Origin of the sequence: Delftia lacustris (assembly GCF_040267515.1) — a bacterium.
Taxonomy (GTDB): domain Bacteria; phylum Pseudomonadota; class Gammaproteobacteria; order Burkholderiales; family Burkholderiaceae_C; genus Comamonas; species Comamonas tsuruhatensis.
On record NZ_CP141274.1, the window covers coordinates 404,457 to 775,000 of the forward strand.

Genomic DNA, 370,544 nt, shown 5'->3' on the forward strand with positions numbered 1-370,544 from the left:
TCCTCCATGGCTTATTGGCATGGGCAACCAGACTAAACGTCATCAGCAAGACGACGCTGTACCAAATAGCCCTCGAGTAGCTCCTCGACGCTGATTCAACAGATATCAAAAGAAATAAAGAAATGGCTGCAAAGAAAAACAATAGCAACCCCAAGCATATTAACAACACTGAATTTGCAAGTGCATATTCAATGCTCTCTCGAAGATTGGTATTCGCCACTGCGTTTAAAACCAGCGCGCTATCAGGCGCGGCGTCATACGTCTCTCTCAGATAATATCGAGCGATTGCATCTATATAAAATGTCAAGGTCACAAGCCAAACGAAGATCTTGCCGATCCAAGACAGCTTTCCACTATTGGTAAAAATAAAAATCAGAAAACAATAGGGCAGGTACAAAACCAATAGCTTTGCCAGCCTGAGGCCTTCATGACCAAGAATCAATGTAAAAAAAACAGAAAGAATTATTATTGTAAATACAAGTTCCGGACTCTTAATTGCACGCCACACTTTATCTCTATAATTCTTCGCCATCGCGCTCATCTCACACCCAGGATGTCATATTTGACGACAATGAATTATGCGTCATCATTGATCTGTGGAAAAATCAATCCAATACTTGTCACTCCCGCTTCAGATCTTGCGAATACATCACCCTGATGCAACCTTGCTATTGCGGAAACAATTGCAAGCCCCAGCCCGTGGTTACTTCTAGCCTGTGTTCTAGAAGAATCTGCTCTATAAAATCGATCGAATAGTCTCGGAAGGTGGGCGGGATCTATAGTCTGGCCTTCGTTAGTGACTGTCAATTGGATACGATGGGAATTTATAGTGAATACGTCTCGACCAGACGCAATCATTCGGATGTCAACAATTATCGTGCTACCTTTTGAGGCGTACCGCGTAGCATTCCCCAAAAGATTCGAAAGTGCACGACGCAATAAGCTCGCATCTAAGATACCTTTTGCTTCGCCCTGTATGGTCACCTCTAAACCCGCATCCAGAAGAGATGCTTCGTGGAATTCAATTACCTCGCGAGCGAGCTCCGCGAGACTGCTTACCTCCATGCGTTGAGCTCCATTTCCTCTATCTGCATTGGAGAGGAAGAGCATATCGGCAATTATGCTAGCCATTCTATGCAAATCCTCCAAATTAGAGGATAGAACATCAACCAGTTCACTCGAAGTTCTCGGCTTTCGGAGTGCCAGTTCCGCGCTACTTATCAGAGTTGACAAAGGCGTATTAAGCTCGTGTGCCACGTCCGCATTAAAAGATTCCATTTGCTTGTAGGCAACAGATAATCTATCCAAGAGGTCGTTAATTTGCCATATTAAGGGCATCAACTCTTGAGGCTGCTGGCTATCGTCCAATCTCTTTATCAAATTTTGGGCAGATACCTGTCGTGCCTGTGTGATCAAAAGGCTAATTGGCGACAGCCCTTTTTTCACCAACCAGATGCTAGAAATAGAAACAATCAAAGTACTAACGATAGCTGCTATGCCAAGCGTCCATGCCAAATGGCGCAAAATCATATTATCCGGGGCGCGATCCAATATGAGTGTTACAGCTATTTCTTGGGGACTTGAACCTGGGCTTGAAAATTTCACAGAGAACTCGCGTTCAATGGTGTTTTCTCTGTGACGCAGCAGTTCAAAAAGAATTTCCCTATTTCCGCCATATTTTCGCACCACCAATGACAAGTCGTCGTGCCCGCTCAAAAAATCCAACAATGAATTCTGCAACGATTCCGTATTTATGTGTAGTTTTCTCTCGTTAAGCAGGCGTTCCAGCGCTATTTGCTTGTCATTAAGGGCATCAGTTTGCTTTATATGAAGTGTTTGCGATATGACCAGATAAACAGCCACGCAAACTATTCCAAGCCCAAAAATAGTTTGCATAGCTAGAGAAATAGACAAACGCGCCGACAAAGGGCGCGTTGCCTTTTTTGCTCTTTCTCGTTTAATCATCTTGATTCCAAAATATAGCCCATTCCGCGAATGGTATGCAGCAATGGCTTATCAAACGGCTCATCAATTTTCATCCTTAGCCTTCTAATGGCCACCTCAACGACATTTGACTCTGACTCGAAATTTATTGACCAGACCTGAGATGCTAGCTCAGCTCGAGAAATAACCTGTCCTTGTCTACGCATCAACAATATCAGCAAGCTATACTCTTTCGCACTTAGATCGAGTTTTTTCCCTGCACGAAAGGCACGCTGCCTCGCAAGATCTACTTCCAAGTCGTGCATTCTTAATATTGTCGCAACATTTGTTGCACTGTTCAATGAAGAATTCCTGCGGAGCAATACCCTTATTCTTGCGACCAATTCGGAAAATGCAAACGGCTTGACCATATAGTCATCAGCGCCGCTTTTCAATCCGGTCACTCTATCTTCTACTGAATCTCTTGCAGTAAGCATCAAAACGGCAGTTTGCTTTGACTTTCTCAAAGCCGCTAAAACAGCAAGGCCATCTATTCCAGGAAGCAGGCCATCAAGAATAATTACATCGAAATCCTGGGTGGCTGCCTTATTTAGTCCCGAGATTCCGTCAAGTGCAAAATCTACAGCAAACCCTTCGTCGACCAACCCTCCGACCAGCTGGTCTACCAACTTTTCATCATCCTCAATTATTAGGATTCTCATGGGGCGGATTGTGATCCCAGGACCCTGGCAGTTGGATGATAAATTTGTCATCTGATTATCAGGAAGCCGCCGGGAACGCTCCTCTATAGTGCCCTTCGCTCATACCTTGCGCTTACGCATAAATATTTCAGGGCACTACAGCGACCGACAGGAACATGAATTCTGTCTGCGCAGGAGTTTCATACATGATCTTGGTAACCACACGTGGCAAGGAGAGGCTTCGCACGAGCTTTTGCCAAACCTTGCTTGTCAGCATGTTGGTAGGGGCAGGCTTGGTCCACGCCGCACAAACGAGCTCAAGCAGCCTCACGACGGCCTCAAGCGAAGCACCGGCGGCGCCCTTGACATTGTCTGTTGCGGTCGCTCAAGCCTTAGCAACTCATCCGAGCTTGCGTGCGGCTCAGTTCGGACTTGAGGCCAGCGACGGCGCAGTCCTTCAAAGCAAGTCTCGCCCCAACCCCGAGCTCTCCTACGCGCAAGAAGATACACGCAGCCGTACAAAAACATCAACTGTTCAGTGGAACCAGTTGGTCGAAGTCGGAGGCAAGCGTGACGCGCGCATGCGCATCGCGGAACGCGGGCGAGACGTCGCTCAAGCCGGGGTGGCCGCCACCCGTGCAAACATCAGAGCCGACGTGCGCGCAACTTTCTACAGTCTTTTAGCTGCCCAGGAGCGGGTGACTGTGGCAAAGCAAACATTGGAGATAGTTAGGAGTGCCCGCGAAGCAGCAACAAAGCGGGTTGCAGCCGGCAAAGTGGCTCCGCTTGAAGAAAGCAGGGCAAAGGTTGCTGAGTCTGGTGCTGAACTCGAGCAGGGTAAAGCGGAGTCGGACCTTCGTGTTGCTCGGCAGCAGATGCAGGCTCTACTAGGAGGGCAAGACTTCTCCTTTGGTCCAGCGCTTGGTACCTTCGAGATCGCTCCTGAAGCACCTGCTGCATCGGAACTGTTGGCCCAGTTGGAGGACTCCCCATCCATCAGGCAGGCACGCTCTACGCTGGAGCAAAGCCGCGCATCAGCAGATCTAGAGCGTGCAAAGCGCTTGCCTGATCCGACCTTGAGCTTGGGTGTGAGGCGCGCGCAGGAGGTGGGGCGTAACCAACTTGTTTTTGGAATTTCGATACCACTTCCGGTGCTGGACACCAACCGCGGTAACCAGATCCAAGCACTGCGCCTTGCCGATCAAGCTGAAGAGAAGCTTCAAGCGCTGCGCGTCCAGATGCAGACAGATGTGTTTCAAGCCCGTGAGCAACTGGAAACCAGCCGTCGCCTTGCACAACAGCTATCAACCCAAGTACTGCCCACAGCACAAACTGCTTATGAAGCAGCCGTGAAGGGCTTTTCACTTGGAAAGTTTAGCTACCTCGACGTGCTGGACGCACAGCGCACATGGTTCGACGCGCGTAGCCAGTATCTAAGCCAGCTGCTGTCCACCCATAGCTCCGTCGCGGACCTCGAACGTCTGCTCGGATCGCAAGCTGATCAGTAAACCATTGAGCCGCCAAATGAAAACGAACTCTTCTTCAAGTTCTAGCCGTACGCCAACCTTCATAGCGATTGTGAGCATCCTGTCTGTAGGGGTTCTCGCAGCGACTCTGATTTTGCGATCAGGCAACTCCAACTCCCCCGAATCCAGCGGAAAGACCCCCCAGTCCCAGGAGCATGGTCATGGCGAGGCCGCAGGCCATGCTGATCAAGAACATCATGGGGAGAAGGCTGCCAAGTCCCACAGCGATGACAAAGGCCATGCTGATGGTGAGCATCATGAAGAGGGCGATGGCAACAAGGCCAAGCCAGAAGCTTCCGCCAAGCCCGGCGCCGAAGCTGGTCATGACGAAGATGAAGGATTGATCCCGATGGATGCCCAACGCATCCAGGTTGCCGGCCTCAAGGCCGCTCAAGCTGGACCATCGGTTATCCGTAGCGTGTTGCAACTGCCTGGAGAGATTCGCTTTAACGAAGACCGCACCGCTCACGTGGTACCCCGAGTTGCCGGCGTCGCGGAAAGCGTGCCAGCCAACTTAGGTCAAAACGTTAAAAAGGGCCAGCTGCTGGCTGTTCTGAGCAGCGTTGCAGTGTCGGAGCAGCGCAGCGAACTGTTGGGCGCGCAAAAGCGTTTGGCACTCGCCCGAACCACCTATCAGCGTGAAAAGCAGCTTTGGGAAGAAAAGGTTTCGGCGGAGCAGGACTATCTGCAGGCCCAACAGGTACTACGCGAAGCTGAGATCGCGGTCTCCAACGCTCAGCAAAAGTTGGCAGCTACTGGTGCAGGCGCTGGCGCGGGCGCAGGGCTCAATCGCTTCGAACTACGGGCACCATTTGACGGTGTGATCGTGGAGAAGCACCTGTCTATCGGTGAGGCCGTTCAGGACACCACGCAAGTCTTCACGATCTCCGACCTTCGTTCTGTGTGGGCCGAGATGAGAGTCTCCGCCCCCGATCTGCCCTCAGTGCGTGTTGGCGAAAAGGCAACGGTTCGCGCGACAGCATTTGAATCTGCAGCGACGGGCGAAGTCTCCTATGTCGGCGCGCTCATCGGACAGGACACGCGAACTGCCCCAGCCCGTATCACCTTGCCGAACCCAGACGGTGCCTGGCGCCCAGGTCTGTTTGTGAATGTGGAGGTCACAGCATCCTCGCAGGAAGCCGCGCTCACCGTTGTGTCCACCGCAATTCAGCGCATCGAAAACCAAAAGACAGTGGTGTTCGTTCCAGTGCAAGGCGGCTTCCGGGCACAGCCGGTTCGAATCGGACGTACGGACTCCAAAAATACGGAAATCTTGGAAGGCCTCAAGCCTGGCCAAGCGTACGTGGCCGAAGGGAGTTTCCTCCTGAAGGCGGAGCTCGGCAAAGCCACGGCTGAACATGCTCATTGAGGCGGGGACCGGAGAACTACATGTTTGAACGCATCATCCGCTTTGCCATTGAGCAGCGCTGGCTTGTGCTGCTCGCCGTTTTCGGCATGGCAGCACTGGGCATCTTTAGCTACCAGCGCCTGGCCATCGACGCTGTGCCCGACATCACCAATGTCCAGGTGCAGATCAACACCCAGGCTCCCGGCTACTCTCCGCTGGAGACTGAGCAGCGCGTCACCTACCCGATAGAAACGGTGATGGCTGGACTGCCGAACCTGGAGCAGACGCGCTCGCTGTCGCGCTACGGCCTGTCTCAGGTTACCGTAGTGTTCAAGGACGGCACGGACATCTACTTCGCGCGCCAGCTCGTGGGCGAACGCATGCAACAGGCCCGAGAGAGCCTGCCAGACGGCGTGTCTCCCACCTTAGGGCCGATATCGACTGGCCTAGGAGAGATCTATCTCTGGACCGTTGAGGCGGAGGAAAACGCCAAAAAGCCCGATGGGTCTCCCTACACCCCTATGGACTTGCGGGAGATCCAGGATTGGGTGATCAAACCTCAGCTGCGCAACGTGCCAGGCGTTACTGAGATCAACTCAATTGGTGGCTACGCGAAGGAATACCTCGTCGCGCCCTCTCCTGAGAAGCTCTCTGCCTACGGCTTCACACTGGCCGACATCGTGGCTGCGCTGCAGCGCAACAATGCAAACGTCGGCGCTGGCTACATCGAGCGCCAAGGCGAGCAATATTTGATCCGTGCGCCTGGTCAAGTGAAGGGCATTGCAGACATCCGTGAGGTCATCGTTGGCTCTGCACAGGGACAGCCTATTCGCATCCGTGACTTGGCAGAAGTGGGCCTTGGCCGCGAGCTGCGCACTGGCGCAGCCACCGACAACGGTCGCGAGGTAGTGCTGGGAACGGTGTTCATGCTGATTGGAGAGAACAGTCGAAAGGTTTCCCAGGCCGTCGATATTCGTATGCGGGAAATTAACCGCAACTTACCCGAAGGCGTCAAAGCCGTAACGGTCTACGACCGCACGAACCTGGTGGACAAAGCCATTGCCACCGTCAAAAAGAACTTGCTCGAAGGCGCCGCCCTGGTGGTGGTCATCCTCTTCCTGTTCCTGGGTAACCTGCGTGCGGCGCTGATCACGGCGTTGATCATCCCACTGTCCATGTTGTTCACCTTCACCGGAATGGTGTACTACAAGGTCAGTGCCAACCTCATGAGCTTGGGAGCTCTCGACTTCGGCATCATCATCGATGGCGCCGTGGTGATCGTGGAAAACTGTGTCCGCCGTTTGGCCCATGCGCAAGAAGCGCGAGGCCGCCCCTTGACTCGCAGTGAGCGGTTTCATGAAGTGTTTGCTGCCGCCAAGGAAGCTCGGCGTCCGTTGCTCTTCGGCCAGCTCATCATCATGGTGGTCTATCTGCCCATCTTTGCCCTCACAGGGGTGGAAGGCAAGATGTTCCATCCCATGGCGTTGACTGTGGTCATTGCCTTGGCCGGCGCCATGCTGCTGTCCATCACGTTCATTCCTGCGGCTGTGGCCCTGTTCATGGGCGACAAAGTGGCCGAAAAGGAAAACCGCATCATGGGCTGGGCTCGGCAGGCGTACTCGCCTGTGCTTGCCCGCGTTATGGCGGCTCCAGCAGTGGTGTTGACAGCAGCAGGCGTGGCGGTCGCGCTCAGCCTTCTGCTTGCGACGCGCCTTGGTAGCGAGTTCGCTCCTAATCTCAACGAGGGTGATTTCGCCATACAGGCGCTGCGCATACCAGGCACCAGCCTTACGCAGTCCTTGGAGATGCAGATCCAGATCGAAAACACTCTGAAAAAGGAGTTCCCCGAGATCGATCGAGTGTTCGCTCGTACAGGTACTGCCGAGATCGCTTCGGATCCGATGCCTCCCAACATCTCCGACGGCTACATCATGCTCAAGCCCAAGGACCAGTGGCCAGATCCATCTCGTTCACGCGATGACCTGCTCGCTGCCATCCAGAAGACTGCTGACGGAGTGCCAGGCAACAACTATGAGTTTTCGCAGCCGATTCAGCTTCGCTTCAACGAACTGATCTCGGGCGTGCGCAGCGACGTCGCCGTCAAGATCTTTGGTGACGACATGGCCGTCCTGGAGAAGAACGCCCAAACAGTGGCAGGGATGCTTCAGCAGATCCAAGGCGCATCTGAGGTTAAGGTTGAACAGACGACAGGCCTGCCCATGCTCACCGTTCAAATTGATCGTGAGAAGGCTTCACGCTATGGGCTGAACATGGGTGACGTACAGGACACCATCAGCGTTGCGTTGGGCGGAGGAGAAGCGGGAATCGTGTTCGAAGGCGATAAGCGCTTCGACATTCAAGTGCGCCTGCCGGAGAACATCCGCAATGACGTGGAAGCGCTGAGCCGCCTTCCCATCGCCTTGCCAAAGGGAGCAGATGGCCGAGTTGGTTTCGTTCCTTTGTCTTCCGTTGCGACCTTTGAGACAGCGCCTGGTCCCAACCAAGTCAGCCGAGAGGATGGGAAACGACGCATCGTCGTCAGCGCAAACGTGCGCGGACGTGACATCGGGTCCTTTGTGGGCGAAGCAGAGCAGCGCCTGGAGAGCTTGCAACTGCCTGCTGGCTACTGGACCCGTTGGGGAGGTACGTTTGAGAACCTGGAGTCCGCTCGGCAGAGACTTCTGATCGTCGTACCCGTTGCACTTTTGATGGTGTTCGTGCTGCTCTTCGCAATGTTCGGCAACGTTCGTGACGGCCTCATCGTCTTCACGGGTATTCCGTTTGCGCTCACGGGAGGCATCTTGGCGCTATGGCTGCGCGACATCCCGTTGTCGATTACGGCAGCTGTGGGTTTTATCGCGCTATCCGGTGTGGCAGTGCTCAACGGCCTGGTGATGATCTCCTACTTCCGTACATTGCGTGAAGAGGGTCGAAACGTAGCTGACGCCGTGACTGAGGGAGCCCTGACCCGGCTGCGGCCGGTCTTGATGACCGCCCTGGTCGCCTCACTTGGGTTCGTCCCCATGGCCATCGCCACGGGTACTGGAGCTGAAGTGCAGCGCCCCCTGGCCACGGTGGTGATTGGAGGGATTCTATCTTCCACGATCCTCACGCTCTTAGTGCTGCCTTTGCTATACCGTCTCATTCACAGGAACGACCCTTCTGAAAGTGAAGGTCAAGGGACCTCCGGCAGTGGGACATCGTCCTCTGGCGAGGTGGCGATCGTGTAACTGGGATAGCGATCGCCTTTTACAGGCCTTGGCTTAATGCCATGGCCTTTTTTTGTGTCAACAAGATTACAGCTTTGTCACTGCAATGTGTGCGTCCTGTGGGGGGCGTTTCTCTACAGTAGAGCCATCGACTTGAGATAGATCCAAATCTCGAGAAGAAAATCAAAACTCTGTTGAAAGGAAATCCAATGAAGCACCGTCGTTTTTACTCTGCATCTTTTATTGCAGCTTTGGTCGCTTCGGCGGCGTTCGTTTTCCCTGGTACCGCTTCGGCAGAAAGCTATCAACACACTACCAACAATGAAGCAGGGGTGAAGACCTATCCGGAGCATTTCAAGGGAGAAAAAACCCGGGAACAAGTTCAAGCTGAAGCTGCGGCGGCTGTACGTGAAGGTGGCACCAATCGTTTTAATACGGGAGTTTACCCGGCTGCCTCGAAGCAACCTACTACAGGCAAGACACGCGAAGAAGTAATTAACGAGCTGCTGAGGGAAACTCCTGCTGAGCGCGACGCCCGTCAGCGTTCGATGGGCGGTTAAGTACGAAATTGCTTAACGCGACGGCCATATACCATCCCAAAAGGCGTAGCTATCTGTCATCAGCAATGACAAAATAGTCGCGCATAGAAAAGCTGATTATGCCTTCCTCTTTAGAACAACGTTCTCTTGAGGAAGGCTTTTTGCGTTTGCCTCAAGCAAAAGAACTAGTCATGAAAAATAATAATCAAAATTTTCTACAAAAAATATCAGCACACCTGACAGTTACCCCAGCTTTTTTAATAATTGCGACAGGACTATGGATAGCGACCATTGGAAATATTCCATTGTGGAAAGCTCTGAGCCAACTGCCTGAAGGTGTCGATGCCAAGTTCTTTACAGGGTTTCTAACAGCAGTTGCTTCATTAAATATATCACTTATCGCAATCTTCGCCTGGGGACGGCTGTTAAAGCCGGTGTTGATTTTTGCGATACTGACTGCGTCTATCACGAGCTACTTCATGCTGAACTACGGGATAGTCATTGATCCCGGCATGGTGAGGAACACAATCCAAACGGATGTGGCTGAGGCGAGTGATCTTGTAAGTGTGCAAATGCTGCTTACCGTATTTATCCTTTCTGCAGTCCCAATCGCGTTCATATGCCTTGCGAATGTAAAGAAAACTACTGTGGCTGGGTCTATAGCTACCTCCGTTGCGTTATCAGCAACGGGCTTGGCATTTGCGATTTTGTGCATATTTCTAGTTTATCAACCATTCTCCTCGACGATGAGAAATCATACAAAGATGAGATATCTGATAAACCCATTAAATACCTTTTATTCAACAATTAAGGTTGCCACGAATCCATTAGAACGGACAAATGTTGAGCTTTCTAAAATTGGCCAAGACGCCAAAATAAATACACCTTCGGCAACTACAGCCGCGCCTATTCTGTTACTACTAGTCGGTGAAACTGCACGATCAGAAAGCTTTGGATTGAACGGGTATGAAAGAAATACCACTCCGCAGTTATCCAAACGCACAGATATATTTTCATCGAAAAATGCGTGGTCCTGCGGGACGAGTACAGCTGAGTCGCTTCCCTGCATGTTCTCTCACATGAGTAGAGAAAATTATTTCTCCAGAAAACAAAATTACGAAAACATGCTCGATGTCTTGAGTCGCGCCGGGCTATCCGTCTTCTGGCTCGACAACCAGTCCGGGTGCAAGGGCATTTGCGCAAGGATCGCAAACGAACAATTCAAGCATCAACCAAACAACCCTCTATGCGATAAAGAAGGTGTTTGCCAAGATTCAGCCATGCTGGACTCTTTGGAAGAACGTGTTAAATGGCCACCAACATATACAGAAGAAAAAGGCAAGGTGATCGTACTTCACCAGATGGGGAGCCATGGACCCGCCTATCACAGGAGATCAAGCACGCAAAGAAAGCCTTTCCAGCCCGAATGCAAATCAGTATCTCTGCAGCAATGTACACAACAAGAGATTATAAACGCCTACGACAACAGTATTGTCGAAACGGATCACTTTATAAATAGCTCTATAGAGTGGTTGAAAAATAAATTTCCATCAACCCCCACCGCTTTGATATACGTCTCTGACCATGGAGAGTCACTAGGCGAAAGCAACATTTATCTTCATGGTCTCCCCTACTCAATTGCACCCAGCGTACAGAAAAATATTCCGTGGATAGTATGGCTCTCCGACTCTATGGAGGCATATGTAAAAAAAGATCTATCTTGCATCAAAGAGCAAAACAACGATAAAACCATTAGCCACGACAACTACTTTCATACAGTGCTTGGGTTAATGAACGTTCAAACAGATGTTTATGACAAATCGCTAGACATCTCTGCACAATGCGCGAAGAAAGATTCGGTCTTCAACATGACAAATATGTAACCCAATCGAATAGAGCGTTCCGCTATCATATTTATTGATTTTATATTCAAAATCATCTCGAACGAGGTTTTTTGTAGGAGGTGAAAAATGAGTGAAGTTCGTTTTGAAGATTTAGCGTTAAGAATAAGAGCTCAGAGACTTGCAATTATCGCAAGCAACATCGCCAACGCAGACACACCGGGATATCAAGCAAAGGACTTAGATTTCAAAGGAGCGCTGGAACGGAGCAACGCAAAAATGCTCTCCGTCAATAGCTCCAGTAAGGGGCATATTCCCAGCTCTGAAATGAAATCAATTTATGACACAGAAGTTGCCTTTCGTCCAGCATCACAAAATTCGCTAGACAAGAACACTGTCGATCTAGATCAGGAAAGATCCAGCTTTATTGATAACGCGATTCGCACAGAGCTTGCAATGAAGCAAGCTGTGGAAGAGTACTCTGAAATTGGCGATATGCTTGCCAAAATGGTTAAATAATTAGATCTAATTTCAAGGAAATTACATCATGGGTTTTAGCAAATGGTTATTTGGAAAAATGCAGGATAATAGCAATGGTGGTCATCACGGTAAAAACGGAGGTCATCACAATAAATACAATCAGCGCGCACAAAAGGGCAGCTATGGAGAGGTCGGATATGCGTGCCCAACCTGTAGAACGCCTAACTCAGCTACAAGCCGCTTCTGTCGGCAGTGCGGACTTTCATTAGTTTGCCGAGGTTGCGATGCAAATATCACCCCCGGTGCAAAGTTTTGCTCGCAATGCGGACTAGCTGCTTCGTGAGTTGACGTTGCGTGCGCCAACTAGTACGCTGCGAAGCAGGTATCAATCTCATCCTGTCGTCGCTTAAATATCATGTCAAAAAAACTGCGTCTAGACATACCGGTAGTACTGCCATCGATTTCCTCAAGCGAGGATCTTCTAGTAAGAAGATTGTTAAATGATATCGAAGGAAGAGATGGGGTTGAGAAAGTACATCTCGAGCCCGGGCAGGATGGTGAATGGCCGAAGCTATGCATACACTATGATTCAGATAAGCTGCCATTAATTCGGATACGTGAACTAGTTCAAGCAGCTGGCTCCAGGGTCACAGACCGATGGGGGCATTTCCTGCTCGAGTTAGATGGAATCAAGCATGCGCGCAAGGCCCAAACCGTTGAGGCCAAACTCAGCGAATTAGATGGCGTTTTGGAAGCACAAGTAAGTGCAACTGGACAAGTTCATGTCGACTTCGACAAATTAAAAATAAAAGAAGCTGATATTTTGGAGTCTCTAAAAGAGTTGAGCGTCACGCCAGCTCAGTCAAAGGTAGAAAATCCTTCTGCCTCAAAAGGTCACGATCATTCAAAATCCGAGTCGGATCATAAGCACGATCATGGGAATGGTATTTTGGGAGAAAATGCCGAGATGATTTTCGCGATCACATGCGGCGCGCTGCTGGGATTGGGTGTAGTCATTGAAAAATTCGTAGCCAATGCACCATCTTGGCTACCACTTAGCTGCTTCGTATTAGCATATTTTTTTGGCGGATTCTTCACCTTAAGAGAAGCAATAGAGAACCTCAAACTTAAGAGGTTTGAAATAGATACCCTCATGCTTGTAGCTGCAGCGGGCGCTGCTGCTCTAGGCTCTTGGGCAGAAGGTGCATTACTACTTTTTCTTTTCAGCATTGGTCATGCGCTCGAACATTACGCGATGGGCCGCGCCAAGCGTGCAATTGAAGCACTCGCAGAACTAGCACCTGATAAAGCAACTGTTCGGAGAGACGGCGAGGCTCGCGAAATTCCTGTCGAAGAACTGGTCGTAGGCGACACTGTCCTCATTAAGCCAAATGAACGCATCGCAGCCGATGGGTTCATCGTACGCGGCAACTCTGCCATCAACCAAGCGCCAGTTACCGGCGAGAGCATTCCAGTTGACAAACGGGCTGTTGCTAATATTGATAGAGCCAGAGCAAAGCCTGATATTGTTGGATCGGAATCAAAGGTTTTTGCCGGAACGATTAATGGAGATGGTGGTATTGAGATTGAGGTAACCAAGAAATCTTCAGACTCAGCACTAGCCAGAGTCGTGAAAATGGTTAGCGAAGCCGAGACCTTGAAATCACCGACTCAGCGCTTCACCGAGAAATTCGAGAAGGTATTTGTCCCAGCGGTTCTGCTGCTCGCATTTTTACTGCTTTTTGCGTGGGTTGTTGTTGACGAGTCATTCCGAGAGAGCTTCTACAGATCGATGGCTGTACTGGTCGCCGCCAGCCCATGTGCGCTCGCAATCGCCACACCAAGCGCTGTGCTGTCCGGTATAGCCCGCGCAGCTCGAGGAGGCGTACTGATCAAAGGTGGAGCTCCTCTAGAAGAACTTGGATCGCTGAATGCAATTGCCTTTGATAAAACCGGAACATTGACCGAAGGTCAGCCAAGGATTACCGATGTAGTTCCTCTGGAAGGAGTTACGCAGGAAGAACTGCTAGAAGTGGCCATAGCAGTTGAGTCTCTCAGCGACCACCCTCTTGCTGTAGCAATTGTGAAAGATGCAGGCGCCCGCATCACCGTGCCGGTCCGCCTGAATGCCGTCGATCTCAATAATTTGATTGGCCGCGGAGTGAAGGCAACCATCGACTCCAAACCGGTTTGGATCGGTAAGGCCGAGATGTTCGGCACTGAGGGAATTCCCAGTCTAAGTAGTCAATCAAAATTAATAATAGACAAACTCCGAGAAGATGGCCGAACAACAATGTTTGTTCGGTTTGATGATAAAGAGCTCGGAGCTATCGGTCTACTAGATACTCCGAGACCTGGAGCGAAGGAAGCACTGCAAGAACTGCGTCGTCTAGGCATTTCTAGAATGATAATGATCTCTGGTGACCACCAAAAGGTTGCGGATGCGATTGCTAAAGAGGTAGGCCTAGACGAGGCTTGGGGTGACCTCATGCCCGAAGACAAAGTTAAGGCAATACGAGACCTAAAGAAAAGCACTAAAGTTGCCATGGTTGGAGATGGCGTTAACGATGCCCCCGCCATGGCGAACTCCACGGTAGGAATTGCGATGGGAGCTGCCGGTTCCGACGTGGCTCTAGAAACAGCGGATGTCGCATTAATGGCAGATGATCTAAAGCATTTGCCATTTGCGGTAGGCCTGAGTCGACACACCAGATCAGTCATACGACAGAACGTCTTCGTGAGCTTAGGCATAGTCGCAGTTCTAGTGCCTGCTACTATTATGGGACTCAGTATTGGCGTTGCGGTTGCGGTCCATGAGGGATCAACCCTATTAGTGGTTTTCAATGCACTACGTTTGCTAGCCTACAAAAAGCAACAGGTCTGATCAGTGCTGACCACCATAGTCTGAGAAAACTGGCCCCTAGATGCGGGCCAGTTTTAATTGATACGCTGACACTGCAGAAAATTCTTAAAATAAAAAATATGTTTCAAGAAAAGTCGCGAAATAACATAGATTTCAAACGACACCAGTTTCTGATAACCCATATCTTTACACCGTTCCTTCCAATAATTGCCATGTCATATCTACTTATGACCGGAGGAGGTGATCAATGGCTTGCTGGATTTATATACAGAATCCAAGGCTATGAATGGAGGTTAGTCGATAACTGGATCGCGTCAACAATGCTGCATAGAGGTGGAAAGATTGCAAGCATCCTCGGAGTAATAGTGGTTTTATGCATCTATATTCTATCTTTTTTAAAATTTCAGCCGAACGTTAGGCTATGGAGAACGCCACTGTGCTATTTGCTGCTTGCCATCTTAACGAGTGTGGTAGTAATAAATTTCTTAAAATTACTAACCAACATGGATTGCCCTTGGAGCCTATTGGACTACGGAGGGGATCGTCCATTTGTTGGGTTATTTGAGACCAGGCCCTTAGGCCTCGGGCGAGGAAAATGCTTTCCTGCCGGGCATGCTAGTGCTGGATATGCATGGATTAGCCTCTATTTTTTCTTCCTAATGGTTAAACCATCGTACCGATGGCTGGGCCTCGCCATTGGAATATTGTCCGGATTGATCTTTGGCCTGACGCAGCAGTTTCGAGGCGCTCATTTTGCATCCCATGACCTCTGGTCTTTAGCAATCTGCTGGTACATATCAGCACTGATGTATGCCTTCTTCTCAAAATTTGGATATCACCCCCGCAGCCACTATTGTGAAAAACAACTCCACCAAGCCTAATATTTTCGTCAATCAGCAGAAGAACCGAAAAGGACTAAACCGATTAATTCACGCAACGCGTTACTCCTGGCGAGGCATACTAGATGCTTGGCATGAAAAGGCATTCAGGCTAGAGTGCAAGATATTTCTCATATCCGCACCTTTGGCATTGTTGATTGGAAACGGTTGGCTGGAGAAGTTTCTACTTATCGCAAGCATCTGGCTCTTGATGTTAATAGAAGTTCTCAATTCTGCCATCGAATCTGCAATAGACAGGGTAGGCTCCGAAGAGCACGAACTCTCTAGAAGAGCAAAAGACCTAGGTAGTGCGGCAGTGCTGATGGGCATACTGCTATGCTTGGCACTATGGACAGCTGCCATATACAACAATATCCGATTTTTCAATTAAAAAAGCCCACCTTAGCAGGCTGTGTAAATAGTCTGCCGAGTTCGGCTTGGAAGATGCCCCGCAATTGCGGGGCATTTTTTTGAGCGAGCGCGAGCAAAGGCCTCAGCCTCGCAGCGCCAGATGCATCCAGGCGGGGCCCTTCATGTTGAACACGCGCTTGAAGTTGTAGGCAAGAACGGCAAGGCTCAACTCGCCTTTGGCCCCTGGCAGACCTCTGATCAGCAACCGTGCATTGCCCAGGATGCGGTGTTTGATGCAGGCAAACGGATGCTCCACCGTTTGCCGTCGTAAGGCCATCATCTCTGGGCGCGCCTTCACGCCCTCTGCCGTCGCTTGCAGGGCGTCCTCGAAGAGATGGCGCGATACGAGCCGGCGCGCTGCCTGCGTGCACTGTGGCTTTTGCACGCACCCCGAACATTCTTCAATGCGCGCCGCGTAGATCACCGCACAGTCCTTGCGGCTGATCTGTTTGCGCTCAAGCCACTGACCTGCCGGGCAGACGAAGCGGTCGTGCTCGGCCTCGTAGGTAAAGGCGCTGCGGTCATAAAGCCGACCATCGCCCTGGTTGTTGACTGCGCGGTTGGCCGGCAGGTAGCACGCCATGCCCTGCGCCTGCAGTGCAGCGATCTGAGTGCCATTGGCATATCCGGCATCGGCCACGACCGTGCAGGGGGCCTGCAGAACGTCGCTGGCGGCCTCTGCCATGGGCTGGAGCTGTGTCTGGTCGTTGGCGTCTGCACAGATCTCATGGGCCACGATCAGGTGACTGCCAGCCTCCACGGCCGTCTGCAGGTTGTAGCCTGGCGCGCTGTTCAAGCTGCGCATGACCTGGGCGTCGGGCTCGGTGGTGACGCGCAGACGCTTGCCACTGGCAGCCAGCGCCCTGGCCTGATCGGCGATGAGTTGGCCATCGCTGTGCAACCGCGCCAGCGCCTTGCGCACACGAACGCCTTGGCCGGATGCCGATGCGTCCTGGCGGTCGGCCTCTTCGAGCAGGGCAAGGTAGCGCTCGATCTCCTGGGCATTGCGCTGGGCTTGCTCGGCCAGGCTACGCGGGCTGACGATGGCTTTGCGCGAGGCCACCGCCTGCACCTTGCTGCCATCAATGGCGACCGTGCTGGAGGCGATCAGGCGCTGGCTGCGGGCGAACTGCACGAAGGCAGCGCTGGCGGCGACCAAGGCCTGCAGGTTGCTTGTGCGGAATTGGGCGATGGTCTTGTGGTCCGGTGCCAGACGGCCCAGCAGCCACATGCACTCGACGTTGCGATGGCACTCGCGCTCCAGTGCGCGAGATGAACGTACCGCGTTGAGGTAACCCCATAGATAGAGCCGCAGCAGGTCGGCGGGGTCATAGGGTGGTGCCCCCATGCGCTGGGGGATCGACTTGGCAAAGCCCAGATCCGCCAGGGGCAAAGCGCCAATCCACGCGTCGATGACGCGCACAAGTGCATCGGGCGCGACCAGCTCATCGAGCATCACGGGAAACAGGGCAGCCTGTTGCCGGCTCTCTCCACTGCGGTGGGCCATTGGGCTGCTCCACAAACAACGATGCCCTCCAGGCTAACGCCTGGAGGGCATCGTGGCTATCGCGGCAGCAGACTATTTACACAGCCTGCTTAGGTGGGCTTTTTTAATTGAAAGGATAATTATCCACCGTACTCGTATTCATTAGGTGCAACAAACATCGACTTGCCTTGGGTATCAAAGCCCTTGGGAGCGAATTTTGAAATCGGAACTTGAGTATGGTAGATTGAATCAGCCTTCCAGATAAACGTCTTTCCGTTGCTGGAAAACTGAATAATTTCTCCACAATTTATGTTTATTGGTTTATTTTGCGAAAGGTCTATCTTTCGAAAATTCGAAGACTGAACCTCAGAGCCATAGTAAGACTTTCCAGTTGGAAAAGTATCCGCATATGCTTGGCTTGTAACGAGTATCATGGCAACAGCAGCAAGCGATAGATTTGACTTCATTGGAAGCTCCTTTCCTTATAAAAAATGCCATGGAGCGCTAACTCCATGGCATTCACTATAACCGAGCCAATATTTAAATTAGCAAGCAGGATAGTTACTTTCCTGTCATATTGCAGGCTGCAAATTTGGCTCTTTAGAAGGAATGTCGAATACCGACTTCTGCGCCAGTAGAACTGCCGCCTCCAGCCAGACCAGTCGCCCCGCCGACCAGGCTGAAGTTCGCACCACCCTTATTTGTGATGCGGGCGATAGTGCCGTACACAGCTGTACGAGTCGACATGTTGTGAACGTAACCAATTGCGTACTTGTTGGCGTCACTTTGGTTGTAGGCAACGGGTCCCTTTCGAGAGTCGGTTCGCACATAGGAAGCTCGGATGTAATCCTTGCCAACCGGCACCGTCAAGCCAATTTGCCAACGATCTTCAGAGCCGGCAGCACGAGAACCATAAGTACCATAGGGCAGATCATCCCGTTGGAAGTAGCCCATCAGGGTCGCAACGCCGAAGTTATACGAGGCCGCGGCGCCGTATTGTTTGAGCTTAGCGCCAGAAGTATTGACATCAGTAGCTCCATAGGAAACAGAGACGCTCAAAGGTCCGTTGTCATACATCAAGCGACCTGCCATGTGGCGACCAACGCTGGTCAGCGGATCTTCGTCCATGGCGTACATAGCTTCCGCTTGGAAGCCTGCCCACTTTGGAGAGAAGTATTGAATGGCATTGTCATAACGATAGTAGGACGCGAACGTACCAGGCATACGGCTGGTGACATTGGACCCAGCCAAGCCGATCACGTTGAAGGGATCATATTTGGTTGCATTTTGCGAAGCAGGCGAGAAGTCACGACCCAAGCGAACTTCACCAAAGTTGCCCATCAGGCTGATCGTTGAGCGGCGCTGGAAGAATTTACCCGTCGAGCTGAAAGTCCCTGTATCAGCATTCACGTCAGACTCAAGCCAGAAACCTGCTTTCAGACCTCCGCCAAGATCTTCTACGCCGCGGAAGCCAAAGCGGCCAGACGACAGGCCGCTATTGTTCATAGTCAAATTGCTTGGAAGATTACTGTTGTTCACGTAACGCGTGTTCACGTCGACGATACCAAACAGCGTAACGGAAGACTGAGCACTTGCGCTGGCAGCGACGCCCGCCAGCGACAGCGCAACTATGTGTTTGAAGTTCATGATCAATTCCTTAATAGAGCGATAGGTTGATGCCTGCTTCGGACATCAATTGGAATCGTAAACGTCGCGCAAAAAAATATCGCCTAGTGAAAAGGAATGAGTATGTTTGCGCAAGCCAAAACTGCGAATTCTCATCGTTCATGAACCCTCCTTCCAACATTTCAAGTCGCAGATCTGATTTCTGATAGTTCCAAGGCGTTGCGTTTCACGAAAATTGCAAATATGTCATTTTTTTGAGTGGAAGTTGCCATCACATATTTGTTAGTGTCTTTGGAAAATTGGGATTCGAATTTTTTGGCTTAACTTATAGTGATTCCGGGAGATGTGATGCGGAGAGAGGATTTACAACTCAGGCAGCTTGCGAAGACTGGGGATACAGAGGCATGTTTAAAGCTTGGTGAAGCATATTTAACAGGCTCGCCTGGGATAGCAAAAAATACTTCCATCGGAATTTCTTATCTCAGATTGGCGATCCCAAAGGCCGAGAAAAAAGTAGCATCCTGCTTAGCAAAACATCTTTCGCTCCGAGAACTCATCAGCGAGGATTTGGCTTTTGCTCTTAGGCAAGCTGCTGAAATGGATGAGATTGCAAGATTAAAGTTGTCAGCCTGGCACTTTCTTCGTTGCGAGTCAGATATGGGAATTTCTTGGCTACGCCGATGTCAGACTAGGCTTATTGAGAGCAATGCTATCGATAGTCAAGTTCCACCTGTTTCCAAGATATTGGAAGCCTTACATGCACTACGTGTTATTAATACAAAAGATGTCTCTTATATCATCGAAAGCGAGGCTAGATCCGCACTAGATGAAAATCGCCTCGACAAGAGCATACAGATGATATCAATGCTCTCAATGAGCTGCCGAACTGTTTCGCTTGACCTAGTGCTTCATCAGCTGATATGCGACATTGTTGTGTATGCAGAGAAATTTAGGCGTGATTTGGGTTGTCTATCCAAAAATATGATCGAGCAGAGCTTAGAACGGTGCTCTGCAAATGGCGATCTCAATGCCTGCCACATTCTAGGAAGATCACTAGCCGGATATCCATGCGGTCATTTACCAGCGGATCGACTTGTACGCTCACAAAATCTCAGGAAGTCCGTTGCGCTCCTCTTGCGATGCGGCGATGCTGGCATGTCTATCGCTTGGCTGCATTTATTTAGAATTTGCTCCGATTACCGCAGCTCTGTAGCCAATCCAACAATGGCAAAATTTTGCCTCGAAAAGGCGGCAAAACATGGAATTGCAGAAGCAGAACGCTGCCTCGGAATAATTATTCTCAGAGAATCTCTGAATATAGATTCAATGGCGGCCGGAATGAAGTTGCTTCATTCTTCTGCCAACAAAGGGGATTCACTGGCTAAGACTCTACTTTGCTCTTTCGTACTTCCTGTTTCTGGCTTAGAAGAAGATGCTGAAGCAGCAATATTAGAAATCCAAAGTGTTACACCCATGCTGGCTATGCGGCTGCGACTGGCAAGAGCATTTGGGTTAACAAAACTTGAAGCCCTGTCCATGAATATTACGACCACCATTCGGCCATGGGGTTTGGTTTTAGAAAAGAACACCCTAGTTGCGAAGGGAAAGCTATCCGAACCAAGAGTTATTCCGGCAACTAGCACTTATGCGATGAACTGCCTAGATATCGCATCAAATCTTTTTACGTCTAACTCGTTGGAGAGCACAATATTAGAAGGATCGCTAAGAGCGAGATCACTGCAACTGAGGAGGCTTCTCCAGAAGTTGCATGTACAGGAGAAGATTTTCTTTTCTTCAGCATCCTCCCAAGAAAGAGAAACCACCAGAGTGGGTGCTAAATGGGCAAAGGTGCAAAAAGAAATTCTAAAAGTAGCTTTCTAGCAAAATGTATAAATGCGAATAATTGTTATTGTGCCTTTTGAAGGATTTCCGCAATATCTCAGAGAGACTTTGCATAATTTCGATTTGATAATAGAAGAATTTTTCGACTACGAATCAGGTATAAAGTTCGCCATAAGTAATGATATTCCCGTCATACTGGTTTATGAGAAGCAGTCGTATTTGGAGAAAATAGAGATATTCTGCAGGCAAGGCCTTGATAAATATCTCTCAGTGACGGTTATCACAAAAATTACAAATACCGCTGGCCATCAATTATTCCTAAGAGATATAATGGCATTATCAATGTCACGTATCAAAAGAAATGAAAAAATCATTAAAATCGTTGAGAAAATAAAAAACGGTTTGGTGCGTGACCTGAGAAACAGAGAGTTCTATAATTTAGAAGATCTAGTACTTGATTTATCGAAACAAAGAGCAGAGCGTGGCGGCAAGAGACTTGACCTAACCAAAGGTGAGTTTGCCCTCCTACTGGAATTCATGCGTCGATCAGGACAGGTTTTATCCCGAGAGTATCTGGCTGTACATGTTTGGAAGAAAGAAGGTGAATTTACGAAAAATATGGTTGATGTTGCAGTACGCAGACTACGAAAGAAGCTAGACGATAATCATGTGTTAAAACTACTCCATACTCGAAGAGGTGCGGGATATATTTTAGAAGTCCCTATCTCCAAAGAACTGGAGTCGGGATCATCCACCTTAAATTCAGAGACACAAGCGCCTTGAATGAAAAAGTGGTGCGCCGTTTCGTATATTGGGCGTAACTCCGCAGCCTAGCAGAAATTTGAACCAATTCACTCGACGCAGTACCATAAAATCAATTAACTAGCTCGGTACTTCTTTAGCAACTGCAGAGAATCGATGTCTCAAATGCGCGCCCGCCGAGATTACGCCCCAGGTTCGGTGCAACAGCCAGCCAATGTAGTTCGCGAGCTGCCGTGCGCGCAAAGCAGCAACTCCAGGTCGCAACGCAGGAGTGGTCAGTGCTAACAGGCTTGACTTCAATATCGGAACCGACGCTTGAGCCCGCAGTCATCGGTCCAGAAGAGTATCCAGCCTTGCGTTTCGCCCAGTTGCATGTCGAAGCGACGCAACGCCGCATGAAGGCAGTGATTGTGTCGTCGACGTCATCACTGGAGCTCATTGCTCGAGGTCGTCAAGACGCCTCCGGCCGAGCGGAAGCCAAACGGGAAAATATCCAGTTGGTCCCCTCATCTGAGTGACATGGAGCGCTACGGGTTGAAGTGGATCGGAACCAGTTTCCGTCAGCGCTTCGGTGCAGACAAACGTCCTAGACGGAGGCTCAGTTTGTGAGAAAGACTGGGCGCGTCGAGGCAGAAGTGGACAGCCCGAGGTCTTTTTATTATCTGTGCCAGATGCGCGGTTTGGGCCAAAATAGGAAATTTTTGGTTCCAAAGTAGCCCTGTGGGCCAAAGTCGTTAGTCGAGGAGGCTGACGTCTCCTCGTAATGGTCGTCCATACGCTCCGACAGTTAAGAACTGGACTGCCCCTGATCGCTGGACTAGAAGCATTCTCAAAAATTTAGGTTGATGCCAGTGAGACTGCTAGCAGTACATAAATACTGACGTTTTTTAATTGCATAGATTGGCGGGCGTGATTCTAACAAAAATATATTATTCTAAATATCACTGATTTTTCCAAAAACCATCCTTACTACTACACCGTTCGTGGCATTTTCTACAGAAATTGTTGCTTTCATTTTAAATAAATAAACCCTAGAGGCATATAGTCCGAGGCCATGATTTTTCTGTGTTGACTTATCGGAAACACCTACCTTGAAAAGTCTTGGGAGAAGATCTGAAGAAATGATCGGGCCATTATTGAAAACCTCGACAATCACTCCATTTTCCGAGCTAATTAAAGATATTTTTATTTGACCGCTGTGGTACCTATATCTTAGAGCATTATCAATGACATGATCAAGAACTAACTCGAACATGATAGGATCCATATAAGTTATGACATTACTCTCTGGGCCTAAGTATTTTATTCTTTCAATAATTGAACTTTTATTTTCAACATAATTGAACAGAAAGTCTGCTAAGTCTTCTTGCGAACATATGACTTCTTGACCGCCTATTCCATCCTCTACAGAGGCTGCAAGATATAATTTGTCAATACCATTTTGCATGCGTAGAATTGCTGCATACAAATCAGAGCCTTCGTCCACCTTGTTGAGAATGGTCTGTAGCGGAGAACGTATTTCATGGCCAATAGCATCTAGAGTATCTTGACGCAGCTCCAGCTTTGTTTCCATTAATAAAACATTTCGTGCCTTCGCTGCAGCCTCCGCTTCAATGGCTTGTTTTATTTTCTTATGTTGTTGCGCAATTCTATTGAATTGGAAAAATAATATATGTCCAAGTCTGGAAATTTCATCTTTTCTTCCTTTGTAGGGACTTTGGGAATATATGAACTCTCTTTTCTGTCCCGCTATATTCCAGGCGTTTTTCCCCAAAAGGAAGAGGCGGATACCAGCATGAATACCAGCAGCCAAAAGTAACGCCATAAGTAATATTGCTGCTGTCAACCATCCAAACGCACGTGTTACTACTTCTGGTAGCGCAACGGGGTCAGCTACCAACGTGGCAGAGTACGTTCCATACGGACCGCCAATTAGGTGTGTTTTTTCTGAAATTACAGGGTCCTGGGAATTCGGACCGGCAAGACTAGTTACTCGTGCCCATTTATCAAAAACTGTTTGAATCCAAGACTCTTGACGAGCAGGAACGGGTAAATTAAGTTCCGAGGAACTCCAAACTCTTTCGACTGAATTTCCATTTTTATGAAATAGATCTAATTTTGCCCCTCGACTTACTGTTGAAAGATATGTTCTTTCTAGCGAAACTAACGCGGTTCCCTTTTCTCCAGGAGTCACGCTGAACAACTCTCTCACTTGACCTTCAGATGCTCCAGAGTATATTTTTGCCCCAATATTAAATCTGCCTATGGTTGGACTAGGCCAGTCTTGGCCAGCAGCGCTTATTCCATCAAGAAAAGCAGCATCAATTCGTCCAACGATTGTTACATAATTTATTTTCGAACTATCGCCACTCAGACGCTCGAAGGCTTGCGCATTTATTGCCCTCGTAGCCTTTTCATTGTTCGATGCAAGAAATGCGGATACTTCATGAATTCCTGCAAATCTTTGCAATTGCGACGGGTATCGAGAGGCTGCAAGCGTTGGTGGCTCAAAAACTAAAGTAAAAACCAAAGGCTTTTCTGCATCTATTGTCAGAATCACCCGATCTGATCGGTTTAATACATTACCAGAACGATGACGTGCAATGGTGGGAGTGGGGTATTTTAAAGAAAAATATGCGTATCGTCCTCTGACATCGTCATTTATCATGGCAAAGCATGCCTGCAGCTTCAATTCTTTTGAAACATCACTTGGCGTGCTTGAGTCTGAATACTCGACAATACAAGATCTCGGTGCATCCCATACAATCTTCTCAGCGGTCAAGTCTCTGGCATTTCCGCGATTTAGAAGGTACGTATAAAAGGACGACTGCAGCGTTATAAAATTTAAACTTCTGAGTTCTGGAGAAAATGCTGCAGGATTTTCTAGAAGTGAGTTTTCTTTTACTGAGTAAAGAAAGTTAGAGAGCTCCGCTTCTATGGAGGATTGCCTGACTTGCTTCTCGCTTAGTCGAGCAGAATGCATAGAGTCGGTTAGTGCGAAAAATGCAAGGCTGATAGCTGCAACTGCACCAATGAAAAATGTCAATACAAAAGTGTGTTTGACGAGTTTTCGCTTTATTTTCTTACGCAGTTCAGCTGTAGCATTTTTAATTGGCATCTGATTTCCAATAGTACCCTTTTCCGGGGGTGGTGCCAATCTGATCAAAATCTGAATCTACAGCGCGAAACCTTTTCCTAGTGTTCGCTATATGAGCGGTAATCGTTGTTCCGCTCTTCAACGCCTCTTCCAGTTCTGCATGAGTTACGGTCGATCCAGCCTTTGATGCTAGAGCATATGTAATAGCGAGTTCCGTTGAGGTTAACGGAACAGCCTGACCCCTCCAGCTTAAATTTGGCGATCTAGGTGCGGGCTGAACCTCCAAGTATTTTGGCCAATTTTTGGCGCCCACCGCAGCTTGTGCTTCAGCAGAAACACCGAAGCTTAAGGCATGACGAACTTTATGCAGAAAGTCTACATCACGGATCGGTTTATTAAGAAACTCAAAGGCCTTCAGTTGGCTTAAAGCTATCTCTTGATATATATGAGCCTCAGGTATTCCGGACACGATTAGTGTCGTCATTTTTGCGCCATATTGGCGCAGTAAATGCATTCCGCCGAGCTTTTCTTCGACTTTATTTCCCAAATCTATATCAACTACTAAAAGGTCGAAGCAACCCTGTGATATTAGCCGCTCTGCCTCATCAAGCGAATACGCTTGAGATATTAATGCATCTTCTATCTGCCCTAGCAACCCGGCAAGCCTGGCGTTGGTACTACGGTCATCATCTACCACGGCAATTTTTGGCATGAGGCTCCCCACTTTTCAAAAGCGGTAGCTTCTCACAAAGAAAAGTGTAGAGGCTATAGCTTTCTATAACCCGCTTCGTGTTTCCTGTAGGGCCAGCTGAACAAAGCTGTAGCACCTACGTAGCGCTGATGGGTACATTGAGTGCTGCAACGAGCCACCAGCGATGGCCTTGCCGGGGGGGTGTTTCAAAGCGATACAAATCGATGATTGAAGCACTACATCTAGTGGCTTGCCATGCCTCGGTACACCACCTATAGTGTCTCGTGTGTGATGCCTGTATGGGCATACATGCAAAAAGAAAAGGCCGAGTCAGAGGTGAGATTCTGACTCGGCCCGTACAGGAAGCGCACCCGGCGCTGACTGTCACCTCTCCGCTAGGAAAAGTCTGCGAAGCATAGAGAAATCTGGTCCAGCTGGCTACATGAGGTTTTCATTTCCGGGGTATTGCTGTTCCAAAGGAGAATTTCATGGCAGCACCCAAGAAGCCCGGTTCCAGTACCGGCAACAGTGGCGGTGTGTTTCAGCAGGTCGGGCCGCGTGGGGGGAGGCAACCCAACTACGCAGCCGTTCCTGACAACAAGCCGCTTCCTCCCACTACGAAGCCGGGTCATGGCTGGACCCCTGTCAAGGTCACTCCGGACAGCCGTCGGTGATCGATTTGCTGGGGTTGGAAAACTCCTTCCCCAGCTTTTTCTAAAGGAATTTCTATGCAAATTAATTTCGCACATCTTCGTGAGCGCGCCGTCAGCGGCGGCGAAGTGAACTTCGCAGTCTTCGAAGCAAATGCCACGTCCAACACTGACTCTGCTCGTGCTTCGGTTCTCGCCGATCTCACGGCTCGGGCTCGTTCGTCCGGGCTGCGCGTGGATCAGTCGGCTTTGGCTTTCCGTCAGAATGGACGGCTTCGTTTCTACGGAACGCGCACCTTGGTGGACTACCTCGCTCGGGGATGGGCCCCCCGTTGGACACACACTTTGAGTGTTTGAAGACCAGCGACTTGATCCGCCTCTGAGATTTCAACTGGTGCCTTGCAACTGCACGAATTCAAAGTTTCCATGAAGAAAGCGTGCAAAACGGGCATCAGTGAAGGTACTGGAGGAATTCCTGGCGTGGTCAATACTGGGTTGATGGTTGCAGCCATCAATCCGGCCCTGTGCACGACATGGGGTCGTCAAGCACACGCATGCACGAAGTCCTTTCTTGACTGTAGCGAGCTCTACGGCCTCTTCGCGATCTCTTTCTATTCAACAGTAGCTGCGGTGGCTGGCCTACGTTGGCGCGAGTAGTAGCTAGCTTGGATATCGATACGAGTGCTTCGCAAGCGGAGACGGCGCCCCCCCCCCCCCTGCGGTGCTCCGGCCTATGCGACTGAGATAGAAGTCCAGTTGCGAGTCCTCACGGCGAGCTTCGAGCGGCACGCTCGTTCCTGAATCGTAGGTGCGACACAGCAGTGTCACCTTGTACCTGAGTACCCGGCCTCGGAGGTGCTGGGGACTCGTCATTACGTACATCGATCCCATATTTCTAGTCATAAGCACAGTCCTTTTTCTATCTCCTAAGATAAACGAAAGGGCGGCGCCAGAGGGCGAGCTGGCCATCTCATCCTCACGTATCTGCGCGAGCCACGCATATGCTATATAAGTTGTATCTTATATTTAACCCGCGCCAGAAGAGGAAATCTTCGGTTCTAAAGTAGGTCTGTGGGCCAACACTGTTAGTCGAGGAGGCTTGGCGGCTCCACGTAATTGAGGTTCATACGTTCCGACTGCCAAGAACAGCTTCAAACGGCAAAAGTAGCTTCTAACTTTGGCCCTTTCGTGGCACTTTTTTTGGAGATTTTGCGCTACTTCATAGTGGCAGAGGTGGCGATAACTATGTCCATGCCCACCAGGGCGCGGCGGCGAACCTCCTCCGACCAGGGCCACGGCGCTGGCCGTGTGATGCGGACTGGCCGTGGGGCGCTGGCGCCAGCGCTCGGGCGTGAAGCGGCCGGCCAGGCTGGCGATGGCGGCGGCTTCCAGCGCCTCGTCGTCGCTCATGGGCGGCAGCAGGTCGGCAAAGCGCTGGGCCAGCATGGACTTGCCCGAACCCGGCGGCCCCACCAGCAGCAGGCCGTGGCCTCCGGCCGCCGCAATCTCCAGCGCGCGCCGCGCCTGGGCCTGGCCACGCACCTCGGCCAGGTCCAGGCTGCTGCGCACGGCGACGGCGGGCTGCGGCTGCACCGCATGCCAGCCCGGGCCGGAGCATGTCTGGGTGTCGCCTGCTGCCGGCAAGGCGTCGGTTTCGTCGGTCTCGTCGGTGTCCTCGCTTTCGTCGCAGCAGCAGGCATCGTCCGGTTCCTGCTCCGCCTGCACCAGGGCATTGGCCGAGCGTGTGATGAAGCGGCGCACCACGTCCAGCAGGTGGTGCGCGCAGAACACCTGGGCCGACGGCACGAAGGCCGCCTCCTGCGCGCTGCCCGGCGGCAGCACCAGGCGGGCGCCGTCCTGCTGGCGGTGCAGGGCCAGGGCCGTGGCCAGCGCGCCGCGCACGGGCCGCAGCGCGCCCGACAGCGACAGCTCGCCCGCGAATTCGTAGTCGGCCAGCGCATCGCCATTGATCTGGCCGCTGGCCGCGAGAATGCCCAGCGCAATGGGCAGGTCGAAGCGCCCCGAATCCTTGGGCAGGTCGGCGGGCGCCAGGTTGACGATGATGCGTTTGTTGCTCGGGAACTCCAGCCCGGAGTTCAGCAGCGCCGAGCGCACGCGTTCACGCGCTTCCTTGACCTCGACATCGGCCAGACCCACCAGCGTGAACGACGGCAGGCCGTTGGCCAGATGCACTTCCACGGTGACACGCGGGGCGGCCAGCCCCAGCAGCGCACGACTTTGAACCAGGGCCAGACCCATGGGCACCTCGCAGGAACGACAGAGACAAAGCCACACAAAGGAAGAAGCCGCCAGCGGTGCGGCGGCCTCGGTGACCCAGTATGGCAACGGCCTTGGGCCTTTTGGACGGCGGGCGCGGCGCTGAACCCAAATCTCAGAATGTTCTGACCCTTGCAGCGCAAAAATCAGAACAGCTTCACCAGCGCCGGCACGCTCAGCACGGCCGTGTAGTAGCCCATGAACTGCACGCCGGTGTTGAAGCCCAGGCCGCGTGACGGCAGGCCGCCGAGCAGGCCCGGCAACGGCCGTTCCCCTGCGCCATGCGCCATGCGCCATGCGAGATTGCAGGCCGAAACGCGAGCGGTGCTGGCTCAGCCGGCTCGAGCCAGCCCCCGGGCCTGCGCACGCAGCAGCGCGATGAAGCGCTGCTGCTCCTGCGTGGGCGCGTCATCGGTGCGGGTGAGGATGCCGAAGGGCGCCATGGGCACGTCGATGCAGACCGGCAGCGCCCTGACCAGGCCCATGCGCAGATAGTCCTTGAGCGCGGATTCGGACAGCAGCATCACGGCATCGGTCAGCTGCACCAGTTGCTGCATGGAGTACACCGAGCTGCATTCGATGATGTCGGCCGGCGCGGGCAGCTCCAGGCGCTGCAGCAACTGGTCGAGCGCGATGCGCGCGGGGCTGGTGGCCGGCTGCAGGATCCAGGGCCAGTCGCGCACCAGTTCCTCCCAGTCGAGCTTGCGCCGGCGCGCCAGCGCATGGCCGCTGCGCACGACGAGCAGCAGCCGCTCGTTGCCCAGTTCCTCGAAGCCGTAGCCGCTGCTGTCTGCCGTGGGGCTGCGCCGTGCAATGGCCAGGTCGATGCGCCGCTGGTCCAGCAGGCGCAGGATCTGGTCGCTGGTGTCGCCCATGATGCGCAGGCGCAGCTGCGGGCTTTGCGCCTTCATGCGGGCCACGGCCGTCATCACCAGGTCGGGTGCTGCGCCCATGATGGTGCCGATGGACAGGTAGCCGTAGCCGCCCTGGCGGCGCGCGGCCAGGTCCTCGGCGCAGCGGTCCAGGCTGTTGAGCGAAGCCTCGGCAAACCGCACCAGCTGCGCGCCCAGCGCCGTGGGCCGCATGCCGCGCGGCAGGCGCTCGAAGAGCTGGCAGCCGAACATGTCCTCGATCTCGCGCAGCATGCGCGTGGCCGCAGGCTGGGACATGGCCAGGCTCAGCGATGCGCGGTGCAGGTTCAGGCTCGATCCCAGCGCCACCAGCATGTGCAGGTGCTTGTAGCGCAGACGGTTGAGCAGGCTGCGGTGCAGCACGGGCGGGGCGGATTCGGGCGGCTTGTCAGGCATAAGCGCAAGGTATCGGATGTGACCGAAATTCGATTTGTTGAGCATCGATCATGCGCCGTACATTGGCCCTGCGACAAGAAAAAACAGACCCAATCCAGGAGACAAGACATGCACAGCCCATCGCCTGTTTCATGACGCGCCGACGCGGCCGGCACCAACGCCGCGGCCGCGCTCGCACCTTCACAAAGCACGCCTTCAGCGCTCCGGGCGACCGGGCGTGACGGCCTCTCATTGCCTGCAAGGAAAGTCATGAAAAAACTCCCCGCTCCCCTGCTCGCCAGGATCTCCTGGCGCCTGCTGCCCTTTCTTCTGCTCATGTACATCATGGCCTTCCTGGACCGGGCCAACGTGGGCTTTGCCAAGGTGGCCTTCCAGGCCGATACCGGCATCAGCGATGCGGCCTTCGCCTTTGGCGCGGGCGTGTTCTTCGCAGGCTATGCGCTGCTGGAAGTGCCCAGCAACCTGATCATGCACCGCGTGGGCGCCCGCATGTGGATGTGCCGGATCATGGTCACCTGGGGCCTGGTGTCGGCGGCCATGATGTTCGCCCACGACCAGACCACGTTCTACGTGCTGCGCTTTTTGCTGGGCGTGGCCGAGGCGGGGTTCTTCCCCGGCGTCATCCTGTACCTGACCTACTGGTTCCCGGCAGCGCACCGCGCGCAGGCCATGGGCTTTTTCTACTTCGGCGCGCCGCTGGCCTTCATCTTCGGCAGCCCGCTATCGGGCCTGCTGCTGGAGCTGGACGGCATCGGCGGCTGGCACGGCTGGCAGTGGCTGTTCGCGGTGGAGGGGCTGATGGCGGTGGCCGTGGGCATCTGGGCGTATTTCCACCTGGACAACCGCCCCGCCGACGCCACCTGGCTCAGCCGCGAGGACAAGGCGCTGCTGCAGGACATCCTCGACAGCGAAGAGCGCGCCAAGGGCGGCCACGGCCACAGCCTGCTGGCCGCGCTGTGCCAGCCGCGCGTGCTCTACCTGGCGCTGATCTACCTGCTGATCCAGGCCAGCGTCTATGGCGTGGTGTTCTACCTGCCCAGCCAGGTGGCGGGCCTGCTGGGCACCAAGGTGGGCCTGCTGGTGGGCGTGGTCTCGGCCATTCCCTGGTTGTGCGCGCTGCTGGCCGCCTGGTGGATTCCGGGACATGCCGAGCGAACAGGCCAGCCGCGCGGCATCGCCAGCCTGACGCTGGTGATGGCTGCCGTGGGCATGGCTGCATCGGTGAGTTTCTCCAGCCCCCTGCTGGGTGTGGCCGCGCTGTGCCTGGCGGCGGCCGGCTTCATCGCCGTGCAGCCCGTGTTCTGGACCTTTCCTGCCAACACGCTGGCCGGCGCTGCGGCCGCTGGCGGCATCGCCTTCATCAACTCCTTCGGCGCCGTGGGCGGCTTCATCGCCCCCATCGTCAAGAACTGGGCCGAGGGCTTTTTCCACTCCCCGGCGGCCGGCCTGTACCTGCTGGCCGGCACCACGCTGCTGGCTGCGGCCCTGGTGCTGGGCGTGCGCGCACGCCTGGCGCCGGCCTTGGCCGCACCGTCGGCCGCCTGAACCACTTGCACACGGAGCACAACCATCCCATGACACAGATCCCCACCATCAAGCAGGTGCGCGCCTTCACGCTCAAGGGCGGCGGCGCCGACTACCACGACCAGTCCGACGGCCACTGGATCGACGACCACATCGCCACGCCCATGGCCAAGTACCCCGAGTACCGGCAAAGCCGCCGCAGCTTCGGCATCAACGTGCTGGGCACGCTGGTGGTGGAGATCGAGGACAGCGCCGGACGCGTGGGCTTTGCCGTGACCACGGGCGGCGAGCCTGCGGCCTACATCGTCGAAAAGCACCTGGCGCGTTTCCTCGAAGGCGCCCGGGTCACCGACATCGAGCGCATCTGGGACCAGATGTACCTGTCCACCCTGTACTACGGCCGCAAGGGCATCGTCATCAACACCATCTCGGGCGTGGACCTGGCGCTGTGGGACCTGCTGGGCAAGGTGCGCGGCGAGCCAGTGCACCAACTGCTGGGCGGCGCCGTGCGCGACGAGCTGCAGTTCTACGCCACGGGCGCGCGGCCCGACCTGGCGCAGAAGATGGGCTTCATCGGCGGCAAGATGCCGCTGCACCACGGCCCGGCCGAAGGGGAGGAGGGCCTGCGCCGCAACCTGCAGGAGCTGGCCACCATGCGCGAGCGCGTGGGCCCGGACTTCTGGCTCATGCTGGACTGCTGGATGAGCCTGGATGTGAACTACGCCACGCGCCTGGCCCAGGGTGCGCAGGCCCATGGCCTCAAGTGGATCGAGGAGGCCCTGCCGCCCGACGATTACTGGGGCTACGCGGCCCTGCGCAAGAACGTGCCCACCGGCATGCTGGTGACCACGGGCGAGCACGAGGCCACGCGCTGGGGCTTTCGCCAGCTGCTGGAGATGGGCTGCTGCGACATCATCCAGCCCGACGTGGGCTGGTGCGGCGGCATCACCGAGCTGCTCAAGATCTCGGCCCTGGCCGATGCCCACCAGGCCCTGGTCATCCCGCATGGCTCCAGCGTCTACAGCTACCACTTCGTGGCCACGCGCCACAACAGCCCGTTTGCCGAGTTCCTGATGATGGCCCCCAAGGCCGACGAGGTCGTGCCCATGTTCCATCCGCAACTGCTGGGCGAGCCCGTGCCCGTCAACGGCCGCATGCGCCTGTCGGCGCTGGACAGGCCTGGCTTCGGCGTGGAGCTCAATCCCGAGTGCGCTTTGCACCGCCCGTACACGCACTGAAGGAGCCCGCCATGCAACTGCCTGCCAACCCCTTCAAGGCCGCGCTGCGGCGCGCCGAGCCGCTGTACGGCATCTGGGCCGGCTTTGCCACGCCCTATGCGGCCGAGATCATCGCCACCACGGGCTACGACTGGATGCTGGTCGATGGCGAGCATGCCCCCAACACCGTGCCCACGCTGCTGGGCCAGCTGCAGGCCGTGGCGCCCTACGCCACGCACCCGGTGGTGCGCGCCGTGCAGGGCGACACCGTGCTCATCAAGCAACTGCTGGACGTGGGCGTGCAGACGCTGATGGTGCCCATGGTGGAGACGGCCGAACAGGCGCGCGAACTCGTGCACGCCATGCGCTACCCGCCCCATGGCGTGCGCGGGGTGGGCGGCGGCCTGACGCGGGCCACGCGCTGGGATGCCGTGCCCGACTACATCCGCACGGCGCATGAACAGCTGTGCCTGATCGTGCAGATCGAGTCGCCCCGGGGCGTGGCCAATGCCGCCGAGATTGCGGCCGTCGATGGCGTGGACGCCGTCTTCATCGGCCCCGCCGACCTGTCCACGGGCATGGGCCATGCGGGCGACGCCAGCCAGGGCGAGGTGCAGGACGCCATACGCCGCACCGTCCAGGCCACGCTGGCCGCCGGCAAGGCCTGCGGCATCCTCGCGCCGCGCGAGGAGGATGCGCGCCGCTATGCGGACTGGGGCTGCCGCTTCATCGCCGTGGGCATAGACATCAGCCTGCTGCGCCAGGCCGCGCTGGCCAACCTGGGGCGCTATCGCGCCACCCAAGCCACGGACCAGGCGGCCCCTGCATTCCGCACCTACTGAACCCAAGGAGAACTCCATGGCATCCCCTACCGTGCTGCGCAATTTCATCGCCGGCAGCTTCACCGACAGCGCCGAACTGCATGAGGTGACCAACCCCGCCACGGGCGCGGTGCTGGCGCGCTCGCCCCTGTCCAGCCAGGCCGATGTGGACCGCGCCATCGCCGCCGCGCGCGGCGCCCACAAGGCCTGGGCGCGCCGCCCGGCCGTGGAGCGCGCGCAGTACCTGCGCCGCGTGGCGGCCCGCATCCGCGACAACGCCGCGCGCATTGCGCGCACCATCACCGAGGAGCAGGGCAAGGTCCTGGGCCTGGCCGAGGTCGAGGTGAACTTCACCGCCGACTATCTGGACTACATGGCCGAATGGGCACGCCGCATCGAGGGCGAGGTCATCACCAGCGACCGGGCCAACGAGCAGATCTTTTTGCTGCGCAAGCCGCTGGGCGTGGTCGCGGGCATCCTGCCCTGGAACTTTCCCTTCTTCCTGATCGCCCGCAAGATGGCGCCGGCCCTGCTCACTGGGAACACCATCGTCATCAAGCCCAGCGAGGAAACGCCCATCAACTGCCACGCCTTCACCGAGCTGCTGGCCCAGTGCGAGTTGCCGGCCGGCGTGTTCAACGTGGTTTATGGCCAGGGCGGCACGGGCGCTGCGCTGGCCGGCCATGCGGGCGTGGACATGGTCAGCTTCACGGGCAGCGTGGCCACTGGCGAGCACATCGCCGCTGCCGCCGCGCCCCACATCACCAAGCTCAACCTGGAGTTGGGCGGCAAGGCCCCGGCCATCGTGCTGGCCGATGCCGACCTGGACCTGGCCGTGCGCGCCATCCGCGACTCGCGCATCATCAACACCGGCCAGGTCTGCAACTGCGCCGAACGCGTCTACGTGCAGCGCCAGGTGGCTGACGAGTTCACGGCCCGCATCGCCCAGGCCATGGCAGCCACGCGCTACGGCGACCCGATTGCGCGGCCCGACGTGGAAATGGGCCCGCTGATCAACCAAAAGGGCCTGGACAGCGTGCAGGCCAAGGTGCGCCAGGCCATCGCCGACGGCGCGCAACTGGTCACGGGCGGGCAGGCCGCAGACCTGGGCGCGGGCTTTCACTTCCAGCCCACGGTGCTGGCCGGCTGCCATGCCGGCATGGAGATCATGCGCAAGGAAATCTTCGGCCCCGTGCTGCCCATCCAGGTGGTGGAGGACCTGGACGAGGCCATCGCCCTGGCCAATGATTGCGAATACGGGCTGACCTCGTCGCTTTACACGCGCGACCTGTCCAAGGCCATGCAGGCCATGCGCGAGATCGACTTCGGCGAGACCTACATCAACCGCGAGAACTTCGAGGCCATGCAGGGCTTCCATGCGGGCGTGCGCAAGTCCGGCGTGGGCGGGGCTGATGGCAAGCACGGCCTGTACGAGTACACGCACACGCATGTGGTGTACCTGCAGGGTTGAGCCAACGGTTCGCCTATCGCTTCACGGTGGCTGACGTTATGAACCGGGCAATGGTGCTGGAAACCCCGGGCACTAGCGGCAGCCCCTCCTTGTCATAGGTTGCAAGATTGGCAGCGCGATCGTTGGTCTCCACCTTCTTGAGCACATGGTTGGTGGCGGGCAACAGCACAAGCTTGGCGTTCGGTGCAGCCTTGGCCAGACGCTGAGCATCCTTTGGCTTGATCTGCAGGTCGCGCTCACCTTGAATGATGAGCACGGGTTTGGAATAGCCCGCTATCAGGCGAGCGGGGTCCAGCGCGAAGGTGTTGATGAGAAAGCCTTGTACGCTGGCATCGAACATGGTGTTGAGCGGCCTGTCCATCTGGCGGGTATCCACGCGCCTGCCTGCTTCCAGAGCATCGATGACCGGTAACGCCTGGTCCAGGATCGGTGCATTGGCGGGGTCTTCCTTGAGCTGTTCCCGAAGCGTCTGCCCCATTGGGCGACCAGGAGCTGCTACCAATATCAGTCCGCAGATATCAGAGCGGCCCTGGCCAGCCTCCAGAGCGACCAGTCCACCTTCACTGTGTCCCAGCACCCAGACGCATTGGGCACCGGTCTCGCTGCGGATGGCGTCCACCCAGTGGTGCACATCTTCGGCATAGGCCTGGATGGTCACGGCATTGGGGTCCTCCACGGCCTTGTAGCTTTCGAACATGCCACGTTTGTCGATGCGTACGGTGGCAATGCCCTGGGTGGCCAGTTCCTGTGCGAGCAGTTGGTAGGTCGAGGCTTTGAGGCCGAACGGGCTGTTGCCGTTGCGGTCGGTGGGGCCTGAGCCGGGGACGATCAGTACGACCGGCGGCGCGCTTTGGCTCGGCGTCAGCAGAACACCCCGCAGTGGGTCAAGTGGCCCCGTTGCCTGCAGCGGCTTTTCACCAAGGACGGCCGTGGCCGGTGCGGCCATGGTGGTACTTGCGCAGATGGCGGCCGCCAGGCCGAGGAGTAGAGCTTTCATGGGAAAGGCCGCAGAGTTGATCTGCGTGCCATTGGAGCATGCTTGTCTGTCGGCCCTGTCAGGTAGAGGCCGCGCGCTTGCGGTTGCGCGGCGCCTTGGGCGGCGGGCTGCTGGCCTCCAGCTCCCGCGCCCGGGCGCGGATGCGCGCAAAGGCGCTGGCCATGGCCTGCAGCTCGGGCTCGGGCACGGCGTCCATGAGCTCGCGGTTGATGGCCTGCACCTGCGGGAACAGCTCGGCATGCAGGGCGCGGCCCGTGTCGCTCAGGCGCAGCAGTGCGCGGCGCGCATCGCCCACCTGGCTCTCTTTCCACAACAGCCCCTTGGCCAGCAGCGCCGTGACGGCGCGCGAGGTGCGCGTGCGGTCCAGCTGCGCCTGCTCGGCCAGCTGCGAGGGCTGCAGCTGGCCGGCCTCGGCCAGCAGGCAGAGCATGCGCCACTCGCGCCGCGTAATGCCGTAGCGGCCCTCGCACAGGCGCACCACACGGCTGCCAGCGGCCGCCTGCAGCCGCGCCAGGTGGTAGAGGAACATGTCGTCGAGCACGGCGGGGTGGCGCCAGCGGTGGAGGTCGGTCATGGACTCGCGGGCCGGTTTCGGGTTTACGCTAGGGATGATGGATTAGATGCATTGTCGGCGGCCTGCGTACATTGGCCGCAAGACAACGACAAGGAGACAAGTATGCCCAGCCCCCTCGCAGCCCTGGCGCGTGCCGCCCTGGCTTTGGTCGCCGCCGGCCTGTGCGCGGCGCCCGCCCTGGCCCAGGAATGGCCCAAGGCCAAGCCCATCCGCATCGTCGTGCCCAATCCGCCGGCCGGCCCGTCCGACATCTCGCTGCGCCCCGTGGCCGCCGCCATGCAGGCGGCGCTGGGCCAGGCCGTGGTCGTGGACAACAAGCCGGGCGCCAACGGCAACATCGGCGCGGCCGAGGTCGCGCGCTCCGCGCCCGATGGCTACACCTGGCTGTGGGCCATGGACCCCGTGCTCACCGTCAACCCCCATGTCTACAAGAACATGGGCTACAAGGCCGACGCGCTGGAAACCCTGGTCGTGGCCGCGCGCTTCTCGCAGACCCTGGTCTGCGGCCCGGGCACGGGCTTCAAGTCCGTCAAGGACATGGTGGCCGCCAGCAAGACGCGCGAGCTGACCTATGCCTCGGGCGGCGCGGGCTCGCCGGGCCACCTGGTCATGGAATCGCTGCTGGCCACCTCGGGCGCCAAGATGGTCCATGTGCCCTACAAGGGCCCCGCGCCGGCCATGCAGGACCTGCTGGGCGGCCAGGTGGACTGCGGCTTCCTGGCCGGCCCCACGGTCTTGCCCCAGGTCCAGAGCGGCAAGCTGATCGCCCTGGCCACCTCGGGCAAGACGCGCTCGGCGCTGGCGCCCGAGCTGCCGACCATTGCCGAGTCGGGCTTTCCCGAGTTCGACGGCACCTTCTGGATTCTGCTGGCCGCACCCAAGGGCGTGCCGCCTGCCGTGCAAAAGCGCTTTGTCGACGCCATGAACGAGGCCATCCGCGCACCCGAGCAAAAGGAACGCGCCAAGGCCCTGGACATCGAGATGGTCGGCTCCACCGTGGCCGAGGCCCAGGCGCGTGCCAAGGGACAGTCCGCGCAGTGGGCCGCCCTGGTCAAGCGCATCCACCTGACCAACGACTGAAGCCGTCACCAGGGCCTGTGGCCCTGAGGCACCGCCGTTTTGGCGATACTCCCTTTCCCAACGCATCCACTGTCTCCTGGCTCCCATGGCAACCCAGCGCCCCAATCTGATCTTCATCCTGGCCGATGACCTCGGCTATGCCGACCTCGGCTGCACGGGCGCGCGCGATGCGCACAGCCGCGCCACCGATGTCTCGCCCCGCCTGGACGCCATGGCCGCGCAGGGCATGCGCTTCACGCGCGGCTATTCCAACTCGGCCGTGTGCTCGCCCACACGCTTTGCCCTGGCCACGGGCCGCTGGCAGTACCGCCTGCGCGGCGCGGCCGAGGAGCCGATCGCCAGCGTCCACGGCGACAAGGTGCTGGGCCTGCCGCCCGACCATCCCACCGTGGCCTCCCTGCTGCGCGACGCCGGCTACGCCACCGCCCTGGTCGGCAAATGGCACCTGGGCTACCCGCCGCATTTCGGCCCGCGCATGTCGGGCTACGAGGAGTTCTACGGCTTTCACGCAGGCGGCGCCGACTACTTCGCCCACTGCGACCCGCGCGGCCGCCCCGACTTCTGGATCAACGAGGAGCCGCACGAGGAAGAGGGCTATCTCACCGACCTGCTGAGCCGCCGCGCCGTGGACTTCGTCGAGCGCCAGACGGCCGACAAGCCCTTCTACCTGTCCCTGCACTACAGCGCTCCGCACTGGCCCTGGCTCACGCGCGACGACCTGGAGGAATCGCGGCGCATCGGCGGCTTCGGCAAGCACACCGACGGCGGCACCATCGAGACCTACCAGCGCATGATCCACCACATGGACGAAGGCATTGGCTGGGTGCTGGATGCGCTCGAGAAAAAGGGCATGGCCGAGAACACGCTCATCGTCTTCACCAGCGACAACGGCGGCGAACGCTTCTCCAACAACTGGCCCTTCATCGGCCAGAAGATGGACCTGCTCGAAGGCGGCATCCGCGTGCCCCTGGTGGCGCGCTGGCCCGAGCGCATGCCGGCAGGCGCCGTCAGCGACACGCCCAACCTGACCATGGACTGGTCGGCCACCTTCCTGGCCGCCGCGGGCGTGGACGGCCACGCCGACTACCCGCTGGACGGCGTCAGCCTGCTGCCCCTGATGGAAGACGGTACCTGGAACCCCGAGCGCGACCTGTGCTGGCGCATGAAGCACCGCGCCCAGCGCGCCCTGGTGCGCGGCGACTGGAAATACCTGCAGATCGAAGGCGTGGAATACCTCTTCAACGTGGCCCAGGACCCGCGCGAACGCGCCAACCTGCGCGACCGCGAGCCCCAGCGCCTGGTTGAGCTGCGCCAGGCTTGGCAGCAATGGGATGCGTCACTGCCGCCCATTCCGGAAGAAGCCAAGGTGTCGCTGGTATTCAGCCGGCAGGATCTGCCTTCGGCAACGTTTTGAGGGTGTGTGTGCCCGCAGCTCGCGGGCGAGAAAACAAGGCAGGCCTTTGGGCCTGCCTTGTTTCCTGATTACTGGTATGTCCTGACCATGCCCGCCCGTGCGGCCTCCGAGTTGTCGCACATGTCCTTGGCCTGTTTGTAGAGTGCCTGGGCCTTGCTCTTGTCCTTGTCGACGACTTCGTAATGGCTGGCCTTGGCAAGCACCAGGTTGTATTGGAGATAGCCGGCGCTGGCCGATGGCAGCGACTTCACGGCCTGTGACACCATTTGGTCCAGGCCCTCCAAGGACCCGCCCCAGCGCGGGCTCAGGTAATTGAGGGCATTGACGCGGGCCGCCAGGTTCTTGGGATCGGCCTGATCGGCCGCCTGCAGCCACTGCGCCGCAGTACGTCCGCCCACCTGATTTTCCATCGCGGCCAATCCAATCAGCATCGTCTGCGGCAAGGCCGAGCGGGCATCCAGCGCCATGGCCTTTTGCAGATACGGCTGGGCCTTCGCGCTGAGCTGCTTGACACTGTTCCACTGGCTGCCCGTCACCCTGGAGGCCGGCGCCTCGCCACGGGCGCCAAATGCCTTGTTGCCGTAATAGAGGCCCGCATTGAGCTGGGCAAAGAACGACTTGGGCTGCTGATCCGCCCACATGCGCATCACGTTCTCTTCCTGCAGGCTCAGTTGCTGCAGTCCCAGCAGATCCCGCATGGTCAACAAGTCCCCGCCCGAGGAAGAAAGATTCTTCTTGTGCTTGCGGGCCAGTTCCTTGTCCAGCGCCTCGAACTTGAACTCGCTGAGCAGTGCAGCCCTCTCGGACTTTTCCAGAGTGGCATTGCCATCGGGAATCAGCGGGCACTGCGCGGCATAGGTGGCTGCGGAGAGAGACAGGGTGGCGAGCAGGATGCGAATCAGGGTTTGGGTGGGTTTTGCGGTCATGTGTCCCTCTTGGAAATGGTTGTGTTATTTAATGATTTAAAACTAATAAGCCAATATTTATTTCTCCAAGCTCCTGTTTAAATCAAAGTGCTATGAGAAATAGAAGCAGAACAATAAAAAATGGAAGAAGATATGCTGTAAGGAACATTATTGCATCGCCATTCTTCCAGAAGAGCTTGTAGCCATGGTCGTACAAGAATGCTAAGAAAACTGCAGTCTGAAATAAATTCCCAATAAGACTGAACTTGGAATTGTATAAGTTAGAAGATATAAGAAGAAATAGCGTGATGTAAAATAATATTGCAAATACCCTAGTCATTATTCCGTAAAACCAGTTATGGAATTAGATTGATTCATGAATAGATAATCGGAAAGCAATCGCTGAAGCAATGAAGGGTTCAAGAGCTATTTGCAATATTAATTAAATCCCATGGGTCAATTAATCGCCACCGAATATGCTTTTGGCGTTTGTTGAAAAATGAATAATCAACCCAAAAATTCCAAGAATAGCTCCAATCAAACCAACAACGGCACCGCCTCGCGGCAACCATAAAAAAGCCAGAATACCACCGACGACAGCCGTTAAAACACCTATTATCATAACTAACATTCCATATTCATTTTTGTATATTTTCATCACAATTGATTCTTCGTGCATGTAGTTGAACATGTGCATGTTTGATATCCGATGGATGTTCCCCCCCCCCATCAACATCGTCTGTGCCTTTACCGTAGAGTAATGCTTCCATCTGCCCTTTCATCACCAGGCAGACCCTGTAATAACGCTGTCGTTGCCCAAAAGGCGCTCATATGTCGCTCTCAGAAGTTGATCCCAGGGAATTCCATATTGTTTTTAATATTCAACTTTTACCAATCGGCCCGAAGAGAAAATAAATCTAACATCACCATACCATATTAGATCATTTTCCATTTTTATTTGAGGGTTAACTGCTTTTTTATTGATGGATGAATTCTTTAACTTATATGCAATCTGCTCCATATTCATTCCTCTCCATTCGCGCTCGATGAGTGAAATTACATTATCAATATCTGCACGCGATGATTCACACCCTTGATTTGAGTAAGATAATGTTATTGATTTATCGACAACCGAGTATGCTAAATAAATAATCACCAAAATTAGCGCAATTATCAAGATAAATGATTTGTTTATTTTCATAAAATTATTGACCTGCTTTGGCGGCATTTCTTGCAAAAGTGCGGCAGTGATTGGAATTGAATGGATTCCAATTATATTTTTCTCTATCTTTATTTTCTGAAATTTCTTTTGCGTAGTCAGCAACTTTTTTAGGATCGGCAGAACTACAGGTTAACTTTGCCGGTGTCCCTTTGCCTGATCTCTTTGAAAGCTGCTCCTCCAGATTTCTCATGGACTCATCTGTTGGAACACCATCTTTGCCTATTTTTAGATTAGGCATTGGAGTTTGCCGAACGTTTCCGTCGTCTTGGGGTAGCTTAGAGCCCATAATTCCTTTTGCATTTGGGTTGTATCTACCGTATTCGAAGTATTGTGTCTTCCCTGAAGTATCATATGTCAACACACCACTATGCCCACCAAGCCATGTGCTTGTTTTACCTTCGGCGTACTCAACCGGATAATCTGGAAAATTAACAACGCAGGCTTGCTGTAAGCCTAACGAATCTATCCACCCCGTGGGATTTACAGGGTAGATATAGTGATTATTGCCTCCCATCAACCCAATCGGGTCCTGATTGATATAACTCCCCACCACCGGATCGTAATACCGATGCCGGTTGTAATACAGCCCCGTTTCCCTGTCATGGTGCTGTCCCGGCAGCCGGATCGCCTGGTGGATGCCTTGCGGGTTGTATTCCTGCAGCACATTGCCCCAGGGGTCCAGCTTGGCCGCCCAGGTGACTAGCCCCCGTTGGTCGGTCAGGGCCATGGGTGTGCCCAGGTGGTCGCAGTGGTAGTGGTGGATGGCGATGCGGGCTTGTTGTTCTTTTTCCTGTTCCTGCAGCTTTGCCTGCATGCCGCTGAGCAGGCGCGTGGTGCTGTCTGCCTGTTCGCCCAGCATGGCCTGGGCGCCGGGCGGCAGGCCGTGGTCCAGGGTGTGGCGCAGGTGGCGGGCGGCGTCTTGCTGCATGTCGCGCGGCATGGCGTCGAGCATGGTTTGCATGAGGGCCAGGGCCGGCGCGTGGTTGGGGTCGTCCGGGTCAGGCAGGCCTGCGGCGATGGCTTGCACCAGCAGGTGGGGCTCGTCTTGGGGGTCGCCGCTGGCCGTGGTGCTCAGGCGCACCAGGGGCGTGAAGCTGCCGGGTTCGTAGATGGTGTGTTCTATGTGGCGCGTGTCGCTGCCGTGCTGCAGGCGCTCGGTGTGGATGAGGCGGTCGCCGTCCCAGCCGTAGTAGTGGGTGCGGGTGGATTCTGTGGAGTCCGCGCTTTCCACTTGCTGCTTCAGGCGCCTGCCCAGGGCGTCGTAGGTGTAGCGGCTGTGGTGGCGCAACTGCTCGGCGTTGCCCTGGATCTGGCTGTTGCGCACGGCGATGAGCTGGTGTGCTCCGTCGTAGTGCAGTTGCTGCTGGCTGTGGTCTGCATGCATTTGCGCAATGCGGTTGCCGCAGGGGTCGTAGCGCCAGACGCGGTCTTCGGTGAAGCCGATGCGGTTGTCTTCCCAGCGCTGCACGGGGCCTTGCCGCTGGCCTGCGAGGTGGCCCAGGCCCATGAGGTTGAAGTCGGTGTGCCGCCAGTGGGCGTGGACCTGGGCGGCCCAGCTGTCCTGGGTGTTCGTCTGGCCCGGTGCACCGGGTGCACCGAGTGCTGGCAGGCGGTTGCCGGCAGGGTCGATCTGCCAGCGGGCGGTGGTCTGGGGGTCCTGGCTGTCGGTGGCCGCCCTGAGGCGCCCGGCGCTGTCGTAGCCGTAGCGCAGCAGTTGTGCGGCCTGGCCCGGGGCGCCGGCCTGTTCGATGGCAACGAGCTGGCCCAGGCTGTCGTAGTGGTAGCGGCGGCCAAGGATCTGGCCGATGAGGGGCTGGACGAGGTGATCCCTGCCTTCCGTGCTTTGCAGGCCTGTGGTGCCCAGGGCCGTGAGGCGGCCCATGCTGTCCCATTGGCGTTGCACCTGCAGGGGGTGGTGTGCGTCTGCGTCTGCATCTGCTTCTGCATCTGCTTCTGCTGCGGGGGTGGGTGGGTGCAGGCTGCGGCGGACTTCGCGGTGCAGGGCGTCGCGTTCGAAGTCGATGAGGCCGGCGCCGTTGAGCTGCAGTCCGTGCACATGGCCTGAGCCGTAGGTGAGCCAGGCGATCTTTCCCAGGCCTTGCAGCTGGCTGTGCTGGCGTGCGCCCAACGCGTCCAGGCTGTGGGCGATGCGGTGTTCGTATTCGATCTGGTCTGCGCCGCCGTCCTTGCCTGGGCGGTACAGCTGCTGCACTTCTGCGGTGATGCGGCCCAGGGCATCGCGTTCCAGTGCTATGCGGCTTTGCAGTTGGGTGGTGTTCTCTGCGGTGTTCTCGACGGTGTGCTGCCAGACGCTGGCGACCATGAGGCGTCCGGCCGCATCCCATTCGTAGCGGTGGGTCTGGGCCGGCGCATGGGCCGTGGCGGGCAGCTGGCGTTCGACCAATCTGCCGCCTTCGTCCCAGCGGTAGTGGCTGCTGCTTTGCCGTGCAGCGTTGCCGTCCGTGGCTTCCATGAGCTGGCCTGCCGCATCCCAGCGGTAGCGCTGCAGCCGCTGGTCAAACCCTTCTTCCTGCACGAGCCGGTCCAGCGCGTCCCAGGCAAAGCGGCTTTGGGCTCCGTTTTCGTTGACGAGACGCGTGAGGCGGCCAGCGCTGTCGTATTCGAAGGCCAGGGTGAGGCCGCCATGTGTTCGCTGGACCAGCCTGCCCCAGAGGTCGTAGCGCAGGTGGATGCTGGGGTCGGCGGCCGGTGCAGCAGGGCTTTGTCCCCCCATGAGAGGGGTGAGCGGGGGTTGGGCCGGTTCGATGCGCGTGAGGTGGCCTGCGCTGTCGTAGTGGTAGCGCTCGATCTGGCCGTTGGGCAGTTCGCTGGCCACGATGCGGCCCTGGCCGTCGCGCTGGTGGCGTTGGCGCTGGCCCAGGGCGTTGCCCACTTCGATGAGTGCACCCCAGCGGTCGTAGTGGTAGTGCGTGCTGTGGCCCGAGCAGTCGGTGTAGCTGAGCAGTTGGCCCGCGTCGCTCCAGGCCAGCTGTTTGCTGCCGCCCTGGGCGTCTTCGATGCGCCGGGGGCTGTCGCAGGTGAGCGGCGCTTCCTGGGGGTCGGGGTAGTGGTAGCGCTCGGTGCTGCCGTCGGCCTGGGTGATCTGGGTGAGACGGCCCCAGGCGTCGTATTGGTAGCCGGTGGTGGCGCCTGCCGGGTCCGTGGAGGCGAGCAGGCGGCCCGTGGCTTCGTCGTGTTCCTGCTGGGTGCTGCGCCCGTCGGGCAGTTGCACGCCGATGAGCCGGCCCTGGCCGTCGCGCCTGAGGTGGACGCTGCGGCCCAGCGGGTCGGTGCGCGAGGCCAGGCGGCCGAAGCTGTCGTAGCTTTGCAGCCAGCGGCTGCCGTCGGCCTTGTGGTGGGCGATGAGGCGCGACAGGCCCGCCGCACCTTCGAAGTAGTAGGTCTCGATGCGATCCAGGCTGTCGCTGACGCGGGTGGCCGCGCGCGGCTGGCCGTCCGGGCCCGGCGGTTGGCTGAGGTAGTCGAAGCGGTAGGACAGCCCTTCCTGGTTGCTGTGTTCGATGACGCGGGCGCCGGGCTGGGCGCTCTCGTAGCGGTAGCGGTGCCAGGGTCCGCTGGCATGGCGGTGGGCGCTGATGCGGTGGTGGTCCCATTCGAATTCGCGCACGAGCTGGCCTGCGCGGTCGTGGACGGTGATGAGATCGCCTGCACTGCTGTAGCCGTAGCGCACGAGCGTGATGGGGGTGGACAGGGGATGCAACGGGTCCTGCGTGAGGTCGACCCCGATGAGGCGCCAGCCATCGTCGGCGCCCCACAGTCCGTTCAGGCCCTGCGCGTCCTTGCCGCCGTGGATGCGCTGGTGCAGCAGGCGGTAGCGCCGGCCTGTGCCGTCGCTCAGCGAGACCAGGCGGCCTGCGGGCAGCGGTTCCGGACTGCCGTTGACGTCCGGGGCCGTGGTCTTGCCGTCGCTGTAGTGGTAGAGCTGGCGGCGTCCGTAGCGGTCGATCTGGGCCATGAGGCGCCAGGGGCCATCGACCGACTCACCGGGCGGGGGGCCAAAGCCCCAGAGGGTGTCGCCATCGCCGCTGAAGGCCAGGATGGCCTCGGGATTGCACGCCAGCGCCGCCTCCACATGCGACCAGCGCGGGTTCGCAGCCCAGGGCGCTGTGCCGCCGTCCGGCTCCGGGCTGCCGCCGCGCAGCAGCCAGATGTCTTCGCTGGCACTGTGCAGCTGGCCGCCCGGGGCCAGAGGCTGGTCGAAGGTGATGACGCGGCCGCTGGCGTCCAGCAGCAAGGTGGCCTCTTCCTGCAGGCGGATGCTGAGCTCCTGCAGCAGGTGCCAGCCATGGCCCAGCAGGCCGCAGGCCGCGCCGTGCTCGGGGTTGACGTAGCTGCTGTACTGGCGCTGCCAGGCCACGGGCAGCGCAGCCGATGGCAGGGCGAAGTCCAGGTCTTGTGCGCCCAGCAGGACCTTGGCGCCCAGCTGGGGGTTGACGGGGGAGCTGACGGTGATGCCGCCCGGGCAGACGGAGCAGGCCAGGCCCCCCTGGCTGCCGATGAGCACGGTGCGCGAGCCGGTGACGATCTTGCCCTTGACGACGCTGTCGGTGATGCGGGCTGCGGGTTGGCCACTCATGCGAGGCTGCTCCTGGAGAGGTGAGAGAGAACGGGACGGCGGATGCGGAAGATGCGGGGAATGCAGGGGCTGCAGGACATGCGGGCCTCAGCAGTTGAGCCGGTCCATGGGCGAGAGGATCTGGATGTCGCCGGGCGTGATGCGGATGGTGCTTTCGCCGCAGGTCAGCAGGATTTCCTGCTGGGCTTCGAGCCGGATCTTGGCGGCATTGAGCTCAATGCTTTGCCCATCCATGGTGAGCTGGGAGGCCTTGCCTCCACCACCGCCACCGCCACCGCCACCGGGCGCCGTGATGTTCATGGCCATGCCGCCACCGGCTCCGCCTCCCGCGCCACCACCGCTGCCGCCACCACCACCGCCACCACCGCCCACGGTCAGCGAGTACTGCGAGCCCACTTCGGTGCTTTGCTTGCTGCCGACCTTGACCTGGCGCTCCTGCCCCACGGTGAGGCTCTGGTTCATGCCCACATGGGTCTGCATGGCCACGCCGATGTTTTCCATGTAGTTGACGCCGATGTTCATCATCTTCATCCCACCCACGTTCTGCATGTAGGCCATGCCTATGGTCTGGGTCTTGAGCAGGCCGACCGTGACGTGCCAGTTCTGGCCTATCTTGTCGGTCTCGGTCTTGCCGATGGTCTTGCTGCGATTCTTGCCGATGGAGATGTTCTCGTCGATGCCGACATCCTCGTTGCGGTTGTCGCCGATGCTGATCTTCTCGTTATGGTCCACCCGCTCCGTGCGGTTGTTGTGCACGGTGATGGTCTCGTCGCGGTCCACGGTCTCGGTGCGGTCGCGGTGGATGACGCTGGTCTCGTCCCGGTCGATGGTCTTGCGCCGGTCGTTGCCCACCCATTTGTCCTCGTCGTTCTCGACTTCGGTGAGCTGGTCCTTTTGCGCATGCAGCCACAGCTGTTCGGCGCCCGCCTTGTCCTCGAAGCGGATGGCGTTGGCGTCGCCCGGGCCGTTCTTCATGCCCGCGCCTGCGGCACCGCCCTTGCTCGACCGGGTCTTGATGCCCGATTGCGTGGCGTTGGCCGGCAGCGCCCAGGGCGGCATGTTGGCCGCGTTGTAGACGCAGCCCGTGACCAGCGGATAGTCCGGGTCGCCGTTGAGGAAGTCCACCACCACCTCATGCCCTATGCGGGGGATCGAGATGGCGCCAAAGCCCGGGCCTGCCCAGTTGGTGGCCACGCGGATCCAGCAGCTGGAGTTCTGGTCCTTGCTGCCCAGCCGGTCCCAGTGGAACTGCACCTTGATGCGGCCGTATTCGTCGGTCCAGATTTCTTCTCCGGCCGGACCCACGACGACGGCGGTCTGCGGTCCCGTGGTGCGCGGCTTGGGCGTGGTGCGCGGCGGCGTGAAGGCCAGGCTGGTGGGCTGGGCCTGCAGTTCGTAGCGCTGGAAGGAGCCGTCTTCGGCGGCGCTGCCCTTGGCGCCCGGGGCCACAGCGCTGACGCGGGGGTTCTCCTTGAGGTGGTAGCTCAGGCCCGTGATCAGGTACTGCCGGTTCTGGTCCCCGCGCGGGTAGTTGTAGAGGCTGAAGGTGTAGCCCGTGGCCAGCGCCCGGTGGCAGGACTGGCCCCGCACCCGGCTGTGGCCCGTGAGGCCTTGCTTCAGTCGCACGCGGATGTAGGCATCTCCGTCGCCGTACTCCGTGTAGCCGCCCGGCCATTCGTAGGTTTCATGGCCGTCGTGCGCATGGCCCGGTGGATCGCGGCGCATGTGGGACAGTTCGGCCCGGGGCTTTTTGAAGTCGTAGTCGTCGATGTAATGGCGGCCCGGCTTGATTTCCTGCTCCAGCTGCCAGGCGTGGATGTTTTCCTGATCGCCTGCGGCGGCTTTTTCCGGGGGATAGAAGGGAATGGATTCACCGCCGGGCAATGCGCCATGCGAGGCAATGATGTCGTCGCACAGCACCAGGGTGTGCTGGCCCGATGCGTGCTCGAAGAAATAGTAGATGCCTTCGTGCTCCATCAATCGCGAGACGAAGTCGCAATCGCTTTCGTTGTATTGCACGCAGTAGTCCCAACTGCGATAGGCGCGCGTGAGTTTCCTTTGCATTGGATGGCCATAGACGCCCAATACCTGCTCGATGATGTCGGGCACGTTGAGGTTCTGGAAGATGCGAAAGTCGCTCTTGCGCGTGGCCAGCCACAGCCAGGGGCTCAGGCGGGCCTTGTAGGCGTAGTGGCGATGGTCCTGGCCCTGCATGCCGAAGCGGGTGACGATGCCGTCGATGAAGCGCCTGCCGCCGCCCTGGGTTTCTATTTCTATGGTGGCGTTTTTGCCCAATAGGGCCTTGGGATCGATGCTTTCGTTTTCGCTGAGCATTTCCACATCGAGGCTGAAGAGCTGGCTGATGTTTTCCTGGCCGCGCAATTCACGGAAATGCAGTTCATCGCCCAATGGCGTATGGATGGTGACTCGGCGTGTCATTGTATGAACCGCCCTGGGGGCGGCCTCCCGTCTCTTGGTGAGGCGGGATCATAGACAAGCCTATGGCTATAGGGCAATCAAATGCAGGGTCAGATACATCCTGTAAATGTAAGCAATTTCCCATCTTGGATACAGGCATGTATTTGAATGGCAGGCTATCCAATCAGGCATGTTCCAAAATCAGGTAATCCAGACTTGGCTGATCATGTGCTGTGGCAGGCGACCTGGGAATGTGCTGTACTGGGAATGAAAGCATTTGCACTTTTTTGGTGCATTTTTGGTGAGATACCATGTGAGCGACCGCTATCACCGTAACGGTGCAGAACTTCTGCACAAAGCCGGTGCATGGGAGGATGCTGCGGTGCTGCATTGGTGGGCCGGAAGGCGCCCCACCCGGCAGAAAAGACTGGCACGGTCCGTGCTTAACCCGGTTGTCACGAAATTTTTCAAACCGGAGGATCCCATGTCCCGTGCCAGCCTCAAGTCGCTCGCCATCGCCTGTGTCGCCATCGCTCCGCTCTGGGCCCACGCCCAGCTCACGGCCAATGTGTCCCTGACGACGAACTACAAGTTCCGCGGACAGGACCAGGACACGGGACGCAACAAGGCCGTCAAGCCTGCCCTGCAAGGCGGCTTCGACTACACCTTCGGCGACAGCGGCTGGTACATCGGCAACTGGAACTCCAGCGTGGACTGGCTGCCGGGCAACTCCCTGGAAACCGACTTCTACGGTGGCTACAAGTTCAAGGCCGGCGAGGTGGACCTGGACTTCGGGGCCCTGCAATACCTGTACTCGGGCAACTCCAGCGGCAACACCACCGAGCTGTATGGCGCGGCCACGTACGGCCCGTTCACGGCCAAGTATTCGCACACCGTATCCAAGGACTACTTCGGCTGGGCGGGCGAGAAAGCCGGCTCGGGCCTGTCGGGCCGCAATACCGGCTACCTGTGGCTGGGCTTCAGCAAGGAAGTCATGCCCAAGGTGACCGTGAAGGCCTCGCTGGGCTTTACGCGCTTTGCCAGCGACATCAAGGGCCTGGGCGTGCCCAACTATATGGACTACAGCGTGGGCGGTGCCTACGATTTCGGCGACGGCGTGTCGCTGGGCGCGGCCGTCACGGGTGCGAACAAGAAGTCTTACTTTGGTGACGTCAACAAGGCCCGCCTGATCGTGACGCTGACCAAGACCCTGTAACCGGACCTGAGGAGCTAAGCATCATGAAACTGGTGACCGCCATCATCAAGCCCTTCAAGCTGGACGAGGTGCGCGAGGCGCTCTCCGACATCGGCGTGCAGGGCATCACCGTGACCGAAGTCAAGGGCTTCGGCCGCCAAAAGGGCCATACCGAGCTGTACCGCGGCGCGGAATACGTGGTCGATTTCCTGCCCAAGCTGCGCCTGGAGGCCGCCGTGCCCGACGCGCTGGTGGACCAGGTGATCGATGCCATCGAGGCCGCTGCGCGCACCGGCAAGATCGGTGACGGCAAGATCTTCGTGCTGCCCATCGAGCAGGCCGTCCGCATCCGTACCGGCGAGACCGGCGACAGCGCACTGTGAGTTTCAACCCCACGTTTCCCGAAAGACTGCCATGACCAAACGACTTCTTTCCATGGGCCTGGGGCTGGGCCTGCTGGCCGCAGGCGCCGCTGCCCTGGCACAGGAGCCCGCCGCCGCTGCAGCCGTTGCCGATGCGGCCGCTGCAGCAGCCCCCGCCGCCGCGGCCGCAGCCGAGGCGCCGGCCCCCGCGCTCAGCGCCGGTGACACGGCCTGGATGCTGACTTCGACCATGCTGGTGATCCTGATGGTGATCCCGGGCCTGGCACTGTTCTACGGCGGCCTGGTGCGCACCAAGAACATGCTGTCCGTGCTGTGCCAGGTGTTCGTGATCTTCTCGCTGATCACGCTGCTGTGGGCCGTCTACGGCTACTCGCTGACCTTTGCGGGCGAAGGCAACTTCTTCGGCGGCTTCGGCAAGATCTTCCTCAAGGGCATTGCGCCCGACACGCTGGCCGGCGCACTGCCGACCATTCCCGAGTACGTGTTCGTGGCCTTCCAGTCCACGTTCGCCGCCATCACCGTGGCCCTGATCGTCGGCGCCTTCGCCGAGCGCATCAAGTTCTCTGCCGTGATCCTGTTCTCGGTGCTGTGGTTCACCTTCAGCTACATCCCCATGGCCCACATGGTCTGGGGTGGCGGCCTGCTGGGCAAGGACGGCGCGCTGGACTTCGCAGGCGGCACCGTGGTGCACATCAACGCCGGTATCGCCGGTCTGGTGGGCTCCTACATGCTGGGCAAGCGCATCGGCTTCGGCCGTGAGGCCCTGCCTCCGCACAGCCTGACGCTGACCATGGTCGGTGCCTCGCTGCTGTGGGTGGGCTGGTTCGGCTTCAACGCCGGCTCGGCAGGTGCTGCCAACGGCATCGCCGGCCTGGCCTTCATCAACACCATCGTCGCCACGGGCGCCGCCACCATCTCCTGGCTGGCCGCTGAAGCCCTGCACAAGGGCAAGGCCTCGATGCTGGGTGCTGCCTCGGGCGCCGTGGGCGGCCTGGTGGTCATCACCCCGGCGGCCGGCCTCGTGGGCCCCATGGGCGCCATCGTCATGGGCCTGATCGCCGGTCCCGTCTGCCTGTGGGGTGTGTCCGGCCTCAAGAAGCTGCTCAAGGTCGATGACGTCTGCGACGTGTTCGGCGTGCACGGCGTGGGCGGCATCCTGGGTGCCATCCTGACCGGCGTGTTCTGCGCCTCCAGCCTGGGCGGCATCGAGCCGGCAAACTTCAACATGGGCCATCAAGTGTGGGTGCAGGTCAAGAGCGTGCTGCTGACCATCGTCTGGTCCGGTGTGGTGGCTGGCATCTCCTACAAGATCTGCGACTTGGTCGTCGGCCTGCGCGTCAGCGAAGAGTCCGAGCGCCAGGGCCTGGACATCACCACGCACGGCGAGGTGGCGTACTACCGCTGATCGGTTTACAGGGAGTTCATTGCGGATTGGCCTCGGTGCTTGCACCGGGGCCTTTTTTCATTGCCGCGCCGCAAACGCCCTTCAGCGGCTGAGGAAATCAGGAGGCCTGCTGCACGCCAACCGCCTTATGGTGAGTTCCGTTATAAGACGGATCTTTGGCCTATATGCCATTGACGGAATATATTCTGGAGGGAATAATGACCCAGCCCTGGGAGGTGGAGTACACCGACGAGCTTGGCGACTGGTGGGCCGATCTGACGCAGGCCGAGCAGGAGTCCATCGATGCATCGGTTCGATTGCTGGAGGCAAGAGGGCCGAATCTCGGATATCCCCATACGTCCGGCATCGAGCGTTCAAGGCACCCGCACATGCGCGAGCTTCGCGTGCAGCACGAAGGCCGGCCCTATCGGCTGCTGTACGCATTTGATCCGCGCCGCTGTGCCATCTTGCTGATCGGCGGCGACAAGACGGGCGATGGCCGCTGGTATGAGGTGCATGTACCCATCGCCGACCGCTTGTACGACACGCACATCGAGACCCTGAAAAGAGAAGGACGGATCCATGGCTAGGAAATTCAACGAACTGCGCGCCGGCATGTCGCCCGAGGCACAGTCCCGTGCTGCGGCACGGGCCGAGGCCATGCTTGTGGAAATGCAGTTGCAGGAGCTGCGCAAGGCCCGCAACGTGACCCAGGTCGAAGTGGCCAGGGCCATGAGCGTGGAGCAGGCTGCCGTCTCCAAGCTGGAGCGCCGCGAGGACATGTACGTGAGCACGCTGCGCGAGTACGTCAAGGCCCTGGGCGGCGAGCTGAAGCTGGTGGCCTCCTTTCCCGACGCCGACATCCAGGTCCATCCTTTCGAGCCGGCACGATGAAGGCCGCAGGCGGCTGATTCGACTTGCGCCTTTGCCTTTTCGTCCCTGCTGTTTTGCGCCGCCCGCAGAACTTCAAGCGCGCCGTTCAAAAAATTCACGGGTCCGCACCGAGGCGCAAAAGGGCCCAGCCGCTACCATGCAGGCCATGGATTCAGCCCAAAGCCAACTCATCCAGATCGCCGAGCGCGTGCGCGCCGCGGCGGCCGACGCCACGCCGCTGCGCATACGCGGCGGCGGCACCAAGGATTTCCACGGACTGGCCCTGCAGGGCGAACTGCTGGACACGCGGACGCTGGCCGGCGTGGTCAGCTATGAGCCCAGCGAGCTGGTCGTGACCGTACGCGCCGGCACGCCGCTGGCCGAGGTCGAGGCCCTGCTGGCCGCACAGGGCCAGTGCCTGGCCTTCGAGCCTCCGCATTTCGAGGGAGCGGATGGCCGCGCCACCGTGGGCGGCATGGTGGCCTCCGGCCTGTCGGGCCCCTCGCGCGCCAGCGTGGGCGCCGTGCGCGACTTCATGCTGGGGCTGGAGATGATCAACGGCCAGGGCGAGCTGCTGCGCTATGGCGGCCAGGTCATGAAGAACGTGGCGGGCTACGACGTCTCGCGGCTGATGGCGGGCTCCTGGGGCGCGCTGGGCCTGATCACCGAGGTCAGCCTCAAGGTGCTGCCCGTGGCGCCGGCCGAGGCCACGCTGCGCTTCGAATGCACGCAGCAGCAGGCGTTGGACTGGCTCAATGCCTGGGGCGGACAGCCGCTGCCGCTCAATGCCAGTTGCTGGCTGCAGGAAGACAGCGCGGCCCAGGGCGTGCTGTACCTGCGCCTGCGCGGTGCGCGTGCCGCCGTGCAGGCGGCCTGCGGGCGCCTGGGGGGCGAGCGCATGCACAGCGCTGCGGCCGACTGGCAGGCCTGCCGGGAGCACCAGCTGCCCTGGTTCACCGCACGCGCACCGGGCCATGCGCTGTGGCGCCTGTCCGTGCCGCAGACGGCTCCGGCCCTGGCGCTGCCTGACGGCTGCACGGGGCCCCTGGTCGAATGGCACGGCGCACTGCGCTGGGTACAGGCGCCGCGTGCGCTGGGCCATGCGCTGCGCACGCTGGCAAAAGCAGCGGGCGGATCGGCCACCTTGTTCCGCTCCGAGGCCGCAGACCAGCCCGGCGCCGAGCCCGATTTCGACGCCCAGGCGGCCGATGCCACGGCCGCGCTGCATGCACGGCTCAAGCAGGCCTTCGATCCTGCGGGCATCTTCAACCGCGGCCGGCTGGCCGCCGCCTGGTAGGCCGGGCCAACGCCTGGCTCCGCCCATGCGCATGCGCCACCACCTGCACCTGCTCACGGACCGGCACCGCACGGTGGCCAGCAACCGCACGCTGGGCCTGTTGCTGGCCTTCAACGCGGGTGCGGTGAATGCGGGCGGCTTTTTGCTGGTGCACTCCTATACCTCGCACATGACGGGCTTTGTCTCGCTGCTGGCCGACAACCTGGTGCTGGGCAATACGGCTCTGGTGCTCAGTGCCTGCGGCGCGCTGCTGGCCTTTCTGTGCGGCGCGGCCGCGACGTCGCTGCTGGTCAACTGGGCGCGCCACCACCGGCTGCGCAGCAGCTATGCGCTGCCGCTGCTGCTGGAAGCCGCGCTGATGCTGCTCTTCGGCGTGCTGGGCGCGGCCATGCTGGCCTGGCCCACGCCGTTCGCCGTGCCGCTGGCCGTGCTGCTGCTGTCCTTCATCATGGGATTGCAGAACGCCACGGTGACCAAGATGTCGTCCTCGCAGATCCGCACCACGCACATGACGGGCGTGATCACCGACCTGGGCATGGAGCTGGGTCGAGCCCTCTACTGGAATCGCCATGGCAGCCCGCCCGAGCACCGGGTCCACGCCAACCATGTGCGGCTGCGGCTGTTCGCAGGGCTGCTGTCCATGTTCCTGCTGGGCGGCATTGCGGGCGCGCTGGGTTTCAGGCACCTGGGCTTCGTCTTCGTCGTGCCGCTGGCCGTGGTGCTGTGCCTGCTGTCCCTGCCGCCGCTGTGGGCCGACCGTGCGCGGTTGCCCCTGCTGCTGGGCCGGCGGGCCGCGCCTCGCGCATGACCACCGTGTCCGGCTGCCGTGCCTGACCGTTCCCCGATACCCGTACAACAAGAGCCCCACCATGCAGACCCAACTCGCACCCCAGTACCGCGCCACGCCCGAGGGCCAGGAGGCCGAAGCCATTTTGCGCAAGTGCGTGCACTGCGGCTTTTGCACGGCCACCTGCCCGACCTACCAATTGCTGGGCGACGAGCTGGACGGGCCGCGTGGCCGCATCTACCTGATCAAGCAGGTGCTGGAAGGCGGGACGCCCACGCGCGCCACCCAGCAGCACCTGGACCGCTGCCTGACCTGCCGCAACTGCGAAAGTACCTGCCCCAGCGGCGTGCAGTACGGCCACCTGGTGGACATAGGCCGCAAGATCGTCGAGGAGCAGGTGCCGCGTCCCTTCGGCGAGCGCGCCAGGCGCTGGGCGCTCAAGGAGGGGCTGAACTCGCCGCTGTTCGCCCCGGCCCTGAAGCTGGGCCAGGCCGTGCGCGGCCTGCTGCCCGAAGTCCTGGCCGAGAAAGTGCCCCAGCCGCAGGACGCGGGCCGCTGGCCCGTGCGCGAGCATGCGCGCAAGGTGCTGCTGCTGGCCGGCTGCGTGCAGCCCGCGATGATGCCGCGCATCAACTACGCCACGGCGCGCGTGCTGGATGCGGCCGGCATACAGACCGTGATCGCTCCCAACGCCGGCTGCTGCGGTGCCGTGAAATTCCACCTCAACGACCAGGAAGGCGGCAAGGCGCAGATGCGCGCCAACATCGACGCCTGGTGGCCCCAGGTGGACAGCGGCGCGGTGGAGGCCATCGTCATGAACGCCTCGGGCTGCGGCGTCACCGTCAAGGAATACGGCCACCTGCTCAAGGACGATGCGCAGTACGCGGACAAGGCCGCGCGCATCAGCGCCCTCACGCGCGACCTCAGCGAGCTGCTGCCTGAGCTCCTGCCCGAGCTGGCCGAGCGCCTGCAGGGCAGGGTGCGCGCACCGGCCGCGCCCATGGCCTACCACCCGCCCTGCACGCTGCAGCACGGGCAAAAGCTGCGCGGCGGCGTGGAAACCCATCTGGCCAGGCTGGGCTTCGAGCTGCGCGTGGCGCGCACCGAGTCGCACCTGTGCTGCGGCTCGGCGGGAACCTACTCGGTGCTGCAGCCCGAACTCTCGCACCAGTTGCGCGACCGTAAGATCGGCGCACTGACCGAAGGCTTCGATGCCCGGCGGCCTGCAGCCATCCTCTCGGCCAACATGGGCTGCATCGTCCATCTGCAAAACGGAACGGACGTGCCGGTGCGCCACTGGATCGAGGTGCTGGACGAGGCCCTGCCGGCCTGATGCCACCCGGGCAACACCCGCGCATCTGTGCCGCATGCGCGACGCCGTGGGGACTATGCCCGCGCAAGCCTTTGCAATGCTGGCATGATGCGGGGTTTCGTTTTCTCCAAGCCCATGTGCTCCGCCATGACTGAATCCGTGTCTGAACCGCAAGAACAGAACGCCGCGCTGCCGGCGGACGCCGCTGCCGGCACCGTGCCGCAGGCTGCCGCCAGCGCCGATGGCCAGGGCCGCAAGCGCTCGCGCCGCGGCGGACGTGGCCGCAACAAGGGCAAGGCCTCCGAGCCCGTCGCCGACGCCGCAACCGGCGCGGCCGGCAGTGCCGAGGCCAACGCTTCCAGGCCCGTGCGCACCCAGCATCCGCTGCTGGCGCAACTGGCCCAATGGCATCCGAACCTGTTCGGCGAGCAGCCCCTGCCGCTCAAGCGCGGCATCTTCGAGGACCTGCTGGCCGCCCATCCCGAAGCCATCGACCGCGACCAGCTCAAGCTGGCCCTGTCCCAGCACACACGCTCGAGCCGCTACCTCACCGTGGTGGCCAGCGGCCAGGCGCGCCATGACCTGCAGGGCCAATCGGTCGAGCCCATGGCGCCCGAGCATGTGCACCATGCGCTGATCGAGGTCTTTCGCCGCCGCCAGCACCGCTCGCCCGAGGACCTGGCGCCCAAGCTGCGCAACCGCATCATCGCCGCCTACGAGGCCTCGGGCCTGTCCCGCGACGACTATGCGGCGCGTGTGCAGGGCCGTGACGAGGCCACCAACGCCCTGGTGGCCGAGGCCTTGGCCGAAGCCGATGCGCGTTCTGCACGCGACGAAGCTCTGCTGCGCGCCTTCGAGGCCAGCGGCCAGACCACCGAAGCCGGCTTTGCCGACATGTACGGCATGAACCCGCGCCAGGTGGCGCAGCAGCTGGAACGCGCCCGCCGTCGCCTGCAGACGCAGGCGGCCTGAGGTACCAAGGACCGGCGCCAAGGACCGGTGCCAAAGACCGGTAGCACCGCCTGCCGGCACACTCCACCGCCGCGTGCCCGGCAAGGGCCGCGCCGGTGCACCTGCCCTGGATCACAGGCGGCATCTCTGCAGCGGACCCTTCCGCCAGCACGCAGATGCCCACCAGGGGCGGGCCCGGGGATGAACTGTTTCACGGACGCCGCTGCACCCGGCCACGGGGCGGCGGCGCCTTGCCGTGCGCGCTCGTTCCCGTGGTCTGGCAAGGGCGCGCAAGGCACTTCAAAAGCAAAAAAGCAAAAGGAGACTTGCGATGTGGCTGGGTTTGTCGTTGTTCTACGTGGGCGCCGTGCTGTGCCTGAATGGCCTGTGGATGCTGGGGCGCATTGCCGACCGGGAGATCTGGGTCATCAACGTGTTCGCGGGCCTGGTCTCGCTGATCATCGGCCTGGCCTCGGCCTTCGGGCCCGAGCCTGATGCGGCCTCTGTCAAGACCGGCGCGCTCACCCTGCTGTTCGCCTTCACCTACCTGTGGGTGGCCATCAACCGCTTCACGGGGGCCGATGGCCGGGGCCTGGGCTGGTTCAGCCTGTTCGTGGCCATCACCGCCGTGCCCGTAGCCATCGACACCCTGCTGGGCGCGCGCACCGCCATCGACTGGTGGATGGCGGCCAACTGGGCGGCCTGGGCCGTGCTGTGGGCCATGTTCTTCATGCTGCTGGCCCTGGGCCGCAACATCGGCCGCATGACGGGCACGCTGTGCATTGCGCAGGGCGTGCTCACGGGCTGGCTGCCGGGCTACCTGCTGCTGGCCGGGCAGCTCACGGGCTGATTGCGCAGCGTTGGTGCGGGCAGGGCGTCAAGCCCCACGCCGTCGTGCATGCGCCAGCGCAGACAGCAGCGCGGCCGCGATGATGCAGGCACCGCCCAGCAGCGTGCGCGGCGTCAGCACCTCGCCTGCAATCAGCACCGAGGAGACGCTGGCGAACACCACTTCGGCCAGCATGACCACGGCCGTCACGCCGGCCGGCAGGCGCGCGGCGCCGAACTGCAGCGCCCAGTTGCCCAGCATCAGCAGCACGGCCAGGCCGGCGGCGATCAGCATCCAGCTGGCCTGCGGAGCCGGCAGCGGCGGCACCAGGCCCACGCTGCTGCCTGCAAAGGCGCTGAACAGGCCCATCGCCATGCAGCCGCTGAACATGGCCAGCATGCGCGCCTGCGCCGGCACGGCCTGCAGGCGGCGCAGCAGCACATTGGTCAGCGCGAAGGTGAAGCCGCCGAACAGTGCCAGGCCGTCGGCCAGCGACAGACCGCGCAGCAGCCCGGGCGAGCCGCCGCTGAATGTGCCCTCGGGCACGAGCACCAGCGCCACCCCGCCGAAGGCCAGCAGCAGCCGCGTCAGCGCAGCGGGCGTGGGCCGCTCGCCCAGGAGCCTCCAGGCCAGCAGCACCGACCATGCGGGCATCAGATAGAACAGCAGCACCACGCGCACCACGTCGCCAATGGTCACGGCCCAGTTGAAGGCGATGTTGTTGCTGCCCGCGCAGGCGCCCAGCAGGATCAGGGCCGGGTACTGCAGCGCCTGGCGCAGGCTGGCGGGCCGCAGCGCGACCAGGCCGGCCAGCACCAGGGCATACATCAGCGCCGTGGCCCACAGCGGATGCAGGCCGGCCTCGTGCATGGCGCGGAACGGCCACCAGGCCAGGCCCCAGACCAGGGTGTTGAACAGCAGGGCGAGAACGGGCAGCGGGCTATGCATGGGGCAATGAAAAACGCCCGGGCAGGCAAGGCCTGCTCCGGACGCCGTGGGGACAAGGGCAGGCTAGTGGCAATCCTTGCGGGCAATCGCCAGCAGGCGCTCGACTTCCTCGGGATGCTGGCGCAGGTTGTTCCTGTGCCAGCGTCCGATCAGCCACATGATGCCGGCCACCACCAGGCCGAACACCGTGATGGCACCAAAGGCCGACAGCCCGAACTTGGTGGACAGCGCATAGAAGGCGCCCAGCGCCAGGATGCAGGCCTGCTCGTTGAAGTTCTGCACGGCAATCGAGCGGCCCGCGCCCATGAGGTTGTGGCCGCGGTGCTGCAGCAGCGCATTCATGGGCACGACCAGGAAGCCACCCAGGCCGCCCAGCAGGATCAGGAAGGGAATGGCCACCCACACGCTGTGGATGAAGATCATGGCGATCACCAGCAGGCCCATGGTGATGCCCAGCGGAATGACGCGCGTGGCATTGTCCAGCCGCATGCGCATGGATGCGAGGATGGCGCCTGCCGCCGTGCCGATGGCCACCACGCCCACCAGGGCCGATGCCTGGGAGGTGCCGTAGCCCAGGGCCGCCGCGCCCCAGGCCAGCACGATGTAGCGCAGATTGCCCGACACGCCCCAGAACAGCGTGGTCGTGGACAGCGAGATCTGGCCCAGCTTGTCCCCCCACAGCCGCTGGCTGCAGGTCCAGAAGTCGGGCAGCAGGGCCAGGGTGTTGGCCAGCAGGCTCTTGCTGGGGTCCTGGCGCAGCGGGCGCAGGATGGTGTCGGTCAGCGGAATGCGCAGGTTGAACCAGGCGGCCAGCGCATAGACGCCGACCAGCACGGCAATCGCCGCTTCGGCCGCAGTGTCCACGCCCGTGTCCAGCAGCGGCAGGTCGAAGTCCAGCAGATGGGTCGAGATGCCCGGGCTCAGCAACTGCCCGCCCACGAGCACGCCCAGGATGATGGAGGTGATGGTCAGCCCCTCGATCCAGCCATTGGCCTTGACCAGCTGGGAGGCGGGCAGCAGCTCGGTGAGGATGCCGTACTTGGCGGGCGAGTAGGCCGCTGCGCCCAGGCCGACCACGGCGTAGGCGATCAGCGGATGGTTGCCGAACAGCATCATCAGGCAGCCCACGATCTTGATCGCATTGCTGATGAACATCACCCGCCCCTTGGGCAGGGCGTCGGCAAAGGCGCCGACGAAGGGGGCCAGGATCACGTAGAACAGCGCGAACATGGGCACCAGGGCGGCGCGCTGCCACTCGGGGGCGCCATTGGTGCGCAGCAGTTCCACGGCGGTCACGAACAGGGCGTTGTCTGCCAGCGAGCTGAAGAACTGCGCTGACATGATGGTGTAGAAACCGCGCTTCATGGATAGGCAGATGGGGTCAGCCGCAGGGCTGCTGACCGGTTAAATAAGGGCCCCGTGGCAAGTGACTGGCGGTTATATCACGCGGCCTTTGGCCGGCAGTGCCAGAATCCCAAGCTTCTGACTGAGTGAAAACCATGCCGCGTCCCATTCTTGCCACCATCCATTCCGCCGCGCTTCGCCACAATCTGGAGCGGGTGCGGCAAGCGGTCCCCGATGCCAAATTGTGGGCCGTGGTCAAAGCCAACGCCTATGGCCACGGTATCGAAAACGTGTTCGAGGCCCTGCGCGGCGCCGACGGCTTCGCCATGCTGGACCTGGCCGAGGCCGAGCGCGTGCGCCAGCTGGGCTGGCGCGGCCCCATCCTGCTGCTGGAGGGCGTGTTCGAGCCGCGCGACCTGGAGCTTTGCTCGCGCCTGTCCATCTGGCATGCCGTGCATTGCGACGCCCAGATCGACTGGCTGGCCGCGCACAAGACGCAGAACGGCCACCGCGTCTTCCTCAAGATGAACTCCGGCATGAACCGCCTGGGCTTCACGCCCGAGCGCTTTCGCGCGGCCTGGGCCCGGCTCAATGCCTTGCCCCAGGTGGAGGAAATCTCGTTCATGACCCACTTCAGCGATGCCGACGCAGGCGCTGGCCAGTCGGGCATCTCCGCGCAGCTACAGCGCTTTCACGACGCCACGTGCGACCTGCCCGGCGAGCGCAGCGTGGGCAACAGTGCCGCCACGCTGCGCCATGGCGACGATGCCCAGGTGCGCTGCGACTGGGTGCGGCCCGGCATCGTGCTGTACGGCAGCTCGCCCGACTATCCGCAGCACACGGCGGCCCATTGGGGCTTGCAGCCCACGCAGACCTTGAGCTCGCGCATCATCGGCGTGCAGCAGCTGGCTGCGGGGCAGAGCGTGGGCTATGGATCGCGCTTCACGGCCGAAGGTCCCGTGCGCCTGGGCACCGTGGCCTGCGGCTATGCCGACGGCTATCCGCGCCACTGCGGCACCGGCACGCCCGTGCTGGTCGACGGCGTGCGCACCCGCACCCTGGGCCGCGTGAGCATGGACATGCTGGCCGTGGACCTGACGCCCGTGCCCGATGCCGGCATGGGCAGCGAAGTCACGCTGTGGGGCCGCGCCGGCAACGGCGCCGTGCTGCCCATCGACGAGGTGGCCGAGGCGGCCGGCACGCTGGGCTATGAACTCATGTGCGCCGTCGCGCCGCGCGTGAACAAGGCCGTCGATTGATCAGGGCGCGGCCTGGACGCTGTCCCTGGCCCGCTCCAGCAGCGCCATCATCTGCTGTTGCGCGGCAGGCTCCCAATCCTTGAGCAGCCGCGCCGCCAGCGCCTGGCGCGACTGGCGCAGCCGGTCGAACAGGGCCTGGCCCTGGGGGCTGAGGCTCAGGCAGCGCACGCGGCGGTCGCGGGCGTCCGGTTCGCGGTCCAGCCATCCCTGCTCCTGCAACTGCGCCAGCATGCGCGCGAGCTGGGCCTTGTCCATGTGGCTGTGGTCGACCAGATCCCTTTGCGTGCGGCCCGGGTGCCGGCCCACGTACATCAGCACGCGCACCTCGTTGGGCGTCAGCCCGGGCTCCATGGACTCCATGTCCTCGCGCATGCGCGAGCGGAACAGGTGCAGCAGCTCGTGCATGGCCTCGAAGATATCGGCGGGCAGGGAGGCATTCATGGCAGGGTCTTGTGGAAATATGTTGACAAAGTCAACGGATGACAGAGAATTGGTGGACTAAATCAACATTCTAGGCCGTCACAGGCCGTTTCGCCAATGAACTTGCCCAATCCAGCCAACTCTGCCGTGGCGCCTGCCCCCGTCGTCCACCGTGTCCGCCATCCCTTCCGCGCCCGCCATGTGCAATTGCTCTCGCGCGAGCAGCCCAGCCCCGGCTTTGTGCGCCTGACCCTGGGCGGACCCGAACTGGAGGACTTCGTCAGCTCGGGCTTTGACGACCACGTCAAGCTCATCCTGCCCCAGGCCGGGCGCGAACTGCCCGCGCTTCCCGTGCTGCTCGATGGCCGCCCCACCTTCGTGGAGGACGAGCGCCCCACCTTGCGCGACTACACGCCGCTGCGCTACGACGCTGCGCGCCAGAACCTCATCATGGATTTCGCACTGCACGATGCAGGCCCCGCCACTGAATGGGCGCTGACCGCGCCCCTGGGACAGTGGGTGGGCCTGGCCGGGCCGCGCGGCAGCCTGGTGATCTCGGCCAACCTGCCATGGCATTGGCTGTTCGGCGACGAGACCGCCATGCCCGCCATCGAGCGGCGCCTGGCCGAGCTGCCCGCCGGCAGCCGCGCCGTGGTGCGCGTGCAGCTGCGCAACCCTGCCGACCGCCGCCAGTGGAAGAGCACGGCCCAGCTGGACTGTGCCTGGGTCGAATCGCTGGCCGACGCCGTGCAGGCGCTGGAGCTTCCCCAGGACGACGACGGATATATCTGGGCGGCGGGCGAGCACAGCGCCATGGCCGAGCTGCGGCGCCTGCTGCTGGCCAAGGGCGCCGCACCCAAGCGCATGCGCGTGGCCTCGTACTGGAAGCAGGGCCAGGCAGACCACCATGAAGACCTGAACGATCCCAGCTGACCTGCGTGGAGAAAAGCAAGAAAGGCACAGACGAAAAAAAGCCCACCGAAGTGGGCTTTTTTTCGTGGTGGTTGCGCGAGAAGGATTTGAACCTCCGACCTTTGGGTTATGAGCCCAACGAGCTACCAGACTGCTCCATCGCGCGGTAATTCCGCAGTAATTTCGTTTCGCCGCATTTTGTGCAGCGAAGAAGGCAACTATAACCGATATCTCTTTGTCACGCAACTGCGTTAGACAACAGGCAGGCGGGCGGGGCGGCAGCCACCGCTCGGTATAGTGCCCAACCCATGGCCAAAGACAAAACCACGTTCATCTGCAATGCCTGCGGCGGCTCCAGCCCGCGCTGGCTGGGCAAGTGCCCGGCCTGCGGGGCCTGGAATTCGCTGATCGAGGCCGTTGCCGAGCCTGCGGGCGCGGGCAAGAACCGGCTCAGCCAGCCGCAGGGCTATGCGGGCCTGGCCAATGCCCAGGCCGTGATGCCGCTGTCGGCCATCGAGGCCCAGGACGTGGCGCGCACGCCCAGCGGCATCGAGGAGCTGGACCGCGTGCTGGGCGGCGGCATTGTCGAAGGCGGCGTGGTGCTGATTGGTGGCGACCCCGGCATCGGCAAGTCCACCCTGCTGCTGCAGGCCATGGATGCGCTGCACCGCGTGGGCCTGCCCACGCTGTATGTGACCGGCGAGGAAAGCGGTGCCCAGGTCGCGCTGCGTTCGCGCCGCCTGGGGCTGGAGGCCAGCCAGGTCAATGTGCTGGCCGAGATCCAGCTGGAGAAGATCCTCGCCACCATGGAGGCCACGCAGCCGGCCGTGGTCGTCATCGACTCCATTCAGACCGTGTACTCGGACCAGCTGTCCTCGGCGCCGGGCTCGGTGGCCCAGGTGCGCGAATGCGCGGCCCAACTCACGCGCGCGGCCAAGACCACGGGCATCACCGTGATCCTGGTCGGCCATGTGACCAAGGAAGGCGCCCTGGCCGGCCCGCGCGTGCTGGAGCACATGGTGGACACCGTGCTCTATTTCGAGGGCGACACGCACAGCAACTTCCGCCTCGTGCGCGCCATCAAGAACCGCTTTGGTGCCGTCAACGAGATCGGCGTCTTCGCCATGACGGAGAAGGGCCTCAAGGGCGTCACCAACCCCAGCGCCATCTTCCTGTCCCAGCACAGCGAGCCGGTGCCGGGCTCCTGCGTGCTGGTCACGCTGGAGGGCACGCGGCCCATGCTGGTGGAAATACAGGCCCTGGTCGACCAGGGCGGCCCCGCGCCCCGGCGCCTGTCCGTGGGCCTGGACCGGGACCGGCTGGCCATGCTGCTGGCCGTGCTCAGCCGCCATGCGGGCGTGGCCTGCGCGGACCAGGATGTCTTCGTCAACGCCGTGGGCGGCGTGCGCATCAGCGAGCCTGCGGCCGACCTGGCCGTGATGCTGTCCATCACCTCCAGCCTGCGCGGCCGCGCCCTGCCCAAGGGATTCCTGGCCTTTGGCGAAGTGGGCCTGGCCGGCGAAGTGCGCCCCGCGCCGCGCGGCCAGGAGCGCCTGAAGGAAGCCGCCAAGCTCGGCTTCACCATGGCCGTGGTGCCCAAGGCCAATGCGCCCAAGAAGGCCATCCCCGGCCTGACCGTGCATGCCGTGGAGCGCGTGGACGAAGCCATGAACATCGTCCGAGGGATGGGCTGAGGCACTGCCTTGCCGAGCGCATTGCGGGGGCATACGCACTGTCCGCAGCGGTCCTGCGGCGCCTCCATAAGACAATCGGCGCCATGAATTTGCGCAATATCCTGATTCCCCTGGGTCTGCTCGTACTGCTGGTGGCTGCGCACCAGTCCTATGGCTGGATGGGCGTGGTTGCCGTGGGCGGCGGCATCATGATGTGGCTGCTGCTGCATTTCACGCGGCTGATGTCCATCATGAAGAAGGCCTCGGACCGTCCCATGGGCTATGTGGGCAGCGCCGTGATGCTCAACGTCAAGCTCAAGCCCAAAGTCTCGCTGATGCACGTGGTGGCCATGACGCGCTCCCTGGGCGAGCGCCTGTCCGAAGACGGCCAGCATCCCGAGATCTACCGCTGGACCGACGGCACGCAATCCCATGTGACCTGCGAGTTCATGCATGGCCGGCTCGTGAAGTGGACCCTGGTGCGCCCCACGCCCGAACCCGAACCGCAACCCGAGACGGCGGCGGCCCCCGAGGCAGCCCCCGCGCCCTAAAATAGCGGGTTGGTGTTCTGTTCAATACCCCCAAGGATGTTTCTATGAGCCCCGTTGTTCCCTCGATGGCCGATCGTGACGGCAAGATCTGGATGGATGGACAGCTGGTGGACTGGCGCGATGCCAAGATCCACGTGCTGACCCACACGCTGCACTACGGCTGCGGCGCATTCGAGGGCGTTCGGGCCTACAAGACCGAACAGGGGCCGGCCATCTTCCGCCTGGAAGACCACACCAAGCGACTGTTCAACAGCGCCAAGATCCTGCGCATGCAGATCCCGTTCACCCAGGAAGCGGTGAACCAGGCCCAGGTGGAGGTCGTGCGTGCCAACAAGCTGGAATCGTGCTACCTGCGCCCGCTGACCTGGATCGGCGACCGCAAGCTGGGCGTCTCGCCCAAGGGCAACACCATCCACCTGATGGTGGCTGCCTGGGCCTGGGGCGCCTACCTGGGCGAGGAAGGCATGCAGCGCGGCATCCGCGTGAAGATCTCCAGCTTCACGCGCCACCACGTGAATATCACCATGAGCCAGGCCAAGGCGGTGAGCAACTACACCAACTCCATCCTGGCCAACACCGAGGCGCTGGACGACGGCTACGACGAGGCCATCCTGCTGGACGCCTCGGGCTTCGTCTCCGAAGGCTCGGGCGAGAACATCTTCGTCATCAAGGACGGCGTGGTCTACACGCCCGACCTGTCGGCCGGCGCGCTCAACGGCATCACGCGCAATACCGTGATGCACATCTGCAAGGACCTCGGCCTGGAGGTGGTGCAAAAGCGCATCACGCGCGACGAGCTGTACATCGCCGATGAAGTCTTCTTCACCGGCACGGCCGCCGAAGTCACGCCCATCCGCGAGGTGGACCGCATCGAGATCGGCGCGGGCAGCCGCGGCCCCCTGACCGAAAAGATCCAGCAGGCCTTCTTTGACATCGTCAACGGCCGCAACCCCAAGTACGCCCATTGGCTGACTCGGGTCTGAGAAAAATGACCCCCACGCTACCCTTGCTTTGCAAGGTCCACTGCCCCCAGGGGGTGCTTTTCATCTTGGGGCGGCCCGGCGATGAAAATGACAGATACCCACGAAAGAGATAAGCAAGCATGACAACGAATGCCACCGTCGAACTGGCGGCCAAGGACCTCAACGCCCAGGGCGGCGTGTTCTGCCCCAGCCCCAAGGCCGACATGAAGCTGTGGAACAGCCATCCCAAGGTCTACCTGGACGTGGCCCACACCGGCGAGGCCAAGTGCCCCTACTGCGGCACGCTGTACCGCTTGAAGGCCGGCGAAGTCTTCGCAGGCGGGCATTGAGCAAAGCGGGCCTCGGCCCGCTTTGCGTGTCTCAGCGCGCCGAAAGCGCGCGGCTCCAGATGCTGTCTGGCGCAGCACCTCCGTGCAAGGCCAGCATGTCCGTGAAATGGCGCCGTTCCCCGCCGCGCAGCTTGACGATGGGCGCCGCCACCTGCGGCGCCTTCGCCAGGCACAGCTGGGGGTAGAGCAGGTACCACTTCCAGCGCAGGGCGCGGTGGTAGAAGAAGGCGGTGTCCTCGGCCTTGAACAGCGTGAACCGGGCATCGGGCAGCCGGCGCATCACCTGCTGGGCCGTCACATGGATCAGAAGGTAATTTGGATCGGGGATGCCCTGCAGCACCTCGGCGGCGTCGGGCCGCGACTGCAGGCGCTGCAGGTAGGCCGCAGGGCCCTCCACGATCAGCGCCTGGTGAAACTCCTTTTGCCATTCCGATACAAAGCGCGAGCCGGCCGGAGCGCAGAATGACCAGCTTTCGATCACGGGGTAGCGCCTGTCCCTGGTGAAGCCCTCAAGGTAGAAGCCGGTCAGCTCGGCGGCGCCTGCGCCGGCGCCCATCCAGTCCAGCGGCGCGGTCAGAAGCGTGGTGGCATCGAACCAGTAGCCGCCGTGGTGCGCCACCAGATACAGGCGCAGCCAGTCCGATTGCTTGGTGGGGTGGAGTTCGGCAAACGCCGCAGGAAGGTCGCCGCAGGCCACGTACTGGCCCAGGCTCTCTGGTGTCACGACGATGACCTGGTGACCCGGGCATTGCCGCCGCCAGCTGTCCACGCACTGCTGGACGAAAGGGTCCAGGCCGGACTGGTTCCAGTACGTCCAGATCGTCTTCGGGATGTCCGCTGCAAGACCATCGGCTGCCGGGGGCGATGGGGGCAGCTGCAAGGGCGCGGGCATGGTGTAATCTGCGCCGATTTTGGAAGGGGCTGCCCAGCGATGGAGCAGCCTGAATAAGACCGCAGGAATTTTTTTCATAGCGGATGGAAAGCGGAATGCCCGCATTTTGGGGCAGAAAGTCGCGGTCTTGATGAGATTTGACAAGTCGAAGCTGCCAGGGCTCCTCACGACCCTGGCCGCTGTTCTGGTGCCCGGACTGGCCTTGTGGCTGCGGTCGGGCTATTCCTATGGCGCGGGCCTCATGGCCCTGGGCGCCCTGTGTTTTCTGCCCCGCTGGGTCCGGTACAGGCAGTCGCCTGGCACCTGGCTGCTGGTGGCACTGTTCATGGGCATGGCGGTGATGTGGTACCACCTGTCCGTGCTGGACGGGGGCACCGGTCAGTTCGACCGCCCCGTGAAATTCATCCTGGGCGCGGTCAGCCTGCTGTTCGCCATGTGCTACCCGCCCACGGCGCGGATCTTCCTGTGGGGCATACCGCTGGGCAGCGCAGGCGCGGGCTTCATGGCCCTGTGGCAGGTCTGCGTGCTGGGCATGGAGCGGGCCACGGGCTACACCAATGCCATCCAGTGGGGCAACATGGCCTTGCTGCTGGGCTGCTTCTCCTGCATCTATGCCATGTCCTTCTGGCACCAGCGCTCCCTGCTGTGGCGCCTGCTGGTGCTGGCGGCCGCTGCAATGGGTGCGCTGGCTTCGCTGCTGTCGGGCTCGCGGGGGGGCTGGCTGGCGCTGCTGCCGATGTTCCTCATGCTGATGGTGCTGGTGCGCATGTACCGCCCGCAGTACTTCGGGCGCCTGTTGCTGGGCTGCGCTGCAATCGTGGTGGCGCTGGCCACCGTGATGGCCTTCATACCCCGCGTCAGCGAGCGCGTCGACGAGGTCTACCTGGATGTGAGCAACTACCTTCATGCCGGCAACTCCGACACCTCGCTGGGCACCCGGCTGGAGCAGTACCGGCTGGCCGTGCAGATGATCGGCGAGAAGCCCCTGCTGGGCTGGGGCATGCAGGGCTATGTGGACGAGATGCACCGGCGCGTGGACGCGGGTGACTATGGACGCTCCATCCGCGAATACAACTTCATCCACAACGACTTCCTGGACATCTGGGTCAAGCTCGGCGTGCCGGGCGTGCTGCTGCAGGCGGCACTGTTCATCTCGCTGCTGTGGCTGTTCTGGCCCTCGCGGCGGCGCATGGCGCTGTGGCCTGCGGACAGCACCCCCTGGCGCGAGGCCCTGCTGCTGCGTATCCTGGGCAGCCTGATGCCAGCCATGTACCTGGCGTTCGGCATGTCACAGCAATTTTTCGTGCACAACAGCGGCATCGTCTTCTTCGTCTTCCTCGTGGTGGCCCTGTGGTCATCGCTGCATGGCCTGGAAAGGGCCAGCGGAGCCGTGCGGTGACGGACCGCGCCACCACGGCCCGGCCCCGGGTGCTGCACTTCGTGACGGGCGGCTTCTCGGGTGCCACCCAGGTGGCGGTGGACCTGGTGTCGGCGCACCGCGCGTCGGGCCGCTTCGACGCCCGGCTGGTGCTGCGGCGCAAGCGCAATACCTCCGATGAACGCGTGCAGAAGCTGCGCGACGGCGGCATCGATGTCGACGTGGTCGCCGGCTGGTCCCATGCCGCCACCGTCTGGCAGCTGCGCCGCATCTGCCTGGACTTCCGGCCGGACATCGTCGTCGCCCATGGGTTCAGCGACCACCTGTGGGGCCGATTTGCCGCGCTGTGGGCCGGCGTGCCCTGCCTGGTGCATGTGGAACACAACTCGCGCGAGCGCTACACGCGCTGGCGGCTGGCGCAGGCCCTGTGGCTGACCGAGCGCACGGCCGCCATCGTCGGCTGCTCCGAAGGCGTGCGCCAGAGCCTGCAGGACCGTGGATTTCCTGCGGCCAAGCTCATGGCCATCAGCAACGGCATCCGGCCCGAGCCCTATCTGCAGGAGCCGCCCCCCTTGCTGCAGCGCCGCCCGGACATCGTCATGGCCGCGCGCTTTGCGCGGCAAAAGGACCATGCCACCTTGCTGCGCGCGCTGGCCGTGCTGCGCCAGCGCGGCCTCAAGCCCACGCTGACCCTGGCCGGCGGCGGCAAGGCGCGCGCCCAGCAGGCGGCGCAGCGGCTCAGCGCCGAACTGGGCCTGCAGGACCAGGTGCAATTCATCGGCATGTGCAACGACGTGCCCGGCCTGCTGCGCGCGCACCGCGTCTGCGTGCTGTCCACGCACTACGAAGGCATGCCCCTGTCCCTGCTGGAAGGCATGGCGGCGGGCTGCGTGGTGGTGGGCAGCCGCGTGGTGGGCGTGCAGGAAGTGGTGCGGCCCGGCGACAACGGCCTGCTGGCCGCGCACGCCGACCCTGAATCGCTGGCCGACGCCCTGCAGCAGGCGCTGCAGGATGACGAGGCCGCCGTGCGCATGGCCGCCACCGCGCGGCAGGAAGCCCTGTCGCACTACAGCCTGCAGCGCATGACCGGCCAGTACGAAGACCTGTTCGCCCGCCTGCTGCAGGGGGAGCGTCCGTGACCTGGCTCAGCATCCTGGTGCCCGTCTACAACGTGCTGCCCTACCTGGAGGAATGCCTGCAGTCCGTCATGGACCAGGCCGATGCCGGCGTGCAGGTGCTGGTGCTGGACGACTGCTCCACCGATGGCTCCTGGGCCCTGATGCAGCAGCTGGACCAGCGCTGGCCCGGCCGCCTGCAGCTCATGCAGCATGAGCGCAACGCCGGCCTGAGCGCGGCGCGCAACACCATGATCGAGGCGGCCACGGGCGACTACCTGTGGTTTTTGGACTCCGACGACAAGCTGCTGCCCGGCGCGATTGCCGGGCTGTCGGCCATCGTGAAACAACATGCGCCCGATGCCGTGCTCTGCGACTTCTCCGTCTGGCGCGAGGCCCCGCGCCTCAAGCACCGCCTGCGCGGCGAGGCGCACCGGCACAGCTTCCAGGGCCCCACGCTGCAGCGCTCGCAGGACCGGGGCGCCCTGCTGGCCGGCCTGCTGCGCACGGGCCAGCTGCATGCCTGGTCCAAGATCTCGCGCCGCAGCCTGTGGGATGCCGGCCTGCGCTTTCCTGCAGGCCGCTATTTCGAAGACATGATGACCATGCCGCAGATGGCGCTGCGCTGCAGCAGCTTCTACTACCACCCCCAGCCCTGGGTGGCCTACCGGCAGCGTGCCAACTCCATCCTCGCGTCCATGACGCCTGCCAAGGCGGCAGACCAGTCCGCCGCCCTGTGGCCGCTGGCCCAGGCCGTGCAAGCCCTGCAGGATGATGCGCTGCGCAATGACGGGCGCCTGCAGTTCGCCTGGGCGCACCAGGCTGCGCGCAACCTCATCGGCGCCCTGCGCTTTCTCGACCGGCAGCGGGACATGCCGCCCGCGCAGCGGCAGGCGCTGGCGCAACAGTTCCTGGCGGACTTCGGCCGCATCTCCCCGCTGTCCCTGCCCGCTCTGCGCCAGGCCTATCTGCGGCGCGGCTGGTGGCTGCGCGCATGGAAGCTGCGCAGCTGGGAGCGCCGCGCGCAGCAGCTGGGAACACCGGGAGCCCCTGCATGAGCGGCCTGAAACTGAAAACCCGGGGCGAGCTGTGGCTGGCGGCCGGCATGCGCCGCTTCTACGCCACCTTCGCACGCCGCCTGGAGAAGGGCCCGGCGCCCGACTTCCGCAGCCATGACATCGGGCCTGCGGCGCCCGTGCCCGTCTCCACGCCCATTCCCCGCATCATCTGGGCCTACTGGAATGGCGACTCGGTGCCGCTGCTCATACAGCGCTGCTTTGACAACTGGGCCCGCCTGAACCCCGGCTACAGCCTGCGCATCCTCAACGACGCGCAGCTGCCGCAGTACGTGCCGCAACTGCCCGGCAACCTGCAGCAGCTGCCCGTGGCCAAGCGCTCGGACTGGCTGCGCCTGGAATTGCTGCACCGCCACGGCGGCATCTGGCTGGACGCCAGCACCATCCTCACCGAGCCGCTGGACTGGCTGTTGGAGCAGCAGCAGCGCAGCGGCGCCGACCTCGTCGCCTACTACCTGGAGCGTTACACCCGCGACCCGCAGGTGCCCGTGGTCGAGAACTGGCTCATGGCCGCGCCCCCGGGCAGCGCCTTCATCGCGGCCCTGCACAAGGAATACGTGGAACAGGTCCTGCCGCAGACGGGCGAGGCCTATATCGCCCAGCTCCAGCAGGCCGGCGATTACGAACAACTGCGCCAGGGCATCGACATGCCCGCCTACCTGAGCATGCACCTGGCCATGCAGCGCGTGCTGCGCGCCGGTGGCAGCTACCGCCTGCGGCTGGCCAAGGCCGAGGACGGACCCTTCTTCCTGCACGTGCAGGGTAACTGGGGCCGCACCCCGCTCAAGATCCGCCTGATGTTCTCGCGCACCGAACTGGCGCCCGTGCCACTGATCAAGCTGCGCGCGCCCGACCGCAAGAAGCTGGACTTCTACTTGGAGCGCGGCCTCTACGTGCCCGGCAGCATCGCCGACCGATACCTGCGGGGCTGATTCCCGCTCATCGCCTTCCATTGCGAGCCATAACCGGGCCGCGACGATGTGCCTGTGCCGATGCGCCATCATCGTGGCATTGCGTTTGAATGGGGGAGATGCATATGCACCAGGACTACGCCATCCTGAAGCGCCAGGACAATATCGATGCGTATTTCAAAGATATAGAGAAGATATACGTCTCCAATGGCTGGGGCAGCAGCTATCCGGAAGGCCTGCTTCGGCAGATGTTCAGTGCCTCCTACTACCTGCTGGCGACGACCACCGGCAGTGCTGTCGGCTTCCTGCGCGGCTTCACCGACGGCGCCATGGTCACGCACCTCAGTGAAATCGTCGTGGACCCCGGGCTGCAGCGGCGGGGTATCGGCAGGCTCCTCATGCAGGAATTCCTGCAGGATATCGGCCACACCACCATTTATGCAGAGGCCCTCAATCCCCAGGCTGCCCTGCTTTTGGAGCAGCACGGCTTTGGTGAGAGCCGGGGTCTGAAGGTGTATTCAAGAAAGAGTGAGCGGGGCTGAATTCGGCAATCCAAAGGCCCCCGCATTCTCGCTTCCTGCCGTAGAGCCATCAGCCCATTGCCGTCTCATGCAGGTAGTGCCACAGCACCCCTTGGCCCGCACGTTTGAGGATCACGACTGATCGGCGCGAGGTCTCCACGCCGTCCAGGCGATGGGTTTCCAGATAGCGCATGGCCAGGCCGGCCGTGTCCCGCCATACGGGCTGCATGTCGCAGACGCATATCTCCAGCCCTGGCCGCTGGCCGGCCGCGCGCCGGAACATCTGTTCCACATCGTTCAGGCCGACGAGTCTGCCCGTGGTGGTCACCATGCTGAACTCCGGGCTGAACTGCGGCATCAGCGCCTGCAGCGCGGCCTGTGCGCCCGCTGGTTGGGTGAAGACGGTGTGGATCAGCTCGTGCACCTGGTGGATGCTGCGTTCGGCGATGCCGATGTCAATGTCACGGTCGATGGGCTTGTTGTCTTGCATGGTGGTCCTCGGGGGTGTGCAGCGATCGCAGTTGCAGCAGGGGTACAAGCCCTGCCAGCGATGCGATCAGAAACGTCATGTGATAGGCCCGGCCTGCGTCCAGGCGGGTGGCGAGCGTGTTGAAAACCATCAGGAAAAACGCAGCGCCCACGCTGAAGGCCATCTGCCGGTTGAGGTTCCAGATCACGCTGGCCTGCTGCGTCTGCCGGCCGTCGAAGTCCAGCAGGGCCGTCGTCTGCGCGGTATTGGCACCCAGGCCGCCGCCCAGGCCCATCAGCCCGTAGGCGGCCGCCAGCAGCCAGGGGTCGGCGGGGGCCGCCACGGCGGCCAGCGCCGCAATGCCCAGGCTGTGCAGCACCATGCTGGCGATGAACAGGGGCCGTGCGCCCGCGCGGTTGTACAGCCGGCCGCCCACCAGCATGGACACCAGGGCGCCGCCGGCGTAGACCATCATGAATCGGCCTGTGGCCTGCGCGCTCAGGTGCAGCATGTCCTGCAGGTAGAAGATGTTGAGCAGGTTCACGCCGGTGAACACGCCGGGAATGGCGTGGTAGACGGCCACCGACATACGCAGGCGCGGGCTTTTGAGCAGTTGCAGTTCCACAATGGGGTGGGCCGTCTTGCGGGCATGGATGGCATACAGCACCGTGAAGGCCAGGCCCGCCGCCATGCCCAGCCAGGCCAGCGCCAGGCCCTGGCCCGAACCTTGGCCTGCGCCATAGAGCGACATGCCCAGCAGCCAGGCGGCCAGCGCGGCGCTGACCAGCACCAGGCCTTTGAGGTCCGGCCGCTGCCGGGCCGTGGCCGGTGCATCGCGCACCCACAGCCAGGCCAGGCCTGCGGCGGCCAGGGCCAGCGCAATATTGGAATGGAACACCCAGCGCCAGGAGCCGTGGTCCACGATCAGCCCGCCCAGCCAGGGCGAGAGGGCCGGTGCAATCAGCGCCACGGCCATGACCAGCGTGGAGACTCGCGCGCGCTCCGGTCCCTGGAACCGGTTGAAGGCCAGGGCCTGGCCCACTGGGATCACCAGGCCGCCCGCCATACCCTGGATGAAGCGCCAGCCCGCCAGCTGGCCGAAGCTGCCCGCCTCGCCGCAGGCCCAGGCGGCCACGGCGAATGCCAGCATGGAGCCCGCCATCAGCCCGCGCGCTCCCCAGCGGTCGGCCAGCCAGGGGGCGAGGGGAATGGCCAGCGTCAATCCCAGCATGTAGGCATTGGCCACCCAGGCCCCGGCCGAGATGCCCACATGGAACTCGGCCGCAATCGTGGGCAGCGCGACGGCGGGCATGAAGATGTTGATGCAGTCGACGAAGAAACCCATCAGGAAAACGGTGGCCAGGCGGTATCGGTATGTCATCTTGCGCTTTCAGGAGGGGCAAGACTAAAGAGCGCGGGCGGCCACGTCGATGGGGCTATGCTGGACTCTTTGTTTGACTGGATTGAACAATGCCCCCCGCAAGCACGGCCATGCACACGCTGCTCCACCGCGCGCAGACCTTTCTGGCCGTGGTGGATTTCGGCTCGTACACCAGGGCGGCGGACTTCCTGGGCATCAGCAAGGCCATGGCCAGCCTGCACGTGAAATCGCTGGAAGAGGCGCTGTCGGTGGCCCTGCTGGTGCGCAACACCCGCAGCATCGCCCTGACGGAAACCGGGCGGGAGTTCTACGACGAGTTCAAGGGCATCGTCCGCGACGTGGGCAGCGCCTTCGACAACGCCATGCACAGCGGCAACCGCATCGCGGGCCGGCTGCGCATCAGCACCACCAGCGAATACGGGGAGAAGTACATTCTTCCGCTGATCCCGGCCTTCCTGGAGCGCTACCCGGGCATCTCGGTGGCCTATGACGTCAACTCTTCACTGAGCGACCTGGTGGCCGAAAAGCTGGACCTGGTCGTGCGCCTGGGCCACCTGGCGGACTCCAGCTTCAAAAGCCGCAGGCTGGCCGGCTACGACATCGTGCTGGTGGCCTCGGCCGCCTTCCTGCGCAGCCATCCCGTGCGCAGGCCCGAAGACCTGGCAGACCTGCCCTGGATTGCCAACAGCAACCTCGCCCATCCCACGGCCTGGACGCTGCGCACTGCCGGCGGCCAGGGCGTGGACGTGGTGGGCCGGGCGGCCCACCAATCCAACTCCTCCACCGCCATCCGCGCCCTGGCCCGGTCCTCGCTGGGTGTGGCGGTGCTGCCTGCGTGGTTTGTGGAGGACGACCTGGCCGGCGGCGTGCTGCAGCGCGTGCTGCCCGACCACGCCCTGCCGCCCCAGCCCATCAGCGTGGTCTTTCCCGACAGCAGCCACCTGCCGCGCAAGACCCGCGTGTTCATCGACTTCCTGTGCGAGCACCTGGGCCGGGATTGAGGGCTCGGCTGGCCGGCCGGCCCTGGCCCCGTTAAACTGCCCGCAAGCCGAAAGGCCCGGTGCGTAGAAACACCTTTGAACCAGCGTGCAGCCCCCACCGTAAAGCGGGGCTTTGTCATACCCAATTTCAGGATGTGCGCTTGCGCACGTCCGCAAGTTATGGGGTGTGGTGGGGGCTACCCGTAAGGATGTCCGCATGGCTGGTTCCATGTTTCTAACCGCCACACTCCACCCGTTGTGCGTAGAAACGCAGCGCGTGGTTCTTCAGTCTCAACCAGGAGCTGCAGCCATGAACGTACTCACCTTGTCCGGCCTTTTCCGACAGGAGGGCTGACCCCATGACATCCCGCAAAAACACTGCCGGCGCGGCAGTGCAGGCGCAGCCTTTGCCCAAGCGGTCGCAAGCCGCAAGGCCTTCCGACTGGCCCAGCGCGTGGCAGGCCATGCATGTCTGTCTGGTCGTCATCGAGGGGCGGCTGGTCACCCTGGCCGAGGTCTGTGGCAAAAAGCCCGACCGCAAGGCCCGCCAGTTCGACGTGGAATGCGCGGTGGAGCTGGCGCTGGCGCACATACGCCGCATGCGCGCCGACCCGCCGGACAGCCACCAGGCGTTCGAGCAGCAGTGGCACCTGGCGTCCTGCGCCATCGAACTGGCCGATGGCGCCTACCGCTTCCCCCGCTCGCGCTACGGCCGCCTGCTCAAGCGCACCCGCTGGCATTTCGACCTGCTCAGGGACCTGGTGGAACGTGTGGAGTGGCAGCACCGGCGCGGCTGAGCCGCAGGCGGCAGCTCAGGCCAGCGGCAGCCGCAGCACGAAGCAGGCGCCCGGCTGGCCGTCGGCGCGGCCTTCGCAGTGCACGCTGCCGCCGTGGCGCTGGGCGATGGAGCGCACCAGGGCCAGGCCCAGGCCCACGCCGCCCGAGCGCTCGCTGGCGCCGGGCAGGCGGAAGAACTTCTCGAAGATGCGCTCGCGGTGGGCCGGCGCCACGCCGGGGCCATGGTCGCAGACGCGGATCTCGGCCATGGCGTCCTGGCGCGCCAGCTCCAGCGTGATGGCGCCCTGGCTGTAGCGGCGCGCGTTCTCCAGCAGGTTGCGCACGGCACGGCGCAGCAGCTTGGAGATGCCGGGCACTTCCAGCGCGTCAGTGGACTGCAGGTCCAGGTCGGCATCCACGCGCGCGCATTCCTCGGCGGCCAGGCCGATCAGGTCCACGGGCTCTATCGTGCCCACGTCGCCCTCATAGGTCTCCAGACGGCTGGCCAGCAGGATCTCGTCCACCAGCTGGTCCAGCTCGCTGATGTTGCGCTGGATCTCGGCGCGCGCGCGGGCGCTGGCCGGGTCGTCGCCCATGAATTCCAGGCCCATGCGGATGCGCGTCAGCGGCGAGCGCAGCTCGTGCGAGGCATTGGCCAGCAGCGATTTGTGCGAGGTCACCAGGGTCTCTATGCGCGCGGCGGCGGCGTTGAACTGGTGGGCCAGGTCGGCCACCTCGTCGCTGCCGTGCTCGGGCACGCGCACCGACAGGTCGCCCTCGCCAAAGCGCTTGACGCCGCGCTGCAGGTTCTCCAGCCGCTTGAGCAGGCGGCGGATGATGGGGAACACGCCCACGGCCACGGCCACGCCCACCAGGCCCAGCAGCCACAGAAAGCCGAAGGGCGGGCGCAGCCAGAAGGCGGCGGCGCCGTCGTGCGGCGGGCGGTCACCGCGCGGCGGGCGCGGCGCCATGTGCAGCATGTAGGTCTGGCCGTCCGTGCCTTCGATTTCGAAGCGCAGGCCCTCCTCGGGCGGGCCGGGCAGGCGCCGCGCGCGGCCCTGGGCGATGACCTTGCCGTCCGCATCGCGCATGGCCACGTCGCGCGAGGGCGGCGAGCTGGCGCTTTGCACGTTCTGCGCGTTCTGCTCGGCCGCGATCTGCCATGCCCAGGCCACCGTCAGCGTGAGCACGGCCACGCCACCGACCACGGCCAGCCAGATGCGCAGGTACAGGCGCTGGGAGAAGAGGGACAGCAGCTTCATGCAGCGGTCAGTCTTGTTGTTTGGCGAAGACGTAGCCCACGCCGCGCACGGTCAGGATGCGCTTGGGCGCCTTGGGGTCGGCCTCGATGGCGGCGCGGATGCGGCCCATGTGCACGTCGATGGAGCGGTCGAAGGCCTCCAGTTCGCGGCCTCGCACGGCCTCCATGATCTGGTCGCGCGTGAGCACGCGGCCCGCGCGCTCGGCCAGCGTGACCAGCAGGTCGAACTGGTAGGAGGTCAGCTCGCAGGGCTGGCCCGCCACGGTGACGCTGCGCGCGTCGCGGTCGATCTCCAGGCTGCCGAAGCGCAGCGCCGTGGTCGGCTGGCCGGCGGCCGAGCCCTCGCCGCCGCCGCGCCGGCGCAGGATGGCGCGGATGCGCGCCAGCAGCTCGCGCGGCTCGAAGGGCTTGGGCAGGTAGTCGTCGGCGCCGATCTCCAGGCCGATGATGCGGTCCATGGGGTCGCCCTTGGCCGTGAGCATCAGCACCGGCACCTGGGCTGCGGGGCCGGGCAGGGCGCGGATGCGCCGGCAGACCTCCAGGCCGTCCATGTCGGGCAGCATGAGGTCGAGGATGACGAGGTCGGGCAGGTCGGCGCCGGCCACGCCGTCGGCGGGCTGCAGCTGCTCCAGGCCGCTGCGGGCGTCGCCCATGTGCGTGACCTGCAGGCCGTTGTTGCCCAGGTAGTCACCCACCATCTGCGCGAGGCGGGTGTCGTCTTCGATCATAAGAAGATGGTGCGTACTCATGGAGGGCAGTGTATTCATGCTGGGGCCTGGCGTCGTGTTGCGACGATGCTCGCAGCCCCCCGTCAGCCGCGCTTGTCGCTTGCGTAAAGTTCGGTAAAACAGCGCAGCCTGCGGCCAGCCGCTCAACTGCCGCGTTGCGCGGGCCGCACCGCATGCACGCGCGAGGCCAGCGCGATCAGCACCAGCACGGGCAGGCCCAGCAGGGCCGTGGCCTGGAAGAAGCTCACGTAGCCATGCGCATCGACAAAGGCGCCCGAGAAGCCGGCCAGCCACTTGGGCGCCAGCAGCATCATGGAGCTGAACAGCGCGTACTGCGTGGCCGAGTACTGCACGTTGGTCAGCCCTGACAGGTAGGCGATGAAGGCCGCCGAGGCGATGCCGCCGGCCAGGTTGTCCGCGCTCACCACCCAGACCAGCGCATTCACGTCATGGCCGCGCGTGGCCAGCCAGGCGAACAGCAGGTTGGTGGCGGCCGACAGCGCGGCGCCCAGCATCAGCACGCGCATCACGCCCCAGCGCATGGCCAGCGCCCCGCCCAGGAAGGCGCCCGCCAGCGTCATGATCACGCCGTAAACCTTGGTCACGGCGGCCACCTCGTCCTTGGTGAAGCCCATGTCCACGTAGAAGGGGTTGGCCATGATGCCCATGACCACGTCGCTGATGCGGTAGATGGCGATCAGGCCCAGCACCAGCAGCGCCTGCCAGCGGTAGCGGCCCAGGAAGTCGGCAAAGGGCTCGACCAGCGCGCCACGCAGCCACTCGGCCGCGTTGCGGGCAGGCGCCAGCGGGCGCGGCACCGGTTCCGGCGAGAGCAGCACGGTCAGCATGCCCACGGCCATGGAGGCGGCCATGGCCAGGTAGGCCACCTGCCAGGCACCGCTCTGGTAGCCCGCCGTGCCCGCCACCTCGGCGCGGGCGGCCAGCCACAGCACGCCGGCGCCGGCCCATATCATGGCCAGCCGGTAGCCGGTCTGGTAGGTGGCGGCCAGCGCGGCCTGGCGCTCGGTGTCGGCCGATTCGATGCGGTAGGCGTCCAGCGCAATGTCCTGCGTGGCCGAGCCGAAGGCCACGGCCAGCGCGCACCACACCAGCGGCGTGAGCGAGACGCGCGGATCATTGAACGCCATGCCGCACAGCCCGGCGACGATGAGCATCTGCGCGAACAGCAGCCAGCCGCGCCGCCGCCCCAGCCAGCGCGTGAGCAGCGGCAGCGGCATGCGGTCCACCAGCGGCGACCAGACCCACTTGAAGGCATAGGCCAGGCCCACCCAACTCAGGTAGCCGATGGTGGTGCGGTCCACGCCGGCCTCGCGCAGCCAGAACGACAACGTGCCCAGCACCAGCAGCAGCGGAAGGCCTGCCGAAAAACCCAGGGCCAGCATGCGCAGGCTGGCCGGCTCGGCATAGACGCGCAGGGTCTGGGCCCAGCTGCGGCGGGGCGCTTCAGTGGGGGTGGAAGGGGCGGAGGAGGTGGTGGTGGACGGCTCGGTCATGTTGGGCTGCGGCAGGCTGCGGCCATTATCGGGCCCATGGTGGCGCGGACTGGCGCGCGCTACCATCGCGGGCACAGGATGCCGCCATGGCCTACACCCTCTCTTCCCTCCACAGCGATGCCGCCGCGCAAGACGGCGCGGCCGATGCCACCGATACCGCCTTCGCGCCGCACAGCTCGGTGCGTAGCTACAGCGGCGAGCACCAGGCCCATGCCCACGGCCATGCGCAAATCCTCTATGCGCTGCAGGGCCGCATGGAGCTGGAAGTGGGCGGGCGCAGCGCCTTTGTGGACGCCGTCAGCGGCATGCTCATCCCCGCCGGCGTGGACCACGGCTACCTGGCGGCGCCGCGCTCGCGCGTGTTCGTCATCGATGCGCCCAGCGGCCCGGGGCTGGACCGGATGCGGCGCTTTTCCGTGCCACCGGCCCTGCGCGGCCGGGAGTCGGAAGGCCCGGCCACAGAGCAGCTGGCCCAGGTGCTGCAGGCGCCCGGCCTGCTGGCGCGCCGGGGGCTGGACCTGCAGCAACTGACCACGAGCGTACAGGCCGCATTGCACGAGGACTGGCCCACGGCCCGGCTGGCCGCCCTGTGTCACATGAGCGCCCAGCGCTTTCACGCACGCTTCGTGGAGCTGGCGGGCCAGCCGCCCCAGGCCTGGCTGCGCGGCCTGCGCCTGGATGCGGCCGAGCGCGGGCTGGCGCGGGGCCTGCCCCTGGAGGCCACGGCGCTGCGCTGCGGATATGCCTCGGCCAGCGCGCTGGCCTATGCGCTGCGGCGCGACCGGGGCGTGACGGCGCGGCAGCTGCGCGGCTAGCCCGTTCACAGTCTTGCGGACTACGAGCGTTTCTCGACAAATGCCCGGCCGCGCCAGGCGCAACATGGCGCCATGGTTCGCAACTCTTCCGCTTCTTCCTCCGCCGTCGGCATCGCCTTCGTCTCCGTGGCCGCCGTGCTCTGGGGCACGACGGGCACGGCGCAAAGCCTGGGCGCAGGCGGGCTGTCGCCGTTCTGGGTGGGCGCCGCGCAGCTGGCGGTTTCCAGCCTGTTTCTGGGCGTGCTGCTGGCGGTCTCCCATTGGAGGCTGCGCGGGCGGGCCGGGCAGGGCGGGGCACCCGTCCAGCCGCTGCTGCCCAACCCGGTGCACCTGGGCCTGCGCCCGGCTTGGTTCCTGCTGGCATCCATGGGAATCGGCGGCTACAGCATCTTTTTCTACGAGGGCGTGACGCTCACGGGCGTGGCCGTGGGCACGGCCGTGGCCATTGGCAGCGGCCCCATCTGGGCCGGGCTGATGCAGGCGCTGGTGCTGCGCGCGCCCCTGTCTGCCCTGTGGTGGGCCGGCACGCTGGTGAGCGTGGCGGGAGGCGCGGCCATGGTGGTGGCCCGGGGCGGCGCCACGCTGTCCTGGAGCGGCCTGGCCCTGTGCCTGCTGGCGGGGCTGTCGTACGCGGGCTATGCGCTGATCAACAAGCGCCTGGTCACCCACATGTCGCCGCGCGTGGTGAATTTCTATGTGTTCACCGGGGCGGCCTGCATGGCGGTGCCGATTGCGGTGGTGCAAAGCGGCCTGCCGCAGTGGAGCCTGGCGGCCGTGCTGGTGGTGGTCTACCTGGGCGTGGTGGTGTCGGGCCTGGCGCACATGCTGTTTTCCATCGGGCTGCGCAGCATCTCCGGCCCCACGGGCGTGACGCTGAGCCTGATCGAGCCCGTGGCGGCCTTCGTGCTGGCGGTGTGGGTCGTGGGCGAGCGGCAGCCGCTGCAATCGTGGCTGGGGCTGCTGGCCGTGCTGGCCGGGCTGATGCTGGTGATCGGCGCCGAGATGCGCTCGCAGCGGGCCGTGATGGCCGCGCAGATGGCGTGACTCTTTGTAGGCCGGCGCCGCTCTTCACGATGCGCTGTTCTCCGCATGTTGCAGGCATGCATGGCCGCTAGACTTGGCGGCATGCAGCAGCCATCCCATCTCTCTTCCGAATCCTGTGCCCCGTCCGCCTGGGGCTGTGCCTGCGCGCCCTGGCGCGCGCGTCGCGGTTTCTTGCTGGCCGGCAGCGCGGCGGCCCTGGGCCTTGCCGCGGCGCCGGTGGCGGCCCAGGTGCAGGTGGGCGGTGCCTCGGGCCTGCGCAAGCTGGTGCCGGCCGAGACGCTGGAAGGCGCCGCCACCGACCAGTACCAGCAACTGCTGGCCAAGGCCCGCGCCCAGGGCGCACTGGCCGGCGACAGCAACCCGCAGCTGCTGCGGCTGCGCGCCATCGCCCGGCGGCTGATCCCCTACACCGCGCAATGGAATCCGCGCGCCAATGCCTGGCGCTGGGAGGTGAATCTGATCGGCAGCAAGGAGATCAATGCCTTTTGCATGCCGGGCGGCAAGATCGCCTTCTACACCGGCATCATCGACCAGCTGCAGCTGACCGACGACGAGATCGCCATGATCATGGGCCACGAAATGGCCCATGCGCTGCGCGAGCACTCGCGCGAGCAGCTGGCCAAGAACCAGGCCACCAGCATCGGCATCTCGCTGGGCGCCCAATTGCTGGGCCTGGGCGACCTGGGCAATGCGGCGGCCCGCCTGGGCGGCCAGTTGCTGTCGCTGAAATTCAGCCGGGGTGACGAGAGCGAGGCCGACCTCGTGGGCCTGGAGCTGGCCGCGCGCGCCGGCTACAACCCCCAGGCCTCGGTCTCGCTGTGGCGCAAGATGGGCCAGGCCACGGGCGACCGTGGCGGCCTGGAATTCCTGTCCACCCACCCAGCAGGCCCCGAGCGCATCCGCGAACTGGAGCGCAACATCCCGCGCGTGGAAGGCCTCTACGAGGCCGCACGGCGCGGGTAGGCAGCCGCCTTCAGGCGGCGGCTTTTTGCTTGGGTTGGTAGCCCATCACGGCTTTCACTTCAAGGTACTCCTTGAAGCCGTGCTCGCCCCATTCCCGGCCCGTGCCCGACTGCTTGTAGCCGCCGAACGGCGCGCCGAAGTCCGGTCCTGCACCGTTGAGGTGGACCATGCCGGTGCGCAGGCGCGAGGCCACACGGCGTGCGCGCTCCAGGCTGCCGGACTGCACATAGCCCGACAGGCCGTAGGGCGTGTCGTTGGCCTGGGCGATGGCCTCCTCCTCCGTGTCGTAGGGCAGGATGACCAGCACGGGGCCGAAGATTTCCTCGCGCGCAATGGTCATGTCGTTGCGCACGTCGGCAAACACCGTGGGCCGCACGAAGTAGCCGCGCGCAAGGCCCTCGGGGCGGCCCGTGCCGCCGGCCACCAGGGTGGCGCCTTCGGCGATGCCGGCCTCGATCAGGCCCTGAATTTTGCGGAACTGCGCCTCGCTGACCACGGGGCCCATGTGCATGGCGCCCGTGTCGGCCAGTGCATCGCCCACCTTCATGCCTTCGGCAGCGGCCTTGGCCGCGGCCACGGCGCGCGCATGCAGGGCGCGCGGCACGAACATGCGCGTGGGCGCGTTGCAGCTCTGGCCGGAGTTGGTGAAGCAGGCGTTCACGCCTTGGGTCACGGCCTTTTCAATGTCTGCGTCGTCCAGCACGATGTTGGCCGACTTGCCGCCCAGCTCCTGCGTCACGCGCTTGACGGTATCGGCCGAGGCCTTGGCCACGGCAATGCCCGCGCGGGTGGAGCCGGTGAAGGTCATCATGTCGATGCCGGGGTGCACGGACATGGCCTCGCCCACCGAGGGGCCGTCGCCGTTGACCAGGTTGAACACGCCGGCCGGCACGCCCGCTTCGTGCAGGATTTCGGCCACCAGGATGGCGTTCAGCGGCGCGATCTCCGAGGGCTTGAGCACCATGGTGCAGCCCGCCGCCAGGGCCGGTGCCACCTTGCACATGATCTGGTTGATGGGCCAGTTCCAGGGCGTGATCATGCCCACCACGCCCACGGGCTCATGCACGATGCCGGTGGTGCCGCGCACGCTCTCGAACTCGAAGTCCCTGAGCACCTGCAGGGTCTGCTTCAGGTGCCCCGCGCCCACCGTGGCCTGGGCCGCGCGCGACAGCCACAGCGGCGCGCCCATCTCCAGCGAGATGGTCTGCGCCACCTCGTCGATGCGGCGCATGTAGACCGCCAGCACCTTGTCCAGCAGGGCCAGCCGCTCGTCGCGCGTGGTCTGCGAGAAGCCGTCGAACGCGCGGCGTGCGGCGGCCACGGCTGCATCGACATCGGCGGCCGAGCCCATGCTGATGCGGGCCGCCACCTCCTCGGTGGACGGATTGATCACATCCAGCGTGCGCGGCACGGCCGGGGGAACCCATTGGCCGTCGATATAGAACTGCAGGTGCTCTTGCGTGCTCATGAAGCTGTCTCCGTGTCTCGTTGTCATTGGGTGGAAGGGGTGTCGAAGGTGACGCGCTGGTTCACGCGGTAGTGGGGCCAGTAGTCGGCCACAGCATAGTGCTGCGTGCTGCGGTTGTCCCAGATGGCGATGCCGCCCGCGTCCCATTGATGATGCACCATGAACTCCGGCTTCTTCAGCCAGTCCAGCAGGAAGGCGAGCACGCCGCGCGCCTCGTGCCGGTCCACGCCCGTGATGTGGCGCGTGAAATCGGCATTGACGAAGATGCACTTGCGGCCTGAATCGGGGTTGGTGCGCACCACGGGATGCGTCACCGGCTTGAACTGGCGCAGCGCCTCGAACAGCGCCTCCTCGCCCTTGCGGCCCAGGTATTCCCGGAAGCCCGATTCCTCCCAGGTATGGACCGCCTGCAGGCCTTCCAGGTACTGCTGCATGCCGGGCGAGAGCCAGTCATAGGCCTTGCTGGTGCTGGTCCAGCAGGTGTTGCCGCCGGCCGGTGGCGTGGTCACGATCTGGATCACGGTGCCCAGCGGCGGCTGCTGCTTCCAGCTGATGTCGGTGTGCCAGTTGTCTATGGCGGGCGGGCGGTCCTTGTCGGAGATGATCATCTCCACGTCGGGCATGCCGCTCTTGCGCTCGAAGTACGAGCCCTTGGACAGCGGGCCGAACACCTGCGCCAGCGCCACATGCTGCTCGGCCGTGATGGCCTGGGGCCGGAAGAAGATGACCTCGAAGTCGTACAGGGCCTGTCGCAGTTCCGCCTGCACCTCGGGGGACAGGGGGCGGGTCAGGTCCACGCCCTCGATCCAGGCCGCGAAGTTGGGCATGCGCGGCACGGGGCGGATGTGGTGGTAGCGGGCGTCGATGTCGATCAGCTGCATGGGGGCGGCATTGGCCATGGGGTACTCCTTGGAGGAACGGATGGAAGGGGAGGAAGAGGAAGGAAGGTGGGGAGAGAGGGCTGGCGGGCTCACTGCCAGTGCAGCAGCCGCCTCTCGGCCCAGGACATGAAGCGCACCATGCCCACGCCCAGCAGGGCCAGCACCAGCAGCAGCGCCATGACGCCATTGATGTCGAAGGTGGAGCCCAGGTAGGCCAGGGTCTGGCCCAGGCCCTTTTCGCTGGCGATGATCTCGGTGCCCACCACGCCCAGCAGGGCATAGATCAATCCCAGGCGCAGGCCCGAGAAGATCACCGGGACGGCGCCGGGCAGCGTGACCTCGAAGAAGGTGGTGGCGGCGCTGGCGCCCAGGGTGCGGCACAGCGTGACGTGGTCCTGGCTGACGCCCCGCATGCCTGCCACCGTGGCCGACAGCACGATGAAGAAGGTCAGCGAGCAGCCCACGGCGATCTTGCTGCCCAGCCCCAGCCCGAACCACAGGATGAACAGCGGCGCCAGCGCGATGCGCGGCATCACGTTCAGCGCGTTGAAGTAGGGTTCGGCAAAGCGCTCGACGGCCGGCCAGCGCACGAAGACCAGCCCGGTGGCGAAGGCGGCCACGCTGCCCAGCACGAAGGAGCAGCCCACGGCGGCCAGCGTCCAGCCCAGGTCGGACCAGAACCGGGCCGTGCCCGCATGGTTCCAGAGATAGGCGGCCACGCCGCTGGGCTGGCCGAAGAATGTGGGGTCCAGCCAGCGGCGCGCGGCGGCCCATTCGGCCAGTCCCAGCACGAGACAGATGAACAGCGCATGCAGCGCCAGCCATTGCAGACGGTCAGCCTTCATGGTGCACCCATCCCGATTCAAGCTGCGACCACAGGGCCGCATAGAGTTCATGGAAGCGCGGCGACTTCTGCAGGTCGCGGATGGAGCGCGGGCGCGGCAGGTCTATGGGCAGGTCGGCGATGATGCGGCCCGGGCGCGAGGACATCACCACCACGCGGTCGGAGACGGCCACGGCCTCGGCCAGGTCGTGGGTCACGAACAGCACGCTGTGGCGGTGCTGCTGGCACAGGCGCAGCAGCAGGTCCTGCAGCTGCAGCTTGGTCTGCGCGTCCAGGGCGCCGAAGGGCTCGTCCATCAGCAGCAGCTGCGCGTCCAGCGCAAAGGTGCGCGCCAGTGCCGTGCGCTGGCGCATGCCGTGGGACAAGGCCTTGGGCAGGGCCTGCGCATGGTCGGCCAGGCCCACCTCCTGCAGCATGCGCAGTGCGCGCTCCGTGCTGTCGGCCGTGCCGACGCCGCGCACGCGCGCGCCGAAGGCGGCGTTCTCCAGCGCCGTGCACCAGGGCAGCAGGCTGTCGCGCGCCAGCATGTAGCCCACGCGGGAACTGCCCAGGCGCGGTGCCTCGCCCAGCACGCGCAGCGTGCCGGCGCCGGTGTGGGCCACCAGGCCCGCGCAGAGGTTGAGCAGGCTGGTCTTGCCGCAGCCGCTGGGCCCGACCAGCGAGACGAATTCGCCCTCGGCCACCTGCAGCGCAATGTTGTCCAGCACCTGCGTGCGGCCGTCGAAGCTCAGGTGCAGGCCGTCGGCGGCAATGGCCTGCGGGGGCAGTTGCGATCCATTGGAAGTCATGGCGCGCCCCCTTCACTGCGCCAGCAGGGGCGCGGTGTCGATCAGCCGGCTGATCTGCCCCGTGCGCTGCAGGTAGCGCGCGGCATGCTGCAGGGCCTTGGGGTCCACCGCAAACTGCATGGAAGGAATGGCGTTGCGCAGCGCCACTTCCAGGATCCGGTCGCCGCCGGGCGTGTTGATCCTGAAGCTGTCCTGCGCGACTTTGAGCAATGCATCGAAATGGGCCGGTTCGCGGGCATAGTCGGCCGCCTCGTTCATGGCGCGGCGCAAGCCCTCCACGGCCGGGGCGTTCTTGCGCAGGAAGTCGGCGCGCACCACCTGCAGCACGCCGGCGCCGTTGGTGTCCACCACATCGGCCGGACCCTGGCCCCTGCGCGGATCGACGACGATGCGGCAGGCCTGGCTGACCTCGCAAAAGCCGTCCATGGGCGAGAACAGCATCAGGCCATCGACCTGCCTTTGCGCAATCGCCGGAAAGGCGGTGTTGGGCGAGCCCACGGCGACGATGGTGACGTCGTCCGCCTTCATGCCGGCGCCCTGCAGCAGGCTCACGAGCTGGAATTCGGCCGCGCTGCCGCGCGCCGTCACGCCGATGCGCCGGCCCTTGAAGTCCTGCATCACGGCGGGATAGCCCTGGACGGCATGCGCCATGGGCAGGGCCGCCGAGGCCATGAGGAAGAACGTCGGCGCGCTGGCGCCGCTGCCGATCACCTTGAGGTCGGCGCCCTTGTTGACCGCCTGGAGCAGCACCTCGGGCGGCGTAAACGCCACTTCGAGGTCACCGGCCAGCAAGGTCTGCAGCGCCAGCGGTGCCTGCGGGATGGGGCGCAGTTCGCAGCGTATGCCGTGCTTCTCGCACAGTCCCCGCGCGTTGGCCACGCGCACCAGGAAATTGCCGATGCCGGGGTAGTCCTGGATACGCAGCGTGGGCGTCTGTGCCAGGGCTGCCTGGGTCGAGAGCAGGGCGAACACGAAGGCGGATACCAGGGCGAGCGTGGTGCGGATCATGGGGCGGGCTCCATACGTGTGGGTATGGGGCCGATTACAAGGACGGTGCTATGCGCCAATTGCCGCGAAAGGGACAATGATCGGGTGAACACCAAGCTCGGTTCCCCCAACACCTCTTTGGCGCAGGCGCGCAGCGAGCGCTATCGCGTGGACCTGCTGGCCGAATTGCCGGCCGCATCGGCACGCGGGCTGCGGGCCATAGGCTCCAGGCGCCGCTACCGCGATGGACAGTTCGTGCAAAAGCGCGGCGATGCGGCCGACCATGCGCTGGTGCTGCTGTCAGGGCGCTTTCGTGTCGTGGCCTTCACCGTGGGCGGCACCGAGCGCATGACGCGCTGGCTGGAGGCCGGGGAGATCACCGGCATCAGCTCGGTGCTGGGCAATGCGCCCGTGCCCGTGGACCTGGTGGCCGATGGAGATGTCGAGGTGCTGGTCCTGCCGCGCCAGCCGCTGCTGGACTTCCTGGAGCGCGATGCGCCCGCATGCCTGGCTGTGGCGCGCCTGCTGAGCCTGCGCGTGAACGGGCTGCTGGACACGATCTTCATCAGTTCGGAGGACACGCTGCATGCCCGGGTCTGGGCCACCTTGCAGGTGCTGGCGGCAGAGAACGGCCAGCCCCTGTCCGGTGGCCGCACCCTGCTGCGCATATCGCAGGGAGATCTGTCGCATGTGGTGGGCGCCTCGCGCCAGCGCGTGAACGAGGAGCTGCGCAAGCTGCAGGCGGGCGGCAGCGTGCGTCTGGGCTATCGGTGGATCGAGGTGCTGGGCTGAGGCAGCTGCAGGCTCAGGTCCCGCCCACGTAGGGGTTGCTCTTGCGCTCGCGGCCGAAGCTGCTTTCGGGGCCGTGGCCCGGGATGAACACGGTCTGGTCGCCCATGGGCCACAGGCGCTGGACGATGCTGTCGATCAGCTGCTGGTGGTTGCCCTGGGGAAAGTCGGTGCGGCCGATGCTGCCCGCGAACAGCACATCGCCCACGAAGGCACGGTCGATCTGCGGCGCATGGAACACCACGTGGCCGGGCGTATGGCCGGGGCAGTGGCGCACCTGCAGCGTCTCCTGGCCGATGCTCACCGTGTCGCCATCGTGCAGCCAGCGCGTGGGCGTGAAGGGGTCCGAATGCGGGAAGCCGAACATGGCGCCCTGCTGGGGCAGCGCATCGATCCAGAACTGGTCTCCGGGATGGGGGCCGATGATGGGCAGCTGCTGTGCATCGGCCAGCTCGCGCGTGCCGCCCGCGTGGTCTATGTGGGCGTGCGTGAGCCAGATGGCCTTGAGCGCCAGGCCCAGGCGATCTATCTCCCAGCCGATCTGCTCCAGGTCGCCGCCCGGGTCGATGACGGCGGCTTCCATGGTCTGGTCGCACCAGACCAGCGAGCAGTTCTGCTGGAAGGCGGTGACGGGGATGGTGTGGTACTGGAGCATGGGCGGCGTGGGTGCTTCTGGCGAAAGCGCCCATTATTCCCGCTCCTTCCCCTGATGGCAGCGCAGGGCCTCCCCCGCTTGCGCCGTCAGGTGGTCGGTTGGCCGCATTGCCCGCAGAACCGCGCACCGGCCGGATGGCTGGCGCTGCAGCTCCTGCAGGCCTGCGGCAGCACCGCGCCGCCGCACTGCGGGCAAAAGCGCGAGCTGGAGGCAATCGATGCATGGCAACCGGGGCAGACCGCCGCCACGGCCGCAGGCGGGTATGCGCCGCCGGCGTGATGCCCGCCGATATGGACGCCGATATTGCCGCCGTGATGGCCGCCGCGCGCGTGTTGTCCGAACAGTCTTTGCAAGAGTCCCATGGTGCCTTCCTTCGCACTGCGCGGCTGCGCCGCTGCAGTCGCTCAAAGGTGCATTGGGACACGGCAGCGGTGCGCCGGGTCGTGGATGGCGATCATTTAATGTGGCTGTCATTTCGCGGCAATCCGGCGTCTTGTGACGGACAGGCGACATCCTCGCGGGCAGACCCCGTGGCTGCCGCCACGCGGCCGTGATACAAGCTAGCCGTGCCGCCAAGCCAGCCTGCCGTCATGCAGGCGCGCAAGGATTTTTTCGAGGATGGGCCGGGCCGCCGCCTGCGCAATGCAGCGCAGGGCGGGTACCGGCATCACGCGAGGGAGAACCGGTATGTTGATTGGCGTGCCTGCCGAGACCATGGCAGGAGAAACCCGGGTGGCCGCGACCCCCGAGACCGTCAAGAAGCTGCGTGCGCAAGGCCATGTGCTGCGCGTGCAGTCGGGAGCGGGAGTGGCGGCCAGCGTGCCCGATGCCTTGTTCGAGGCAGCGGGCGCCGAGATCGTCGATGCGGCAGGCGCCCTGGGCGCCGATCTTGTGCTCAAGGTGCGCATTCCTTCGGAGGATGAGCTGCCCCTGGTCCGCAAGGGCGCAACGCTGGTCGGCATGCTGGACCCCTTCCAGCCCGCAGGCCTGCAGCGCCTGGCCGATGCGGGCATCACGGCCTATGCGCTGGAGGCGGCTCCGCGCACCACGCGTGCGCAGAGCATGGACGTGCTGTCCAGCCAGGCCAACATCGCCGGCTACAAGGCCGTGATGATCGCGGCCAACCAGTACCAGCGCTTCTTTCCCATGCTGATGACGGCGGCCGGCACGGTGAAGGCCGCGCGCGTCGTGGTGCTGGGCGTGGGCGTGGCCGGCCTGCAGGCCATTGCCACGGCCAAGCGCCTGGGCGCCGTGATCGAGGCCAGCGATGTGCGGCCCAGCGTGCGTGAGCAGGTCGAATCCCTGGGCGGCAAGTTCATCGACGTGCCCTACGAGACGGCCGAGGAAAAGGAGGCCGCCGAAGGCGTGGGCGGCTACGCCCGCCCCATGCCGCAAAGCTGGCTGGACCGGCAAAAGGCCGAGGTCGCCAAGCGCGTGGCCCAGGCCGACGTGGTCATCACCACGGCGCTGATCCCGGGCCGGCCCGCGCCCGTGCTGGTCACGGCCGAGATGGTGCAGGCCATGAAGCCAGGCGCCGTCATCGTGGACCTGGCGGCAGAGCGCGGCGGCAACTGCCCGCTGACCCAGGCCGGCATGACCGTGGTCACGCATGGCGTGACCATCGTGGGCCTGACCAACCTGGCGGCGCTGGTGGCGGCCGATGCCTCGGCCCTGTATGCACGCAATGTGCTCGATTTTCTCAAGCTCATCATCAACAAGGATGGCGCCCTGCATGTGGACATGGAGGACGACATCGTGGCCGCGTGCCTGATGGCCCATGAAGGCCAACTCGCAGCACAGCGGAGGAAATGACATGGAAGCCGTATCCCCCACCATCATCCATCTCATCATCTTCGTGCTGGCCATCTACGTGGGCTACCACGTGGTGTGGACCGTCACCCCCGCGCTGCACACGCCGCTGATGGCGGTGACTAATGCCATCTCGGCCATCGTCATCGTCGGCGCCATGCTGGCGGCGGCGCTCACGGAAACGGGCCTGGGCAAGACCATGGGCGTGCTGGCCGTGGCGCTGGCCGCGGTCAACGTGTTCGGCGGCTTCCTGGTCACGCGGCGCATGCTGGAGATGTTCCGCAAGAAAGAGCGCAAGAGCGCTCCGGCCAAGGACGGCAAGGATGCCAAGGCGGAGGGCCAGTCATGAGCATGAACCTCGTCACGTTGCTCTACCTGGTGGCCAGCGTCTGCTTCATCCAGGCGCTCAAGGGGCTGTCGCATCCCACCACGTCCATACGGGGCAACCTGTTCGGCATGGCCGGCATGGTGATCGCCGTGCTGACCACGGCGGCGCTCATCGTGCAGCTGGCCGGCGGCAATGCATTGGGGCTGGGCTGGGTGCTGCTGGGCCTGCTGGTCGGCGGCACGGCCGGTGCCGTCATGGCCCAGCGCGTGGAGATGACCAAGATGCCCGAGCTGGTGGCCTTCATGCACAGCATGATCGGCCTGGCGGCGGTGTTCATCGCCGTGGCCGCCGTGGCCGAGCCCTGGGCCTTTGCCATCACGGCCAAGGGCGGCGCCATCCCGGGCGGCAACCGCGTGGAGCTGGCGCTGGGCGCCTTCATCGGCGCCGTGACCTTCACGGGCTCGGTGATCGCCTTCGGCAAGCTCAGCGGCAAGTACAAGTTCCGCCTGTTCCAGGGCGCGCCCGTGCAGTTCAAGGGCCAGCATGCGCTCAACGCCGTGCTGGGGCTGGCAGCAGCCTTCTTCGTCTTCGGCTTCTGGCACAGCCAAAGCTGGATGGACATCGTGCTGGTCATCGCCCTGGGCCTGCTGCTGGGCGTGCTGCTGATCATTCCCATCGGCGGCGCGGACATGCCGGTGGTCGTGTCCATGCTCAACAGCTACTCGGGCTGGGCGGCGGCGGGCATCGGCTTCTCGCTGAACAACAGCATGCTGATCATTGCGGGATCGCTGGTGGGCAGCTCGGGCGCCATCCTGAGCTACATCATGTGCAAGGCCATGAACCGCTCGTTCTTCAGCGTGATCCTGGGCGGCTTCGGCGGCGAGGCCACCAGCGCGGCCGCAGGCTCCCAGCAGCAGCGCAACGTCAAGAGCGGCAGCGCCGACGATGCGGCCTTCGTCCTGGGCAATGCCGAGACCGTGGTCATCGTGCCCGGCTACGGCCTGGCCGTGGCGCGTGCCCAGCACGCGGTCAAGGAGCTGGCCGACAAACTCACCGAGCACGGTGTGACGGTGAAGTACGCCATCCACCCGGTGGCGGGCCGCATGCCGGGCCACATGAACGTGCTGCTGGCCGAGGCCGAGGTCCCCTACGACCAGGTCTTCGAGATGGAGGACATCAACAGCGAGTTCGGCCAGGCCGACGTGGCCATCATCCTGGGCGCCAACGACGTGGTGAACCCCGCCGCGCACGTCAAGGGCAGCCCCATCTACGGCATGCCCATCCTGGAGGCCTACAAGGCCAAGACGGTGATCGTGAACAAGCGCTCCATGGCGGCCGGCTATGCGGGCCTGGACAATGAGCTTTTCTACATGGACAAGACCATGATGGTCTTCGGCGACGCCAAGAAGGTGGTGGAGGACATGGGCAAGGCGCTGGAGTGAGGCATGGGCCCGGGCTGAAGTCCGAGGAGGGCAGGGCCCAAGCCCTGGCCTCCTTGAAAACGATCTTGGGTCAGCCCCCGGACCGGGTCAGCAATTCGTCCAGCGCATCGGCGATGGCTTGGCCTTCATGCTCCAGTGAGGCCACCACTTCACCCAATTGATCCAGGGCGACTGAAACCATGTCCAGGGCATGCAGGACGACCGGCACGCCTTCAATGACAAACACAGGATTCATCCTCGCACCCACGGTTGGAGTGCCGTGCGGCAGCAGATTCTGCCGAACCAGTGGAACCACGACGCGACGGCGGTAGCGGTCAAACAGCGAGGACTGGACCACGACGACGTAGGGAATCGAGTCGCGCAAGGCTCCCTTGTTGCGATGAACGTCGAATTGCGCCACTAGAGCGTCGAGTGCTCGTCTGCGAACGAACCCACCGCGATGTTGACCGCGTTCCAGTCGCTGGCGCAGGCGTCGGCAAGCCGTTGGCGCTCACGCTGTGCGCCCTCCTGCCTGGCAACGTATTCGGCCAGCAGGGATTCCATGGTGGCCGAGAGATTGTCGGTATAGGCCTTGGCCTGCGTCACCAGATCTGCATTGATCGTGAGATGGATTGGCCGCTTGGCGCTGGAGACAGCAATGGATTTCATCTCGGAACCCTCAGATAAAGATCATGCGCACAGTGTCTGTATGAGAGCGCGACGAGTCAAACCGCCGCGACCCAAGGCCCTGCTTGAACGTCTCACAGCTTCATGTCGTAGCCGATGGTCACCGGCGCATGGTCCGAGAACTTCACATCCTTGTAGATGTTCTCGGTGCGGGCCAGCGCGGCGGTAGCGGGGGTGGCCAGGTGGTAGTCCAGGCGCCATCCCACGTTGTTGGCGTAGGCCTGGCCGCGGTTGCTCCACCATGTGTAGCAGGTGTCGGTGGTGTCGGGCTGGAGCAGGCGATAAACGTCCACCAGGCCGCCAGTCGGCTCAGTTTTGTTCAACAATTTTGTCATCCACTCGCGTTCCTCGGGCGTGAAACCGCTGTTTTTCTGGTTGCTGCGCCAGTTCTTGAGGTCGATCTGCTGGTGGGCGATGTTGATGTCGCCGCAGAGGATGAACTCGCGTTCGCCCTTCATGCGCATCAGGTGGGCGTGCATTTCGGCCAGGAAGCGGAACTTGGCCGTCTGGCGCAGTTCGCCGGAGCTGCCGCTGGGAAAGTAGGCGCTGATGATGGACAGCTTGCGCGATGGCGTGTCGAAGCGCGCCTCCACGTAGCGGCCTTCGGCGTCGAATTCGTGCGAGCCGAAGCCGACCACGACGTCGCTGGGCTCGTGGCGGCTGTAGACGCCCACGCCCGAGTAGCCCTTTTTCTCGGCGTAGTGGAAGTGGCCGCGCAGGCCGGCCAGCAGCTCGAAGCGTCCGGTCATGTCGGCGGCCTGGGCCTTGATTTCCTGCACGCAAATACAATCCGGCGCAGTGGCCTCGATCCAGGCTTCGACGCCCTTGGTCGAGGCCGAGCGGATGCCGTTGAGGTTGAGGCTGGTCAATTTGAACAAGGATGAATCCATGGTGGTGAGTAATCTGCAGGCCGATGACGCAGGCCGTCTGGCGCAGGAATTTGTGCAATTCGCCGTTGACGCAGGGGTGCTGCGTTTCGGCGAGTTCAAGACCAAGGCCGGGCGCATGAGCCCGTACTTCTTCAATGCCGGCCTGTTCGATGACGGCGGCAAGATGGGCCGTCTCGCCGAATTCTATGCAAAAGCCATCGCGGCCAGCGGCATCGAGTTCGACATGATCTTCGGCCCGGCCTACAAGGGCATCCCGCTGGCGGCCACCGTGGCGGTGGAGCTGGCCCGCATGGGCATCAACAAGCCCTTTGCGTACAACCGCAAGGAAGCCAAGGACCACGGCGAGGGCGGCACCCTGGTGGGCGCGCCGCTCAAGGGCCGCGTGCTGATCGTGGACGACGTGATGAGCGCCGGCACGGCCGCGCGCGAGTCCATCGCCATCATCCGCGCCGCCGGTGCCACGCCGCATGCCGTGGCCATCGCGCTGGACCGCCAGGAAATGGCCACGGAAAATGGCCAGGACGTGCCCCACAGCGCCGTGCAGTACGTGCGCAACCAGCTGGGCATGCAGGTCTGCACTATTGCAAAACTGGCAGACTTATTGCTTTATCTTGAGATTCAAGGTGGCAGCGCAGGCAGCGGCCACCATGAGCGCGTGCTGGCCTACCGCCAGCGTTATGGAGTCAACGACAAGGGGTGAGCGGTTGATGAAGCGGGCGATGCATGCACGATCCTTGCTGTGTGCCATGGGCTTGGCCACGCTGGGCTGCGCCGTGCTCGCCCAGGATATGCCCCTGGGGCCGGGCATCTATTCATGCACCGACGCCCGTGGCCGCCGCCTGACGGCCGACCGCCCGATTGCCGAATGCGTGGACCGCGACCAGCGCGTGCTGGGCAACTCCGGCGTGGAGCTGCGCCGCGTGGGCCCCACGCTGACCGACAACGAACGCGCCGAGCTGGACGCCCAGCGCCGCCGCGACCAGGCAGAGCAGCGCCGCATGCGCGAGGAGCGCTCGCGCGACAAGGCGTTGATCACGCGCTACCCCAACCAGGCCGCCCACGATGCCGAGCGTGCCGAGGCCATCTCCCAGGTCGATCAGGTCATCTCCGTGGCGCGCCAGCGCCAGCAGGAACTGCAGACGCGGCGCACGGCCCTGAATGCCGAGATGGAGTTCTACAGGAAAGACCCCGCCAAGGCGCCGGCATCGCTGCGCCGCCAGCTCGACGAGAACACGGCCTCGCAGGAGGAGCAGCAGCGCTTCGTCCAGCAGCAGGACCAGGAAAAGCGCCGCATCCAGGAGCGCTTCGATGCCGAGCTGCAGCAGCTGCGCCAGCTGTGGGCTGCGAGCGCACGCCGCTGAGGCTGGCCCAACGCCGCGCCCGCCGCCGCGTTCTTTCTCCTTCCTGCCCCTCCTTTCCTTCCTCCTTCTCGTTGCACGCTTGCTGAGTCGAATTCGTCCTGCATGCGGCGCCCGCATGCAGGGCTAGGCTTTGCGCATCGAGTCTGCGGGCTGACATCAAGGGAGGCAGCATGACGGTGTGGCGTTGGTTGATGGCCTTGCTGCTGTGGGCAGCCGGGGCCTGGCTGTCCTGGGGCGGCGCCCAGCTCCTGCTGGCCGGCGGCAGCGGCTACTACGTGATCGCCGGCCTGCTGCTGCTGGTGGTGGGGTGGGGCGTGGCGCGCCGTTCGGCCATGGCGCTGTGGCTGTTTGCGCTGTGGCTGCTGGGCACCGCGCTGTGGGCGGTCTGGGAGATAGGGCTGGACTGGTGGCCGCTGGCGGGGCGCCTGGGGCTGCCCTGGTTGATCGGCCTGCTGCTGGTGCTGCCCTGGTCCGTGCGTGCGCTGCGCCATGAGCCCGACATGGGCCAGAACCGGGGCCTGGCCCCGGCCCATGCGGCGCTGGCGCTGGTGGTGCTGGGCACGGCCATTCTTGCGGGCCTGTCCTTCGGCCGCCAGCGCGATGCCCATGAAACCCAGGGCCAGTTTGCGGGGGCGGCCGCCGCTGCGTCGGACCTGCCTGCCGACGGCCAGGTCACGGCCGTGCAGAACATGTCCATGGTGGCCTCCGAGGCCGGCGGCCTGCGCAGCCCGCCGGTGCTGCAGGGTGATGCCACCGATGCCGTGCCCGATGGTGAATGGCATGCCTACGGCCGCACCGGAGCGGGCCAGCGCTATTCGCCGCTGCGCCAGATCGGCCCGCACAACGTGCGGCTGCTGCAATTGGCCTGGGAGTTCCGCACGGGCGATGTGCGCGGCAAGCCCGGCGATCCCGAAGAAACCACGTTCGAGGTCACGCCGCTGAAGATCGGCGAGCGCCTGTTCCTGTGCACGCCCCACCAGTCGGTGATTGCGCTCGATGCCACCACGGGCAAGCAGCTGTGGCGGCGCGACCTGCCCATGCCCAAGGGGCTGGCGCTGCAGCACCTGACCTGCCGGGGCCTGTCCTACCAGTCGGCGCAGGCGGCCGCGCAGTTCGATGCGGCGGCAGGGCAGACGCATTCGGCGGTGGCGCCGGCTGCAAGGAAGGCCGGCGCACAGGCGGTACAGGCGGTACAGGCTGATCCGGCTTCCTCGGTCTCCCCGGCCCCTTCCTCCGATGATGGCCGCTGTACCGCCAAGCTGTTCATGGCCACGGCCGACGGCAAGGTGGTCGCCCTCAATCCCGCCGACGGCCAGACCTGCGGCAACGTGGCGGGTGGCCAGGGCCTTATCGATCTCTGGCAAGGCATGCCCGAGCGCAAGCCGGGCTCGTACTACTCGACCTCGCCGGTGGTGGTGGCGCGCGACCGCATCATCGTGGGCGGCACGGTGCTGGACAACCATTCCACGCGCGAGCCCTCGGGCGTGATCCGCGCCTTCGACATCCGCTCGGGCGCGCTGCTGTGGGCCTGGGACCCGGGCCGGCCAGCGACCAGCACGCCGCTGCCCGAAGGGCAGACCTATGTGCCCAGCTCGCCCAACAGCTGGTCCATCTCCAGCGTGGACGAGACGCTGGGCCTCGTCTTCGTGCCCATGGGCAATGCGCCGCCCGACCAATGGGGCGGCCGGCGCAGCGCCGAGGCCGAGCAGTATTCGTCCTCGGTGGTGGCGCTGGACATCGCCACGGGCGCCGTGCGCTGGGTGTTTCAGACCGTGCACCACGATCTCTGGGACTACGACGTGCCCTCGCAGCCCAGCCTGATCGACCTGGAGATCGGCGGCCACAGCGTGCCCGCCCTGGTGCAGCCCACCAAGCAGGGCGAGCTGTTCGTGCTGGACCGGCGCACGGGCCAGCCGCTGCTGCCCGTTACCGAGGTGGCTGCGCCGCAGGGCGCGGCACGCGGCGACCGCACGGCGCCCACGCAGCCGCATTCGCAGCTGAGCTTCAATCCCCCGGCCCTGACCGAACGCGACATGTGGGGTGCCACGCCCTTCGAGCAGCTGTGGTGCCGGCTGGCTTTCCACCGGCTGCGCTACGAGGGGCGCTTCACGCCGCCCTCGGAGCAGGGCTCGCTGATCTATCCGGGCAACTTCGGCGTCTTCAACTGGGGCGGCGTGGCCGTGGACCCGCGCCGGCAGGTGGTGTTTGCCACGCCCACGCGGCTGGCCTTCGTCTCCACCCTGGTGCCGCGTGCGGACGATACCTCGCTGCTGGTGCAGGATGGCGGCCCGCCCAAGGACGGCCTGCCCGCGCTCAACGAAAACTTCGGCGCACCGTTTGCGGTGCGGCTCAAGCCCTTTGTCTCGCCGCTGGGCATTCCCTGCCAGGCGCCGCCCTGGGGCTTTGTGGCGGGTGCCGACCTGCGCACGGGCCAGATCGTCTGGCAGCGCCGCAACGGCACGCCGCGCGACCTGAGCCCGCTGCCGCTGGGCTTTCGCATGGGCGTGCCCGGCATTGGCGGCCCGGTGGTGACCGCTGGCGGCGTGGCCTTCTACTCGGGGGCACTGGACAACTATGTGCGCGCCTATGACGTGGACAGCGGCCGCCAGCTCTGGCAGGACCGCCTGCCCGCAGGCGGCCAGGCCACACCCATGACCTACCTGGGCACGGACCAGCGCCAGTACCTGGTGGTGGTGGCGGGTGGCCATGGTTCGACCGGCACCAAGGCTGGCGACAGCGTGCGTGCCTATGTGCTGCCCAAGGAGGTGGCGGCGCCCTGAGCGCTCAGCGCCGTGGGGGTCTGCGCCGGCTCATGCCGATCCGGCCCGGCCCAGCATGCGCAGAACGCGCGTGACCAGCAGCGCGGCCACCCAGGCCAGTCCGCCGATCAGCAGCGGCAGGCGCAGCAGCGCGCCTTGCTGGGCGAACAGCATCAGCGCGTCTGCCTTCCACAGCGCGGCATAGCCCGTGTACAGGCCGTAGGCCAGCCAGGCCAAGGCGCCCAGGGCGAACAGGGCCGCCATGCGCCGGGCGCTGCGGCCATCGCGCGAATCCGCGGGCAGGGCGCGCGTGCCGTGCCAGACCCAGCCGATGGAGGCGAGCACCAGCAAGGCACTGGCTGCCACGGACAGCTGCAGCCAGGTATGGGGGGAGAGTGAGGACATCAAAAGGAAACTGCGCGCCGGCAAAGTGCCGGCCGCAGCGAGTGTAGCGGCGCCGTGCTTTGCGCCGCCTGCGCGCTCAGGCCGGTTGCCAGACGGTGGCGCCGTGGCCCTGGCCGCCGCTGCCGGGGACGGAATGGATGCCCAGCACGGCTGCATGGCGCTGCAGCAGGGCGTCGAACTGCTCGATGCTTTCCGCCGTGGCCGGGGCGTCGTCGTATTCGCTGGCCACCTGGTCCGTGGTGAAGGAGCTGGCGCCGAACTTCTGGACGATGTTGCGCAGCTTGTCGAGGTTGGGGCTGGAGGATGGTGTCATGGCAACTCCTTGGGGTCATGGACGCCTGCTGCGCCGCAGGCCTGTGGGCCAGTGTAGCCCCGGGGCCTGGAGCGGCCATCCGGGGCATCCCCGCAAAGCGGCGTAGGACTTGGAACCCGCCGTCAGCCGCCCGTGGCCACGGGGCCGGCGCTCAGCACTTCGGCCAGCGGCTTGCGCGGCGTGGGCACCTCGCGCTCGCGCAGATCGTCGGGCAGGGTGGCCGCATCGCCGCGCCAGCCCACGGCGATCACCACCTCGGGCTCCAGGTGCTCGGGCAGGCGCAGCACCTCGCGTGCGGCGTCGGCCGAGAAGCCGCCCATGGCGTGCGTGGCCAGGCCCATGGCGTGGGCTTCCAGCGCCAGGTAGCCCCAGGCGCAGCCTGCGTCGAAGCTGTGCTTGCCGGGCGAGGCCTGGCGGTCGGACATCAGCACGATCAGCGCGCCCGCCTCCAGGCACCAGCGGCGGTTGAACTCGTTGGGGATGGTGCTGAAGGCCTGCCAGTTCGCATCGCCGCGCAGCGCATAGGCAAAGTGCCAGGGCTGCTTGTTGCTGGCCGAAGGCGCCCAGCGCGCGGCGTCGGCCAGCTGCTCGACCTGGGCCTGGCTCAGTGCCTCGGGCCTGAAGGCGCGCGGCGACATGCGGCCCAGGAACTGCGGATGGATGGGGGTGGTGGTGTTGCGTGTCATGCGGATAGGCGGCAAGCAGAAAGGAAAGCGGCAACGATAGCGCAAGGCCTCAGGGCTGGCGCGGTGCCTGGCCATGCTGCTGGCTGATCACGCGCAGGTGGCGCTCCATGCGGATGAAGACCAGCACCATCACCACCAGCACGAGGAATGACATCAGCATGCTCCAGAAGGCCGTCTCCACGGCGCCGAAGCGTTCCTTCCAGGAGCTGCTGCCGTGGCTGTCCTCGCCGCGCAGCGCGCGCGCCGCATTGTCCAGGGACAGCGTGTAGTTCAGCAGCACCGTGGACAGGATCTGCTGGGCCGTCTGCGCCTGCAGCCGCGGCTCCAGCGCGGCATTGCCGAAGACCTGCTCCAGCGCGGCGGGCAGGCCCTGCACATAGGCCGCATAGGCGCCCTTGCCGTGTTCCAGCTCGGCGGCCTGGGCACGCTCGTGGATGGCGGCGGCGGTATCCACGGGATCGACCATCCAGCTGTCTTCCTCGTCGGCGGAGGCGGCTGCGGAAGCCGCTGCGTCGGCAGACGCTGCATCGGCAGCCGCTGCATCCACGGCCCCGGCATCGCCTTCGCGCTGGCCGCGCTCCTGGATGCGGCGCTGCACATCGGCCTCGGACGGCAGGGCGTCGCCTTGCAGCAGCGGGTGCAGCGGTGCCAGGCCCCGGGCCTGGTGGTCCCGCTCGGTGCGCTCGCGCCGCGCAGGATCCTTGTTCACGAAGGCGCGCACCAGGGCGTCGGCCTTCTGGAAGGCGGGGCGCAGCGCCGGATCGGCCAGGCGCTTTTCCATGGCGGGTTCGCCGCCGCCCGCGCCCAGGTCGCGGCTGGTTTCGTCCACGACGAACTGCAGGTCGGGCCTGGCGTCCTTCCAGTTCAATTCCTGGGCCACGGCCTGGGGCGCCTCGGCCTTGCCGGGCCTGAAGCTCTCCCAGGTCCACAGTGCCATGCCCACCAGCACGAGCAGGGAGAACACCAGCAGCACCACGCGCACCACCTGCACCAGCAGGTCCTCGATCCTGCGCAGCATGTTTGTAATCATCGGATTCCTCGGTTGGTTCGTAAAACAAGGGCGCGTCCGGCCCGCCTGCAGGCCTGTTCTGTTGCTATTGATTTGAAAGCACCGGACGCAGACGCGCGAATTCTAGGAAGGCTGCCGCGCACGGGCGCACCGGTTCTCAATGTTTTACATTTCGCGCCAATCTCGAAGTGTGCATGTGCTCCCGTGGCATGCGCCGTCCTGCAATGGGTGTCTGCCGGATGGCGGGATATTCATGGCCGCAGGGCGCATGGTTCTCCCGCTTGCGGGCGCGCTGGCTTTGGGCCTACCGGCTGTAGCGGCTTCCCGAATCCGCTGTAATGCTCGCTTTGATTTCTGACTGACTAGAGAGGGCTCGCCCATGACCAAAACGTCGCTGGATAAATCGAAGATCAAGTTCCTGCTGCTCGAAGGCATCCATCCTTCCGCACTCGAAGTGCTGCGCAATGCGGGCTACACCAATGTGGAGACCGTGACGGGCGCGCTGGAAGGCGAGGAGCTCAAGCGCAAGATCGCCGACGTGCACTTCGTCGGCATCCGTTCGCGCACGCAGCTGACGGCCGACGTGTTCGCCGCCGCGCAAAAGCTCGTGGCCGTGGGCTGCTTTTGCATCGGCACCAACCAGGTGGACCTGGACGCGGCGCGCGAGCGTGGCGTGGTGGTCTTCAACGCGCCTTACTCCAACACGCGCTCGGTGGCCGAGCTGGTGCTGGCCGAGGCCATCCTGCTGCTGCGCGGCGTGCCCGCCAAGAACGCCTCCGCCCACCGCGGCGGCTGGCTCAAGAGTGCCGAGAACTCCTACGAAATCCGCGGCAAGACGCTGGGCATCGTGGGCTACGGCTCCATCGGCACCCAGCTGTCGGTGATGGCCGAGTCGGTGGGCATGCAGGTGCTCTTCCATGACGTGTCCACCAAGCTGCCGCTGGGCAATGCGCGCCAGGCCGCATCGCTGGCCGATCTGCTGGCCAGCAGCGACATCGTCACCCTGCACGTGCCCGAGCTGCCCTCCACCCAGTGGATGATCGGCGCCAAGGAAATCGCGGCCATGAAGCCCGGCGCCATCCTGATCAATGCCTCGCGTGGCACCGTGGTGGAAATCGAGCCGCTGGCCGAGGCCCTGAAGGCCGGCAAGCTGCTGGGCGCCGCCATCGACGTGTTCCCCACCGAGCCGCGCAGCAACAAGGATGAATTCGTCTCGCCCCTGCGCGGCCTGGACAACGTCATCCTGACCCCGCACGTGGGCGGCTCCACCATGGAGGCCCAGGCCAACATCGGCCTGGAAGTGGCCGAGAAGCTGGTCAAGTACAGCGACAACGGCACCACCACCTCGGCGGTGAACTTCCCCGAAGTGGCCCTGCCCGCCCACCCCGGCCAGAACCGCATCCTGCACGTGCACCACAACCAGCCCGGCGTGCTGTCGGCCATCAACCAGGTGTTTGCCGAGAACGGCATCAACATTGCCGGCCAGTACCTGCGCACCGACGAGAAGGTGGGCTATGTGGTGATCGACCTGGCGGCCCAGTCCTCGGGCCTGGCGGTCGAGAAACTGACCCAGGCTCCCGGCACCATCCGCTGCCGCGTGCTGTTCTGATGGCCAGGTTTCAGGATGCTGCGCTTGGGCGCACTTCCTGAAACTGGTGCATTGCCGGGTCGCCCTATCTGCCCGGCTGCAGCAGCAGCCGCATCAGGTCCGTGCGCGTGATCAGGCCGGTCAGCCGGCCTTCGCGCATCACGGGAATGCAGGGCACGCTGTGCCGGGCCAGGGCGTTGAGCAACTGGCCCACGGGCGTGTCCTCGTCCACGCTGAGTTCAGGCGCATGAACCAGCTGGGGCAGCTCCGACAGACGGGGCACGGCCCGGTTCTTGCCGGGCAGGCGCTGGCCCAGCCAGTTCAGCAAAGAAGGCTTTGCCGCAGATTCGGCCGGGCGCACGGGACTCATCCACAGCCACTCGTACAGCTCGGCACGGGAGACCGTGCCGGCCAGGCCGCCATCGGCGTCCAGCACCGGCAGGCTCTTGGCCGGGTGCGCGCGAAAGCGTGCGGCCACGGCGTGCACGTCGTCGTCCAAGGAGCAGCTCACGGGATCGCGCGTCATCAGCTGGGCGCAGCGCACGCCGCCCAGGCGGTGCTCGATGGCGGTTTCCTCGGCGGCGGCCAGCAGCTCGGCCAGGTCGTCGGCTTCCAGGTTGTTTTCCTGGCCGAAGCGCAGCAGCAGCGCCTCCAGATCGGCATGGGACAGGCCCAGGCGCGAGGCATGGCGATGGGCCGAATCGGCGGGCGAGGCCTTGGGCGCCGTGTCGGCATGGTGGGGATAGCGCCGGCCCGTGGCGCGGTGGAGCGCCGTGGCCGCCAGGACCAGCGCCAGCGTCAGCGCGCCCACGGGCACGAAGGGCAGCATCCAGCCGGCGGCCAGCGAGGCCTTGGCATTGAGCACCGTCAGCAGGGCCATGGCGCCACCCGGCGGATGCAGCGAGCGCGTCAGCAGCATGCAGCCTATGGCGCCACCCACGGCCAGCGCAGGGGCCAGCTGGGGAGGGCTCCACTGCAGCACGAACAGGGCCCAGAGCGCAGACACCGTATTGCCCACCACGCAGGACCAGGGCTGGGCCAGCGGGCTGGTGGGCACGGCGAACAGCAGCACGGCCGTGGCACCCAGCGGCGCGAACAGGCGCAGGGGAAGATCCCAGGTGCCCGCATGCGCCAGCCAGACCAGGGCCGTGGCCATTCCCATGCCCACGATGGAGCCCATGGCCACGCGCCACATGTCCGCAGGCGCGGGGCGTGGCACCACCGGCCCCCATGCTTTTCTGTTCCAGCCCATGGCCTTGTTGTCTTGTTGTCTTTGCCTGCGCGGCCCTGGGGCAGGGCTGCAAAAGCGCGTCATTTTAGGAAGGGACGCCGCTCTTGCTGGCAGCATGGGCTTTGCACCCTTTCGGTGCAGCGCGCCTGCCGGCTCAGTCCACCACGGACTGGTACACGCCCTCGCGCATCACCCAGCGGTAGGGAATGCGCTGAGCCATGGACTGCATCATGAGGATGGCGAACAGGTCCTCCTGCGGATCGATCCAGAAGAAGGTGCCGTAGATGCCGCTCCATGAAAAGTCGCCCACGCTGCCCGGCAGCGGGTTGAGGCCCGGCGCCGTGCGCACCGCAAACCCCAGGCCGAAGCCCTGGCCCACGTCGGGCGAGGGCAGCTGGGCGCCGAAATACGCCATGTCCGGTCCCATGCGCACGCTGGCGGGCAGGTGGTTGGAGGTCATCAGCTCCACGGTCTTGCGCGAGACCAGGCGCACGCCGTCCAGCGTGCCGCCGTTGCGCCAGAACAGGCACAGCCGCGCGTAGTCGGCCATGGTCGAGACCATGCCACCGCCGCCCGACTCGAACACCATGGCGCGCGTGACCGGGGGGATGGGCGGCATCTGTTTCTGCGGCCCTTCGGGCTGGGGCCGCGCGGCGCGTGCGATCTCGCTGTCGGGCGCATGAAAGCCCGTGTCGGCCATGCCCAGCGGCCCGGTGATGTGCTCGCGCACGAAGGCGGCCAGCGTCTGGCCGCTGACCACCTCGACCACGCGGCCCAGCACGTCGGTGGACATGCCGTATTCCCAGGTCTCGCCGGGCTGGGCCACCAGCGGCAGCTGCGCGAGCCTGGTGATGAACTGCGCATTGGTGAACTTGCCGCTGAACAGGCCCGCATCCAGGTACATCTTCTTGACGGGGTGCTCGGTGCCGGCGAATCCATAGGGAATGCCGGAGGTGTGGCGCAGCAGGTCCTGCAGCGTGATGGAGCGTGCCAGCGGCGCGCGCTCCAGGCCCACGCGCAGCGCGGCCAGCTCGGGCAGGTACTGCTCCACGGGCTCGATGATGGACAGCCGACCCTGCTCGGCCAGCATCATGATGGCCAGCGAGGTGATGGGCTTGCTCATGGAGGCGATGCGGAAGATGGCATCGGGCCGCATGGCCGTGCCGGCCTCGGGGTCCAGCAGGCCGAAGCTCTCCAGATAGGCCAGCTTGCCGCGCCGCGCCACCAGGGCCACGGCGCCCGGGATCTCGCCGGTGTCCACGCCGCGCTGCAGCCGGGCCGACAGGCGCGCCAGGCGCGCGCCGCCCAGGCCTACGGCTTCAGGGGAGTCGGCCCAGGGCAGGCCGGGGATGTGCAGGCGGTCGGTGCTGGTGGTCATGCTGTCTCCTCAGGTGCGATGGCAGGGATTCTGGAGACATGCAGGCGCAGGCGCTGTTCGGTGCGGGACAGCCGGCGCGGAGCGTGCACACGAAAAAAAGCCCGCCACGGTGGGCGGGCCTGGCGGGCCTGGTGGGCCTGGTGGGCCTGGTGGGCCGGGTGGGCCGGGTGGACCGGGCGTGTGGTCAGGCCAGCTTGGCCTTGAGCAGCTCGTTGACCTGCGCCGGGTTGGCCTTGCCCTTGGAAGCCTTCATGACCTGGCCGACCAGGGCGTTGAAGGCCTTGTCCTTGCCTGCGCGGTACTGCTCCACGTTGGCCGGATTGGCGGCGATCACCTCGTCGATGATCTTCTCCAGCGCGCCCGTGTCGTTCATCTGCTTGAGGCCCTTGGCCTCGATGATGGCGTCCACGTCCTGGCCCTCACCTGTCCACAGCGCCTCGAACACCTGCTTGGCAGCGTTGTTGGAGATGGTGCCGTCGCCGATGCGCTGGATCAGCGCGGCCAGCTGGGCGCTGGAGACCTTGGCGGCCTCCATGCCGATTTCCTCGGTGTTCAGGCGGCGCGAGATCTCGCCCATGATCCAGTTGCTGGCCAGCTTGGGCGCATTGCAGGCCTGGGCCGTGTCCTCGAAGTAGGCGGCCATGGCCTGGCTTTGCGTCAGCGTGGTGGCGTCGTACTCGGGCAGGCCGTATTGCTCGACAAAGCGCGCGGCCATGGCGCGCGGCAGCTCGGGCATGTCGGCCCTGACCTGTTCCTCCCACTCGGGCGCGACCACCAGCGGCGGCAGGTCGGGGTCGGGGAAGTAGCGGTAGTCGGCCGCGTCTTCCTTGGTGCGCATGGAGCGCGTCTCGCCCGTGTCGGGGTCGAACAGCACGGTGGCCTGCTGGATGCGGCGGCCGTCCTCGATTTCCTCGATCTGCCAGCGGATCTCGTAGTCGATGGCCAGCTGCATGTTCTTGAAGCTGTTGAGGTTCTTGATCTCGCGGCGCGTGCCCAGCGGCTGGCCGGGCTTGCGCACGGAGACGTTGGCGTCGCAGCGGAAGCTCCCTTCCTGCATGTTGCCGTCGCAGATGCCGATCCAGGTGACGATCTGGTGCAGCGTCTTGGCGTAGGCCACGGCTTCTTCCGTGCTGCGGATGTCGGGCTCGGTCACGATCTCCAGCAGCGGCGTGCCGGCGCGGTTCAGATCGATGCCCGATTGGCCGATGAAGTCCTCGTGCAGCGACTTGCCGGCATCTTCCTCCAGGTGGGCGCGCACCAGGCGGATGGTCTTCTTCTCGTCGCCGAGGAAGAAGGACACCTCGCCGCCCTGGACCACGGGAATCTCGAACTGCGAGATCTGGTAGCCCTTGGGCAGGTCGGGATAGAAGTAGTTCTTGCGCGCGAAGATGCTGCGCGGCGCAATGTGCGAGCCCAGCGCCAGGCCGAGGCGGATGGCGCACTCGACGGCCTTTTTGTTCATCACCGGCAGCGTGCCGGGCAGCGCCATGTCCACGGCGCAGGCCTGGGTGTTGGGCTCGGCGCCAAAGGCGGTGCTTGCGCGGCTGAAGATCTTGGACTGGGTGGCCAGCTGGGCGTGGGTCTCGAAGCCGATGACGACTTCATAGCCCTGGATGAGTTTCGCGGTCATGGGGTCTCAGATGCCCTTCGGAGCTTGAAGGTGGAAATCGGTGGCCTGCTGGAAGCGGTGGGCGGCGTTGAGCAACTGGCCTTCCTTGAAGTAGTTGCCGATCAGCTGCAGGCCCACGGGCATGCCGGCCTCGCCAAAGCCTGCGGGCACGCTCATGCCGGGTAGGCCGGCCAGCGATGCGGGCAGCGTGAAGATATCGGCCAGGTAGTTGGCCAGCGGGTCGCTCTTTCCGCCCAGCTGCCAGGCCACGGTGGGCGCGGCGGGGCCGGCGATCACGTCGCACTGCTGGAAGGCGGCCTGGAAGTCGTCGGCGATCATGCGGCGGATCTTCTGCGCCTGCAGGTAGTAGGCGTCGTAGTAGCCCTCGGACAGCACGTAGGCGCCGATCATGATGCGGCGCTTGACCTCGTCGCCGAAGCCTTCGGCGCGGGTCTTCTTGTACATGTCCACCAGGTCCGTGTAGTCCTTGGCGCGGTGGCCGAACTTCACTCCGTCGAAGCGCGAGAGGTTGGACGATGCCTCGGCCGGGGCCAGGATGTAGTACACGGGAATCGACAGCTCGGTGCGCGGCAGCGAGATCGGCACCAGGCGGGCGCCCAGCTTCTCGTATTCCTTGAGCGCGCCATCCACGGCGGCGCGCACGTCGGCCGACAGGCCTTCGCCGAAGAACTCGGCGGGGATGCCGATGCGCAGGCCTTCGATGCCGTCGTTCAGGCGGGCCGTGAAGTCCTCGGCGGGCACGTCCAGGCTGGTGGAGTCGCGGTCCAGGTCGGGGCCGCACATCTCGGACAGCAGCAGGGCGCAGTCCTCGGCGCTCTTGCCCATGGGACCGGCCTGGTCCAGGCTGGAGGCGAAGGCGATCATGCCGTAGCGGCTGGCGCGGCCATAGGTGGGCTTGATGCCCGTGATGCCGCAAAACGATGCGGGCTGGCGGATGGAGCCGCCCGTGTCGGTGCCGGTGACGGCGGGCGCCAGGCCGGCGGCCACGGCCACGGCCGAGCCGCCCGAGGAGCCGCCGGGCACGCGGTCCGTGTTCCAGGGGTTGCGCACGGGCGCGGGGGCGTCGAAGCCCACGGGCGCGACGGCCGAGTTCTCGTTGGCCGAGCCCATGGCGAATTCATCGCAGTTGAGCTTGCCCAGCGTCACGGCGCCGGCCTCGGCCAGGCGCGTCACCACGGTGGCGTCGAAGGGCGAGCGGTAGCCGGCCAGCATCTTGCTGGAGGCCGTGGTCGGGAAGTCGCGCGTGACGAAGATGTCCTTGTGCGCAATGGGCACGCCAGCCAGGCGGCCGCCCTTGCCCTGGGCAATCAGGGCGTCGGCAGCGCGGGCCTGGGCCAGGGTGGCCTCTTCGTCGATGCTGACGAAGGCGCCCAGGTTCTGGTGCGCCTGGGCGCGGGCCAGGAAATGCTGGGCGGCTTCGACGGCGCCGAGCTTGCGCTCGCGCAGCAGGGCCGACAGGGCCGACACGCCGAGCGTGTGCAGATCAGTGGTTTGCTGGGTCATGTATGGGATGCGGAAAACGGGGACGGATGCCAGGGGTCAGGAAGCAGGGCGAGCGACGCCCGGCGCTCACTCGATCACCTTGGGGACCAGGAACAGGCCGCGCTCGACGGCCGGGGCGCTGCGCTGATTGGCGTCGCGCTGGTCGGGCTCGCTGGCAATGTCCTCGCGCAGGCGCAGGGCAATGTCCTGGATGGCGGCGACCGGATGTGACAGCGGGCTGACGCCCGAAGTATCCACAGCCTGCATCTTCTCCACGATGCCGAAAAAATCATTGAGCTGGCCTAGCATGCGCTCACTCTCTGCGGAAGAGAGCTCGAGCCGTGCGAGGTTCGCGATGCGTGCGATGTCTTGTGCGTTCAGTGCCATAGGAATTTTGAAGGGGGCAACGGGATGTAAACCCGCATTTCAAGCCCCGGCAGTACAAGTTATTCACAGGGGATACGGTATTATCTCGGCTTTGCCGCAAGACCCTCTCCGAGCTGGTCATTGTGCGAAAAGCCAACCCCATCCAGACTCCCTAACTTTCATCCCGGCGATGGCAGGCCGACGAGCATGCCGTGCCTGAGAGGACTCTCGTAATGTTCGGAGCTTTCCGTCGGTATTTCTCCACCGACCTTGCCATTGATCTTGGCACAGCCAACACCCTGATTTTCGCCCGCGACAAGGGCATTGTTCTGGACGAACCCTCCGTTGTCGCCATCCGCCACGAAGGCGGCCCGCATGGCAAGAAGGTGATCCAGGCGGTGGGCCGTGAAGCCAAGGCCATGCTGGGCAAGGTGCCCGGCAACATCGAGGCCATCCGCCCGATGAAGGATGGCGTGATTGCCGACTTCGTCATCACCGAGCAGATGATCAAGCAGTTCATCAAGATGGTGCATCCGCGCTCGGTGCTCACGCCCAGCCCGCGCATCATCATCTGCGTGCCCTGCGGCTCCACCCAGGTCGAGCGCCGCGCCATCAAGGACGCGGCCGAGGCGGCAGGCGCCACCTCCGTCTACCTGATCGAGGAACCCATGGCCGCCGGCATCGGTGCCGGCCTGCCGGTGTCCGAGGCCTCGGGCTCCATGGTGGTGGACATCGGTGGCGGTACCACCGAAGTCGGCGTGATCTCGCTGGGCGGCATGGTCTACAAGGGCTCCGTGCGCGTGGGCGGCGACAAGTTCGACGAAGCCATCATCAGCTACATCCGCCGCAACTACGGCATGCTGATCGGCGAGCCCACGGCCGAATCCATCAAGAAGAACATCGGCTCGGCCTTCCCCGGCTCCGAAGTCAAGGAGATGGAAGTCAAGGGCCGCAACCTCTCCGAAGGCGTGCCGCGCAGCTTCACCATCTCGTCCAACGAGGTGCTCGAAGCCCTGACCGACCCGCTCAACCAGATCGTCAGCGCCGTCAAGAACGCGCTGGAGCAGACCCCGCCCGAGCTGGGCGCCGACATTGCCGAGCGCGGCATGATGCTGACCGGCGGCGGCGCGCTGCTGCGCGACCTGGACCGCCTGCTGGCCGAAGAGACGGGCCTGCCCGTGCTCGTGGCCGAGGAGCCGCTGACCTGTGTGGTGCGCGGCTGCGGCATGGCGCTGGAGACCATGGACCGCCAGGGCAGCATCTTCACCAGCGACTGACGCGGCGCAGGCCGGGGCCCGTTGTCGCGGGCCCGGGCGGCAGCCGACCGACTGCAACGTTTTTCTTCTCCCTTCCGTGGTGACCTGCATGCTTGCCCTGCCTTCCTTCGCACCGGGCCCGGCCCGTGCTTTCCAGGCCGCAGCAAGTGCGGCAGGGCAGGCCCTGCCGCGCGGGAGGGGCGCATGAATCCCAACACCCTGGACCACTCGGCGCCCTCGCTGTTCAAGCGGCGGCCCTCGCGCGTCTCCCAACTGGCCATCTACAGCGCATTGGCGCTGTTTCTGATGGTGGCCGACGCGCGTTTCAGGATCACCGACCCCGTGCGCGTGGCCGTGTCCACCGTGCTGTACCCCGTGCAGTGGGTGATGCTCAAGCCGGTGGAGGCCGTGCACGACGCCAGCCGCTACCTGGGCTCGCTGGACGAGGCCCAGGCCCGGGAGCAGGGCGCGCGCAAGGAACTGGTGGCCATGGCCCAGCGTGCCTCGCTGGCCGACGAACTGATCCAGGAAAACGACCATCTGCGCGAGCTGCTGCAGCTGCGCGACCGCCTGACCACGCCCGGCACGGCGGCCGAAGTGGTCTACGACAGCCCCGACCTCTATACCCGCCGTGTGGTCATCGACCGCGGCCAGGTGGACGGCATCGCCCAGGGCTCGCCCGTGCTCGATGAAAAGGGCGTGGTCGGCCAGGTCACGCGCGTGTATCCGCTGCGTTCCGAGGTCACCCTGCTCATCGACCGCGACCAGGCCATTCCCGTCTTCAACCCGCGCACCGGTGCACGCAGCGTGGCCTATGGCGACCCGTCGCCGCTGCGCACCGGCGGCATCGAGCTGCGCTTCATGCCCAGCAATGCCGATGTGCAGGAAGGCGACCTGCTGACCACCAGCGGCGTCGACGGCCTGTACCCGCCGGGCCTGCCCGTGGCCAAGGTGGTCTCGGTGGAGCGCCGCGCGGACTCGGCCTTCTCCCGCATCTACTGCGAACCCGTGGGCCGCGTGCAGGGCGTGCGCCACGTGGTGGTGCTCAAGCCGCTGGACCGCGCCACGCATCCCGAGGCGGAAGGCGCTGCCGAACCCCTGCGCGCCGGCAAGGGCAAGGAAAAAGACAAGGGCAAGGAAAAAGACAAGTCCAAGGATGGCAAGGGCAAGGAAGCCGCCAAGGACGGCGGCAAGGCCGGCAAGACAGATGCGCCGGCCACGCCTGCCGCACCCGCTGCTCCCGCCGCACCCGCCTCCGCCAGGAAGGAGCCCGCATGATCATGCCGCGCGGCCAGCAGCTGCTGCTGCCGGTCAATCCCCTGTTCATCGTCGTCAGCCTGCTGGCGGCGCTGGCACTCAACATGCTGCCCTTGGGACGCCAGGCCTGGCAACCCGATCTGCTCATGGTGCTGCTGGCCTTCTGGGCATTGAACCAGCCCCAGCGCGTGGGCATGGGCGTGGCCTTTTTGCTGGGCCTGTGCATGGATGTGGACCGCTCCTCCCTGCTGGGCCAGCATGCGCTGGCCTATGCGCTGCTGGTGTTCGCGGCCGGCGCCATGGGCCGGCGCCTGTCGTGGTTCTCCACGCCCGTGCAGGCGCTGCACCTGCTGCCGCTGTTTGCCGTGGTGCACGGCCTGCAGGTGCTGCTGCGCATGGTGGCCGGTGGCATCATGCCCGGCCCGCTGGTGGTCGTCGCGCCTTTGATCGAGGCCCTGCTGTGGCCCCTGGTCAGCGGCCTGCTGCTGGCGCCTCAGCGCCGCCCGCCGGACAGTGACGAGAACCGTCCCCTGTGAGGCTTGACGCGTGATGGAAATCCGCAATACAGAAGCCGAGCTGCAGCGATTCAGGTTGCGCGCATGGGTGATGAGCGTGGTGGTGCTGCTGGCCTTCGGGCTGGTGGTGGCGCGCTTGCTGGTGCTGCAGGTGCAGCGCCATGAGGAGCTGTCCGAGCGCGCCGAAAGCAACCGCACGGCCGTGGTGCCCATCGTGCCCAACCGGGGCCAGATCCTGGACCGCAACGGCGTGGTGCTGGCCACCAACTACTCGGCCTACACGCTGGAGATCATGCCCTCGCGCGCGGGCAACCTTGAAGAGACCATCGACAGCCTGGCCGAGATCGTCGAGATCACGCCGCGCGACCGGCGCAAGTTCAAGCGCCTGGTGGACGACTCCCGCAGCTTCGACTCCCTGCCCATCCGCACGCGCCTGACCGATGACGAGGTCGCGCGCTTTGCCGCGCAGCGCTACCGCTTCCCGGGCGTGGACATCAAGGCGCGGCTGTTCCGCACCTATCCCATGCAGGACACGGCCAGCCATGTCATCGGCTACATAGGCCGCATCAACCAGCGCGAGAAAGAGGCGCTGGAAGACTCCGACGACGCCGCCAACTACCGTGGTACCGACGTCATCGGCAAGCTGGGCGTGGAGCAGAGCTACGAAACCGACCTCCACGGCCAGACCGGCTGGGAGGAAATGGAAACCTCGGCCGGCGGACATGCCGTGCGCAAGCTCGGCAGCCGCCCCGCCACGCCCGGCGACAGCCTGGTGCTGTCGCTGGACATCAAGCTGCAGCGCATGGTGGAGGAGCTGTACGGCGACCGCCGCGGCGCCCTGGTGGCCATCGATCCGCGCAGCGGCGAAGTGCTGGCCATGGTCAGCCGTCCCACCTTCGACCTGAACCTCTTCGTCGATGGCATCGACCAGGAGAGCTGGACCACGCTCAACGAATCCATCAACCGCCCGCTGCTCAACCGCGCGCTGCGGGGCACCTATCCGCCGGGCTCCACCTACAAGCCCTTCATGGCGATTGCCGCGCTGGAGTCGGGCAAGCGCCGCCCGGACACCACCATCATGGACAACGGCAGTTGGACCTTCGGCGGCCACACCTTCCGCTCGGGCCACCCCAACGGGCCGACCAACCTGCGCCGCTCCATCATCAAGTCGTCCAACGTGTACTACTACATGCTGGCCAACGACATGGGCGTGGACATGATCCACGACTACATGAAGCCGCTGGGCTTCGGCCAGCTCACCGGCATCGATGTGCGCGGCGAGGCGCGCGGCGTGCTGCCCAGCACCGAGTGGAAGCGCAACACCTACAAGCGGCCCGAGCAGAAGAAGTGGTATGCGGGCGAGACCATCTCGCTGGGCATCGGCCAGGGCTACAACAACTTCACCATCCTGCAGCTGGCCAATGCCATGTCCACGCTGGCGGCCAAGGGCGTCAAGCACCGCCCCCACCTGGCCGTGGGCCGTGTCGATGCCGTCACGCAGCAGTTCTCGGCCATCAACAAGGATCCAGGCACCAGCATGGGCTACAAGCCCGAGAACGTGGAGGCCGTGCGCGCCGCCGTGGCCGCCGTGACGGTGGAGGGCACCTCGCGCGGCATCTTCGGCAACGCGCCCTACACCTCCACCGGCAAGACCGGCACGGCCCAGGCCGTGGGCGTGCGCCAGAACGAGAAGTACAACGCGGCACGCCTGTCCGAGTTCCAGCGCGACCACTCGCTGTACATCGCCTACGCGCCGGCCGACAACCCCACCATTGCCGTCGCTGCCATCGTGGAGAACGCCGGCTTCGGTGCCGCTGCCGCCGCACCGCTGGCGCGCCGCGTGTTCGACTACTGGCTGCTGGGCCGTTACCCCAGCGTGGAAGACATGGCCGCCATGCGCAAGGGCCAGGCCGGCGTGCCCATAGGCACCCCGCGCCGCGTCTCCGAAATCACGCTGGATGCGGAAACCGTGAACCTGCCCGGCCTGCCGCGCTATGAGCCGCCCGAGGCGCCGGTCCCCGTGCCCGCAGGCCGCCCGGCGGTGCTGTCGCCGCCTTCGGCTGCCGAGCTGGAGGATTGAGGCACGCTTGTGTGCCGCTGCAAGCGGGTCTGAGCCCTGCGCGGCAGATTCAGCGCTGCCAGGGATCGATGACCGTGACCCCGCAGTCCGCAAAGTCCCGCACATTGCGGGTGGCAAGGCTGGCTCCCCTTGAGCGGGCGATGGCCGCAATCATGGCGTCGAACTGGCTGATGGGTCTGCCGGACTGCCTTCGGGCCGCAGCGATCTGCGCATAAGCGTCAGCGGCACCGTTGTCGAACTCCAGGACGCGGCCTGCCATATCGATGTCCAAGATAGCCTGCACTGCAGCCAGCAACCCATGCTTGCGCTGTCCCTGCGGCAACAGCAGGACGCCGTACAGCAATTCTCCGCGCGTGATGGCTGTGGTGAGCAAACTGGAGCGGGGCTGGCTGGCCAGCCGTTCCATGGCGCGCCTGTCGGGATCGGGGCGCAGAGCCTCGGACAGGACGTTGGTGTCGAGAATGATCACCGGCTGGCACCCAGCGGATTGCGAATGGGCTCGCGCTGCGCAAGCACCAGTTCAACGCCGCCCAGGGGCTCGACCCGGGCCCGGATGGAGTCGAACAGTGAATGCCCCTCCGCCGCATTGGCTGCGAGTGCCGCGCGCAAGATGTTGCGGGCCTCTTCTTCCATGGAGTGGCCGTGCAGGTCCGCCTGCAGACGCAGCCGGGCCTGCAGGTCTTCATCCAGATCGTGGATCGTCATGGTAGTCATGGCCAGGCTCCTTTCGGGTCAATGACGCATGGTAGTCATGGACACGCAAGGCGACAACGGCATGCCCCCTGCGCATGAGGGCACGCAAGGCGACGAATCAGGGCTTCGGCCTCAATGCCCCATGCGCCCGATGAACGCCGCGATCCGCTCGCTGGCCGGGTTGCCGAAGAATTCGGCCGGTGGCGCCTCGTGGGCGATGCAGCCCTGGTCGAAGAACATCACGCGGTCGGCGACCTCGCGGGCGAAGCCCATTTCGTGGGTGACCACGATCATGGTCATGCCGCCGCGTGCCAGCTCGCGCATCACGTCCAGCACCTCCTGGACCATCTCCGGGTCCAGCGCGCTGGTGGGCTCGTCGAACAGCATCACCTGCGGCTCCATGGCCAGGGCGCGGGCAATGGCCACGCGCTGCTGCTGGCCGCCCGACAGCTGCCACGGGTACTTGTGGGCGTGGGCCTGCATGCCCACGCGCTCCAGCAGGGCCATGGCCTTGGCATTGGCCTGGGCGCGCGGCGTTTTGTGGATGCGGCGCGGCGCCAGGGTCACGTTGTCCAGCACCGTCATGTGGCCGAACAGGTTGAACTGCTGGAACACCATGCCCACTTCGCAGCGCTGCTTTTGCAGCGTGGCTTCGTTGTCGGTGACTTCGACGCCGTCGATGGTGATGCGCCCGCCATCATGCGGCTCCAGCCGGTTGATGGCGCGCAGCAGCGTGGACTTGCCCGAGCCCGAGGCGCCGATGATCACCGTCACCTCGCCCGTGCAGAACTGCGTGGAAACGCCCTTGAGTACCTGGTGGCTTCCAAAGGACTTGGTGACCTCCTCGGCCACGATGTAGGGCATGCCCCGTGCCAGCTTGTCGGCGCTCATTTGTGGCGGCCCTCCACGTCGAAGCGGTACTCCACGGCAGCCGTGACCTGGGTCACCAGCGTGGTCAGCACCAGGTAGGTCACGCCCACGGTGACCAGGGTCTCCACGGGCTGGAAGGTGGCCGACTGGATGCGGTTGCCCACATTGGTCAGCTCCACCACGCCGATGGCGTACGCCAGCGACGAATCCTTGAGCAGGGCCACGAAGTTGCTCACCAGCGGCGGCAGCGAGATCTTGAAGGCCTGCGGGAACACCACGTCCATGAAGACGCGGCTGCGCGGCAGGCCCAGCGCGCGTGCGGCCTCGGCCTGGCCGCGCGGCACGGCCTGCAGGCCGGCGCGCACGGCTTCGGCGTTGTAGGCGCCCACGTTCAGCGCCAGTGCAATGCAGGCGGCCGCGAAGTCGGGCAGGTTCAGGCCCGGGATCAGCACCGGCAGCGCGAAGTAGATGAACAGGATCTGCACCAGCAGCGGCGTGCCGCGGATCGCCCAGACGTAGAAGCCCGCGGCCCAGCGCAGGGCGGCCGTGCGCGAGGTGCGCGCCAGCGCGGCGGCGATGCCCAGCACCAGGCCGGCGGCGCCGCTGACCAGCGTCAGGTACAGCGTGGTGCGCGCGCCTTCGGCGAAGGTGTCGGCATTGGAGCCTATGGGCTCGGGCAGCAGGGACAGCAGTTGCCCCAGCAGCGAAACCACGAGCACCATCAGCAGCAGGGCCGTGACCAGGGTGGCGTTGCTGCGCTGCGAGCGGCTCCAGTGGGCGGGCCAGAGGACGGTAAGCATAGGTGGGCTAGAAACAAAAAGGCGCCCTGCAAGTGGGCGCCGGTCGGGCAGATCTGCCCGGGGCCTCAGTCAGGGCAGCGGATGTCTTCGTGGAAGTATTTCTGCGACAGCTTGGCGTAGCTGCCGTCGGCCAGGGCGTCCTTGAAGGCCTTGTTCCAGGCATCGGCCAGCGACTTGTTGTCCTTGGCCACGGCGGCGGCAATGCGCTCGACCAGCAGCAACTCGCCCTGCTTGAGCTGGGCATTGGGGTTCTTCTGCTGCAGTTCCTTGGCAATGAAGCGCTCGGTCACCCAGGCGTCCACCCGCTTGGACAGCAGCGCATTGCGCGCGGCCTCGTTCGTGGGGAAGTTGACCAGGCGCTTGATGCCGGGCAGGTTCTTCTCCATGTACTGCATATAGGTGGTGCCGGTCTGCACCGACACCGTCTTGCCCGCCAGGTCCTTGCCCGAGCGGATGGCCGGGTCCAGCGACATCACGATGGCGCCAGAGCAGTAATGGGGCTGGGTGAAGGTCACGGCCTTCTCGCGCTCGGGCGTGATGCCGTGCGAGGAAATCACCAGATCCCAGCGGTCCTGCTGCAGGCCGGTCAGCAGGGCGTCGAAGCTGATGGTCTTCCACTCGTACTTCACGCCCATCTTGCCGGCCAGCATCTGTGCCAGCTCGACCTCGAACCCGGTCAGCTGCTTGCCCTCGAAATGGGCAAAGGGCGCGTAATAGCCTTCGGTGGCCAGGCGCAACGTGCCTTCCTTCTGGATGGCGTCGAAGGGGCGGGCCTGAACGCCTGCGGCGGTCCACAGGGCCAGCGCGGCGGCGGCGATGACGGTAATGCGTTTCATGGAAGCTCCAGGAGGGCTGTCGCTCAGGACCTGACCCCGGCGCCGCAGCATGAAGAAAGCGCCAAGGCACGCATCAGTGCATGGGCCATGGACGGCGGGGCCGGTTTTTTGCGGCTGGTCGGCTGGTCGGGTACGGCCGCTGGCAGGGGTGCGACATGCACCAGCCGCCGCAGCTCAAGGCGAAAAGTCGGCAATTATAGAAGGTTGCCGTCGCCAACGCCGATGGCAGGTGTTGCGAACGCCGCTGGCCCGTGCTCAGGCGATGAAGGCGTCGTAGCCGGTCTTGAGGATCAGCAGGCTCACCACGCCGATGAAAATGCCGCGCACAAAGCCCGTTCCATGGCGCAGGGCCATGTGCGTGCCCAGCATGGCGCCCAGCACATTGGCCACCGCCATGGGCACGGCCAGGTGCCACCAGATATGGCCCTTGAGCGCGAACAGCGCCAGCGCAGCCAGGTTGGTGGCCATGTTCAGCAGCTTGGCCGAGGCCGATGCGTTCAGGAAGTCATAGCCCATCAGCCGCACGAACAGGAACACGAAGAAGCTGCCCGTGCCGGGGCCGAAGAAACCGTCATAGAAGCCAATCACCAGGCCGATGGCGCAGGCGATCAGCGTCTCGGCGCGGCCCGAATAGTGCGGCGTGTGGTGGCGGCCCATGTCCTTGCGCGCCAGCGTGTAAACCAGCACGCCCAGCAGCACCAGCGGCAGCAGCCGGCGCAGGAAATCGGGGGAGATCTGCGTGACGGCCCAGGCGCCCGCAAAAGAGCCCGCCATGCCCACGCAGGCCGCCGGCATCATCGCGCGCCAGGGCAACTGCACCTTGCGGCCGTACTGCCAGGTGGACATGGCCGTGCCCCAGACGGAGGCGCTCTTGTTGGTGCCCAGCAGGGTGGCCGGTGGTGCGGTGGGGAAGGTGGCGAACAGCGCGGGCAGCAGGATGAGGCCTCCGCCGCCCACGATGGCGTCCACGAAGCCGGCCAGCATCGAGGCCAGCGAGACGATGATCCATTCCATAGGGCGGCGATTGTCGCACCGCCACGGTGCCGCATCAGGCTGGCCGCAGGCATAAAAAAAGCGCCGGACTTGCCGGCGCTCTGGGAAATGCATCTTGGGATGCTATTTATGAATGTTGATCTGGTTGTGTACGAGTTGTCTCCTCGGCCCCTCTTGTGCAGCACTGTGGTACCGCGAGAGTGGATGGACTTTAATGGCCGCACCTGGGTGGTGCATCGGGGATTTCCCGCAGTTGTCGCGAAAGTGCGGGATTGCACCAGCAAGGGGCTGGGACGATGATTGCCGGTTGCCGGACGTTCAGCGCATGCGCAGCACCAGCTTGCCGAAAGCACCCCGCTCCAGATGCTCCAGGGCTGCCGGCAGATCGGCCAGCGCGTATTCGCTGTCGATCACAGGTTGCAGCTTCAGCCAGTCCACGGCACGCACCAGATCCTGCAGCGCACGCCGGTGTGCCACGCCGATGCCCTGAACGGTGGCGCGCCCCAGCAGCAGCGGATAGACCGAGCCGCGCAGCTCGTCACCCTGCAGATTGCCGATCACCGACACGCGGCCTCCCTGTGCCAGGGCCGATAGCGAGCGGCCGAAGTTATCCCCCCCGGCCAGTTCCAGCACATGGTCGGCGCCGCGTCCTCCCGTGAGGGCGCGCACCTCGGCGGCCCAGTCCGGCGTGCGGTGGCGGTGGATGCCGTGGTCTGCACCCAGCTGCGCAGCCCGCGCCAGCTTGTCGTCGCTGCCCGAAACCACCACCACGCGCGCACCCTGGGCATGGGCGATCTGCATGGCGAACAGCGCCACGCCGCCCGTGCCCATGATGACCACGGTGTCCCCGGGCCGCGTGGGCGCGGACTCGGCCAGCGCGAACCAGGCCGTTGCGCCCGCGCACGTCAGGGTGCTGGCCTGCGCAAAGTCCAGCTGACGGGGCGCGGCGACCAGGTTGTCTTCGCCCAGCACCACGTATTCCGACAGCATGCCCGGCCCGGGCGAGCCCAGCGGCAGACTGGTGCGCGGCTGCACGCCGTCCTGCCAGCCGCAGAAGAAGGTGCTGATCACGGCGTCGCCAACCGCGAACTCCGCGACGCCCGGGCCGATGGCGACCACCTCGCCAGCCATGTCCGAGCCGGGCACCAGGGGCAGGGCCGGCCCCATGCCCATGCCGTCGCGCAGGATCAGCAGATCGCGGTAGTTCAGCGATGCCGCATGCACGCGCACCAGTACCTGGCCCTGCCCGGGCTCGGGAATGGGGACTTGCACCAGCTGCAGGTTTTCATGGCCCAGGGCGGGCAGTTGCCATTGCTGCATGAATGGGGAAGACGCAGGCACGGTCATGGAAGGCGGTCCTTTCGAGGCAGATATCAAACAGGATTTCAGTCTATTGATTCCTCCATAATTGCATTGATTCAATTGAGGCTATGGTTTGTAGAATTTATGGAACCAATTGCAAATGACAGGCTGGCAGGCGTCAGCGCATTCGTCGCCTCGGCCGAGGCCGGCAGCTTCGCCCAGGCGGCCGAGCGCCTGGGCCTTACGCGCTCGGCTGTTGGCAAGGCCGTGGCGCGGCTGGAAGAGCGCCTGGGCGCGCGGCTGTTCGTGCGCACCACGCGCAGCCTGGGGCTGACCGAGGACGGTCAGATGTTCTACGAGCGCTGCGCGCAGGCGCTGGAGGACCTGGATGCCGCCCGGCACATGCTGGAAGCCGGGCGGCGGGAAGTGGTGGGCCGGCTGCGCATCAGCGCACCCGTGGTCTTCGGCCGCCACCACGTGGCTCCCTTGCTGCTGGAGCTGGCGCAGCTGCATCCGCGCCTGCGCATCGAGGCCAGCTTCACCGACCGCCAGCTGGACTTCGCCGATGACGGCATCGACCTGGCCATACGCAGCGGGGAACTGTCTGACAGCGACTGGCTGGTTGCGCGGCGCCTTGGCATGCAAACCATGGTGCTGTGCGCATCACCCGCCTATCTGCAGGCCCATGGCGCGCCGCGCAGCGTGGCCGACCTGGCCGGGCATCGCTGTATTGCCTATATGCGCAGCGGCCGCGCCGCCCCCTGGGGGCTGGCCGGTGAGGATGGATCGCTGGCCGCGCCCGTGCTGGAGCCGGTGCTGGGCTTTGACGACATAGAAACCATCGCCACGGCCACGCTGCAGGGCGCGGGCCTGGCCCACATGCCGCTGTGGCGGGTGCGCAGTGCGCTGGACAGCGGGGCGCTGGTGCGCCTGCTGCCCGACGTGCCGGCTGCGCGCATTCCCCTGCATGTGCTGTGGCCGCGCACGCGCTTTCTGCCCTACCGGCTGCGCGTGACCATCGATGCGCTGCTGGCGGCGATCCCGCCGCTGCTGCAGGAGCAGTCCTAGGCGGCCAGCGCAACGGCCGGCTCCGTGCTCTGCCGTGCCGGCTCCTGGCCCCGGCCCTGCCTGTCCGCAAGAATCCAGCCGGCGGCCTTCTCCGCCATCATCAGCGTCGGGCTGTTGGTGTTGCCGCTGGTGATGCGCGGCATGGCGCCTGCATCGATCACGCGCAGGCCCTGTACGCCGCGCACGCGCAGGCGGCTGTCGAGCACGGCCATGGGGTCGTCAGCGCGGCCCATTCGCGTGGTCCCCACCGGGTGGAAGATGGTGGTGGCAATGTCGCCGGCCAGGCGGGCCAGGTCCTCGTCGCTCTGGTATTGCACGCCGGGCTTCCATTCCTCGGGGGCAAAGCGGGCCAGCGCGCTCTGGCTGACGATGCGCCGCGTCACGCGCAGGCTGTCGGCGGCCACCTGCCGGTCCTCGGGCGTGGACAGGTAGTGCGGCGCAATGGCAGGCGCCTGGCGGAAGTCTCCGCTGCGGATGCGTACCGTGCCCCGGCTGGTGGGGTTGAGGTTGCAGACGCTGGCCGTGAAGGCCGGAAAACCGTGCAGCGGCTCGCCGAAGGCGTCCAGCGACAGCGGCTGCACGTGGTACTGGATATTGGGGTGCGCCTGCTGCGGGCTGCTGCGCGTGAAGGCGCCCAGCTGCGAGGGCGCCATGCTCATGGGGCCGCTGCGGCGCAGCAGGTACTCCAGGCCGATGCCGGCCTTGCCCCACAGCGAATTGGCCATGGTGTTGAGCGTGCGCGCCCCCTTGATCTTGTAGACCGAGCGGATCTGCAGATGGTCCTGCAGGTTCTCGCCCACGCCGGGCAGGTCGTGGCGCACGGCGATGCCGTGGCCTTGCAGCAGCGCCCCCGGGCCTATGCCCGACAGCTGCAGGATCTGCGGGGAGTTCACGGCGCCCGCGCACAGCAGGACCTCCTGGCTGGCCTGCACATCGACCATTTCCGAGCCGGTCCAGACCTGTGCGCCGCTGCAGCGCAGGCCGCCGGCGGGCAACGGCTCGAACAGCAGCCGGCTGACCTGGGCATGGGTCCACAGCTCGAAGTTGGGGCGGCCATAGCAGGTGGGCCGCAGGAAGGCCTTGGCGGTGTTCCAGCGCAGGCCGCCCTTTTGGTTGACCTCGAAGTAGCCCACCCCCTCGTTGCTGCCGCCGTTGAAGTCCTCGGTGGCCGGAATGCCGGCCTGCTGGGCGGCTTCGGCAAAGGCGTCCAGGATGTCCCAGCGCAGGCGCTGCCGCTCCACGCGCCATTCGCCGCTGCCGCCTGTGCCCGTGCCGCCGTGCAGGGCGCGAAAGCGCGCATCGGCGTTGCCCCCGGCGTCCAGCCGCCAATGGCTTTCATGCTGGCGAAAGGCCGGCAGCACCTGGTCCCAGCGCCAGGCGTCGTCGCCGGTCAGCTCGGCCCAGCCGTCGTAGTCGCGGGCCTGGCCGCGCATGTAGATCATGCCGTTGATGCTGGAGCAGCCGCCCAGCGTCTTGCCGCGCGGATAGCGCAGGCTGCGGCCGTTGAGCCCTTCGTCGGGTTCGGTCTGGTAGAGCCAGTCGGTGCGCGGATTGCCGATGCAGTACAGGTAGCCCACGGGGATGTGGATCCAGTGGTAGTCGTCCTTGGCGCCCGCCTCGATCAGCAGCACGCGGCTGCGGCCGTCGCGCGAGAGCCTGTTGGCCAGGAGGGCGCCTGCCGTGCCGGCGCCGATGACGATGTAGTCGAAGGTGGTATTGCTCATGGAGATGGGCGGGCGTCCGCTGCGGGCCGGAACGTCCTTGGGAGCCGGGGTTGGTGCTTCGGCCCATTGTGCGGACGGCATGCGCACTGTCGAGAGGGAAAGCGCGCTGGACTCCTTTTTTCGCAGCAGCGCATGCAGCAGCGATGGCCGTCCCGCTGGTTTTTTGATAAAAATTGCACGCGTAGGGCAAAGCCGTCGCGCACACGGCGTTGCGGGGCAATCTGCGGGCCGCGCCGCTCGGTTATCCTGCGGTCTTGGCGGGCGTGCCACCGTGCCTGCCCGCGCGCCTCGGCCTCGCCTTCGCAACCCCCAAGGACTTCCTGCACTTGTCTGCCCTCAACAATCCCCCCCAATGCAGCCTGCGCCGTGACAACGACGGCCAATGGGCGTTGCTGACCGGCTCCTGGGGCGCGGCCGAGCTGGGCCGGCGGGCGCAATGGCGCAGGCTGCGTGCACAGCTGGCCGACGCCAAGGGCGATGACCTGGGCTGGAACCTGCAAGGGCTGGACTGGCTGGACCACGTGGGCGCGCAACTGCTGTGGAACCACTGGGGCCGTCGCCTGCCCGCGCGCCTGGCGGCCAGCGACGCGCAGCGCGCCATGCTCGACCGCGTGGCCCGTTTTTCCAAGGAGCCTGCACCGCCGGCCCCGCGCCTGAGCCTGCTGGAGCACATCGACAGCCTGGGCTGCCTGGTCATCAACGCCTGTGGCCATTTCGCACAGCTGACGCGGCTCATCGGCCAGTTGCTGATCGACCTGGTGCGCTTTGCGCGTGCCCCGCACCGGGGCCCCTGGCGCGACATTTCCGGCCACCTCTACTCCATGGGCGCCACGGCCCTGCCCATCACGGCCCTGGTGGGCTTTCTGATCGGCGTGGTGCTGGCCTACCTGATGGCGCTGCAGCTGCGCCAGTTCGGGGCGGAATCCTTCATCGTCAACATCCTGGGCATCTCGCTGATCCGCGAGCTGGGCCCGCTGCTGGCGGCCATCTTGGTGGCGGGCCGCACGGGCTCGGCCATCACCGCCCAGATCGGCGTGATGCGCGTCACCGAAGAGCTGGACGCCATGCAGGTCATGGGCATACCGCACGGCTTTCGCCTGGTGCTGCCGCGTGCGCTGGCGCTGGCCATTGCCATGCCCCTGGTCTCGCTGTGGACCACGCTGGCCGCGCTGGCCGGCGGCATGCTGGCAGCCGACCTGACCATGGGCGTCACGGGCGCCTACTTTGCCGAGGCGCTGCCTGCCGCCGTGAAGATCGGCAACCTCTGGATCGCCATGGGCAAGTCCGTGGTCTTCGGCGCCCTCATCGCCTTGATCGGCTGCCACTGGGGCCTGCGCGTGGAGCCCAATACGCAGAGCCTGGGCAAGGGCACGACGGCCTCGGTGGTGTCGGCCATCACCATGGTCATCGTGGTGGATGCGATCTTCGCCATCTTGTTCAAGGACGTAGGCATCTGATGGCCATGGACACCGAAACCTCCTCCACGCCCGCAGCCGACGAGCCCATCGTGCGCATCGCCGGGCTGTGGAGCGTGTTCGGCGAAGGCGAGAACGCCTTTGCCGTGCACCAGGACCTGGACCTGGATGTGCAGCGCGGCGAGATGCTGTCCATCGTCGGCGGCTCGGGCACGGGCAAGACCGTGCTGCTGCGCCAGATGCTGGGGCTGCTGGAGCCCACCAAGGGCCGCGTCGAAGTGCTGGGCCGCCCGGCCAGCGAAATGGGCCGCGAGGGCGCTGCCAGCCGCGTGGGCATGCTGTTCCAGCACGGGGCGCTGTACTCGGCCTTCAGCGTGCTGGACAACGTGGCCTTCGCGCTGCGCGAGCAGGGCACGCTGCCCGACGATCTGGTGCGCGACGCGGCCCTGGTCAAGCTGCAGATGGTGGGCCTCAAGCCCGAGCATGCCTCGCGCATGCCGGCCGATCTCTCGGGTGGCATGATCAAGCGCGTGGCGCTGGCGCGGGCGCTGATCATGGACCCGCCCCTGCTGTTGCTCGACGAGCCCACGGCCGGCCTGGACCCCACCAGCTCCGACGAATTCTGCGAACTGCTGCGCGAGCTGCGTGCCGAGCTGGGCCTGACCGTCATCATGGTCACGCACGATCTGGACACGCTGTTCGCACTGTCCTCGCGCGTGGCCGTGCTGGCCGAGAAGAAGGTGCTGGTCAGCGGCCCGCCGCGCGAGGTGGCCGAGTTCAAGCATCCATTCATCGAGCATTTCTTCCAGGGCGAGCGCGGCAGGCGCGCGATGAGCACGGTATGAGAAGCCCCCCTGAGTCGCTTCGCGCCTTCCCCCCTCTCGCCTTGCGGGGGGGACGACACCCTCGCGGCGGGGCGGCCCTTGCCCGGTGTCCCTTGCCTTGGGGTGCGCCGGTTTTGAAGGCCGCGCTCTGAGTGCTGGCCCTGGGGGCTGTGGCCCCATGCCTTGTTTTGCTGGGCTCAACGTTATGGACCATTGATATGGAAAACAAATCACATGCCATGGCGGCCGGCATTTTCGTGCTGGTCGTGGCGGCCCTGCTGGCGGGGCTGGCGATCTGGCTGACGCGCGATACGCGGCAGTACAACGAGTACGAGCTGTCCACCAAGGATGGCATCAGCGGCCTGCAGGCCCAGGCCGCCGTGCGCTACAAGGGCGTGGCCGTGGGCAAGGTCACGCGGATCGGGTTCGATCCGCAGACCAATGGCAATGTGCTGATCCGCATCGCCATCGGCGTGAACACGCCCATCACGCCCACCACGTTCGCCGTGCTGGGCTACCAGGGCGTCACGGGCCTGGCCCATGTGCAGCTCGATGATGCGGACCAGCCCCAGCCCCAACTGCCCCCGGGCCCCAGCGGCCTGCCGCGCCTGCCGCTGCGCTCTTCGCCGCTGAGCATGCTGGCCGACCAGGGGCAGGTGCTGCTGGAGCGCGCCGATGAAATCTCGCGCCGCCTCAGCGACATGCTGGACACCGACAACCAAAAGCGCGTGAGCCAGGCGCTGGAGAACATTGCGGCCGCTGCCGCAGGCGTGCAGCAGCTCACGCAGAACCTGGACCGCACGCTGTCCACCCAGGTGCCGCAGCTCGCCGCCGACGCCCACAACACCCTGCAGTCGCTGGAGAAGGCCAGCAACGGAGCCGCCGCCGTGGCGTCCGAGCTGCAGCAGACCGTGCGCCGCGTGAACGCGCAGGACGGGCCGCTGGAGCAGATCGCCCAGAGCACGCGCGCACTGACCCGCATGGCCGATTCGCTGGGCCGCAGCACGGTGCCGCACGCCAACCGAGCGGCCGATGATGTCTCGCGCGCCGCGCGCCAGATGGGCACGGCGGCCAGCCGCTTCAGCGACAACCCGCAGGCCGTGATCTACGGGCCGGGCCAGGCCCGTCCGGGGCCGGGCGAGCCCGGCTTCGTCGCCCCGTCTGCAGCCACCCAGCCCTGACCGAGGAACCCGCATGTCCCCATCTCGCAAGACCGCCGTGGCCAGCGCTGGACTGGCCGCCGCCCTGATCCTGCTGGCCGGCTGCTCGGCCCTGCCGCAGCCCCCCGCCCAGCCCGCGCGCTATGACTTCGGCCTGGCGCCGCTGTCCACGTCCGCGCAGTCCGCCACATCCGCCGCCCCGCAGGCACGCACGCCGCTGGCGCTGGCCGATGTGGAGGCCCCCGCCCTGTCCGACGGCAGCACGGCCATGTTCTACCGCCTGGCCTATGCCAACGGCCAGGAACTGCGCCCCTACCAGCTGGCGCGCTGGAGCCAGCCTCCTGCACTGCTGCTGCAGCAGCGCCTGCGCAGCCAACTGGGCCTGCAGCGCCCCGTGCTGGCCAGCAGCGAAAGCGTGGCCCAGCCGCGCCTGCAAGGCGCCGTGCCCACGCTGCTGCGCGTGGACATCGAAGAGTTCAGCCAGGTCTTTGACGCGCCCGGCTCCAGTGCCGGCGTGGTGCGCCTGCGCGCCACCCTGGTCGAGCAAAGCGGTGCTGTGGACCGCCTGCTCGGACAGAAGGTGTTCGAGGTGCGCAGTCCTGCAGCTTCGGGCGATGCGGCGGGCGGCGCCCAGGCCCTGGCCAAGGCCACGGATGCGGCCATTGCGCAGATCGATGCGTGGCTGGGGCAGCAGGGGCACTGAGCTGCTGCTGGATTTCCAGCCCATCCATTCTCTTGAGAACGGCTGGTGGGTGCATTGCATCCGCTGGCCGTTTTCTGTTTTCGGCAACTGGCTCTGCAAGCAAGTGGACTTTTTCTGCCCCTGCCGGGTGGCTGCTTTTCGAGGCCGGGTCTCGGCCCGGCAGCCGACTGCCCTTTTCTTGATTCGCCAAGAAAGGTCAGATCACGAAGCAAGCCTGTCCTTCGGCAGGCTTGCAATCCCGCAACCGCCACGGCGCAGGTGCGGACATACGGGGAAAAGGCCGGGTACTCAGGGCAGGGGCGAGCCGCGCCTGACCCAGCGCTTCCCGCGCGTCCGTCAGGGGCTGTAGTCCCGATCCCACCGTCTCGGCTGCCCCTGGGACGACCGTCAACACTAGGTCCAGACTACGGCGCGCGGCGCGCAGGTTTTTTACAGTGGAACCGTCGCTGATGCAGATCGCGGCTTTGAAAAAACAAGGCCTGATTGCACGGCACGACTTCAACATCACTGAAAGGAACAAGCCATGAATGAAGACCGCATCAAGGGCAACTGGAAGCAATTCACCGGCAAGATCCGTGAGCAATGGGGCAAGCTCACCGATGACGATCTGGACGTGATCGCCGGCAAGCGCGAGCAATTCCTGGGCAAGCTGCAGGAGCGCCAGGGCCTGGCCCGCGACGCTGCCGAAAAGCAGCTGACCGACTGGCAAAAGCGCAACCCCGACTTCCGCTTCGAAGACTGACGAGGGTGGACTGCGGATGGGGTGGTCGCCCTGGCCGGCGCCGCCATCCGCTCCTCGACAGCCAGCGTGCCTGAGGGCACGCACCAATGGCCCGCCGCCGCAGGCACCAAGGGCCGGTTCAGTACAAATACAAGGAGTTCCATCATGCAAACACCGCAACGCTTTCGCCACATGCTGTCCGCCGTCGCCCTGGGCCTGATGGCCTCCGGCGCCATGGCCATGACCAATGCCGAGCACACGGCCGCCAAGAACCAGATCGAGGCCGACTACAAGGCTGCCAAGGAACAGTGCAAGCCGCTCAAGGACAACGCCAAGGACGTCTGCGAGAAGCAGGCCAAGGGCCAGGAAAACGTCGCCAAGGCTGAACTGGAATCGCGCCGCAATCCTTCGCCCAAGAACAGCGAAAAGGCACTCAAGGCCAAGGCTGATGCGGACTACGACATCGCCAAGGAAAAGTGCGATGACCTCAAGGGCGACGCCAAGGACGTCTGCGTGAAGGATGCCAAGGCTGCCCATGTGCGTGCCGTCGAAGCCGCCAAGGTGAACAAGGCCCAGGCCGAACCTGCCGCCAACTCTGCCGCCAAGGCCGCCAACGTGGCCGAGACCCGCAAGGACGCTGCCGAGGAAACCCGCGAAGCCGACTACAAGGCCGCCAAGGCCCGTTGCGACACCATGAGCGGTGACGCCAAGGATGCCTGCGTGGCTGATGCCAAGCGTAAATATGGACAGTAAGCTCCCCCTGAGCGGCTGACGCCGCTTCCCCCTCTCTACCCGCTTCGCGGGGGAGGGGGACGACGCCCTCGCCGCGAGGCGGCTCTTGCTTGGCGTCCCTGATGTTGGGGCGCGCCAGTTTTATCCGCCTTGACCAAGCCCCGCTCGCGGGGCTTTGCTGTTTTCGGGTTGGCTGATGTGGGTCAAACGGGTTGGGCGGTGCTGTTCCTAAGCTGCAGTCTTTCATGATGAAGGCAGGAGAAGCATATGGCCGTGCTGGAATGGAGCGGAGCGCTGGCATTGGAATTGCCGGCCATGGACGAGGTGCACCAGGAGTTCGTGCTGCTGCTGGCCGAGGTGGAGGCGGCCGATGATGCGCAGCTGTGCGTGCGCTGGGATGAGCTGATCGCGCATACGCAGGTGCATTTCGACCAGGAAGACCGCTGGATGCAGTCCACGCGGTTCACCAGCACCAACTGCCACAGCCTGCAGCACAAGGTGGTGCTGCAGGTGATGCGCGAGGGGGCGGCCAAGGCGGCAGCGGGGGATCTGGCCGTGATCCGCAGCATGGCGGGCGAGCTGGCGGCCTGGTTCGTGCACCATGCGCAGACCATGGATGCGGCGCTGGCCCTGCATCTGCGCAGCGCGGGCTTCGATCCCGCCACGGGCTCGCTGGCCCACCCCGAGGCCTTGCCCGAGCAGCCCATCACGGGCTGCGGCGGTGCCTGCGACGGCAGCGCCGACCGCGCGCGGGCCGTGCCGGCCTGATCCGGCGGGCCTTCAATCGGCCAGCCAGCCCGCTCAGGGCACGATCGCGGGCGAGGCCAGGATGGGGAAGATCTTCACCAGCCCGCCCGCCATCACCTCTACGGCCAGGGCCGCGAGGATCAGGCCCATGAGCCGCGTCATCACGTTGATGCCGGTCTTGCCCAGCACGCGCGCAATCGGGTCGGCCAGCGAAAAGCAGACCATCACCACCAGCGCCACCACCACGCCATAGCCCACCAGCGCCAGGTGCTGCCAGATGGTGCGTGCCTGGTCGGCATAGATCACCACGGTGGACATGGAGGCCGGCCCTGTCAGCAGCGGAATCGTCAGCGGCACCACGGCAATGCTGTTGCCCATGGCGGCCTTTTCCGCGCCTGCCGCCAGCGTGGGCGCGTTGGGCCGTTCCTCGGCCGGGCGGGCGTTGAGCATGTTCATCGCGCTGATCAGCAGCAGCAGGCCGCCGCCCACCTGGAAGCTCTGCAGCGAGATGTTGAAGAAGTCCAGCACCTGCAGCCCGATGATGGCGCAGGCCGCGATCACGCAGAACGAGGCCAGCGCCGCCGTGCGAATGGTCTGCTGGCGCTGCTGGGCGCTGAATCCCTCGGTGTAGTGGATGAAGAAGGGGACGATGGCCAGCGGGTTGATGATGGCCACCAAAGTGATCAGCGGTTTGAGGTCCATGGTTGCCTTGGAGCTAGAGGTTGCCGCCCGAGATATCGACCAGGCTGCCCGTGGTGTAGTGCGAGCCGTCGGACATCAGCCAGAGGATGGCGTCGGCAACCTCCTCGGCCCTGCCGCCGCGCTGCATGGGCACGTTGGGCGCCAGGCGCTCGACGCGGTCGGGCTGTCCGCCGCTGGCGTGGATGTCGGTCTCTATCAAGCCGGGCCGCACGGCGTTCACGCGTATGCCCTGGGCGGCGACTTCCTTGGCCAGGCCCAGCGTCATCACGTCCAACGCGCCCTTGGCGGCCGCATAGTCCACGTACTGGCCCGGTGCGCCCAGCCGCGAAGCGATGCTGGAGACGTTCACGATGGCGCCACCCCGTCCGCCGTGGCGGGTGCTCATGCGCCGCACGGCCTCGCGCGCGCAGATGAAGCTGCCGATGGTATTGACGCGGAACATGCGCTCCAGCCGCTGCACGCTCATCTCGGCCACGGTCTGCGCGCGGTCCACCACACCGGCGTTGTTGACCAGGGCATCCAGCCGGCCGAACTGCGCATCCACCGCACCGAACAGGGCTAGCACCTCGGCTTCGTCGCCCACATCGGCCTGCACGGCCAGCGCGCGTGTGCCGGCCAGTTGCACGTCGGCCACCACGGCCTCGGCCGCATCGCGCTGGTGCTGGTAGCTGATCACCACGTCCCAGCCCCGGTGCGCTGCCATGCGTGCCGTTGCGGCGCCTATGCCGCGGCTGCCGCCGGTGATGAGCACGACTTTTCGTTCCATCGAATGTCTCCTGTGAAAGAATTGCCGCACGGGCCGGCCCGCCGCCATTACAGCATTGCGGGGCGCGTCCGCCCACCGGGAAATCACATCAGGTTCTCAGACAGAAAGGAACGCGGACATGGGCAGTTTTGTGCAGTTGACTTCATTGGATGGCACGTCTTCGCCGGCCTGGGTGGCCCGCCCCGACGTGCCCGCGCGCGGTGCCATCGTCGTGCTGCAGGAGATCTTCGGCGTCAACGCCCATATCCGCGCCGTGACCGACCGGCTTGCGGCGCGGGGCTATGTGGCCGTGGCGCCGTCACTGTTCACGCGTGTGGAGCCGGGTGTGGACCTGGGCTACGGCGACGCCGACCGTGCCAAGGGCATGGCGCTGAAATCCGCCGCCGAGGCGCTGCCCCAGCCCGGCGTGCTGCCCGAGATCGAGGCCGCCATCGCCCATGCCGCCACGCTGGTGCCCGGCGGCAAGGTGGGCATCGTGGGCTTTTGCTGGGGCGGCCTGTGGGCCTGGCGCGCGGCCTGCAACCTGCCCAGCCTGTCGGCTGCGGCCTGCTACTACGGCGGCGGCATGACCACGCCGCTGGAGATGGGCCGCGAGCCGCTGTGCCCCGTCATCGCCCACTTCGGCCGGCGCGATGCGCACATTCCCGTGGACGCCGTGCAGGCCTTCGCCCAGGCGCAAAAGCATGTGCAGGTGCACCTGTACGACGCCGACCACGGCTTCAACTGCGACCAGCGCAGCGCCTACGACGAGGCCAGCGCCCTGCAGGCGCGCGATCGCACGCTGGCCTTCTTCGACCAGCACCTGGCCTGATCTGCCGTGCCGGGCGTGGCCCGGCATGGAAAATCCAGGCATCGGGATTTCCGGGAGTGCTGCTTGAAACCCGGTGCCTGATGCAATAGGCTTTCCAGAAGTCTCAACAGGAAAGGATGTCCATGCGACCGTCCGTGGTACTCGACATGAATCGCAGCGCAGTGCGTGAAATGGCCAGCCGTTTCCGCACTGCGAACCCGCGCGTCTTCGGCTCCGTGCTGCATGGCACCGACCGGGACGGCAGCGACCTCGACCTGCTGGTCGATGCATTGCCGGGCGCGACGCTGTTCGACCTGGGCGGCCTGCAGGACGAGCTGGAATCGCTGCTCGGCCTTCGCGTTGATCTGCTGACGCCCGGAGACCTGCCGCTGAAGTTCCGTGCCCAGGTGCTTGCGGAGGCGCAGCCGATATGAACGGGCATCGCCTTCCCGATTACCTCGATCACATACAGCAGGCCGCAACGGATGCCTGTAGCTTCGTGGAGGGCTTGGCCAAGGAGGATTTCCTGGAGGACAAGCGCACCCAGCAGGCCGTCATCATGAGCCTCGTCATCATCGGCGAGGCTGTCACGAAGGTCATGGATGGCTATGCCGAGTTCGCCCAGACACACGGGCAAGTGCCATGGCGCAACATGCGCGGCATGCGCAACCGCATCGCCCATGGCTATTTCGACATCAACCTCGATCTGGTGTGGGACACCGTGCAGACGGCCTTGCCTGAATTGCTCAGGCAATGGCCATCCATTCGCCGGGATGCGGACGGCGCCAGGCCGGGCTGACCGGTGCTGCGCGAGTGTCCGCAACTGGCCTGATCAACCCCCGGGGTCCGGATCACAGGCCGGCCCCGGCGTCGCCTTGCGCGCCTGCACGGTCTGCAGCGTGCCCCGCAGCGCGCGCTGCTGCGCGGTCAGGAAGCTCATCAGCCCGCCCAGGTCGCTCAGTTGTTGGTCGGGGCCGGCCATGCAGCACAGGTCGATCACCAGGCCCATCTGGTGCATGCAGTCCTTGAGGCGATAGACCTCGTATTCGGAAATGGGGTAGTACAGGCTGGTCTCTTCCCTCGGCACTTGCGGGGAGGAGAAGAAAGGCAGGGAGGCGTGTGCTCCGCTGGGCGCATCGATGTCAGGCATGGCGGCTCCTTTGGCATGAACTGGCACCCCCTAGCGGAGGTCCCGCACAGCCCCGCCAAAACGGAACTGTGCCCAGCGCAGCACACTGGGAAGATGGAAAAGCCGCTGTCTCGTTGTAAAGACAAACGGCTGCTGCTCCTTTGCTTTCGGGCCGCCAAGCCCGTATCCCCCGAGGGGATCGCGAAATGGTACTCCAAATGCGCGTCCTGCCGCGCTCTGAAGCCAGGTTCAACCTTGGGGTCGCTGCGCGTGCAGCCCCATGTGGTACAGCCCCCAGGGCGCCTGCGCAAAACGTTCCTTGAGCGGCTTGCCTGCCAGATCGGCAATGCGGTCGGCGTCATACATGGCCCATTGCGGGCCCAGGCCGCCCAGGCCCAGGCGCAGGCCGTCCATGCGCGTGGCCAGCAGCATGCGCCATTGCAGGGCCTGCGCCAGCGGCAGCTGGGCGCGGTAGCCGTCGATGGCCTGCAGGGTGATCCACTGGCCCTTGGCCGCTGCGGCGGCGCTGTCCACGCCGGCCGCCTGCAGCACGGTGGCCAGCAGCGGGCCGCGCAGCCGGTGGGGCTGGCCGTCGTATTCGATATGGGGCGTGATCTCCACCGTGGGCAGGCGCTCCAGCGCACCGGCCCCTGTGGTCCAGGCCGAGTCGAAGGCCAGGCCATGGTTTTTCAGCAGCAGATCGGCCACCGGGTCCAGCGGCCCCCGGTTGCCGCGCACGCCGGGGCCGCTGATGGTGAGCACGGCGGCTTCGGTGCTTTTCCCGGGGGCGGCGGGGGCGGCCAGGGCGCTTTCGCACAGGGCCAGGCCGGTGGCTGCGCTGGCGGCCAGCAGGCTGCGGCGTGAAAGCGGGCTCCGGCTTGCGGATGCGGTCATGGGGAACTCCTGGGGGTGCGTGGCGATGTGCCAGCGCCGATTTTCCGTGAACTCCTCTCCCTTCGCGACAGCGCAGCGCCTGCAGCGGTCAAAAGGCCCAGCAGCGCCAAGGCGGGCAGGCCTAGGCCCGGCACGGGCGTGGCCGTGGGGCCGGCAGGACCCGCCAGCGGCACGGCCAGCAGCACGGGGTCGCTGATGGCACCCGGCGCGGGATTGCTGTCGCCCGTGGCGGCGGCGGTGGAGCTGCCGTTGTTGTCGGTGACGGAAAAGCGCAGCGTGCGGCCCTGCAGGCTGTCGATGGGCCAGGGCACCCATTGCTGGTCCAGGTACTTGAACAGGCGGGCATGGGCGGGAATGGCCTCGGGCAGCGTGAGCGTGACGCCCAGCTTCTCGCCCGGCATGCAGTACATGGCCTGGAAGCTGGCCTGTCCCCAGGGATAGCGGTGTCCTGCGGGCAGGCTGCCGGTGGCTGCCGTGAAGGCGGGCGCGCCGTCGAGTACGCAGCCGCCGCTGGGGCTGTCCAGGGCCAGGGTGACGGCGCCGCCGGGGCCGGAGCCCGTGTACGTGGTGTCGGGCACGAACATGGCCAGCACGTTGCGCGCCCGGTCCATGGTCACGGTGCAGGAGGCGGCGTTGCCGCTGCAGTCATTGCCCCAGCCTGCGAACCTGTAGGCCGGCGCGGGCGTGGCCGTCAGCGTGACCAGGGTCTGGGCGCCGGAGGGGTAGTTGGCGCTGCACTGTGCCGGTGTGCCGCCGCCGGAAGGCTGCGTGCATTGCACGATGCCGCCGTCCAGGGGCACGGGCAGGTCGCCGGCCGTCACGCTGCCGCCTGGCGTGCTGACCTGCACGATCAAGGCAGCGGCACCCTGCAGTTCCACCGCGCCCATGTCGCAGCCCGCGCCCTGGGGGCGCACCTGGCCGCGCTGGTCGATGAGGCCGTTGCAGTAGTAGGACGGTACGGCGTCCACGGCCGGCGAGCCTGCGGCCGGCAGCAGGCTCGGTGTGGCGCCGCCGTTGTCGTGCAGGCTTGCCAGCAGGGGGTCCTGGTCGAAAAGATTGGTGCCCCTGTCGTCGATGTCGATGGCGCCAAGCGGCAGGCCGGCGTTGCTGACGGTCCTGAGAATGCTGTAGTCCAGGCTCACCAGCGGGTTGTTGCCATCCTTGTTGTAGATCTCCGGGCCTGTCGTGCCGGTCGCGTTCCACAGAATGCTGGAGACCAGGGCGACAGGGTTGGCATACCCGGTGGGCCAGGCGGCATCGTTGTACAGAGCGTGGCCTCTGCCGTTCGCCTGGCTGGTGCCCGCCTGGTTGTCGGCGAAGGTGGTGAAGCGGACCAGCGAACTGCCCGTGAACGAGGTGCCCACCGTGCGGTAGTACAGGGCGCCGCCATGGCGGCCTGCGCGGTTGCCGGTGAAGGTGACGTCCTCGATGCGCAGGGCATTGGCCGTGTTGTGCACCAGGTGGTAGAGGGCGCCTGCGTCCGCGCTGGCCGAATTGCCGCTGAACAGTGACTGGCGTATCTCCATGGCATTGGCGCCGTTGCCCCAGCCTTCGCTATAGATGGCGCCGCCCATGGCTGCGCTGTTGCCGCTGAAGCTGGCCTGGCGGATCAGGGGGCTGGCGGTGCCGGCGTTGTCGGAAAGGTTGAAGAGGGCGCCGCCCTGGCCGGCATTGGACTCGGCCTTGTTGCCGCTGAACACCACGTTGAGCAGCGTGGGGCTGCAGGCGCTGCCCGCTCCCGCACCGTTGCAGTACAGGCCGGCACCGTGGTAGCTGGTGCCGCCGGACTGGCCCGCCGTGATGGTGAGGGTGTCCAGCCGTGTGTTGTCCCGTGTGTAGGGGCCGCCGCTGCTGCTGTTGCCCCGCCCGCCGATCACCACCACGTTGAAGCTGTTGCCGCCCTGGATGTCCGTGGCGGCGGGCGTGATGCCGCCCGTGCGGTTGCTGTCATTGCCATCGATGTCGCCGGACAGCACGGTCAGGCGTGGGTCGGTGGTGCGTTCCTCGGGTGCGGTGCTGTTGCCGGTGTAGCCGCCCAGCAAGTGCACCGGGGCGTTGATGGCAAAGCTGGCGCTGCGGTCCGTGCCGGCCGTAGGCCGGTAGATGCCCTGCTTGAGCCGGATGCTGCTGCAGGCGCCACTGCCCAGCGCGGCCTGCAGCGTGGTGGCGCTGCTCCAGTCCAGGCCGCTGGCGGCGGCGCTGCCGTCGCTGGCCGCATGGCAGGTGAGTTGGCTGCCGGCGGGCGCGGCCTGTGCGCCCGGGGCGGCGCCCAGCAGGGCGGCCAGGGCCAGGGCGCGGGGCACGGCGCGGGTCAGGGCGGTAATGCCGGCCTGCGCGGTGCGGGGCATGGGCAGGAGGGCCATCGTCTATCTCCTTGAACCTTGAAGTCGGTGCCGGGTGGCCTGGGCGACCATAGCCACTGGCGCCTGTCCTGTATGTCCCCCTTTCGGGCGACAAGACGGGGCACCCCTATCCATGTGAACATGCGGGCCTTGCCGCCATGGCAGGTCCGCAGAACTTTTGGCCCATGCACGCTGACCCTCCAGAAAGTCCAGACAGCCCAGCCAGCCCAGCCAGCCCCGCCGGGGCCGGCAATGCTGCGCCCACACCCATCCGCGTGGCCGTGGTGGAGGACGACGCCGCCTGCCGCCACGCCCTGGTGGGCGTGATCAATGCTGCGAAGGACATGGTCCTGTGCTGGGCGGCAGCCAGCCGCGCGGAGGCCCTGCACCAGCTCGGCCGCACCGATGGGGCCGGTGCCATGGACGTGATGCTGGTGGACCTGGGCCTGCCCGACGGCAGCGGCCTGGAGGTGATTGCTGCCGTGCGCGCCCGCCACCCCGGGGCGGCGGTGATGGTCAGCACCATCTTTGGCGACGAGCAGCATGTGCTGGCCGCCATCGAGGCCGGCGCCATGGGCTATCTGCTCAAGGACCTGGCCGCCGACGCGGTGCTGGAGGAAGTGCGCAGCCTGCACGCGGGCGGCAGCCCCATCAATCCCATGGTGGCGCGCAAGCTGCTGCTGCGCCAGCAGCGGGCCGGGGCGGTGGCCGGGCTGCAGCCGCCTGCCGAGCCGCAGGCCGCCGCGCAGGCGCTGTCCACGCGCGAGCTGGAGGTGCTGCGCCTGGTGGCGCGCGGCCATACGCTGGACGAGGTGGCGCGCCAGCTGGGCGTGTCGCGCCATACGGTGCGCACCTTCGTGCGGCGCATCTACGGCAAGCTGCAGGTGTCCAGCCGCACGCAGATGATGCATGTGGCCTTGCAGCGCGGCTGGCTGGCCGAGGGGCGGCAATGAGCGCCGCCACGGTGGGCAGATGACGCAGCCGCTGCTGCAGGGGAGGGTCTTGCTGGTTTCGGCGGGATTGGTGGCGCTGGCGATGCTGCTGGCGGGGGCATTCGGGCTGCGTGGCCCCGTCGCAGGTGAAGCGGTGCAACTGCGCCAGGCGCAGCTGTGGCGGTCGGACAGCCCGCACTGGGCGCCGCCTGCGGCGCTTGCGTCGGCCGACGACGCGGTGCTGGATGCATCGACGCCGTGGAGCGATGTGGACCTGCCCTATGGGGGCGACAGGGCCGTGTCGGGCAGCGGCGACCTGGCAGCGGCGCCGCCCGAGGTGCGCTGGTTCCGCGCCGTGGTGCCGCCTGAAGCCCTGGTGCCTACGCCGCAGGGCGCGCGCCTGTATATCCCGCGCTGGCAGACGGTGGGCACGGTGGCGGTGTATGTGGATGGGAAGCTGGCCTGGCAGACGCGCGGCAGCCGGGTGTGGAACAGTTTCAACCGGCCGGTGTGGCTGGACCTGGGCGGGCTGGCGCAGCCGGGCAGACCGCTGCAGGTGCATGTGCGCATGGCCAGCCAGCAGGGCGTGGGCGGGGCGCTGTCCAGCCTGTGGGCGGGGCCGGCCGAGTCGCTGCGGCTGTCCTGGCGGCTGCGCAGCCTGCTCCAGGCCGATCTGGTGGTCTACACGGCGGGCTCCTACCTGGTGCTGGGCCTGTTCGCGCTGGCGCTGTGGGCGCTGCAGCGGCGGCGCGGGGATGTGGTGTTCCTGCTGTTCTTCCTGATGTCGCTGTGCCAGTTGCTGGGCTCGCTGCAGTTCATGGTGGACGGCGAGGGGCTGGCCCTGTCGGACGGCTGGTTCTCCTGGCTGACGCTGGCCGGCCTCATGGGCGCCACGGTGGCGGCCTTCCATTTCCTGTGCCTGATGCAGCGCAGGCGCCGGCCATGGCTGGGCCGGGTGCTGCAGGGCTATGTGGGCACGGTGCTGCTGGTGGCGGTGCCGCTGTGGGGGCCGGCGCACGAGACCATCCTGCCGCTGCTGCGGCTGCTGATGGTGCCGCCGGAGATCCTGGTGCTGTGCATGGCCGTGGCGGGCGCCTGGCGCATGCGCGATGGCGGCAGCACCATGCTGGCGGTGTGGATGCTGCTGTCGTTTCCCATCGGCTTCCATGACCTGGCGCTGCAGAGCTACCTGATCAGCATAGAGAGCATCTACCTCACGCCCTATGTGTACCTGGGGCTGTTCACGCTGTTCCTGCTGGTGGCCTACCGGCGCTACAACGGCGCGCTGGCCGTGGCAGAGAACGCCAACCTGCATCTGGCGGAACGGCTCAAGGCCCAGGAGGCGGAGCTGGCCCAGGCCCATGAACGCCTGCTGGCCGTGGAGCGCGAGCAGACGCTGATGCAGGAGCGCCAGCGCCTGATGCGCGAGATGCACGACGGCGTGGGCTCTTCGCTGATGAGCGCGCTGCGCGTGGTGGAGTTCAACCAGGCCGGCACGGTGGACCTGGTGCAACTGCTGCAGGAGTGCATCGATGACCTGAAGCTGTCCATCGACTCGCTGGAGCCGCTGGACTGCGACCTGCTGGCGCTGCTGGCCGGGCTGCGCTACCGGCTGGGGCCGCGCCTGGAGGGGGCGGGGCTGCGGCTGCACTGGGAGGTGAGCGACCTGCCCGCGCTGCCCTGGCTGGACGCGCAGGCCGCTCTGCATGTGCTGCGCATCCTGCAGGAGGTGCTGACCAACATCATCAAGCACAGCGGCGCGCGCGAGATCACGGTGCGCACGGCCCAGGCCCCGCTGGACGGCCGGGCCGGCGTGCAGGTGCTGGTGGAGGACGACGGCCACCCCTTCGACCGCGCCCGGGCACCCACCGAGGGCCGCAAGGGACTGGTGAACATGCGCACACGCGCGCTGGCGCTGCAGGCGCGGCTGGACTGGGCGCCGCTGGCCGGCGGCAATCGCTTCACGCTGTGGATGCCGCTGGAGCGGGCGGGGCCCTAGCCCTGCGCCGTGCGCGCCATGTAGCGCTTGCGCCAGAAGAACATGGTCAGGCCCACGGCAATCGCCATCATCGAGCCCATGGCCCACCAGAAGCCGTCCTGCTTGTGCACCAGGGGGATGAACTCGAAGTTCATGCCGAAGATGCCGGCAATCAGGTTCAGCGGCAGGAACACGGCCGTCAGCGCGGTCAGCGTGCGCATGATGTCGTTGGTGCGGTTGCTCTGCACCGAAAAATGCATCTGCACCACGGTCTCGGTGCTTTGCTCCAGCCGCCGCACGTGGTGGACCACGCGCTCTATGTGTTCCAGCACGTCGCGGCTGCGCACCTTGAGCAGGTCCAGCTCGCGCAGCGCCGCCGCATCTTCAGGCGGCGTCCAGGTCTCCAGCGCGTCCGTCCAGTCCTGCACGGCGGCGCGCTGGTCTTCGCAGACTTCGTCCAGCTCATGCAGGGCCAGCCGTGCGTCCAGCAGCGCCCCCCAGTTGGCAAAGCGCGTGCGCGGGCGCAGCAGCTCGGTCTGCCAGTGGTCCAGCTGGCGCGACAGTTCGCGGCGCAGGTCCAGGAAGCCGTCCACGATGAGGTTGACCACGCGCAGCATGAGGTCGGCCGGGCTGGCAGGCAGCCGCGTGCCGGAGGTGGGGTTCAGCCGTCCCTCGCGCGGGTCATTGGGCACGGCGGCCAGCAGCCGCGCGGCATAGGCGTCGCGCACGGTGCAGTCGTCGGGGTGCACGGACAGCAGCACCTGATCGAACATGGCAAAGCCCACGGGGCTGGTGTCGATGTTGCGCAGCACGGGCGGACCTGTGCGGCGCACGGGAGGTGAGGGGGGCAGCGCCTGCGCCGCAGGCGAAGAGGCCGTGCCGGCCTGCGGGGCGGCACGTGCCTGCCCGCTGGCCAGGCGGCGAAACACCAGCAGGTCGTACTGCGAGGTGTAGTCGTAGCGCGAGGGCAGCTGGGCGTTGAGCAGGTCCGAGACATGCAGGTCCACCAGCTGCTGGCCCGACAGCAGCTGCAGCGTGCGCTGCACCTCGGCCAGCCGCTCCTGCAAGGTGGCGCGGGTGCAGGAGATCCAGACGAATCCCTGCGCGGGCGCCTGGTCGGGCAGGGCGGCCAGTTCGGTGGCGCCGCCCGGCTGCAGGTGGAAGATGCGCATGTTCCTGGCGTTCCCGGCTGGGGGAGCGGCTCCCGTGCCCGTGGGCGGCGTCACCGGCGGCATGCGTTCAGCCGCGCAGCTTGCGCGCGGCGTCGATGGCGAAGTAGGTCAGGATGCCGTCGGCACCCGCGCGCTTGAAGGCCAGCAGCGATTCCATCATCACCTGGTCATGGTCCAGCCAGCCGTTGGCGGCGGCGGCCTTGAGCATGGCGTACTCGCCGCTGACCTGGTAGGCGAAGGTGGGCACGCCGAACTCGTCCTTGACGCGGCGCACCACGTCCAGGTACGGCATGCCGGGCTTGACCATGACCATGTCGGCGCCTTCGGCCAGGTCCTGGGCGACTTCGCGCAGGGCCTCGTCGGTGTTGGCGGGGTCCATCTGGTAGACGTTCTTGTCGGCCTTGCCCAGCGCGCCGCGCGTGCCCACGGCATCGCGGAACGGGCCGTAGAAGGCGCTGGCGTACTTGGCGCTGTAGGCCATGATGCGGGTGTGGATGTGGCCGTGGGCCTCCAGCGCCTCGCGGATGGCGCCGATGCGGCCGTCCATCATGTCGCTGGGCGCCACCATGTCCACGCCGGCCTCGGCATGGGTGAGGGCCTGGCCCACCAGGACCTGCACGGTCTCGTCATTGATGATGTAGCCGGACTCGTCGAGGATGCCGTCCTGGCCGTGGCTGGTGTAGGGGTCCAGGGCCACGTCGGTCATCACGCCCAGTTGCGGGAACTCCTTCTTGAGCGCCCGCACCACGCGCGGGATCAGGCCGTCGGGGTTGAGCGCCTCCTTGCCGTCGGGCGTCTTCAGCGAGGTCTCGATGGCGGGGAACAGCGCCAGGAAAGGGATCTCCAGCTGCACGCATTGCTCTGCCACGGGCAGCAGCAGGTCCAGGCTCAGGCGGTCCACGCCGGGCATGGAGGGCACGGCCTCGCGCTGGTTCGTGCCTTCGTGCACGAACACGGGGTAGATGAAGTCATGGGCCGTGAGCACGTTCTCGCGCACCAGATTGCGCGTGAAGGCGTCGCGGCGCAGGCGGCGGGGGCGGTTGAGCGGGAAGGGGGTGGGGCTGGACAGATGCATGCCGAAAATTGTGCCCCATTCCCGCCGCAGGCCCCGCAACCCCGGCGACGACGCCGGCACGCGGGACTCGGCTTTTGCGCCTGCGCAGCCTGGCGCACCCCTGTACGCACGTACACTGCCCGCATGCTGTGGGTCAAAGCCTTTCATATCGTTTTCGTGGCAAGCTGGTTCGCGGGCCTGTTCTATCTGCCTCGCATCTTCGTCAATGTGGCCATGGTCACGCCCGGCTCGGTGGCCGAGCGCGAGCGCCTGCTGCTCATGGCACGCAAGCTGCTGCGCTTCACCACGCTGCTGGCCGTGCCCGCATTGGGCCTGGGCCTGTGGCTGTACCTGGGCTACGGCATCGGCAAGGGGCCGGGCAACGGCTGGATGCATGCCAAACTGGCCGGCGTGCTGCTGGTCATCGGCTACCACCATGCCTGCGGGCGCCTGCTGCGCAAGCTGATCGACAACCGGGACCAGCACAGCCACCGCTGGTTCCGCTTCTTCAACGAGGTGCCGGTGCTGCTGCTGGCGGCCATCGTCATCCTGGTGGTCGTCAAACCTTTCTGAGAAACCGTTCCAACGAAGAGGGAGGCAGGGCGTGGTGCAAAAGACTTCGGCCTGGCCGCTGGCACTGGTCTATGCGGTGCTCATCGTTTTCGCCAGCCTGTTTCCCTTCGATGGCTGGCGTGCCCAGGGCATTGATCCGCTGGTCTTCCTGACGGCAAAGATCCCGCCGCCGTACTGGACCTGGTTCGACGTCAATACCAATATCGTCGGCTACGCGCCGCTGGGCTTTTTCCTGGCGCTGGCCCTGGTGCGCAGCGGCAGCCCGCGCGCGGCCGTGCCGCTGGCGGCGCTGGCAGGCACCCTGCTGTCGCTGTCCATGGAGTTCCTGCAGATCTACCTGCCGCGGCGCGTTCCCTCCAACCTGGATCTGGTGCTCAATGCGGGCGGCACCTTGTTGGGCGCGCTGGTGGCGCTGCTGCTGGAGCGCCTGGGCGCCCTGGCGCGCTGGAGCGCCTTTCGCACCCATTGGCTGGGCGAGGATGGCGGCGGCGCCATGGTGCTGCTGGCGCTGTGGCCCTGGGCGCTGCTCTTTCCCGCCGCCGTGCCCTTCGGTTTGGGCCAGGTGCTGGAGCGGCTGGAGCAGGGCCTGCTGGACCTGCTCGAAGGCACGCCCTTTCTCATGTGGCTGCCGCTGCGCGAGTCGGCCCTGACGCCGCTGTCGCCCGTGACCGAGATGCTGTGCGTGATGCTGGGCCTGTGGGTGCCCTGCCTGCTGGCCTATTGCGTGATGCGCCACATGGGCCGGCGCGCCGTGCTGGCGGGCTCGGCCATCGTGATCGGCATCGCGGTCTCGGCGATGTCAGCCGCGCTGAGCTGGGGGCCTGCCCATGCCTGGGAGTGGGTGGACCTGCCGGTGCGCATGGGCGTATGGGGGGGCGTGGGCCTGGCCATGGTGGCCCTGCCGCTGCCGCGCCGCGCCTGTGCAGCCCTGCTGATGCTGGTGCTGGTGCTGCAACTGAGCATCCTGAACCAGGCGCCCACCAGTGCCTATTTCTCCGAGACGCTGCAGGCCTGGGAGCAGGGGCGTTTCATCCGCTTCTACGGGCTGGGCCAGTGGCTGGGCTGGCTGTGGCCCTATGCCACCCTGGTCTACGTGCTGCTCAGGGTGGCGCGCCGCGATGCAGGGCCGCTGCCGCCTGCACCTTCAGCGCCCCCGGCGCCTTCGGGGCAGCAGACGCAGGCCTAGAATCCGCTGCATGAGCGAAAACCCACGTCCCGGGGCCGAAGGCGGCCAGCAAGGCGCAGGCAACTACTATGCGCGCCACATCTTCTTTTGCCTCAACGAGAGGCCTGGCGGCGAGGACTGCTGTGCGCTGCACGGCGCCAAGGCAGGCTTCGACCACTGCAAGAAGCAGGTCAAGCAGCTGGGCCTGGCCGGCAAGGGCCAGGTTCGCGTGAACAAGGCCGGCTGCCTGGACCGCTGCGCGGGCGGGCCCGTGGCCGTGGTCTACCCCGAAGGCACCTGGTACACCTTTGTGGACGAGACCGATATCGACGAGATCGTCGAGTCCCATCTCAAGAACGGCCAGCCCGTGGAGCGCCTGCTGCTGCCGCCCGACGTGGGCCGCTGAACACCGGCTGGAACTTTGGGCCTTTCCGGGCATCAGTGCTTTGTCAGCTTGGACTGGCTGCTACTACTAGGATAGCGATTGTGAATGCGCAGACCGAACGTTTGACCCTGACCGGCCTTGCCGGGGCCGTGGAGGCCCTGCGCGACGCGCCGGCCGCCGATGCGACTGCGCGCGGCGTGGCCATCATCGCCCACCCCCATCCGCTGTTTGGCGGCACCATGGACAACAAGGTGGTGCAGACCCTGGCGCGGGCCTTCGTGCAGTGCGGCTACACGGCCGTACGCTTCAACTTCCGTGGCGTGGGTGCCAGTGCCGGCGAGCACGACGCAGGCATCGGCGAGGCCGAGGACATGCTGTCCGTGGTCCGCCAGGTCGCTCCCGAAGGGCCGATCGCGCTGGCGGGCTTTTCCTTCGGCGCCTTCGTCACCAGCCATGTGCTGGCGGGCCTGTGGAATGAAGGCCGGGTGGAAAAGGCTGTGCTGGTGGGCACGGCGGCCAGCCGTTTCTCGGTGGCCCCCGTGCCGCCCGAAGCCCATGACCGGACATTGGTGGTGCACGGCGAGGCCGATGACACGGTGCCGCTGTCGGCCGTCATGGACTGGGCGCGCTCGCAGATACTGCCTGTTACCGTCGTGCCCGGGGGCGGTCATTTCTTTCACGGACAATTGCCGCTGCTCAAGAGTCTCGTGGTCCGCCATTTGCGCTCACTTCCCTAGCGGCCCGCGCCGCTGCTCAATAGGCCCGCCCCAGCCGGCGGGCATCTTCCGCCTTTCCTGCTTTACCTGCCCTTTAGCGAGAGTTTTCCTCATGAAGCCCATTTCCTCCACGCTGCGAGTCCTGGCACTGGCAGCGGCCATGGCGCCGGCCCTGGCGCTGGCGCAGATCACCCCGCCCCAGCCGCCCGAGATCGCGGCGCGCAACTATCTGCTGGTCGATGTCACCGCCAACCAGGTGCTGGGTGCCAAGGACATCGATGCGCCCATCGAGCAGGCCTCGCTGACCAAGCTCATGACCGGCTACCTGGTCTTCGACGCACTGCGCGCCAAGAAGATCACGCTGGAGCAGCGCCTGCCCGTCAGCGAGCGCGCCTGGAAGATGCCGGGCTCGCGCATGTTCATCGACCCCAAGATGCAGGTGCCGGTGGATGACCTGATCAAGGGCATGATCGTGCAGTCCGGCAACGACGCCACCATGGCCCTGGCCGAAGGCGTGGGCGGCTCGGCCGAGAACTTCGTGCGGCTCATGAACGAGCAGGCCAAGGCGCTGGGCATGAAGAACACCAGCTACAAGAACCCCGAAGGCCTGACCGAGCCCGGCCACCTGACCACGGCGCGCGACCTGTCCATCCTCGCGCAGCGGCTGATGCAGGACTTCCCCGAGTACATGCACTACTACTCGACCAAGAAGTACTTCTACCCGGGCACGCCGGCCTCCAACGGCACCAACCGCAACTCGCTGCTGTTCCGCGACCCGACCGTGGACGGCCTCAAGACCGGCCACACCGCTGCGGCCGGCTACTGCCTGGTGGCCACGGCCAAGCGCGATCTGCCCAACGTGGGCAGCCGCCGCCTGATCTCCATCGTGCTGGGCGCCGCCAGCGAGAACGCGCGCGCCAATGAAAGCCAGAAGCTGCTGAACTGGGGCTATGCGGCCTTCGACTCGGTCAAGCTGTTCGACGCCGAGCAGGCCGTGGCCACGCCCGAGGTCTGGAAGGGCAAGGCGGGCACCGTCAAGATCGGCCGCACCACGCCCATCGTGGTCACCGTGCCGGCCGGCAGTGGCGGCAAGCTGAGCACCGAAGTCGTGCGCCAGGACCCGCTGATCGCTCCGTTCACCAAGGGCCAGGCCATGGGCACGCTCAAGGTCAAGCTGGGGGCCGACACCGTGGCCGAAGTGCCGCTGGTGGCGCTTGAAGGCGTGGAGCAGGCAGGCTTCTTCGGCCGTGCCTGGGATGCGATCCGCCTCTGGATCAAGTAAGCCCCGCGCCTGTCGCGCAGGCCATCGCGTACCGGCTTGAAGGGGGTGCAGTTGTGCGATCTCCTGCAAGCTGGTACAGTCGAGGGCTTTTCGGAATTTCCGAAGGGATTCACGTTTTCGCTTTTCGCAAGCAATTCACGTTTAGGGACGTTTATTAATGCCAACCATTAACCAACTCGTGCGTCAGGGCCGCACGGTCGAAGTTGTCAAATCCAAGAGCCCTGCTATGGAAAACTGCCCTCAGCGCCGCGGCGTGTGCACCCGTGTGTACACCACGACGCCCAAGAAGCCTAACTCCGCTCTGCGTAAGGTTGCCAAGGTGCGCCTGACCAACGGCTTCGAGGTCATCTCCTACATCGGTGGTGAAGGCCACAACCTGCAAGAGCACAGCGTTGTGCTGGTGCGCGGCGGCCGTGTGAAGGACTTGCCCGGTGTGCGTTACCACATCGTGCGTGGCTCCCTTGACCTGCAAGGCGTCAAGGACCGCAAGCAAGCCCGTTCCAAGTACGGCGCGAAGAAGCCCAAGGCCAAGTAAGCCCTGCGTTTTTTCGAAGAAGGTGCTGTATCCCGCGTGGCGCGAGATCCAGCGTAGTGACCCCAAACGCAAGTGTTTTGCGCGGGTCGAGTAAGTGGGAGTCCTGTTGGCTCTCGCGGTGTCTGAAAAGACGCCAACTGAAGCAAGATAGAGGTAAAAAATGCCACGTCGTCGCGAAGTCCCCAAACGTGAAATCCTGCCGGATCCCAAGTTCGGCAATGTCGAGCTGTCCAAGTTCATGAACGTGATCATGGAAGGCGGCAAGAAGGCGGTCGCAGAACGCATCATCTACGGTGCCCTGGACCTGATTCAAAAGAAGCACCCTGACAAAGACCCGCTGGAAGCCTTCATCGTTGCCATCAACAACGTGAAGCCCATGGTCGAAGTGAAGTCCCGCCGCGTCGGCGGTGCCAACTACCAGGTGCCCGTCGAAGTGCGTCCCGTGCGTCGCCTGGCCCTGTCCATGCGTTGGCTGAAGGAAGCTGCACGCAAGCGCGGCGAGAAGTCCATGGCCCAGCGCCTGGCCAACGAGCTGCTCGAGGCCACCGAAGGCCGTGGCGGCGCCATGAAGCGCCGTGACGAAGTGCACCGCATGGCCGAAGCCAACAAGGCGTTCAGCCACTTCCGCTTCTAAGAGCGCTTCGCTCCTGATCAGACGGGCCGCATGCATTTTTGCCTGCGGCCTTGTCTCGATTAGGAGCATCCCCAGATAAGACTGCTGTCCGTCTGCACCATGAGGCTGGAACGGGCAGAGACTCCCTCCATACGATCAATCAAGGATCCATCATGGCTCGCAAGACCCCCATCGAGCGCTACCGCAATATCGGTATCTCCGCCCACATCGACGCCGGCAAAACCACCACCACCGAACGTATCCTGTTCTACACCGGTGTGACCCACAAGCTGGGCGAAGTGCACGACGGCGCTGCTACGACCGACTGGATGGAGCAAGAGCAAGAGCGCGGCATCACCATCACTTCCGCTGCAGTGACCTGCTTCTGGAAGGGCATGGACCTGTCCTACCCCGAGCACCGTTTCAACATCATCGACACCCCCGGCCACGTGGACTTCACCATTGAGGTGGAGCGTTCCATGCGCGTGCTGGACGGCGCCTGCATGGTGTACTGCGCCGTGGGCGGCGTGCAGCCCCAGTCGGAAACCGTGTGGCGTCAGGCCAACAAGTACAAGGTGCCTCGTCTGGCCTTCGTGAACAAGATGGACCGTACCGGCGCCAACTTCTTCAAGGTCGTCGAGCAGATGAAGCTGCGCCTGAAGGCCAACCCCGTGCCCGTCGTGATCCCGATCGGTGCCGAAGAAAACTTCAAGGGCGTGGTCGACCTCGTCAAGATGAAGGCCATCATCTGGGACGAAGCCTCGCAAGGCATGAAGTTCGAATACCACGAAATCCCCGCCGAGCTGGTGGAGACCGCCAACAAGTGGCGTGAAAATCTCGTGGAAGCCGCTGCCGAAGCCAGCGAAGACCTGATGAACAAGTACCTGGAAGAAGGTACTCTGTCCGAAGAAGACGTGAAGGCCGGCCTGCGCGCTCGTACGCTGGCTACCGAAATCCAGCCCATGCTGTGCGGTACCGCCTTCAAGAACAAGGGTGTGCAGCGCATGCTGGACGCCGTGATCGACTACCTGCCGGCGCCTGTGGACATCCCTGACGTCACTGGTACCGATCCCGAAAACGAAGAAACCAAGCTCAGCCGCAAGGCAGACGACGGCGAAAAGTTCTCGGCCCTGGCCTTCAAGCTGATGACCGACCCGTTCGTCGGCCAACTGACCTTCGTGCGCGTGTACTCGGGCGTCCTGACCAAGGGCGACACCGTGTTCAACTCGGTCAAGGGCAAGAAGGAGCGTATCGGCCGTATCGTGCAGATGATGGCCAACGAGCGCGTGGAAGTCGAAGAAATCCGCGCCGGCGACATCGCTGCCTGCGTGGGCCTGAAGGACGTGACCACCGGCGAAACGCTGTGCGCCGTCGAAGCTCCCATCGTGCTGGAACGCATGGTCTTCCCCGAGCCCGTGATTGCACAGGCCGTGGAGCCCAAGTCCAAGGCCGACCAGGAAAAGATGGGCATCGCCCTGTCGCGCCTGGCTGCTGAAGATCCGTCCTTCCGCGTGCGCACCGATGAAGAATCGGGCCAGACCATCATCGCCGGCATGGGCGAGCTGCACCTGGAAATCATCGTTGACCGCATGAAGCGCGAATTCAACGTGGAAGCCAACGTGGGCAAGCCCCAGGTGGCCTACCGCGAAACCATTCGCCAGAAGGTTACCGATGTGGACGGCAAGTTCGTTCGCCAGTCCGGCGGCAAGGGTCAGTACGGCCACGTCGTGCTGACCCTGGAACCCCAGGAAGCCGGCAAGGGCTTCGAGTTCGTCGACGAAATCAAGGGCGGTGTGGTTCCTCGCGAATACATCCCTGCGGTCGAGAAGGGCGTGATCGAGGCGCTGACTTCCGGCGTGCTGGCCGGCTACCCCGTGGTGGACGTCAAGGTGCGCCTGACCTTCGGTTCGTACCACGATGTGGACTCGAACGAAATGGCCTTCAAGATGGCTGCCATCTTCGGCTTCAAGGAAGGCGCCAAGAAGGCCAGCCCCGTCATCCTCGAGCCCATGATGGCCGTGGAAGTCGAGACGCCTGAAGACTACGCCGGCACCGTGATGGGCGACCTGTCCTCGCGTCGCGGCATGGTGCAGGGCATGGACGACATGGCCGGCGGTGGCAAGTCCATCAAGGCCGAAGTGCCGCTGTCGGAAATGTTCGGCTACGCCACTTCGCTGCGTTCGCAGACGCAAGGCCGCGCTACGTACACGATGGAGTTCAAGCACTACGCCGAAGCTCCCCGCAACGTGGCCGAAGCCATCGTGGCTGCTCGCGCCAAGTAAGGCTTTTTGTATAATCGAAGGCTTTTGAGTCGCAGCCCCTGAAAAGGGGCTGCGATTTTTGCCGGTCTGCGATCCCATGCCGTCCTGTCACCTGTGCGGGGCGACCAAGCAATGGGATGCAGACCTTAAACATCACACAGGTTTTGCTCTTTCGGAGAAATCATGGCAAAGGAAAAATTCGAGCGGACCAAGCCCCACGTCAACGTGGGCACCATCGGTCACGTGGACCACGGCAAGACGACCCTGACGGCTGCCATCGCCACCGTTCTGTCCAAGAAGTTCGGCGGCGAAGCCAAGGCTTACGACCAGATCGACGCAGCACCTGAAGAAAAGGCCCGCGGCATCACGATCAACACCGCCCACGTCGAGTACGAAACGGCCAACCGCCACTACGCTCACGTTGACTGCCCCGGCCACGCCGACTACGTCAAGAACATGATCACCGGCGCTGCTCAGATGGACGGCGCTATCCTGGTGTGCTCGGCCGCTGACGGCCCGATGCCCCAGACCCGCGAGCACATCCTGCTGGCTCGTCAGGTGGGCGTGCCCTACATCATCGTGTTCCTGAACAAGTGCGACATGGTGGACGACGAAGAGCTGCTGGAGCTGGTCGAAATGGAAGTGCGCGAGCTGCTGGCCAAGTACGACTTCCCCGGCGACGACACCCCCATCATCCGCGGCTCGGCCAAGCTGGCCCTGGAAGGTGACGCAAGCGACAAGGGCGAGCCCGCCATCCTGCGTCTGGCTGAAGCCCTGGACACCTACATCCCCACGCCCGAGCGCGCTGTGGACGGTGCCTTCGCAATGCCCGTGGAAGACGTGTTCTCGATCTCCGGCCGTGGCACCGTGGTGACCGGTCGCGTGGAGCGCGGCATCATCAAGGTCGGCGAAGAAATCGAAATCGTCGGTATCCGCGACACCCAGAAGACCATCGTCACCGGCGTGGAAATGTTCCGCAAGCTGCTGGACCAAGGCCAGGCTGGCGACAACGTGGGCCTGCTGCTGCGCGGCACCAAGCGTGAAGACGTGGAACGCGGCCAAGTGCTGTGCAAGCCCGGCTCCATCAAGCCCCACACCCACTTCACGGCTGAGGTGTACGTGCTGTCCAAGGACGAAGGTGGTCGCCACACTCCGTTCTTCAACAACTACCGTCCCCAGTTCTATTTCCGCACGACCGACGTGACCGGCTCCATCGAGCTGCCCGCCGACAAGGAAATGGTGATGCCTGGCGATAACGTGTCGATCACCGTCAAGCTGATCGCCCCCATCGCCATGGAAGAAGGTCTGCGCTTCGCTATCCGCGAAGGCGGCCGTACCGTGGGCGCTGGCGTGGTTGCAAAGATCATTGCGTAATTCTTAGAAAACTAGGAATACACAATGTCCAAGCAAAAAATCCGCATCCGCCTGAAGGCGTTTGACTACAAGCTGATCGACCAGTCGGCTGCTGAAATCGTTGACACTGCCAAGCGCACCGGCGCCATCGTCAAGGGTCCCGTGCCCCTGCCGACACGCATGAAGCGCTTCGACATCCTGCGCTCGCCGCACGTCAACAAGACCAGCCGCGACCAGTTCGAAATCCGCACTCACCAGCGCCTGATGGACATCGTTGACCCGACTGACAAGACGGTTGACGCTCTGATGAAGCTGGACCTGCCCGCAGGTGTGGACGTCGAGATCAAGCTGCAATAAGTACTTCACAGGCCCCTTGCGGGGCCGTTGAAGGGCTTTGATTTAACGCGAACTTGCTTGAAAAGGCAGTTCGCGTTAAAATTTGGGGCTTCGCCTTTCTTGAGCGAAGTTTTATCAACCTTCTTTCGTGCGCAAGGCCTTGGTCATCTGGGGCGGGAGCGCAACGCTGGGCCAATTGCAGTTTCAGCGGCGGAAGTTTTGGAGCAAACAAATGAGTCTGAGCAACTCCCTCGGGTTGCTGGGTCGCAAGGTGGGCATGATGCGTCTGTTCACTGATGATGGGGACGCAGTGCCTGTCACAGTGGTGGATGTGTCGAACAACCGCGTGACTCAGGTCAAAACCCAAGAGAACGATGGCTACGTGGCCCTGCAGGTCACTTTCGGTTCGCGCAAGGCATCTCGCGTGACCAAGCCAGAAGCCGGCCACCTTGCCAAGGCAGGTGTCGAAGCCGGTGAAGTGATGGGTGAATTCCGCGTGACCGAAGAAACCGCTGGCAAGTACGCCGCAGGCTCCGTCCTGCCCGTCGCCGAGCTGTTCTCGGTGGGCCAGAAGGTGGACGTGCAAGGCACTTCCATCGGTAAGGGCTTCGCCGGCACCATCAAGCGTCACAACTTCCGCTCGCAGCGCGCCTCGCACGGCAACAGCCGTTCGCACAATGTTCCCGGCTCCATCTCGATGGCCCAGGATCCAGGTCGCGTGTTCCCGGGCAAGAAGATGACCGGCCACATGGGCGATGAAACCATCACCACCCAAAATCTCGACGTGGTTCGCATTGACGAAGCACGCCAACTGCTCTTGATCAAGGGCGCTGTTCCGGGCTCCAAGGGTGGCTTCGTGACGGTGCGCCCCGCCATCAAGGCCAAAGCTTCCAAGGGAGCGAACTAATGCAGCTCGAACTCCTGAATGAACAAGGCCAGGCCGCATCCAAGTTTGATGCGCCCGAGACTGTTTTCGGCCGTGAATTCAACGAAGACCTCGTCCACCAGATCGTGATCGCCTACCGTGCCAACGCACGCCAGGGCACTCGCGCTCAGAAGGACCGCGAGCAGGTTCGTCACACGACCGCCAAGCCGTTCAAGCAAAAGGGCACCGGCCGTGCTCGTGCCGGTATGTCCTCCTCGCCTCTGTGGCGTGGCGGCGGCCGCATCTTCCCGAATCTGCCTGAAGAAAACTTCACGCAGAAGATCAACAAGAAGATGTACCGCGCCGGCATGGTTGCCATCCTGTCGCAGCTGGCCCGCGAAGGCCGTCTGGCCGTGGTGGACTCGCTCAAGCTCGAAAGCCCCAAGACCAAGGTGCTGGCCGACAAGTTCAAGGCCATGAACCTGGAATCGGTCATGGTGATCGCTGAAGAAGTCGACGAGAACCTGTACCTGGCTTCCCGCAATCTGAAGAACGTGTTCGTGGTCGAGCCGCGCTACGCCGACCCCGTGTCGCTGGTGCACTACAAGAAAGTGCTCGTCACCAAGGGTGCGATCGACAAACTCAAGGAGATGTTCGAATGAGCACGCTCAAGTTTGACGAAGGTCGTCTGATGCAGGTGTTGGTTGCTCCCATTGTGTCCGAAAAGGCCACCATGGTTGCAGAGAAGTCCAACGCCGTGACGTTCAAGGTGCTGCAGAGCGCCACCAAGCATGAAATCAAGGCCGCCGTGGAACTGATGTTCAAGGTGGAAGTTGCTGGTGTCTCCGTGGTGAACATCAAGGGCAAGACCAAGCGCTTTGGCAAGACCACCGGCCGCCGCGACCACGTTCGCAAGGCCTACGTGATGCTCAAGCCCGGTCAAGAGCTGAACCTGTCCGGGGAGGCTGCGTAATCATGGCTGTTATCAAGCTCAAACCGACGACCCCCGGCCAACGCGGCACGGTCAAGGTCACGCGTGACCATCTGCACAAGGGTGCAGGTTTCGCCCCCCTGCTGGAGCCTCAGCACCAGAAGTCGGGCCGTAACAACAACGGTCACATCACCACCCGTCACAAGGGCGGTGGCCACAAGCACCACTATCGCGTGGTGGACTTCAAGCGCACCAAGGACGGCATCCCCGCCAAGGTCGAGCGCATTGAGTACGACCCCAACCGTACGGCCCACATCGCTCTGGTGTGCTATGCCGACGGCGAGCGTCGCTACATCATTGCTCCGCGCAACCTGGAAGTCGGCGCAACGATCGTCAGCGGTTCGGAAGCCCCGATCCGCGTGGGCAACACCCTGCCGATCCGCAACATCCCCGTGGGTTCGACCATCCACTGCATCGAACTGAAGATCGGCGCTGGCGCGCAGATCGCCCGTTCGGCAGGTACGTCGGCTACGCTGCTGGCCCGTGAAGGCATCTACGCCCAAGTGCGTATGCGTTCCGGCGAAGTGCGCAAGGTGCACATCGAATGCCGCGCGACCATCGGTGAAGTCGCCAACGAAGAGCACAGCCTGCGCCGTCTGGGCAAGGCCGGTGTGAAGCGCTGGATGGGTATCCGCCCGACCGTTCGCGGCGTGGTGATGAACCCTGTCGATCACCCGCACGGTGGTGGTGAAGGCAAGACCGGTGAAGGTCGTCACGCTGTTGACCCATGGGGCAACCTGACGAAGGGCTACCGTACCCGTAACAACAAGCGCACGCAGTCGATGATTGTGTCGCGTCGTAAGAAGTAAAGGGTAGCAAATGACTCGTTCTCTTAAAAAGGGTCCGTTTGTTGACCATCACTTGCTGGCAAAGGCCGAGAAGGCCGTCGCCACCAAGGACAAGAAGCCCGTCAAGACCTGGTCGCGTCGCTCCATGGTTCTGCCCGAGTTCATCGGTCTGACCATTGCCGTGCACAACGGCAAGCAGCACGTGCCCGTGTATGTGACTGACCAGATGGTCGGCCACAAGCTCGGCGAATTCGCGCTGACCCGTACCTTCAAGGGTCACCCGGCGGACAAAAAAGCCAAGAAGTAAGGAATAGAACATGTCTGAAACACGTGCTGTTCTCCGTGGCGTCCGCCTGTCTGTGGACAAGGGTCGCCTGGTCGCGGACCTGATCCGCGGCAAGAAAGTGGACCAAGCCCTGAACATCCTGACGTTCACGCAGAAAAAAGCTGCCGTGATCATCAAGAAGGTGCTCGAGTCCGCCATCGCCAACGCCGAGCACAACGACGGCGCCGACATCGACGAACTGAAGGTCAAGACCATCTTCGTCGAACAAGGCACCACGCTCAAGCGCTTCACCGCGCGTGCAAAGGGCCGCGGCAATCGCATCAGCAAGCCCACGTGCCACGTGTACGTGACGGTTGGCAACTGAAAGGCCTGGGAAGAATATGGGACAGAAAATCCATCCTACCGGCTTCCGCCTGGCTGTTAGCCGCAACTGGGCCAGCCGTTGGTACGCAAGCAACCGCGACTTCGCCGGCATGCTGGCCGAAGACATCAAGGTGCGCGAGTTCCTGAAGGCCAAGCTGAAGAACGCCGCCGTGTCGCGCATCCTGATCGAGCGTCCTGCAAAGAACGCCCGCATCACGATCTTCTCGGCACGTCCTGGTGTCGTGATCGGCAAGAAGGGCGAGGACATCGAGAACCTGAAGAAGGAACTCGCAACCCGTCTGGGCGTGCCCGTGGCTGTGAACATCGAAGAAGTGCGCAAGCCTGAAATCGATGCCAAGCTGATCGCCGACTCGATCTGCCAGCAGCTCGAAAAGCGCATCATGTTCCGCCGCGCCATGAAGCGTGCGATGCAAAACGCCATGCGTCTGGGTGCCCAAGGCATCAAGATCATGTCTTCGGGCCGTCTGAACGGTATCGAAATTGCACGCTGCGAGTGGTACCGCGAAGGCCGTGTGCCACTTCACACGCTGCGCGCCGACATCGACTATGGCTTCTCCGAAGCCAAGACGACCTACGGTGTGATCGGTGTGAAGGTCTGGGTCTACAAGGGTGACACGCTGGGTCGTAACGACCTGCCGGCAGCCGAGACCCCCCGCCCCGAAGAAGAGCGTCGTCCTCGCGGCCCCCGTCGCGATGGTCGCGGCGATGGTCGTCGTGACGGTGCTGGCCGTGGTGCCCGCCGCCCCGCAGGCGCTAACGCAGCACCTGCAGACGGCAGCGACAAGCCCGCCGGCGCTGGCGCTGATTCCGTTAAGCGCGTTCGCAAGACTGACGCGCCCGCTACAGCAGCGGACGGTAAAGGAGAATAAAGATGCTGCAACCTGCTCGCCGCAAATACCGCAAGGAGCAAAAGGGTCGCAACACCGGTATTGCAACGCGTGGTAACTCCGTTGCTTTCGGTGACTTCGGCCTGAAGTCCACTGACCGTGGTCGCCTGACGGCACGTCAGATCGAAGCGGCTCGCCGCGCGATCTCGCGTCACGTCAAGCGCGGCGGTCGTATCTGGATCCGCGTGTTCCCGGACAAGCCAATCTCTACCAAGCCCGCAGAAGTGCGTATGGGTAACGGTAAGGGCAACCCCGAGTACTACGTGGCCGAAATCCAGCCCGGCAAGGTGCTCTACGAAATCGTGGGCGTCCCTGAAGAGCTGGCTCGTGAAGCGTTCCGCCTGGCCGCTGCAAAGCTGCCGCTGCGTACGACCTTCGTGTCCCGTCAAATTGGTGCCTAAGGAGAACAACATGACGAAAGCTGCTGAACTCCGCCAAAAAGACGTTGCCGGCCTGGAAGCCGAAGTGAAGTCCCTGCAAAAGGCTCACTTTGGTCTGCGTATGCAGAAGGCCACGCAACAGCTGGGTAACACGAACACGCTGCGTACCACGCGCCGTGACATCGCCCGCGCCAAGACCATCCTTGCTGAAAAGCAAGCCGCCAAGTAATCAGGAAGCCGACATGACGGAAGCTAAAAAATCCCTCAAGCGCACCTTGATTGGCAAGGTGGTCAGCGACAAGCGTGCCAAGACCGTGACGGTCATGGTTGAACGCCGCGTCAAGCACCCGATCTATGACAAGATCATGATCAAGTCCAGCAAGTACCACGCTCACGACGAGCAAGGTGAGTACAAGCTGGGCGACGTGATCGAAATCACGGAAAGCCGCCCGCTGTCCAAGACCAAGAACTGGGTTGCTACCCGCTTGGTGCAAAAGGCTGCTCTGGTGTAAGCCTACCTAGGCCCACCGGCTGCAAAGCCACAGGAAACGACCCACAATGTGGGTCGTTTTTTCGTTTGGGGACCGCCATTTCGGCGGCCCCCGGTTTTGCACCACAAAGGAGATAGAGATGATCAAAGTCGGAGATGCCCTGCCCGCTGCCACCCTGATGGAATACGTGGAAGTCGAAGGCAATGGCTGCAGCATCGGCCCCAACCCCGTGAAGCTGCCCGAAGCCGCTGCAGGCAAGACCATCGCGGTCTTCGCCGTGCCCGGTGCATTCACTCCCACCTGCTCGGCCAAGCATGTGCCCGGCTTCGTGGAGCAGGCCGAAGCCTTCAAGGCTGCCGGCGTGGACGAGATCTGGTGCCTGTCGGTCAACGACGCCTTCGTGATGGGCGCATGGGCCCGCGACCAGAAGACCGATGGCAAGGTGCGCATGCTGGCCGACGGCGACGCCGCATTCGCCAAGGCCACCGGCCTGACGCTGGATCTGAACGGCAAGGGCCTGGGCCTGCGCAGCAACCGCTATTCCATGCTGGTCAAGGACGGCAAGGTCGTCACGCTGAACGTGGAAGGCCCTGGCAAGTTCGAGGTCAGCGACGCGGCCACTTTGCTGGGCCAGGCCAAGGCCTGATCGCGCTGCAGGCCTTCTGGCCTGCGCATCGCGCTATTGCGAAAAAAGGCATTGCACCCGGGTGCAATGCCTTTTTTGTATTGGGGGCGTTGGTTCAGCCAGGCCGGCCTAGAAAATATCGGCCTTGAGGTAGTGCGCCCCCGCGATGGGGTTGTGATAGTAGGGCGGGATTTCCTCGAAGCCCAGGTCGACGTAGAGGGCGCGGGCCGATTCCATGTCGTCCAGCGTGTCCAGCAGCACATGGTCATAGCCGGCCTGGCGCGCCACATCAAGCATGGCTTCGGCCAGCTGCCGACCCAGTCCGAAACCGCGAAAGGCCTTGCGCACGAACAGGCGCCTCATCTCGGCGGCATTGGCGTAGTCGCAGTTGTCCAGGGGGCGCAGGGCGCAGCAGCCGGCCACTGCGCCATCGACCCTGGCCAGCAGGATGTGGCCGCGCGGCGCAGCGTAGTCGCCGGGCAGATCGGCGATCTCGGCCTCGAAATCTTGAAATTGCAGATCGACATCCAGGCTTGCAGCGTACTCCCGGAAGATCTGGCGGACTTCGTCCCAGTCTTCCGCGGGATTCGGCGCCAGCAAGGCGACAGCAGGCTTGTCCACGGGCACTCAGCTAAAACGACGGAAAGCGCAGTGTAGCGGCAAGCGGCCCACCTCTGGCTGCGCCGTCAGAAAGCGCCACCAAGCTGCTGTACCCACCATGCCGCAGCGCCTGCCCCGAAGGCCAGGGCCAAGGCCAGCCAACGGCTGCCTGCCGTGTCGCGTGAGGCGGGTACTGGCGCGGACAACTGTTTGTCCCCGGTCACCATGGCTCGCACCAGGCCGCGCCCGCGCCAGGCATAGAACACGATGGCCAGAAGATGCAGGGCCACCAGTGCGTACAGCAAATACTGTCCCCAATGCGCGTGATAGGCCGTGGCCTGCGCCACCGTGTCGCCCGATGCGAAGCGGCTCAGCGGCCCGGAGAACGCAATCTCGTCATCGCTGAGCAATCCGCTGCCTACCTGGGCGATCAGCACCGCCAGCATGGCCAGCACGGACAGAGCGCCCAACGGGCTGTGGCCTGCGCTGTCGCTCTCCGCTCCTTGTCCGCGCAGATGGCGCAGCAGGGCGGAAGGTGCATGGATGAAGCTGGCAAAGCGCGACCAGCGGCCACCCACCAGGCCCCACAACAGGCGAAACAGCAGCAAGGCCAGCATGACATGGCCCAGCAGCAGATGCCAGTTCATGGCATTGCCGCCCAGTTTGGCCGTCACGACCAGGGCAATCACGGTTGCGGCCAGCAGCCAGTGAAACAGCCGGGTGGGCAGGTCCCAGATGCGGACCTTGTGCTTGGCGGCGCCTTGTGCGGTCGGTTCTTGTGCCATGGCATGAGCGTGTGGGTGGGAATGAGTGCATTGTGCCGACCTGCATTCCGGAGCCGGCAGTCAATGCACCCTGGCTGCGGTCAATCAAAGCTGCGCCCGCAAGGCGTCACTGCCATACTGACCCGGCAGATTTCCCCACACTCGAAAAGGAAAACCACGATGAAGAAAGTTTCTGCATGGGCGCTGGCCGCCCTGGTGGCCGCTACCGCGCTGCCGGCTTCCGCCCAGTTTGCCAAGTCCGAGGACGCCATCAAGTACCGCCAGGGCGCGCTGGCCGTGCTGGGCCAGCACTTCGGTCGCCTGGGTGCGATGGCGAACGGAAAGATCCCCTTCGATGCCAAGGCGGCCCAGGAAAACGCCGAGGTGGTGGCCTTCATGGCCAAGCTGCCCTGGGCAGGTTTCGGCGCAGGCACGGAGGGTGGAAAGGCCAAGCCTGAAATCTGGAAGGAGCAGGCCAAGTTCCAGGATCTGTCGGAGAAGATGCAGGCCGAGACGGTCAAGCTCGCTGCTGCGGCCAAGTCCGGCAACCTGGACCAGCTCAAGGCGGCCTTCGGCCCGGCCGCTGCCAGCTGCAAGGCCTGCCACGACAGCTTCCGCAGCCGCTGATCGGCATGCAGATGCAAAAAAACCGGCGTGATGCCGGTTTTTTCTGGGCTTGCCTGCGCCGTATCAGGCTTCGGCCAGCAGTTTCTCGATCAGCCGGTGCAACTCGGCGAAGTCAGGCGCTCCCACATAGCGCTTCACGATGTCGCCGCGCTTGTTGACGATGTAGGTGGTAGGCGTCAGCTGCACATCACCCCAGGCGCGGGCCACGGCGCCGGTGTTGTCCAGCGCCACCTTGAACGGCAGCTTGCGCGAATCGGCGAAGTTCACCACATAGCTGGGCGGGTCGTAGCTCATGGCCACGGCCAGGGTCTCGAAGCCCTGGCCCTGGAATTTCTGGTGGGTGGCGACGATCTCCGGCATCTCGGCCACGCAGGTGGTGCAGCTGGTGGCCCAGAAATTGACCAGCGTCACCTTGCCCTTGAAATCGGCCGTGGTCTGCTTGCTGCCATCCAGCAGCACGAAGGTCGATTGCGGCGCCGCCGTCTGGCCTGCGCCCGAATACACCCATGCGCCCATTCCGGCGGCTGCGGCGATCACCACGCCTGCGATCCAATGTTTGCTTGCCATAGCGACGATTGTGCCCAAAGTTGTGCCCGTAGGCCTGCACGCATGCCGTGCACCGCGTTTCGATGCGCGGCAAGGGCAAAAGTTCGGGTCTCGGTCAAGCGGGCCGTGTCGATAATGCCGGCATGACATTGATGGAAAGCTTTTTGATCCCCATGGCAAGGCTCCGCGCTCCTGCCATGCGGCTTGCTGCCGCTGTGCTGGTGTTGACGCCCTTGGCCGCATGCAGTCCCCGGCTGGATTGGCGGCAGGTTGCGGTCGAGGGCACGCCACTGCGTGTGCTTTTGCCTTGCGATCCGCAATCGGCCACCCGGCCGGTGGAACTGGGCCAGGGCATGGGCACGGTGCAGATGTCCATGATGGGATGCGACGCCGATGCGTCCACCTACGCGGTTTCCCACTTCCTGGTCAGCGAGCCCTCCAGGGCCGCCGAGATGCTGTCGTACTGGCAGGCGGCCGTGCTCGGTCAGATGAATCCGGGTGCGCCGGGACAGGCGCCGGCCGGCGCCAAGCAATTGCGCTCCAAGGAAGATGGCTCCTTCGTGCCTGCAGGCGCCTTGAATCTGCCGCAGTCGCTGCGCACCACGTTTGAAGGCGTGGGCCCCCAGGGCTGGAAGCTCACGGCCCATGGCGTGTGGTTTGCACGAATGGAGCCGGCGGGCGCGCGCCTCTACCATGCCGTGATCTACAGCGACAAGCCGCGCACAGACGAGGCCAACAACTTCTTCGCCAGCCTGCAACTGCAGTAGCAACAGGTTTGGAGCCACGGATGCGGGAGGCAACTGTGGCATGGAGCGCAGCGCAGGCGCGCCGTTTGCCCTGCATGCGCCTTCGCACGCCATAATCGACTCCGAACCCTGTGACTTCATGACCACGCGCATCCTTTTGTTCACCCACGCACCTTTGGCCCAGGCACTGCGCGAATGCGCCCTGCATGTGTTCGCCGACAGTGCCGAGGACGTCCTTGCCCTGGATGTGCCCGCTCAGGAGCCGCCCGAGGCCACTCTGATGCGTGCCGAGCAGTTGCTTGAAGACCATGGCGGCCTGCTGGGGCTGCCCACGCTGGTGCTGACCGACCTCTTTGGTGCGACGCCCTGCAACGTGGCGCAGCGGCTTGTGGCGCAACTGCCTGCCGGGCGGCTGGTGGCCGGAGTGAACTTGCCCATGCTGCTGCGCTCCATAGGCTATCGCCACGAGGCGCTGGAAGCCGTGGCCGAGCGTGCCTTGGCGGGAGGCAGCCATGGGGTGATGCAGGTGGGCGTGAACACGCCTCAGAACCAGAGTCCGCGACCATCCAATGATCAAGACCCCTATCACCATCAGCAATAAACTGGGCCTGCATGCCCGCGCCTCCGCCAAGCTCACCAAGCTTGCAGGCAGCTTTCCCTGCGAAGTCTGGATGAGCAAGGGTGAGCGGCGCATCAATGCCAAGAGCATCATGGGCGTGATGATGCTGGCTGCCGGCATGGGCTCCGAGGTGCTGCTGGAGACCGACGGAGCACAGGAGCAGGAAGCCATGGATGCGCTGACCGCCCTGATCAACGACAAGTTTGGCGAAGGCCAGTAATGTGCCTTTGCTGCGCTGGCAGGCGGTGAGCGCAACAGAGCAACACGCGCTGGAACTGGACGATGCCGCATTGCGACGGTCCGGGGCCTGCGCAGCAGCAGGCAAAGGACAGGCGCAATGACGTTTGCAATCCACGGACTGGCCGTGTCACGGGGTATCGCCATAGGGCGTGCGGTGGTGGTGGCCTCCAGCCGCATGGAGGTGGTGCACTACTTCATCCGGCCCGACCAGGTGGACGCGGAAATCGACCGCGCCCGCAGTGCGCGCAATGCCGTCATCGACGAGCTGCGCCGCCTGCAGGATGAAATGCCCAAGGATGCGCCGGGCGAGCTGGATGCCTTGCTCGACGTCCACCTGCTGCTTTTGCAGGACGAGGCCCTGGCCGCCGCCATCAAGCACTGGATATCCGATCGCCTCTACAACGCCGAATGGGCGCTGACCACGCAGCTGGAGGTCGTCTCGCGCCAGTTCGACGAGATGGAGGACGAATACCTGCGCGAGCGCAAGGCGGACCTCGAGCAGGTGGTCGAGCGCATCCTGCGCCATATGAAGGGCATGGCCAGCCCCGTGCCCGCACCGGCCGAGCTGTTGGCAGTCGAGGCAACGGGGGAGGGCACGCCGCCGCAGCAGCCGCTGCTGCTCGATGGCGCCACCGACGCGCCGCTGGTTCTGGTGGCGCAGGACCTGTCGCCAGTGGACATGCTGCAGTTCAAGAGCCGGTTGTTTGCCGGCTTCATCACGGCCGTGGGCGGCCGCACTTCGCACACGGCCATCGTGGCGCGCAGCATGGACATTCCTGCCGTGGTCGGCGCCCGGGCTGCGGGGCAACTGATCCGCCAGGACGACTGGATCATCATCGACGGCAATGCAGGGGTCGTCATCGTCGATCCCTCACCCATCATCCTGGCCGAATATGGCTTTCGCCAGCGCCAGAACGAGCTCGAGCGCGAGCGCCTCTCGCGCCTGCGCCACACGCCTGCGCTGACGCTGGACGGAGAGCGTATCGAGCTGCTGGCCAACATCGAGCAGCCCGGCGACGGGCCTGCGGCCGTGCATGCGGGCGCGGTGGGCGTGGGGCTATTCCGCACGGAATTCCTGTTCATGGGGCGTGGCGGCAACCTGCCCGGCGAGGAAGAGCAATACCGGGCCTACCGCGAAGCCGTGGATGGAATGCAGGGCATGCCCGTGACCATTCGCACGCTGGACGTGGGCGCCGACAAGCCGCTGGACAAGGCCCAGCCCAAGGACTACTACCTGAACCCCGCGCTGGGTCTGCGCGCCATCCGCTGGAGCCTGGCCGATCCGGCCATGTTCCGCACCCAGCTGCGCGCCATCCTGCGTGCTGCCGCGCATGGGCAGATCCATCTGCTGTTCCCCATGCTGGCCCACCAAAGCGAGATCGAGCAGACCCTGGCCCAGGTGAGGTTGGCGCAAAGCGAGCTTGACGCGCGCGGCGTGGCGCACGGCCCGGTCAAGCTGGGCGCCATGATCGAGGTGCCTGCGGCAGCGCTGATCGTGCGCACCTTCCTGCGCTATTTCGACTTCCTGTCCATCGGCACCAACGACCTGATCCAGTACACGCTGGCCATCGACCGCGCCGACGAGACCGTGGCCCATCTCTACGATCCCCTGCATCCCGCCGTGCTCAAGCTGGTGGCGGATGTGATCGCCGAAGGAAGGGCGCAAGGCAAGAGCGTCTGTGTCTGCGGGGAGACCGCCGGCGATGTGGCCATGACGCGCCTGCTGCTGGGCCTGGGCCTGCGCAGCTTTTCCATGCATCCGGCGCAGATCCTGGTCGTCAAGCAGGAAATCTTGCGTGCCGACACACGCAAGCTGGCCGCCTGGGCGCAGGAAGTCCTTCGTTCGGACAGCCCGGCAGCGCTGCTGAGCCCATGACTTCGGTCAAGTGAAGACGCGAGGCAAAAAAATCACAACTTCAGTTGCGATTGATTCTCATTCGATGTTATGATCCGCTCCAATGCAGCAAGAAGCTCTCTGGTGGGGAATTCGAGCTGCAAGCTTTTTCAGTTTCATCGTGGGGCGACTCGCCAGGCCTGTTCAGCCTGCAGCAAGTCGGTTTGCCAGCCAGCGGTCTGCCGGTTAGCCAGGCTTTTTTTCTACGTGGAACGGGAAAGCACGATTGCATTCAATTCAAGCAGGGCATGCACGTTGGCCCTGCTTTTTTATTGCCTTCAACTGCGTCGGCATCAGTTGTTTTCCGGCTCAGGATGGCCTCGCACGACAAAGCGCCGCGAAAATCCCAGGGGGCGCGTGACGGCGCGCGGATCGCCAAGAAATGGCAGCCGGAATCCAGGTTCCTGCAGGATTTCGACACTCCAGTCCGTATTTCCCATGAATCGAAATCGCACCAGCGATCGTTCGTCCGATGGCAGCAACGAGAAGCTGCCCGTGGAATACATGCTGCCTATCACGGCCTTGTCGAGTGCCTGCAAATTCTCGTCGAGCAGCGTGATCCGCAGCATCTCCTCCATGGGCGTGTCATCGGTGGTGAACAGAAGGTAGAGGTCGTTCCATTGAAAGGCTGCCTCGAGAATGGTGCCGTCCACCAGAATGGGCGTTGCATTCCCGTTGAGCACCAGGCGGCTTTGCGGTACCTGCCCTGCAGGATGGGATGCGGCGGGCTGCAGTGACAACTGCCGGTCGGAGAGGATGCGCATCTGTTGTCCTGAAGTTTCACCAGAGGAATTCGACGCCTATGGCAGCCAGTGCCCCGCCGACAAATGCGCCGACCACCACGCAGGCAGGTGCCCCGGGCCCGCAGGCCAGCCCGGCCAGGGCACCACCTGCCATGCCTCCACCGATCCCGGCACCTGTGACGGCCAATTCCTTGCCGGCGGCCTCCACCTTGTTGTCTGCGTTGGCGATGGTGTAGACCGATACCGCAATGGAGAAGACCAGGAGGCCGCGTCCTGCCCGGGAGAGCGTGCGCATTCTCTGGGTGATGGCGGCATTGGACTTGCCGGCGGATTTGACGATTTCGCCATACACGGCGTTTTGCTGGGCCGCCGTGAGGCGATCGAACCGCACGTTGGGGCCGTGCAATTGCTGGGCCTTGCGGGCAATCAGCTCATTGAGCGTCTTGCCCTCGCTCTTGATGCGTTGCGCCATGGCTCTGCCCACGGGGGTGCTGCGGCCTCGGATGATCTCCATGATGACGTTGCGCGCCTCCTGGGCCTGTTGTGCAGCCTGTCCCCAGGTGATGCGGCCGCTCGTGGCCTGCAACTGAAGCTCGTTGGCCATGGCCTGAATCTGTCGGGCATAGGCCAGGCGTGCAGATGAGTCCAGCGAGAGATGCACCCCGGCATTGGCAACCTCTGCTTTCAGTGCCTGTATGGCGGCATCGAATGCTGCACGGTCCTTTTGCTCGTCATTGGCCATATGCACTTATCCCTTTGTCAATGGATCGGCGCCCGAACGCCCGAAATCCTGGATTTCATGTCGTTGAGCCGCATTCCTGGGTCGTTCGGATTTTTTTGAATGCAGAAAGCATTCGGAAAATCGGCATCATAAAGAGATCGGGAAATTCATCAACCGAGATGCCGGTGACACATGGCATCGATTGTTTGTTGCTGAATGTGTATTCAGGTCAAAACCGGTGCCTGAATGCCATGCCTCCAGACATGAAAAGGGGATGGCCTGCAAAGGCCATCCCCGAAGTGCGTGAAGAAGGCCGCCCTGCAGGCAGGCGGCCATTGCCGGCTCAGACGCCGGCGGCGTGTGCCTGCTGGTCCGCGTGGTAGCTCGAGCGCACCATGGCGCCCACGGCTGCATGCGTGAAGCCCATCTTGTACGCCTCTTCCTCAAACATCTTGAAGGTGTCGGGGTGCACGTAGCGACGCACCGGCAGGTGGCTGTTGCTGGGTGCCAGGTATTGGCCGATGGTCAGCATGTCGATGTCATGCGCACGCATGTCGCGCATGACCTGCAGGATTTCCTCATCGGTCTCGCCCAGGCCCACCATGATGCCGCTCTTGGTCGGAACCTTGGGGTGCAAGGCCTTGAACTTCTTGAGCAGGTTCAGCGAGAACTGGTAGTCCGAGCCGGGACGCGCTTCCTTGTACAGGCGTGGTGCGGTCTCCAGGTTGTGGTTCATCACATCGGGAGGCGCGGCCTTGAGGATTTCCAGCGCACGGTCGTCGCGGCCACGGAAGTCGGGCACCAGGATCTCGATCTGGGTCAGCGGCGAGAGCTCGCGTATGTTCTTGATGCACTCGACGAAGTGGCCCGAGCCGCCATCGCGCAGGTCGTCGCGATCCACGCTGGTGATGACCACGTATTTCAGGCGCAGCTCGGCAATCGTCTTGGCGAGGTTGAGCGGCTCGTTGGTGTCCAGCGGGTCGGGACGGCCGTGACCCACGTCGCAGAACGGGCAGCGGCGCGTGCACTTGTCGCCCATGATCATGAAGGTGGCCGTGCCCTTGCCAAAGCACTCGCCGATGTTGGGGCAGGAGGCTTCCTCGCAGACCGTGTGCAGCTTGTTGGCGCGCAGGATGTCCTTGATCTCGTAGAAGCGCGTGGTGGGGCTGCCCGCCTTGACGCGGATCCACTCGGGCTTCTTGAGTGCTTCGCCATGCTCGACCTTGATCGGGATGCGCGAAAGCTTCGCTGCCGCCTTCTGCTTGGCCAGCGGGTTGTACTCGGCTTGTGACTGCGCTTCGCGCACGACGGTGTTGGTGGTCATGGTTCTGGATTCAGGGGGCTAGGCGGCGCTGCAACTGTCGTCCCAGCACGCGCGCGGCTTCGTCCCAGGTTGTCTGAACGCCGATTGTAGAAAGGTCCACCGTTTGCAGCCCTGCGTAGCCGCAAGGGTTGATCCGGCCGTAGGGTTCCAGGTCCATGGCGGCGTTCAATGCAACGCCGTGATAGGTGCAATGCCGGCTGACCTTGATGCCCAGGGCTGCAATCTTGCCCAGCCCCGAAAAATCGGGTTGGGGCGCGGGCGAGCCGGGTGCGCGCAGTTGCGGGCGCTGGGGCAGCATGGCATGGCTGCGAGGGTCGTCGAGGCGCACGTAGATGCCGGGGGCGCCTTCCACGCGGTGGCCGGTGATGCCGAAATGCTCCAGCGTGCGGATGACCGCATCCTCGATGCGGAACACGTATTCCTTGACGAAGTAGCCCAGGCGCTGCAGATCCAGCAAGGGATAGGCGACCACCTGGCCCGGGCCGTGGTAGGTGACCTGTCCGCCGCGGTTGGTGGCCACCACGGGAATGTCGCCAGGGCTCAGCAAGTGGTCACTTTTGCCGGCGAGGCCTTGTGTGAAATGCGGGGCGTGCTCGCAGATCCAGAGCTCGTCGCGCGTGCCGGCATCGCGTTGGCTGGTGAAGGCCTGCATGGCCTGCACCGTGGCCTCGTAGTCCGTGCGGCCCAGCAGGCGCAGGTCCAATGACTGCGACTGCTGCGCGTCAAGGGTGCTCACAGCACCACTTTCACCAGCGGATGCGAGGTGAAGGCGCGGTACAGATCGTCGAGTTGTTCGCGGCTGGTCGCCGTCACCGTGACGGTGACGCCCAGGTATTTGCCGCTGCTGCTGGGGCGCAATTCAATGGTGCTGGCGTCAAAGGCAGGGTCGAAGCGTTGGGCGATCTGGGTGATCTCGTGCACCAGATGCTCGGCCTTGACGCCCATGACCTTGATGGGGAACTGCGACGGGTACTCGATCAGCGAATCCTTGCGCGGGTCCGCGCCCGGCTCGGTGGCTGGGGTGGGGGTAGGGGTGGAGGCGTCGGTCATAGGTGAATCAAGGTTAATCGCTTGGCGTTGGAGGCGATTGTGCGCTATCGTTCGCGGCCATGTCGCAGCCCGGGGCTGCCGCGTCGTCCGCCACGAGAACTCCACACACAACAAACAAGTGGCCTGCGGCGCGAGGCTGGCGCTGTTGGCCGGCTGCCACACAGCCCGGTCGCCGCCTCCGTTTTGGGCATGCCCGTAACAACCCCTATCGTTCGGCAGGGGTTTTTACTTATAATCAGAGGCTTTGTGAAAAAGTCTTGTCTGGTCTGCGGCCTTAGAGAATTCAATGAAAAACTACGCCGCCGACACAGACGCTGACAGGGAACTTGAGGGCGAGGATTCCGACTTCAAGCCCCTGACCTCCGAGGAGGCTCAGGAGTGGCGCACGCGAAACCCGCAGATGTCTGTGTGGCGTTTCGTGGTGGTCCAGGCGGTGGTGGGCGTGCTGGTGGCGCTGGTCGCATGGCTGGTGACGGGGCGCGCCGAGGTCGGATGGTCGGCTGCCTACGGTGCCTTGTCGGTGGTGTTGCCGGCAGCGCTGTTTGCGCGTGCCGTCGTACGAAAGAGGCCGGGCGGCGCTGCAGCCGCCATGGTGGGAATTTTTGGCTGGGAACTGGTGAAGCTGGTGCTGTGCATTGCCATGCTGGCGGCTGCACCCAAGCTGGTCCCGGGGCTGAGTTGGCTGGCGCTGCTGGCGGGCTTGGTAGTCGTCATGAAAACGTATTGGGTCGCGCTGATAGTGCGATCCAGTGTCCGAAAAACCGATTGATATTTGAAGAGAAGTTGACCGATGGCCGCAGACGCGCACGCACCTACTGCAAGTGAATACATCGTTCACCACCTGCAGCACCTCCAGAACATCAAGCAAAAGTCGATCATCGACTTTTCGGTCATCAACCTGGACTCGATCGTCGTCAGCGCCACGCTGGGCGTGCTGAGCCTGTTCGTGCTGTGGCTTGCCGCGCGCAAGGCCACATCGGGCGTTCCGGGGCGCTTCCAGGCGGCTGTAGAGCTGCTGGTTGAGATGGTGGACAACCAGGCCAAGGCCAACATCCACAACGCGCAAAGCCGCAAGTTCATCGCTCCCCTGGCACTGACCGTGTTCGTGTGGATCTTCATGATGAACGCCATGGACATGCTGCCGGTGGACCTGCTGCCGGTGCTGTGGCAGGGCTTCCAGGGTGACTCGCACGCCTACCTGCGCGTCGTTCCCACGGCTGACCTCTCGACCACGCTGGGCCTGTCCTCGGCCGTGCTGATCCTGTGCTTCTTCTACAGCATCAAGATCAAGGGCATGGGCGGCTGGGCCCACGAACTGGTGACTGCCCCGTTCGGCACCAGCAAGAATCCCGTGTTTGCACTGATCCTGGGTGTCGTGAACCTGGCCATGCAAATCATTGAATATGTCGCCAAGACGGTTTCGCATGGCATGCGACTGTTCGGCAACATGTACGCTGGTGAGTTGGTGTTCTGTCTGATCGCTCTGATGGGCGGTGCGGCTGCCATGTCGCTTTCCGGTGTGTTGCTCCCCTTGGGGCACATCATTGCAGGCTCTATCTGGGCGATCTTCCACATTCTGATCATCACCCTGCAGGCCTTCATTTTCATGATGCTGACGCTGATCTATCTCGGCCAGGCGCATGAAGCCCACTGACCATTTCCTTTCCCTCTCAACCTTTCTCTTTCTTTAATCTCAGGAGTCATCATGGAAAACATTCTCGGTCTCGTCGCTCTGGCTTGTGGTCTGATCGTTGGTCTGGGCGCTATCGGCGCTTCGATCGGTATCGCCCTGATGGGTGGCAAGTTCCTGGAATCGTCGGCACGTCAGCCTGAGCTGATCAACGAACTGCAAACCAAGATGTTCATCTTGGCCGGTCTGATCGACGCTGCCTTCCTGATCGGTGTGGCCATCGCTCTGCTGTTCGCTTTCGCCAACCCCTTCGTCCTGGCCTAAGCTCCGATCAACGCCCTAGATAGAAAGGTGTTGCCGTGAGTATCAACGCGACCCTGTTCGTCCAGGCCATCGTTTTCCTGATCCTGGTGCTGTTCACGATGAAGTTCGTGTGGCCCCCGATCGCGAAGGCGCTGGATGAACGAGCTCTGAAAATCGCCGATGGCCTCGCTGCTGCCGACAAGGCCAAGACCGACCTGGCCGCTGCCAACAAGCGCGTCGAGCAGGAACTGGCCCAGACGCGCAACGAAACGGCATCGCGGCTTGCGGACGCCGAACGCCGTGCCCAGGCCATCATCGAAGAAGCCAAGGCCCGTGCCTCCGAAGAAGGCAACAAGATTGTTGCTGCTGCCCGCGCCGAGGCCGAGCAGCAGACAATCCAGGCCCGTGAAGCCCTGCGCGAGCAAGTGGCTGCGCTGGCCGTCAAGGGCGCCGAGCAGATCCTGCGCAAGGAAGTGGATGCCGGCGTCCATGCCGACCTGCTGAACCGCCTGAAGACCGAGCTGTAAGGAAGAGCAAACATGGCAGAACTCGCCACCATTGCCCGTCCTTACGCAGATGCCCTGTTCAAGGCCAGCACCCAGCAGGGTGCTGACCTGTCCGGCACTGTTGCCTGGGCGGAGGAATTGGCGGCGATTGCCGCCAATCCGCAATTGCGCCAGCTGGCCGACGACCCCAAGGTGACCGACGAACAACTGTTCGACGTCATCAGCGGCGTGGCCGGCTCGGCATTGCCCGATGCCGCACGCAACTTTCTGCGCGTCATCATTGAAAACGGCCGACTGCAAGCCCTGCCAGAAGTGGCGGCCCAGTTTCGCAGCCTCGTGAACCGCGCCGGTGGCTCGTCCGACGCCGTGGTTCAAAGCGCATTCCCCATAGATGCTGCCGCACTGGCCGCACTCGGAACTTCGCTGGAGAAGCGTTTCGGCCGAAAGCTGAACCTGTCGGTGCAGCAAGATCAGTCCCTGATCGGTGGCATCCGCGTCGTGGTGGGTGATGAAGTTCTTGACACCTCCGTCAAGGCCCGCCTGGAACAAATGAAAGCGGCCCTCATTGCGTAACAACGCGACTGAGGTCTCGGCTAACCAAAGCTAAAGAAGGAAAGAGTCATGCAACTCAATCCCGCAGAAATTTCTGAACTGATCAAGAGCCGCATCGAGGGTCTGGCTGGCAGCAGCGACATCCGTAACGAAGGCACCGTGGTTTCGGTGACCGACGGTATCGTGCGCGTGCACGGCCTGTCGGACGTGATGCAAGGCGAAATGCTGGAATTCCCCGCAGGCAAGGACGGCCAGCCCTCCTTCGGCCTGGCGCTGAACCTCGAGCGCGACTCCGTCGGCGCCGTGATTCTGGGCGAGTACGAGCACATCTCCGAAGGCGACACCGTCAAGTGCACGGGCCGCATTCTGGAAGTGCCCGTCGGCCCCGAACTCATCGGCCGCGTGGTCAACGCCCTGGGTCAGCCCATCGACGGCAAGGGCCCGATCAACGCCAAGATGACGGACGTGATCGAGAAGGTCGCTCCCGGCGTGATCGCACGCCAGTCCGTGGACCAGCCCCTGCAGACCGGCATCAAGTCCATCGACTCGATGGTGCCCGTCGGCCGTGGCCAGCGCGAACTGATCATCGGCGACCGCCAGACCGGCAAGACCGCCGTGGCCATCGACGCCATCATCAACCAGAAGGGTCAGGGCGTTACCTGCATCTACGTTGCGATCGGCCAGAAGGCTTCCTCGATCAAGAACGTGGTGCGTGCCCTGGAGCAGGCCGGCGCGATGGAATACACCATCGTCGTGGCTGCCACCGCTTCCGAATCCGCTGCCATGCAGTACGTGTCGGCCTACTCGGGCTGCACGATGGGCGAGTACTTCCGCGACCGCGGCGAAGACGCGCTGATCGTCTATGACGACCTGTCCAAGCAGGCCGTGGCCTACCGCCAGGTTTCGCTGCTGCTGCGCCGTCCCCCGGGCCGCGAAGCCTTCCCCGGCGACGTGTTCTATCTCCACAGCCGCCTGCTCGAGCGCGCAGCCCGCGTGAATGCCGACTATGTCGAAGCCTTCACCAAGGGTGAAGTCAAGGGCAAGACGGGTTCGCTGACGGCTCTGCCCATCATCGAAACCCAGGCGGGTGACGTGTCGGCCTTCGTGCCCACCAACGTGATCTCGATCACGGACGGCCAGATCTTCCTGGAAACCAGCCTGTTCAACGCCGGTATCCGCCCCGCCATCAACGCCGGTATCTCGGTGTCGCGCGTCGGTGGTGCTGCACAGACCAAGCTGGTCAAGGGCCAGTCCGGCGGTATCCGTACCGACCTGGCGCAATACCGTGAGCTGGCTGCCTTCGCGCAGTTCGCCTCCGACCTGGACGAAGCCACCCGCAAGCAGCTCGACCGCGGTGCCCGCGTGACCGAACTGCTCAAGCAGGCCCAGTACAGCCCCCTGTCCACCGCCCTGATGGGCGCTTCGCTGTTCGCAGTGAACAAGGGCTACATGGACGACATCCAGGTCAAGCAAGTGCTGGCTTTCGAGTCTGGTCTGCACCAGTTCCTGAAGACCAGCCACGGCGCCCTGATCGACAAGCTGAACGCTTCCAAGGCCATGGACAAGGATTCCGAAGCCGAATTGAACGCCGCCATCGTTGCGTTCAAGAAGTCGTTCGCTTAAACCGGACGAGGAGCCATCATGGCAGCAGGTAAGGAAATTCGCGGCAAGATCAAATCGGTGGAAAACACCAAGAAGATCACCAAAGCCATGGAAATGGTGGCCGCATCCAAGATGCGCAAGGCGCAGGAACGGATGCTGGCTGCACGCCCGTACAGCGAAAAGATCCGCAACATTGCAGTCCATCTTGGCCAAGCCAACCCCGAGTACGTGCACCCGTTCATGCAAGTGAACGGTGATGCCAAGACTGCCGGCGTCATCGTTGTGACGACGGACAAGGGGTTGTGCGGCGGCATGAACACCAACGTGTTGCGTGCTGTCACGGCCAAGCTGCGGGAGCTGCAGGATCAAGGCGTGTCGGCAGAAGCGGTGGCCATTGGCAACAAGGGTCTGGGCTTTCTGAACCGTGTCGGCGCCAAGGTGGTTTCGCACGCGACGGGTCTGGGCGATACGCCCCATCTGGAAAAGCTGATCGGCCCTGTGAAGGTGCTGCTCGATGCGTACGCAGCGGGCAAGCTGAGCGCGGTGTACCTGAGCTACACCAAGTTCATCAACACCATGAAGCAGGAATCGGTGGTGGAGCAGTTGCTGCCCCTGTCGTCCGAGAGCATGCAGGCCGAGAAGACGTCTGGCCATAGCTGGGACTACATCTACGAACCCGATGCGCAGTCCGTGATCGACGAGCTGCTCGTGCGTTACGCAGAGTCCCTGGTCTACCAAGCGGTTGCAGAAAACATGGCGTCCGAGCAATCGGCGCGCATGGTGGCCATGAAGGCCGCGACCGACAACGCCGGCAACGTCATCAGCGAGTTGAAGCTCGTCTACAACAAGACGCGTCAGGCAGCCATCACGACCGAACTGTCGGAAATCGTGGCTGGCGCCGCTGCGGTGTAAACGGCTTTAACAGACAAACTAATTGGAGCAAAAAATGGCTCAAGTGCAAGGCAAGATTGTTCAATGTATTGGCGCTGTGGTGGACGTCGAGTTCCCCCGCAACGCAATGCCCAAGGTGTTCGATGCCCTGAAGCTCGACGGCTCGGCCCTGACGCTGGAAGTGCAGCAACTGCTGGGTGACGGCGTTGTGCGTACCATCGCCCTGGGCTCGTCCGACGGTCTGCGTCGTGGCCTGATGGTGTCCAACACCGGCAACCCCATCACCGTGCCCGTGGGCAAGGCGACGCTGGGTCGCATCATGGACGTGCTGGGCAACCCCATCGACGAACGCGGTCCCGTGGATCAGGCCCTGACGGCCCCCATCCACCGCAAGGCACCGGCTTATGACGAGCTGTCGCCTTCGCAGGAACTGCTGGAAACCGGCATCAAGGTGATCGACCTGATCTCTCCCTTCGCCAAGGGCGGCAAGGTGGGTCTGTTCGGTGGCGCCGGCGTGGGCAAGACCGTGAACATGATGGAACTCATCAACAACATCGCCAAGGGCCACGGTGGTCTGTCGGTGTTTGCCGGTGTGGGTGAACGTACCCGTGAAGGCAATGACTTCTATCACGAAATGTCGGACGCCGGCGTGGTCAACCAGGAGTCGCTGAACGACTCCAAGGTCGCCATGGTCTACGGCCAGATGAACGAACCCCCGGGCAACCGTCTGCGCGTGGCGCTGACCGGCCTGACCATGGCCGAAGCCTTCCGTGACGAAGGCAAGGACGTGCTGTTCTTCGTGGACAACATCTACCGCTACACGCTGGCCGGTACCGAAGTGTCCGCTCTGCTGGGCCGCATGCCTTCCGCCGTGGGCTACCAGCCCACGCTGGCCGAGGAAATGGGCCGCCTGCAAGAGCGCATCACCTCGACCAAGGTCGGTTCGATCACTTCCATCCAGGCCGTTTACGTGCCTGCCGATGACTTGACCGACCCCTCGCCTGCCACGACGTTCGCCCACTTGGACTCCACCGTGGTGCTGTCGCGTGACATCGCTTCGCTGGGTATCTACCCCGCTGTCGACCCGCTGGACTCCACCAGCCGCCAGCTGGACCCCCAGGTCGTGGGTGAAGAGCACTACAAGGTGGCCCGCGAAGTGCAGGGCACGCTGCAGCGCTACAAGGAACTGCGCGACATCATCGCCATTCTGGGCATGGACGAGCTGGCTCCCGAAGACAAGCTGACCGTGGCCCGCGCCCGCAAGATTCAGCGTTTCCTGTCGCAGCCTTTCCACGTGGCCGAAGTGTTTACTGGCGCTCCCGGCAAGTACGTGTCGCTGGCTGAAACCATCCGTGGTTTCAAGATGATCTGCGCCGGCGAGTGCGATCACCTGCCCGAGCAGGCCTTCTACATGGTTGGCACCATCGACGAAGCCTTCGAGAAGGCCAAGAAGCTGGCGGCTTGAGCCTGCGGCACCCCCTGAGCGACTGCGTCGCCTCCCCCTCTCTACCCGCTTTGCGGGGGAGGGGGACGACACCCTCGCCGAGGGGCGGCCCTTGCTCGGTGTCCCCGATCTGGGCCCTGCCGGTTCCAAGTTCCAGTCCTACCTTTTCTGAGGAGCAAAGATGAACACCATCCACGTTGATGTGGTCAGTGCCGAAGAGTCCATCTTCTCCGGTGAAGCGCGCTTTGTCGCCCTGCCCGGTGAATCCGGCGAACTGGGCATTTTTCCCCGCCACACTCCGCTGATCACGCGCATCAAGCCCGGCTCGGTGCGTATCGAGATGGCTGACGGCAGCGAAGAATTCGTCTTCGTGGCCGGCGGCATCCTGGAAGTGCAGCCCAACTGCGTGACCGTGCTGTCCGACACCGCCATCCGCGGTGCCGACCTGGACGCCGAGAAGGCCGAGAAGGCCAAGCTCGAAGCCGAGGAAGCGCTGAAGAACGCCAAGAGCGAAGTCGATCTGGCGCGTGCCCAGTCCGAGCTGGCCGTCATGGCCGCCCAGATCGCGGCCCTGCGCAAGTTCCGCCAAAAGCGCTGAGCCCTCCCGGGACCAGCCGCAAGAAAGCCGCCCTCGGGCGGCTTTTTTCATGGTGCGAAGGCGTCTCAGTCGCCGCAGCGGGCCTGGTAGACGTAGGTCACGGCGTTGTCCTTGGGGTCGACCGTGCGCGACTTGTGCGTCACGGCCTTGGCTGGCACGGGGCACAGCGCGCGGATCTGCTGCTCGCATCGCTTGGGGTCGTCCTCGCGCAGCTTGCAGCTGAGCACATAGTCGTACTCTTGCGAGTCATCGAGGACGGGGCTTGCGCAGGCGCTCAGGGCCAGCACGGCGGCCAGCAGGCCCAGGCGGGCCAGGGTGTTCTTCATGGTGTGGATGCTCCTTGATGAAATGGCGTGACGCTATCACAGCCTCCGTGCCCGCGATAGCTCGATGAAGGGGGGCGCTCGGTCTGAGGGTCGTTTTGCCTCAGTGCCGCTGTATCACGACGGTATCGGGAAGATTGTCGCCACCTTCGTGCACAGGCTGCAACGGGTCGCGCGGGAAGTTGGTTTCCAGCAGCAGGCTCACGCGCTCGAGCGCCGCCGTCATGCCCATGGCATAGTGGCCGCCCTGGAAAGCGGCCTGCATGTCACTGATCAGCGTCTGCCACTGCTGCGCAGGCAGGGTGCGCGCCAGGGCGCGGTCGGCGACGATCTCGATGGCGTGGTCGGCCAGCAGCAGATAGATCAGGGCGCCGTTGTTGTGCTCGGTATCCCAGACGCGCAGCTTGCCGAACAGCGTGATGGCGCGCTCGCGCGGCGTGGCATCGCGCCAGATGTAGCTGGGCGGCAGGCCGGGCTCGACGCAGATACGGATCTGTCCTGTATGGCGCTGCTCGCTCATGGTGATCAGGCGCTCCAGCTCCGCCAGGGTCTCGGGTGGGAGTGCACGCCGCAGCTGCCCTTCGGCCCAATGGTGGCGCAGCAGCCGGACCAGACGCTGAACAAAGCCTGTGATTGCAGCCGCCATCTCACCAACTCCCCGAGGCGCCGCCGCCCCCAAAACTGCCGCCTCCCCCGGAGCTGAAGCCTCCGCCGCCGCTGCTTCGTCCGCCGCCTCCGCCAAAACCACCGCCGTAGCCACCCCCTCCGCCCCATCCACCGCCACCTCTGCCGGAGCGGCCGCTGCCCAGCAAGGTGAACAGCAGAGCGACGATGCCCGCTCCGCCTGCCACCAGCAGACTGGTGGTCACCACATAGGCGGCAATGCCGGCGCCTGTGCCTGCCAGCACCGAGGCCAGGGGCCGGCCCAGCATCGAGCGCAGGATGGGGCCCGCGATGACCACACCGAAAAAGAAGAACAGCATCAGGTCTTCCATGTCGAAGCCACGGTCCGGGCTTTTGGAGGAAGGGGCATTGGGGGAGGGGGCCGGCAGCTGCTCGCCCGCAATGCGTGCCGCCACCTGGTCCAGCGCAGCGGCGATACCGCCTGCATAGTCGCCCTGGCGAAAGCGCGGGGTCATCTGCTGGTCGATGATGCGAGCGGCCGCCAGGTCGGGGATGGCGCCTTCCAGCGCGCGGGCCACTTCCAGCCGCATGCGCCTGTCGTTCTTGGCAATCACCATCAACAGCCCGTCGCCCACGTCGCGGCGGCCTATCTTCCAGTCGCTGGCCACGCGCCAGGCATAGGCGGCGATGTCCTCGGGCGCCGTGGTGGCCACCATCAGCACAACGACCTGCGAGCCCGACTTCTGTTCAATGCTGCGCAGCCTGTCTTCAATGGCCCGTGCCTCGTCGGGCGACAGCGTGCCCGTCTGGTCGATGAGCCGGGCCGTCAGTGGGGGGACGGGTTGCGGAGCCTGCGCCAGCGCGCTTCCTGGCAGCAACAACGCTGCCAGGAGCAGGGCGCAAAGCATGCGCCAGAGCGGCGCCAGGGATGTGGTCACGGTTTACTTGTTGCCGAAGTCCACCGTGGGCGGGCGAGAGATTTCGGCCTCGTTCTGCACGCTGAAGGTGGGCTTGGGCTCATAGCTGAAGACCTTGGCTGTCAGATTGGTCGGAAAGCTGCGCGCCAGCACGTTGTAGGACTGCACGGCCTGGATGTACTGGTTGCGCGCCACGGTGATGCGGTTCTCCGTGCCCTCCAGCGTGACGCGCAGGTCACGGAAGCCCTGATTGGCCTGCAACTGGGGGTAGCGCTCGGCCACCACCATCAGCCGGGACAGCGCACTGGACAGCTCACCCTGCGCCTGCTGGAACTTGTTGAAGGCTTCGGGGTTGTTGACCAGCTCGGACGTGGCCTGGATGGAGGTGGCCTTGGCGCGTGCCTCCACCACCTTGGTCAGGGTCTCCTGCTCGAAATTGGCCTCGCCCTTGACCGAGGCCACGATGTTGGGCACCAGGTCGGCACGGCGCTGGTACTGGTTGAGCACCTCGCTCCAGGCCGACTTGGTCTGTTCGTCAAGGCGCTGGAAATCGTTGTAGCCGCAGCCGGTCAGTACCAGAACGGTGGCAAGTGTGGCGATTAGACGTTTCATGAGATGACAACCTGAAAGCGACAATGGAAGACAGTATCGTGCACGATGCTGCGCATCGCTGGCGATTGTGCTGCGCACCCGGCCCGCCGCCCTGTAGGGCAAAGGCCATTCGCAGCGACTGGGACAAGGACTGCAAACGGGCTCTATGCATCAATTCAACGCGGCGCGCTGGCTGCCCGGTGGCCACGCACAGACCATCTGGCCGGCGCTGTTCGCGCACCGTCGGCCGGCCGGCCATGCGGCACCCCGGTGGCGGTGGGAGCGCTGGGATACCCCGGATGGCGACTTCATCGATGTCGCCTTCGGCAGTGCTCCCACCCCGCCTGCCGATGCGCCATGGCTGGTGCTTTTCCATGGCCTTGAAGGCTCGGCGAACAGCCACTATGCCCTGGCCATGGCCTGTGTGGCCGAACAGCGTGGCTGGCACATGGCCGTGCCGCACTTTCGCGGCTGCAGCGGCGAGGTCAACCGGGCGCCGCGCGCCTATCACTCGGGCGATGTGCAGGAGGTGGACTGGATACTGCGCCGCCTGCGCGAGCGGTCTTCTCGCCCGCTGCATGCGGTCGGTGTCTCCCTGGGCGGCAATGCGCTGGCACGCTGGGCGGGCGTGCAGGCGGACAAGGCTGCCGAGGTGGTGCAGGCCCTGGCGGCGGTGAGTGCGCCGCTGGACCTGGCCGCCGGGGGAACGGCGCTGGGGAAAGGGCTGAACCGCTGGATCTACACGCGCATGTTCCTGCGCACCCTGGTGCCCAAGGCGCTGCTCAAGTGGGCGCAGTTTCCCGGTCTCTTCGATCGTGATGCCGTGCTGCGTGCGCGTGATCTGAGAGAGTTTGACGATGCGTTCACGGCGCCGGTCCACGGCTTTCGTGATGCGCAGGACTATTGGCATCGGGCGGCGGCCAAACCGCTGCTGGGCAGCATTGCCGTGCCTGCACTGCTGCTCAATGCGCTGGACGATCCCTTTGTCCCTTCGTACAGCCTGCCGGCGCCAGGCGAAGTCGGCCCGCGGGTTACGCTGTGGCATCCGCCGCACGGCGGTCATGTGGGTTTTGCACAGGGGCGTTGGCCGGGACATGTACTGGCCATGCCGCAGGCCGTCACGCAGTGGCTGGCACACAGCGAAAAAGGATGAATGCAATGGACGATATCGTGAAGCAGGCCATGGCCAAATGGCCCCATGTGCCTGCCTGCAGCGGCTGGCTGGGGCTGGACGAGCGCGGGCGCTGGTATCTGCGCGATGAACAGGCCCAGGCCAGCGGCGCTTTCGACAGCGGAATCCCGGGAGCCAAGGGCGCGGAGGTGCGCAACGAAAAGCTGGCGGACTTCATCGCCCGCAACTACCTGGCCGAGCCCGATGGTCGATGGTTCTTCCAGAACGGTCCCCAGCGCGTGTATGTGGAGCTGGAGAATGCTCCCTGGATATGGCGGTTGCGCTGGGATGGCGAGGGCCTGCAGATGCACAGCCATACAGGAGCCGAACTGGATGCCGGGGCCATCACCGAAGCGCTGATGGACGAGACGGGGCGCCTGTACCTGGCGACGCCTTCCGGCCTGGGCCTGGTCCATACGCAGGACATGATCGATGCCGCGGCTGCGCTGGAGGCGGGCGCGTTGCCGGCCTGTGAAGAGGTGCGGGCCGAGGCGTTGCCGCAGCGCTACGGTTTCGTGCGCAGTCCTGCGCGGGCATGAAAAAACCGGCCGAAGCCGGTTGGTTCCAGAAGTCCCGCGTGTTGCTCAATTGGCGGGGGCTGCTGCGCCTTCTGCCGCGGCGCCTTCTGCGGCAGGGGCCTTGGGTTCTTCGAACTTGCCGCCCGCTGCGTTGGCCATGTAGACCACGCCGCGTGCAATTTCGGTGTCGTTGAAGTCGCCGCCACCCTGAGGGGCCATGGCGCCCTTGCCCTTGAGTGCCGAGTGCACCAGGCCTTCCAGTCCCTGTGCTAGGCGAGGGCCCCAGGCCGCAGCATCCTCGAACTTGGGTGCTCCTGCAGCGCCCGTGGCGTGGCAAGCGGCGCACTGGCCCTTGTAGACCTCTTCGCCCGCGCGCAGGGGGCGGTTGGCATCACGGATCTCCACAAGGCCGATCTTCTGCAGGCGCTGAGCCTTGGCCATTTCGGTCTGGGAAGCGCCGGCACCGGACTTGTCGGCCGAACTCACGTACTGCACGAGGCCGATGATCACGAACACCGGAACCACGAACGAGAAAAACACCGCTATCAGCAGTTGCCTGGGATTCTTGATCGGGCCCGTATGGGCTTCTTCGGTGTGGGTTGCGCTCATGAAGTCCTCTTGTGTTGTGGGGGCGTGAGTCAACAACAAATTATATCGACGGCCCTCTTGCAGACACTGCGCGCAGACCCGGGTTGACCTGGGACGCACATATGCCATGAGATGGATCAAGCAATTGGCAAATGCTTGCCGCACTGAATGACAAAGAGGCGTTCACCTTGCGGTGAACGCCTCTTTGCGGTTGGCGCGGCAGATGCGGTTATTGCTGCGCGGGAGTTTGCGTGGTTGCAGCCGCTGTCGCCGTCCTGTCGGTCCAGCCGCCGCCCAGAGCCTTGTACAGCTCGATCTGATTGAGCAGTTGCGCCAGGCGCACGCTCACGGTGGATTGCTCCAGCGCGAACAGGGTGCGCTGTGCGTCCAGCAGGTCCAGGTAGCTGGCCACGCCGTTGCTGTAGCGCAGGTCGGACAGCTTCAGGCGTGCCTGCTCGGCTTCGAGCTGGGCGCGCTGGGCCATGATCTGGTCACGCAGCGTGCCTTGGCTGTCCAGTGCGTCGGAGACTTCGCGGAAGGCGCTCTGGATGGACTTCTCGTACTGCGCAATGGCGACTTCGCGATCGACCTTGGCCGCAGCCAGATTGGCCGAGTTGCGGCCCGCATCGAAGATGGGCAGCAGGGCCGAGGGCGCCAGGGTGAAACCCCAGCTGCCGCTCTTGAACAGGCCCGACAGCTCGTTGCTGGCCGTGCCGAACTGCCCGGTCAGCGTGATGCGCGGGAAGAAGGCCGCACGCGCCGCGCCGATGTTGGCATTGGCGCTGATCAGTTGCTGCTCGGCCTGGCGGATGTCGGGGCGCTGCGTGAGCAGGTCAGACGGCAGGCCGGCCGGCACGGCAGGCAGGTCGGCCGTGTCGCGCAGGCCCTGGCTGGAGCCCAGGCTGGCGACCACGTCCGCAGGCAGCGCCTGGCCCAGCAGCAGCACCAGGGCGTTCTCGTCCAGGGCACGCTGGCGCTGCTGCTGCGCCAGGGTGGCGCGCGCAGCTTCGGTCAGCGAGACGGCCTGGCGGTAGTCCAGCTCGGAGGCCACGCCCGTGTCGAAGCGCAGCTTGGTCAGCTTGATCGACTCTTCGCGCGTCTGCAGCGTGTCGCGCGAGATCTTCAGCAACTGCTCGTCGGCCAGCAGCGTGTACCAGCCGCTGGCCACGGCGGCCACCAGGCTGGTCTGCGCGGCGCGGCGCGCTTCCTCGGTGGCCAGGTACTGGGCCAGGGCCGCTTCCTTCAGGCTGCCGATGCGCCCGAAGAAGTCCAGCTCCCAGGAGGTCACGGCCAGGCCGACCTGGTAGCTGTTGACGTACTTGGTGCCGGAGCCCGTGGTATTCGGGGCGCGGCTGGCGTTGACGCCTGCACCGACCGTCGGGAACTGGTCGGCGCGCGTGATCCGGTACTGCGCCTGGGCGCGCTCGATATTGAGCGCGGCCACGCGCAGGTCGCGGTTGTTGTCCAGCGCGGTGCGCACCAGTTGCTGCAGGCGTGCGTCCTGGAAGAAATCCTGCCAGGGCAGCTGTGCGGCAGCCGTTCCGCCTTCTGCCGCAGCAGTGGCGTTCGCGCGGGTGTATTGGGCCGCGACCGGAGCGGCAGGGCGCTCGTAGGTGGGGATGAGCGAGCATCCCGCCAGGAGCACGGCGGTGGCGATGGCCACCGGGGTACTGCGATTAATCATGGCTCAAGGCCTCCTTGCCGGCCGGTGTGGACGGCGGGTTGTGCGTTTTGATCTTGCCCTTGAACAGCTTGCGCACCACGACGAAGAAGGTGGGCACGAACAGCACGGCCAGCACGGTGCCGGTGATCATGCCGCCGAGCACGCCGGTGCCGATGGCACGCTGGCTGGCGGAGCTGGCGCCGGAGGCGATCACCAGAGGCACCACGCCCAGGCCGAAGGCCAGCGAGGTCATGATGATGGGCCGGAACCGCAGGTGTGCGGCTTCCAGCGCGGCCTCGATCAGGCCCTTGCCTTCGGCCTGCAGGTCCTTGGCGAACTCCACGATCAGGATGGCGTTCTTTGCCGACAGGCCAATCACCGTCACCAGTCCGATCTGGAAGTACACGTCGTTGGAATAGTTGCGCAGCAAGGTGGCAAGCACCACGCCCAGCAGACCCAGCGGCACGACCAGAATCACCGACAGCGGAATCGACCAGCTCTCGTACAGAGCGGCCAGGCACAGGAACACGGCCAGGATGGCGAAGGCGTACAGGAAGATGGCTTGCGAGCCCGCCAGCTTTTCCTCACGCGACTGGCCGGTCCACTCGAAGCCGAAGCCTTCGGGCAGCTTGGCAGCCAGCTTTTCCATCTCGTCCATGGCATCGCCCGAGCTGAAGCCCGGAGCAGCCGAGCCTTCGATGCGCACGGCCGGGTAGCCGTTGTAGCGCACCGTCTGCTGCGCGCCCTTGACCCACTTGGTGGTCGCGAACGTGGACAGCGGCACCGGATCGCCCTTGGCATTGCGCGCGTTCAGGCGCAGCAGATCGTCGGGCTGCATGCGGGCCGGAGCGTCGGCCTGCACGATCACGCGCTGCAGACGACCCTGGTTGGGGAAGTCATTGACGTAGGACGAGCCCAGTGCCGTGGACAGCGCCGCATTGATCGAGGTGAAGTCCACGCCCAGTGCGTTGGCCTTGTCGCGGTCGATCTCGATGCGCAGCTGCGGCGCGTCTTCCAGGCCGTCGGGACGCACGCCGGCCAGCACCTTGCTCTGCCCGGCCATGCCCAGCAGCATGTTGCGCGCATTGATCAGCGCATCGTGGCCGTGGCCGGCACGGTCCTGCAGGCGGAACGAGAAGCCCACGGCATTGCCCAGTTCGGGAATGGGCGGCGGGTTCACGGCGAACACGAAGGCGTCGCGTATGCCCGCCGTCATGCCCATGATGCGGCCCGTCATGGCATCCACCGTGGAGTCCGCTCCCTTGCGTTCAGACCAGTCCTTGAGCGGCACGAAGGCGAGGGCGGCGTTCTGGCCCTGGCCGGAGAAGCTGAAGCCCAGCACGCTGACCATGTTGGCCACTTCGGGCTGCGGCAGCACGGCCTCCTCGACCTGCTTCATGACTTCCAGCGTGCGCTCCTTGGCGGCGCCAGGAGGCAGTTGCACGTTGACGATGAAGTAGCCCTGGTCCTCGGTCGGCAGGAACGAGGTCGGCAGGCCACGGAACACCACCACGGCACCGGCGATCACGGCCAGGTACACGCCGATCATCAGCACCGAGCGCTTGAGCAGGCGAGCCACCCAGCCTTCATAGGACTTGGCCGAGCGTGCGAACGTGCGGTTGAACCAGCCGAAGAAGCCTTTCTTCTCGTGGTTGTGGCCGGCCTCCACGGGCTTGAGCAGCGTTGCGCACAGAGCCGGTGTCAGCGTCAGCGCCATGAAGGCCGAGAAGCTGATGGAGGCGACCATCACGATGGAGAACTGCCGGTAGATATTGCCGGTGGACCCCGCGAAGAAAGCCAGCGGTATGAACACCGCGATCAGCACCAGCGTAATGCCCACGATGGCGCCCGAGATCTGGCCCATGGCCTTGATCGCGGCCTCGCGCGGCGGCAGGCCTTCCTCGCTCATGATGCGCTCGACGTTCTCCACAACCACGATGGCGTCGTCCACCACGATGCCGATGACCAGCACCATGCCGAACATGGCCAGCACGTTGATCGAGAAGCCCACGGCCTGCATGACCGCGAAGGTGCCCAGCAGTGCAATGGGCACCACGATGGTCGGGATCAGCGTGTAGCGCCAGTTCTGCAGGAACAGGTACATCACCAGGAACACCAGCACGATGGCTTCCAGCAGCGTGTGGGCCACCTTCTCGATGGAGATGCTCACGAATTTGGAGCTGTCGTAGGGAATGGAGTAATTCACGCCCTTGGGGAAGAACTTCTTCAGTTCCTCCATGCGTGCATGCACGGCCTTGGCCGTGGCCAGCGCGTTGCCGCTGGGCGTCAGCTGCACGCCGATACCCACGGCATCCTTGCCGTTCAGGCGGGCGGAGGTCGCGTAGGCCTGGCCGCCGATCTCGATGGTGGCCACGTCCTTGAGTCGCACGGTGGAGCCATCGGCATTGGCGCGCAGCACGATGTTCTCGAACTGGCTGATCGAAGACAGCTGGCCCATCACCGTCACCGTGGCGGCGATCTTCTGGCCCGTGATGTTGGGCAGGTCGCCGATGGCGCCGCTGGCCACCTGGGCGTTCTGGCTGCGGATGGCGGCCGTCACGTCCTCGGCCGAGAGCTTGTAGCCCTGCAGCTTGGCGGGATCGAACCAGATGCGCATCGCCTTTTCCGTGCCGAACAGCTGTGCCTGGCCCACGCCTGCCACACGCTGGATTTCGGGAACGATGTTGCGCGAGGCATAGTCGCCCAGGGCCACCGTGTCATAGGCCTTGGCGTCCTCGGACGACAGCATGATGAACAGCAGGAAGTTGGACGACGCCTTGTCCACGCGAACGCCCTGCTGCGTCACCGAAGCAGGCAGGCGCGGCGTGGCGCGCGAGAGGCGGTTTTGCACGTCCACCTGCGCCAGGTCCACGTTGGTGCCGGCCTCGAAGCTGATGGTGATGCTGCCCGTGCCGTCGGCCTGGGCCACAGACTCCATGTAGACCAGGCCGGGCGAGCCGTTCATCTCGCGCTCGATCACGGACAGCACGCTGTCTTCGAGCACCTTCGCGGACGCGCCTGGATAGGCCGTGTTGATGACGATGGCCGGAGGAGCCACCTTGGGGTATTGAGCGATCGGAAGCTTGGTCAGCGCGATACCACCGAGGACGATGATGAACAGCGCGACGACCCATGCAAAGATCGGTCTGTCGATAAAGAACTTGGCCATTGCTGAGCCCCTTGATTACTTCTTGTCTGCCTGGTCCGCAGGCTTGGCATCGGCTGCGGCTTGCGGGGCTGGCGCTGCCGTGCCGGCCGGCTTCTGGGCGCCTGCGGCCTCGGGCTGCCACGGTACGGGCTTGACCGGCGTGCCGGGTGGCAGCATCTGCAGCTTCTGGAAGCCGTCGACCATCACCTTCTCGCCCGCCTGCAGGCCTTCGCTGACCAGCCATTGGTTGTTCTGGGCCGTGGTCACCTTCACTTGGCGCTTGGTGATCTTGCCGTCGTCGCTGACCACGCTCACGGTGTCGCCGGTCTCGGTGCGCGTCACCGCCTGCTGAGGCACGGCAATGGCGTTGGACGCCTGGGCCTGCTCCATGCGCACGCGCACATACATGCCGGGCAGCAGCAATCCCTTGGGATTGGGCACCTCGGCACGCAGCGTGACCTGGCCGGTGGAGCTGTCCACGGTCAGGTCGGTGAACAGCAGCTTGCCCTTTAGTTCGTAGGCCGTGCCATCGTCCAGGCGCACCTCGACGCTGGCGGCTTCGGCGCCATCGGCCTTCTTGAGCTTGCCCTGCTCCATCGCGCGGCGCAGCCGGAAGGCTTCGCTGGACGACTGGGTGAAATTCACATAGACCGGATTGATCTGCTGGACCACGGCCAGCGGGGTCGCCTCGCCCTGGCCGACCAGCGCGCCTTCGGTCACTAGAGACTGGCCGATGCGGCCAGAAATGGGGGCGGTGACGCTGGTATAGCCAAGATTGATCTCGGCGGTCCGCACGGAGGCCTTGCCGGCCGCGACGTCAGCCTGGGCCTGCTTGTAGGCAGCCTCTGCATTGACGAAGTCCTGCTTGCTGATCGCGTTGGCGGCAACCAGCGGGCGGTAGCGTTCCAGTTGCGCCAGTGCCTGGGCCTGGTTGGCCTCGGCACGGGCCTGCGTGGCCTTGGCACTTTGCAGCGTCGCCTGGTAGGGCGCCGGATCGATGCGGTACAGCACCTGGCCGGCCTTCACGTCGCTGCCTTCCTTGAACAGGCGCTCCTGCACGATGCCGGCGCTACGGGCCCGGATCTGGGCCACGCGGCGCGCGTCCACGCGGCCGGGCAACTCGGTCACAAGTCCCACATCGGCGGGGGTGGCCACCACCACACCTACAGGGACGGCGGGCATCTGCTGCTGTGCGGCAGCTTGTTCTTCGGGCTTTTTCCCGCAGGCGACCATGGCCATTGCGGCGGTGACGGCCAGGGCCACGGTGGTGAGGCGCAGACTGTTGTAAGGGGACGGAGCGGCTGACACATTGCTGCGTGTGCTGGGCATGATGGGTCCTTGTGCTGAATCAAATAACGATGTTGACGTTCCGGTCAGCGCTATCCGGAACGCCCGTGTCCACGGGCAAGTCGCGGATTATACATACATACATGAATGTATAATGACCGCAGTTGCTGCAAGGCGGCGCGAAGCATGGCGTAGCGTGGCATGGCCGGGCTCAACGATGGAAGGAAATACATCTTGGCACGACGAACGAAAGAAGATGCGTTTGCAACGCGCAACAGTCTGCTGGACGCTGCGGAGCAAGTGTTCTACGAGCAGGGTGTCGCCCGGGCCTCGCTCAACGAGATTGCCCAGCGAGCCGGCGCCACGCGCGGTGCGGTCTACTGGCATTTCAAGGACAAGCTGGATCTCTTCTATGCCATGCTGGATCGCGTCACGCTCCCGCTGGAGCAGGCCGCTCAGGGCGACTGCGAAGATGACTCCGAATGCGATGCGCTGGAATATGTGCGGCGCCTGATGGCGGTGGTCTTCGGGCGCATTGCGGATGACGACAGCACGCGGCGCGTCTTCGAGATCCTGTTGCTCAAGGTGGAGTACGTGGGCGAGCTCATGCCGGTGCAGGAGCGCAATCGCGCGGCACTGGACTCCTTTTCGTCCCGGCTGGAGCTGGCGCTGTGTGCCGCCGCCGAAAGCCATGCGGTCACCATGCCCATGTCGGCGCACCAGGCATCGATCGCACTGTGCGCCATGTTTGACGGGCTGCTGCAGAGCTGGCTGCTGGGGCGGGCTTTCGATCTCAAGCAAGTGGGTGCCCAGGCGGTGGATGTCTGCCTGCGCGGGCTGGGCTTCACGGTTTCGGAGGCTCCTGCCCAATGAGCGGGCTGGGCCGCGGGGCTTGTACGCGGTAGTGCAAAGTCATGCGACAATCATCGGCTTGTGCAGGGCAGCGATGCCTTGAGCGGCTGTAGCTCAGTGGATAGAGTATTGGCCTCCGAAGCCAAGGGTCGTGGGTTCGATCCCCGCCAGCCGCGCCACATTTTTCTTGGATCGCCTCGGTGGCCTGAGAAAAAAATGCACTGAATTTTTTCAGACGAAAAAAACGGTGCTAGAATTCAAATCTCTTCGGAGGGGTGCCCGAGTGGCTAAAGGGGGCAGACTGTAAATCTGTTGGCTTACGCCTACACTGGTTCGAATCCAGTCCCCTCCACCAGTAATGGTGAAGAAGAGAAGTCATCTGAAAAGGTGGCAGCGTGCAGTCAATCTGTGCGGGAGTAGTTCAATGGTAGAACCCTAGCCTTCCAAGCTAATGACGCGGGTTCGATTCCCGTCTCCCGCTCCAGTTTGCTAGCAAAGTTTTTTGAGGTTGCTTCGGCGGCTTCAAGGCCCATGTGGCTCAGTGGTAGAGCACTCCCTTGGTAAGGGAGAGGTCGGCAGTTCGATCCTGCCCATGGGCACCATTCTCTCTGGTGCGCTCGCTAGATGGGGTTGCGCCAAATCCTGTTGTAGTGATTTAGATTTTTTTCGGAGTCGGAAAAATGGCTAAAGAAAAATTCGAGCGTACCAAGCCCCACGTCAACGTGGGCACCATCGGTCACGTGGACCACGGCAAGACGACCCTGACGGCTGCCATCGCCACCGTTCTGTCCAAGAAGTTCGGCGGCGAAGCCAAGGCTTACGACCAGATCGACGCAGCACCTGAAGAAAAGGCCCGCGGCATCACGATCAACACCGCCCACGTCGAGTACGAAACGGCCAACCGCCACTACGCTCACGTTGACTGCCCCGGCCACGCCGACTACGTCAAGAACATGATCACCGGCGCTGCTCAGATGGACGGCGCTATCCTGGTGTGCTCGGCCGCTGACGGCCCGATGCCCCAGACCCGCGAGCACATCCTGCTGGCTCGTCAGGTGGGAGTGCCCTACATCATCGTGTTCCTGAACAAGTGCGACATGGTGGACGACGAAGAGCTGCTGGAGCTGGTCGAAATGGAAGTGCGCGAGCTGCTGGCCAAGTACGACTTCCCCGGCGACGACACCCCCATCATCCGCGGCTCGGCCAAGCTGGCCCTGGAAGGTGACGCAAGCGACAAGGGCGAGCCCGCCATCCTGCGTCTGGCTGAAGCCCTGGACACCTACATCCCCACGCCCGAGCGCGCTGTGGACGGTGCCTTCGCAATGCCCGTGGAAGACGTGTTCTCGATCTCCGGCCGTGGCACCGTGGTGACCGGTCGCGTTGAGCGCGGCATCATCAAGGTCGGCGAAGAAATCGAAATCGTCGGTATCCGCGACACCCAGAAGACCATCGTCACCGGCGTGGAAATGTTCCGCAAGCTGCTGGACCAAGGCCAGGCTGGCGACAACGTGGGCCTGCTGCTGCGCGGCACCAAGCGTGAAGACGTGGAACGCGGCCAAGTGCTGTGCAAGCCCGGCTCCATCAAGCCCCACACCCACTTCACGGCTGAGGTGTACGTGCTGTCCAAGGACGAAGGTGGTCGCCACACTCCGTTCTTCAACAACTACCGTCCCCAGTTCTATTTCCGCACGACCGACGTGACCGGCTCCATCGAGCTGCCCGCCGACAAGGAAATGGTGATGCCTGGCGATAACGTGTCGATCACCGTCAAGCTGATCGCCCCCATCGCCATGGAAGAAGGTCTGCGCTTCGCTATCCGCGAAGGCGGCCGTACCGTGGGCGCTGGCGTGGTTGCCAAGATCATTGCCTAACTGATTCGTAGGGGTATAGCTCAATTGGCAGAGCGTCGGTCTCCAAAACCGAAGGTTGTAGGTTCGATTCCTACTGCCCCTGCCACCTGATGGTGGAATCGCAACGAGCCCGCCCCAAAGCGGGCTTCGGTGTCTTGGCGTTGCGCAAAAAATGCGCATTAGAAATGGATTATGGCCACTACTCAGGTTGAAACGGTCAGCTCCGGAGCTGACAAAGCCAAGCTTGCCGCAGTCGCGGCTTTAGTCGTTGCTGCGATCGCAGGTTTCTATCTGCTGAGCAAGCAAGGTCCCATCGTTCAGTGGCTGGTGCTGCTGGTCGGTCTGGCTGCGGCTGCTGGCACGTTCCTTGTTTCCGAGCCCGGAAAGCGTTTCGTCAGCTTTGCGCAGGATGCCTGGCGCGAAGTCAAGAAGGTCGTCTGGCCGACGCGCAAGGAGACCATGCAGATGACCTTGTACGTCTTCGGCTTTGTGGTCATCATGGCCTTGTTCCTGTGGTTCACGGACAAGACGCTGGAGTGGGTCCTGTATGACCTGATTTTGGGCTGGAGGAAGTAATGGATGCTGTCGAAACAGGTGTGAACGACGGAGGGGCAACGCCTGCCAATCCGGATCTGCGCTGGTACATCGTCCATGCCTACTCCGGCATGGAAAAGGCCGTGGAGCGCAACATCATCGAGCGCATCGCGCGTTCGGACATGCAGTCCAAGTTCGGCCGCATCCTGGTTCCCACCGAGGAAGTGGTGGAGATGAAGAACGGCCAGCGCCGTACCACCGAGCGCCGCTTGTTCCCTGGCTACGTGTTCGTCGAGATGGTCATGGACGACGACACCTGGCACCTGGTCAAGCACACCAGCAAGGTGACGGGTTTCGTGGGTGGTGCCAAGAACCGCCCAGCACCGATCTCCGAAGAGGAAGTGCGCAAGATCGTCAGCCAGATGCAGGAAGGCACGGACAAGCCGCGCCACAAGATCGAATTCATGCCCGGCGAACTGGTGCGTGTCAAGGAAGGTCCGTTCACGGACTTCAATGGCTCGGTCGAAGAGGTCAACTACGAAAAGAGCCGCCTGCGCGTCTCGGTGATGATCTTCGGTCGCTCTACGCCGGTCGAGCTTGAATTTGCTCAGGTTGAAAAAACCTGAGTTACCGCTTACAATCTCTGGCTCTGCATTTTTAGGCTCGGTGCAGGGCGTGTCAGCAAGAGTCTTTTAACCCCCGGGGAGCTGCCGGCTGCAACTATTGTTGGTTGGGCCGGCGGCGCTATACCCGCAAGGAGCATTCAATGGCGAAGAAAATCGTCGGCTTCATCAAGCTGCAAGTGCCAGCTGGTAAGGCCAATCCCTCTCCTCCGATCGGTCCTGCGCTGGGTCAGCGCGGCCTCAACATCATGGAATTCTGCAAGGCGTTCAACGCCCAGACCCAAGGTGTCGAGCCCGGCCTGCCCCTGCCCGTGGTCATCACGGCCTTTGCCGACAAGAGCTTCACCTTCATCATCAAGACGCCTCCGGCGACTGTGCTGATCAAGAAGGCCATCAAGCTGGACAAAGGCTCCTCCAACCCCCTGAAGAACAAGGTCGGCAAGATCACCCGCGCTCAGCTGGAAGAGATCGCCAACACCAAGCTGAAGGACATGAACGCTGCTGACGTCGACGCCGCCGTGCGTACGCTGGCTGGTTCGGCCCGTTCGATGGGCGTGATTGTGGAGGGTGTGTAAATGGCCAAGTTGACCAAGAAGCAAAAGGCTCTCCAGGGCAAGGTGGAGTCCACCAAGCTGTACGCTTTCGCCGACGCCGTGGCGCTGGTGAAGGAAGCCGCCACCGCCAAGTTCGATGAATCCATCGACGTGGCCGTGCAACTGGGCGTGGACGCCAAGAAGTCTGACCAAGTGGTTCGTGGCGCCGTCGTGCTGCCCCACGGCACTGGCAAGACCGCCCGCGTGGCCGTGTTCGCCCAAGGCGCCAAGGCTGAAGAAGCCAAGGCTGCCGGCGCCGACGTGGTCGGCATGGACGACCTGGCTGCCCGCGTGAAGGCTGGCGACATGCCCTTCGACGTGGTCATCGCTGCCCCCGACGCCATGCGCGTCGTCGGTACGCTGGGTCAGATCCTGGGCCCGCGCGGCCTGATGCCCAACCCCAAGGTGGGTACGGTGACTCCCGATGTGGCCACGGCCGTGAAGAACGCCAAGGCTGGTCAGGTGCAATACCGCGTCGACAAGGCCGGCATCATCCACGCCACCATCGGCCGCCGCTCGTTCGACAACGAGAAGCTGCAAGGCAACCTGGCTGCGCTGATCGACGCCCTGAACAAGTCCAAGCCCGCCTCGAGCAAGGGCCTGTACCTGCGCAAGGTGGCTGTTTCGTCGACCATGGGTGTGGGCGTTCGCGTCGACACGCAAACCATCTCGGCCTGATAGCCAAGAAATCTTGAGGCGGCTTGCGGGCTGCCTCAGTGGTGGGCCGGCGCAGCGATGCGCCGGGTCATCCAAGACCGTTGGTGTGCCTTGCGGCACTTAAACCTCAGGGGCCAACGCAGATGGCGATCCCGCTGCAGATGGATGCATTTCCAAAACAGTTGGTCGCTGCAACAAGAGCGCGCATGAGGGGCCTGCCCCGAGTGTGCATTTGAAGGAGTAGACCTTGAGTCTTAATCGCAGTGAGAAAGAAGCGGTCATCAATGAAGTGACCAGCCTCGCCGCAAAAGCTCAAACGCTTGTGATCGCGGAATACCGCGGCATCACGGTCGCCGACATGACCAAACTGCGCGTTGACGCCCGCAGCAAGGGTGTGAGCCTGAGCGTGTTGAAGAACACGCTGGCCCGCCGTGCTGTGGCTGGCAGCCAGTTCGACGTTGTCGCCGACCAGATGACCGGCCCTCTGATCTATGGCTTCTCTGAAGACGCAGTGGCTGCCGCCAAGGTGGTGGCCGACTTCGCGAAAACCAACGACAAGCTGGTGATCCGCGGTGGTGCGTTTGCAGGCAAGGCCCTGGACGTGAACGGTGTGAAGCAACTGGCGAACATCCCCTCGAAGGAAGTTCTGCTGGCACAACTGTGTGGCTTGCTGATGTCGCCTATCTCGCGTACGGCCGTTGTGCTGGGCGCCCTGGCGGCAAAGAAGAGCGAAGGCTCTGCCGAAGAACCGGCAGCCGAAGCAGTCGCAGCCTGAGCGCGCGGCAGTTAACCAATATTGTTAGGAAATCAAAATGGCATTCGATAAAGACGCATTTCTGACCGCGCTCGACGGCATGACGGTCCTGGAACTCAATGACCTGGTGAAGGCCATTGAAGAGAAGTTCGGCGTGAGCGCTGCCGCCATGGCCGCTCCCGCTGCTGGTGGCGCTGCTGGCGGCGCTGCTGCTGCAGAAGAAAAGACCGAGTTCAACGTTGTGCTGACCGAAGCCGGCGCGAACAAGGTTTCCGTCATCAAGGCCGTGCGTGAAATCACCGGCCTGGGTCTGAAGGAAGCCAAGGACCTGGTCGACGGCGCTCCCAAGAACGTCAAGGAAGGCGTTGCCAAGGCTGACGCTGAAGCCGCTGTGAAGAAGCTGGTGGAAGCCGGTGCCAAGGCTGAACTGAAGTAATTCAGTCCCCTCAAGGGCTGGAGGCTCCGAAAAAGGGCCTCCAGCCTTTGGCGCTTGTGGAGAGCGTATCCATAGAGCACACTAGAAAGCGGTCTGGAGCAGCCTGTTTTCTAGTGTCTTCTGACAACCCGACAGCAGAAGATGCCTTGGTTCGGGCGATGTGCAACGCATCGCCGTCAGCCATGGTTGGTAGTGGCCAACCGCCAAGCCCGCAGGGAGCTTTCCATGTGGGGCAGTCGTCGCAGACCCAGGACTCATGTCTTTGCCCGGAGATCTCATGGCCTATTCTTACACCGAACGCAAGCGAATCCGCAAAAGCTTCGGGAGCCGCGACAGCGTGCTCGAAGTGCCTTACCTGCTGCAGATGCAAAAAGATGCATATACCGCATTCTTGCAGGCAGATGTAGCCCCCAAAAAACGCACCATCGAAGGCCTGCAAGCGGCCTTCAACTCTGCCTTCCCCATCGTCTCCCACAACGGTTTTGTGGAGATGAAGTTCGTCGAGTACAACCTCGCCAAGCCTGCTTTCGATGTGCGCGAGTGCCAGACCCGTGGTCTGACCTTCGCCTCTGCCGTGCGCGCCAAGGTTCAGCTGATCATCTATGACCGTGAGTCTTCGACCTCGCAGTCCAAGGTGGTCAAGGAAGTCAAGGAGCAAGAGGTCTACATGGGCGAAGTGCCCCTGATGACCGACAAGGGCTCGTTCATCATCAACGGCACCGAGCGCGTCATCGTCTCGCAGCTGCACCGCTCGCCTGGCGTGTTCTTCGAACACGACAAGGGCAAGACCCACAGCTCGGGCAAGCTGCTGTTCTCGGCACGCATCATTCCTTACCGCGGCTCGTGGCTGGACTTCGAGTTCGACCCCAAGGACCTGCTGTTCTTCCGCGTCGACCGTCGTCGCAAGATGCCCGTGTCCATTCTGCTGAAGGCCATCGGCCTGACGCCGGAATCGATCCTGGCCAATTTCTTCGTCAACGACAACTTCCGCCTCATGGATTCGGGCGCGCAGATGGAGTTCGTCCCCGAGCGCCTGCGCGGCGAGGTCGCGCGCTTCGACATCACCGACAAGTCGGGCAAGGTCGTGGTCGCCAAGGACAAGCGCGTCACTGCTCGCCACACGCGTGAGCTGGAGCAGTCGGGCACCAAGTTCATCAGCGTCCCCGAAGATTTCCTGATCGGCCGCGTGGTCGCCAAGAACATCGTCGATCCGGACACTGGCGAGATCATCGCCAAGGCCAACGAAGAGCTGACCGAGTCCCTGCTCAAGAAGCTGCGCAGCGCCGGCATCCAGGATCTGCAGTGCATCTACACGAACGAGCTGGACCAGGGCGCCTACATTTCGCAGACCCTGCGCACCGACGAAACCGTCGATGAGTTCGCTGCGCGCGTGGCCATCTACCGCATGATGCGCCCCGGCGAGCCGCCGACCGAGGACGCCGTGCAGGCCCTGTTCCAGCGCCTGTTCTACAACCCCGACACCTACGATCTTTCGCGCGTGGGCCGGATGAAGTTCAACGCCAAGGTCGGCCGCGATGGCGCCACCGGCCCCATGGTGCTGTCCAACGAGGACATCCTGGCCGTGGTCAAGATCCTGGTGGATCTGCGCAACGGCAAGGGCGAGGTCGATGACATCGACCACCTGGGCAACCGCCGCGTGCGTTGCGTGGGCGAACTGGCCGAGAACCAGTACCGCACGGGCCTGGCACGTATCGAGAAGGCCGTGAAGGAGCGTCTGGGTCAGGCCGAGCAAGAGCCGCTGATGCCCCATGACCTGATCAACAGCAAGCCGATTTCGGCCGCCCTGAAGGAATTCTTCGGTGCGTCGCAGCTGTCGCAGTTCATGGACCAGACCAATCCTCTGGCCGAAATCACGCACAAGCGTCGCGTCTCGGCCCTGGGCCCGGGCGGTCTGACGCGCGAGCGCGCAGGCTTCGAAGTGCGCGACGTGCACGTGACCCACTACGGCCGCGTCTGCCCTATCGAAACGCCTGAAGGCCCCAACATCGGCCTGATCAATTCGCTGGCCCTGTACGCCCGCCTGAACGAGTACGGCTTCATCGAGACGCCTTACCGTCGCGTGGCCGACGGCAAGGTCACGATGGAGATCGATTACCTGTCGGCCATCGAGGAAGGCAAGTACATCATCGCCCAGGCCAATGCCGAGCTGGATGCCGAAGGCCGCCTGATCGGCGACCTGGTGTCGGCGCGCGAAAAGGGTGATTCGACCCTGGTGTCGGCCGAGCGCGTTCAGTACATGGACGTGTCGCCCGCACAGATCGTGTCGGTGGCTGCCTCGCTGATTCCGTTCCTGGAGCACGATGACGCGAACCGCGCATTGATGGGCGCCAACATGTCGCGTCAGGCCGTGCCTGTGCTGCGTCCCGAAAAGCCCATGGTGGGCACGGGCATCGAGCGCGTGGCGGCAGTGGACTCCGGCACCGTGGTGACGGCAACCCGCGGCGGTATCGTGGACTATGTCGATGCAACGCGCATCGTGGTCCGCGTGAACGATGCGGAAGCCGTGGCCGGCGAAGTCGGCGTGGACATCTACAACCTCATCAAGTACCAGCGTTCCAACCAGAACACCAACATCCACCAGCGTCCCATCGTCAAGCGTGGCGACAAGCTGGCCAAGGGTGACGTGGTGGCCGACGGCGCATCGACCGACCTGGGCGAAATCGCCATCGGTCAGAACATGCTGATCGCCTTCATGCCCTGGAACGGCTACAACTTCGAGGATTCGATCCTGATCAACGAGCGCGTGGTGGCCGAAGACCGCTACACCTCGATCCATATCGAAGAACTCGTGGTGATGGCCCGCGACACCAAGCTCGGTGCCGAGGAAATCACGCGCGACATCCCGAACCTGTCCGAGCAGCAGCTCAACCGCCTGGACGAGTCCGGCATCATCTACGTGGGTGCGGAAGTACAGCCCGGCGATGTGCTGGTCGGCAAGGTCACGCCCAAGGGCGAGACCACGCTGACGCCTGAAGAGAAGCTGCTGCGCGCCATCTTCGGCGAGAAGGCTTCCGACGTGAAGGACACCTCGCTGCGCGTGGACCAGGGCTCGCAAGGCACCGTGATCGACGTGCAGGTCTTCACCCGTGAAGGCATCCAGCGCGACAAGCGTGCCCAGCAGATCATCGACGATGAACTCAAGCGCTACCGCCTGGACCTGAACGACCAGCTGCGCATCGTCGAGGCCGACGCCTTCGACCGTATCGAGAAGCTGCTCAATGGCCGCGTGGCCAACGGCGGCCCGCAAAAGCTGGCCAAGGGCGCCAAGATCGACAAGGCCTACCTGGACGGCGTGGAGAAGTTCCACTGGTTCGACATCCGTCCTGCAGAGGACGAGGTCGCCACCCAGCTCGAGTCCATCAAGAACTCGCTGGAGCAGACGCGCCACAGCTTCGACCTGGCTTTCGAAGAAAAGCGCAAGAAGCTCACCCAGGGCGACGAGCTGCCCGCTGGCGTGCTCAAGATGGTCAAGGTCTACCTGGCCGTCAAGCGCCGCCTGCAGCCCGGCGACAAGATGGCCGGCCGCCACGGCAACAAGGGCGTGGTCTCCAAGATCGTTCCGGTCGAGGACATGCCCTACATGGCCGACGGCTCCACTGCCGACATCGTGCTGAACCCGCTGGGCGTGCCTTCGCGCATGAACATCGGCCAGGTGCTGGAAGTGCATCTGGGCTGGGCCGGTAAGGGCCTGGGCCAGCGCATCGGCGACATGCTGCAGCAGGAAGCCCGTGCCGCCGAAATCCGTGCCTTCATGGAAGAGATCTACAACTCGCGCGGCCGCAAGGAAGACCTGGCCCAGCTCGATGACAACGAGATCGTGTCCATGGCGCAGGCGCTGACCACGGGCGTGCCGTTTGCCACGCCGGTGTTCGACGGCGCTTCCGAGCAGGAAATCCAGGACATGCTGCATCTGGCATATCCGGAAGAGCTGAAGGAGCGCAAGGGCCTGACCGAAAGCCGCACGCAGGCCTACCTGTATGACGGCCGCACCGGTGACCGCTTCGAGCGTCCGACCACCATCGGCTACATGCACTACCTGAAGCTGCACCACTTGGTCGACGACAAGATGCACGCCCGCTCCACGGGTCCGTACTCTCTGGTGACGCAGCAGCCTCTGGGCGGCAAGGCCCAGTTCGGCGGCCAGCGTTTCGGGGAAATGGAAGTGTGGGCGCTGGAAGCCTACGGCGCGGCCTATGTGCTGCAGGAAATGCTGACCGTGAAGTCCGACGACGTGGTGGGCCGTACCAAGGTGTACGAATCCATCGTCAAGGGCGAGCACGCCATCGAGGCAGGCATGCCCGAGTCGTTCAACGTGCTGGTCAAGGAAATCCGCTCCCTGGGCCTCGACATCGAGCTTGAGCGTTCTTAAATATTGAAAAGGGAAAGAGTCTTATGAAATCTCTACTCGACCTGTTCAAGCAATTCACGCCCGATGAGCATTTCGATGCCATCAAGATCGGCCTGGCTTCTCCCGAGAAGATCCGTTCCTGGTCCTTCGGCGAGGTGAAGAAGCCCGAGACCATCAACTACCGCACGTTCAAGCCCGAGCGCGATGGTCTGTTCTGCGCCAAGATCTTTGGCCCCATCAAGGACTACGAGTGCCTGTGCGGCAAGTACAAGCGCCTCAAGCACCGCGGCGTGATCTGCGAGAAGTGCGGCGTCGAAGTGACCCAGACCAAGGTGCGCCGCGAGCGCATGGGCCACATCGACCTGGCTGCGCCCTGCGCCCACATCTGGTTCCTGAAGTCGCTGCCGTCGCGTCTGGGCCTGGTGCTCGACATGACGCTGCGCGACATCGAGCGCGTGCTGTACTTCGAAGCCTACGTGGTGACCGACCCCGGCATGACCCCGCTGAAGAAGTTCAGCATCATGACCGAGGACGACTACGAGGCCAAGCGCACCGAGTACGGTGACGAGTTCGAAGCCAAGATGGGCGCCGAAGGCATCAAGGACCTGCTCGAAGGCATCGACATCGACGTCGAGACCGAGCGCCTGCGCGGCGACCTGACCGGCTCCGAAGTCAAGGTCAAGAAGAACGCCAAGCGCCTGAAGCTGCTGGAAGCGTTCAAGAAGTCCGGCATCAAGCCGGGCTGGATGGTCATGGAAGTGCTGCCCGTGCTGCCCCCGGACCTGCGTCCGCTGGTGCCGCTGGACGGCGGCCGCTTCGCAACGTCCGACCTGAACGACCTGTATCGCCGCGTCATCAACCGCAACTCGCGTCTGCGCCGCCTGCTGGAGCTGAAGGCTCCGGAAATCATCGCGCGCAACGAAAAGCGCATGCTGCAGGAAGCAGTGGACTCGCTGCTGGACAACGGCCGCCGTGGCAAGGCCATGACGGGCGCCAACAAGCGTGCCCTGAAGTCGCTGGCCGACATGATCAAGGGCAAGAGCGGCCGTTTCCGCCAGAACTTGCTGGGCAAGCGCGTGGACTACTCGGGCCGTTCCGTGATCACGGTGGGTCCGTACCTCAAGCTGCACCAGTGCGGTCTGCCCAAGCTGATGGCGCTGGAACTGTTCAAGCCCTTCATCTTCGCGCAGCTCGAGCAGCGCGGCATCGCCACCACCATCAAGGCGGCGAAGAAGGAAGTGGAATCCGGCACGCCCGTGGTGTGGGACATCCTCGAAGAGGTCATCAAGGAGCACCCGGTCATGCTGAACCGTGCTCCCACGCTGCACCGCCTGGGCATCCAGGCCTTCGAGCCCATCCTGATCGAAGGCAAGGCCATCCAGCTGCACCCGCTCGTCTGCGCGGCCTTCAACGCCGACTTCGACGGTGACCAGATGGCCGTCCACGTTCCGCTGTCGGTGGAAGCACAGATGGAAGCCCGCACGCTGATGCTGGCCTCCAACAACGTGCTGTTCCCCGCATCGGGCGAGCCCTCCATCGTTCCTTCGCAGGACGTGGTGCTGGGTCTGTACCACGCGACGCGCGAGCGCATCAACGGCAAGGGCGAGGGCATGGTCTTCGCCGACATCGGCGAAGTGCAGCGCGCGCTGGACGCCGAGCAGGTCGAGCTGGCCGCCAAGATCAGCGTTCGCCTGACCGAGTGGACGAAGAACAAGGACTCCGGCGAGTTCGAGCCTTCGACCAGCCTGGTGGAAACCACCGTGGGCCGCGCCCTGATGTCCGAGATCCTTCCCAAGGGCCTGCCGTTCAGCCACATGAACAAGGCGCTCAAGAAGAAGGAGATCTCCAAGCTCATCAATGCCTCGTTCCGCAAGTGCGGTCTGAAGGCCACGGTGGTGTTTGCCGACAAGCTGCTGCAAAACGGCTTCCGCCTGTCCACGCACGCCGGCATCTCGATCGCCATCGGCGACATGCTGGTGCCGCCGCAAAAGGCCGAGATCATCGGCCGTGCCGAAGCCGAGGTGAAGGAGATCGAACAGCAGTACGTCTCCGGTCTCGTGACCGCTGGCGAGCGCTACAACAAGGTGGTGGACATCTGGGGCAAGGCCGGCGACGAAGTCTCCAAGGTCATGATGGCCCAGCTGGCCAAGGAAAAGGTCATCGACCGCCACGGCAACGAAGTCGAGCAGGAATCGTTCAACGCCATCTACATGATGGCCGACTCCGGCGCCCGCGGCTCGGCCGCGCAGATCCGCCAGCTGGCCGGCATGCGTGGCCTGATGGCCAAGCCTGACGGCTCCATCATCGAGACGCCCATTACGGCGAACTTCCGTGAAGGCCTGAACGTTCTGCAGTACTTCATCTCCACCCACGGCGCCCGAAAGGGTCTGGCCGACACGGCGTTGAAGACGGCCAACTCCGGCTACCTGACGCGTCGTCTGGTGGACGTGACGCAGGATCTGGTGGTCAACGAGGACGATTGCGGCACGAGCAATGGCGCACTGATGCGCGCCATCGTCGAAGGCGGTGAAGTCATCGAATCGCTGCGCGACCGCGTGCTGGGCCGTACCACGGCCGAGGACGTCGTGCATCCCGAGACGCTGGCCGTGCTGCTGCCCGCAGGCACGCTGCTCAACGAAGACGTGATCGACGAGCTGGAATCGCAAGGCGTGGACGAGATCAAGGTCCGCACCGCGCTGACCTGCGAGACCCGCTACGGCCTGTGCGCCAAGTGCTACGGCCGCGACCTGGGCCGCGGCGGCCTGATCAACCTCGGCGAAGCCGTGGGTGTGATCGCCGCCCAGTCCATCGGCGAGCCCGGCACGCAGCTGACCATGCGTACCTTCCACATCGGTGGTGCCGCTTCGCGCGCTGCCATCGCCTCGAGCGTGGAAGCCAAGTCCAACGGCTCCATCAGCTTCAACAGCACGATGCGCTACGTCAGCAACACCAAGGGTGAGCTGGTCGTGATTTCGCGTTCGGGCGAAATCGTCATCAGCGACAACGGCCGCGAGCGTGAGCGCCACAAGGTGCCCTACGGTGCCGTGCTGACCGTCAGGCCCGACCAGCAGGTCAAGGCCGGTCTGATCCTGGCCAACTGGGATCCGCTGACCCGACCCATCATTACCGAGTACGCCGGCCAGGTGCGCTTCGAGAATGTGGAAGAGGGCCTGACCGTGGCCAAGCAGGTCGATGAAGTGACCGGTCTGTCCACGCTGGTGGTGATCGATCCCAAGCGCCGTGGCTCTGCCAAGGTCGTGCGTCCCCAGGTCAAGCTGATCGATGCCAACAACCAGGAAGTCAAGATCCCCGGCACCGACCACTCGGTGACGATCGGCTTCCAGGTCGGCGCTCTGATCCAGGTGCGTGACGGCCAGGACGTGGGCCCCGGCGAAGTGCTGGCCCGTATCCCTGTCGAAGGCCAGAAGACCCGAGACATTACCGGCGGTCTGCCCCGCGTGGCCGAGCTGTTCGAAGCCCGTACGCCCAAGGACAAGGGCACGCTGGCCGAGATGACCGGCACCATCTCCTTCGGCAAGGAAACCAAGGGCAAGGTGCGCATGCAGATCACCGATCTGGATGGCAAGGTCTGGGAAGAGCTCGTGCCCAAGGAAAAGAACATCCTGGTGCACGAAGGCCAGGTGGTCAACAAGGGTGAGTCCATCGTCGACGGCCCGGCCGATCCGCAGGACATCCTGCGCCTGCTGGGCATCGAGGAGCTGTCGCGCTACATCGTCGATGAAGTGCAGGACGTCTACCGCCTGCAGGGTGTGAAGATCAACGACAAGCACATCGAGGTGATCGTTCGCCAGATGCTGCGCCGCGTCGTGGTCGAGAACACCGGCGACTCGACCTACATCGCTGGCGAGCAGGTCGAGCGTTCGGAGATCCTCAATACCAACGAGGCGCTGCAGCGCGAAGGCAAGATCCCTGCCACGTACTCCAACGTGCTGCTGGGTATTACCAAGGCATCGCTGTCGACCGACTCCTTCATCTCTGCCGCGTCGTTCCAGGAAACGACCCGCGTGCTCACCGAGGCTGCCATCATGGGCAAGCGCGACGAGCTGCGTGGCCTGAAGGAAAACGTCATCGTGGGTCGCCTGATCCCCGCTGGTACGGGTCTGGCATACCACCAGGCGCGCAAGGCCAAGGACGCCATGGACGACGCAGAGCGCCGCGCCATCGCCGACGCCGAAGCGGCCGAACTGGCCGGTGTGATGGCTGACGACGACGCTGGCGTGGCTGCCGTCGCCGGTGACGCTTCCGCTGACTGATAGGCGGTGTCACCCCCTGAGCGGCTGTGCCGCTTCCCCCTCTCTCGCTACGCGGGAGGGGGACGACGCCCTCGCTGCGGGGGCGGCCCTTGCTCGGCGTCCCTCTTGTTGGGACATGCTGTCTCCTAGAGCAGTGCATGGCGCAAGTGCTTGATGATGTGACGCTCCCGGCCTGCCCTGCGCAGGCGGGAGCGTTTTTCTTTGGGAATAACCAGAGTTCGGCCGGACCAGCTTCCGGCCGGGCCATTGCAGACGATGTGGTCCTTGTCTCTTGAATGGATGCTGCTGGCACTGCTGGTGTTCTGGGCCGTCGGCGCATACAACCGGCTGGCCCGGCTGCGCAGCGGCTGCGTGCAGCAGTTCGGTACGCTCGATGCATACCTGGGCCAGTGGCATGCCATGCTGCAGGCCTTCGAGGCACAGCCCAAGGGCGAAGGCCAAAGCCCCGCCCTTGTGCATGCCCAGGCCGCGCTGCACCAGACCGCCGCGCAGTTGCAGACGGCGCTGGTCGATGCCCGTGGCCGGCCGCTGCGCGAGAGCGCGCTGGCCTCGCTGGAGCATGCCTGCTCGGCGCTGGAGGTGGCCTGGCAGGCCATGACCAAGGTCGCCGTTGACACCGGCGCCGGCGCCGCTGGCACTGGCACTGCGCCATCAGATGCCCCGTCGCCGGACCCCGATCCGCTGCAGCCCTGGCAGCAGCGCTGGACCGAGCACCAGGTGCGCAACCGCCTGGGACTGCAGCAATTCAACGCCGCGGCCGAGCGCTACAACGCCGCCATCGCGCAATATCCGGCAAGGCTGCTGGCCTGGCTGCTGGGCTTTCGCCCGGTGCGCAGCCTGCTGGTCGAACCTGCGCCCAGCAAGGTGCAGGAAAGTGGAACATGAACCAACGCACGCATTCTTCCCCGCGCCGCGCTGCGGCGCCCTCGCAGGCGCATGCCGTACCGGCCGCACCTCCTCTTTGGCAGCAGCTCGACGCCGTCGCCCAATGCCTGCAGGCCGTGCTCGAAGGCCAGTCCAGCCGCAGCGTGCTGGCGCGTGTGCCGCAGCCGCTGCGTCCCGGCGTGCAGGCCCTGCTGTTCCAGGTGCTGCGCCAGCTGGGCCGCGCCCAGGCGCTGCAAAAGCAGCTGGCCTCGCGCAACCCGCCGCCGCGCGTCAGCGCATTGCTGAACACCGCCCTGGCCCTGGCCTGGGATGAATCTCGCGCGCCATACCCGCCGTTCACCCTGGTCAACCAGGCCGTGGAAGCGGCCAAGCAGGGGCCGACTCGCGCGCAGTCCGGCTTTGTCAACGCCTGCCTGCGCCGCTTTCTGCGCGAGCGCGATGCCCTGGTTGCCGCCACCGAAGCCCAGCCGCAGGCGGTCTGGAACCATCCCGCCTGGTGGATTGCCCGCCTGCGCAAGGACCATCCCGATCACTGGCAGGCCATCCTGCAGGCCAACAACGAGCAGCCGCCGATGACGCTGCGCGTCAATCGCCAAAGGGCAGACCGCGCGCAGTACCAGGCGGCGCTGCAGGCCATGGACGTGCCATCGCTTGCCGTGGCCGACAGCGGCCTGCAACTGCAGCAGGCCTTGCCCGTGCAATCCCTGCCGGGCTTCGACCAGGGCCTGGCCTCCGTGCAGGATGCGGCGGCGCAACTGGCCGCACCGCTGCTGCTGCAAGGGCTGGAGCAGCCCGCCGGCCGAGCGTTGCGGGTACTTGATGCCTGCGCCGCCCCCGGTGGCAAGACGGCCCACCTGCTGGAATACGCAGCGCCGCAGACCCTGCAGGTCACGGCGCTGGAGATAGACGCCGAGCGCGCCGCGCGCATCGAGGACACGCTGGGAAGGCTGCAGTTGCAGGCGCAAGTGGTCGTGGCCGATGCGTCCCAGCCTGCGCAGTGGTTCGAGGCGCAATGCGGTGGCCAGCTGTTCGACGCCATCTTGCTGGACGCGCCCTGCACGGCCTCGGGCATCGTGCGGCGCCAGCCCGACGTGCGCTGGCTGCGCCGCGAAAGCGATGTGCACCAGCTGGCCCAGATCCAGTCCAGGCTGCTCGACACCCTGTGGCCCCTGCTGCAGCCTGGCGGGCGCCTGCTGTACTGCACCTGCTCGGTCTTCAGGCAAGAGGGCGAGGCACAGGTTCAAGCGTTTGTTGCACGCAACAGTGAGGCGCGAACACTGCCGGCGCCGGGGCATTTAATCCCGGGCAAGGACTACAAAGCCGGCATGCTGGCTGACAATGCTTTGGGTGACCACGACGGCTTCTTCTACGCCTTGCTGCAAAAGACGCGCTGACCCCCGTCCCCGGACCAGGTCGCCAGCCTGGCTGCGCCTGCTGGCGCGGCTGGCCGGGGCACTTGTGCTGGCCGCCGTGCTGGCCGGCCTGGGCCTGCAGGCCAGGGCCGATGCGCTGACCGCCGAGATCGGATCCATGCAGCTCGAGCGCTCCGACGATGGTCTGCTGCTGTCCGCCAATCTCCAGTTCGAGTTGCCCTACCAGATCGACGACGCGCTGCGCCAGGGCATTCCCATGTACTTCGTGGCCGAGGCCCAGGTCCAGCGTGAGCGCTGGTACTGGTCCGATCAGCAACTGGCCACCGCCAGCCGCCACTACCGCCTCAGCCACCAGCCGCTGACACGCCGCTGGCGCCTGCACATCTCCAATACCCCCTTCTCCAGCGCCGGGCTGGGGCTGGCCCTGGGCCAGACCTTCGAGACCCTGGAAGATGCGCTGTCCTCCATGCGGCGCATCTCGCGCTGGAAAATCATGGACACGGCACCCATGCAGTCGGGTGTCTCGGTGCAGCTGCGCTTTCGCATCGACCTGTCCCAGCTGCCAAGGCCGTTGCAGATCGGTGCGCTGGGCCGCTCGGGCTGGAACCTGCAGCTGTCGCGCGCCCAGATGCTGGAAGACGCGCCATGAACCGGGACACCGACGCCGACGAACGCATGGCCCTGCCGGCTTCGGCCGGCCTGTCGCGCGGCACGCGCTGGGCCGTGGGCGTGGGCGCCGGTCTCATGGGGCTGGTCGGCGTGCTGCTGCTGTTCCTGCTGACCCTGGCCACCAACAACCGGCTGGACTACGAGCGCAACTACAACTGGCTGTTCGCCGCCAACGTGGTCGTGGCCGGCCTGCTGCTGGCCATCCTGGTCTGGGGCGGCATCCGCCTGGCCATACGCCTGCAGCGGGGGCGCTTCGGCAGCCGCCTGCTGCTCAAGCTGGCCGGCATCTTCACGCTGGTGGGACTGGTGCCGGGCCTGCTGATCTACATCGTTTCCTACCAGTTCGTCTCGCGCTCCATCGAGAGCTGGTTCGACGTGCAGGTCGAGGGTGCGCTGTCGGCAGGCGTGAGCCTGGCCAGTTCCACGCTGGAGACCGTGGCCAACGACATGGCCAACAACACGCGCACCGCAGGCGCCCAGCTGTCCCAGGTCTCCGATGCGGGCGCCGCGCTGATCCTGGAGCGCGTGCGCGACCAGTTGGGTGCCACCGATGTCGTGCTGTGGAGCGCCTCCGAAATCGCCGTCGTGGGTCCGGCGCCGGTGCCGCGCAGTGGCGAGCTGGCTGGCTTGCGCGCGGTTGCCAGCGCAGGCCAGTCGCGCTTCAACCTGCAGCCCGAACGCCCCAGCGCGCAAATGCTGCGCTCGCTGCGCGAGCAGCGCGCCGTGGCCAGCATCGAAGGACTGGACGACGACGGCACGGCCCAGCCGGGTGCCACAGCGCCGAATGCCCAGGTCCGCACGCTGGCCGTGGTTCCCAACCCCAGCGTGGGACTGCTGACCGAGCCGCGTTATTTGCAGGCCACCATTGCGCTGCCGCAGGCGCTGGTGACCAACGCCCTTGCCGTGCAGGCCGCCAACCGCGAATACCAGGAACGCGCGCTGGCACGCGGCGGCCTGCAGCGCATGTACATAGGCACGCTCACGCTCAGCCTGTTCCTGGCGGTCTTCGGCGCCGTGGTGCTGGCCATCGTGCTGGGCAACCAGCTGGCCAGGCCGCTGCTGCTGCTGGCCCAGGGCATGCGCGACGTGGCGCGCGGCGACCTGCGGCCCAAGCCGGCGCTGCAGACGCGCGACGAGATCGGCGGGCTCACGCGCTCCTTTGCGCTCATGACCCAGCAACTGGCCGACGCGCGCGCCGAGGCCAACCGCAGCATGGGCCAGCTCGATGCCGCACGCGGCAACCTGCAGACCATCCTCGACAACCTCACATCGGGCGTCATCGTGCTGGACGCGCGGGGCGCCATCGTCCTGAGCAATCCCGGGGCCACGCGCATACTGCGCGCGCCCATGGCCGTCCATGAAGGACGGGCGCTGTCCCAGGTGCCGGGGCTGGAGCAGTTCGGCGAAGTCGTGCAGGAGCAGTTCGCGCTCTTCCTGGGCGAGCAGGGGCGCGATCGCTGGCAACTGGTGCATGAGCTGCATGCCTCCACCGATGGCGGCGTCATCCAGCACACCACCACCCTGGTCATGCGCGGTGCGGAACTGCCCGATGCGCAGCGGCTGCTGGTCTTCGACGACATCTCCGAGATCGTCTCGGCCCAGCGCGCCCAGGCCTGGGGCGAGGTCGCGCGCCGCGTGGCCCATGAGATCAAGAACCCGCTCACGCCCATCCAGCTGTCGGCCGAGCGCATGGCCATGCGGCTGACCGACAAGCTGCAGCCGGCTGACCAGGCGCTGCTGGCCAAGTCCGTCAAGACCATCGTCGATCAGGTCGGCGCCATGAAGCGCCTGGTCGATGAATTCCGCGACTACGCGCGCCTGCCTGCCGCCAATCTGCAGTCGCTGGACCTCAACGCGCTGGTGACCGACGTGCTGCAGCTGTACGGTGAAGAGAACGCCGAAGTGCGCGTGGAGTGTGTGCTGGACCCGCAATGCCCGCCGATTTCCGGCGATGGCCAGCAACTGCGCCAGGTCATTCACAATCTTTTGCAGAATGCCCAGGACGCCACGGCCCAGCGTGCGCAGGAAAGCGGCCAGCCCCCCGGCCCCGTGACCATAGAGACGCGCTGGAATGAGTCCACGCGCCGCGTGCGCCTGAGCATCAGCGACAGCGGCACGGGCTTCGCGGCCAACATCCTTCAACGGGCCTTCGAGCCCTATGTCACGACCAAGGCGCGGGGCACCGGACTGGGCCTGGCCGTGGTCAAGAAAATCGCAGACGAGCATGGCGCCCGCATCGACCTGGGCAACAGGGACGACGGCGGGGTGATTCAAGGTGCGCAAGTGTCGCTATCATTTGCGCCTGAGCGTACAGGATAGGCCTGACGCCCCCCCGCGCCTCAGCACATAGGCTTAAGACACATGGCAAACATACTGGTGGTCGACGACGAACTGGGGATCCGGGATTTGTTGTCGGAAATCCTCAACGACGAAGGTCATAGTGTGGACGTGGCCGAGAACGCCGGCCAGGCGCGCACGGCGCGCGCCTCCAACACCTACGACCTCGTGCTGCTCGACATCTGGATGCCCGACACCGATGGCGTATCGCTGCTCAAGGAATGGGCCTCGGCGGGCCAGCTGACCATGCCGGTCATCATGATGAGCGGCCACGCCACCATCGAGACGGCGGTGGAGGCCACGCGCATCGGTGCGCTGTCCTTCCTGGAAAAGCCCATCACCATGCAGAAGCTGCTCAAGGCGGTGGAGCAGGGGCTGGCGCGCAATGCCGCCAGCCAGGCGCCGGCTGCAGCACCTGCCGCAGTGGCCGAGCCTGCCGACATCGCAGCCGTCGTCACGCCTGCGGCCAGCCGTGTGCCGGTGGACAACAACGTGCCGCATGCACACCAGGGTTTCGATCTGGACCGCCCCCTGCGCGAGGCGCGCGACGGTTTCGAGAAGGCCTACTTCGAGTTCCACCTGGCGCGCGAAGGCGGCTCCATGACCCGCGTGGCCGAGAAGACCGGCCTGGAGCGCACCCACCTGTACCGCAAGCTGCGCCAGCTGGGCGTGGACCTGGGCCGCAACAAGCGCGGATAGACTTTTTGAAGGAATTTTGGCTTTTTCGTTTTTGGGTCAAAAAATCCTGCATATAATCTAGTTCTCGGCCCGGTAGCTCAGTCGGTAGAGCAGAGGATTGAAAATCCTTGTGTCGGCGGTTCGATTCCGTCCCAGGCCACCAGATACAGTGAAAAAGATTACGGACTGCTTCGCAAGAAGCAGTCCGTTTTTCTTTGTGCCTCAGGCAATGCGTGATCCTGCCTGTGCGGCGGCTGCGGCCGCCTTCAGTCGTTCGCGCCCGCAATCGTCACCAGCAGCACGCAGCCCTGGTCGCCGCGCGCGTGCACATCGTGCAGCTCGCCGGCAGGCACCAGCACCACCGAGCCGGCCACCAGCCGCAGGCTTGCCAGGCGCGTGGCAATGCCGGCCTCGCCCGCCAGGCAGTGGATGGTGGCCTCGCCGGGGACCTGATGGCAGGGCAGGGCATGGCCGGGCGGTAGCACCAGGCGCAGCAGCTGCAGCTTCGGCGTTCGGATCAGGCTGGTGCTGATGGGCATGCCGTCGCGGGCGTGCAGGGCGATGACCTCCAGTGGCTTTGCGTGTTCGAGTGCCATGCTTGGCTCCTGCTTGATGTGGGTCAGAAGGTGGTGCCGCAGCGGCCCCGCCCGCGCGCCTGAAGATGTACGCTGAATACATCTTATGCAGGCGCACGGCGGGCCGGAAGGAGTGCACATCATGGCGCAATGGATGGAGCTGGAGGAACCCCTGAGAACCCGGGAGCCGGCGCCGCAATGGACGGCATTCCTCGAATTGGGATTTCGGCCGCTGTACCTGCTTGGCTGCCTCTGGGCCGCGCTGTCGGTGGCGCTGTGGGTCCATGCTCCGCAGTGGATCGCGGGGCGCATGCCCGGCGTGTTCTGGCATGCGCACGAGATGCTGTGGGCCTTCGTGGCCACCATCGCCGTAGGCTTTCTGTTCACGGCGGGCAGCAACTGGACGGGACGCAATCCGCTGCAGGGCCGGGCGCTGGGCGCGCTGTGCCTGCTGTGGCTGACCGCCCGTGCGGGCTTTCTGCTGCCCGGGCCGCAGGCCTTTGCCGTGGCTGCGCTGTGCGAGACCGCCTTCTTCGCCTGGGCCGCGCTGGCGCTGGGCCGCGCCATCCATGCCGCGCGCAGCCGGCGCAACTACGGTCTGCCCCTGCTGCTGGCCGGCCTGGGCGCGGCCGACGCGCTGTACCTGTGGTCCATCTGGCAGGGCGACTACGGCGCGCTGATGCAGCGCTTCAACGCAGGCCTGCTGTGCATGGCCGTGATTGCGCTGCTGATCGCGCGGCGCGTGATCCCCTTCTTCGCCATGCGCGCCGTGTCCGGCCTGCAGATCCCCATGCACGCGGCCAGCGGCCCGTGGCAACTGGGTGCGGGCGTGGTGGCCATCGCCTGCCTGCTGGCGGGCTGGTGGCCGGGCCTGGCCGCCGGCCTGGCCGTGGCGGGCCTGATCGCCCTGTGGCAGGTGCTGGCCTGGAAGCCCCAGGCCGTGCGCCGCGTGCCGCTGCTGTGGATTCTCTACCTGGGCCACGCGGCGCTGGGTGCGGGCCTGCTGGTGGCCGGCGCGCATGCGGCCGGATGGGTGCTGCGCCCCGCCTGGCCCGTGCATGTGATCGGTGCGGGTGGCTTTGCCCTGCTCATCATCGGCATGTGCACACGGACGTCGATGGGCCACCTGGGCCTGCCGCTGCGCACCGACCGCAGCATGGTCGCCGCCTATGCCCTGGTCATTGCCGCTGCCGTGCTGCGCCTGGCGGCCCTGCTGCCCACGGCGCTGTCGCTGGCGGCGCTGCATGCCTCGGCCGCTGCCTGGGTATTGGCCTTTGCGCTGTACCTGTGGCGTTTCGCCTCGCTGCTGGTGCGCCCGCGTGCCGACCGGCAGGCATGATCGCAGGCCTGCCATGCGCCTGACCCTGATGACCGACTACGCGCTGCGCCTGCTCATGCATGTGGCGAGCCACCCCGGGCGGCTGTGCACGATTGCCGAGATCGCCCAGGCCCATGCCATCTCCGAAGCCCACCTCATGAAGGTCACGCACCAGTTGGCGCTGCGCGGCTGGATCGTCACCGTGCGCGGCAAGGGCGGCGGCATGCGCCTGGCCCATGCGCCGGCCGACATCGGCCTGGGCGACGTGGTGCGCGGCATGGAGCCGGACCTTGCCATCGTCGAATGCTTCACGGGCACCAGCCCACCTGCCTGCACGCTTGTGCAGGACTGCCGGCTGGCCGGCGTGCTGGGCGGGGCGCTGGACAGCTTCCTGGCCCATCTGGACGGCTTCACGCTGGCCGATCTGCTGCCGGCTCCCGCATCCCTGCCGCTGCCCCTGCCGCACAGGAGGCGCGCATGAGCTACGGCCTGCTGCTGACCCTGCACCTGCTGGCTGCCATCGCCTTCGCGGGTACGGTGTTCTTTGAAGTGGTGTTGCTGGCCGGGGCGCGCCGCCACCTGCCCGCCATCGTGGCGCGCGCCACCGAGCAGGCGCTGGGCGACCGAGCGGTGGCCGTCATGCCCTGGGTGCTGCTGGTGCTGTACGGCGCGGGGCTGGGTCTGGCCTGGCAGCATCGCGCGGCACTGGCTGCAGCCTTTGCCGCTCCGCTGGCCAGCAGCTTCGGCCTGCTGCTGGCGCTCAAGATCGGGCTGGCGCTCAGCGTGTTCGGACATTTCCTGGCAGCCATGTGGTGGCGCCGGCGCGGTGTGCTGGGCGGGCGCCGCTCGCACCGCCTGCACCTGAGCGTGTTCTGCCACGTGCTGGCTATCGTGCTGCTGGCCAAGGCCATGTTCTACCTGCATTGGTAATGGACCCGCGCGGTCCCGGCCCGTGTCAACCGCGTTAAGCTCGCTGCTCGCATGGCTTGGAGCACGGGAGCGCAGAGGTGGCATCGCATTGGCAGCCGGGCTTGATCGCCCTGCACGGTAATCAGACGGAGGTGCTGGCCGATACGGTGCTGGCATGGCTGGCTGCGCACCCGCTGGACGTGCTGGAGCCGGAGGTGGTGCTGGTGCAGAGCAACGGCATGGCCGAGTGGTTCAAGATGCGCATGGCCGAGCAGCTGGGCGTGTGCGCAGCCGCGCGCGTGGAACTGCCCGCGCGCTTTGTCTGGCGCAGCTACCGCCAGGTGCTGGGCCGCCAGGCCGTGCCGCGCGAATCGCCGCTGGACAAGACACCCATGACCTGGCGGCTCATGCGCCTGCTGCCGCAGTGCCTGCATGACCCGGCCTTCGCCCCCATTGCAGGCTTTCTGCGCCCCGGCGAGCCCGAGCGGCTGCTGCAGTTGGCCCAGCGCCTGGCCGACCTTTTTGACCAATACCAGATCTACCGCGCCGACTGGCTGGATGCCTGGGAGGCAGGCAGCGACCTGCTGCCCATGCCTTTGCGTCCCGCAGTTCCCGAGATGCCTGTGCCCGAGGGCCAGCTGTGGCAGCCGCGCCTGTGGCGCGCCGTGCTGGCCGAGCTGGACGAGGACCAGCGCGGCGCCACGCGCGCGCGCCTGCAGGGCCGGGTGCTGGCCGCGCTGCAGTCGGGCGAAGCGCCGGCCGCGCCGCTGGCGCGCCGCGTGGTGGTGTTCGGCATCAGCCAGCTGCCGCTGAGCCTGCTGGAGTTCCTGGCCGCCATTGCCCGCCACAGCCAGGTGCTGCTGGCCGTGCCCAATCCCTGCCGCTTCCATTGGGCCGACGCCATCGACGGGCGCGAGCTGCTGCGCATGGCGCGGCGCCGCCAGCCGCTGCGCGGCGGCCGCGACCTGGCGCAGCTGCCGCTGGAGGCCATGCATGCCCACGCCCATCCGCTGCTGGCCGCCTGGGGTCGTCAAAGCCGCGACTATGTGCGCCAGCTCGACGCCTTCGACACCACGGGTGCCGCAGCCCAGCTGCAGATGCCGCGCGTGGACCTGTTCGACGAAACCGATGCCGAGGACCTGCGCACCGCGCCGCTGCTGGCCCAGGTGCAGCAGCGCATCCGCGACCTGGTGCCGCTGGCCGAGCACCCGCCGCTGGAGGTGGCGCGGGCCGACCGCTCCATCGTCTTTCACAGCGCCCACAGCGTGGTGCGCGAGCTGGAAGTGCTGCACGACCAGCTGCTGCAGATGCTGGCCCGGCCCCCGGATCCTGAGCAGCCGGGGCAGGCACCGCTGGCACCGCTGGCACCGCGTGACGTCGTAGTCATGCTGCCGTCCATAGAGACCGCCGCGCCCTCGATACGCGCCGTGTTCGGCCAGTACGGCAGGCATGATCCGCGCCACATTCCCTTTGACATTGCCGACCTGGGCGCACGCGCCAGCAGCCCGCTGGCCGTGGCCCTGCAATGGCTGCTGCGCCTGCCGCAGCAGCGCTGCCGGCTCAGCGAGCTGTGCGACCTGCTGGACGTCCCAGCGATTGCCGCGCGCATGGGTCTGGCGGCCGACGACCTGCCCCAGCTCACGCGCTGGATGGCCGGGGCCGGCATCCGCTGGGGACTCAATGCGCCGCAGCGCGGCGCCCTGGGCCTGCAGGCCTGCGGCGAGCACAACAGCGCCTGGTTCGGCCTGCAGCGCATGCTGCTGGGCTATGCCAGCGGCGTGGCGCAGGACGGCCAGGCCTTCGGCGGCATCGAGCCCTATGACGAGGTGGGCGGCCTGTCGGCCGAGCTGGCCGGCGTGCTGGCCGCGCTGCTGGAGCGCATGCTGGCGTGGTGGCGCGAGGCCGAGCAGCCCGCCATGCCCGAGGCCTGGGCGCAGCGCTTTCGCGCGCTGCTGCAGGACTTCTTCAAGGCGCAGGACGATGAGGACGAGGCCATGCTGGCCGCACTGGACGCCGCCCTCACGGACTGGCAGCGCGCCTGCGAGCAGGCCGGCTATGCGCAGGCCGTGGAACTGGGCGTGGCCCAGGAGGCCTGGATGCAGGCGCTGGAGCAGCCCTCGCTGTCGCAGCGCTTTCGGGCCGGTGGCGTGACCTTTTGCACGCTGATGCCCATGCGCGCCATTCCCTTCGAGGTGGTCTGCCTGCTGGGCATGAACGATGGCGACTATCCGCGCCGCGCCACGCGCAGCGACTTCGACCTGATGGCGCTGCCCGGCCAGCAGCGCCCCGGCGACCGCGCGCGCCGCGACGATGACCGCCAGCTCATGCTCGAAGCCCTGCTGTCTGCGCGCCGCGCGCTCTACATCAGCTGGACCGGCCACCATGTGCGCGACAACAGCGAGCAGCCGCCCTCGGTCCTGGTCTCCCAGCTGCGCGACTACCTGGAGGCCGGCTGGCGCGGCGAAGGCTGCCAGCCGCTGCTGGCGCAGCGCACGCAGCAGCACCCGCTGCAGCCCTTCAGCCGCCGCTATTTCGAAGAAGGTTCGCCCTGGACCACGTATGCGCGCGAATGGCGGGCCGCGCATGCGCAGTCTGACGGCACGGACGCGTTGCCTGCGCTGCCCGCGCAGCCGCGCCCGCCCTTTGTCCCCGACGCCTCGGCGCCGCTGACGCTGGCCCGGCTCACCGATTTCCTGCGCCACCCGGCGCGCGCCTACCTGCGCCAGCGCCTGCAGGTGCGCTTCGAGCAGGAGGACAACCCGGTCGTGGACGAGGAGTTGTTCCAGCTCGACGGCCTGACCGAATACCTGCTGGTGCAGCAGTTGCAGCAGCAGGTGGCGGCCGGCCTGTCCGAGCCCGGGCAGGCGCCCCAGGCCATGGAAGACAGTGTGCGAGCGGCCGTGGCGCGCCTCACGCGCTCGGGGCGGCTGCCGCTGGCGGGGCTGGGCGAGCGCGGCGCGCGGGCGCTGCAGTCCTCGGTCACGCCTTCGCTGCGGGCCTGGCGCCAGCAACTGGATCGGTATGCCCATCCCGCGCCGCGCAGGCGGCTGCTGATCGAGGACGATGGCCTGGTGTTCGACGACTGGATCGACGGGCTGCGCCAGTCCTGCGAAACCGAAGAGCCCCCCGAGGCGGACGACGCACAGTGCTGGCTGCTGCTGGACCCGCGCAACCTGCTCAATGCCAAGGGCCGGCCCCATGCCGACAAGCTCATGCCGGTCTACCTGCGCAGCCTGGCGCTGGCCGCCAGCGGCTCGCAGGCCGAGTTGCGCGTGGTGGCGCGCGACGGCCTGGTGCAGGTCCTGCCCATGGACCCTTCCGAAGCGCTGGCACGGCTGCGTGCATTGATGGCCCTGTGGCGCGAAGGCCAGAACGGTCCGCTGCCCCTGCCGCTGCGCAGCGGCCTGGCCATGGCCGAAGGCCTTCCCGCTGCGGCACAGCAGGCCTATGAGGGCGGCCATCTGGTCGGCGGCGAAGGCGAGGACCCGTCCTGGGCCCGCTGCTATCCCGATTTCGAGGCCTTGGTCGCCGATGGGCGCTTCGAGGCACTGGCCCATGCCGTCCACGCGCCGCTGCTCGACTGGGTGGCCGCGCAGGTGCAGGTCCAGCCCTACCAGGCGGATGCACCATGAGCACCAGCGAAGTGACCGGCGGCGTGACCAGCCATGTGCTCGACGCACAGCGTTTTCCGCTGTGGGGCAGCCGCCTGATCGAGGCCAGCGCCGGCACCGGCAAGACCTGGACCATCGCTGCGCTCTACCTGCGCCTGGTGCTGGGGCATGGCGAGGGCAGCCTGGACGGCATCAGCAGCACGGCCTTCGAGCGCCCGCTGATGCCGCCCGATATCCTCGTCATGACCTTCACGCGCGCGGCCACGCGCGAGCTGTCTGATCGCATACGCAGGCGCCTGATCGAGGCCGTGCAGTGCTTTCGTGGCGAGGCCGAACCTGCGCCCCACGACGGCTTCCTGCACGCGCTGCGCGAGGCCTACCCTGAAGGCGCGGCCCGTGAACGAGCGGCCTGGCGCCTGGCCATGGCGGCTGAATGCATGGACGACGCGGCCATCCACACCATCGACGCCTGGTGCCAGCGCATGCTGCGCGAGCATGCCTTCGACAGCGGCAACCTCTTCGACGAAACGCTGGAGCCTGACGAAAGCCAGCGACAGACCGAGGCCGCGCAGGACTACTGGCGCCAGCAGTGCTACCCGCTGTCCGACGAACTGCTGGACGAGGCCCTGAAGATCTGGCCCCACGTCGATGCCCTGGTCGAAGACATGCGTGCCCTGCTGCGCGAGCCCCCCGTGCCCGGTGCGGGCGAGGGCAGCCTGGCCGACTGCCTGCAGCGCGCCATGGAACAGCGCCGCAGCCGCCTGCTGGCCCTGGCGGCCGGCTGGGACGACAAGGCCCAGCGCCTGCAGCGGTGGTTGGATGGACAGCTCGACGGGCAGGGCGCGTTGTGGGACAAGCGCAAGCTGCAGCCCGCGCGCTACACCGGCTGGCTGGCCGCGCTGGCCGACTGGTCGCGCGCCCCGCTGGACGGTCCGCTGGCGCTGACCGAGGCCGCGCGCCACCGCCTCAGCCCCGAGGGCCTGGCCGAGGCCTTCAAGGGATCGGCCGGCGATGTGCTCATGCCGCTGGAGCTGGCCGAGCTGCAGGCGCTGCTGGTGCAGCTGGAGCAATTGCCGCCCGTCAGCGTGGCCGTGCGCCTGCATGCGGCCGCGCGCGTGGCGCAGCGGCTGGCCCACCTCAAGCGCCAGGCCGGCAGCTTCGGCTTTGCCGACATGCTGCAGCGCCTGGACACGGCCCTGGCCGGCGACAACGGCACCGTGCTGCGCGAGCGCATCCTGGCCCAGTACCCGGTGGCGCTGATCGATGAATTCCAGGACACCTCGCCGCTGCAGTACCGCCTGTTCGACCAGATCTACCGCACGGCGGCCAACGACCCGCACAGCGCCCTGCTGCTGATCGGCGACCCCAAGCAGTCCATCTACGGCTTTCGCGGCGCCGACATCCACAGCTACCTGCAGGCGCGCCGCGCCACCGAGGGGCGCCACTACGTGCTGGGCACCAACTACCGCTCCACCGAGGCGCTGGTGGGCGCCGTCAACCATTGGTTCGCGCAGGCCGAGCAGCGCCCGGGCGAGGGCGCCTTCATGTTCCGGCGCGGCAGCCACAACCCGCTGCCGTTCGAGCCCGTGGCCGCCCAGGGGCGCAGCGAGCAACTGCACACGCGCGACGGCGCCATGCCCGCCCTCACCGTGGCCTGGAGCGCGGGCCGTGACGAGGACACCGGCATCCCCCTGCCTTTGTCGGCCGACGAGGTACGGCGGCGCTTTGCGGCCCATTGCGCCGAGCAGATCGTGCAGTGGCTGGCCGACCCGCAGGCCGGCTTTGTGCAGCCCGATGGCCGCCTTGTGCGCCTGCGGCCTGCCGACATCGCCGTGCTGGTGCGCACGGGCCGAGAGGCGGCCGCCGTGCGCCGAGAACTGCAGGCACGCGCCGTGGCCTCGGTCTACCTGTCGGACCAGGATTCGGTGTTCGCCAGCGATGAGGCCCATGACCTGCTGTACTGGCTGCGCGCCGTCGCCGCGCCGCTGGATGCCCAGGCCGTGCGCGCGGGCCTGGCCACGCGGCTCATCGGCCTGTCGCTGGACGAGCTGGCCTGGCTGGCCGCCGACGAGGAAGCCTTTGACGTGCGCAGCGAGCAGCTGCGCGAACTGCACAGCATCTGGCTGCGCCTGGGCGTGCTGGCCATGCTGCGCCAGACCCTGTACCGGCTGGACCTGCCCGTGCGCTGGCTGCAGGACCCGGCCATGGGCGGCGAGCGGCGCCTGACCAACTACCTGCACCTGGCCGAGCTGCTGCAGACCGCCAGCGCCCAGCTGGAGGGCGAGCAGGCCCTGATCCGCTGGCTGGCCACCCAGATCGAGACGCCGGGCAGCGGAAGCGAAGAGCAGGTGGTGCGCCTGGAAAGCGATGCCGACCTGGTCAAGCTCGTCACCGTGCACAAGAGCAAGGGCCTGGAGTACCCGCTGGTCTGCCTGCCGTTTGCGGGCAGCTTCCGCCCCATGGAACGGGCCAGAACGCCGTTCCTGACCCTGTCCGCGCAGGACGAGTCGCAAGACGACGCGGCTCCGGCCCGCCGATTGCTGCTGGACTTCAGCGACGAGGAGCTTGCCCAGGCCGACCGCGAGCGGCTGCGCGAGGACCTGCGCCTGTTCTACGTGGCGCTCACCCGCCCGCGCCATGCGCTGTGGCTGGGCCTGGCCCCGCTCAAGCGCGGCAACGGCAAGGCCTGCGTGAACGAGCAGGGCGCAGCCGGCTACCTGCTGGGCGGCACCGAGCCGCGCTCGGCCCAGGGCTGGCGCGACGGCCTGCAGCAGCTGTGCGGCGAAGACCCGCACATGGCCTGGCGCGACCTGGATGCCGTGCCACTGCAGCGCACGCGCTGGCAGCCCCCGGCCGGCGCCACGCCGCTGCACGATGCCCCGGCCTACGACGCGCGCTTCGACACCCGCTGGGGCATCGGCAGCTTCTCTGCCCTGGTGCGCGCCATGGCCGCGCCCAGCCTGCCCGTGCTGCCCGTGGCCGTGCAGCGCCCGGCCGAGGATGAGCAGGCGCTGGAGCCGCCGCCATCGCCGGAACTGGCGGACATTGCCGGCCTGGCCGGCCTGGCCGGCCTGGCGGGCCTGCAGCCCCTGCAGAATGGACCGGCTGGCGGGCCTGCGGTCTGGCACCGCTTTTTGCGCGGCCCCGTGGTCGGCAACTTCGTGCACGACCAGCTGGAATGGCTGGGCGGCGAAGACTTTGCCCTGCCCGTGGACGGCCAGGGTGCGCTCGCTGATCGCCTGGTGCGCCGCTGCGAGCGCGCGGGCCGGGGCGAGCAGGCGCGCGACCTGCTGGCCTGGCTCACGGCCGTGGTCCACCAGCCGCTGGCGCCGCTGGATGTGACGCTGGCCACGCTGGGGCCGCAACTGTCCGAGATGGAGTTCTGGCTGCCCGCGCGCCAGCTGCCGGCCGAGCGCATCGACCAGCTGTGCCGGCGCTTCATCCTGCCGGGGCAGGAGCGGCCCGCGCTGCCCCAGCGCTCGCTGCACGGCATGCTCATGGGCTTTGCCGACCTGGTGTTCTGCCACGAGGGCCGCTACTGGGTGCTTGACTACAAGAGCAACCACCTGGGCCCGGACGGCACCGCCTACGGCCAGGAGGCCTTGGCCCGCGCCATGCTCCACCACCGCTACGACGTGCAGGCCGCGCTCTACCTGCTGGCCCTGCACCGGCTGCTGCGCAGCCGGCTGGGCACGGCCTACGAGCCGCAGCGCCAACTGGGCGGTGCGCTGTACTACTTTCTGCGCGGCATCGATGGCCCGGCCGGTGGCATGCATGCCATGGCGCCCGAGCTGCCCTTGCTTGATGCGCTCGATGAACTGCTCGGTCCCGGCCGCGCCAACGCGGAGGAACTGCCATGAGCCCGCGCCCCCGTTCGCGCACCATCGATACGGCCACGCTGGACCTGTTCGATGAACGGCCGGGCGGCGAACCGCCGGGCGACGACTCGCCGGGCGCCGTGCCGCCAGACACCAATGAAGTGCTGGCCCTGCTGCGCCGCTGGGCCGACGCGGGCCTGCTGCGCCGGCTGGATGCGGCGCTGGCTTCCTTCGTCGCCGGGCAGGATGCACAGGCCGGGCCCGCCTTGCTGGTGGCCGCCGCGCTGCTGGCGCAGATGGAGGGGCGCGGCCACAGCTGCCTGCCCCTGGCGCCGCTGGCCGGCCACCCCAACGACGTGCTGGCCTGGCCGGCCGATGCGCTGCCCGCGCAGCAGGCCCTGTGGCAGATGCTGCCTGCGCGCCTGTCCGGCTGGGTTGCGGCGCTGAGCGCCAGCCCCGTGGTGCGCGTGGTGCACGGGGAGCAGGTAGATGGACAGGATGGCAGCGAGGACCTCGGCCAGCCCCTGGTGCTGGCCGGCGCAGACGGCCCCGCGCCGCTGCTGTACCTGCGCCGCTACTGGGACTACGAACGCGCCGTGGCCGCCCACGTCATCCAGCGCACGGCGGCGCAGGCCGTGGCCGGCCAGCCGCTGGACGAAGCCCTGGCCCGCCACTGGCTGGACCGCCTGTTCCCGCCTGCGGCGGACGGTGGCGCCGTGGACTGGCAGAAGCTGGCCTGCGCGCTGGCGCTGCGCGGCCGGCTGTCGGTGATCACGGGCGGCCCCGGCACCGGCAAGACCTATACCGCCGCACGGCTGCTGGCCCTGCTGTTTGCCACGGCGCCCGATGCCGGCCAGTTGCGCGTGGCCCTGGCCGCCCCCACGGGCAAGGCGGCTGCGCGGCTGAAGCAATCGATCGACGGGGCCTTGCTGCAATTGCAGGGCAGCATGGGCGGCGAGATCGACCTGGCGGGCCTGGTGCAGCGCATGGGTGCGGCGCGCACCCTGCACTCCATGCTGGGCGCGCGGCCCGATACGCGGCACTGGGGATTCCATGCAGGGCGGCAGCTGGACGTGGACGTGCTCATCGTCGATGAGGCCTCCATGGTCCACCTGGAGATGATGGCGGCGCTGCTGGAGGCACTGCCGGCCGGCGCCCGCCTGGTGCTGCTGGGCGACAAGGACCAACTGGCTTCGGTGGAGGCGGGCGCCGTGCTGGGCGACCTGTGCCGCGATGCCCAGGCCGGGCGCTACCTGCCCGACACGCTGGACTACGCACTGCGCGTGGCGGGCCAGCGGCTGCCGCCGCAGTTCGCGGCGCCCGACGGCGATCGTGCGCCAGCGCTGGCGCAGCACACCGTCATGCTGCGCGAGAGCCGGCGCTTCGGCGGCCCCATCGGCCAGCTGGCACACGCCGTGAATGCCGGTGAGGCGGTGAAGGCCCAGGCCCTGCTCGATGCCGGCACGCAAGCCGGCGCCGGTTCCGAGCTGTGGGAACGCCATGGCGGCGGCGTGCACGCCGTGACCGAACTGGCCGTGCACGGGCGCGGCGGTCTTGCCAGCTATGCCCTCTATGCCCAGGCGCTGCAGGGCCGGCCGGATGCGGCCGGCGCCGACGAGGCAGCGCACCGCGCCTGGGTGGTCGCTGTGCTGCAGGCCTTCGAGCGCTTCCGGCTGCTGTGCGCCGTGCGCGAGGGCGATTGGGGCGTGTCCGGCCTCAACCGCGCGGTGGAGCAGGCCCTGGATGCGCAGGGCGTGATCCGCCGGGGCGGCGAATGGTATGCGGGCCGTCCCGTCATGGTCACGCGCAACGACGCGCAGCTGGGCGTGTTCAACGGCGACATCGGCATTGCGCTGCCGGGAGCGCACCAGGGGCAGCCAGGGCAACTGCTGCGCGTCTACTTCCTGCAGGGCGACGAATTGCGCTCGGTCGGCGTCAGCCGCATGGCCCATGTGGAGACCGCCTTCGCCATGACGGTGCACAAAAGCCAGGGCTCGGAGTTCGAGCACACCGCCCTGGTGCTGCCCTCGCGCGGCGGCAGCGTGCTGGGGCGCGAGCTGGTCTACACCGGCATCACGCGCGCCCGCCAGGCCTTCTCGCTGTTCTCCGAGGTGCCGGGCCTGCTGGCCTCGGCCGTTGGCAGCCCCACGCAGCGCGCCAGCGGGCTGCTGCGCTGGCTGCAGGAGTGAGTGAAGGCCCCGCGCCTCAGGCCGGGGTCTTGTCGCTGGCGTAGCGGGCCATCATCAGCGCCGTATTGGTCTTGCGGTCGGCATTGACCTGCTGCACCGTGGGCCGCTCGGCCATGCGTGCCAGGTACTCGCGCACGGGCAGGTCGGCCAGAACGTCGCGCCCGCCAACGATCTTGCTGGCCGCGCTGACCAGGGGCAGGTGGACGATGGCGCAGCAGTCGGCCAGCGTGAAGCTGTCGCCCGCCACAAAGGGGGAGAAACGCGCGAGTTTGGCGAAGGCCGCCACGTTCTTGTCGAGCTGGGCCAGCGTGCGCTCCCGGGTGGAGTCGCTGACCTGGCCGCCGAAGAAAGCCTGCGGGTAGAGGATGCGCGCCACCAGCTCCAGGTGCAGGTCCAGGTACACGCACAGCTCGCGCACCTTGGCGGCCTCGAAGGCGTCGGCCGGCAGCAGGGCCGGCGAGGGCGACAGCGTCTCCACGTACTCGACCATGGCGGCCGACTCGCACAGGCCCCGGCCGTCGTCGATGCGCAGGTAGGGCACCTTGCCCAGCGGAGAAAGCGCCATGTCGGTCTCTCCCAGCCAGGCCAGTTCCTCGTTGAAGGGCAGCTGCTTTTCCAGCAGGGCCAGCTTGACCTTGTTGTAGTAGTTGCTGGCCGCGAATCCGCACAGGGTGAGCATGGGTGTCTCCTAGGGTGTTGGTGAGGGCTGGGGGATGCGCCTGCGATGGTAGGGGCGGGCAGGGCCTGGCGGGGTCACGGACATGACGTCCTGGGGCAGACCCCTAGAATGGCGCCATGCCGCTTCGCCTGCCCTCCACCTTGGCTGCCTGCGCCCGCTGGGCGCTGGGCCTGTGGCTGTGCGTGGCGCTGGCATCGGCGTTTGCGCCGCTGGCGCGCGCCTCGGGCTGGGAGCGCCTGTGCTCGGCCGCTGGCGAATCGGTCTGGGTGCCCTCGCCAGCCGGTCAGGACAATGCCCTGGCCGGCAGCCACGGCATCGACTGCCCGCTGTGCCTGCCCCCGCTGGCGCCGCCGCCCGCCCGGTGCAGTGCGGCCCCGGCACCGCTGGTGGCAGATGCGCAGCCACGGGCGCACCCGGCCTCCGTCCACAGCGTGGCCATGCCGGCCCTGCCCCAGGCCCGCGCCCCGCCCCGGTGACTCCCGGATTCACTCCCGCTTCCTTCGCTTGGCCAACCCTTTTTGCAAGGCACGAAGACCGTGCCGCAATGCATTGAAATTTCTGGAGAAACCGTGATGACACTGCGTCAATGGACCACCCCTTTCCTGATCGCCGCCTCCCTGTCCATGGGCCTGGCCCATGCCCATGCCGATGCGGCCCATGTCAAGGCCGACGCCGCCTGGGCGCGTGCCAGCGTGCCGGGCCAGCAGGCCACGGGCGCCTTCATGCGCCTGACGGCCGAGGAGCCGCTGCGCCTGGTGGGCGTGGAGTCGCCCGCCGCCGGCGTGGCCGAGGTGCATGAAATGAAGATGGAAGGCGATGTGATGCGCATGCGCGCCATCGACGGCCTGGACCTGCCCAAGGGCGTGGCCGTGGATCTGAAGCCCGGCGGCTACCACGTCATGCTGCAGCAGCTCAAGAGCCCGCTGCTCAAGGACAGCCAGGTACCCATCACCCTGGTGTTCAAGGACGCCAAGGGCGAGACCTCGCGCCTGAGCCTGCAGGTCCCCGTGCGCGCCATGGCGCCCGGCGCAGGTGCGGCATCGGCTGCGCAGGGCGGTGCGCATGGCGGACACGGCGGACATGCCGGCCACTCCCACTGAGCTTTTTGTCATCCACCGGGTTTGTGCGCAGCGGGCCGTGCATGACTTGCGATGGACTTGGCGTGTGCCTGGGTTAAGCTGAGCGCATGGCCGGTGTGCTTCACCGGCATGTTCTTCCAACCCAGTCCTAGCGAGTGCTGCCATGAGTGATGCGTCCTCCTTCGGTTTCGGCAAGTTCATCCCCGGTTTCGACTTCCTGCAGGGCCTGGCCCAGAGTGCAGGATCGGCCACCGCCCGGCCCCTGGGGCGCCTGCCCGAATGGGTGGCGCCCACGGTGAGCATCGAAGAGGTGGACAAGCGCATCACCGAACTCAAGGCCGTGCAGTTCTGGCTCGACCAGAACGGCAAGGCGCTGGCCGCCACCATCCAGGCCCTGGAAGTGCAGCGCATGACGCTGTCCACCTTGCAGGGCATGAACGTCAGCATGGGCGAGCTGGCGCAGGCCTTCCAGTTCCCTGCAGCCGCAACCGCCGCAGCCACCGCCGCGGCCAAGGGCGCCGCCAGCGCGGGGCAGGGCGACCTTTCGGACTGGCCCATGTCCTCGGCCGCCAACCGGGCGAGCAAGAAGGAAAAGCCGCAGCCCGAGCCCGCACAGGCCGCTGCCGCGCCGCCTGCAGCCCCCGAGGCGGCCAAGGCCGCCGACAGACCCGCAGCCGCGGAGACTGCGGCGCCCAAGGACGAGTCCGCCCAGGCCGCCGCCATGGGCCAGGCCATGCAGTGGTGGGGCGCGTTGACCCAGCAATTCCAGCAGATCGCCGCCAAGGCCATGGCCGAGCCCATGGCCCCGGAGGCCGTGGCGGCCGTGGCGGCCGCACAGCGCGCCACCGGCATGGCCGGGGACCTGGCCAAGGCCACCATGGACCGCATGGCGGCACAGGCCAGCGCCTTTGCTGCGCAGGCGGGCAAGGCGGCGGCGGTCTCCCCTGCCAAGGCGCCGTCCGCAAAGCCGGCGGCCAAGGCTGCGGTGCAGGCCGAAGCCCCCAGGACCGCTGCCAAGGCTCCCGCCAAAGCGGCTGCCAGGAAAACCGCTGCAAAGGCTGGAGCCAAGGCGCCGGCCGCCAGCAAGCCGGCAGCCAAGAGCCGGCCGGCGCGTTGACCGATCGGGCCGGACCCATGGATGCGCAAGGCCCCAGCCACCCGCAAGCCGGGTGCTGGCAGGGCTAGAAAGAAGGTTGGTATGTCGTTGTTTCCTGTAGGCCATGCCAGCCATTCCGACTGGCGCGCCGCGGCCGACGCGGTGCTGCAGCAGCTGCGCTTGCAGATGGCCGGGCCCGGCCACGCGCAGCGGCCCCGTCTGGGACTGGTGTACCTGTCCCATGCGCATGCCGCCCACGCACGGCCGCTGCTGCAGCATCTGGCCAGGGCCCTGCCCCATGTGGCGGACTGGGCCGGCTGCTCGGCCGGCGGCGTTCTGGCCATGTCGCATGAGTACCTTTCAGGAACCGCGCTCGCGGTGATGCTGCTGGATGTACCGGCCGCCCACTACCGCCTGTATTCGGGCCTGGCGCCCCTGCATGCGCCTGGCGGCGAGGCCGGCTTCACGGCCCATTCGGCCCTGGTCCATGCCGCAGGCGGCCAGCCCGAGCTGGCCGAGCTGCTGTACGAGCTGTCCGAGCGCACCGAGTCCGGCCTGCTGTTCGGCGGCGTGGGCGATGACGGGGAAGATGGCGTGGAGGGCGTGCAGATCGCCTGCCGCACCGAGGATCTGCATGCGCAGCATGCGGACGCGCGCGGCATTTTTCGTGGTGGCTTTTCAGGCGTGGCCTTCGGTGCCGGCGTGCCCTGCATCACGGGCATGGCCCAGGGCTGCGTGCCGCTGGGCGAGGGGCTGGAGATCACCGAGGCGCGCGGGGCCCTGGTCACCGGGCTCGATGGCGATCCGGCCCTGCAGCGCCTGCTGCAACTGCTGGGCGTGGAGCTGGAAGGCAGCGACTGGCAGCCCGCGCTGACCACGGTCCGCACCACGCTGGCGGCCATTGCGCCGCCGGGCCGGGGCCTGGCCCACGGCGTGCTGACCGAAGAGGCCCAGGTGCTGACCCTGGTTGGCCTGGACCCGCTGCGCCAGGGCGTCGCCCTGTCATCGGCCGTGGAGGCCGGGCATTCGGTGATCTTCTGCCGCCGCCAGGCCCAGGTCGCGCGCCAGGAACTGCTGCAACTGGGCGCTGCGCTGCGCGATGCGGCGGAGCCCGAGGAGGCGGCGCCCGAAGGCGAGGCACAGCCCCGCATCCGTGGCGCCATCTACATCAGTTGCCGGGGCCGCGGCGGCGGCCTGTTCGGCGGCCCCGATGCCGAACTGCGCACCCTGCGCCACGCACTGGGCGATGTGCCATTGATCGGCTTCGTCGCCGAAGCCGAGATCATGGACGCCCGCCTGCACCGCTTCGCCGGGGTGTTGACGGTGTTCACTGCCTAGGCGTCGTACACGCCGTACACGCCGTCCGCACCTCAGACCGCGCGCGGGCGCACCGTGCCTGCGCTGCGATCCGGGTCCATGGCTACGGCTCCCAGAAAATCGAAATCCACGGCTGGCTGCCTGCCGCTGACCAGGTCGGCCAGCGCCATGCCGGAGCCGCAGGCATGGGTCCAGCCCAGCGTGCCGTGGCCGGTGTTCAGGAACAGGTTGGCGATGGGCGAGCGTCCGATCAGCGGCACATTGCTGGGCGTGGCGGGGCGCAGGCCGCTCCAGAACTGGGCGCGCCCGGTATCGCCGGCGCCGGGGAACAGCTGCTGCACGCGCCGCACGATGGCCTCGCAACGCACGGGGTCCAGGTTGCGGTCGTAGCCGTTGAACTCGGCCGTGCCCGCAATGCGCAGGCGGTCGCCTTGCGCGCCCGTGTAGCGCGAGAACACCAGCTTGAACTCGTCGTCCGTGAGGCTGACCTGGTAGGCCTTGGCGGGGTCCAGCACCGGCAGGGTCACGGAGTAGCCCTTGGCCGGGTAGATGGGCAGGCGCAACCCCAGCGGCTGGGCCAGCAGCGGGCTGAACGAGCCCATGGCCAGCACATAGGCGTCGCCCTGGATGCGTTCATAGCGGCCATCGGCATTGGTCACCTCCACATGGTCGATATGGCGGCTGGCGCCCGCACCCGTGGTGCGCAGCGCCGTCACGTGGTGGCTCTGGCGGAACTGCACGCCCGTGGCGGCGGCGATGCGCGCCAGCTCGCGTGTGAAGAGGTTGGCGTCGCCTGATTCATCCTCGGCCGTATAGGTGGCGCCCGCTATCTGCCCGCGCACATGGGCCAGGGCCGGCTCCAGGCGCACGGCTTCGTCGGCATCGATCAGGCGGCGGTCGCAGCCCAGGGCCTGCATCTGCTCGGTGGGCTTGAGCGCGCCCTCGAACTCGCGGGCGTTCGTATAGAAGTGCAGGATGCCCTGCGTGCGCTGCTCGTACTGGATGCCGGTGTCGGCACGCAGCTGCTGCAGGGCCTCGCGGCTGTAGGTGCCCAGGCGAACGATCTGCTGGATGTTGTGGCGCGTGCGCGCGGGCGTGCAGTTGCGCAGGAAGGACAGGCCCCAGAGCCACTGGCGCATGTCGGCGCGCAGGCGGAAGAGCAGGGGGGCGTCCTGCCGGCCCAGCCAGCCCAGCAACTTCAGCGGTGCGCCGGGGTTGGCCCAGGGCTCCGCGTGGCTGACCGAGATCTGCCCGCCGTTGGCGAAGCTGGTTTCGGCGCCGGGCGCGGCCTGGCGGTCGATGACGGTCACTTCATGACCGAGGGATTGCAGATAGTAGGCCGACGTGGTGCCGATCAGGCCGGCTCCGAGAACGATGACGCGCATGACGATGCCCTTTCAAAGGCATGTGCCGGGTCACGCGAAAGCTGGCTGCTATGGTCTGGATAGCAGGCAGCCGGCGTCCGTCGTGACGCAGCTGCCGCTCCCCCTGTCCTTGGTACCTGAGAGATTCACCGCCGTCCATGGGAACGGGGCTTGCTCCTTCGGTGCGCCGCACATTGCGTGCGGCGGCTCTCCAGACGGCATGTTGTGTTTGCAGTACGGAACCTGAGCGTGTATGGGAGTTTGCGCCTTCGGTGAGGCTCGGCACCGTGGCGCCCGCCTGCTCTCCTGCAGGGGCGATTCTATGGGGCTTGCGCAGCCAGCTCCAGTCGTATTGGGGATACCACCAGTTACCTGTATGTGGTGTGGCTGATTCAGGGTATTCCCTAGATCGCTCAAGCGCCTCCCTCGTAGCGCTGGTACGAGTCTCTGGCTTCATGTAAAAAAACTATTGAAATAGAAAAAAACATGATTTAGCCTATCGATATGTGCAGTGGTTTGTCAGTGCATGTTCTGGTCGATTGGACCTGCATGGGTTAACCATGGGTTGTATATATGTCTGATAGGCGACTTACCGTTGCACAGGTGCGGGTCCATGGAAACTGGTCCGTCACTGAAAAAATACAAGCACGGTGAATATGGTTTGTCGAGGGAGGAATGTTTTGCGTCGCAAACCCGACTGAAGGTGTGTCCGCTCAATGGGCAGTGGAGCAGCGCGCAAGCGTTGATGGAAATCCGCCTTTTTTTGATTGACGCGCAGGATCTGCGCGAAAAATTTTGCTTCCAAACTCACCGGCTGCAAGGTGAGTTGTGGGCTCGTGATTCAAATAGAACTATTCGAGGTACGGCGATGCAAATGCGCTGGGTACAACTGATGGCCATTGCCATTGGGAAAATCATTTTCCTGTCATATCTCCTTGAGAAAACGGGGAATATCATGCATGCTCTCAATCGCCTGCCTGGTTCGGCATTTTTTCGCAAGTGGCGTGCAGCGAAGTGCCTTTTCTCTTTGCTGCTGCTTTCATGCGCGGGTATCTCATCCACGGCACTGGCGGCGACCATCGTCTTCACGGTCACCGACAACAGCGACGCTCCCAATGCCAATGCAACGACACCAACCACCTGTGTCAGCACGCTGGGGGGCACCTTTGCTGGCGCATGTACGCTGCGAGCGGCCATTCAGGCAGCCAACTACACGCTGCAAACGCTGGATCCGAGTGCCGATGTTTCCATCGTCTTTGCGCCGACACTGACCACGTCGGTACGAACCATACAGAGCGGGACATCCAAGGATGCGGCGGGAAACCTCCATCCGTATGTCGACAATCAGACGGTTTACGTGCGCTGTGCCAATACATTCTCCAGCGGAGTCCAGTCCGGCGCCGTGACGGGGGCCACCAATGCCTGTGGTCAAAGCCAGATGATCAGCGGCGGCGATACGGGCACCACCACTGGTGCCGGTGGTGCCTGGTACTGGCTCAAAGGCACCGTGCCAGCCGGCACGGGCTCGTTGACCATCGATTTCGGGGGAGTCATACAAGTCCAGAACTGGGCGGACTCCCCCTGGGAAACTTTTTATCTTGGTGGGAAGAACATCACGCTCACCAATTCGCCCAACATGACCTGTGGCGAAGCGGTATTCGTCGTTGGCTCCCCGGCGAACAATATCACCATTGATCGCGTCGGCTTGGTGAATGTGGCGCCAACCCCTGCGGGAGAGGGGACGCCGTTCAACTGCGAGCTGTACGCGGAGATTCATCAAGGCGCACAAAACGTATTCTTTACCAATAGCACGATCAATTCCGCGATATGGAATGGAAATTACGGCAATAACAAGGGCTCGGCTATTTCCGTTGCCGCAAGCAACGGTGCAGGCACGGTTTCCAACATTGTTGTCGATAATTTCACGGTAACGAATCTGCCCAACCCTATCGGGGGAATGCAGCTCGAGCAGTTCTTCCAGGTCATGTCGAACATGACCGTCAACGGATTGACGATCAAAGATTCGAATATCGCACTGAGCCCGACTGGTGGAAATGCGCCCAGGGCCGTGGTGTCGGTTGATGGAACGATCAACCTGGGCAATGGAATTGGTCTTGCCGTGACGGGTAATACCTTCTCGCTGCCTATCGCCGCCTATACCGCTTCATCGCCAATGCATGTGTCGGCACCAACGGTGAATACGGCAGCCTCAGGCACGACGCAGGTAGTGACGGTGACCGATAACAATTTCACTGGCGGCGGGGACGGGTTGAATATTAGTGGGACGGGTACGGCACCAGGGTTGATTGGCAACAACAAGATGACAAGCCAGTCGAGAAGTGCCATTCGTATCACTACGCATGATTTCTTCAAGATTTCTCAGAACACGCTGTTTTCCGTGCCTGTGGCTGCAAACTCAGGTATCAGTTTGCTGACGACGGCCAATGGACAAACCGGATGGACCCCGACCCTTGGCGTTGGCGCCAGTGACACCGCCGCCTGCACCTGGACATTCAATATCACGGCAAATGCCAATGCGAGCGAGCCGGCACCGTATACGGTGGAAGCCTTTTGGTCGCCGACCGGCGCGGGCGCCAACGACGCACAGGTCTATCTGGGCTCAGGGAGCATGGCCGGAGCCTCGGGAACGCTGACCGTTCCTTCGTATCTCAGCGGCCAGGTGCGGGTCACAGTGACGGACAGCAATTCCGGTGGAGCCCAGACCTCGCAGCTTTCAACGGCTGCAAGCGTCACCGGTTTTCCCTGTGCCCTGAAATCCGGCGTTCTGGCGACGACCAACAATCAACCTGTCGGCAGCAGCGACTTGCTGGAGGTCTACATTGTTGACGGCCAAGGCAATGCCTGGACGGGGGGCAGTGACACCGTTACCTTCGCAGCGCCGCCTGCAGGTGTCACGTTCAATGGCAGCTCCGCCGCAGTCAGCTGCACGACCGACTCCAGCGGAAAGTGCGCGTCTCCCATCAATGCCAGCAGCAGTGTCGCCGGAACATTCACCACACCCGTGACCTTGTCGTCGTCAGTCGCTGGTGCCACGTTCTCCAATCTTCCATTGGGTGGAAGCCCGGTATCTGGCGCAGTGACTTATCAGCCTTCGCCGGTTGCTTACAGCTTCACCGGGCTGCCGGCCAGCACGAGCGGGTCTGAAATCGCCGCGAGTCCGCCATCGATTGCGGCCAATGGCGTCTCCACCAGCACCTTGGCCGTGCAGTTGAAGGATGCGTTAGGTAACCTTGTCACCACCTGTACCGATACGGTGGCCTTCACCCTCAATGCGGGGACGCAAGGCGTCCCTGCCGTCAGCGTCACGGGCTGCAGTGCCGGCATGTACACGGGGACGGTGACATCGCCGGTGCTGGTCGGCAGCGGCACCTTCGGGTTCACCATCAACGGGGCTGCGGCTGTTGCCACCGCAACGGTCTCCTATGCGGCCGCAACGCCGAGCACGAGTGCATCGACGATAGTCGCCACTCCGGCATCGATCGTGGCCAACGGCAGCTCCACCGGCGTGCTGCGCGTGCAACTGGTCGATGCCAGCAGCAATCCGATCAACACGTGCACGAACACGGTGGCGTTCACCCTGAACGGCGGAACGCAGGGAACGCCCAATGTGGGCGCGGCCTCGTGTACCGCCGGCATCTATACGGGCACCGTCACATCGCCCACGGCCGTCGGCAGCGGGATCTTCGGATTCACCATCAACGGCTCTGCCGCAGTTGCTACGGCTTCAGTGAGCTACACGGCGGGTCCGCCAAGTACCAGCGCCTCGACCATCGTTGCGAGTCCGACCTCGATCATTGCCAATGGCACTGCAACCAGCACATTGACGGCGCAGCTCAAGGATGCGTCAGGCAATTCGATTGCAACCTGTGCCAATACGGTGGCCTTCACGCTGAACGGCGGAACACAGGGCTCGCCTGCGGTCGGCGCGGGGGCGTGCAGCGCAGGGGTGTACACGGCAACCGTCACGGCACCTACCGCAGTCGGCAGCGGCACCTTTGGTTTCACCATCAATAGCTCGGCCGCCACGGCTACGGCTGCGGTGAACTACACGGCCGGCTCGCCCAGCAATGGCGCGAATGGAAACCTGATCAGTGCCAGTCCGCTCAGCGTTGTCGCAGACAACACGGCCACGAGTTCGATCAGCGTGACCCTGCGCGATGCCAATGGCAATCCCGCCACGGATACGGTGGCGCACACGATTGTCTTCACCAAAACGGGCGTGGGCACGACCACGCCGGCCGCACCCACATGCACGATCGCGGCCAACGCCAATCCGGCCACCTGCTCCGTGACGGTGAAATCGGCCACGGTCGGCACCGCAAGTTTCACGGCAACGGACAATGGAGAGGCCGTGAGCAATGGCAGTCCGGTATCGGTCAACTTCATTGCCGGGCCGCCCAGCAATACAGCCAGTGGCAATCTGCTCAGTGCCACACCGCTCTCGGTGATGGCCGACGGTACGAGCACCGGCACGGTGACCGTCGCACTGCAGGACGCCAATGGCAATGCAACGGTCGATACGGTCGCCCACACCATCGGCTTTGTCCATACCGGCGCCGGCACGCCTTCGGCAACTTCCTGCACGATTGCGGCCAATGCGAATCCAGCGCGCTGCTCCATCACGGTGACATCCACCGTCGCGGGTGCGGCGAGCTTCACAGCCACGGACAACAACGGCACCACCACCCAGAGCGTGGCCAATGGCAGTCCGGCCGTGATCAACTTCACGGCCAATGCCGCCGACCCCGCCAGGTCGGGGGTGCGTACCGTCAGCAGTCCGGCCACGGCCAATGGCTCGGCGACGGATGTGCTTGAAGCGTTTGTGGGAGATGTCAACGGCAATCCGGTGGCCGGAAGCGTTGTCACGTTCTCTCCCACCGCAAACATCACCTTCAGCGGTACCTGCACCACCAATGCGGCCGGTACTTGCCAGGTCACCGCCAGGACAACCGTCGCGGGCTCCTACACTTCCGGCGCAAGCATCGCGGGGGGCGCATTGAGCGGCAGCGGCATCAGCTCCGGCGGCAATACGTACGGCGCTACGGCTGCCTATGTCTTTACGGCAGGTGCCGTCGATCCCGCCAATTCGACCATGTCGGTCGATGCGAACAACCAGGCAGCTGGCGGCGGCCAGGACGTCGTTTCCGTGGTCACCAAGGATGCGTTCGGCAATCCAGTCACCGGCGTTGCCGTGAACTTCAGCGTGACGCCTGCCGGAGCGGCGCCTGCCACCGCCAGTTGCACGACTGCCGGTGTGGCGGCGACCTGCTCGGTGTCGTTCACCAGCGTGACCGCATCGACTTACTCGGCTGCCGCCACGGTGGGTGCAACTGCCATCGGCAACAGCCCGCAATCGATGGCCTTTGTCGCCGGCAATGCCTCGGCAAGCAATTCGGGCCTGCGTGTCGTGAGCGACAACGCGGCGGCAAATGGCACGGCAACCGATGTGGTGGAAGCATATGTGCGCGATGCCGGTGGCAACCCCAAGGGCGGCGAGGTCGTCACCTTTGCCGGTACCCCCGGCGTGAAGCTGAACGGTGGCGCGGACGGCGCGTCAGCCACTTGCACCACTGGAACAAGCGGCGCAACTCTGGGCATCTGCTCGATCACTGCCACCAGCACAGCGAGTGGTACCTACACCATCGCCACCAGCATTCCTGCAGGAACCCTGGGTGGCACGTTCACCGTGGGAGCAAACGCGTATTCGCCAAGCGCCGCACAAATTCATTTTGTGAGCGTGGTGAACCTTAGTGTCACCAAGGCCAACCCTGGCAGCCTGACTGTGGGCACGCCCTTCAACTATGCGTTCTCCGTGTCCAATGCCGCCAGTGCCTTCGGTCCTGCCAACAGCGTGACCATCAAGGACCTGGTGCCGGCAGGCATCAGCATCACGGGCGTGCCGACTGGTGCAAACGTGGCCAGTGCGACCTGCACGCCCAATACCTTCCCGTTTGCGGGTAACGGCAGTTCCGTGCTGACGTGTACGGTGAGCTTCACCACACCGGTGGCGGCTGGCAGCAGCACCAGCTTCAACCTGCCAGCTGTGCCGACGGCGGTGGGCTCGAGCACGAACACGGCTTCCTATGATCCGTCCGGTGGTACCAGCCCGGTCAATCCGACGGCAGGTTGCACGACGGACTGCTCGTCGACGCCCGCCACCCCAGTCAACCCTGGTTCGCCCACGCTGACGGTCAGCAAGGCCAACCCCGGCAGCCTGGCTGTGGGGACTGCGTTCAACTACGCCTTCACGGTAGCGAATGCGGCTGGAGCGTTCGGTCCCGCCACCAGCGTGACCATCAAGGACCTGGTGCCTGCGGGTATCAGCATCACGGGCGTGCCGACTGGCGCAAACGTGGCCAGTGCAACCTGCACACCCAACGCCTTCCCGTTTGCGGGCAATGGCAGCGCCGTCCTGACGTGTACGGTGAACTTCACGACCTCGGTCGCAGCCGGTGGCAGCACCAGCTTCAACCTGCCGGCTGTTCCGACGGCTGTGGGTTCGAGCACCAACACGGCCTCCTACGATCCGTCGGGCGGCATCAGCCCGGTCAATCCGACGGCAGGGTGCACAACAGACTGCGCGTCGACACCCACCACTCCTGTCACGCCTGGTTCGCCTGCACTGACGGTCAGCAAGGCCAACCCGGGCAGCCTGGCCCTGGGTACGCCCTTCAACTACGCCTTCACGGTGAATAACGCCGCCGGTGCCTTCGGCCCCGCAACCAGCGTGACTATCAAGGACTTGGTGCCTGCGGGGATCAGCATCACGGGTGTGCCGACCGGTGCGAACGTGGCCAGTGCGACCTGCGCGCCCAACACCTTCCCGTTTGCGGGCAATGGCAGCGCCGTCCTGACGTGTACGGTGAACTTCACGACCTCGGTCGCAGCCGGTGCCAGCACCAGCTTCAACCTGCCGGCTGTGCCGACGGCTGTGGGTTCGAGCACCAACACGGCCTCCTACGATCCGTCGGGCGGCATCAGCCCCGTCAATCCGACGGCAGGGTGTACGACAGACTGCGCTTCCACACCGGTAACTCCGGTCACGCCAGGCGTGCCTGCGTTGACGGTCACCAAGGCCAATCCCGGCAGCCTGGCTGTGGGCACGCCGTTCAACTACGCGTTCTCCGTGTCCAATGCGGCCAGTGCCTTTGGTCCCGCCACCAGCGTGACCATCAAGGATCTGGTGCCCGCAGGCATCAGCATCACGGGCGTGCCGAGCGGCGCGAACGTGGCCAGTGCGACCTGCACGCCCAACACCTTCCCCTTCGTGGGCAATGGCAGCTCCGTGCTGACTTGTACGGTGAGCTTCACCACGCCGGTGGCGGCCGGTGGCACCACCAGCTTCAATCTGCCGGCTGTGCCGACGGCGGTGGGCTCGAGCACGAACACGGCTTCCTACGATCCGTCCGGCGGCATCAGCCCCGTCAATCCGACAGCCGGTTGCACGACAGACTGCGCTTCCACACCGGTGACTCCAGTCACGCCTGGTACGCCTGCGTTGACGGTCACCAAGGCCAATCCCGGCAGCCTGGCTGTGGGGACTGCGTTCAACTACGCCTTCACGGTAGCGAATGCGGCTGGTGCCTTCGGCCCCGCCAGCAGCGTGACCATCAAGGACCTGGTGCCGGCAGGCATCAGCATCACGGGCGTGCCGAGCGGCGCGAACGTGGCCAGTGCGACCTGCACGCCCAATACCTTCCCCTTCGTGGGCAATGGCACGGCGATCCTGTCTTGCACGGTGAGCTTCACCACGCCGGTGGCGGCCGGTGGCACCACCAGCTTCAATCTGCCGGCTGTGCCGACGGCGGTGGGTTCGAGCACCAACACGGCCTCCTACGATCCGTCGGGCGGCATCAGCCCCGTCAATCCGACGGCAGGGTGCACGACAGACTGCGCTTCCACACCTGTGACTCCGGTGACGCCAGGCACGCCTGCGCTGACGGTCACGAAGGCCAATCCCGGCAGCCTGGCTGTGGGGACTGCGTTCAACTACGCGTTCTCCGTGTCCAACGCTGCCAGTGCCTTCGGCCCCGCCACCAGCGTGACCATCAAGGATCTGGTGCCGGCAGGCATCAGCATCACGGGTGTGCCGACTGGTGCCAATGTGGCCAGCGCGACCTGCACGCCCAACACCTTCCCCTTCGTGGGCAATGGCACGGCGATCCAGTCTTGCACGGTGAGCTTCACCACGCCGGTGGCGGCCGGTGGCACCACCAGCTTCAATCTGCCGGCTGTGCCGACGGCGGTGGGTTCGAGCACCAACACGGCCTCCTACGATCCGTCGGGCGGCATCAGCCCCGTCAATCCGACGGCAGGGTGCACGACAGACTGCGCTTCCACACCTGTGACTCCGGTGACGCCAGGCACGCCTGCGCTGACGGTCACGAAGGCCAATCCCGGCAGCCTGGCTGTGGGGACTGCGTTCAACTACGCGTTCTCCGTGTCCAACGCTGCCAGTGCCTTCGGCCCCGCCACCAGCGTGACCATCAAGGATCTGGTGCCCGCAGGCATCAGCATCACGGGCGTGCCGAGCGGCGCGAACGTGGCCAGTGCGACCTGCACGCCCAACACCTTCCCCTTCGTGGGCAATGGCAGCTCCGTGCTGACTTGTACGGTGAGCTTCACCACGCCGGTGGCGGCCGGTGGCACCACCAGCTTCAATCTGCCGGCTGTGCCGACGGCGGTGGGCTCGAGCACGAACACGGCTTCCTACGATCCGTCCGGCGGCATCAGCCCCGTCAATCCGACAGCCGGTTGCACGACAGACTGCGCTTCCACACCGGTGACTCCAGTCACGCCTGGTACGCCTGCGTTGACGGTCACCAAGGCCAATCCCGGCAGCCTGGCTGTGGGGACTGCGTTCAACTACGCCTTCACGGTAGCGAATGCGGCTGGTGCCTTCGGCCCCGCCAGCAGCGTGACCATCAAGGACCTGGTGCCGGCAGGCATCAGCATCACGGGCGTGCCGACCGGTGCGAATGTGGCCAGTGCGACCTGCACGCCCAATACCTTCCCGTTTGCGGGCAATGGCAGCTCCGTGCTGACGTGCACGGTGAACTTCACTGCGGCAGTGGCGGCCGGTGGCAGCACCAGCTTCAACCTGCCAGCTGTTCCGACGGCGGTGGGCTCGAGCACGAACACGGCCTCCTACGATCCGTCGGGCGGCATCAGCCCGGTCAATCCGACGGCAGGTTGCACTGTGAACTGTGCATCGACACCAGCAACGCCGGTCACTCCCAGCACGCAGGTACCGGTGGCTCCGACGCTGACGGTTTCGCCGACTACGGTGGGAGGTTATCCGCAGATATCCGGCACCGGCACGCCGGGCTACACGATCACGGTGAAGGATGGCTCGACGACGCTGTGTACGGCAATCGTCGCGGCCGATCAGACGTGGAGCTGCACGCCAGGCGGCGGCTTGCCGACGCCGGGTCTGCACACGATCAGCGCGACCCAGACCAATCCTGGCAATGGCAACACCGGACCTGCCACAACGACTTCGCTCAACGTGCTCGGAACGACCTTCACGGGCCCGACAGCCACCGGGGCAGGCAATGCCACGGCGACCTTGAGCGGTGGTGGCGCGGGCTGCGGGTTCGATGTGTCGCAGTCGTCCTTCGTCGCGGCTGCGGCGGGTGCGCCGGGCCAGTTGAGCTTCCCGTACGGCAATGTGCACTTCGTGGCCCGTGGCTGTACGCCCAGCAGCTCGATCACGGTCAGCGTCACCTGGCCGGGGCCGGTGACCGGCATGGCGTACTGGAAGTTCGGTCCAGCATCCGCAGGGGCGGCGGACTCCTGGTATCAGCCTGCGGGTGCGGTGGTGTCGGGCAATACGACCTCGGTGGTGGTCACCGATGGCGGCCAGGGTGATGACGATCGCGCAGCCAATGGCGTGATCGTGGATCCCAGCGGTCCGGCGCGTGTGGGGGCGGCACCGGGTGCCCGGCCGATCCCTGCCCTCGAACCGCGCATGCTCGCCATGGCCATGCTGCTGATGCTGGCTGCAGGCCTGTGGAATCTGCGCCGCAGACGCGGTTGACACACGGTTGAAGAGGCGCTGAACCATCGCCTGCCGAACCTGTTTCGGCAGGCGATTTCCATTGGGTAGAGGCGCTGCATCCCGGCGGCTCAAGCCTGCACGAAACCCCAGGCCGCCTTGCGGGCCTATCGCGCGTGCAACACGCCGTAAATGAGAACAATTTAGAATTTCGCGCTGATGGGTGCCTTGCATCCCTGGGTCCCGGCCGACGCACAGGCGCCTGGCCCCTTCATTCCTGCACGCCTGCCTTCCATGCACCGTTCTGTCCTGATGTTCCGTTGCGCACCGTGATGGACCGCTGAACGCCGCCGCCTGCTCCCCATGACTTTCAAGAAAATCTGGTTCCAGTTGCACTGGTTCGCCGGCATTACGGCCGGCACGGTGCTCATCGTCATCGGGCTGTCGGGCGCGGTGTTCTCGTTCCATGAGGAGATCCTGGGCTGGCTGAATCCCGGCACTGTCTCCGTGCCTGCGCGCGATGACCCACCGCTGGGGCCGCCGCAGATTGCGCAGGCGCTGCGCGAGGCCGGCGAGCAGCGCGTGGTCCAGCGCATTACCGTCTTTGCCGAGCCCGGCCGCTCGGCCCAGGTGGCCTTCAAGCCACCGGCCGGCCAGCGCCGGGGCCAGACGGTCTTTGTCGATCCCTACACGGGCGCGCAGCTGCCCGAGCAACACGGCACGGAGTTCTTCGAATGGGTGGAGCGCCTGCACCGCTGGCTGCTGCTGCCGCGCGATGACGGCAAGCCGATCACGGGCACCCTGGCCGGCCTGTTGCTGATGCTGTCGCTGTCGGGCCTGTACCTGCGCTGGCCGCGCCGGCCGCTGTCCTGGCGCATCTGGCTGACCTTCGACCCGGCGCTCAAGGGCCGCTCCTTTCTCTGGGGCCTGCACTCGGTGGCGGGCACCTGGGCCCTGGTGGCCTATGTGGTGTTCACCTGCACCGGCATGTACTGGGCCTTTGGCGTGGTGCGCAGCACGGTGGATGGCTGGGCTGGCGTGCCGCCGCGCGTGGCCGCTCCCGCGGCGCCGTCCTCGAAACCCGGTGGCGGCCGGCCTGAGCCGACTGGCGCGCAGCAGCTCATCGACATCGCGCCTGGCTGGGCCGCCTTCGAGCGCATCGCCCATGGCTGGCAGTTCGCCCAGCTGCGCCTGCCCGAGCGCGCGGGCCAGCCCCTGCAGATCAGCTGGCTGGATGCCGATGCCGCCCATGAGCGCGCGCGCAACCAGATGGCCCTGCTGCCCGACGGCGCCGTGCAGCGCGACGAGCGCTATGCCGACCTGCCCACGGGCCGCCGCGCCGTGGGTGCCATCTACCCGCTGCACATGGGCACTTATTTCGGCATGCCGGGGCGCATCTTCATGACGCTGGCCTCGCTGATCATGCCCCTGTTCGCCATCACGGGCTGGATGCTCTACCTGGACCGCCGGCGCAAGGCGCGTGCCCTGGCCAAGGAGCGCCAGGCGCTGATGGCGGACCCGCCACCGTCCGCCCCTGCGGGCCAGGACACCGTGCTGGTCGCCTTCGCCAGCCAGGCCGGCCGCGCCGAGCGCCTGGCCGTAGCCACCGTGGCTGCGCTGCGCGGCGCAGGCATGGCGGCCAGCCTGCAATCCGTGGCGGCGCTGGATGCCGAGCAACTGCGCCACCACCGGCGCGTGCTCTTCGTGGCCAGCACCTTTGGCGAAGGCGACCCGCCCGATGCCGCGCGCCGCTTTGCCCGCCTGCTGGGCGCGGCCTCGGGCTCGGCCCTGCCGCACCTGCAATACGGCCTGCTGGCGTTGGGCGATCGGCAGTACGCGGCCTTCTGCGGCTTTGGCCATGCACTGGACCACCAGCTGCGCCGCCTGGGCGCACAGCCCGTGTTTCCGCTGATCGAGATGGATGGCGAGGACGCCCAGGCCTGGCATGCCTGGCAGCAGGCGCTGGCAGGGCATTTCCGCGCCGTGCTGCCCGTGTGCGATGCCCTGCCTGCGTCTTCGGCGGAACCGCTTGCCGATGCCACGGCCTTTGCCTCATGGCCGCTGCAGGCGCGCAGCCTGTGCAACGCGGGCAGCCAGGGCGCAGGGCTTTATGTGCTGGACTTGGCACCGCCCGAAGGCGTGGCCCCGCTGTGGCGGGCTGGTGCGCTGGCCGAGGTGCTGCCACGCCATGGCGCAGCCACCGTGCAGGCCTGGCTGGCCGCCCAGGAATGCGACGGTTCGGCCCCCGTGCAATGGCGCCAGCAGACCTGCACGCTGGCCGAGGCGCTGGCCGCCAGCGTGCTGCCGGCCCCGGGCGACATCGCCCCCGGCACCGCGCCCCAGGCCGTGGCCGATGCGCTGCGGCCCCTGCTGCCGCGCAGCTACTCGGTCGCCTCGCTGCCGCAGGACGGCCATGTGCGGCTGCTGGTGCGCCAGGCCCGCCATGACGGCGGCCTGGGTGTGGCGTCGGGCTGGCTGACGGCGCATGCGGCCCGGGGCACCTCCGTGGCCATGAGACTGGTGGAAAACCGTGCCTTCGAGCCGCGCGAAGAGGCAGGTGCCGAGCCCGACGCTCCGGCCATCTTCATCGGCAACGGCTCCGGCTATGCCGGCCTGCGCGGCCACCTACTGGCGCGCATGCACGCAGGCCGCCACCGCAACTGGCTGTTGTTCGGCGAACGCCAGCGGGCCCATGACGGGTACTGTGAGGCCGAGGTCTCCGGCTGGCTGGCCGCAGGCAAGCTGCAGCGCGCCGACTTCATCTACTCCCGCGACCAGGCCCGGCGCCGCTACGTGCAGGATGCCCTGCGCGAAGCCGCCGAACCCCTGCGCGACTGGATCGCCGACGGCGCCGTGCTCTACGTCTGCGGCAGCGCCGACGGCATGGCCGCAGGCGTCGATGCCGCGCTGGCCGACATCCTGGGCGCTACCGCCGTCGAAGACCTGATCGTCGAAGGCCGTTACCGCAGGGATGTGTACTGAGGTGAAGCGCGGCGTCTCAAGGCACAGCGCATGAAACCGGCGCGGCCCAAGTCAGGGACACCGAGGAAGGGCCTACGCCGGCCGCGCCGCCCCGCACCGAGGGTGTCGTCCCCCTCCCCGCGAAGCGGGTAGAGAGGCGCCGTGCCACGGGGGGAAGGCGCGTAAGCGCCTCAGGGGGTGATGTACTTTTCCTTCCCGAGATTGAGCATCAACCGGTTCGCCCAGCCGAACAGCGCGGCCGAGTGCAGCATGTCCAGGATTTCCTGGTCCGTGAGGCCGGCATCGCGCAGCGGCTGCAGCTGGGCGGCGCCAAAGCTGCCGGGCGCGCGCGTCAGGGCCAGCGAGGACTGGATGATGGCGCGTTCGCGCGCATTGGTGCCGGCCGTGTCGGGGTCGTCGAACATCTGTGCCATGACATCGTTGCGCTTGGCCAGTTGCTCGAAGCGCTGGGCGTGGACCGATGCGCAGTACACGCAGCCGTTGGAGCGCGACACGGCCGTGGCCGCCACCTCGCGCTCGGCGCGCGACAGGCCGCCGGGCGCGTACATGATGGCGTTGAAGGCCTGCGAGCGCTCCGACAGCACGCGCGGCTGGCGGGCCAGCAGCAGGTAGAAGTCCGACGTGCGCGCCTTGGGGTGGCTCAGGTCCAGCACGGCCTGCTGCTCGGCCGTGGCCGTGGCGGGGTCGAGCACGGGCAGCCAGGACGTCCAGTCCAGCGTCTCGCTGGTGTAGCCGTTGCGGCGCAGCGGCTCGCCCGGTGGCGGCAGGTTGGCGGGGTGCACGAAGGGGGCGGCGGCGGCTTCGGCAGCCGGCGTGCTGGCCTGGCCGCCCAGCGCGACCATGGCCTGCACGCCCGCGAACAGGCGCAACTGGTAGGCGATGAAACCCACCAGCTGGGCCACCAGCACGGTGTCGTCGATGGACAGGCCGGACTCGGGCATGGCCAGCAGGGCCGCGCGGTCGCTCTCGGCCGGGTGCAGGGCCAGGGTGCGCACAAAGTGCAGGGCCGCATCCAGGCGGGCGTTGCCGGTCTGGGCGCCGGGCTGGGCCAGCACGGTGCGCAGCGCGGGCGTCAGGGCGTCGCCCAGGGACTCGGCACGCTGGCGGTATTCATCGGCCAGGGCCTGGACGCCGCTGACGCGGCATTGCTCGCTGGCCAGCACCAGACGCTCGGCGCGCGACAGGCTGTCGGCCAGGCCGTCGCCCAGCAGCAGGTCCTCGCAGGCCTGGGTGGCGATGGCCACCTTGTCGCGCTGGCGGCGCGTGGCGAAAACGGGGGACTGGTCGGTCAGGCCGGCCAGGCGGTCGATGGTGTCGTTGGCGGTGGTCATGGGTATCTCAGGTCTTGTCTGCCAGGGCCCGCACGCGGGCTTCGGGGTCGGCGGGCGTCCATTCGCTGCCGTCGAGCTCGGGCTCGGAATAGGACTGCAGCTGGGCGTAGTGGTGTTCCAGGTCCTCGCGGTAGAACAGCGAGGCCAGGCCCTGGGCCAGCTTGCGCGCGCCGTCGCTGATGGCGGGGATATCACCCGACACCGTGCCGTGCGACAGCGCGGCCGGATAGCAAAAGCAGTGCACATGGTCCAGGCCGGGCAGGGCGCCGGGCGTCTTTTCCTGGAACTCGAACAGCGGGCCCAGGTCGGGCGAGTCCGACAGTTCCTGGTCCTCGGCACCCGCCTCGGGCACGAAGCGGTCGCTCCAGATGCGCACATGGGGCGCCAGGTCGGCGAACTCGGGGCGCTGGCGCCAGTCGATGGCAAAGCCGGTGGAGACGATCAGGAAGTCCAGCACGAACACGCCGCGCGGCGTGCTCACGCGCAGCTTGTCGCCTGCCTGCTCCACCTTCTGCACGGCGCAGCCCAGGTTGAAGTGGGCGTTGGCGTGGCGCGAGACGCGCAGCGTGCTGCCGTGCGGCGGTGGCACCTGCTGCACGTTGATGTAGTGGCGTATGCGCCATTTCCAGGCGTCGGGCAGCAGGAACTGGCCGTGCGTGAGGCCGGGCGTGCCCGAGCCCTTGGATTTGTTGATGCGTGGCAGGTCGCTGCGGCGCACCAGCAGGTCCACGCTGGCGGCGCCGTTCTCCAGCGCGGTGGCCGCGCTGTCCATGGCCGACGAGCCCGCGCCCACCACGCCCACGTGCAGGCCTGCCAGGCGGCTGTAGTCGAGCACGTCGGAGGAATGCGCCCAGCGGCTGCGGTCCACGCCCTGCATGAAGGCGGGGATCTGCGGGCCGCCCAGGCCGTCGCGGCCCGTGGCCAGCACCACGCGGCGCGCCAGCCAGGTGTGCGAGGCGCCATCGGCCGTCACATCGACCTCGACCGTGCCGTCGGCCTGCGGGCGGATGGCCGTGACCTGGTGGCCGTTGCGCACGTCGCAGCGCATCACGCGGCGGTACCAGCGCAGGTAGTCCATCCACTGCAGGCGCGGGATCTTGTCCAGCGCGGCCCAGGCTTCGCGGCCCCATTGGGCGATGAACCAGGCGCGGAAGGTCAGCGAGGGCAGGCCCAGCGCGGGGCCGGTCAGCTCCTTGGGCGAGCGCAGGGTTTCCATGCGCGCCGTCGTGGCCCAGGGGCCTTCGAAGTCCAGCGGGGCCTTGTCCAGCAAAACGGCCGCGATGCCCAACTGGGACAGCGCGGCCGACAGGGCCAGGCCGGCCTGGCCGGCGCCGATGACCAGGACATCGTGCACGGGCTGGCCGTCGCGGGTGGAGGGAGGAATCCAGGCCTTGGCAGGCCAGCCCAGGGCGACGAGGTCGTCGCGCAGGCGTTCTTCAAGGGCAGCCAGGCCCGCAGGGGCCGCGGCTGCCGGTTCGGTCAGGGACATAGACTCACCAGGAACTCACGAGGAAAGGCGCGCCAGCGGGGCAGGGCCTGCGGGCGCGCGCGGCATCAATCGATGCTGATTTTCGCGTCTTTGACCACCTGTGCCCATTTCAGGCGGTCGTTGTGCACGGTTTTCTTGAACTGCTCGGGCGTCTCTATGCGGATGGCATTGCCCTGGGACTCGAAGCGCGCACGCACCTCGGGCAGCTCCAGCACCTCGCGCACGGCCTGGCCGAGCTTGGCCACGATGGCCGGGTCCGTGCCCTTGGGCGCGAAGATGCCGAACCAGATCGAGCTGTCGAAGCCCTTGGTGCCCGTCAGGCCGCTGGAGGCGATGGTGGGCACTTCCTTGATCACTTCCACGGGCTTGGCCGTGGTCACGCCCAGCAGGCGCACCTTGCCGCTCTTGTAGTGCGGCAGCACGGTCTGGACCTGGTTCATGATGCAGCAGGTCTCGCCGCGCAGCACCGAGGTGATGGCCTCGGGGCCGCCCTTGTAGGGCACGTGGACCATGTTCAGGCCCAGGCGCGCATTGAACTCGGCAAAGGCCATGTGCGTGCCCGCGCCGTTGCCCGTGGAGGCGTAGTTGTACTTGCCGGGGTTGGCCTTGATCTCGTCCACGAACTCCTTGAGGTTCCTGACGTTGATCACGTTGGGATTGATGGTCAGCACGTTGGACACATCGATCAGCGGCGCCACCGGCACGAAGTCGGTTTCCACGTCAAACGGCAGCTTCTTGTAAAGCGCCGCATTGCTGCCGTGCGTAGCGGCCGTGCCGAAGGCCAGCGTGTAGCCGTCCGGCTTGGCGCGCGCCACGATCTCGCTGGCGATGTTGCCGGCCGCTCCCGACTTGTAGTCAATGATCAGGGGCTGGCCCAGGCGCTGGGACAGCGGCTCCTGCACGCCGCGCGCGATCACGTCCACGCCCGAGCCTGCCGGGAAGCCCAGGATCATGGTCACGGGCTGGTGCGGCCACGAAGCCGCCGAATCGGCTGCCACCGCTGCGGTGGAGCCGAAGACGGCCAGGGCCGCGGCGGCGGCGGCGGGAATCCAGGAGCGGAAAAACGAGGGGCGCATGGTGTGCAGGGAAATCCGGTGAATCAATTCCCATATTTTCCTGAGAACTTAATGAGCCACTTTTATATGCATATGTTGGTATGAAGCCAGTGTGGGCATGGCCGCAGCGCTCAGCAAAAAGCCCGCCGATGGGGCGGGCTTCATGCCGGGCGCAAGCGCCCCTCAATGGCGGTAGGGGTTGTTGGGGCGGCGGTCATGGCGGTCCGGCACGCCGTCGCGGTCACGGTCCCAGCGGCCGGGTGCGTAGCCCCAGCGGCCACCGTGCTGCGACCACACGGGCTGGCGGTACACATAGCCGGGGCGCGCCTTGACCCAGTGGCCGGCCACCCAGGCATGGCGGTGGCCTTGCGGGCGCCAGTAGCCCGGCGCCCACACATAGCCGCGGCGCGGTGCCGGAACGGCCTCGTAGCGCATGGGGGGCGGCGCGCCGAACTGCACAGAGATGGCGGCACCCGGCGCCGCGTAGGTCACGTTGGCCTGGGCCTGCGCGGTCCCGGCCCATCCGGCCAGGGCCACGGTCGCGGCGATCAGCGGTGTGCGAAGGGAAATCATGGCGGCTCCTTGTCCTTGGTTCATCGGGCTGGAGTCCCTGTGACGGGAATCCATGACTGCATGGTGCGAGTGCTGCGTCAAGCCCGGGTTGCCGCGACGCGAAGTCTTGCAATCTTGTGTATCGCCTTGGTGAAGCCTTGTTGCCAGGCGCTGCAGCGCAAGCTGCCGTCCTGCAGCCGCCGTCAGACAGTGCCTCTTCTCAGGGCCGTGAACGCCGTGAATTCCCAGCTGCGCATGGCCAGCACCAGGGTGTAGCCCTCGCGCTGGCCGGGCGGCAGGCGCTGGTCCTGCAGGTGCTGCTGGGAAAAATCATGGGCCAGCCGCTGTATGCGTTCCACGAAGCTGGGCGCCAGATGCCGGCCGATGGAGCCGTGCACCATCAGCATGCCCTCGCCCGGCTGGTCGAAGCCGCCGCCGAAATAGTCGAGCACGGCGTTCTCGCGGAAGTACTCCATCACCGGCCCGCGCGCGCGCCAGCGGAAGGTCTTGGCCAGGCGCAGCCGGTAGCGGTTGCCCGGGCGCAGCTCGATGATGCCGATGCGGTCCAGCTGGGCCAGGTAGCGGATGCCTTCGGCCTCGGTCATGCGGTAGGTGGCCACGATCTGCTCCAGCGTCCACTGGCTGAGCACGCAGATGGCCATCAGCAGCAGCTTGCGGTCGGCGACCACGGCGTTCTCCTGCTCGGGCGTCATCTCCTGCAGCAGCGGCTGGCTGTCGGCCACGCGGCGCGCCAGGTCGGCGAAGTCCAGGCTCAGCGCGCGGCAGATGGCATCGATGCGCGACAGCGGCATGTCGCCCTTGGCCAGCATGCGCTTGACGCTGGACTCGGCCATGCCCAGGGCGCGCGCCAGGTCGGCATAGGTCATCTGGGCGGCCTTGAGTTCCTTCTTGAGGGCGATGACGAGGTCGGCAGTGGTGCTCATGGGTAGCGATTATCGATACCCGAGGTGCTGGTTTGCGCGGCGGGTGCAGAAAAACGATGCTGGAAGGGCCGGTGGCTCGCCACACTCCGCCCCACTTTCCACGAGGAGCAACACATGCCATCCACATTGATTTCACCGGCCGCCGCCCTGCGCGCGCTGTACTGGGGCGCTGCCCTGCTGCTGCTGGCTGCCTGGCTTGGCCCCGCCGTGCCGCAGCCCCAGGACTTTCACGCCTTTGCCGACCAGCGCGCCTGGGGGCCGCTGCCCCATGCGCTGGATGTGCTCAGCAACCTGGGCTTTGCCTGGGCCGCCGTGACGGGGGCGCGCCTGCTGCTGGACCGGCGTAGCCAAGCGCTGGCGCCGGCCCTGCGCTGGCTGGCCGCGCTGTTCTTCACGGGGCTGGCGTGTTCGGCCATAGGTTCGTCCGTCTACCACTGGGCCCCCCACGATGCCACCCTGGCCGGCGACCGGCTGGGCATGTCCATGGCCTTTGCCGGCATGCTGGGACTGGCGCTGCAATCGCGCATTGCCGACCGCGTGGCCGTGCGCGCCGCGGTGGCCATGCTGGTCGCCGCCGTGGCCTCGGTGCTGGTCTGGCTGCATGGCGGCAACCTGCTGCCCTGGGCGCTGGTGCAGGGCGGCGGCGTGCTGGCGGTGCTGGGCCTGGCCTGCGTGGCGCCGCGCCATGGCGCGCTGGCGCTGCGCCTGGGCATGGTGATCGCCTGGTATGGCGCGGCCAAGCTGCTGGAGTGGGGCGATGCGGCCGTCTTCGAGGCCACCGGCGGGCTGGTGTCCGGCCACAGCCTCAAGCATGTGGTGGCGGCGGCCGCCGCCCTGCCCGTGATCACCGCGCTGCGTGCGGCCGGCACGGCGCGCATGGCCAGTACGGGCACAATGTGCGCCGATGCGTGCGGCCACGGCGGCGCCACCAACCGTTGAGGGAAGACAAGATGTTCCAGCAAGAGACCGGCAGCCCGTCTGCCCCCACCGCAACGGCCGGCGCCGTGCCATCGGCCGCGCACGAGCACCCCAACCAGTTCGCCCTCCTGGGCCAGCGGCGCTTTGCGCCGTTCTTCTGGACGCAGTTCTCGGGGGCGGCCAACGACAACCTGTTCAAGTTCGCGCTCACCGTGATGGTGACCTACCAGCTCAGCGTCTCCTGGCTGCCTTCGGCCATGGCGGGGCTGGTGATCGGGGCGCTGTTCATCCTGCCGTTCCTGCTGTTCTCGGCCACCTCGGGCCAACTGACGGACAAGTGGGACAAGACGCGCATGTTCCGCCTGGTCAAGAACCTGGAGATCGCCATCATGGCGCTGGCCGCCTGGGGCTTCATCCAGGCCAATGTGCCCTTGCTGCTGGGCTGCGTCTTCCTGATGGGCCTGCACTCCACGCTGTTCGGCCCCGTGAAATTCGCCTACCTGCCCCAGGTGCTCAGCGAGCGCGAGCTGACGGGCGGCAACGGCATGGTGGAGATGGGCACCTTCGTGGCCATCTTGCTGGGCAACGTGGCCGGCGGCCTGCTGGTGGCCGTGCCCGAGGTCGGCCATCTGCAGGTGGCCGTGGCCTGCCTGGCGCTGGCGGTGATCGGGCGGATCTTTGCGCAGTTCATCCCCAATGCGCCGGCCACCGATCCGCACCTGGTCATCAACTGGAACCCCTTCACCGAAACCTGGCGCAACCTGCAGCTGGCCCGAGAGCAGCCCGCCGTGTTCCGCTCGCTGCTGGGCATCAGCTGGATGTGGTTCTTCGGCGCCGTGTTCCTCGCCCAGTTCCCCAGCTTTGCCAAGGAGGTGCTCCATGGCGACGAGCATGTGGCCTCGCTGCTGCTGGTGGTGTTCTCGGTGGGCATTGGCACGGGCTCGCTGCTGTGCGAGGTGTTCAGCCGCCGCCATGTGGAGATCGGCCTGGTGCCGCTGGGCGCCATCGGCATGAGCGTGTTCGCCGTGGACCTGTTCTTTGCTTCGCGCGCACTGCCGGCCTCCGAGCTGATGGGCGTGGGTGCCTTCTTTGCCCAGCCCGCGCACTGGCGCGTGATGGCCGACCTGGGCATGCTGGCCCTGTCGGCCGGCATCTACAGCGTGCCCATGTACGCGCTGATCCAGATGCGCAGCCAGCCCACGCACCGCGCGCGCATCATCGCGGCCAACAACATCCTCAACGCGTTGTTCATGATCGCCTCCAGCGTGCTGGCCGGCGCGCTGCTGGCTGCAGGTTTCAGCATTCCCCAGGTGTTCCTGATCACGGGCATTGCCAATGCCGTGGTGGCGGCCTACATCTTCTTGCTGGTGCCCGAGTACCTGCTGCGCTTCGTGGCCTGGGTGGTTTCGCGCTTCGTGTACCGCTTCAAGGTGCAGGGCGACGAGCACATTCCGGCCACCGGCGCGGCCATCCTGGCCTGCAACCATGTGAGCTTTGTCGATGCCGTGCTGCTCATGGCCGCCAGCCCCCGGCCCATCTACTTCCTGATGGACCACCGCATCTTCCGCGTGCCCCTGCTGGGCTGGCTGTTCCGCCTGGCCAAGGCCATCCCCGTCGCGCCCCAGAAGGAAGATCCCGCCACCTACGAGGCTGCGTTCGAGCGCGCCGCCCAGGTGCTGCGCGAGGGCGACCTGCTGGCCATCTTCCCCGAGGGTGGCATCACGCGCGACGGGCAGCTGCAGGAGTTCCGTGGCGGCATCATGAAGATCGTCGAGCGCGCCCAGGCCGATGGCCTGCAGGTGCCCGTGGTCCCCATGGCGCTGACCAATCTCTGGGGCTCTTACTTCAGCCGCATCGAGCAGGGCGGCGCCATGGTGCGGCCCTTCCGCCGTGGCCTGTTCAACCGTGTGGGTCTGAACGTGGGCCAGCCCATGGCCCAGGCCGAGGTGCAGCCCGCGCTGCTGCGCGAGCGCGTGCAGCGGCTGCTGGCGGCCTAAGAGGGGTGCTGTTCCTCCACCGTGAAGCTCAGGCCGGCATTGGCCTTGAGCCTGGCGATGAGTGCGTCGCCCATGGCAGGCGCCGTGGTCCAGATGCCGCCGGGCGTGTCCGGGGCGTCCTGCAGCAGGCAGACGGCGGCCTCGGTGATCATCTTGGACGTGGAGCCGTAGCCCGGATCGCGGTCGCCCTTGACGCCCACGCGCAGGCTGTGGCCGGCCGTGTCGGTGCCGATGAACAGCACGTCGTAGAAGCCCGATTCACGCTCTTCGCGCGATGGCCCCTCGCCAGGCTTGGGGCCGTCGTCCGCGCCCAGCGACTTGTCGGCCGCCACGGCGTTGGCCAGGGCCTCGCCCTTTTCGCCTGCGCCTGTGACCATCATCTCGTCGTAGACAAAGTCGGCGCCATAGGCATGGCCCAGCAGAAAGTTGGAGCGGTGCACGTTGCGCGTGTTGATGGCCGCCATCACGAAGGGCGCCACCCACAGGCCCAGCACCTCGTCCACCATGGGCTTGCTGCCCGAGGGCTGGCGCGGGCCCTCGAAGCCCGGCGTGAGCGAGAACGGATTGCGCAGCAGCTCCAGCACGCCCGGCTGGGCGGCGGCCGCCGCCATGGTGGCCTTGAGGCTGGCGGCCGTGCCGCCCGAGAAGGTGCCCTTCATCTTGCGCACCCGGCCCCGCACGCGCTGGGCGGGCTGGCCGAAGCGGGCCTGCATCTCTCGCTGCAGCATGAACACGCCCAGGTCGAAGGGAATGGAATCGAAGCCGCAGGAGAACACGATGCGCGCGCCGCTGGCCCGGGCTGCGGCCTCGTGGGCATCGATCATCTGGCGCATCCACGCTGGCTCGCCGCACAGGTCCACATAGTCCACGCCGGCGCGGGCGCAGGCGGCCACGAGTTCGTTGCCGTAGAGCTGGTAGGGGCCCACCGTGGTCAGCACCAGGCGGGCCTGCTCCATCAGCGCCTGCAGGCTTGCGGGATTGCCGGTGTCGGTCACCACCAGCGGGGTATCGGCGGGCGCGCCCAGCTCGTCGCGCACGGCCGCGAGCTTGGCGGCATTGCGCCCGCCCATGGCCCAGCGCAGGCCGCTGCCTGCGGGGTAGCGCCTGAGCAGGTACTCCACCACCAGCCGGCCCGTGAAGCCGGTGGCGCCGTGGACGACGAGGTCAAAGGGTTTGGTCATGGGAGATCTCCATCAATCAGCGTGGCGAACGTGCGATTGCCCGCTGCACTGCAGCCGGGGTGGGCGCATTGTCTGTGGCGCGCCGCAGGGTTCCTGTCGCCCAGGTGCCGTGCCCGATGTCCTGTGTGCTGGTGTCACATGCAGGAACTTTTTGGGGTGTAAACAACAGTCAAAAACTTGAAAAGTACCGTTTGAAGATACTCGATGGCCTGTGTCTGGCCACTGTTACGGTTGAATGCAGACACGCAAGTTACGTCTGGGCACCATGCGTCCCGTGTTCAACCAATGCCCTTGAGGGGCACCTCGGCAAATGTCCTCTTCTCCCATCGTCGTTCAGCGTGATACCCGGGCCTGGCAACTGCAGGTGTGGGTGTCGTTCGGCATTGCGGTCTCGCTGTGCGCCATCGGCCTGGCATGGCTGCCCGGCGAGCAGCTGGAGCAGGCCTTCATGGTGATGGGCTATGTGTTCTGCCTCTCGGCCGCCTTCGTGCTGGCCAAGTTCGTGCGGGACAACGAGGGCGGCCGCAGCGGCGCAGGCGACACGCCCATGTGGAAGCTGGTGGTCTGGGGCGGCTTTGCCGTGTCCATGGCGCTGACCGGCTGGGGGCTGGTGAGCATGGATATCAACGTGACCTACAAGGCCTTCCTGGGCGTGAGCTGGCTCTATCTCATCACCACCGCCTTCACGCTGGCCAAGATGCTGCGTGACCGCCACGAGGCCGACCTGGCGCAGGCCCGCATGCATGGCCGCCGCGAGGCCGCGCAACCGGCCGACGCCGAGTGATGTCCACCCCTTCCCCGCATTTCCAGGAGTCCAAGCAATGATGGTCAACCAATCCGTTTTCACGCGCCTGCCGCGTGCCCTGCTGGCCGCTGGTGCGCTGTGCGCAGCCCTGGCCATGGCGCCTGCCCATGCGCAAAGCGAGGCCTCGGTGGCGCTGTCCATGCTGCCCGTGGCCTCCGTGGTGGGCACGGCTTCGGTGGCTTCGGCGGCCGCTGGCGCCGTGGTGGCCGTGCCTGCCGCTTTGTCGGTGGGCGGCGCGGTGCTGACCGTGAAGGCAGTGCAGGCCTCGGCCACGGGCACGGTCTACCTGCTGGAGCGTGCCTCCGACGGCGCCCAGGCCAGCGTGGAAGTGGTGGGGCGAGGCGCCTCCGCCTCGGCTTACGCCGTGGGCACGGTGCTGACCTGCAGCGTGATCGGCACGGGCGTCATCATCTCGGCGGCCGGCAAGGTGCTGGCCTTCATCCCCAACGAGATGGGCAAGGCCCTGCTGCACAACGAACGCCTGTGATACCCGCCATGAAACCGCTGCTTTCTCCTTCCCCTGCAGCCCGTGCCGCCTGCCTGGGCCTGCTGCTGGCCGCCGCGCTGGGCACGGCCCATGCAGGGCGCAGCTGCGAGGACAAGCCCCTCACCCCCCAGTCCCTGCAAAAGGGCCTGGACCTGGCCCAGCGCACATCCCAGGCGCTGGATGCCGAATACGCGAAGAACGGCACCCGTGTCGTGCTGCTGGCGCGCGTGGGCCAGGACCTGAGCAAGTACGACCTGCACTACTCGCACTACGGCTGGGCCTACAGGACCCCCGAAGGCCCCTGGCGCGTGGCGCACAAACTCAACGAATGCGGCACGGCCGGCGGCCATGTCTACCGCCAGGGCCTGGGCGAGTTCTTCCTGGACGACCTGTGGCGCTACGAGGCCGGCGTTCAGGTGCCCACGCCCGCCGTGCAGCAGGCGCTGTGGACCTTTCTGACCCAGCCCCAGACCGTGCTGCGCCTGCAGCACGAGCCCTACAGCATGGTCAGCTACGCCTGGGGGCAGCGCTACCAGCAGTCCAACCAGTGGGCCACCGAAACCCTGGCCGCCGCCATGGAGCCGGCCACGGTGCAGCGGCGCCAGCAGGCCCAGGCCTGGCTGCAGTTCAAGGGCTACGAGCCGGGCGTGCTGGTCATCCGCGCGCTGTCGCGGCTGGGCGGGCGCGTGACGGCCGCCAACATCGCCTTCGACGACCATCCCAACGACAAGCGCTATGCCAGCCGCATAGAGACCGTGACCGTGGAATCGGTGACGCAGTGGCTGCAGCGCAGCCAGCTGGCGGGTCCGGTGCGCGTGCTGCCCTGAGTCGGACCGGCTCTTCCTCCGCCTGCGGTCTTCCCTGGCTGCAGTTCAAGGGCTACGAGCCGGGCGTGCTGGTCATCCGCGCGCTGTCGCGGCTGGGCGGGCGCGTGACGGCCGCCAACATCGCCTTCGACGACCATCCCAACGACAAGCGCTATGCCAGCCGCATAGAGACCGTGACCGTGGAATCGGTGACGCAGTGGCTGCAGCGCAGCCAGCTGGCGGGTCCGGTGCGCGTGCTGCCCTGAGTCGGACCGGCTCTTCCTCCGCCTGCGGTCTTCCTCGGCCGCAGGCCACTGAAACAGGAGTTTCCCCATGAGCAAGGCCCTGCGTCTGCCCGAGAAATGGTTCCGCCGAGGCCTGTGGCTGGTGGCGGTGGTGTTCGCGTCCTTCCTCATCGGCCTGGGCGGCCTGGTGGTGGGCGACCTGCCCCAGGTCGAGTCGCCGCGCACGGTGGAGGACTTCATCGCGCCCGAGGCGGCCGAGCCCGTGAAGGCCGAGATCAAGGCCGCCGATGCCGACCACGACAAGGCGGAAACGGCGCTGGAGAACGCACGGCTCAAGTACCAGGCCGCGCAGTCGCGCTACCGCTCGGCGCGCGAGACCTTCGACAACTGGGTGGCCACGCGCCGTGCCACCGCCCGGCCCGAGCAGGACAGCGAACTGCTGTCGCGCACCCAGGCGCTCGATGCCATCAAGCAGGAAGAGAACACCGCCCGCGCCTCCGTGGAGCGGCTGCAGGATACGAGCCTGCGGGCGCGGCAGCGCCTGGACGCGGCCAACCGCCAATGGGACGATCTGCGCGACGGTGCCATGGAATCCTGGCGCACGGAGATGCGCGCCGTCGAGCTGCGTGTCTTTCTCTACCGCCTGGCGCTGACCCTGCCGCTGCTGCTGGCGGCCGGCTGGCTGTTCGCCAAACAGCGCAAGAGCACCTGGTGGCCCTTCGTCTGGGGATTCATCTTCTTTGCGCTGTTCGCTTTCTTCGTTGAACTTGTGCCGTACCTGCCCGACTACGGCGGCTACGTGCGCTATGTGGTCGGTATCGTGGTGACGGTGCTGCTGGGGCGCGCGGCCATCCTGGGCCTGAACCGCTATCTTGAAAGGCAAAAGCAGCAGGAATCGCTGCCGGAGACGCAGCGGCGCCAGGAACTGGGCTACGACGTGGCCCTGGCCCGCCTGGCCAAGGGCGTGTGCCCGGGCTGCGAGCGCCCCGTGGAACTGAAGGACGGCGCCATCGACTTCTGTCCCCACTGCGGCATCGGCCTGTTCGACCGCTGCGGCAGCTGCAACACCCGCAAGAGCGCCTTTGTACGCTTTTGCCACAGCTGCGGCGCCCAGGCCGATGGCCACGGCAGGAAGGCGGGTGCGGTGCTGCCCCGGGCGCAGGAGCCCGGGCCGGCGCCCGGCTGAGCCGGCCTGGCCGTCAGGGGCTCCAAGCCCCTTGAAGCTGCACGGGGTTGTGGTACACCATGGCTTGCGCGCTCGGCCGGGGCGCAGATGTCTTCAGCGAGGATGCCATGTCACGCCAGCTGCCGTATCCCCCACAACACACGCCAGCGCAACCCGCCCACCCACCGGCCGGCGGGACCGCCCATGTCCTTCCCCTTGCGGCCTGGGCCGTGGGGGCTGCCCTTCTGGCAGGTCATGTGCTGGCGGGCCCTTCTTCATGGAAAGCATGGGCGGCCTACGCCGCGCTGTCGGCATTGGCCGGCATGGCCTGGATCTGGCGCTGCCATGCAGCCGGCTTGCCGCTGACCCGGACGCTGCGCGGCCATGGCTGGATACAGGCCACGATGGCCTTGCTGCTGGCGGCATGGCAGCCGACCCTGGCCTGGGCTTGTGCCCTGCTGTGGCTGGCGGCCGTCGCCTGGCTGCCCTGGGATGGCGAGCGCGAGCAGGCGCTGCATCTGCCCACGGGCCAGGTGGTGGTGCTGTGCGCCATGCTGGCCATGCTCTGCGCCGTGGTGGTGGCCAGGCCCATGCCGCAGATGGCGCCGGGCCCGGTCGCTGTGCGCATCCTGTGGCTGGCCAGCGTGCTGCTGCCGCTGGCCGTGCATGCGCTGGCGCTGTGGCAGGCGCTGAGCCGCATGCAGCGCCAGTACACCGAGGAGCTGGCGCAGCTGTCGAGCTATTGCGGCCAACTGGCCGACGATGTGCAGCAGTTGCAAAAACGCGTGGGCTCGCTGCAATTGCCCACGGGGCGCGACACACTCACCGGCGTGGCCAATTACGCGCGATTGATGGATGTCGTCGATGGCCTGCGCGAACGCCATGCCCGCAAGCCCGAGCCGTTTTGCGTGGTGCTGCTGGAGCTGGACCCGTGGGTGGAGCGCGTGGGTGTTCACCAGGCCTACAAGGGCCCCTCGCTGCAGGACCGCGTGCTGCTCATGCTCAGCGGCCTGCTGGTCACGCATCTGCGCACCGTGGACGGCATAGGCCGCTACCGCGACGACACCTTCATGCTGGTGATGCCCGATACCGCCTCGGTCCAGGCCGTCTGGGCCCTGCAGCGCGTGCGCGAGGGTGTGCGCCAGCAGCGCTGGAGCGAAACGCCCATCCCCGATCCCGACAAGGACCCGCTGACCCTGACCCTGGCCGTGGCGGAGTTCCAGGCGGGCGAGACCTCGGAGCGGCTGGTGCAGCGGGCCGAGGCAGCCCTGTTGCATGGCCGCGCCTGCGGGCGCAACCAGATCGTGGTGGCCGAGGATGTGCGGCCGCCGCGCGCGTCCTAGACGCACAGCCTGCGCTAGGGCCTGTTCATCCCCTGCGGGGGAGCGCGCTCCTCGGGATTTCCCGGATGCGGTCACAATGGGCGCCCATCGGGGCCGCCGGCCCGCCGCGCTTCATTGCATGCCCGTGCTTTCCTCCATTTCCCGGAATCTTCCCGACCGCCTCCTTTGGGGGCCGAAGCCGGCGTCACCGCTGGTGGACGAGGCGCTGCACCTGGAGCGCTGGAAACGCCGCACCTGGCAGCTGCACATCTCCGTGCTGCTCAGCCATCTCTATGCGCTGCTGCTGTTCCTGGGCCATGCATGGGCCGGCTACGCGCCCTGGCCCGTGGTGCTGGGCTATGGACTGTGGGTGGCGGCCGGCATGGGCTTCATCACCTGGGCCTATGCCAGCGACTGGTGCCACAAGCTGCGCGATCCGGGCATGTTCCTCACGCACCAGCTGGTGTCCATCATCGGCGTGCTGGGCATGGTCATGGCGGCACCCGCGCTGGCGTTCCAGTCGATGGTGATGCTGATCGCCTTCAGCGCCGACGGTTTTCTCGCGCGCAGCCGCACCAGCTTCTGGCTGACGTGGATAGGCACCCTCGTTGCCGTGGCCGCCATCATCTGCTGGCGGGGTCCGCTGATGCGCATGACCACGGACACGGCTGCGGGCCAGCTGCTGGCCTTCGGCGTGGTGCTGGGGGCCGTGGTGCGCTGCAGCGTGCAGGCGACCTTCTTTCGCAGCATGCAGTACCGGCTGGGCATCGCCAATGACAAGCTGGCCGCTGCGCTGGCGCAGATCGAGGCCTTGCTGCGCCATGACGACCTGACCGGCGTCAGCAATCGGCGCGGCGTGATGGAGCGGCTGCACGAAGTGCGCACCGCAGCCCAGGAGCGTGGCGAGGTGCTGTGCGTCGCGTTGCTGGACATAGACCACTTCAAGCGCATCAACGACAGCTTTGGCCATGAAGGCGGCGACCGCGTGTTGCGCGCTTTCGGCGCGCTGCTGAAGTCGCAGCTGCGCAGTACAGATGGCGTGGGCCGCTATGGCGGCGAGGAATTCCTGCTGGTGCTGCCGGACACCGGCCTTGCCCAGGCCGGCGAATTGCTGGAGCGCCTGCGCCTGCGCATTGCCGAGGCTCCGTGGACGCACACCCTGGGCGATGGCGCCCGCGTCACCTGCACGCTGGGCGCGGCGCAGTACCGCACGGGCGAATCGGTGGAGGCCACCATCGCGCGCGCCGATGCGGCCCTGTACCGAGGCAAGGCCCAGGGCCGCAACTGCACGGTGCTGGAGCCGCAACAGGCCCCGCAGGTCTTGAGCGGCGCCCCGGCCCCCCGGACTGATGCCGGAATGCCTGACCGCTTGTGAGTGCAGCTCACGACGAGTGACAGAAAACATCGTTATTCATGCGCACCGATCATCCATAGCATCGGCATCCATGCTCGGAATGGACAAGGGTGCAAATATGAACCAATGGTTCGCTGAAATCGCCGGCAACGGGCCCGAGGGCGCTGGCATCGTGGTGTCTGCGCAAGGCTGGGATAGGCATCTGCAGTCCGGCCCCCGCCAGTTGCAGGCCGGCCCGCTCCGCGCCGAACTGGCCGACGGCGGCCTGCGCAATGTCCGCTATGGCGGCGTCGACATCCTGCGCTCCATGGCCTTTGTGGCGCGCGACGGACAGGGTGACCGCTGTGTGTATGGCGCGGGCGAACTGAGCCTGCGCGAGCGGGCCGGCCGCTTCGAGGCCTTCTACGAAACGGTGGTGGACTGCGAGGAGCTGAGCCTGGCCTGGCGCGTGCGCATCGTGGGTTCGGCGCGCGGACTGAGCTTCACGTGCTGGGCGCGAGCCCAGGGGGATGTCGACGGCGGCCTGCAGCGGGGCCTGCGCGCCGGGCGGGCGGGCCTGGAGCTGGTGTATCCGCTCAAGGTCCTGGCTGGCCGGCCCGTGCATGTCCAGCATGTCGATGGCAGCGCCGAAACCACCGTGCTGCCCGAGCCCGATGCGCTGCAGCGCCTGTCGCAGCTGTCTGGCATCGCCCATGTGCCCGCACCGGGCCTGCAGGTGGATTGCCGCCTGGAAGGCGCCGAGTTCGAGATGCTGGGCCAGCGCTGTGGCGGCAAGGCCTTTTTCCGGCTGCAGCCGCGCGCGTTGTCTCCTTCGCCCTCCTACCCGTTGACCCGGGGCCGGACCCTGGTGCAGATGGCGGGCCTCTCGTTTGTCTCGCCCGGCGCCCTGCAGTAGCACCGCAAGCAGCGCCTGGCCAGGCCTGGCCGGGTCAGCCTGTGCCTTGCAGGCGGGCGGCCTGCACGGTGGCCTCCAGCAGCTTTCTCTCCCTTTGCAGGTGGGCGGTGAACTGGGCTTGCTCCATGACCATGGGCTTGAAGCCGGCCTCGGCCAGCTTGCGCACCAGTTCCGGCTCGGCCAGCACGGCTGCGGTCTCCCGGGCCAGGCGCTCTGCAATGCGGGCATCGGTGCGGGCTGGCAGCAGCAGGCCTTGCCAGGCTTCGACATCGAACGCCTGCCAGACCGCCGTGTCCGACAGGCTGGGTGTCTGCGGCAAGGTGGCGGCCCGCTGGCGCGATGTCACCCCCAGGCCGAGCAGCTTGCCCTCGCGCACGAAGGACTGGACCAGGGCCACGGGCAGCACGGCCAGGTCGATCTGCCCGCCTGCCAGCTCGGTCAGCGCCTGCGGGCCGGATTTGTAGGGCACATGCGTCCATGACAGGCCGGCCTGCTGCTGGAGCATTTCGGCCGTCAGGTGCAGGCTGGTGCCCACGCCGTCGGTGCCCACGGTCAGCCGGCCCGGTTGCTGGCGTGACAGCTGCACCAGCTCGGCCGCCGTGGCGGCCGGCAGGTCGGGGCGGCCTGCCAGCACGAAGGCCGAAGAGGCCACGGGCGCCACGGGCAGCAGCTCCCTGAGGCCGTCATAGCGAAAGCGTTCTGGCGAGACCAGCGGCGCGATCAGCACGCAGCTGGCCACGCCAAACAGCACGGTGTGCCCGTCGGGCCGGGCCTTGATGACACGCTGGGTGGCGATGGTGCCCGAGGCGCCCACCGTGTTCTCTATGACCACGGGCTGGTGCAGCCGCTCGGCCAGCCTCGGCATGACCAGGCGTGCGGCCACGTCCACGCTGCCGCCTGGCGAAAAGGGCACCACCACGGTCAGCGGCTGGCTGGGCCAGGCGTCGGCCCCAGCCGTGGAGGCGCGGGCTGCCGGCGAAAGCCAGGGCGCGCCCAGCATCCAGGCCGCCAGTTGCCTGCGGTTGAGGCTCATGCCAGCCTCCCGGCAGCGCCCAGCCAGGGCAGCTGGTCCGCGTGGTAGCGCCAGGTCTGGAACACGCTGTTGAGCCGGCCGGGGCCGGTGCGGCGCGCTGCGGCATCGGGATACTCGGCGAACCAGGGCAGGATGTATTCCCAGACCACTTCCCCCGCAGGCGTGACCTCGAAGAGCCGGCCCGTGGCCGATTCGGTGATGTGGGTGTTGCCGTTCCACAGGCGCTGGGCATTGCCCATGAAGGCGGTGTAGAAGGCGTTGACCATCTCGTCCTGGTAGCTCCAGACCACGCGGTGGTCGGCTGGATCGATCTCGACCACGCGCGAGAAGGCCACGTGGGCGCCTTCGCGGAAGTTGCCGTTGTCGAAGGCCAGGATGTGGCCGTTGGCCAGCGCCACGGGCGCATGCTGGTGCGAGACCACGGAAGGCGGAATGTGCAGCGTCACCGCGCCGCTGGCCTTGTCCACGGCGATGATGCCGGAGGTGGTGCGCAGGCTCATGAGCACACTGCCGTCGGCCCTCACGCCCAGGCCGTTGACCAGCGGCCAGTGGTAGCGGCCAAAGCCCGGGTGGATGGGGAAATCCTCGGGCTCCAGATGCTCCCAGGCCTTCCATTCCCAGACCAGGCGGCCGCTGCGGTCCACCTCGCGGATCACGTCGCCGTACATCACCTCGCCGGTTCCGTGCGCGGTGCCGCCGGGCACGCGTTCGGCAAAGCCCGCAGGCACGGGCGCGCAGGCGGCATAGAGCAGATGGCCGTTGGGCAGCCATTGCGCGTCATGGTGGTGGTCCGGGTCCTCGTGGCGCCAGACGATCTCGCCCTGCGGCGTGACCTCGTAGAAATCGCCACCGTGCCACATGGACCACGGCGCATAGCGGTCGGGCGAGCGGGGATGGTTGCCGTTGTAGCCCAGATTGCCGTTGGGCAGGATCACGGCATGGCGGCCCGCGCGCACGGGCAGCTTCCATTCATGGGCCACGCGGCCCTCGATGTCCACCAGGTAGACATGGCCGTCGGCCGTCTGCGGCGCGATCAGGGTGTAGCCGCCGGCCGAAAGGGCGGGGTCGTGGGCGATGAGTCCGACGCCGCGGCGGCGCTGGGTGACTTGGTCTACGGTGCTTGCCATGGGCTGCTTTCAAAGGAGGGCGGGGAATGAGCGCCACTGTAGGCAGTCGCAAGCGTCAGGAATAGCTGTTTGTTTTGGATGAGGTGTCAGATAAAAATTTACACTCCGCGCCATGCCCGCAATCTCCCAGGCCTTTCGCTGTTTCGACGAGGTGGCTCGCCGTGGCTCGGTGCGCAAGGCCGCCGTCACGCTGCACCTGACGGCGGCCGCCGTGAACCAGCAGATCCTCAACCTGGAGGCCCAGGTCGGCGTGCCGCTGTTCGACCGCCTGCCGCGCGGCATGCAGCTGACAACGGCCGGGGAGCTGATGCTGGCGGCCGTGCGGCGCAGCCAGCGTGACTTCGACAACGCGCTGGCCCAGGTGGAGGACCTGCGCGCCCTGCGCCGGGGCCATGTGCGCGTGGGCGTGTCCCATGCCACGGCCGAGTACCTGCTGCCGCTGGTGATCTCCAGCCTGCATGCACGCTATCCGGGCATCACCTTCAGCGTGCGCTCGGGCACGGGCGAGGAGCTGCTGCGCGGCGTTGCGCAGGGCGAGATCGATGTGGCCTATTGCCTGCGCCGCCCGCCGCCGCCCGGCGTGCAGGAGGTGCGGGCCTGGCCCCAGCCGCTGGGCGCGGTGATGGCCCCCGGCCATCCGCTGGCCACCGAGCCGCGCCTGCTGCGCCTGCGCGATTGCGTGGCCTATCCGCTGATCCTGATGGCGCCGGGCATGGAGCTGCGCAGCATGCTGGAGCAGATGGACAGCGCAGCCCTGCACCAGCAGCGGCCGCTGGTGGAGACCAGCTCCGTGCCCATGGTGCGGCGCCTGGTGGCCGGCAGCACGGCCCTGGGATTCCTGGTGCCCGACAACGTGGCCGAGGATGTGGCGGCCGGCCGCCTGCTCTGGCGGCCCCTGCACGATGCAGGAGCACAGCTGCCAAGCTGTCTGTACCAGCGCATCGGCTACACCAGGGCGGCAGCCATGCGCCTGTTTCTGGACGAGCTGGAGCGCGTGGCCGACGAGATGCGCGCCGGCTTCGAGACCGGCGTGTCCTGGTCGCTCAAGGATATGGCGACCTGAGCGACCCTGGCCACCTGAGTGACCTGAACGATCGGCTGCGGGGCGTCAGACGCCCCGGGCGCGCTCGGCCTTGAAGCGTGCGCGCATTTCAGTGAAGTTGCCCGCCTCCAGCGCATTGCGCACTTCCTGCATCAGGTTCAGGTAGTAGTGCAGGTTGTGGATGGTGGTGAGCATGGGGCCCAGCATCTCGCCGCAGCGGTCCAGATGGTGCAGGTAGGCGCGCGAGAAGCCGTCGCGTCCGCCTTGCTCCCAGCTCACGCCGCTGGCACCGGCGCAGGCGTGGCAGGTGCAGCTGGGGTCCAGCGGCTGGTGGTCGGTCTTGTGGCGGGCATTGCGGATCTTCAGGTCGCCATAGCGCGTGAAGATGGTGCCGTTGCGCGCATTGCGCGTGGGCATGACGCAGTCGAACATGTCCACGCCGTCGGCCACGCCCTGCACCAGGTCCTCGGGCGTGCCCACGCCCATCAGGTAGCGCGGCTTGTGGGCCGGCAGGCGGTGGGGCGTGTGGGCCATGATGGCCAGCATCTCGTCCTTGGGCTCGCCCACCGAGACGCCGCCCACGGCGTAGCCGGGGAAGTCCATCTCGACCAGGGCCTGCAGCGATTCCTCGCGCAGGTTCTCGTACATGCCGCCCTGCACGATGCCGAACAGCGCATTGGGGTTGCCCAGGCGCTGGAATTCGTCGCTGGAGCGCTTGGCCCAGCGGCGGCTCATCTCCATGCTCTTGCGTGCCTCGGCCTCGGTGGTCTTGTGGCCGTTGGTCTCGTAGGGCGTGCATTCGTCCAGCTGCATGACGATGTCCGAGTTCAGGATCGTCTGGATCTGCATGCTGACTTCGGGCGACATGAACAGCTTGTCGCCATTGACGGGGCTGGCGAAGTGCACGCCTTCCTCGGTGATCTTGCGCATGGCGCCCAGGCTCCAGACCTGAAAGCCCCCCGAGTCGGTGAGGATGGGCTTGTCCCACTTCTCGAAGCCGTGCAGGCCGCCGAAGCTCTGCATGATGTCCAGCCCCGGGCGCATCCACAGGTGGAAGGTGTTGCCCAGGATGATCTGCGCGCCCATCTCCTGCAGGCTGCGCGGCATCACGCCCTTGACGGTGCCATAGGTGCCCACGGGCATGAAGATGGGTGTCTGCACCACGCCGTGGTTGAGCGTGAGCTGGCCGCGGCGCGCGTGGCTGGAGGGATCGGTCTTGAGCAGGTCGAATTGCAGCATAGCCCTCCATTGTCCCAGATGGCCGCATGCGCGTGTCGGACGCGCCGCGACTGTCCCCGGAGCCCGTCCGGCTTAGCCGGCCCGCGTCTACACTGGGGTGGTTGCGATTCGCCAGCTACAAAAAAGGAGGTCTGCATGCTGAAGATCATGATTGCCGTCGACGGGTCCGAGCCCTCGCTGGATGCCGTGCACCACGCCATCTCCCTGGTGCGCCAGGGCCTTCAGGCGCATTTCGTGCTGGCCCATGTGCAGCAGGAGGCCTCGCTGTTCGAGCTGGCCACGCAGGACTCGGACATGATCGCCGCCGCCAGCGTGGACGCCGGCATGCACCTGGTGGCGCCGGCCGTGGCCCTGGTGCGGGCGGCCGGCATTTCCTACGAGGTGGAGATCGGCCTGGGCGAGCCCGCCGCTGCGCTGGCCGACATTGCCGAGAGCACGGGCTGCGAGCAGATCATCATCGGCGCGCTGGGCCAGGGCGGCCTGCGGCGCGTGCTGATCGGCTCGGTCTCGCGCGAGGTGGCGCGCAACAGCCGGCTGCCGGTGACCATCGTCAAGCATGCCGAGCCGCGCGATGAAGATGAGGAGCAGGACCTGAGTCCCGAGTGAGGCCGCGCCGGGCAGGCGCGCGGGCCTTCAGGCAGCCCGCCGCTGCTGGCCCTGATGGCTCTGGTGCCGGCCTGCATGGGCGCCGTAAGCTCCGTAGGCGCCGTGGGCACCATGAGCGTGCGAATGCGCGTGGGGCTGCAGCTTGCCGTGCGGCAGGCTGGCCAGGCGCTGGAACATGCGGCGGCAGTAGCCGCGTATGCCCAGGCATTTGTTGATCTCATCCACCGGCAGGGGCCCGGAGACCACGACGATGCTGTCGGCCTGGTCCCAGTCGCCGGCCGCGCGCAGCCGCCTGCGCGTGCACAGCGCCCAGGCATGGATGCGCGTGGGCGAGCCATGCTCATGGACCTGGCCCGTGACCAGGTCGAAGGCAATGGCCACCAGCTCGGTCCTGAGCCGGCAGCGGCGCTCGCCCGTGATGGCACTGGGCGTCTCGCGCATGTCGTACAGGCAGTAGCTGCCGGCCTTGAGCTGGTATTGCAAATCCATGGCGGACCTCCGCGGTTCGTTCTGGGGCGGGTTCCGGGCCTGCCTGCAAAGGCCCGGGGCATCGGCGCATTCTGACGCATGGCCCCGGCCGCTGGCAATGCAGCCAGCGGGGCGGGGCTTCCCCGCGAAGGGCAAGCGGCAAAGCGTGCCCGCGAGGGCCGGCCTTCTAGAAGTCCAGAAGGCTGAAGCCCACGCTGAGCACGGTGCGCTTGTAGTTGTAATCGATCAGGCTGTCACCGTATCCGCTGAAAAGCTGGACATGCAGGCGCAAATTGCTCTTGCCACCGTTCCATCCTTCGCCTAGGGTGCGCAGCCATTCGACGCGGCCGGAGCCGCGGCCCTGGCCCAGCGAGCCGCGCGCAGTGAAGCCCAGATAGTTCTGTGCATTGACGTTCCAGCCCAGTTTCACCTCGCCCCGGCCTATGTAGTCCTGGATGCGCGGGTTGTCGTCGTGCTCGGCGCTTTCGCGGATGCGCTGCCAGGCCTTGGCGTGCAGCTGCCAGCGGTTGTCCAGCTCGAAGCCGGTCATCAGATACCAGCGGTTCCAGCTGCGCGACAGCGGATCGCTCTGGCCGTTGGACTGGTGCACCAGTCCCACGCCGCTGTAGCGCCAGCGCCAGCCGAAGGGCAGCCGGGCATCGGTGGGGTAGACGTAGAAGATCTCGGGCTCGTGGTCCGTGTTGCGGAAGGGCCGCGAGATGGCGGGGCTGAACAGCTGCCAGTACGACTGCTGGGTGTAGCCGACCCACAGCGAGTCCTTGCCCGCCGAGGTGCTGCCGGTCAGCAGGCCCTGGGCGACCTTGGTGCGCACCGACAGCTGCACGCGCATTTCCTCGGTCTTGTAGGGCTGCGACTGCGCAGGGTCCTTGCCGGGCGTGGTGGGCTGCCGGTTGACATGGTCGGCCGTCACCACGGACACGGACATGGGCCGATAGCCGCGGAAGCTGAAGGTACCGCAGTCGCTGCCCGGTTCCAGCTCGTAGTAGCGCGACAGCTCGCTGTAGCGCGGGTCGCGGCAGCCGCCGTTGGTGGGGGTGGTGGGCAGCGCCAGGCCCTGGCCGCTGTCGGCCGTCACCACGGGGGCGGGCGTGGGCAGGGCGCCAGGATCGGCTGCGGCGCTGGCGGCCGGAGCACTCCAGCCGGTGGCTGGCGGCGCGGTCAGCGGTTGCTGCTGCTGTGCCCAGGTGTCGAAGCAGGCCAGGCGAGACTGGTTGTCCGTGGTGGCGGCGCACTGGCGCCAGGCGTCCTCGGACAGGGGGCGGGGCGCGGTTTGCGCCTGGGCGCCGAGCCAGGGCGTGGCGCCCAGGCCCATGGCCAGGGCCCACTGCAGGGGTGTCGGCGTGCGGCTTGGGCGCTTGCGGCGATCCAGGTGTGGAGGATTCGTCATGGCTTGGGTCCGGTGATGGAAGGAGCGAAGAGTAAGGGGTAATGAGTGAAGAGGCAGCAGGGGCTCGTGTGCAGGCTCGGGGGCCGGTCATGGCGCGAGCTTGCGCAGCACGAAGGGCCGGGGCGCGGCATCCTCGCCTTCGAGGTAGTTGCCGCGGATCTCGCGGGCGCAGCTGCCTTCGACGACATCGCCCAGCCAGGTGGCGGTGATGCGCTTGCCGTCGGCGCTTTCTTCCAGCGTGATGTGGTCATCGGCCACGTCGCCGACCATGGGCCGGGTGTCTGCGCCGCGCGCGATCGTGCCCTTGACGTTGCCCTTCCACTGGGGGTGCGGCCCCAGCTGCAGGCGCACGGGCTGGGCCTGGCCTTCGACCGTGCCTGTCCATTCGCCCTGCAGCTGGCTGTCCTTCATTTCCTCGCCCTCGGGGCATGAGAGAGGGGGCTGTGCGGAGGCTGTGCGGGCGGCCTTGGGTGCGGCCTTGGCCTGGGCGGTGGACTGTGGGGTGGCCTGGGCAGTGGGCTGCAAGGCGGTGCTGGAGCAGGCGGCGGTCACGGCCACCAGCGCCAGGCTGAGAACGGGGCGGTAAAAACGCATGCGGTGTCTTTCGGGGAATCAGGAGTCGGCGGGCGTGGACTGCTGTGCCTTGAGCGCGAACTCGGCGCGCAGCTGGCGCAGCTTCTCGCGCGGGTCCTCGCGCGAGGTGGCGGCGTCCAGGCCCATTTCCTTGATGAAGCGGCTGGGCAGGGTGGAGACCATCTCGCGGCCCTTCTTGCGGCGCTTGGTCCAGCTCACGGCCAGCGATCGCCGGGCGCGCGTGATGCCCACGTACATGAGGCGGCGCTCTTCCTGCAGGCGCTGGGCGGTCTCGTCGCTGACCTTTTGCTGGCGGCCATCGTCGTCGTCGAGCTTGAAGGGCAGCATGCCCTCGGTCACGCCGACCAGCATCACATGCGGCCACTCCAGGCCCTTGGAGGCGTGCAGCGTGGACAGGATGACCATGTCCTGCTCCTTCTCGCGCTCGCTGATGGTGGACAGCAGGGCGATGTTGCGCGCCACCTCCAGCAGGCTCTTGACCTCGGTGTGCGTGGTCGTTCCCGCCGCATCCTCGATCTGGCCGCCGGCGCGCTGGGCCATCCAGTCGCAGAACTCCAGCACGTTGCTCCATCGCGCGGCGGCCACCGATTCGCTGTCCTCGCTGTCGTAGAGGTACTGCTCGTAGCCGATCTCCTTGAGCCAGTCGAGCATGAAGCCGCGCGACTGCTCGGCGCCCAGCGTGTGGCGGGCGCGGTATTCGAGGTCGTTGATGTAGCGGCCGAACTCCAGCAGGCTGTCATGCGTCTTCTTGGGCAGGGCCGCTTCCAGCATGTGCGCGAACAGGGCGCCGAACATGCTGAGCTTGTGCTGCGAGGAAAACTCGCCCAGCTTGCCCAGCGTGGTGTGGCCTATGCCGCGCTTGGGCGTGCCGATGGCGCGCAGGAAGGCGGGGTCGTCGTCGTTGTTGATCCACAGCCGGAACCAGGCGCACAGGTCCTTGATCTCGGCGCGGTCGAAGAAGCTGGTGCCGCCCGAGACCTTGTAGGGAATGTTGGCCTTGCGCAAGGCCTTCTCGAAGGGCTTGGCCTGGTGGTTAGCGCGGTAGAGGATGGCGAAATCCTTCCAGTCCGGCGGCGGGTTGCTGGCCGCGCGCAGGCTCTGGATGCGGGCTACGGCGCGCTCGGCCTCGTGCTCCTCGGTGTCGCAGTCCACGATGCGCACGGGCTCGCCTTCGCCCAGCTCCGAGAACAGCGTCTTCGGATAGAGCTTGGGGTTGGGCTGGATCACGTTGTTGGCCGCACGCAGGATGGCCGAGGTGGAGCGGTAGTTCTGCTCCAGCTTGATCACCTTGAGCTGCGGGAACTCCACCGGCAGCTTCTTGAGGTTGTCCAGCGTGGCGCCGCGCCAGCCGTAGATGCTCTGGTCGTCGTCGCCCACGGCCGTGAAGTGGGCCCGGCTGCCCACCAGCAGCTTGAGCAGCTCGTACTGCGTGGCGTTGGTGTCCTGGTATTCGTCCACCAGCACATGGCCCAGCAGGCGCTGCCATTTCTCGCGCACCTCGGCGTGGTTCTTGAGCAGGCGCATGGGCATGCCGATCAGGTCGTCGAAGTCCACGCTCTGGTAGGCGGTCAGGCGCTCTTCGTAGCGCTGCATGATCAGCGCCGTGCTGCGTTCGTTGTCGTCCTGGGCCATGGCCAGGGCCTTGCGGCTGTCCCAGCCGGCGTTCTTCCAGTTGCTGATGGTCCATTGCCACTGGCGCGCCGTGGCCAGGTCGGTGGTGCCGCCCGAGCAGTCCTTGAGGATGCCCGTCACGTCGTCGGCATCCAGGATGCTGAACTGGGGCTTGAGGCCCAGCACATGGCCGTCCTCGCGCACCATGCGCACGCCCAGGGCGTGGAAGGTGCAGACCAGCACATCCTTGGCCTGTCGGCCGATGAGGCCGGCCGCGCGCTCGCGCATTTCGGCCGCTGCCTTGTTGGTGAAGGTGATGGCAGCGATGCGCCGTGGCGCCATGCCCGTCTCGATCAGGCGTCCGATCTTGTGCGTGATCACGCGTGTCTTGCCCGAGCCCGCGCCGGCCAGGACCAGGCAGGGGCCTTCGGTGTAGTGGACGGCCTGGAGCTGGGCCAGATTGAGTCCTGCGGACATGGGTGCGTTGCGCGGGGAAAGGCGTGAAAGTGAGGGAAGCGGGAGCATACCGCTTCGGGGGTCGGGGCCGTCCGGGCAGGTGTAAGCACCCTTGGAATTCGGCGACAAATCTCGCGACCCGCGGGGAGCTGTCTGTGGCTGTACAGCCACCGATAGAAAAGTTCACATTGATGGGTGTGATCGTTGAGCGAAAACTATCGAAAATATCAGTGCTCGCCTATATTTGCTCCAGGCGACCTCGATCTGTTCATTTCCCGCTGCTATCCGGGGAGGCGTTGAAGTTGGCTCGCACTACCGATGAGATTGGCCTGGCTGCCGAGCTGTGGTCGCCGCTGCTCAAGCAGCGTTTTGAGACATTGTTTGCCGTGGCGTCCCGCAAGTCGCTGCGCGGCTGGCGGCAGGTGCCCCTGGTCAGCGCCCAGGTGCTGGTGGTGGACGGCAGCCTGCCCGTGCCCGAGGCGGCCGGATGGCTGCCTTGCGTGGTCTATGTGGGCGGTGTGCCCCAGGGGCAGCACCTGGAACGCACGCCCCAGCGCCTGGCCACCTATCTGGATCTGGATTTCACGCTCTCCGACCTGATCGACATGCTGGACCGGGCCGCCGTCTTTCTCATGGACTGGACGGTGCGCCAGCAGGTGGCGTCCTCGCAGACCCTGGTGCGCGCCCTGGATGACCTTCGGCAGCAGGCTGAGGGCTGCCGCTACCAATTCCGGCTCAAGGCATGGGTGGCGCTGCCCGCGCCCTGGAACAGTGCCGAATCCCTGCGGGCCCTGGCCATGCTGTGCCGTGGCCCGATGGATGTGGCCACACTGTGCGAGCACAGCGGCATGGCGCCTGCCGCCGTGGCCGAGCTGCTGCGCCACCCCCGGCTGCGCGGCACGCTCGATTGCAGCCTGAGGCCGGCCCGTGCGGACGATCCGACGCCGCTGGGCGGCCACCGCGCGCAGGCGCACGGGGCTGCCACTGCCGTGGCGCCAGGCCTGTCGCGCCAGTGGGTGCAGCGGCTGACCGGCTGGATACGCCGCGGAGGGCAGGCATGAGCATGTGGATGAGCGACCAGCCCGGTGCGGGATCGGTGCGGGTGAGCCTGATCGGCCCCATGGGCATCGGCAAGACCACGGCGCTGCGCAGCCTGTGCGGAGCGCTGATGGCCGCAACGGATGTGCCCAATCTCGACCGGGCCGCCCATTCCAAGGAGTTCACCACCGTGGGCGCGGAGTTCGGCGAGATCGATCTGGGCGAGGGAATGCGGCTGCAGCTGGTGGGCAGCCCGGGCCAGGACCGCTTCGACTTCGTGCGCCGCTGGGTGCTCAATGCTTCGGTGGGCGTGCTGCTGATGGTGGATGTGGGCGATGCCTCGGCGCCGGACTATGCCGCGCAGCTCCTGTCCGAGATCGCCACCCTGGAGGTCGAACCCCAGGTGCTGCTGCTCAGTTGCCGTGACGCCAGCGAACAACAGCAGGAGGCGTTCAGCACCGCCTTGGCCGATCGAGGTCGCGGTATAGTGCCTGTCATCCAGGCGGACCCCCGTGACCGGCAGCAGTTGCTGGATGCGCTGGGGGTGCTCGTTTCCTTGCTTTCCTTGCAAAGTCAGGCATGAAGACACCAACGCATCCCCAGATTTCCTCCACCGTGATCGAAGCTGGCCAAGTTGCACTCAATCGCGTGGTGGCGCCTCTCGAGGGCGTGCATATCGCCTTGCTGTGCACGCCCGATGGTTTCGAGATCACGGCCCTGCGGGTCAAGAGCGAGCTGCCGACGGAGCGCCTGTCTGCTATGGCGGGCTCGCTGATGGCCATGGCAAAGGCCGTGGCCGCCGAGATAGGCCACAAGTCCTGCCACCGCCTGACCTTCGAGACCGAACTGGGTACCGTCCTTTTCCAGGCCGTGGGCGGCAGCCACCCGGCCATCCTGTGCATGGTGGTCGATCAAAGCGCCTTGCTGGGACGTGCGCTGTGGGCCGCGGGCGAAGTGGCCGGCGATCTGTCCCGTCTCTGACCCCCGTATCCGATTCAAGAGTTTTCTCCCCCGAGGAGCGGGCGCGATGAGTCCATCGCATCGCCTGCCCTTGCTATTTGAAAGAGGTGGCATATGGCTTCGATACATGATTCTCTGAACGGCCTGCTGGGCATCGATGGCGCCCTGTGCGCAGCCCTGGTGGACAGCACCAGCGGCATGCTGATGGGCAGCGCGGGCTCCGGCCTCGACATGGAGCTGGCCGCCGCCGGCAACACGGAGGTGGTGCGCGCCAAGCTCAAGACCATGCGCATGCTCAAGCTGGACGATGCCATCGACGACATCCTGATCACTCTGACCCACCAGTACCACGTCATCCGGCCCGTGGCCGCCCATGAAGGCGTGTTCTTCTACCTGGTGCTGGACAAGAGCCGCTCCAACCTGGCGCTGGCCCGCCGCAAGGTGCAGGAGATCGAAAAGGACCTGGCACTCTGAGAGCGCCCGCGCTCTTGCCGCCAGACCTGCCGGAGACGGATTCCGGCAGGTTTTTTTTTGCCCGCCGTCACCGGTGCGCCACGGGCGCGCAGCGTACGCGCCGGCTTGCTGCCAGAATCGCCGCGTGCTGTCCGTCCTGCTGATCACCTTCCCCTTCTTCGCTCTCGTGGCCTGCGGCTTCGCAGCCACCTGGCGTGGCGTGCTGCCGCAGGCGGCGATACCGGGGCTCAACGCCTTCGTGCTGTATTTCGCGCTGCCCTGCATGCTGTTTCGCTTTGGCGCGCAGACGCCGATCGCGCAACTGCTGGATGTGGGCGTCTCCGTGGTCTACCTGCTGTGCGCGCTGCTGATGGTGGGCGCCACCGTGGCGCTCACGCTGCGGCGCGTGGGCTGGAACGATGCGGCCTTCGGCGCACTGGTGGCCGCCTTCCCCAATACCGGCTTCATGGGCGTGCCCATGCTGGTGGCGCTGCTGGGTGAGCGTGCGGCGGGCCCGGTCATCGTCACCATGGCCATCGACATGGTGGTGACCACCTCGCTGTGCATTGCGCTGTCGCGCCTCGGAATGCCGGGCGGGCACGGTGTGACGGTGGCATTGCGCCGCGCGCTGGCGGGCATGGCCTCCAACCCCATGCCCTGGTCCATCGTGCTGGGCGCAGTGGCGTCGGCGGCGGGCTGGACGCTGCCCGGCCCCATCGACCGCACCGTGGCCATGCTGGCGGGCGCGGCCTCGCCCGTGGCGCTGTTCACCATAGGCGCCGTGCTGGCGCGCTCGCAGATGAACAGCCATGAGCGCGTGGCCGCGCGCGACTACGTGCCCATCGCGCTGGCCAAGCTGCTGGTCCATCCGTTGCTGGTCTGGGCCGTGGCCCGCGCGGCCATGGCGCTGGGCCTGCCGCTGGGTGAGGAGGCCTTCGTGGCCCTGGTGCTGCTGGCCGCACTGCCCAGCGCCAGCAATGTCTCGCTGCTGACCGAGCGCTTCGGTGCGCATGGCGGGCGGGTGGCCCGCATCATCCTGGTGTCCACGGTGCTGGCCTTCCTGAGCTTCTCGGGTGCCGTGGCGTTGATGACCTGAGCAGGTCCGAGCGGCAGGCCTGGGCAGGCCCGGTCAGTCCAGGCCTGTCGGCAGGCTGGCGCTCTCTACAATCGCGCCCATGTTTTTTCACCACCTCGACGGGATTGCATGAAACCCTCCCCCTCTGTCCCGGCCGGCGCCCCCACGGGCGCGGGCCTGCTCTGGATGGTGACGCTGGCCTGCCTGCTCTGGGCCCTGGTGTCCTGGCTGGCCAATGGCAACCTGGACGGCTACCACGACATGCTGGAGAACTATGCCTGGTCCCAGCCGCTGCAGCTGGGCACGCACAAGCACCCGCCGTTCTTCGCCTGGGTGGTCGGCCTGTGGTTCATGGTGTTTCCGCAGAACGACGCTTTCTACCGCCTGCTGTCCTATGCCAATGTGGGCGTGGGCCTGTGGGGTGTCTATGTGCTGGGCCGGCGCCTGGGGCTGGCGCGCCTGGCGCCGCTGGGGGCGCTGCTGCTGCTGTGGTGCTTCCCGTATACGACGCTGGCCGGCAAGTTCAACGCCAACAGCCAGCTGCTGTCCCTGTGGCCCTGGGCGGCGGCCCTGCTGCTGGCCAGCTGGCAGGAAAAGGGTGTGCGGGGCCTGACCTTCAGCGTGGCCCTGGGCGTGGTCTCGGCCGCCTGCATGCTCAGCAAGTACTACAGCGGCGTGTTCCTGGCCGGTTTTCTGCTGCCCATCCTCCTGGTTCGCGAAGGTCGCCAGTGGCTGCTCACTCCCAGGCCCTATGTGGCGCTGGCAGCCTTTGGCCTGGCGCTGGCGCCGCATGTGGCCTGGATTGCCCACCACCAGTGGGTGACGCTGGGCTATGCCATGGACCAGGGCGGCGGGCAGGTGGTGTGGGGCTATGTGCTGCGCTTTGCGCTGGCGCCCATCTTCTACTGGCTGCCGGCCTGGCTGGCCGTGTGCCTGGTGTATGGCTTCATGCAGGCCCGCCAGCAAGGCGGTGGCTGGCTGCGCTGGAGCGCGCGCTTTCTGCGCCGCAGCTGGGCCTGGCAGGGGCGGGGCGACACCTTGTTCTGGCTGGCCCTCATGCCCTGGCTGACGACGCTGGGCTTTGGCGCCACCGGCGTGGTGGAGCTGTCCACGCCCTGGGCCATTCCCATCGGCTATGCCTTCGTGCTGCTGTGGCTGCGCAACCTGGACGCCGAGGCGCCTGCCGCGACGCAGGCCGCCCTGGCCGCGCTGCGCCGCGCCTGGTGGCCCAGCCTGGCCGTGGTGCTGGTGATTGGCGTGGCCGCGGGTTGGGGCAATGCGCGCAAGAGCAGTTCCGACTACTACCGGCCCGCGGCCGATGCGGCCCAGGCCATCGTGCTGTCCTGGAACCAGCGCCACCCGGAGCAGCCGCTGCAGTGGGTGGGCGGCGACTGGGCGGAAAACGCCATGCTCTCCTTCTATGCACAGCCGCATCTGCGCACCATCCCCGGCCTGCCCGACAGCGAATATGCGCGTGTGCTGGCGCTGCCGGACTGGCGCCGCCAGCCCGGCCTGCTGCTGTGCCCGCGCGGCCCCGTGGCCGGCGAGCCCGGGCCGACCGCGAAATCGCGCGATTGCGAGCAGCAGGCGCAGGCCTGGCTGGCGAAGCTGGGCCTGCCGCAGGAGCCGCGTGTGCTCACGCTGCAACGCTCGGGCTGGCGTTTTCCTGTGCCCACACCTTATGCGTATGCGGTTTTTGATGTGTTGCCGCGCGCGGGCAGCCAGCCCGCTGACAATGCTGGCCTATGACCGAATTGCATGCTGACATTGCTCCGGCCGCTCCCAAGGGAATGCTGCCGCGCGCGCCGCTGCGGCTGAGCTGCGTGGTGCCGGCCCACAATGAAGAGGGCAACCTGGAGGCGTTCCTGCGGGCCCTGGACGCGACCGTGCGCACGCTGACGCCCGACTACGAGCTGATCGTCGTCAACGATGGCAGCCGCGACGCCACGCACGAGATCGCGCTGCGCATGGCGCAGGAGCTGCCCGTGCGCTACCTGGCGCTGTCTCGCAACTTCGGCAAGGAGGCGGCCCTGTCGGCCGGCATAGACCATGCGCGCGGCAATGCCGTGGTGCTGATCGACGCCGACTTCCAGCATCCGCTGCAGATGCTGCCCCAGATGTGCGAGCTGTGGCAGTCCGGCTACGACATGGTCTATGGCGTGATCGCCGACCGGGGCGCCGAAAGCGGCGCCAAGCGCGTGGGCACCAATCTGTTCTACCGGCTCATGAATGCCGGCAACCTGGTGAAGATCCCGCCCAATGCCGGCGACTTCCGCTGGCTGGACCGCTGCGTGGCCGACGCGCTCAAGGCACTGCCCGAGAGCCACCGGTTCATGAAGGGCCTGTACGCCTGGGTGGGCTTCAAGGCGGCGGCACTGCCGTTCGTGCCGGCCGACCGCACGGCCGGGGCGTCCAGCTTCAATTTCCGGCGCCTGGGCTCGCTGGCCCTGCTGGGGCTGACCTCGTTCACCACCTTGCCGCTGCGCGTGTGGAGCATCGTGGGCGGGATGATCTCGCTGGCGGCCCTGCTCTACGGGCTGTGGATCACCATGGAGACGCTGATCTTCGGCAACCCGCTGGACGGCTGGCCTACGCTGGCGGCCAGCATCATGCTGTTCTCGGGCGTGCAGCTGATGTCCATCGGCATCCTGGGCGAGTACATCGGCCGGATCTATGACGAGGTCAAGCGCCGTCCCACCTATCTGCTGGCGCGCGACGAGGACCGCAGCCCGCTGGCGCCGCGGGAGTAGCCATGCACGATGTGATCGCGCAGCTGCGCCGCCTGCCGCAGGCGCTGCAGTTCGTGCTGGTGGGCGGCTGCGCGGCCGCCACGCACCTGGCCGTGGTCGCCCTGCTGGTGCAGCTGGCGGGCATGGCGCCGCTGCATGCGAATGTGCTGGCCTTTCTCGTGGCCTTCGTGGTCAGCTACAACGGCCATGCGCTGTTCACCTTCGTGCAGACCCAGGCGCGTGGCCGGGCCGTGGTGGCCAAATACTTCGCCGTGGCCTGCGTCTCCTTCGTGGCCAACGAGCTGCTGTACTGGGCGGCCCTGCACTGGCTGCACTGGCACTATTTCTGGAGCCTGGCCCTGGTGCTGGTGCTGGTGGCGGTGGGCACCTTCGTCCTGGCCAAGTTCTGGGCCTTTGCGGCCCCCGGCCGCAAGGAATCCCCATGAACACCATGCCTGCCATAAACGGGGAGAAGTCCCCGGCCAGAACCGTCGTCCTGTGCGCCGACGACTATGCGCTGCACCCCCTGGTCGATGAAGCCGTGGAGCAGCTCACGCTGCAGGGCCGGCTGTCGGCCACCAGCTGCATGACCACCTCGCCGCACTGGAGGCAGGCGGCCAGGCGCCTGCCCGCGCTGCGCCCGCGCCTGTCGCTGGGCCTGCACTTCAACCTGACCGAAGGCCATGGCCTGCAGCCCTCCTCCGGCATAGGGGCGGTGATTGCGCGCGCCTACGCAGGACGGCTGGGCAGCGCCGCCATGCGCGACGCCTGGCGCCGCCAGCTCGACGCCTTCGAGGACGCGCTGGGCATGGCCCCCGACTTCATCGACGGCCACCAGCACGTGCACCAGCTCCCCGGCGTGCGCGCCGCGCTGGTGCAGGAATTGCGCCAGCGCTATGGCGACAACGCCGACGACCTGCCCTGGGTCCGCTCCACCACCCCGGCCGGCCAGCTCTGGCGCGACCCCAAGGCCGCCATCATCGCCCTGCTCGGCGGCTGGACCACCACCCGCCGCCTGCGCCGCCAGGGCGTGCCGCTCAACCACGGCTTCGGTGGCGTCTACGCCTTCGACCAGCCCACGCCCGAAGGCTATGGCCGCCACATGGCCCAATGGCTGGCCCAGCTGCAGCCCGGCAGCCTCATGATGTGCCACCCCGCCACCGCCCCCGTCCAGGGCGACGCCATAGGCGCCCAGCGCGCCGTCGAATACGCCTACCTGCGCTCCGACGCCTTCGCCCAGGCCCTCGAACAAGCGCACTGCCACATCGCCCAAGGCCCCCTCACCCCGCTGTTCACAACGAACTAAGAAGCAGCAATAGAAAAGGCCCGGCCAAAAATGGACCGGGCCATGTGGGCGCAGCGCAAAAAACCGACGAGGCCCAAAGCAAGGGACAGCAAGCAAGGGCCGCCCCGCAGCGAGGCTGTCGTCCCCCTCCCCCGCGAAGCGGGTAGAGAGGCGCCGTGCCACGGGGGGAAGGCGCGCCAGCGCCTCAGGGGGTGCCTATCAATATTCCCAGAAGATGCGCTGCAGCTGCTTCGTGTCCTGCGTCTTGGTCAGGGCCACGGCGGCCAGCAGGCGGGCCTTCTGCGGGTTCAGGTCATGGGCGACGACCCAGTCGTACTTGTCGTCGGGCTGCTCGGCGTTGCGCAGCACGAAGCCGGCCGGCACGCGCGAGCTGCGCACCACGATCACGCCCTTTTGGCGCAGTTCATTGAGCTTGGGCACGATGCGGTCGGCCACCGAGCCGTTGCCCGTGCCGGCGTGCACGATGGCCTTGACGCCGGCCTTGCCCAGCGCGTCGATGGCCGTGGCGGGCACGTTGCCGTAGCCATAGACGATGTCCACGGCGGGCAGGTCGGTGATCTGCTCGATGTTGAACTCGCTGCCCCTGGTGTGGCGCTTGACGGGGGCGCGGAACCAGTAGGTCTTGCCCTCGACCACCATGCCCAGCGGGCCCCACTGGCTGGAGAAGGCATTGGTCTTGATGTTGGTGAGCTTGGCCACATCGCGCGCGGAGTCGATGTTGTCGTTCATGCTGACCAGCACGCCCTTGCCCGCCGAGTCCTTGGAGGCGGCCGTGGCCACGGCGCCCAGCAGGTTCAGCGCGCCGTCGGCCGAGATGGCCGTGCCGGGGCGCATGGAGCCGACCATGACGATGGGCTTGTCGGTAGGCACCACCAGGTTCAGGAAGTAGCCGGTCTCCTCCAGCGTGTCCGTGCCGTGGGTGACGACGATGCCGTCCACGCCGGGCTGCTTGGCCAGCTCGTTGACGCGGCGTGCCAGCGTCAGCAGTTCCTTGTTGGTGAAGCTTTCGGAGGCGATCTGGAACACCTGCTCGCCAGAGACGTTGGCGATGTTGCTCAGCTCGGGCAGGCCGGCCAGCAGCTTGTCCACGGGGACCTTGGCGGCCGTGTAGGTGGCGCTGTTGACGGCGCTGGCGCCCGCGCCGGCAATGGTGCCGCCCGTGGCCAGGACGACCACGTTGGGCTTGCCGGCCTGTGCGGCGGGAGCGGGTGCAGGGGCGGTCGCCGTGGCGGGCGCTGCGGCTGCGGGGGCCTGGCTGGCGCCGGGCTGGGACGCGCAGCCTGCCAGCGCAAGCGCGACGGCCATCAAGGTCATACGGAAGGGGGTGAACGGCATGTATCGCTCCTGGAAAGGCATTGAATGATCCAGCCTTGTGGGCTGAATGCGGCACGATGCAATAAACATGCCCCGCCTGCATCAGCGCAAATCCCGATGGGAGCCGTGCGGCGGATGCGCTAAAAGCGCTTCCGAAAAAGTAGCGGTGAATGCTTTGTGGGATTGCGCCCAAGGCCTGAAAGGCTTGAGGTTTTTTGGGGCCGTTCCAGAGGCTGTGCCACGTTCAGATGGCCAGCGGGTCCACGTCCACCAGCCAGCGCACCAGGGCGCGGTGCTCGGGCTGTGCCCTGATCCAGTGCAGATGCGCCTGCCAGGCCCAGAGAAAGCGCAGCAGGGCGGGCCGCTGGGCCGACTCGATCAGCATCTGCGCCCGCTCCACATTGGCCACGCGCTGGACGGACATGGGAATGGGCGGGTAGAGAAACACATCGTCCACATGGGGCAGGCCGGCCTGGCGCGCGGCTTGGGCGGCGGCGGCCAGAAAGGCCTGGGCGGCCTCCTGGCTGCGCGCATCGGCCCGCACGATGGCCTGGAAGGCAAACGGCGGCATGCCCGCATCGCGCCGCTCGCGCAGCTGGCGCGCCGCAAAGGCAGGGTAGTCGTGCGAGCGCAGCGCGGTGTAGACGGGATGGGACGGGTCGTGCGTCTGTATCCACATCTCCGGATGGCTGCCCTGGGCGGCCACGTAGTGCGCGTCGCGCCCTGCGCGGCCGGCCGCCTGCATCAGCAGGCTGAACAGGCGTTCGGGCGCGCGGTAGTCGCTGGAAAACAGCGCGCTGTCGGGCTGGACGGCGGCCACCAGGGTGATACGCCGGAAGTCATGGCCCTTGGCCACCATCTGGGTGCCGACCAGCACATCGATGTCGCCGGCATGCACCTGGGCCAGCTGCTCCTCCAGCGCGCCCTTGGCGCGCGTGGTGTCGGCGTCGATGCGCGCCACGCGGGCGGGCTCGCGGTCGGGGCGCTGCACATTGCGCAGCAGGCGGGCCAGTTCTTCCTCCAGCTGCTCCGTGCCCTTGCCCAGCGGCAGGATGTCGGGATTGCCGCAGCCGGGGCAGGCCATGGGCACGCGCTGGGTGTAGCCGCAGTGGTGGCAGCGCAGCGTGCGGTCGGCCTTGTGGAAGACCTGGTGGGCACTGCAGTGCGGGCAGTCGCTTTTCCAGCCGCAGTCGGCGCAGAACAGCACGGGCGCGAAGCCGCGGCGGTTGAGCAGCACCAGGCTTTGCTCGCCGCGCTGCACACGCTCGGTGATGGCATCGATCAGCGGCGGCGAGAACACGGCCTTGCGCGGCTGCTGGCCCATGTCCACCAGGCGCACGCGCGGCAGGGCGGCCGCGCCGATGCGGCTGGGCATGTGCAGGCGCAGGTAGCGGCCGCCCTGCGGCTCTTCGGCATTGGGCGGGCGGCTGGCGTGCCAGCTCTCCAGCGAGGGCGTGGCGCTGCCCAGGATGACCTTGGCGCCGGTATCGCGCCCGCGCCAGATGGCCAGGTCGCGCGCCGAGTAGCGTGCGCCTTCCTGCTGCTTGTAGCTGGCGTCGTGCTCCTCGTCCACCACGATCAGCGACAGCCCCGGCAGGCTGGCGAACACCGACATGCGCGTGCCCAGCACGATGCGCGCCGTGCCCGTGTGTGCCGCCAGCCAGCTCTTGAGCCGCTGCGGGTTGGTCATGCCGCTGTGCATGCTGACCACGCAGGCCGCGCCGTACTGCGGAGCAAAGCGCGCCAGGAAGCGCTGCTCCAGCTGGGGCGTGAGGTTGATCTCGGGCACCATCACCAGCACCTGGGCGCCGGGGTCGGCATCCAGCGCGGCCTGGGTGGTCCTCAGGTAGACCTCGGTCTTGCCGCTACCCGTGCTGCCGTAGAGCAGGAAGGGGCCGGGGTGGGCGGCGATCTGCGTGAAGACGTCGGCCTGCTCGGCGCTGAGGACGATGGGGGGAATGCCTGCGGCGGCCGGGGCCGGTGCGAGCGCTGATGCAGGCGCAGTGCCAGGCGCCTGTTGCGCCTGTTGCGCCTGTTCCGCCTTTGCAGCCTTGGCCGCTTTCTTCGCCGCGGCCTTGGACGGCCTGAGCCGGCGCGCCAGTTGCTCGGCCGTCATGTCGCGCAGCTGCGGCGGCAGGGCCGTCACGGCGATCTCGCCCACGCTGCGCTGGTAGTAGTAGGCGGCGAAGGCCACCAGCCGCCGCCAGGCCGCCGGCAGCGGCGCGATGCCCTCCAGCACGGCGCAGATGGCGCGCAGCTCCACGCCTTCGGGCACGGCGGGCGGCTGGGCCGGCGCGTCCCAGACCACGCCCAGCAGTTCCCGGCGTCCCAGCGGCACGCGCACCAGGGTGCCCGGCTCCAGCGGCTGCTCGCAGGTGTAGCTCAGCAGATCACCCACGGCGCTGTGCGCCGGCGTCTGGACGGCGACATGGACGGTATGGGCGGGAAGGGGCATGGGAAGAAAGCGGGGCCTGAAAACGCTGGCGCCGCACGGCACGAGCAGCGGCAACAAAGCCGCCAAGCATAAGCCTTGGGCAGCGTCCGAGGCGTGGGAAGCGGCGTTCTACACCAGACATCCCGGGCGGTGGCTACGGGTTTCTGGGTATATCGTCAATTTCTGTGGATAACTTTGTGGGGATTATTCGGATCTATGGCCATCCCCCCATTTGTCTGACCTTTCCGAGTGGTGCATTCTGAAAACGGTGCTATCAAAAAAAATCTTCAAAAACAACGGCTTATATCGATATGTCGCCCGCGTGCAGGCGCGGGTGACAACTGTGAGTCCTAAGACCTCGCTCAGATTTTTCTGTGCATAAGATGGTCTGTGGCCATCTTGTGCAGCAAGCGCCGGCCGGGCGCGCGGACTGTGGACAGCGCGGCCCAGCCGGGCCGGTGGCTGTCACGGCAGGGGGCCGGCGCTGCGCTGGCATCCGGTCCTGCGGGTGATGAGGAGCAGGGCGGGCGCTCAGCGCTGGCGCATGGCGCGCGAATGGCCGTGGACGGCCTCGACCAGGGCGGCCACATGCTCGGGCGGCGTGAACTGGCTGATGCCGTGGCCCAGGTTGAAGATGTGCGTGGGGCCCGTGGTGGTCCTGTCGGTGTGCGGGGCGCCGAAGCTGTCGAGCACGGCGCGCGCCTGCTCGGCCACGCGCTCGGGCGGCGCGAACAGCACATTGGGGTCGATGTTGCCCTGCAGCGCCTTGCCGGGTCCGCCCACCTCGCCGCCGACGATGGCGCGGGCGCGGGCCAGGTTGGCCGTCCAGTCCAGGCCCAGCACCTCGCAGTCCAAGTCCTTCATGTCGGGCAGCCAGATGCCGCCGCCCTTGGTGAAGACGATGCGCGGCACGTCCTGCCCATCGACGCCCGTGCGCTTGAGTCCGGCCAGCACGCGCTTCGTGTAGGCCAGGCTGAATTCCTGGAAGGCGCCATCGGCCAGCACGCCGCCCCAGCTGTCGAACACCATCACGGCCTGGGCGCCTGCATCGATCTGGGCGTTGAGGTAGGCGGCCACGCTGTCGGCGTTGACGGACAGGATGCGGTGCATCAGGTCGGGGCGCGCATACATCAGGCTCTTGACCAGGCGGTAGTCGTCGCTGCCCTTGCCCTCGACCATGTAGCAGGCCAGGGTCCAGGGACTGCCCGAGAAACCGATCAGCGGCACGCGGCCATCGAGCGCGCGGCGGATGCTGGTCACGGCGTCGAACACATAGCGCAGCTTGTCCATGTCGGGCACGGCCAGCTCGGCCACGGCGGCCTCGTCGCGCACCACCTTGGCAAAGCGCGGGCCTTCGCCTTCGGCAAAGGACAGGCCCAGGCCCATGGCGTCGGGCACGGTCAGGATGTCGGAGAACAGGATGGCCGCGTCCAGCGGGAAGCGCTCCAGAGGCTGCAGCGTGACCTCGGTGGCGTAGTCCACGTTGGTGGCCAGGCCCATGAAGCTGCCGGCCCGGGCGCGCGTGGCCTTGTATTCGGGGAGATAGCGGCCCGCCTGGCGCATCAGCCACAGCGGCGTGTAGTCGGTGGCCTGGCGCCGGCAGGCGCGCAGGAAGGTGTCGTTGGTCAGGGGGGCGAAGCTCATGGTGGGCGATTGTCGCCGAGTCGGCTTCGCCAGGTTGCCGCGATGCCCGAGCGGCGCAGGGCGTCTTGCCCCGGGTTAACCCTGGTCAATATCGGCGGCAACGGGCTTTTTGAGGCCGCTACATTGTGCGGCGTGCGTTCCGCACGGGAATCCGTCCATGCAAGGAGAGAGTTTGCGATGCAGCGAAGAACCCTGACCCAGATCCTGGCCCTGGCACCGGCCTCGGCCGTTTGGGCTGCCAGCGGGCTGGCTGGAAGTGCCACGGCGGCCGAGCCGCTGTTTCCGGGCAAGGCGCCGCTGCGCATCGTCGTGGGCTACCCGCCCGGTGGCGCCACCGACCGCGTGGCGCGCATCGTGGCCGACAAGCTGCAGGCGCGCGTGGGCTCGCCCGTGGTGGTGGAGAACAAGCCCGGCGCGGGCGGCCGCCTGTCGGCACAGTATGTGAAGAACGCGCCGGCCTCCCAGCCTGCGCTGCTGCTGGCCAATCCGGCCGTGATGCTGGTGGCGCCCCTGGTGTTCCTCGACTCGGGCTACGACCCCGACAAGGACTTCCGCCCGGTCAGCGAGGTCAATCGCTACGAATTCGGCGTGGCCGTGGCCAGTGCCGTGCCCGTCAGGCAGCTGTCGCACCTGCTGGCCTGGCTGCGTGCCAATCCGCAGCAGGCCAACGTGGGCGTGCCGGCCACGGGCAGCCTGCCGCACTTCTTCTCGCTGATGCTGGGCGAGGCCGCCAAGGTCCGGACCGAAACCGTAGGCTACAAGGGCTCGGCCCCGCTGCTGACCGACCTGGTGGGCGGCCAGGTACCGCTGGCCATCGACACCTTCGACGTGCTGCTGCCCCAGCACGAGGCCGGCAAGATCCGCGTGCTGGCCGTGTCGGGCGAGCGCCGCAGCACCATGGCGCCGGACATCCCCACGCTCAAGGAATCGGGCCTGAACCTGTCGGGCATGGGCTGGAACACCTTGTTCGCGCCCCAGAGCATGGCGCCCGACATTGCCGAGCGCCTGTCGCGCATGGTGCAGGAGATCATGAAGGAGCCCGACACGCGCCAGAAATTCGAGGCCAGCCGGCTGACCCCGGTCTCCAGCAGCAGCGCGCAGACGGCCGAGATGCTCAAGGCCTACCGCGCCCAGTGGACGCCGGTGGTGCAGCGCTCGGGTTTCAAGCCCTGAACCTTCAAGAAAAATGGCCCGTGCGGGCCTTTTTTCATCGCCGGGCCGCCCCAAGATGAAAAACGCCCCCTCGGGGGGCAGCGGACCTTGCGCAGCAAGGGCAGCGTGGGGGTCATTTTTCATGGGGCCTAGGGTTTCCTCGGTGCCTGGGCGCTTGTGGTGGAAAGGGTCTGGCGACTAACATTTACCGACCATTCGGTAAATTATGTTTGATCTGCCGCATAAAGACGGCAGACAGGCCACGGAGACTTCCATGCCCCCATCGCTGGTTCTGGTTGAGCAGCACGACGCCGTCCGCACCCTGGTGCTCAATCGCCCCGACGCGCTCAACAGCTTCAACGCGCAGCTGCACGAGCAGCTGCTTTCGGCCCTGGAACAGGCTGCCGGCGATGCCTCGGTGCGCTGCGTGGTGCTCACGGGCGCGGGGCGCGGCTTTTGCGCGGGCCAGGATCTGTCCGACCCCGAGGCCGCGCCCGACCAGAACCTGGGCGACCTGATCGAGCGCCGCTACCAGCCGCTGTGCCTGCGTCTCAAGTCCATGCCCGTGCCCGTGGTGGCCGCCGTCAACGGCGTGGCTGCCGGCGCGGGCGCCAATATCGCGCTGGCCTGCGACCTGGTGCTGGCCGCACGCTCGGCCAGCTTCATCCAGGCCTTTGCCAAGATCGGCCTGGTGCCCGACTGCGGCGGCACCTGGCTGCTGCCGCGCCTGGTGGGCCGTGCGCGCGCCCTGGGCCTTGCGCTGCTGGGCGACAAGCTGCCTGCGGCCGAGGCCGAACGCATCGGCCTGATCTGGCGCTGCGTGGAAGATGCCGATTTGCGCAGCGAGGCTCAGGCCCTGGCGCAGCGCCTGGCCGCCATGCCGGTGCGGGCCCTGGCGCGCACGCGGGAGGCCATGGACTCGGCCCAGCTGCTGGACTACGAACATGCGCTCACGCGCGAGGCGCGCCAGCAGGGCCAGCTGGGCGCAGCCCACGACTACCAGGAGGGCGTGGCCGCCTTCCTGGGCAAGCGGGCTGCCGTGTTCTCGGACCGCTGAGGAGCCCGCCATGCAAGACAACCACACCCCGGGCGAGGCCGCCCAGCGACTGGCCGAGCAGGTGCGCGACGGCATGCTGGCGCGCGACCGCGCCGCGCAAGGCCTGGGCCTGCGCATCACGGACATCGCCCCCGGCGCGGCGCGCATGGAGATGGCCGTGCGCGACGACATGCTCAATGGCTTCGACATCTGCCACGGCGGCTTCATCACGGCGCTGGCCGACACGGCCTTTGCCTATGCCTGCAATGCGCGCAACGAGATGACGGTGGCCTCGGGCCTGAGCGTGGACTTCGTCGCGCCCGGGCGGCCCGGCGACGTGCTCACCGCGCAGGCACGCGAAGTCTCGCGTGCAGGCCGCACCGGCGTCTATGACGTGCAGGTCACCAACCAGCGCCAGGAAGTGATCGCGCTGTTCCGTGGCCGCTCGCACAGCTTCAAGGGCCGGCCCACCGTGCCCGGCCTGAACCAGCCCGTCTGAAAGGGCCCAGCCATGCCTGTCCAGCGCCCCGCCCCCGGCGAACTCGATCCCATCGAAACCGCCAGCCGCGACGAGATCGCCTCGCTGCAGCTGCTGCGCCTGCGCTGGTCGCTGCAGCATGCCTACGACCATGTGCCGCATTACCGCCGCGCCTTCGACGAGAAGGGTGTGCATCCGTCCGACCTGCGCACGCTGTCCGACCTGGCCCGCTTTCCCTTCACCACCAAGAAGGACCTGCGCGAGAACTACCCGTTCGGCATGTTCGCCGTGCCGCGCCAGAAGGTGGCGCGCGTGCATGCCTCCTCGGGCACCACGGGCAAGCCCACCGTGGTGGGCTACACGTTGAATGACATCGACAACTGGGCGAACCTGGTGGCGCGCTCCATCCGCGCGGCGGGCGGGCGGCCCGGCGACATGGTGCATGTGGCCTACGGCTACGGCCTGTTCACGGGCGGCCTGGGCGCGCACTACGGTGCCGAGCGCGCGGGCTGCACCGTGGTGCCCATGTCGGGCGGGCAGACCGAAAAGCAGGTGCAGCTGATCCAGGATTTCCGGCCCGACATCATCATGGTCACGCCCAGCTACATGCAGGTGATCGTGGAGGAGATGCAGCGCCAGGGGATGGACCCGCGCGAGAGCTCGCTCAAGATCGGCATCTTCGGCGCCGAGCCCTGGACCGAGGCCATGCGCCGCGAGATTGAGGGCAAGGCGGGGCTGGACGCCGTGGACATCTACGGCCTGTCCGAAGTCATGGGCCCGGGCGTGGCCAGCGAATGCGTGGAGAGCAAGGACGGGCCGGTGATCTGGGAAGACCATTTCTATCCCGAGATCATCGACCCCGACACGGGCGAGGTGCTGCCCGACGGCAGCGAGGGCGAGCTGGTCTTCACGTCGCTGTCCAAGGAAGCCATGCCCATCATTCGCTACCGCACGCGGGACCTGACGCGGCTGCTGGCGCCGACTTCGCGCAGCTTCCGGCGCATGGGCAAGATCGTGGGGCGCAGCGACGACATGCTCATCATCCGCGGCGTGAACCTGTTTCCCACGCAGATCGAGGAGATCGTGCTGCACAACGCCCAGCTGTCGGGCCAGTACCAGTTGGTGGTCACGCGCGAGGGCAACCTGGACCGGCTGGCCGTGCGCTGCGAGATGCAGCCGGGCACGCAGGGCGACACCGAGGCGCTGGCACTGTGGGTGCAGCAGCGCATCAAGACCCTGGTCGGCGTGAGCGCCGAGGTCGAGGTGCTGCGGCCCGATTCCATAGAGCGCACCCTGGTGGGCAAGGCCCGCCGCGTGATCGACCACCGCAGCCGCTGAGCACGCACAGGAGTCCCATGGCCCGAGGCCGATCTTCCGGATACGACGACCAGCGCGAACTGATCCTGGGCCATGCCGCCGCGCTGTTCGCGCGCAGCGGCTACCCCGGCACTTCGATGAACGAGGTGGCCCAGGCCTGCGGCCTGTCCAAGCCCACCATCTACCACTACTTCCGCGACAAGTACGCGCTGCTGGTGGACATCACCGACGGCCACATGACGCGGCTGCAGGCCCTGGTGGACGAGGTGCAGGCCATGGGCCTGCCGCCCGAGCCACGGCTGCGCATGCTGATCGAACGCTTCGTGCAGGAGTACGCCCATGCCCGCCATGCCCACCGCGTGCTGACCGAGGACGTGCGCTTCCTGCAGGACGAGGACCGCCAGCGCGTGGTGGGCAAGGAGCGCGCCGTGGTCGAGGCCTTTGCCCAGGCGGTGGCCCAGCTGCGGCCGGACGCCGACGGCGCGGGCCTGTCCAAGGCGCTGGCCATGCTGCTGTTCGGGATGATGAACTGGATGTTCACCTGGCTGCGGCCCGACGGAACGCTGGACCACGAGGCCATGGCCCCCGTGGTGGCCGACCTGTTCCTGGGAGGCTTGCCTGCCGTGCAGACCCCAGGCAAACCCGTGCATCAAACCGCTGGCAAAAAAATAGTTACCACGGTAAATTGTGGCGCCTGACGGCACCGCGCCCCATCCAACACAAAGGAGACAGACATGAAGCGCATGACAAAACTGGGCCTGCTGGCCGCAACCCTGGCCACGGTGTGGGGCTCGGCCCTGGCCGACATCAACGTGGGCGTGGTGGTCTCGGCCACCGGGCCGGCCGCGTCGCTGGGCATTCCCGAAAAGAACACGGTGGCGCTGATGCCGCGCACGGTGGCGGGCCAGAAGGTCAACTACATCATCCTGGACGACGCCTCCGACACCACGGCGGCCGTGGCCAACACGCGCAAGCTGATCAGCGAGAGCAAGGTCGACGTGATCCTGGGCTCCAGCATCACGCCCAACTCCCTGGCCATGGTGGACGTGGTCTCCGAGGCCAAGACGCCCATGATTACGCTGGCCGCCTCGGCCAAGATCGTCGAGCCCGTGGATGCCAAGAAGTTCTGGGTCTTCAAGACGCCCCAGCACGACGCCATGATGGCCGCCGCCATCGGCGAGCACATGGCCAAGGCCGGCATCAAGACCGTGGGCTACATCGGCTTCAACGACGCCTATGGAGAAAGCTGGCTGCAGGAATTCCGCAAGGTGGCCGAGGCCAAGGGCCTCAAGCTCACCGCCACCGAGGCCTATTCGCGCAGCGACACCTCGGTCACGGGCCAGACGCTCAAGCTCATGGCGGCCAAGCCCGATGCGGTGCTGATCGCCGGCTCGGGCACGCCGGCCGCACTGCCGCAGAAGTCGCTCAAGGAGCGCGGCTACCAGGGCAAGATCTACCAGACCCACGGCGTGGCCAATGCCGACTTCCTGCGCGTGGGCGGCAAGGATGTGGAAGGCACGCTGCTGCCCGCCGGCCCCGTGCTGGTCGCCCACCAGCTGCCCGACAGCAACCCGGTCAAGAAGTCCGCCGTCTCCTATGTGGAGGCCTACGAGGCCGCCAACGGCAAGGGCACGGCTTCGACCTTTGGCGCGCATTCCTGGGATGCGGGCCGCGTGCTCGAAGCGGCGATTCCCGCCGCGCTCAAGAAGGCCCAGCCCGGCACGGCCGAGTTCCGCGCCGCGCTGCGCGATGCGCTGGAGCAGACCAAGGACGTGGCCGGCGCCCACGGCATCTTCAACATGACGCCCACCGACCACCTGGGCCTGGACCAGCGCGCGGCCGTCATGGTCAAGATCGAGAACGGTACCTGGAAGTACCAGCCCTGAACCTGCAGGCCTGAGGCCGCAGCGGCTGCCGCGCCTGGTGGCGGCCGCTGTGGCGCTTGGCCGCGTCTGCTCGAAAGTCGATCATGGATCTGCAAATCGCCCTGCTGCTGGGGCAGGACGGCATCGTCAACGGCGCCGTCTACGGCCTGATGGCGCTGGCCCTGGTGCTGGTGTTCTCGGTCACCCGCATCATCTTCATCCCGCAGGGGGAGTTCGTCGCCTTCGGCGCGCTCACCCTGGCCATGATGCAGGCCGGACGCGTGCCCACCACGCTGTGGCTGCTGCTGGCCCTGGCCGCCGCCGTGCTGGTGGTGGACCTGCTGCGCTGGCGCGCGGGCAGCCAGGTGAGCTGGCCCGCCACCTTCCTGTGGTGCCTGGCGCTGCCGGCCATTGCCGTGGCCCTGGCCTGGGGGCTGCGCCCGTCCTCGCTGATGCTGCAGGCGCTGGCCACCCTGGTGCTGATCACGCCCATGGGGCCGCTGCTGTACCGCCTGGCCTACCGGCCGCTGGCCCATGCCTCGGTGCTGATGCTGCTCATCGTCTCGGTGGCCATGCACGGCGTGCTGGTCGGCCTGGGGTTGCTGTTCTTCGGTGCCGAAGGCTCGCGCACCCCCGCGTTTTCCGAGGCGCAGCTGCGCCTGGGCGACATCACGATCTCGGGCCAGTCCCTGGTGGTGGTGGGCGTGACCCTGGTGCTGGTGGCCCTGCTGTTCGTGTTCTTCGAGCGCTCCATGATCGGCAAGGCGCTGCGCGCCACGGCCATCAACCGCGTGGGCGCACGCCTCATGGGCATTCCCACGGCCATGGCCGGCGACGTGAGCTTTGCGCTGGCCGCGCTGATCGGCGCCATCTCGGGCCTGCTGATCGCGCCGCTGACCACGGTGTACTACGACACCGGCTTTCTGATCGGCCTCAAGGGCTTCGTGGCCGCCATCGTGGGCGGGCTGGCCAGCTACCCGCTGGCCCTGGCCGGCGCGCTGCTGGTCGGGCTGCTGGAGGCCTTCTCGTCGTTCTGGGCCAGTGCCTACAAGGAGGTGCTGGTGTTCACGCTGATCATCCCGGTGCTGTGGTGGCGATCGCGCAATAGCCACCATGTGGAGGAAGAAGAATGAGCGCCCCCGTTTCCTCGCAGGCCGCGGCGCCTGCCAAGGCCGCCTCGGGCGGCATCAGCACGCGCGTGCTCACGGTGGCCGCCATTGCGCTGCTGGCCGCGTCCTGGGGCTTCCTGCCCGATTTCACCGTCGTCATCCTCAGCTACATCGGCCTGTTCGCCATGGTGGCGGCAGGCCTGGTGATGCTGACCGGCGTGGGCGGCATGACCTCGTTCGGCCAGGCGGCCTTCGTGGGCATCGGCGCCTATGCCACGGCCTGGGTCTGCACGGCGCCGGCCTCGGTGGCGGCGCTGGGCGGGCTGGTGGGCGCGGCGGGCCTGCCCTGGGTGGGCCTGGCGCTGGGCCTGCTCATCACCTTCGTCGTGGCCTGGCTGCTGGGCGCGGTCACGGTCAAGCTGCAGGGCCACTACCTGCCGCTGTGCACCATCGCCTGGGGGCTGAGCCTGTACTACCTGTTCGGCAACATGGAATTCCTGGGCGGGCAGACCGGCATCACGGGCATTGCGCCGCTGGTGATCGGTGGCGTCTCGCTGGCCTCGCCGCGCGCCATGGGCGTGGTGATCTGGGCCGTGCTGCTGGTGGCGCTGTGGCTGCTGCACAACCTGCTGGACTCGCGCGAGGGCCGGGCCATCCGCGCGCTGCGCGGCGGCCGCGTCATGGCCGAGTCCATGGGCATCGACACGGCGCACTACCGCGTCAAGCTCTTCGTGCTGGCGGCCCTGCTGGCCACGCTCTCGGGCTGGCTCTACGCCCACATGCAGCGCTTCGTGAGCCCGGCGCCCTTCAACCTGAACGTGGGCATCGAGTACCTGTTCATGGCCGTGGTCGGCGGCGCCGGCCACCTGTGGGGCGCGGTGCTGGGCGCCACGCTGATCACGCTGATCAAGCAAAAGCTGCAGGACATATTGCCGGCCCTGCTGGGCACCAGCGGCAACTTCGAGGTCATCGTCTTCGGCCTGCTGATGGTGCTGGTGCTGCAGCGCTTTGCAGAAGGCCTGTGGCCCACGCTGCAGGCGCTCACGGCGCGCTGGGTGCGCCGGCCCGTGTCCGATCTGAAGCTGGCGGACGCGGCGCCGCTGGCGCAGCGCGCGCTGCCTGCGGCGGGCCAGGTGCTGCTGGCGGCCGAGCATGTGACCAAGCGCTTTGGCGGCCTGGTGGCCAACAACGATGTGGCCATGACGCTCAAGGCCGGCGAGGTGCATGCGCTGATCGGTCCCAACGGCGCGGGCAAGAGCACTTTCTTCAACATGATCTCGGGCGTGGACTCGCCCACCGAGGGCCAGGTGCGCTTCATGGACCAGGCCATGAACGATGCGCCCTCGCGCCGCTTTGCCGCCCTGGGCCTGGGCCGCACCTTCCAGCATGTGCGCCTGCTGGGCCAGCGCAGCGTGCTGGAGAACGTGGCCGTGGGCGCGCACCGGCGCGCGCACCGGGGCTGGCTGGCCTCCATGCTGCGCCTGGACCGGGCCGAGGAGGCCTCGGTGCTGGCCGAGGCGCGCCGCCAGATCGAGCGCTGCGGCCTGGGCGCCTTCGCCGATGTGCCGGCCGCCTCGCTGGCCCTGGGCCAGCAGCGCATCGTGGAGATCGCACGCGCCCTGGCCGGACAGCCTGCGGCCCTGCTGCTGGACGAGCCGGCCGCCGGCCTGCGCCACCTGGAAAAACAGGCCCTGGCCGACCTGCTGCGCCAGCTGCGCGCCGAGGGGCTGGGCATTCTCGTCGTGGAGCACGACATGGAGTTCGTCATGAATCTTGCGGACCGCATCACGGTGCTGGAGTTCGGCACCGTGATCGCCGAAGGCACGCCGGCCCAGATCCAGGTCAACCAGCGCGTGCTGGACGCCTACCTGGGCGGCGGCGACGACAACGAGGCAACCGGAGAGACGGCATGAGCGACACCCTTTTGCAGCTCAAGGGCCTGAGCGTGTCCTACGGTCCCGTGGAGGCCGTGCACCAGGTGGATCTGGATGTGCGCAGCGGCGAGATCGTCACCGTCATCGGCCCCAACGGCGCGGGCAAGACCACGCTGCTGTCGGCCGCCATGGGCCTGCTGCCCTCGCGCGGCGAGATCCATCTGGACGGCAAGCGCATCGCACGCCCCGGCGTCGAGGTCATGGTGGCCAACGGCGTGGCCCTGGTGCCCGAAAAGCGCGAGCTGTTCGGCGAGATGTCGGTGGAGGACAACCTGCTGCTGGGCGGCTTCTCGCGCTGGCGCCGGGGCCTGCGCGACCAGGCGCAGCGCATGGACGAGGTCTTCGCCATCTTCCCGCGCCTGAGGGAGCGGCGCCCGCAGATGGCCTCCACCCTGTCGGGCGGCGAGCGCCAGATGCTGGCCATCGGCCGCGCGCTGATGGCACGCCCGCGCCTGCTGCTGCTGGACGAGCCCTCGCTGGGCCTGGCGCCGCTGATCGTGCGCGAGGTGCTGCAGGTCGTGGCCGGCCTGCGCGACCACGGCGTCTCGGTGCTGCTGGTCGAGCAGAACGCGCGCGCCGCGCTCAAGGTGGCCGACCGTGCCTACGTGCTGGAGATGGGCGCCGTGGCGCTCAGCGGCGCGGCCAGGGAGCTGCTGCACGACAGGCGCATCATCGATACCTATCTGGGGATGGGGCGCAGTGCGGAGGCGGCGGCGGTGGCCTGAGACGCAACCCCCAGCCACAACGAAAAAGGCTGCCGGACCGGCAGCCTTTTTGCGTCTGCAGCGTGGCGCTCAGTCCAGCTTGATGTTGTTGGTCGCGATCACCCGGCCCCACTTGCCGCGCTCGGCGCGCACGAACTGGCCCATCTGCTCGGCGCTGCCGGGCATGGGTTCCACGCCCATGGCGGCCAGGCGTGCCTTGGTGCGGGTGTCGGCCAGGGCCTGCTGCAACGACTGGCTGAACTTCTTGACCACCTCGGCCGAGCTGCCCGTGGGCACGACGATGCCCTGCCAGGCATAGCCCTCGAAACCTTTCAGACCCTGCTCCTGCAGCGTGGCGACCTGGGGCAGCACGTCCACGCGCGCAGGGCTGGCCACGCCGATGGCCTTGAGCTTTTTCTCGCTCAGGAAGGGAATGATGGTGGCGCTGTCGGCCCACATGGCAGGGATCTGGCCGCCGACCACGTCCTGCACGGCAGGGGCCGCTCCTCGGTAGGGCACATGGGTCATGTTGGTGAGGCCCGCCTGCTCCCGGAACAGCTCGCCCACCAGGTGGTGGGGGCTGCCCAGGCCGGCCGAGCCCCAGCTCACGCCGGTCTTTTGCTGTTTGGCCCAGGCCAGGAATTCGGCGAGGTTGGTGGCGGGCACCTCGTTGTTGACCACCAGCAGCATGGGAAAGCGCACCAGCATGCCCACGGGCTTGAAGTCGCGCTCGGCGTTGTAGTTGAGCTTGCTGAACAGGAAGGGGTTGGCCGCCAGCGTGGCGAAGTCGGCCGTGAACATGAGGTTGCCGTGGTCGCGCGAGCGGGCGCTGTACTCGGCCGCGATGTTGGTGCCTGCGCCGGGCTTGTTATTGATGACGATGACCCGCTCCATGTTGCGGCCCATGGCTTCGGCGATGACGCGGGCGACCACGTCCGAGCCGCCGCCGGCCGCATAGCCGACGACCCATTCCAGGGGCTTGTCCTGTGCCAGGGCGGCAGGCCCTGCGGCCAGGGCCAGGCCCGAGTAGGCCAGTGCGGCCAGAAACTGCTTGCGTTGCATCCTTGTCTCCATGTTGTATGCGGCGCCCTTGTGAGATGTCCAAGGTGTGAGGCGGGCGCCTTTGTGGGGATGGCAGGCCGCCGCACGGGCGGCGGCGCGCGGCTTCAGGCGGCCGCGTGCACCGGGGCGACCGGTGTCACGGCGCCGCGCTCGGCCGGGTCCGCGCCGGCAGGCGCAAGTCCTGCGCTGGCGCGGGCCAGTTCGAGCGCATGCAGCAAGGTGCCCTGGTGGCCGATGTGGTTGGCCAGCAGCAGCACGAGGCGGGCATTGAGGGCATGGCTTTGCGCGGTGTCGAGCCCCTGGTGGGTGGCGATCAGGGCTTCGTAGAAATCGTCGCAGGCCTGCAGGTTGGGGTGGGTGGACAGCAGCATGGCGGTCTCCTGTGGATGGGGCGTAAGAGGTTCAGGCCGTGGCGGCGGCGCCGCAGGCTCTTTGCAGCGCGGCGCGCACGCCGGCCTCGTCGGGGCGGCGCCAGCGGGCGCAGACATGCTGGTCAGGCCGCAGCAGGTAGCTGGTGCCGGGGCGTGCATCCAGGCGTCTGGCCGCCAGGCCGCGCGCATCGATGAGGTCGGCGTCTGGTGCATGGGCCTCGCCCTCGGCCGCGATGGACAGGTTGAGCACGCTGGGCAGCGCCTGCGCCCAGGCCGGCGTGGGGCCGAAGTGCAGCAGCGTGAAGTCCGGGCCCAGTGCGCGCAGCAGCCAGGCCGTGCCGTCTGCGCCGGGCCGGCGCATGGGCGCATCGGCCAGCACGGCGCCGGGCAGCTGCGTTCCGTCGAAGGTGTCGGTGTCGGGCGTGTTGAGCGCCGAGCCATGCAGCGTGGCCGGCACGGACAGCCGCCCGCTGTTGACGATGCGGCGCGCGAATTCATGGTCGCGCGCCAGGTCCAGCACGGCGTCGCGGAACAGGCGGCTGATCTCGCTCTTGGGCGTGATGAAGTCGGTGGCGCGCGTGGAGTTGCGGATGTTCTCGTCGGCCGCGTATTCGCGCTCGGCGCCGTAGGTGGCGATCAGCGAGGCATCGGCCTGGCCGCGCAGCACGCGGTCCAGCTTCCAGGCCAGGTTCTCGGCATCCTGCACGCCGCTGTTGGCGCCGCGTGCGCCAAACGGCGAGACGCCGTGGGCGCTGTCGCCCGCGAAGACCACGCGGCCATGGACGAAGCGGTCCATGCGCAGGCATGCGAAGGTGTAGACGCTGGCCCATTCCAGCTCGAAGGGCGCGTCCTTGCCCAGCAGGGCGCGGATGCGGGGAATGATGTTCTCGGGCTTTTTCTCTTCCTCGGGATCGGCGTCCCAGCCCAGCTGGAAGTCGATGCGCCAGACATCGTCGGGCTGGCGGTGCAGCAGCACGCTCTGGCCCGGGTGGAAGGGCGGGTCGAACCAGAACCAGCGCTCGGTGGGGAATTCGGCGTGCATCTTCACGTCGGCGATCAGGAAGCGGTCGCGGAAGATGCGGCCATGGCTTTCCTGGCCCAGCAGGCCGCGCAGCGGCGAGCGCGAGCCGTCGCAGGCCAGGACCCATTGCGCATCGATGCGGTAGCTGCCGTCGGGCGTCTCCACGGTCAGCAGCGCGCCCTCGGCCTGCGGCTCGAGCGCCGTGACCTTGCTGTGCCAGCGCAGGTCGATCAACGGCAGCTGCAGGGCGCGCTCGACCAGGTAGGCCTCGGCGTAGTACTGCTGCAGGTTGATGAAGGCCGGGCGCTCGTGGCCGTCCTCGGGCAGCAGGTCGAAGCGGTACAGCGGCTGGTCCTTGAAGAAGACCTTGCCCAGGTTCCAGGACACGCCCTTGTCCACCATCGCCTGGCCCACGCCCAGGCGGTCCCAGATCTCCAGCGTGCGCTTGGAAAAGCAGATGGCGCGCGAGCCCGTGGACAGCCGGCAGTCGTTGTCCAGCAGCACCACGCGCTGGCCGCGCTGGGCCAGGTCGATGGCCAGCGACAGGCCTACGGGGCCGGCGCCGACGATGACCACGGGATGCCGGGCGGGCGTGTCCGCACCGGCGTCCTGGTCGGCATGGCGCTCGTAGGGGATGTGGATGGCCTGTATGTCTGCGCCGCTGCCGCGCAGCGCTTGCAGGGAGATGGCGGGGTGGGACATGGGGTTCGTCCTCTGTCGTGGGCGTATGAGAGAGAAAAGGCGCAGCCATCCCCGCCGGCATCAGGGAATGCCGGTGCGCGGGCGGGTGCGATGGGCAGGCGTGCCGGTACTCAGGACCGGCACGCCGCCGTGGTTCAGCCTTCGAGCGCTTCCCACATCTGGCGGTCGCGCTCGGCGGTCCAGATGCGCGGGTCGGCATGGCCCGAGGCCTCGTCGTAGGCGCGGGTCACATCGAAGGGCATGCAGTGGTTGAAGATCACCCACTGGCCGTACTTGGGCTGCAGCTTGGCGAAGGCGGCCTCGTAGACCTTGCGCAGGTCCTGCTGGGCGTCGGCGCCGGCCTTGACCTCGGTCCACAGGTCGCTGATGAAGTCGCGCGTGCCGGCCAGGCCGGCCTGCACCTCGGCCGGCGTCTGCAGCGCGGCGCCCCGGCCTGGCACCAGCTTTTCGGGCTGCAGGGCGGCGATGGCGTCCAGCGTGTGCGGCCAGTCCTGGAAGTAGGCATCGCCCGCATAGGGCGTGGCGCCGAACTCCACCAGGTCGCCGCTGAACAGCACCTTGTCCTGGGGCAGCCAGACCACGGTGTCGCCCTTGGTGTGGCCGCGGCCCAGCTGCAGGATCTGCACTTCCAGCTTGCCCAGCCACAGCGTCATCTTGCCGGTGAAGGTCAGGGTGGGCCAGGTCATGCCGTCGGGCACGCTTTCCACGTTCTGGAACAGGCGCGGGAAGCGGCCGATCTCGCTGGCCTTGTCCTGCTCGCCGCGCTCCACGATGAGGTCGTAGGTGTCCTGGCTGGCGATGATGTGTTCGGCGCCTTCCGCGAAGAAGGCCGAGGCGCCCAGCACGCGCACCGCGTGGTAGTGCGACAGCGTGACGTACTTGATGGGCTTGTCGGTGATCTCGCGGATGCGGCGGATCACGTCCTGCGCCATGACGGGCGTGGCCTGGGTGTCGATCACCATCACGGCGTCGTCGCCAATGATGATGCCGGTGTTGGGGTCGCCCTCGGCCGTGTAGGCGTAGGCGTGCTCGGAGAGCTTGTCGAAGCTGACCTGCTTGATTTCGAGGTCGGCGGCGGAGGCAAAGGTCTTGGTGGTCATGGGCATCCTGCTTTTGAAATGGACAAACGCATTTGTTTTTATCGAATGCCTGAATGCTAGGGAAAAATTCAACATTGAACAATTCGTTTGGCATAGTGAAAAACCCTCGGAGCCGCAAACTCCGGGTTCCAGCCTTCACAATGCCTGCCATGTCCGATGCCGCCTCTTCCCCGAACAGCCCCATCTTCCTTCCTGACAGCAGCGATGACGAGCCCGCGCGCGGCCCGCGCGGCATCCAGAGCGTGGAAGTCGGCGGCCAGTTGCTCAAGGCACTGGCACGCACGGGCCGGCGCATGGCGCTCAAGGATCTGGCGCGCGAGGCCGAGATGACGGCGGCCAAGGCCCACCCCTACCTGGTGAGCTTTTGCAAACTGGGCCTGATGGAGCAGGACCGCGCCAGCGGCCACTACGGCCTGGGGCCGCTGGCCATACAGATGGGGCTGATCAGCCTGCAGCAGGCCGATCCCGTGCGCCTGGCGATCGCCGAGCTGCCCGCGCTGGCGCAGGAGGTGGGCAGCACGGTGTCGATTGCCATGTGGAGCGGCCAGGGGCCGACCATCATCCGCGTGGAAGAGGGGCCCACCCATGTCTATGTGGCCATGCGCCACGGCACGCCCGCATCGCTGCGCCACACGGCCACGGGCAAGATCTTTGCGGCCTTTGGCGAGCCCGGGCGCATTGCGCCCCTGCTGGATGCGGAAGGCCACAGCCTGGAGGAGCCCGCCTTTGCAAAGGAGCTGGCCGCCATCCGCGCCAGCCGCCTGAGCCGGGTCGAGAACCAGCTGCTGTCAGGCGTGAGCGCGCTGGCCGTGCCGGTGTTCGACGGCTTTGGCCAGCTGGTGCTGGCCATTGCCGCCATCGGCCCCTCGGCCACGCTGGATCTGGACCCCCAGGGCCGGCCGGCCCGGCTGCTGCAGGCCCAGGCGCGCAGCCTGTCCCAGCGCCTGGGAGCGCCGGCCCAGGCCTGAGCGCGCAGCCCCCGGTGGGGTTCAGTGGCGCTTGGTCAAGGCTCAGTGCGTGAGCAGCAACTGGTCCCGGGCAGGTGCACGCCCTTCCAGCGTGAAGCCGGCCACCGTGCGCGACAGGTGGTGGGCTTGCTCGTTGAGCACGGACGATGCGGCGGTGGACTCCTCCACCAGCGCGGCGTTCTGCTGCGTGGCGCGGTCCATGTCGGCCACGGCCTGGTTGATCTGGCCGATGCCCACGCTCTGCTCGGTCATGGCGCCGTTGATCTCGACAATGATCTGGGAGACGCGCTGGATGCCGTCCACGATCTCGCCCATGGTCTGGCCGGCCGCGCGCACGCGCTCCGTGCCCATGGCCACGCTGGCGCCGGAGGCGTCGATCAGGGTCTTGATCTCCTTGGCGGCCGCCGCGCTGCGATGGGCCAGGCTGCGCACCTCCGAGGCCACCACGGCAAAGCCCCGGCCCTGCTCACCGGCGCGGGCGGCCTCGACGGCGGCATTGAGCGCCAGGATGTTGGTCTGGAAGGCGATGGCGTCGATGACGCCGATGATCTCGCCGATCTTGGACGAGGCCCGGGAGATGTCGTCCATGGTGCTCACGGCGCTGCCCACCACGTCGCCACCCTTGGTGGCCGAGCTGCTGGCCGACTGCGCCAGGCGCGTGGCCATGGCGGCCGCCTCGGCCGACTGGCGCACATTGGCCGTCAGCTGCGACAGCGAGGCCGAGGTCTCCTGCAGGCTGCTGGCCGAGGATTCGGTGCGGTTGGACAGGTCCAGGTTGCCCAGCTTGATCTCGTCGGTGGCGGTCTTCATGGACTCCACGCCGTTGCGCACATCCTTGAGCACGGTGCCGATCTGCTCGACGAAGCCGTTGAAGGACGAGGCGATCTGCGCCACTTCGTCATTGCCCGACACCGGCAGGCGCTGCGTCAGGTCGCCGCCGCCCGAGCCGATCTTGTCCATGGCGTCGCGCACCTGGGACAGGCGTCGGAAGGACTGGGCCGTCAGCGCCGCCGCCACGGCCGTGGCCAGGCAGGCCAGCAGCACGATGGCGATGGCCAGCGTCTTGAGCACGCTTTGCAGGCCGGTCGTGGCCTCGGCCTTGTCCAGCGCGACCACCAGCAGCCAGTCCGTGCCTTGCACCGGGCGGGCCTTGAGCAGCTTGGCGCTGCCGCCCAGGTTCACTTCCAGCGGCGCCGTGGCGCTGGCCAGCGCGGTCAGCGCGGCCGGTGTCAGCAGCTCGGAGATGTCGGACGTGGGCTTGAGCAGCAGCTTGGCATCGGCATGCGCCAGCACCTGGCCGTCACGGCTGACCACGAAGCCCAGGCTGCCGGGCGTGGGGCGGATGGCGGAGACCACCTCGCGCACGCCCTCCAGCGGCACGGCGCCGCTGATCACGCCCTGCAGCGCGCCGCCGCGCAGCATGGGCGCCACGAAGGCCACATAGGGCACGCCCGTGGTGGAGTCGCCATAGGGCTTGGTCAGGGCCAGCTTGCCGGCCTGCACGGCGCTCTTGTACCAGGGGCGGGCCGTGGGGTCGTAGTCGGGCGGAGTGCTGGTGGTGGACTTGTAGGTCTTGTCTTCCCAGCCCACCGTGGTGATGGGAAAGCCGCTGGCCTGGCCCATGTGGGCGGCAAAGCCCTGCGGGTCGCCGTGCTCGATCACGGCGGCGGCGGCGCTGACGGCGCGTGCCTTGGAGGCCACCCACTGGTCGATGGCCATGGTGTTGCCGGCGGTGATGGCGTCCAGGTCCTGTTCAATGGTCTGGAAAGTGCTGCCGCGAACGATGTGGTACGTGGCAGCCCCCGTGATGGCAAGGGCGCCGACCACGGTGGCTGTGCTGATGGCAAGGATCTTGGAGCGAAGGGTCTGGAGCATGGCGCGGCAAGGGAAGACTGAGGACTCCGCAAGCCGCAATGGCCGGGCATGCGGCCCTGTCATTAACGCACAATTTGTTTCATTTTTGACGACATGCCAACCCTGTGGTGGCGTGCACCAACTTGCGCGCAACACCTGTCATAGAGGCATTTGCTGCAGTGCACCATTGCAGTGCGGTGTGACATGTTGCTGTAACGCAACCGTCGCGGGACTTTCATGGCGGCTTTCCACAATGGCGGCACGCAGGCAAACCGAGTGGCACAGGCAGGTCACCGACTGCGTCCAACATGACGAGGAAGGCGGGCATATGGACGTTCTGGACACCCTTCGCAACGCGGCGATCGAGATCGCCAAGCCCCCGCTTTCCGCGCTTCTCCAGCCACCCCAGGCCGCGGACAAACCGCTGCGGCTGGATGTGCGCTGGGCCCGCCATCTCGACGAGGTGCGCCAGGTGCAGCGCCTGCGCCACGCGGTGTTCGCAGCCGAGATGGGCGCCGTGCTGCAGACCCCGCTGGCCGGGCACGACATCGACGCCTTCGACGATTTCTGCGAGCACCTGATGGTCTGCGATGCCGACAAGGGCGTGGTCATCGGCACCTACCGCCTGCTCACTCCCACCCAGGCGCTGCGCGCCGGGGGCCTGTACTCCGACCAGGAATTCGACCTGGGCCCGCTCGCCGCCTGGCGCCCGCGCATGGTGGAGCTGGGCCGCAGCTGCGTGCATGCATCGCACCGCCAGGGCGGCGTGATCCTGGCGCTGTGGGGCGCGCTGGCCGAATTCATGCAGCGCAACCGGCTCGACGCCATGGTCGGCTGCGCCAGCATCCCCATGCAGTACCCCGGCCTGGCCCATGGCGAGGGCCCGGCGCGCGTCTGGCAGCAACTGCGCCAGACCCATCTGGCCGAGCCCGAGCTGCAGGTGCGTCCCCGCGTGGCCCTGCCCGAGGAGCTGGCATCCGTCAGCACCAGTGGCATGAGCGTGGAGCCGCCTGCGCTGATCCAGGGCTACCTGCGCACGGGGGCCAAGGTGCTGGGCGCGCCGGCCTGGGACAGCGACTTCAACACGGCCGACCTGCCCATCATGATGCGCATGCAGGACCTGCCTTCGCGCTACCTGCGCCTGTTCACGCGGCGCGGCTGAGGCCGTCGCAGCGTTTTGGGGAAATTGGGAATTTTCGGAAAGAGAGGGCGGAGCCGGCTTCTTGTGCAATGGGCCGGACCGTGATGTGCATCACAGGGCTGTCACAAAGACCGTGCATGATGCTGGATGTGGGCTGAAGCAGACACCCGGACGGAGGCAGGTAACCTGCACCGGACTGACCGGGCCTTGGTCCACGCCAATTGCAGGCCGCAGCCTCTTCGGGGCTGCGGCCTTTTTCATGGGCAATTCCTGAGTTACCGGGCAGTGGGCGGGGCATCGGCCAGAAGGCGCTGGTATTCGATCTTCACGCAGCGGTCCTGCACGGTCCACAGGCCCGCAGCGCGGGCCAGTTCCAGGGCCTTGTCGTTGACCACGCCCAATTGCAGCCACAGGCAGCGCGCGCCGACGGCAACGGCCTCGGCGGCCAGCGGCGGGATGTCCTCGCTCTTTCGGAAGCAATCGACCATGTCGATGCGCAGGCCCTGTGCGTCCAGCGCGGCCGCAGCGTCGGCCAGGCTGGCATGGACGGGCTCGCCCAGGATGCTTCCGCCTTCGCGTGCCACCACGGGGTTCACGGGAACGATGCGGTAGCCGTGGCGCTGCATGTACTGCGAGGCCTGGTGGCTGGGCCGCTCGGGCTGCGGCGACAGGCCGACCACGGCCAGGGTGCGGCACTGCACGAGGATGTCGCGCAGGCGGGAGTCTGTTGCTGTATCGCTCATGCGCCGCAGTGTACGCAGCGCCTGCCGTTCAGGCGGGCAGGGCTGTCGCGTCCGCAGCATGGCGCCGGCGCAGCACCATCCCCCAGCCCAGCCCCAGCACGGCGGCCGTGGCCGAGGCCAACAGCACGCCCAGCTTGGCGGCATTGAGCAGGGCCTCGCTGTCAAAGGCCAGCGTGGCGATGAAGATGGCCATGGTGAAGCCAATGCCTGCCAGCAGGCCTGCCAGCAGCGTGTCGCCCCAGCCCATGCCCGGCGGCAGCGCGCACAGCCGCAGGCGCACGGCCAGCCAGCAGCTGAGCAGCACGCCCAGCGGCTTGCCCAGCACCAGGGCCAGGGCCACGCCCCACATCACGGCCGAGGTGCCCGCCGCATCGATGCCAGCGGTGCCCGCCCCCTGCAGCGGCACGCCGGCATTGGCCAGCGCAAACAACGGCATCACGCCAAAGGCCACCCAGGGATGCAGGTCCGCCTGCACGCGCTCCACGGGCGCGGCGCTTTCGCGGCCGGCCAGCGCATGCACGGGCGTCACCAGGCCCAGCACCACGCCGGCCAGCGTCGGATGGGCGCCGGTCTGCCAGATGCCCCACCAGAGCACGGCGCCCGGCAGCACATAAGCCCAGGCGCGGCGCACGCCCAGCGACTGCAGCAGGAACACGCCGGCCAGGCCGGCGGCGGCCACCAGCAGCTGGCTCCATTGCAGCCCGCCCGAATAGAACAGCGCAATGATGAGCACGGCCACCAGGTCGTCGATGATGGCCAGCGCCAGCAGGAACACGCGCAGCGCGGGCGGCAGGCCCCGGCCCAGCAGGGCCAGCACGCCCATGGCAAAGGCGATGTCGGTGGCCGTGGGCACGGCCCAGCCATTGCGCAGCGGCGGCGCGGCGTTGAAGGCCAGGAAGATCAGGGCCGGCGCCACAACGCCGCCCAGCGCGGCCATCACGGGCAGCAGCGCCTGGCGCGGCCGGGCCAGTGCGCCGGAATGCATCTCGCGGCGTATCTCCATGCCGACCACGAGAAAGAACACGCTCATCAGCGCATCATTGACCCAGAAATGCAGGGGTTGCGACAGCTGCCACGGGCCCAGGCCCAGGCTCAGCGGGGTGTGCCACAGCGCCTCGTAGGAGCCGGCCCAGCCGGAGTTCGCCCAGACCAGGGCGGCGGCCGCTGCCAGCAGCAGCACGATGCCGCCCGCGGCCTCGGCATGGGACCAGCGGGACAGGAAGGCGCCGACGCGATCGGCGAAAGACAGGAAAAGGGGCGTGCGCGGGCCGGACGGCCGCGGGGTCGTGTAGGTGTTCATGTGCAAAGCAGCAAAGGGGCCTTGCAGCCCCGGTGCGCAGGCGGCCCGACCTGCGCTGAAAACACCTGTCCTGCCGCCCCGTGCGGTCTGGACACCCAGCCGCCATTATAAAAGAAGCCCCCACTCCCTTTGCTGCGCAAGGTCCGCTGCCCCCCGAGGGGGCCGCTTTTTGCCTTGGGGCGGCCCGGCGGCAAAAATCGGCGGCCGGGACTCTTGCGCAAGACCGTGCGGATTCAGGGCCTGGGCGGTTCGTTGCGCGAGACGCATTCGGCCAGCAGCCCCAGCGAGGACAGCGCAATCATGAAGACCAGGAACACATAGGCCGCCGTAGCCACGCCCAGGCTCATGCTGAAGCCCCATTGCAGCACCGAGCAGGCCATGCCGGTCTGCGGATACATGGCCGTGCATTGCGATGCGGCCGGCATGTGCACGTACCAGGTGATGGCCACCAGCATGGCGCCCGCCACCATGGCGGCATTGCCCCAGGGATGGGTCTGCGGGTGGTAGAGCGCATAGATCAGCGCCACGGGAACGGCCAGGCCCCAGGCGAACATCATCAGCCAGCTGAACACCGGCGAGACCGCCAGGATGGACTGCAGCCATCCCATCTTGGGCAATCCGTTGACGAAGCCCAGCAGGTCCCAGACAAAGGGCAGGACGATCCCCGCCACAGCCAGGCTGGCCAGTCCCAGCGCCAGCAGCAATCCCTTGCCGCGTGAACGATGGTGCACCCCCGAAGGGTGCGAATGGGTGATCAGTGCATGCATGGCCCACCTCCTGTGTCGTGCAGGGCGGGCAGTTGCCGCGCGGGCGGGTCCGGAGTCGGGCGGCAGCCGCGGCGCCTAGCGTTCGGATTGCGGTATTCCCCGGATGGATCCAGTCTAGGACGGCGTGCACTGCAACAGATGTAGGTCTTGCACCTACCCAAAATCGGGGTTTGTCCCAGGAGGGGGTGCCGTCAAAGCGCGGCCAGCGCCCCCAGCACCTCGCCCTTGGACAGCAGTTCGCTGAGCACCACCGGCGGCTTGCCCGGCGCATGCAGCACATAGACGGGCACGCCGCTGCGGCCCAGCTGCTGCAGCGCGGCGGTGATGGCCGGGTCGCGCCGCGTCCAGTCGGCGCGCAGCAGGGTCACGCCGTGCTTGTCGAAGGCGGCCAGCACCTCCTCATGGTTGAGCGTGGTGCGCTTGTTGACCTGGCAGGTCACGCACCAGGCGGCCGTGTAGTCCACGAACACGGGCTTGCCCGCCGCCTGCAGCTCGGCCACGCGGGCGGCCGACCAGGGCTGCCAGCGCTGGCCTGCAGCGGACGCCATGCCCGTGCCCTCCGCCTGGGCAGGTGTGGCGATCAGCGGTGCGGTGGTGGCCAGCAGCGCGCCCCCCAGCACCACGGCCAGCGTGGCCAGCACGGCGCGCGTGCGGCCCTTGAGCGTCAGCGTCCAGACCAGGGCGCTGAAGGCCAGCAGCAGGGCCAGCAGCGCAGTGGCAGCGTCGATGCCGCTTTGGTGCCCCAGCACCCAGACCAGCCAGACCACGGTGGCGAACATGGGAAAGGCCATGGCACGGCGGAAAGTGTCCATCCAGGCGCCAGGGCGTGGCAGCCAGCGCACTACGGCGGGAACGAAGCTGGCCAGCAGATAGGGCAGGGCCATGCCCAGGCCCAGGGCGGCGAACACCGTCAGCGCCTGCAGGGCCGGCATGTCGATGGCAAAGCCCAGCGAGGCGCCCATGAACGGCGCCGTGCAGGGCGAGGCAATGGCCACGGCCAGCACGCCGGACAGAAAGGCATCGGCCACCGGGTGGCGCGCATGCGCCGCAGCCCAACGCCCGGGCAGCATGGAGCCGAACTCGAACAGGCCTGCCAGGTTCAGGCCCAGCAGGGTGAACAGGGCTGCCAGCAGGGCCACGATGGCCGGCGACTGCAGCTGAAAGCCCCAGCCCAGCTGCTCGCCTGCCGCGCGCAGCGCCAGCAGCAGCCCGCCCAGGGCCAGGAAGGACAGGACCACCCCCGCCGTATAGGCCAGCCCGCCCAGGCGCTGGGCGCGGCGGTCCTGTCCATGGCGTGCAAAGCCCAGGATCTTGATGGCCAGCACCGGGAAGACGCAGGGCATGAGGTTGAGGATCAGTCCACCCACCAAGCCACCGAGCAAGGCCATCCACAGGCTGGTGGCGCTGGCGGCAGGCGCAGCGGCCTGGTTGGCCGCCAGGGCAGCGGCCAGTGCGGGCGAGACGCTGGCCATGGCGGCAGCCGTCCAGCGGCCCTCGACCGGGGCCTCGGCGCGCCAGGCCACGGGCTGGCCCTGCTCCAGCGCTGCGGCGCGCTCGGCGGGCGGCAGGGCCAGGACCACGGGCAGCTTGGCCGGAGTGTCGCCGCGCATGTCGGACAGCGGCAGTTCGGCCACCCAGGCTGTGCCGTCCCAATGCTGCTGCCAGTCCTTGCCCAGTTCGGCCGCGTGGTGGAAGGTGTCGGAAGATTCGGGATAGAAGTCCAGCGTGCGGCCCTGCAGGGATTCCGGCAGGCCCTCGATGCGCAGCTGCACGCGCTCGTCGGGCGTCCTGCCTTGTGCGGCAGGCTGGCTGGCCGGCACCACCTTGGCCTGGGCCGGCGCGGACAGTGCCTGGGGCTTGAGCGCCCAGGCCTGGGTGAAGGCCTGACCCTGGGCTGCCGTGCTGCCCTGCACGGGCAGCTGCAGCTGGAAATCGCCTTCCTCGGGAATGCACTCCACGCGGCAGACCAGCCAGTTCGCATGCAGGCGCAGGTCCAGCATGCCGGACGCGGGCGGCTTGAAGTCGGGGGCCACCTGCACGGGCACGGGCAGCAGCACCTGGCCCTCATAGCCGTAGTTGAGCAGCGGGCCCACGCGCAGCGCCTCGGGCACGGGCCACTGGATCTCGCCCGCCGTCAGGCCCGCAGGCAGCTGCCAGTTCAGCTCGGTGGCCAGGCCGGAGTCACCGGCGTTCTTCCAGTAGGTATGCCATTCGGGCTGGTGGGTGATCAGCAGGCCCAGCCACAGTGTCTGGCCAGGCTGTACGCCTTCGGGCGCCTGGGCCACGAGCTCGGCGCGCACGCGCGGCGTGTCCACGGTCGCTGCCGCCCCGCTGCCGGTTTTCAGGCGGATCTGCGCGCCGGCCTGGAAGGCCAGCAGGCTGGAGGCTGCCAGAAGGAAGGCAAGAAGCCAGAAGGCGAGGCGCTGGGGTGCGGTGTGGCGAGGAGGCGTTTGGAGTGGCATGGCGGACTATGGGAGCCCGGGGCGGGATCTTTGGTTCCCCTGGCTACAGGCGGCGATGGTAGCGGCCATGCGCCATGGAATCCTCTGTGCGTTGTTGCAAGACGATTGGCAAAAGATATCGTTGCATAGGCGCTTGGTATTGGACAGGCGATAGGTCCGTTGCCCATCATGGACCGGCCACCCATCCGGGATAGAGCAACACAAGGAGACAAGCCATGCAGGAGACATCTCGCCGCCAATTCCTGGCCGCCGGCGCGGCAGCGGCCGCCGCCTGGGGGCTGCCGCAGCACGCGCGCGCGGCCGCTGCCTATCCCGACAAGTCCGTGCGCGTGATCGTGCCCTTTCCCGCCGGTGGCACCACCGACGTGGTGGCGCGGCTGGCCATGCAAAAGCTCGGGGAGCTGACCGGCCAGTCCTTCGTGGTGGACAACAAGGGCGGTGCCAACGGCGTCATCGGCACGGAACTGGCCGCGCGCGCCACGCCCGACGGCTACACCCTGCTGATGAACACGGCGGGCGCGCAGACCCTGAGCCCGGTGCTCTACAAGACCAGCTACGAGGCGCTGGCCAGCTTCGAGCCCATCAGCCATCTGTGCGACGTGGGCTTCGTCCTCATTGCGCGCAAGGACCTGCCCGTGAACAGCCTGCAGGAGCTGGTTGACATGGCCAAACAGGGCAAGCCGCTGAGCGTGTCCTCGGGCAGCAGCATGATTTCGCTGATCACCGAGCAGTTCAAGAAGGTGATTGGCGCGCCGGGCATCGTCAACGCCCAGTACAAGGGCACGGCGCCGCAGATGCAGGCCGTGGTGGCGGGCGAGGTGGATTTCTCGTTCGACTCCTTCACCTCGGTGGAGATGATCCGCACGGGCAAGGTCAAGGCCCTGGCAGTGCTGCTGCCCCAGCGCGCCGAAGTCTTTCCCCAGGTACCCACCATCAAGGAGGCCGGCGTGGACGGCATGGGCTTCAGCTCCTGGTCGGGCCTGCTCGCGCCCAAGGGCACGCCCCGCGACATCGTGGCCCAGCTCGCGCAGCAGATGGACAAGGTCATGCAGATGCCCGACGTGCTGGCCAAGCTGCGCAGCTACAGCTATGTGCCGCGCCGGGGCACGCCCGAGGAGTTCGCGCGGCTGATCGAATCCGACAACGAGCGCTGGAAGCGCATCGTCAGGGAATCCAACTTCAAGGTCGAATGAGACGCGGGGCGGGGGCTAAGATCATGGCCATGCCAAGCTCCCCGCCTCCACACACGTCCCTCGGTACCTGGCCATCGCGCTGGTGGGCCGAAGTATCGGCGCGCGATTTCGCGCTGGCCCAGGCGGGGCTTGCCGCGGAAACCGTGGCGGTGCTGCCCGTGGCCGCCGTGGAGCAGCATGGGCCGCACCTGCCGCTGTCCGTCGATGCCCGCCTGCTGCAGGGCGTGATCGATGCGGCCCTGCCGCTGCTGCCGGCCGACCTGCCCGTGCTCTTTCTTCCTCCGCAGAACATCGGCTTCAGCGTGGAGCACCAATCGTTTGCCGGCACGCTGACGCTGTCGCCCGCCACGGTGATCGCGCTTTGGACCGAACTGGGCGCCTGCGTGGCGCGGGCCGGCGTGCGCCGGCTGCTGCTGCTCAACGGCCATGGCGGCCAGGTCAGCGTGATGGACATCGTGGCGCGCGAGCTGCGCATGCGCCACGGCCTGCTGGTCTACAGCAGCAGCTGGTTCGGCCTGGTGGACGATGCGGCCAATGCGCAGTTCAGCGCGCATGAGCACCGCTTCGGCATCCATGGCGGCGAGGTGGAGACATCGATGATGCTGCACCTGGCGCCGGAGACCGTGCGCATGGAGCATGCGCGGGACTTTCATTCCACTTCGGAGGATAGGGCGCAGCGGCATGCCTTGCTGGGCAACGGGCGAAGCGCCAAGATGGGCTGGGCCATCGAGGACTACAACGTTTGCGGGGCTGTGGGGAATGCTGCGGGGGCCACGGCCGAGCGGGGGGCTTTGATGGTGGAGGCTTCGGCTCGGGGGCTGGTGCGGTTGTTGTCCGAGATGGTTGCGCTGCCTGCGGATACTGTGGGAAGGGCGCCGGAGCCTCTTTAGTTTTGGGCCTTTTTTGGACCCTGCCGGGTGGTGGTTTTTCGAGGCCGGGTCTCGGCCCGGCGGCCGACTGTCCGCGACCCCTTCGCTGCGCTGCGGGGCCACCTGCGCTGACATACGGGGAGTTGTTGCGGGCCTTCGCTGCGCTCGGCCCTTTTTACTGTTTCGGGATCTTGGCCTGGACGATCACGTCGCCCCAGCGTTTGATTTCCGATTGCAGCAATTGCGCGGTCTGCTCGGGCGTACTGGGTTGGGCCTGGACGTTCATTTCGCGCAGTTTCTGCGTGACTTCGGGGGAGTTCACGGCGGCGGCGATTTCCTTGTTCAGGCGGGCGATGATTTCCGGAGGGGTCTTGGCGGGGGCGGCCAGGGCGTTCCAGGAGGAGGCGACGAACCCCTTGACGCCTGACTCCTGGGCCGTGGGCACGCCGGGCAGCAGGGCCGAGCGCTTGTCGCCGGTGATGGCCAGCAGGTTGACGGCCTTGGAGTTGATCTGGCCCATGATGGGCGTGAGGATTTCCACGGCCGCGTCGATCTGCCTGCCCCGCAGGGCCGTGACCACGGCGGGAGTGCCGTTGAAGGGCACGATCTGGGCGTCGATGCCGGCCGTGGTCTTGAACAGTTCGGCCGCCAGGTGCTGGGTGCTGCCGATGGCGATGCTGCCGATGTTGAGCTTGCCGGGGTGGGCCTTGGCCCAGGCCACCAGCTCGCCCAGGTTCCTGAAGCGCGAGTCGCTTGCGGTGAGCACGCCGATGTCGAAGTAGCCCAGGGTGGAAATCGGCGTGAAGTCCTTGACCATGTCGAAAGGCAGTTGATTGAACAGCCCCACGGTGACGGCGCTGCCGTTGGACATGAGGAACAGCGTGTGTCCGTCAGGTGCGGATTTGGCCACGGTGTCGGCTGCGACGATGCCGCCCGCGCTGGGCTTGTTGTCGATGATGACGGGCTGGCCCAGCTGCGAGGCCAGCTTTTGCGCAACGACGCGCGAGGTGACGTCGGCCACGCCGCCTGCGCCAAAGGGCACGACGATGCGGATGGGCTTGTTCGACAGGGGCTGTGCCTGGCTGGTGATGGCGGCCAGCAGCAGGGCCGCGCAGGCCAGGGCGCTGCGCGTGAAGCGGCGTTTGTTCATGGGTCTTTTGTCTCCTGGCCGGCCAGTGTGGCGCAAAAGCGCAGGCCGGCCCAGATCGCCCGTGTTCTGGCTGCTATGCCCTGGCGCAATAGCCGTGTGGCAGCCTGGCCGGGGCTGGATCAGGCGTGCGTGATCCAGCTGCGGTGCTCGTCCGTGTCCAGGTGGTTGAGCGTGTTGAAGGTCTGCAGCATCAGGCGCTTGGGGCTGGTGGTGAACTCGGTCACGGCGCTGTTGCGGATGCGCATGTTCAGCGCAATGGTGACCTCCGGCGAGGTGCCCAGCACATGGCCCACGGCGGTGGAGATGGGGCCGCCGCTGCTGACCAGCAGCACGTTTTCGTCGGCATGTTCATGCCGCACACGCTCCAGCACCTGGCGCACGCCGTCGGAGAAGTCGTCCCAGCTGGGCATGCCCTTGGGGCTGATGGTGCCGGCCATCCACTGGGCCAGGGCATCGCACAGCAGCCGGAAGTGGTGGCGGTACAGCTCGGGTGTGTCGGGCTTGGGCAGGGGCGCTGGGTGGATGGCCTGCAGCAGCGCGCCGCTGTCGTATTCATCGAGGCCCGCAAGCGCCTGGGTGCGGTGCTGCTCGGCAGGCAGGCTGCCCAGGCCTTCGGCGATGCCGGCCAGCGTCTGCGCATGGCGGCGCAGCGTGCCCGTGTAGACCGCGTCGAAGCGCAGGCCGCGCTCTCGCCAGTAGGCACCCAATCTTTGCGATTGCGCCTGGCCGCGTTCGCTGAGCTGGTCGTAGTCTTCGGCACCAAACGAGGCCTGGCCATGGCGCACAAGATAGAGGGTTCCCATGGCGCGGATTGTGGCCAGCGCTGGCGCCGGCGTTTGTCCTGCGGGCGACTGGCTGCCGCCTTGGCGACAGATTCCAGCAGCCCGGCAGGCCCTACAACAGCACCTGGCCGCTCACGCACTCCACCACATGGCCGCCTATCCACAGCGCGCCCTGGGCGTCCTCGCTGACATGCACGCGGCCGTCGCGGCCCACGCAGCAGCCCTGGCTGGCGATGTAGGGCGCGCGCAGCAGGCCTTCGCCGCGCAGCCACAGGGCCAGGCTGGCGTTGAGGCTGCCGGTGACGGGGTCTTCGGTGACGCCGACGGGGCTGGCGAAGCCGCGCACTTCCAGGCTGGGGGCGGCATCCGCATCGGCCCCGGCCGGGCGCTGGCCCGTGGCAAAGGCGCGTGCCTCGCGGCTGCTGCGGCCGATCAGTGCCGGTGCATCTTGCGCGCTTTCGTACAGCGCGCAGGCACCCACCTTGGTGTTCAGCGCCTTGAGCCTTGCATGGTCGGGCTCCAGCGCCAGCACCTGATCGGGATGCTCGAAGAGCACGCCCATCCAGCGCGGGCCGTTGTCCAGCCAGGCGGCGCGCAGGATCTGGCCGGGCTCCGCGCCCAGCGCGGCAGCCACCTCGGCCAGCAGGCCCGGCTCCACGACGCCGATGTCGGTGGCCGGTGCCTGGAAGGCCAGGCGTCCGTCCTGGCGCGCAATCGAGATCAGCCCCTTGGCGCATTCCTGCACGATGCGCTGCGCCTGCTGCGGCACGCCGCCCTGCGCCAGCCAGGCGTGGCAGCTGCCCAGCGTGGGATGGCCGGCAAAGGGCAGCTCGCCGCCCGGCGTGAAGATGCGCACGCGGTAGTCGGCGCCTGCGGCGCGGCCGGCCTCGGTGGGCGGCAGCACGAAGGTGGTCTCCGACAGATTGGTCCAGGCCGCGAAGGACTGCATCTGCGCATCGGTCAATCCGGTGGCGTCGAGCACGACGGCCAGCGGATTGCCCAGGTAGGGCCGTGCCGTGAACACGTCCACGGTCATGAAGGGGCGCTGGCGGGAGACGTATGCAGGTGTCATGGCAACGGGCAGATGGAAGGGAGGATGGAAAAGCCGACGGCAAGCCGGACTTTGGTTCGACTGCGTGTCGGCTTCCCTCTGGCCCAAGCAGGTAACTGGCCCAAACACCAGGGACGCCGAGCAAGAGCCGCCTCACGGCGGGGGCGCCTAGCCGAGGGCGTCGTCCCCCTCCCTTGCGAAGCAAGTAGAGAGGGGGAAGCGGCGCTAGCCGCTCAGGGGGTGGTTTACATCGTGGAGCGGATGGCGGCAGCCAGGGCGGCGATGCCCTTGTCGATCTGCTCGGCCGACACGGTCACGTACGACAGGCGCAGCGTGTTGGCCTGGGGCTCGTCCGCGTAGAACGGCGCGCCGGGCACGAAGGCCGTGCCGCGTTCCACGGCGGCGGGCAGCAGCTTTTGCGCATCCATGCCCTTGGGCAGGCGAACCCACAGGAACATGCCGCCCACGGGACGGGTCCACTGCACGTCCAGGCCGGCCATCTCGCGTTCCAGCGCGGCCAGCATGGCGTCGCGCTGGCGCTTGTACATGGCGCGGATGGTGGGCACATGGCGGTCCAGGAAGCCGTCCTTGATGACCTCGGAGACCACGCGCTGGTTGAAGCCGGGCGTGTGCAGGTCGGCCGCCTGCTTGGCCTGCAGCAGCTTGTTGTAGACGGACTTGGGCGCCACCAGGAAGCCGATGCGCAGGCCCGGGGCCAGCACCTTGGAAAACGAGCCCAGGTAGATCACGCCTTCGGGGTTGCGCGCGGCCAGCGGCAGGGCAGGGGGCTGCTCGAACCACAGGTCGCCATAGGGGTTGTCCTCGATCAGCGGGATGTCGAGTTCACGCGCCTTGTCCACCAGGGCCTGGCGGCGTGCCTCGGCCATGGTGCGGCCGGTGGGGTTCTGGAAGTTGGGCAGCACGTAGGCCAGGCGGGCCTTGTCGGCGCCGGTGCCGGCCTTGGCGGCGAAGTCCTCGACGAGGATGCCGTCGTCATCGCTGTCCACGCCCACGGGAATCGGTTCCTGCGGCGCAAAGGCCTGCAGCGCGCCCAGGTAGGTGGGCTTTTCGACCAGCATGCGGCTGCCGCGGTCCAGGAAGACCTTGCCGATCAGGTCCAGCGCCTGCTGCGAGCCCGTGGTGATCAGCACCTGGTCGGGGTCCACTTCCCAGGGCAGGAAGTCGGCCACGGCCTGGCGCAGGGGCGCGAAGCCTTCGCTGGTGGCGTATTGCAGGGCCGCTGCGCCATCGCGCTGCATCACGGTCTGGCAGGCCTGGGTGAACGCGTCCAGCGGGAAGGCCAGCGGCGAGGGCAGGCCGCCCGCCATGCTGATGATGCCGGGACGGTCGGTGAGCTTGAGGATTTCGCGGATGGCGGAGGGGTTCATCTTGGCAGCACGGTCTGCCAGCGTCCAGGTCGTCATAAAAAAAGCAGTTCCAGGTCTTTGCGGTGCCCGCCATGCGGGCGGGCTGGTATGGGTTGCCATGCCGTCGTGGGGCACGGGCCGGCCGCATGTGAAGAGCGCAGTGCGGATGGTGCTTTCGCTCTTGCGCCGGCAATGAGGGTATTTTGTCGCGGCCGTGAAGGGTCTGCGCATCCTCCCTTCAATAGCTGGGCAGGCCAGTACGGCCTTTGCTTGGGTGTGGATGGCAGACCCTCATGCGGCCACCATCCACATCGCCGTCAGCGCCAGCATGGCCGCCATGGCACGGTTGAACCACAGCAGCCTGCGTCCCTGGGCCAGCCAGTGGCGCAGCAGTGCGCCCACGCAGGCATACAGCAGATTGCTGGAGAAGGCATAGGCGGCCATGACGGGCAGCACCACGGACAGGCGCTCGCTCAGGTCGTCGTGCCCCGCCAGCCAGCCGGCCACGATGGCCAGGGCCAGCAGCCAGGCCTTGATGTTCACGAATTGCAATCCCACGCCCTGCCAGAAACCCACCTGCAGCTGCTGCTGCGATTGCAGTGACGCCATCTGTGCGCTGCGGCTCAGGCGCCAGGCCATCCACAGCAGGTAGCCGATGCCGGCGGCCTTGACCAGCCACAGCAGCAGCGGTGCCGCCACGATCGCCGCGCCCACGCCGGCCGTGCTCAGCACCAGCAGCAAGCACCAGCCCACGGGCACGGCCAGGACGAAGCGCAGCGCCGGGCGCAGGCCGTGGTTGGCGGCCAGGGCCGTGGACAGCGTGGTGTTGGGGCCGGGGCTGAAGCTCATGGAAGCGGCGAGCAGCAGCAAGGCGGTGAGTTCGGACGGTGGCATGAGGCGGTGGCCCCGGAGGTCTCCATACAGGCGGCAAGGGGCTGTTGGGGAGGAGGGCACGGCAGGCCTGCTCCGCAGCACGAATGCCTGCAATATAGGTGCAAGACCTGTACAGTACCAATACAGTTGAACCCTCAATTGCATGTTCTGTATCGGCGCCCATCCCGATACAGTGACGTTTTGGTGACCCTCTCATGCCCGTTCCCCTTTCGCGGCTGGCGCCGCAGACCCTGAGCACCCAGCTGGCCGAACGCCTGGGAGAGCGCATCCGCATGCGCCTGCTGCCGGCGGGCGCACGCCTGCCCTCGGTGCGCGAATGCGCGCGCCAGCAGGGCGTGAGCACGCACACGGTGGTGGCCGCCTATGACCTGCTGCAGGCCCAGGGCCTGGTCGAGGCGCGGCCGCAAAGCGGCTTTTTCGTGCGCGATTTCGTGCAGGACGCACCGCTGCTGCAGTCCGAACAGGCCCGCGCCGCGCCTGCGGACGAGGCCACCGGCGCGCCCAAGGGAACGCGCATCAATGCCTCCATGCTGGTGCGCGGCATGTTCCACCAGAGCGTGGGCGGCAGGCCCCAGCCCGGCGCGGGCGTGCTGCCGGCCCAATGGCTGGAGGCAGGCTTTCTGGCCGCTGCCATGCGCAAGGCCTGCTCGGGAAAATCCCTGCACGACTCCTGCGTGGGCTATGGCGACCCGCTGGGCGACATCAGCCTGCGCGAGGCGCTGTCGCGGCGCCTGGCGCGCCTGGGCATTGCGGCGGCGCCGCAGCACATCATCACCACCATGGGCGCAACGCATGGACTGGACGTGGTCAGCCGGGCCCTGCTGCAGCCGGGCGATCCGGTGATGGTGGAGGAGCCCGGCTGGGCCGTGGAGTTCGCGCGCCTGGCATCGCTGGGCATGCGCGTGCTGCCCGTGCCGCGCGGCCCCGACGGGCCGGACCTGGCCGTGATGCAGCGCTACTGCGAAAGCTGCGCGCCCAAGCTCTACGTCAGCGTGAGCGTGCTGCACAACCCCACCGGCTACAGCCTGTCGCCGGCCAGCGCCCACGAGGTGCTGCAGCTGGCGCGGCGATTCGGCTTCTACGTGGTGGAGGACGATACCTATGGCGAGATCGCGCCCGACCACGCCGCACGCATGACCGTGCTGGACCGCCTGGGCCACAGCATCTACGTGAGCGGCTTCGCCAAGCTGCTGGCGCCCAACTGGCGCGTTGGCTATCTGGCGCCGCCGCCTGCGCTGGTGGAGCGCCTGGTGGACACCAAGCTGCTGTCCACGCTGACCACCCCCGCACTGACGGAACGCGCCCTGGCCCACTGCATGGACCAGGGCCAGCTGCGCCGCCATGCCGAGCGCCTGCGCCAGCACCTGGCCCAGGCCCGCATGCGCAGCGTGGCACTGGCCCAGCAGGCCGGAGCCCGCTTCGCGGCCGAGCCGGCCGGCATGTTCGGCTGGGTGGACACCGGCGTGGACACCGAAACCCTGGCCCAGCGCCTGCTGGACGCCGGCTACTTCATCGCCCCCGGCTCCATGTTCCACGCCGGCCGCCAGCCCAGCACCTGCATGCGCATCAACTTCGCCACCACGCAGGAACCCGCCTTCTGGCGCATCTTCGAACGCGAAGTCCAGGCCATGCGCGGCAGCGCATAGAAAAGGGAATGGGAGAGAGGAGAGGGGGAGGGGGCGGAAGGCGGGGAAGACTGTATCGACCCGCAAACATAGATCAGACCAGCAGCGCAAAAAACCGACGAGGCCCAAAGCGAGGGACACCGAGCAAGGGCCGCCCCGCCGCGAGGGTGTCGTCCCCCTCCCCCGCGAAGCGGGTAGAGAGGGTGAAGGCGCGTTAGCGCCTCAGGGGGGGCCCCCAGTCAATGCGCCCGCATCTTCGTACGCAGGCGCGCAATCGCCTGGCTGTGCAGCTGGCACACACGCGATTCGGTCACGCCCAGCACGGCGGCGATTTCCTTGAGGTTCATGTCGTGCTCGTAATACATGCCCATGATGTACTGCTCGCGCTCGGGCAGGGCCTTGATGGCTTCGACCAGGGCCACGCGCAGGCGGTGGTCGCGCAGCAGCGCAAAGGGGTCGGCGCCGCTGTCGGCCACGTGGCGTTCGAGGAAGTCCTCGCCCTCGTCGCCGCCTGACATGTCTTCCAGGTAGACCAGTTGCGTGCCGCGCACCTTGCCCAGCAGCGACTGGTAGTCGTCCAGGTCCATGCCCAGCTCGTCGGCGATCTCGGACTCCAGCGGGGTGCGTCCCAGGCGCTGCTCCAGGCGGTGCAGCGCGTGCTCTATGTCCTTCTGGCTCTTGCGCGAGCTGCGGCTCATCCAGTCGCCCTCGCGCAGTTCATCGAGCATGGCGCCGCGGATGCGCTGGCTGGCGAAGGTCTCGAATTGCACGCCCTGCTCGCTCTCGAAGCGGGACAGGGCTTCGGCCAGGCCGATCATTCCGACCTGTATCAGATCATCAAGCTCCACATTGGGAGGCAGCTTGGCGATCATGTGCAGCGCGATCCGGCGTACCAGGGGTACGTGCCGACGGATCAGTGCATCGCGGTCGAGTTGGCCTTTGGCGGTGTACATGGCAGTCAGTGGCTCCAGGCATGGGATGCAGGCAGCGGTGCGTAGCCGGCGGCCAGGTCCTGGCCGCCATGCGGCAATACGCTGCCCGCATGGTTGAGCAACTGCAGCGCCAGGCGCTGCAGGTCCGGTGCATGGTGCAGGCGCACGGGCAGCAGCCCGGGCGCGTGGCCCAGATGGCGCTGTGCGCAGCGCAGCAGCGCGTCGATCTGTGACTGGCGCCGTTGCGCATCCTCGGCCTGGCTGCGGGCACCGGTCTGTCCGCGGCGCCAATCGTAGCTGGTCACATCCACGGGGTCAGCGCCGGGCAGCAGCGGCGCCAGCAGGCAGCGCAGGCCGGCATGCACGGCCAGCTGCTTGAGCTGGCGGTAGCAGCCCAGCACGCGGGGGCCGTGTTCTGGCAGCACCATCAGCGGGTGCACGGCCTGGCCGGGCAGATTGCGGGCCAGCGTGTCGGCATCGGCATACAGCATGACGATGGCATAGCCGCGCACATGGCGCTGCAGCCATTGCATGGGCGTCATGCCGGCTTGCCGTGCCTGCAGGGGCAGCAGCTCCAGGCCCTGGCGGGCAGGCAGCACGGCCACCGAGCTGTGACGGGGGTCGGGGTGCAGGCCGGTACGGGCCTGCCAGGCGCTTTGCTGCAGCAGCTGGGCCAGGCCAGGCGCGTCGGCCGCCTCGCCCTGGCTGGCATCGAGCACAAGGACGGGCATGCCCAGGCGCTGCAGGCTGGCGCAGACCGGCCACAGCAGGGATTGCTCGGACTGGCCTTCAGGGTCGGCCGCCGTGTCGCGCAGCATGGCCAGCACACGCAGGCTGGACGGTGCTGCGGCGCCGGGCTGGCCGTGCAGGCCCAGGCCCTGGTGCAGTTGGGGGAAGGTCTCAAGCATGGCTGACCTCGCTGTCCATGGTGCTGGGGCTGGACGGGGTGAAGAAGAAGTCCAGGTCCAGCGCCTTGGGATCGAAGGCCGAGCGGGTGGAGGCGCGCATGGAGGCGGAGACCAGCTGCTGCGCATCGGCGCGCTCCCAGTCTTCGGGCACGCGCTGGCCGTTGGTCACGCCGCGCAGCTGCATCTGGTGGCGGATCAGCGTGTCCACCGAGGGGCCCAGCTTCACGGCCTCGTCCACCTTGGTGAGGATGGCCTGGCTGGAGCCGCGTGCCTTGAAGGCCTGCATCACATCGTCCAGCGCATCGCCCTGGCCGGCCGCGTTCACGGCCAGCAGCTTTTGCACGCCGGGCAGGTCCAGCAGGTCCAGGATTTCGTCCTTGCGCGGATCGCGCGGGGCCACGCCCGTGGTGTCGATCAGCACCAGCTGCTTGTTGGCCAGCAGGCCCAGCAGGTCCTGCAGCGCGGCGCGGTCATGGGCCAGGTGGGCGACCATGCCCAGCATGCGGCCGTAGGAGCGCAGCTGGTCGTGGGCGCCGACGCGGTAGGTGTCCAGGGTGATCAGGCCGACGCTGGAGGCGCCGTACTTGGCCGCGCACAGGGCCGCCAGCTTGGCCGTGGTCGTGGTCTTGCCCACGCCGGTGGAGCCCACCAGGGCGAAGACGCCGCCTTGCTCGTACAGCGGCTCCTGGCCGGCGTCGGTGCGCAGATTGCGTTCCAGCACCTGCATCAGCCAGCGCACGGCGTCGCCGGCGGACAGGTCCTGGGGCATGTGCTCGACCAGGGCGCGGGCCAGCACGGGGGAGTAGCCCGCGCGGATCAGCTTGTGCGTGAGATTGGCGTGGATGGGGTTCTGGCGCGTCTGGCCCAGCCAGGTCAGGGTGTTGAAGCGCTCTTCGATCAGGTCGCGCACGGACTGCAGCTCATCGCGCAGCGCCTGGGAGGCCATGGCTGGAGCGGGTTCGCTGCGCAGGGGCTCGCGCAGCGGCGCCTCGGCGCTGGCGCGCAGCGGATTGTGGCGGGCCACGGAAGGCGCGGGCTGTGCCTTGAACGGCTGCTGTGCGGCCATGGGCGCGGCGGCCGGCGCTTCGCGCAGGGCGTCGCCCAGGCTGCGGCGCTGGGCAAAGCTGGGCAGGGGCTCGTCGACGCCGGCCTCGTGGCGGCGGCGCAGCATGCGTTCGCGCACGTAGTCCTGGAAGGACAGGGTGCTCATGGCCAGTTGCTCGGTGTCTTCCTGCACGCTCTGGCGCAGGCCGGCAGGCTCGGCACCATCTGCCGACAGCGAGGCTGCCAGCGAAGCCGCCTGTGAGGGCGCCGGCGAAGGCTGCTGTGCCGTGCGCGGCTGGGTATGTGCCTGGATCAGCTGGGCCTGCAGCTGGGGACGCAGGCCCGTGGTCTCCTCGGCCGAGCGGCGCTCGATGGCCTGCTGCAGCGGCGTGCTGCTGGCGGCGGCCTTGCTGTGCTCCAGCGTGTCCTCGGCCGTGGCCATGACCTCGACGCCGTCGGGCGTGCTGCGGTTGGACAGGATCAGGGTGCCCGCTCCGAAAGCCATGCGCGCCTTGGCCAGGGCCTCGCGGGAGGTAGGGGCGTAGAAGCGTTTGATGTTCATGCGGATGCACCTTTAAGAATCGAGCCGATGCGGATGGTGTGCGTCTCGGGGATCTCGCTGTGGGCGAGAACCTGCAGACGCGGCGCCACGCGGCGCACCAGGCGGGCAATGGAGTTGCGGATGGAATCGGGGACCAGCAGGCAGGCAGGCAGGCCCAGCTCTTCTTGCTGGTTGGCCATGTCGGCCGCCTTCTGGGTGAGGATCTCGGCCACGCCGGGATCCAGTGAGGGGGCACCGGGGTTGGACAGGGCCTGCACCAGCAGGCGCTCGAGTCCGGGCTCGATGGCGATGACGTTCAGCTCGCGGGTCGGGCCGTAGATCTGCTGGACGATGGACGGCGACAGCGCAATGCGCACGCGGCGGGCCAGCTCGACGGGGTCCTGGGTGGTCGAGGAGTGCTCGGCCAGCGTCTCGATGATGGTGCGGATGTCGCGGACGTGCACCGAGTCCTCCAGCAGCAGCTGGAGCACTTTCTGGAACGTCGTGATGGACACCATTTTCGGAATGACTTCTTCGATCAACTTGGGAGCCAGCTTGGCCACATGCTCCACCAACTGCTGCGTCTCGGTACGGCTGATCAGCTTGGCGGCATGCACTTGCATCAAGTGTGACAAATGGGTGGCCATCACGGTTTCCGAATCAACCACGGTAAAGCCTGCCATTTGTGCCGCTTCCTTCTGGCGTTCGTCGATCCAGTGGGCGGGCAGGCCGAAGGCCGGGTCGGTGGTCTGGGTGCCGATCAGCGGGGTGCTGATGCCGCCCGGATTGATGGCCAGGAACATGCCGGGGAAGGCCTCGCCCTCGCCCACCATCACGCCGCGCAGGGTGATGCGGTAGGCGCTGGGCTTGAGCTCCAGGTTGTCGCGCACATGCACGGCCGGGGGCAGAAAGCCCACTTCCTGTGCGAACTTGCGGCGCACGCCCTTGATGCGGGTCAGCAGGTCGCCCTGGCGGCCCTTGTCCACCAGGGTGATCAGGCGGTAGCCCAGCTCCAGGCCCAGCAGGTCCACGGGCTGCAGGTCGTCCCAGGTGGCTTCGCCGTCGCTGGGCGCGGCCACGGGGGCGGGGGCCTGGGTTTGCTGGGCGGCGCGTTCCTGCTGGCGGCGCGAGAGCATCCAGGCCAGCCAGCCCAGCAGTGCGCCCGTGCTCAGGAACACGACGTGGGGCATGCCCGGAATGACACCCAGCAGGCCCAGCACGCCGGCCGTGATGCCCAGCACCTTGGGCGACATGAACAGCTGCTGCGCGATCTGCTGGCCCATGTCGGTTTCCTTGCCCACGCGCGAGATCACCATGGCCGCGGCCACCGAGATCAGCAGGCCGGGGATCTGTGCGACCAGCGCATCGCCCACGGCCAGCAGGATGTAGCTGTCGGCGGCCTGGCCGGCCGACAGGCCGTGCTGGATCATGCCGATGGCGAAGCCGCCGATGATGTTGATCACCAGGATCAAGATGCCGGCGACCGCGTCGCCGCGCACGAACTTGCTGGCGCCGTCCATGGAGCCGAAGAAGTTGGCTTCCTCCTGCACCTCGGCGCGGCGGCGCTTGGCTTCCTTTTCGTCGATCAGGCCGGCGTTCAGGTCGGCATCCACGGCCATCTGCTTGCCGGGCATGGCGTCCAGGGTGAAGCGGGCCGAGACTTCGGCGATACGCTCGGCACCCTTGGTGATCACCACGAAGTTGATCACCACCAGGATGGCGAACACGATCAGGCCGACCGCGAAGTTGCCGCCGATCAGGAAGTGGCCGAAGGCCTCGATCACCGCACCGGCCGCTCCGGGGCCGGTGTGGCCTTCCAGCAGCACCACGCGGGTGGAGGCCACGTTCAGCGACAGGCGCATCAGCGTGGTCAGCAGCAGCACCGAGGGGAAGGCCGCAAAGTCCAGCGGCCGGATCATGTAGGCCGCCACCATCATCACCATCAGCGCCACGGCGATGTTCAGCGTGAAGAACGTGTCCAGCAGCCACGGCGGAATCGGCAGCACCATCAGCGCCAGGATGGCCACCACCAGCAGCGGCGCCATCAGGCCCTGGGCGAACCTGGTGTTCTCGCCCGACCACATCGATTGCAGGGATTGGAGCGGATTCGTCGTCATGGAGCAGTACCTTCAGTGGTCGCGGCGGCGGGCGCGCGGCGGCCCTGGTGCGGATCGAGTTCGGCGGGCACGGCGGGTTCGCCGAGATCGCCAGGCATGGGGCCTTCGCCGCGCAGCGCGGCCTTCAGGCGGTAGACATAGGCCAGGACCTGGGCCACGGCCGTGTACAGCGCGGCGGGAATGGCCTGGTCCAGGTCGGCGTGCGCGTACAGGGCGCGCGCCAGCATCGGGGATTCGAGCACCGGTATCTTGTGGGCGCCCGCGACCTCGCGGATCTTCAGCGCCACCAGGTCCGTGCCCTTGGAGATGACCTGCGGGGCGGCCATGGTCTTTTCGTCGTAGCGCAGCGCCACGGCATAGTGCGTGGGGTTGGTGACCACGAAGTCGGCGCGCGGCACGGCGTTGACGCTGGCACGGTCGGCGATCTCGCGCTGCTTCTGGCGGATCTTGCTCTTGATCTGCGGGTTGCCGTCGGACTCCTTGTGCTCCTGCTTGACTTCCTCGTGGCTCATCTTCAGGCGCGACTTGAACAGGTAGGCCTGCAGCGGCACGTCGATCACGGCCATCAGGAACACCACCAGCAGCAGCAGGGCCACGCCGCTGGCCAGCCACTGCCCGGTCATGGTCAGCGCCATGGCCGAAGGCTGGGAGGAGATGGCGGCGATCTCGGCGATGTGGCTGCTCAGGAACTTCCAGGCCACGAAGGAGAGGATGGCCGTCATCGCCACCATCTTGGCCACGGTCACCATCTGCTGCTTGGAAAACAGATTGGTCAGGCCCGACAGCGGGTTGAGGCGGTTGAACTGCGGCTGTATGGGCTTGAGGCTCAGGATCCAGCCGCCGGCCAGCATGCCCGACAGCACGGCCGCGGCCGTGGTCACGGCGGCAACGCCCAGGGAAATCTTCAGGCCCAGGCTGCCCATGGACAGCATGCGCTCCATCATCAGGGCCGGGGTCTTGGCCGTGTGCGCGTCGAACGCCAGTTGCTGGGCCAGCGCCATGCGCAGGTGCTGGATCAGGGGCTCGGCGCCCATCAGCATCATCAGCGCGCCCGTGCCCAGGATGGCCAGGTGGGACAGGTCCCGAGAGCGCGCACCCTGGCCGTCAGAACGCGTTTTCTGCAGTTTGCGTTCGGTGGCTGGCAGGTTTTTGTCTTGGCTGGAGTCCATGGCGCAATGACGGAAGGATTTGCGTCATTGTCGGAACAAGCCGGATGGGCGAAGCCCCGATAAGCAGGGCTCAAGCGGCGCTTATGCGCTGTCTGGGGTGTGGTGCGGCAGGCAGCGGCACGCCGGCAAACCCTTGCCCCGCAGCGGGAAGGGTTGCCGTGCAAATGCAAATGCAAAGGCGCATGGCGCCCCGGGGTGTGTCAGAACCCCAGGCTGGCCAGCAGATCGTCCACCTGGGACTGTGAAGTCACCACATCGGGTGTCTTCTCGGGATCGACCACGGGGCCGGCCAGGTGCTCCTTGGGCTTTTCCAGCGGCTCCAGCGCCGTCTGCTGCGGGTTGGGCGAGGTCTGGATGAGCAGCTGCACCAGCTGGTCCTCCAGGTCGGCGGCCAGCGACACCACGCGGGCGATGACCTGGCCCGTGAGATCGTGGAAGTCCTGGGACATCATGATCTCGGTGAGGTGCTCATCGGCCTGTTGCGTGTCCTGCTCGACCTCTTCGAGGAAGTTCATCACCCGGCCCTTGGCCACGGCCGCCACGGGATCCTCGACCAGCTGCGCGCGCATGGCGCGCACGCGCTCGGCCAGCCGGTCCTGCTGGCTCTTGGCCAGCTCGACACGGTTGAGGACCTTCTCGGCGGCCTCTCCGGTCAGCCGCGCAATGTAGGAAAGGCGGCTTTGCGCATCCGGCAGCTCTCCCATGCTGCCGCGCAATCGGTCCGCATAGCCCAGCTCGTTGAGCGAGTCATGCAGCTGGCGCGTGAGAACGCCTACCTTGTAGTGGACGCTGTCGGGGACATCCGGGTTGCTCATGGCGCGCGCCCTACAGGCCCAGCTTTTTGAGGATCAGGTTGACTTTCTCTTCCAGCGTGGCCTTGGTGAAGGGCTTGACGATGTAGCCTGCCGCACCGCCCTGGGCCGCTGCCACGATGTCCTCCTTGCGGGCCTCGGCCGTCACCATCAGCACGGGAAGGTGCTTGAGTTTGTCGTCCTGCTTGATTTCGGTGAGCAGCTGGAAGCCGTTCATGTTCGGCATGTTGATGTCCGTCACCACGAAATCGAACTTGCTGTTGCGCAGCTTGTGCAGTGCCACGACGCCGTCTTCGGCTTCATCGGCTTCGGGAAAGCCGCTCTCCTTGAGCAGATTGCGCACGATGCGCCGCATGGTGGAGAAGTCGTCAACGATCAAAAAACGCAGGGCATTAGCCACGTGAGGCCCTTTCGGTCGGTAGGTGCTCGGTACTGGTAAGAATCCGCCGCGATGGTAACAATATGAAACCTTCTTGGCGCAATGTGGGAATTTTCCTGCTTTTCGGCAGCATCGGGCTCAAACCTTAATTTGTTACACGATCAGGTGACGCGGGCGCCGAAGGGGCGGCTGCGGCTGCGGCTGCGGCTGCGGGCGCGGCGGCAGCGGGCTGCGCGGCAGTCTCGCCGGCCGTGGCTTCGGCTGTGGCTGCATTCGCGGTGCCGCCGCTGCCGCCGGCCAATGACGGCGGCAAGGCGTTGCGCGTCACGGGCCCACGGTGGCCCAGCAGGCGCTTTTCGGCCTCCTGCGTGAGCACGGTGATGGTGATGCGCCGGTTCTGGGGCGCGCGCGGATCGTCGGGCAGCAGCAGGTCGCTGCTGGCCAGGCCCGTGATGCGTGCCAGCTGGTTCAGGGGCATGCCGGCGGCCACCAGCTCGCGGCGCGAGGCGTTGGCGCGGTCGGCCGACAGCTCCCAGTTGCTGTAGCCGCGGTCGGCATTGCCGTAAGGGGCCGCGTCGGTGTGGCCGGACAGGCTGATGCGGTTTTCCGCGCCTGCCAGCGCCGCGCCCACCTCGCGCAGGATGTCGCGCATATACGGTTTGACCAGGGCGCTGCCGCTGTCGAACATGGGGCGGTTTTGCTCGTCCACGATCTGGATCTGCAGGCCGTCGGGCGTCACGTCGGTGCGGATCTGAGAACGGAATTCGTTCAGGCGCGCATTGCTGGTGATCATCGCGTCCACCTTGGCCTTGAGTGCCTTGATGCGGTTGGAGTCCACCTGGGCCTGATCGGCGCGGCCCGAATCGACGCTGGTGCGCCGGTTGGAGCTGTCGGCGGCCTCGGAGCGCCGTACCTGGCCGTGCACCTTGGCCAGGTCGTTGCCGCCGCCGGGAATCACGCTGGAGCTGTTGCCTGCACCGTCGCCGCCGGCCATCGCCACCTTCAGCGGCGAGGAAAAATACGCCGCGATGCCCTGCAGCTCTCCCTTGGCCGTGGAGCCCAGCAGCCACATCAGCAGGAAGAAGGCCATCATCGCGGTCACGAAGTCGGCGTAGGCGATCTTCCAGGCGCCGCCGTGGGGCGCATGCGCCGTCTTCTTGACGCGCTTGATGATGATCGGCTGTAACTTTTTCTCTGCCATGGCTTGACGCTGCTGGGTGCAGGATTACTTCTTGCCCTTGACGTGGGTTTCCAGTTCCAGGAAACCGGGGCGTTCGGTAGAGAACAGCACCTTGCGGCCGAACTCGATGGCGGTGGCGGGGTTGTAGCCCTGCATGCTGGCCAGCAAGGTGGTCTTGATGCACTCCAGTTCCTTGGCGGCGTCCTGGGCGCGCTGCTCCACCAGGCCGGCCATGGGCTCCACCAGCGCATAGGCCAGCAAGATGCCCAGGAAGGTACCGACCAGGGCCGAGGCGATCATGCCGCCCAGCACCGAAGGAGGCTGGCCCACCGAGCCCATGGTGTTCACCACGCCCAGAACGGCCGCAATGATCCCGAAGGCGGGCAGGGCGCCGGCCAGGCGGGTCAGTGCGTTGACGGGGGCATGGGCCTCGGCGTGGTGGGCCTCGATCTCGCTGTCCATCAGCGACTCGATCTCGTGGGAATTGAGATTGCCCGACACCATCATGCGCAGATAGTCGGTCAGGAACTCCACCACATGGTGGTCCGCCAGCAGCTCGGGGTACTTGGTGAAGATGGGCGACTCGTTGGGTGCCTCCACATCGCCTTCGATGGACATCAGGCCCTCCTTGCGGGCCTTTTGCAGAATCTCGTACAGCAGGGCCATCAGCTCCATGAAGCGGGCCTTGGTGTAGCGCGAACTCTTCATCACGCCAGGGATGGCCTTGGCCGTGGCCTTGAGCACCTTGGGCTGGTTGCACACGATGAAGGCGCCGATGGCGCCGCCGCCAATGGTGATCATTTCAAAAGGCAGTGCCTTGAGAATGACCTGGACGTTGCCCCCGTGCAGCACATAGGTGCCGAAGATGCAACCGAAGGCGACGATGTATCCGATGATGACAAGCATGGGAGTGGATTCTGTCAGAGGTGTCCCGATGGAAAAGTCGGAACTGGCTTGGAAATGCGCGCTTGTTTTGACACTGGGCCGTGGCGGGGTGGCGGCCATCGACGAACCCATGGCTTGTCAAGCTATCGGCCGCAGGCATCCATACTTGAGAGCCCTGAGATGAAGGTGTAAACGCGCCGCTGCGCGCCAAAAGCCTGAAAAGGCCGGCAAATCGGTGCCTGTTTGAATCTTGCAAGGCGGGCGCTTAACGGTGGATCGCGCGGCGCGCATGCGAGGATAGTCGGCACAGTTTTATTCTTTGTGTCACCGCGCGCACAAGCGTGCTGATCGCGGGCCGACCGCGGGCCGGCCTGATCCTTCCTCTGCTGCATCGCCATGCCATCTTCACCTCTTGCCAACGCCTTTGCTACCGCTGCGCAGCCGCCCAGCATCGACAGCGAGCTTACCCGCATCCGCGCCATGGTCGATCGCGCGCAGTTCCTCGAAGCCCTGTCGGAGCTGGCGCAGCTGGTGGCCCGGGAGCCGCGCAACTCCAAGGTCTGGCTGCACATCGGCTTTGTCTACGTGCGCATGAGCATCTGGCCCCAGGCCATGGACGCCTTGCAGATGGCGCTGGAGATCGAGCCGCGCATGCCCAACGCCCAGCGCCTGCTGGCCCTGGCCCTGTTCAGCACGGGCCGCAGGAAGGAGGCCTGCGACCTGATCGACGACGCCTGCCGCCACGCCAAGAACGAGAACACGCACTGGATGACGCGGGCCTACATCCACTCGCACACCAGCAGCGACCCGCTCAAATCCCTGGAAGTGGCGCGCGACTGGGGCCGGCGCTTCGCCGACCCGCTGACCCGCAACGCCAAGCCCTTTCCCCCGCGCGATCGCAACCCGCGCAAAAAGCTCAAGGTCGGCTATGTCACGGCCGACTTCCGCCAGCACTCGGTGGCCTTCTTCATGCGGCCCGTGCTGGAGCACCACAACCCGGACAACGTCGAGATCCACGTCTACTCCAGCGGCCGCCCCGACGCGATGACCGCAAAGCTGCGCGCCCTGGTGCCGCACTGGCACGATGTGGTCGAGCAGACCGACGACCAGCTCTACGAACAGATCCGCGCCGACGGCATCGATGTGCTGGTGGACCTGTCCGGCTTCACCCTGGGCCACCGCCTGGAAGTCTTCGCCCGCCGCGCCGCGCCCGTGCAGGTGACCTGGCTGGGCTATATGCATACGCTGGGGATGAAGGCCATGGATTACCGGCTGGTGGATGGCGGCATCGCGCCGCCCAGCCATGCGCCTTACTACTCCGAGAACCTGTTTCAGCTGGCTTGCATGGCCAGCTATGCACCACCGGAGTACTCGCCCCTTTGCGAAGAGCCACCCATGCTGCGCAACGGGTATCCCACACTGATCTCCCTGAACAACTCGGCCAAGGTCACCGACGAGATGCTGTCGGTCTGGGCCCGCATCCTGTACGAGCGCCAGGACGCCCGCCTGATCATCATGGTCAAGGAGCAGGACGCCGATGCCGCGCAGGCCCACATGCAGCCACGCGTGGAAGCCGCCGGCATGCCGCTGGATCGCGTGTCCGTGCTTCACCAGCAGCCGCTGGACGGTTTCATGGAATTGGGGCATATCGCTGACGTGGCGTTGGATACCTCGCCCGTTTCCGGAGGAACGACGACCTTGCATGCGCTGTGGATGGGGCTGCCCATTGTGACGCTGGATGCGGTGCGAGGAGTCGATGCCTCGACCGCTCGCACATTGCGCGGCCTGGGTTTTGGAGGAGAAGTTGCGCAGGACATGGACAGCTATGTCCGGACAGCTGTGGAACTGATGAATGATCCTCATCGCTTGAGACAGCAGCGTTTGAGCGCGCGCACCCGATTGGAGGCCAGTGTTCTGATGAACTATCGGGACCGAACAGCCGAGCTTGAAAAGGCCTTCCGGCTGATGTGGCTCAACTGGCTAGGCAATGGCTCCCGTGTGCTTGATGTGTTTGCCGATCTCGACGCCGTGATGGCCCAGGCGGATCTTGCTACATGAAACACCTGCCGACCATCGACGATTGTGGCGATGCGCTTCCATTGCTGTTGCCGGACATGCCGAGTCCGCAGGATTTGCTGCCATGGTTGCAGCGCATGCATGCGGCCCGGCATTACTCCAACTTCGGTCCTCTAGTCCGCGAACTGGAAACCCGGCTCTGCCAGCGTTTCTCCGTGGAGGAAAAGCAGTTGACAACGGCGGCCAATGCTACGCTGGGCCTGGAGCTCGTATTGAAGGCGCTGGACCTGCCGCCCGGTGCCCATGTGTTGCTGCCGACCTTCACCTTTGTGGCCACGGCCACCGCCGTATTGCGCGCGGGCCTGGTGCCTGTGCTGACCGATGTGGTTCCCTGCAACTGGATGCTGACACCCGAGATCGCTCGCGCGGCTTGCGCTCGGGAACGCATAGATGCCGTACTGCCGGTTGCGACCTTTGGCATGCCGCATGACATGCGAGGCTGGCAGCTGTTTGAGGAGGACTTTGGCGTGCCGGTCGTCATCGACGCTGCGGCTGCCTACGGCAGCCAGTGGCTGCAGGGCGCCCAGGGAACCCTTGTCTTCAGTTTGCACACGACCAAGAGTCTGCCCGCCGGCGAAGGTGGACTGGTGGTATCCACGCGCCCGGGCCTGGCTGCCCAGGTGCGTCAGTTGTCCAACTTCGGCATCAATCTCGATCCCTCTGCTGACCTGCCGGTTGGCATGCTGGCCAGCACAGGGACCAATGCCAAGATGAGCGAGTATCACGCGGCGATCGGTCTCGCGTCGCTGCAGTCGTGGGAAGCCCGGGCCCGGCAGCGGCGGGGCTTGCAGGTCGCCATGATGGCGGAGCTGGGTGAGGTCAGCGGCCATCGCCTGGGATGGCAATCCCAGGGCGCCGGAGGGCCTTTGATGGCGCCAACGCTGCTATGTGCACGTCTGCCTGATGAAGCCTCCCGCATCGCGCTGGAGCATGCGTGTCAGCAGGTGGGAATTGTCACACGACGCTGGTATCAGCCTCTGCTGCATTGTATGCCGGCCCTGTCCGGGCAGTGCATAGTGCTGCCAGCACCGAGCGCGCAGGCCATTGCGGGAACCCTGCTGGGGCTACCCTTTTTCCTCGGGATGACGCCTGAGCAACGCACGAAGGTTTCTTCCGCTGTGAAACGATCCCTAGCATGGCCTGCAGTTCACAGCCAGGAGGCGCCGAGTTCAGGGTCCTGACGCCTTCCCGTATGGTTCACGTGCGTCGCAGACTGGCATCCTCCACATAGTCCAAGGGGAGCTTGGGTGAATTTGAAATCTTTGCGAGGATTCTTCCGTTTTTCTCGAAATGCCCTTTAGCGACCAGGAAGGACTTGTGAATCTTTCCTATGACTTCGTCGGAAGGTCGCTCAGTCTGGTCGCCTTTGTCCCAGAAATAGTATCCATTCGAGAAATCCAGATCAATGCCAGCGACATAGACGCGAGAATATCCCATGTAGTAGGCGAACTGTATGGCTTCAAGAACAATGGACCATCCGGAATATAATTTTATGCATGGATCGTAAGAGAAATTATCTTCTCCATTGCACATGTCATTGCCAGGATTCTCCCTTCCTTCATACCATATGATATTTTGCCGGGCTGTTTCTTCAGGATGATTTTTTCTGGCAAGTTGATAAACCCCATTGCGGAAGAACTTGATTCCTGCTTGAACGTTCATAACATCCTGCGCCAGAAGCTGGAAAGCAAGATAGTCTCCGATAAAGTAATATTTTGGCTTGAATTCTATGCCAAGATCCTTCATTTTGAATGCTGAATTGCACCAGAAGGACTCTCTATCCAGAAGTTGTTCCAGATCGAAATCACCTAAAGAAGGTCCGTTTCCAATCACATAGGCGGTTTGCCCGATTTTGCTATCCTTCAGTTGCCTGATGGCTTCGTTTGAGCTGAATGGTGATTCCTTTATTGAATGTTCCATAGCAGTGCCGAGGTGGGATAGCCGATTTTCCAGCGAATCTACTCGCTGTCTCAGCAGGCCGCCGCCCATACGCTCGAACATCCCCTCTGACAGGGTTCGTTGCCATGTCATTACCTTTTCAAAATCCCACCATATGTCAAGAGACTCTCGACCGTAGTGCCGGCTGATGTTTGGCAGTTTCGACAGCTTCGGTGCTGGAGCGTCCGGAGCGAGTACCTCATGCCAGAAACCCGGGGAAATCAAATCATTGAAGCGGATCTGCAGGTATCCATTTTCAGGTGCATCTGGCACAGCCAGCTGTACTGTAGGTTCTGCAAGCATGCATGCGCTGCGATCGAACCACGAGGCTTCCTGTAGAACATGCGATGAAATTCCGGTGACGACGATATCATCATGAGAACTCAAGACTTGATAGGAGTTTTGCATGCAGGGACGAACCGGTGTCCCCAACAGCTCACTCAGCGCGGCTCGCTCCCGCTCCGCATAGTCATACAATTTGTCTTCGTAGTCCGTCATGTGCAGGACGCGACGTCCTTTGGCCAGATCGTGCAACTTGTCTGAGAAGTCATTGCAGCGAAATATCTTGCCGTTGCTACTCTGCAGAGCAGCATCTCTGGGATGCTGACCAATGAATATCAATGTATTGTCAAGACTGAAGAAATGCCGGAGCTGCTCTTCCTGCCGACCTTGGTGCATTCTGACATTGGCGGCCAACAAGGCGGCCTCCAGTCGGATTTCCTCGTGCGACATGCCTTTTGCCAGAATATGCTGTCGCAGTTCGTGGCAAGAGGTATCTATTGCGAAATATAGATCTCTGCCGAAGCGTAAAGGTGAATAGCAAATATCCAGATAATGAACTCCCCTTGTTTGCAAGGCATTCCTGAGCCAAGGAGGGATTTCGAAAGTCAGTACAAGGCTGCCGGTTGGGATGTGATCAAAGAGATAGTTCTCTGCAATCGAAGAAATGCTGTAATAGCTATTGTGCTTCTGATCGTAAGTCGCTGTTTCCGCCGTCAGTTGGTGAAATCTTGTCAAATCAAAGCCTGATCGCAAGCCGTTTCTTTTTTTTCCACCTGGGGCGTGTGCTATATGCAGGCCAGTTGCCTGATATATGGGTTCTCTTATGAAATCGAATATGCCTTCGGAAGTCGATTTGTCACGGCGAAGCAAATCATAAAGGCAAATGATCTGTTTGTATTTCATGCGCTGAACCTATGCTTTTATGACTGATCTTATGCGGGGTGGTGATTTAATAAAAATAGAGGCAAGTATCCCATCGATAATGACCATGATGTCGCAAACCTATTTTATATCCAGGCTGCTGTGAAATTATGTAGTCTGTCAAGTCCAGTAGATCAGATGGGCGATGGTATGTGGAAATGGCCAATTTCGGGGCACTACTCTTCAAGGTTTGCTCCGCCCCTCGTAGAGCTGGTAGCTCGTGCCCTTCCACATCCATCTTTATGAATGTCGGCGCCTCGTCTACGATGTCATCTATCGGATGGACGTCGATGAATTCCGACTCCTGTGTTGGACAGTTGGCGCTCTGAATGGAACTGCCGTGACCACCTTGGTGCTGGAAGGCCAGTCGGCAACTGTTTTCTCCTGCACCGCATGCATGTATGCTGATGCGGGAAGCCAAGGTTGGATGGATATCCTCAATCAGGATATTGCGTAGAGTCTGTATGTTGAATCTGTCGGGCTCTATCAGCCAATTGCGCGAAAAAATACCATTGGTAGCATTCAGGAATCCGTAAAGAGATTCGCCGATGGATGCGCCGCAGTCAACCATTCTTTCCTCATTGCCAAAATGCAGCAATCCGGATTCGAAATAAAGGGATGAATAGGACTGCTCTATTCTGTAGTAATGCGAGTGATGACAAGTCAGGCGGAAGTTCAAGATGGAATAAAGCGTTTTTGCAGAAAATGGATCTGCCATGCGCTGCGCCAATGCCTGGTACCGTTCTGTATTGCGGATTATGTGGGGCCCCCAGTCATCCATCCGGTGATCGACAAGTCCCTGTAGCTGAAATGCCCGGACTGCCTGTTCAAAGTTCATATGAGGTATATGATTTGAACTGCAAACATCGTTGAAAAATACCTTTGGATTTTTCTGTCCACAGGTATTTACAGCAAAAATATTATTTTTCCCCTGGCAGATCTTTATAAATGCGCTGGTTGTTATCAAAGGTATGCCATGATAGTGGCTTTCCGATTGATGAAGCAAGTCATCCACAACGGCCGCTATCACATAGCGACCATGTTTTTGGGCTTCTATCAAATGTGCAGCGAGACCTCTTGTCCCAAGTATGAACATCCGACTGGCAGCACCATGGTTGGATATGACATCGCGCACCTCATCGGGAGTTCCGAAAAGACCATCTTGAGCAAGACTCGATGCAGCCTGCAGGAAGTAATCCTTCAAAGCTGAAAGATCGGTCGGAATATGACGGGATCGTTGTACAGGCATGGCGGGTGATGCAAGTATCAGGACCCAGGGAAGACAAAAATGGGCTCGTCATACCTGAGGTCAAAAATTGTATTGCTTGGGATATTTTCACGGTAAAGACGTGGCCACCCCAGTTCGCATCCACGACCGATCTTTATTCTTTCTTCAACGAGCGTGCCGGCCCGTAGAATGCAGTGAGCTCCAATTTCCACATGCGCGCCTACTTGTACCCCTGACTCTATCCAGCAGGAAGGCTTGATGATGCACCCCGGACCTAGGCGAGCTCCTGTGTGTACCATGGAATTGAACCCGATCTGGCAGCCAGGCCCGATGCTGGCATGGTCTCCAATGAAAACATTCTGTCCCATAATCACATTGCCGGCAACACTGGCACTGGGGCTGACAAAAGACCCAAGTCGGAATCCGCGCGCCAGCGCAGCTTGCATCAATTCCGCTCGTTTGAAATTGCCGAACCGTTCATCGAGTGCAATAAAAAGGCCATCCTGGTCGGCGCACACATCGTCGAACAGGGAAAGATCAAACTCATAATCCTCTCCTTGGCGGATTTCAAGGCGCTGTAAGGATATATCTGGACAAGCCTGTTTCCATGCATGAAATACAATCTCCAGAAAATCACCGCTGCCTATGATGCACTTATATTTCATGTGATGTTTCCATCAAGTTCGTGTACCAATGCTCAATCTTCCGATTGGTAATTTCATAGGCGCCTTGACTGGGTATAGGCGCTTCCTCGTACAATACTGATTGAATGGCCTCTAGAATGGATATGTCCTCTCCCACAATTTTTTTGCTGTAATGCATGTGGGATAAAAGAACCTGAGAGGACGTGGCGTAAGGTTTCTTCTTGCGTGCTGTCATGAAAAATATCTCCACATCGGTCTTTCCAGGTGCTATGGGGATATGATTTTCGATGGTGAACGAGTATCCACCATTGCCGGAGGCAATATGAAGATTGGGGTATGCAAGCCAATTGAAATATGCATCATTACTGCCCCAACGATCAACCATCTCCAACCAGGGTACACGGCGAATGGGGTCGATCTGACCCTCGGGGCCGCCGTAGCTGAACGCCTGCATCTGCTGGCGTAGAGTTGTGGTTGAGGGTGACTCCAGCGCGGGTTTCATGAATTCCTGCGCCTGAGGATCGACAGGAAAGCTGGCAACCTTTGCGAGACTCTTGGAGTGAAGATACCGTACGTGATTGAAATCACGAAGATTTTCGTATATCAGTTTCCAATTGAAATTTGCATGCCATGTGGTCATCATGACTTCGTTATCATAGGATTCGGCACTGCTGCGCAGCAGCTCTATGAATTCCGACGTGAACTGTGCCTCGAATGGCATGGGTTCTGTTGAAAGATTTATGAAGAGCAACCCTCCAACTATCTTCAGCGAAAACTCTCTGAGTTTGATTTTCTTTTTCTCTTCGGAGTCGAATTGGTAAAGGGTGTCGCAGTCAGGGATATTTTTTACAAAACCTTGTTGGTCATAGCTCCAGGCGTGATAGGGGCAAAGCAGAGGACGTGTCCCGGAAAATCCTTGCTGAAGAGGTGCACTGCGATGGAGGCAAATATTTTCGAAGGCACGCAGTTCGCCCTGGAAGTTCTGTATGACAACGGGAATACCCGCAATCTTGCGTGTAATGAACGAGTGATTCTTGGGAAGCAGGGAAACCAGTCCGGCGAAGAGCCAGACCTTGCGAAAAATCTTTCTTTGCTCTGTCTTGAATATTTTTTCTGAAAGATAGTATTTGGGGTGCATTCGAGAGCGCATAAGGGATTTCCTGCCAACGGCCTGGAGTCAAAAAATCAAACGTGCGGGATTGCCGAACACGGTGGTGCCCGGAGCTACATCCTTCAGTACCACGGTCCCCGCGCCTACGGTCGCTCCGTCCCCAATGCGAACACCAGGCGTGATTGTGGCGTGCGGATGCACTATGGCGTAGTCGCCAATCTGGGCGCCACCTCCGATAAAGGCCATAGCACCTATCTGCGCATAGTTCCCGATGCGCACATCGTGGCCGATGATGCTGCCGCTATGGATATTGGCAAATTCACCGATCCAGACATCGGGGCTGAATTGAACACGGGGCGCCCAGAAGCAGCCGATGCCCAGATGCACACGCACGCTCAGATAGCCGTCAGTGTTGTAGGGCGTGCGTATATGGATAAATTCTCCGCCCCGTTCCAGGATGGGCCGAGAGAACTGCTGGCGTGGTCTCGGCAGGCCAATCGCGCAAACGAAGGCTTCATCAGCCTGAGGAATATGACTTAGGGGGTTGCCGACAATGGCGGCGCCACAGTCGATGCCGTCGAGAATGTGCGGGCGTGTGTCGAGAAATCCGGCAATGGTCCAGTGACGGCCATGGTCGAGGGAGTCCTTCATTTGCACCATGACTTCTCGGCCCCACCCGCCAGCGCCGATGATGTAGACCTTTTTCATCAGATCACGGCTCCTCCGTCCATGACGAGGCTGGTTCCCGTGACCCAGCGACTGGCATCGGAGAGCAGGTAGATGGCACCATGGGCTACATCGTCGGGCGTACCCAGTCCCAGCGGGTGGCGCAACTTTTGCTGCTCGAGCAAATCCTGATGAGCCTCCCACATCGGCGTGGCGATGGCGGACGGCGAGATGCCGTTGACACGTATCCCATGCCTGGATTGCTCGAGAGCAAGGCATCTGATGATGCCCAGCAGACCGGACTTCATGGCGGAGTAAGGGCCGAGTCCGCGCGTTCCCAGATGCGCAGCGGTGGACAGCATGAAGATGATGGAACCCTTGGCGCGGATGGCATTGGTCCGCAGCAGGCCTTGTGTCAGCATGACCGGGGCGAGAAAGTTGACAGCATACATTTCGGTCATCATTGCCTCGGTCAACTGACGTATGGGGCAATGCCTTTGCAGGCCCGCGCAGTGAACAATGCCATCGACGGTACCTGCGGCCTGGATCAGTCGCCCGCGGTCATCTGCCTGGGTCAGGTCGGCGTTCACGGGCAGGTGGTTTTCGCCTTCAAGCGCTGCATGGGTGGCCTGCAGACGGGTTGCATCACGGCCTGTGATCACCAAGCGGGCGCCACGTCGCGCCAACACCTTGGCGAGATGTTGGCCGAGCCCGGAAGAAGCTCCAGTGACCAGTACTTTTTTGCCGGTCATGGAAAAGGGGTAGCTCGCGGATTCCGTCATGCGAAGATGTCCATGGGTGTACTCAACCCGCCATCCACAATGAAATGGTTCCGTGTGATCCAGCGGCTGGCGTCGGAGAGGTAGAAGACGGCCGCATGCGCCACATCCTCTGGTTCGCCCATTCCCAAGGGGGTCAGTGCGAACAATTCTTCCATCCTGCCACCCCCCTGGCTCAATCCGTCCAGCATCGGTGTGCGCACGTAGCCGGGGGCAATACAGTTGGCGCGGATTCCCTGCTTGGCCACCTCTAGCGCCAACGAGCGCATGGCACCTAGCAGAGCGGCTTTGCTGGCGGCATAGGCGGCCGTGGCCAGCGCACCGCTGTGTGATGACAGGGCAGCAATGAAAAGAATGGATCCCTTGGCAGCGATCCGTTTTTTCGCCATAAGTGCACGTGTGAGTAGCATGGGCGCATAAGTATTGCTTGCGAACATCTCTTGCAGATGTGCTTCACTGATCAGGCGAAACGGCACCAGCCTGGAGACGCCGGCCGCATGAGCGACGCCATTCACGATGCCCGCGTGTTCGACCAGCTTGTCTCTTTCCGCAGGTGCTGTGAGATCAGCGGCCAGGAACCGGTGGCCGTTGCCTGCCAGTGCGGCGGCGGTCGCCTTCAGGCGTTCCTGATCTCGGCCCGTGATGACGAGTTCGGCGCCCATCAAGGCACAGCTGATGGCAATTTGTCGGCCAATGCCCGAAGAGGCTCCGGTAACCAGAATGCGTTTGCCTGCGAGTGAGAAGGCGTCTTTTTCCATCAGATTTCGATCAACACGGGAAAGTGCGCTGAATCGATGTCCACGATGGCGCCACCCCATGAAAGTCCCACGCCAAAGCCGCAAAGCAAAAGCCTGTGGCGGCCCTGAGACAGCGTGTCACCGAGGCGGACCGTCATGGTCACTGGCAGCGAAGCACCACTGGTATTGCCAAAATCCTGCAGGGAGGACGGTACTTTGTCGGAGCTCAGACCCAGCTTCTTGCGGATGGTTTCGTTGATCATTCGGTTGGCTTGGTGGAAGACGAAGTAATCGATGTCTTCCTTGCCCATGCCTGCATGCGCCATTAGCTGCTCGACCATGGGTGGAATACGCTGCGTGGAAAAGCTCAACACGGCGGGCCCATCGAGTATCAGATCCAGATTGGAGTACCAGAAGCCGTCTTCCCCCTTGCGTGCGATCGCGTGCTCCAGCTCAAAGGGCTGCCGATGCCCTCCAACAGGAACCATGATCGCCTTGTGGCCGCTGCCGTCGCTGTTGAGATCGAAGTACATGGGCGCGGCTTCCTGGCTGTATTCCAGGGCGGTTGCTGTGGCCGCATCCGAAAACAATGGATCCTTGAGGGGGTCCTTGTGCTTGTAGCTGGAGCGATCGCCCAGCAAGATCAACCCTTTTTTGACAACGCCAGCGGCCACCATGGACCCGAGGATCTGAAGGGCAAATGGATAGCCGGAGCAGCCCAGGTTCACGTCAAAGGCCACCGTGCCGTGGGGCAGGCCCAACCGGTCCTGCAGGATGATGGCGGTAGCGGGCGTCAAATAGTCGGGCGACTGAGTGACCACGATCAGCGCGTCAACTTCCTCCCGGGCCCATTGCAGTTCGCTCAGCAGCTTCTCGGCCGCATCGAATGCAAGGTCCGAGAAGCACTGCCAGCTTGGACACACTCTGCGCGTCTCGATTCCAATGTTGCGCACCAGGCGTTCACGTTCGGAGCGCAGATGGGGCGGGACGTCATGGATGTTGTGCACCACATGCCGTGGTACGCAACTGGCCATGCCCGCAAAGCGGACGTTGTGCAGAGTGGACAGCGCCATGATGTTTATCCCAGCAGCTTGTAGATATCGGCGATGGTCGAGCAGTTCTTGAGATCGTCGCCGGTGATGGTCTTGCCGTAGTCGACGTCGAACATGACGATCACGCCCAACGCGGCCAGGGAGTCCCACTCGGGCAGGCTCTTGAGTTCGGTGTCGGGGGTCACGTCGACGGCTTCCTGGAAGTCCACGGCGGTCAGAAAGCTTTCGATGAATTGGTCAATGGAGGGCATGGGATGGGTTCCTGAAAATAGGCTGGGCGCCCGCCTATGAGGGCAAACGCTTTGATGAATTTTCGCAGAGCGCCCCTGCGCTGGAAGGTCGGAACTGTGGGCAAAAGCGAGCCTTGTTCCGATGCTGCGAGGGGCGGTGCTGTTCTTGCGGACCGGGCGGATGATGGCACACCGCCTCGTGGCGCGCTTCCTGTTTTGTAGCAGTCGGTGACCTGCCTGCTTGGTAAAAGTGGAAGAAATGTGGTTTGCGCCTGCTTATCCAGGGGCCGTGTTTGCCGGCTTGCCTGCACGATGGCGGTATTTGCGTAGGTGCCGGCCTGGGTGCCGGGCCTGTGGTGGGGCGCTTGCCCGCAACCTTGATGACCAAGATGAATACGAACGAGCATTTGCAGCAGGCCCGCCAGTTGCACGACCAGTGGCAGTTCGAGCAGGCCCGCCAAGCCTATGAAAAGGTGCTGGAGCAGGAGCCTGCCCATGCCGAAGCCCTGCACGGCATGGCCCAGCTGCTGGGTCTGCATCAGCTGCGCAGCGCAGAGGCGCTGCCCTATCTGGAGGCGGCCATCGGCGTGCGGCCTGCGGATTTTGGCTACTGGCGCCTGTACATCCACATGCTGATCCGCGAGGGGCTGCTGGACATGGCCATCTCGCTGATCGACGTGGCACGGGCCAACGGCATGCAGGAGATTGCGCTGGAGCAACTGGAAAAGGATGTGGCTCTGGTGCAGGGCGCCCAGGCCGCAGCGTTTCTGGAGGAGCAGGCCGCGCGTTGGCCGCTGGGGCCTGCTGAGCCGGAGATGGCGTCTGCTGCCGGCGATGGCCGGGGCCGGGTGCCCGAGGCGCAGCTGCGGCTGCTGATGCAGTTGTTCGCCCAGCGCGAGCATGCCGAGGCCAGCCAGCTGGCGGGTTCGCTGGTGCGCCAGTACCCCAAGAGCGGCCTGGTCTGGAAGCTCAAGGCGGCAGCCGATCATGCGAACGGCCGCATCGAGGCGGCCCTGCAGGCAGCGCGCCAGGCAGCCGTTCTGCTGCCGCGCGATGCCGAGGTGCAGTTCAACCTGGGGGGCATCTGCCTGCAGGCAGGCCATGCGGCCGAGGCCGAGCGTGCGATGCGCGCGGCTTTGACGCTGCGGCCGCATTGGACCCAGGCTTTCTCGCATCTGGGCGATGCGCTTTGTGCCCAGGACCGTACCGATGACAGCCTGCCTTGCTATGTGAACGCGCTGCTGCTGGATCCAGACGACGCTGATAGTTTGTCGCGCCTGACGGCAGCACTACTGTGCACGGGCAGGCTCCAGGAATGCGCTCAATTTCTGGTGCTACTGATGAAGCAGCGGCCTCAGGACTTACGGCTTTGCCTAGCCAGCGCGCAGGTATTGAGCCAAGCAGGTTGGATGCTCCAAGCGGAAACAGCCTACCGGATGGCGCTCCAGATCGCGCCGGATAGCCTGGACTTGCTGCTCAAGCTGGGCCTGTTGCTCTGCGAAGGAGGACGGCTGGCGGAAGCAGAAACGTGCCTACTTAAGGCGCTACAGCTGCAGCCGGGCAATGTGGTGCTGTATTGCGAAACCGCCTTCACATTGTTTGCGCAAAAGAAATGGGACGAGGCTCTGGAAATGCTCACTCGGGCGTTGCAGATCGACGCCGACAATGCCCGTGCGCATACCCTGCGTTGTCAGGTACTGCTTGAGATGCGCGATTTGCCGGCGCTCGATTTGGCATTGCGGGAAGGGCTGGAGCGTTTGCCCGGCGATCGTCAGCTGATGTTTCAAAGGGCCGCCTACTTGGAGCGCAGTGGTGATGCGTCGCACCACATGCAGCAACTTGACGAACTGGCGCAGCTGCATCCGGACTACGAGCCGGCCTATAGCGCGAGGTTGTTCGCGATGATCCACTCGCCAAGTTCCTCGGCGGTTTCGGTGGGGCGTGCTAACCGTGAGTATGGGGCCCTTATGAGCCAGATCTACTCCGGTATGCAACGCGTGGAGTTCACCAATGTTAGAGATCCTGGCAAGGTATTGCGGGTAGGCTTTGTGTCCGGCGATCTGCGCAGACATGCGGCAGCCAAGTTCTTCCTGCCCGTGATGCGCGAGTTGTCAAAGCATGGCGGCATGGTCCACATCGCCTATTGCAACAACGAGATCCACGACGAGATTACCAAGGAGTTCCAAGGGCTATTCCAACTGTGGCGCGGCGTCCGCGATATGGATGTGCAGGCTCTGGCCGCCTTGGTACAGGCCGACGGCATTGACATACTGATTGATCTCAGTGGCCACACGCGGGGCCATCGACTGGACTTGTTCGCTGTACGTCCGGCACCTGTGCAGCTGACTTGGATAGGCAACCCAGGCAGCACTGGCTTGGAAACCATGGACTACATCGTACTTAGCGACTTAGTACTGGATCATGGCCTAGTCAAGACGCAGGTCACCGAACAGATAATGCGCCTGCCTTTGGCCTATGTTTTTGACGGCGGCATTCACCAGGAAGCCGTGGCGCCTCTGCCGGCCCTGCGCAATGGCCACCTGACGTTTGGCTCTTTCAACCGCCTGTCCAAGATCAACCGCAATGTGGTTGCAGTCTGGGGCGAGGTGCTGCGTGCCCTGCCCACGGCGCGGCTGAAGATTGCGGCCTGCCCTCGCTCCGGTCCTCCCCAGCACCTGCGCAACTGGCTGGCCGAGGTGGGCGTGGCCGTGCAGCGCGTCGATTTTGTGGAGCAGATGGGATTCGAGCACTATCTGCAGGCCCACCATGACATAGATATCTGCCTGGATACTCTGCCGTTCACGGGCGGAGTGGTCACCAACCACGCACTGTGGATGGGTGTGCCCACGCTGACGCTGATGGGGGAGCTACTGGCGGGGCGGCAGTCGGCTGAAGTGATGGCTCGTGTGGGCCTGGAGCAGGGCTTTGCAGCGCGGGACTTGGCACAATTGCTGGACCAGGCTACGTACTGGCAGGCACATTTGCCGCAGCTGCAGCAGATACGCCAAGGGCTGCGCGCACGCCTGCAGGCCCAGGAGCCGCAACAGGCGGACATCGTGGCGCGCTCGGTGGCGATGGGGATGCGCCAGGCTTGGACCCGCTGGTGCCTGGGGCAGGAGCCGGTGGATCTGCGTGTCTCCTATGAGGATCTGGGTCTGGCCGCTCCTGTAGCGCCCGTTTTGTAACAGCGAACCGCGCACCGCCCGGATGGCCATGCCGCGCGGTGCAAAAAATCTTGTGAAGTCCCCCTAAAGTTCGCCGGGGCAGCTCCGAAAACCAACTCAGCAGAGGGACAAAAAGTCCTGAGCCCACCAAAAGCCGCGTAATTCGATGTGAAAGCGGCCGATGGTCGGATTGGGCCGCCGCCGCCCGCCTTGCGATAAGCGAGGGCACCGTGGCGGCGACGTAACTGACTTTACTAGGAGTTGTCACCATGGCCATGTCTATCAACACCAACGTGCAATCGCTGAACGCCCAGCGCAACCTGGCTACTTCGCAAAGCTCGCTGTCCACCACCATGCAGCGCCTGTCCTCCGGCCTGCGCGTCAACAGCGCCAAGGATGACGCAGCCGGCCTGGCCATCGCAGAACGCATGAACGCCCAGGTCCGCGGCATGAACGTGGCAGTGCGCAACGCCAACGACGGCGTGTCGATGGCCCAGACCGCTGAAGGCGCCCTGTCCAAGGTGACCGACGCTCTGCAGCGTATGCGTGAACTGGCTGTGCAGGCCCGTAACGGTACCAACGGCGCCAAGGACCAGGTTTCGCTGAACAAGGAATTCGTCGAGCTGGGCAAGGAAATCGACCGCGTGATCAAGGGCGCTGATTTCAACGGCAAGAAGATTCTGAGCACCGACGCCACCACGGACGGCTTCACATTCCAAGTCGGTGCTAATACCTCGGCCCAGGACACGATTAAGGTGACCACGACCAATCTGGGCACTGATACCGACATCGCAGCCATCACAGGCGCTTCTATTGGCAACACGGCAGCCGCAGCGCTGGATGCAACCGCTTTGGCGACCGTGATCGGCAACCTGGATACGGCCCTGGATAAGGTCAACTCCGAGCGCGCCGTGCTGGGGGCCACCCAGAACCGCTTCGAGGCCGTGGTCTCGAATCTGCAAGTGGCTTCCGAGAACACCGCTTCGGCCCGCAGCCGCATCATGGATGCCGACTTCGCTTCGGAAACCGCCAATCTGAGCCGCTCGCAGATCCTGCAGCAGGCCGGTACAGCGATGGTGGCTCAGGCCAACCAACTGCCCCAGGGCGTTCTGGCCCTGCTGCGCTGATAGTGCGAGTCCGGCGGCCTTTCCAAGCAAGAGGCGGCCGGAATTCTCCAGGCCCCAGGCATCTGCCTGGGGTTTTTTTATGGGCGAAAGGGCTGGCCAAGAGGGTGTTCGAAGGGTGAATTGGCGCCGGATCATGGGCTTTATCGGCGCTTTGGCGCAGGGGCTTTTCCGCACAATCGTTGGCATCAGATAGGCAGAGCTGGAAGTCCTGGCGTGCTTTCTGGCGTTCTGGCGGCTTGGGGTCGTCGAACGGTTGGCCATTGTTCATGCCTAACGAGGAGCTGCCCCATGGCATCCATCATCAACACCAATCTTGTTTCGCTTAACGCCCAGCGCAATCTCAACACGTCCCAGTCGTCGCTGAGCACCACCATGCAGCGCCTGTCTTCGGGCCTGCGTGTCAACAGTGCAAAGGACGACGCGGCAGGCTTGGCCATTGCCGAGCGCATGAACGCCCAGGTGCGAGGCATGAATGTGGCCATGCGAAATGCCAACGACGGCATCTCCATGGCGCAGACGGCGGAAGGCGCGCTAGGTAAGATCGGCGACAGTCTGCAACGCATGCGCGAACTTGCGGTTCAAGCTGCCAACGACACCAACGGTTCGACGGACCGTGGATCGTTGAACAAAGAGTTTCAGCAGCTGGCGCAGGAAATTGCACGCATAGTTGGAAGTACAAGCTTCAATGGTCGCCAACTGTTAAATAGTGCGGATGCGACAGTTTTTCAGGTGGGCGCTAACACTGGCGCTGACAATCAGATCACGATTTCTGCTGTGAATCTGTCAGTTGCTGCGCCTGGTGGATTGGGCGTTACTGCAGGAACACCCCCAACGCTGAGTGGCGCCTTGGGCTCCTTGCTTGGTGCAAGCAGCTCCGCCGCTGACGCACGCCTGTCGATGGCTGCCATCGACACAGCATTGGATGAAGTCAACAACACGCGTGCCACTTTCGGTGCTGCGCAGAATCGTTTCGAGGCCGTAATTTCCAACCTGCAGGTTGCCTCGGAAAACACAGCGGCTGCACGATCGCGCATCATGGATGCCGACTTCGCTGCCGAAACCGCCAACCTGAGCCGCACACAGATCCTGCAGCAGGCCGGCACAGCCATGGTGGCCCAGGCCAACCAGCTGCCCCAGTCGGTGCTCAAGCTGATTCAGTAAGAGGGAGCCAGGGGCTCTGGCGGGCTGCGCAGGGCGCGGCCAAAAAAAGCCTCAGGTTCGGGAGAAACCGGTCGATAAGATACCGGGGAATGCCTTCGGGCATTTGGTGTGCGTGTTCGCAGGGGCACGCTCTGCGCTGTGGCGCGGAGGTGTTCTGCACTTAGAAAGGGATGGTCATGGCCACCTTGAGTTCAGCTGGCATCAGCGGCAGCGGCCTGGACGAGACGATGATCGCCAAACTGGTGGCCCTGCAAAGGCAGTCACTGGTTCCGCTTCAGCAAAAAGCGTCTGTTCTGGATTCCAAGATATCCACGTTCGGGCAGATCAAGTCCCTGATGTCCACGCTTCAGGACGCGGCCACTTCGCTGGCCGATGCCGATACATGGCGCCTGACCAATGCCACCACGACCAATACGGCCGTGACTGCCACGGTGACGGACGCCAATGCTCTGCCCGGATCTTCTGTGATCTCGGTGACGGATCTGGCGCGCAGCCAGTCTGTTGCGACCGCTGTCATGCCGGCGTCCACCCAGTTCGGGGCTGGCAAGCTCACCATCACCATGGGCAGCTGGGACAAGACTGGCGACCAGTTCAGCAATCCCGGCACTCCCGTGGAGATCGATATCGCGGCCGGTGCCAAGCTGGAAGACGTGGTCCAGGCCATCAATAGCAAGGGCACGGGCGTGGTGGCGTCGGTGCTCAAGGATGCCCAGGGTGAACGCCTGGTGCTGCGCTCGCGTGCCACGGGTGCCGATGCCGGCTTCACGGTCGGTGCCAGTGGCGATGCCAGCCTGTCGGCCCTGGCCTTCAACGGCAAGGCAACCACGGGCTCCGTGGCGCAGTACGCCCAGAATGCCGAGATCAATGTCAATGGCATCACGGTGCAGTCGACCACCAACGAGTTCAAGCAGACCGTGCCTGGCCTGAACATCACCGTGAACCAGGTGACGGCGGCCGCCACCCCGGTGACGGTGACGGTGTCCTCGGACACTGAGGGCATGAAGAAGAAGATCCAGGCCTTCATGGATGCCTACAACGCGCTCAATGACGCGTTGGCCAGCTCGACCAAGTACGACGCCGAAAGCAAGGCCGCCGGCGTGCTGCAGGGCGACTCCACCACGGTTGGCATGACCAACAGCCTGCGCAGCGTGGTCTCGGGTACGGTTGCTGGCGCAGCGGACACGCTCAAGCGCCTGTCGGACATGGGCATTCAGATCCAAAAGGGCGGCAAGCTCGCCTACGGTACGACAGCCAGCGACAAGACCAAGCTGGACGCAGCGCTGAAGGACCCCGAGTCCATGAGCAAGATGTTTGCCGCGGTGGGAACGGACGGGCAGCCTGATACGCAGGGCCTGGCCGCGCGCATGAAGGATTTCACGCGCAAGGCGCTGGAATTCGATGGCACCTTCGACACCAAGAGCAAGAGCCTGCAGGAACTCAAGAAGAGCAACGGCAAGTCCCAGGACCGGATCAATGACCAGGCCGATTCGCTGGAAAAGCGCCTGCGTGAGCAGTACGCTTCGCTGGACAAGAAGATGAGCGGCTATTCGGCGCTGAGTGCCTACATGAACCAGCAGGTTTCCCAGTGGAATAAATAGACAGGAGCCATGCGGAGCGGCGGTCCTGTTTTCTGTAACCAATGCCCGGTGCCTCTAAATTTTCGGGCATTGCAGCCGAAGAACAAGACATCAAGGAAACGAACATGTACACATCGCTCAACCGTCGTGCTGCAAGTGCCTATGCCCAGGTCGGCGTCCAGTCCTCCGTGGACGGCGCATCGCCCCATCAACTGATCCAGCTGCTGTTCGACGCGCTTGAGAAAGCGCTGAACGCGGCCAAGGGAGCCTTGCAGCGTGGCGACATCGGCGAGAAGGGTGTGCAGATCGGCAAGGCCGTGCGCATTCTGGAGGAAGGCCTGAAGGCCTCCGTCAATCCCGATGAAGGCGGCGAGCTGGCACAGAACCTGATTTCCGTCTACGACTACAGCATCACCCAGCTGACGCTGGCCAATCTGCGCAACGACGCAGCGCTGCTGCAAAGCGCGCAGGACGTGTTGGCTCCGATTGCCAATGGTTGGCGTGATATCGCCAACACGCCAGCCGTTGCCGGGACCTAGAAATGGAGTTGACATTGATTGACTTTTACCGGGCCATAGAAGACAGCAGCGCCAAGATGCTGCAGGCCGCACAGAACAAGGATTGGGAGGGAGTGACGCGCTACGAAGGCACCTGTGCCGTGCTGATCGAGCAGCTGCGGCTCAAGTCCCATGACGAGCCGCTGGCGCCTGAGCAACGCAAGGAGAAGGCGCGCATCATGCAGCGCATCCTGCGCAACGATGCCCAGATCCGCACGCTGGCCGAGCCCTGGCTGGCACAGTTCGAGCACATGTTCGACGGTCAGCCCCACGCCATGCATTGAGCCATGGCCTGACGGCGGCAGCTGCATCTGCAGCTTCCTGCCGGACATGAAAAAACCGCCTGAGATCCAGGCGGTTTTTTCATGGGTGGAATCTGCGGATGGCAGCGGCCGCAGATCAGGCCGCAGGTTCGGCCGCTGCGGGTCGCCGTATATCGATCAGGCCGCCGGCGCGGGCTGCACCTGCAGTTCGCTGAGCATGCGCAGCAGGTTGCGGTTGACGTCCTCGATCTCGAAGTCGTTGTCTTCGCGCAGCTGGCGAATCGGTGCGGGATCGTCGGATTCCAGCGCAATGGCCATCATCAGGGCCGGCGCGTAGGGGCCGGTGCGCGTCACGGCCGCGTCGAAGACGCGTTCGGACAGCGGTACGCGGCGCAGCACGGTGGGCAGGGGCTCTCCCAGCAATTGGTCCAGCTGCGAGAACAGGCCCAGCAGATAGACCTCGCGCTGCAGGTCGTGGCTGATGCCGGCTTCGATCAGGCGTTCGGTCAGGCTGGCGCGCAGCCGGATGGCGGTGCGCACGGGTATCAGGCTGGGCTCGGTGCAGGCGTGGGGCAACTGGTCCGACAGCCAGCGCTGCAGCGTGCCGTAGCCCAGCATCACCAGGCCGCGGCGCAGCGAGTCCACATTGCCCCGCAGGCCCAGGGCCGCGGAGTTGGTGTAGAGCATGAAGCGATAGGCCAGGATGGGGTCCTCGCCCAGGATCTGCTCGAAGGCTTCCAGCGATTGCTCGGCATCGACGGCACGCATCAGCGCAAGCACGGTGTCGCGGCTGGGCAGGGCGGGGTGATGGCGCTGGGCATGCAATGCATCGGCCACGGGCCAGCCGGCGATGGCGCCCGCATGGAAGCTGTCCAGGCACAGATCGGCCAGGGCCAGGCTTTCCAGCCCTTCATACATCTGGCCGCCCAGCAGTTGCAGGGGGGGCAGGGTGGGGGCGGGCCTGGCGGCCTGCTTGAGGGCCTGGAGCTTGGTCGGCGTTTCGGCGGCCTGCGCGGCCTGCTGCAGCGCAAGCACGGTCTGATTGGGCATGCCCGAGGCGCCTTCGGGCGGCAGATGCAGCAGGCTGCTGGCAAACCAGTGGGCGGCCTGGGCGTCGGGCACGTCGGACAGCGGGCCGCGCCAGACCAGCATCAGGCCGCGCGCATGGGCCTGGCGCACCAGGTCATAGATGGCGGAGTCCTGCAGCCAGTCGCCGCGCACTTCGATCCAGGGGCTTCCCTTGGAGGCGTTCTCCAGCAGGTCGCACAGCACCTGGCGGGATTGGGGCGACAGCAGCACCGGCGGCGACTGCGTGCCCCAGGTCTCGCGCAGTATGCGCAGCAGGTGGGCCACGTCGGCCTGGACGCCGGGCTCCTCGTGAAGATAAAGCTGCACGCCCGCCAGACGGCGGGCCTGGTTCCAGAGCGGCCTATAGCCGAAGGTCAGAGAGCTCAGGACGGACTGGACCATGGATGCATGCGCGGGCGGTTATCAGTTGATGAAGTTGAACAGTGACAGTTTCTGGATCGAGGCGTATGACTGCAAGGCCGCCTGCATGCCCACCTTCTGCATGTCCACATCGGAGAGGGCCTTGATCATATCGATGTCTTCGGCCCGCGAGCGCGCTGCTTCCTGCTGGTCCGCCTGGTTCTTCATGTCGTCTTCGAGGCGGTCGGCGCGGTTGAGCTGGTCGCCGGCGAAGCTGCGCATGGCCTGGACGCGGCTCATGCCGGCGTCGAGTTCGTTGAGGCCGCGGCCCAGCGCCTGCTGCATGGCTCCGGCATCGGTGGCGCCGTTCTTCACGCCCGCGATCACGTTGTCCAGCACGCTGAACAGGTCGGTGCGCTGGCTGGGGCCCAGCGTGAAGCTGTCGCCCGTGGCCAGGTTGCCCCAGATCTTCATCGACATGCCGCCCACGGTGATGGTGTCTCCGGCCGTGTAGGGAACGGCCGTGCCGGTCGTGCCACCGGAGGTGACGGTGTAGCTCAGGGCGCCCGTCGTGGCGTCCTTGGTGAAATTCAGGGTGTAGCTGGCGCCCGTGATGGCGCTGGGGTCCGACACCGTGCCCAGGTCGGCATAGGCCGAGCTGCCCGTGGGCGACTGGCGCGTCACGGCGAACACGCCGTTGCCCGTGGGCACGTTCATCCAGGTCGCAAAGCCGTCCAGCGCCAGCGGCAGGCCGTTTTCGCTGCCCGTGGCCTGGCCCGGTTGCAGCTGGGAATTGGTGCCGGGGTTGCCGTTGGTGAGAGGGTCTTCCTTGCTGCCCAGTCCGCGGAAGATGGGCAGGCCGTTGGAGTCCTTGGCATTGGCGTAGCTCAGCACCTGGTTGCGTATGCTTTCGAGCTGCTGCACCAGCGCATCGCGCGCCTTCTGGTCATAGGAGCCATTGCCGGACTGCAGGATCAGGTCGCGGAAGTCCTTGAGCGCGTCGTGGGCGGTGCCCAGCTTGGATTCGCCCTGGGCCATCACATCGCGCTGCAGGCCCAGCACACGCTGGTCGTTTTCCGAGCGGGAGATGCGCGTGAGCGCGCGCTCGGCCTGGGCGGCGGCCACGGGGTCGTCGCTGGCGCGCACCACGCGCTTGCCGGAAGTGGTCTTTTCCATCAGGTCCACCAGACTCGTATTGCGCGAGTTCAGGTTGTTGATGGTGCTTTCGTACATGTTGGCCGTGCCAATGCGGGAGATGCTCATGGTGGAATGCTCCTGTCCTGTGATCAGCGGCCCACGGTCTGCAGAACGCTGTCGAAAATGCTTTGCGCGACCTGCAGCATCTTGGCCGAGGCCTGGTAGGACTGCTGGTACTGCAGCAGCTTGGCGGCCTCTTCGTCGAGGTTCACGCCCGAGACGGCCGTGCGGTCCGCTTCCAGGTTCTTGGCGATGGTCTCGGACAGCTTGGCCGCGTACTGCGCGCTCTGTGTGCGGGTGCCCACCTGGGCCATGGCGGTGGAAAAGCCGTCGCTCAGCGTGGTCGAGCCATCGAAGAGCTTGCTGTCGCGCAGCGCCAGGAAGGAGCTGGCATTGCCGGCATCGCGCTGGTAGGCCGTGCCGTATTGCGGATCGGTGGCCTTGCCCAGCGTGACCTTGTCGCTGTTGGTTCCGTTGATGGCGGGCGTGCCGGTGATCTTGACCTGCAGGCCCGGCGCCAGCTGGATGGCCTGGCCGGAGGTGTACAGGCCCGTGGCCGGGATGCCGCCTGCCGGTGCCGGGGTGATGGTGTACTCCAGCTGTCCGGCAGCGTTCTTGCTGAACGACACCTCGGCGCCGGCAAAGGTCGACAGGTCGAAGCCCGCGCTGACCTGGATGCCGCCCATCTGCAGCGTGGCGTCGCCCAGGGACTTGATGCTGGCGGCCACAGGGTTGGCCACGGCCAGGTCGTTGGGCGAGTGCACGGCGGCCTGGATGTCGTGGGCGCCTGCCGCCATGGGGCGGAACAGGATGGAGTTGCCCTGCACGCCTTCGGCCTTGAGGTCGAAGCGCAGGCCGTCGATCTCCTTGGAGCTCAGGTCGGCCATGTCGGTGAAGTCCGTGACCTTGCCGTCGGACAGGCGGATGACCTTGCCCGCTGGGGCCGTGCTGCCGAAGACGACCTGGTAGTCGGAGGCTTTGAGCTGGCTGGCATCGACCACCGTGGTCGTCGGCGTGGTGGCACCTGTCCACTGGGCGCCCGTGGTCGAGCCGTTGCTGACCATGGACAGCTTGAACAGATTGCTGCCGCTTTGTCCCGACAGCGTCAGGCCGAGGTTGTTTTGCTGGTTCAGCGTGTCGCCGATGGCCAGTGCCATGCGGCCCAGCAGGTTGCGGCCCTCGGTCAGGTCGCTGCCCTGGAACTGCAGCAGGCCGGCGATCTCGCCGCCACCCAGCATGGAGGGCGTCAGCTCCACGCTCTGGCCGCCGGGCTGCTGGAAGTACAGGGCCATCTTGCCGCTGCCCGGAAACTCCGTGGCCTCCTTGAGCGTGAGCTGGGCCGAACTGGAGCCCAGCACCAGCGGCTGGCTGCCGCCCACGAACAGGCTGATGGTGCCGTCGTCCGCGGGGATCTGGCTGGTCTGCACATACTTGTTGATATTGCGCACCAACTGGTCGCGCTGGTCCAGCAGGTCGTTGGGCGTCTGGCCCGAGGCGATGGAGCGGCTGATCTGCGCATTGAGCGTGGCCACCTGGCCAGCCAGGCTGTTGACCACGGTCACATCATTGCCCATCTGCTGCTTGGCGCTGTAGTCCAGCTCGTCGAGCTGGGCCGATGCCGAGCGAAAGCGCGCCGCCAGCTCGTTCATGCGCGTGAGCGCCACCTGGCGTGCCGACGGGTCGGTGGGCGCGCCGGCCACATCTCCGAACGAATTCATCATGTCCGTGATGGCCGCGCCCAGGCCGGTCTTGCCGCCGCTGAACACTTCCTGCATCTGCGCCAGCGAGGTGGCGCGCGCCGAATCGGCCGCCGACACGGCGCTGGCCGTGGCCGCCTGGCGGTTCAGCAACTCGTTGAAGTTGCGCAGGATGGTGTTCACATCCACGCCATTGCCGATGTAGCCGCTGCCCATGTTCTGGCCCGGCGAGGTCTGGAAGGCCACGCTCTGGCGCGAGTAGCCGGCCGTGTTGACGTTGGCGATGTTGTGGCCGGTGGTCTGCAGGGCGATCTGATTCGCCATCAGGGCGCGGGATCCGACGTTCAAAAGGCTCATGGCGTGTTCTCGGTTTAGGCTTGTGCGCGTGCCGCGCTCTGCACGGCGCTCTGGATGGCGCGGCTGAGCTTGCTGGCGTATTCGGGATCGGTGGCGTAGCCGGCTTTCTGCAGCTCGGTCGCATAGGCCAGGGCCGAGTCGGTCTTGCCCATGGCTTTCTCGTAGCGCGGATTGCTGGTGATCAGCCGCGCATAGTCGCGGAAGGACTCCTCGTAGGAGCCGTAGGCGCGGAACTTGGCCGTGACCTTGCGCGCCACGCCGTCGATGTATTCGGTGGTCGTGACCTCGGCGACCTTGCCCGTCCAGCCCTTGCCGGCCTTGATGCCGAAGAGGTTGTGGGCATTGCTGCCATCGGCGTTCTTGATCTCGCTCTTGCCCCAGCCGGTCTCGTGGCCGGCCTGGCCCAGCATGAAGGCGGCCGGAATGCCGCTTTCCTGCGCCACGCGCGCCGCAGCGTCGCCATGGTGGGCCACGAAGTTGTCGCGGCCCTTGGGCGCGGGTGCGTAGGCGTTGACGGACTGGGCCGCGCTGCTGCGGCTGCCGCTCCAGGCGCCGATGGCAGCGGTGCCGCCGGCGGCGCCATTGGCATTGGTGGCCGTGCTGCGCCAGGCGATGCGGCTCATGCTCAGCGTGGAGGGCACGGAGATCTCGGCATCCTCGGCGGCTTCCGAGCCCATGGTGCGGGCCAGCTGGCGCGTGATGGCATCCGACAGTCCGCCGGGCTGGCCCGACATGGCCACCGACAGCTGCTGGTCCAGCATGTCGGTGCTGAGGTTGCCCTGTGCGCTGTCGAGCAGGCCGGACTTCATGGTCGCCTCGCGCATGCTCTTGATCATCTCGCGCATGAACAGCGATTCCAGCTGTTTGGCGGTTTCCTTCGCGGCCTGCGGGCTGTTCTCGCCGGCCGCGAACTTGAGTGCGTTGAGGGACCGGGCGTCGGCCGCCAGCGCATTGCTGGCCGCAGTCTGCGATCCATTGGGAAGTGCGATGCTCATATCACCTCCAGTTCGGCGTTGAGAGCGCCTGCGGCCTTGATGGCCTGCAGGATGGCCAGCAGGTCCTGGGGCGTGGCGCCCAGCGTGTTGAGTGCGCGCACCACGTCGGTGAGCTGCGGGGAGCCGGGCATGTTGATGATGTTGCCGGGCTCCTGCTTGATCTGGATGTCGGACTTCTGGGCCACCACGGTCTGGCCCTGCGAGAAGGCGCCGGGCTGGCTGATCACCGGCGTGGTGCTGATGGTGATGGCCAGGTTGCCGTGGGCGATGGCGCAGGGGCCCAGGGTCACGGCCTGGTTGAGCACGATGGAGCCCGTGCGTGCGTTGATCACGACCTTGGCCGAGGGCTTGGAGGTCTCGATCGGCATCTCCTGGATCTCGGCAATCATGCGCACGCGCGATCCCGGGTCCTGGGGCGCGGATACGCGCACGGTGCGCCCGTCCAGCGCCTGCGCCACGCCCTGGCCCATGCGCTGGTTGATGGCGCGCACCACCTTGTCGGCGGTCTGGAAATCGGTGGCGTTCAGGCCCAGCGTGATGCTGTCGCCTTCGTTGATCGGGGTGGGAACGGCGCGTTCGACCTGGGCGCCCTGCGGCACGCGGCCCGCGCTCAGGTGGTTGATCTGTACCTTGGAGCCGCCGGCCGAGGCGCCGGCGCCGCCGACCACGAGGTTGCCCTGGGCCAGCGCGTAGATCTCGCCGTCGGCACCGCGCAGCGGCGTGGTCACCAGGGTGCCGCCCTTGAGCGACTTGGCATTGCCCACGGAGGAGACGACCACGTCGATGGTCTGGCCTGGCTGGGCAAAGGCCGGCAGCTCGGCGGTGACGATCACGGCCGCCACGTTCTTGAGCTGCAGCTGGCCCGCGTTGCCTGTGGCGGGCAGCGAGATGCCCATCTGCTCCAGGTAGTTGGCCAGGGCCTGCTTGGTGTAGGGCATCTGGGTGGTCTGGTCGCCCGTGCCGTCGAGGCCGACCACCAGACCGTAGCCGGTCAACTGGTTGCTGCGCACGCCCTGGATGGCAGCGACCTCCTTGATGCGTGTTGCATGCGCCGGCAGGGTCAGCATGCTGGCGCCGAGGGCGGCTGCAACCCAGAACGGGCGCTGCGCTTGGCGCAATGTCAGGAGCATGGACAGTACTTTCATGCTGTCCATTCTCCGGAGAATCAGAACGGCATAACGTTCAAAAAGAACCGGGACAACCAGCCAATTGACTGCGCTTCCCCGGCCTGCCCGCGGCTGCGCGATTCCACGCGCACATTGGCCACCTGGGTCGAGGCGACCAGGCTGCCGGGCTGCATGGTGCGCGGGTCCACCGTGCCCGTGAAGCGCAGCACATCCACGTTGTGGTTCACGCCGATCTGCTTTTCTCCGGCGATCACCAGATGGCCGTTGGGCAGCACATCGACCACCGTCGTGCTGATGGCGCCCGTGAACGTGTTGTCGCTGGACGTCGAGCCCGAGCCCGTGTAGTCGTTGTTGTTGTTGAAGCCGATGTTGGAGCGGTCCTTGAGATTGGCCAGCGCATTGCCCGAAAACAGCGGCAGCGCCGAAATCCCGGCCGTGGTCTTGTTGGACCGCTTGAGGCCCGAATCCGACTTCTGGCTGGCCGTCACACGCTCCACGATCTGAACCGTCACCAGGTCCCCCACCAGGCGCGCGCGCCGGTTCTCGAAACCGGGCCGGTAGCTGGCCGCGTTGAACAGGCTGCCCGTGGGGCTGCCCGCCACCGGGGCGGGCTGCGGCAGCACCGGCGGCGCCGTGGACGGCATGTCCACCGGCGGCGGGTCATTGAGCGTCGTGCAGCCCGACAGGACTGCCGCCAGCGCCAGGCACGTGCCCGTCGCGGAAAGGGAGAAGGTTCGTTGGGTCATAGCGATGTTCCCGGTGTTTCAGTGATCCATGCTTCGCATGAACCTGGCGAGCCATAGGCATGTGGCGCGACCCCGGAGTCCGGCGCGGCCCAGGTCAGGGACGCCGAGCAAGGGCCGCCCCGCAGCGAGGGCGTCGTCCCCCTCCCTCGCGAAGCGAGTAGAGAGGGGGAAGCGGCGAAGCCGCTCAGGGGGAGAGATCAATTACAACTGCGCCAGCTTGGCCAGCATCTGGTCCGACGTCTGGATGGCCTTGGAATTCATTTCATAGGCGCGCTGGGTCTGGATCATGGTCACCAGCTCTTGCACCACGTTCACGTTCGAGCCTTCCAGGTAGCCCTGCTTGATCATGCCCATGCCGTTGACACCGGGCTGGCCCTGCTGGGGCTGGCCCGAGGAAGCGGTTTCCGTGAACAGGTTCTGGCCGCGCGGCTCCAGGCCGGCCGGATTGATGAACTGGCTCATCGCGATGTTGCCCACCTGCTGGGGCGCGGCCTGGCCGGCCATGGTCACGCTGACCACGCCCTCGGGGCTGATAGACACCTTGGTCGCGCCCTGGGGAATGGTGACGCCGTTGGCGATGGGCATGCCGCTGGCAGTCACCAACTGGCCCTGGGCATCGACCTGGAAGGAGCCGTCGCGGGTATAGGCCGTGGTGCCGTCGGGCATGTTGACCTGGAAGAAGCCGTTGCCGTCGATGGCCACGTCCAGCGCATTGTTGGACTGCTGCAGGGCGCCCTGCAGGAAATTGCGCGAGGTGGCCACCGTGCGCACGCCCAGGCCCAGGTGCAGGCCCGTGGGCAGCTGGTTCTGCTCGGTGGTCTGGGCGCCCGACTGGCGCAGGTTCTGGTAGATCAGATCCTCGAACACCGCGCTGGCGCGCTTGTAGCCCGTGGTCGAGACGTTGGCCAGGTTGTGGGAGATCACATCCAGCTGGGTCTGCTGGGCTTCCATGCCGGTCTTGGAGATGAACAGCGAATTGATCATGGCGTTTTCCTTTTCAGTGCTTTCAGCCGTTCATGCTCAAGAGTTGGCTGGCCGTCTTGTCATTGGTTTCTGCGGTCTGCAGCAGGCGCATCTGGGTCTCGAACTGGCGGGCGGCGGCAATCATGCCGACCATGGTCTCCACCGAATTCACGTTCGAGCCTTCGATGGCGCCCGACAGCAGGCGGGCGTTCTCGTCGTTGGGCAGCGGCTCGCCGTTGCCCGTGCGGAACAGGCCGTCGTTGCCGCGCACCAGCGCAGCGTCCTCGGCCGGCGTGGCCAGCTTGACGCGGCCCACGGCCACGGGCAGCTGGTTGCCGGTCTTGGCGGTCAGCGTGCCGTCGGAGCCCAGGGAAATCGTGGACTCGGGCGGAATGTCGATGGGGCCGCCGCCGTCCGACAGCACGGCCTGGCCGTTGCTGTTGACCAGCTGGCCCTCGGGGGAAACCTCGAACACGCCGTTGCGTGTGTAGGCTTCCTGGCCGTCCAGGCCCTGGACGGCGAACCAGGCGCGGCCCATGGCCATGGCGTCCAGTGCGCGGCCCGTGCGCTGGGTGGGGCCGGGCGTGTCCACGTAGCCGGAGGTTGCCTCCAGCGCGAACACGCGCGTGCCCGCGCCGCTGCCCTGCAGGGGCACGGAGCGGAAGGTGGACATTTCGGCCCGAAAGCCATTGGTGCCGGCATTGGCCAGGTTGTGGGCCAGCACGGACTGACGCTGCGCCGCTGCGTTGGCGCCCGTCATGGAGGTGTAGATGATGCGGTCCATGCCGGCTCTCCTGACTCAGTTCTTGGCTATCAGCGCAGGTTCACCAGGGTCGAGAAGACCTGGTCCTGGGTCTTGATGGTCTGGGCATTGGCCTGGTAGGCGCGCTGCGCGGTCATCATGTTCACCAGCTCGGCGGTCAGGTCCACGTTGGAGTCCTCCAGCGCGCCCGAACGCAGCGAGCCGAAGGTGCCGGACTGGGCCGTACCGTTGAGCGCCGGGCCCGAATCCGAGGTTTCCACCCACTTGTTGTCACCCACGGCGCCCAGGCCCTGGGTGTTGGTGAAGGCGGCCAGGGCCAGCTGGCCCTCGGTGCGCGTCACGCCGTTGGAGTAGGTGGCCACGATGGAGCCATCGTTGCCGACATTGATGCCGGTGAGCGCGCCTGCGGTGTAGCCGTCCTGCTTGAGGCTGCTGACCGCGAACTTGGTGCCGAACTGGGTCACGCTGGAGAAGTCCAGCGTCACACTGACGGTGCCCGGGGTTGGCGAATTGGGATTGTTGGTCTGGATGGTGGCAACAGCGGGGTTGGGTGCGACTGTGTTGAGTTTGCCTGCGGCGTCAAAGTTCAGTGTTGCCAGCACATTGGCCGTCTTGGGTGGCGTTGCAGTCGGGTCATCAAGGCCGTCATAGACCACCCAGGTATTGGGGGTCGCGCCCTTCTCGAAGTACATCTGCACAGGTGTGGCCACGCCTTGGCTGTCATAGACATTGACCGATGTGCCATAGGTGGCGCGTGGAGTGGCAGGGATCGGTGGCGTTTTGGTGGCATCGCCTGCAGCCACCGTGGCGCGCGCATCGAGGTTCAGCTCCACATTGATCTTGGTCGTGGTCTTGGCCGCAATCGGCTGGCCCGACGGGAAGACCATGGGCACGGGCTGGCCGCCGGCCAGCACCTTGCCCGTGGTGGCGTCCACGGGGTAGCCCATGACGTTGTCGCCCTGCACGGTCTTGAGGTTGCCCTGCTTGTCCAGGCCGAAGCTGCCGGCGCGCGTATAGGCCGTGCTGCCATCGGGCTGGCGCACCACGAAGAAGCCGTTGCCGTTGATGGCCACGTCCAGGTTGTTGCCCGTGGTCGTGATCGGGCCCTGGCGGAACTGCTGGGTCACGGCGGCCACGTTGACACCGATGCCGCTGGTCTGGCCGCTGGCCGAGCCGACGGCGCTGGCCACGGCCTCGGCGAACTCGGCGCGCGAGGACTTGAAGCCCGTGGTGTTGGCGTTGGCGATGTTGTGGCCGATCACGTCCAGGTTCTTGCTGGCGGCGTTCAGACCCGAGAGGCCTTGTTGGAATCCCATGGTGTGCTCCTGCGATGGTTTGGGGTGTTTGGTGCGGTGTTCAGTACACGGCCTTGACGGAGGTGTAGGCGACGTTGGTGCCGTCGTCCAGCTCCAGCGTCAGCTTGCCGTCGGTGGTGCCCGTGGCAAGCACCGCGTGGGGCGACAGCGTGGTCGAGGCCACGGCCTTGTCGGCATTCGTGGCCTGCACCGTGTAGCGCAGCTGGCTGGCATCGCCCGTGTACTTGCTGCCGTCCCAGGTGAAGTAGTTGCGGCCCGCAGTGCCGCTGCCCAGCTCGACGGTGTCCACCAGCTCGCCGCCGGCCGTGGTGATCTGCACCTTGACATCGGCGGCCGGGCCTTCGAGGTCGAAGGCCGCCGTATAGGACTTTTCCTTGCCCACGCCCAGGGTGTTGCCCTCGGTCAGCACGGTGCGGCCGATCATCTGCGTGCCCTGCAGCACCTGCATGGCCGTGAACTGGCCGGCCATGCTTTCCATGGTCTTGTTCAACTGCTGGATGCCGGTGACGGTGTTGATCTGCGCCATCTGCGAGGTCATCTGCGCGTTGTCCATCGGATTCATGGGATCCTGGTTGTTCAACTGCGCGACCAGCAGCTTCAGGAAACGGTCCTGCGCTGCTGCGGGGTCGGTGTTCGAATTGCTCGTGGTGTTCTTGTTGTTGAGGTCGGCCGTGCTGGCGACGCTGCCTGCGCCATAGATCATGGGAGTGGCTCCTGGAATGTGGTGCGGACGGGGCTCACTGGCCCATCTGCAGGGTTTTGAGCAGCAGCGACTTGGTCGTGTTCATGACCTCGACGTTGTTCTGGTAGGAGCGCGAGGCCGAGATCATGTTGACCATCTCGTCCACGGCGCTGACGTTGGAATGCGTCACATAGCCTTCGGCATCGGCCAGCGGGTGCTGGGGATCGTGGATGCGGCGGCCCGGCGTGTTGTCCTGGCTGATGGCGCTGACGCGCACGCCCGAGGAGCCTTCCTCGCCCATGGGCACGGTCTGGAAGACCACCTGGCGCGCCTGGTAGGCCTTGCCGTCGGGGCCGGCCACGGCATCGACGTTGGCCAGGTTCGAGGCCACGACGTTCAGGCGCTGGGACTGGGCGCTGACGGCACTGCCGGAGATGCTGAAGATGGAGAACATGGACATGGGAAAGCTCCTGTGGTCTGTGGCGCCGGCTTACTGGCCCTGGATGGCCGACAGCATGGTCTTGGCCTGGCCGTTCAGAAAGCGCAGCGTGGCTTCGTAGCGCACGGCGTTGTCGACGAAGTTGGCGCGTTCGCGGTCCAGGTCCACGGTGTTGTTGTCCATGTTGGTCTGGGCCTGCACCGAGTAGCCGAGATGGCTTTGCGCGCTCTGCCCCGAGGCGGCGGCAGGCAGCGGAATGTGGCCGCCCTGGCTGACGCTGGCCAGCGTCATGGGCGAGGGGCCGGAGGTGACGGCTGTCAGCGCCTCGCGGAAATTGAAGTCGCGTGCCACATAGCCCGGGGTGTCGGCATTGGCGATGTTGCTGGCGATTGCACGCTGGCGCTCGGCGCGCAGCACCAGCGCCTTGCTCTGGAAGTCCAGTCGTTCAGTCATCTTGTCGAGCATGTCGGCCTCGCCCTCTGGGATTTGCGGTGATCGGTTGACGAAATGGCGGCAGCCCACGGACTGCGGCATGCGTCGATTATGGAAATCGGGCCCGAACGCTAAAGCGCAAAGAAAGCGCGTTTGCCTGCGCAGTTCGGCGCTTCGGAAAACGGCGCCCGCCCTATATTTGCTGGCATCGCTCCATGTATCCCGCCCATCCTGACGGGGTGCCGGAGCAAGTCAGGAGCCCCAGCCATGTCGAACTTCAGCACCGCCCATCCGCCTTCCGCCGCCCGAGCCTTCGCCCGCGCCGCCGCATGCGCTGCGCTCGCCGCTGGAGCATCGCTGGCAGGCAGCGCGTTCGCGCAGAACGCGCCCGATGGCGCGGCCCAGCTCAGCCAGATCGGCCAGCGCTTTGCCGACGAGGCCCTGCAGCAGGGCATGGCCGGTGCGGGCGCCCTACCCCTGCGCATGGAAGTGCAGATGGGCCAGCTCGATCCCCGCCTGCGCCTGGCCGCCTGCGCCAAGGTCGAACCCTATTTGCCCGCAGGCTCGCGCCTGTGGGGCCGTACCCGCCTGGGCCTGCGCTGCCTGCAGGGCGCCGTGGCCTGGAATGTGTTCCTGCCCATCACGGTCAAGGCCTGGGGGCCTGCCTGGGTGCTGCAAAACGGCGTGCCTTCGGGCCGCCCGCTGTCGGCCGACGACGCCGTCCAGGCCGAGGTGGACTGGGCCGAGGATTCGGCCGCCGTCTACGCCAACCAGCAGGACTGGGTGGGCCTGGTGGCTTCCCGCCCGCTGGCCGCAGGCCAGGCACTGCGCCAGAACATGCTGCGCACGCCGGCGCTGTTCGCGGTGGGTGCCGAAGTGCGTGTTCTGGTCAATGGTGGTGGTTTTTCTGTCACATCGTCGGGCAAGGCCATGTCTGCCGCCGGCGAAGGCCAGACCGTGCGGGTTCGCATGGATAATGGCCGGCTCATCTCCGGGGTGGTGAATCCCGAGGGCGTGGTGCTGGTGCAGTAAAAAAACCTCAAGTTTTGTTCCAGGCAGTCGAAAGCTAGGCACAGCGCCTTACGCCGCCAGGGCGATTGGAGAATCAAGATGAAGATAGGTCAAAAACCGGAACTGCCCGCCGCTGCCTCCCAGGCCGCCGCCAAGCAGCCCAAGACAGCCAGCGCCATTGCCAGCGAGGAATCCTCCGCACAGGCCCAGCCTGCCAAGGCGGCCGGTGTTCCCGTGTCGTTCTCGAACTCGGCCCGCGCACTGGACCAAACTGGTCGTGCCACCGCCGACTTCGATGCCAACCGCGTCAAGGAAATCCGCGAAGCCATTGCCAACGGCACCTTCCGCGTGAACGCCGACGCCGTGGCCGACAAGCTGCTGGCCAACTCCGAGGAATTCCTCTCGCACTCGCGCGTCTGAGCGCGGGTTCGGTTCTTTCTCGGTTTTTTCCTTCCGGCGCGAGCACGCGCTTTTTTTTTCAGCAAGGCCTGTCCCATGACTCTCAGCGAGATGCTCGATTCCCTGGACGCGGTGGTCCGGATGGTGTCCGCCTCGCTGCAATCGAAGGATGCGGTCGCGCTGGAGCAGTCCAGCACCCGGCTGCGCGATGCCATGGCTGCGTTTTCCGAACTGGCCCGCCGCTTCAGCGCGGCCGACTGGACGCAGGAGTTGCGCGAGCGCGCCCAGGCTCTGGGCGAGCAGATGGCCATGCAGCGCGACCAGCTGGCGCGCATGGCGGTGGTGGCCCAGCACCAGGCGGCGGCGCTGATTCCCCAGGCTTCGGACCAGGCCACGTATGGACGTGACCTGTATGGACACCCTCACGCCGGACCGGGCAAGGCGCGCATCTACCACTCGGCCAGCTGAAGCTGCCTCCTTCTTCCTTTTTTCCTGTCCTGATCAACCCTCCGGCACGCGTGCCCGAGGGTTTTGTCTTTTCCGGGGTGGCGTCGGCGTGACGCGCCTGCCGGCCGGTGCAGGCAGGGCTGCGCATCGGAAGGCGACCCTCCATGCGCGGGAGGAGGTCACGCTTGCTGAAAAAGACGGGGTGCTTTGGGCCGTGCGGTGACGGGCGGCCAGGAATGGGGAGGGTGGGCAAAGGCCCGGTTCGGCGAAAGCGGAACAACGCCTTGAAGAAGGCCGGATCCTGCGCGTGCCGGAAAGACGCAGCCATGCGATGGTGCGCGCAAATGCTGTTCGGTCTGCGGTCTGCGGTCTGCGGTCTGCGGTCTGCGGTTTGGGTGGGCAAAGAGGGTCCGGCCGGGGCCGGACGTCCTCAGACCTGCATGTTCATCACGTCGGTATAGGCCTGCACGAGCCGGTTGCGCACCTGCATCGTGGCCTGGAAGCCGATCTGTGCCTTTTGCATGGCGATCATGGTTTCTTCGAGGCTGACGGCCGGGTTCTCCAGCTGCACTTCACGCTGCAGCTGGCTGGAGTGGTTCTGGGCTGAACTGACGGACTGCAGCGCGCCTTGAAGGGCCTGGCTGAAGCCGCCAGCCGCCACTTTGGTCGATGCGTCGCCTGCGCCCACGCCTTTGGGGAGCTGGGTGCCGTACAGGGGAGAGGTGGTACTGGGGATGCGAAGGTCCATGACACATTCCATCGGAGTTAGCAAGATGACGAGATCGTAGGTCGGCAGGGTTTTCGCATCCGGGCAAATAGAAGGTCAAACGGCGCGCTTATCGGGCGAATGTGAAGCGGCGGACTTCGAATAATCGACAGCACGCTAGGGTCCTGTGTGTGCAGGGCTCGAACACCTGGAACCAAGATGTCTGCTGTCGCTGAAATCCCTGTCCCCCAAGCCACTCCCGTCCCCCAGCCTGCCCTGCAGCAGCGCTGGACGGCCATGGACCGTGGCCAGCGCCTGCGTTGGGGCGCGATCGCCGTGCTGCTGGTTGTCGCCGTGGGGGCGGCGGCCATGTTCTACCGCCAGCCGGACTACAAGGTGCTGTTCTCCAATCTGAGCGACAAGGATGGCGGCGCCATCGTCGCCCAGCTGTCGCAGATGAACGTGCCATACCGCTACACGGAAGGCGGCGGCGCCATCCTCATCCCGTCCGACCGCGTGCACGATGTGCGCCTGAAGCTGGCCACCCAGGGCCTGCCCAAGGGTTCGGTGACGGGCTTCGAGCTGATGGAAAACAGCAAGTTCGGCATCACCCAGTTCCAGGAACGCCTGAATTTCCAGCGCGGCCTCGAAGGCGAGCTGACGCGCTCCATCCAGGCCCTGGCCGCCGTGCAAAGCGCACGCGTGCATCTGGCCCTGCCCAATCAGAACGGCTTTTTCCGCGAGCAGCAAAAGCCTTCGGCCTCGGTGCTGCTGAGCCTGTACCCAGGCCGCGTGCTGGACCGCACGCAGATCGCGGGCATCGTGCACCTGGTGGCCTCCAGCGTGCCCGAGATGGCGCCCACGGCCGTGAGCATCCTCGACGATTCGGGCAAGCTGCTGTCGCAGTCGCCCGACGGCAACGCCAACGCCGTGGACATGCAGCAGCTGAACTACACCCAGCAGATCGAGCAGCAGTACGTGCGCCGCATCCTGGATATCCTGGAGCCTGTGGTCGGCAAGAACAATGTGAAGGCCCAGGTCTCGGCCGAGATGGATTTCAGCCAGACCGAATCGACCTCGGAGCAGCACCGCCCCAACCAGTCCTCCGACGCGGGCGTGGTGCGCAGCCAGCAGGTGGTGGAGAGCACGGGCGAGCAAAAGCCGCCCCAGCCCACCGGCATCCCCGGCGCCACCAGCAACCAGCCGCCCCAGAACGCGTCCGCGCCGGTCAATGGCGCCAATCCCGCACCCCAGGCGGCCGATGGACAGAACGCCGTGCGCTCTGCCAGCAAGCGCGAGTCCATCACCAACTACGAAGTGGACAAGACCGTGCGCCACACACGCGGCAGCACGGGCAGCATCAAGCGCCTGACGGCCGCCGTGGTCATCAATGCGCCCCTGGTGGCGGCCGCTGCGCCGAATGCAGCCGGTGGCGCCACCGATGCCGCCACCGTTGCCGCCGCAGCGCGCGGCCTGACGGCGGCGCAGCAGGCGCAACTGCTGACCCTGGTGCGCGAGACCGTGGGCTACAGCGCCGAGCGCGGTGACTCGGTCAACCTGGTCAGCACACCCTTTGTGCAGGACGAAGCGCCGGCCGCGGTGCCGCTGTGGCGCCAGCCCGAAGTGCTGGACATGGCCCGCAGCCTGGGCGTGCCCATCGGCCTGGCCCTGTTCGGCGCCATCTTGCTGCTGGGCCTGGTGCGACCCATGCTCAAGGGCCGCAAGACGGCTGCCGTGGGCGGTCAGCTCAATGCCATCGAGGGCGAACAGCTGGACCGTCCGGCGCTGGCCGGACCCGCTGTCGATCTGTCTCCCACACAGGAGCAGGTGCGCCTGGAGCAGGCGCGCCAACTGGCCAAGCAGAACCCGATCGCGGTGGCCAACATCGTCAAGACCTGGATCAACGGCGAGGCCACCTGAGCCTGCCAAACACGGATTGCTGAGATATGGACGAACGAGGCCTGAACGACGCCGCCATCTTGCTGGTCTCCCTGGGCGAGGAGGAAGCGGCCGAGGTGTTCAAGCACCTCACACCCAAGGAAGTGCAAAAGCTCGGCGAGACCATTGCGCACATGCGCGGCGTCTCGCGCGAGAAGGTGGACTTCGTCATCAACCGCTTTGCCGATGACGCGGCCGCGCAAAGCCTGCTGGTGGACGACGCCAGCGGCTATGTGCGCTCGGTGCTCAAGCGCGCCCTGGGCGACGACAAGGCCGCGCTGCTGATCGACCGCATCCTGCAGGGCGGCGATGTCTCCGGCATCGAAAGCCTGAAATGGATGGACCCGCTGTCGGTGGCCGAACTGCTGCGCGGCGAGCATCCGCAGATCGTGGCTGCCATCCTGGTGCACCTGGAGCACGAGCAGGCTGCTGCCGTGCTGATGCAGCTGCCCGAACGCTTTCGCAGCGAAGTCATGCTGCGCGTGGCCACGCTGGAAGGCATTCAGCCGACCGCGCTCAAGGACCTCAACGAAGTGCTGTTCCAGGTGCTGGCCGGCGGCGACAAGATCCGCAAGACCTCGCTGGGCGGCGTCAAGACGGCGGCCGAGATGATCAACAACCTCGGCGGCAATGCCGACGTGGCCGTGCTGGACACCATCCGCAACTACGACCCGGACCTGGCCCAGAAGATCATGGACAAGATGTTCGTGTTCGACGACCTGGTCAAACTGGACGACCGCTCGGTGCAGCTGGTGCTGCGCGAAGTGGTGTCCGAGACGCTGATCATCGCGCTCAAGGGCGGTTCGATGGAAGTGCGCGACAAGATCCTGGCCAACATGTCCATGCGTGCGGCCGAGTCGCTGCGCGAGGACCTGGAAGGCCGCGGCCCGATGCGCCTGTCCGAAGTGGAAGCGCAGCAAAAGGAAATCCTGAAGGTGGTGCGCCGTCTGGCCGAAGAAGGCCAGATCACCATCGGCAGCGGCGCGGAGGACAGCTATGTCTAGTGGGATGAACTCGCGCTTCATTCCCTCCGAGGAGATTGACGAGCGCCAGGTGGTGCAGTGGCGCTTTGGTGCCGTGGACCACATGGGCGGCCTGCAAAGCCTGCCCGGCCTGCCGAACATTCAGGGCGCCCCCGATGCACAGGCTGCACCCGGTGGCGCCGGCATGGCGCGCACACCCGCTTCCTCGTCCGGCTTCCACAGCCTGTCGCTGCCCGGGCGCTCCGATGCGCCCCGGCTGGACGCCGATTCCATGGTGCTGGATGTCGACGCCGACGCGCCAGGCACGGCGGCATCCACCCCCGCCGTGGACGAGGAGCGGCTGCATGAATTGCTGGAGCAGGCACGCGCCGAAGGCCATGCCGAGGGCCTGGAGCAAGGCCGCCAGGAAGCCCGGCAGCAGTGGCAGCAGCACATGGATGACTATGTCTCCGGCACGGGCCGAGAGACGGCGCAGCGCGTGGACGCGCTGCTGTCCGGCCTGGACGCCGGCTTCAAGCAGCTGCAGGCGGATGCGGCGCAGGAATTGCTGAACCTGGCCTGCGACATCGCGCGCCAGGTGGTCCGCCAGGAGCTGCGCAGCCAGCCCCAGGCCCTGCTGCCCGTGGTGCGCGAGGCGCTGGACATGCTGGCCTCCGACGGCCGCGCCGCCACCGTGCGCCTGAACCCTGCCGACTTCGCCGTGCTGGACGAGGCGCTGCGCGCCGAGCATGGCGCCCAGTCCAAGGTGCAGTGGATCAGCGACGCTGGCGTGGCCCAGGGCGATGTGCGCGTGGAATCGGGCGGCGCCCAGGTCGATGCCGGCATGGACAAGCGCTGGCGCCGCGCCGTGGCCGCGCTGGGCCTGGTCTCCACCTGGTATGACGGAGAGCGCGATGCCGGTTGATGCCTCCCTGGCCGATGCAGGCAAGCCCTGGCAGCAGCTGCTGTCCAATGCCCGCGCCCGCCTGCACAGCGACATTCCGCTGGAAACCCACGGCACGCTCACGCGCCTGACCGGCCTGGTGCTGGAGGCTACGGGCCTGCAGGTGCCGGTGGGCTCGCAGTGCTGGATACGCCAGCAGGGCCAGGACCCGGTGCTGGCCGAAGTCGTCGGCTTTGCCGGCGAGCGTGCGTTCCTGATGCCTGCGGGCGACATCCAGGGGCTGTCCAGCGGCGCCATCGTGACGCCGGCCGAACCCTTTGTCGCCCCGCTGCGCTTTGGCGACGGTCCCGAAGAGCCCGTGTCCATGGCGGCCGGCGTGCTGCGCCTGCCCATCGGCAGCGGCCTGCTGGGCCGTGTCGTGGATTCGCAGGGGCAGCCGCTGGACCATGGCGGGCCGCTGGCCGACGTCACGGCCGATCTGCTGGACCGCAACCCCATCAACGCCATGGACCGCGACCCGGTGCGCGAGACGCTGGACACCGGCGTGCGCTCGCTCAACGCCCTGCTCACCGTGGGCCGGGGCCAGCGGCTGGGCCTGTTCGCAGGCTCGGGCGTGGGCAAGTCCGTGCTGCTGGGCATGATGGCGCGCTACACCCAGGCGGACGTGATCGTCGTCGGCCTGATCGGTGAACGCGGCCGGGAGGTCAAGGAATTCGTCGAGGACATCCTCGGCGCACAGGACCGCAGCCGCGCCGTGGTGGTGGCCGCGCCGGCCGATGCGCCGCCGCTGCTGCGCATGCAGGGTGCCGCCTACGCCACGGCCATTGCCGAGCATTTCCGCGACAAGGGCCAGCATGTGCTGCTGCTCATGGATTCGCTGACGCGCTATGCCATGGCCCAGCGCGAGATCGCGCTGGCCATTGGCGAGCCACCGGCCACCAAGGGCTATCCGCCGTCGTGTTTTGCCAAGCTGCCGGCCCTGGTCGAGCGCAGCGGCAACGGCCTCAACGGCGTGGGATCGATCACGGCCTTCTACACCGTGCTGTCCGAGGGCGACGACCAGCAGGACCCGATCGCCGATGCGGCACGCGCCATTCTGGACGGCCACGTCGTGCTGTCGCGGGCGCTGGCCGAGTCGGGCCACTACCCGGCCATCGACATCGAGCAATCGGCCTCGCGCGTGATGCACAACGTGGTCTCGCGCGAGCACTTCGAGCTGGCGCGGCGCTTTCGCGCTGTCTATTCGCGCTACCAGAAGGGCCGGGACCTGGTCCAGGTCGGCGCCTACATGGCGGGCTCGGACCCGCAGATGGACGAGGCGATACGGCTGCAGCCGGCCATGGCGGCCTTTCTGCAGCAAAGCATGTTCGAGTCGGCTTCCATGGACGAGAGCATCTCGGGCATGGCCGCCGCGCTCGGTGGTCAGTGATGCGGTGACGCGGCACTGAGATAACGCAACAGCGAACACAGGGAGGAAAACCCGGTATGTCGTCCTTGAATGCCTTGATGGTGGCCATCGATGCCGCGTCGCGCAAGCGTGACGAGGCGCGCCAGGCGGTGCAGGAGCGTCAGCGCTCGCAGCAGGCGGCGCAGGCGCAGATGGACCAGCTGCAGCACTACGTGCAGGAAATGCAGGCACGCTGGGGCGTGCAGCAGAACCAGTCCGTGCAGCCCGAAGTCATGTTCCACCAATACCAGTTCATGGACCGCCTGCAGCACGCCATCGGCCTGCAGACACGGGTGCTGGCCGACCTGGCCATCCGCCTGGAGGCCGCGCAAAAGGCCTTGATGGCCTGCGAGCTGCGGGTCAGCAGCCTGCGCAAGGTGGTCGAGGTGCGCCGCCGCGACCTGGCGCTGGGCCAGATGCGCCGCGAGCAAAAGGAAACCGACGAACGTGCGGCCATCCAGTTTTTCCGCCGCAGCTTCGGGCTGACATTCCAGGAGGCTTGACGCATGTCCACCAACCAGATCGAACAGCGCGCCGACGCGCGCAGCGCCATGCAGCGCACCATGGAGGGCGTGCGTTCCGCGCGCGCGGCGCAGCCGCCGTCCAATGAGCAGGCCGCAGGCTTTTCCTCGCTGCTGGCCGCCATGGATGGCATTGGCGGACTGCCGGACCTGGGCCAGGTCCTCGGCGATGAGGGGGCCGGCGCACTGGCCAACCTCAAGGGTGCAATTCAGGGCAGCCTGAAGGATCCGGCTGACCTGTCCGGCCTGGCGCAGGGGCTGCTGCAGACGCAATTGCCGCTGCAGCCCCAGGCGGAGACGGCCGATATGGCCACTTCCGCGCAGGCCGATGCCATGCTGCTGGCCGCCAACGGCCAGGCGCCCTGGCTCAGCCTGGTCGGGCAGACCGCCCACCTCGATGGCAAGGGCGACCGCGACATGCTGCAGGGCGTGGCGGGCGACTGGTTGTCTGGCCGGGGCAGTGCCGCCATGCTGGCCTTGCGCCAGGAGCAGGGCGTGGTGGCGCATGCCGCCTTCATGGCGCCGCAACCTGCAGCGGGCGATGCCGCAGGCGCGGCGCTGGCCGCGAACGCCAACACGGCGGCGCTGGCTGGCGCAGTGGATGCCGCTGCAGCCGGCACGCCCGCCGATACCGCTGCGCGCCAGGGCGCCCAGGCACAGACACAGGCGGCCGATGTGCTGGCCGCCGTGCAGTCCGATACGGCGCTGACGGCCGCCGCAGCGCGCACGGCATCTGCAGCCCAGGCCACGCATGAGCACACACCCCAGGCGCTGGCGCCCGGCGTACGGCAGGACGCGGCCCTGGCGTCGGGCATTGCGCTCAACGGCATGGCGGCGGTGCGGCCCGCGGAATGGCGCGGCCTGTTCGAGCGGGCCCGCGAAGGTGGCACCGGCTCCGCAGAGTCTGCCGCCAACGGATTGCATGGGGTTGCAGCCGCCGTGGGCGCGGCCCACGCCGGCCAGTCCCTGGGACAGCAGGCCGCCGGACACAATGGCGCAGCCTTGGCCCAGCCCGATGCCCAGGCACAGCCGGGCAACTCCACCGAGCGCGAGCAGCAGGTGTCCGAGCAGGTGGCCTTCTGGGTGCACAACAAGAGCCAGAACGCCTCGCTGTCTGTCGAGCATGAGGGCAAGGCCATCCAGGTGCAGGTCAGCCTGCAGGGCAACGAGGCCCATGTGCGCTTTGGCGCCAGCGAATCCCAGGCGCGCGAATGGCTGGGCAACGGTGCCGACCAGCTGCGCGAGCTGCTGCAGGCCCAGGGCCTGCAACTGGCCGGCGTCAGCGTGGACGCGGGTGGCCAGTCCGGCAATGGCGAGGCGGGGGGTCGCCAGGGCGCGGATGCCCAGGCGCGCCAGGGCCGCGTGAGCGCCATGGTCGATGCCGCCGGCGTCACGGGCGGCAGTGGCGCCGCACAGGTTGGTGGCCGCGCGGCGGCAGGCGGGGTGGATCTGTTCGTCTGATTCTTCCTGCGCTTCTTGCGGGGCGGCGCATGCGCCGTTTTCCGGGTTTTCAGAACAGGTCGGGTGGCGACAAGCTGCCCGGCCTGTGGCGTTTGGGGGCCATCAAGCCAGCGAGAAACCGGGGTTTCATGCGCTTATTCAGGCCATGGCCCGAGGTCCAATCGCCGAATAATTCCTGCCATGGGCCTGCTGCGTCATGGCGCCGCGCATGATGCGCGAGCGCGTGGCGGTCCCGCTCACCCAGAGGAATTCCAGTGTCTGCCACACCCAATGCCGCCAACAATGCAGCTCCCGCCCCGGCCAAGGGCAAGAAGCTGATCGTGCTGATCGTCATCATCGCCGTCCTGGCCATAGGCGCGGCCGCTGCCTTCATCCTGCTGTCCAAGCGGCACAGCAATGCCGATGAGGAGGAGGGCGGCTCCAGCAAGGCGGCCGTCACGGTTCCCACCTTCCTGCCGCTGGACAGCCTGGTGGTCAATCTGTCCGACCCGGGCGGCGACCGCTTCGTGCAGATCGGCATCACGCTGGAGCTGGCCGACGAGAAGACGGCCACTACGGTCAAGCAGTACCTGCCCAGCATCCGCAACGGCATCCTGATGCTGGTGTCCCAGCGCACGGCCGAGGAGTTGCTGGAGCGCGACGGCAAGGAACGCCTGGCTGCCGACGTGCTCAACGAAGTGTCCGCACCGCTGGGCTACGGCAACCAGGCCAAGGCCAAGAAGCGCAGCCGCGACGAGGATGCAGAGGACGAAGATGGCGAGCGCCGCCGCTCCCCTGGCAAGAACCCCGTGCGCCGCGTGCTGTTCTCCAGCTTCATCATCCAGTAACCGGGGAGGCAAGGCGCCATGAGCGATTCGTTTCTCTCCCAGGAAGAAGTCGATGCCCTTTTGGAGGGCGTGACCGGCGAGAGCCAGAAATCCACGACCGAGGAGGTCGAGGCGGGCATCATCCGCCAGTACGACATCTCCAGCCAGGAGCGCATCGTGCGCGGGCGCATGCCGACGATGGAGATCGTCAACGAGCGCTTTGCCCGCAACTTCCGCATCGGCCTGTTCAACTTCATCCGCCGCAGCCCCGAGGTGTCGGTGGGCACGGTGTCGGTGCAGCGCTACAGCGCCTTCCTGCGCGAGCTGGTGGTGCCCACCAACTTCAACATCGTCGCCATCCGCCCGCTGCGCGGCAGCGGCCTGGTGGTCTGCGATCCCTCGCTGGTGTTCGGCGTCATCGACACGCTGTACGGCGGCACGGGCCGGCTGCAGACACGCATCGAAGGGCGGGATTTCTCGCACACCGAGCAGCGCGTGATCAACCGCCTGGTCAACGTTATCTGCGAGGAATACAAGAAGGCCTGGCACGGCATCTATCCGCTGGAGCTGGGCTACCAGCGCTCGGAGATGCAGCCGCAGTTCGCCAACATTGCCACCCCCAGCGAAATCGTCGTGTCCACGGCCTTCCAGCTGGAGATCGGTGACATCTCGGGCTCCATCCACATCTGCATGCCCTATGCGACGCTGGAGCCCATCCGTGATGTCCTGTACTCCTCCACGCAGGGCGACTCCATTGAAGTGGACCGCCGCTGGGTCAAGGTGCTCAAGCGCGAAATCCAGGCCGCCGAGGTGACCCTGGTGGCCGAATTGGCGCGCGCCGACGCCACGGTGGAGCAGCTGCTGGCCATGCGCCCCGGCGATTTCATCGAACTCGACCGCGAGCCGCTGATCCGCGCCTCCATCGGCGGCGTTCCGATTTTCGAGTGCCAGTACGGCACTCACAACGACAAGTATGCAATCCGTGTCGAGCACTGCCTGCGCGGTGCCGATGCTGGCTGGATGGGAGAAAACAATGGCAACTGAAGACACGCAAAAGCCCGCTGGCGACGATCCGTTCTCGGGATGGGCAGAGGCATTGGACGAGCAGCGCGAGCGCGACGCCAAGCTGGAGGCGGAACAGGGCGGCCCGCTGTCGGGCGAGCCCGTGCGCCCCTACGCCGGTGGCGGCGACGTGCCGGTCAACGACATCAACATGGTGCTGGACATCCCGGTGCAGCTGTCGGTGGAACTGGGCCGCACCAAGGTGCCGATCAAGTACATCCTGCAGCTGGCCCAGGGCTCGGTGGTCGAACTCGACGCACTGGCCGGCGAGCCCATGGACGTGCTGGTCAACGGCTACCTGATCGCCCAGGGCGAGGTGGTGGTGGTCAACGACAAGTTCGGTATCCGCCTGACCGACGTGGTCACGCCGTCCGAGCGCCTGCGCCGGGTCAGCCGTGGCTGAGAGCGCCGGCATGGGCCCGCTGTGGCCGACCCTGCTCACGGTCGTGGCCCTGGTCACGGCCATGGCTGCTCTGCCCTGGCTGCTGCGCCGCTTTCAGCAGCGCACGGCTGCGCTGCGTGGCGCAGCCGGCCTGCAGTCGCGGGTGCTGGGCGCCGTGGGCGTGGGCCCGCAGCAGCGGGTGGTGACGGTGGAAGTGGGCGAGGGCGCGCAGACCGTGCGGCTGGTGCTGGGCGTCACGGCGCAAAGCATCCAGTGCCTGCATGTGCTGCAGGCCCCGGCCCCTGCTGATTTTTCGGCTGCGATGGCGCAAGCGCGCAGCCTGCCTGCGGACGGTGCGAATGTCTGAATATTCCTGCAAGCGCCCGGCGCGCACGCTGAGCCAGGCCGCCGGCGCCGCAGCGCTGGTGCTGTGCTGCGCCACGCCCCTGGCCTCCTGGGCGGAGGGCGCGCCCGCCAGCCTGCCGCTGGTCATCGGCCAGGGCAGCGGTGGCACCAGTTTTTCGGTGCCCATCCAGACCCTGCTGTTCTTCACGGCGCTGTCGTTCCTGCCGGCCATCCTTTTGATGATGACGGGCTTCACCCGCATCGTCATCGTGCTGTCGCTGATGCGCCAGGCGCTGGGCACGCAGTCGGCGCCGCCCAACCAGGTGATCATCGGCCTGTCGCTGTTCCTGACGCTGTTCGTCATGGGACCCACCCTGGACCGCGTGTACCAGGAGGCCTATGTGCCCTACACCACGAATGCCGCGACCTTCGAGCAGGCCATTGAAAAGGCCGAGGCGCCCATGCGCGACTTCATGCTCAAGCAGACGCGCCAGTCGGACTTTGCGCTGTTCGCGCGCCTGGCCAAGCTCGAAGCCGGCGTCACCGCAGAGACCGCGCCGCTGCGCGTGCTGGTGCCGGCCTTCGTGACCAGCGAGCTGAAGACGGCGTTCCAGATCGGCTTCATGATCTTCATCCCCTTCCTGGTCATCGACATGGTCGTGTCCTCGATCCTGATGTCGCTGGGCATGATGATGCTGTCGCCCGTGCTGGTGGCCCTGCCGTTCAAGCTCATGCTCTTCGTGCTGGCCGATGGCTGGAACCTGCTCATCGGATCGCTGGCGGCCAGCTTCGCCGTCTAGTCCCGTTTTATTGGAAATCCTTCCATGACCTCCCAATACGTGCTCACCTTCGGCCGCGAGGCACTGACCTTGCTGCTCATGATCTCCATGCCCGTGCTGGGCGTGGTGCTGGCCGTGGGCCTGGCCGTCAGTGTCTTCCAGGCGGTGACCCAGGTGCATGAGGCCACGCTGGCCTTCGTGCCCAAGCTCATCTCCGCCGTGCTGGTGTTTGCCATTGCCGGTCCGTGGATGCTGAGCACGCTGGTGGATTTCATCCGCCGCACCATAGAGACCATTCCGCAGGCGGTGGGCTGAGCCCTTCGCCGCGCGCAGGAAACGCCGCCGTGATCACCTTCAGCGAAGCCCAACTGGTGGCCTGGCTGTCGCCAGTTCTCTGGCCGTTTCTGCGCGTGCTGGCCATGTTTTCCGTGGCTCCCGTGTTCTCGCAGCGCGTCATTCCCATGCGGCTGAAGATCGGCCTGGCCTTCCTGGTCGCGGTGTGCGCGCAGCCCGTGCTGGGCGACCAGCCCGTGATCGGCATCAACTCGCCGCAGGCGCTGGGGACGCTGATACAGCAGGTCGGCGTGGGACTGGCCGTGGGCTTTGCCGTGCGCCTGGTGTTTGCCGCCGTGGAGGTGGCGGGCGAGGTGGTCGGCCTGCAGATGGGCCTGAACTTCGCCAGCTTCTTCGATCCCACGACCAATGCCCAGCTCAGCGCCGTGGCGCGCTTCATGGTCCAGATTTCCACGCTGCTGTTCATCGTCATCAACGGACACCTGCTGGTGCTGATGGCCGTGCTCAAGAGTTACGAGGCGTTTCCTGTGGACGGCAGCTTCCTGCAGGCCATCAACCAGATGCGGCTGCACGAGATGGGGGCGGCGGTCTTTGCCAGCGCCTTCTGGATCGCCCTGCCCATGGTCGCCATGCTGCTGTTCGTGAACCTGGTGCTGGGCATCATTTCGCGCGTGGCACCGCAGATGAACATCTATGCCGTGGGCTTCCCGGTCACGCTCACCGTGGGCCTGACGGGATTGATGGCCACGCTGCCGCTGCTCGAGCAGCCCCTGGTCGCCTTGCTGCAGCGCGGCATCGCGGTGTTTGGCACCTCAATGTAAGCAGTTGTGAAAAACAACAGATTTTCCGCTCTGCCGGCCGCAAAAGCCTCAGATCAGCTGGTTGTGGATGGCGTAGGCCGTGAGTTCGGCGTTGCTGCTCATCTGCAGTTTTTCCAGCACGCGCGCCCGGTAGACGCTGACGGTCTTGGGGCTGAGCATCAGCTCGGTGGCAATGTCGGTCAGCCGCTGCCCGGCCGCGATCTTGATCAGCGTCTGCAGCTCGCGCTCGGACAGGCTTTCATGCGGCACCTGGGGTGCGGGCTGGGCCAGGCTGTCGGCCAGCATCTGGGCCACTTCGGACGTCAGGTACTTGCGGCCCGTGGCCACCGTGCGCACGGCTTCGATCAGCAGCATCGGATCGCCCGCCTTGTTGGCATATCCCTGGGCGCCCGCCTTGAGGCAGCGCAGCGCGTACTGGTCCTCGGGGTACATGGAGACCATGAGCACCTTGATCAGCGGATGGGTCTCGCGCACGCTGGCCAGGGCCTCCAGGCCGCTGCGGCCGGGCATGTTGATGTCCAGCAGCAGCACGTCGCAGGCGGCGGTGCGCAGCTGTTCACGCAGCTCGGCATAGCTGCCTGCTTCTGCGGTGACGCTGATGTCCACTGCCTCGGCCAGGGTGTCGCGGATGCCCCGGCGCAGCACCGCATGGTCGTCGCACAGCACCACGTGGATCAAAGTCGGCCTCCTGGAAAAAGGGTCACGCCGCCATGGCGTTCAGCATTCATTGCCCGGGATATTAGGGCAAGCGCCGCCATCGTCCAGCGGAATGGAGACGATGACCGAGGTTCCGCGTCCGGCTTGACTGCTGACATCCAGCCAGCCCCGAACGGTGCGCGCGCGCTCGCCCAGACCGCGCAGGCCGAAGGATTCGGGCTTGTCGCGGGCGCCGTCGGCCAGGCCCACGCCGTCGTCCGTCACCTCCAGCGTGAGAAAACCTTCGCGGTCCGAGAGATCGATGTCCACATGGCGCGCCTGGGCATATTTGCCGACGTTGGTCAGCGCCTCCTGGGCCGTGCGGTAGGCCACGACCTGGATGTCGGGCGCGATGTCCATGCTTTCGCGGCTGCTGCGCACACGGGTGGGCACGCCCGTGCGGCGCTCGAAATTCTCGGCCAGCCACTGGACGGCGGCCACCAGTCCCTGGTCCAGCACGGGCGGGCGCAGGTTCATCATGATGCGCTGGCTGGCGCCCAGCGCGTGCTCCAGCATCTCCAGCGCAGCCAGCGCATGCTCGCGCAGCCCGCCCTCGGGCGCATTGCGCGCGATCCAGGCCACGTCGAACTTCACCGAGGTCAGCGAGCCGCCGATGTCATCGTGGATCTCGCGGGCGATGCTGGCGCGCTCGCGCTCGGTGGAGGTCTGCAGGTGCTCGGTCAGGTCGGCCAGGCGCCGCTCGGACGCCGCCAGCTCGGCCGCCGCGCGCCGGCGTGCCAGGCGGGCCTCGTGCACTTCCAGCGCATGCGAGACCACATGGGGCAGGCGCGTGATGTGGTCCTTGAGCAGATAGTCGCTGATGCCCTCGCGCATCACATCCACGGCGGCCGACTCGCCGATGGCGCCGGACAGCAGCACGAAGGGCGGGTGCCCGGGCTGGCGGCGAACCAGCTCCCAGGCATCCAGCGCCGTGAAGCCGGGCAGGTGGTAGTCGGCCAGGATGAGGTCGAATGCCTGGTTGTGCAGCGCAGCTGCGGCATCATCGAGCGTGTCGACCACGACAATCTCGCAGACCAGCCCGCCGCGCAGCAGGCTCAGCCGCGCCAGCGCCTGGTCGGCGGCGGAATCCTCGATGTGCAGTATGCGCAAGGGCTTGTGCGGTGGTCTGGCATCCCCGGGGGCGCTATCATGAGATACATTTTGGAACATAAATGCAAATGGTCGTGTACACCAAGGGATGCGCGGCATTCCCGTGAACGATTGACAAGGGTTGGCCGTGCTGCAAGGCACGGCGCACGTTGGGCTGAAACGCTGGTGGTGGAGTAACAATGCAGTCAATGCACAAGCCTTCGGGCGAGCCTGCCGTCCCCATGCCCGTCATGGTGGCCGCAGACCTGCAGGATGCCTTGCTGGTGGCGATGCGCGATCTGCAGCGCCTGGAAGGCCTTCTCAATCACGCAACGCAGAACCTGCTGGACCGTTTCGACGAGACCCATGGCCAGCTGGCCGGCGAGGCGCTAGCCGCCTTGCCCCAGCTCGATGCCGCCCGGTCCACGTTGAGGCTGGCGGTGACCGAGTTGCAGTTTCACGACATGTCCTCCCAACTGATCGCCCATATTACGAAGATTTTGCAAGGCTGCGCGTTCCAGTTGGCCGCAGCCACCATGGGTGTGGACGAGGGAGAGGACGATTCCCTGGGCCTGCCGGCGATACCCGACCGGCCCAATCCCGTCACGCAAAGCGAGATGGATGCTGGCTCGGTCGAACTGTTCTGACCGCTGACCATGCACCCATCCACCTTTTATTGCCCGTCTGTTGGAGCTATACATGCGATCGATTCTGGCTGTTGATGATTCCCCCTCGATGCGAAAGATGGTGGCGTTCACCCTCGCAGGAGCGGGATTTCGCGTCGTGGAGGCCGTGGACGGCGTGGATGCGCTCGAAAAGGCCCAGCTCGAACAAGTCGATCTGGTGCTGGCCGACCAGAACATGCCGCGCCTCGATGGCATCGGCCTGACGCGCAAGCTGCGCGAAAACCCGAAGTTCCAGAACACGCCCATTCTCATTCTCACCACCGAATCCAGCGACCAGATGAAGCAGGCCGGACGCGCTGCGGGCGCCACGGGCTGGCTGGTCAAGCCCTTCGATCCGAACCGTTTGATCGAAGTCATTCAGAAAGTAATGCGTTGAGCCGATAAGTACGGGCAACAGGAAACAGCAGGACCAAAGATGGCGGATCTACACCAGGATGGGGCAGGAGCGGGCGCAGACTTCGACCTGAGCCAGTTCTATCAAATCTTCTTCGAAGAAGCGGCCGAGAACCTCGACCAGATGGAGCAGATGCTGCTGAATCTGGATCTGTCGGCGGCCAACGACGAGGAGCTCAACGGCATTTTCCGTTGCGCGCACTCGATCAAGGGCGGCGCGGCCACCTTCGGCTTTGCCGATGTGACCGAGCTGACGCACCGCATGGAGTCGCTGCTCGACCGGCTGCGCCGGCACGAGATCACACCGATTCCGGAAATGGTCGACGTGCTGCTGGAGTCGGCCGATGCCAGCCGCAGCCTGCTGGCACGCCACCAGGCCGGCAACGAGGGCGAGGCCCTGTCCACCACGGATCTGGTGGCGCGCATCGAGATGCTGGCAGAAGGCCGCAGTGCCGTGCCTGCAACAGCCGCCCCGGCCGCCGCACCGGCGCCTGCGCCTGCGCCTGCTTCCGTGGCAGCGCCGGTCGAGGCGCCCGCGCCTGCCGCGCCCGTATCGGGCGGCGCCGTCGGAACGGCACCCGCCAGCGGCGGCCGTTCGCTGCACATCCTGATCGGTCCGCTGGAGCGTCTGGAGATGGCCGAGGCCATCAAGGAACTGTTCCGCGACATTCCCGGCCTGGGCCGCATCGAGGACCTGGCCTGCGATCAGCCGCAAAGCCGCCTCTTTGCCGTGCAGACCTCGTCCACCGACGACGACCTGCTCGATCTGTTCGCCTTCCACGTGGCCAAGGAGCAGGTTCGCATCACGGCAGCCGATGAGGCGGCCGGGGCCGCTCCTGCAACCGAAGCGGTGCAGGTGGCCGAAGCCCCCGTCGCCGAAGAGCATGCCGCGCACGATCCCGACGCCGCCCTGGCCTCGGCCGCCATTCCGCCCGCCGAAGAGGCCTACGGCTTCTTCAACGGTGCACCCGGCATGCCCCAGGCCGACGGCGCGCTGGCCATCCAGCCGGCCGGTGCCGCGGCCAAGCCTGCTGCCAAGACGGCTGCCCAGGCGCAGCAGGCGCAGATGGAGTCGACCAGCATCCGTGTGTCGGTGGCCAAGGTCGATCAGCTCATCAACCTGGTGGGCGAGCTGGTCATCACCCAGGCCATGCTGGCGCAAAACAGCCACGGGCTGGATGCATCGGCCTACCAGCAACTGCTGGCGGGCCTGGCCGATCTGGACCGCAATACGCGCGACCTGCAGGAATCGGTGATGTCCATCCGCATGATTCCCATGTCCACCGTGTTCAGCCGCTTCCCGCGCATGCTGCGCGACCTGGCCGGCAAGCTGGGCAAGAAGATCGACCTGATCACTCTGGGCGAAGCCACCGAACTGGACAAGGGCCTGGTCGAGAAGATCACCGACCCGCTGACCCATCTGGTGCGCAACAGCGTGGACCACGGCATCGAAATGCCCGAGGAGCGCCTGGCCGCTGGCAAGTCCGAGCATGGCACGCTGACGCTGGCAGCCTCCCATCAGGGCGGCTCCATCGTCATCGAGGTGCGCGACGACGGCCGCGGCATGAACCGCGAGAAGATTCTCAAGAAGGCCCGCGAGCGCGGCATGGATGTCTCGGACAGCATGCCCGATCAGGACGTCTGGCAGCTGATCTTCGCGCCGGGCTTCTCCACGGCCGATGTGGTGACCGACGTGTCCGGGCGCGGCGTGGGCATGGACGTGGTCAAGCGCAACATCGCGGCGCTGGGCGGCTCGGTGGAGATCGAGTCCAACCAGGGCAAGGGCATGCGCGTGGCCGTTCGCCTGCCGCTGACCCTGGCCATCATGGACGGCATGTCGGTGGGCGTCAGCGACGAGGTCTACATCCTGCCGCTGTCCTCGGTGGTCGAGTCCTTCCTGGTCAAGGAAGAGGACGTCAACACCGTGGCCAACGGCACGCAACTGGTCAAGGTGCGCGACGAGTACATGCCCGTGTTCGCGCTGGAAAAGACCTTCCGTGTGCCGCGCAGCGACACCAGCCAGTCCAGCAACATCATGGTGGTGGTCGAGTCCGACGGCAGCCGCGTGGCCCTGCTGGTCGACGAGCTGCTGGGCCAGCACCAGGTGGTGGTCAAGAACCTGGAATCGAACTATCGCAAGGTGCCCAACGTTTCGGGCGCCACCATCCTGGGCGATGGCACGGTGGCGCTGATTCTGGACACGGGTGCGCTGGTGCGCCGCGCGCGCCACTGAATGGGACAGGGATACCTGACGACAAACGACGGAGCCGCAGGCAGAGCCTGCGCGCCGCCAAAAACCATGGCTTTCGCCACCACGGCGCGGGCCCGACAGTTGAGGAGCTGAGCAATGAGCGTGATCGCTAAGACTGCAGGCGTCGCCACCGGCGCGCGCGAGTACCTGACCTTCCGCCTGGACCAGGAGGAATACGGCATCGACATTCTGAAGGTGCAGGAAATCCGCGGCTACGAGCCGCCCACGCGCATCGCCAATGCGCCGGAGTTCATCAAGGGCGTGGTGAATCTGCGCGGCACCATCGTGCCCATCGTGGACATGCGCCTGAAGTTCAACTGCTCCCAGGTCGAATACAACAGCTTCACCGTCGTCATCATCCTGAACCTGCGCAACCGCGTGGTGGGCATCGTGGTGGACTCGGTCAGCGACGTGATGGAGCTGGCTCCCGAAGCCGTGCGCCCCGCGCCGGACATCGAAAGCGCCATCGACAGCGGCTGCATCCTGGGCCTGGGTTCGGTGGGCGAGCGCATGCTCATCCTGCTGGACATCGAAAAGCTCATGAACAACGTGGACATGGGCCTGGTCGCTTCGGCCGACTGAGACCCGTTCTTGCACTGAGCGCCCTCATGCGATCCGGTTCTTCCAATGCGGCACTGGCCGCGCGCCCCGTCGCCGACGACGGGGCAGCCAACGGGCCCCTGGCCCAGGGGCGCGAATTCGAATGGTCGTCGCGGGACTTCGCCCGCGTGCAGGCGCTGATCTACCAGCGTGCCGGCATCAGCCTGCACGATGGCAAGCACGCCATGGTCTACAGCCGCCTGTCGCGGCGCCTGCGCGAGACGGGCTACGACAGCTTTGCCACCTATCTGGACTGGCTGGAGTCCCAGTCCGATGGCGTGGAGTGGCAGGAGTTCGTGAACGCGCTGACCACCAATCTCACCGCGTTCTTTCGCGAGCAGCACCATTTCGAGATCTTTGCCCAGCATCTGCGCAGCAAGCCGGCCGGCACGGCCTGGAAGGTCTGGTGCAACGCGGCCTCGACCGGGGAAGAGCCTTACTCCATCGTCATGACGGCCCTGGAAGTGCTGGGCGCCACGCCCAGCTTCCAGTTGCAGGCCAGCGACATCGACTCGCGTGTGCTGGACACGGCGTCGGCCGGTGTCTATCGCGCCGAAAGCATCAAGGGCATGAGCGCCGAGCGCCTGCACCGCTTCTTCCTGCGGGGCAAGGCCGGCAATGCGGGCCTGGTGCGCGTCAAGCCCGAGCTGCGCCGCCTGGTGGAGTTTCTCAACGTCAATCTGATCCGTGACGATTGGCCGTTCCGCGATCCCTTCGACGTGGTCTTCTGCCGCAACGTGATGATCTACTTCGATGCGGCCACGCAGCGCCGCGTGCTGGAGCGCATCCACCGCGTCATGAAGCCCGGGGGCCTGCTGTTCGTCGGACATGCCGAGAACTTCAGCGACTCGCGCGATCTGTTCACGCTCAAGGGGAAGACGGTCTATGAGCGCCGCTGACGCAGGTCCTGCCGCACACAAGGGGGTCTTCCCATGATCGGAGACCGCTCCGCCTTCGCTCCGCCCCCGCCGCCTTCGGAGCGCCGCCGCACGCCGCGCATCAACAGCTATACCGCTGCGGACTACCCGGCGCCGGGCGACCCGGTGCCGCGCTCCTCGCTGGAGCAGCTCAAGCGCCAGCAGCGCTACCCCGGCGAGGCGTCGTTCTTCTACTACGACCCGCATTTCCAGCACAACGCCGTCAAGGTGCTGCCGGGCGAATACTTCGTCTCCAACGAGGACGTGATCCTGGTCACCGTGCTGGGCTCGTGCATCTCGGCCTGCATCTGGGACCGCACCATGCGCGTGGGCGGCATGAACCATTTCATGCTGCCCGACGGCGACTCCGCCGATGCGTCGGGCCGCTACGGCTCGTACGCCATGGAATTGCTGATCAACGAAATGCTCAAGCTCGGCGCACGGCGCGAGTCTTTGCAGGCCAAGATCTTCGGCGGCGGCCAGGTGATGCACAACTTCACCACCATGAACGTGGGCGAACGCAATACCGCCTTCGTCACGCAGTACCTGCAGACCGAGCGCATCCCCATCGTCTCGGAGGATGTGCTGGACATCTACCCGCGCAAGGTGGTGTTCTTCCCCGCCAGCGGCAAGGCCATGGTCAAGCGCCTGGCACATGCCCATCCGGAGGAGCTGGTACAGCAGGAATTCACGCGCGGCAATGCAGCCGTCGTGGCACGCAATACGGCAGGCGGCTCGGTCGACCTGTTTTGAGGAAGGTTCAAAGGAATGGACAGGAAAATCAGGGTGATCGTGGTGGACGACTCTGCGCTGGTGCGCAGTCTGCTGTCCGAGATCATCAATCGCCAGCACGACATGGAATGCATCGGCTCGGCCAACGATCCGCTGATCGCACGCGAGATGATCCGCGAGATGAATCCCGACGTGATCACGCTCGATGTGGAAATGCCCCGCATGGATGGCATCGACTTCCTGGGCCGGCTCATGCGGCTGCGCCCCATGCCGGTGGTCATGATCTCCACGCTGACCGAGCGCGGCGCCGAGGTCACCATGCGCGCGCTGGAGCTGGGCGCCATCGACTTCGTGGCCAAGCCGCGCGTGGGCGTGTCCAACGGCCTGCAGGAGCTGGCCGCGCAGATCGTGGACAAGATCCGCGTTGCTGCCGTGGCCCAGGTCCGGCGCCTGCCGGTCGCTCCGCGCAGTGCGGCTCCCGCCACCGGCAGCGCGGTGGCGCCGGTCTCCGCCTCGGCTGGCATGAGCGCGCCGCGCCAGGCTGCACCGGCGTCGCTGCTGGGGCGGCTGTCCACGGAAAAGCTGATTGCCATCGGTGCCTCCACCGGCGGCACCGAGGCCATCCGTGAAGTGCTCACCCATCTGCCGGCCGACTGCCCGGCCATCGTCATCACCCAGCACATGCCGCCGGGCTTCACCACCAGCTTCGCGGCCCGGCTCAACAGCCTGTGCCAGATGACCGTGAAGGAAGCACAGCAGGGCGAGCGGCTGCTGCCCGGCCACGCCTACATCGCACCGGGCGGCAAGCATTTCTCCGTGCAGCGCAGCGGTGCCAACTATGTCGCCGTGGTGGATGACAGCCCGCCCGTGAATCGCCACAAGCCTTCGGTCGAGGTGCTTTTCAGGTCGGTGGCGGCCTGTGCGGGCCGCAACGCTTACGGCATCATGCTCACCGGCATGGGTGCCGATGGCGCGGTCGCCATGCGTGAAATGCGCGATGCGGGCAGCTACAACTTCGTGCAGGACGAAGCCAGCTGCATCGTCTTCGGCATGCCGCGCGAGGCCATCGCCCATGGTGCGGCCGACGAGGTGCTGCCCCTCAACCAGATCGCCTCCGCCTTGCTGGGCAAGCTGCGCATAGGTTCGGACCAGGTTCACCACCGCATTTGAGTGCAACGGCCGGTCCTGGCGGCACCCATGAAAAAAGAGCGCCATGCGCTCTTTTTTTTCGTCCGAAGAAAGCTCACTCCGACAGTGCGCTCCAGCGCTCCAGCGCCTCCATCAGCTGCTCATCGATCTCGCCATCGCGCTGATGCAACTGAACGGCGCGGGAATTGTCGCTGGCATACAGCGAACCATCGGCCAAGGCTTCCCGAATGGACTTCTGCTCTGCCTCCAGCGCTGCAATGCTTTCGGGCAACTGATCGAGCTCACGCTGCTCCTTGTAGCTGAGCTTGCGCTTGGGCTTACCGTCGCTGCGTGCCGCAACGGGCTTGGCCTCTTCCTTGGATGGCTTGGGCTGCGCGGCCTCGGCCAGATCGCGGCTGCGGCGGGACTGGTCCAGCCAGTCCTGCACGCCGCCTTCATATTCGCGCCATTGGCCCGGGCCTTCCCAGGCGATGGTGCTGGTGACCACGTTGTCCAGGAAACTGCGGTCATGGCTGACCAGAAAAACGGTGCCGTCGTAGTTCTGCAGCAGGTCTTCCAGCATTTCCAGCGTCTCGATATCGAGATCGTTGGTCGGCTCGTCCAGCACCAGCACATTCGCGGGCCGGGCAAACAGCCGGGCCAGCAGCAGGCGGTTGCGCTCCCCGCCAGACAGCGAGCGAACGGGGGAATGGGCGCGCGCCGGGGAGAACAGGAAATCCGACAGATAGCTCTTCACGTGCTTTTTCTGGCTGCCGATCTCGATCCACTCGCTGCCGGGGCTGATGAAGTCCTCCAGCGTGGCATCCATGTCGATCTGGTGACGCATCTGGTCGAAGTACGCCACCTGCAGATTCGCCCCCAGCCGCACCTGGCCGCTGTCAGGTGCCAGTTCGCCCAGAATCATCTTGAGCAGCGTCGTCTTGCCTGCGCCGTTGGGTCCGATCAGGCCCACCTTGTCTCCGCGCAAAATGGTGGCGGTGAAGTGGGAGACGATGTTCTTGTCGCCAAAGGACTTGGCCACATCCGTCAGCTCGGCCACGATCTTGCCCTGGTAGCCGTCGCCTCGGCCCGACGCAATGTCCATCTTCACGCCACCCAGCACCTCGCGGCGGGCAGCGCGGTTGGCCCGCAACTGCTCAAGCCGGCCGATGCGGCTCTGGCTGCGCGTGCGGCGGGCTTCCACGCCCTTGCGGATCCAGACCTCTTCCTGGGCCAGCAGCTTGTCGGCCTTGGCATTGATCACGGCCTCCTGGGCCAGCTGATCCTCCTTGGCCTGCTGGTACTGGACGAAATTGCCGGGATACGAGCGCAGCGTTCCACGATCCAGCTCCACGATGCGTGTGGAAACCCGGTCCAGGAAGGATCGATCGTGCGTAATGGTCACCACGCTGCCCTTGAAGTTCAGCAGCAACTCTTCCAGCCACTCGATGGCGTCAAGATCCAGGTGGTTGGTCGGCTCATCCAGCAGCAGTACATCAGGTCTCGCCACCAGGGCCTGGGCCAGTGCCACGCGCTTCTTCATCCCGCCGGACAGGGTGCCCACCACGGCTTCGGGATCGAGGTGCAGCCGCTGCAGAGTCTCCTCCACGCGCTGCTCCCAGTTCCAGGCGTCATAGGCCTCGATCTGGGACTGCAGCGCATCGAGATCCTCGCCCTCGGCGCCAGCCAGGTAGCGGTCGCGCACGGCAATCACCTCGGCTATGCCGGCGGATGCCGACTCGAAGATTGTCTGCTCGGGCACAAGCACCGGCTCCTGCGCCACATAAGTAATGCGGATACCGGACTGCGTCTGGACCTGCCCGTCGTCTGCCTTGGCCAGCCCGCCAAGAATCTTCAACAAAGAGGACTTCCCTGCGCCGTTGCGACCGATCAGGCCC

At 65.4% G+C, this 370,544-nt stretch carries 340 protein-coding genes, 7 tRNA genes, 2 pseudogenes and 1 riboswitch (2 of these 350 cut by a window edge); of the genes and pseudogenes, 205 read left to right on the forward strand and 144 right to left on the reverse strand.

Going from position 1 to position 370,544, the window contains the following annotated elements; genetic code table 11:
- The 3 genes in view from U6958_RS03300 to U6958_RS03310 are tightly spaced (at most 44 nt apart) and all read right to left on the reverse strand, a layout consistent with a single transcriptional unit that may run on beyond the window.
- Positions 1–532 carry the start of a phosphoethanolamine transferase gene (locus U6958_RS03300; RefSeq protein ID WP_016448638.1) on the reverse strand. The gene continues 1,112 nt to the left of window position 1, outside the view, so 532 of the gene's 1,644 nt are visible here — the first part of the coding sequence; it begins with the start codon at positions 530–532; the stop codon falls past the left edge of the window.
- A gap of 44 nt (positions 533–576) precedes the next feature.
- On the reverse strand, positions 577–1,965 hold the full coding sequence (locus tag U6958_RS03305) for a heavy metal sensor histidine kinase (protein ID WP_016448637.1): 1,389 nt from the start codon (positions 1,963–1,965) through the stop codon (positions 577–579).
- Positions 1,962–2,645 carry a response regulator gene (locus U6958_RS03310; protein ID WP_016448636.1) on the reverse strand — a complete coding sequence of 228 codons (684 nt, stop codon included), beginning with the start codon at positions 2,643–2,645 and terminating at the stop codon, positions 1,962–1,964. The genes U6958_RS03305 and U6958_RS03310 overlap by 4 nt, the downstream gene beginning before the upstream one ends.
- A 185-nt stretch (positions 2,646–2,830) precedes the next feature.
- Between U6958_RS03310 and U6958_RS03315 the strand changes: the two genes are divergently transcribed.
- From U6958_RS03315 to U6958_RS03360, 10 genes are all read left to right on the forward strand, one after another.
- Entirely contained in the window at positions 2,831–4,132 is a 1,302-nt protein-coding gene (locus U6958_RS03315) for a TolC family protein (protein WP_016448635.1), read from the forward strand.
- A gap of 16 nt (positions 4,133–4,148) precedes the next feature.
- Positions 4,149–5,519, forward strand: coding sequence for an efflux RND transporter periplasmic adaptor subunit (locus U6958_RS03320; protein ID WP_034399519.1), 1,371 nt, complete (start codon positions 4,149–4,151; stop codon positions 5,517–5,519).
- A gap of 20 nt (positions 5,520–5,539) precedes the next feature.
- Positions 5,540–8,728, forward strand: a complete 3,189-nt coding sequence (locus U6958_RS03325) for an efflux RND transporter permease subunit (RefSeq protein ID WP_016448632.1) — start codon at positions 5,540–5,542, stop codon at positions 8,726–8,728.
- A 188-nt stretch (positions 8,729–8,916) separates the two neighbouring features.
- Positions 8,917–9,267: a DUF4148 domain-containing protein gene (locus tag U6958_RS03330; protein WP_074923973.1), complete on the forward strand. Its 351-nt coding sequence runs from the start codon at positions 8,917–8,919 to the stop codon at positions 9,265–9,267.
- Positions 9,268–9,365: 98 nt separating this feature from the next.
- Positions 9,366–11,129, forward strand: a complete 1,764-nt coding sequence (locus tag U6958_RS03335) for a phosphoethanolamine transferase (RefSeq protein WP_244160582.1) — start codon at positions 9,366–9,368, stop codon at positions 11,127–11,129.
- Positions 11,130–11,216: 87 nt separating this feature from the next.
- Positions 11,217–11,606 carry a flagellar basal body rod protein FlgB gene (flgB, locus tag U6958_RS03340; protein ID WP_016448630.1) on the forward strand — a complete coding sequence of 130 codons (390 nt, stop codon included), beginning with the start codon at positions 11,217–11,219 and terminating at the stop codon, positions 11,604–11,606.
- A gap of 58 nt (positions 11,607–11,664) precedes the next feature.
- On the forward strand, positions 11,665–11,910 hold the full coding sequence (locus U6958_RS03345) for a double zinc ribbon domain-containing protein (protein ID WP_227468485.1): 246 nt from the start codon (positions 11,665–11,667) through the stop codon (positions 11,908–11,910).
- A 72-nt stretch (positions 11,911–11,982) separates the two neighbouring features.
- The gene (locus U6958_RS03350) at positions 11,983–14,451 is read left to right on the forward strand and encodes a heavy metal translocating P-type ATPase (protein WP_016448629.1); all 2,469 of its coding nucleotides are present in this window, start codon (positions 11,983–11,985) and stop codon (positions 14,449–14,451) included.
- Positions 14,452–14,750: 299 nt separating this feature from the next.
- Entirely contained in the window at positions 14,751–15,311 is a 561-nt protein-coding gene (locus U6958_RS03355; RefSeq protein WP_227468484.1) for a phosphatase PAP2 family protein, read from the forward strand.
- Positions 15,286–15,699, forward strand: coding sequence for a diacylglycerol kinase (locus tag U6958_RS03360; RefSeq protein WP_051170571.1), 414 nt, complete (start codon positions 15,286–15,288; stop codon positions 15,697–15,699). Before U6958_RS03355 ends, U6958_RS03360 begins: the two co-directional genes overlap by 26 nt.
- A gap of 102 nt (positions 15,700–15,801) precedes the next feature.
- Here the strand turns inward: U6958_RS03360 and U6958_RS03365 are convergent, their stop codons facing one another.
- The 3 genes from U6958_RS03365 to U6958_RS03375 all read right to left on the reverse strand — a co-directional run bounded on the left by U6958_RS03365 (position 15,802) and on the right by U6958_RS03375 (position 18,852).
- Positions 15,802–17,226: an IS1182 family transposase gene (locus tag U6958_RS03365; protein WP_016448627.1), complete on the reverse strand. Its 1,425-nt coding sequence runs from the start codon at positions 17,224–17,226 to the stop codon at positions 15,802–15,804.
- Between the two features lie 119 nt (positions 17,227–17,345).
- Entirely contained in the window at positions 17,346–17,672 is a 327-nt protein-coding gene (locus tag U6958_RS03370) for a CzcE family metal-binding protein (RefSeq protein WP_016448626.1), read from the reverse strand.
- A gap of 133 nt (positions 17,673–17,805) precedes the next feature.
- Positions 17,806–18,852, reverse strand: a complete 1,047-nt coding sequence (locus U6958_RS03375) for a porin (protein ID WP_016448625.1) — start codon at positions 18,850–18,852, stop codon at positions 17,806–17,808.
- A 327-nt stretch (positions 18,853–19,179) separates the two neighbouring features.
- Between U6958_RS03375 and U6958_RS03380 the strand changes: the two genes are divergently transcribed.
- Together U6958_RS03380 and U6958_RS03385 are read left to right on the forward strand one after the other, a co-directional pair.
- A complete protein-coding gene (locus U6958_RS03380; protein WP_074923978.1) occupies positions 19,180–20,712 on the forward strand; it encodes a hypothetical protein in 1,533 nt (510 codons plus the stop codon).
- Between the two features lie 12 nt (positions 20,713–20,724).
- Positions 20,725–21,456, forward strand: a complete 732-nt coding sequence (locus tag U6958_RS03385) for a winged helix-turn-helix domain-containing protein (RefSeq protein WP_016448622.1) — start codon at positions 20,725–20,727, stop codon at positions 21,454–21,456.
- A 913-nt stretch (positions 21,457–22,369) separates the two neighbouring features.
- Here U6958_RS03385 and U6958_RS03390 read toward each other — a convergent pair.
- The 4 genes from U6958_RS03390 to U6958_RS03405 form a co-directional block, all read right to left on the reverse strand.
- A complete protein-coding gene (locus tag U6958_RS03390; protein ID WP_016448621.1) occupies positions 22,370–24,553 on the reverse strand; it encodes a sensor histidine kinase KdpD in 2,184 nt (727 codons plus the stop codon).
- Positions 24,543–25,244, reverse strand: coding sequence for a response regulator transcription factor (locus U6958_RS03395; protein WP_016448620.1), 702 nt, complete (start codon positions 25,242–25,244; stop codon positions 24,543–24,545). The genes U6958_RS03390 and U6958_RS03395 overlap by 11 nt, the downstream gene beginning before the upstream one ends.
- 1,655 nt (positions 25,245–26,899) lie before the next feature.
- Positions 26,900–28,132, reverse strand: coding sequence for a YifB family Mg chelatase-like AAA ATPase (locus U6958_RS03400; RefSeq protein ID WP_074923985.1), 1,233 nt, complete (start codon positions 28,130–28,132; stop codon positions 26,900–26,902).
- 350 nt (positions 28,133–28,482) lie between these two features.
- Positions 28,483–29,502: a LysR family transcriptional regulator gene (locus U6958_RS03405; protein WP_074923987.1), complete on the reverse strand. Its 1,020-nt coding sequence runs from the start codon at positions 29,500–29,502 to the stop codon at positions 28,483–28,485.
- Between the two features lie 204 nt (positions 29,503–29,706).
- Here U6958_RS03405 and U6958_RS03410 point away from each other — a divergent pair, with 204 nt between their 5' ends.
- The 4 genes from U6958_RS03410 to aldA are packed head-to-tail and all read left to right on the forward strand — an operon-like array spanning position 29,707 to position 34,490.
- Entirely contained in the window at positions 29,707–31,002 is a 1,296-nt protein-coding gene (locus U6958_RS03410; protein ID WP_074923990.1) for an MFS transporter, read from the forward strand.
- Positions 31,003–31,031: 29 nt separating this feature from the next.
- Positions 31,032–32,219 (forward strand): L-rhamnonate dehydratase, encoded by a 1,188-nt coding sequence (rhmD, locus tag U6958_RS03415; RefSeq protein ID WP_016452099.1) that lies wholly within the window; start codon positions 31,032–31,034, stop codon positions 32,217–32,219.
- A gap of 11 nt (positions 32,220–32,230) precedes the next feature.
- Positions 32,231–33,040 carry an HpcH/HpaI aldolase/citrate lyase family protein gene (locus tag U6958_RS03420; protein WP_074923993.1) on the forward strand — a complete coding sequence of 270 codons (810 nt, stop codon included), beginning with the start codon at positions 32,231–32,233 and terminating at the stop codon, positions 33,038–33,040.
- A 16-nt stretch (positions 33,041–33,056) separates the two neighbouring features.
- Entirely contained in the window at positions 33,057–34,490 is a 1,434-nt protein-coding gene (aldA, locus tag U6958_RS03425) for an aldehyde dehydrogenase (protein WP_074923995.1), read from the forward strand.
- Between the two features lie 13 nt (positions 34,491–34,503).
- Here aldA and U6958_RS03430 read toward each other — a convergent pair whose 3' ends face one another.
- Together U6958_RS03430 and U6958_RS03435 are read right to left on the reverse strand one after the other, a co-directional pair.
- On the reverse strand, positions 34,504–35,487 hold the full coding sequence (locus tag U6958_RS03430; RefSeq protein WP_074923998.1) for an alpha/beta hydrolase: 984 nt from the start codon (positions 35,485–35,487) through the stop codon (positions 34,504–34,506).
- A 58-nt stretch (positions 35,488–35,545) separates the two neighbouring features.
- Positions 35,546–36,061, reverse strand: coding sequence for a MarR family winged helix-turn-helix transcriptional regulator (locus U6958_RS03435; RefSeq protein ID WP_074924001.1), 516 nt, complete (start codon positions 36,059–36,061; stop codon positions 35,546–35,548).
- 102 nt (positions 36,062–36,163) lie between these two features.
- Here U6958_RS03435 and U6958_RS03440 point away from each other — a divergent pair, with 102 nt between their 5' ends.
- Together U6958_RS03440 and U6958_RS03445 are read left to right on the forward strand one after the other, a co-directional pair.
- A complete protein-coding gene (locus U6958_RS03440) occupies positions 36,164–37,141 on the forward strand; it encodes a tripartite tricarboxylate transporter substrate binding protein (RefSeq protein ID WP_016448605.1) in 978 nt (325 codons plus the stop codon).
- A gap of 85 nt (positions 37,142–37,226) precedes the next feature.
- On the forward strand, positions 37,227–38,555 hold the full coding sequence (locus U6958_RS03445) for a sulfatase (RefSeq protein ID WP_074924003.1): 1,329 nt from the start codon (positions 37,227–37,229) through the stop codon (positions 38,553–38,555).
- Positions 38,556–38,623: 68 nt separating this feature from the next.
- Here the strand turns inward: U6958_RS03445 and U6958_RS03450 are convergent, their stop codons facing one another.
- The 5 genes from U6958_RS03450 to tssI all read right to left on the reverse strand — a co-directional run bounded on the left by U6958_RS03450 (position 38,624) and on the right by tssI (position 47,718).
- On the reverse strand, positions 38,624–39,481 hold the full coding sequence (locus tag U6958_RS03450) for a DUF4034 domain-containing protein (RefSeq protein WP_074924005.1): 858 nt from the start codon (positions 39,479–39,481) through the stop codon (positions 38,624–38,626).
- Positions 39,482–39,920: 439 nt separating this feature from the next.
- A complete protein-coding gene (locus U6958_RS03455) occupies positions 39,921–40,157 on the reverse strand; it encodes a hypothetical protein (protein WP_143044705.1) in 237 nt (78 codons plus the stop codon).
- A gap of 177 nt (positions 40,158–40,334) precedes the next feature.
- On the reverse strand, positions 40,335–40,661 hold the full coding sequence (locus tag U6958_RS03460; RefSeq protein ID WP_074924007.1) for an Imm58 family immunity protein: 327 nt from the start codon (positions 40,659–40,661) through the stop codon (positions 40,335–40,337).
- 4 nt (positions 40,662–40,665) lie between these two features.
- The gene (locus U6958_RS03465) at positions 40,666–45,279 is read right to left on the reverse strand and encodes an RHS repeat-associated core domain-containing protein (RefSeq protein ID WP_350337300.1); all 4,614 of its coding nucleotides are present in this window, start codon (positions 45,277–45,279) and stop codon (positions 40,666–40,668) included.
- Between the two features lie 87 nt (positions 45,280–45,366).
- Positions 45,367–47,718: a type VI secretion system tip protein TssI/VgrG gene (tssI, locus tag U6958_RS03470; protein WP_350337301.1), complete on the reverse strand. Its 2,352-nt coding sequence runs from the start codon at positions 47,716–47,718 to the stop codon at positions 45,367–45,369.
- 463 nt (positions 47,719–48,181) lie between these two features.
- On the opposite strand from tssI, the gene U6958_RS03475 reads away from it, so the two are divergent.
- The 10 genes from U6958_RS03475 to U6958_RS03520 all read left to right on the forward strand — a co-directional run bounded on the left by U6958_RS03475 (position 48,182) and on the right by U6958_RS03520 (position 56,729).
- Positions 48,182–48,913, forward strand: a complete 732-nt coding sequence (locus U6958_RS03475; RefSeq protein WP_016448601.1) for a TorF family putative porin — start codon at positions 48,182–48,184, stop codon at positions 48,911–48,913.
- Between the two features lie 23 nt (positions 48,914–48,936).
- The gene (locus tag U6958_RS03480; protein ID WP_012202241.1) at positions 48,937–49,275 is read left to right on the forward strand and encodes a P-II family nitrogen regulator; all 339 of its coding nucleotides are present in this window, start codon (positions 48,937–48,939) and stop codon (positions 49,273–49,275) included.
- Positions 49,276–49,306: 31 nt separating this feature from the next.
- The gene (gene amt / locus U6958_RS03485) at positions 49,307–50,680 is read left to right on the forward strand and encodes an ammonium transporter (RefSeq protein WP_026062912.1); all 1,374 of its coding nucleotides are present in this window, start codon (positions 49,307–49,309) and stop codon (positions 50,678–50,680) included.
- 197 nt (positions 50,681–50,877) lie between these two features.
- Complete coding sequence (locus tag U6958_RS03490; protein WP_043792857.1) at positions 50,878–51,249, forward strand: type II toxin-antitoxin system RelE/ParE family toxin; 372 nt, start codon at positions 50,878–50,880, stop codon at positions 51,247–51,249.
- On the forward strand, positions 51,242–51,553 hold the full coding sequence (locus tag U6958_RS03495) for an XRE family transcriptional regulator (RefSeq protein WP_016448598.1): 312 nt from the start codon (positions 51,242–51,244) through the stop codon (positions 51,551–51,553). Before U6958_RS03490 ends, U6958_RS03495 begins: the two co-directional genes overlap by 8 nt.
- A gap of 136 nt (positions 51,554–51,689) precedes the next feature.
- A complete protein-coding gene (gene glcE / locus U6958_RS03500; RefSeq protein WP_074922561.1) occupies positions 51,690–52,829 on the forward strand; it encodes a glycolate oxidase subunit GlcE in 1,140 nt (379 codons plus the stop codon).
- A gap of 25 nt (positions 52,830–52,854) precedes the next feature.
- Positions 52,855–53,637, forward strand: coding sequence for a YoaK family protein (locus U6958_RS03505; RefSeq protein ID WP_012202244.1), 783 nt, complete (start codon positions 52,855–52,857; stop codon positions 53,635–53,637).
- A 61-nt stretch (positions 53,638–53,698) separates the two neighbouring features.
- Complete coding sequence (gene glcF / locus U6958_RS03510) at positions 53,699–54,949, forward strand: glycolate oxidase subunit GlcF (protein ID WP_016448595.1); 1,251 nt, start codon at positions 53,699–53,701, stop codon at positions 54,947–54,949.
- 84 nt (positions 54,950–55,033) lie between these two features.
- Positions 55,034–55,900 carry a ProQ/FinO family protein gene (locus U6958_RS03515; protein WP_046987537.1) on the forward strand — a complete coding sequence of 289 codons (867 nt, stop codon included), beginning with the start codon at positions 55,034–55,036 and terminating at the stop codon, positions 55,898–55,900.
- A gap of 310 nt (positions 55,901–56,210) precedes the next feature.
- Positions 56,211–56,729 carry an AmiS/UreI family transporter gene (locus U6958_RS03520; protein ID WP_074922563.1) on the forward strand — a complete coding sequence of 173 codons (519 nt, stop codon included), beginning with the start codon at positions 56,211–56,213 and terminating at the stop codon, positions 56,727–56,729.
- 27 nt (positions 56,730–56,756) lie between these two features.
- Here the strand turns inward: U6958_RS03520 and U6958_RS03525 are convergent, their stop codons facing one another.
- Together U6958_RS03525 and lplT are read right to left on the reverse strand one after the other, a co-directional pair.
- Positions 56,757–57,656, reverse strand: a complete 900-nt coding sequence (locus U6958_RS03525; protein WP_016453626.1) for a DMT family transporter — start codon at positions 57,654–57,656, stop codon at positions 56,757–56,759.
- A gap of 63 nt (positions 57,657–57,719) precedes the next feature.
- Complete coding sequence (lplT, locus tag U6958_RS03530; RefSeq protein ID WP_016448591.1) at positions 57,720–59,021, reverse strand: lysophospholipid transporter LplT; 1,302 nt, start codon at positions 59,019–59,021, stop codon at positions 57,720–57,722.
- Between the two features lie 134 nt (positions 59,022–59,155).
- On the opposite strand from lplT, the gene alr reads away from it, so the two are divergent.
- On the forward strand, positions 59,156–60,259 hold the full coding sequence (alr, locus tag U6958_RS03535; protein WP_016453625.1) for an alanine racemase: 1,104 nt from the start codon (positions 59,156–59,158) through the stop codon (positions 60,257–60,259).
- On the opposite strand, the gene U6958_RS03540 is transcribed toward alr, so the two are convergent.
- Entirely contained in the window at positions 60,260–60,700 is a 441-nt protein-coding gene (locus U6958_RS03540) for a MarR family winged helix-turn-helix transcriptional regulator (protein WP_016448589.1), read from the reverse strand.
- Positions 60,701–60,796: 96 nt separating this feature from the next.
- Here U6958_RS03540 and U6958_RS03545 point away from each other — a divergent pair, with 96 nt between their 5' ends.
- Positions 60,797–61,612, forward strand: coding sequence for a siderophore-interacting protein (locus U6958_RS03545; RefSeq protein ID WP_016448588.1), 816 nt, complete (start codon positions 60,797–60,799; stop codon positions 61,610–61,612).
- 68 nt (positions 61,613–61,680) lie between these two features.
- On the opposite strand, the gene U6958_RS03550 is transcribed toward U6958_RS03545, so the two are convergent.
- A tRNA-Met gene (locus U6958_RS03550) sits at positions 61,681–61,757 on the reverse strand.
- Positions 61,758–61,899: 142 nt separating this feature from the next.
- Here U6958_RS03550 and radA point away from each other — a divergent pair.
- From radA to U6958_RS03570, 4 genes are all read left to right on the forward strand, one after another.
- Positions 61,900–63,285 (forward strand): DNA repair protein RadA, encoded by a 1,386-nt coding sequence (gene radA / locus U6958_RS03555; RefSeq protein ID WP_074922565.1) that lies wholly within the window; start codon positions 61,900–61,902, stop codon positions 63,283–63,285.
- An 83-nt stretch (positions 63,286–63,368) separates the two neighbouring features.
- Positions 63,369–63,815, forward strand: a complete 447-nt coding sequence (locus U6958_RS03560) for a hypothetical protein (RefSeq protein ID WP_046239701.1) — start codon at positions 63,369–63,371, stop codon at positions 63,813–63,815.
- A gap of 44 nt (positions 63,816–63,859) precedes the next feature.
- Positions 63,860–64,798: a branched-chain amino acid transaminase gene (locus U6958_RS03565; protein WP_016453623.1), complete on the forward strand. Its 939-nt coding sequence runs from the start codon at positions 63,860–63,862 to the stop codon at positions 64,796–64,798.
- A gap of 119 nt (positions 64,799–64,917) precedes the next feature.
- The gene (locus tag U6958_RS03570; protein WP_012202256.1) at positions 64,918–65,127 is read left to right on the forward strand and encodes a zinc-finger domain-containing protein; all 210 of its coding nucleotides are present in this window, start codon (positions 64,918–64,920) and stop codon (positions 65,125–65,127) included.
- Between the two features lie 31 nt (positions 65,128–65,158).
- On the opposite strand, the gene U6958_RS03575 is transcribed toward U6958_RS03570, so the two are convergent.
- Positions 65,159–66,019, reverse strand: coding sequence for a capsular polysaccharide synthesis protein (locus U6958_RS03575; RefSeq protein WP_074922567.1), 861 nt, complete (start codon positions 66,017–66,019; stop codon positions 65,159–65,161).
- Between the two features lie 130 nt (positions 66,020–66,149).
- Here U6958_RS03575 and U6958_RS03580 point away from each other — a divergent pair, with 130 nt between their 5' ends.
- From U6958_RS03580 to U6958_RS03600, 5 genes are all read left to right on the forward strand, one after another.
- Complete coding sequence (locus U6958_RS03580) at positions 66,150–67,418, forward strand: O-antigen ligase (protein WP_047468084.1); 1,269 nt, start codon at positions 66,150–66,152, stop codon at positions 67,416–67,418.
- Complete coding sequence (locus tag U6958_RS03585; protein WP_074922569.1) at positions 67,415–68,536, forward strand: glycosyltransferase; 1,122 nt, start codon at positions 67,415–67,417, stop codon at positions 68,534–68,536. Before U6958_RS03580 ends, U6958_RS03585 begins: the two co-directional genes overlap by 4 nt.
- Complete coding sequence (locus tag U6958_RS03590; RefSeq protein WP_074922571.1) at positions 68,533–69,570, forward strand: glycosyltransferase family 2 protein; 1,038 nt, start codon at positions 68,533–68,535, stop codon at positions 69,568–69,570. Before U6958_RS03585 ends, U6958_RS03590 begins: the two co-directional genes overlap by 4 nt.
- Entirely contained in the window at positions 69,567–70,520 is a 954-nt protein-coding gene (locus U6958_RS03595) for a glycosyltransferase family 32 protein (protein ID WP_074922572.1), read from the forward strand. The genes U6958_RS03590 and U6958_RS03595 overlap by 4 nt, the downstream gene beginning before the upstream one ends.
- Before the next feature lie 104 nt (positions 70,521–70,624).
- Complete coding sequence (locus tag U6958_RS03600; protein ID WP_074922688.1) at positions 70,625–71,041, forward strand: GNAT family N-acetyltransferase; 417 nt, start codon at positions 70,625–70,627, stop codon at positions 71,039–71,041.
- 49 nt (positions 71,042–71,090) lie between these two features.
- On the opposite strand, the gene U6958_RS03605 is transcribed toward U6958_RS03600, so the two are convergent.
- Positions 71,091–71,510 carry a DUF4440 domain-containing protein gene (locus tag U6958_RS03605; RefSeq protein WP_074922573.1) on the reverse strand — a complete coding sequence of 140 codons (420 nt, stop codon included), beginning with the start codon at positions 71,508–71,510 and terminating at the stop codon, positions 71,091–71,093.
- Entirely contained in the window at positions 71,482–72,870 is a 1,389-nt protein-coding gene (locus U6958_RS03610; RefSeq protein WP_074922575.1) for an MFS transporter, read from the reverse strand. The genes U6958_RS03605 and U6958_RS03610 overlap by 29 nt, the downstream gene beginning before the upstream one ends.
- Before the next feature lie 89 nt (positions 72,871–72,959).
- Between U6958_RS03610 and U6958_RS03615 the strand changes: the two genes are divergently transcribed.
- On the forward strand, positions 72,960–73,871 hold the full coding sequence (locus U6958_RS03615) for a LysR family transcriptional regulator (protein WP_074922576.1): 912 nt from the start codon (positions 72,960–72,962) through the stop codon (positions 73,869–73,871).
- 338 nt (positions 73,872–74,209) lie between these two features.
- Entirely contained in the window at positions 74,210–74,647 is a 438-nt protein-coding gene (locus U6958_RS03620; RefSeq protein WP_012202265.1) for a hypothetical protein, read from the forward strand.
- A 15-nt stretch (positions 74,648–74,662) separates the two neighbouring features.
- Here U6958_RS03620 and U6958_RS03625 read toward each other — a convergent pair whose 3' ends face one another.
- The 3 genes from U6958_RS03625 to U6958_RS03635 form a co-directional block, all read right to left on the reverse strand.
- Positions 74,663–75,889 (reverse strand): ATP-binding protein, encoded by a 1,227-nt coding sequence (locus tag U6958_RS03625; protein WP_016453614.1) that lies wholly within the window; start codon positions 75,887–75,889, stop codon positions 74,663–74,665.
- A 7-nt stretch (positions 75,890–75,896) separates the two neighbouring features.
- Entirely contained in the window at positions 75,897–76,655 is a 759-nt protein-coding gene (locus tag U6958_RS03630; RefSeq protein ID WP_074922578.1) for a response regulator, read from the reverse strand.
- A 104-nt stretch (positions 76,656–76,759) separates the two neighbouring features.
- The gene (locus U6958_RS03635; protein WP_392413666.1) at positions 76,760–78,130 is read right to left on the reverse strand and encodes an AmpG family muropeptide MFS transporter; all 1,371 of its coding nucleotides are present in this window, start codon (positions 78,128–78,130) and stop codon (positions 76,760–76,762) included.
- A gap of 86 nt (positions 78,131–78,216) precedes the next feature.
- Between U6958_RS03635 and U6958_RS03640 the strand changes: the two genes are divergently transcribed.
- From U6958_RS03640 to U6958_RS03650, 3 genes are all read left to right on the forward strand, one after another.
- Positions 78,217–78,945 carry a helix-turn-helix domain-containing protein gene (locus tag U6958_RS03640; RefSeq protein WP_047326943.1) on the forward strand — a complete coding sequence of 243 codons (729 nt, stop codon included), beginning with the start codon at positions 78,217–78,219 and terminating at the stop codon, positions 78,943–78,945.
- A 72-nt stretch (positions 78,946–79,017) separates the two neighbouring features.
- Complete coding sequence (locus tag U6958_RS03645) at positions 79,018–79,989, forward strand: DMT family transporter (protein ID WP_074922582.1); 972 nt, start codon at positions 79,018–79,020, stop codon at positions 79,987–79,989.
- A gap of 60 nt (positions 79,990–80,049) precedes the next feature.
- A complete protein-coding gene (locus tag U6958_RS03650) occupies positions 80,050–80,952 on the forward strand; it encodes a M48 family metallopeptidase (RefSeq protein WP_074922583.1) in 903 nt (300 codons plus the stop codon).
- Positions 80,953–80,962: 10 nt separating this feature from the next.
- Here U6958_RS03650 and U6958_RS03655 read toward each other — a convergent pair whose 3' ends face one another.
- From U6958_RS03655 to U6958_RS03675, 5 genes are all read right to left on the reverse strand, one after another.
- Entirely contained in the window at positions 80,963–82,420 is a 1,458-nt protein-coding gene (locus U6958_RS03655; RefSeq protein WP_016448571.1) for an aldehyde dehydrogenase family protein, read from the reverse strand.
- A gap of 23 nt (positions 82,421–82,443) precedes the next feature.
- Positions 82,444–83,319: a TauD/TfdA family dioxygenase gene (locus tag U6958_RS03660; protein WP_016448570.1), complete on the reverse strand. Its 876-nt coding sequence runs from the start codon at positions 83,317–83,319 to the stop codon at positions 82,444–82,446.
- Positions 83,320–83,390: 71 nt separating this feature from the next.
- Positions 83,391–84,146 carry an ABC transporter permease gene (locus U6958_RS03665; RefSeq protein WP_016453606.1) on the reverse strand — a complete coding sequence of 252 codons (756 nt, stop codon included), beginning with the start codon at positions 84,144–84,146 and terminating at the stop codon, positions 83,391–83,393.
- On the reverse strand, positions 84,136–84,933 hold the full coding sequence (locus tag U6958_RS03670; protein ID WP_016448569.1) for an ABC transporter ATP-binding protein: 798 nt from the start codon (positions 84,931–84,933) through the stop codon (positions 84,136–84,138). The genes U6958_RS03665 and U6958_RS03670 overlap by 11 nt, the downstream gene beginning before the upstream one ends.
- Before the next feature lie 12 nt (positions 84,934–84,945).
- A complete protein-coding gene (locus U6958_RS03675; RefSeq protein ID WP_074922585.1) occupies positions 84,946–85,941 on the reverse strand; it encodes an ABC transporter substrate-binding protein in 996 nt (331 codons plus the stop codon).
- An 84-nt stretch (positions 85,942–86,025) separates the two neighbouring features.
- Between U6958_RS03675 and U6958_RS03680 the strand changes: the two genes are divergently transcribed.
- Positions 86,026–86,712 carry a Crp/Fnr family transcriptional regulator gene (locus U6958_RS03680; protein WP_074922586.1) on the forward strand — a complete coding sequence of 229 codons (687 nt, stop codon included), beginning with the start codon at positions 86,026–86,028 and terminating at the stop codon, positions 86,710–86,712.
- Positions 86,713–86,725: 13 nt separating this feature from the next.
- On the opposite strand, the gene U6958_RS03685 is transcribed toward U6958_RS03680, so the two are convergent.
- Together U6958_RS03685 and U6958_RS03690 are read right to left on the reverse strand one after the other, a co-directional pair.
- The gene (locus U6958_RS03685; RefSeq protein WP_034365678.1) at positions 86,726–87,364 is read right to left on the reverse strand and encodes an MBL fold metallo-hydrolase; all 639 of its coding nucleotides are present in this window, start codon (positions 87,362–87,364) and stop codon (positions 86,726–86,728) included.
- 86 nt (positions 87,365–87,450) lie between these two features.
- Positions 87,451–87,726 carry a zinc ribbon domain-containing protein gene (locus U6958_RS03690; protein ID WP_074922588.1) on the reverse strand — a complete coding sequence of 92 codons (276 nt, stop codon included), beginning with the start codon at positions 87,724–87,726 and terminating at the stop codon, positions 87,451–87,453.
- Between the two features lie 325 nt (positions 87,727–88,051).
- Here U6958_RS03690 and U6958_RS03695 point away from each other — a divergent pair, with 325 nt between their 5' ends.
- The 3 genes from U6958_RS03695 to U6958_RS03705 are packed head-to-tail and all read left to right on the forward strand — an operon-like array spanning position 88,052 to position 90,943.
- Positions 88,052–89,176, forward strand: coding sequence for a Re/Si-specific NAD(P)(+) transhydrogenase subunit alpha (locus tag U6958_RS03695; protein ID WP_074922590.1), 1,125 nt, complete (start codon positions 88,052–88,054; stop codon positions 89,174–89,176).
- 1 nt (position 89,177) lies between these two features.
- Positions 89,178–89,522, forward strand: a complete 345-nt coding sequence (locus U6958_RS03700) for an NAD(P) transhydrogenase subunit alpha (RefSeq protein ID WP_012202276.1) — start codon at positions 89,178–89,180, stop codon at positions 89,520–89,522.
- Positions 89,519–90,943, forward strand: a complete 1,425-nt coding sequence (locus U6958_RS03705; protein ID WP_074922592.1) for an NAD(P)(+) transhydrogenase (Re/Si-specific) subunit beta — start codon at positions 89,519–89,521, stop codon at positions 90,941–90,943. The genes U6958_RS03700 and U6958_RS03705 overlap by 4 nt, the downstream gene beginning before the upstream one ends.
- A 70-nt stretch (positions 90,944–91,013) precedes the next feature.
- Here U6958_RS03705 and U6958_RS03710 read toward each other — a convergent pair whose 3' ends face one another.
- From U6958_RS03710 to U6958_RS03720, 3 genes are all read right to left on the reverse strand, one after another.
- Positions 91,014–91,343, reverse strand: a complete 330-nt coding sequence (locus U6958_RS03710; protein ID WP_074922594.1) for a CcdB family protein — start codon at positions 91,341–91,343, stop codon at positions 91,014–91,016.
- The gene (locus U6958_RS03715; RefSeq protein ID WP_043791083.1) at positions 91,343–91,591 is read right to left on the reverse strand and encodes a type II toxin-antitoxin system CcdA family antitoxin; all 249 of its coding nucleotides are present in this window, start codon (positions 91,589–91,591) and stop codon (positions 91,343–91,345) included. The genes U6958_RS03710 and U6958_RS03715 overlap by 1 nt, the downstream gene beginning before the upstream one ends.
- 92 nt (positions 91,592–91,683) lie before the next feature.
- Positions 91,684–92,487 (reverse strand): exodeoxyribonuclease III, encoded by an 804-nt coding sequence (locus U6958_RS03720; protein ID WP_016448562.1) that lies wholly within the window; start codon positions 92,485–92,487, stop codon positions 91,684–91,686.
- Between the two features lie 10 nt (positions 92,488–92,497).
- On the opposite strand from U6958_RS03720, the gene pyrE reads away from it, so the two are divergent.
- The 3 genes from pyrE (at position 92,498) to U6958_RS03735 (ending at position 96,640) form a co-directional block, all read left to right on the forward strand.
- The gene (gene pyrE, locus U6958_RS03725) at positions 92,498–93,199 is read left to right on the forward strand and encodes an orotate phosphoribosyltransferase (RefSeq protein WP_016453598.1); all 702 of its coding nucleotides are present in this window, start codon (positions 92,498–92,500) and stop codon (positions 93,197–93,199) included.
- 46 nt (positions 93,200–93,245) lie between these two features.
- The gene (locus tag U6958_RS03730) at positions 93,246–93,860 is read left to right on the forward strand and encodes a hypothetical protein (RefSeq protein ID WP_043791084.1); all 615 of its coding nucleotides are present in this window, start codon (positions 93,246–93,248) and stop codon (positions 93,858–93,860) included.
- 170 nt (positions 93,861–94,030) lie between these two features.
- Positions 94,031–96,640: a membrane-bound PQQ-dependent dehydrogenase, glucose/quinate/shikimate family gene (locus U6958_RS03735; protein WP_074922596.1), complete on the forward strand. Its 2,610-nt coding sequence runs from the start codon at positions 94,031–94,033 to the stop codon at positions 96,638–96,640.
- 30 nt (positions 96,641–96,670) lie between these two features.
- On the opposite strand, the gene U6958_RS03740 is transcribed toward U6958_RS03735, so the two are convergent.
- The 4 genes from U6958_RS03740 to U6958_RS03755 all read right to left on the reverse strand — a co-directional run bounded on the left by U6958_RS03740 (position 96,671) and on the right by U6958_RS03755 (position 99,053).
- Positions 96,671–97,024, reverse strand: a complete 354-nt coding sequence (locus U6958_RS03740; protein ID WP_016448558.1) for a hypothetical protein — start codon at positions 97,022–97,024, stop codon at positions 96,671–96,673.
- Between the two features lie 76 nt (positions 97,025–97,100).
- On the reverse strand, positions 97,101–97,337 hold the full coding sequence (locus U6958_RS03745; RefSeq protein WP_016448557.1) for a hypothetical protein: 237 nt from the start codon (positions 97,335–97,337) through the stop codon (positions 97,101–97,103).
- 122 nt (positions 97,338–97,459) lie between these two features.
- A complete protein-coding gene (locus U6958_RS03750) occupies positions 97,460–98,023 on the reverse strand; it encodes a nitroreductase family protein (protein ID WP_047218857.1) in 564 nt (187 codons plus the stop codon).
- Positions 98,024–98,072: 49 nt separating this feature from the next.
- Positions 98,073–99,053, reverse strand: coding sequence for a hypothetical protein (locus tag U6958_RS03755; protein ID WP_074922598.1), 981 nt, complete (start codon positions 99,051–99,053; stop codon positions 98,073–98,075).
- Between the two features lie 358 nt (positions 99,054–99,411).
- On the opposite strand from U6958_RS03755, the gene serA reads away from it, so the two are divergent.
- On the forward strand, positions 99,412–100,641 hold the full coding sequence (gene serA / locus U6958_RS03760) for a phosphoglycerate dehydrogenase (protein WP_074922600.1): 1,230 nt from the start codon (positions 99,412–99,414) through the stop codon (positions 100,639–100,641).
- A 64-nt stretch (positions 100,642–100,705) separates the two neighbouring features.
- On the opposite strand, the gene U6958_RS03765 is transcribed toward serA, so the two are convergent.
- From U6958_RS03765 to gatC, 5 genes are all read right to left on the reverse strand, one after another.
- Positions 100,706–101,872: an HPP family protein gene (locus tag U6958_RS03765; protein WP_016453592.1), complete on the reverse strand. Its 1,167-nt coding sequence runs from the start codon at positions 101,870–101,872 to the stop codon at positions 100,706–100,708.
- A 133-nt stretch (positions 101,873–102,005) separates the two neighbouring features.
- Positions 102,006–103,229, reverse strand: a complete 1,224-nt coding sequence (locus U6958_RS03770) for a serine hydrolase (protein ID WP_074922602.1) — start codon at positions 103,227–103,229, stop codon at positions 102,006–102,008.
- A 184-nt stretch (positions 103,230–103,413) separates the two neighbouring features.
- Positions 103,414–104,859, reverse strand: a complete 1,446-nt coding sequence (gatB, locus tag U6958_RS03775) for an Asp-tRNA(Asn)/Glu-tRNA(Gln) amidotransferase subunit GatB (RefSeq protein ID WP_074922604.1) — start codon at positions 104,857–104,859, stop codon at positions 103,414–103,416.
- A 6-nt stretch (positions 104,860–104,865) separates the two neighbouring features.
- Positions 104,866–106,362, reverse strand: a complete 1,497-nt coding sequence (gene gatA / locus U6958_RS03780; protein WP_074922606.1) for an Asp-tRNA(Asn)/Glu-tRNA(Gln) amidotransferase subunit GatA — start codon at positions 106,360–106,362, stop codon at positions 104,866–104,868.
- A gap of 66 nt (positions 106,363–106,428) precedes the next feature.
- Entirely contained in the window at positions 106,429–106,728 is a 300-nt protein-coding gene (gene gatC, locus U6958_RS03785) for an Asp-tRNA(Asn)/Glu-tRNA(Gln) amidotransferase subunit GatC (protein WP_016448550.1), read from the reverse strand.
- A 212-nt stretch (positions 106,729–106,940) separates the two neighbouring features.
- On the opposite strand from gatC, the gene U6958_RS03790 reads away from it, so the two are divergent.
- The 4 genes from U6958_RS03790 to mrdA all read left to right on the forward strand — a co-directional run bounded on the left by U6958_RS03790 (position 106,941) and on the right by mrdA (position 111,815).
- Positions 106,941–107,984: a rod shape-determining protein gene (locus U6958_RS03790; RefSeq protein WP_012202293.1), complete on the forward strand. Its 1,044-nt coding sequence runs from the start codon at positions 106,941–106,943 to the stop codon at positions 107,982–107,984.
- Between the two features lie 183 nt (positions 107,985–108,167).
- On the forward strand, positions 108,168–109,241 hold the full coding sequence (gene mreC, locus U6958_RS03795; protein WP_034365666.1) for a rod shape-determining protein MreC: 1,074 nt from the start codon (positions 108,168–108,170) through the stop codon (positions 109,239–109,241).
- On the forward strand, positions 109,238–109,756 hold the full coding sequence (gene mreD / locus U6958_RS03800) for a rod shape-determining protein MreD (RefSeq protein ID WP_016448548.1): 519 nt from the start codon (positions 109,238–109,240) through the stop codon (positions 109,754–109,756). Before mreC ends, mreD begins: the two co-directional genes overlap by 4 nt.
- A 13-nt stretch (positions 109,757–109,769) precedes the next feature.
- Complete coding sequence (gene mrdA / locus U6958_RS03805) at positions 109,770–111,815, forward strand: penicillin-binding protein 2 (protein ID WP_047326955.1); 2,046 nt, start codon at positions 109,770–109,772, stop codon at positions 111,813–111,815.
- Between the two features lie 49 nt (positions 111,816–111,864).
- Here mrdA and U6958_RS03810 read toward each other — a convergent pair whose 3' ends face one another.
- From U6958_RS03810 to U6958_RS03840, 7 genes are all read right to left on the reverse strand, one after another.
- A complete protein-coding gene (locus U6958_RS03810) occupies positions 111,865–112,284 on the reverse strand; it encodes a type II toxin-antitoxin system VapC family toxin (RefSeq protein ID WP_074922608.1) in 420 nt (139 codons plus the stop codon).
- Positions 112,281–112,529: a FitA-like ribbon-helix-helix domain-containing protein gene (locus U6958_RS03815; protein WP_016453586.1), complete on the reverse strand. Its 249-nt coding sequence runs from the start codon at positions 112,527–112,529 to the stop codon at positions 112,281–112,283. Before U6958_RS03815 ends, U6958_RS03810 begins: the two co-directional genes overlap by 4 nt.
- Before the next feature lie 111 nt (positions 112,530–112,640).
- A complete protein-coding gene (locus tag U6958_RS03820) occupies positions 112,641–113,399 on the reverse strand; it encodes an amino acid ABC transporter ATP-binding protein (protein ID WP_074922610.1) in 759 nt (252 codons plus the stop codon).
- Entirely contained in the window at positions 113,396–114,178 is a 783-nt protein-coding gene (locus U6958_RS03825) for an amino acid ABC transporter permease (protein ID WP_074922612.1), read from the reverse strand. The genes U6958_RS03820 and U6958_RS03825 overlap by 4 nt, the downstream gene beginning before the upstream one ends.
- Before the next feature lie 65 nt (positions 114,179–114,243).
- Entirely contained in the window at positions 114,244–115,014 is a 771-nt protein-coding gene (locus U6958_RS03830) for an ABC transporter substrate-binding protein (protein ID WP_047326957.1), read from the reverse strand.
- 255 nt (positions 115,015–115,269) lie between these two features.
- Complete coding sequence (locus U6958_RS03835; RefSeq protein ID WP_013800226.1) at positions 115,270–116,028, reverse strand: TSUP family transporter; 759 nt, start codon at positions 116,026–116,028, stop codon at positions 115,270–115,272.
- Positions 116,029–116,325: 297 nt separating this feature from the next.
- The gene (locus U6958_RS03840) at positions 116,326–117,354 is read right to left on the reverse strand and encodes an NAD(P)-dependent alcohol dehydrogenase (RefSeq protein ID WP_016448540.1); all 1,029 of its coding nucleotides are present in this window, start codon (positions 117,352–117,354) and stop codon (positions 116,326–116,328) included.
- Positions 117,355–117,453: 99 nt separating this feature from the next.
- Between U6958_RS03840 and U6958_RS03845 the strand changes: the two genes are divergently transcribed.
- Entirely contained in the window at positions 117,454–118,377 is a 924-nt protein-coding gene (locus tag U6958_RS03845) for a LysR family transcriptional regulator (RefSeq protein ID WP_046239541.1), read from the forward strand.
- Here the strand turns inward: U6958_RS03845 and U6958_RS03850 are convergent.
- Positions 118,374–120,101, reverse strand: a complete 1,728-nt coding sequence (locus U6958_RS03850) for a GMC family oxidoreductase (protein ID WP_016448538.1) — start codon at positions 120,099–120,101, stop codon at positions 118,374–118,376. The genes U6958_RS03845 and U6958_RS03850 overlap by 4 nt on opposite strands.
- A gap of 326 nt (positions 120,102–120,427) precedes the next feature.
- On the opposite strand from U6958_RS03850, the gene U6958_RS03855 reads away from it, so the two are divergent.
- The 7 genes from U6958_RS03855 (at position 120,428) to U6958_RS03885 (ending at position 126,424) form a co-directional block, all read left to right on the forward strand.
- Positions 120,428–121,558: an ABC transporter permease gene (locus U6958_RS03855; protein ID WP_016448537.1), complete on the forward strand. Its 1,131-nt coding sequence runs from the start codon at positions 120,428–120,430 to the stop codon at positions 121,556–121,558.
- The gene (locus tag U6958_RS03860) at positions 121,558–122,361 is read left to right on the forward strand and encodes an ABC transporter ATP-binding protein (protein WP_012202305.1); all 804 of its coding nucleotides are present in this window, start codon (positions 121,558–121,560) and stop codon (positions 122,359–122,361) included. Before U6958_RS03855 ends, U6958_RS03860 begins: the two co-directional genes overlap by 1 nt.
- 197 nt (positions 122,362–122,558) lie before the next feature.
- Positions 122,559–123,521 carry an MlaD family protein gene (locus tag U6958_RS03865; protein WP_016448535.1) on the forward strand — a complete coding sequence of 321 codons (963 nt, stop codon included), beginning with the start codon at positions 122,559–122,561 and terminating at the stop codon, positions 123,519–123,521.
- A 13-nt stretch (positions 123,522–123,534) separates the two neighbouring features.
- Positions 123,535–124,203, forward strand: a complete 669-nt coding sequence (locus U6958_RS03870; RefSeq protein ID WP_016448534.1) for an ABC-type transport auxiliary lipoprotein family protein — start codon at positions 123,535–123,537, stop codon at positions 124,201–124,203.
- A 523-nt stretch (positions 124,204–124,726) separates the two neighbouring features.
- Positions 124,727–124,945: a CsbD family protein gene (locus U6958_RS03875; RefSeq protein WP_012202308.1), complete on the forward strand. Its 219-nt coding sequence runs from the start codon at positions 124,727–124,729 to the stop codon at positions 124,943–124,945.
- Between the two features lie 144 nt (positions 124,946–125,089).
- Positions 125,090–125,677, forward strand: a complete 588-nt coding sequence (locus U6958_RS03880; protein ID WP_016448533.1) for a hypothetical protein — start codon at positions 125,090–125,092, stop codon at positions 125,675–125,677.
- A gap of 246 nt (positions 125,678–125,923) precedes the next feature.
- Positions 125,924–126,424, forward strand: a complete 501-nt coding sequence (locus U6958_RS03885; protein ID WP_016448532.1) for a hemerythrin domain-containing protein — start codon at positions 125,924–125,926, stop codon at positions 126,422–126,424.
- Positions 126,425–126,457: 33 nt separating this feature from the next.
- Here U6958_RS03885 and U6958_RS03890 read toward each other — a convergent pair whose 3' ends face one another.
- Positions 126,458–127,105 (reverse strand): MarC family protein, encoded by a 648-nt coding sequence (locus U6958_RS03890; RefSeq protein WP_016448531.1) that lies wholly within the window; start codon positions 127,103–127,105, stop codon positions 126,458–126,460.
- Between the two features lie 13 nt (positions 127,106–127,118).
- Positions 127,119–127,871, reverse strand: coding sequence for an SDR family oxidoreductase (locus U6958_RS03895; protein WP_016453579.1), 753 nt, complete (start codon positions 127,869–127,871; stop codon positions 127,119–127,121).
- Between the two features lie 118 nt (positions 127,872–127,989).
- On the opposite strand from U6958_RS03895, the gene U6958_RS03900 reads away from it, so the two are divergent.
- From U6958_RS03900 to U6958_RS03910, 3 genes are all read left to right on the forward strand, one after another.
- On the forward strand, positions 127,990–128,682 hold the full coding sequence (locus tag U6958_RS03900; protein WP_016448529.1) for a dienelactone hydrolase family protein: 693 nt from the start codon (positions 127,990–127,992) through the stop codon (positions 128,680–128,682).
- 122 nt (positions 128,683–128,804) lie between these two features.
- Positions 128,805–129,095: a nucleotidyltransferase family protein gene (locus U6958_RS03905; RefSeq protein ID WP_013800234.1), complete on the forward strand. Its 291-nt coding sequence runs from the start codon at positions 128,805–128,807 to the stop codon at positions 129,093–129,095.
- Positions 129,092–129,460, forward strand: coding sequence for a DUF86 domain-containing protein (locus U6958_RS03910; RefSeq protein ID WP_013800235.1), 369 nt, complete (start codon positions 129,092–129,094; stop codon positions 129,458–129,460). Before U6958_RS03905 ends, U6958_RS03910 begins: the two co-directional genes overlap by 4 nt.
- 33 nt (positions 129,461–129,493) lie before the next feature.
- On the opposite strand, the gene U6958_RS03915 is transcribed toward U6958_RS03910, so the two are convergent.
- The 3 genes from U6958_RS03915 to U6958_RS03925 all read right to left on the reverse strand — a co-directional run bounded on the left by U6958_RS03915 (position 129,494) and on the right by U6958_RS03925 (position 133,047).
- Positions 129,494–129,811, reverse strand: a complete 318-nt coding sequence (locus U6958_RS03915; RefSeq protein ID WP_074922616.1) for a hypothetical protein — start codon at positions 129,809–129,811, stop codon at positions 129,494–129,496.
- 228 nt (positions 129,812–130,039) lie between these two features.
- Positions 130,040–130,684, reverse strand: coding sequence for a molybdopterin-dependent oxidoreductase (locus tag U6958_RS03920; RefSeq protein ID WP_017405502.1), 645 nt, complete (start codon positions 130,682–130,684; stop codon positions 130,040–130,042).
- Positions 130,681–133,047 (reverse strand): choice-of-anchor Q domain-containing protein, encoded by a 2,367-nt coding sequence (locus U6958_RS03925; RefSeq protein ID WP_074922618.1) that lies wholly within the window; start codon positions 133,045–133,047, stop codon positions 130,681–130,683. Before U6958_RS03925 ends, U6958_RS03920 begins: the two co-directional genes overlap by 4 nt.
- A gap of 164 nt (positions 133,048–133,211) precedes the next feature.
- On the opposite strand from U6958_RS03925, the gene U6958_RS03930 reads away from it, so the two are divergent.
- Positions 133,212–133,979, forward strand: a complete 768-nt coding sequence (locus U6958_RS03930; protein WP_074922690.1) for a response regulator transcription factor — start codon at positions 133,212–133,214, stop codon at positions 133,977–133,979.
- Positions 133,980–133,998: 19 nt separating this feature from the next.
- On the forward strand, positions 133,999–135,957 hold the full coding sequence (locus U6958_RS03935; RefSeq protein WP_074922620.1) for an ATP-binding protein: 1,959 nt from the start codon (positions 133,999–134,001) through the stop codon (positions 135,955–135,957).
- Here the strand turns inward: U6958_RS03935 and U6958_RS03940 are convergent.
- Positions 135,954–137,171, reverse strand: a complete 1,218-nt coding sequence (locus tag U6958_RS03940; RefSeq protein ID WP_074922621.1) for a magnesium transporter CorA family protein — start codon at positions 137,169–137,171, stop codon at positions 135,954–135,956. The two genes, U6958_RS03935 and U6958_RS03940, sit on opposite strands and share 4 nt — an antisense overlap.
- A 4-nt stretch (positions 137,172–137,175) precedes the next feature.
- The gene (gene hemB / locus U6958_RS03945) at positions 137,176–138,183 is read right to left on the reverse strand and encodes a porphobilinogen synthase (protein WP_034347899.1); all 1,008 of its coding nucleotides are present in this window, start codon (positions 138,181–138,183) and stop codon (positions 137,176–137,178) included.
- Positions 138,184–138,306: 123 nt separating this feature from the next.
- Here hemB and U6958_RS03950 point away from each other — a divergent pair, with 123 nt between their 5' ends.
- The 21 genes from U6958_RS03950 to U6958_RS04050 all read left to right on the forward strand — a co-directional run bounded on the left by U6958_RS03950 (position 138,307) and on the right by U6958_RS04050 (position 153,099).
- Entirely contained in the window at positions 138,307–138,735 is a 429-nt protein-coding gene (locus U6958_RS03950; protein ID WP_016453572.1) for a CopD family protein, read from the forward strand.
- Between the two features lie 31 nt (positions 138,736–138,766).
- The gene (locus U6958_RS03955) at positions 138,767–139,921 is read left to right on the forward strand and encodes a VanZ family protein (RefSeq protein ID WP_074922622.1); all 1,155 of its coding nucleotides are present in this window, start codon (positions 138,767–138,769) and stop codon (positions 139,919–139,921) included.
- A 10-nt stretch (positions 139,922–139,931) separates the two neighbouring features.
- Positions 139,932–140,306: a ferredoxin gene (locus tag U6958_RS03960; protein WP_016448519.1), complete on the forward strand. Its 375-nt coding sequence runs from the start codon at positions 139,932–139,934 to the stop codon at positions 140,304–140,306.
- An 80-nt stretch (positions 140,307–140,386) separates the two neighbouring features.
- Positions 140,387–141,022, forward strand: coding sequence for an alpha/beta hydrolase (locus U6958_RS03965; protein ID WP_016448518.1), 636 nt, complete (start codon positions 140,387–140,389; stop codon positions 141,020–141,022).
- A gap of 91 nt (positions 141,023–141,113) precedes the next feature.
- Positions 141,114–142,283 (forward strand): D-alanyl-D-alanine carboxypeptidase family protein, encoded by a 1,170-nt coding sequence (locus U6958_RS03970; protein WP_016453570.1) that lies wholly within the window; start codon positions 141,114–141,116, stop codon positions 142,281–142,283.
- Between the two features lie 157 nt (positions 142,284–142,440).
- Positions 142,441–142,818, forward strand: coding sequence for a 30S ribosomal protein S12 (gene rpsL, locus U6958_RS03975; RefSeq protein WP_003059441.1), 378 nt, complete (start codon positions 142,441–142,443; stop codon positions 142,816–142,818).
- A gap of 160 nt (positions 142,819–142,978) precedes the next feature.
- Positions 142,979–143,452: a 30S ribosomal protein S7 gene (rpsG, locus tag U6958_RS03980; protein ID WP_016448516.1), complete on the forward strand. Its 474-nt coding sequence runs from the start codon at positions 142,979–142,981 to the stop codon at positions 143,450–143,452.
- 152 nt (positions 143,453–143,604) lie between these two features.
- A complete protein-coding gene (gene fusA, locus U6958_RS03985; protein ID WP_016448515.1) occupies positions 143,605–145,713 on the forward strand; it encodes an elongation factor G in 2,109 nt (702 codons plus the stop codon).
- 162 nt (positions 145,714–145,875) lie between these two features.
- Positions 145,876–147,066, forward strand: a complete 1,191-nt coding sequence (gene tuf / locus U6958_RS03990) for an elongation factor Tu (RefSeq protein ID WP_016448514.1) — start codon at positions 145,876–145,878, stop codon at positions 147,064–147,066.
- Positions 147,067–147,090: 24 nt separating this feature from the next.
- Positions 147,091–147,402, forward strand: a complete 312-nt coding sequence (rpsJ, locus tag U6958_RS03995; protein WP_003059431.1) for a 30S ribosomal protein S10 — start codon at positions 147,091–147,093, stop codon at positions 147,400–147,402.
- A 211-nt stretch (positions 147,403–147,613) separates the two neighbouring features.
- Entirely contained in the window at positions 147,614–148,288 is a 675-nt protein-coding gene (gene rplC, locus U6958_RS04000) for a 50S ribosomal protein L3 (protein ID WP_012202329.1), read from the forward strand.
- Entirely contained in the window at positions 148,288–148,908 is a 621-nt protein-coding gene (gene rplD / locus U6958_RS04005; protein ID WP_012202330.1) for a 50S ribosomal protein L4, read from the forward strand. The genes rplC and rplD overlap by 1 nt, the downstream gene beginning before the upstream one ends.
- Positions 148,905–149,219, forward strand: a complete 315-nt coding sequence (gene rplW / locus U6958_RS04010) for a 50S ribosomal protein L23 (protein WP_012202331.1) — start codon at positions 148,905–148,907, stop codon at positions 149,217–149,219. Before rplD ends, rplW begins: the two co-directional genes overlap by 4 nt.
- A 2-nt stretch (positions 149,220–149,221) precedes the next feature.
- Positions 149,222–150,046: a 50S ribosomal protein L2 gene (rplB, locus tag U6958_RS04015; protein ID WP_012202332.1), complete on the forward strand. Its 825-nt coding sequence runs from the start codon at positions 149,222–149,224 to the stop codon at positions 150,044–150,046.
- A gap of 10 nt (positions 150,047–150,056) precedes the next feature.
- Positions 150,057–150,332 (forward strand): 30S ribosomal protein S19, encoded by a 276-nt coding sequence (gene rpsS, locus U6958_RS04020; protein ID WP_012202333.1) that lies wholly within the window; start codon positions 150,057–150,059, stop codon positions 150,330–150,332.
- A gap of 10 nt (positions 150,333–150,342) precedes the next feature.
- Positions 150,343–150,675, forward strand: coding sequence for a 50S ribosomal protein L22 (gene rplV / locus U6958_RS04025; RefSeq protein ID WP_012202334.1), 333 nt, complete (start codon positions 150,343–150,345; stop codon positions 150,673–150,675).
- Positions 150,676–150,691: 16 nt separating this feature from the next.
- Positions 150,692–151,564, forward strand: coding sequence for a 30S ribosomal protein S3 (gene rpsC / locus U6958_RS04030; RefSeq protein ID WP_012202335.1), 873 nt, complete (start codon positions 150,692–150,694; stop codon positions 151,562–151,564).
- A gap of 2 nt (positions 151,565–151,566) precedes the next feature.
- Entirely contained in the window at positions 151,567–151,983 is a 417-nt protein-coding gene (rplP, locus tag U6958_RS04035; RefSeq protein ID WP_012202336.1) for a 50S ribosomal protein L16, read from the forward strand.
- Positions 151,984–151,993: 10 nt separating this feature from the next.
- Positions 151,994–152,191 carry a 50S ribosomal protein L29 gene (gene rpmC, locus U6958_RS04040; protein ID WP_012202337.1) on the forward strand — a complete coding sequence of 66 codons (198 nt, stop codon included), beginning with the start codon at positions 151,994–151,996 and terminating at the stop codon, positions 152,189–152,191.
- A 13-nt stretch (positions 152,192–152,204) separates the two neighbouring features.
- The gene (gene rpsQ, locus U6958_RS04045) at positions 152,205–152,474 is read left to right on the forward strand and encodes a 30S ribosomal protein S17 (protein WP_016448513.1); all 270 of its coding nucleotides are present in this window, start codon (positions 152,205–152,207) and stop codon (positions 152,472–152,474) included.
- A 118-nt stretch (positions 152,475–152,592) separates the two neighbouring features.
- Entirely contained in the window at positions 152,593–153,099 is a 507-nt protein-coding gene (locus U6958_RS04050; protein ID WP_016448512.1) for a peroxiredoxin, read from the forward strand.
- Positions 153,100–153,207: 108 nt separating this feature from the next.
- On the opposite strand, the gene U6958_RS04055 is transcribed toward U6958_RS04050, so the two are convergent.
- Together U6958_RS04055 and U6958_RS04060 are read right to left on the reverse strand one after the other, a co-directional pair.
- Positions 153,208–153,699: a GNAT family N-acetyltransferase gene (locus U6958_RS04055; protein WP_016448511.1), complete on the reverse strand. Its 492-nt coding sequence runs from the start codon at positions 153,697–153,699 to the stop codon at positions 153,208–153,210.
- 65 nt (positions 153,700–153,764) lie between these two features.
- Entirely contained in the window at positions 153,765–154,463 is a 699-nt protein-coding gene (locus U6958_RS04060) for a cytochrome b/b6 domain-containing protein (protein ID WP_016453566.1), read from the reverse strand.
- A gap of 159 nt (positions 154,464–154,622) precedes the next feature.
- Between U6958_RS04060 and U6958_RS04065 the strand changes: the two genes are divergently transcribed.
- Positions 154,623–155,069: a cytochrome c gene (locus tag U6958_RS04065; RefSeq protein ID WP_016448509.1), complete on the forward strand. Its 447-nt coding sequence runs from the start codon at positions 154,623–154,625 to the stop codon at positions 155,067–155,069.
- A gap of 63 nt (positions 155,070–155,132) precedes the next feature.
- On the opposite strand, the gene U6958_RS04070 is transcribed toward U6958_RS04065, so the two are convergent.
- Positions 155,133–155,636 carry a TlpA disulfide reductase family protein gene (locus U6958_RS04070; protein WP_017403794.1) on the reverse strand — a complete coding sequence of 168 codons (504 nt, stop codon included), beginning with the start codon at positions 155,634–155,636 and terminating at the stop codon, positions 155,133–155,135.
- A gap of 176 nt (positions 155,637–155,812) precedes the next feature.
- Here U6958_RS04070 and U6958_RS04075 point away from each other — a divergent pair, with 176 nt between their 5' ends.
- The 4 genes from U6958_RS04075 to ptsP all read left to right on the forward strand — a co-directional run bounded on the left by U6958_RS04075 (position 155,813) and on the right by ptsP (position 159,096).
- Positions 155,813–156,382 carry a hypothetical protein gene (locus tag U6958_RS04075; RefSeq protein ID WP_016453565.1) on the forward strand — a complete coding sequence of 190 codons (570 nt, stop codon included), beginning with the start codon at positions 155,813–155,815 and terminating at the stop codon, positions 156,380–156,382.
- A 118-nt stretch (positions 156,383–156,500) separates the two neighbouring features.
- A complete protein-coding gene (locus U6958_RS04080) occupies positions 156,501–156,962 on the forward strand; it encodes a PTS sugar transporter subunit IIA (RefSeq protein WP_026061990.1) in 462 nt (153 codons plus the stop codon).
- Positions 156,931–157,200 (forward strand): HPr family phosphocarrier protein, encoded by a 270-nt coding sequence (locus tag U6958_RS04085; RefSeq protein WP_016448505.1) that lies wholly within the window; start codon positions 156,931–156,933, stop codon positions 157,198–157,200. The genes U6958_RS04080 and U6958_RS04085 overlap by 32 nt, the downstream gene beginning before the upstream one ends.
- Positions 157,201–157,317: 117 nt before the next feature.
- Positions 157,318–159,096, forward strand: a complete 1,779-nt coding sequence (ptsP, locus tag U6958_RS04090) for a phosphoenolpyruvate--protein phosphotransferase (protein WP_026061991.1) — start codon at positions 157,318–157,320, stop codon at positions 159,094–159,096.
- Between the two features lie 311 nt (positions 159,097–159,407).
- On the opposite strand, the gene U6958_RS04095 is transcribed toward ptsP, so the two are convergent.
- From U6958_RS04095 to U6958_RS04115, 5 genes are all read right to left on the reverse strand, one after another.
- Positions 159,408–159,878 (reverse strand): hypothetical protein, encoded by a 471-nt coding sequence (locus U6958_RS04095; protein WP_074922623.1) that lies wholly within the window; start codon positions 159,876–159,878, stop codon positions 159,408–159,410.
- A 16-nt stretch (positions 159,879–159,894) separates the two neighbouring features.
- The gene (locus tag U6958_RS04100; protein WP_034368188.1) at positions 159,895–160,605 is read right to left on the reverse strand and encodes a hypothetical protein; all 711 of its coding nucleotides are present in this window, start codon (positions 160,603–160,605) and stop codon (positions 159,895–159,897) included.
- A gap of 316 nt (positions 160,606–160,921) precedes the next feature.
- A complete protein-coding gene (gene lipA, locus U6958_RS04105; protein ID WP_013800257.1) occupies positions 160,922–161,902 on the reverse strand; it encodes a lipoyl synthase in 981 nt (326 codons plus the stop codon).
- A 10-nt stretch (positions 161,903–161,912) separates the two neighbouring features.
- Positions 161,913–162,638: a lipoyl(octanoyl) transferase LipB gene (gene lipB / locus U6958_RS04110; protein WP_016448500.1), complete on the reverse strand. Its 726-nt coding sequence runs from the start codon at positions 162,636–162,638 to the stop codon at positions 161,913–161,915.
- Complete coding sequence (locus U6958_RS04115; protein ID WP_016448499.1) at positions 162,635–162,952, reverse strand: YbeD family protein; 318 nt, start codon at positions 162,950–162,952, stop codon at positions 162,635–162,637. The genes lipB and U6958_RS04115 overlap by 4 nt, the downstream gene beginning before the upstream one ends.
- Before the next feature lie 286 nt (positions 162,953–163,238).
- Between U6958_RS04115 and U6958_RS04120 the strand changes: the two genes are divergently transcribed.
- From U6958_RS04120 to U6958_RS04160, 9 genes are all read left to right on the forward strand, one after another.
- On the forward strand, positions 163,239–163,721 hold the full coding sequence (locus U6958_RS04120) for an ATP synthase subunit I (RefSeq protein WP_016448498.1): 483 nt from the start codon (positions 163,239–163,241) through the stop codon (positions 163,719–163,721).
- Positions 163,722–163,742: 21 nt separating this feature from the next.
- Positions 163,743–164,606, forward strand: a complete 864-nt coding sequence (gene atpB, locus U6958_RS04125; protein WP_016448497.1) for a F0F1 ATP synthase subunit A — start codon at positions 163,743–163,745, stop codon at positions 164,604–164,606.
- A gap of 51 nt (positions 164,607–164,657) precedes the next feature.
- Positions 164,658–164,906 (forward strand): F0F1 ATP synthase subunit C, encoded by a 249-nt coding sequence (gene atpE, locus U6958_RS04130; protein WP_011803767.1) that lies wholly within the window; start codon positions 164,658–164,660, stop codon positions 164,904–164,906.
- Positions 164,907–164,941: 35 nt separating this feature from the next.
- The gene (locus U6958_RS04135) at positions 164,942–165,412 is read left to right on the forward strand and encodes a F0F1 ATP synthase subunit B (RefSeq protein ID WP_016448496.1); all 471 of its coding nucleotides are present in this window, start codon (positions 164,942–164,944) and stop codon (positions 165,410–165,412) included.
- 12 nt (positions 165,413–165,424) lie between these two features.
- Positions 165,425–165,964, forward strand: a complete 540-nt coding sequence (locus U6958_RS04140) for a F0F1 ATP synthase subunit delta (RefSeq protein WP_012202354.1) — start codon at positions 165,425–165,427, stop codon at positions 165,962–165,964.
- Positions 165,965–166,012: 48 nt separating this feature from the next.
- The gene (gene atpA, locus U6958_RS04145) at positions 166,013–167,566 is read left to right on the forward strand and encodes a F0F1 ATP synthase subunit alpha (protein ID WP_016448495.1); all 1,554 of its coding nucleotides are present in this window, start codon (positions 166,013–166,015) and stop codon (positions 167,564–167,566) included.
- Positions 167,567–167,584: 18 nt separating this feature from the next.
- Entirely contained in the window at positions 167,585–168,457 is an 873-nt protein-coding gene (gene atpG, locus U6958_RS04150; protein ID WP_012202356.1) for a F0F1 ATP synthase subunit gamma, read from the forward strand.
- Positions 168,458–168,491: 34 nt separating this feature from the next.
- Positions 168,492–169,901: a F0F1 ATP synthase subunit beta gene (atpD, locus tag U6958_RS04155; protein ID WP_012202357.1), complete on the forward strand. Its 1,410-nt coding sequence runs from the start codon at positions 168,492–168,494 to the stop codon at positions 169,899–169,901.
- 160 nt (positions 169,902–170,061) lie between these two features.
- A complete protein-coding gene (locus U6958_RS04160) occupies positions 170,062–170,478 on the forward strand; it encodes a F0F1 ATP synthase subunit epsilon (RefSeq protein WP_012202358.1) in 417 nt (138 codons plus the stop codon).
- Between the two features lie 65 nt (positions 170,479–170,543).
- Here U6958_RS04160 and U6958_RS04165 read toward each other — a convergent pair whose 3' ends face one another.
- The 4 genes from U6958_RS04165 to U6958_RS04180 all read right to left on the reverse strand — a co-directional run bounded on the left by U6958_RS04165 (position 170,544) and on the right by U6958_RS04180 (position 172,954).
- The gene (locus U6958_RS04165) at positions 170,544–170,804 is read right to left on the reverse strand and encodes a hypothetical protein (RefSeq protein ID WP_016448494.1); all 261 of its coding nucleotides are present in this window, start codon (positions 170,802–170,804) and stop codon (positions 170,544–170,546) included.
- Between the two features lie 100 nt (positions 170,805–170,904).
- The gene (locus U6958_RS04170; RefSeq protein ID WP_016448493.1) at positions 170,905–171,447 is read right to left on the reverse strand and encodes a TPM domain-containing protein; all 543 of its coding nucleotides are present in this window, start codon (positions 171,445–171,447) and stop codon (positions 170,905–170,907) included.
- Between the two features lies 1 nt (position 171,448).
- Positions 171,449–172,333, reverse strand: a complete 885-nt coding sequence (locus tag U6958_RS04175) for a YgcG family protein (protein ID WP_016453560.1) — start codon at positions 172,331–172,333, stop codon at positions 171,449–171,451.
- Between the two features lie 33 nt (positions 172,334–172,366).
- On the reverse strand, positions 172,367–172,954 hold the full coding sequence (locus tag U6958_RS04180) for a LemA family protein (RefSeq protein WP_074922624.1): 588 nt from the start codon (positions 172,952–172,954) through the stop codon (positions 172,367–172,369).
- A 145-nt stretch (positions 172,955–173,099) separates the two neighbouring features.
- Between U6958_RS04180 and U6958_RS04185 the strand changes: the two genes are divergently transcribed.
- Together U6958_RS04185 and U6958_RS04190 are read left to right on the forward strand one after the other, a co-directional pair.
- Positions 173,100–174,086 (forward strand): YheT family hydrolase, encoded by a 987-nt coding sequence (locus U6958_RS04185; RefSeq protein WP_074922625.1) that lies wholly within the window; start codon positions 173,100–173,102, stop codon positions 174,084–174,086.
- A gap of 5 nt (positions 174,087–174,091) precedes the next feature.
- Positions 174,092–174,643 (forward strand): DUF2946 family protein, encoded by a 552-nt coding sequence (locus tag U6958_RS04190; protein ID WP_016448489.1) that lies wholly within the window; start codon positions 174,092–174,094, stop codon positions 174,641–174,643.
- Between the two features lie 57 nt (positions 174,644–174,700).
- Here U6958_RS04190 and U6958_RS04195 read toward each other — a convergent pair.
- The 4 genes and pseudogenes from U6958_RS04195 to U6958_RS04210 all read right to left on the reverse strand — a co-directional run.
- Positions 174,701–175,231: pseudogene (locus U6958_RS04195) on the reverse strand (c-type cytochrome); the annotation flags it as partial.
- Between the two features lie 208 nt (positions 175,232–175,439).
- Positions 175,440–176,894: an efflux transporter outer membrane subunit gene (locus U6958_RS04200; protein WP_046987756.1), complete on the reverse strand. Its 1,455-nt coding sequence runs from the start codon at positions 176,892–176,894 to the stop codon at positions 175,440–175,442.
- Entirely contained in the window at positions 176,887–180,042 is a 3,156-nt protein-coding gene (locus U6958_RS04205; RefSeq protein WP_016448486.1) for an efflux RND transporter permease subunit, read from the reverse strand. Before U6958_RS04205 ends, U6958_RS04200 begins: the two co-directional genes overlap by 8 nt.
- Before the next feature lie 15 nt (positions 180,043–180,057).
- A complete protein-coding gene (locus U6958_RS04210) occupies positions 180,058–181,350 on the reverse strand; it encodes an efflux RND transporter periplasmic adaptor subunit (protein ID WP_074922628.1) in 1,293 nt (430 codons plus the stop codon).
- Positions 181,351–181,542: 192 nt separating this feature from the next.
- Between U6958_RS04210 and U6958_RS04215 the strand changes: the two genes are divergently transcribed.
- The 21 genes from U6958_RS04215 to U6958_RS04315 all read left to right on the forward strand — a co-directional run bounded on the left by U6958_RS04215 (position 181,543) and on the right by U6958_RS04315 (position 202,355).
- Positions 181,543–182,181: a TetR family transcriptional regulator gene (locus tag U6958_RS04215; RefSeq protein WP_026061988.1), complete on the forward strand. Its 639-nt coding sequence runs from the start codon at positions 181,543–181,545 to the stop codon at positions 182,179–182,181.
- An 82-nt stretch (positions 182,182–182,263) separates the two neighbouring features.
- Positions 182,264–182,339 (forward strand) — tRNA-Arg (locus U6958_RS04220).
- A gap of 90 nt (positions 182,340–182,429) precedes the next feature.
- Positions 182,430–182,515: transfer RNA gene (locus U6958_RS04225), tRNA-Tyr, on the forward strand.
- 55 nt (positions 182,516–182,570) lie between these two features.
- Positions 182,571–182,644, forward strand: a tRNA-Gly gene (locus U6958_RS04230).
- 43 nt (positions 182,645–182,687) lie between these two features.
- Positions 182,688–182,762, forward strand: a tRNA-Thr gene (locus U6958_RS04235).
- 78 nt (positions 182,763–182,840) lie between these two features.
- A complete protein-coding gene (gene tuf / locus U6958_RS04240; RefSeq protein WP_016448514.1) occupies positions 182,841–184,031 on the forward strand; it encodes an elongation factor Tu in 1,191 nt (396 codons plus the stop codon).
- A gap of 9 nt (positions 184,032–184,040) precedes the next feature.
- Positions 184,041–184,116 (forward strand) — tRNA-Trp (locus tag U6958_RS04245).
- Positions 184,117–184,202: 86 nt separating this feature from the next.
- Complete coding sequence (gene secE, locus U6958_RS04250) at positions 184,203–184,586, forward strand: preprotein translocase subunit SecE (protein ID WP_012202436.1); 384 nt, start codon at positions 184,203–184,205, stop codon at positions 184,584–184,586.
- Positions 184,586–185,170 carry a transcription termination/antitermination protein NusG gene (gene nusG / locus U6958_RS04255; RefSeq protein WP_016450388.1) on the forward strand — a complete coding sequence of 195 codons (585 nt, stop codon included), beginning with the start codon at positions 184,586–184,588 and terminating at the stop codon, positions 185,168–185,170. The genes secE and nusG overlap by 1 nt, the downstream gene beginning before the upstream one ends.
- A gap of 140 nt (positions 185,171–185,310) precedes the next feature.
- Positions 185,311–185,742 carry a 50S ribosomal protein L11 gene (gene rplK, locus U6958_RS04260; RefSeq protein WP_012202438.1) on the forward strand — a complete coding sequence of 144 codons (432 nt, stop codon included), beginning with the start codon at positions 185,311–185,313 and terminating at the stop codon, positions 185,740–185,742.
- Positions 185,743–186,438 (forward strand): 50S ribosomal protein L1, encoded by a 696-nt coding sequence (rplA, locus tag U6958_RS04265; protein ID WP_016450389.1) that lies wholly within the window; start codon positions 185,743–185,745, stop codon positions 186,436–186,438.
- Between the two features lie 226 nt (positions 186,439–186,664).
- Positions 186,665–187,192, forward strand: a complete 528-nt coding sequence (gene rplJ / locus U6958_RS04270; protein ID WP_016450390.1) for a 50S ribosomal protein L10 — start codon at positions 186,665–186,667, stop codon at positions 187,190–187,192.
- A gap of 37 nt (positions 187,193–187,229) precedes the next feature.
- Positions 187,230–187,607, forward strand: a complete 378-nt coding sequence (gene rplL / locus U6958_RS04275) for a 50S ribosomal protein L7/L12 (protein ID WP_012202441.1) — start codon at positions 187,230–187,232, stop codon at positions 187,605–187,607.
- A gap of 277 nt (positions 187,608–187,884) precedes the next feature.
- Positions 187,885–191,997 carry a DNA-directed RNA polymerase subunit beta gene (gene rpoB / locus U6958_RS04280; RefSeq protein ID WP_016450391.1) on the forward strand — a complete coding sequence of 1,371 codons (4,113 nt, stop codon included), beginning with the start codon at positions 187,885–187,887 and terminating at the stop codon, positions 191,995–191,997.
- 23 nt (positions 191,998–192,020) lie between these two features.
- On the forward strand, positions 192,021–196,250 hold the full coding sequence (gene rpoC, locus U6958_RS04285) for a DNA-directed RNA polymerase subunit beta' (RefSeq protein ID WP_016450392.1): 4,230 nt from the start codon (positions 192,021–192,023) through the stop codon (positions 196,248–196,250).
- 255 nt (positions 196,251–196,505) lie between these two features.
- Positions 196,506–197,135: a LemA protein gene (locus U6958_RS04290; protein WP_074922631.1), complete on the forward strand. Its 630-nt coding sequence runs from the start codon at positions 196,506–196,508 to the stop codon at positions 197,133–197,135.
- On the forward strand, positions 197,132–198,529 hold the full coding sequence (gene rsmB / locus U6958_RS04295; RefSeq protein WP_043792219.1) for a 16S rRNA (cytosine(967)-C(5))-methyltransferase RsmB: 1,398 nt from the start codon (positions 197,132–197,134) through the stop codon (positions 198,527–198,529). Before U6958_RS04290 ends, rsmB begins: the two co-directional genes overlap by 4 nt.
- Entirely contained in the window at positions 198,474–199,157 is a 684-nt protein-coding gene (locus U6958_RS04300; RefSeq protein ID WP_244160489.1) for a DUF4390 domain-containing protein, read from the forward strand. Before rsmB ends, U6958_RS04300 begins: the two co-directional genes overlap by 56 nt.
- Positions 199,154–201,496: an ATP-binding protein gene (locus U6958_RS04305; RefSeq protein ID WP_016450396.1), complete on the forward strand. Its 2,343-nt coding sequence runs from the start codon at positions 199,154–199,156 to the stop codon at positions 201,494–201,496. The genes U6958_RS04300 and U6958_RS04305 overlap by 4 nt, the downstream gene beginning before the upstream one ends.
- 42 nt (positions 201,497–201,538) lie before the next feature.
- On the forward strand, positions 201,539–202,213 hold the full coding sequence (locus U6958_RS04310; protein ID WP_016450397.1) for a response regulator: 675 nt from the start codon (positions 201,539–201,541) through the stop codon (positions 202,211–202,213).
- Between the two features lie 66 nt (positions 202,214–202,279).
- Positions 202,280–202,355, forward strand: a tRNA-Phe gene (locus U6958_RS04315).
- Between the two features lie 103 nt (positions 202,356–202,458).
- Here U6958_RS04315 and U6958_RS04320 read toward each other — a convergent pair.
- A complete protein-coding gene (locus tag U6958_RS04320; RefSeq protein ID WP_074922636.1) occupies positions 202,459–202,788 on the reverse strand; it encodes a cupin domain-containing protein in 330 nt (109 codons plus the stop codon).
- Between the two features lie 121 nt (positions 202,789–202,909).
- Here U6958_RS04320 and U6958_RS04325 point away from each other — a divergent pair, with 121 nt between their 5' ends.
- The 6 genes from U6958_RS04325 to recD all read left to right on the forward strand — a co-directional run bounded on the left by U6958_RS04325 (position 202,910) and on the right by recD (position 214,612).
- Complete coding sequence (locus U6958_RS04325) at positions 202,910–204,106, forward strand: NnrS family protein (protein ID WP_074922691.1); 1,197 nt, start codon at positions 202,910–202,912, stop codon at positions 204,104–204,106.
- Positions 204,107–204,119: 13 nt separating this feature from the next.
- Positions 204,120–204,566 (forward strand): Rrf2 family transcriptional regulator, encoded by a 447-nt coding sequence (locus U6958_RS04330; RefSeq protein WP_074922639.1) that lies wholly within the window; start codon positions 204,120–204,122, stop codon positions 204,564–204,566.
- Complete coding sequence (locus tag U6958_RS04335) at positions 204,563–205,015, forward strand: CopD family copper resistance protein (RefSeq protein ID WP_016450400.1); 453 nt, start codon at positions 204,563–204,565, stop codon at positions 205,013–205,015. Before U6958_RS04330 ends, U6958_RS04335 begins: the two co-directional genes overlap by 4 nt.
- Before the next feature lie 77 nt (positions 205,016–205,092).
- Positions 205,093–208,626 carry an exodeoxyribonuclease V subunit gamma gene (gene recC, locus U6958_RS04340; RefSeq protein WP_074922642.1) on the forward strand — a complete coding sequence of 1,178 codons (3,534 nt, stop codon included), beginning with the start codon at positions 205,093–205,095 and terminating at the stop codon, positions 208,624–208,626.
- A complete protein-coding gene (gene recB, locus U6958_RS04345) occupies positions 208,623–212,465 on the forward strand; it encodes an exodeoxyribonuclease V subunit beta (RefSeq protein ID WP_074922645.1) in 3,843 nt (1,280 codons plus the stop codon). The genes recC and recB overlap by 4 nt, the downstream gene beginning before the upstream one ends.
- Positions 212,462–214,612 (forward strand): exodeoxyribonuclease V subunit alpha, encoded by a 2,151-nt coding sequence (gene recD / locus U6958_RS04350; protein ID WP_082774947.1) that lies wholly within the window; start codon positions 212,462–212,464, stop codon positions 214,610–214,612. The genes recB and recD overlap by 4 nt, the downstream gene beginning before the upstream one ends.
- A gap of 16 nt (positions 214,613–214,628) precedes the next feature.
- Here recD and U6958_RS04355 read toward each other — a convergent pair whose 3' ends face one another.
- Positions 214,629–215,291, reverse strand: a complete 663-nt coding sequence (locus U6958_RS04355; protein ID WP_016450404.1) for a glutathione S-transferase family protein — start codon at positions 215,289–215,291, stop codon at positions 214,629–214,631.
- A 116-nt stretch (positions 215,292–215,407) separates the two neighbouring features.
- Between U6958_RS04355 and U6958_RS04360 the strand changes: the two genes are divergently transcribed.
- From U6958_RS04360 to U6958_RS04375, 4 genes are all read left to right on the forward strand, one after another.
- A complete protein-coding gene (locus U6958_RS04360) occupies positions 215,408–215,767 on the forward strand; it encodes a hypothetical protein (RefSeq protein ID WP_047219492.1) in 360 nt (119 codons plus the stop codon).
- 96 nt (positions 215,768–215,863) lie between these two features.
- The gene (locus tag U6958_RS04365; protein ID WP_016450406.1) at positions 215,864–216,391 is read left to right on the forward strand and encodes a copper chaperone PCu(A)C; all 528 of its coding nucleotides are present in this window, start codon (positions 215,864–215,866) and stop codon (positions 216,389–216,391) included.
- 142 nt (positions 216,392–216,533) lie between these two features.
- Positions 216,534–217,487 carry a PhaM family polyhydroxyalkanoate granule multifunctional regulatory protein gene (locus U6958_RS04370; protein ID WP_074922648.1) on the forward strand — a complete coding sequence of 318 codons (954 nt, stop codon included), beginning with the start codon at positions 216,534–216,536 and terminating at the stop codon, positions 217,485–217,487.
- A gap of 81 nt (positions 217,488–217,568) precedes the next feature.
- Positions 217,569–218,804 (forward strand): FIST N-terminal domain-containing protein, encoded by a 1,236-nt coding sequence (locus tag U6958_RS04375; protein WP_016450408.1) that lies wholly within the window; start codon positions 217,569–217,571, stop codon positions 218,802–218,804.
- 32 nt (positions 218,805–218,836) lie between these two features.
- Here the strand turns inward: U6958_RS04375 and U6958_RS04380 are convergent, their stop codons facing one another.
- Positions 218,837–220,168 carry a D-amino acid dehydrogenase gene (locus U6958_RS04380; protein ID WP_074922651.1) on the reverse strand — a complete coding sequence of 444 codons (1,332 nt, stop codon included), beginning with the start codon at positions 220,166–220,168 and terminating at the stop codon, positions 218,837–218,839.
- Between the two features lie 93 nt (positions 220,169–220,261).
- A riboswitch (glycine riboswitch) is annotated at positions 220,262–220,372 on the reverse strand.
- A 388-nt stretch (positions 220,373–220,760) separates the two neighbouring features.
- Between U6958_RS04380 and U6958_RS04385 the strand changes: the two genes are divergently transcribed.
- On the forward strand, positions 220,761–230,207 hold the full coding sequence (locus U6958_RS04385; RefSeq protein ID WP_350337302.1) for an invasin domain 3-containing protein: 9,447 nt from the start codon (positions 220,761–220,763) through the stop codon (positions 230,205–230,207).
- Between the two features lie 321 nt (positions 230,208–230,528).
- Positions 230,529–233,147: a sulfite reductase flavoprotein subunit alpha gene (locus U6958_RS04390; protein WP_074922657.1), complete on the forward strand. Its 2,619-nt coding sequence runs from the start codon at positions 230,529–230,531 to the stop codon at positions 233,145–233,147.
- A gap of 170 nt (positions 233,148–233,317) precedes the next feature.
- On the opposite strand, the gene U6958_RS04395 is transcribed toward U6958_RS04390, so the two are convergent.
- The 5 genes from U6958_RS04395 to U6958_RS04415 form a co-directional block, all read right to left on the reverse strand.
- Positions 233,318–234,478 (reverse strand): peroxidase-related enzyme, encoded by a 1,161-nt coding sequence (locus U6958_RS04395; RefSeq protein WP_016454492.1) that lies wholly within the window; start codon positions 234,476–234,478, stop codon positions 233,318–233,320.
- Between the two features lie 7 nt (positions 234,479–234,485).
- Positions 234,486–235,967: a SidA/IucD/PvdA family monooxygenase gene (locus tag U6958_RS04400; RefSeq protein WP_074922660.1), complete on the reverse strand. Its 1,482-nt coding sequence runs from the start codon at positions 235,965–235,967 to the stop codon at positions 234,486–234,488.
- 65 nt (positions 235,968–236,032) lie between these two features.
- Positions 236,033–237,043, reverse strand: coding sequence for a tripartite tricarboxylate transporter substrate binding protein (locus tag U6958_RS04405; protein ID WP_074922692.1), 1,011 nt, complete (start codon positions 237,041–237,043; stop codon positions 236,033–236,035).
- A gap of 162 nt (positions 237,044–237,205) precedes the next feature.
- Positions 237,206–237,595, reverse strand: a complete 390-nt coding sequence (locus tag U6958_RS04410; RefSeq protein WP_016450353.1) for a YXWGXW repeat-containing protein — start codon at positions 237,593–237,595, stop codon at positions 237,206–237,208.
- A gap of 182 nt (positions 237,596–237,777) precedes the next feature.
- Positions 237,778–238,518 carry a helix-turn-helix transcriptional regulator gene (locus tag U6958_RS04415; RefSeq protein ID WP_012202467.1) on the reverse strand — a complete coding sequence of 247 codons (741 nt, stop codon included), beginning with the start codon at positions 238,516–238,518 and terminating at the stop codon, positions 237,778–237,780.
- 114 nt (positions 238,519–238,632) lie between these two features.
- Here U6958_RS04415 and U6958_RS04420 point away from each other — a divergent pair, with 114 nt between their 5' ends.
- Together U6958_RS04420 and U6958_RS04425 are read left to right on the forward strand one after the other, a co-directional pair.
- The gene (locus tag U6958_RS04420; RefSeq protein ID WP_074922661.1) at positions 238,633–239,457 is read left to right on the forward strand and encodes a hypothetical protein; all 825 of its coding nucleotides are present in this window, start codon (positions 238,633–238,635) and stop codon (positions 239,455–239,457) included.
- 11 nt (positions 239,458–239,468) lie between these two features.
- A complete protein-coding gene (locus U6958_RS04425; RefSeq protein WP_074922662.1) occupies positions 239,469–241,433 on the forward strand; it encodes an MFS transporter in 1,965 nt (654 codons plus the stop codon).
- On the opposite strand, the gene U6958_RS04430 is transcribed toward U6958_RS04425, so the two are convergent.
- Positions 241,430–242,614 (reverse strand): trans-acting enoyl reductase family protein, encoded by a 1,185-nt coding sequence (locus U6958_RS04430; protein ID WP_074922663.1) that lies wholly within the window; start codon positions 242,612–242,614, stop codon positions 241,430–241,432. The two genes, U6958_RS04425 and U6958_RS04430, sit on opposite strands and share 4 nt — an antisense overlap.
- 310 nt (positions 242,615–242,924) lie before the next feature.
- Here U6958_RS04430 and U6958_RS04435 point away from each other — a divergent pair, with 310 nt between their 5' ends.
- The 8 genes and pseudogenes from U6958_RS04435 (at position 242,925) to U6958_RS04470 (ending at position 249,693) form a co-directional block, all read left to right on the forward strand.
- Positions 242,925–243,398, forward strand: a complete 474-nt coding sequence (locus tag U6958_RS04435) for a YiaA/YiaB family inner membrane protein (protein ID WP_012202471.1) — start codon at positions 242,925–242,927, stop codon at positions 243,396–243,398.
- A 37-nt stretch (positions 243,399–243,435) separates the two neighbouring features.
- Positions 243,436–243,906 (forward strand): hypothetical protein, encoded by a 471-nt coding sequence (locus U6958_RS04440; protein WP_016450357.1) that lies wholly within the window; start codon positions 243,436–243,438, stop codon positions 243,904–243,906.
- 8 nt (positions 243,907–243,914) lie between these two features.
- Positions 243,915–244,733, forward strand: coding sequence for a DUF2145 domain-containing protein (locus U6958_RS04445; protein ID WP_016450358.1), 819 nt, complete (start codon positions 243,915–243,917; stop codon positions 244,731–244,733).
- A 35-nt stretch (positions 244,734–244,768) separates the two neighbouring features.
- Positions 244,769–244,978: pseudogene (locus U6958_RS04450) on the forward strand (DUF2145 domain-containing protein); the annotation flags it as partial.
- A 67-nt stretch (positions 244,979–245,045) separates the two neighbouring features.
- Positions 245,046–246,143, forward strand: coding sequence for a zinc ribbon domain-containing protein (locus U6958_RS04455; protein WP_074922665.1), 1,098 nt, complete (start codon positions 245,046–245,048; stop codon positions 246,141–246,143).
- 209 nt (positions 246,144–246,352) lie between these two features.
- Positions 246,353–247,465: a GGDEF domain-containing protein gene (locus U6958_RS04460; RefSeq protein WP_223275270.1), complete on the forward strand. Its 1,113-nt coding sequence runs from the start codon at positions 246,353–246,355 to the stop codon at positions 247,463–247,465.
- A 193-nt stretch (positions 247,466–247,658) separates the two neighbouring features.
- On the forward strand, positions 247,659–248,819 hold the full coding sequence (locus U6958_RS04465; RefSeq protein ID WP_244160491.1) for a diguanylate cyclase: 1,161 nt from the start codon (positions 247,659–247,661) through the stop codon (positions 248,817–248,819).
- A 97-nt stretch (positions 248,820–248,916) separates the two neighbouring features.
- Positions 248,917–249,693, forward strand: coding sequence for a hypothetical protein (locus U6958_RS04470; protein ID WP_227472682.1), 777 nt, complete (start codon positions 248,917–248,919; stop codon positions 249,691–249,693).
- Between the two features lie 34 nt (positions 249,694–249,727).
- On the opposite strand, the gene U6958_RS04475 is transcribed toward U6958_RS04470, so the two are convergent.
- Positions 249,728–250,726: a tripartite tricarboxylate transporter substrate binding protein gene (locus U6958_RS04475; protein ID WP_074922674.1), complete on the reverse strand. Its 999-nt coding sequence runs from the start codon at positions 250,724–250,726 to the stop codon at positions 249,728–249,730.
- Positions 250,723–251,853, reverse strand: coding sequence for an aryl-sulfate sulfotransferase (locus U6958_RS04480; protein ID WP_074922677.1), 1,131 nt, complete (start codon positions 251,851–251,853; stop codon positions 250,723–250,725). Before U6958_RS04480 ends, U6958_RS04475 begins: the two co-directional genes overlap by 4 nt.
- Positions 251,854–251,965: 112 nt before the next feature.
- Between U6958_RS04480 and U6958_RS04485 the strand changes: the two genes are divergently transcribed.
- Positions 251,966–252,916 carry a LysR family transcriptional regulator gene (locus U6958_RS04485; protein WP_016450365.1) on the forward strand — a complete coding sequence of 317 codons (951 nt, stop codon included), beginning with the start codon at positions 251,966–251,968 and terminating at the stop codon, positions 252,914–252,916.
- 45 nt (positions 252,917–252,961) lie between these two features.
- Here the strand turns inward: U6958_RS04485 and tgt are convergent, their stop codons facing one another.
- Positions 252,962–254,134 carry a tRNA guanosine(34) transglycosylase Tgt gene (gene tgt, locus U6958_RS04490; protein ID WP_016450366.1) on the reverse strand — a complete coding sequence of 391 codons (1,173 nt, stop codon included), beginning with the start codon at positions 254,132–254,134 and terminating at the stop codon, positions 252,962–252,964.
- A gap of 135 nt (positions 254,135–254,269) precedes the next feature.
- On the opposite strand from tgt, the gene U6958_RS04495 reads away from it, so the two are divergent.
- Positions 254,270–254,740 carry a universal stress protein gene (locus U6958_RS04495; protein WP_016450367.1) on the forward strand — a complete coding sequence of 157 codons (471 nt, stop codon included), beginning with the start codon at positions 254,270–254,272 and terminating at the stop codon, positions 254,738–254,740.
- A gap of 27 nt (positions 254,741–254,767) precedes the next feature.
- Here the strand turns inward: U6958_RS04495 and U6958_RS04500 are convergent, their stop codons facing one another.
- The 4 genes from U6958_RS04500 to U6958_RS04515 form a co-directional block, all read right to left on the reverse strand.
- Positions 254,768–255,229, reverse strand: a complete 462-nt coding sequence (locus U6958_RS04500) for a hypothetical protein (protein WP_026062676.1) — start codon at positions 255,227–255,229, stop codon at positions 254,768–254,770.
- A 166-nt stretch (positions 255,230–255,395) separates the two neighbouring features.
- Positions 255,396–256,616 carry a phospholipase A gene (locus tag U6958_RS04505; protein WP_016450369.1) on the reverse strand — a complete coding sequence of 407 codons (1,221 nt, stop codon included), beginning with the start codon at positions 256,614–256,616 and terminating at the stop codon, positions 255,396–255,398.
- A gap of 87 nt (positions 256,617–256,703) precedes the next feature.
- Positions 256,704–257,210 (reverse strand): hypothetical protein, encoded by a 507-nt coding sequence (locus U6958_RS04510; protein WP_016454506.1) that lies wholly within the window; start codon positions 257,208–257,210, stop codon positions 256,704–256,706.
- 18 nt (positions 257,211–257,228) lie between these two features.
- Complete coding sequence (locus U6958_RS04515; RefSeq protein WP_074922679.1) at positions 257,229–259,298, reverse strand: ATP-dependent helicase; 2,070 nt, start codon at positions 259,296–259,298, stop codon at positions 257,229–257,231.
- A 281-nt stretch (positions 259,299–259,579) separates the two neighbouring features.
- Here U6958_RS04515 and U6958_RS04520 point away from each other — a divergent pair, with 281 nt between their 5' ends.
- The 9 genes from U6958_RS04520 to U6958_RS04560 all read left to right on the forward strand — a co-directional run bounded on the left by U6958_RS04520 (position 259,580) and on the right by U6958_RS04560 (position 266,838).
- Complete coding sequence (locus tag U6958_RS04520) at positions 259,580–260,338, forward strand: hypothetical protein (RefSeq protein WP_016450372.1); 759 nt, start codon at positions 259,580–259,582, stop codon at positions 260,336–260,338.
- Entirely contained in the window at positions 260,335–260,898 is a 564-nt protein-coding gene (locus tag U6958_RS04525) for an ATP/GTP-binding protein (RefSeq protein ID WP_046242164.1), read from the forward strand. Before U6958_RS04520 ends, U6958_RS04525 begins: the two co-directional genes overlap by 4 nt.
- Positions 260,895–261,296 carry a hypothetical protein gene (locus U6958_RS04530; protein ID WP_016450374.1) on the forward strand — a complete coding sequence of 134 codons (402 nt, stop codon included), beginning with the start codon at positions 260,895–260,897 and terminating at the stop codon, positions 261,294–261,296. The genes U6958_RS04525 and U6958_RS04530 overlap by 4 nt, the downstream gene beginning before the upstream one ends.
- A 93-nt stretch (positions 261,297–261,389) precedes the next feature.
- Positions 261,390–261,749 carry a hypothetical protein gene (locus U6958_RS04535; protein WP_016450375.1) on the forward strand — a complete coding sequence of 120 codons (360 nt, stop codon included), beginning with the start codon at positions 261,390–261,392 and terminating at the stop codon, positions 261,747–261,749.
- Positions 261,750–261,873: 124 nt separating this feature from the next.
- The gene (locus U6958_RS04540; RefSeq protein WP_016450376.1) at positions 261,874–262,824 is read left to right on the forward strand and encodes an AEC family transporter; all 951 of its coding nucleotides are present in this window, start codon (positions 261,874–261,876) and stop codon (positions 262,822–262,824) included.
- A 108-nt stretch (positions 262,825–262,932) separates the two neighbouring features.
- Entirely contained in the window at positions 262,933–264,552 is a 1,620-nt protein-coding gene (locus U6958_RS04545; protein WP_074922683.1) for a glycosyltransferase family 39 protein, read from the forward strand.
- Positions 264,549–265,553: a glycosyltransferase family 2 protein gene (locus tag U6958_RS04550; RefSeq protein ID WP_016454509.1), complete on the forward strand. Its 1,005-nt coding sequence runs from the start codon at positions 264,549–264,551 to the stop codon at positions 265,551–265,553. The genes U6958_RS04545 and U6958_RS04550 overlap by 4 nt, the downstream gene beginning before the upstream one ends.
- Positions 265,554–265,555: 2 nt before the next feature.
- Positions 265,556–265,978, forward strand: a complete 423-nt coding sequence (locus U6958_RS04555) for a GtrA family protein (RefSeq protein ID WP_017406517.1) — start codon at positions 265,556–265,558, stop codon at positions 265,976–265,978.
- Positions 265,975–266,838, forward strand: coding sequence for a ChbG/HpnK family deacetylase (locus U6958_RS04560; protein WP_047219275.1), 864 nt, complete (start codon positions 265,975–265,977; stop codon positions 266,836–266,838). Before U6958_RS04555 ends, U6958_RS04560 begins: the two co-directional genes overlap by 4 nt.
- 198 nt (positions 266,839–267,036) lie before the next feature.
- Here the strand turns inward: U6958_RS04560 and U6958_RS04565 are convergent, their stop codons facing one another.
- The 3 genes from U6958_RS04565 to hemE form a co-directional block, all read right to left on the reverse strand.
- A complete protein-coding gene (locus U6958_RS04565; RefSeq protein ID WP_016450381.1) occupies positions 267,037–268,173 on the reverse strand; it encodes an asparaginase in 1,137 nt (378 codons plus the stop codon).
- Between the two features lie 223 nt (positions 268,174–268,396).
- The gene (gene priA, locus U6958_RS04570) at positions 268,397–270,607 is read right to left on the reverse strand and encodes a primosomal protein N' (RefSeq protein ID WP_074922685.1); all 2,211 of its coding nucleotides are present in this window, start codon (positions 270,605–270,607) and stop codon (positions 268,397–268,399) included.
- A gap of 510 nt (positions 270,608–271,117) precedes the next feature.
- Positions 271,118–272,230: a uroporphyrinogen decarboxylase gene (gene hemE / locus U6958_RS04575; protein ID WP_046987045.1), complete on the reverse strand. Its 1,113-nt coding sequence runs from the start codon at positions 272,228–272,230 to the stop codon at positions 271,118–271,120.
- A gap of 177 nt (positions 272,231–272,407) precedes the next feature.
- Here hemE and U6958_RS04580 point away from each other — a divergent pair, with 177 nt between their 5' ends.
- The 9 genes from U6958_RS04580 to U6958_RS04620 all read left to right on the forward strand — a co-directional run bounded on the left by U6958_RS04580 (position 272,408) and on the right by U6958_RS04620 (position 281,846).
- Complete coding sequence (locus tag U6958_RS04580) at positions 272,408–273,403, forward strand: tripartite tricarboxylate transporter substrate-binding protein (RefSeq protein WP_047472596.1); 996 nt, start codon at positions 272,408–272,410, stop codon at positions 273,401–273,403.
- A 253-nt stretch (positions 273,404–273,656) separates the two neighbouring features.
- Positions 273,657–274,439 carry an enoyl-CoA hydratase-related protein gene (locus tag U6958_RS04585; protein ID WP_013800319.1) on the forward strand — a complete coding sequence of 261 codons (783 nt, stop codon included), beginning with the start codon at positions 273,657–273,659 and terminating at the stop codon, positions 274,437–274,439.
- A 10-nt stretch (positions 274,440–274,449) separates the two neighbouring features.
- Positions 274,450–274,917, forward strand: a complete 468-nt coding sequence (gene paaI / locus U6958_RS04590; protein ID WP_043792457.1) for a hydroxyphenylacetyl-CoA thioesterase PaaI — start codon at positions 274,450–274,452, stop codon at positions 274,915–274,917.
- Positions 274,918–274,929: 12 nt separating this feature from the next.
- Positions 274,930–276,234, forward strand: coding sequence for a phenylacetate--CoA ligase PaaK (paaK, locus tag U6958_RS04595; protein WP_350337303.1), 1,305 nt, complete (start codon positions 274,930–274,932; stop codon positions 276,232–276,234).
- A 17-nt stretch (positions 276,235–276,251) separates the two neighbouring features.
- Complete coding sequence (locus tag U6958_RS04600; RefSeq protein WP_016449263.1) at positions 276,252–276,911, forward strand: TetR/AcrR family transcriptional regulator; 660 nt, start codon at positions 276,252–276,254, stop codon at positions 276,909–276,911.
- Positions 276,912–276,947: 36 nt separating this feature from the next.
- Positions 276,948–278,099: an ABC transporter substrate-binding protein gene (locus U6958_RS04605; RefSeq protein ID WP_016454722.1), complete on the forward strand. Its 1,152-nt coding sequence runs from the start codon at positions 276,948–276,950 to the stop codon at positions 278,097–278,099.
- An 83-nt stretch (positions 278,100–278,182) separates the two neighbouring features.
- Complete coding sequence (locus U6958_RS04610; RefSeq protein WP_012202505.1) at positions 278,183–279,211, forward strand: branched-chain amino acid ABC transporter permease; 1,029 nt, start codon at positions 278,183–278,185, stop codon at positions 279,209–279,211.
- A complete protein-coding gene (locus tag U6958_RS04615) occupies positions 279,208–281,100 on the forward strand; it encodes an ABC transporter permease subunit (protein ID WP_074923351.1) in 1,893 nt (630 codons plus the stop codon). The genes U6958_RS04610 and U6958_RS04615 overlap by 4 nt, the downstream gene beginning before the upstream one ends.
- A complete protein-coding gene (locus tag U6958_RS04620; protein WP_016449266.1) occupies positions 281,097–281,846 on the forward strand; it encodes an ABC transporter ATP-binding protein in 750 nt (249 codons plus the stop codon). The genes U6958_RS04615 and U6958_RS04620 overlap by 4 nt, the downstream gene beginning before the upstream one ends.
- Before the next feature lie 69 nt (positions 281,847–281,915).
- On the opposite strand, the gene U6958_RS04625 is transcribed toward U6958_RS04620, so the two are convergent.
- The 4 genes from U6958_RS04625 to U6958_RS04640 form a co-directional block, all read right to left on the reverse strand.
- Complete coding sequence (locus U6958_RS04625) at positions 281,916–282,887, reverse strand: tripartite tricarboxylate transporter substrate binding protein (RefSeq protein WP_074923350.1); 972 nt, start codon at positions 282,885–282,887, stop codon at positions 281,916–281,918.
- 104 nt (positions 282,888–282,991) lie between these two features.
- Positions 282,992–283,258, reverse strand: coding sequence for a DUF2783 domain-containing protein (locus U6958_RS04630; RefSeq protein WP_013800326.1), 267 nt, complete (start codon positions 283,256–283,258; stop codon positions 282,992–282,994).
- Between the two features lie 31 nt (positions 283,259–283,289).
- A complete protein-coding gene (locus tag U6958_RS04635; RefSeq protein WP_074923349.1) occupies positions 283,290–284,981 on the reverse strand; it encodes an FAD-dependent oxidoreductase in 1,692 nt (563 codons plus the stop codon).
- A 134-nt stretch (positions 284,982–285,115) separates the two neighbouring features.
- Positions 285,116–286,081: an MBL fold metallo-hydrolase gene (locus U6958_RS04640; protein WP_043790848.1), complete on the reverse strand. Its 966-nt coding sequence runs from the start codon at positions 286,079–286,081 to the stop codon at positions 285,116–285,118.
- Between the two features lie 149 nt (positions 286,082–286,230).
- On the opposite strand from U6958_RS04640, the gene U6958_RS04645 reads away from it, so the two are divergent.
- Positions 286,231–287,049 (forward strand): IclR family transcriptional regulator, encoded by an 819-nt coding sequence (locus U6958_RS04645; RefSeq protein ID WP_404997198.1) that lies wholly within the window; start codon positions 286,231–286,233, stop codon positions 287,047–287,049.
- Between the two features lie 42 nt (positions 287,050–287,091).
- Here the strand turns inward: U6958_RS04645 and U6958_RS04650 are convergent, their stop codons facing one another.
- A complete protein-coding gene (locus U6958_RS04650; protein WP_017406066.1) occupies positions 287,092–288,924 on the reverse strand; it encodes a methyl-accepting chemotaxis protein in 1,833 nt (610 codons plus the stop codon).
- Between the two features lie 307 nt (positions 288,925–289,231).
- On the opposite strand from U6958_RS04650, the gene U6958_RS04655 reads away from it, so the two are divergent.
- Positions 289,232–290,065 (forward strand): GNAT family N-acetyltransferase, encoded by an 834-nt coding sequence (locus U6958_RS04655; RefSeq protein ID WP_026062563.1) that lies wholly within the window; start codon positions 289,232–289,234, stop codon positions 290,063–290,065.
- A 254-nt stretch (positions 290,066–290,319) separates the two neighbouring features.
- Here U6958_RS04655 and U6958_RS04660 read toward each other — a convergent pair whose 3' ends face one another.
- From U6958_RS04660 to U6958_RS04675, 4 genes are all read right to left on the reverse strand, one after another.
- The gene (locus U6958_RS04660) at positions 290,320–290,787 is read right to left on the reverse strand and encodes a CoA-binding protein (RefSeq protein WP_016449274.1); all 468 of its coding nucleotides are present in this window, start codon (positions 290,785–290,787) and stop codon (positions 290,320–290,322) included.
- A 28-nt stretch (positions 290,788–290,815) separates the two neighbouring features.
- Positions 290,816–292,087, reverse strand: a complete 1,272-nt coding sequence (nhaA, locus tag U6958_RS04665) for a Na+/H+ antiporter NhaA (RefSeq protein ID WP_074923347.1) — start codon at positions 292,085–292,087, stop codon at positions 290,816–290,818.
- 233 nt (positions 292,088–292,320) lie between these two features.
- A complete protein-coding gene (locus U6958_RS04670; RefSeq protein ID WP_074923346.1) occupies positions 292,321–292,854 on the reverse strand; it encodes a hypothetical protein in 534 nt (177 codons plus the stop codon).
- A 191-nt stretch (positions 292,855–293,045) separates the two neighbouring features.
- Positions 293,046–295,316 carry a protein-disulfide reductase DsbD gene (locus tag U6958_RS04675; RefSeq protein WP_074923345.1) on the reverse strand — a complete coding sequence of 757 codons (2,271 nt, stop codon included), beginning with the start codon at positions 295,314–295,316 and terminating at the stop codon, positions 293,046–293,048.
- 215 nt (positions 295,317–295,531) lie between these two features.
- Between U6958_RS04675 and U6958_RS04680 the strand changes: the two genes are divergently transcribed.
- Complete coding sequence (locus U6958_RS04680; protein WP_016449278.1) at positions 295,532–296,509, forward strand: tripartite tricarboxylate transporter substrate binding protein; 978 nt, start codon at positions 295,532–295,534, stop codon at positions 296,507–296,509.
- 29 nt (positions 296,510–296,538) lie between these two features.
- On the forward strand, positions 296,539–297,399 hold the full coding sequence (locus U6958_RS04685; RefSeq protein WP_074923353.1) for a creatininase family protein: 861 nt from the start codon (positions 296,539–296,541) through the stop codon (positions 297,397–297,399).
- 154 nt (positions 297,400–297,553) lie between these two features.
- On the opposite strand, the gene U6958_RS04690 is transcribed toward U6958_RS04685, so the two are convergent.
- The 5 genes from U6958_RS04690 to U6958_RS04710 form a co-directional block, all read right to left on the reverse strand.
- Positions 297,554–298,528 (reverse strand): tripartite tricarboxylate transporter substrate binding protein, encoded by a 975-nt coding sequence (locus tag U6958_RS04690; RefSeq protein WP_074923344.1) that lies wholly within the window; start codon positions 298,526–298,528, stop codon positions 297,554–297,556.
- Between the two features lie 119 nt (positions 298,529–298,647).
- Complete coding sequence (locus U6958_RS04695) at positions 298,648–299,331, reverse strand: histidine phosphatase family protein (protein WP_074923343.1); 684 nt, start codon at positions 299,329–299,331, stop codon at positions 298,648–298,650.
- Between the two features lie 91 nt (positions 299,332–299,422).
- Positions 299,423–300,382 carry a PhzF family phenazine biosynthesis protein gene (locus U6958_RS04700; RefSeq protein ID WP_074923342.1) on the reverse strand — a complete coding sequence of 320 codons (960 nt, stop codon included), beginning with the start codon at positions 300,380–300,382 and terminating at the stop codon, positions 299,423–299,425.
- A 224-nt stretch (positions 300,383–300,606) separates the two neighbouring features.
- Positions 300,607–301,785 carry a PLP-dependent aminotransferase family protein gene (locus tag U6958_RS04705; protein WP_016449283.1) on the reverse strand — a complete coding sequence of 393 codons (1,179 nt, stop codon included), beginning with the start codon at positions 301,783–301,785 and terminating at the stop codon, positions 300,607–300,609.
- A 234-nt stretch (positions 301,786–302,019) separates the two neighbouring features.
- A complete protein-coding gene (locus U6958_RS04710) occupies positions 302,020–302,622 on the reverse strand; it encodes a LysE family translocator (RefSeq protein WP_016449284.1) in 603 nt (200 codons plus the stop codon).
- A 194-nt stretch (positions 302,623–302,816) separates the two neighbouring features.
- On the opposite strand from U6958_RS04710, the gene U6958_RS04715 reads away from it, so the two are divergent.
- Complete coding sequence (locus U6958_RS04715) at positions 302,817–304,268, forward strand: PLP-dependent aminotransferase family protein (RefSeq protein WP_016449285.1); 1,452 nt, start codon at positions 302,817–302,819, stop codon at positions 304,266–304,268.
- Positions 304,269–304,486: 218 nt separating this feature from the next.
- Here the strand turns inward: U6958_RS04715 and U6958_RS04720 are convergent, their stop codons facing one another.
- The 9 genes from U6958_RS04720 to motA all read right to left on the reverse strand — a co-directional run bounded on the left by U6958_RS04720 (position 304,487) and on the right by motA (position 314,235).
- The gene (locus tag U6958_RS04720; RefSeq protein WP_012202528.1) at positions 304,487–305,200 is read right to left on the reverse strand and encodes an RNA polymerase sigma factor FliA; all 714 of its coding nucleotides are present in this window, start codon (positions 305,198–305,200) and stop codon (positions 304,487–304,489) included.
- A gap of 5 nt (positions 305,201–305,205) precedes the next feature.
- The gene (locus U6958_RS04725; RefSeq protein ID WP_016449286.1) at positions 305,206–306,087 is read right to left on the reverse strand and encodes a hypothetical protein; all 882 of its coding nucleotides are present in this window, start codon (positions 306,085–306,087) and stop codon (positions 305,206–305,208) included.
- A complete protein-coding gene (flhF, locus tag U6958_RS04730; RefSeq protein WP_047327025.1) occupies positions 306,080–307,693 on the reverse strand; it encodes a flagellar biosynthesis protein FlhF in 1,614 nt (537 codons plus the stop codon). The genes U6958_RS04725 and flhF overlap by 8 nt, the downstream gene beginning before the upstream one ends.
- Positions 307,690–309,789 (reverse strand): flagellar biosynthesis protein FlhA, encoded by a 2,100-nt coding sequence (gene flhA, locus U6958_RS04735; protein WP_016454350.1) that lies wholly within the window; start codon positions 309,787–309,789, stop codon positions 307,690–307,692. The genes flhF and flhA overlap by 4 nt, the downstream gene beginning before the upstream one ends.
- The gene (locus U6958_RS04740; RefSeq protein WP_016449289.1) at positions 309,786–310,958 is read right to left on the reverse strand and encodes a flagellar biosynthesis protein FlhB; all 1,173 of its coding nucleotides are present in this window, start codon (positions 310,956–310,958) and stop codon (positions 309,786–309,788) included. The genes flhA and U6958_RS04740 overlap by 4 nt, the downstream gene beginning before the upstream one ends.
- 200 nt (positions 310,959–311,158) lie before the next feature.
- Positions 311,159–311,773: a protein phosphatase CheZ gene (locus tag U6958_RS04745; protein ID WP_016449290.1), complete on the reverse strand. Its 615-nt coding sequence runs from the start codon at positions 311,771–311,773 to the stop codon at positions 311,159–311,161.
- Positions 311,774–311,783: 10 nt separating this feature from the next.
- On the reverse strand, positions 311,784–312,170 hold the full coding sequence (gene cheY, locus U6958_RS04750) for a chemotaxis response regulator CheY (RefSeq protein WP_012202534.1): 387 nt from the start codon (positions 312,168–312,170) through the stop codon (positions 311,784–311,786).
- Positions 312,171–312,294: 124 nt separating this feature from the next.
- Positions 312,295–313,350 carry a flagellar motor protein MotB gene (gene motB / locus U6958_RS04755; RefSeq protein WP_074923341.1) on the reverse strand — a complete coding sequence of 352 codons (1,056 nt, stop codon included), beginning with the start codon at positions 313,348–313,350 and terminating at the stop codon, positions 312,295–312,297.
- Positions 313,351–313,374: 24 nt separating this feature from the next.
- Positions 313,375–314,235 carry a flagellar motor stator protein MotA gene (gene motA, locus U6958_RS04760; RefSeq protein ID WP_016449292.1) on the reverse strand — a complete coding sequence of 287 codons (861 nt, stop codon included), beginning with the start codon at positions 314,233–314,235 and terminating at the stop codon, positions 313,375–313,377.
- Between the two features lie 375 nt (positions 314,236–314,610).
- Between motA and U6958_RS04765 the strand changes: the two genes are divergently transcribed.
- Complete coding sequence (locus U6958_RS04765) at positions 314,611–316,272, forward strand: glycosyltransferase (RefSeq protein ID WP_074923340.1); 1,662 nt, start codon at positions 314,611–314,613, stop codon at positions 316,270–316,272.
- The gene (locus tag U6958_RS04770) at positions 316,269–317,471 is read left to right on the forward strand and encodes a DegT/DnrJ/EryC1/StrS aminotransferase family protein (RefSeq protein ID WP_074923339.1); all 1,203 of its coding nucleotides are present in this window, start codon (positions 316,269–316,271) and stop codon (positions 317,469–317,471) included. The genes U6958_RS04765 and U6958_RS04770 overlap by 4 nt, the downstream gene beginning before the upstream one ends.
- A 16-nt stretch (positions 317,472–317,487) precedes the next feature.
- On the opposite strand, the gene U6958_RS04775 is transcribed toward U6958_RS04770, so the two are convergent.
- Genes U6958_RS04775 through U6958_RS04815 form a run of 9 tightly spaced genes read right to left on the reverse strand, consistent with a single transcriptional unit; the run spans position 317,488 to position 325,899 of the window.
- Positions 317,488–319,413: a hypothetical protein gene (locus tag U6958_RS04775; protein ID WP_143044652.1), complete on the reverse strand. Its 1,926-nt coding sequence runs from the start codon at positions 319,411–319,413 to the stop codon at positions 317,488–317,490.
- A gap of 46 nt (positions 319,414–319,459) precedes the next feature.
- Positions 319,460–320,680, reverse strand: a complete 1,221-nt coding sequence (locus tag U6958_RS04780) for an FkbM family methyltransferase (protein ID WP_074923337.1) — start codon at positions 320,678–320,680, stop codon at positions 319,460–319,462.
- A 17-nt stretch (positions 320,681–320,697) separates the two neighbouring features.
- On the reverse strand, positions 320,698–321,324 hold the full coding sequence (locus U6958_RS04785; protein WP_074923336.1) for a UDP-3-O-(3-hydroxymyristoyl)glucosamine N-acyltransferase: 627 nt from the start codon (positions 321,322–321,324) through the stop codon (positions 320,698–320,700).
- The gene (locus tag U6958_RS04790; protein WP_244160538.1) at positions 321,314–322,441 is read right to left on the reverse strand and encodes a Rieske 2Fe-2S domain-containing protein; all 1,128 of its coding nucleotides are present in this window, start codon (positions 322,439–322,441) and stop codon (positions 321,314–321,316) included. Before U6958_RS04790 ends, U6958_RS04785 begins: the two co-directional genes overlap by 11 nt.
- A gap of 39 nt (positions 322,442–322,480) precedes the next feature.
- Positions 322,481–323,122, reverse strand: coding sequence for a NeuD/PglB/VioB family sugar acetyltransferase (locus U6958_RS04795; protein WP_074923334.1), 642 nt, complete (start codon positions 323,120–323,122; stop codon positions 322,481–322,483).
- Complete coding sequence (locus tag U6958_RS04800; protein ID WP_074923333.1) at positions 323,122–323,862, reverse strand: SDR family NAD(P)-dependent oxidoreductase; 741 nt, start codon at positions 323,860–323,862, stop codon at positions 323,122–323,124. The genes U6958_RS04795 and U6958_RS04800 overlap by 1 nt, the downstream gene beginning before the upstream one ends.
- Positions 323,859–324,617, reverse strand: a complete 759-nt coding sequence (locus U6958_RS04805) for an SDR family NAD(P)-dependent oxidoreductase (protein ID WP_074923332.1) — start codon at positions 324,615–324,617, stop codon at positions 323,859–323,861. The genes U6958_RS04800 and U6958_RS04805 overlap by 4 nt, the downstream gene beginning before the upstream one ends.
- A complete protein-coding gene (locus tag U6958_RS04810) occupies positions 324,617–325,669 on the reverse strand; it encodes a ketoacyl-ACP synthase III (RefSeq protein WP_074923331.1) in 1,053 nt (350 codons plus the stop codon). Before U6958_RS04810 ends, U6958_RS04805 begins: the two co-directional genes overlap by 1 nt.
- A 5-nt stretch (positions 325,670–325,674) precedes the next feature.
- Complete coding sequence (locus U6958_RS04815; protein ID WP_074923330.1) at positions 325,675–325,899, reverse strand: acyl carrier protein; 225 nt, start codon at positions 325,897–325,899, stop codon at positions 325,675–325,677.
- A gap of 359 nt (positions 325,900–326,258) precedes the next feature.
- On the opposite strand from U6958_RS04815, the gene U6958_RS04820 reads away from it, so the two are divergent.
- The 6 genes from U6958_RS04820 to U6958_RS04845 all read left to right on the forward strand — a co-directional run bounded on the left by U6958_RS04820 (position 326,259) and on the right by U6958_RS04845 (position 333,748).
- The gene (locus tag U6958_RS04820) at positions 326,259–329,063 is read left to right on the forward strand and encodes a tetratricopeptide repeat protein (protein ID WP_074923329.1); all 2,805 of its coding nucleotides are present in this window, start codon (positions 326,259–326,261) and stop codon (positions 329,061–329,063) included.
- Positions 329,064–329,311: 248 nt separating this feature from the next.
- Positions 329,312–330,169 carry a flagellin gene (locus U6958_RS04825; protein WP_016454336.1) on the forward strand — a complete coding sequence of 286 codons (858 nt, stop codon included), beginning with the start codon at positions 329,312–329,314 and terminating at the stop codon, positions 330,167–330,169.
- 288 nt (positions 330,170–330,457) lie between these two features.
- Positions 330,458–331,330: a flagellin domain-containing protein gene (locus U6958_RS04830; RefSeq protein WP_016454335.1), complete on the forward strand. Its 873-nt coding sequence runs from the start codon at positions 330,458–330,460 to the stop codon at positions 331,328–331,330.
- A gap of 176 nt (positions 331,331–331,506) precedes the next feature.
- Entirely contained in the window at positions 331,507–332,928 is a 1,422-nt protein-coding gene (gene fliD / locus U6958_RS04835) for a flagellar filament capping protein FliD (RefSeq protein WP_074923352.1), read from the forward strand.
- A gap of 104 nt (positions 332,929–333,032) precedes the next feature.
- Positions 333,033–333,446 (forward strand): flagellar export chaperone FliS, encoded by a 414-nt coding sequence (fliS, locus tag U6958_RS04840; protein ID WP_016454333.1) that lies wholly within the window; start codon positions 333,033–333,035, stop codon positions 333,444–333,446.
- A gap of 2 nt (positions 333,447–333,448) precedes the next feature.
- The gene (locus U6958_RS04845) at positions 333,449–333,748 is read left to right on the forward strand and encodes a flagellar protein FliT (protein WP_016449305.1); all 300 of its coding nucleotides are present in this window, start codon (positions 333,449–333,451) and stop codon (positions 333,746–333,748) included.
- A gap of 156 nt (positions 333,749–333,904) precedes the next feature.
- Here U6958_RS04845 and U6958_RS04850 read toward each other — a convergent pair whose 3' ends face one another.
- The 12 genes from U6958_RS04850 to flgB (U6958_RS04905) form a co-directional block, all read right to left on the reverse strand.
- Complete coding sequence (locus U6958_RS04850; RefSeq protein WP_074923328.1) at positions 333,905–335,197, reverse strand: HDOD domain-containing protein; 1,293 nt, start codon at positions 335,195–335,197, stop codon at positions 333,905–333,907.
- 21 nt (positions 335,198–335,218) lie between these two features.
- A complete protein-coding gene (gene flgL, locus U6958_RS04855) occupies positions 335,219–336,418 on the reverse strand; it encodes a flagellar hook-associated protein FlgL (RefSeq protein WP_074923327.1) in 1,200 nt (399 codons plus the stop codon).
- A 23-nt stretch (positions 336,419–336,441) separates the two neighbouring features.
- Complete coding sequence (gene flgK, locus U6958_RS04860) at positions 336,442–338,406, reverse strand: flagellar hook-associated protein FlgK (RefSeq protein ID WP_034366512.1); 1,965 nt, start codon at positions 338,404–338,406, stop codon at positions 336,442–336,444.
- Between the two features lie 14 nt (positions 338,407–338,420).
- Complete coding sequence (flgJ, locus tag U6958_RS04865) at positions 338,421–339,401, reverse strand: flagellar assembly peptidoglycan hydrolase FlgJ (protein WP_016449309.1); 981 nt, start codon at positions 339,399–339,401, stop codon at positions 338,421–338,423.
- Positions 339,398–340,546 carry a flagellar basal body P-ring protein FlgI gene (locus tag U6958_RS04870; protein ID WP_016449310.1) on the reverse strand — a complete coding sequence of 383 codons (1,149 nt, stop codon included), beginning with the start codon at positions 340,544–340,546 and terminating at the stop codon, positions 339,398–339,400. The genes flgJ and U6958_RS04870 overlap by 4 nt, the downstream gene beginning before the upstream one ends.
- 20 nt (positions 340,547–340,566) lie before the next feature.
- Positions 340,567–341,274, reverse strand: a complete 708-nt coding sequence (locus tag U6958_RS04875) for a flagellar basal body L-ring protein FlgH (protein ID WP_012202559.1) — start codon at positions 341,272–341,274, stop codon at positions 340,567–340,569.
- Between the two features lie 201 nt (positions 341,275–341,475).
- Complete coding sequence (gene flgG / locus U6958_RS04880) at positions 341,476–342,258, reverse strand: flagellar basal-body rod protein FlgG (protein ID WP_012202560.1); 783 nt, start codon at positions 342,256–342,258, stop codon at positions 341,476–341,478.
- Positions 342,259–342,280: 22 nt separating this feature from the next.
- Positions 342,281–343,021, reverse strand: a complete 741-nt coding sequence (locus tag U6958_RS04885) for a flagellar basal body rod protein FlgF (RefSeq protein WP_016449311.1) — start codon at positions 343,019–343,021, stop codon at positions 342,281–342,283.
- A gap of 29 nt (positions 343,022–343,050) precedes the next feature.
- A complete protein-coding gene (gene flgE, locus U6958_RS04890; RefSeq protein ID WP_074923326.1) occupies positions 343,051–344,316 on the reverse strand; it encodes a flagellar hook protein FlgE in 1,266 nt (421 codons plus the stop codon).
- A 40-nt stretch (positions 344,317–344,356) separates the two neighbouring features.
- Complete coding sequence (locus tag U6958_RS04895) at positions 344,357–345,019, reverse strand: flagellar hook assembly protein FlgD (RefSeq protein WP_043790864.1); 663 nt, start codon at positions 345,017–345,019, stop codon at positions 344,357–344,359.
- A 34-nt stretch (positions 345,020–345,053) separates the two neighbouring features.
- A complete protein-coding gene (gene flgC / locus U6958_RS04900; protein ID WP_016449314.1) occupies positions 345,054–345,458 on the reverse strand; it encodes a flagellar basal body rod protein FlgC in 405 nt (134 codons plus the stop codon).
- A 30-nt stretch (positions 345,459–345,488) separates the two neighbouring features.
- On the reverse strand, positions 345,489–345,902 hold the full coding sequence (gene flgB / locus U6958_RS04905; protein ID WP_013800365.1) for a flagellar basal body rod protein FlgB: 414 nt from the start codon (positions 345,900–345,902) through the stop codon (positions 345,489–345,491).
- Between the two features lie 234 nt (positions 345,903–346,136).
- On the opposite strand from flgB (U6958_RS04905), the gene flgA reads away from it, so the two are divergent.
- The 3 genes from flgA (at position 346,137) to U6958_RS04920 (ending at position 347,747) form a co-directional block, all read left to right on the forward strand.
- Entirely contained in the window at positions 346,137–346,901 is a 765-nt protein-coding gene (gene flgA / locus U6958_RS04910; RefSeq protein WP_016449315.1) for a flagellar basal body P-ring formation chaperone FlgA, read from the forward strand.
- Positions 346,902–346,979: 78 nt separating this feature from the next.
- Entirely contained in the window at positions 346,980–347,300 is a 321-nt protein-coding gene (flgM, locus tag U6958_RS04915; RefSeq protein WP_016449316.1) for a flagellar biosynthesis anti-sigma factor FlgM, read from the forward strand.
- Positions 347,301–347,375: 75 nt separating this feature from the next.
- Positions 347,376–347,747: a hypothetical protein gene (locus U6958_RS04920; RefSeq protein WP_016449317.1), complete on the forward strand. Its 372-nt coding sequence runs from the start codon at positions 347,376–347,378 to the stop codon at positions 347,745–347,747.
- Positions 347,748–348,156: 409 nt separating this feature from the next.
- On the opposite strand, the gene fliE is transcribed toward U6958_RS04920, so the two are convergent.
- Complete coding sequence (gene fliE, locus U6958_RS04925; RefSeq protein ID WP_016449318.1) at positions 348,157–348,474, reverse strand: flagellar hook-basal body complex protein FliE; 318 nt, start codon at positions 348,472–348,474, stop codon at positions 348,157–348,159.
- A 177-nt stretch (positions 348,475–348,651) separates the two neighbouring features.
- Here fliE and fliF point away from each other — a divergent pair, with 177 nt between their 5' ends.
- From fliF to fliR, 13 genes are all read left to right on the forward strand, one after another.
- A complete protein-coding gene (fliF, locus tag U6958_RS04930) occupies positions 348,652–350,352 on the forward strand; it encodes a flagellar basal-body MS-ring/collar protein FliF (RefSeq protein ID WP_074923325.1) in 1,701 nt (566 codons plus the stop codon).
- A gap of 26 nt (positions 350,353–350,378) precedes the next feature.
- Positions 350,379–351,374 carry a flagellar motor switch protein FliG gene (gene fliG, locus U6958_RS04935; protein WP_012202571.1) on the forward strand — a complete coding sequence of 332 codons (996 nt, stop codon included), beginning with the start codon at positions 350,379–350,381 and terminating at the stop codon, positions 351,372–351,374.
- On the forward strand, positions 351,367–352,257 hold the full coding sequence (locus U6958_RS04940) for a FliH/SctL family protein (RefSeq protein ID WP_016449320.1): 891 nt from the start codon (positions 351,367–351,369) through the stop codon (positions 352,255–352,257). The genes fliG and U6958_RS04940 overlap by 8 nt, the downstream gene beginning before the upstream one ends.
- A complete protein-coding gene (gene fliI / locus U6958_RS04945) occupies positions 352,247–353,665 on the forward strand; it encodes a flagellar protein export ATPase FliI (protein ID WP_016454329.1) in 1,419 nt (472 codons plus the stop codon). Before U6958_RS04940 ends, fliI begins: the two co-directional genes overlap by 11 nt.
- 56 nt (positions 353,666–353,721) lie before the next feature.
- Positions 353,722–354,186 (forward strand): flagellar export protein FliJ, encoded by a 465-nt coding sequence (fliJ, locus tag U6958_RS04950; RefSeq protein ID WP_016449322.1) that lies wholly within the window; start codon positions 353,722–353,724, stop codon positions 354,184–354,186.
- Between the two features lie 3 nt (positions 354,187–354,189).
- Positions 354,190–355,665, forward strand: coding sequence for a flagellar hook-length control protein FliK (locus U6958_RS04955; protein ID WP_074923324.1), 1,476 nt, complete (start codon positions 354,190–354,192; stop codon positions 355,663–355,665).
- Between the two features lie 254 nt (positions 355,666–355,919).
- Positions 355,920–356,492 (forward strand): flagellar basal body-associated protein FliL, encoded by a 573-nt coding sequence (gene fliL / locus U6958_RS04960; RefSeq protein ID WP_016449324.1) that lies wholly within the window; start codon positions 355,920–355,922, stop codon positions 356,490–356,492.
- An 18-nt stretch (positions 356,493–356,510) separates the two neighbouring features.
- Positions 356,511–357,515, forward strand: a complete 1,005-nt coding sequence (gene fliM / locus U6958_RS04965) for a flagellar motor switch protein FliM (RefSeq protein WP_016449325.1) — start codon at positions 356,511–356,513, stop codon at positions 357,513–357,515.
- Entirely contained in the window at positions 357,505–357,936 is a 432-nt protein-coding gene (gene fliN, locus U6958_RS04970) for a flagellar motor switch protein FliN (protein ID WP_074923323.1), read from the forward strand. The genes fliM and fliN overlap by 11 nt, the downstream gene beginning before the upstream one ends.
- A gap of 10 nt (positions 357,937–357,946) precedes the next feature.
- Entirely contained in the window at positions 357,947–358,282 is a 336-nt protein-coding gene (locus tag U6958_RS04975; RefSeq protein ID WP_012202579.1) for a flagellar biosynthetic protein FliO, read from the forward strand.
- The gene (gene fliP / locus U6958_RS04980; RefSeq protein WP_074923322.1) at positions 358,275–359,060 is read left to right on the forward strand and encodes a flagellar type III secretion system pore protein FliP; all 786 of its coding nucleotides are present in this window, start codon (positions 358,275–358,277) and stop codon (positions 359,058–359,060) included. Before U6958_RS04975 ends, fliP begins: the two co-directional genes overlap by 8 nt.
- 24 nt (positions 359,061–359,084) lie before the next feature.
- Positions 359,085–359,354 carry a flagellar biosynthesis protein FliQ gene (fliQ, locus tag U6958_RS04985; RefSeq protein WP_012202581.1) on the forward strand — a complete coding sequence of 90 codons (270 nt, stop codon included), beginning with the start codon at positions 359,085–359,087 and terminating at the stop codon, positions 359,352–359,354.
- Positions 359,355–359,383: 29 nt separating this feature from the next.
- Positions 359,384–360,154 (forward strand): flagellar biosynthetic protein FliR, encoded by a 771-nt coding sequence (gene fliR, locus U6958_RS04990; protein WP_012202582.1) that lies wholly within the window; start codon positions 359,384–359,386, stop codon positions 360,152–360,154.
- A 48-nt stretch (positions 360,155–360,202) separates the two neighbouring features.
- Here fliR and U6958_RS04995 read toward each other — a convergent pair whose 3' ends face one another.
- Together U6958_RS04995 and U6958_RS05000 are read right to left on the reverse strand one after the other, a co-directional pair.
- Positions 360,203–360,832, reverse strand: a complete 630-nt coding sequence (locus U6958_RS04995) for a response regulator transcription factor (RefSeq protein WP_016449328.1) — start codon at positions 360,830–360,832, stop codon at positions 360,203–360,205.
- Between the two features lie 39 nt (positions 360,833–360,871).
- Positions 360,872–362,020: a response regulator gene (locus U6958_RS05000; RefSeq protein ID WP_016449329.1), complete on the reverse strand. Its 1,149-nt coding sequence runs from the start codon at positions 362,018–362,020 to the stop codon at positions 360,872–360,874.
- Positions 362,021–362,139: 119 nt separating this feature from the next.
- On the opposite strand from U6958_RS05000, the gene U6958_RS05005 reads away from it, so the two are divergent.
- From U6958_RS05005 to U6958_RS05035, 7 genes are all read left to right on the forward strand, one after another.
- Positions 362,140–362,586: a hypothetical protein gene (locus tag U6958_RS05005; protein WP_016449330.1), complete on the forward strand. Its 447-nt coding sequence runs from the start codon at positions 362,140–362,142 to the stop codon at positions 362,584–362,586.
- Between the two features lie 52 nt (positions 362,587–362,638).
- The gene (locus tag U6958_RS05010) at positions 362,639–363,001 is read left to right on the forward strand and encodes a response regulator (RefSeq protein WP_016449331.1); all 363 of its coding nucleotides are present in this window, start codon (positions 362,639–362,641) and stop codon (positions 362,999–363,001) included.
- 39 nt (positions 363,002–363,040) lie between these two features.
- A complete protein-coding gene (locus U6958_RS05015) occupies positions 363,041–365,251 on the forward strand; it encodes a chemotaxis protein CheW (RefSeq protein ID WP_074923321.1) in 2,211 nt (736 codons plus the stop codon).
- A 114-nt stretch (positions 365,252–365,365) separates the two neighbouring features.
- Positions 365,366–365,851 carry a chemotaxis protein CheW gene (locus U6958_RS05020; RefSeq protein WP_016449333.1) on the forward strand — a complete coding sequence of 162 codons (486 nt, stop codon included), beginning with the start codon at positions 365,366–365,368 and terminating at the stop codon, positions 365,849–365,851.
- Positions 365,852–365,877: 26 nt separating this feature from the next.
- Complete coding sequence (locus tag U6958_RS05025; RefSeq protein WP_016449334.1) at positions 365,878–366,768, forward strand: CheR family methyltransferase; 891 nt, start codon at positions 365,878–365,880, stop codon at positions 366,766–366,768.
- A 33-nt stretch (positions 366,769–366,801) separates the two neighbouring features.
- Positions 366,802–367,539 carry a chemoreceptor glutamine deamidase CheD gene (gene cheD / locus U6958_RS05030; RefSeq protein WP_016449335.1) on the forward strand — a complete coding sequence of 246 codons (738 nt, stop codon included), beginning with the start codon at positions 366,802–366,804 and terminating at the stop codon, positions 367,537–367,539.
- A 15-nt stretch (positions 367,540–367,554) separates the two neighbouring features.
- The gene (locus U6958_RS05035; protein ID WP_074923320.1) at positions 367,555–368,688 is read left to right on the forward strand and encodes a chemotaxis response regulator protein-glutamate methylesterase; all 1,134 of its coding nucleotides are present in this window, start codon (positions 367,555–367,557) and stop codon (positions 368,686–368,688) included.
- 73 nt (positions 368,689–368,761) lie between these two features.
- On the opposite strand, the gene U6958_RS05040 is transcribed toward U6958_RS05035, so the two are convergent.
- On the reverse strand, positions 368,762–370,544 hold the 3' portion of the coding sequence (locus U6958_RS05040) for an ATP-binding cassette domain-containing protein (protein ID WP_074923319.1). It continues 95 nt past the right edge of the window; the window shows 1,783 of its 1,878 coding nt (coding positions 96–1,878); the start codon falls outside the window, past its right edge; the stop codon is at positions 368,762–368,764.

Excerpts from the sequence above, each read along its gene's own strand:
- U6958_RS03385 (WP_016448622.1), top strand. The coding sequence starts at position 20,725 with ATGCGAATAATTGTTATTGTGCCTTTTGAAGGATTTCCGCAATATCTC.
- paaK (WP_350337303.1), top strand. The coding sequence starts at position 274,930 with ATGCCTGTCCAGCGCCCCGCCCCCGGCGAACTCGATCCCATCGAAACC.
- U6958_RS03600 (WP_074922688.1), top strand. The coding sequence starts at position 70,625 with ATGCACCAGGACTACGCCATCCTGAAGCGCCAGGACAATATCGATGCG.
- U6958_RS04405 (WP_074922692.1), bottom strand. The coding sequence starts at position 237,043 with ATGCGCCCCTCGTTTTTCCGCTCCTGGATTCCCGCCGCCGCCGCCGCG.
- U6958_RS03765 (WP_016453592.1), bottom strand. The coding sequence starts at position 101,872 with ATGGGCTGGAACAGAAAAGCATGGGGGCCGGTGGTGCCACGCCCCGCG.
- U6958_RS03575 (WP_074922567.1), bottom strand. The coding sequence starts at position 66,019 with ATGCCCGCGCCCTTGCAGCTGCCCCCATCGCCCCCGGCAGCCGATGGT.
- rpsQ (WP_016448513.1), top strand. The coding sequence starts at position 152,205 with ATGACGGAAGCTAAAAAATCCCTCAAGCGCACCTTGATTGGCAAGGTG.
- flgA (WP_016449315.1), top strand. The coding sequence starts at position 346,137 with ATGTCGAACTTCAGCACCGCCCATCCGCCTTCCGCCGCCCGAGCCTTC.
- U6958_RS03495 (WP_016448598.1), top strand. The coding sequence starts at position 51,242 with ATGGCTAGGAAATTCAACGAACTGCGCGCCGGCATGTCGCCCGAGGCA.
- U6958_RS05005 (WP_016449330.1), top strand. The coding sequence starts at position 362,140 with ATGCAGTCAATGCACAAGCCTTCGGGCGAGCCTGCCGTCCCCATGCCC.
- U6958_RS04475 (WP_074922674.1), bottom strand. The coding sequence starts at position 250,726 with ATGAGCCTCAACCGCAGGCAACTGGCGGCCTGGATGCTGGGCGCGCCC.
- U6958_RS04440 (WP_016450357.1), top strand. The coding sequence starts at position 243,436 with ATGATGGTCAACCAATCCGTTTTCACGCGCCTGCCGCGTGCCCTGCTG.
- U6958_RS04845 (WP_016449305.1), top strand. The coding sequence starts at position 333,449 with ATGGAGTTGACATTGATTGACTTTTACCGGGCCATAGAAGACAGCAGC.
- U6958_RS03910 (WP_013800235.1), top strand. The coding sequence starts at position 129,092 with ATGAACGGGCATCGCCTTCCCGATTACCTCGATCACATACAGCAGGCC.
- U6958_RS03480 (WP_012202241.1), top strand. The coding sequence starts at position 48,937 with ATGAAACTGGTGACCGCCATCATCAAGCCCTTCAAGCTGGACGAGGTG.
- U6958_RS03655 (WP_016448571.1), bottom strand. The coding sequence starts at position 82,420 with ATGAGCACGCAAGAGCACCTGCAGTTCTATATCGACGGCCAATGGGTT.
- rpsC (WP_012202335.1), top strand. The coding sequence starts at position 150,692 with ATGGGACAGAAAATCCATCCTACCGGCTTCCGCCTGGCTGTTAGCCGC.
- U6958_RS03310 (WP_016448636.1), bottom strand. The coding sequence starts at position 2,645 with ATGAGAATCCTAATAATTGAGGATGATGAAAAGTTGGTAGACCAGCTG.
- U6958_RS04810 (WP_074923331.1), bottom strand. The coding sequence starts at position 325,669 with ATGGCGCTGTCCACTCTGCACAACGTCCGCTTTGCGGGCATGGCCAGT.
- U6958_RS03825 (WP_074922612.1), bottom strand. The coding sequence starts at position 114,178 with ATGCTTACCGTCCTCTGGCCCGCCCACTGGAGCCGCTCGCAGCGCAGC.
- U6958_RS03440 (WP_016448605.1), top strand. The coding sequence starts at position 36,164 with ATGCCCAGCCCCCTCGCAGCCCTGGCGCGTGCCGCCCTGGCTTTGGTC.
- secE (WP_012202436.1), top strand. The coding sequence starts at position 184,203 with ATGGCCACTACTCAGGTTGAAACGGTCAGCTCCGGAGCTGACAAAGCC.
- U6958_RS03845 (WP_046239541.1), top strand. The coding sequence starts at position 117,454 with ATGGAACCAATTGCAAATGACAGGCTGGCAGGCGTCAGCGCATTCGTC.
- U6958_RS04305 (WP_016450396.1), top strand. The coding sequence starts at position 199,154 with ATGAACCGGGACACCGACGCCGACGAACGCATGGCCCTGCCGGCTTCG.
- U6958_RS04425 (WP_074922662.1), top strand. The coding sequence starts at position 239,469 with ATGTTCCAGCAAGAGACCGGCAGCCCGTCTGCCCCCACCGCAACGGCC.
- U6958_RS03515 (WP_046987537.1), top strand. The coding sequence starts at position 55,034 with ATGATGCGGGGTTTCGTTTTCTCCAAGCCCATGTGCTCCGCCATGACT.
- flhA (WP_016454350.1), bottom strand. The coding sequence starts at position 309,789 with ATGACGACGAATCCGCTCCAATCCCTGCAATCGATGTGGTCGGGCGAG.
- U6958_RS03450 (WP_074924005.1), bottom strand. The coding sequence starts at position 39,481 with ATGACCGCAAAACCCACCCAAACCCTGATTCGCATCCTGCTCGCCACC.
- U6958_RS04545 (WP_074922683.1), top strand. The coding sequence starts at position 262,933 with ATGAAACCCTCCCCCTCTGTCCCGGCCGGCGCCCCCACGGGCGCGGGC.
- U6958_RS04780 (WP_074923337.1), bottom strand. The coding sequence starts at position 320,680 with ATGCCTGTACAACGATCCCGTCATATTCCGACCGATCTTTCAGCTTTG.
- gatB (WP_074922604.1), bottom strand. The coding sequence starts at position 104,859 with ATGACCGCGAAACTCATCCAGGGCTATGAAGTCGTCATCGGCTTCGAG.
- U6958_RS04715 (WP_016449285.1), top strand. The coding sequence starts at position 302,817 with ATGCCCGTTCCCCTTTCGCGGCTGGCGCCGCAGACCCTGAGCACCCAG.
- U6958_RS04095 (WP_074922623.1), bottom strand. The coding sequence starts at position 159,878 with ATGCGCATCCTCTCCGACCGGCAGTTGTCACTGCAGCCCGCCGCATCC.
- U6958_RS03580 (WP_047468084.1), top strand. The coding sequence starts at position 66,150 with ATGAGATTTGACAAGTCGAAGCTGCCAGGGCTCCTCACGACCCTGGCC.
- U6958_RS03420 (WP_074923993.1), top strand. The coding sequence starts at position 32,231 with ATGCAACTGCCTGCCAACCCCTTCAAGGCCGCGCTGCGGCGCGCCGAG.
- U6958_RS03330 (WP_074923973.1), top strand. The coding sequence starts at position 8,917 with ATGAAGCACCGTCGTTTTTACTCTGCATCTTTTATTGCAGCTTTGGTC.
- U6958_RS04620 (WP_016449266.1), top strand. The coding sequence starts at position 281,097 with ATGAGCGACACCCTTTTGCAGCTCAAGGGCCTGAGCGTGTCCTACGGT.
- U6958_RS04420 (WP_074922661.1), top strand. The coding sequence starts at position 238,633 with ATGCCATCCACATTGATTTCACCGGCCGCCGCCCTGCGCGCGCTGTAC.
- U6958_RS04190 (WP_016448489.1), top strand. The coding sequence starts at position 174,092 with ATGGACGATATCGTGAAGCAGGCCATGGCCAAATGGCCCCATGTGCCT.
- U6958_RS03730 (WP_043791084.1), top strand. The coding sequence starts at position 93,246 with ATGGGCTTGGCCACGCTGGGCTGCGCCGTGCTCGCCCAGGATATGCCC.
- U6958_RS03690 (WP_074922588.1), bottom strand. The coding sequence starts at position 87,726 with ATGGGACTCTTGCAAAGACTGTTCGGACAACACGCGCGCGGCGGCCAT.
- alr (WP_016453625.1), top strand. The coding sequence starts at position 59,156 with ATGCCGCGTCCCATTCTTGCCACCATCCATTCCGCCGCGCTTCGCCAC.
- U6958_RS04615 (WP_074923351.1), top strand. The coding sequence starts at position 279,208 with ATGAGCGCCCCCGTTTCCTCGCAGGCCGCGGCGCCTGCCAAGGCCGCC.
- U6958_RS04365 (WP_016450406.1), top strand. The coding sequence starts at position 215,864 with ATGACACTGCGTCAATGGACCACCCCTTTCCTGATCGCCGCCTCCCTG.
- U6958_RS03335 (WP_244160582.1), top strand. The coding sequence starts at position 9,366 with ATGCCTTCCTCTTTAGAACAACGTTCTCTTGAGGAAGGCTTTTTGCGT.
- U6958_RS03790 (WP_012202293.1), top strand. The coding sequence starts at position 106,941 with ATGTTCGGAGCTTTCCGTCGGTATTTCTCCACCGACCTTGCCATTGAT.
- U6958_RS03715 (WP_043791083.1), bottom strand. The coding sequence starts at position 91,591 with ATGAAATCCATTGCTGTCTCCAGCGCCAAGCGGCCAATCCATCTCACG.
- U6958_RS04050 (WP_016448512.1), top strand. The coding sequence starts at position 152,593 with ATGATCAAAGTCGGAGATGCCCTGCCCGCTGCCACCCTGATGGAATAC.
- U6958_RS03670 (WP_016448569.1), bottom strand. The coding sequence starts at position 84,933 with ATGACTTCCAATGGATCGCAACTGCCCCCGCAGGCCATTGCCGCCGAC.
- nhaA (WP_074923347.1), bottom strand. The coding sequence starts at position 292,087 with ATGAACACCTACACGACCCCGCGGCCGTCCGGCCCGCGCACGCCCCTT.
- U6958_RS04395 (WP_016454492.1), bottom strand. The coding sequence starts at position 234,478 with ATGACCACCGCCAACGACACCATCGACCGCCTGGCCGGCCTGACCGAC.
- rpoB (WP_016450391.1), top strand. The coding sequence starts at position 187,885 with ATGGCCTATTCTTACACCGAACGCAAGCGAATCCGCAAAAGCTTCGGG.
- U6958_RS03345 (WP_227468485.1), top strand. The coding sequence starts at position 11,665 with ATGCAGGATAATAGCAATGGTGGTCATCACGGTAAAAACGGAGGTCAT.
- U6958_RS03565 (WP_016453623.1), top strand. The coding sequence starts at position 63,860 with ATGAGCCCCGTTGTTCCCTCGATGGCCGATCGTGACGGCAAGATCTGG.
- U6958_RS04060 (WP_016453566.1), bottom strand. The coding sequence starts at position 154,463 with ATGGCACAAGAACCGACCGCACAAGGCGCCGCCAAGCACAAGGTCCGC.
- U6958_RS03885 (WP_016448532.1), top strand. The coding sequence starts at position 125,924 with ATGGCCGTGCTGGAATGGAGCGGAGCGCTGGCATTGGAATTGCCGGCC.
- U6958_RS03490 (WP_043792857.1), top strand. The coding sequence starts at position 50,878 with ATGACCCAGCCCTGGGAGGTGGAGTACACCGACGAGCTTGGCGACTGG.
- U6958_RS04550 (WP_016454509.1), top strand. The coding sequence starts at position 264,549 with ATGACCGAATTGCATGCTGACATTGCTCCGGCCGCTCCCAAGGGAATG.
- U6958_RS04375 (WP_016450408.1), top strand. The coding sequence starts at position 217,569 with ATGTCGTTGTTTCCTGTAGGCCATGCCAGCCATTCCGACTGGCGCGCC.
- U6958_RS04560 (WP_047219275.1), top strand. The coding sequence starts at position 265,975 with ATGAACACCATGCCTGCCATAAACGGGGAGAAGTCCCCGGCCAGAACC.
- flgG (WP_012202560.1), bottom strand. The coding sequence starts at position 342,258 with ATGATCAATTCGCTGTTCATCTCCAAGACCGGCATGGAAGCCCAGCAG.
- U6958_RS04870 (WP_016449310.1), bottom strand. The coding sequence starts at position 340,546 with ATGAAAGTACTGTCCATGCTCCTGACATTGCGCCAAGCGCAGCGCCCG.
- U6958_RS03465 (WP_350337300.1), bottom strand. The coding sequence starts at position 45,279 with ATGAGTGGCCAACCCGCAGCCCGCATCACCGACAGCGTCGTCAAGGGC.
- rplC (WP_012202329.1), top strand. The coding sequence starts at position 147,614 with ATGAGTCTGAGCAACTCCCTCGGGTTGCTGGGTCGCAAGGTGGGCATG.
- U6958_RS03475 (WP_016448601.1), top strand. The coding sequence starts at position 48,182 with ATGTCCCGTGCCAGCCTCAAGTCGCTCGCCATCGCCTGTGTCGCCATC.
- U6958_RS04885 (WP_016449311.1), bottom strand. The coding sequence starts at position 343,021 with ATGGACCGCATCATCTACACCTCCATGACGGGCGCCAACGCAGCGGCG.
- U6958_RS04795 (WP_074923334.1), bottom strand. The coding sequence starts at position 323,122 with ATGAAAAAGGTCTACATCATCGGCGCTGGCGGGTGGGGCCGAGAAGTC.
- rplB (WP_012202332.1), top strand. The coding sequence starts at position 149,222 with ATGGCTGTTATCAAGCTCAAACCGACGACCCCCGGCCAACGCGGCACG.
- U6958_RS04650 (WP_017406066.1), bottom strand. The coding sequence starts at position 288,924 with ATGCTCCAGACCCTTCGCTCCAAGATCCTTGCCATCAGCACAGCCACC.
- U6958_RS03860 (WP_012202305.1), top strand. The coding sequence starts at position 121,558 with ATGGCCATGGACACCGAAACCTCCTCCACGCCCGCAGCCGACGAGCCC.
- U6958_RS04640 (WP_043790848.1), bottom strand. The coding sequence starts at position 286,081 with ATGACCACCAAGACCTTTGCCTCCGCCGCCGACCTCGAAATCAAGCAG.
- U6958_RS03410 (WP_074923990.1), top strand. The coding sequence starts at position 29,707 with ATGAAAAAACTCCCCGCTCCCCTGCTCGCCAGGATCTCCTGGCGCCTG.
- flgE (WP_074923326.1), bottom strand. The coding sequence starts at position 344,316 with ATGGGATTCCAACAAGGCCTCTCGGGTCTGAACGCCGCCAGCAAGAAC.
- U6958_RS03665 (WP_016453606.1), bottom strand. The coding sequence starts at position 84,146 with ATGAAGGCTGACCGTCTGCAATGGCTGGCGCTGCATGCGCTGTTCATC.
- fliI (WP_016454329.1), top strand. The coding sequence starts at position 352,247 with ATGCCGGTTGATGCCTCCCTGGCCGATGCAGGCAAGCCCTGGCAGCAG.
- U6958_RS03905 (WP_013800234.1), top strand. The coding sequence starts at position 128,805 with ATGCGACCGTCCGTGGTACTCGACATGAATCGCAGCGCAGTGCGTGAA.
- U6958_RS03520 (WP_074922563.1), top strand. The coding sequence starts at position 56,211 with ATGTGGCTGGGTTTGTCGTTGTTCTACGTGGGCGCCGTGCTGTGCCTG.
- U6958_RS04410 (WP_016450353.1), bottom strand. The coding sequence starts at position 237,595 with ATGATTTCCCTTCGCACACCGCTGATCGCCGCGACCGTGGCCCTGGCC.
- rpsJ (WP_003059431.1), top strand. The coding sequence starts at position 147,091 with ATGTCCAAGCAAAAAATCCGCATCCGCCTGAAGGCGTTTGACTACAAG.
- U6958_RS04080 (WP_026061990.1), top strand. The coding sequence starts at position 156,501 with ATGACCACGCGCATCCTTTTGTTCACCCACGCACCTTTGGCCCAGGCA.
- U6958_RS05000 (WP_016449329.1), bottom strand. The coding sequence starts at position 362,020 with ATGTTCCAAAATGTATCTCATGATAGCGCCCCCGGGGATGCCAGACCA.
- U6958_RS04075 (WP_016453565.1), top strand. The coding sequence starts at position 155,813 with ATGCGGCTTGCTGCCGCTGTGCTGGTGTTGACGCCCTTGGCCGCATGC.
- U6958_RS04725 (WP_016449286.1), bottom strand. The coding sequence starts at position 306,087 with ATGCTTGAGACCTTCCCCCAACTGCACCAGGGCCTGGGCCTGCACGGC.
- U6958_RS05025 (WP_016449334.1), top strand. The coding sequence starts at position 365,878 with ATGCGATCCGGTTCTTCCAATGCGGCACTGGCCGCGCGCCCCGTCGCC.
- rplA (WP_016450389.1), top strand. The coding sequence starts at position 185,743 with ATGGCCAAGTTGACCAAGAAGCAAAAGGCTCTCCAGGGCAAGGTGGAG.
- U6958_RS04700 (WP_074923342.1), bottom strand. The coding sequence starts at position 300,382 with ATGACACCTGCATACGTCTCCCGCCAGCGCCCCTTCATGACCGTGGAC.
- U6958_RS04605 (WP_016454722.1), top strand. The coding sequence starts at position 276,948 with ATGAAGCGCATGACAAAACTGGGCCTGCTGGCCGCAACCCTGGCCACG.
- nusG (WP_016450388.1), top strand. The coding sequence starts at position 184,586 with ATGGATGCTGTCGAAACAGGTGTGAACGACGGAGGGGCAACGCCTGCC.
- atpG (WP_012202356.1), top strand. The coding sequence starts at position 167,585 with ATGGCAGCAGGTAAGGAAATTCGCGGCAAGATCAAATCGGTGGAAAAC.
- U6958_RS04585 (WP_013800319.1), top strand. The coding sequence starts at position 273,657 with ATGCCCCCATCGCTGGTTCTGGTTGAGCAGCACGACGCCGTCCGCACC.
- U6958_RS03630 (WP_074922578.1), bottom strand. The coding sequence starts at position 76,655 with ATGAATACACTGCCCTCCATGAGTACGCACCATCTTCTTATGATCGAA.
- U6958_RS03700 (WP_012202276.1), top strand. The coding sequence starts at position 89,178 with ATGGAAGCCGTATCCCCCACCATCATCCATCTCATCATCTTCGTGCTG.
- ptsP (WP_026061991.1), top strand. The coding sequence starts at position 157,318 with ATGACGTTTGCAATCCACGGACTGGCCGTGTCACGGGGTATCGCCATA.
- U6958_RS03395 (WP_016448620.1), bottom strand. The coding sequence starts at position 25,244 with ATGCCAAAAATTGCCGTGGTAGATGATGACCGTAGTACCAACGCCAGG.
- U6958_RS03650 (WP_074922583.1), top strand. The coding sequence starts at position 80,050 with ATGGCCGCTAGACTTGGCGGCATGCAGCAGCCATCCCATCTCTCTTCC.
- flgM (WP_016449316.1), top strand. The coding sequence starts at position 346,980 with ATGAAGATAGGTCAAAAACCGGAACTGCCCGCCGCTGCCTCCCAGGCC.
- U6958_RS03405 (WP_074923987.1), bottom strand. The coding sequence starts at position 29,502 with ATGCTCAACAAATCGAATTTCGGTCACATCCGATACCTTGCGCTTATG.
- fliE (WP_016449318.1), bottom strand. The coding sequence starts at position 348,474 with ATGGACCTTCGCATCCCCAGTACCACCTCTCCCCTGTACGGCACCCAG.
- fliQ (WP_012202581.1), top strand. The coding sequence starts at position 359,085 with ATGACCTCCCAATACGTGCTCACCTTCGGCCGCGAGGCACTGACCTTG.
- U6958_RS04085 (WP_016448505.1), top strand. The coding sequence starts at position 156,931 with ATGATCAAGACCCCTATCACCATCAGCAATAAACTGGGCCTGCATGCC.
- U6958_RS04455 (WP_074922665.1), top strand. The coding sequence starts at position 245,046 with ATGAGCAAGGCCCTGCGTCTGCCCGAGAAATGGTTCCGCCGAGGCCTG.
- U6958_RS04400 (WP_074922660.1), bottom strand. The coding sequence starts at position 235,967 with ATGTCCCTGACCGAACCGGCAGCCGCGGCCCCTGCGGGCCTGGCTGCC.
- U6958_RS04815 (WP_074923330.1), bottom strand. The coding sequence starts at position 325,899 with ATGCCCTCCATTGACCAATTCATCGAAAGCTTTCTGACCGCCGTGGAC.
- mreC (WP_034365666.1), top strand. The coding sequence starts at position 108,168 with ATGAATCCCAACACCCTGGACCACTCGGCGCCCTCGCTGTTCAAGCGG.
- U6958_RS04645 (WP_404997198.1), top strand. The coding sequence starts at position 286,231 with ATGTCCGATGCCGCCTCTTCCCCGAACAGCCCCATCTTCCTTCCTGAC.
- U6958_RS04785 (WP_074923336.1), bottom strand. The coding sequence starts at position 321,324 with ATGAAATATAAGTGCATCATAGGCAGCGGTGATTTTCTGGAGATTGTA.
- U6958_RS04525 (WP_046242164.1), top strand. The coding sequence starts at position 260,335 with ATGAGCATGTGGATGAGCGACCAGCCCGGTGCGGGATCGGTGCGGGTG.
- U6958_RS03610 (WP_074922575.1), bottom strand. The coding sequence starts at position 72,870 with ATGACATACCGATACCGCCTGGCCACCGTTTTCCTGATGGGTTTCTTC.
- glcE (WP_074922561.1), top strand. The coding sequence starts at position 51,690 with ATGCAGGCCATGGATTCAGCCCAAAGCCAACTCATCCAGATCGCCGAG.
- U6958_RS03325 (WP_016448632.1), top strand. The coding sequence starts at position 5,540 with ATGTTTGAACGCATCATCCGCTTTGCCATTGAGCAGCGCTGGCTTGTG.
- U6958_RS03445 (WP_074924003.1), top strand. The coding sequence starts at position 37,227 with ATGGCAACCCAGCGCCCCAATCTGATCTTCATCCTGGCCGATGACCTC.
- U6958_RS03435 (WP_074924001.1), bottom strand. The coding sequence starts at position 36,061 with ATGACCGACCTCCACCGCTGGCGCCACCCCGCCGTGCTCGACGACATG.
- U6958_RS04530 (WP_016450374.1), top strand. The coding sequence starts at position 260,895 with ATGAAGACACCAACGCATCCCCAGATTTCCTCCACCGTGATCGAAGCT.
- lplT (WP_016448591.1), bottom strand. The coding sequence starts at position 59,021 with ATGAAGCGCGGTTTCTACACCATCATGTCAGCGCAGTTCTTCAGCTCG.
- U6958_RS04510 (WP_016454506.1), bottom strand. The coding sequence starts at position 257,210 with ATGCGTTTTTACCGCCCCGTTCTCAGCCTGGCGCTGGTGGCCGTGACC.
- U6958_RS04670 (WP_074923346.1), bottom strand. The coding sequence starts at position 292,854 with ATGCATGCACTGATCACCCATTCGCACCCTTCGGGGGTGCACCATCGT.
- U6958_RS04675 (WP_074923345.1), bottom strand. The coding sequence starts at position 295,316 with ATGCCACTCCAAACGCCTCCTCGCCACACCGCACCCCAGCGCCTCGCC.
- flhF (WP_047327025.1), bottom strand. The coding sequence starts at position 307,693 with ATGAACATCAAACGCTTCTACGCCCCTACCTCCCGCGAGGCCCTGGCC.
- U6958_RS04600 (WP_016449263.1), top strand. The coding sequence starts at position 276,252 with ATGGCCCGAGGCCGATCTTCCGGATACGACGACCAGCGCGAACTGATC.
- U6958_RS03930 (WP_074922690.1), top strand. The coding sequence starts at position 133,212 with ATGCACGCTGACCCTCCAGAAAGTCCAGACAGCCCAGCCAGCCCAGCC.
- U6958_RS03820 (WP_074922610.1), bottom strand. The coding sequence starts at position 113,399 with ATGAGCGCCGACAAGCTGGCACGGGGCATGCCCTACATCGTGGCCGAG.
- tuf (WP_016448514.1), top strand. The coding sequence starts at position 145,876 with ATGGCAAAGGAAAAATTCGAGCGGACCAAGCCCCACGTCAACGTGGGC.
- U6958_RS04205 (WP_016448486.1), bottom strand. The coding sequence starts at position 180,042 with ATGGCCAAGTTCTTTATCGACAGACCGATCTTTGCATGGGTCGTCGCG.
- U6958_RS04435 (WP_012202471.1), top strand. The coding sequence starts at position 242,925 with ATGTCCTCTTCTCCCATCGTCGTTCAGCGTGATACCCGGGCCTGGCAA.
- U6958_RS04710 (WP_016449284.1), bottom strand. The coding sequence starts at position 302,622 with ATGCCACCGTCCGAACTCACCGCCTTGCTGCTGCTCGCCGCTTCCATG.
- U6958_RS04775 (WP_143044652.1), bottom strand. The coding sequence starts at position 319,413 with ATGAAATACAAACAGATCATTTGCCTTTATGATTTGCTTCGCCGTGAC.
- atpD (WP_012202357.1), top strand. The coding sequence starts at position 168,492 with ATGGCTCAAGTGCAAGGCAAGATTGTTCAATGTATTGGCGCTGTGGTG.
- hemB (WP_034347899.1), bottom strand. The coding sequence starts at position 138,183 with ATGCATCTGTCCAGCCCCACCCCCTTCCCGCTCAACCGCCCCCGCCGC.
- U6958_RS04940 (WP_016449320.1), top strand. The coding sequence starts at position 351,367 with ATGTCTAGTGGGATGAACTCGCGCTTCATTCCCTCCGAGGAGATTGAC.
- U6958_RS03935 (WP_074922620.1), top strand. The coding sequence starts at position 133,999 with ATGACGCAGCCGCTGCTGCAGGGGAGGGTCTTGCTGGTTTCGGCGGGA.
- fusA (WP_016448515.1), top strand. The coding sequence starts at position 143,605 with ATGGCTCGCAAGACCCCCATCGAGCGCTACCGCAATATCGGTATCTCC.
- U6958_RS04160 (WP_012202358.1), top strand. The coding sequence starts at position 170,062 with ATGAACACCATCCACGTTGATGTGGTCAGTGCCGAAGAGTCCATCTTC.
- U6958_RS03560 (WP_046239701.1), top strand. The coding sequence starts at position 63,369 with ATGAATTTGCGCAATATCCTGATTCCCCTGGGTCTGCTCGTACTGCTG.
- U6958_RS04720 (WP_012202528.1), bottom strand. The coding sequence starts at position 305,200 with ATGTACACCGCCAAAGGCCAACTCGACCGCGATGCACTGATCCGTCGG.
- U6958_RS03705 (WP_074922592.1), top strand. The coding sequence starts at position 89,519 with ATGAGCATGAACCTCGTCACGTTGCTCTACCTGGTGGCCAGCGTCTGC.
- U6958_RS05035 (WP_074923320.1), top strand. The coding sequence starts at position 367,555 with ATGGACAGGAAAATCAGGGTGATCGTGGTGGACGACTCTGCGCTGGTG.
- U6958_RS04705 (WP_016449283.1), bottom strand. The coding sequence starts at position 301,785 with ATGACGACCTGGACGCTGGCAGACCGTGCTGCCAAGATGAACCCCTCC.
- U6958_RS03900 (WP_016448529.1), top strand. The coding sequence starts at position 127,990 with ATGGGCAGTTTTGTGCAGTTGACTTCATTGGATGGCACGTCTTCGCCG.
- U6958_RS04770 (WP_074923339.1), top strand. The coding sequence starts at position 316,269 with ATGAAACACCTGCCGACCATCGACGATTGTGGCGATGCGCTTCCATTG.
- U6958_RS03645 (WP_074922582.1), top strand. The coding sequence starts at position 79,018 with ATGGTTCGCAACTCTTCCGCTTCTTCCTCCGCCGTCGGCATCGCCTTC.
- U6958_RS04805 (WP_074923332.1), bottom strand. The coding sequence starts at position 324,617 with ATGGAAAAAGACGCCTTCTCACTCGCAGGCAAACGCATTCTGGTTACC.
- U6958_RS03570 (WP_012202256.1), top strand. The coding sequence starts at position 64,918 with ATGACAACGAATGCCACCGTCGAACTGGCGGCCAAGGACCTCAACGCC.
- U6958_RS04445 (WP_016450358.1), top strand. The coding sequence starts at position 243,915 with ATGAAACCGCTGCTTTCTCCTTCCCCTGCAGCCCGTGCCGCCTGCCTG.
- U6958_RS03365 (WP_016448627.1), bottom strand. The coding sequence starts at position 17,226 with ATGGCCCACCGCAGTGGAGAGAGCCGGCAACAGGCTGCCCTGTTTCCC.
- U6958_RS03850 (WP_016448538.1), bottom strand. The coding sequence starts at position 120,101 with ATGAGCAATACCACCTTCGACTACATCGTCATCGGCGCCGGCACGGCA.
- U6958_RS04310 (WP_016450397.1), top strand. The coding sequence starts at position 201,539 with ATGGCAAACATACTGGTGGTCGACGACGAACTGGGGATCCGGGATTTG.
- rplL (WP_012202441.1), top strand. The coding sequence starts at position 187,230 with ATGGCATTCGATAAAGACGCATTTCTGACCGCGCTCGACGGCATGACG.
- U6958_RS04180 (WP_074922624.1), bottom strand. The coding sequence starts at position 172,954 with ATGAAACGTCTAATCGCCACACTTGCCACCGTTCTGGTACTGACCGGC.
- U6958_RS03685 (WP_034365678.1), bottom strand. The coding sequence starts at position 87,364 with ATGCTCCAGTACCACACCATCCCCGTCACCGCCTTCCAGCAGAACTGC.
- radA (WP_074922565.1), top strand. The coding sequence starts at position 61,900 with ATGGCCAAAGACAAAACCACGTTCATCTGCAATGCCTGCGGCGGCTCC.
- rpmC (WP_012202337.1), top strand. The coding sequence starts at position 151,994 with ATGACGAAAGCTGCTGAACTCCGCCAAAAAGACGTTGCCGGCCTGGAA.
- flgK (WP_034366512.1), bottom strand. The coding sequence starts at position 338,406 with ATGAGCCTTTTGAACGTCGGATCCCGCGCCCTGATGGCGAATCAGATC.
- U6958_RS04065 (WP_016448509.1), top strand. The coding sequence starts at position 154,623 with ATGAAGAAAGTTTCTGCATGGGCGCTGGCCGCCCTGGTGGCCGCTACC.
- tgt (WP_016450366.1), bottom strand. The coding sequence starts at position 254,134 with ATGCTGCAATTCGACCTGCTCAAGACCGATCCCTCCAGCCACGCGCGC.
- rhmD (WP_016452099.1), top strand. The coding sequence starts at position 31,032 with ATGACACAGATCCCCACCATCAAGCAGGTGCGCGCCTTCACGCTCAAG.
- recD (WP_082774947.1), top strand. The coding sequence starts at position 212,462 with ATGAGCCCGCGCCCCCGTTCGCGCACCATCGATACGGCCACGCTGGAC.
- U6958_RS04875 (WP_012202559.1), bottom strand. The coding sequence starts at position 341,274 with ATGACCCAACGAACCTTCTCCCTTTCCGCGACGGGCACGTGCCTGGCG.
- U6958_RS04800 (WP_074923333.1), bottom strand. The coding sequence starts at position 323,862 with ATGACGGAATCCGCGAGCTACCCCTTTTCCATGACCGGCAAAAAAGTA.
- U6958_RS04185 (WP_074922625.1), top strand. The coding sequence starts at position 173,100 with ATGCATCAATTCAACGCGGCGCGCTGGCTGCCCGGTGGCCACGCACAG.
- atpB (WP_016448497.1), top strand. The coding sequence starts at position 163,743 with ATGGCCGCAGACGCGCACGCACCTACTGCAAGTGAATACATCGTTCAC.
- U6958_RS03315 (WP_016448635.1), top strand. The coding sequence starts at position 2,831 with ATGATCTTGGTAACCACACGTGGCAAGGAGAGGCTTCGCACGAGCTTT.
- U6958_RS04495 (WP_016450367.1), top strand. The coding sequence starts at position 254,270 with ATGCTGAAGATCATGATTGCCGTCGACGGGTCCGAGCCCTCGCTGGAT.
- U6958_RS04555 (WP_017406517.1), top strand. The coding sequence starts at position 265,556 with ATGCACGATGTGATCGCGCAGCTGCGCCGCCTGCCGCAGGCGCTGCAG.
- flgC (WP_016449314.1), bottom strand. The coding sequence starts at position 345,458 with ATGTCCATGTTCTCCATCTTCAGCATCTCCGGCAGTGCCGTCAGCGCC.
- pyrE (WP_016453598.1), top strand. The coding sequence starts at position 92,498 with ATGGTGGTGAGTAATCTGCAGGCCGATGACGCAGGCCGTCTGGCGCAG.
- fliG (WP_012202571.1), top strand. The coding sequence starts at position 350,379 with ATGGACGAACGAGGCCTGAACGACGCCGCCATCTTGCTGGTCTCCCTG.
- U6958_RS03740 (WP_016448558.1), bottom strand. The coding sequence starts at position 97,024 with ATGTCCTCACTCTCCCCCCATACCTGGCTGCAGCTGTCCGTGGCAGCC.
- U6958_RS03350 (WP_016448629.1), top strand. The coding sequence starts at position 11,983 with ATGTCAAAAAAACTGCGTCTAGACATACCGGTAGTACTGCCATCGATT.
- flgB (WP_013800365.1), bottom strand. The coding sequence starts at position 345,902 with ATGCTCGACAAGATGACTGAACGACTGGACTTCCAGAGCAAGGCGCTG.
- U6958_RS03695 (WP_074922590.1), top strand. The coding sequence starts at position 88,052 with ATGTTGATTGGCGTGCCTGCCGAGACCATGGCAGGAGAAACCCGGGTG.
- glcF (WP_016448595.1), top strand. The coding sequence starts at position 53,699 with ATGCAGACCCAACTCGCACCCCAGTACCGCGCCACGCCCGAGGGCCAG.
- lipA (WP_013800257.1), bottom strand. The coding sequence starts at position 161,902 with ATGACCACCAACACCGTCGTGCGCGAAGCGCAGTCACAAGCCGAGTAC.
- flgJ (WP_016449309.1), bottom strand. The coding sequence starts at position 339,401 with ATGAGCATCGCACTTCCCAATGGATCGCAGACTGCGGCCAGCAATGCG.
- rpsG (WP_016448516.1), top strand. The coding sequence starts at position 142,979 with ATGCCACGTCGTCGCGAAGTCCCCAAACGTGAAATCCTGCCGGATCCC.
- U6958_RS04140 (WP_012202354.1), top strand. The coding sequence starts at position 165,425 with ATGGCAGAACTCGCCACCATTGCCCGTCCTTACGCAGATGCCCTGTTC.
- rpsS (WP_012202333.1), top strand. The coding sequence starts at position 150,057 with ATGACTCGTTCTCTTAAAAAGGGTCCGTTTGTTGACCATCACTTGCTG.
- U6958_RS04330 (WP_074922639.1), top strand. The coding sequence starts at position 204,120 with ATGCGCCTGACCCTGATGACCGACTACGCGCTGCGCCTGCTCATGCAT.
- tssI (WP_350337301.1), bottom strand. The coding sequence starts at position 47,718 with ATGACACGCCGAGTCACCATCCATACGCCATTGGGCGATGAACTGCAT.
- U6958_RS04690 (WP_074923344.1), bottom strand. The coding sequence starts at position 298,528 with ATGAACAAACGCCGCTTCACGCGCAGCGCCCTGGCCTGCGCGGCCCTG.
- fliN (WP_074923323.1), top strand. The coding sequence starts at position 357,505 with ATGGCAACTGAAGACACGCAAAAGCCCGCTGGCGACGATCCGTTCTCG.
- rpsL (WP_003059441.1), top strand. The coding sequence starts at position 142,441 with ATGCCAACCATTAACCAACTCGTGCGTCAGGGCCGCACGGTCGAAGTT.
- U6958_RS03815 (WP_016453586.1), bottom strand. The coding sequence starts at position 112,529 with ATGACTACCATGACGATCCACGATCTGGATGAAGACCTGCAGGCCCGG.
- U6958_RS04320 (WP_074922636.1), bottom strand. The coding sequence starts at position 202,788 with ATGGCACTCGAACACGCAAAGCCACTGGAGGTCATCGCCCTGCACGCC.
- U6958_RS03390 (WP_016448621.1), bottom strand. The coding sequence starts at position 24,553 with ATGCCAATTAAAAATGCTACAGCTGAACTGCGTAAGAAAATAAAGCGA.
- U6958_RS03735 (WP_074922596.1), top strand. The coding sequence starts at position 94,031 with ATGACGGTGTGGCGTTGGTTGATGGCCTTGCTGCTGTGGGCAGCCGGG.
- U6958_RS03355 (WP_227468484.1), top strand. The coding sequence starts at position 14,751 with ATGCTGCATAGAGGTGGAAAGATTGCAAGCATCCTCGGAGTAATAGTG.
- rplP (WP_012202336.1), top strand. The coding sequence starts at position 151,567 with ATGCTGCAACCTGCTCGCCGCAAATACCGCAAGGAGCAAAAGGGTCGC.
- U6958_RS03865 (WP_016448535.1), top strand. The coding sequence starts at position 122,559 with ATGGAAAACAAATCACATGCCATGGCGGCCGGCATTTTCGTGCTGGTC.
- U6958_RS03835 (WP_013800226.1), bottom strand. The coding sequence starts at position 116,028 with ATGGAATGGATCATCGTCTCGCTGGCCTCGATGCTGGCCGGCTTCGTG.
- motB (WP_074923341.1), bottom strand. The coding sequence starts at position 313,350 with ATGGCAGAGAAAAAGTTACAGCCGATCATCATCAAGCGCGTCAAGAAG.
- rpoC (WP_016450392.1), top strand. The coding sequence starts at position 192,021 with ATGAAATCTCTACTCGACCTGTTCAAGCAATTCACGCCCGATGAGCAT.
- U6958_RS03380 (WP_074923978.1), top strand. The coding sequence starts at position 19,180 with ATGCGGAGAGAGGATTTACAACTCAGGCAGCTTGCGAAGACTGGGGAT.
- U6958_RS03745 (WP_016448557.1), bottom strand. The coding sequence starts at position 97,337 with ATGACACCATCCTCCAGCCCCAACCTCGACAAGCTGCGCAACATCGTC.
- flgL (WP_074923327.1), bottom strand. The coding sequence starts at position 336,418 with ATGAGCATCTCCCGCATTGGCACGGCCAACATGTACGAAAGCACCATC.
- U6958_RS04480 (WP_074922677.1), bottom strand. The coding sequence starts at position 251,853 with ATGGCAAGCACCGTAGACCAAGTCACCCAGCGCCGCCGCGGCGTCGGA.
- atpA (WP_016448495.1), top strand. The coding sequence starts at position 166,013 with ATGCAACTCAATCCCGCAGAAATTTCTGAACTGATCAAGAGCCGCATC.
- fliS (WP_016454333.1), top strand. The coding sequence starts at position 333,033 with ATGTACACATCGCTCAACCGTCGTGCTGCAAGTGCCTATGCCCAGGTC.
- U6958_RS03625 (WP_016453614.1), bottom strand. The coding sequence starts at position 75,889 with ATGAAGCTGCTGTCCCTCTTCTCCCAGCGCCTGTACCTGCGCATCTGG.
- aldA (WP_074923995.1), top strand. The coding sequence starts at position 33,057 with ATGGCATCCCCTACCGTGCTGCGCAATTTCATCGCCGGCAGCTTCACC.
- U6958_RS03375 (WP_016448625.1), bottom strand. The coding sequence starts at position 18,852 with ATGAACTTCAAACACATAGTTGCGCTGTCGCTGGCGGGCGTCGCTGCC.
- U6958_RS03925 (WP_074922618.1), bottom strand. The coding sequence starts at position 133,047 with ATGGCCCTCCTGCCCATGCCCCGCACCGCGCAGGCCGGCATTACCGCC.
- U6958_RS04360 (WP_047219492.1), top strand. The coding sequence starts at position 215,408 with ATGCCGCTTCGCCTGCCCTCCACCTTGGCTGCCTGCGCCCGCTGGGCG.
- U6958_RS04500 (WP_026062676.1), bottom strand. The coding sequence starts at position 255,229 with ATGGATTTGCAATACCAGCTCAAGGCCGGCAGCTACTGCCTGTACGAC.
- U6958_RS03940 (WP_074922621.1), bottom strand. The coding sequence starts at position 137,171 with ATGCCGCCGGTGACGCCGCCCACGGGCACGGGAGCCGCTCCCCCAGCC.
- U6958_RS05010 (WP_016449331.1), top strand. The coding sequence starts at position 362,639 with ATGCGATCGATTCTGGCTGTTGATGATTCCCCCTCGATGCGAAAGATG.
- U6958_RS04170 (WP_016448493.1), bottom strand. The coding sequence starts at position 171,447 with ATGGCGGCTGCAATCACAGGCTTTGTTCAGCGTCTGGTCCGGCTGCTG.
- mreD (WP_016448548.1), top strand. The coding sequence starts at position 109,238 with ATGATCATGCCGCGCGGCCAGCAGCTGCTGCTGCCGGTCAATCCCCTG.
- U6958_RS04635 (WP_074923349.1), bottom strand. The coding sequence starts at position 284,981 with ATGTCCCACCCCGCCATCTCCCTGCAAGCGCTGCGCGGCAGCGGCGCA.
- U6958_RS04515 (WP_074922679.1), bottom strand. The coding sequence starts at position 259,298 with ATGTCCGCAGGACTCAATCTGGCCCAGCTCCAGGCCGTCCACTACACC.
- U6958_RS04535 (WP_016450375.1), top strand. The coding sequence starts at position 261,390 with ATGGCTTCGATACATGATTCTCTGAACGGCCTGCTGGGCATCGATGGC.
- U6958_RS03595 (WP_074922572.1), top strand. The coding sequence starts at position 69,567 with ATGAGCGGCCTGAAACTGAAAACCCGGGGCGAGCTGTGGCTGGCGGCC.
- U6958_RS04115 (WP_016448499.1), bottom strand. The coding sequence starts at position 162,952 with ATGACCGACGCCTCCACCCCTACCCCCACCCCAGCCACCGAGCCGGGC.
- rplW (WP_012202331.1), top strand. The coding sequence starts at position 148,905 with ATGAGCACGCTCAAGTTTGACGAAGGTCGTCTGATGCAGGTGTTGGTT.
- fliP (WP_074923322.1), top strand. The coding sequence starts at position 358,275 with ATGTCTGAATATTCCTGCAAGCGCCCGGCGCGCACGCTGAGCCAGGCC.
- U6958_RS04355 (WP_016450404.1), bottom strand. The coding sequence starts at position 215,291 with ATGCTCACCCTGTGCGGATTCGCGGCCAGCAACTACTACAACAAGGTC.
- U6958_RS04975 (WP_012202579.1), top strand. The coding sequence starts at position 357,947 with ATGGGCCCGCTGTGGCCGACCCTGCTCACGGTCGTGGCCCTGGTCACG.
- U6958_RS04580 (WP_047472596.1), top strand. The coding sequence starts at position 272,408 with ATGCAGCGAAGAACCCTGACCCAGATCCTGGCCCTGGCACCGGCCTCG.
- rplK (WP_012202438.1), top strand. The coding sequence starts at position 185,311 with ATGGCGAAGAAAATCGTCGGCTTCATCAAGCTGCAAGTGCCAGCTGGT.
- U6958_RS04370 (WP_074922648.1), top strand. The coding sequence starts at position 216,534 with ATGAGTGATGCGTCCTCCTTCGGTTTCGGCAAGTTCATCCCCGGTTTC.
- U6958_RS03840 (WP_016448540.1), bottom strand. The coding sequence starts at position 117,354 with ATGACCGTGCCTGCGTCTTCCCCATTCATGCAGCAATGGCAACTGCCC.
- serA (WP_074922600.1), top strand. The coding sequence starts at position 99,412 with ATGACCAAAACGTCGCTGGATAAATCGAAGATCAAGTTCCTGCTGCTC.
- U6958_RS04680 (WP_016449278.1), top strand. The coding sequence starts at position 295,532 with ATGCAGGAGACATCTCGCCGCCAATTCCTGGCCGCCGGCGCGGCAGCG.
- U6958_RS04895 (WP_043790864.1), bottom strand. The coding sequence starts at position 345,019 with ATGATCTATGGCGCAGGCAGCGTCGCCAGCACGGCCGACCTCAACAAC.
- U6958_RS04325 (WP_074922691.1), top strand. The coding sequence starts at position 202,910 with ATGGCGCAATGGATGGAGCTGGAGGAACCCCTGAGAACCCGGGAGCCG.
- U6958_RS04830 (WP_016454335.1), top strand. The coding sequence starts at position 330,458 with ATGGCATCCATCATCAACACCAATCTTGTTTCGCTTAACGCCCAGCGC.
- motA (WP_016449292.1), bottom strand. The coding sequence starts at position 314,235 with ATGCTTGTCATCATCGGATACATCGTCGCCTTCGGTTGCATCTTCGGC.
- U6958_RS05015 (WP_074923321.1), top strand. The coding sequence starts at position 363,041 with ATGGCGGATCTACACCAGGATGGGGCAGGAGCGGGCGCAGACTTCGAC.
- U6958_RS04385 (WP_350337302.1), top strand. The coding sequence starts at position 220,761 with ATGGAAACTGGTCCGTCACTGAAAAAATACAAGCACGGTGAATATGGT.
- U6958_RS04660 (WP_016449274.1), bottom strand. The coding sequence starts at position 290,787 with ATGAGCGATACAGCAACAGACTCCCGCCTGCGCGACATCCTCGTGCAG.
- U6958_RS03460 (WP_074924007.1), bottom strand. The coding sequence starts at position 40,661 with ATGAAAATAAACAAATCATTTATCTTGATAATTGCGCTAATTTTGGTG.
- amt (WP_026062912.1), top strand. The coding sequence starts at position 49,307 with ATGACCAAACGACTTCTTTCCATGGGCCTGGGGCTGGGCCTGCTGGCC.
- U6958_RS04505 (WP_016450369.1), bottom strand. The coding sequence starts at position 256,616 with ATGACGAATCCTCCACACCTGGATCGCCGCAAGCGCCCAAGCCGCACG.
- U6958_RS03895 (WP_016453579.1), bottom strand. The coding sequence starts at position 127,871 with ATGGAACGAAAAGTCGTGCTCATCACCGGCGGCAGCCGCGGCATAGGC.
- flgB (WP_016448630.1), top strand. The coding sequence starts at position 11,217 with ATGAGTGAAGTTCGTTTTGAAGATTTAGCGTTAAGAATAAGAGCTCAG.
- U6958_RS03320 (WP_034399519.1), top strand. The coding sequence starts at position 4,149 with ATGAAAACGAACTCTTCTTCAAGTTCTAGCCGTACGCCAACCTTCATA.
- U6958_RS03675 (WP_074922585.1), bottom strand. The coding sequence starts at position 85,941 with ATGATCCGCACCACGCTCGCCCTGGTATCCGCCTTCGTGTTCGCCCTG.
- gatA (WP_074922606.1), bottom strand. The coding sequence starts at position 106,362 with ATGACCCAGCAAACCACTGATCTGCACACGCTCGGCGTGTCGGCCCTG.
- U6958_RS03970 (WP_016453570.1), top strand. The coding sequence starts at position 141,114 with ATGAAGCCCATTTCCTCCACGCTGCGAGTCCTGGCACTGGCAGCGGCC.
- U6958_RS04300 (WP_244160489.1), top strand. The coding sequence starts at position 198,474 with ATGCTTTGGGTGACCACGACGGCTTCTTCTACGCCTTGCTGCAAAAGA.
- recB (WP_074922645.1), top strand. The coding sequence starts at position 208,623 with ATGAGCACCAGCGAAGTGACCGGCGGCGTGACCAGCCATGTGCTCGAC.
- U6958_RS03540 (WP_016448589.1), bottom strand. The coding sequence starts at position 60,700 with ATGAATGCCTCCCTGCCCGCCGATATCTTCGAGGCCATGCACGAGCTG.
- U6958_RS04200 (WP_046987756.1), bottom strand. The coding sequence starts at position 176,894 with ATGATTAATCGCAGTACCCCGGTGGCCATCGCCACCGCCGTGCTCCTG.
- U6958_RS04210 (WP_074922628.1), bottom strand. The coding sequence starts at position 181,350 with ATGCCCAGCACACGCAGCAATGTGTCAGCCGCTCCGTCCCCTTACAAC.
- U6958_RS04850 (WP_074923328.1), bottom strand. The coding sequence starts at position 335,197 with ATGGTCCAGTCCGTCCTGAGCTCTCTGACCTTCGGCTATAGGCCGCTC.
- U6958_RS03370 (WP_016448626.1), bottom strand. The coding sequence starts at position 17,672 with ATGAAGTCAAATCTATCGCTTGCTGCTGTTGCCATGATACTCGTTACA.
- paaI (WP_043792457.1), top strand. The coding sequence starts at position 274,450 with ATGCAAGACAACCACACCCCGGGCGAGGCCGCCCAGCGACTGGCCGAG.
- U6958_RS04430 (WP_074922663.1), bottom strand. The coding sequence starts at position 242,614 with ATGACCAAACCCTTTGACCTCGTCGTCCACGGCGCCACCGGCTTCACG.
- U6958_RS04695 (WP_074923343.1), bottom strand. The coding sequence starts at position 299,331 with ATGGGAACCCTCTATCTTGTGCGCCATGGCCAGGCCTCGTTTGGTGCC.
- U6958_RS03870 (WP_016448534.1), top strand. The coding sequence starts at position 123,535 with ATGTCCCCATCTCGCAAGACCGCCGTGGCCAGCGCTGGACTGGCCGCC.
- U6958_RS04390 (WP_074922657.1), top strand. The coding sequence starts at position 230,529 with ATGACTTTCAAGAAAATCTGGTTCCAGTTGCACTGGTTCGCCGGCATT.
- atpE (WP_011803767.1), top strand. The coding sequence starts at position 164,658 with ATGGAAAACATTCTCGGTCTCGTCGCTCTGGCTTGTGGTCTGATCGTT.
- U6958_RS03770 (WP_074922602.1), bottom strand. The coding sequence starts at position 103,229 with ATGACCACCAGCACCGACCGCCTGCACATCCCCGGCCTGCCCTGGGCC.
- U6958_RS04610 (WP_012202505.1), top strand. The coding sequence starts at position 278,183 with ATGGATCTGCAAATCGCCCTGCTGCTGGGGCAGGACGGCATCGTCAAC.
- U6958_RS03605 (WP_074922573.1), bottom strand. The coding sequence starts at position 71,510 with ATGCAAGACAACAAGCCCATCGACCGTGACATTGACATCGGCATCGCC.
- U6958_RS03660 (WP_016448570.1), bottom strand. The coding sequence starts at position 83,319 with ATGGCCAATGCCGCCCCCATGCAGCTGATCGACATCGACGCCCGCTAC.
- U6958_RS04820 (WP_074923329.1), top strand. The coding sequence starts at position 326,259 with ATGACCAAGATGAATACGAACGAGCATTTGCAGCAGGCCCGCCAGTTG.
- U6958_RS04745 (WP_016449290.1), bottom strand. The coding sequence starts at position 311,773 with ATGAGCAACCCGGATGTCCCCGACAGCGTCCACTACAAGGTAGGCGTT.
- fliD (WP_074923352.1), top strand. The coding sequence starts at position 331,507 with ATGGCCACCTTGAGTTCAGCTGGCATCAGCGGCAGCGGCCTGGACGAG.
- U6958_RS04380 (WP_074922651.1), bottom strand. The coding sequence starts at position 220,168 with ATGCGCGTCATCGTTCTCGGAGCCGGCCTGATCGGCACCACGTCGGCC.
- U6958_RS03890 (WP_016448531.1), bottom strand. The coding sequence starts at position 127,105 with ATGGACCTCAAACCGCTGATCACTTTGGTGGCCATCATCAACCCGCTG.
- U6958_RS04825 (WP_016454336.1), top strand. The coding sequence starts at position 329,312 with ATGGCCATGTCTATCAACACCAACGTGCAATCGCTGAACGCCCAGCGC.
- U6958_RS04685 (WP_074923353.1), top strand. The coding sequence starts at position 296,539 with ATGCCAAGCTCCCCGCCTCCACACACGTCCCTCGGTACCTGGCCATCG.
- rplD (WP_012202330.1), top strand. The coding sequence starts at position 148,288 with ATGCAGCTCGAACTCCTGAATGAACAAGGCCAGGCCGCATCCAAGTTT.
- U6958_RS04415 (WP_012202467.1), bottom strand. The coding sequence starts at position 238,518 with ATGAGCACCACTGCCGACCTCGTCATCGCCCTCAAGAAGGAACTCAAG.
- U6958_RS05020 (WP_016449333.1), top strand. The coding sequence starts at position 365,366 with ATGAGCGTGATCGCTAAGACTGCAGGCGTCGCCACCGGCGCGCGCGAG.
- priA (WP_074922685.1), bottom strand. The coding sequence starts at position 270,607 with ATGCCCCTTCCCGCCCATACCGTCCATGTCGCCGTCCAGACGCCGGCG.
- U6958_RS04290 (WP_074922631.1), top strand. The coding sequence starts at position 196,506 with ATGTGGTCCTTGTCTCTTGAATGGATGCTGCTGGCACTGCTGGTGTTC.
- U6958_RS04070 (WP_017403794.1), bottom strand. The coding sequence starts at position 155,636 with ATGGCAAGCAAACATTGGATCGCAGGCGTGGTGATCGCCGCAGCCGCC.
- U6958_RS04765 (WP_074923340.1), top strand. The coding sequence starts at position 314,611 with ATGCCATCTTCACCTCTTGCCAACGCCTTTGCTACCGCTGCGCAGCCG.
- U6958_RS03915 (WP_074922616.1), bottom strand. The coding sequence starts at position 129,811 with ATGCCTGACATCGATGCGCCCAGCGGAGCACACGCCTCCCTGCCTTTC.
- U6958_RS03305 (WP_016448637.1), bottom strand. The coding sequence starts at position 1,965 with ATGATTAAACGAGAAAGAGCAAAAAAGGCAACGCGCCCTTTGTCGGCG.
- U6958_RS04955 (WP_074923324.1), top strand. The coding sequence starts at position 354,190 with ATGTCCACCAACCAGATCGAACAGCGCGCCGACGCGCGCAGCGCCATG.
- cheD (WP_016449335.1), top strand. The coding sequence starts at position 366,802 with ATGATCGGAGACCGCTCCGCCTTCGCTCCGCCCCCGCCGCCTTCGGAG.
- gatC (WP_016448550.1), bottom strand. The coding sequence starts at position 106,728 with ATGGCACTGAACGCACAAGACATCGCACGCATCGCGAACCTCGCACGG.
- U6958_RS04920 (WP_016449317.1), top strand. The coding sequence starts at position 347,376 with ATGACTCTCAGCGAGATGCTCGATTCCCTGGACGCGGTGGTCCGGATG.
- U6958_RS04625 (WP_074923350.1), bottom strand. The coding sequence starts at position 282,887 with ATGCAACGCAAGCAGTTTCTGGCCGCACTGGCCTACTCGGGCCTGGCC.
- U6958_RS04485 (WP_016450365.1), top strand. The coding sequence starts at position 251,966 with ATGCCCGCAATCTCCCAGGCCTTTCGCTGTTTCGACGAGGTGGCTCGC.
- fliF (WP_074923325.1), top strand. The coding sequence starts at position 348,652 with ATGTCTGCTGTCGCTGAAATCCCTGTCCCCCAAGCCACTCCCGTCCCC.
- U6958_RS04335 (WP_016450400.1), top strand. The coding sequence starts at position 204,563 with ATGAGCTACGGCCTGCTGCTGACCCTGCACCTGCTGGCTGCCATCGCC.
- U6958_RS04565 (WP_016450381.1), bottom strand. The coding sequence starts at position 268,173 with ATGCCGTTCACCCCCTTCCGTATGACCTTGATGGCCGTCGCGCTTGCG.
- U6958_RS03455 (WP_143044705.1), bottom strand. The coding sequence starts at position 40,157 with ATGCACATGTTCAACTACATGCACGAAGAATCAATTGTGATGAAAATA.
- U6958_RS03750 (WP_047218857.1), bottom strand. The coding sequence starts at position 98,023 with ATGACACGCAACACCACCACCCCCATCCATCCGCAGTTCCTGGGCCGC.
- U6958_RS03755 (WP_074922598.1), bottom strand. The coding sequence starts at position 99,053 with ATGATTACAAACATGCTGCGCAGGATCGAGGACCTGCTGGTGCAGGTG.
- U6958_RS04740 (WP_016449289.1), bottom strand. The coding sequence starts at position 310,958 with ATGGACTCCAGCCAAGACAAAAACCTGCCAGCCACCGAACGCAAACTG.
- U6958_RS03920 (WP_017405502.1), bottom strand. The coding sequence starts at position 130,684 with ATGACCGCATCCGCAAGCCGGAGCCCGCTTTCACGCCGCAGCCTGCTG.
- U6958_RS04470 (WP_227472682.1), top strand. The coding sequence starts at position 248,917 with ATGAACCAATGGTTCGCTGAAATCGCCGGCAACGGGCCCGAGGGCGCT.
- fliM (WP_016449325.1), top strand. The coding sequence starts at position 356,511 with ATGAGCGATTCGTTTCTCTCCCAGGAAGAAGTCGATGCCCTTTTGGAG.
- U6958_RS03505 (WP_012202244.1), top strand. The coding sequence starts at position 52,855 with ATGCGCATGCGCCACCACCTGCACCTGCTCACGGACCGGCACCGCACG.
- U6958_RS03620 (WP_012202265.1), top strand. The coding sequence starts at position 74,210 with ATGACATCCCGCAAAAACACTGCCGGCGCGGCAGTGCAGGCGCAGCCT.
- U6958_RS03830 (WP_047326957.1), bottom strand. The coding sequence starts at position 115,014 with ATGAAACGCATTACCGTCATCGCCGCCGCCGCGCTGGCCCTGTGGACC.
- U6958_RS04120 (WP_016448498.1), top strand. The coding sequence starts at position 163,239 with ATGAAAAACTACGCCGCCGACACAGACGCTGACAGGGAACTTGAGGGC.
- U6958_RS03545 (WP_016448588.1), top strand. The coding sequence starts at position 60,797 with ATGAACTTGCCCAATCCAGCCAACTCTGCCGTGGCGCCTGCCCCCGTC.
- U6958_RS03400 (WP_074923985.1), bottom strand. The coding sequence starts at position 28,132 with ATGGGTCTGGCCCTGGTTCAAAGTCGTGCGCTGCTGGGGCTGGCCGCC.
- hemE (WP_046987045.1), bottom strand. The coding sequence starts at position 272,230 with ATGAGCTTCGCCCCCCTGACCAACGACACCTTCCTGCGCGCCTGCCGG.
- U6958_RS03960 (WP_016448519.1), top strand. The coding sequence starts at position 139,932 with ATGAGCGAAAACCCACGTCCCGGGGCCGAAGGCGGCCAGCAAGGCGCA.
- U6958_RS03525 (WP_016453626.1), bottom strand. The coding sequence starts at position 57,656 with ATGCATAGCCCGCTGCCCGTTCTCGCCCTGCTGTTCAACACCCTGGTC.
- rsmB (WP_043792219.1), top strand. The coding sequence starts at position 197,132 with ATGAACCAACGCACGCATTCTTCCCCGCGCCGCGCTGCGGCGCCCTCG.
- U6958_RS03875 (WP_012202308.1), top strand. The coding sequence starts at position 124,727 with ATGAATGAAGACCGCATCAAGGGCAACTGGAAGCAATTCACCGGCAAG.
- U6958_RS03880 (WP_016448533.1), top strand. The coding sequence starts at position 125,090 with ATGCAAACACCGCAACGCTTTCGCCACATGCTGTCCGCCGTCGCCCTG.
- tuf (WP_016448514.1), top strand. The coding sequence starts at position 182,841 with ATGGCTAAAGAAAAATTCGAGCGTACCAAGCCCCACGTCAACGTGGGC.
- U6958_RS04175 (WP_016453560.1), bottom strand. The coding sequence starts at position 172,333 with ATGCTTTGCGCCCTGCTCCTGGCAGCGTTGTTGCTGCCAGGAAGCGCG.
- U6958_RS03430 (WP_074923998.1), bottom strand. The coding sequence starts at position 35,487 with ATGAAAGCTCTACTCCTCGGCCTGGCGGCCGCCATCTGCGCAAGTACC.
- U6958_RS03950 (WP_016453572.1), top strand. The coding sequence starts at position 138,307 with ATGCTGTGGGTCAAAGCCTTTCATATCGTTTTCGTGGCAAGCTGGTTC.
- rplV (WP_012202334.1), top strand. The coding sequence starts at position 150,343 with ATGTCTGAAACACGTGCTGTTCTCCGTGGCGTCCGCCTGTCTGTGGAC.
- U6958_RS03640 (WP_047326943.1), top strand. The coding sequence starts at position 78,217 with ATGGCCTACACCCTCTCTTCCCTCCACAGCGATGCCGCCGCGCAAGAC.
- U6958_RS03635 (WP_392413666.1), bottom strand. The coding sequence starts at position 78,130 with ATGACCGAGCCGTCCACCACCACCTCCTCCGCCCCTTCCACCCCCACT.
- mrdA (WP_047326955.1), top strand. The coding sequence starts at position 109,770 with ATGGAAATCCGCAATACAGAAGCCGAGCTGCAGCGATTCAGGTTGCGC.
- U6958_RS04630 (WP_013800326.1), bottom strand. The coding sequence starts at position 283,258 with ATGCTGCTGTCCACCCACCCCAACCTGCAGGCCTGCGACGATTTCTAC.
- U6958_RS03615 (WP_074922576.1), top strand. The coding sequence starts at position 72,960 with ATGCCCCCCGCAAGCACGGCCATGCACACGCTGCTCCACCGCGCGCAG.
- fliJ (WP_016449322.1), top strand. The coding sequence starts at position 353,722 with ATGTCGTCCTTGAATGCCTTGATGGTGGCCATCGATGCCGCGTCGCGC.
- U6958_RS04655 (WP_026062563.1), top strand. The coding sequence starts at position 289,232 with ATGGACGTTCTGGACACCCTTCGCAACGCGGCGATCGAGATCGCCAAG.
- U6958_RS04165 (WP_016448494.1), bottom strand. The coding sequence starts at position 170,804 with ATGAAGAACACCCTGGCCCGCCTGGGCCTGCTGGCCGCCGTGCTGGCC.
- U6958_RS04790 (WP_244160538.1), bottom strand. The coding sequence starts at position 322,441 with ATGCACCCCAAATACTATCTTTCAGAAAAAATATTCAAGACAGAGCAA.